The 461,373-nt window shown below is 56.7% G+C and carries 428 protein-coding genes, 4 tRNA genes, 38 pseudogenes and 1 riboswitch (2 of these 471 cut by a window edge); of the genes and pseudogenes, 235 read left to right on the top strand and 235 right to left on the bottom strand.

Going from position 1 to position 461,373, the window contains the following annotated elements; all coding sequences use genetic code 11:
• From RBB80_RS26180 to RBB80_RS26170, 3 genes are all read right to left on the bottom strand, one after another.
• Positions 1-220 carry the beginning of a 3-hydroxyacyl-CoA dehydrogenase NAD-binding domain-containing protein gene (locus tag RBB80_RS26180; RefSeq protein WP_433965201.1) on the bottom strand. Its footprint begins 722 nt before the window's first position, so the window shows 220 of its 942 coding nt (coding positions 1-220); it begins with the start codon at positions 218-220; the stop codon falls past the left edge of the window.
• A 139-nt stretch (positions 221-359) separates the two neighbouring features.
• A complete protein-coding gene (locus RBB80_RS26175; protein ID WP_433965200.1) occupies positions 360-1,742 on the bottom strand; it encodes a CoA transferase in 1,383 nt (460 codons plus the stop codon).
• A gap of 831 nt (positions 1,743-2,573) precedes the next feature.
• Positions 2,574-3,152, bottom strand: a complete 579-nt coding sequence (locus RBB80_RS26170; RefSeq protein WP_433965199.1) for a TetR/AcrR family transcriptional regulator — start codon at positions 3,150-3,152, stop codon at positions 2,574-2,576.
• Between the two features lie 116 nt (positions 3,153-3,268).
• On the opposite strand from RBB80_RS26170, the gene RBB80_RS26165 reads away from it, so the two are divergent.
• Positions 3,269-4,249: an SDR family NAD(P)-dependent oxidoreductase gene (locus RBB80_RS26165; protein ID WP_433965198.1), complete on the top strand. Its 981-nt coding sequence runs from the start codon at positions 3,269-3,271 to the stop codon at positions 4,247-4,249.
• Positions 4,250-4,816: 567 nt separating this feature from the next.
• Here the strand turns inward: RBB80_RS26165 and RBB80_RS26160 are convergent.
• From RBB80_RS26160 to RBB80_RS26150, 3 genes and pseudogenes are all read right to left on the bottom strand, one after another.
• Positions 4,817-6,412 carry a ParB/RepB/Spo0J family partition protein gene (locus RBB80_RS26160; protein ID WP_433965197.1) on the bottom strand — a complete coding sequence of 532 codons (1,596 nt, stop codon included), beginning with the start codon at positions 6,410-6,412 and terminating at the stop codon, positions 4,817-4,819.
• Between the two features lie 81 nt (positions 6,413-6,493).
• Positions 6,494-6,906, bottom strand: a pseudogene (locus RBB80_RS26155) (DUF6908 domain-containing protein).
• Positions 6,906-7,812 (bottom strand): annotated as a pseudogene (locus tag RBB80_RS26150) (ArdC family protein). The pseudogenes RBB80_RS26155 and RBB80_RS26150 overlap by 1 nt, the downstream one beginning before the upstream one ends.
• Before the next feature lie 339 nt (positions 7,813-8,151).
• Between RBB80_RS26150 and RBB80_RS26145 the strand changes: the two are divergent.
• The 5 genes and pseudogenes from RBB80_RS26145 to RBB80_RS26125 all read left to right on the top strand — a co-directional run bounded on the left by RBB80_RS26145 (position 8,152) and on the right by RBB80_RS26125 (position 14,441).
• A pseudogene (locus RBB80_RS26145) lies at positions 8,152-9,314 on the top strand (IS481 family transposase).
• A gap of 418 nt (positions 9,315-9,732) precedes the next feature.
• A complete protein-coding gene (locus RBB80_RS26140; RefSeq protein ID WP_433965196.1) occupies positions 9,733-11,991 on the top strand; it encodes a serine hydrolase in 2,259 nt (752 codons plus the stop codon).
• Between the two features lie 25 nt (positions 11,992-12,016).
• Positions 12,017-13,051: a hypothetical protein gene (locus RBB80_RS26135; protein ID WP_433965195.1), complete on the top strand. Its 1,035-nt coding sequence runs from the start codon at positions 12,017-12,019 to the stop codon at positions 13,049-13,051.
• Between the two features lie 53 nt (positions 13,052-13,104).
• Positions 13,105-14,148, top strand: coding sequence for a hypothetical protein (locus RBB80_RS26130; protein ID WP_433965194.1), 1,044 nt, complete (start codon positions 13,105-13,107; stop codon positions 14,146-14,148).
• Between the two features lie 23 nt (positions 14,149-14,171).
• A complete protein-coding gene (locus RBB80_RS26125) occupies positions 14,172-14,441 on the top strand; it encodes a hypothetical protein (protein ID WP_433965193.1) in 270 nt (89 codons plus the stop codon).
• Between the two features lie 38 nt (positions 14,442-14,479).
• Here RBB80_RS26125 and RBB80_RS26120 read toward each other — a convergent pair whose 3' ends face one another.
• On the bottom strand, positions 14,480-14,944 hold the full coding sequence (locus RBB80_RS26120) for a hypothetical protein (protein WP_433965192.1): 465 nt from the start codon (positions 14,942-14,944) through the stop codon (positions 14,480-14,482).
• A 15-nt stretch (positions 14,945-14,959) separates the two neighbouring features.
• Complete coding sequence (locus RBB80_RS26115) at positions 14,960-15,403, bottom strand: hypothetical protein (protein WP_433965191.1); 444 nt, start codon at positions 15,401-15,403, stop codon at positions 14,960-14,962.
• Between the two features lie 334 nt (positions 15,404-15,737).
• Here RBB80_RS26115 and RBB80_RS26110 point away from each other — a divergent pair, with 334 nt between their 5' ends.
• From RBB80_RS26110 to cynS, 5 genes are all read left to right on the top strand, one after another.
• Positions 15,738-16,016, top strand: a complete 279-nt coding sequence (locus RBB80_RS26110) for a hypothetical protein (protein ID WP_433965190.1) — start codon at positions 15,738-15,740, stop codon at positions 16,014-16,016.
• Positions 16,017-16,121: 105 nt separating this feature from the next.
• Positions 16,122-17,447 carry a putative bifunctional diguanylate cyclase/phosphodiesterase gene (locus tag RBB80_RS26105; RefSeq protein ID WP_433969875.1) on the top strand — a complete coding sequence of 442 codons (1,326 nt, stop codon included), beginning with the start codon at positions 16,122-16,124 and terminating at the stop codon, positions 17,445-17,447.
• 214 nt (positions 17,448-17,661) lie between these two features.
• Positions 17,662-17,874 carry a hypothetical protein gene (locus RBB80_RS26100; RefSeq protein ID WP_433965189.1) on the top strand — a complete coding sequence of 71 codons (213 nt, stop codon included), beginning with the start codon at positions 17,662-17,664 and terminating at the stop codon, positions 17,872-17,874.
• Positions 17,875-18,061: 187 nt separating this feature from the next.
• Positions 18,062-18,700 (top strand): NAD(P)-dependent oxidoreductase, encoded by a 639-nt coding sequence (locus RBB80_RS26095; protein ID WP_433969873.1) that lies wholly within the window; start codon positions 18,062-18,064, stop codon positions 18,698-18,700.
• Between the two features lie 77 nt (positions 18,701-18,777).
• On the top strand, positions 18,778-19,224 hold the full coding sequence (gene cynS, locus RBB80_RS26090; RefSeq protein WP_433965188.1) for a cyanase: 447 nt from the start codon (positions 18,778-18,780) through the stop codon (positions 19,222-19,224).
• Positions 19,225-19,384: 160 nt separating this feature from the next.
• Here cynS and RBB80_RS26085 read toward each other — a convergent pair whose 3' ends face one another.
• Complete coding sequence (locus RBB80_RS26085) at positions 19,385-20,545, bottom strand: IS30 family transposase (protein WP_433965187.1); 1,161 nt, start codon at positions 20,543-20,545, stop codon at positions 19,385-19,387.
• An 82-nt stretch (positions 20,546-20,627) separates the two neighbouring features.
• Between RBB80_RS26085 and RBB80_RS26080 the strand changes: the two genes are divergently transcribed.
• Positions 20,628-21,587 carry an IS5 family transposase gene (locus RBB80_RS26080; RefSeq protein ID WP_433963888.1) on the top strand — a complete coding sequence of 320 codons (960 nt, stop codon included), beginning with the start codon at positions 20,628-20,630 and terminating at the stop codon, positions 21,585-21,587.
• A gap of 745 nt (positions 21,588-22,332) precedes the next feature.
• Complete coding sequence (locus RBB80_RS26075; RefSeq protein WP_433965186.1) at positions 22,333-23,361, top strand: diguanylate cyclase; 1,029 nt, start codon at positions 22,333-22,335, stop codon at positions 23,359-23,361.
• A gap of 270 nt (positions 23,362-23,631) precedes the next feature.
• Here RBB80_RS26075 and RBB80_RS26070 read toward each other — a convergent pair whose 3' ends face one another.
• Genes RBB80_RS26070 through RBB80_RS26060 form a run of 3 tightly spaced genes read right to left on the bottom strand, consistent with a single transcriptional unit; the run spans position 23,632 to position 25,990 of the window.
• A complete protein-coding gene (locus RBB80_RS26070; RefSeq protein WP_433965185.1) occupies positions 23,632-24,654 on the bottom strand; it encodes a tetratricopeptide repeat protein in 1,023 nt (340 codons plus the stop codon).
• A complete protein-coding gene (locus tag RBB80_RS26065; RefSeq protein ID WP_433965184.1) occupies positions 24,594-25,349 on the bottom strand; it encodes a tetratricopeptide repeat protein in 756 nt (251 codons plus the stop codon). The genes RBB80_RS26070 and RBB80_RS26065 overlap by 61 nt, the downstream gene beginning before the upstream one ends.
• A gap of 5 nt (positions 25,350-25,354) precedes the next feature.
• Entirely contained in the window at positions 25,355-25,990 is a 636-nt protein-coding gene (locus RBB80_RS26060; RefSeq protein ID WP_433965183.1) for a winged helix-turn-helix domain-containing protein, read from the bottom strand.
• Positions 25,991-26,186: 196 nt separating this feature from the next.
• Between RBB80_RS26060 and RBB80_RS26055 the strand changes: the two genes are divergently transcribed.
• The 3 genes and pseudogenes from RBB80_RS26055 to RBB80_RS26045 all read left to right on the top strand — a co-directional run bounded on the left by RBB80_RS26055 (position 26,187) and on the right by RBB80_RS26045 (position 27,827).
• Positions 26,187-26,729 carry a PEP-CTERM sorting domain-containing protein gene (locus tag RBB80_RS26055; protein WP_433965182.1) on the top strand — a complete coding sequence of 181 codons (543 nt, stop codon included), beginning with the start codon at positions 26,187-26,189 and terminating at the stop codon, positions 26,727-26,729.
• A 136-nt stretch (positions 26,730-26,865) separates the two neighbouring features.
• Positions 26,866-27,441, top strand: a pseudogene (locus RBB80_RS26050) (tyrosine-type recombinase/integrase); the annotation flags it as partial.
• A gap of 170 nt (positions 27,442-27,611) precedes the next feature.
• Positions 27,612-27,827, top strand: coding sequence for a hypothetical protein (locus tag RBB80_RS26045; RefSeq protein WP_433965181.1), 216 nt, complete (start codon positions 27,612-27,614; stop codon positions 27,825-27,827).
• A 202-nt stretch (positions 27,828-28,029) separates the two neighbouring features.
• Here RBB80_RS26045 and RBB80_RS26040 read toward each other — a convergent pair whose 3' ends face one another.
• The 5 genes from RBB80_RS26040 to RBB80_RS26020 form a co-directional block, all read right to left on the bottom strand.
• Complete coding sequence (locus RBB80_RS26040) at positions 28,030-28,425, bottom strand: hypothetical protein (RefSeq protein ID WP_433965180.1); 396 nt, start codon at positions 28,423-28,425, stop codon at positions 28,030-28,032.
• A gap of 23 nt (positions 28,426-28,448) precedes the next feature.
• Positions 28,449-28,775, bottom strand: a complete 327-nt coding sequence (locus tag RBB80_RS26035; RefSeq protein WP_433965179.1) for a hypothetical protein — start codon at positions 28,773-28,775, stop codon at positions 28,449-28,451.
• Positions 28,772-29,305, bottom strand: a complete 534-nt coding sequence (locus tag RBB80_RS26030; RefSeq protein ID WP_433965178.1) for a hypothetical protein — start codon at positions 29,303-29,305, stop codon at positions 28,772-28,774. Before RBB80_RS26030 ends, RBB80_RS26035 begins: the two co-directional genes overlap by 4 nt.
• A gap of 18 nt (positions 29,306-29,323) precedes the next feature.
• Positions 29,324-30,001 carry a DUF1353 domain-containing protein gene (locus tag RBB80_RS26025; protein WP_433965177.1) on the bottom strand — a complete coding sequence of 226 codons (678 nt, stop codon included), beginning with the start codon at positions 29,999-30,001 and terminating at the stop codon, positions 29,324-29,326.
• Positions 30,002-30,527: 526 nt separating this feature from the next.
• A complete protein-coding gene (locus RBB80_RS26020; RefSeq protein WP_433965176.1) occupies positions 30,528-31,010 on the bottom strand; it encodes a DinB family protein in 483 nt (160 codons plus the stop codon).
• A gap of 109 nt (positions 31,011-31,119) precedes the next feature.
• Between RBB80_RS26020 and RBB80_RS26015 the strand changes: the two genes are divergently transcribed.
• The 4 genes from RBB80_RS26015 to RBB80_RS26000 all read left to right on the top strand — a co-directional run bounded on the left by RBB80_RS26015 (position 31,120) and on the right by RBB80_RS26000 (position 36,546).
• Positions 31,120-32,088 (top strand): helix-turn-helix transcriptional regulator, encoded by a 969-nt coding sequence (locus RBB80_RS26015; protein WP_433965175.1) that lies wholly within the window; start codon positions 31,120-31,122, stop codon positions 32,086-32,088.
• 115 nt (positions 32,089-32,203) lie between these two features.
• Entirely contained in the window at positions 32,204-33,649 is a 1,446-nt protein-coding gene (locus RBB80_RS26010; protein WP_433965174.1) for a glucoamylase family protein, read from the top strand.
• A 543-nt stretch (positions 33,650-34,192) separates the two neighbouring features.
• Positions 34,193-35,176 (top strand): transposase, encoded by a 984-nt coding sequence (locus tag RBB80_RS26005; RefSeq protein ID WP_433964555.1) that lies wholly within the window; start codon positions 34,193-34,195, stop codon positions 35,174-35,176.
• Between the two features lie 851 nt (positions 35,177-36,027).
• Positions 36,028-36,546 carry a hypothetical protein gene (locus tag RBB80_RS26000; protein WP_433970101.1) on the top strand — a complete coding sequence of 173 codons (519 nt, stop codon included), beginning with the start codon at positions 36,028-36,030 and terminating at the stop codon, positions 36,544-36,546.
• Between the two features lie 151 nt (positions 36,547-36,697).
• Here RBB80_RS26000 and RBB80_RS25995 read toward each other — a convergent pair.
• Both RBB80_RS25995 and RBB80_RS25990 read right to left on the bottom strand, forming a co-directional pair.
• Positions 36,698-37,138: pseudogene (locus tag RBB80_RS25995) on the bottom strand (DNA-primase RepB domain-containing protein); the annotation flags it as partial.
• Positions 37,139-37,235: 97 nt separating this feature from the next.
• Positions 37,236-37,577 (bottom strand): single-stranded DNA-binding protein, encoded by a 342-nt coding sequence (locus tag RBB80_RS25990; RefSeq protein WP_433965173.1) that lies wholly within the window; start codon positions 37,575-37,577, stop codon positions 37,236-37,238.
• 679 nt (positions 37,578-38,256) lie between these two features.
• On the opposite strand from RBB80_RS25990, the gene RBB80_RS25985 reads away from it, so the two are divergent.
• Positions 38,257-39,042, top strand: coding sequence for an NYN domain-containing protein (locus tag RBB80_RS25985; protein WP_433965172.1), 786 nt, complete (start codon positions 38,257-38,259; stop codon positions 39,040-39,042).
• Positions 39,043-39,271: 229 nt separating this feature from the next.
• Here RBB80_RS25985 and RBB80_RS25980 read toward each other — a convergent pair whose 3' ends face one another.
• Positions 39,272-40,159, bottom strand: coding sequence for a S1 family peptidase (locus RBB80_RS25980; RefSeq protein ID WP_433965171.1), 888 nt, complete (start codon positions 40,157-40,159; stop codon positions 39,272-39,274).
• Positions 40,160-40,685: 526 nt separating this feature from the next.
• Between RBB80_RS25980 and RBB80_RS25975 the strand changes: the two genes are divergently transcribed.
• The 6 genes from RBB80_RS25975 (at position 40,686) to RBB80_RS25950 (ending at position 45,189) form a co-directional block, all read left to right on the top strand.
• On the top strand, positions 40,686-41,294 hold the full coding sequence (locus RBB80_RS25975; RefSeq protein WP_433965170.1) for a PEP-CTERM sorting domain-containing protein: 609 nt from the start codon (positions 40,686-40,688) through the stop codon (positions 41,292-41,294).
• 766 nt (positions 41,295-42,060) lie between these two features.
• Complete coding sequence (locus tag RBB80_RS25970; protein ID WP_433965169.1) at positions 42,061-42,894, top strand: hypothetical protein; 834 nt, start codon at positions 42,061-42,063, stop codon at positions 42,892-42,894.
• Positions 42,895-43,493: 599 nt separating this feature from the next.
• Positions 43,494-43,757 carry a hypothetical protein gene (locus RBB80_RS25965; RefSeq protein ID WP_433965168.1) on the top strand — a complete coding sequence of 88 codons (264 nt, stop codon included), beginning with the start codon at positions 43,494-43,496 and terminating at the stop codon, positions 43,755-43,757.
• A gap of 78 nt (positions 43,758-43,835) precedes the next feature.
• The gene (locus RBB80_RS25960) at positions 43,836-44,354 is read left to right on the top strand and encodes a hypothetical protein (RefSeq protein WP_433965167.1); all 519 of its coding nucleotides are present in this window, start codon (positions 43,836-43,838) and stop codon (positions 44,352-44,354) included.
• A 385-nt stretch (positions 44,355-44,739) separates the two neighbouring features.
• Complete coding sequence (locus RBB80_RS25955) at positions 44,740-44,895, top strand: hypothetical protein (RefSeq protein ID WP_433965166.1); 156 nt, start codon at positions 44,740-44,742, stop codon at positions 44,893-44,895.
• A 3-nt stretch (positions 44,896-44,898) separates the two neighbouring features.
• Positions 44,899-45,189, top strand: a complete 291-nt coding sequence (locus RBB80_RS25950; protein ID WP_433965165.1) for a hypothetical protein — start codon at positions 44,899-44,901, stop codon at positions 45,187-45,189.
• 427 nt (positions 45,190-45,616) lie between these two features.
• On the opposite strand, the gene RBB80_RS25945 is transcribed toward RBB80_RS25950, so the two are convergent.
• Positions 45,617-46,150 carry a PEP-CTERM sorting domain-containing protein gene (locus tag RBB80_RS25945; protein WP_433965164.1) on the bottom strand — a complete coding sequence of 178 codons (534 nt, stop codon included), beginning with the start codon at positions 46,148-46,150 and terminating at the stop codon, positions 45,617-45,619.
• Positions 46,151-46,218: 68 nt separating this feature from the next.
• On the opposite strand from RBB80_RS25945, the gene RBB80_RS25940 reads away from it, so the two are divergent.
• Together RBB80_RS25940 and RBB80_RS25935 are read left to right on the top strand one after the other, a co-directional pair.
• Positions 46,219-46,860, top strand: a complete 642-nt coding sequence (locus RBB80_RS25940; RefSeq protein WP_433965163.1) for an SOS response-associated peptidase — start codon at positions 46,219-46,221, stop codon at positions 46,858-46,860.
• 3 nt (positions 46,861-46,863) lie between these two features.
• Positions 46,864-47,340, top strand: coding sequence for an NUDIX domain-containing protein (locus RBB80_RS25935; protein ID WP_433965162.1), 477 nt, complete (start codon positions 46,864-46,866; stop codon positions 47,338-47,340).
• A 1,603-nt stretch (positions 47,341-48,943) separates the two neighbouring features.
• Here RBB80_RS25935 and RBB80_RS25930 read toward each other — a convergent pair.
• The gene (locus tag RBB80_RS25930; protein WP_433965161.1) at positions 48,944-49,651 is read right to left on the bottom strand and encodes an exodeoxyribonuclease VII large subunit; all 708 of its coding nucleotides are present in this window, start codon (positions 49,649-49,651) and stop codon (positions 48,944-48,946) included.
• 453 nt (positions 49,652-50,104) lie between these two features.
• Between RBB80_RS25930 and RBB80_RS25925 the strand changes: the two genes are divergently transcribed.
• Positions 50,105-50,701 (top strand): hypothetical protein, encoded by a 597-nt coding sequence (locus tag RBB80_RS25925; protein ID WP_433965160.1) that lies wholly within the window; start codon positions 50,105-50,107, stop codon positions 50,699-50,701.
• Positions 50,702-52,222: 1,521 nt separating this feature from the next.
• Here the strand turns inward: RBB80_RS25925 and RBB80_RS25920 are convergent.
• A complete protein-coding gene (locus RBB80_RS25920) occupies positions 52,223-52,558 on the bottom strand; it encodes a hypothetical protein (RefSeq protein WP_433965159.1) in 336 nt (111 codons plus the stop codon).
• Positions 52,559-53,291: 733 nt separating this feature from the next.
• On the opposite strand from RBB80_RS25920, the gene RBB80_RS25915 reads away from it, so the two are divergent.
• Positions 53,292-53,867: a hypothetical protein gene (locus tag RBB80_RS25915; protein WP_433965158.1), complete on the top strand. Its 576-nt coding sequence runs from the start codon at positions 53,292-53,294 to the stop codon at positions 53,865-53,867.
• 11 nt (positions 53,868-53,878) lie between these two features.
• Here the strand turns inward: RBB80_RS25915 and RBB80_RS25910 are convergent, their stop codons facing one another.
• The 3 genes from RBB80_RS25910 to RBB80_RS25900 form a co-directional block, all read right to left on the bottom strand.
• Positions 53,879-54,382, bottom strand: coding sequence for a hypothetical protein (locus tag RBB80_RS25910; RefSeq protein WP_433965157.1), 504 nt, complete (start codon positions 54,380-54,382; stop codon positions 53,879-53,881).
• Positions 54,383-54,769: 387 nt separating this feature from the next.
• Positions 54,770-55,111 (bottom strand): hypothetical protein, encoded by a 342-nt coding sequence (locus RBB80_RS25905; protein WP_433965156.1) that lies wholly within the window; start codon positions 55,109-55,111, stop codon positions 54,770-54,772.
• Positions 55,112-55,123: 12 nt separating this feature from the next.
• Entirely contained in the window at positions 55,124-55,474 is a 351-nt protein-coding gene (locus tag RBB80_RS25900) for a hypothetical protein (RefSeq protein ID WP_433965155.1), read from the bottom strand.
• 307 nt (positions 55,475-55,781) lie between these two features.
• Here RBB80_RS25900 and RBB80_RS25895 point away from each other — a divergent pair, with 307 nt between their 5' ends.
• The 3 genes and pseudogenes from RBB80_RS25895 (at position 55,782) to RBB80_RS25885 (ending at position 57,757) form a co-directional block, all read left to right on the top strand.
• Positions 55,782-56,117 (top strand): hypothetical protein, encoded by a 336-nt coding sequence (locus tag RBB80_RS25895; protein ID WP_433965154.1) that lies wholly within the window; start codon positions 55,782-55,784, stop codon positions 56,115-56,117.
• Positions 56,114-56,932, top strand: a complete 819-nt coding sequence (locus RBB80_RS25890) for a hypothetical protein (RefSeq protein WP_433965153.1) — start codon at positions 56,114-56,116, stop codon at positions 56,930-56,932. Before RBB80_RS25895 ends, RBB80_RS25890 begins: the two co-directional genes overlap by 4 nt.
• 42 nt (positions 56,933-56,974) lie before the next feature.
• A pseudogene (locus RBB80_RS25885) lies at positions 56,975-57,757 on the top strand (SOS response-associated peptidase).
• Between the two features lie 1,035 nt (positions 57,758-58,792).
• On the opposite strand, the gene RBB80_RS25880 reads toward RBB80_RS25885, so the two are convergent.
• The 3 genes from RBB80_RS25880 to RBB80_RS25870 form a co-directional block, all read right to left on the bottom strand.
• A complete protein-coding gene (locus RBB80_RS25880; RefSeq protein WP_433965152.1) occupies positions 58,793-59,197 on the bottom strand; it encodes a hypothetical protein in 405 nt (134 codons plus the stop codon).
• Positions 59,194-59,394, bottom strand: a complete 201-nt coding sequence (locus RBB80_RS25875; RefSeq protein ID WP_433965151.1) for a hypothetical protein — start codon at positions 59,392-59,394, stop codon at positions 59,194-59,196. Before RBB80_RS25875 ends, RBB80_RS25880 begins: the two co-directional genes overlap by 4 nt.
• A gap of 399 nt (positions 59,395-59,793) precedes the next feature.
• Positions 59,794-60,006, bottom strand: coding sequence for a helix-turn-helix domain-containing protein (locus tag RBB80_RS25870; RefSeq protein WP_433965150.1), 213 nt, complete (start codon positions 60,004-60,006; stop codon positions 59,794-59,796).
• Between the two features lie 299 nt (positions 60,007-60,305).
• On the opposite strand from RBB80_RS25870, the gene RBB80_RS25865 reads away from it, so the two are divergent.
• The 7 genes from RBB80_RS25865 to RBB80_RS25835 all read left to right on the top strand — a co-directional run bounded on the left by RBB80_RS25865 (position 60,306) and on the right by RBB80_RS25835 (position 67,069).
• Positions 60,306-60,446 carry a ribbon-helix-helix protein, CopG family gene (locus RBB80_RS25865; protein ID WP_433965149.1) on the top strand — a complete coding sequence of 47 codons (141 nt, stop codon included), beginning with the start codon at positions 60,306-60,308 and terminating at the stop codon, positions 60,444-60,446.
• Between the two features lie 118 nt (positions 60,447-60,564).
• Entirely contained in the window at positions 60,565-62,574 is a 2,010-nt protein-coding gene (locus tag RBB80_RS25860) for a hypothetical protein (protein WP_433965148.1), read from the top strand.
• A gap of 104 nt (positions 62,575-62,678) precedes the next feature.
• Positions 62,679-63,011, top strand: coding sequence for a hypothetical protein (locus RBB80_RS25855; RefSeq protein WP_433965147.1), 333 nt, complete (start codon positions 62,679-62,681; stop codon positions 63,009-63,011).
• Between the two features lie 53 nt (positions 63,012-63,064).
• Positions 63,065-64,204, top strand: coding sequence for a hypothetical protein (locus tag RBB80_RS25850; protein ID WP_433965146.1), 1,140 nt, complete (start codon positions 63,065-63,067; stop codon positions 64,202-64,204).
• Between the two features lie 93 nt (positions 64,205-64,297).
• Positions 64,298-64,546, top strand: coding sequence for a hypothetical protein (locus RBB80_RS25845; protein ID WP_433965145.1), 249 nt, complete (start codon positions 64,298-64,300; stop codon positions 64,544-64,546).
• A 122-nt stretch (positions 64,547-64,668) separates the two neighbouring features.
• Positions 64,669-64,866, top strand: a complete 198-nt coding sequence (locus RBB80_RS25840; RefSeq protein WP_433965144.1) for a hypothetical protein — start codon at positions 64,669-64,671, stop codon at positions 64,864-64,866.
• Entirely contained in the window at positions 64,835-67,069 is a 2,235-nt protein-coding gene (locus RBB80_RS25835; RefSeq protein WP_433965143.1) for an AAA family ATPase, read from the top strand. Before RBB80_RS25840 ends, RBB80_RS25835 begins: the two co-directional genes overlap by 32 nt.
• A 427-nt stretch (positions 67,070-67,496) precedes the next feature.
• Here the strand turns inward: RBB80_RS25835 and RBB80_RS25830 are convergent, their stop codons facing one another.
• A complete protein-coding gene (locus RBB80_RS25830; RefSeq protein WP_433965142.1) occupies positions 67,497-68,177 on the bottom strand; it encodes a recombinase family protein in 681 nt (226 codons plus the stop codon).
• 1,006 nt (positions 68,178-69,183) lie between these two features.
• Here RBB80_RS25830 and RBB80_RS25825 point away from each other — a divergent pair.
• The 6 genes from RBB80_RS25825 to RBB80_RS25800 all read left to right on the top strand — a co-directional run bounded on the left by RBB80_RS25825 (position 69,184) and on the right by RBB80_RS25800 (position 74,277).
• Positions 69,184-69,573 (top strand): hypothetical protein, encoded by a 390-nt coding sequence (locus RBB80_RS25825; RefSeq protein WP_433965141.1) that lies wholly within the window; start codon positions 69,184-69,186, stop codon positions 69,571-69,573.
• Between the two features lie 194 nt (positions 69,574-69,767).
• Entirely contained in the window at positions 69,768-69,893 is a 126-nt protein-coding gene (locus tag RBB80_RS25820; RefSeq protein WP_433965140.1) for a hypothetical protein, read from the top strand.
• A gap of 243 nt (positions 69,894-70,136) precedes the next feature.
• Positions 70,137-71,078, top strand: a complete 942-nt coding sequence (locus RBB80_RS25815; protein ID WP_433965139.1) for a hypothetical protein — start codon at positions 70,137-70,139, stop codon at positions 71,076-71,078.
• 128 nt (positions 71,079-71,206) lie between these two features.
• Complete coding sequence (locus RBB80_RS25810) at positions 71,207-71,410, top strand: helix-turn-helix domain-containing protein (protein ID WP_433965138.1); 204 nt, start codon at positions 71,207-71,209, stop codon at positions 71,408-71,410.
• Positions 71,411-71,505: 95 nt separating this feature from the next.
• The gene (locus RBB80_RS25805) at positions 71,506-72,633 is read left to right on the top strand and encodes a tyrosine-type recombinase/integrase (protein ID WP_433965137.1); all 1,128 of its coding nucleotides are present in this window, start codon (positions 71,506-71,508) and stop codon (positions 72,631-72,633) included.
• A gap of 198 nt (positions 72,634-72,831) precedes the next feature.
• The gene (locus RBB80_RS25800) at positions 72,832-74,277 is read left to right on the top strand and encodes a tyrosine-type recombinase/integrase (RefSeq protein ID WP_433965136.1); all 1,446 of its coding nucleotides are present in this window, start codon (positions 72,832-72,834) and stop codon (positions 74,275-74,277) included.
• Between the two features lie 553 nt (positions 74,278-74,830).
• Here RBB80_RS25800 and RBB80_RS25795 read toward each other — a convergent pair.
• The 7 genes from RBB80_RS25795 to RBB80_RS25765 form a co-directional block, all read right to left on the bottom strand.
• A complete protein-coding gene (locus tag RBB80_RS25795) occupies positions 74,831-75,043 on the bottom strand; it encodes a hypothetical protein (protein ID WP_433965135.1) in 213 nt (70 codons plus the stop codon).
• 16 nt (positions 75,044-75,059) lie between these two features.
• A complete protein-coding gene (locus tag RBB80_RS25790) occupies positions 75,060-75,533 on the bottom strand; it encodes a hypothetical protein (protein WP_433965134.1) in 474 nt (157 codons plus the stop codon).
• Between the two features lie 58 nt (positions 75,534-75,591).
• Positions 75,592-76,971: a phage terminase large subunit gene (locus RBB80_RS25785; protein ID WP_433965133.1), complete on the bottom strand. Its 1,380-nt coding sequence runs from the start codon at positions 76,969-76,971 to the stop codon at positions 75,592-75,594.
• Positions 76,961-77,275: a hypothetical protein gene (locus RBB80_RS25780; protein ID WP_433965132.1), complete on the bottom strand. Its 315-nt coding sequence runs from the start codon at positions 77,273-77,275 to the stop codon at positions 76,961-76,963. Before RBB80_RS25780 ends, RBB80_RS25785 begins: the two co-directional genes overlap by 11 nt.
• Positions 77,276-77,523: 248 nt before the next feature.
• Positions 77,524-78,522 carry a major capsid protein gene (locus RBB80_RS25775; protein ID WP_433965131.1) on the bottom strand — a complete coding sequence of 333 codons (999 nt, stop codon included), beginning with the start codon at positions 78,520-78,522 and terminating at the stop codon, positions 77,524-77,526.
• 191 nt (positions 78,523-78,713) lie between these two features.
• Positions 78,714-79,259 (bottom strand): hypothetical protein, encoded by a 546-nt coding sequence (locus tag RBB80_RS25770; protein ID WP_433965130.1) that lies wholly within the window; start codon positions 79,257-79,259, stop codon positions 78,714-78,716.
• Positions 79,260-79,261: 2 nt separating this feature from the next.
• On the bottom strand, positions 79,262-79,804 hold the full coding sequence (locus RBB80_RS25765) for a hypothetical protein (protein ID WP_433965129.1): 543 nt from the start codon (positions 79,802-79,804) through the stop codon (positions 79,262-79,264).
• 35 nt (positions 79,805-79,839) lie between these two features.
• Here RBB80_RS25765 and RBB80_RS25760 point away from each other — a divergent pair, with 35 nt between their 5' ends.
• From RBB80_RS25760 to RBB80_RS25750, 3 genes are all read left to right on the top strand, one after another.
• Positions 79,840-80,055 (top strand): excisionase family DNA-binding protein, encoded by a 216-nt coding sequence (locus RBB80_RS25760; RefSeq protein WP_433965128.1) that lies wholly within the window; start codon positions 79,840-79,842, stop codon positions 80,053-80,055.
• Between the two features lie 73 nt (positions 80,056-80,128).
• A complete protein-coding gene (locus RBB80_RS25755; protein WP_433965127.1) occupies positions 80,129-80,566 on the top strand; it encodes a hypothetical protein in 438 nt (145 codons plus the stop codon).
• Positions 80,567-82,678 carry an AAA family ATPase gene (locus RBB80_RS25750; RefSeq protein WP_433965126.1) on the top strand — a complete coding sequence of 704 codons (2,112 nt, stop codon included), beginning with the start codon at positions 80,567-80,569 and terminating at the stop codon, positions 82,676-82,678.
• Between the two features lie 167 nt (positions 82,679-82,845).
• Here the strand turns inward: RBB80_RS25750 and RBB80_RS25745 are convergent, their stop codons facing one another.
• Both RBB80_RS25745 and RBB80_RS25740 read right to left on the bottom strand, forming a co-directional pair.
• Entirely contained in the window at positions 82,846-83,430 is a 585-nt protein-coding gene (locus RBB80_RS25745) for an Abi-alpha family protein (RefSeq protein ID WP_433969872.1), read from the bottom strand.
• A 483-nt stretch (positions 83,431-83,913) separates the two neighbouring features.
• A tRNA-Val gene (locus RBB80_RS25740) sits at positions 83,914-83,988 on the bottom strand.
• Between the two features lie 285 nt (positions 83,989-84,273).
• Here RBB80_RS25740 and RBB80_RS25735 point away from each other — a divergent pair.
• From RBB80_RS25735 to RBB80_RS25715, 5 genes and pseudogenes are all read left to right on the top strand, one after another.
• The gene (locus tag RBB80_RS25735) at positions 84,274-84,924 is read left to right on the top strand and encodes an RNA polymerase sigma factor (RefSeq protein WP_433965125.1); all 651 of its coding nucleotides are present in this window, start codon (positions 84,274-84,276) and stop codon (positions 84,922-84,924) included.
• Positions 84,925-85,110: 186 nt separating this feature from the next.
• Positions 85,111-85,491 (top strand): hypothetical protein, encoded by a 381-nt coding sequence (locus RBB80_RS25730; protein WP_433965124.1) that lies wholly within the window; start codon positions 85,111-85,113, stop codon positions 85,489-85,491.
• Positions 85,492-85,900: 409 nt separating this feature from the next.
• Positions 85,901-86,233, top strand: a pseudogene (locus RBB80_RS25725) (DUF3106 domain-containing protein); the annotation flags it as partial.
• A gap of 504 nt (positions 86,234-86,737) precedes the next feature.
• On the top strand, positions 86,738-87,595 hold the full coding sequence (locus tag RBB80_RS25720) for a tyrosine-type recombinase/integrase (RefSeq protein WP_433965123.1): 858 nt from the start codon (positions 86,738-86,740) through the stop codon (positions 87,593-87,595).
• Entirely contained in the window at positions 87,592-88,767 is a 1,176-nt protein-coding gene (locus tag RBB80_RS25715; protein WP_433965122.1) for an IS91 family transposase, read from the top strand. The genes RBB80_RS25720 and RBB80_RS25715 overlap by 4 nt, the downstream gene beginning before the upstream one ends.
• A 365-nt stretch (positions 88,768-89,132) precedes the next feature.
• Here RBB80_RS25715 and RBB80_RS25710 read toward each other — a convergent pair whose 3' ends face one another.
• Together RBB80_RS25710 and RBB80_RS25705 are read right to left on the bottom strand one after the other, a co-directional pair.
• Positions 89,133-90,383 (bottom strand): cation:proton antiporter, encoded by a 1,251-nt coding sequence (locus RBB80_RS25710; protein ID WP_433965121.1) that lies wholly within the window; start codon positions 90,381-90,383, stop codon positions 89,133-89,135.
• Entirely contained in the window at positions 90,380-90,823 is a 444-nt protein-coding gene (locus RBB80_RS25705) for a hypothetical protein (RefSeq protein ID WP_433965120.1), read from the bottom strand. The genes RBB80_RS25710 and RBB80_RS25705 overlap by 4 nt, the downstream gene beginning before the upstream one ends.
• Before the next feature lie 411 nt (positions 90,824-91,234).
• Here RBB80_RS25705 and RBB80_RS25700 point away from each other — a divergent pair, with 411 nt between their 5' ends.
• Positions 91,235-92,509, top strand: a complete 1,275-nt coding sequence (locus RBB80_RS25700; RefSeq protein WP_433965119.1) for a peroxiredoxin family protein — start codon at positions 91,235-91,237, stop codon at positions 92,507-92,509.
• A 364-nt stretch (positions 92,510-92,873) separates the two neighbouring features.
• On the opposite strand, the gene RBB80_RS25695 is transcribed toward RBB80_RS25700, so the two are convergent.
• The 5 genes and pseudogenes from RBB80_RS25695 to RBB80_RS25675 form a co-directional block, all read right to left on the bottom strand.
• A complete protein-coding gene (locus RBB80_RS25695) occupies positions 92,874-93,809 on the bottom strand; it encodes a proline dehydrogenase family protein (RefSeq protein WP_433965118.1) in 936 nt (311 codons plus the stop codon).
• 227 nt (positions 93,810-94,036) lie between these two features.
• Positions 94,037-94,579 (bottom strand): hypothetical protein, encoded by a 543-nt coding sequence (locus RBB80_RS25690; protein WP_433965117.1) that lies wholly within the window; start codon positions 94,577-94,579, stop codon positions 94,037-94,039.
• A 189-nt stretch (positions 94,580-94,768) separates the two neighbouring features.
• The gene (locus RBB80_RS25685) at positions 94,769-95,605 is read right to left on the bottom strand and encodes a hypothetical protein (RefSeq protein WP_433969871.1); all 837 of its coding nucleotides are present in this window, start codon (positions 95,603-95,605) and stop codon (positions 94,769-94,771) included.
• Positions 95,606-95,845: 240 nt separating this feature from the next.
• Positions 95,846-97,986: pseudogene (locus tag RBB80_RS25680) on the bottom strand (DNA polymerase III subunit alpha); the annotation flags it as partial.
• Positions 97,979-99,487 (bottom strand): DNA polymerase Y family protein, encoded by a 1,509-nt coding sequence (locus RBB80_RS25675; RefSeq protein WP_433965116.1) that lies wholly within the window; start codon positions 99,485-99,487, stop codon positions 97,979-97,981. The pseudogene RBB80_RS25680 and the gene RBB80_RS25675, both read right to left, overlap by 8 nt.
• A 121-nt stretch (positions 99,488-99,608) precedes the next feature.
• Here RBB80_RS25675 and RBB80_RS25670 point away from each other — a divergent pair, with 121 nt between their 5' ends.
• Positions 99,609-99,851, top strand: a complete 243-nt coding sequence (locus RBB80_RS25670) for a hypothetical protein (RefSeq protein WP_433965115.1) — start codon at positions 99,609-99,611, stop codon at positions 99,849-99,851.
• A gap of 8 nt (positions 99,852-99,859) precedes the next feature.
• Here the strand turns inward: RBB80_RS25670 and RBB80_RS25665 are convergent, their stop codons facing one another.
• From RBB80_RS25665 to RBB80_RS25655, 3 genes and pseudogenes are all read right to left on the bottom strand, one after another.
• Complete coding sequence (locus RBB80_RS25665) at positions 99,860-100,522, bottom strand: ATPase domain-containing protein (protein ID WP_433965114.1); 663 nt, start codon at positions 100,520-100,522, stop codon at positions 99,860-99,862.
• A gap of 167 nt (positions 100,523-100,689) precedes the next feature.
• Positions 100,690-102,236 (bottom strand): annotated as a pseudogene (locus tag RBB80_RS25660) (amidase).
• Between the two features lie 619 nt (positions 102,237-102,855).
• Positions 102,856-103,425, bottom strand: coding sequence for a hypothetical protein (locus RBB80_RS25655; protein WP_433965113.1), 570 nt, complete (start codon positions 103,423-103,425; stop codon positions 102,856-102,858).
• A 159-nt stretch (positions 103,426-103,584) separates the two neighbouring features.
• On the opposite strand from RBB80_RS25655, the gene RBB80_RS25650 reads away from it, so the two are divergent.
• Positions 103,585-104,079 (top strand): hypothetical protein, encoded by a 495-nt coding sequence (locus RBB80_RS25650; protein ID WP_433965112.1) that lies wholly within the window; start codon positions 103,585-103,587, stop codon positions 104,077-104,079.
• Between the two features lie 52 nt (positions 104,080-104,131).
• Here the strand turns inward: RBB80_RS25650 and RBB80_RS25645 are convergent, their stop codons facing one another.
• Positions 104,132-105,475, bottom strand: coding sequence for a zinc dependent phospholipase C family protein (locus RBB80_RS25645; RefSeq protein ID WP_433965111.1), 1,344 nt, complete (start codon positions 105,473-105,475; stop codon positions 104,132-104,134).
• Between the two features lie 58 nt (positions 105,476-105,533).
• Between RBB80_RS25645 and RBB80_RS25640 the strand changes: the two genes are divergently transcribed.
• Both RBB80_RS25640 and RBB80_RS25635 read left to right on the top strand, forming a co-directional pair.
• Positions 105,534-106,067 (top strand): TlpA disulfide reductase family protein, encoded by a 534-nt coding sequence (locus RBB80_RS25640; RefSeq protein ID WP_433965110.1) that lies wholly within the window; start codon positions 105,534-105,536, stop codon positions 106,065-106,067.
• A gap of 267 nt (positions 106,068-106,334) precedes the next feature.
• The gene (locus RBB80_RS25635; protein ID WP_353071113.1) at positions 106,335-106,994 is read left to right on the top strand and encodes a cysteine hydrolase; all 660 of its coding nucleotides are present in this window, start codon (positions 106,335-106,337) and stop codon (positions 106,992-106,994) included.
• A gap of 46 nt (positions 106,995-107,040) precedes the next feature.
• On the opposite strand, the gene RBB80_RS25630 is transcribed toward RBB80_RS25635, so the two are convergent.
• Positions 107,041-107,517, bottom strand: a complete 477-nt coding sequence (locus RBB80_RS25630) for an SRPBCC domain-containing protein (protein WP_433965109.1) — start codon at positions 107,515-107,517, stop codon at positions 107,041-107,043.
• Between the two features lie 198 nt (positions 107,518-107,715).
• On the opposite strand from RBB80_RS25630, the gene RBB80_RS25625 reads away from it, so the two are divergent.
• On the top strand, positions 107,716-107,892 hold the full coding sequence (locus RBB80_RS25625) for a hypothetical protein (protein WP_433965108.1): 177 nt from the start codon (positions 107,716-107,718) through the stop codon (positions 107,890-107,892).
• 2 nt (positions 107,893-107,894) lie between these two features.
• On the opposite strand, the gene RBB80_RS25620 is transcribed toward RBB80_RS25625, so the two are convergent.
• Positions 107,895-108,506 (bottom strand): D-sedoheptulose-7-phosphate isomerase, encoded by a 612-nt coding sequence (locus RBB80_RS25620; RefSeq protein WP_433965107.1) that lies wholly within the window; start codon positions 108,504-108,506, stop codon positions 107,895-107,897.
• A 205-nt stretch (positions 108,507-108,711) separates the two neighbouring features.
• A complete protein-coding gene (locus RBB80_RS25615; protein WP_433965106.1) occupies positions 108,712-109,071 on the bottom strand; it encodes a cupin domain-containing protein in 360 nt (119 codons plus the stop codon).
• A 329-nt stretch (positions 109,072-109,400) separates the two neighbouring features.
• Between RBB80_RS25615 and RBB80_RS25610 the strand changes: the two genes are divergently transcribed.
• The 12 genes and pseudogenes from RBB80_RS25610 to RBB80_RS25555 all read left to right on the top strand — a co-directional run bounded on the left by RBB80_RS25610 (position 109,401) and on the right by RBB80_RS25555 (position 121,119).
• Positions 109,401-110,768, top strand: coding sequence for an ammonium transporter (locus tag RBB80_RS25610; RefSeq protein ID WP_433969870.1), 1,368 nt, complete (start codon positions 109,401-109,403; stop codon positions 110,766-110,768).
• Positions 110,769-110,811: 43 nt separating this feature from the next.
• Entirely contained in the window at positions 110,812-111,150 is a 339-nt protein-coding gene (locus RBB80_RS25605) for a P-II family nitrogen regulator (protein WP_183788559.1), read from the top strand.
• A 91-nt stretch (positions 111,151-111,241) separates the two neighbouring features.
• Entirely contained in the window at positions 111,242-112,450 is a 1,209-nt protein-coding gene (locus tag RBB80_RS25600) for a nucleotidyltransferase domain-containing protein (RefSeq protein WP_433965105.1), read from the top strand.
• Positions 112,451-112,488: 38 nt separating this feature from the next.
• Complete coding sequence (locus tag RBB80_RS25595; protein ID WP_433965104.1) at positions 112,489-113,886, top strand: HD domain-containing protein; 1,398 nt, start codon at positions 112,489-112,491, stop codon at positions 113,884-113,886.
• 165 nt (positions 113,887-114,051) lie between these two features.
• Positions 114,052-114,668: pseudogene (locus RBB80_RS25590) on the top strand (NADH-quinone oxidoreductase subunit B).
• The gene (locus RBB80_RS25585) at positions 114,566-114,877 is read left to right on the top strand and encodes a hypothetical protein (protein WP_433970099.1); all 312 of its coding nucleotides are present in this window, start codon (positions 114,566-114,568) and stop codon (positions 114,875-114,877) included. The pseudogene RBB80_RS25590 and the gene RBB80_RS25585 overlap by 103 nt, the downstream one beginning before the upstream one ends.
• A 14-nt stretch (positions 114,878-114,891) precedes the next feature.
• Entirely contained in the window at positions 114,892-116,523 is a 1,632-nt protein-coding gene (locus RBB80_RS25580; RefSeq protein ID WP_433965103.1) for an OmpA family protein, read from the top strand.
• A gap of 114 nt (positions 116,524-116,637) precedes the next feature.
• The gene (locus tag RBB80_RS25575; RefSeq protein WP_433965102.1) at positions 116,638-117,438 is read left to right on the top strand and encodes a WD40/YVTN/BNR-like repeat-containing protein; all 801 of its coding nucleotides are present in this window, start codon (positions 116,638-116,640) and stop codon (positions 117,436-117,438) included.
• A 3-nt stretch (positions 117,439-117,441) separates the two neighbouring features.
• Positions 117,442-118,665 carry a WD40/YVTN/BNR-like repeat-containing protein gene (locus RBB80_RS25570; RefSeq protein WP_433965101.1) on the top strand — a complete coding sequence of 408 codons (1,224 nt, stop codon included), beginning with the start codon at positions 117,442-117,444 and terminating at the stop codon, positions 118,663-118,665.
• 38 nt (positions 118,666-118,703) lie between these two features.
• Positions 118,704-119,854 (top strand): annotated as a pseudogene (gene mqnE, locus RBB80_RS25565) (aminofutalosine synthase MqnE).
• Between the two features lie 633 nt (positions 119,855-120,487).
• Positions 120,488-120,649, top strand: a complete 162-nt coding sequence (locus tag RBB80_RS25560; protein ID WP_433965100.1) for a hypothetical protein — start codon at positions 120,488-120,490, stop codon at positions 120,647-120,649.
• Between the two features lie 8 nt (positions 120,650-120,657).
• Complete coding sequence (locus RBB80_RS25555; protein ID WP_433965099.1) at positions 120,658-121,119, top strand: PEP-CTERM sorting domain-containing protein; 462 nt, start codon at positions 120,658-120,660, stop codon at positions 121,117-121,119.
• Positions 121,120-121,464: 345 nt separating this feature from the next.
• Here RBB80_RS25555 and RBB80_RS25550 read toward each other — a convergent pair whose 3' ends face one another.
• Genes RBB80_RS25550 through RBB80_RS25535 form a run of 4 tightly spaced genes read right to left on the bottom strand, consistent with a single transcriptional unit; the run spans position 121,465 to position 123,761 of the window.
• Positions 121,465-122,676 carry an MFS transporter gene (locus tag RBB80_RS25550; RefSeq protein ID WP_433965098.1) on the bottom strand — a complete coding sequence of 404 codons (1,212 nt, stop codon included), beginning with the start codon at positions 122,674-122,676 and terminating at the stop codon, positions 121,465-121,467.
• Between the two features lie 7 nt (positions 122,677-122,683).
• Positions 122,684-123,187 carry a LacI family DNA-binding transcriptional regulator gene (locus RBB80_RS25545; RefSeq protein ID WP_433965097.1) on the bottom strand — a complete coding sequence of 168 codons (504 nt, stop codon included), beginning with the start codon at positions 123,185-123,187 and terminating at the stop codon, positions 122,684-122,686.
• On the bottom strand, positions 123,184-123,552 hold the full coding sequence (locus RBB80_RS25540; protein WP_433965096.1) for a hypothetical protein: 369 nt from the start codon (positions 123,550-123,552) through the stop codon (positions 123,184-123,186). Before RBB80_RS25540 ends, RBB80_RS25545 begins: the two co-directional genes overlap by 4 nt.
• Positions 123,522-123,761 (bottom strand): hypothetical protein, encoded by a 240-nt coding sequence (locus RBB80_RS25535; RefSeq protein ID WP_433965095.1) that lies wholly within the window; start codon positions 123,759-123,761, stop codon positions 123,522-123,524. Before RBB80_RS25535 ends, RBB80_RS25540 begins: the two co-directional genes overlap by 31 nt.
• 652 nt (positions 123,762-124,413) lie before the next feature.
• Here RBB80_RS25535 and RBB80_RS25530 point away from each other — a divergent pair.
• The 4 genes and pseudogenes from RBB80_RS25530 to RBB80_RS25515 all read left to right on the top strand — a co-directional run.
• Positions 124,414-124,599: pseudogene (locus RBB80_RS25530) on the top strand (carboxypeptidase-like regulatory domain-containing protein); the annotation flags it as partial.
• A gap of 59 nt (positions 124,600-124,658) precedes the next feature.
• A complete protein-coding gene (locus tag RBB80_RS25525) occupies positions 124,659-127,079 on the top strand; it encodes a TonB-dependent receptor (RefSeq protein WP_433970097.1) in 2,421 nt (806 codons plus the stop codon).
• A 35-nt stretch (positions 127,080-127,114) separates the two neighbouring features.
• Complete coding sequence (locus RBB80_RS25520; RefSeq protein WP_433965094.1) at positions 127,115-127,561, top strand: hypothetical protein; 447 nt, start codon at positions 127,115-127,117, stop codon at positions 127,559-127,561.
• 135 nt (positions 127,562-127,696) lie between these two features.
• Positions 127,697-128,173: a GNAT family N-acetyltransferase gene (locus tag RBB80_RS25515; RefSeq protein ID WP_433965093.1), complete on the top strand. Its 477-nt coding sequence runs from the start codon at positions 127,697-127,699 to the stop codon at positions 128,171-128,173.
• Between the two features lie 9 nt (positions 128,174-128,182).
• Here the strand turns inward: RBB80_RS25515 and murA are convergent.
• A pseudogene (murA, locus tag RBB80_RS25510) lies at positions 128,183-129,462 on the bottom strand (UDP-N-acetylglucosamine 1-carboxyvinyltransferase).
• 460 nt (positions 129,463-129,922) lie between these two features.
• Here murA and RBB80_RS25505 point away from each other — a divergent pair.
• The 3 genes and pseudogenes from RBB80_RS25505 (at position 129,923) to RBB80_RS25495 (ending at position 132,918) form a co-directional block, all read left to right on the top strand.
• Positions 129,923-130,666, top strand: a complete 744-nt coding sequence (locus tag RBB80_RS25505; protein ID WP_433965092.1) for a hypothetical protein — start codon at positions 129,923-129,925, stop codon at positions 130,664-130,666.
• 262 nt (positions 130,667-130,928) lie between these two features.
• A pseudogene (locus tag RBB80_RS25500) lies at positions 130,929-131,252 on the top strand (class D sortase); the annotation flags it as partial.
• A gap of 19 nt (positions 131,253-131,271) precedes the next feature.
• The gene (locus tag RBB80_RS25495; protein ID WP_433965091.1) at positions 131,272-132,918 is read left to right on the top strand and encodes a hypothetical protein; all 1,647 of its coding nucleotides are present in this window, start codon (positions 131,272-131,274) and stop codon (positions 132,916-132,918) included.
• Positions 132,919-132,959: 41 nt separating this feature from the next.
• Here RBB80_RS25495 and murQ read toward each other — a convergent pair whose 3' ends face one another.
• Entirely contained in the window at positions 132,960-133,928 is a 969-nt protein-coding gene (gene murQ / locus RBB80_RS25490) for an N-acetylmuramic acid 6-phosphate etherase (protein WP_433965090.1), read from the bottom strand.
• 423 nt (positions 133,929-134,351) lie between these two features.
• Between murQ and lepB the strand changes: the two genes are divergently transcribed.
• Positions 134,352-134,852: a signal peptidase I gene (gene lepB, locus RBB80_RS25485; protein WP_433969868.1), complete on the top strand. Its 501-nt coding sequence runs from the start codon at positions 134,352-134,354 to the stop codon at positions 134,850-134,852.
• A gap of 54 nt (positions 134,853-134,906) precedes the next feature.
• On the opposite strand, the pseudogene tpiA reads toward lepB, so the two are convergent.
• The 7 genes and pseudogenes from tpiA to RBB80_RS25450 form a co-directional block, all read right to left on the bottom strand.
• Positions 134,907-135,634 (bottom strand): annotated as a pseudogene (tpiA, locus tag RBB80_RS25480) (triose-phosphate isomerase).
• Between the two features lie 144 nt (positions 135,635-135,778).
• On the bottom strand, positions 135,779-136,999 hold the full coding sequence (locus tag RBB80_RS25475) for a phosphoglycerate kinase (RefSeq protein WP_433965089.1): 1,221 nt from the start codon (positions 136,997-136,999) through the stop codon (positions 135,779-135,781).
• A gap of 1 nt (position 137,000) precedes the next feature.
• On the bottom strand, positions 137,001-137,489 hold the full coding sequence (locus RBB80_RS25470) for a hypothetical protein (protein WP_433965088.1): 489 nt from the start codon (positions 137,487-137,489) through the stop codon (positions 137,001-137,003).
• 26 nt (positions 137,490-137,515) lie between these two features.
• The gene (locus tag RBB80_RS25465; protein ID WP_433965087.1) at positions 137,516-137,974 is read right to left on the bottom strand and encodes a RidA family protein; all 459 of its coding nucleotides are present in this window, start codon (positions 137,972-137,974) and stop codon (positions 137,516-137,518) included.
• A 76-nt stretch (positions 137,975-138,050) separates the two neighbouring features.
• Complete coding sequence (locus RBB80_RS25460; protein WP_433965086.1) at positions 138,051-138,716, bottom strand: pyridoxamine 5'-phosphate oxidase family protein; 666 nt, start codon at positions 138,714-138,716, stop codon at positions 138,051-138,053.
• A gap of 113 nt (positions 138,717-138,829) precedes the next feature.
• Complete coding sequence (gene gap, locus RBB80_RS25455; RefSeq protein WP_433965085.1) at positions 138,830-139,840, bottom strand: type I glyceraldehyde-3-phosphate dehydrogenase; 1,011 nt, start codon at positions 139,838-139,840, stop codon at positions 138,830-138,832.
• 190 nt (positions 139,841-140,030) lie between these two features.
• The gene (locus tag RBB80_RS25450) at positions 140,031-140,264 is read right to left on the bottom strand and encodes a hypothetical protein (RefSeq protein WP_433965084.1); all 234 of its coding nucleotides are present in this window, start codon (positions 140,262-140,264) and stop codon (positions 140,031-140,033) included.
• 206 nt (positions 140,265-140,470) lie between these two features.
• Between RBB80_RS25450 and RBB80_RS25445 the strand changes: the two genes are divergently transcribed.
• From RBB80_RS25445 to RBB80_RS25420, 6 genes are all read left to right on the top strand, one after another.
• A complete protein-coding gene (locus tag RBB80_RS25445) occupies positions 140,471-141,286 on the top strand; it encodes an AAA family ATPase (RefSeq protein ID WP_433965083.1) in 816 nt (271 codons plus the stop codon).
• Between the two features lie 36 nt (positions 141,287-141,322).
• Entirely contained in the window at positions 141,323-142,072 is a 750-nt protein-coding gene (locus RBB80_RS25440; RefSeq protein WP_433965082.1) for an ATP-binding cassette domain-containing protein, read from the top strand.
• Positions 142,072-142,701: an ABC transporter permease gene (locus tag RBB80_RS25435; protein ID WP_433969867.1), complete on the top strand. Its 630-nt coding sequence runs from the start codon at positions 142,072-142,074 to the stop codon at positions 142,699-142,701. The genes RBB80_RS25440 and RBB80_RS25435 overlap by 1 nt, the downstream gene beginning before the upstream one ends.
• 10 nt (positions 142,702-142,711) lie before the next feature.
• Positions 142,712-143,620 (top strand): glycine betaine ABC transporter substrate-binding protein, encoded by a 909-nt coding sequence (locus tag RBB80_RS25430; protein ID WP_433965081.1) that lies wholly within the window; start codon positions 142,712-142,714, stop codon positions 143,618-143,620.
• 1 nt (position 143,621) lies between these two features.
• Positions 143,622-144,182, top strand: a complete 561-nt coding sequence (locus RBB80_RS25425; RefSeq protein ID WP_433965080.1) for a DinB family protein — start codon at positions 143,622-143,624, stop codon at positions 144,180-144,182.
• A gap of 113 nt (positions 144,183-144,295) precedes the next feature.
• Entirely contained in the window at positions 144,296-145,522 is a 1,227-nt protein-coding gene (locus tag RBB80_RS25420; RefSeq protein WP_433965079.1) for a DUF3179 domain-containing (seleno)protein, read from the top strand.
• A 1-nt stretch (position 145,523) separates the two neighbouring features.
• Here RBB80_RS25420 and ribA read toward each other — a convergent pair whose 3' ends face one another.
• Positions 145,524-146,162: a GTP cyclohydrolase II gene (gene ribA, locus RBB80_RS25415; protein WP_433969865.1), complete on the bottom strand. Its 639-nt coding sequence runs from the start codon at positions 146,160-146,162 to the stop codon at positions 145,524-145,526.
• A 91-nt stretch (positions 146,163-146,253) separates the two neighbouring features.
• On the opposite strand from ribA, the gene RBB80_RS25410 reads away from it, so the two are divergent.
• Entirely contained in the window at positions 146,254-147,657 is a 1,404-nt protein-coding gene (locus RBB80_RS25410; protein WP_433965078.1) for a sensor histidine kinase, read from the top strand.
• Here RBB80_RS25410 and bshA read toward each other — a convergent pair.
• From bshA to RBB80_RS25365, 9 genes are all read right to left on the bottom strand, one after another.
• Positions 147,615-148,766: an N-acetyl-alpha-D-glucosaminyl L-malate synthase BshA gene (gene bshA, locus RBB80_RS25405; protein WP_433965077.1), complete on the bottom strand. Its 1,152-nt coding sequence runs from the start codon at positions 148,764-148,766 to the stop codon at positions 147,615-147,617. The two genes, RBB80_RS25410 and bshA, sit on opposite strands and share 43 nt — an antisense overlap.
• Positions 148,767-148,880: 114 nt before the next feature.
• Positions 148,881-149,750, bottom strand: a complete 870-nt coding sequence (locus RBB80_RS25400; protein ID WP_433965076.1) for a ChbG/HpnK family deacetylase — start codon at positions 149,748-149,750, stop codon at positions 148,881-148,883.
• A gap of 70 nt (positions 149,751-149,820) precedes the next feature.
• Positions 149,821-150,132, bottom strand: coding sequence for a fibronectin type III-like domain-contianing protein (locus RBB80_RS25395; protein WP_433965075.1), 312 nt, complete (start codon positions 150,130-150,132; stop codon positions 149,821-149,823).
• Positions 150,133-150,134: 2 nt separating this feature from the next.
• Complete coding sequence (locus RBB80_RS25390) at positions 150,135-150,668, bottom strand: glycoside hydrolase family 3 protein (protein WP_433969863.1); 534 nt, start codon at positions 150,666-150,668, stop codon at positions 150,135-150,137.
• Positions 150,647-151,870 carry a glycoside hydrolase family 3 protein gene (locus RBB80_RS25385; RefSeq protein ID WP_433965074.1) on the bottom strand — a complete coding sequence of 408 codons (1,224 nt, stop codon included), beginning with the start codon at positions 151,868-151,870 and terminating at the stop codon, positions 150,647-150,649. Before RBB80_RS25385 ends, RBB80_RS25390 begins: the two co-directional genes overlap by 22 nt.
• A gap of 348 nt (positions 151,871-152,218) precedes the next feature.
• On the bottom strand, positions 152,219-152,641 hold the full coding sequence (locus RBB80_RS25380; RefSeq protein ID WP_433965073.1) for a VOC family protein: 423 nt from the start codon (positions 152,639-152,641) through the stop codon (positions 152,219-152,221).
• Positions 152,642-152,694: 53 nt separating this feature from the next.
• A complete protein-coding gene (locus RBB80_RS25375) occupies positions 152,695-152,820 on the bottom strand; it encodes a hypothetical protein (RefSeq protein ID WP_433965072.1) in 126 nt (41 codons plus the stop codon).
• A gap of 131 nt (positions 152,821-152,951) precedes the next feature.
• Entirely contained in the window at positions 152,952-154,361 is a 1,410-nt protein-coding gene (locus tag RBB80_RS25370; protein ID WP_433965071.1) for an ATP-binding protein, read from the bottom strand.
• A gap of 79 nt (positions 154,362-154,440) precedes the next feature.
• Complete coding sequence (locus RBB80_RS25365) at positions 154,441-156,087, bottom strand: FAD-dependent oxidoreductase (RefSeq protein WP_433965070.1); 1,647 nt, start codon at positions 156,085-156,087, stop codon at positions 154,441-154,443.
• Between the two features lie 299 nt (positions 156,088-156,386).
• Between RBB80_RS25365 and RBB80_RS25360 the strand changes: the two genes are divergently transcribed.
• Together RBB80_RS25360 and RBB80_RS25355 are read left to right on the top strand one after the other, a co-directional pair.
• Positions 156,387-156,785, top strand: a complete 399-nt coding sequence (locus RBB80_RS25360) for a hypothetical protein (RefSeq protein WP_433965069.1) — start codon at positions 156,387-156,389, stop codon at positions 156,783-156,785.
• On the top strand, positions 156,767-156,985 hold the full coding sequence (locus tag RBB80_RS25355) for a response regulator transcription factor (RefSeq protein ID WP_433965068.1): 219 nt from the start codon (positions 156,767-156,769) through the stop codon (positions 156,983-156,985). Before RBB80_RS25360 ends, RBB80_RS25355 begins: the two co-directional genes overlap by 19 nt.
• Positions 156,986-157,192: 207 nt before the next feature.
• Here RBB80_RS25355 and pruA read toward each other — a convergent pair.
• Both pruA and RBB80_RS25345 read right to left on the bottom strand, forming a co-directional pair.
• Positions 157,193-158,832, bottom strand: a pseudogene (pruA, locus tag RBB80_RS25350) (L-glutamate gamma-semialdehyde dehydrogenase).
• A gap of 115 nt (positions 158,833-158,947) precedes the next feature.
• Positions 158,948-162,514, bottom strand: coding sequence for a polysaccharide deacetylase family protein (locus RBB80_RS25345; RefSeq protein ID WP_433965067.1), 3,567 nt, complete (start codon positions 162,512-162,514; stop codon positions 158,948-158,950).
• Positions 162,515-162,655: 141 nt separating this feature from the next.
• Here RBB80_RS25345 and RBB80_RS25340 point away from each other — a divergent pair, with 141 nt between their 5' ends.
• The 8 genes from RBB80_RS25340 to RBB80_RS25305 all read left to right on the top strand — a co-directional run bounded on the left by RBB80_RS25340 (position 162,656) and on the right by RBB80_RS25305 (position 167,874).
• Positions 162,656-163,714, top strand: coding sequence for an ArnT family glycosyltransferase (locus tag RBB80_RS25340; RefSeq protein WP_433965066.1), 1,059 nt, complete (start codon positions 162,656-162,658; stop codon positions 163,712-163,714).
• The gene (locus RBB80_RS25335) at positions 163,711-164,025 is read left to right on the top strand and encodes a hypothetical protein (RefSeq protein WP_433965065.1); all 315 of its coding nucleotides are present in this window, start codon (positions 163,711-163,713) and stop codon (positions 164,023-164,025) included. Before RBB80_RS25340 ends, RBB80_RS25335 begins: the two co-directional genes overlap by 4 nt.
• Before the next feature lie 73 nt (positions 164,026-164,098).
• Entirely contained in the window at positions 164,099-165,322 is a 1,224-nt protein-coding gene (locus RBB80_RS25330; RefSeq protein ID WP_433965064.1) for a hypothetical protein, read from the top strand.
• A 103-nt stretch (positions 165,323-165,425) separates the two neighbouring features.
• Positions 165,426-165,752, top strand: a complete 327-nt coding sequence (locus RBB80_RS25325) for a PilZ domain-containing protein (protein ID WP_433965063.1) — start codon at positions 165,426-165,428, stop codon at positions 165,750-165,752.
• Positions 165,753-165,755: 3 nt separating this feature from the next.
• On the top strand, positions 165,756-166,409 hold the full coding sequence (locus RBB80_RS25320; RefSeq protein ID WP_433965062.1) for a response regulator: 654 nt from the start codon (positions 165,756-165,758) through the stop codon (positions 166,407-166,409).
• Positions 166,325-166,540, top strand: a complete 216-nt coding sequence (locus RBB80_RS25315) for a LuxR C-terminal-related transcriptional regulator (RefSeq protein WP_433965061.1) — start codon at positions 166,325-166,327, stop codon at positions 166,538-166,540. Before RBB80_RS25320 ends, RBB80_RS25315 begins: the two co-directional genes overlap by 85 nt.
• Positions 166,541-166,861: 321 nt before the next feature.
• Positions 166,862-167,191 (top strand): hypothetical protein, encoded by a 330-nt coding sequence (locus tag RBB80_RS25310; protein ID WP_433965060.1) that lies wholly within the window; start codon positions 166,862-166,864, stop codon positions 167,189-167,191.
• A complete protein-coding gene (locus RBB80_RS25305; protein ID WP_433965059.1) occupies positions 167,188-167,874 on the top strand; it encodes a hypothetical protein in 687 nt (228 codons plus the stop codon). The genes RBB80_RS25310 and RBB80_RS25305 overlap by 4 nt, the downstream gene beginning before the upstream one ends.
• Positions 167,875-168,156: 282 nt before the next feature.
• On the opposite strand, the pseudogene RBB80_RS25300 reads toward RBB80_RS25305, so the two are convergent.
• Positions 168,157-168,228, bottom strand: a pseudogene (locus tag RBB80_RS25300) ((2Fe-2S)-binding protein); the annotation flags it as partial.
• A 49-nt stretch (positions 168,229-168,277) separates the two neighbouring features.
• On the opposite strand from RBB80_RS25300, the gene RBB80_RS25295 reads away from it, so the two are divergent.
• A complete protein-coding gene (locus RBB80_RS25295; protein ID WP_433965058.1) occupies positions 168,278-169,045 on the top strand; it encodes a phenylalanine 4-monooxygenase in 768 nt (255 codons plus the stop codon).
• Positions 169,046-169,169: 124 nt separating this feature from the next.
• On the opposite strand, the gene RBB80_RS25290 is transcribed toward RBB80_RS25295, so the two are convergent.
• On the bottom strand, positions 169,170-169,718 hold the full coding sequence (locus RBB80_RS25290) for a hypothetical protein (RefSeq protein WP_433965057.1): 549 nt from the start codon (positions 169,716-169,718) through the stop codon (positions 169,170-169,172).
• 469 nt (positions 169,719-170,187) lie between these two features.
• Here RBB80_RS25290 and RBB80_RS25285 point away from each other — a divergent pair, with 469 nt between their 5' ends.
• The gene (locus tag RBB80_RS25285) at positions 170,188-170,952 is read left to right on the top strand and encodes a PEP-CTERM sorting domain-containing protein (RefSeq protein WP_433965056.1); all 765 of its coding nucleotides are present in this window, start codon (positions 170,188-170,190) and stop codon (positions 170,950-170,952) included.
• A gap of 4 nt (positions 170,953-170,956) precedes the next feature.
• Here the strand turns inward: RBB80_RS25285 and cobA are convergent, their stop codons facing one another.
• The 11 genes and pseudogenes from cobA to RBB80_RS25230 form a co-directional block, all read right to left on the bottom strand.
• Positions 170,957-171,703, bottom strand: coding sequence for a uroporphyrinogen-III C-methyltransferase (gene cobA / locus RBB80_RS25280; RefSeq protein WP_433965055.1), 747 nt, complete (start codon positions 171,701-171,703; stop codon positions 170,957-170,959).
• The gene (locus tag RBB80_RS25275; protein ID WP_433965054.1) at positions 171,700-172,341 is read right to left on the bottom strand and encodes a precorrin-2 dehydrogenase/sirohydrochlorin ferrochelatase family protein; all 642 of its coding nucleotides are present in this window, start codon (positions 172,339-172,341) and stop codon (positions 171,700-171,702) included. Before RBB80_RS25275 ends, cobA begins: the two co-directional genes overlap by 4 nt.
• Entirely contained in the window at positions 172,317-173,120 is an 804-nt protein-coding gene (locus RBB80_RS25270; RefSeq protein WP_433969862.1) for a hypothetical protein, read from the bottom strand. Before RBB80_RS25270 ends, RBB80_RS25275 begins: the two co-directional genes overlap by 25 nt.
• Positions 173,121-173,210: 90 nt before the next feature.
• A pseudogene (locus RBB80_RS25265) lies at positions 173,211-173,827 on the bottom strand (nitrite reductase); the annotation flags it as partial.
• Between the two features lie 531 nt (positions 173,828-174,358).
• Entirely contained in the window at positions 174,359-175,033 is a 675-nt protein-coding gene (phoU, locus tag RBB80_RS25260; RefSeq protein ID WP_433965053.1) for a phosphate signaling complex protein PhoU, read from the bottom strand.
• 116 nt (positions 175,034-175,149) lie between these two features.
• A complete protein-coding gene (locus RBB80_RS25255) occupies positions 175,150-175,584 on the bottom strand; it encodes a hypothetical protein (RefSeq protein ID WP_433969861.1) in 435 nt (144 codons plus the stop codon).
• A 99-nt stretch (positions 175,585-175,683) separates the two neighbouring features.
• Positions 175,684-178,496 (bottom strand): annotated as a pseudogene (locus tag RBB80_RS25250) (sodium:solute symporter family transporter); the annotation flags it as partial.
• A 41-nt stretch (positions 178,497-178,537) separates the two neighbouring features.
• Positions 178,538-179,332 (bottom strand): sodium:solute symporter family transporter, encoded by a 795-nt coding sequence (locus RBB80_RS25245; protein ID WP_433965052.1) that lies wholly within the window; start codon positions 179,330-179,332, stop codon positions 178,538-178,540.
• Between the two features lie 345 nt (positions 179,333-179,677).
• Positions 179,678-181,015, bottom strand: coding sequence for an Hsp70 family protein (locus RBB80_RS25240; RefSeq protein WP_433965051.1), 1,338 nt, complete (start codon positions 181,013-181,015; stop codon positions 179,678-179,680).
• 35 nt (positions 181,016-181,050) lie between these two features.
• Positions 181,051-182,274, bottom strand: a complete 1,224-nt coding sequence (locus tag RBB80_RS25235) for a hypothetical protein (RefSeq protein WP_433965050.1) — start codon at positions 182,272-182,274, stop codon at positions 181,051-181,053.
• Complete coding sequence (locus tag RBB80_RS25230) at positions 182,274-183,251, bottom strand: glycoside hydrolase family 20 zincin-like fold domain-containing protein (protein ID WP_433965049.1); 978 nt, start codon at positions 183,249-183,251, stop codon at positions 182,274-182,276. Before RBB80_RS25230 ends, RBB80_RS25235 begins: the two co-directional genes overlap by 1 nt.
• Positions 183,252-183,503: 252 nt before the next feature.
• On the opposite strand from RBB80_RS25230, the gene RBB80_RS25225 reads away from it, so the two are divergent.
• A complete protein-coding gene (locus RBB80_RS25225) occupies positions 183,504-185,363 on the top strand; it encodes a hypothetical protein (RefSeq protein ID WP_433965048.1) in 1,860 nt (619 codons plus the stop codon).
• A gap of 452 nt (positions 185,364-185,815) precedes the next feature.
• Here RBB80_RS25225 and msrB read toward each other — a convergent pair whose 3' ends face one another.
• Entirely contained in the window at positions 185,816-186,379 is a 564-nt protein-coding gene (gene msrB / locus RBB80_RS25220) for a peptide-methionine (R)-S-oxide reductase MsrB (RefSeq protein ID WP_433965047.1), read from the bottom strand.
• A gap of 198 nt (positions 186,380-186,577) precedes the next feature.
• Between msrB and uxaC the strand changes: the two are divergent.
• The 4 genes and pseudogenes from uxaC to RBB80_RS25200 all read left to right on the top strand — a co-directional run bounded on the left by uxaC (position 186,578) and on the right by RBB80_RS25200 (position 190,964).
• Positions 186,578-187,980, top strand: a pseudogene (uxaC, locus tag RBB80_RS25215) (glucuronate isomerase).
• 381 nt (positions 187,981-188,361) lie between these two features.
• Complete coding sequence (locus tag RBB80_RS25210) at positions 188,362-189,597, top strand: lactate racemase domain-containing protein (RefSeq protein ID WP_433965046.1); 1,236 nt, start codon at positions 188,362-188,364, stop codon at positions 189,595-189,597.
• Between the two features lie 50 nt (positions 189,598-189,647).
• Complete coding sequence (locus tag RBB80_RS25205) at positions 189,648-190,148, top strand: gluconokinase (protein ID WP_433965045.1); 501 nt, start codon at positions 189,648-189,650, stop codon at positions 190,146-190,148.
• Between the two features lie 39 nt (positions 190,149-190,187).
• A complete protein-coding gene (locus RBB80_RS25200; RefSeq protein WP_433965044.1) occupies positions 190,188-190,964 on the top strand; it encodes an SDR family NAD(P)-dependent oxidoreductase in 777 nt (258 codons plus the stop codon).
• A gap of 658 nt (positions 190,965-191,622) precedes the next feature.
• On the opposite strand, the gene RBB80_RS25195 is transcribed toward RBB80_RS25200, so the two are convergent.
• From RBB80_RS25195 to larE, 5 genes and pseudogenes are all read right to left on the bottom strand, one after another.
• Positions 191,623-191,874 carry a hypothetical protein gene (locus RBB80_RS25195; RefSeq protein WP_433965043.1) on the bottom strand — a complete coding sequence of 84 codons (252 nt, stop codon included), beginning with the start codon at positions 191,872-191,874 and terminating at the stop codon, positions 191,623-191,625.
• A gap of 57 nt (positions 191,875-191,931) precedes the next feature.
• The gene (gene larB, locus RBB80_RS25190; protein ID WP_433965042.1) at positions 191,932-192,693 is read right to left on the bottom strand and encodes a nickel pincer cofactor biosynthesis protein LarB; all 762 of its coding nucleotides are present in this window, start codon (positions 192,691-192,693) and stop codon (positions 191,932-191,934) included.
• 305 nt (positions 192,694-192,998) lie between these two features.
• Positions 192,999-194,015 (bottom strand): aldo/keto reductase, encoded by a 1,017-nt coding sequence (locus tag RBB80_RS25185; protein ID WP_433965041.1) that lies wholly within the window; start codon positions 194,013-194,015, stop codon positions 192,999-193,001.
• Positions 194,016-194,089: 74 nt separating this feature from the next.
• Positions 194,090-195,401, bottom strand: a pseudogene (gene larC, locus RBB80_RS25180) (nickel pincer cofactor biosynthesis protein LarC).
• Positions 195,402-195,479: 78 nt separating this feature from the next.
• Positions 195,480-196,448 (bottom strand): ATP-dependent sacrificial sulfur transferase LarE, encoded by a 969-nt coding sequence (gene larE, locus RBB80_RS25175; RefSeq protein WP_433965040.1) that lies wholly within the window; start codon positions 196,446-196,448, stop codon positions 195,480-195,482.
• A gap of 145 nt (positions 196,449-196,593) precedes the next feature.
• On the opposite strand from larE, the gene RBB80_RS25170 reads away from it, so the two are divergent.
• Positions 196,594-197,493, top strand: coding sequence for an alpha-amylase family glycosyl hydrolase (locus RBB80_RS25170; protein WP_433965039.1), 900 nt, complete (start codon positions 196,594-196,596; stop codon positions 197,491-197,493).
• Positions 197,490-198,383 carry a hypothetical protein gene (locus RBB80_RS25165; RefSeq protein ID WP_433965038.1) on the top strand — a complete coding sequence of 298 codons (894 nt, stop codon included), beginning with the start codon at positions 197,490-197,492 and terminating at the stop codon, positions 198,381-198,383. The genes RBB80_RS25170 and RBB80_RS25165 overlap by 4 nt, the downstream gene beginning before the upstream one ends.
• A gap of 344 nt (positions 198,384-198,727) precedes the next feature.
• On the opposite strand, the gene RBB80_RS25160 is transcribed toward RBB80_RS25165, so the two are convergent.
• Positions 198,728-199,450, bottom strand: a complete 723-nt coding sequence (locus tag RBB80_RS25160) for a hypothetical protein (protein WP_433965037.1) — start codon at positions 199,448-199,450, stop codon at positions 198,728-198,730.
• Entirely contained in the window at positions 199,447-201,834 is a 2,388-nt protein-coding gene (locus RBB80_RS25155; protein ID WP_433965036.1) for an alpha-amylase family glycosyl hydrolase, read from the bottom strand. The genes RBB80_RS25160 and RBB80_RS25155 overlap by 4 nt, the downstream gene beginning before the upstream one ends.
• Between RBB80_RS25155 and RBB80_RS25150 the strand changes: the two genes are divergently transcribed.
• Positions 201,823-202,236, top strand: coding sequence for a hypothetical protein (locus RBB80_RS25150; protein ID WP_433965035.1), 414 nt, complete (start codon positions 201,823-201,825; stop codon positions 202,234-202,236). The two genes, RBB80_RS25155 and RBB80_RS25150, sit on opposite strands and share 12 nt — an antisense overlap.
• A gap of 17 nt (positions 202,237-202,253) precedes the next feature.
• Positions 202,254-202,439, top strand: a complete 186-nt coding sequence (locus RBB80_RS25145) for a hypothetical protein (protein WP_433965034.1) — start codon at positions 202,254-202,256, stop codon at positions 202,437-202,439.
• Positions 202,440-202,906: 467 nt separating this feature from the next.
• Here RBB80_RS25145 and RBB80_RS25140 read toward each other — a convergent pair whose 3' ends face one another.
• From RBB80_RS25140 to RBB80_RS25130, 3 genes and pseudogenes are all read right to left on the bottom strand, one after another.
• A complete protein-coding gene (locus RBB80_RS25140; RefSeq protein ID WP_433965033.1) occupies positions 202,907-203,758 on the bottom strand; it encodes an HvfC/BufC N-terminal domain-containing protein in 852 nt (283 codons plus the stop codon).
• A pseudogene (gene bufB / locus RBB80_RS25135) lies at positions 203,755-204,647 on the bottom strand (MNIO family bufferin maturase). The gene RBB80_RS25140 and the pseudogene bufB overlap by 4 nt, the downstream one beginning before the upstream one ends.
• 78 nt (positions 204,648-204,725) lie before the next feature.
• Positions 204,726-205,010, bottom strand: a complete 285-nt coding sequence (locus tag RBB80_RS25130) for a hypothetical protein (RefSeq protein WP_179638355.1) — start codon at positions 205,008-205,010, stop codon at positions 204,726-204,728.
• Between the two features lie 856 nt (positions 205,011-205,866).
• On the opposite strand from RBB80_RS25130, the gene RBB80_RS25125 reads away from it, so the two are divergent.
• Genes RBB80_RS25125 through RBB80_RS25115 form a run of 3 tightly spaced genes read left to right on the top strand, consistent with a single transcriptional unit; the run spans position 205,867 to position 207,226 of the window.
• Positions 205,867-206,340, top strand: coding sequence for a DoxX family protein (locus tag RBB80_RS25125; protein ID WP_433965032.1), 474 nt, complete (start codon positions 205,867-205,869; stop codon positions 206,338-206,340).
• Positions 206,337-206,957: a sigma-70 family RNA polymerase sigma factor gene (locus tag RBB80_RS25120; RefSeq protein WP_433965031.1), complete on the top strand. Its 621-nt coding sequence runs from the start codon at positions 206,337-206,339 to the stop codon at positions 206,955-206,957. The genes RBB80_RS25125 and RBB80_RS25120 overlap by 4 nt, the downstream gene beginning before the upstream one ends.
• A complete protein-coding gene (locus RBB80_RS25115; RefSeq protein ID WP_433965030.1) occupies positions 206,948-207,226 on the top strand; it encodes an anti-sigma factor family protein in 279 nt (92 codons plus the stop codon). The genes RBB80_RS25120 and RBB80_RS25115 overlap by 10 nt, the downstream gene beginning before the upstream one ends.
• Positions 207,227-207,231: 5 nt before the next feature.
• Here the strand turns inward: RBB80_RS25115 and RBB80_RS25110 are convergent, their stop codons facing one another.
• Complete coding sequence (locus RBB80_RS25110) at positions 207,232-207,447, bottom strand: hypothetical protein (RefSeq protein WP_433965029.1); 216 nt, start codon at positions 207,445-207,447, stop codon at positions 207,232-207,234.
• Here RBB80_RS25110 and RBB80_RS25105 point away from each other — a divergent pair.
• Entirely contained in the window at positions 207,446-207,664 is a 219-nt protein-coding gene (locus tag RBB80_RS25105) for a hypothetical protein (RefSeq protein WP_433965028.1), read from the top strand. The two genes, RBB80_RS25110 and RBB80_RS25105, sit on opposite strands and share 2 nt — an antisense overlap.
• A 115-nt stretch (positions 207,665-207,779) precedes the next feature.
• Here RBB80_RS25105 and RBB80_RS25100 read toward each other — a convergent pair whose 3' ends face one another.
• Positions 207,780-208,532 carry a 4'-phosphopantetheinyl transferase family protein gene (locus RBB80_RS25100; protein WP_433965027.1) on the bottom strand — a complete coding sequence of 251 codons (753 nt, stop codon included), beginning with the start codon at positions 208,530-208,532 and terminating at the stop codon, positions 207,780-207,782.
• Between the two features lie 384 nt (positions 208,533-208,916).
• Between RBB80_RS25100 and RBB80_RS25095 the strand changes: the two genes are divergently transcribed.
• From RBB80_RS25095 to RBB80_RS25060, 8 genes and pseudogenes are all read left to right on the top strand, one after another.
• Positions 208,917-210,284, top strand: a complete 1,368-nt coding sequence (locus tag RBB80_RS25095) for an amino acid adenylation domain-containing protein (RefSeq protein ID WP_433965026.1) — start codon at positions 208,917-208,919, stop codon at positions 210,282-210,284.
• Entirely contained in the window at positions 210,281-210,661 is a 381-nt protein-coding gene (locus RBB80_RS25090; RefSeq protein WP_433965025.1) for an AMP-binding enzyme, read from the top strand. The genes RBB80_RS25095 and RBB80_RS25090 overlap by 4 nt, the downstream gene beginning before the upstream one ends.
• Positions 210,662-210,678: 17 nt before the next feature.
• Entirely contained in the window at positions 210,679-210,867 is a 189-nt protein-coding gene (locus RBB80_RS25085) for a hypothetical protein (protein ID WP_433965024.1), read from the top strand.
• Positions 210,864-211,636: pseudogene (locus tag RBB80_RS25080) on the top strand (beta-ketoacyl synthase N-terminal-like domain-containing protein); the annotation flags it as partial. The gene RBB80_RS25085 and the pseudogene RBB80_RS25080, both read left to right, overlap by 4 nt.
• Positions 211,637-211,645: 9 nt before the next feature.
• Positions 211,646-213,679: a type I polyketide synthase gene (locus RBB80_RS25075; RefSeq protein WP_433969859.1), complete on the top strand. Its 2,034-nt coding sequence runs from the start codon at positions 211,646-211,648 to the stop codon at positions 213,677-213,679.
• Positions 213,680-213,690: 11 nt separating this feature from the next.
• A pseudogene (locus tag RBB80_RS25070) lies at positions 213,691-218,340 on the top strand (non-ribosomal peptide synthetase); the annotation flags it as partial.
• Positions 218,341-218,416: 76 nt separating this feature from the next.
• Entirely contained in the window at positions 218,417-218,956 is a 540-nt protein-coding gene (locus RBB80_RS25065) for a phosphopantetheine-binding protein (protein WP_433965023.1), read from the top strand.
• A complete protein-coding gene (locus RBB80_RS25060) occupies positions 218,953-221,352 on the top strand; it encodes a condensation domain-containing protein (RefSeq protein ID WP_433965022.1) in 2,400 nt (799 codons plus the stop codon). Before RBB80_RS25065 ends, RBB80_RS25060 begins: the two co-directional genes overlap by 4 nt.
• Before the next feature lie 317 nt (positions 221,353-221,669).
• On the opposite strand, the gene RBB80_RS25055 is transcribed toward RBB80_RS25060, so the two are convergent.
• The 3 genes from RBB80_RS25055 to RBB80_RS25045 all read right to left on the bottom strand — a co-directional run bounded on the left by RBB80_RS25055 (position 221,670) and on the right by RBB80_RS25045 (position 224,152).
• Complete coding sequence (locus RBB80_RS25055) at positions 221,670-222,476, bottom strand: alpha/beta hydrolase family protein (RefSeq protein ID WP_433969858.1); 807 nt, start codon at positions 222,474-222,476, stop codon at positions 221,670-221,672.
• Positions 222,398-223,063, bottom strand: coding sequence for a hypothetical protein (locus tag RBB80_RS25050; RefSeq protein ID WP_433970096.1), 666 nt, complete (start codon positions 223,061-223,063; stop codon positions 222,398-222,400). Before RBB80_RS25050 ends, RBB80_RS25055 begins: the two co-directional genes overlap by 79 nt.
• A 213-nt stretch (positions 223,064-223,276) precedes the next feature.
• A complete protein-coding gene (locus RBB80_RS25045; RefSeq protein ID WP_433965021.1) occupies positions 223,277-224,152 on the bottom strand; it encodes a hypothetical protein in 876 nt (291 codons plus the stop codon).
• Between the two features lie 443 nt (positions 224,153-224,595).
• Between RBB80_RS25045 and RBB80_RS25040 the strand changes: the two genes are divergently transcribed.
• Positions 224,596-225,339 (top strand): 5'-3' exonuclease, encoded by a 744-nt coding sequence (locus RBB80_RS25040; RefSeq protein WP_433965020.1) that lies wholly within the window; start codon positions 224,596-224,598, stop codon positions 225,337-225,339.
• Positions 225,340-225,875: 536 nt separating this feature from the next.
• Positions 225,876-226,469 carry a DUF2062 domain-containing protein gene (locus RBB80_RS25035; RefSeq protein WP_433965019.1) on the top strand — a complete coding sequence of 198 codons (594 nt, stop codon included), beginning with the start codon at positions 225,876-225,878 and terminating at the stop codon, positions 226,467-226,469.
• A 456-nt stretch (positions 226,470-226,925) separates the two neighbouring features.
• Here RBB80_RS25035 and RBB80_RS25030 read toward each other — a convergent pair whose 3' ends face one another.
• The gene (locus tag RBB80_RS25030) at positions 226,926-227,141 is read right to left on the bottom strand and encodes a hypothetical protein (protein WP_433965018.1); all 216 of its coding nucleotides are present in this window, start codon (positions 227,139-227,141) and stop codon (positions 226,926-226,928) included.
• Between the two features lie 14 nt (positions 227,142-227,155).
• Here RBB80_RS25030 and RBB80_RS25025 point away from each other — a divergent pair, with 14 nt between their 5' ends.
• Positions 227,156-227,671 (top strand): hypothetical protein, encoded by a 516-nt coding sequence (locus RBB80_RS25025; RefSeq protein ID WP_433965017.1) that lies wholly within the window; start codon positions 227,156-227,158, stop codon positions 227,669-227,671.
• A 35-nt stretch (positions 227,672-227,706) separates the two neighbouring features.
• Here RBB80_RS25025 and RBB80_RS25020 read toward each other — a convergent pair whose 3' ends face one another.
• The 3 genes and pseudogenes from RBB80_RS25020 to RBB80_RS25010 all read right to left on the bottom strand — a co-directional run bounded on the left by RBB80_RS25020 (position 227,707) and on the right by RBB80_RS25010 (position 231,083).
• A complete protein-coding gene (locus tag RBB80_RS25020; RefSeq protein ID WP_433965016.1) occupies positions 227,707-228,444 on the bottom strand; it encodes a succinate dehydrogenase/fumarate reductase iron-sulfur subunit in 738 nt (245 codons plus the stop codon).
• A gap of 15 nt (positions 228,445-228,459) precedes the next feature.
• A pseudogene (locus RBB80_RS25015) lies at positions 228,460-230,273 on the bottom strand (fumarate reductase/succinate dehydrogenase flavoprotein subunit).
• Positions 230,274-231,083: a succinate dehydrogenase gene (locus tag RBB80_RS25010; protein ID WP_433965015.1), complete on the bottom strand. Its 810-nt coding sequence runs from the start codon at positions 231,081-231,083 to the stop codon at positions 230,274-230,276.
• Between the two features lie 352 nt (positions 231,084-231,435).
• On the opposite strand from RBB80_RS25010, the gene RBB80_RS25005 reads away from it, so the two are divergent.
• The 3 genes from RBB80_RS25005 (at position 231,436) to RBB80_RS24995 (ending at position 232,966) form a co-directional block, all read left to right on the top strand.
• Positions 231,436-231,879 (top strand): hypothetical protein, encoded by a 444-nt coding sequence (locus tag RBB80_RS25005; protein WP_433965014.1) that lies wholly within the window; start codon positions 231,436-231,438, stop codon positions 231,877-231,879.
• Positions 231,880-231,972: 93 nt separating this feature from the next.
• Complete coding sequence (locus RBB80_RS25000; protein WP_433965013.1) at positions 231,973-232,416, top strand: hypothetical protein; 444 nt, start codon at positions 231,973-231,975, stop codon at positions 232,414-232,416.
• A 328-nt stretch (positions 232,417-232,744) separates the two neighbouring features.
• Positions 232,745-232,966 carry a hypothetical protein gene (locus RBB80_RS24995; RefSeq protein ID WP_433965012.1) on the top strand — a complete coding sequence of 74 codons (222 nt, stop codon included), beginning with the start codon at positions 232,745-232,747 and terminating at the stop codon, positions 232,964-232,966.
• Positions 232,967-233,802: 836 nt separating this feature from the next.
• On the opposite strand, the gene RBB80_RS24990 is transcribed toward RBB80_RS24995, so the two are convergent.
• Positions 233,803-234,975 carry a hypothetical protein gene (locus RBB80_RS24990; RefSeq protein WP_433965011.1) on the bottom strand — a complete coding sequence of 391 codons (1,173 nt, stop codon included), beginning with the start codon at positions 234,973-234,975 and terminating at the stop codon, positions 233,803-233,805.
• Positions 234,976-235,552: 577 nt separating this feature from the next.
• Between RBB80_RS24990 and RBB80_RS24985 the strand changes: the two genes are divergently transcribed.
• Together RBB80_RS24985 and RBB80_RS24980 are read left to right on the top strand one after the other, a co-directional pair.
• Complete coding sequence (locus RBB80_RS24985) at positions 235,553-238,513, top strand: protein kinase domain-containing protein (protein WP_433965010.1); 2,961 nt, start codon at positions 235,553-235,555, stop codon at positions 238,511-238,513.
• 411 nt (positions 238,514-238,924) lie between these two features.
• Complete coding sequence (locus RBB80_RS24980; RefSeq protein WP_433969856.1) at positions 238,925-239,482, top strand: IS6 family transposase; 558 nt, start codon at positions 238,925-238,927, stop codon at positions 239,480-239,482.
• 235 nt (positions 239,483-239,717) lie between these two features.
• Here the strand turns inward: RBB80_RS24980 and RBB80_RS24975 are convergent, their stop codons facing one another.
• Entirely contained in the window at positions 239,718-241,925 is a 2,208-nt protein-coding gene (locus tag RBB80_RS24975; RefSeq protein WP_433965009.1) for an amylo-alpha-1,6-glucosidase, read from the bottom strand.
• Between the two features lie 240 nt (positions 241,926-242,165).
• Here RBB80_RS24975 and RBB80_RS24970 point away from each other — a divergent pair, with 240 nt between their 5' ends.
• Positions 242,166-242,294, top strand: a complete 129-nt coding sequence (locus RBB80_RS24970; RefSeq protein ID WP_433965008.1) for a MarR family transcriptional regulator — start codon at positions 242,166-242,168, stop codon at positions 242,292-242,294.
• Positions 242,295-242,675: 381 nt separating this feature from the next.
• On the opposite strand, the gene RBB80_RS24965 is transcribed toward RBB80_RS24970, so the two are convergent.
• Both RBB80_RS24965 and RBB80_RS24960 read right to left on the bottom strand, forming a co-directional pair.
• Positions 242,676-242,975 carry a hypothetical protein gene (locus RBB80_RS24965; protein ID WP_433965007.1) on the bottom strand — a complete coding sequence of 100 codons (300 nt, stop codon included), beginning with the start codon at positions 242,973-242,975 and terminating at the stop codon, positions 242,676-242,678.
• A gap of 66 nt (positions 242,976-243,041) precedes the next feature.
• Complete coding sequence (locus RBB80_RS24960; RefSeq protein WP_433965006.1) at positions 243,042-243,743, bottom strand: IS6 family transposase; 702 nt, start codon at positions 243,741-243,743, stop codon at positions 243,042-243,044.
• Between the two features lie 308 nt (positions 243,744-244,051).
• On the opposite strand from RBB80_RS24960, the gene RBB80_RS24955 reads away from it, so the two are divergent.
• Together RBB80_RS24955 and RBB80_RS24950 are read left to right on the top strand one after the other, a co-directional pair.
• Complete coding sequence (locus tag RBB80_RS24955; protein WP_433965005.1) at positions 244,052-245,158, top strand: MMPL family transporter; 1,107 nt, start codon at positions 244,052-244,054, stop codon at positions 245,156-245,158.
• Positions 245,152-246,342: an MMPL family transporter gene (locus tag RBB80_RS24950; protein WP_433965004.1), complete on the top strand. Its 1,191-nt coding sequence runs from the start codon at positions 245,152-245,154 to the stop codon at positions 246,340-246,342. The genes RBB80_RS24955 and RBB80_RS24950 overlap by 7 nt, the downstream gene beginning before the upstream one ends.
• Here RBB80_RS24950 and RBB80_RS24945 read toward each other — a convergent pair.
• Positions 246,339-247,007 (bottom strand): outer membrane lipoprotein-sorting protein, encoded by a 669-nt coding sequence (locus tag RBB80_RS24945; protein WP_433965003.1) that lies wholly within the window; start codon positions 247,005-247,007, stop codon positions 246,339-246,341. The two genes, RBB80_RS24950 and RBB80_RS24945, sit on opposite strands and share 4 nt — an antisense overlap.
• A gap of 80 nt (positions 247,008-247,087) precedes the next feature.
• Here RBB80_RS24945 and RBB80_RS24940 point away from each other — a divergent pair, with 80 nt between their 5' ends.
• Positions 247,088-247,402, top strand: coding sequence for a hypothetical protein (locus tag RBB80_RS24940; RefSeq protein ID WP_433965002.1), 315 nt, complete (start codon positions 247,088-247,090; stop codon positions 247,400-247,402).
• A gap of 1,093 nt (positions 247,403-248,495) precedes the next feature.
• Positions 248,496-248,684 carry a hypothetical protein gene (locus tag RBB80_RS24935; protein WP_433965001.1) on the top strand — a complete coding sequence of 63 codons (189 nt, stop codon included), beginning with the start codon at positions 248,496-248,498 and terminating at the stop codon, positions 248,682-248,684.
• Between the two features lie 627 nt (positions 248,685-249,311).
• On the opposite strand, the gene RBB80_RS24930 is transcribed toward RBB80_RS24935, so the two are convergent.
• The 5 genes from RBB80_RS24930 to RBB80_RS24910 form a co-directional block, all read right to left on the bottom strand.
• The gene (locus tag RBB80_RS24930; RefSeq protein WP_433965000.1) at positions 249,312-249,884 is read right to left on the bottom strand and encodes a ferritin-like domain-containing protein; all 573 of its coding nucleotides are present in this window, start codon (positions 249,882-249,884) and stop codon (positions 249,312-249,314) included.
• 211 nt (positions 249,885-250,095) lie between these two features.
• Positions 250,096-250,287 (bottom strand): hypothetical protein, encoded by a 192-nt coding sequence (locus RBB80_RS24925; RefSeq protein ID WP_433964999.1) that lies wholly within the window; start codon positions 250,285-250,287, stop codon positions 250,096-250,098.
• 377 nt (positions 250,288-250,664) lie between these two features.
• Positions 250,665-250,955: a hypothetical protein gene (locus RBB80_RS24920; protein ID WP_433964998.1), complete on the bottom strand. Its 291-nt coding sequence runs from the start codon at positions 250,953-250,955 to the stop codon at positions 250,665-250,667.
• A 312-nt stretch (positions 250,956-251,267) separates the two neighbouring features.
• Entirely contained in the window at positions 251,268-251,549 is a 282-nt protein-coding gene (locus tag RBB80_RS24915) for a hypothetical protein (protein WP_433964997.1), read from the bottom strand.
• Between the two features lie 293 nt (positions 251,550-251,842).
• Positions 251,843-252,913 carry a glycoside hydrolase gene (locus RBB80_RS24910; protein WP_433964996.1) on the bottom strand — a complete coding sequence of 357 codons (1,071 nt, stop codon included), beginning with the start codon at positions 252,911-252,913 and terminating at the stop codon, positions 251,843-251,845.
• A gap of 548 nt (positions 252,914-253,461) precedes the next feature.
• Between RBB80_RS24910 and RBB80_RS24905 the strand changes: the two genes are divergently transcribed.
• Genes RBB80_RS24905 through glf form a run of 3 tightly spaced genes read left to right on the top strand, consistent with a single transcriptional unit; the run spans position 253,462 to position 255,754 of the window.
• Positions 253,462-254,145, top strand: a complete 684-nt coding sequence (locus RBB80_RS24905) for a hypothetical protein (RefSeq protein WP_433964995.1) — start codon at positions 253,462-253,464, stop codon at positions 254,143-254,145.
• Positions 254,142-254,558 (top strand): hypothetical protein, encoded by a 417-nt coding sequence (locus RBB80_RS24900; protein WP_433964994.1) that lies wholly within the window; start codon positions 254,142-254,144, stop codon positions 254,556-254,558. Before RBB80_RS24905 ends, RBB80_RS24900 begins: the two co-directional genes overlap by 4 nt.
• The gene (gene glf, locus RBB80_RS24895; RefSeq protein WP_433964993.1) at positions 254,555-255,754 is read left to right on the top strand and encodes a UDP-galactopyranose mutase; all 1,200 of its coding nucleotides are present in this window, start codon (positions 254,555-254,557) and stop codon (positions 255,752-255,754) included. The genes RBB80_RS24900 and glf overlap by 4 nt, the downstream gene beginning before the upstream one ends.
• A gap of 25 nt (positions 255,755-255,779) precedes the next feature.
• Here the strand turns inward: glf and RBB80_RS24890 are convergent, their stop codons facing one another.
• Complete coding sequence (locus tag RBB80_RS24890; protein ID WP_433964992.1) at positions 255,780-256,502, bottom strand: glycoside hydrolase family 2 TIM barrel-domain containing protein; 723 nt, start codon at positions 256,500-256,502, stop codon at positions 255,780-255,782.
• Positions 256,457-257,560, bottom strand: a complete 1,104-nt coding sequence (locus RBB80_RS24885; RefSeq protein ID WP_433964991.1) for a glycoside hydrolase family 2 protein — start codon at positions 257,558-257,560, stop codon at positions 256,457-256,459. Before RBB80_RS24885 ends, RBB80_RS24890 begins: the two co-directional genes overlap by 46 nt.
• A gap of 1,298 nt (positions 257,561-258,858) precedes the next feature.
• On the opposite strand from RBB80_RS24885, the gene RBB80_RS24880 reads away from it, so the two are divergent.
• Positions 258,859-259,068 carry a hypothetical protein gene (locus RBB80_RS24880; RefSeq protein ID WP_433964990.1) on the top strand — a complete coding sequence of 70 codons (210 nt, stop codon included), beginning with the start codon at positions 258,859-258,861 and terminating at the stop codon, positions 259,066-259,068.
• Positions 259,069-259,108: 40 nt separating this feature from the next.
• Here RBB80_RS24880 and RBB80_RS24875 read toward each other — a convergent pair whose 3' ends face one another.
• Positions 259,109-259,444, bottom strand: coding sequence for a hypothetical protein (locus RBB80_RS24875; RefSeq protein WP_433964989.1), 336 nt, complete (start codon positions 259,442-259,444; stop codon positions 259,109-259,111).
• Between the two features lie 22 nt (positions 259,445-259,466).
• Here RBB80_RS24875 and RBB80_RS24870 point away from each other — a divergent pair, with 22 nt between their 5' ends.
• Complete coding sequence (locus RBB80_RS24870; protein ID WP_433964988.1) at positions 259,467-260,318, top strand: zinc-binding dehydrogenase; 852 nt, start codon at positions 259,467-259,469, stop codon at positions 260,316-260,318.
• Between the two features lie 163 nt (positions 260,319-260,481).
• Here the strand turns inward: RBB80_RS24870 and RBB80_RS24865 are convergent.
• Positions 260,482-261,363 (bottom strand): annotated as a pseudogene (locus RBB80_RS24865) (manganese catalase family protein).
• Between the two features lie 282 nt (positions 261,364-261,645).
• Here RBB80_RS24865 and RBB80_RS24860 point away from each other — a divergent pair.
• Complete coding sequence (locus tag RBB80_RS24860) at positions 261,646-262,548, top strand: SDR family oxidoreductase (RefSeq protein ID WP_433964987.1); 903 nt, start codon at positions 261,646-261,648, stop codon at positions 262,546-262,548.
• A 311-nt stretch (positions 262,549-262,859) separates the two neighbouring features.
• Here RBB80_RS24860 and RBB80_RS24855 read toward each other — a convergent pair whose 3' ends face one another.
• From RBB80_RS24855 to RBB80_RS24845, 3 genes are all read right to left on the bottom strand, one after another.
• Positions 262,860-263,234: a hypothetical protein gene (locus RBB80_RS24855; RefSeq protein ID WP_433964986.1), complete on the bottom strand. Its 375-nt coding sequence runs from the start codon at positions 263,232-263,234 to the stop codon at positions 262,860-262,862.
• Between the two features lie 107 nt (positions 263,235-263,341).
• Positions 263,342-263,761 (bottom strand): hypothetical protein, encoded by a 420-nt coding sequence (locus tag RBB80_RS24850; RefSeq protein ID WP_433964985.1) that lies wholly within the window; start codon positions 263,759-263,761, stop codon positions 263,342-263,344.
• 3 nt (positions 263,762-263,764) lie between these two features.
• Positions 263,765-264,013 (bottom strand): hypothetical protein, encoded by a 249-nt coding sequence (locus RBB80_RS24845; RefSeq protein WP_433964984.1) that lies wholly within the window; start codon positions 264,011-264,013, stop codon positions 263,765-263,767.
• Between the two features lie 557 nt (positions 264,014-264,570).
• Here RBB80_RS24845 and RBB80_RS24840 point away from each other — a divergent pair.
• A complete protein-coding gene (locus tag RBB80_RS24840) occupies positions 264,571-265,344 on the top strand; it encodes a helix-turn-helix domain-containing protein (RefSeq protein ID WP_433964983.1) in 774 nt (257 codons plus the stop codon).
• A gap of 386 nt (positions 265,345-265,730) precedes the next feature.
• Positions 265,731-266,555 carry a tyrosine-type recombinase/integrase gene (locus RBB80_RS24835; protein ID WP_433964982.1) on the top strand — a complete coding sequence of 275 codons (825 nt, stop codon included), beginning with the start codon at positions 265,731-265,733 and terminating at the stop codon, positions 266,553-266,555.
• A gap of 72 nt (positions 266,556-266,627) precedes the next feature.
• Here the strand turns inward: RBB80_RS24835 and RBB80_RS24830 are convergent.
• The 4 genes from RBB80_RS24830 to RBB80_RS24815 form a co-directional block, all read right to left on the bottom strand.
• Positions 266,628-266,704 (bottom strand) — tRNA-Asp (locus RBB80_RS24830).
• 181 nt (positions 266,705-266,885) lie between these two features.
• Positions 266,886-267,215: a metal-sensitive transcriptional regulator gene (locus RBB80_RS24825; protein WP_433964981.1), complete on the bottom strand. Its 330-nt coding sequence runs from the start codon at positions 267,213-267,215 to the stop codon at positions 266,886-266,888.
• 46 nt (positions 267,216-267,261) lie between these two features.
• Positions 267,262-269,697, bottom strand: a complete 2,436-nt coding sequence (locus RBB80_RS24820; RefSeq protein WP_433964980.1) for a heavy metal translocating P-type ATPase — start codon at positions 269,695-269,697, stop codon at positions 267,262-267,264.
• Between the two features lie 14 nt (positions 269,698-269,711).
• Positions 269,712-269,924 (bottom strand): heavy-metal-associated domain-containing protein, encoded by a 213-nt coding sequence (locus tag RBB80_RS24815; RefSeq protein WP_433964979.1) that lies wholly within the window; start codon positions 269,922-269,924, stop codon positions 269,712-269,714.
• Positions 269,925-270,078: 154 nt separating this feature from the next.
• Between RBB80_RS24815 and RBB80_RS24810 the strand changes: the two genes are divergently transcribed.
• A tRNA-Val gene (locus tag RBB80_RS24810) sits at positions 270,079-270,155 on the top strand.
• A gap of 343 nt (positions 270,156-270,498) precedes the next feature.
• Positions 270,499-271,158: a class I SAM-dependent methyltransferase gene (locus tag RBB80_RS24805; protein ID WP_433964978.1), complete on the top strand. Its 660-nt coding sequence runs from the start codon at positions 270,499-270,501 to the stop codon at positions 271,156-271,158.
• Between the two features lie 345 nt (positions 271,159-271,503).
• Here RBB80_RS24805 and RBB80_RS24800 read toward each other — a convergent pair.
• The 5 genes and pseudogenes from RBB80_RS24800 to RBB80_RS24780 form a co-directional block, all read right to left on the bottom strand.
• Positions 271,504-272,249, bottom strand: a pseudogene (locus RBB80_RS24800) (copper homeostasis protein CutC).
• A gap of 283 nt (positions 272,250-272,532) precedes the next feature.
• A complete protein-coding gene (locus tag RBB80_RS24795; RefSeq protein WP_433964977.1) occupies positions 272,533-272,733 on the bottom strand; it encodes a hypothetical protein in 201 nt (66 codons plus the stop codon).
• Between the two features lie 25 nt (positions 272,734-272,758).
• Entirely contained in the window at positions 272,759-273,385 is a 627-nt protein-coding gene (locus tag RBB80_RS24790; protein ID WP_433964976.1) for a BadF/BadG/BcrA/BcrD ATPase family protein, read from the bottom strand.
• 253 nt (positions 273,386-273,638) lie between these two features.
• Positions 273,639-275,924: a hypothetical protein gene (locus RBB80_RS24785; RefSeq protein WP_433964975.1), complete on the bottom strand. Its 2,286-nt coding sequence runs from the start codon at positions 275,922-275,924 to the stop codon at positions 273,639-273,641.
• Complete coding sequence (locus tag RBB80_RS24780) at positions 275,888-277,099, bottom strand: carboxypeptidase regulatory-like domain-containing protein (RefSeq protein ID WP_433964974.1); 1,212 nt, start codon at positions 277,097-277,099, stop codon at positions 275,888-275,890. Before RBB80_RS24780 ends, RBB80_RS24785 begins: the two co-directional genes overlap by 37 nt.
• Before the next feature lie 251 nt (positions 277,100-277,350).
• Between RBB80_RS24780 and RBB80_RS24775 the strand changes: the two genes are divergently transcribed.
• The 3 genes and pseudogenes from RBB80_RS24775 to RBB80_RS24765 all read left to right on the top strand — a co-directional run bounded on the left by RBB80_RS24775 (position 277,351) and on the right by RBB80_RS24765 (position 279,636).
• Positions 277,351-278,136, top strand: a complete 786-nt coding sequence (locus tag RBB80_RS24775; protein ID WP_433964973.1) for a DeoR/GlpR family DNA-binding transcription regulator — start codon at positions 277,351-277,353, stop codon at positions 278,134-278,136.
• Positions 278,137-278,202: 66 nt separating this feature from the next.
• On the top strand, positions 278,203-278,535 hold the full coding sequence (locus RBB80_RS24770) for an energy transducer TonB (protein ID WP_433964972.1): 333 nt from the start codon (positions 278,203-278,205) through the stop codon (positions 278,533-278,535).
• 127 nt (positions 278,536-278,662) lie between these two features.
• Positions 278,663-279,636 (top strand): annotated as a pseudogene (locus tag RBB80_RS24765) (glycosyltransferase family 2 protein).
• A gap of 20 nt (positions 279,637-279,656) precedes the next feature.
• Here the strand turns inward: RBB80_RS24765 and RBB80_RS24760 are convergent.
• The 4 genes and pseudogenes from RBB80_RS24760 to RBB80_RS24745 form a co-directional block, all read right to left on the bottom strand.
• Entirely contained in the window at positions 279,657-280,214 is a 558-nt protein-coding gene (locus RBB80_RS24760; protein ID WP_433964971.1) for a hypothetical protein, read from the bottom strand.
• Between the two features lie 130 nt (positions 280,215-280,344).
• Positions 280,345-281,202: a subclass B3 metallo-beta-lactamase gene (bla, locus tag RBB80_RS24755; protein WP_433964970.1), complete on the bottom strand. Its 858-nt coding sequence runs from the start codon at positions 281,200-281,202 to the stop codon at positions 280,345-280,347.
• A 136-nt stretch (positions 281,203-281,338) separates the two neighbouring features.
• Positions 281,339-282,312: pseudogene (locus RBB80_RS24750) on the bottom strand (LLM class flavin-dependent oxidoreductase).
• Positions 282,313-282,374: 62 nt separating this feature from the next.
• Positions 282,375-283,388: an ATP-grasp domain-containing protein gene (locus tag RBB80_RS24745; protein ID WP_433969854.1), complete on the bottom strand. Its 1,014-nt coding sequence runs from the start codon at positions 283,386-283,388 to the stop codon at positions 282,375-282,377.
• Positions 283,389-283,577: 189 nt separating this feature from the next.
• Between RBB80_RS24745 and RBB80_RS24740 the strand changes: the two genes are divergently transcribed.
• The 5 genes from RBB80_RS24740 (at position 283,578) to RBB80_RS24720 (ending at position 289,953) form a co-directional block, all read left to right on the top strand.
• On the top strand, positions 283,578-284,561 hold the full coding sequence (locus RBB80_RS24740; RefSeq protein ID WP_433964969.1) for a quinone oxidoreductase family protein: 984 nt from the start codon (positions 283,578-283,580) through the stop codon (positions 284,559-284,561).
• A 151-nt stretch (positions 284,562-284,712) separates the two neighbouring features.
• Positions 284,713-287,142: a TonB-dependent receptor gene (locus RBB80_RS24735; RefSeq protein ID WP_433964968.1), complete on the top strand. Its 2,430-nt coding sequence runs from the start codon at positions 284,713-284,715 to the stop codon at positions 287,140-287,142.
• Positions 287,143-287,473: 331 nt separating this feature from the next.
• Complete coding sequence (locus tag RBB80_RS24730; RefSeq protein ID WP_433964967.1) at positions 287,474-288,577, top strand: hypothetical protein; 1,104 nt, start codon at positions 287,474-287,476, stop codon at positions 288,575-288,577.
• Positions 288,578-288,782: 205 nt separating this feature from the next.
• Positions 288,783-289,460 carry a TIGR03118 family protein gene (locus RBB80_RS24725; protein WP_433964966.1) on the top strand — a complete coding sequence of 226 codons (678 nt, stop codon included), beginning with the start codon at positions 288,783-288,785 and terminating at the stop codon, positions 289,458-289,460.
• On the top strand, positions 289,384-289,953 hold the full coding sequence (locus tag RBB80_RS24720; RefSeq protein ID WP_433964965.1) for a TIGR03118 family protein: 570 nt from the start codon (positions 289,384-289,386) through the stop codon (positions 289,951-289,953). Before RBB80_RS24725 ends, RBB80_RS24720 begins: the two co-directional genes overlap by 77 nt.
• A 117-nt stretch (positions 289,954-290,070) precedes the next feature.
• On the opposite strand, the gene RBB80_RS24715 is transcribed toward RBB80_RS24720, so the two are convergent.
• The 3 genes from RBB80_RS24715 to RBB80_RS24705 all read right to left on the bottom strand — a co-directional run bounded on the left by RBB80_RS24715 (position 290,071) and on the right by RBB80_RS24705 (position 293,510).
• Positions 290,071-291,042 carry a class I SAM-dependent methyltransferase gene (locus tag RBB80_RS24715; RefSeq protein ID WP_433964964.1) on the bottom strand — a complete coding sequence of 324 codons (972 nt, stop codon included), beginning with the start codon at positions 291,040-291,042 and terminating at the stop codon, positions 290,071-290,073.
• Positions 291,043-291,434: 392 nt separating this feature from the next.
• On the bottom strand, positions 291,435-293,108 hold the full coding sequence (groL, locus tag RBB80_RS24710) for a chaperonin GroEL (RefSeq protein WP_433964963.1): 1,674 nt from the start codon (positions 293,106-293,108) through the stop codon (positions 291,435-291,437).
• A gap of 102 nt (positions 293,109-293,210) precedes the next feature.
• Positions 293,211-293,510, bottom strand: a complete 300-nt coding sequence (locus RBB80_RS24705) for a co-chaperone GroES (RefSeq protein WP_020713919.1) — start codon at positions 293,508-293,510, stop codon at positions 293,211-293,213.
• A gap of 305 nt (positions 293,511-293,815) precedes the next feature.
• Between RBB80_RS24705 and RBB80_RS24700 the strand changes: the two genes are divergently transcribed.
• Genes RBB80_RS24700 through RBB80_RS24690 form a run of 3 tightly spaced genes read left to right on the top strand, consistent with a single transcriptional unit; the run spans position 293,816 to position 295,126 of the window.
• The gene (locus RBB80_RS24700) at positions 293,816-294,175 is read left to right on the top strand and encodes a hypothetical protein (protein ID WP_433964962.1); all 360 of its coding nucleotides are present in this window, start codon (positions 293,816-293,818) and stop codon (positions 294,173-294,175) included.
• The gene (locus RBB80_RS24695) at positions 294,172-294,375 is read left to right on the top strand and encodes a hypothetical protein (protein ID WP_433964961.1); all 204 of its coding nucleotides are present in this window, start codon (positions 294,172-294,174) and stop codon (positions 294,373-294,375) included. The genes RBB80_RS24700 and RBB80_RS24695 overlap by 4 nt, the downstream gene beginning before the upstream one ends.
• Positions 294,376-294,397: 22 nt before the next feature.
• A complete protein-coding gene (locus RBB80_RS24690; RefSeq protein ID WP_433964960.1) occupies positions 294,398-295,126 on the top strand; it encodes an SDR family NAD(P)-dependent oxidoreductase in 729 nt (242 codons plus the stop codon).
• A gap of 200 nt (positions 295,127-295,326) precedes the next feature.
• On the opposite strand, the gene RBB80_RS24685 is transcribed toward RBB80_RS24690, so the two are convergent.
• The 4 genes from RBB80_RS24685 to RBB80_RS24670 form a co-directional block, all read right to left on the bottom strand.
• Positions 295,327-296,118, bottom strand: a complete 792-nt coding sequence (locus RBB80_RS24685) for a tyrosine-protein phosphatase (protein ID WP_433964959.1) — start codon at positions 296,116-296,118, stop codon at positions 295,327-295,329.
• Between the two features lie 41 nt (positions 296,119-296,159).
• Complete coding sequence (purQ, locus tag RBB80_RS24680; protein ID WP_433964958.1) at positions 296,160-296,858, bottom strand: phosphoribosylformylglycinamidine synthase subunit PurQ; 699 nt, start codon at positions 296,856-296,858, stop codon at positions 296,160-296,162.
• A 280-nt stretch (positions 296,859-297,138) separates the two neighbouring features.
• Positions 297,139-298,098 (bottom strand): IS5 family transposase, encoded by a 960-nt coding sequence (locus tag RBB80_RS24675; protein WP_433963888.1) that lies wholly within the window; start codon positions 298,096-298,098, stop codon positions 297,139-297,141.
• A 151-nt stretch (positions 298,099-298,249) separates the two neighbouring features.
• A complete protein-coding gene (locus RBB80_RS24670; protein ID WP_433964957.1) occupies positions 298,250-299,587 on the bottom strand; it encodes an alpha-amylase domain-containing protein in 1,338 nt (445 codons plus the stop codon).
• A gap of 134 nt (positions 299,588-299,721) precedes the next feature.
• Between RBB80_RS24670 and RBB80_RS24665 the strand changes: the two genes are divergently transcribed.
• The gene (locus tag RBB80_RS24665) at positions 299,722-300,216 is read left to right on the top strand and encodes an AI-2E family transporter (protein WP_433964956.1); all 495 of its coding nucleotides are present in this window, start codon (positions 299,722-299,724) and stop codon (positions 300,214-300,216) included.
• A gap of 124 nt (positions 300,217-300,340) precedes the next feature.
• Here the strand turns inward: RBB80_RS24665 and RBB80_RS24660 are convergent, their stop codons facing one another.
• Together RBB80_RS24660 and RBB80_RS24655 are read right to left on the bottom strand one after the other, a co-directional pair.
• Positions 300,341-302,131 carry an ABC transporter permease gene (locus tag RBB80_RS24660; protein ID WP_433964955.1) on the bottom strand — a complete coding sequence of 597 codons (1,791 nt, stop codon included), beginning with the start codon at positions 302,129-302,131 and terminating at the stop codon, positions 300,341-300,343.
• On the bottom strand, positions 302,128-303,480 hold the full coding sequence (locus RBB80_RS24655) for an ABC transporter ATP-binding protein (RefSeq protein ID WP_433969852.1): 1,353 nt from the start codon (positions 303,478-303,480) through the stop codon (positions 302,128-302,130). Before RBB80_RS24655 ends, RBB80_RS24660 begins: the two co-directional genes overlap by 4 nt.
• A 168-nt stretch (positions 303,481-303,648) precedes the next feature.
• On the opposite strand from RBB80_RS24655, the gene RBB80_RS24650 reads away from it, so the two are divergent.
• A complete protein-coding gene (locus RBB80_RS24650; RefSeq protein ID WP_433964954.1) occupies positions 303,649-304,032 on the top strand; it encodes a response regulator in 384 nt (127 codons plus the stop codon).
• Between the two features lie 75 nt (positions 304,033-304,107).
• On the opposite strand, the gene RBB80_RS24645 is transcribed toward RBB80_RS24650, so the two are convergent.
• The 10 genes from RBB80_RS24645 to RBB80_RS24600 form a co-directional block, all read right to left on the bottom strand.
• A complete protein-coding gene (locus RBB80_RS24645) occupies positions 304,108-304,725 on the bottom strand; it encodes a putative colanic acid biosynthesis acetyltransferase (protein WP_433964953.1) in 618 nt (205 codons plus the stop codon).
• A 12-nt stretch (positions 304,726-304,737) separates the two neighbouring features.
• A complete protein-coding gene (locus RBB80_RS24640) occupies positions 304,738-305,301 on the bottom strand; it encodes a glycosyltransferase (RefSeq protein WP_433969851.1) in 564 nt (187 codons plus the stop codon).
• Positions 305,256-305,573: a hypothetical protein gene (locus RBB80_RS24635; RefSeq protein WP_433964952.1), complete on the bottom strand. Its 318-nt coding sequence runs from the start codon at positions 305,571-305,573 to the stop codon at positions 305,256-305,258. Before RBB80_RS24635 ends, RBB80_RS24640 begins: the two co-directional genes overlap by 46 nt.
• On the bottom strand, positions 305,537-305,911 hold the full coding sequence (locus tag RBB80_RS24630; RefSeq protein ID WP_433964951.1) for a hypothetical protein: 375 nt from the start codon (positions 305,909-305,911) through the stop codon (positions 305,537-305,539). Before RBB80_RS24630 ends, RBB80_RS24635 begins: the two co-directional genes overlap by 37 nt.
• 73 nt (positions 305,912-305,984) lie before the next feature.
• A complete protein-coding gene (locus RBB80_RS24625) occupies positions 305,985-307,235 on the bottom strand; it encodes a glycosyltransferase family 4 protein (protein WP_433964950.1) in 1,251 nt (416 codons plus the stop codon).
• 16 nt (positions 307,236-307,251) lie between these two features.
• Positions 307,252-308,505, bottom strand: a complete 1,254-nt coding sequence (locus tag RBB80_RS24620; protein WP_433964949.1) for a glycosyltransferase family 4 protein — start codon at positions 308,503-308,505, stop codon at positions 307,252-307,254.
• A 44-nt stretch (positions 308,506-308,549) separates the two neighbouring features.
• Positions 308,550-308,723, bottom strand: a complete 174-nt coding sequence (locus RBB80_RS24615) for a hypothetical protein (RefSeq protein WP_433964948.1) — start codon at positions 308,721-308,723, stop codon at positions 308,550-308,552.
• A gap of 145 nt (positions 308,724-308,868) precedes the next feature.
• On the bottom strand, positions 308,869-309,648 hold the full coding sequence (locus tag RBB80_RS24610; RefSeq protein WP_433964947.1) for a polysaccharide biosynthesis/export family protein: 780 nt from the start codon (positions 309,646-309,648) through the stop codon (positions 308,869-308,871).
• Positions 309,645-311,573 (bottom strand): GumC family protein, encoded by a 1,929-nt coding sequence (locus RBB80_RS24605; protein WP_433964946.1) that lies wholly within the window; start codon positions 311,571-311,573, stop codon positions 309,645-309,647. The genes RBB80_RS24610 and RBB80_RS24605 overlap by 4 nt, the downstream gene beginning before the upstream one ends.
• Before the next feature lie 32 nt (positions 311,574-311,605).
• Positions 311,606-311,905, bottom strand: coding sequence for a hypothetical protein (locus tag RBB80_RS24600; protein ID WP_433964945.1), 300 nt, complete (start codon positions 311,903-311,905; stop codon positions 311,606-311,608).
• A 255-nt stretch (positions 311,906-312,160) separates the two neighbouring features.
• Between RBB80_RS24600 and RBB80_RS24595 the strand changes: the two genes are divergently transcribed.
• Positions 312,161-312,484, top strand: coding sequence for a GDP-mannose 4,6-dehydratase (locus RBB80_RS24595; RefSeq protein ID WP_433964944.1), 324 nt, complete (start codon positions 312,161-312,163; stop codon positions 312,482-312,484).
• On the opposite strand, the gene RBB80_RS24590 is transcribed toward RBB80_RS24595, so the two are convergent.
• From RBB80_RS24590 to RBB80_RS24550, 9 genes are all read right to left on the bottom strand, one after another.
• Positions 312,458-313,999: a capsule assembly Wzi family protein gene (locus RBB80_RS24590; RefSeq protein WP_433964943.1), complete on the bottom strand. Its 1,542-nt coding sequence runs from the start codon at positions 313,997-313,999 to the stop codon at positions 312,458-312,460. The genes RBB80_RS24595 and RBB80_RS24590 overlap by 27 nt on opposite strands.
• Positions 314,000-314,013: 14 nt before the next feature.
• Positions 314,014-314,421 carry a hypothetical protein gene (locus RBB80_RS24585; protein WP_433964942.1) on the bottom strand — a complete coding sequence of 136 codons (408 nt, stop codon included), beginning with the start codon at positions 314,419-314,421 and terminating at the stop codon, positions 314,014-314,016.
• A gap of 142 nt (positions 314,422-314,563) precedes the next feature.
• Entirely contained in the window at positions 314,564-314,962 is a 399-nt protein-coding gene (locus tag RBB80_RS24580; RefSeq protein ID WP_433964941.1) for a thiamine pyrophosphate-dependent enzyme, read from the bottom strand.
• Complete coding sequence (locus RBB80_RS24575; protein WP_433964940.1) at positions 314,875-315,408, bottom strand: hypothetical protein; 534 nt, start codon at positions 315,406-315,408, stop codon at positions 314,875-314,877. Before RBB80_RS24575 ends, RBB80_RS24580 begins: the two co-directional genes overlap by 88 nt.
• Before the next feature lie 83 nt (positions 315,409-315,491).
• Positions 315,492-318,167, bottom strand: a complete 2,676-nt coding sequence (gene aceE, locus RBB80_RS24570; RefSeq protein WP_433964939.1) for a pyruvate dehydrogenase (acetyl-transferring), homodimeric type — start codon at positions 318,165-318,167, stop codon at positions 315,492-315,494.
• A gap of 246 nt (positions 318,168-318,413) precedes the next feature.
• The gene (argJ, locus tag RBB80_RS24565) at positions 318,414-319,652 is read right to left on the bottom strand and encodes a bifunctional glutamate N-acetyltransferase/amino-acid acetyltransferase ArgJ (protein WP_433964938.1); all 1,239 of its coding nucleotides are present in this window, start codon (positions 319,650-319,652) and stop codon (positions 318,414-318,416) included.
• Between the two features lie 9 nt (positions 319,653-319,661).
• Positions 319,662-319,904 carry a hypothetical protein gene (locus tag RBB80_RS24560; protein ID WP_433964937.1) on the bottom strand — a complete coding sequence of 81 codons (243 nt, stop codon included), beginning with the start codon at positions 319,902-319,904 and terminating at the stop codon, positions 319,662-319,664.
• Between the two features lie 364 nt (positions 319,905-320,268).
• On the bottom strand, positions 320,269-320,946 hold the full coding sequence (locus RBB80_RS24555) for a Gfo/Idh/MocA family oxidoreductase (RefSeq protein WP_433964936.1): 678 nt from the start codon (positions 320,944-320,946) through the stop codon (positions 320,269-320,271).
• 2 nt (positions 320,947-320,948) lie between these two features.
• Positions 320,949-321,341 carry a Gfo/Idh/MocA family oxidoreductase gene (locus tag RBB80_RS24550; protein WP_433964935.1) on the bottom strand — a complete coding sequence of 131 codons (393 nt, stop codon included), beginning with the start codon at positions 321,339-321,341 and terminating at the stop codon, positions 320,949-320,951.
• 354 nt (positions 321,342-321,695) lie between these two features.
• Between RBB80_RS24550 and RBB80_RS24545 the strand changes: the two genes are divergently transcribed.
• The 6 genes from RBB80_RS24545 (at position 321,696) to RBB80_RS24520 (ending at position 326,324) form a co-directional block, all read left to right on the top strand.
• Positions 321,696-323,180, top strand: a complete 1,485-nt coding sequence (locus tag RBB80_RS24545) for a TolC family protein (RefSeq protein ID WP_433964934.1) — start codon at positions 321,696-321,698, stop codon at positions 323,178-323,180.
• A gap of 2 nt (positions 323,181-323,182) precedes the next feature.
• A complete protein-coding gene (locus tag RBB80_RS24540; protein ID WP_433964933.1) occupies positions 323,183-323,353 on the top strand; it encodes a hypothetical protein in 171 nt (56 codons plus the stop codon).
• A complete protein-coding gene (locus tag RBB80_RS24535; protein ID WP_433964932.1) occupies positions 323,350-323,556 on the top strand; it encodes a biotin/lipoyl-binding protein in 207 nt (68 codons plus the stop codon). The genes RBB80_RS24540 and RBB80_RS24535 overlap by 4 nt, the downstream gene beginning before the upstream one ends.
• Before the next feature lie 59 nt (positions 323,557-323,615).
• Complete coding sequence (locus tag RBB80_RS24530) at positions 323,616-324,488, top strand: HlyD family secretion protein (protein ID WP_433964931.1); 873 nt, start codon at positions 323,616-323,618, stop codon at positions 324,486-324,488.
• A 63-nt stretch (positions 324,489-324,551) separates the two neighbouring features.
• Entirely contained in the window at positions 324,552-325,151 is a 600-nt protein-coding gene (locus RBB80_RS24525; protein ID WP_433964930.1) for a Dps family protein, read from the top strand.
• Positions 325,152-325,301: 150 nt separating this feature from the next.
• Entirely contained in the window at positions 325,302-326,324 is a 1,023-nt protein-coding gene (locus RBB80_RS24520) for a VTT domain-containing protein (RefSeq protein WP_433964929.1), read from the top strand.
• Positions 326,325-326,357: 33 nt separating this feature from the next.
• Here RBB80_RS24520 and RBB80_RS24515 read toward each other — a convergent pair whose 3' ends face one another.
• Complete coding sequence (locus RBB80_RS24515; RefSeq protein ID WP_433964928.1) at positions 326,358-327,029, bottom strand: energy transducer TonB; 672 nt, start codon at positions 327,027-327,029, stop codon at positions 326,358-326,360.
• 309 nt (positions 327,030-327,338) lie between these two features.
• Here RBB80_RS24515 and RBB80_RS24510 point away from each other — a divergent pair, with 309 nt between their 5' ends.
• The 3 genes from RBB80_RS24510 to RBB80_RS24500 all read left to right on the top strand — a co-directional run bounded on the left by RBB80_RS24510 (position 327,339) and on the right by RBB80_RS24500 (position 328,925).
• On the top strand, positions 327,339-328,010 hold the full coding sequence (locus RBB80_RS24510; protein WP_433964927.1) for a UbiD family decarboxylase domain-containing protein: 672 nt from the start codon (positions 327,339-327,341) through the stop codon (positions 328,008-328,010).
• A gap of 85 nt (positions 328,011-328,095) precedes the next feature.
• On the top strand, positions 328,096-328,551 hold the full coding sequence (locus tag RBB80_RS24505; RefSeq protein ID WP_433964926.1) for a UbiD family decarboxylase domain-containing protein: 456 nt from the start codon (positions 328,096-328,098) through the stop codon (positions 328,549-328,551).
• Positions 328,446-328,925 carry a hypothetical protein gene (locus tag RBB80_RS24500; RefSeq protein WP_433964925.1) on the top strand — a complete coding sequence of 160 codons (480 nt, stop codon included), beginning with the start codon at positions 328,446-328,448 and terminating at the stop codon, positions 328,923-328,925. The genes RBB80_RS24505 and RBB80_RS24500 overlap by 106 nt, the downstream gene beginning before the upstream one ends.
• Here RBB80_RS24500 and RBB80_RS24495 read toward each other — a convergent pair.
• From RBB80_RS24495 to RBB80_RS24485, 3 genes are all read right to left on the bottom strand, one after another.
• Entirely contained in the window at positions 328,861-329,799 is a 939-nt protein-coding gene (locus tag RBB80_RS24495) for a metallophosphoesterase (RefSeq protein WP_433964924.1), read from the bottom strand. The genes RBB80_RS24500 and RBB80_RS24495 overlap by 65 nt on opposite strands.
• Positions 329,690-330,223, bottom strand: a complete 534-nt coding sequence (locus RBB80_RS24490) for a hypothetical protein (protein ID WP_433964923.1) — start codon at positions 330,221-330,223, stop codon at positions 329,690-329,692. Before RBB80_RS24490 ends, RBB80_RS24495 begins: the two co-directional genes overlap by 110 nt.
• A gap of 123 nt (positions 330,224-330,346) precedes the next feature.
• Positions 330,347-330,898: a hypothetical protein gene (locus tag RBB80_RS24485; RefSeq protein WP_433964922.1), complete on the bottom strand. Its 552-nt coding sequence runs from the start codon at positions 330,896-330,898 to the stop codon at positions 330,347-330,349.
• Positions 330,899-330,937: 39 nt separating this feature from the next.
• On the opposite strand from RBB80_RS24485, the gene nuoI reads away from it, so the two are divergent.
• The 6 genes from nuoI (at position 330,938) to RBB80_RS24455 (ending at position 338,293) form a co-directional block, all read left to right on the top strand.
• A complete protein-coding gene (gene nuoI, locus RBB80_RS24480; RefSeq protein WP_183814782.1) occupies positions 330,938-331,441 on the top strand; it encodes an NADH-quinone oxidoreductase subunit NuoI in 504 nt (167 codons plus the stop codon).
• 323 nt (positions 331,442-331,764) lie between these two features.
• Positions 331,765-332,667, top strand: a complete 903-nt coding sequence (locus RBB80_RS24475) for a homocysteine S-methyltransferase family protein (protein WP_433964921.1) — start codon at positions 331,765-331,767, stop codon at positions 332,665-332,667.
• A complete protein-coding gene (gene metH, locus RBB80_RS24470) occupies positions 332,637-335,381 on the top strand; it encodes a methionine synthase (RefSeq protein WP_433964920.1) in 2,745 nt (914 codons plus the stop codon). The genes RBB80_RS24475 and metH overlap by 31 nt, the downstream gene beginning before the upstream one ends.
• 252 nt (positions 335,382-335,633) lie before the next feature.
• Positions 335,634-336,026, top strand: a complete 393-nt coding sequence (locus RBB80_RS24465; protein WP_433964919.1) for a hypothetical protein — start codon at positions 335,634-335,636, stop codon at positions 336,024-336,026.
• A gap of 461 nt (positions 336,027-336,487) precedes the next feature.
• Positions 336,488-336,605: riboswitch (SAM riboswitch) on the top strand.
• Between the two features lie 162 nt (positions 336,606-336,767).
• A complete protein-coding gene (gene thrC, locus RBB80_RS24460; protein WP_433964918.1) occupies positions 336,768-338,012 on the top strand; it encodes a threonine synthase in 1,245 nt (414 codons plus the stop codon).
• Entirely contained in the window at positions 338,012-338,293 is a 282-nt protein-coding gene (locus RBB80_RS24455) for a MoaD/ThiS family protein (protein WP_433964917.1), read from the top strand. Before thrC ends, RBB80_RS24455 begins: the two co-directional genes overlap by 1 nt.
• 167 nt (positions 338,294-338,460) lie before the next feature.
• On the opposite strand, the gene RBB80_RS24450 is transcribed toward RBB80_RS24455, so the two are convergent.
• Both RBB80_RS24450 and RBB80_RS24445 read right to left on the bottom strand, forming a co-directional pair.
• Positions 338,461-339,354: an alpha/beta fold hydrolase gene (locus RBB80_RS24450; protein ID WP_433964916.1), complete on the bottom strand. Its 894-nt coding sequence runs from the start codon at positions 339,352-339,354 to the stop codon at positions 338,461-338,463.
• A 200-nt stretch (positions 339,355-339,554) separates the two neighbouring features.
• Positions 339,555-341,393 (bottom strand): hypothetical protein, encoded by a 1,839-nt coding sequence (locus RBB80_RS24445; protein WP_433964915.1) that lies wholly within the window; start codon positions 341,391-341,393, stop codon positions 339,555-339,557.
• Between the two features lies 1 nt (position 341,394).
• Here RBB80_RS24445 and RBB80_RS24440 point away from each other — a divergent pair, with 1 nt between their 5' ends.
• On the top strand, positions 341,395-341,976 hold the full coding sequence (locus RBB80_RS24440; RefSeq protein ID WP_433964914.1) for a hypothetical protein: 582 nt from the start codon (positions 341,395-341,397) through the stop codon (positions 341,974-341,976).
• A 191-nt stretch (positions 341,977-342,167) separates the two neighbouring features.
• Positions 342,168-342,263, top strand: coding sequence for a DUF5670 family protein (locus tag RBB80_RS24435; protein ID WP_433964913.1), 96 nt, complete (start codon positions 342,168-342,170; stop codon positions 342,261-342,263).
• A 76-nt stretch (positions 342,264-342,339) separates the two neighbouring features.
• On the opposite strand, the gene lon is transcribed toward RBB80_RS24435, so the two are convergent.
• From lon to RBB80_RS24405, 6 genes are all read right to left on the bottom strand, one after another.
• On the bottom strand, positions 342,340-344,766 hold the full coding sequence (lon, locus tag RBB80_RS24430) for an endopeptidase La (protein WP_433964912.1): 2,427 nt from the start codon (positions 344,764-344,766) through the stop codon (positions 342,340-342,342).
• A gap of 236 nt (positions 344,767-345,002) precedes the next feature.
• Entirely contained in the window at positions 345,003-346,289 is a 1,287-nt protein-coding gene (clpX, locus tag RBB80_RS24425; RefSeq protein ID WP_179584105.1) for an ATP-dependent Clp protease ATP-binding subunit ClpX, read from the bottom strand.
• Between the two features lie 165 nt (positions 346,290-346,454).
• Positions 346,455-347,075, bottom strand: a complete 621-nt coding sequence (gene clpP / locus RBB80_RS24420; protein WP_256369948.1) for an ATP-dependent Clp endopeptidase proteolytic subunit ClpP — start codon at positions 347,073-347,075, stop codon at positions 346,455-346,457.
• Between the two features lie 15 nt (positions 347,076-347,090).
• Positions 347,091-348,524, bottom strand: coding sequence for a trigger factor (gene tig / locus RBB80_RS24415; RefSeq protein WP_433964911.1), 1,434 nt, complete (start codon positions 348,522-348,524; stop codon positions 347,091-347,093).
• 179 nt (positions 348,525-348,703) lie between these two features.
• A complete protein-coding gene (locus RBB80_RS24410) occupies positions 348,704-349,036 on the bottom strand; it encodes a hypothetical protein (RefSeq protein WP_433964910.1) in 333 nt (110 codons plus the stop codon).
• Complete coding sequence (locus RBB80_RS24405; protein ID WP_433964909.1) at positions 348,997-349,866, bottom strand: hypothetical protein; 870 nt, start codon at positions 349,864-349,866, stop codon at positions 348,997-348,999. Before RBB80_RS24405 ends, RBB80_RS24410 begins: the two co-directional genes overlap by 40 nt.
• A gap of 266 nt (positions 349,867-350,132) precedes the next feature.
• Between RBB80_RS24405 and RBB80_RS24400 the strand changes: the two are divergent.
• Positions 350,133-350,848, top strand: a pseudogene (locus RBB80_RS24400) (uracil-DNA glycosylase).
• Positions 350,849-351,139: 291 nt separating this feature from the next.
• Complete coding sequence (locus RBB80_RS24395; RefSeq protein ID WP_433964908.1) at positions 351,140-351,436, top strand: YtxH domain-containing protein; 297 nt, start codon at positions 351,140-351,142, stop codon at positions 351,434-351,436.
• 244 nt (positions 351,437-351,680) lie between these two features.
• Here the strand turns inward: RBB80_RS24395 and RBB80_RS24390 are convergent, their stop codons facing one another.
• The 6 genes from RBB80_RS24390 to RBB80_RS24365 form a co-directional block, all read right to left on the bottom strand.
• Positions 351,681-354,149, bottom strand: coding sequence for an ATP-dependent Clp protease ATP-binding subunit (locus tag RBB80_RS24390; protein WP_433964907.1), 2,469 nt, complete (start codon positions 354,147-354,149; stop codon positions 351,681-351,683).
• Positions 354,150-354,629: 480 nt separating this feature from the next.
• Positions 354,630-355,448, bottom strand: coding sequence for an ABC transporter ATP-binding protein (locus tag RBB80_RS24385; RefSeq protein WP_433964906.1), 819 nt, complete (start codon positions 355,446-355,448; stop codon positions 354,630-354,632).
• A gap of 122 nt (positions 355,449-355,570) precedes the next feature.
• Entirely contained in the window at positions 355,571-356,044 is a 474-nt protein-coding gene (locus RBB80_RS24380; protein WP_433964905.1) for a carboxymuconolactone decarboxylase family protein, read from the bottom strand.
• Complete coding sequence (locus tag RBB80_RS24375) at positions 356,037-357,329, bottom strand: FtsX-like permease family protein (RefSeq protein ID WP_433964904.1); 1,293 nt, start codon at positions 357,327-357,329, stop codon at positions 356,037-356,039. Before RBB80_RS24375 ends, RBB80_RS24380 begins: the two co-directional genes overlap by 8 nt.
• 150 nt (positions 357,330-357,479) lie before the next feature.
• Positions 357,480-358,115 (bottom strand): trimeric intracellular cation channel family protein, encoded by a 636-nt coding sequence (locus RBB80_RS24370; RefSeq protein WP_433964903.1) that lies wholly within the window; start codon positions 358,113-358,115, stop codon positions 357,480-357,482.
• A complete protein-coding gene (locus RBB80_RS24365) occupies positions 358,115-360,322 on the bottom strand; it encodes a hypothetical protein (protein WP_433964902.1) in 2,208 nt (735 codons plus the stop codon). The genes RBB80_RS24370 and RBB80_RS24365 overlap by 1 nt, the downstream gene beginning before the upstream one ends.
• Before the next feature lie 122 nt (positions 360,323-360,444).
• Here RBB80_RS24365 and RBB80_RS24360 point away from each other — a divergent pair, with 122 nt between their 5' ends.
• Entirely contained in the window at positions 360,445-361,146 is a 702-nt protein-coding gene (locus RBB80_RS24360) for an MOSC domain-containing protein (RefSeq protein WP_433964901.1), read from the top strand.
• A 68-nt stretch (positions 361,147-361,214) separates the two neighbouring features.
• On the opposite strand, the gene RBB80_RS24355 is transcribed toward RBB80_RS24360, so the two are convergent.
• The 3 genes from RBB80_RS24355 to RBB80_RS24345 all read right to left on the bottom strand — a co-directional run bounded on the left by RBB80_RS24355 (position 361,215) and on the right by RBB80_RS24345 (position 364,234).
• Positions 361,215-361,748, bottom strand: coding sequence for a zinc-binding dehydrogenase (locus RBB80_RS24355; protein WP_433964900.1), 534 nt, complete (start codon positions 361,746-361,748; stop codon positions 361,215-361,217).
• A complete protein-coding gene (locus tag RBB80_RS24350) occupies positions 361,706-362,221 on the bottom strand; it encodes an alcohol dehydrogenase catalytic domain-containing protein (RefSeq protein ID WP_433964899.1) in 516 nt (171 codons plus the stop codon). The genes RBB80_RS24355 and RBB80_RS24350 overlap by 43 nt, the downstream gene beginning before the upstream one ends.
• A gap of 168 nt (positions 362,222-362,389) precedes the next feature.
• A complete protein-coding gene (locus tag RBB80_RS24345) occupies positions 362,390-364,234 on the bottom strand; it encodes a SpoIVB peptidase S55 (protein ID WP_433964898.1) in 1,845 nt (614 codons plus the stop codon).
• A gap of 67 nt (positions 364,235-364,301) precedes the next feature.
• Here RBB80_RS24345 and RBB80_RS24340 point away from each other — a divergent pair, with 67 nt between their 5' ends.
• Positions 364,302-364,802, top strand: coding sequence for a YybH family protein (locus RBB80_RS24340; RefSeq protein WP_433964897.1), 501 nt, complete (start codon positions 364,302-364,304; stop codon positions 364,800-364,802).
• Positions 364,729-366,054, top strand: coding sequence for a VWA domain-containing protein (locus RBB80_RS24335; protein WP_433964896.1), 1,326 nt, complete (start codon positions 364,729-364,731; stop codon positions 366,052-366,054). Before RBB80_RS24340 ends, RBB80_RS24335 begins: the two co-directional genes overlap by 74 nt.
• A gap of 25 nt (positions 366,055-366,079) precedes the next feature.
• Here RBB80_RS24335 and RBB80_RS24330 read toward each other — a convergent pair whose 3' ends face one another.
• From RBB80_RS24330 to RBB80_RS24315, 4 genes are all read right to left on the bottom strand, one after another.
• The gene (locus RBB80_RS24330) at positions 366,080-367,834 is read right to left on the bottom strand and encodes an MOSC domain-containing protein (RefSeq protein ID WP_433964895.1); all 1,755 of its coding nucleotides are present in this window, start codon (positions 367,832-367,834) and stop codon (positions 366,080-366,082) included.
• Positions 367,835-367,992: 158 nt separating this feature from the next.
• Positions 367,993-368,493, bottom strand: coding sequence for an alpha/beta hydrolase (locus tag RBB80_RS24325; RefSeq protein ID WP_433964894.1), 501 nt, complete (start codon positions 368,491-368,493; stop codon positions 367,993-367,995).
• Between the two features lie 108 nt (positions 368,494-368,601).
• Positions 368,602-368,901, bottom strand: a complete 300-nt coding sequence (locus tag RBB80_RS24320) for an alpha/beta fold hydrolase (protein ID WP_433964893.1) — start codon at positions 368,899-368,901, stop codon at positions 368,602-368,604.
• 306 nt (positions 368,902-369,207) lie between these two features.
• On the bottom strand, positions 369,208-369,711 hold the full coding sequence (locus tag RBB80_RS24315) for a DUF1572 family protein (RefSeq protein WP_433964892.1): 504 nt from the start codon (positions 369,709-369,711) through the stop codon (positions 369,208-369,210).
• Positions 369,712-370,069: 358 nt separating this feature from the next.
• On the opposite strand from RBB80_RS24315, the gene RBB80_RS24310 reads away from it, so the two are divergent.
• The 3 genes from RBB80_RS24310 (at position 370,070) to RBB80_RS24300 (ending at position 372,406) form a co-directional block, all read left to right on the top strand.
• A tRNA-Gln gene (locus RBB80_RS24310) sits at positions 370,070-370,143 on the top strand.
• A 363-nt stretch (positions 370,144-370,506) separates the two neighbouring features.
• Positions 370,507-370,965 carry a type IV secretion system DNA-binding domain-containing protein gene (locus RBB80_RS24305; protein ID WP_433964891.1) on the top strand — a complete coding sequence of 153 codons (459 nt, stop codon included), beginning with the start codon at positions 370,507-370,509 and terminating at the stop codon, positions 370,963-370,965.
• A 331-nt stretch (positions 370,966-371,296) separates the two neighbouring features.
• Complete coding sequence (locus RBB80_RS24300) at positions 371,297-372,406, top strand: hypothetical protein (protein WP_433964890.1); 1,110 nt, start codon at positions 371,297-371,299, stop codon at positions 372,404-372,406.
• A 586-nt stretch (positions 372,407-372,992) separates the two neighbouring features.
• Here the strand turns inward: RBB80_RS24300 and RBB80_RS24295 are convergent.
• From RBB80_RS24295 to RBB80_RS24275, 5 genes and pseudogenes are all read right to left on the bottom strand, one after another.
• Complete coding sequence (locus tag RBB80_RS24295) at positions 372,993-373,730, bottom strand: universal stress protein (protein WP_433964889.1); 738 nt, start codon at positions 373,728-373,730, stop codon at positions 372,993-372,995.
• Positions 373,624-373,875, bottom strand: a complete 252-nt coding sequence (locus RBB80_RS24290; RefSeq protein ID WP_433969849.1) for a universal stress protein — start codon at positions 373,873-373,875, stop codon at positions 373,624-373,626. The genes RBB80_RS24295 and RBB80_RS24290 overlap by 107 nt, the downstream gene beginning before the upstream one ends.
• 286 nt (positions 373,876-374,161) lie before the next feature.
• Entirely contained in the window at positions 374,162-375,085 is a 924-nt protein-coding gene (locus tag RBB80_RS24285; RefSeq protein WP_433964888.1) for a universal stress protein, read from the bottom strand.
• A gap of 491 nt (positions 375,086-375,576) precedes the next feature.
• Positions 375,577-376,224, bottom strand: coding sequence for a Crp/Fnr family transcriptional regulator (locus RBB80_RS24280; RefSeq protein ID WP_433964887.1), 648 nt, complete (start codon positions 376,222-376,224; stop codon positions 375,577-375,579).
• Between the two features lie 69 nt (positions 376,225-376,293).
• Positions 376,294-377,103, bottom strand: a pseudogene (locus RBB80_RS24275) (universal stress protein); the annotation flags it as partial.
• 309 nt (positions 377,104-377,412) lie between these two features.
• Between RBB80_RS24275 and RBB80_RS24270 the strand changes: the two are divergent.
• Positions 377,413-378,027, top strand: coding sequence for a hypothetical protein (locus RBB80_RS24270; RefSeq protein WP_433964886.1), 615 nt, complete (start codon positions 377,413-377,415; stop codon positions 378,025-378,027).
• A gap of 643 nt (positions 378,028-378,670) precedes the next feature.
• Here RBB80_RS24270 and RBB80_RS24265 read toward each other — a convergent pair.
• The 3 genes from RBB80_RS24265 to RBB80_RS24255 form a co-directional block, all read right to left on the bottom strand.
• Positions 378,671-379,075, bottom strand: a complete 405-nt coding sequence (locus RBB80_RS24265; RefSeq protein ID WP_433964885.1) for a hypothetical protein — start codon at positions 379,073-379,075, stop codon at positions 378,671-378,673.
• A 92-nt stretch (positions 379,076-379,167) separates the two neighbouring features.
• Positions 379,168-379,482, bottom strand: coding sequence for a hypothetical protein (locus RBB80_RS24260; protein ID WP_433964884.1), 315 nt, complete (start codon positions 379,480-379,482; stop codon positions 379,168-379,170).
• Positions 379,483-379,726: 244 nt separating this feature from the next.
• Positions 379,727-380,590, bottom strand: a complete 864-nt coding sequence (locus RBB80_RS24255) for a universal stress protein (protein WP_433964883.1) — start codon at positions 380,588-380,590, stop codon at positions 379,727-379,729.
• A 440-nt stretch (positions 380,591-381,030) separates the two neighbouring features.
• Between RBB80_RS24255 and RBB80_RS24250 the strand changes: the two genes are divergently transcribed.
• Positions 381,031-381,915: a universal stress protein gene (locus RBB80_RS24250; protein WP_433964882.1), complete on the top strand. Its 885-nt coding sequence runs from the start codon at positions 381,031-381,033 to the stop codon at positions 381,913-381,915.
• A 96-nt stretch (positions 381,916-382,011) separates the two neighbouring features.
• Here RBB80_RS24250 and RBB80_RS24245 read toward each other — a convergent pair whose 3' ends face one another.
• Positions 382,012-382,884, bottom strand: a complete 873-nt coding sequence (locus RBB80_RS24245) for a universal stress protein (protein WP_433964881.1) — start codon at positions 382,882-382,884, stop codon at positions 382,012-382,014.
• A gap of 637 nt (positions 382,885-383,521) precedes the next feature.
• Here RBB80_RS24245 and RBB80_RS24240 point away from each other — a divergent pair.
• Together RBB80_RS24240 and RBB80_RS24235 are read left to right on the top strand one after the other, a co-directional pair.
• The gene (locus RBB80_RS24240) at positions 383,522-383,971 is read left to right on the top strand and encodes an Rrf2 family transcriptional regulator (protein ID WP_433964880.1); all 450 of its coding nucleotides are present in this window, start codon (positions 383,522-383,524) and stop codon (positions 383,969-383,971) included.
• A 100-nt stretch (positions 383,972-384,071) separates the two neighbouring features.
• Positions 384,072-385,034, top strand: a complete 963-nt coding sequence (locus tag RBB80_RS24235) for a quinone oxidoreductase family protein (RefSeq protein WP_433964879.1) — start codon at positions 384,072-384,074, stop codon at positions 385,032-385,034.
• A gap of 246 nt (positions 385,035-385,280) precedes the next feature.
• Here the strand turns inward: RBB80_RS24235 and RBB80_RS24230 are convergent, their stop codons facing one another.
• Positions 385,281-385,460, bottom strand: coding sequence for a hypothetical protein (locus tag RBB80_RS24230; protein WP_433964878.1), 180 nt, complete (start codon positions 385,458-385,460; stop codon positions 385,281-385,283).
• Positions 385,461-386,054: 594 nt separating this feature from the next.
• Here RBB80_RS24230 and RBB80_RS24225 point away from each other — a divergent pair.
• Entirely contained in the window at positions 386,055-388,037 is a 1,983-nt protein-coding gene (locus tag RBB80_RS24225) for a PAS domain S-box protein (RefSeq protein ID WP_433964877.1), read from the top strand.
• A gap of 69 nt (positions 388,038-388,106) precedes the next feature.
• Positions 388,107-388,418 (top strand): annotated as a pseudogene (locus RBB80_RS24220) (response regulator); the annotation flags it as partial.
• A gap of 91 nt (positions 388,419-388,509) precedes the next feature.
• On the opposite strand, the gene RBB80_RS24215 reads toward RBB80_RS24220, so the two are convergent.
• Entirely contained in the window at positions 388,510-389,913 is a 1,404-nt protein-coding gene (locus RBB80_RS24215) for a sigma-54-dependent transcriptional regulator (RefSeq protein WP_433964876.1), read from the bottom strand.
• 233 nt (positions 389,914-390,146) lie between these two features.
• Between RBB80_RS24215 and RBB80_RS24210 the strand changes: the two genes are divergently transcribed.
• From RBB80_RS24210 to RBB80_RS24200, 3 genes are all read left to right on the top strand, one after another.
• Positions 390,147-390,836 carry a Crp/Fnr family transcriptional regulator gene (locus RBB80_RS24210; RefSeq protein WP_433964875.1) on the top strand — a complete coding sequence of 230 codons (690 nt, stop codon included), beginning with the start codon at positions 390,147-390,149 and terminating at the stop codon, positions 390,834-390,836.
• Positions 390,837-391,199: 363 nt separating this feature from the next.
• Positions 391,200-391,562 carry a universal stress protein gene (locus tag RBB80_RS24205; protein WP_433964874.1) on the top strand — a complete coding sequence of 121 codons (363 nt, stop codon included), beginning with the start codon at positions 391,200-391,202 and terminating at the stop codon, positions 391,560-391,562.
• A 3-nt stretch (positions 391,563-391,565) separates the two neighbouring features.
• Entirely contained in the window at positions 391,566-391,862 is a 297-nt protein-coding gene (locus RBB80_RS24200; RefSeq protein ID WP_433964873.1) for a universal stress protein, read from the top strand.
• Between the two features lie 313 nt (positions 391,863-392,175).
• Here the strand turns inward: RBB80_RS24200 and RBB80_RS24195 are convergent, their stop codons facing one another.
• From RBB80_RS24195 to RBB80_RS24180, 4 genes are all read right to left on the bottom strand, one after another.
• Positions 392,176-392,643 carry a CYTH domain-containing protein gene (locus RBB80_RS24195; RefSeq protein ID WP_433964872.1) on the bottom strand — a complete coding sequence of 156 codons (468 nt, stop codon included), beginning with the start codon at positions 392,641-392,643 and terminating at the stop codon, positions 392,176-392,178.
• Between the two features lie 163 nt (positions 392,644-392,806).
• Positions 392,807-394,516: a SulP family inorganic anion transporter gene (locus tag RBB80_RS24190; RefSeq protein WP_433964871.1), complete on the bottom strand. Its 1,710-nt coding sequence runs from the start codon at positions 394,514-394,516 to the stop codon at positions 392,807-392,809.
• Positions 394,513-394,854 (bottom strand): ArsR/SmtB family transcription factor, encoded by a 342-nt coding sequence (locus RBB80_RS24185; RefSeq protein ID WP_433964870.1) that lies wholly within the window; start codon positions 394,852-394,854, stop codon positions 394,513-394,515. The genes RBB80_RS24190 and RBB80_RS24185 overlap by 4 nt, the downstream gene beginning before the upstream one ends.
• Before the next feature lie 158 nt (positions 394,855-395,012).
• The gene (locus tag RBB80_RS24180) at positions 395,013-395,936 is read right to left on the bottom strand and encodes a universal stress protein (protein WP_433964869.1); all 924 of its coding nucleotides are present in this window, start codon (positions 395,934-395,936) and stop codon (positions 395,013-395,015) included.
• Between the two features lie 419 nt (positions 395,937-396,355).
• Here RBB80_RS24180 and RBB80_RS24175 point away from each other — a divergent pair, with 419 nt between their 5' ends.
• From RBB80_RS24175 to RBB80_RS24145, 7 genes are all read left to right on the top strand, one after another.
• On the top strand, positions 396,356-397,687 hold the full coding sequence (locus RBB80_RS24175; protein ID WP_433964868.1) for a helicase HerA domain-containing protein: 1,332 nt from the start codon (positions 396,356-396,358) through the stop codon (positions 397,685-397,687).
• A 285-nt stretch (positions 397,688-397,972) separates the two neighbouring features.
• Complete coding sequence (locus RBB80_RS24170) at positions 397,973-398,854, top strand: universal stress protein (protein WP_433964867.1); 882 nt, start codon at positions 397,973-397,975, stop codon at positions 398,852-398,854.
• Positions 398,855-399,292: 438 nt separating this feature from the next.
• Positions 399,293-400,003: a (2Fe-2S)-binding protein gene (locus RBB80_RS24165; protein WP_433964866.1), complete on the top strand. Its 711-nt coding sequence runs from the start codon at positions 399,293-399,295 to the stop codon at positions 400,001-400,003.
• Positions 400,004-400,036: 33 nt separating this feature from the next.
• Positions 400,037-400,849 (top strand): FAD binding domain-containing protein, encoded by an 813-nt coding sequence (locus RBB80_RS24160; protein ID WP_433964865.1) that lies wholly within the window; start codon positions 400,037-400,039, stop codon positions 400,847-400,849.
• Positions 400,780-401,040, top strand: coding sequence for a hypothetical protein (locus tag RBB80_RS24155; protein ID WP_433969847.1), 261 nt, complete (start codon positions 400,780-400,782; stop codon positions 401,038-401,040). The genes RBB80_RS24160 and RBB80_RS24155 overlap by 70 nt, the downstream gene beginning before the upstream one ends.
• Before the next feature lie 35 nt (positions 401,041-401,075).
• Positions 401,076-402,395, top strand: coding sequence for a xanthine dehydrogenase family protein molybdopterin-binding subunit (locus tag RBB80_RS24150; protein ID WP_433964864.1), 1,320 nt, complete (start codon positions 401,076-401,078; stop codon positions 402,393-402,395).
• Positions 402,350-403,384, top strand: coding sequence for a xanthine dehydrogenase family protein molybdopterin-binding subunit (locus tag RBB80_RS24145; RefSeq protein ID WP_433964863.1), 1,035 nt, complete (start codon positions 402,350-402,352; stop codon positions 403,382-403,384). Before RBB80_RS24150 ends, RBB80_RS24145 begins: the two co-directional genes overlap by 46 nt.
• Before the next feature lie 586 nt (positions 403,385-403,970).
• Here the strand turns inward: RBB80_RS24145 and RBB80_RS24140 are convergent.
• The 3 genes and pseudogenes from RBB80_RS24140 to mutS all read right to left on the bottom strand — a co-directional run bounded on the left by RBB80_RS24140 (position 403,971) and on the right by mutS (position 409,559).
• Entirely contained in the window at positions 403,971-405,605 is a 1,635-nt protein-coding gene (locus RBB80_RS24140; protein WP_433964862.1) for an ABC transporter substrate-binding protein, read from the bottom strand.
• Positions 405,606-405,637: 32 nt separating this feature from the next.
• Positions 405,638-406,834, bottom strand: coding sequence for an anhydro-N-acetylmuramic acid kinase (locus tag RBB80_RS24135; RefSeq protein ID WP_433964861.1), 1,197 nt, complete (start codon positions 406,832-406,834; stop codon positions 405,638-405,640).
• Between the two features lie 42 nt (positions 406,835-406,876).
• Positions 406,877-409,559 (bottom strand): annotated as a pseudogene (gene mutS / locus RBB80_RS24130) (DNA mismatch repair protein MutS).
• 407 nt (positions 409,560-409,966) lie between these two features.
• Between mutS and RBB80_RS24125 the strand changes: the two are divergent.
• The 10 genes and pseudogenes from RBB80_RS24125 (at position 409,967) to RBB80_RS24080 (ending at position 415,702) form a co-directional block, all read left to right on the top strand.
• Entirely contained in the window at positions 409,967-410,239 is a 273-nt protein-coding gene (locus RBB80_RS24125; RefSeq protein ID WP_433969846.1) for an MBL fold metallo-hydrolase, read from the top strand.
• Positions 410,196-410,729, top strand: a complete 534-nt coding sequence (locus RBB80_RS24120) for an MBL fold metallo-hydrolase (RefSeq protein ID WP_433964860.1) — start codon at positions 410,196-410,198, stop codon at positions 410,727-410,729. Before RBB80_RS24125 ends, RBB80_RS24120 begins: the two co-directional genes overlap by 44 nt.
• Positions 410,702-411,541: a pyrroloquinoline-quinone synthase PqqC gene (pqqC, locus tag RBB80_RS24115; RefSeq protein WP_433964859.1), complete on the top strand. Its 840-nt coding sequence runs from the start codon at positions 410,702-410,704 to the stop codon at positions 411,539-411,541. The genes RBB80_RS24120 and pqqC overlap by 28 nt, the downstream gene beginning before the upstream one ends.
• 7 nt (positions 411,542-411,548) lie before the next feature.
• Entirely contained in the window at positions 411,549-411,755 is a 207-nt protein-coding gene (pqqD, locus tag RBB80_RS24110; RefSeq protein WP_433964858.1) for a pyrroloquinoline quinone biosynthesis peptide chaperone PqqD, read from the top strand.
• Between the two features lie 265 nt (positions 411,756-412,020).
• Entirely contained in the window at positions 412,021-412,554 is a 534-nt protein-coding gene (locus RBB80_RS24105) for a radical SAM protein (protein WP_433964857.1), read from the top strand.
• Positions 412,545-413,015 (top strand): SPASM domain-containing protein, encoded by a 471-nt coding sequence (locus tag RBB80_RS24100; protein ID WP_433964856.1) that lies wholly within the window; start codon positions 412,545-412,547, stop codon positions 413,013-413,015. Before RBB80_RS24105 ends, RBB80_RS24100 begins: the two co-directional genes overlap by 10 nt.
• 77 nt (positions 413,016-413,092) lie before the next feature.
• A complete protein-coding gene (locus RBB80_RS24095; protein WP_433964855.1) occupies positions 413,093-413,365 on the top strand; it encodes a hypothetical protein in 273 nt (90 codons plus the stop codon).
• Positions 413,366-413,616: 251 nt separating this feature from the next.
• The gene (gene ccsA, locus RBB80_RS24090; RefSeq protein WP_433964854.1) at positions 413,617-414,426 is read left to right on the top strand and encodes a cytochrome c biogenesis protein CcsA; all 810 of its coding nucleotides are present in this window, start codon (positions 413,617-413,619) and stop codon (positions 414,424-414,426) included.
• Positions 414,423-415,336, top strand: a pseudogene (hemA, locus tag RBB80_RS24085) (glutamyl-tRNA reductase); the annotation flags it as partial. The gene ccsA and the pseudogene hemA, both read left to right, overlap by 4 nt.
• Before the next feature lie 6 nt (positions 415,337-415,342).
• Positions 415,343-415,702 carry a hypothetical protein gene (locus RBB80_RS24080; protein ID WP_433969844.1) on the top strand — a complete coding sequence of 120 codons (360 nt, stop codon included), beginning with the start codon at positions 415,343-415,345 and terminating at the stop codon, positions 415,700-415,702.
• A 119-nt stretch (positions 415,703-415,821) separates the two neighbouring features.
• Here the strand turns inward: RBB80_RS24080 and RBB80_RS24075 are convergent, their stop codons facing one another.
• Entirely contained in the window at positions 415,822-417,291 is a 1,470-nt protein-coding gene (locus RBB80_RS24075; RefSeq protein ID WP_433964853.1) for a sugar transferase, read from the bottom strand.
• 256 nt (positions 417,292-417,547) lie between these two features.
• On the opposite strand from RBB80_RS24075, the gene RBB80_RS24070 reads away from it, so the two are divergent.
• The 9 genes from RBB80_RS24070 to RBB80_RS24030 all read left to right on the top strand — a co-directional run bounded on the left by RBB80_RS24070 (position 417,548) and on the right by RBB80_RS24030 (position 426,783).
• Complete coding sequence (locus tag RBB80_RS24070) at positions 417,548-417,691, top strand: hypothetical protein (protein ID WP_433964852.1); 144 nt, start codon at positions 417,548-417,550, stop codon at positions 417,689-417,691.
• A 413-nt stretch (positions 417,692-418,104) separates the two neighbouring features.
• Positions 418,105-418,650 (top strand): 2OG-Fe(II) oxygenase, encoded by a 546-nt coding sequence (locus RBB80_RS24065; RefSeq protein WP_433964851.1) that lies wholly within the window; start codon positions 418,105-418,107, stop codon positions 418,648-418,650.
• A gap of 744 nt (positions 418,651-419,394) precedes the next feature.
• Positions 419,395-420,036 carry a glycosyltransferase family 4 protein gene (locus RBB80_RS24060; protein WP_433964850.1) on the top strand — a complete coding sequence of 214 codons (642 nt, stop codon included), beginning with the start codon at positions 419,395-419,397 and terminating at the stop codon, positions 420,034-420,036.
• A gap of 455 nt (positions 420,037-420,491) precedes the next feature.
• The gene (locus tag RBB80_RS24055; RefSeq protein WP_433964849.1) at positions 420,492-421,988 is read left to right on the top strand and encodes a GumC family protein; all 1,497 of its coding nucleotides are present in this window, start codon (positions 420,492-420,494) and stop codon (positions 421,986-421,988) included.
• The gene (locus RBB80_RS24050; protein ID WP_433964848.1) at positions 421,942-422,787 is read left to right on the top strand and encodes a CpsD/CapB family tyrosine-protein kinase; all 846 of its coding nucleotides are present in this window, start codon (positions 421,942-421,944) and stop codon (positions 422,785-422,787) included. Before RBB80_RS24055 ends, RBB80_RS24050 begins: the two co-directional genes overlap by 47 nt.
• On the top strand, positions 422,774-423,793 hold the full coding sequence (locus RBB80_RS24045; protein WP_433964847.1) for a polysaccharide biosynthesis/export family protein: 1,020 nt from the start codon (positions 422,774-422,776) through the stop codon (positions 423,791-423,793). Before RBB80_RS24050 ends, RBB80_RS24045 begins: the two co-directional genes overlap by 14 nt.
• A 388-nt stretch (positions 423,794-424,181) precedes the next feature.
• A complete protein-coding gene (locus RBB80_RS24040) occupies positions 424,182-424,640 on the top strand; it encodes a hypothetical protein (protein ID WP_433964846.1) in 459 nt (152 codons plus the stop codon).
• A complete protein-coding gene (locus RBB80_RS24035) occupies positions 424,637-425,308 on the top strand; it encodes an O-antigen ligase family protein (protein ID WP_433964845.1) in 672 nt (223 codons plus the stop codon). The genes RBB80_RS24040 and RBB80_RS24035 overlap by 4 nt, the downstream gene beginning before the upstream one ends.
• Before the next feature lie 176 nt (positions 425,309-425,484).
• Positions 425,485-426,783: a lipopolysaccharide biosynthesis protein gene (locus RBB80_RS24030; RefSeq protein ID WP_433964844.1), complete on the top strand. Its 1,299-nt coding sequence runs from the start codon at positions 425,485-425,487 to the stop codon at positions 426,781-426,783.
• 29 nt (positions 426,784-426,812) lie between these two features.
• Here the strand turns inward: RBB80_RS24030 and RBB80_RS24025 are convergent, their stop codons facing one another.
• Genes RBB80_RS24025 through RBB80_RS24015 form a run of 3 tightly spaced genes read right to left on the bottom strand, consistent with a single transcriptional unit; the run spans position 426,813 to position 429,051 of the window.
• Entirely contained in the window at positions 426,813-427,721 is a 909-nt protein-coding gene (locus RBB80_RS24025; RefSeq protein WP_433964843.1) for a hypothetical protein, read from the bottom strand.
• Positions 427,718-428,593, bottom strand: a complete 876-nt coding sequence (locus RBB80_RS24020) for a glycosyltransferase family 4 protein (RefSeq protein ID WP_433964842.1) — start codon at positions 428,591-428,593, stop codon at positions 427,718-427,720. The genes RBB80_RS24025 and RBB80_RS24020 overlap by 4 nt, the downstream gene beginning before the upstream one ends.
• Positions 428,587-429,051 carry a glycosyltransferase gene (locus tag RBB80_RS24015; protein WP_433964841.1) on the bottom strand — a complete coding sequence of 155 codons (465 nt, stop codon included), beginning with the start codon at positions 429,049-429,051 and terminating at the stop codon, positions 428,587-428,589. Before RBB80_RS24015 ends, RBB80_RS24020 begins: the two co-directional genes overlap by 7 nt.
• A gap of 189 nt (positions 429,052-429,240) precedes the next feature.
• Here RBB80_RS24015 and RBB80_RS24010 point away from each other — a divergent pair, with 189 nt between their 5' ends.
• Complete coding sequence (locus RBB80_RS24010; protein ID WP_433964840.1) at positions 429,241-431,238, top strand: glycosyl hydrolase family 28-related protein; 1,998 nt, start codon at positions 429,241-429,243, stop codon at positions 431,236-431,238.
• Between the two features lie 47 nt (positions 431,239-431,285).
• Here the strand turns inward: RBB80_RS24010 and RBB80_RS24005 are convergent, their stop codons facing one another.
• Positions 431,286-431,555: a hypothetical protein gene (locus tag RBB80_RS24005; RefSeq protein WP_433964839.1), complete on the bottom strand. Its 270-nt coding sequence runs from the start codon at positions 431,553-431,555 to the stop codon at positions 431,286-431,288.
• A gap of 432 nt (positions 431,556-431,987) precedes the next feature.
• Here RBB80_RS24005 and RBB80_RS24000 point away from each other — a divergent pair, with 432 nt between their 5' ends.
• From RBB80_RS24000 to RBB80_RS23990, 3 genes are all read left to right on the top strand, one after another.
• The gene (locus RBB80_RS24000; RefSeq protein WP_433964838.1) at positions 431,988-433,142 is read left to right on the top strand and encodes a glycosyltransferase family 4 protein; all 1,155 of its coding nucleotides are present in this window, start codon (positions 431,988-431,990) and stop codon (positions 433,140-433,142) included.
• Between the two features lie 354 nt (positions 433,143-433,496).
• Entirely contained in the window at positions 433,497-435,269 is a 1,773-nt protein-coding gene (locus RBB80_RS23995; protein ID WP_433964837.1) for a glycoside hydrolase family 55 protein, read from the top strand.
• Between the two features lie 201 nt (positions 435,270-435,470).
• The gene (locus RBB80_RS23990; RefSeq protein WP_433964836.1) at positions 435,471-436,244 is read left to right on the top strand and encodes a WecB/TagA/CpsF family glycosyltransferase; all 774 of its coding nucleotides are present in this window, start codon (positions 435,471-435,473) and stop codon (positions 436,242-436,244) included.
• A 59-nt stretch (positions 436,245-436,303) separates the two neighbouring features.
• Here the strand turns inward: RBB80_RS23990 and RBB80_RS23985 are convergent, their stop codons facing one another.
• The 4 genes from RBB80_RS23985 to RBB80_RS23970 are packed head-to-tail and all read right to left on the bottom strand — an operon-like array spanning position 436,304 to position 438,837.
• Positions 436,304-436,747: an FtsX-like permease family protein gene (locus tag RBB80_RS23985; protein ID WP_433964835.1), complete on the bottom strand. Its 444-nt coding sequence runs from the start codon at positions 436,745-436,747 to the stop codon at positions 436,304-436,306.
• A gap of 46 nt (positions 436,748-436,793) precedes the next feature.
• Positions 436,794-437,807, bottom strand: coding sequence for an ABC transporter permease (locus RBB80_RS23980; protein WP_433964834.1), 1,014 nt, complete (start codon positions 437,805-437,807; stop codon positions 436,794-436,796).
• Positions 437,804-438,202: a hypothetical protein gene (locus RBB80_RS23975; RefSeq protein WP_433964833.1), complete on the bottom strand. Its 399-nt coding sequence runs from the start codon at positions 438,200-438,202 to the stop codon at positions 437,804-437,806. Before RBB80_RS23975 ends, RBB80_RS23980 begins: the two co-directional genes overlap by 4 nt.
• Complete coding sequence (locus RBB80_RS23970) at positions 438,190-438,837, bottom strand: ABC transporter permease (RefSeq protein ID WP_433964832.1); 648 nt, start codon at positions 438,835-438,837, stop codon at positions 438,190-438,192. The genes RBB80_RS23975 and RBB80_RS23970 overlap by 13 nt, the downstream gene beginning before the upstream one ends.
• Before the next feature lie 142 nt (positions 438,838-438,979).
• Between RBB80_RS23970 and hemC the strand changes: the two genes are divergently transcribed.
• The 4 genes from hemC to RBB80_RS23950 all read left to right on the top strand — a co-directional run bounded on the left by hemC (position 438,980) and on the right by RBB80_RS23950 (position 442,127).
• Positions 438,980-439,954, top strand: a complete 975-nt coding sequence (gene hemC, locus RBB80_RS23965) for a hydroxymethylbilane synthase (RefSeq protein ID WP_433964831.1) — start codon at positions 438,980-438,982, stop codon at positions 439,952-439,954.
• 128 nt (positions 439,955-440,082) lie between these two features.
• Complete coding sequence (locus RBB80_RS23960; protein ID WP_433964830.1) at positions 440,083-440,700, top strand: hypothetical protein; 618 nt, start codon at positions 440,083-440,085, stop codon at positions 440,698-440,700.
• An 86-nt stretch (positions 440,701-440,786) separates the two neighbouring features.
• Positions 440,787-441,284, top strand: coding sequence for a hypothetical protein (locus RBB80_RS23955; RefSeq protein ID WP_433964829.1), 498 nt, complete (start codon positions 440,787-440,789; stop codon positions 441,282-441,284).
• A gap of 75 nt (positions 441,285-441,359) precedes the next feature.
• Entirely contained in the window at positions 441,360-442,127 is a 768-nt protein-coding gene (locus tag RBB80_RS23950) for a hypothetical protein (RefSeq protein ID WP_433964828.1), read from the top strand.
• A 168-nt stretch (positions 442,128-442,295) separates the two neighbouring features.
• Here the strand turns inward: RBB80_RS23950 and RBB80_RS23945 are convergent, their stop codons facing one another.
• The 7 genes from RBB80_RS23945 to RBB80_RS23915 all read right to left on the bottom strand — a co-directional run bounded on the left by RBB80_RS23945 (position 442,296) and on the right by RBB80_RS23915 (position 447,106).
• Positions 442,296-442,685, bottom strand: coding sequence for a hypothetical protein (locus RBB80_RS23945; protein WP_433964827.1), 390 nt, complete (start codon positions 442,683-442,685; stop codon positions 442,296-442,298).
• 26 nt (positions 442,686-442,711) lie between these two features.
• The gene (locus tag RBB80_RS23940; protein ID WP_433964826.1) at positions 442,712-442,981 is read right to left on the bottom strand and encodes an alkaline phosphatase family protein; all 270 of its coding nucleotides are present in this window, start codon (positions 442,979-442,981) and stop codon (positions 442,712-442,714) included.
• Positions 442,975-444,009, bottom strand: coding sequence for an alkaline phosphatase family protein (locus tag RBB80_RS23935; RefSeq protein WP_433964825.1), 1,035 nt, complete (start codon positions 444,007-444,009; stop codon positions 442,975-442,977). Before RBB80_RS23935 ends, RBB80_RS23940 begins: the two co-directional genes overlap by 7 nt.
• A 265-nt stretch (positions 444,010-444,274) precedes the next feature.
• Positions 444,275-444,397, bottom strand: a complete 123-nt coding sequence (locus tag RBB80_RS23930) for a hypothetical protein (protein ID WP_433964824.1) — start codon at positions 444,395-444,397, stop codon at positions 444,275-444,277.
• Positions 444,394-444,915, bottom strand: a complete 522-nt coding sequence (locus RBB80_RS23925; RefSeq protein WP_433964823.1) for an RICIN domain-containing protein — start codon at positions 444,913-444,915, stop codon at positions 444,394-444,396. Before RBB80_RS23925 ends, RBB80_RS23930 begins: the two co-directional genes overlap by 4 nt.
• Positions 444,903-446,294 (bottom strand): pyrrolo-quinoline quinone, encoded by a 1,392-nt coding sequence (locus RBB80_RS23920; protein ID WP_433964822.1) that lies wholly within the window; start codon positions 446,292-446,294, stop codon positions 444,903-444,905. The genes RBB80_RS23925 and RBB80_RS23920 overlap by 13 nt, the downstream gene beginning before the upstream one ends.
• Positions 446,295-446,794: 500 nt before the next feature.
• The gene (locus RBB80_RS23915) at positions 446,795-447,106 is read right to left on the bottom strand and encodes a GYD domain-containing protein (RefSeq protein WP_433964821.1); all 312 of its coding nucleotides are present in this window, start codon (positions 447,104-447,106) and stop codon (positions 446,795-446,797) included.
• 121 nt (positions 447,107-447,227) lie between these two features.
• Here RBB80_RS23915 and RBB80_RS23910 point away from each other — a divergent pair.
• A pseudogene (locus RBB80_RS23910) lies at positions 447,228-447,988 on the top strand (uroporphyrinogen-III synthase).
• Between the two features lie 40 nt (positions 447,989-448,028).
• On the opposite strand, the gene RBB80_RS23905 reads toward RBB80_RS23910, so the two are convergent.
• From RBB80_RS23905 to RBB80_RS23895, 3 genes and pseudogenes are all read right to left on the bottom strand, one after another.
• Positions 448,029-448,946 (bottom strand): class I SAM-dependent methyltransferase, encoded by a 918-nt coding sequence (locus RBB80_RS23905; RefSeq protein ID WP_433964820.1) that lies wholly within the window; start codon positions 448,944-448,946, stop codon positions 448,029-448,031.
• A gap of 273 nt (positions 448,947-449,219) precedes the next feature.
• Entirely contained in the window at positions 449,220-449,798 is a 579-nt protein-coding gene (locus RBB80_RS23900) for an endonuclease III domain-containing protein (RefSeq protein WP_433964819.1), read from the bottom strand.
• Positions 449,799-449,804: 6 nt separating this feature from the next.
• Positions 449,805-450,454: pseudogene (locus RBB80_RS23895) on the bottom strand (chlorite dismutase family protein).
• 247 nt (positions 450,455-450,701) lie between these two features.
• Here RBB80_RS23895 and RBB80_RS23890 point away from each other — a divergent pair.
• The 3 genes from RBB80_RS23890 to RBB80_RS23880 all read left to right on the top strand — a co-directional run bounded on the left by RBB80_RS23890 (position 450,702) and on the right by RBB80_RS23880 (position 453,236).
• Positions 450,702-451,340: a DedA family protein gene (locus RBB80_RS23890; RefSeq protein ID WP_433964818.1), complete on the top strand. Its 639-nt coding sequence runs from the start codon at positions 450,702-450,704 to the stop codon at positions 451,338-451,340.
• 125 nt (positions 451,341-451,465) lie between these two features.
• Positions 451,466-452,239 (top strand): ATP-binding protein, encoded by a 774-nt coding sequence (locus tag RBB80_RS23885; RefSeq protein WP_433964817.1) that lies wholly within the window; start codon positions 451,466-451,468, stop codon positions 452,237-452,239.
• A 169-nt stretch (positions 452,240-452,408) separates the two neighbouring features.
• Entirely contained in the window at positions 452,409-453,236 is an 828-nt protein-coding gene (locus RBB80_RS23880; RefSeq protein WP_433964816.1) for a protein-L-isoaspartate O-methyltransferase family protein, read from the top strand.
• A 65-nt stretch (positions 453,237-453,301) separates the two neighbouring features.
• On the opposite strand, the gene RBB80_RS23875 is transcribed toward RBB80_RS23880, so the two are convergent.
• Positions 453,302-453,883, bottom strand: coding sequence for a KdsC family phosphatase (locus RBB80_RS23875; RefSeq protein WP_433964815.1), 582 nt, complete (start codon positions 453,881-453,883; stop codon positions 453,302-453,304).
• A gap of 111 nt (positions 453,884-453,994) precedes the next feature.
• Entirely contained in the window at positions 453,995-454,183 is a 189-nt protein-coding gene (locus RBB80_RS23870; protein ID WP_433970095.1) for a hypothetical protein, read from the bottom strand.
• On the opposite strand from RBB80_RS23870, the pseudogene RBB80_RS23865 reads away from it, so the two are divergent.
• Positions 454,104-455,257: pseudogene (locus RBB80_RS23865) on the top strand (inositol-3-phosphate synthase); the annotation flags it as partial. The gene RBB80_RS23870 and the pseudogene RBB80_RS23865 overlap by 80 nt on opposite strands.
• 572 nt (positions 455,258-455,829) lie before the next feature.
• Here RBB80_RS23865 and yihA read toward each other — a convergent pair.
• Together yihA and RBB80_RS23855 are read right to left on the bottom strand one after the other, a co-directional pair.
• Positions 455,830-456,439 (bottom strand): annotated as a pseudogene (gene yihA, locus RBB80_RS23860) (ribosome biogenesis GTP-binding protein YihA/YsxC).
• Positions 456,440-456,539: 100 nt separating this feature from the next.
• A complete protein-coding gene (locus tag RBB80_RS23855) occupies positions 456,540-457,061 on the bottom strand; it encodes a hypothetical protein (RefSeq protein WP_433964814.1) in 522 nt (173 codons plus the stop codon).
• Here RBB80_RS23855 and RBB80_RS23850 point away from each other — a divergent pair.
• From RBB80_RS23850 to RBB80_RS23835, 4 genes are all read left to right on the top strand, one after another.
• Positions 457,036-457,434 (top strand): hypothetical protein, encoded by a 399-nt coding sequence (locus RBB80_RS23850; RefSeq protein ID WP_433964813.1) that lies wholly within the window; start codon positions 457,036-457,038, stop codon positions 457,432-457,434. The genes RBB80_RS23855 and RBB80_RS23850 overlap by 26 nt on opposite strands.
• A 605-nt stretch (positions 457,435-458,039) precedes the next feature.
• Complete coding sequence (locus RBB80_RS23845) at positions 458,040-459,398, top strand: hypothetical protein (protein WP_433964812.1); 1,359 nt, start codon at positions 458,040-458,042, stop codon at positions 459,396-459,398.
• Complete coding sequence (locus RBB80_RS23840; RefSeq protein ID WP_433964811.1) at positions 459,395-460,156, top strand: hypothetical protein; 762 nt, start codon at positions 459,395-459,397, stop codon at positions 460,154-460,156. The genes RBB80_RS23845 and RBB80_RS23840 overlap by 4 nt, the downstream gene beginning before the upstream one ends.
• 196 nt (positions 460,157-460,352) lie before the next feature.
• Positions 460,353-461,373: the 5' portion of an Ig-like domain repeat protein gene (locus RBB80_RS23835; protein ID WP_433964810.1), read on the top strand. It continues 1,439 nt past the right edge of the window; the window shows 1,021 of its 2,460 coding nt (coding positions 1-1,021); its start codon is at positions 460,353-460,355; its stop codon lies off the right edge, out of view.

Genomic DNA, 461,373 nt, shown 5'->3' with positions numbered 1-461,373 from the left:
CAAAGCTCAACCGGTCACGCGAAGCACTGGGAGACAGTCCGTTTTTGCTGAGCGTCTTCCAGGCTTCGTCAACATACTTGCGAAGACTAGCCTCCGCATTCGGCGCGGGGTCGGTTGCAACTACGCTGAATCCGCGGGACAGGTAATAAGCCGCCCAGCTTGCACCGATGACTCCCGTACCGACTATAGCTATGTTCTGAATCTCTTCGATTTTTGCCATGATACTTCTCCTTGTTATTTGAATTTCTCCACGAGTTGCAAGAATTGACATCGCGTTACCTTGGCTGCCTACCATCGCCTGAGCGCGCTCTTGTCAAATCCGACTGGAGGCAGTCCGAAATGAGATATACGTATCCGAATCAACTCCGCCACTCAGGTTTGTTCGATCCTCGCGGAACGAGCACGGTCCGAAACGATCCAGGTGACTTGGACAGGTAGACCTGCTCGTCGAGCCCCTGGTATGTGCCGAGCGGTGTCTCTGCAGTGAACACATCCGGGGCGACATTGGTGCGTTCTTCAGTGGAGCCGGCCGCCGTTTGGGCGTAGGTCTTGTCGAAGATGCCGAGCGACAGCTGCCAGAGCACAGTGCGAGTGAGGGAGACAACAACCTTGTAGCTTCCTCCCTCCACGGCGCGCCTACGCAACGCTGCGAGAACGCCCACAGTGCCGAGCCAACCCACAACGTTGTCGCAGATGGGCTTAATAGGTGGCTGCTTCGGACTGGCAAGAGACCCTTCGGCAGCAAAGAGACCCGCCACCGTTGCAGCAGTCTCATCAAAGCCAGGCCGGTTCGACCACGGCCCTGTTTCTCCGTGAAGAACGATGGTGGCGTGGATCAGTCCGGGCTTTTTCGCACATAACTCTTCCGCATCCAGCCCGTTGGACTTCATATAGCCAGGGCGCTTGTTTGCGAAGAAGATGTCGGCGTCCTTAAGTAACGCATCGTACTTGGCGCGATCTTCCTTAGAGGAGTCCAGAATTGTAGAGCGCATGCCAACCTGAACGTCCCAGAAGAATGCCTCTACTTCGGTGTCGTCAGGCCTCCAGATATTCAGGACGTCGGCGCCATAGAAGGCCAGATCTCGCCCAATGCCAGCGCCGGCAATCACATGCCCCATTCCGAAAGCCCGAATGCCATCAAGTGGTGTTTTGGCGTCTGGCTTGAATGGAACGGGCTCGCTTTCACCGATCTTCTCTACGGAGATCAGGGGCATTTTCGCGAGCACCTCGGTGTACTGCAGCTCCTTGCTGAACTCTTCAAAAGTACGAACTTTGCCAAGGATCAAACCCTCTTCCGCTGCAGCGACCTCAAGGTCATCTGAACGCCATTGCAGAACGGAATTCTGAAGTGATTCAAGGCTGTCGCTGCAACGGAAGAATTTGAGGGCGCGTTGATGCGTTTTGGGATAGAAGCTCAGACACGTGATATGCCGGCCATCACGTGTCTCACGGAAGAGTGGAAACTTAAGGAAGGGATTATTTTCAAAAACTCCCATTGCGGGAGAGCGCCCATTCACGGTCTCCCAGATCCCATCAAAGAAGCCGCTGAAGCGTCGAAAAGCCTTGCGGATGTCGACATAAATGTCCTGGCCCTGTCCGGTTCGGTCTCTCCATACTGCAGCCGCCGCAATGGTTTTGGCGGCAAGCCCTATACCCGCCGTCGTTGCAAACCGGATCCGGCTCGGAACGATGGGATCCTGTCCATAGAAAGTCAGCTTCCCACCGCTGTCCGCGGCTGACATTCTGACATCTGCAAGCACTTGATTCACTCCTGCATGGAGATCGAAATCTGAAGACGTGGAGGGATTGTTTAGTTTGTCGACGATAATCTCAGTTAAATGACCCGGGGCTTGGGTTTCTTCCTTAATTGCGGATACAGATTGCATATGTAGACTCCTGCATGATGTGAGTACAACGTGTTTTTCTGAGACGCTACGCCTCGTCTTGGTTCCGGTCGCCCGTTGGATGCGAGGGCGGTCTTCTTCCGTTCGAGATCCAATGGGTTCAACGTAGCTCTATAATTCGAGGGCATCCTCGGCTTTACGAATAAGACAATATGCCCCTTGGGGGCCGTTGATCTATTACATGTTTATGTCAAGCCCGATGTTGAGCTCATGGTGGAGATTTGCGGTTAAGAGCGGTTCAAGACAACCGAAGTAAATAGCTATGCGGACCACGAAATTCTAAGGGCATCTCGCTGCGGAAAAATCCGAGCGGATGCAACCACTGCCACAAGACCCAGAGGCATGAAAGATAGCGAGTTCGGATCTCAGTGGCGTCATATGAACTGCATAGATTGCTTCCTCAACTGCCATTGCGAACCCTTTCGTCAGCTATTCTCGCGCTGTTCAATGATCAACCGGCAACCACGCTTTGCACTGAGGGTACGTCCAGACCCACTGAAAAAAGACGCTGAACCGCAAGCTGCCCTCAGCAGCGCTCGGCATCTTCGCTCGGGGCAGCCATGATAGGTTCCTTATCGTTTCCGAGGACCTATGCTTCTATCTTTCTTGGTGCGTCGCCTCGGCTTGTGATTCGTTTAGCATGGCAACACTTGGCGGAGAGGCTGTCTGTTACGGCCGCGAGCCCTGAATGAGGATCTCCACGAACCGCCGCGCCTTTACGGGCCAGTCATCGGCGCTGCCCGCGCTGGAGACCCCATAGATGGCGCGCAGCATGTCCATTGGATCGACATCTGGCCGGAGATCTCCGCTAGCAACGGCCCGACTCGCCAGTGCATTGGCAGCTTCCCGCATGACTCGGGTGCTCTGCTGATAGACTTGCGAAGGACCGCCGACCATTGCGTCCAACGCCGGGGCGATGATCTTTTTCGCGGCAATGTAGTCGATGAAGACCAGCATCCACGCCCGGAGCGCTTCTACTGGTGCCAACTCGGCGGAGAGCTTTCTCTGTGCCTCAGCCAGCTTCTCGACTTCGCTGATATAGACTGCGGCCAGCAGGTCATCGCGCGAAGGAAAATGACGGTAGAGCGTGCCTGGGCCGATCTTGGCACGCTTGGCGATCTCGTCCATGCTGGAATCCCCGCCTCGGCGGGTGAAAACCTGCTTCGCGACTTCAAGAATTCGTTCACGGTTACGCTGCGCGTCGGCTCGTGGCTTACGGGCGGCTTTTTGTGCGGCTGAAGATTTCATAAAGTTTTCTGAATCCGGAGGAACTCTCCGGTAATCTACTCTGCATAACGGAGGCTAACTCCGTTTTATTCCGGGCTGAGGCCCATGTCAAAAGATTTGTGATCGGAGAGTGCAGCATGGCAGCGAATTTTGGAGCAAAGTCGACGACAGAAGAGGTCCTCAAAGGGGCCGATCTGAAAGGTAAGCGGATTCTGGTGACGGGTGTATCTGCGGGTCTTGGCGTAGAGACGGCACGTACGCTGGTGGCGCATGGCGCCGATGTTGTGGGCGCAGCGCGTGATCTTGAGAAAGCGCGACGGGCGACCTCAGAAGTCAGTAAGGCCGCGGCGCAGACCGGCGCGAGTTTCGAGTTGGTCGAGCTCGACCTGGCCAATCTCAAGAGCGTGCGCGCCGCCGCGGACAAGCTGGTTGCAGATGGCCGCTTGTTCGATGTGATCATCGCAAATGCTGGTGTCATGGCGACTCCGCTCGGGAAGACAGAGGATGGTTTTGAGACGCAATTCGGGACCAATCACCTCGGCCACTTCGTCTTTGTGAACCGCATCGCGAAGCTGATCAAGGACGGCGGACGGCTGGTCAACCTTTCGTCTTCAGGACACCGCTTCAGCAGTGTGGACCTGAAAGATCCCAACTTTGAGACGACGCCTTACGAGCCCTTCGTAGCTTACGGGCGTTCGAAGACCGCGAATATCCTTTTCGCAGTCGAGTTCGACCGCCGCCATCGTGAACGCGGCGTGCGCGCTACGGCCGTCCACCCTGGTGGCATACAGACCGAGCTTGCACGCCACATGGATCCGGGCAGCCTGGAACAGATGGTCAACCAGATCAATCAACAGGCCGCAGCAGCGGGCAAAGGACCGTTCGAGTTCAAAACAGTTCCCCAGGGAGCCGCCACCTCAGTATGGGCCGCTGTCGTTGCGGCCGCCGAAGAGGTAGGAGGACGGTATTGCGAGAACTGCCATGTAAGTGATGTCGTCTCGGATGATGCTCCGCTGGGCATGCTAGACGAAGGGGTACGCGGTTACGCTCTCGATCCACAAAACGCTACTGCGCTTTGGAAGAGGAGCGAAGAGATGATTGGCGAAGTCTTCGCGTAAGCGGTGAAAAGAATTGGCTGGCCCCTCGCGATGTGCGGGGGCTATCCTTTTCCGACCCAATTATCGTTTCTCTGTTCCAGTGTTTGCAACGGTTCGCGCTCATGACATTCACCTTGTTGCCATGCGTGGAGTTGGCCAATCACCCCACCGGTGCGTCGGAAACACTCTGAGGCAAGATCAGTACCATTAACGCCTAGCGACGATCTTGTTGCGTCCATTCCCAATCCCGCTGCGACTTGTCGTCCCACAGATGTTCGCGGCCGCGTTTCGACGATTGGTACGAAGAGTTCGCCGACACGCCACCGAGGCTGTGCAATGCACGGTACGAACTGGAGGATTTTCATACATTGAAATGATCGACGGACCAGTATCTCGCCATGTAAAGGACTTGTTGTCTTCGGGACAGGTGCAGGAGGAGGAACTTGACTCCTGCCGCGCAGCCGGCGAGCGGGGGCCGGGTCAAGCGGGATGTGGGTGCAGGGAGAAACCGAAGGGGGTTCTTCCTGCGCGATTTTTGTCGCAACGAAACGAGAGGCGGCAGGTTCGTCGCCCCTCGCAGAGATCGAACTAGGCTGCTTTCTTTGTCTTGGCAACGGGCCTGGCTTCTGGTTTGGCTTCCTTTTTGGCCTTCGCCTTGGCGGCGAATTCCTGCTTTACCTTGAGAGCAATCGCGTCAGTGTCTACCTTGTAAACCGTTGCAGCATCGCGGAGAGCATTCATTCCTTTGCCCCGCCCCGATGCAAGAACGACACTGACCTCGACGAGCAAGCGAGAGAGCGTTCCCTCATCGGCACGGCGGAGGAAAGCGGCAAACAGCTTGTCGAGCATATCGGTTTCCCGATCTTTGCGGATACCGTGCTGCCGTGCCAATGTTTGCAACTGCAACTCATTCAGAAGCGGGAACGTCTGCATCAGAACGAATAGCAAGTCCCTCTTCATCAGCCGTACCGGGACAGCATCCCCAATGGCCTTCAGCACGCGAATGCCTGTAGTGTTGGCGATGGCTTGCTCGTTGCGCTGCTTGTCCTGTTCGGCCTTCCACTTCTCATCGTTCCTGCTCGTCTCCTGCTTCGGATGATGCACCGTGCAGGCAGGGTTGGCGCAGACCTTGTGAACGGTGCCGACATCGTTGCCCTCGGCAATGATGGCCTCCGTCGTAAACTTGCACACCTTGAACTCGGGACGCTTGGCCTCTTCCTTCGTCTTGGGTTTTTCGTCGCGGATAGCGGTGTACTGGTTTCGCGGCAAGACCTTGCTGCCTTCCTGCTGCTTTCCGTAGGCGGTGCTGATCTGCACAAGCTGCGGCTTTGTTGCGATCTGCTTCGCGACGTGTGCGCTAACTTTGGCCTGATAGCAGCTTGGGTCAGTGCAAGCGTCCTGCTTGCCGAGATCGGAAAACAGGAGTTTGTTGTGACCTGTCCGCTTGGGACAATCGAGGCAGCTGCCCGCGATGGCCACGAGATGCGCGTCGCGCTTGTCAAAAGGGGCATCCTTTAGAAAAAGCAAAACATTCTGCTCAATCCAAAACTGCAAGCTCCGCACGGGAAGCAAAATTCGCTTCGCCTTGCGGTCGCTCGAGGCGCCCCAGTCTTCACGAAAACAGGCGGAGAGCGCCTGTTCCTGTTGGTCTGTTGGTAGCTTGGCCAGCAAGAGAGCATGACCGACACCGATTTCATCGCGATAGAACGCTTCGACCGCTGACGGAACGAGGTCGATCAATTTGAGTCGGGCGGCAACGAAGGTGGGTTGTTTTCCGGTCCTCGCTGCGATCTGCTCAATCGAGTAAGTCGGGTCTTCCAAATCCAGCAAGGCCTTAAATCCCTGTGCTTCCTCCATCGGATGAACGTCGGAGCGAATCAGGTTTTCGACCAACTGCGCTTCTAAGGCTTGCGCGTCGTTCATATTGACGATTCGGACGGGCACGGTATCAGCCTCGGCCATCTGTGCTGCCCGATACCGCCGCGCCCCTGCGACGATCTCGAATCCATTCTCGGTAAGGGGACGAACAAGCAATGGCGAGAGAACGCCCTGGGTGCGGATACTTTCGGAGAGTTCTTTGAGGGCGGCGTCCTCAAAGATGCGGCGCGGGTTGGTTTTCGATTCACTCAATAACGACAGAGAGACATTGCGATACTCGGTAGCGTTGAGGACGGTGGTTTCCATGATGCGAGGCTCCTTTCGAGCGTGGTTGGGCGTGGAAGTGGCAGAGCGGCGCGGTCGGACTGTCCGCTCCAAGGGAGCGGACTAGCCGAGAATGCACTTGTCCGAAAAGGCGGCAAGATAGCCTTGCGCTTTGAGGTTGGCATCCCACGTTCGCGCGAAATGCTCATGCTGCTCATGCAGCGCGAGAAGGAACACGTAACGGTCGCGGAGATGTTGCGGCTCCATTGCTCTACCGCCACGTAATCGTTCCTCCAATAGAAGGGGTTCAGGTGCGCCCCTCCCGCAAGTCCAAGCTCGAAGCACATCTCCGGGTCGCGCATGGGGTCGCCGTTCTGCAACCCATAGTGCGCTACGGAAATGACAGGCAAGCCGCACGGCCCTGACTCATCGGTCGCTTCGATGACCAACTCCATGAATGGCGGGTTGTCGATCTTGAGGTAAAGGCCGTGGTGCCACCCTCCGGCCTTCCTGAGAATTTCGAGGATGGTCTGCATTAGGCCACCTCCGCGAGTTCCGGCTTCTCTTCCGTCGCCTGTTCTGCAGCCTCGTCTTGTTCTGCAGTTGGCTCCAGTGCGGCGAGGATGATGCTGGCGGTCTGTTGAATGACTTCCAAGCTCTCGGCGAGGAGTGAGGCGTTGCCGTGATAAAGCTGGATGTAATCCGCCGACGCGGTTCCGGTGACAAGGCCAACAGCCTTCCCCACGACGAAAGCGACCGCCTCGGCCTCTGTTTCCCGCACGGTCTTTGTGGTTGCTGTGCGGCGTTCGGCCTTGTGAAGCATCTCGTGGGCTGCTTCGTGTACCAACGTCGAAAACTCCTCGGCCCTGGACTGGCCGGGAAGGATGGCAATGCGTCCCCCATAGCTCATCCCCAAGGCGGGGGCTATCTTCTCGTTGTAAACAAGCTGAATGCCTTGGCTCTTGAGAAAGGCGGCTAGACGGTCGATGCTCTCACCGGGATCACCTGAGATTTCGCGCATCTCGGGAAGGTCTACGCCGTTGGTCTGGGAGATCGAAGACGTAGGCATTGCGAAAGCCCAAAAGGGCGCGGGTGTTTTGCGTGGTGATGTCCTTCTCGGCTTCGCTGTCTTTCTTGCGCTTGACGCCAACAATCGGGGCAAGGATGCGGATTCCTTTGGATCCTGCATTGACGGAGCGGCCAAGGTTCTTCCACGTCCAAAACCCGGCAACGCGGGTTGCAGTGGGCATCTGCCGCGCAATCTCTAGCACATTCCCAAAGCTGTAATTGTGAAAGCGGCTCATGGCGGTCAGGTAGTTGGTGAGGGCGTCGGAGTGTCCGGCCTCCAACTGCTCAATCAAGAGCTTGATGTTGGCGGCGATGAGTTCCTGTTTGGTGTTGGGCTTCTTGCTGTCGATGGTGGTGGGGGCTGTCGTGGTCATGGTGGCTTCTCCTTGGTTTTGGCTGCTGCACTTTCCGCGTTGAAACGCGGCATGTACATGCCGAACGCCACCTGGCGAAGGCGGGGGTAGCAAGGCGCAAGGGGAGGGGTCTCCGCACCCTTGGAGAAGGAGCCGGAGGCGGGACGGAAAGGGCGGAGCGCAGCGGAGGTCTGCACAAGCGAAGCGCGGAAGATTGGGGATACCCCTTGCGCCGCGCGATCGGGGCAGAGCCCCTGAGCGTACTTAGCACTTGCGTTACGAAACAGACCGGAGACATGGTTTACAGCGAAGCGCGACGGTTATCGTTCCTCAGCTTTCGTCAACGCTTGACGATGTTGTATGCCCTGGAAAGAGAGTCGGATCATGGATCAACGTCTGCAGTTTTTAGCGAGTTATCAGAAAAAGGAGATGTCAGTAGCGGACCTGTGCCGTGAATATGGAATCTCGCGTCCTACAGCGTACCGATGGATCAATCGCTATAACGAGACGGGGCCGGAAGGCCTCGTAGATCGCAGTCGACGACCACATAGCTGTTCTCATGCGACTCTGGAGCCGATCGAGAACGCTATCCTCGCGCTTCGAGCGAGGCATCCATCCTGGGGCGCACGAAAACTAAAAGCGAGACTGGAGATGTTGCAACCGGACGTGGTCTGGCCCGCGGCCAGTACGTTTGGAAATATCCTGAGTCGTTCTGGCTTGACCAGTCCGCAGAGGAAGAGAAAACGCACCACTCCTTGCTCCGAGCCGTTCTCGCTCGTCACAGGGCCAAATCAGTTATGGTGTATGGATTTCAAGGGCTATTTCGCTACCGCCGATGGTAAGCGGTGCGATCCATTCACCATCACCGATGCGTACAGTCGCTATTTTGATTCGTTGCCAGATTGTCTCGCGCATGGACCTGAGCCAAGTTCGAGCAATCTGCGAGGCAGCCATGCGGGAGTACGGGGTGCCAGCACGGATCAGGACAGACCACGGCGACCGTTGCGGGCACAGGGCTACTGGGGTTGTCGCAACTCTCACTTGGCTGGATGAAGCTCGGGATCGTGCATGAGCGCATTCAAGCAGGCCGACCGCAACAAAACGGGCGCCATGAGCGGATGCATCGCACACTGAAGGAGGATACGACAAAACCGCCTGCGACATCCCTTCGCGCGCAGCAAAGCCGATTCGATAACTTTCGCTACGTGTTCAATAACGAGCGCCCGCACGAGGGCCTGAACAATCAAGTTCCCGCAAGTCTCTACATCCCCAGCTCTATACGACTTCCGCGCAAGTTGCCAGAGTTCACGTACCCGAAGGGTCTCCTGCTGCGACGAGTCAACAATAGCGGTGACATCAGCTGGCACAAGAACAGAGTCTTCATTAGCGAAGTATTCCGCTTCGAAGAGTTGGGCGTCGAGTTGATCACACCGGGGCTTTACAGAGTCTTCTTTCGAGACATGGAGATCGGCGAATTCAATTCCGAAGAACTTCGTTTCAGAGCTGCGCGAAGAGTGGTCTGAGCCTGTCGATGAGTGCATTGCCCTGTTCGCGCAAATCGACATTTATCTCGGGTTTCTCGCAAACATTGCCACTGCCCTTGTGGCACTAGGCGCATGCTTCCGGATACTATTTCTTCGCCTCGACAGTCGAGCGCAGTCAGGAATTGTTAGGTGCTATTGGGGCTGCGGTTCTCAAACCTCTGGCGAAGCGACGTTGACAAGATGAAACGAACTCGGCCGCTTGTGCACTATTAGGCAGGCCGCTGTCTCCGGTGTTCCACATCATCGACCGCACGTCAATTTGCGGGGAGGCATTAATCCCGAATATGGCAACTGCTTTCTCATTGTCCACGTCAGTTTTCGTTAGTATGGCGGATCAATTTGGAAAGGGTCTTTACTCAGACTGACTCACCGTGTTCACAAGGAAGTGGAGGATTCTATGCAACCAGGAGTCGAACGCACCACCTTGCCGAGCGGCTTTGTAATCGATCATGCCACCGCCCTCGCCCATGTCATGCAGCCAGTCCATACACGATCCGTTATCAGTTCACGTGGACCAGAGGAGGGGACGACAGAGTTCGCCGTGCGCACAATGCCCGCCGGCGTTACGCTCTCTTTCAATACCGACGGCTTCGTCTCCGCCCTGAATACTGCGCTCGCCAACAACACTGCCGGGTACGTGATGCAGCTCCGCCACCAGGGCAAGCCCATCGCCTCCGCCCAGGCCGGCTGGGCCAAGGAGCCGTCCGATGGGTCGGAGTCCTGGGCACAGACTGTCCGAATGCACATTGCGAGCTGCAGCAAGTTGATCACCGCCATCGCGATGACGCGCACGCTCGCCGCGCACAACCTGCCGGCCTCGACGCCGATCAAAGACTACCTGCCCACCTACTGGGCCAAGGGCCCGAACATCGAAAAGATCACATTCGCCCAGTTGATGACACACAAGTCCGGCTTCCGCGTCGCAGGGTCCGATACGTTCTACAACATAATGAAGGCGCAGGTCGCCGCCGGAGTCACGAACGCCAACCTCGGCGCGTATTCCTACCAGAACATGAACTTCAGCCTGTGCCGAATCCTGCTCCCGGTCATGAACGGCGTCATCCCCGCAAACACTACGTTCCCTGCGCCATTTGAAGACCAGTTCTGGGACTATGTCACTATCACCGCCTACGCTAACTATGTTGCGCAGAATCTGTTCCAACCCGCGGGTGTGTCCGGCCCTACGCTGACGCACCCCGACCCCGACGCGCTCGCCTACGCTTTTCCGGTCGGCGGGAGCTGGAACTCCGGCGACCTTTCTGCGGACTCCGGTGGCACGAGCTGGCACATGTCGGTGAACGATTTGCTGAACGTCATCGGATGCTTCCGGCGCGAAGGCACGATCATGTCGTCTGCCGCCGCCCAGAACATGCTCGATAACGGCTTTGGCATCGATCTCATCGAATCGACCAGCCTCGGTACGCTTTACAACAAGAATGGCCTCTGGCAATCCGGTGCACTCCAGACGGAGCAGAGCCTCGTCTACTTCCTGCCCCGCGACATGGAGTTGGTCGTGCTCGCTAATTCTCCCATCGGCGTATCATCCCAGTTCTTTCGCGATGTCGTGACAAACATCTATCTAGATAACATCGCCCCGGAGATCCCCATTGGCGGATGGGTCGCCCGCCACGGCCTCACGTCTGAGCAATATCAGGAGGCATTCAATGACTATGTCGGCAACCACGGAATGCAGTTGATGGATGTCAGCGGGTACGGCACGTCATTCCCGCTGTACGCAGCGCTATGGGTCAAAAGTGCCTCCTCGCCTGCCTGGCAGCCTCGCCACGGCCTAACCGCCGCCGATTATCAAACCACCTTCAATCAGCTCACTTCCCAGGGCTATTACCCCGTGCTCGTGAACGGCTACGCCACGCCCGGCGGCCCTCGCTTCGCCTGCATCTTTCAGCAGGGCGCGACCGATCCTTGGATCGCCCGTCATGGCCTCACTTCCGCGCAGTATCAGGCTGCCTTCAACCAGTTCGTTGGTGAAGGCTACCTGCTCGACTGGGTGAGCGGCTACTTCGATGGCTCCCAGGATCTCTTTGCTGGCATCTGGCGCAAGTCGTCAAGCGCCCCTGCCTGGCAGGCCCGCCATGGCCTCACTTCCGCCCAGTACCAGGCGACCTTCGACCAACTCGTGGCCCAGGGCTACAAGCCGGTGCTTGTCTGCGGTTACAGCGATGGCGTACAGGACGCTTACGGCGCCAAGGACATGTGGCAACTGGTGGATCAAGTAGCTGGGCTCGAACTGGGCGGTGCCAAGAACAGTGTGAAATACCGCACGATGGCATCGGCCGGAGCGACCGTCTTCGCGTGGCTGGCCAACCACTCACGGCAACTTGCCAGCAACTCCTACGTGCCGATTCTCGACGTCGCGCAACTACAGAATGCGCCGAGTTATTCCACTAAGCCGACGACCAATCCTTCGGACTTCGATCTGGTGGGCGCGTGTGATCAGTGGCTCGCCGTCACTGGTACTCAGGAGGACTCGGTAGAAAAGATGGCGCAACCGAACGAAGCCCCGGTCATGCCGTCGCGGCCTATCCAGATTCCGTCGGTCGCACGTGACTTGCTCGAGTCGGTCGGCGTACCTGCCATGTCCTACGCAAGCGGCATGAGCAAGCCCAACGGCGCCGCAAATTGGCGCTACAAATAAGCCGCTCCCATGAAGGAGAAATTCCATGATTAAGCCGCTTTCGGTATCTGTTGCGCAGCGTCTCAGCAAGGCTGCCCACTGGTTGAACACTGCCGATCCAACCCCGGTGATACGCCCACTGCTGGAGAAGACCTTCGCTCTTCCCGCCGGAGACCCGCGCTACGCCTCGAACTCGCTCACGCCGGGAGCCGCTCCGCTTGAGCCGTCTTTTTCAGAGATGGAACCAAGGATGCTCCGCTTTACCGTTGAACCTTTGGGACCTACTGCCGGCCCGATCGATCGGCGCGACGAAGCTACGCACGAGATGAGGCGTCTCGTAAAAGAGTTCTTCGGGCGCGAAGCTCTCCACTGGTTCGACGAGACGAGCGAGGACTGGCGAGAGTCGGGCACAGGGACGCGGCTCCACTATGGAGCCTTCTTCGGCAACTCCTACGATAAGGATGGCCTCGCATCAGCAAAAGTCTTTTACGAAACATTGCCTAGCCAAATCGCCCGGCTCCCGCATCACTTAGCCCGTCTGGTCGAAATAGCGAAATTTACTATGCCGAACCTGGCGCCGCTTTTCACGTCCATCACGTGCCGTCGCGAGCATGGGGGCCAGCGCATGACGTTTCTGCATCGAGGCGCGCTTCGTCTTGCAGATCTCGGGCCGTTGCTCGACCAGCTCGATCTGTCGAATCAACTCGCTGGAATCATGCAGACGTTCGGACTTGTCCTGGGCGGACGATTCGAACTGCCGGACAAATCAGTCCTCATCGCGCTCGAGCATGGACACCATGGACCAGAGGTGGAGCTCTACGTTCTGCTCGGGATGATTCCCGATCTCCCCACGAACTTCCTCGATCTTCTAGCAATGGGGTTGAGCGAGCGTCCGCGCGAACTAAATGCGATGTTGCGATGGATGGCTGCGTTCACACCTGAGAGTTCGGATTGGCCGGGAAACTTCTCTGTTCTGAGCGTGAAGACCTCGCGGAGCGGGCCGCCTCGAGTCAGCGTATACCTGCGTCCGGTCGAGTTCGAGATTTCCCGCGATGCGATCGAGGATAGAACGGCGGCCTAGCCGTAACCTATCTCCCGAGCGCGCCACCTGCGTAAGTCATGAGGAGAGCGATCATGGGTGCTGCCCAAGTTGTGAAAATGAAGCCGACACCACAGCCGCCAGTGGAGGCACGACAGGCGGTCAAGAGCCTGCTGACGCGAAGCGCGGCGTTCTCCAAGCTTCCGATTGAAACTCAGCAGAAGATCGCCCAGGACACCGTGGAGATTGCAGGCTACCTGGCGCAGCCCGAGGGGATTCCAGCCAACAAACTCCCAAGCGCAGCTGCATTGGCGGATGCCGACCCCAACCAGACGCACGAAAACTTCCAGCAAAACCTGCAACAGGTGAACAAGGTAGGTTCAGGCTTCAAAGCGCAGGCTGCCTTGCAAGGCGCGCAAGTGGCCGGTGTACTCCTGAAACAAGTGAACTTTCCTACGTTTGTTGCCAGCCTCATTGAGGGTGTTTTTCACGCCATCCTCCACTCGTCGATAGAACAAATGGAGGCCTACGGCAAGCTAGTGGCAAGCGTCTCGCAAACCCTTAATCAGTTCCGGGACGACAACGTGAGCGACAATCAGGGACGAGATCAGCTGGTCGACCAGTTTCCGGACCTTTTCCAGCTCGGCACCTCGGATGGCGGCGACTTCATGGGAGCCAGTAGCGGCGGTCAGCCTCGCGTCCAACTCAAAGACGGAGTGGATGAAGATTCGGCTTTACAACGAGTCAACTCGCGCCTGCCCACGCCAGTCAAGAGTCTGGACCTGAGCAGTGACGAGAACGAGAGCGCTTTGGTGCAATCCGCGCGGACACAACTGGCCACTAGCCGTCAGCAGTTGCTCGCGACCATGGTGCTAATGGGCATTAACCGCATTGTCGTCACCGACGGCAAGATACAGGCGAAGATCATGTACGACTTCCAGGCGAAAGACAGCGCCAAGATGCAGCGCTCAGCCACGGCCATGGACTACGCCACCGACAGTAGCGGAAATGTTCAGAGCACTTCGACTGTGGAAGGGCAATCGGAAACGAGCCAGGGGGCCAGCGAGTACTCGAGGGGAGTGATGGCACCGAGGACCGAAAGTCTGGCGACTTTTACACCAAGGGCCAGTACAAGCTAACTCAGCAGCCAATCATTACTGCGATGAGCACGGCGGCTGAGGTCTCAGACGCATCGCTGCAATCCAAAGCGCAACTCTCAGGGTTGGTAGACATCAACTTCAAGAGCGACTATCTCCCACTGGAGAAGATGGCGGACTCCTTCCAGATCGGAATGATTCAGAATGCTTCGAAGCCTGGGAGGAAACCTGAAGCTGGAGTGGCGCCCGGGGCAGGGGCAGGAGCGGCCAGCCCGCCGCCCACTACAACTACACCGGCAGGTGCCAGCCCGTCCGCAGGACAACCGAAAGCCTAGGACCTGGCAATGCCGACAAGCGTGTCCACTACGAAGGCTCAGCCCGACCACCAGACTCTAGAGGTGGTGCGTCCAGCTGTTCGCGTGAGGTTCTCGAAATCGACGTTGAAGAGCCGTTCGTACATACTTCGCCGTTCGTCAGGAGAGAATCGTTCCTTGCGGTGCCGCCAGAAATCCATCAACTTGAAAGAGGATGGTCCAAGGTCGACAGAGAGACCGCCTCCGACGCCAATGCCGGCAAGCAGTTCCACCGCAGGCAGCAGGGATGCTTGCTCCAGTTGCGAGGAGAAATACAGGGCAGCGAGCGTACGAAGATGTGCTTGGTCGTCGGTGTTGGATGCCGGTGGTAAGGTTAGACTGCCAGGCGGATACAAAGCGAGCGCCAGCGTTCGCGCGGAGGCGTGCTCTGCCAGCCGTTCGGCCAGCGATAACCCATGATCCAGGTAATCGAGGGAACTAACGCTGTGGACCTGTTCCGCGCATTGCTGGAGTGGCGATGGCACACGACCTCCTTTCCCCTATGCGCCGCTGATCGCTTTCTCCGGCGGTTTCGAGTTGCCCTGAATGGCAGCGATCATCTGTGGGCTGGCCATCTTGTCCATGGGGAAGTAATCACTCTTAAAGTTCACCCGGACCTCGCCGGTCAGATTCGCTTTGACCTGGGCCTTCGACTCGGATTGATCGTCGACCGCGGATTGCACTGTAGCTACGTGGTCTTGCTTGAACTCGTTGTCCATGGAAGCGTTGACCGGTGACATCCATCCGCCGGTGTCCACGTGCATCTTGTTGGTAAGCGAGGTCGATTGGGTATCCGACATCGAGGCTGTCGCATGACGCGCTGCCGTATCGGATGCCCGCATGTCGAAGATCACCTTGGCATTAATGACGCCATCAGTGATCACAATCCGATTGATACCGAGCATGACCATCGAAGCCAGCAGTTGTTGCCGTCCGCGCGCCATCTGCAGGCGGGCTCCTTGCACCAAGCGGGCTTCTTCGGCTTGGTCCGAGAGATTGGCAACCGACATCCTCAAGGACTCGCACGTCGAGCACGCCTTCGGGGCGCACTCCCTCAAGTCCGCTGTTGCGAGCGGTGTCTGCAGCCCGAGCTCCCTGTAATCTAGCCTGACGATCCTGACTCGCAAGCTTTTCTTCTGCGTCGGGATTAATGGTGTTCACCTTAATGCGATCAGCGGTGTTTCGGCCTCGAAGGTCGCGGGAACAACCCAGGCTATCCTGAATGCAGTCTCCTTTCCTCGCTTCGTCACCGACCTCATCAACGGTGTCTTCCGCGCGATGGTGGACTCCAACCGCCAGCAGATGGCCTCTTACGTCGATCTCATCAAGAACGTCGCAGCTTCGCTCGACGGCTTCTCCGAGACAAACCTCGGCGAAGATCAGGCCAGGCACTGGTTAATCGACACCTTCCCTGGTTCGTTCGAGATCCAAGGCGGTGCCGATGCCGACACCGCACCGGAAGACAAGGCAGAGGCAGACGCTAGCGCGCTGCGATGCGTTTCCATATCGATACGCGCAGCACAGCCAACGATGAGAGTGGAAGCAAGTTCAGCCTAGAGAATCAGGCATCGGTCAAGGCGAACTACCGGGGCGTAGAGATGGCCATGAAGAACACCATCGGTTACGTCTCGACACAGAAACAACAAAGCAGCGAAGAAATGAATACTGATCGAGCGGGCCGAGCAGGCGGTTAGCCGGTCGAAGCGCAGCGGGCTGCCCTTTACTGTGATGTTCATGGACCTGGATGGTTTCAAGACGATTAACGATTCGCTGGGACACTCGGCCGGTGACAAGCTGCTCAAGGCATTTTCCGGGCAGCTGATTAAGTGTGTTCGCCGGGAGGATACGGTGGCGAGGCTGGGCGGGGATGAGTTTGTGATCTTGCTGGAGGGGCTGGGTCTGCCGCAGGAGGTAGAGCCGGTTGCCAGGGGACTGCTTGAGCGCATGCAGGGTGACTTTCGTATCGACGGTACTCCGCTGCGGGTGACGGCCTCGATTGGGATCGCGACGTATCCGCGGGATGGAGATTCGGTAGAGGCGTTGCTGAAGAGCGCCGACATGGCGATGTATGACGCGAAGCAGAATGGGCGGAACACCTACCGTTTTTTCGATTCCGCGATGAGCGAGGCGTCAGCCCGAACCTTGCAGATCTATCGCGGACTGGGAGAGGCTCTGGAGAAGAACCAACTCTCTCTGGCCTTTCAACCGAAGCTTGGAGGGCTGCAGCAGGAGCTGGTAGGAGCTGAGGCGTTGATCCGTTGGAGACACCCTGAGATGGGAGATATTCCGCCGATGGAGTTCATTCCTGTTGCCGAGCGGACGGGGCGGGTCGTGCAGATTGGCGATTGGGTGATTGCCGAGGTGTGCAGACAGATAAGGCGATGGGAGGCCGCCGGATTGCCGAGGGTGAAGGTTGCCATCAATCTTTCGCCCGAACAGCTGCGACAGCCAAATTGTGTGGAACGCGTGCGCGCAATGGTCGAGGCTGGTGGAGTCGAGCCGGAGAGGATCATGTTCGAGATCACCGAGACGGTGGCCATGCGAGACGAAGAACTGGCGACGGAGATGATTCACCGGTTCCAGGATGCTGGGTTCGACATCGCGATTGACGACTTTGGCACAGGTTACTCGAGCATGGCATATTTGCAGCAGTTTCGCGTGAAGCAGCTTAAGATCGACCGCTTCTTTACCGAGGGGCTGGACAGTAATGGTGAGGAAGGCTTGGCGATCGTGTCGGCGATTATTGAACTCGCGCACTCGCTGCAGATGGTTGTCGTGGCCGAGGGGGTGGAGACGGGGTCGCAGCTGAGCAAGTTGAAGAAGCTCCACTGCGATGAGGTGAAGGGGTTTCTGTTGGCCAGGCCGTTGAACGCCGGGGATTTCGAAGACTTTATAAGCAGACGGCCGGAAGCGAGAAAGGCCAAGGCGTTAGCGTTAGTGAGAGAGCGGTACACACCCCTCTCGGGCAGCCTGGCAGTTGAAAACTAAATCTGCATAGATCGGCGACACGTTTGCCTTGCATCCCCCTGCAGAGGGGTCGGGAAAAGTCATAGCGGTCGAAGAAGAAATTAAGGCAGACCCCAACGGCATAGATGAAATACGAACGGTCACATAAAGTTTGAGCGCGTTTAGTCCACACGAAACTGATCTGTGACTTTCGAGGGATTGGCCGTGCCGCGGGCCTGATTGCAAAGTGTAGGGCATGACTACCAGAGAATCACTCGTCAAAGAATTGGAACAAGTCAAAGTCGCAATCGACTTCAACTCGAAACAAGGGTTGAAGCTGCTTAGCGAATACGCAAACGTGGGAACGGGCGTCGCGAATAAAGAAATGATCTTCTTTGAAGACGACCATGCCAGGCTCCTACTCCGCCGCGACGCCATCCTCAGATCTCTAGAATCGATCCCGGAGTAGCCGCGTCGGCACGGGTCTGAATAATGACATGCAGCCTTGTGCTAAGTTCCGCACAAAGGAGAAATCGCATGAGCGCTAACGACGGTTATACCGCACGCTGACCCATTCTTTTCACGGGAGCTTACTTCGCTGGCAGGTTAATCTATGTGGAGCTCCTCGCTAGCTCTCCTTCGTCAAAAGGAAAGGAATACATCCCAACGAGGGCGGGGGCGGTGTTTGTCGGCTGACATACCCGTCCTCCGATGGACAGATTACCGTCGCGGCTGGCCGCATCGGACTTGCAGTGCTCAAGCGCCCTAAGCCGTTCGACGTGAAGCTCCACTACTTTGACCAGCACCGTCTTCCCGAGAGTATTGAGAAAGAGCTTGGCCTTATCTTCCATCCGAGCGTAGAAGACATGGTCAAGGTCTGTGATGTCGTCACCATCAACGCTCCGCTTCACCCAGGCACACTCGATCTCTTCAATGACGAACTGATCGCCAAGATGAAGCGTGGCGCGTACCTCGTGAACACGGCGCGTGGCAAGATCTGCAATCCGGATGCTGTCGTTCGTGCGCTTGAGAGCGGACAGCTTGCCGGATATGCAGGCGACGTCTGGTCCCCGCAGCCTGCGTCTAAGGGCCACCCGTGGCGAACGATGCCTCATCACGGAATGCCGCCACACATCTCAAGCACCTCGCTCTCCGCGCAATCCCGCTATGCGACAGGTACGCGCGAGATCCTGGAGTGCTGGTTCGAAGGCCGTCCCATCCGCGACGAATATCTGATCGTCGACGGTGGGAAGCTGGCGGGAGCCGGTGCGCACTCCTACACTGTCAATAAGTAAGGCCTCGAAACAGGAAGGACGGGGCAAAAGCTCCGCCCTTCGCTTGTCCCGCGTAGACACACACAGGAGAACGATTAATGACGAGAGAAGAACTTACGATCAAGATTCAGAACGAAAAGCGCAGCCGTGGCTTGAGTTGGAAGAAGATCGCAGAGGGTATCGGTTCTGGCTCCCCAATTCTTTACACAGCCGCCCTCCTTGGACAGACGACACTCACGAAATCGGAAGCAGAGAACGCCGCGAACCTGCTCGGTCTGAGCAGCGCAGAGACTAAGCTCCTGACTGAATCGCCAAATCGCGGTTCGCTGACTACAGTACCTCCCACAGACCCTCTCATCTATCGGTTCTACGAGCTGGTCCAGACCTACGGAACAACTTGGAAAGCACTCATCGAGGAGGAGTTTGGCGATGGCATAATGAGCGCCATCGACTTCGAGATGCAGATCGAACGTGAATCGAACCCCAAAGGTGACCGTGTCAAAATTGGCATGTCTGGCAAATTTCTGCCGTACAAACGTTATTAGGAGCAGCGCTCATTTCTGTTTTCAGGTAGATCTCAAAGCAGAAGTGAGTTTCTGAAGGCGACCAACAAAAGTTGCTTCGCGATTGCGGTTGATGACAAATCGCCGAGTCACTCATCGACAATCAGACGCCTCTCCCCACTTCCCGCAAAACGGGGCGGGCTCAACCGGTCGATGCAACCCTGGCTTGCAGTTTACTCGCCGGAGTTTCAAAGCCCAAAGTTTGTCGCGGGCGTTGATTGAGGCGCAGAGCTACCTTGTTGAGATCGGCTTGAGAGTGGACGGACAAGTCGGTCTTCTTGGGGAAGTACTGTCTTAGTAGGCCGTTGGTATTTTCATTGGTGCCGCGCTGCCAAGGGCTCTGCGGATCACAGAAGTAGACCTTTACATTGGTGTCTACCGTGAAGCTCTTGTGTTTTGCCATCTCGTGCCCCCGGTCCCAGGTCAAGGAGCGCCGCAGGGTCGCGGGGAGTTTAAGCACATGCTTGCTCAGCGCGGCGACGACCGTCGCGGTGTCTTTGCTGGGCACTTTGACCAGCATGGTGAAACGCGAATGCCGTTCCACCAGGGTTGCGATATGACTGTTTTTGCTGCCTGCGAGCAGATCGCCCTCCCAATGACCGGGAATAGCGCGGTCTTCAACCTCGGCAGGTCTTTCGCTAATAGAGATGGCATCGACGATCTGACCTCGATACTGTCCCGCAGCCCGCGAGTGCCGTGAGCGACGTATAAGCCGCTTGGACCTGAGGTGCTCAACCAGCTCTTTTTTCAGCACTCCGCGGGCCTGGATGAATAAGCTGCGGTAGATGGTTTCGTGGGACACACGCATGCTCTCGTTGCTGGAATAGTGGACCTTCAGCCATTTCGAAATCTGTTCCGGCGACCAGTCCAGGATCAGTTTACTGGCCACGATCGTCCGCAATGTCTCATGGTTCGCAAGAAGACACACCTTGGGTCGCAGAGCCGACTCCCAGGCCTGACGATCGGCTTCACTGGCTCGATAGAGTGGCCGCCCGCCATGACGCACCACCTCCCGGCTCACTGTCGACACAGGCCGTTGCAACCCGCTGGCTATCTCCCGAATCGACGAACCGGATGCAATTCCACGTGAGATGTCTTCCCGCTCGGCCAGCGTCAACGTTCGCGGTGAGCGCCGACGAGCAGCAGGAACGATCCCGCCGCGCTGCGTCAACAGGAACCGAATAGAACCATGCCCCTTACCGAAGGCACGCCCAATCTCATGCAACGACTCGCCCGACTTCCAACGGCGCCACATCTCCGTCCTCTGCTCAGTGGAAAGCCTGTTCCGTTTTCCTTGTGCCATAAACACCACCTTTAGGGAGAGTCTGCACAAGTTCTGCATCGCTTGCCTGATTGATTAATCTGATAGCTGCGAGGAGATTGCGATGAAGCAGCAGAGTCTGTCGAGTCAGGGTGTGTTTGAGAAGTACGGGCGGAAGAGTCGGCGGGAGTTGTTTCTGGACGAGATGGAGCAGGTGGTTCCATGGTCTGCGCTGGAAGCCCTGGTACGACCGCACTATGCGAAGGCGGGCAAGGGAGGGCAGCCGGTAGGGTTGGCGATCATGCTGCGGACTTACTTTGTGCAGCAGTGGTTCAATCTGTCGGACCCTGGGGTGGAAGAGGCGTTGTACGAGTCTGCGGCGCTGCGGCGGTTCGTTGGCGTGGACCTTGGGATTGCGCCTGCGCCGGATGAGACGACCATCCTGCGGTTCCGTCATCTGCTGGAGAGGCACGAGCTGGGCGGGTTGATGCTGGATGCGGTGAACGTGCATCTGGATGCCAGGGGCATCCGGATCGCGACGGGCACGATTGTCGATGCGACCATCCTGCATGCGCCTTCGTCGACCCAGAACGCGAGTGGCGAGCGCGACCCGGCGATGCACCAGACCAGGAAGGGCAACCAGTGGTACTTCGGCCTGAAGGCGCATATCGGCGTGGACGCGAGGGAGGGCATCGTCCACTCTGTGGCGACGAGCGCAGCCAGCGTGGCGGACTGCCACATGTTACCGGAACTGCTGCACGGCCAAGAGCGTAAGGTGTGGGGCGACGGCGGCTATCAGGGCCAGACCGACGCCATCCAAGAGGCCGCTCCGAAGGCACAGGACATGACCTGCAAGCGGACGAAGTTCAAAAACTATGTCGACGAGTTACAGAAAAAGAAGAACCGGAGTAAGTCGAGGGTGCGGGCCAAGGTAGAACATCCGTTCCGGATCCTGAAGCGCATCTTCGGCTTCGACAAAGTGAGATACAGAGGCATCGCGAAGAACCATCACCGCCTGTGCGCGAACTTCGCGCTGGTGAACCTGTACCTGCACCGCAAACGTCTGGCAGTCCTTGGGCAGTAGTGCGCCTGGAAGCCCCGGAAAACGGGCGGATGCGCGTTCCAATTAGCCCTCCAACAGCATCAAACCAACCAAAACCCGCGCATCTTCCATGCCCACTCCTGACCCCAGAAAGTCAGACGCCTACGCAGAGGTTCCTTAGAAAATGAATTCATATCAGATGGTGTTGCACCGACCGGTTGAGACCGCCGGGCTTCTCGGCAACTTCGAGCTTCATGACTGGAGTTGTACCCAATCGTATGGAACAGTTATGCAGCATCCAAGTTCTTAAATTTTCGCCTAAAGCGCACCATCTTTCATTATTTTGAGGTTCCTGGTCTCGGCGAATGCCGGGTCTCGGGTGCGAGATTGTTTTGGCCGCGATGCGTTCTCGTCGATCTCCGTTGTTCTAATTGTTCTTTCCTCCTCTCGGTTTCTTGCGGATTGCCGATCAATATAAGCAGCTACAACCAGCTGAACCAGCCTCTTTCGTAGTGATTTGAGCGCGGGATTTTCGGACGCGTCGCAAACCTCAACTCGTGTCCGTTTAACCTGCTGCACCGCGTTATTGCACTTTGCACAAGATTATGTGGCTCTCGTGGATGGATAACAGAACGCTCTTCGCGTGTCAGATTCTGCTAACGATGGTTTACTCGATCGCCTTTCTGGGAATGAGGCGGATGTATCGTCATTTGCCTGGCACCGGGTCGTTCGCGTTGGGATTTTTTCGGGCTTTCTGGGCTGCATCCTGATTGTTCTACGAGGCGGCGTGCCGAATTCTGTCGCTGTTGTTGTTGAGCATTTCCTGATCTTCTCGGCATTTCTGCTGTTCTATCGCGGGATACTGCTTTTCTTTCGTAGTCCACGGACCACTCGCTTCCTTTCGGTCATTTGCGTTGTCGCCCTTTTTCTGCTGACGTACTTCAGCGCGGTGGAGGACCGGGTTGCCACACGGATCGTCATCGTGTCGTTCGTGCTCTTGGTTTCGCGCGGGCTGATTGCGGTGGAGTTGTTCCGCCAAGCGAGACAGCGGTCGATCCTGAATGTCTTCGCGGCGCTGATGGCAGCCTACGCGTTATTTGGTGCGGTCCGGGCGATCGCGACTTTTCTGCATGGCCCTCCGTACGATTTCATGCAGACCAGCCGATTTCAGACACCGTCACTGGTGGTGAACCTTCTGTTTATCTGCATTATCGGGTTGTTCTTTCTGCTGATGCTGAGCAGTGAACTGGTAGCAATTGTTGAGGCGCAGTCCTTGTATGACCACGTCTCGGGTGCGTTGAACAGGCGAGGAATTGATCAACGGCTTGCACTCGAGCTGGTTCGTGCGGAGCGAAACGGTTATGAGCTTGCTGTGGCGCTGATCGACATCGACCACTTCAAACAGATTAACGACACGGCGGGCCATGCTGCAGGAGATGCTGCGCTGAAGCAGGTTGTTGAGGTCATCTCCTCGCGGCTTCGCTCGTATGATTTTTTCGGACGCTACGGAGGCGACGAGTTCCTGTTGGTGTTTTCGCAGACTTCCTACGAAGACGCGCTGCGAATTGCGGAACGGATAGGACATGCGGTGAGTGGGCTTGCGGTTTCGAGATTCGCGCTTCCGATTACGCTGAGCATCGGGCTCACCTTTGCCAGGCCGTGCGAGACCGCGGTGTCGACGCTTGCGCGGGCGGACATGGCTCTCTACAACGCGAAGCGGGCTGGACGAAACTGCACCAGGGTGCTTCTGGCGTCTGTCGAAGACGTTTCAGAGGAAGGCGCGCGGGTTCACGTCGGCGAAGCGATTACTTCGTGAGGGCTCCGCGCTTATCGACGTGGATTTGGGGTAAGAACTAAATCAAAGCACTTGGCTAGGCCGCGACTGTGGAGATAACGCTGCGGACGTAAAGAAAAGCACGTTTATGAGGACCTATCCAGCACTCCCTGACGGAACCCGTTCAATGAGCACATTGCCCTGTTGTCACCCATTGAGATCAGTGAGAATCGAAGTTGTTGTTATGGATTATGCGATCTTTTCAGGCCTGTAAGCGATAAAGTCCAACGTCTAATGGCGGAATATTCTTCGCTACTGCAACCTCGCATACTCCGCTTTCGCCTTTTGCAGGACAGGGATATCAGGGTCGGCGTCCTTCCATAGCGTGAGGAAATCCTGATAGGCTGCTCTGGCCTTGACGGTGTCACCCTGCAACGCATAGGCGCGACCGAGGCCAAGGTGGGCAAGCGCACCGATGGGTCGGTTCAGGACGAGGCCGCGATGGTCGAGGATCTTCTGGAATTCGGCGGCGGCTTTGCCACCCTGACGTGAAGCTAGATACGCTTCGCCACGGAGAAAAACTGGAAACATCAGGGTTCCGACGAAATCATTGGCCCTGGACACCCCAAGCTCATACGGTACGGCGGCCTCCAGATATTTAATCGCATCAGAAGCATTTCCTTTATTGAGCGCCAGCTTTCCGCGGATGCTTGGCAGGTAATTGAACTGCACAAGCGTGTCTTTTGGAAAACTCTTGTTCAGATCGTCTGCCAACGCTTTTGCCTGCGCGTCATCCCCGGAATATGCCAGTGCGAGCGCAGCATAATTCAGCACATCGCGACTGGAGGAGAGCTTCAACGCCAAAATGGCTTGTCGGCGGGCTTCCTGAGGGTTGCCGAACGATACTTCTCTCAGTCCAGAGAGACCTGAGTAGATTGCAGTCGCATCCTTCTCTCCCGTCCGCCGTGCGCTATCCATAGAGCGACGGGAAAACTCCCGGGCATCTTTAAAGTGCCCATAATAAGCGGCGGTATCGCCCTCCAGAAACAACATGGTGTGACCCCACCTGGGCAGGGCCTCCATCTTTGCAACCTGTTGGGCCATCCCCGCAGTATCGTTCTGAGCGAAGGCAACGTTATACATACCGAGAGAGAGATAAGGGCTCTGTAATTTGCGTTCAACAGCCCGCGCGTAGGTGGCCTTCGCCTCATCGAAGCGATTGAGAGCGGTATACGCGAGAATACGGTAGGCGTATGGGAAGGGATAGTCAGGGCTTAGACGAATTCCCTCGGTGGATTCTTCGGCGGCTCTCTCATACTGTCCAACGATTGGCAACACGGCTCCCCCGAGATAGACGTGGGGAAGTACGAGCGCGGATAAGCCTGAATCCAAAGATCGCAGGCTTCGATGGCCTTTGGGACATCTCCGGTGACGCCTTTTTCGTAGGCGGCGGTAACCCAATACCTCTCTGCCACGCTAGTCCGGTCGCGAAGTTCATATGCCTTGGTACGGTAGCCAACCGAGAGGCTGGGTTCAAGCGAACTAGTTGCCAGGATGCCGAGGTATGCGTAAGCCGATGCGAAGTTCGGGTCGAGTTCTATGGCCCGCTTGAAGAACGGAATCGCCTCGCCCGGCCCTCTTGTACCAGTGGTTTGAATGCCGGAGGTATAAGCCTTCAGCGCCTCAAGCGAGGGTGTCGTCGCCTGTTCCAAAGGAGTATCAAACTTCTGGATCGAGCTTCGCGACTCTCCGAGCCTGCCGCGCATGGCCGTTGCCGCGCTTCCCAGTGCCTTCAACACATGCTCTTTGTCGTCCGCCTGAATCTGCTCCCGAGCGAGCGTCGCGCCGCCCGGGCACGTGATCGCCTGGAGTGTTACCACGTAGCTCTTACCCAAACTGGCGATGGACCCGTCGATGGTAGCCGCGGCTGCGTCCCGCACGCAGATGTCTTGCGCGATCTGATTGGTGATGTGCGTTCTGGGCGACAAGCTCATCAACCGCATCGTCTGCTGCACCTGCTCGTCGTCCATGATCTTCAGGAAGGAGACTGTTCAAGCTGGATGGCCAGCGCCTGCCGCAACGTGCCGTCGAAGACCGGATCGCCGGTGGTGTTGGTGAAGTCCGCTAAGACCAGAACATCCTTGTCGGTAAGCGGGGTAGCATGCGGGCGCTGATACCAGAAGAAGATGCCACCTGCTATGAGGATGATCACGGTGACCGCGGCAATGCTGTACTTCGCTAAAGAGGTGCGGCCATGGGTAGCGGCGACCTGGGTCAAGGGTGTTTGCAACGGCTCCGGATCGCTGAGTGGCTCCGCGCCTTCAGGAGTCGGTCCTATCCGGCGCACTTCAGAAACGAGGAACCGATAGCCTCGCTTCGGAACTGTCTCAACGTAGCGGGGATCTTCGGCGTTATCGTCCAACGCCTCCCTCAGCTTGCCAACTGCCACCCGCAGGCTGCTGTCAAAATCAACGAACGTACCGTTAGGCCACAGGCGGCCGCGAAGTTCCTCACGACTGATTACTTCGCCGGGGTTTTCAAGAAGCGCGACGAGAAGTCGACAGGGCAGCTCCTGCAGCCGGATGAGTCGGCCGTTTTTCAGGAGCTCTCCCGAGGCGGGGATTACTTCAAACGGGCCGAATTGATAGACAATTCCGGGCTCTGTCTGCACACTCTGCCACCGCAAACCATAGAGTACTGATTAGGAGTTGAGTCTATCACCGCGTAATGCCGGTTCACGGCTCCCCTATCCTCCTGAGGGATATCAGCTTAGCTGTTAACAAAGGCTTTGCAACTAGTTTCTTTGACCTTTATCGCCGCACGGGTTCTGATGCGTTCGAAACCGGAATACAGAGAGGAAGTGCAACGTGAATTCAAGAATTTCTCTATTAGCTGCGGCCTGTGCCTTAGCCCTGAACTTCTGTGCAGTACCAACCATGCAGGCCAGCACCATCAATGTGACGTACTCCCTCAGCGGGTCTGGCGGCGGAGACCCAATGAATCCACCGCTTTTGGGCAATGCGACAGGTTCACTTTCTCCCCTGGGGAGCGTTATCTGGAGCGACATGATCTTCCCCGATCTGGCCACAGGATCCGGCGACGGAACGTTCAAGATGACGTTCACGGACGAAGACACCCTGTTCGGCACTCTTCACGTCCAGGGTGATTTTTCCTCCTTCCCGATCGTGCCTTTCACACAGCTGCTAACGGTGACTGGCGGCACGGGTGCGCTGCTTCTGTATCACGGAACGCTGAACGGTATTGAGCTTTCGAATCAACTCGACGGCACGTTCACGTCATCTGGCGGCGGAGCGCTCGAAACGACTCCCGAACCCGAGTCGCTTATCTTGTTCGGGACGGGGTTAGCTTCGTTGCTTGCGTACCGAATGCGAGCACTTCTATTTCAGTAGGACTGTCGGCAATCCGAAAGTTAGTAGTGCGCCCGAATCTCGTTGAGCGATAAATCGCCTGCGTACATTCAACCCCAATACTCTCGGTGGAGGAACGTTCTAACTTGTGCATTCCAGCGGTGTGGAGGCCGCTTGTATGCACAAAGAGAACAGGAAGCCACCTTGTCGCCGGATCGTTCTGCGGCTCCCGGATCTGGATCACACGAAGTCCGCTGTCCTCAACAGCCTGAGTTCGCCTCGTTCGAGACGAAACTACAAGTTCGCGATGGAGCAATTCATCACCTGGTATTGCTCCGAGCCACGACTTGCCTTGAATCGGGCCGTGGTTCTGCGATTTCGCCTTTACCTGGAATCGCTCGGACTAGCCGCTGGCACCATCAATCAGCGGCTTGCTGCGGTGAGGGGACTGGCCTACGAGGCCGCAGATTCCGGCCTGCTTAGCCTGGAACTCGCCGCCGGTATCCGCCGGGTCAAGGGTGTGAAGCAGTTGGGATCACGTGCTGGAAACTGGTTGACCCGCGATCAAGCTCAGCTACTCTTGGAGAAAGCCGATGGAGAGGACCTCCGCAGCCTTCGTGATCTTGCGATGATCTCTGTTCTTCTGGGCTGCGGATTGCGGCGTGCCGAGCTATCGGCTCTCGAGGCCGATGACCTACAGATCAGGCAAGGACATTGGGCGATCGTGGACCTCGTTGGCAAGGGCGGCCACATTAGGACTGTGCCGATGCCGTTTTGGGTCAAGGGCGCAGTCGACCGCTGGATGGCAGCGGCCAAGGTCACCGCAGGCCGAGTTTTCCGGGCCATCAGCCGTCACGGTACGCCATGGGGTAAGGGATCTCGGAGAACGTCATTTGGTACGTCGTTCGAAGGTGTGCAGAGCGGATGTCACTGGATCATGTTGCTCCGCATGGTCTGCGCAGGACGTGCGCAAAACTCTGCCATGTTAATGGTGGCGAGTTGGAACAGATCCAGTTCCTCCTTGGACATGTTTCCGTTCTGACAACCGAGCGATATCTGGGATGTAAGCAGAACCTTGAAGAGCCCGTGAATGATCGGTTTGGCTGTCTCTTCTCAACCAACCTAGTCGATTTGCGCTAAGGTCTGTTGTCACCAATCGAGACCCAATTCAGACCGCAGGACAGCGATGGGATCAACGGATAGTGCCTTGCTCGCCGCCTCGGCAGCGACCGGCGCGAGCGCCGCTTCGTAAAGATCGCCGCGTTAGTGAGAAAGCCTCGTCCTTGTGGCGGGGCTTTTTTATTTGTACTTTGACGAATGGTTACTGTGGTACGGTTGGGACTTATTCCGATAGTGCAAATTGAAGAGCCCGCTTAATCGCTGCCTGAGGTTCCAGCTTCCGCCTGTAGGCGCAAAGAAATCCCTCTTGAACAGCGTCGCCACGTTGTTTGGCGTTTCCATGCGTGTAGCCACCATACATGCCTGTTGTCGTGGCGAATACCGCAGCAGGGAAGTCGGGTCGATCCAACTTTCTCCTGCCGGCGAAGTATCCGGCCATATAGTCGGCGAACTGCTCGGCTCGGAATGGAGATGACTGAGGGGTTGGTGTCAGTTGGGAAATATACCCGTTACTGTATGAAACTATATGTGCGAATTCGTGTGCGCAGACGGCGACAACCGCTGCATCGGGGTGTTCTGGCAGAGCGAGAAGCTCCTTGAGCAGTTTCAGTCCTAGCAAGACTGTTCCGTCTGGCCTTCCCGTCAATAGGTCAAAGCTCGTTGCTTTGGCGTTGGGTTCACTTTTTCGCGGAAGTATGCGAAGCCAGGGAGCACTCCAAACATGCTCGAGAGCGTGTCTAAGGTCTGGATTAGCGCAGCTTCAAGACCGTCGACGCCAGATTTGAAAACCAAGGCTTCTCCTGTGATGTCACTTAAACCGGAGTTGGAGTAATCGGATGCTTTGCCGCGTGAAGGCCCTACCCAGCAACCGGTGTATCCCGCAGACTGGGAAAAGGCGCGACAGGCGCAGGCCGGAATAATAGCAAGAAGGCCGCCCAATACTACACGTCGATTGACCCGATCAATCATGGACACATCTGCGGGAACTTTTTACAAGACGCGGACTTACTGTCATCAGGCTCATCGATGGGTTTTACGGGCTTTGGCGGCGGCTTCACCAAACCCAGATTGGCAGATTGATCGGCACCCGCTGCGACTGATGGACTTGGTCCGGTGGTGACAGATTGGAAGGTCAAATAGATTACTTTCGAGGAAAATTTGTCAAATCCGATAAACCAATCGACCTTACCGGTCACATGCGTCACCCTCACGATATAGAGAGGACCGGCAGGAAACTGCGCGTGGTCAATGACTTCCATCCTAGTGACCGTGCCAGCCGCAGCTATAGGGGCGTAACACCCCTGACCGCCGGTTTGCAGGAACACCAAGCTAAACAAATAGGGAGAAAGCAGTTGATAGGCCTGGGGAGGTCCACACTGCTGGAATGCTGAAATTAGAGTCGAAAGAATTGGCCGTGGGTCAAACTCTTGAGCCTCAGCCCGCCATGTGCAGCAAAGAAGGGTTGCCGTCAGCGCGATGGTGGTTATCCGTCCAAGCATGCTCGCTCCATCCATTTTTTAGTAGGGCAACATGGCTGCTGTACTCTCCTGCCTGCCGTGCTGGTCAATCAATTGCTCAATTTCGGAAGCCGATAGATTGCGGCGCTTTACTTCACCGGCCAAATTCTCGAACTTCTCGACAAGCTGAGTTCTAGCGTCGCGCGCTTCGGAGTCGGAAGCGAAACCGTTGGTACTAAGACGCGCATTAGGGGGATCTAATCTCTGAGTACCATCGTGAGTCAGAATTCTAGAATTCTGGAGGGTGAGACTATCCCAGCTAGGGCCGCAATAGCGAACGGCGAGGAACATCGTTTTCGCTAGAGTGGAGTCAGTACCTGACGTGAGCATTGCTTCGTAAAACATTCGATGGGTCGCTTGCCACGGCATGATGCGTACCGCGCAAAACCAGTCATGGACCACGGACGCGTCACGGTATCTGCCGTCCCATGGACCGCCTAAAATAGACCAGAAGACTCTAGGAATTGAAGCCCCATCGACCAGAGCTTTGGTAGGCACTGCCCACATCTTCCCCGCTTCGTCACTGTATCCGAACGGCTGCTGAACTTCCATCAAGCGATCACCATCAAGGGGTTTGAGAATGAGTTCACCAAGATAGCGAGCAACCGATTGCTGGCCAAAGGCGGAGTTGGCGAGGAGGGCTCCAAAACCACTGATAAGAAAAGCGCGTCTTTTCATGACGTTGAGTCCGATGGCGAATAATGATACAACACTTTAAGTTGTTAAGGGTTAATTCAAATTGCGTTGGAAGCGCGACTAAAGGATAGTTCGGGTTCAGCGAACGCTCCGGGTTGAAGGTGAATCCATGTCCGCTACCGTGGCGGCTCCAAGACTCGGCGAACTGCTGGCGAAAGCTGTATTCGTCGAACGTCCGTCTTCGTGTCGAGGTCGTCGCTCGCGCGCTGGAAGGCCGTATTGGAGGCCCCCTGGTATTCGGGCGTCATCAGAACATACACTCTGCGAAAGGATTATCCGGTTCGGGCTTCGAATGCCACGTTCGGCCATTGGCAAAGCGATCGAGTCAGACTACCGATCGCAATAGTGGGTGCGACCTGATCGTTAGAGCAGATATATGGAAGGCCATCGACGAAGTGGGCGTATAACCGGCCAAATCATCCATCGCGGGCCTTTCTCAATTGACGACAAATCGCCAATGCGCGTTTCCAGACAGTTCTGCAAACGCGCTTTTGGCTGAAGGACGAGATCAGTCGCGTTCCCAGAAATGAGGTGGTGCAATTCCCAGCGCCCGCAGATACACGTACCCCTGGCCGCGATGGTGGATCTCATTGTCGATCGCATACTGGATCGTCGCCTGCCCCGGCATCTCCCATAGGCCAAAAGCTTTGTCCACCTCGCTAAACCGGTGAGGTGGAATCTTCCAGAACTTCTCGTCCAAGGCTGCGGTCTGCACGTCCCATAGCCGCAGAAGCTCACTTTTGGTCTCCGGCTTTGACCCCTTGTACTCCTCCCACTTGCCAGTGGTGACGCCCTCCACGATCGGCACAGCCATGCGGATGAACTCCCACGCCATCTCCGAGAAGGGCCGCATTCCGCCCACGGAAAACTGAAACAGCTTATCTTCCGGGAAGGCTTCAATTGTCCTCCGCGTCACCCTCCTGTGCCCCTGCCAGTTTTTCAAAACATCCTCTGCCCTCAGCACGTTCACTTGTGTCGTCTCAGTAGCCACGTTCGTTCTCCTCGCGCCCCATTTGGGCTGTGATCAAGACTAAGCAGGATTCCCGACAACTTCTGTCGTAATTTTGGTGAATAATCAGATTTCTATGTACGACCCAATCATGCGCGTTCTCACCGTCCTCGAGATTCTGCAAGCTCGCGACCATGTGACCGGAACAGAACTGGCCGAACGCCTGGAAGTGGACCTTCGCACGATTCAGCGCTACGTCGTTCGCCTCAGGGATCTCAGCATTCCCATTGAATCCTCCCGCGGCGTCGGAGGGTCGTACCGCCTGCGGCCTGGCTTTCGCCTTCCGCCGCTGCTGTTCACAGACGAGGAAGCATTCGCGCTCTCACTGGGGCTTCGCGCTCTGCGTCAGCTTGGCCTCTCCGCATTTGCACCTGCCACCGAAGGCGCCTTGGCTAAGCTGGGGCGCGTCCTGCCCGACGCGCTGCGCGAAAGTATCCTGACCGTTGAAGATGTGGTCGCCGTCGAACCCGGCCCCTGGGTCGTTTCTACCTCCGCCGAATCCCTCATCCAGGCGGCCTCGGCGATACGCGCCTGCCGCCGCATACGCTTTTCCTATCGATCTCATACCGACGCCCGTTCGCGCCGCGAAATTAAGCCTTATGCGGTTTTGCACACCGATGGGCGATGGTATCTGATCGGCTACTGCCTCTCGCGCAAGGCTCTCCGCACCTTCCGTCTCGATCGCGTGATGGACCTCGAGGTCCGTCACGCAACCTTCAAGCGTCCCGCCAAATTCGACCCGCGAAGCTACCTGAATCAGCGCATGCCTTTCATCCAGTCGGACTACCAGATCGACGTCTGGATCGACATGTCCATCGAGGAAGCCGAACGCACATTTGCACCTTGGAGAGTGACCACCGAGAAGGATCAGGATGGTACGCGCCTGCGCTGCGGGCGTGATCGTCTGCAGCTTTTCGGCGCCATGCTGCTCAGCATGGGACGGCACATCGTGATCCACAAGCCTGCGGAGTTAAGAGAAACTTTCAGAGAGCTTGCTCGTCAGGCATTGCTGGCGGCGCAGCCGTCAGCAATCGAGGAAAGCAGGGCAGCTTCCGATTAGAGCTCAATCAACAGCATTGAGAGCAAACGCTCAGAACACCGTCAATGAGAGACTCGGCCTGATAGCGCCAACCATACCCCCGGTTCTGGTCTCCTCTCGTTATACTGACTGGACCATGCCCAGCGAGCCTCCGACACTGACCCGCCGCAGTTTCCTCAGCGCTGCTGCCGCCGGAATTGTCTCTGGTCCGATATGGGCGAAGGCCACTACGGCGCGCGTTTCGGATTCCCAGTTACTCAGCGATATTGAGCATCGCACTTTTTACTTTTACTGGGAGCGTGTGAACCATAGCAACGGCCTGATGGCAGATTGTTGGTCGACGCCGGCCGCTTGCAGCATCACGGGGACAGGCTTCGCTCTAACTGCCTGGCCAATTGGAGTTGAGCGCGGTTGGATCACACGCAATCAGGCACGAGACATCACGCTGCGGACGCTGCAGTTCTTTGAGCAATTACCGCAGGGCGAACAACGGTCTGGCACCGCGGGCTATCGTGGCTTCTATTACCACCTTATCGATATGGAGACCGGACTACGGCTGCCAAATTGGGAACTTTCAACAATTGATACCTGCTGGCTGCAAATGGGCATGGCATTTGCGCAAGGCTGGTTCGACCAGGAGGATGAGAAGGAAAAGGAGATCCGTGCACTCGCGCAGCGTCTGCTGGATCGCACCGAATGGGATTGGATGCAGGCCAATAGCACGGGCGGCAAAGCCATCTCGATGGGCTGGCACCCGGAGAGCGGCTTTATTCAGCGAAATTGGGATGGCTATAACGAGGGCATGGCGCTCTATCTCCTCGCGCTGGGCTCACGGTCTCACCCAGCTAAGGAGGGCGCCTTCGAGGCATGGACTGCGCCCTTCCCAAAATATTGGCGCGGAGAAGGTGCGAACCGCTACCTCTCCTTTGCGCCGCACTTTGCGCATCAATACGTGGCCGTGTGGGTTGACTATCGCGGCATCTATGATGCGACCACGCGCGCGGCCGGGTTTGACTATTTCGAGAATTCCCGCCGCGCCACCTATGCGCAGCGCAACTATGCCATTGCCAACCCCATGGGTTGGGATAGTTATTCCAAGGACATCTGGGGCCTCAGCGCCTGCGATGGACCAGGTGATCTAGTCATAAATTTCAAAGGCAAGCCGACGCAGTTTTATGGCTATGCGGCCTATGGGCCGAAGGGCATGCCCGACGAGGAAGACCATGGCACCCTTGCCCCCACCGCCGCGGTAGCCTCGATTCCCTTTGCACCCGAGATTTGCATCCCTGCGGCCTGGGCCTTACGCAATTTCCAAGGTGGGCGGCTTTACGGCAAGTACGGCTTTTTCGATTCGTTCAACCCTAGCTTCCGTGATACCCATGTCAGCCTTAGGTCAGGCAGCGTTGATGGGCGCTTAGGCTGGGTTGACAATGATTATCTCAGCGACAATCAGGGGCCGATTCTAGGCATGATCGCGAATTACAAAACGGGGATCATGTGGAACGCCACCCGCAAAGTGCCCAATCTGGTGCGTGGTTTGAAGCGAGCAGGCTTTACCGGCGGTTGGTTGAATGGGGCATAAGATCAACCACTGCGACTCGAACGGAACATAATGAAGACGAGCGCGCGCGCTGCCGTGGAAGTGATGTTTCAGCGTAGGGCGTCAGTGTCTTACAGCGGTCAACTGTTGATAAATCTCTAGTGCCGTATCGACAGTGCTCCGCAGGCAGAGGTTGGCGGAGAGCAGGACTGCCGGTGCGGAGAATTGTGGATACGGCGATTTGTGCTAAGCCCGGTAAGGTTTTGGCAGGACAATTGCTTTAAGGGGATTCATTGCACTGCAGCAATTTCTGGCCGACTTGGGCGGAAGGGTCGTGATTGCGGTGCGCAACATGCAACTTGTCCTGCCAAAAATCTACCACGCTTCCTGCTACCCGCGGAGCGGGTTTAGTACAAATCGCCAATGCACGCAATATAAAAGGCGCCCACTTTGCTGTAGGTTGTGGTTATTCGTATCACCACCTACCGAAAGGAGCGGCGTTATGAGCCAAGAGAAATATATCGGCATGGACGTCCACCAAGCAACGATCTCGGCTGCAGTCACAGATTCCCGGGGAAGTTGATCATGGAAAGTATTCTGGAGACGAAAGCGGCCACGATCCTTGAGTTCCTCCAAGGGCTACACGGAAGTTTATCGGTGACCTTCGAAGAAGGAGTCTCTGCGGCCTGGTTACATGACCTGCTGAAACCTCACGTCACCCATCTCGTGGTCTGCGATCCGCGCAAGAACGCCCTGTTGAAAGACGGCAGCAAGAGTGACCGAATCGATGCGCGAAAGCTGGCGGAGCTGCTGCGTGGCAACCAGCTCACGTCGGTTTACCATGGCGAGCACGGGATGCGCACCATAAAAGAATTAGGTCGCAGCTACCTAACCATTACGAAGGATCTCACACGAGTCATGAATCGGATCAAAGCCCTCTACCGAAGCTGGGCCATTCCCTGTAGCGGTACCAGCGTCTATGCACCGCGGCATCGCACAGAATGGTTAGACAAGATCCCGGAACCCGGAGTTCGTCTCCGGGCCGAACGGCTCTATCAGCAACTGGATCTGCTGCAACCAGTGCGTCAGCAAGCGCGACGCGACTTGCTGACCGAGAGCCGCAAGCATCATGCCGTGAAATTGCTTCGCCAGATTCCTTCGATCGGTCCGATTCGTGCAGCCTTGCTGGTTGCGCAGCTGCAGACGCCCCACCGTTTCCGTAGCAAGCGCCAGCTGTGGGCTTACAGTGGTTTCGCGCTGGAGACCCACGACAGCGGCGAGTATCGCTACGTCCGAGGGAAACTGCAACGAAACCGGGAGCGCATGACCGTGCGTGGCCTGAGTAACAACCATAATCCCGATGTGAAGAATCTCTTCAAAGGGGCTGCGATCTCCGCTAGCACTCACCCTGGCCCCCTGTACGATTTCTATGTTGCTCTTCTTGAAAAAGGAATGCGACCGACGATGGCGCGTCTCACCCTGGCACGCAAGATTGCCAGCATCACTCTAACGATTTGGAAGAAAGGAGTGGATTTCGACGCCACACAATTGCATCGGCAAGAAGCTTGAGCGTCTCTGATAAGGAGGCCTTTCCATCTCCGGCCATTCTCTTAGGTGGTGGTCGGTCGGGTTCTCGAGACGCTCGGTTCGAGGTGAGTATCAGTCAATGAGTTCGGCCTTGTGTGCTTCGGCACCGAGTCACTAATGCACGCTATGCCTCCTCGGATAACCAGAAATAGCGATAGGCCACGAGCCTCAAATAGAACCATGGTTGACATTCAAATACCAGGTCCGCTTGCCCAAGTCTAAGACTCGATTGGCGTCGTCACCACCGGAAGATGCAAGCCACGGAATGGCAAACAAGCCAAGACAAACCTCTCGAGCGAATCGAGGGGCACGTTCACAGGCAGTGGGCTGGATCTCGAGACAAAAATCTTCTCGGCGTCCGGTCGAGGGAGAAACTTTTTCTTGACATCCCTTTTTATAGAACTTATTGACCACCGGTCACGATAAGCGTTTCGCGGTGCGGCGTTGCGCCGGTGGCGTAGCCATGTCCGGCATTGCCGGTGAAAACCAAGCCATGGAAATGACAGAGTGTGGAAAGCATGGAAAGCCATGAAGCCGGCTTCCACCCTTCCCACACTCTTTGGAAATCCCTTCGGGATTCCCACATTCCCACGGCCTCGACGACTGGATATATGTCTTCTCGTGCCCACCCAACTGGAAGCATTGCCACCGCAAGGGGCTTGTAACGGATGTCTCAGGTCCACAGCGTAACGCATGTCCCGGTACACTCACCCCTTAGCGAGGTTTGTCTACCTTGTTGGCGCGCAGCGCAGGCAAGCCAGGGAGGGCGTTGCGGGCAGGAACAGGCCCGCTGAGGAGGGTCGCGCAGGAGGCAACACTTCCGCAGCGAGGGAGTGCTATCGTTCATCGAACGTTTCGCAGGCTGGATCGAAGAAGCCGAAAAGCAATTCACGGCCAACCAGTTCGGCACACTCCACACTCAGATCTGCTTCTGGGAAGTGCGTCAATATGAAGAGCTGTGCAATGCCTTTGGCAGACACCTACTAAATATTCTGGACTTGCAGGAGCGTTATCAGCGAGCTCTTGCGTGGATTTTTCCTCCGGACGAGTTGTTGGAAAAATCAGACCATATCTGCCCCAACATTGTTTTCATCCGTGACATTGTGGCCGGATCAGTGCGATTGCCACAACTCTTTGCGACAACGCTTCTCGGTACGGCGGAGAACTACCATTATCAATGGATGACGCCACGAACAATAGATAACTACTACCTTGAGCCACTGAGCAATTCGATTCCTCGCGAGCGTATCTTTGAGATTTGGAAAACCACCACCGGTATGGGGGCCGCCGGGGACCGGCAAGACGGATATGAGCGCCCTTTCGAAGTACAGAATCGCGAAGCAGCAGCGTAGACTCATCCGTTATTCTTTCGAGCCGAAAGTCGTCTGGTTGCCAGGGGTGTGCGTCGCCGTATTCGACTGCGACAGTGTGGAGAGGAGAATACTTCCGATTGAGAAAGCCGGGGATACGAAGCACCCGGTTGCAGTCGGTGCAGGCAGGATCACCGCCGAAGCCAATGGCGAGCCGCTTGAGAGCAGCTTCCTGCTGCTCGAAGTCGAAGCCTTCTACGCGCCAGAAGACCTGGTATTTGCCGGGCGAAGTGGAGAGGATGGCGGACGCCTGAGGCACCGCATCCGAAGCCCGTAGCGCGGCGAGCCGGGTGTCTCCATCTTTGTCTATGTCAAGGTAGAGATGGCGGACCGAAGCGATAGATTCCTTGGTGCGTTTCCGACTGCCGGAGCGAAGTGGATTGGCAGCGACATAGATGTTCGCGCCCGTCTGGTTTTCATGGGCTAGCCAGCCGAGGTAACGAGGCGCCAGGGCCTGCTCTAGCGTGACCACACGCTGCTGCGTTTTTGCTGGGATCTCCTTGCGAAGCAGGAGAGCGATTGTCGAGCCCGGAGCGAAGCAACGAGCGAGAAAGTCTCTGGCAGTTTCATCCATCGATTGGCCTCCTGTCTTTGGGGGTGTGGGAGCGTGATCACAAGCAACAGCCGAAGAAGTCCGGCTCAATGCCGGACTTTCCGGGGCAAGAAGAGGCTCATGCTGCCTCTTCCTCCGGAGCATCTTCGGTGTCTTCCGCCGCTGCCTTGGCTGCGCGATCCAGCTTGAGAATCGAGTCCACACGGATCTCAGTAATGGTCTGCTCCGAGTTGGTCTTTGTGCTCTCGTACTTGCGGCTGCGAATCTCGCCTTCGACGAGCACGTGCGCACCCTTCTGTAGCTTGGCGGCAAACTCTCCGAGCTTGCCGAAGACAACGCAACGGTGCCATTCGGTGTGCTCGATGTACTTGCCGTCCTTCTTGTAGGAGCTCTTGGTTGCGAGCGAAAGAGTGGTGAGGCTGGCTCCTTTCCGAGGTGGCTTGGAAGACAACGAAGGCATAAATCAATCCCGCAAGGATCAACCCGACGAAGAACACAACGATCAGCGGGAAAAACCACCGGGGACGGCGAACTCGGGCTCTGCTGAGAATTGCCAGCCACCAAAACGAATCGCTCATCATGCACCTCCACCACCGCAAACGAGTACATGCAGGAGCTTCCTGAGAGTGTGCAGCAGATGGTAGGAACGGTCTACGCGATGCTCACGTCGACGGCAACAAAGCAGCAGCAGGCAGGGTAGGTTTGAGCCGGTATAACCGGCGCAGTTGATGCCAGCCGGTAAAGTTTGGCATCAAATGGCATCAAGTCTCTCACGCCAATGCCGCTAAGTTGTTGATTTTATGGTGGGCACAGCAGGATTCGAACCTACGACTTCCACCGTGTGAAGGCTCAATCTAATCGTAACTTATTGATTCTAGGAGCACCGATGGCTCGGTTGAGCGTCCTAAGTCATCCTTAGTCAAACACATCGTACCGTTGCGTACCGTCGACTTCATCCGAAGACCGGACCCAGCTGTGGTGATCGCAGTAGCGACGAGAGCGATTTTGAAAGACCTGAGGCTGAAGGGTTTGGCTTGGAGGGTCCGAGAAGCGCAGAAACGTCTACGGACACGGGGTTTGAGTTAGGGTAATGACATTTTTGAGGGATGAACTTTTTGAAAGTGAAGAGGAACTCGCTAATGCTACCTGCCGATGATGACGATGATGACGGTGTGACCATCTATTGCGCCGAGCAGCAAAAGATGGTATTGTTTTTATACATACCTGGCCCACCTGACTTGCCCGCAAGGGCCTCGGGTGGGCGTACTTATTTTATGAGCACGACCCTGCCTCTGGTTCCATCTACCCTTACGCCTCCTCCGAAGAGAACGATGGTATTCATCGACGGAGCCAATCTATTCAACTCCGTGAAGCGGAGGTTTGAGTACGCCCAGAACAATTGCCACATCATTAAGCTCGCACGGGCTGTAGTTGCGATGGAGTCGGATCGTGTTCTGGTGGGGACGCGTTATTACATTGGTGTTCCAGATGTGGCGCATGATGCCAGAATGGCAGGTTGGTGGAACAAGAAACTCAGCCATGCGGGACGCACTGGAGTCACAATCTTCCGCCGCGCACTCAAGCAAAGAGACCTGAGTATAGAAGTTTCCGGTCTGGTGGCCCAAAAAGCGACCTTCTCAAAACTGATTGAGAAGGGTATCGATCTACGGCTCGGACTGGATTTGGTGAATTTCACCCTCGCCAAGGCTTTTGATGTCGCGATCATCTTTAGTCAAGATAGCGACATTTCCGAAGCTGTTGAAGATGCCAAACGACTCGCTAATTCACAGCGGAGAACGATTGAGATTGAGTCAGCCTTCCCGGTTGATGGAATATCCACGCAACACGGCATCCACCGAACGGTCTATAGAACCTTCGATAAAACCCTCTATGACCAGTGCTTAGATACGGCCAATTATTACTAAGACCTAAGTTTGGGTACCAATATACCTGACTGACTTCAGGGAAGATTTTAATCTATGAACACCGTGACAGGGCAGGGGTGTATGATTTTTATCCTTATGAAAAAATCAATAAGAATCGTCGTGTTTTTATTTATTACGACCATTCTTATTGCGCAAGACAAACCAGCAAAACCCGTTGTTTATACAAGCCATAGCCTAGTGCTAGCAGAGGCTAATAAACCTATTTTTATCAATGGGAAGAAGTGGGATTCGGAGCAGGCTCGGCCCTTGTGGGACTCAGGTAAGAAAGTGGAACCGCATAGCCAGACCCCGGCGATTCGAACTCATGCACAATCGTTGCCAGTTGTCCCAAAATTGCATTCGTATCGTACCCGCTGATTTTTACTCCGCTGTTGGTAACGGTGGCTATTTGCTCTAGATCTCTTGTCCACATCACTGGAGATTCAGAGATTACGCCGACGGCATGATTGGAATCGTCGATTATTGGCGATCCAGAGGCCCCGGGCGTTATTGGCATCTGAACCTTCATCACTTCATATGTAGCAAATACGGGTTGATTTCCTACCGAGCCGATAGGAATCGGAGGATGCTTGAATCTTCCGCTCAAAAAACCGTCGTACAAAATGGGGTTGAAATTATCGATTCCCGGAAAACCTATGCTGATGAGGTGATCTCCGGTCTTGGTGGAAGATGCTTCGCCTAGCGGAATCCAACAGGGTGGCTTCTGGCCAGTGTGTAGAAAGGCAAGATCGTCCGCAAGCTCATCCGCATTGACGTCGACCTGAGACGCAGGAATATTTACTTTGGTGTTTCCATTAGGCGTTATGGATATTTGCTTATCGACGGCGAGGGTGAACCCTAGCTGGCCCTGTTGTATCACATAGCTTTTTACGCTAATGACGTGGGCAGCTGTGATCATATCTCCCTTCGAATTGATAAAGAACCCGGTGCCTGATCCCCGTTCAGTTTGAATCAGAGCGATACCGCAGACCAGAGATTCATAGCGACCTCTCAATTCTCCGCGTGGTGAGGATGAAACGATTTTTGGAGTTTTGCTTTGTGCTTTACACGGAGTCCAAGCAATGAAAAATAGTAGAACTACAATTCGAGCATTCATGTGTTTTACCCTGTTAATCTCCTAATCAGCCGATGATTACGGGGTGGGCCTCTGGCGAGGTGCTCACCCTTTCACTTTGTCGAACACCTTTCATATCGTAGTGTGCTAAATCCTTATTTTGGTACAGGTTGAGCTTACAGGTTTCGCCTCTTATTCGCGACAGATTTCTTTGTGGAAACCTCTTCCTGTTGCGTAGGAGCGATATATCTACCTTGACAGGTATATGTAGGTGCTGAGAGTTAGGCTCCTTGAACTTTGCCCATGCATGGGGACATCCTCTTCAAGTCTTCTTTCGAAAGTTCCCATCTGTACGTTTTGACCGCACGCCACTGTAGACATCTGGGGAAACAGTAGAGCCGCGTCGAACAAGTGAGTTCATCTTCCTTATTCACAGGAGTCTCTGCATCAACTGACAAGAACTGAGCAAAACGTCTTCCGATCTCTCACATATCTTTTGCATACAACATCCGCATAGAGTCTAGAGGAAATCCTGTGTCCAATCACTCAAGCACTTCTGGAGTTCCATATGCGCTTGCCACTTGCATTAGCGATTGCCTCTGTCCTTGGATCGTCAGTACCATCCCACGCTGACTCTCTGGTCACAATCATCGTATCAATTGTCGGTTCCGGCTCTATAGGAAATGAGACATTCACCTACAAACGTATTACGTTGGCTGATACCACCACGCTTGAAAGTTATTACGAAAATGGGGATTTTCAAGGACCCGGCTGGTCAACCGATTTTGGGTTATCTAGTTTCTCATCTTTGTATGGGGCTATTCAAGGCATCGGAACTTTCGGCACCGAGGCGTTCATAGTGAGTGATCAAGGACTTTATGACCCATACGGTCGTTTGGAAATTAGTTCAGGGCTAAGTTCCCCAGCTACTCCTGAAACTATCGGTCCGGTATTTGGTGGCGGAGCAGTGGGTGATGCCTGTTATGGATCGTCCACACCGTGTCCCGGTTACATTGAAACTTCAAAGGGTAATCTCTACATCACATCATTCGACTCCAATTCGGCAATAGGTGAAGAAATCCTCACAACCACACCCGAGCCTTCAACCTTAGCTCTATTTGGAACGGGGATGATAGGTGTTGCAGGGTTCGCGAGACGCAAGTTCATTCGGACCTAACGAGGAGGATGCCGTTGTGCAAGGCGCATTAGACCGAACCTACATCCAATAATTCATGCCAAGGAACCACTACAGAGCCCTCGAAAGGGGGCCAAATTTTTGCCAAATAATCCACAGCGTATTCGCTTTTTGTTCGCTATACTCTCATCATGAGACGCACATATAAGTTCCCTACTGAGGAAAGCCTCTCTGACAAATGCCCGTCATGCGGAAGGCTGATCCGCCCAGCAGATATCGTCCGACTGACCGTGGATTACTCACGGTGTCTTCATTGTGGTGCCGTGTACGCCACTGTAGACATCTGGGGAAAGAGTAGAGTTGCGTCGAACAAGTGAGCTTATGCCCATCGTGAAGATGTTTTTCCAGGAGACGATGATGAAAATCAACGTGTGCTTCCTTCAGGGAAACACGCTGATTGGCACACATTGGGAGTTCACTGATGCTGAGAAAGTAATTGAATTGATGGAATCGGCCAATTCTCGGTTCAAAGACATTCAGTTGGTGAGGCAAACTCTGAAGGAGCGGCGGTCAGGGTCCATTGATATTGAATTGAGTCAGGAACAGTTCGATAGGCTTAGGAGTCGTAGACAGAGAGTTCAACGAAAGAGATAACGAGGCATATCGAGTGGCAGAGAAGGTCGCCGACGCCAGTCCCGATCTGGCACACAGAACATTACCACCGTCCCCCAAAAGCTTCTTCTTGCTATAACGTAATCATCTTTCGCCGATAGAGAGTCCAGTCCCTCTTTACGAACGGAAGATGCCGATGAAGTCACACATTTTTGCACTCAGCGCCTTCGCCCTTGCACTCGCGATTCCAAACTCCCTCGCCCAAACCACCGCTCTCGAGAACAGTGCGTTCAACACCGAGCCGACGCCGATGCACGCCAACAACTCTCCAAGCGCAGCCGCTTTCGTCAGTCGTCCTCCAGTTCCCCGCGCCGCAACACAAAGCTACCACCCATTCTCGGCTATAGGATTCGCCACGCGAGTGGGCCTCGGAGGCACTGGCTTCGACGTTGCTACACCTCTTGCAATACGATTCAACCTGCGCGCCGGTGGAGACTTCTTCAACTATGCCACCACCTTCCAGGAACAGGGCGCAAACGTTGGCGTGAACTTGCACCTCCGTTCCGGCCATGCAGCCCTCGATTGGTTTCCTTTCGGTGGACACTTCAGAGTCAGTCCCCAACTAGTTTTCGGCAATAACAACCGCGTCCTCGCGACCGCCGTCATCCCCTCGGGAAGCACGGTCACGCTCAACGGCCAAGACTACATCAGCAGCTACACAGACCCGCTCCACGGCTCCGGACGTATCGACTTCAACAAAGTCTCTCCAGGTCTCAGTTTCGGGTTCGGCAACATCATCCCGCGAGACCGCAGGCGCGTCAGCTTCCCGGTCGAGCTGGGCTTCTACTATGTTGGCCAGCCTGGCCTCCAAGTGGCATTCACAGGCAGCGCCTGCGATCCGAACTACGCGCCCTCGGTGGGTTGTGAGTCCGTCAATCAGGACTCCGGCTTCCAGCAAAGCCTGGCTGCCTTTATATCTCGCAACGACAACAATCTGAGCTACGCCAGCTTTTTCCCATCTTCTCGGTAGGCTTCGCTTACCGCCTCTTTTAGCAGAATCGGGAGGGGCATCCCCGTGCCTGAAGACTCTGAGCCTTTCATGTTGCGTCAGCATGCAAACGAAGAGGTCGGCGACTATGACGATGGCTTCAAGGCTGGATTTCAAAGGTCGTCCGAATGACGACGCCAAGAGTCAGGTCTGGCAAAGAGTCTGGGCGGAGGCTTAGGAATAACGCTCCTCTTAAGTGAAGATTCCTTCTTGAACATGAAAAAGAAGTGGGGGTAAAATGTTGTCGCTTCCGGCAGGAGGCAGAGGGAGGGCAACGAGATGTTGCGGGTAAGATGTGAGTCGCTAGCGAGAATGGGGCATGAACTTCAAAAACTATATACCAACTTGCTCTTGGCAAAACCACGTGATTTAGGGCAAGCAGAGTATGAATTGACCAACATGCACAAGATGATTCGGCAACATCGTAGAAGTTGTCCACAGTGTTTGCACAACGAGCGAACCGTGGCTTTCAGTGACAAACCTCTTCGAACTTTTCCAACGGATACAGGCTGGGACCTTTCTGGATGAAATAGTGTTAGCACCTGCTTGCCAGGTTACCCTGAACCCTGTTTCGCCAGGATGTGAGCACTCCGAAGTTTGTTGACGATGCTGCTCCCACAACTCCGGAGCCTTCCCGCGATATCTCTGCCATCTTTGAGCGCATCGCAACCGCCCAACGAGAGAATCTTCAGCGGTTGAATGATGATATTGCGATACTCACCAAACACCTAAAGACAGAAGGCATATCCAAAGATGTACTCGAAGCGTTAGAGACTTCGAGTAATGAGCGGCACGCAAGCTGGCAGGCTGCGATGGAACGGATTGAGGAACGCATGCAGAAATAACTTTGGTCCGGACCAATTCGATAGACTTATAAGCGGGAGACAGCGGATTCAGAGTAAGCGGTAAGCAGAAGAGGACAGATGGAGACGAACGAATTCCTAGACAGATTAGACAGCCAACTTGAAAAGTTCCAGAGTCTTACCGGCCTCAGAACTGCCTTCTATGACAAGTTGATCGTACTCAACGGAGGGACATTAGCTATATCGTTTACGGCTGCAACGAGTTTCCACGGTCCGAACGCACAGTGGAAGCTTCTCGGTCTGTCCAATCTCTTTTCTGCATGGGAACTCCTGATCATTGCCATCGTTCTGAGCTTCATCTCGAACTACCTAACCCTTGGCGTCGTAACAAACCAAATGGCGATAATGTCGAATCGGCTGATGAATGCGTATGGCGTTGTGTGGAGCAAAACCGCGCCTGAGAAAACCATCGAATCTGAAAGGCAGAACCAACGCAGTGAGAGAGTGTTAACTGGAGCGAAGTATTCGGAAAAGATAGCGTTGTGGTTAGGGGTAATCGCACAGATGTGCACCGTCTACGCTTACATCTGTCTATTCAAATTTGCACGGATGAATCTTTACGGCATCGGGTCACGCTGATGGACCACAACAAACTACTAGCTCAATGGAACACTGACGATTTTCCAGCATGTGCTGACGGGAATGATGCTCGCGCAGGCTTAACTGATCAGTTGCGGTGAAGGGAGTTAATCGTCTAGGCACCGAAGAACCCTTAGACCGTCTGAAAGACATCAAAGCCTGTTACACGGCCCTCGTCGAACATGGAAAAGGCTGTGATTCCTGCAACGAGGTGTAACGATGACAGTTCCTCTAGATGACCGCCAAGATCCAATGCCACCGAACACTGTGACGGTAAGTGATCCGATTGTGACCGGGGTCAAGCCGGTGCCAGATGAAATCATCTGTCTAGAAAAGTAAAGAAGCTTACAGCGAAGGCGGCCTCAGTGGGGAAGCTGCGGTAGACGTGAATTCGGACACAGAACCATTCCTGTTGCGTGAGCGCACAGATGAAGAGATCGCCGACTACGATAAAGGATTTGAGTGCGGGCAAAGCGGCGGGCAGAACGACGAGACCAAGAGTGAGGCTTTGCAACGAGGTTGGACCGAGGCACAGGAGTAAACTTTGGATATGACATACCGACTCGCATTCATACGAACCACCGATGGATACCTGAAGGTTTTTGCATCTGCAAAAGGACAAGCTTCATTGACCGCGATTCATGTGAATCCTGACGTTCTCATGGCCGGTGCTCGGCTGGCGAATCTCCCAGAGCTAGAAATCGCCACTCTGAACAGCGCGGCAGAGAGGGCTTGGCTAGAGGAAGCTGTCGACGTCTGCTGCGAGGCTGTCGAGTTGAATGCTGACCAATTAAAGAGTCTTGGTTTCATTGAGGGAGGGCGACGATTGGCCTGAGGGCGACGCAAAGATTTGATCCTGCGTCCAACCTCGCGAGGATGCCTGAGATGAACTTCACAAAAGACGCAATGCTGCCTCAATCAAAAATCGGGAAGGAGCCTGTTCCGGAAGCAGAAGGAATTGAGCCCTTACCGGAGACAAAAACTAAGCGTCAACGAACATCCGAGGCATACAGTGAAGGAGGCCTTAGCGGTGAGGCTCCCGTCGAAGGGGTTGAGCCAAAAGAAGCCGATGTGAGTTTGGATACGGAACCATTCATGCTGCGTCATCATTCTGCGAAGAACTCGCAGACTACGACAACGGCTTCGAGTGTGGGCAAAGTGGCGGACAGAATGATGACACGAAGAGTTCGGCTTGGCAACGCGGATGGGCTGAGGCTCAAGAGTGAAGATCGCGAAATTATGAGGTTGAAACCTGTACCGAACTACGCAAACATTCTTCGCCGCAGTACGCCAGCCATCCCGAGGACTCCCGTCGCGAGTAGCGCAAAGCCGGAGGGTTCTGGTACGGGTGAGGTGTTGGAGACGGTCCACAAACCAGGCTCGTTGAAATTGAACGCATCTGAACCCGTCGCTAGGTTATAGGCGCTATCGAAGACGTACTGCCCTACGTTCTCCGTAAAGATGACGAGTGACGAATCATAGATGGCAAGATCCCATCCTATGATCTTGCCCGAAGCATCGGTCGAGAATCCCAGGAAGGCAGTTGAGTTTTCGTCGGAAAACAAATGAGAACCATCGCTAAAGCTGAAGGAGACGGGGGTGACTGGATCGACGTATAAGTTAGTCTCCAGTGGCGTTGCGAGGTCTACTGACCCAGAGATTTTGTCTGAAGTAGAGTAGCTTGGTCCATCTAATAAGGTGAAGTTATTCCCAGTGTAGGTATATACCGTATCCGCGACAGCTGGAAGCGGCGGGACGAGTAAGGCAGAAGATAAGAGCAAAGACTTCAAGCGCATTGGAGCCCTCCAAGTCGATTAGTCCCCTATTATGGGTGTAGTGGGACTAGGGCGTCAATGGTGCAAATATGTGCGGACGATACGAAGCAGGTCAGAAACAGAAGATCGCTGAGGCGTTCCACGTCTCGGTCACGCTTGAAGATCATTATTTCGGTGCTAACGTCGAATGCGCTCCAGGCTCAATTCAGCCTGTCATTTGTATTAAGGACGGTGAGCGACAGATAGTCGAGATGCGTTGGGGGTTCAAATTCCCAGACCGTCTCGCGTTCAATGCTCGTTCGGACAAACTCATCTCCTCGCCATTCTGGAAAGAGCGGCTGACCCAACGTTGTATCGTGCCTGCGAGTTCGATGCTGGAGTGGAAGAAGACGAGTGCAGGTCCAAAGCCGAAGTATCGCCTCTCTGTGAAAGGGCGTCAAGTAATTGGCATGGCTGGACTGTGGGGGCCGTGGAAGAATCCTAAGACGGGACAGTGGGAAGATACGTTTGCGGTCATCACCGATGATCCCAATACGAAGATGAGTGAAATACATGACAGGCAAGCAATCATCCTAGAGCCACGCGACTATGCCGAATGGCTCAATGAGAGCGAGAGGCCGCCCCTACATCTGTTGCGCATCCTTCAGGATGACGATCTGGTGATTGATCCGATTCAAGTGGAAACAGTAGACGAGAAACCAGAACCGCCGCAATTGGGACTCTTCGGTTAGCCGGTGAGCAAGACGCTGAAACGAAGTGCTGGACTTCTCATGTACCGCAAAGCCTCCGATACGTTTGAGGTCTTCCTGGTGCATCCGGGCGGTCCGTACTGGTCGAAGAAAAACGAAGGTTTCTGGACCATACCTAAAGGCGAATACGAAACTGACGAGGAGCCACTGGTTGCTGCGATCCGTGAATTTAAGGAGGAGACCGGGTTCAACGCCTTTGAACCTTTCATCGAACTTGGGTCGGTGAAGCAGAAAACAGGCAAGCTCGTTGTCGCATGGGCCTTCGAAGGAAACTGCGAACCTACGGAGCTTGTCAGCAACACCTGCGAAATTGAGTGGCCACCCAGCTCAGACAAGAAGATGTTGATCCCAGAGGTGGATCGCGGAGAATGGTTCTCAATTGATAGGGCTCGAGAATTTCTTCGCATGGAACAAATTCCTCTGCTCAATCGGCTAACGCAGCGATTGACAAGCTTGGACTAACGGCGCGCCGATTCGATCTTGGGAAACACTCTCTCTTTGGAAGTTGGGGTGCCCAAATGCCAAAATGGATTGAAGGATTGTTTCCTGCTTAAACGCAAGAAAACGCCTCTGCCCAATCCTGATTCAGAGGAAAGAGCAAAAGCGTTGCGAATAATATTCAGCTGCATGTCTTCTTAAATCAAAATAGCGTATGGCAAAGCTCTGGCATTAGTGCGAAAGTTGATCGTCACAGTACTTTGGTTTTAGTGAACGGTCCAAGAGACCTACTTCACAACAGCTTTCTTTGCTGCTCTTTTAGATTTAGCCCATCGTGCTTTCTGTGCCGCTGCTATTCGCGCTTTACCCTCGGGGCTCATTACACGCTTGGTTGGTTCGGCCGCAACCGTCTTGACAACAGACTGCGTCCCCCTAAGACGGCCGGGAGATCTCTTAGTTGCGGTTTCTGACAATATCGCTTTGACCTGTTCCAAACGTGAAATCCGTGAGTCAATTTCTTGAATAATGCTTGCTGTGTCCAATGGACACCTCCATGTTGAGATTAAGGAATCACCGAAGCGTGTTACGCATGCTCACTTCGACGCAGAGGAACCCCATCCAATGCAGAGTGTGCAAAGGATGGGGCGTTGTTGCTCCTAGCTATGATGGTAGTGATGGTAGTGATGGTAATGATGTCTGTAGTGGTGGTGAGGCTGATTGTGTCCCACTCTGACAATGACCTGTGCTGATGCTGTGGGTGCGGCTGCGGCGAAATACATTACAACTAGTACGAGTCCTAAATAGCAACTCTTCAAAACACTCATGACAATCTCCTGGTATTTCCCTGCTATGAGTGATTATGCGGTCGCGTTTGCGTTTCCGAACTTAGCTGTTCAAGACTTTAGTTGTACGCCGTTGCGCAATCCGGTTAGCCGACCGGCGATGCTGAATGGCGCGTGGGTGGCATCACGACTCATATAAACGTAATCAAGGTAGCGGAACTATACATTGATCGGACACCGCTTTGGTAAAGCCGGTTTAAGATTAGTTCTCGCCGCCCGCAATAGCGATGATCTTGATTTAGCCCGAAAGGGAAGTGAAGTACATGCCTACGCGTTGCCTCGTTCCCCTGGATGGATTCTACGAGTGGTTGCAGCGTCACTCTCTACCGGAGCCGCCACCGATTCGCCTTGCGAATCTCTGTCGCGCTCATTCTGCCGCCCCCAGGTACCGTCCCAATATAGACGTGGCGCGTGAAGAATTATTTTCCACCTTCCTTCGGTAAACCGACAAGCGATGGGATGGATGAAGAGTGGGCGGTGAACTACCGGCAAAGTCGGGATAGCGGTAAGTCGCTGGCCAGCGCATGAAAGCCCCAGCGGTCAAAGACTTTCGTTAGCGTACATAAATTTCCGTCTCGTGAGGTGTCCCTTATGTGGCACGTAACCTGTGTATCACAAGGACTAATCAGCCACTCAACTGCTTTATCAGGGGTCTGGGAGCAATGGAACAGCCAACCGACTTAAGCTGATTTCCCTGAAATACGTGCATGAGCTGGGTACGGGTGAGAATTTAAGTGTTTGTTAGATATGGATGAGTAGTCCGATGATCGCGAGAATGAGCAGGCCTAACAGGGCGAAAATGATTCGCATATTCCGTTTGGCTTTATTTGCGGCGAGATTCTCGCGCTCGGCTGAAGTTTGAGTTGAGCATCTTTATCTATCTGCAAGTCGTGCTGCTTTCCTATCGCTTCATCGAGACTTCGTTCGAGGCTTTCGCGTTTATTACGGGCTAGTAACGCCGCAGAGTATGCAGAACCTAGATCAGAAGGAGTCACGAAGCTTTCATCAGCATATTTGTCTGCGAGTGTGACGTCTGTTGCATGCCCAATTGCTGTATAAAAGGGCTTTCGCAATCCGAGCAGGAATGATATCAAGCGGCTATCGTTCCATATGGCAAAGGATGTGGACTCACCTCCGCCACGCAAAAAGCAAAGACCGTCAAAACCTTGTGCAGCCGCAAGCATGGCGCTCTGTAATCGTTCAAACGTTGCGACGGTTTGGACCGTCGGAAAATCGGCATGGGAAAACCTTCGGAAAGTGCTCTCAGCGTCTTTCAGGGCACGCTCGGTTCCGATGAATACGATGCGCTTAGGGGGACCACTCGTGACGAATCGTTCCAAAGGCAGTTTCGGTCGGTCGGATTTCGGGGTTGTAACGATATCCTTCATCGAGTCGTCCAGTATCCAATTGCCAATCTTTTCGCCGATCAGATGGAGCTCGAACCCCGAATGTTGCTGTGATCGCTTGATCTTCAATGTTCCCTGTAAGACCACGAGCTCTTTAGGAGAAAGAGGCGAAGATCCGCGGGGACACCGAAATGACATTGTGTATTCTCCATCTGTGTCTCGAAGATCGCCGTAAATTACGGTTGGATCGTTAGTGGGCCAAGGACGCAATGACCCTACGACACCTTTGACCATTACGGTTCCCTGAGGTACAGACCAACGAATTTGCTCCATGAGTGCAGCTACGCCAAGCGCCTGGAGATGTCCCGTCGAGGTCGCGATTGGGCCTGATCTATCAATCATGTAAATATCCTACAGAGGAGTGCGAAAGGGGTCTGGGAATGTTTGTGGTCGATTTCGATAAATCAATTGTCAGAGTTGGAGATTATTTCAACGTTAGGATGCTCAGGTAAACACACATATGTGACGAAACAATAAATCGGCGATTTGTGGATTTAGCCTCACCCCTTATCCGTCCGGTATACGCACGGACTGAAGCAAGTGAACACTCTCGCATGTATGCTGGTCCCCATGCAAAATTTAGCGAAGCGCAGCCTGGCGAGGCTCTACTTATTGCTTGTGATTCTCATGTTTTACTCCGTTGCCGGTGTAGCGCAAGAAGCCGCGACAGAACCAGAGTTCGTCGAGGTGTTTTTCCGACTGGATGCTGGCAAACTCGCTCCGCTTGAACGCGAGACCGCAGCCATTCAAGGAAAAGCCAGCGGCTTCATCGTCATGAACACGAAAGCCACGTCGGAGTTCTCCGGCGCTAAATCTCCGGTAAGATTTAATTCCGATCAGCCCCTTGATTTTGTGGTGCGATCCGCACTGGCCTCATCAGCGGTAGACCCGAACACACTGTATGTTCTTCGCAAGCTGAACAGCAAAAAGAAAAGTCGCGAGTTGGTTATCATGGCTGGAAAGTTCAGCCCGCTTGGAGGATCTACGACAACTGATCTGTCCCAAGGTGCTTTACCTGTGACGTTTGCTCGCTACGGAGCTTCATCCATCAAAATGACGACCGGCCCTCTACCGCCAGGAGAATACGCTGTAAGTCGGCTTTATGGTCAGACCGCGTTTTGTTTCGGTGTCGATTAGGAGAGGACAAGGCACAACCCGACATTTTCTATTTCGGCTCCTGTCCCTGCTTCGCAGCTGATGCCGTCGCCAATGAACTAGGCGTCAGCTTAGCTTATCCTAAGCAGGCTTTCTGACCGGCCTTTTTAGGGCAATTACATACTAGACACACAAGCCCGTCAGGAGGATGAGATAGACAATCTCCAATCACTCTGCAAAGAGTCATCGAATCAAGACCATTGCCGATATGAAACGCGGCTAAGCATCAGAGGAAACAACAATGACTGAATGCCAAGCAAAAGAACAGATCGAATCAAATGCTCGTTATATCTGTTGGGGATGAATCACAGCACCCAAAGAACAATCGGGCTGTCCATTCAAAGACTGCTGGATCACACACCACGAGTAGACAAGACATCAGATCACGACTAGTGTTCCAAGTCGGCCATGAACAAACTCAGTCACTTCGTTCTCATGCGCAACACACCAGCAGAACTTATCAGCAGTAGAGACAGACACGTCTCCATCTTCCTGACTCTCACGAAAGAACCCCACGGCATCAGCAGAACAATCAACCATACTACACTTGAATGGGATCGTAACGCTCTTCATCGTTCACTCTACCTGTGCAACGCAAGACGGCCTAAGTTGTTGCACACTAGTAGGTTAGCACATGTGCCTGTGCATGGGATATGGGGTGAAGATCCGTATGTTTTTGCAAGCACGGAGACCAACCACGGGTTTGATTTTTATGTACGCAAATTGAATCTGACTTTAACTGAGAAATTATATAGAAGTCATGTCTTCGAGGGTGAGGGTGAATTTCAATACCGATCTGGTTCTCAAGAATCTTGATGATCGTCTCAGGATGCCATATCGATGCCAAGGCTAGAGATACTGCAAGACCCAAAATGACAATCCTTTTGTTCAAGATCCCAGAATCCTGTATGAGATACAGTGAGCGAAGGATAGTGGGCCAGACGAGGTGATGCAGAAGAATAATCGCAGCAGTCGAGAAAAGGAGGATAACGAAGCCGAAGATGTCCAAATTGCATAATTGCATACCGATCAAGATGCTAGCTTCGATCATTCCTGCATTGATTCGAGAATGACCAAGATGTATGCGTGTGAGGTGGAAATATTGGCTCAGCCACAGTGTTACTGCCGGGACTATGAAGACTGCAAGAGTGATTGCCAGACTTGATATCATCGCAGCTATCCAGTGAAGACTTTGTTGCTTATTTAGGACGGCCCGAAAAATCCTTCTAGCAATGGCGACACTGAACAGATCACACAAGCCCGAGGCAGTCACGCCTATACACGCAGAGCTAAAGGCGAATAGGTAGGCCGGTAAGTAGTCAGGATGTTCTCTGAGGAGCTGTAACGCAGACAATCCTGGGGTAGCGTACGAACCTTGCAATACTATCGTCAAGATGAATACCCCGACAGGTATTGGGGTTATGACCATAGCGAGAAGGGCGAACGCACGATAACGGCACAAATAAACCCAACTCACCCAGAGCCCCCACCCGACTATTGAGACTAAAACTCTCTCACTACGGTCTCCCCCACGAACAATGCAAGGGACCAAAGAAACAGAATCGACGTGCCCACGCTGACCAGCATGGATGCGCCTATGCTGCGGAGCGAGATTAGTTTCTTACCAAACACCCAATCGAGAAGGGATGAACAGATTACGGCGAACCGGTCTACAACACGAAGTTCTTTGCGGCGTGACAGCAATTCGAAGTCGCTCAGCTTGATCCACCACACCTCCAACCGGCTTTTGAGATTCTTGCTTTCATCCTCATAGACGTTAAGGCCAATGTAAAACAGTAGTCCACTCATCACCCCGCAGACGATTCGAAGTATCAGCATTTGAACACCCGGTCACCTCGATTAGGATCGGCCTGAGCAAATCGACTCATCTGATGATCCTCACCGATGAATGATACCGCTAGAGATAAGAGAAATGAAAAATGACAGGACGTAAGCCCAAATCAGCAGCTCAGAAGATCTCTGAAGGCAATCCCGGTCATAGACCAAGCGTTCCTAACGCTGGTTTCTCTGCTGTAGACGCAATTGGTGATCGTCCTGGTTGGTTGGATGAAGCCGCCAAGGCTGAGGCGAGAGAGAGTCGTCAGTTATGTTCGCGATCACGTTCTATACAACACTCGGATGAAGGAGCTTGAGCGAAAGACGCTAGAAGACGTGGCGGGATCTTGACCGGGGTGATGCGTTTCTTCTCCTCAAAGCATCGAACACGTTGATGGATGCCAGTCACCTGATATCCAATGAAAAGGCGGCAGGGAACTTGCCGCCATATGTCTGGTAGGCTGCCTTATGGGCAGTACCATAGTTAATCCCACGAAGGGGTTAACTTCGATAATAGAAGATAGCGTGAGGCGTCAAACGTAATCTTAGGCCACGGAGATTGAATGAGCCGACTATTTGCATTCATGCTTTTGTTCCTGCCGGTAGTTGGATTCGCTCAAAAACGTCAGCCTCGCTACGATCTGCCACCGACCACAATCCCCCCTCATGCGACTATGCATTGGTAGGTCTCAGCTCTCTAGGCGGCCAAGCAGCATACCTCCGCCTGGCATACCAAGTGAGAGCGCTAGGCACCGCTCAGGAAGCTGTAACAGCTTTAGTTACTGGTATGGAGGGTCTAAAAAGCGAGGCTGCACCTTCAGTGGCGATGTCTTCTGCTTTCACGGGGACCCAAGAAGCGCGTAACAAGCTACACTGCGCGGCATACTTAATAAGCAGATATAAAGCTGTTGACAAGGACGATGAAACGGTGAAGAGCCTCCTCATCGTTGCATATAACCAGGAAGCCGCAGTGGTTTCCGACCTGGAGCGCCACATCAAAGAACAGTTCCTTCGCTCAGACAGCCAGAGTACGCAAGCGGCTGCCGTAAAAGATGCCGAAAGAATTACCGCGATGAATGCTCTCCAACACGAAGCCGCCCTGAACATAGCGGAAGCAACAACCTTCTCGCTAATGTTGAGCGTAGACAGAAGCGACCCCGCCGCGAAGAACACAGCGCAAACGGTCTTAGCGTGTGATCAATACGCGGATCTGAAGAAGTCCAGTGCTGCTCTTGCCGGTGATACCAAAAGCGCCTACACCAACGCTGCATCGCTGTTTGTATCTTTCCTCGACGGGCATAAATGCCGGTGATCAGATGGTGGCTATTGCATATGTTCGCGGCCACGTTCTAAAGCCCAAGCTTTCGTGTTCTTCACTAGGAATGTCCAACTCTCGTTTGGAGGTATACCTAGGGCCTGACAAGCTTTCTGTTTTTCGTCCGGCAGCACCTTGGCTTCTCTCGTATCGCTGATGTGTTTGGCGGCAAAGCCTATGGATACTGTTCGGCTCGCACAAACCGCGTCCGCATTGGTAGCAATAATCCCGTTACTGTCCCACTTGATGATTTGGAAATAAGCGACCGAGATGTGAGGGTGTCCAGAATAATAATCAGCACTCGCCTCAATGCACTCTCCGGTTCGCTTCTCGCAATCCAGCTCAGTTTCCGTTTGATTAGCCGCGTGTTCTTTAGGATTCACTGGAACCCATGAGCCTTCAGCCGAGAACGTCGATTGATCTACAAAAAAATAAACGTGGGGGTCGACCAGCGTTTGGGCTGGCAGCGTGGACGACGCGAGCAGGAGCATTGAGAGTAAGCGACGCGCCATAGAGTTAAACGATAGTTTTACACGGCCAGAGATCAAAACGGAAAAGGATCGGTCTAAAATCGCAAAATGAAAACTATGAAGTGGGCGGCCATGGCCGGGATGCCGGCGGTATCTGGCTCAACCTGACTAACGAACAATACGACAGGCTTAGGAGTCGCAGACAGAGGGTTGAACGGAAACGACACTGATATATTTTCAGCTATGTCTGTGTTACTAAAGTATTGGTTCGGCCATATCGGGGCATGGATCGTTGCAACGACCGAGATATTTCGTATGCATACCCACGGATCTCCAGTACAGGTTCATGTACTGCTATATATGACGTCTGCGACTGTCCTTTCAATCGAGGTGGCCCTTCGTTATGCCCAAGAACGGTTCGGTAATTCATCACTCACATGCGTCTAGGAGCTTATCCATTGCATCGGACTTGGTTAGGTTATATTCCTCAACCCAGACTCTGATGGAGCTATCCGAAGTCTCGTCATGGATGTTTTTCATCCCATATGTACACATGTCACCATACAAGATGTCGTCCTTGTCGGGGTCGTGCCCACCGAACCATTCGAGGATTCCGTAGCCTGTGTGCATTTGAACCATGAAGTAATCACAACCTTCGACCCGGTGGACAATGATCGCCTTGACCAGTGATGATGCCTGGGCTGTTAGTGTCGGAGCTACGCTCATAGCCAAGGCGGCGAAGATCACGGCTTTTCTCGTTCGTGGTTTCACTGACCTTCTCCTCTACCGCGACATCTGCTGCTTGCTGTGAATGGTCATCTCGGGGACGCCATGGTAGTCCGTGATCAGTCCGGTGACACATACGTGCTCACCAGGACTGGGTAGGGCGTCAAGCCTTCCACGATCCTCGCGCCAGATGAGTATCGTGAAGATCTGTCGGGGATAAGGCTCGTCGAGGTTGACGAAGGTGGGAGTCCCTCGACTGTTCGACGCAGTGTGCTCCCCTGCTACCTGCCCGCACACGGTGGCGCTTTCACCCTCGTGGGACTTAGCCTGGGCGGCGGTCAGGTGTTGTGCTTGTGAGATGGAACCAAATGACAGAAGGACTATAGCCATGAGAACGTGCGTATGCATTCTTTTCTTACCGCTCCACGAATCGAATTTTGGGGAGGAGAGCAAGCGTACTTGTCCGCTTCTCGTGGCGCAAGATGAAAGAATTTGCATCATCCTGATAAACAGAGGGTTACAAATAGAGATTTTCCATGCGTCCCAGTAGTTTGGCGTTTGCTATTCATGACCTCTGCTACGCTGTCTTCACTATGCCGAAAGCACCTAAAAAGTCGACAAATCTCACCCTGCCGCTTGCTGCTCCCAGCCCCCACGGATGCCCCAAATAGGAGACCGAGTAATCCCTGAGCGATCGGATTCTGAGTGGAAGATTATGAACGTCCGCTCTGAAAGTTCCGTAGATCTCGAACTGCCGGGAACTTATCTGACTCGGTTTCGCCAGGATGTCAGGACTCTTAAGTTTGTAGACAAGGTTGTGACCAAGACTCCAGAGCCTTCTCGCGATACCGCTGCAATCTTTGAGCGCATTGCAACCATTCAACGAGAGAACCTTCAGCGACTCGATGATGACGTTGCCATCCTTACCAAGTACCTGAAGTCGGAAGGGGCATCGAAAGATGTACTAAAGACGTTAGACACTTTGAGTAATGAACAGCACGCAAGCTGGCAGGCCGCTGTGGAACGCATTGAGGAATTACTAACAGAATGACGAATGGTAGCATTTGCGTTATGAAATTTAGGAAGATTGGCATTTTGAGTTTGCTACTTTTATCAACCAATTTGGCGAATGCTACCCATCATTTGTTCTATGTGACAGATGATGGAAAGACTGTCTACGTTGCGAGTGACACCGAGCGGACCGTCCGCAATCCGGACGCTTATCTTGACCAGCTACAGACCACAGCGTGCAAAGTTGTCGCTACTAGGCACGAGGTCTTGGTCATAAGTGGGAAAGCCTCACACACTGTTGCGATAAAACAGGAAGATGGAGGCTTTGTTTTCAAAACAGACCACGAGTTCCGGCCCGTGGCAGCGAGAATTCTCAATAAGAATGAGAGCGCCGATCAGCAGGTAACAGATTTGTTGGTTGAGGCTTCCAAGCATATCAAGACTATGATGATTCTTGATCCTGAAGCGGCAAAAGCCAAGGATCTAGCAAGTTTCTTCGACATACGAGTAACGATGGTCGTCGATGATCGAAGCGGACCTAGAATATGGGATTTCGTTATTCCTGTCGTCAACTGGAAGCGCGGTCCGGAAAAACCATACTTCTACCCACATGCACATGGCGACCTAGTGCCGCCACGCAGCATTTATAAGGTGAATGTTTATGCAAAGGATTTGCCTCAGTCGTTGGGGAGCTTTCAAGGTATGGAAGCCAAGATGCTCACGGATGTTCTATCAAAGTACAGCAAGTCCCCGGACACGGTAGTCAAACTGAACCAAATCGATTCGGACTTCATATTGAACAAACAGCTTTGTTCCGCTCCAGCCTCCTCCGGTACATCCAGAACAAACCCTTGATTCCAACAGAAGATCGAACGGAACGAAGCATCATACTCTCTTATGTGTGGCCGCTATTATCGCCGTTCGGACAAACAGCGCATAGCTGAAGCCTTCAAGGTCGGCAAGCTCCCACCAGGATTTGAACTGCCCCCGGATTACAACATCGCCCCCAGCACCTTTCAGCCCGTAATCCGGACAGATCGCGAGACATGCGAGAGAGAGCTGACGACGATGCGGTGGGGACTCGTCCCTGCGAAGATAGCTGACCCCGACAGATTCAAGATCTTCTCGACCACGAATGCCCGCGCTGAGTCGATCTTAGATAAACCGATCTGGCGTGGTCCTTTCACTCATACCCGTTGTCTAGTTCCCCTGGACGGATTCTATGAGTGGCTTCAGCGCCCCAGCCTGCCTCAGCCGCCACCTATTGAACCCGGAGAGCATGGGCTCTTTGGCGACATTCAAGCGATCCCCAAGGAGGTCTCCAAACCTTAAGCAGGTTCGCGCCCCGTCTACAAATTCGAGATGCCAGACGGAGCGCCTTACGCCTTGGCAGGATTGTTTTCGGAGTGGCGACCAAGGAAAGGAAGCTCGTACCCGCCGCTCGATACATTTTCAATAGTGACCACCGAAGCGAACGAACTGACAGATCCTATCCATGATCGAATGCCGGTCATTCTTCATCCACGCGATTACGACCATTGGCTCAACGATTACGACGAGTCCCGACCACCGATTGATCTGCTCCGACCGTATGAATCGGACGGTATGCGTATGACACCCGCCAACAGACTTGTTGGGAACGTGAGAAACAACGGGCCGGAGATGTTGAATAGTGCGTGAACCAGAATCAGACTTCTACCAGTGAAGAGGTCAGCTAACTCTTGTTTCGGATGACAAGTCTTCGGCGTAGGACGATTTGACTGACCGGCGCGACTTCATAAATTCTACAAGGCGCTCGCAGTCTAGATCTGCGAGTACAAGCTCTTGAACCCGCTTCTGCGGCACCCCAGTATTGAGTGCGTAAAGGGCGTATCTAATCTCCTCAGCTACGCTCTGTAACGCCATTTCAACTCCTCTTTCACCTAACAGTCCTCTAGTTCTTTTATGCACTTGAGACCGCCAGCCGGTGAATGCGTCCTCTTCTACGCCGAGGTTGACCGCAAGCTCACGTAGAGTGGACTCGTCGCTCTCGTAGAAGGGATCCTGCAAATGCCGCCCAAAAAGATCTCATCAGCAACTCGACCAGCCAACACTACCACGGCAAGTTTAGAGCTGTGTCGTTTGATGCGACCGCTGATTTGAGCGTCGAGTTCATCCTTGCTTTTGACGCGCCACCGATCTTGGCCACGCACTTTGTGTAGATCGCTTATTCGAAGGCGGCTAGATATTCCAGCCACACATCCAGCGACCTTACCCCTCGGCTTTGCGGTAACCGTTCTAAACGGAATTCTCAAGAGCACAGCGGCAACAGCATGTCCCGCCTCATGCGTGGGAACTCGGTCCCAGATTTGCTCAGTTGTATAACGGAAGTCCGGAGTAAGTCTCGAAGAATCCCCCGGTGGGAATGACAATCTATCAGCATATGTTAAGTAATCACGCACATCTTTGCCCCACATTGTATTTTCATCCCTTTCAACTATTAGATGCTATTCAATTCATTTTTCGCACTTCATGAATATATTAATTTCGTTGTTGTGTCGATTTGTTGTGTCGATTCGTTGTTGTGTCGAGCGATTTGCTTCAACAGTGAAAGGGTATTAGCTTAGATCTATAGTCACTGAATCCGTGACAAGAGAAATAGCCCCCACCGCTTCATGTCAAGTAGTGGGGGCTTTTATTATGCAATAAGTTCACTGCAATGGAAGATCGAGTTTCTCAACCCATCTTGACCATCTTTTCGTAGTGAGCTTTAGAATTCAGTGCAATCTCATTGATTTCTCGCATCGACGCTATGACCGACTCACGATTTGCCGGATCTAGTTCGGCACCATGTTCGAACATAAACTGTTCGAGAAACTTCTCAAAGTCTTCAGGACTCAACGCAGAGTTGCGGAGTTCCCCATCGAATTCTTCATCCGTCTGTGCTCTGAATCGTTGGTCGCTCGGATTAGCGATGAACCCCGTCGATGTTGAGCCATCCTTGCGCTGCTTCCTGCTCTTCGCCTTCCTTTTGAACTCAAGGGCCTTGAACTTCCGCAACAGTGCCTCGTCTGCGTATCCTCTCTCCACAAATGCCTCAACGAAGGTGAGTGCATGGACAGGGAGAAATTCGTCTATCATCCGGTTGATCGTCTCATCTGCGCTTTCCCCGTGATGGCAGCGTAGATGTCGAGCATCTCAATAGCCGATTTTGGGACTTTCATCCGCCGCAGAAAGTCGAAGCAAGGGACTACGTCACTCTCTTTCGTGGGAGGGTAATTATCCTCGATTGTTGTTGTAGGAAATTCTAAAACCTTCGCGGTCTTCGCTTTCGTCATTTTCGTTCTCTCCCTGGTATAACGATTTACTTTACTGTAATGGATTGCATTACATAGTGTAAAGAACAATGTTACACTCAGGTCATGAAACCGATATCGAAACAGGATGTGCCGGAATTCCTAAGGAAGTGGAAAGGCGAGAGAAGCATCCTTGCTGTCTGCCGAGAATTGGAGATAACTTCACAGACCTTTCACCTTTGGCTCAGAGGCGCGGGATTCCCAAGCGATGAGAACCTCGCGAAAATGGGCTATCGGTGGGCAATTGTGGAGGACAAGAAATGACCGATAACGTAACCGATTGCCGGATGGACCCTCAAAGTCATAGAACAGGAACGCAGCGAATTCGATGCCCGCTTTCTTCAACAAATGGGCATTGCTTCTGAGCTTTCTGTTCGTCGACTATGACGATTGCGGAGTGCTCCTCAGTAGATATGCATGGGGCTGCATATTATCGATATCTGATTTCTTAAATCTCCAATGGGCTTTCTTACCCCAAGGAGTGAGGTTATACGCTGGGATTATTTTATTCACTGCCATCTTTTGGATTGTGCTAACCGAAAACCCCAAATACGCGGCTAAATCCTGGATGGTCCACCACACTTCATCGGTCATGTTTGTTCTCTTCCCGTAGGAGCGATTGTTTACTCCACTAGCGCAGATTAGCGTTTGTAGATGGGTTTTGCGAACAATCTTGTAAGTCTCTGGGATTCAGAGACTTATGGAGTTTTACACAGGTGACCAACCCAAAGGTCGAGATCAAAATCAACTGCTTACGAGGAAGATGTGTTGACGGATTTTCTGACACTACAACGAAAATAAATATGATATTTTCCGAACCCTAGAGGGGGTCAATCGGTCATCTAGGTAGCGGATTTTATATCTGCCACCCAACTCCACATAGAAGAACCTACATGCCTACTCCTCGCTATGCGCGAAGTCAGTTTTACATCTTGACTTCTCAGCTTAAGGAAATCCAAGATCGCGCCGACACCACAGGTGCGAGTATGTCTGAAATTATCCGCAGGCTTCTCCAAAAAGCTCTTGCTTCCTAAGCAGTAAGCTCCTCAGTCTCCCGGTTGCGTCTTCGAAATGAAGAGGCCCGCCCGCACAATCCCGGCAGCATCCCGCCCACGCCCTGCGCTCGATATTCCCGAACGGACCAACTCCTAAATGCGTCTCAAATATCTTCTTGTCCTCTTACTCACCCCTCTGTGTATCGCGCAAACGCCGACCGGTGCCCACCGCATCTCCCAAGTTCTTGTAAAAGGTAACGCTCTCAACGCGAATGTTGGGCCGTTTGCCAGCATCACTGTCTGCGTGGCGAATACTGGCTGCGCTACGGGCGCTACGATCTATTCCGATCAGGCTTTGACGGTACCTATTCAGCAGCCTTTGGTCGCGAACGGCAGCGGGAATTACGACTACTACATTGCTTCGGGGTGCGTCGACGAGCAGATCTCCAGCCCCGGATCGCAAGCTATTTTTATCCCGAACGTCTGTCCATTCAATGGAGTAAGCGGAGGAGGAGCTGGCAATCCGGCCCCGCCTGCATTTGCTGTCCAGCTTGCCAATGCAGGGGTCACATCGTTTCAGGGTGACGGGTTCATCAACATTAACCCAACTACGCATACGCTAACTTCGCGCATCAACAATGGTGTGTCGAACGCCAACTCCTACCGCACAAGCAACGCAACGAATGACGGCATCGCCAACTTCATCGCCAGCACTGACTGTAACTCCGTATCGTGCGCCGCGATGGTCCCCCCGACCTCAAACGATGCCTCTACCGGAACTAATCAAGCTGGTAACTCTACTACGAATTCAGTCTCACTCTTCGATCAGCGTTACAACGCCTTTGGGATGTACAACACCAACCCTCTGCCAAGCGGATTCGGTTTCAATTTTGTTATTCAGTCGGGATTCCCCGCAGAAACCGCTTACACGGTTGGGAGCAAGAGCGCTATCCAGGGCGCAGAGCAGGACATGCGGTTTGAGCAGGCCCTCTTTATCAATCCTGGTTATGTGACCAGCGGAGAGGGATGCCCCTTCAACTGTCCCGCTGCCGGGTATACAAGCACTGCGCAGTGGCAAATTCAGAATGTTCTGACTCAGAACAACTTCTTCCCAGGTGCTGGTGTTCGTGGAATCTGGGGGCAAACCAATAATTTCACGGGCATAGGTGATGCCAGCGTGATGCACTTTAATAATCTCTATGCCGGGGGTGCAATCTCAGCTTCCGACGAAGGTATACACGGACTTGGAGAGTCGAACATCTCAACACCAGCAGATTGGCAAGGAACAATTACCTCTCTTACTGATCCTAGCCACTTTGTCGCCAATCAGACGGCCTCGGCAAATACTCAGGGCGTCGGACGGTACATGATAGACCGGACGGCAACTCCTCTTTTGTCCTTACAGTTGACGGCGAATATATTTTCACCAACCAATACAGCCCCCTTCTATGGAACCGTAGTATTCGATGCTTCCACTCCCGCACTTCCGGTCAGCTATGCGCAGGGTAGCTTAGTAAATGATTGCGTTGTGCCGATTCAGGAAGGCACCGTAGCCCAGACTTCGTGCACAGTCCACGCAACAACCGGAACTTTTACCGCTACGGGAGCAGGCCCAGGAGGAGATCAGGGGCTATTCTGTGCAGCTCAGAATACCGGTGGAAATATGATCTTCGGTGCTCAGGTATTGAGTGCAACAGCCAAGGATGGCAGTGGGAACCAAATATTAACACTGATGGCTCACCGTAGCGTCCATGCCTTGGGCGTAGGTTCTAATCCGACAATGGCCGCGCAGGGTGGTGCTTGCGGTACTGTCGTTAGTTTGAATGGGGATACTAATTCAGATGGCACATTAAACGGTTCCGTGATTCCCGTCATTGTTTCCCCAAGTCCGCATACGGTTGGCTACGCACACTACAATTCCAGCCAGTTATGGAGTTCTGCCGTAGCACCGGGAAGTTCGGCGAGAACCGAGGCTATCTTTGGGGTGCCGAACGTAGGCGTAGCGCCGGGATCGTTTCAGGCCACCAACGTCAGCAGAACCAATAACGTCCTTACCGGAACCATTGATGGAGACGAGAACAAGTTTTCTCTTGTTAATACTTTCGTAGTTACCGTGTCTGGGTGCTCTGATTCAAGCGTGAACACGGGTATCGGTGGAGCGGGGTAATATTTACCGATGGAGGCACCTTCACGGCATCACAGACTGGACCTGATACCACATGCTCCAGTGGTGCGGTTCTTAGGCTTCCCGTTCGTAATCTTCAGGCGAGCGTGCAGTGGGCATCTGAAATTTATGATGTATCTGACCACACCCCTGGCGTCTTGCCGAATGCCATGCTTGCCAACGGACATTTTATTGGTTCCTACCAGCCGATGTTTCACGTTGGTGATAATCTCGCCCTTCCCACTAATTACGCAGCTATGGGAGATTCACTCAACCTACAGCAAGCGATAGGTCAACCAAGCAGTATCGGTGCTCTCGTTATCTCGAATTTGGGATATTCGGCGTTCGGTAATGCATCCATAACGGTCCAAAATTTTCCTTCAACTGTAGACAACTTTGGTTCAATTGGCACCGGGGAAACCAAATCCCCGCCGACTTGATGGATGCAATTGGAATTTTCAACACAAACCTAAATTCAAATGTGCAGCCGGTGGTGTGCGGTATCTGCTGGGGCGGTTCGGCGTTCAGCAGTCCGGGAATGCAGAACTTCAACCCACTCAGCATTAACAACGGCGTCAATACTCTTCATTTCGACAACACCATCGACGGCGGTCAATGGACTTTCAAGGGGAGTAACGGCTTCAACCTTGAGACGATCAGCAACAGCAAAGTTTCTACGTCTGTACCGCTCTTCGCTCAATCGCTAGTCGTTCAGGGCAACACTCCCGGCATATTCGTTCCCGACCCCTATGCAATCTTCAAGGAGTGCTCCATAAAAGACCCCTCTGGCGCGGCTTGCTTTGACGCCTACTTCAATACCCCTCTGACCATAACTCAAATCGGGGCTCCGGGAACAACACCTTATAGCTACGTCATGCAGTTGAATAATCCCAATGGTACGACTACATGGGGTCCAATCACCACCACCTTTACAGGCAATGCCACTCTGAGCGCAACAAATTTCAACTCAATTTCGTGCAGCGCGATCCCTGCTGGTACCACAGCAACGATCTGGAATTACCAGTTTTCCATTGGACCTTCAGGTTTTACGAGCCTTGGCAGTTGCTCCAGTCCAAGCGGAGTAGTAACCGACCAGCTGTCTCCTCATCCCACCCCTGCGGCCAACGAGGTGATTAGCTTGGGAGGTCAGATGAACATCGGTAGCGCGTTGGTCAACGGAGCGGGGGATGGATACTGTTTTACTTCGTCTAACCTCTTCTCCAATGGTGCCTCGCCTGCGCCGACTCCTGTTGGTTGTATTAGCTCTATCACTCCGGGAACTTACAGCTTCGACACGACAACCATCGGCAACCATCTCGGCAACGTCACGCTCAACAACCTGACGATCAATGGCACTTGCACAGGCCCCGGATGCGCCAACCGATTGACCGGCACCACTGGCAGCATCGGTGGAGCGGCATTGGCTGCTGGAGCGTGTGCTACGGGCACCGCGACAATCGCAGGTGGGGTCGCAGGGCATCCCGTTTATGTCTCCACTGCGGACGGGTCCGATATCGGCGGTGACTTCTTCTATCGTGCGGTTACTACAAATGCCACCACCGTCACTGTGAGCGTTTGCGCTGCTGTGGCCGGAACGCCGGCTGCAAAGACGTACGCAGTTGCGACTTTCTAAAAATAGCTCTTCCTGTGGGGCGTCTCGATCCTGAGAGGCCCACACTCCCACACTCCCACACAACCGCACCTCCACTCCATCCAAAGGAATCCCTTGCCCCCACTCAACGACTCCGCCGAATCGTCCTCCCTCGAAACCTTCCCCATTCAGAAAACTTTTCCGCTGAATTACCGTGACTGCAAAGTATTGACCGCGATCATGGACAAGTTCGAAGTCCTCAACGGCTACGGCTATCCAAAGGAACCTCTCGTATCGGAACTTGCCGAAATGGCTGGCATAGATCGCGATGATGCCTATTACTCGCTAAAGCGCCTCCGGATGGCACGATTCGCAAAGAGCTAGGCGATCAATAAAAGCAAATAGAAATGCTGGAAGTAAGTTATCGAATGATTCATACACCCTTTTTCAAAGCGACTCGTCCAAATTGGGCCGAAAAACATCTAACGATTTAAGAGGAATATCCCATGAAGTTCATCGAAGCAAAGAGAGTGCTGGAACAGCTATCCGCAATGCTCGGGGAGGCAAAAACCAACCGGGACTGGGGTGCGATCGAGATTGATCTAAAGGACGGGCAAGTCGTCCTTCTCCGAACCACCAGACAGTTCAAAGTAACCGACGAGGAAACCCCCGATGCCCGCCCCGCTAGCTACACCCGCCGATAATTTCCCTGACCAACCCACATGCGAGATTACTCGTGCCGTCCGTCATCTGTTAGAACCCGACGACCCTTTTGTAGACGCTGTATATCAAATTTGCGCCAAGAAGCGTAATGGCAAGGGAATCGGTTCAGGCACATATTCCAACACCTTCGAACTAGTCAAGAAGGCCCGAAACCTAAGCCAGAATACCGATGTCGAAGCGGTGTGGGTTCGGATTCACGAGCTAAGCCAAGATTTCCCGACAGCCGATTTCCAGTGGAACGGAAAGATGGCAGCGGACACAGACGTTACAGCATGGCGTTGGATCTTCATTGATGTCGACACTGACGCATCTGAAGGCAAAATCCCATCCGCAGAAGACAAGCAACTCTCACGGCAAGACGCTATAAACGTAAGGAAGATGCTCGACCAGCATGGCATCCCGGTTACCACAGCGGACTCAGGCAATGGCTGGCATTTACTAATACCTTTTCGCCAACCCGTCTCGCCTGAGACCTCCGAACTGGTTAGAAAGTTTGTCCAGGCTGTTGCGTACCATGCTGAGGCGCAACTTAAGCAAAGTCACATTGATACCAAAGTGACAAACCCCAGCCGTCTGTGCAAGCTATATGGCACATGGTCACGTAAGGCCGACAGTGAAGAGTTGTGGCGTTGCTCTAAACTGCTGACCGAATCATATACGATTGCGACCACCCAACAGATTCAGGCGTTCATTGATAAGTATCCGATCCCTGAACCCAAGCCTAGTCCTGCCCGAACTGCTGAGTTTGGCGGTGAGATTACCGAAGCGAAGATGGAAGAGTTTTTCGACTTCTTTGGTATCAGGCACAACAATCGGAAACCGTTCAAAGGATCAGGTTCAAAGTGGTATATCAAAGACTGTCCTATCGGACACCACACAACGCCCAGCACGTCATCACGAACGATGGTTTCTCTATCAGAGGGAATCCCCGGTTTTTGTTGCCATGCGGAAAAGTGTGGCGCATACGGATGGAAACAGTTGAGAGAACATCTGGAATCTGGTGGACGTAAGTTTTCATTTTTCCCAAAGTCACAACCGGAGCGTCCAGAAAATGGACAGTCTGAACCGGCAGACGATGATTGGGTCGATAGCGTAGCCGAAGACACACCAGACGCGCCTCTAACGTTCAAAGAATCGAAACGGGGTGCCAAACCTAAGTTGATCACTAGGCCCATGAGTGATATCAAAACGAAACCGGTCAAATGGTTGTGGCAGGGATACCTTCCTGAGAAGCTGACTATCCTCGCAGGAGCACCGGGCACAGGTAAATCGACAATGGCGTATACGTTCGCTGGTATTGTCAGCAGTGGCGGATATTGGCCAGATGGAACAAAGGCAAAGCAAGGGCGCGTCCTTATATGGTCTGGTGAAGATACTGCGGATGACATCATCAAGCCCCGTCTGGTGGAAGCAGGAGCGGACCCGAATTTTATTGAGATTCTCGAACACGCACCCGGACCCGATGGCGCACCCGTACCGTTTGATCCGGCTATTCATATCCCCGACCTGAGAGAGTTGGTTGAATACCATGGGGATGTCCTGATGATCATCATTGACCCGATTGTTTCGGCTGTCACTGGCGATATGAACAAGTCCAATGAGGTTCGGCGAGCTTTGGACGGTATCGGTGACCTCGCTGATGACTTCCATGCGAACATCTTCGGCATTACGCATTTTGGGAAGAATACACAAGGCAAGGATGCGACTGAGCGTCTGTTGGGTTCTCAAGCATTTGGGGCTAAACCTCGAATGGTCCTAGTCACAGGAAAGGACAGGGTAACGGAAGAATGCGTCATAGTCCGTTCCAAGTCGAATATTGCACCATGCAGCGGTGGGTTCAAATACAAACTCAACATCGTCCAGCAGCAGAGCGAAACCAACGAGGGAGAACTCGACACCGTACAGATTGAATGGTTGGGACATCTGGAAGGTAACGCGAGGGACATCCTTTTCGAGATCGAGAACGGACCCACAGAACCTACAGCATTTGACAAGGCCAAACAACTCCTTCGGTCGTGCTTCGATGACAAACCCGAATGGGACCCGAAAGAGGTTTTCGAACTCGGCAAACTTGAAGGCATCGGGCAGGGTTCAATCCGCCAAGCCTATAAAGTCATCGGTGCAGATACCAAGAAAGCTTTCGGTGGTGGTGCCTTTTGGTTCATGCCGGAGGGTCAATCTTGATTTGACACAACTACAATATTAACGATGCCATCATCAATATTGGTAGGGGTGTTTTGGGTTGCTCCTCCAATATTCACGATACAAATTTAATCATCAATATTGGATAATAAAGGACTTACGGGACAAACCACCGTTAATATTGTAGTTGTGTCAAAAGCTACATAAGAGGCAAATCTCCCAATATTCACGATAGAATTTGTGTCATCAATATTGGCAAAAGACGGGTTTCTGGACAGACTGGACAAATGAAACTGGAAACTTTCTGGACAGACCTTCTGAGGTGGGGGTTACGTGGCGAAAAGCCTATTTTCTTCCAAAGCGACCTCGAATTTCAAAAACTGAATTTCGCTTTGTCCGGAAAATGGAACGACAAAAAGCCCCAACCCGGAAGGCTGAGGCTTTAGAAAGAGGTCAGGCGATTTAGGATTCAGGCGGATACGGCTGCAGCCCGCGTGATCACTCGGCTCACCTGGGTTGGGTGCCATGTTTTACCAGATCGTGACCGACGCCCTTCGTCATTGAGAACCTTTGCAATCGTGAGCAGAGGCAAACCATTCTGACGCAGCTCTCTGATTCGCTTAATGACTTCTCTTTCGGCCTGATGCTCTGGATGCTCGCCGTAAGGCTTGCGACCTTCACAGCGGCCTTTAGTGATCCGCATACGCTCACGTGCACCTCTGAGCTTGGCAACGGTCATTGCACGGTCGTACTGGGCAATGCTGCCAAAAATCTGACGCATGAGGACCCGACTAGGATCGTTGGAGCAGAGATCGGGCTCCGCGACACTAATAAGCTCAAAGCCCCGTTTGCGGAGATCGGCGATGATGTTCTCCTGCACCATCAAGTCACGGGCCAGTCTATCCAGCCGTTCAATGATGACTGTCTTTGCGCCGTTTGACGCTAAGGCTTCTAACATCGCCTTCAGTGCGACCCGACCATCTAGTTCAGTCTTACCGCTCACACCTTCCTCTCGGAAGACTTTGGTGACGTTGAGACCGTTGGCTGCAGCATATCGCTTAATGGCTGCTAACTGACGGGTAAATCCATCGCCGTCGACTTGGCCAAGGCCGCTGACTCTGAGATATCCATATGCGTTGACGGTCTTCATTGAGGCGCTCCAATTCGATTGTGACTGGGCCCAACAATAAGGTGTCCGGAACGACGAGTCAACACAAATTCTTCAGAAATTGTGAAGTCATTTAATTTCAACAGATTTCAACTGTCGCACGATGGTTGAATGTACCAGCCAATCACGTGAGATCCGCGTGGATTGGGACAGCGAGTGGATCGCTCGTGTTGTTGGCATTCACACGAACCCTGCACCGGGCTCGACGGCTAACAAAGTTGTCACAACGAACGCGACGCGGTGATGGCACCCTGTGTATCGACAGGCGTTCTTGGGCGATACCCGCGACCCCAGGAACACGTGGGAACGGATGGTGGGGCAAAACACCATCCAAACCCGTTTGCCTTTGCTGATTTACCCCTTGTTGCTCCTGATCAAACCACACGGAGATTACGTCAAGGGGTACTCAGAAAGTAGTACAGAATACCCGAAGTAATGGTCGAAGCTATAGACCAAGTTGTTGATTATAAAGAGGAATAGGGGACCCTGAAAAGCCGATAGACCCCCCGGCGGCCAACCCCTTTTCAACTGGGGGCGAGGGCTAGATTACTAGGCAAATAGCATCTTGTCCTTTCCAGTTTATTTTCCAGAATAGAAATGGCCCCCACCCGGGAGGCCCAAAATCGCAACCCACAAAATACCCCCGTACTGAAAATTTTAGAAATAATTTTTCAGCCCGAAACCTACCCCGACCTTGTTCCATAGTCGTCGCTTTCCTGTTCCATAGTTGTTCCACTCTTGTTCCATTGTTCCTGAAAGGTCCCTTATGCACATCAACGCCGAATCGGTTTACCGCAAGCTGGCGCTCAACTCCAAAGCCCCACAACATAGTCGTATCAAAGCTCTGAACTTCTTACGCAATCCCTCCTATGCTTTCCTTCGCCGGATAATCGATGACCCCACCTGTCCAGGTCGCCTTCAGGCACTCGCCAGTGATTTGTATGTCCGGAAGATGGCCACCCGGCAACTCGCTAAGGAATCAAGATAAATGCCCTCGACCCTCGATCCGAACCAACTCGCCTCTTTCACCAAGCAGCCTGTAAACGTGAAACGCACCAAGGAAGAGTTTGTGTACGACCCCGCCTATGACAAGCATGTGGAGGGGATGTTCCGCAGAAAATGGGACGAGGAAGAGACATTCAAACCCCACGCTAAGCAGATATGGAGCGCGTTGTTTCAACCTGTCATCGGTAATAGCCCCGCCTTCGGGGATGTGCCGATGCTTATGTCGATTGCGGAGCGGACGAAATCAGACGTTCTCAGGGGTAAGGCGCTGGCATGTCTAAAGCTCCATTTAATGGACTGTAGCGGCGTAGATGGCTCGCTAAAGGACAGAGTGCAAGAGACCCTTAACAACGTTACCGGGGTCGCGACATGAAGACCCCGACCGACCGAACGCCATAGCCCTTGAACGGCTCGCCCGTCAGCAAAACCGCAAGACCCAACCCAAGCTCGATCCGATGCTCGAACTGTTCGCACAAGGCAGGGTCGATATTTACCAGAAGCAGAACGAGAACGAGGAAGAGTAACAGCACTTAACCCCCAACCAACTAACCCACAAAGGACGCCACAATGAAAAGCACCACGAAGACCGCACCAAAGAACTCCCCCGTAACCCAGAGCGAATTGGACAAACACGCTAAGACGTTGCCGACGCCCAAACAGCCTTTGCCAGACAAGAAACAGGTAAAGAAGTAACCCATCATGGAAAAACCATTCCGCCTTCGCCCCACCCCACCCATTACAAAATCGATTCCGCTAATCACACGCCGACACAAGGATGGCACCGTTGAGCTAATCCTATGCACGACCGATTCCACGATTCGCTATTTCGGCTGCGATGAAAACGAGGCTTATTCGCGCATGTCCGTGCACCTTCGCGGTACCTCACAACTCTAACTAACCGTCCAGTTAATGGACACATCTTACAAAGGAAACCAAATGCCAAACCAGACAGAACTAGACAAAATGGCTGCCGATACCTCAGCTATGTGGCTCGATGAATTCGACCACCAACGAGCGGAGTACGCGCAGACCAAGAAACCCCAGCCCGATGCGTGGGAAGACTTTGGCGGGGTCGCTCGCCCCGGCAGAAACTTTGGAGCCGCAGCCGACCTTGAAAATGACACCGCCACGCAAAATGAGCTGGCACGTAGGGACCCTAACGGCTTCGGCGTAAAGCTCGCTGAAATTCGGCAAGAGAAAGTAGTGAACGAGTTCCGCCGACTCAACCCGAGCTATGTCCCGAATGAGAAGAATCAGAAGGCTGTCTACAAATACATTCGCGATTTTCAGTTGCAGGACAGCAATCTGCACCTAGACGATGTTGACGACGAGGCATACAAAGCGGGTTTGTGGACAGTCGAAAACTTGACTCAAGTATTCCGCCACCTGTCCGCGAAAGGCCGTCTGGACATGCCGGCAAAAACTATCAAGGCCCTCTCGCGGGAAGAGAAGCTCGATGTAATCTCGTATATCCGAACGGGTTCGCTTCAGGATGCTGTTGTGGCCTATATCACTCATTCGTACGGCGGCAATCTTCCACATTACTCGTCCGCACGTGACCTATTCACCAGATACCCCGACCTTGCCAGCAGCGCATCGAAGTTTGTTTTCTATCACAGCCGAGGAACCATCTCTCAAGCCGACTGGGAAGCCTTCGACAGAGAGAAGCTTGCAGGGGTGCCAATCTTGACGTTCGAACTAATCAGAGTGGCATACGACGATTGGGTCTTCCTTCGCGAACTGAACAAGGATGCCAAAGCGGCTGTCGTGGCCGCTCCCGCTCCACCCAGCGAGGAAGACCTAAACCAACTTTCCGACGAAGAACTTAACAAGAGAATCATCGAAGAGCAAAAGCAGTGGAGGCGTAATCAGTTCTAAAACTCAATAGTCATGCGGGGTTCTGGCACGACAACGGAAATAAACTTTAAGGCGACACGCGGAAATCATCTCAAAAAGCATCTAACTTTTGTGTACGCCTCAATAACAATTTATTTCGACGTGAACTCATGAGCCGTCGATTCTTTACGCCTGAACAGGCGGCGGACTATCTCGGTGGCATCAACAGCCGTACTCTAACCCGTTGGGCGAGGGAAAACTACATCCCAGCCATACCGATTGGGGAAGGGAAGCGGCGTTTGTGGCGCTTTCTTGAATCCGATCTGGACGAGTGGATGATGAACCGTCGACGAGGCGGTCACGATGCCGGTTGATGTTTGGCGAATCAAGGTTAAACTGTTGGCAGCCATCGGTGCTCCAGTCGGAGAACAACATGACTGAAAGCACAAGATTCCAGCAGGGTTCACTTATGCGTGTTAAGAACAAAACAACGCCGGATACTTGGTTTTTCCGTTACTACGAAGATCAGGACGGACGGCGGGTCCATCGCAATCTCAAGATCGGCACGGTGCGAGAACTCCCGCTCCGTCGTGATGCTGAGACTGCTGTGTTGTCTTTACGTGCCACCATCAACTCTGGGGTTCGCACACCTGAGACGGTGAATGACCTCATCGCCCACTACACGCCATACGAACTGACGTTAGAGAGAAAGTCCCATGCCACGATTGAGAACTTCAAAGGAAACCTGAAGCTTTACATCGTTCCGAAGTGGGGCAAGTATCGTCTTTCTGAAGTCAGAACTGTTGCGGTGGAACAGTGGCTACATACCCTTGAACTTGCACCAGCCACCAGGACGAAGATTCGGAATCAAATGTCCGCAATCTTTACTCACGGCATCCGGTATGAGTTCATCCAGACGAACCCAATCAGCAAAGTTCGCTGCTCCTCTACGCGCCTTAGAGATCCAGACGTGCTCACGCCTGTTGAGTTCCGTTCCTTACTACTTCATCTTCCCTTGCGAGAACGCGCAATGGTGATGTTGGCAGGGTCTACGGGACTGCGCCGGTCTGAGATGTTTGCACTTCGATGGTCAGATCTTTGCTTCGGCACGATGCAAGTATTCGTGACTAAGGCAATCGTCAGAAACCATGTTGGCGGGTGCAAGACTCCAGCTAGTCGCAAGCCAGTACCTCTCCATCTGTCAGTTTTGGACGTTCTGCTGAACTGGCGTTCGAAGTCTGATTACAAAGAGGACTCGGACTTCCTTTTTCCATCAATACGTTTGAACGGCACTCAACCTTTGTTTCCGGACATGGTTTTGAACAAGATCATCCGTCCGGCCTTACTGAAGGCTGGGATCGTCGGGAAGACAATCGGATGGCACAGCTTCCGGCACTCGCTTGCGACCAACCTGCGCTCTATGGGAGTGGACGTTAAAGTGGCCCAGGAACTTTTGAGGCACGCCAACAGCCGCATAACCCTTGATCTGTACACCCGAGCAGTCTCCGCTGATAAGCGGGAGGCAAGCGGGAAACAGTTCGACATGCTGATGGGAGGCAGCGATTCCGTACCGTCGATCGTACCGTCAGCAGCCTAGCCGATTCTAGGCGGTCTGTAAGGTCTTCATTTTGGGTGGGTTATGGTGGGCACAGCAGGATTCGAACCTACGACTTCCACCGTGTGAATGTGATAATTGTAACTTTTGACGTTACGAGTCGCGTTCGCATCAGTCATCCACGACAGTCGTAAGCGAACGTAGGCGAACACAGTAAAACCCTTGTTATTGTTGGAGATTATGATGGGGTACCCCTTTTTAGACCTCGCCATAACGCGTTATAGCGTTGGTGTCTTCCGCAAAACTTTGTCTAAGTTCGTGTGCGTTCGCCTGAGATATGCCGTATTATTTGCCGTACGGGGAAAAACGCCAATGGCACGCGCATCCAAGAACCAAGACCTCAGCAGCAAGAACAAGCGGCTCAAACTAGCGATCCAACGTGAGCCGCACTGGTATGCAATCGGGGCAGGGGAGCACCTTGGCTATCGCAAGACAGGCGATGCAAAAGGCACGTGGATTGTCCGCTACTACTCCAAAGAGCATGGACGGCGTTTTGAATCGCTAGGGATAGCTGACGACAGCGCCGCAAGCATGGGTAGCGATGAGATGAGCTATCAAGACGCGATTAAGGCGGCTGGCGTCGAGATTGCCAAGATGAAACGGGCAAACAATGCAGGCGTAAGCACTCGAAAATATACCGTGGCAGACGCCGCGCGCGATTGGCTCAAGGTCTGGCGGGGTAGCGAACGATCAAAGGCGACTTCTCAGGCCAACGTCGATAGGCATATCCTGCCCGCGCTTGGCACTATCGAAATCGACAAGATCAATCGTGTGCGTATCGAACGATGGCTGCACGATCAAGCGAAGAAACCACCACTTAAGGTCACACAGCGACAGCAGTCTACAAAGAAACTGTCGCCATCGAGACAAAGCAAAATTGTTTACGATCCAAACGACCCTGAGACGCAACGTAAGCGCAGAGATTCAGCTAATCGAGTATTCCGCGATCTGCGCGCTTTGCTGAATCGTGCCTACGACAATCAACACGTCGCAAGCAAAGCACCATGGGAAACAGTTAAAGAATTCGATAACGTCGATGTTGCCAAGAACGAGTATCTGACCTTGGACGAAGCCAACCGATTTATTCAGGAGTGCCCGCAAGACTTCCGCGATTTGGTGCAGGCTGCGTTGATAACGGGTTGCAGATATGGCGAACTGTGCAGCATGAAAGTGGCTTCATATGACGTGCAGGTGGGCGCGGTTTCAGTCATACAGGCCAAGACGGGCAAGATGAAACGCATATTTTTGACGCCGGATGAGGCTGCATTCTTTGCAACGCACATTGATGGGAAGGATGCGGGCGATTTGATGTTTCGTCGCAGCGATGGAGAACCGTGGGGTAAATCACATCAACAGTCACGAATGGAATCAGTATTGAAATCTGCTGGCATCAATCGACATGTTCGCTTTCACGACCTACGGCACACATTCGCCACACTTCTTGCAATGAATGGCACGTCATTGCAATTGATTGCCAACCAGCTAGGACACTCGGGTACGCGCATTGCTGAGAAACACTATGCTCACTTCTCCCCGTCTTACGTGGCCGCTACGATCCGGGCGAACAAGCCCAGCTACGCATCGCCGAAAGGATCGGGTCCGGTCTTGGTGAGCAAAGTTAGCTAGTCATGCTAGACTGTGCGGCGATGCAGTTCAAAACTGTCAAATCATCTGCGGTTGGGTTCTATCTTCTCTTCGCTGGCTTTCTATGCGTGCGAATTCCCGTGATATACGTCGAGCATCATCATAATGACGATCTGGCGTTCGATAACGTGAAGACAACCACGGTTTGGGTTTGGAATCCCCACACATGGCCGATCGATTATCGAAGGCTGCTCTTGCATGAAGTCGCGTTGCTCCTTCTTTTCGCTGGCGCCTATTCCATAGTGGGGGCGATTTATCAAAGCCTCCTCGCCAGTCGCACTAAAGAGCCATAATGCGACTGGCGACGATCAGGCCGTCGTGAGGATATGGAATGCTACCCAAATTGCTGAGTAAAGCAGAGGCCGCTGCTGCTCTATGCGTAGAAGTGAAGACGCTTGACTATTGGCGTTGGACTGGGCAAGGCCCGGTATTCGTCAAGTTGCCCGGTAAGGTTGTTTACACGGAAGACGCGATCAACGAATATATCAACCTTCGGACAATGCGCCCGATGCAGGGATGATCTAACTAAGTCGGATCAGGATGTCGTCGGCGCAGTTGAGGGGCACATTTTCCAGTCAATAACCGGGTTTCCCTTTTGATCGAAACCGACCTTTTGGGAATGGGTAAAGAACATCTTCCCGGATGCGTTTTCCGCGAGGCCCGGCTTGCCGCAATGCGTGCAAATTTGAATCTCGCCATCGTCAACGCTAGTTCCAAGCGGCATAACCGTGTAGTCGGTGACTTTCATAAGGTCCTTTGTGAAGTTACGGACAGAATTGCTCCATACCGTCTAGGTCATAGTACCGAGTTCCAGGTGATTCGTGGCACGAGATGTCTCGCAATTTGGGCCAATACTCACGCGCTCCAGATAGGGCGATCGTATCAAGACCTCTAAGCTTGTCAGCCGACTGTAGCGCATGGATGCCCTGCCTAAGGTCCTCCATTAGATATCGAGCGTGCTGACCTGCGGTCCAATCGAATTCAAAGCCACCATCCTTGTGGAATAGCATCTTCGCTTCATTCTGCTTGTCTTCCGGAAGCTGTTTGCTGATGTGAAAATGAGGGTCTTCCTTGATATGTGCGGTGATCGCAGTTTGAAGATTTCCGTCCACGATCTCGGCTTTGTGTAGAGTTTCAGAGGTTTCAAGGATGTTGGATTTCTGCGCTCTCACGAAATTCAACTGTCCCGCGATTAAGAGCGACAATCCTGCAAGTGCTACCTTCAACCGAGCCGACATCGTACCTCCACGGATGCAGCAAGACTAACCGGAAGATAAGCGCATAGCAATCAACGTGTTATTGGGGCCAACTAACCGTTAGTTCGCGCGCCCAAACCTCGGCCATCAAACCATACCTACACGCATCCGCACCATGATCCGGGCCAGTCGTATCCATGTCCTCGCGTTTGCGTTGGTCGTGGGCAAGGTAAGGCACTGTAGACCACCAGTAATCGCAAAGACGTGACACATAGAGGCCGGGTTTGTCCAGCTTGCCTGCGTCAGCCAGCAGCCGTTTCATGGTCTGCCAGCCCGTCACGCGGTCTGCTTTCTTTGCAGGCTGGAAATGTACTCCATGGGCAGCGAACTCGTCCGCGATCGAACCACCAGCGTAGCCTGCCTTCGCAAAGCAGGCGTCATCCGCTACACCGGACGGGTCGGCGTCCCACCTCGCACATAGATCGCGCCTTATGGCTTCAGCCGTGATTGCCGCTGTCCATCCCAGCCCGATATTCAGATTGGAGCGCGATACCGCTGCAAGCTCATCCACAAGGATAAGTGACCGATTCGGATAGAACACACCCTCATGGGTAGCGCCCGGCGAACGGGCAATCAGGTAAGTGACCGACGGTGCTGCGCTACCGAAGTCGTGGGCCAGATAGCTATCCCATCCCGGCTCTTTAGGCATCTCTTGCCACGGCGCGACTGCGTTCCTCGATTCGTCCAGACAGGCCGCAAAGTATGCACCGCGCGAAATAGCCCAATTGCCGTCCACCCATGCTGACAACAGTTCAGGATCATCCGGGCAGGATGATTCAAGCTGTTCGCGGTATTGGTCACGATCAATCAGCGTGTTTCCTGCAAATGTGGAGGGCGCGTACACCCATCTGCGTTTGCTACGTGATTCAAAGAACACTTCCCACGGTCCTGCGCCAGCGAAAACATATCTCTTTGCTAACCAATGGTGTCCAACACCACCGGGATTCGCTGCTATTACCATCCGCACTGGAATGTCTTTGGGACCGCGCATGTTTGAACGCATCATATCCAGCAAGTCAGGTGTTGCGAACTGCCCACCTTCATCGACGATTACCAGCGTGAAGCTGCGGCCTTGATACTTCGCATAGTCAGCAGCACTCTCCAATTGCCCCAATTCCATGTACGCGCCGTTAGGCATCCGCCAAACGTGTTCTTGTGCGTTATAGCTTGCGGCTGTGCCGTAAACCATGCCGAACACTTCCCGCGTGGTTAGCTCGAAATCGGCAAGTCCCTTGTAGCTTTTGCGGATGTAGAGAATGCGCGCCTTGACACCATATTGTTCAGCATGACGCAGAGCAAGGTAGGCTATGCCGTAGGACTTGCCACCGCCGCGCCCGCCACCAAGAAACACGTCGAAGTCTTCGGGTACGCTCAGAAGCCGCTCTTGAAAGGGATTGAGTTGCAGGGTTTCAGTCGGCATTGGGTTCGATCCTCTTCGGCTTCGTGTTCGCAACAGCTTCGATTGTTTTGTATTGGTCTGCTGTCATTGCGCCGGGCAAGTTGAACGTCACAGAGACACGGTTCGACTGTTCGGATTGATCGCCTTCGCGGTAGCCGTGACGCGCTTTCAGCAAGAACATGGCTGACGCCGGATGCTTCTCATCAATCGCCAACTTGTACAGCATATTGTGCAGAGCTTTGCGTTCAGATTCGAGGCCCTGCTTGTAGGCGTCTTCCGCCTCAGCATCTTCCTCAAGCCAGCGGTTGAGTGTCTGTGGCGACACTCCGAAATGCCTTGCGATCCCTAGTTTTGAGAAACCAGTGGATGCCAATGCAAGTACCTGTGCCGCTAGGAATGCGGGAGCATTCTTACGACTTGGGTGCGTGAAATCCTTCATAACGAGCCTCACTGAACAGATGGGCAGATAGCAGCGGGTTAGCCGTTATCTGCCCACATTGTTGATAGCGCAATGACCAGTCACGCTACCCTTCATCGTTTCAACATCAGGGGATGTCATGGCACGATGAACGCTTATTTACTAACAAGGAAAGCAAGCGGAATACTTTTTCGGGAGGTAGCAGCGCGCGACCAATGGGCAGCAGAGGCAAGTTCTGCAAGTGTTGGCGAGTCGCCAGCGATTGCGGTGCCGCCCGTTCCATCAGACCACGCAAAGCCAAGCGGATGAATGCCGACGTTCATGCGACTGTGCAGTACGCTCTGACCGCCACCATTGCCCGATGCCGGGATACGAAACAATTCAGTTCCGTAGCCTGTGCGCGGCTCACTCGCCGCGAAGCCCACAGCGCCATGACCCATCAGGATTGTGGTGTAAACGCCGGAAGCTGGCGAAAGGTTGTCATCGAGTATGACAGCCATACCTCTGAACGTCTTGATTGGCAGACCAGCCGATTGGGGAATGAATTCTATTAAATCGTTCTTCAACGCCTCTGTGTAAATCGCGCTGTGCATTGCGATTGCCTTTACATCTTCAAGACGGTCACCAAGCGTTGCAGCAGCGTCAATGACAGCCTCAGCGGAGAAGTCAGCAGCCGTTCCAGTCGCTCCGCTGATATCAACAACCATGTCAGCCGCATTGTTGGCGACGTTCGATGCAAGTACGCCAAGCAAGCTAGCGATCAGTCTACGTTCAAACTGTCTGTCCCAATATGCCGACACTCGACCTTGCAAAGCCTCAAGCGGGTTGCTTCCGCTCAACTCGCTGGCTAGCGACATGTCGGACCACGATTGATGCAAATAGGACTTGCGTACGATCTGACGGCCCGCGCTGTACTTCAGCGGAGTCGAAAACACAGTGGGGTCATCCGAAGTAATATCGGGGTCGTTTTCCCCAAGGTCTTTCCAGAAGGGAATAGTGAATGATTCTGCGCCTGCCTGCAACTGCTCTACAATTACACCGTTCGGGACTAGGACACCGCTTTGATAGAGCGCGGTCGATACGACGGAGTTCTCCACAACGTAGGAGGTGAATTCGCTTGGCACTACGACATCTGTAAGTTGGGTTACAGCCATGATGAAACCTCTTTCTCTGTGAATCAATGTGGGAGTGTGATTGATTTGTCAGAGCGAGGCGACTGCTTTGCATCTGATCCGCAACTGCGGAGTTGCTACTGAGTTTGCACCGACTAGTGCATACAACCGAGCGACGAGTGGGGAGTTCATCATCTTAGGTGAATGAACTCCCCGCCGTCGCCATGGCGATATTAACGCAGACCGAACGTGACGGCAACCTCTTGCTTCACATCTTCATTCGTTGGCTTATATGGGGAGCCTATGGTCTTGCGTCCGTGCCCACCTGACGAACCGCTGTACTTCATCAGTGTCGCGTACACCTTTTGGCGGTCGCTCTTGGGCTCGTTGAACTTCCCAGCGAGATACGTATAGAGCGAGTTGTGCGTCATCGCAACCGGTTCGCCTTTATTATTTGTTACTGGCTTCCCATCTTCTTTGGTCAATAGGCGAAGTTCACCACTGTCAGTATCCACATCAACGCGAAAATCTTTTTCCAACTCGGCAATGAACAAAGATGGTACATGTGCAATCCCTTCTGCCAATTTGCGCATTGGCACATCAATCACTGCGGAGCGCATCAATCCTTCTGCTTTCTCAGCACGGGATTCGAGTGTTGCAGCTTCGCCCTCAAGGGCGGCAATCCTCGCCTTCAAATCATGCTTTGTCTTGAGTAGTTCAGTGTTGACGCGCCTAAGCGTTTCGAGTTCGGCCAATTGTTCCGTACTTGGTTCTGACATAGTTACTCCTTTGAAATGCGGCGAATCTGAATATCGAGTTGTCCCATACGGGCGTTTGCTTGCTCCATCACAGCGTCTTGATTGCGATTGAGCGCACTCCAAACCTCACGAAGCAACGGGAAGTTGAAGGTATCCGCGTTCACATCGAGGGGCTTTCCAGTCAATGGAACGCGCCAAAACATCTGATCTGCGCAAATGACTTGAATCCAAAGTATGCGCTGTCGCGTGTTCAATAACTGCGGCATCCGATTACCCAGCAATGCAAGACGATCTGCGGGATGTTCAGCCCAAAGCTCATTATTGAATTCATATTGCGCTAAGTCGGTGTCAACCAAGTCGCTGATGTACTTCTTGAAGGTTTTGCGCTGCATACGTGCTAGCAACTCTGCGAAGTAGATAGCTTTCGCGTCCATGTTGACGTTGATGTTTTTTAGGGTTGGCATCGTCTTCCTCGCGTTCGAATTTAGCAGGGTTTCAAAAAATATGATCCACAAAAAAGCATGTTTTTTTGTCGGTTTTTTTGATAAGGTCTCACTCGCGGTCAACGGAACGTAGAAGGACGGAGGAGACTAAAACCCTTATGTGCACTGCATTAAATCAACGCATAACTATTTCTGTTATTGAGGCAATGTCAGCAACCGGCATTGGCAAAACAATGATGTATGAGCTTCTAAATGATGGAAGCCTTCGCAGCATAAAAATAGGTAAGAAGCGATTAATAATTGTCGAAAGCATTCACGAATGGATAGAAGCAATGGAGTCTTACGACATTGGCAATCTCAGCAACAAACAATAACTCAACATATAGATTGGGGTGTTACATGCAACAACCATTTACGTTCAGGCCATCTCTCTTGCAGCTAAATCTTATGCGGTATGCCACGCCGCACAACTGTACGGAAGGAACTAAGAGCGACTTTGCGGCGGATGCGGCGTGGCTCAAAGCACACAAAAATCGTTCGCAGATGATCCGCAAGGCCAGCTTCGCGGAATTCGAAACTTTCGAGACGAGACAGCACTGCGCAAAACTAGGAATACCGCAGCCTCCTCAACTGTGGGTGATGGTCACTCGCAGCGGTAGTTCAAACCACATCATCATTCCCATATGGTTGGGTGATCAATGCTTTCCAACTGATAACTCGTTACAGTGCTACGACACCTGCGACAGCGATGATGCTTTGCAGGTGATTCTTCATTACATCAATCACAACAAGGGTTTTGATACGCTTGAGTTCCTTGAGTGGGTACAACGGGTTCAAAGCACCATGAATGCCGCAGCAGCGAAGCAGAATGGGGCAGTGAACTAAATGCTGAGTCCATCGCTTGTGCACAATCAGCGGGTCGCTCTCGTCTCAATGGGGTACTCGCGCGTGATAGTTGAAACGAATGGGAAGAAGCCAGTCGAAAATGATTGGCCCGAACGCTCACGTCAAGCCACGATAGAAGTTGTATCGAAATGGCCATGCAGTGATGCACTCAATACTGGTGTGTTGTGTGACAGTTTGCTTGCAATCGACATTGATGTTGATGGTAATCAGGAACTCGTCAGCAAAATTATCGAACTCACGCGTCAACTGTTAGGCCGCGGCGCGCCGATACGATGGAGAGATAACAGCACACGCGTGCTTACGCTCTATAACGTGTCTGATCACACAATGGCACAGCGCCACAAGACGGTTAGAAGTTCGCATGGTAGTGTCGATTTCCTAAGTGGACTTAGGCAATTCGTTGCCTATGGTGAGCATGAGAGCGGAGCGGAATACCGCTGGGATGTGGAGTTGAAAACAATACCGCGCACTTCACTCCCTACCGTTACTTATGATGTCGTAAAGCACTTTCGCACTCAGCTAACCGAGTTGATGGGTGAGATTACTCCCCATGAGGTATCTGCACGAGCGAATACGGCAACACCTGCATTCGCTCCATGTGCTCCTCCAGACGGATTCGCGCCAATAGAAGTACGCTTACCAGCCACAAAACAAGAACTCACCTATGCGCAAGCCGCTCTCAATAAAGAAGTCGATAAGCTCTGCGCAATGCGTGCAGGATCACACCGCAACAATGCTTTGACCATCTCTGCGCATAGTCTTGGCACGATGGTTGGTAGCGGGTGGATTGAAGCTTCGACTGTCGCACGCGCTCTCTTTGATGCAGCGGAGCGCAATGGTTACGTTGCACAGGATGGGGAGAAAGCCGCCAAGGATACGATTGTCTCGGGTCTGAACGCTGGCATGAGCAAGCCTCGCCATCCGCTAGCCTCTGACAAGCCGCTAGGCAGCTTGCCGGGCAATCTGGTAGACCCTCGCACTACCAGAGCCGCCAGCAAAACCTCAGCCGCAAATTCAACGGCTGTAGCGGGCCAGCCAAATGGCAAAACGACGGTGGAGCTTGTGGGCATGGGGGACGTGGTAGAGAAGCCCATCACTTGGCTTTGGCCGGGCTATCTTCCCTCTGGCGCGCTCACCCTGCTGGCAGGACAGGCTAGCACTGGCAAGAGCACACTTTCGTTTGGGCTCGCCGCTACGGTGTCGAATGGCGGGCATTGGCCGGATGGGACGCGCTGTGCAAGTCCGGGCACCGTGTTGATATGGTCAGGCGAGGATGATCTAGCTACGACCGTCAAGCCGCGTCTTATGGCTGCTGGTGCGGCGATGAACAGGGTGGGCGGCGTCAAAGGGACTATTGACGAACAAGGAATGAAACTACCGTTTGATCCATCTACCGACATGGGCAAATTGCGCGAGGCCGCAACTGCGCTTGGTGGCGTGGCGTTACTCATCATTGATCCGATAGTGAGCGCGGTAACTGGCGACATGAACAAGGCCAACGACGTGCGCCGCAGTTTGCAGGCAGTCGTTGATTTCGCTTCGGAGTTCGGATGCGCCATCATTGGCATCACTCACTTCGCAAAGAACACCCAGGGCAAGCGGACAACGGATAGGGTGCTGGGTTCGCAAGCCTTCGCCGCGCTTGCACGCATGGTGCTAGTGACGGCCAAAGAAGAAGACTCGGATGAACGTGTATTCACCCGCGATAAAACTAATATCACTATTGAAGGCGGCGGCTTTCATTACACAATTGAGGCTGTCCCGCTTCACAGCAACATTGTAGGAACTCGCGTGGTATGGGGCGCAGCTATCGAAGGGAGTTCTCGTGCCATCCTTTCTTCTATCGAGGGCGAGGATATTCCGCAGTCAGGTAAGAAGTCAGAAGAAGCAAGGAACTTTCTGTACCGTGTCCTCGGTGACGGCCCGGTGCCTGCTGTGCAGGTCAAGTCGCAGGCAAGGGCAGAAGGGATCGCCCCTGTTACGCTGCAACGCGTGAAGGAATCAATGAACATCCAAAGCATCAAGGCCAAGGGCGAATTTGTTGGCAGTTGGGATTGGGCGTTAGCTCATCACATCCAACCGTCATCATGAATCAATGTGTTGAGTGCCATTCGCGGGAACATCATCTTTGTTTTGAGGTCCACGGCACGCTTCGAGAAATCTCAGCCCATAAGCTGTGAATAAGTATTGAAAATTTACCTCTGCTTCCATTTCTTCGAAGGCGTCATCGATTCTACTCAAGGTACGACGCAAGTCGGTTACGTTCTGATCGGATATTTTTTACCCCATCCCCTCCCCAATTTCACTTCATAGTCGCGTCGAATCAAACCAAGACGTTCGTATGTCTCGCGCGCTCCTTTTGGTGAATCCTCACTGAAAGCCGTAGGTGGTACAGGGTCGTCACTCACCAGACTTCTCGTTAAGAAACCGTTCGCAAAGAGGTTAGACGCCTCAGTGAAAATGTGATCGAAGTGTATTGCTTCCTTGGGCGTCAGCTGCTTGAGAGTTTCGATGAACGATGGTGATAGCGAGTCAGTTTCTTGCGACGCGGAGGCCAGCAAGCCTGCCCAGCGTTCTTGGAGGTCGTCGTTATCTTCAACTGAGCAAGTGTCTAGAATGGGAAGAAGTAGTCTGGCAGGAACAGAATTCGGATGCAGACCAGCATCCTGCAAAATTTGTTTCGCCTTCTCCGTTGTCCGCAAAAGATTCTTCAGCCGATAGACTTTTGCATTGTCTGCAAGAATAGCCCCAACTTCCTCTAGGGCTGGCCCGGCGAATGTCTTCAGGAGATCAGTAAGATTTGCCATTGCTCCTGATTTGATAATTTCTCCAGCGCCATCCATAGTCACGGTTGCTCTCCTTATATCCGTGATGATCTTCTTAGGGAATGATCATCTTCGAAGGTGATCATACAGGGAACATGATCACGCTAAGTCCTTTAGATATAGAAGATCATCATAAAAAAGTAATAGGGATGTTCGCCAATTGGGTGAAATGGCAGCGCCTTAAGTTGATCAAATTTGGAAACGGGAACCTATTGCGATTGACCGTCTGTGTCCATAAAAACGGCAAATAAATATGCCGTACGACACCGACGAATTGAAATCTGCACGAAGCAATTATGGGCAGCTAGTAGATATGCGCGTGTGCGATCCTGAGTTGAGAAACTAACGCTGCGCAATCTCAACAATGTCAATGCAATCAGTTAGTTAGATGCCGTTTACACGGAGTGTGATGTATGAAGGCTAACAGTTGCGATATGCCGTAAAATATGACGTACGCCGGATAGGATCGCAGCGTATTACGATATAAGTTGTTGATATGATTGGTGGGCACAGCAGGATTCGAACCTACGACTTCCACCGTGTGAAGGTGGCACTCTACCGCTGAGTTATGCGCCCGGAATGGCTTCGGCTGGGCGCGCGAGCCGTTCGCCCAAGCTTTTGTACAGAATAGCATTCCTCGCTTCTCAAGACCAGATTCCAAGTAGCCAGCCGTCAGGTACGGGTAATACTTGGGCCGGGCTTTCGATAACGGTACAATCGACCAGCAGAATGTCCGCTCCCTCTCCGAATTTTGGTCACCGAGACCCCCATGATCCCCTTGCGCAAGAGGGCTCGGAGGAGATTCCGGCGAAATTTGATCAAAAGGCGCAACCCCACGAGGAAGATGGGGTTGAGAATGATATGGCTACGCTGGCGATCAATCCGCGACTCTTTGAAAACGTTCAGGTTGCAGAGACACACCGTGCGACCGGCGACTTTGGACAGATGGACGACGCCGCGATCATGCTCGAGTTGCGGGCCGGAAACATGGCCGGGTTCGATTTTCTCATCCAGAAATACCGCAAGCCCATCGTTCACTTCATGTATCGCATGGTTCACAACCAGGCAGTCGCCGAGGAGCTTGCGCAGGAGGTCTTCCTCAGGGTCTACCGTTCGCGCGAGACCTATCGCGCCGAAGCTCGCTTCAGTACCTGGCTCTACCGCATCGCCACCAACCTTGGCGTCAACTATGCGCGTGACACCCGGCACGAACGGACCGCCTCTACCGTCTATCTCGATGAGGCCGATTCTGAAACCGGGACAACCCCCGATGTTGCCGACTCCACCCCGGACGCCGAAGCGAAACTCCTGAGACAGGAACGCCTCAACGCCATTCGCGAGCATGTACTTGCGCTTCCGGAACGGCAACGCATGGCAGTACTCATGCACAAGTACGAAGGTATGGATTACAAGCAAATTGGAGATGTTCTCAAATTGAGCGAGTCCGCCACCAAGTCCTTACTCTTCCGCGCGTACCAGACTCTGCGCGAAAAGTTGAAGGCTTTTGTTTAGCTGCACCGGAATTTACGCGCGACTCTTCAACGCGCTGCCGAAAAGAAATTGGAAAGGTTCACAATGATCTGTAAAGACTGCCAATCCGCAATCGTCGATCTTCTTCTGGATCCGGGCGCGCCTGCGAGTCGAGACCTGCAAGCCCATATTGAGTCGTGCCCCGCCTGCGCTCAGGAGTTTCAATCGATGCAGGCTACCTTCGCACTGCTCGATACCTGGCAGGCTCCAGAGCCGTCCCCGTACTTCGATCAAAAGCTGGCTGTGCGACTCCGCGAAGAGCAGGCACTGGCGCCGGCCGGTTGGTTCGAGCGGCTCAGGTCTCGTCTGCTCTTCAATACCGGGCGTCAGCTTCGCCCGGCGCTTGCCGGAGGCCTTGCGTTGGTTCTCTTGCTGGGCGGCGGAGCTGTCGCCAATTTCACCGGATTCCCCCACTCAACCCCCGAGACCTCAGCGGCGGTGCAAGACCTGCAGATCCTCGATAAGAACGATCAAGCGCTGCAAACGATGGATCAACTCTTGCAAGACGACGCTCCGGCCGATGATTCTACTGCCCCGCCCAGCAGCTAGTTTCCGGGCAGGATGTCCGACTTCAAGAAAAATCGATTGAAGGGAGATGGAACACGATAAGCTGCTCTGAACAAAAAGTCTTATGAAACTGCATTTCTTTTATACGTTGAAAACATGCCATCTCTCCTTCAGCTACGGCGTTCTGCTCGACTAGTTTTTGCCGGAATGATCCTGTCCTCCACGACGATGATTGTCTTGGCCCAGCCGGGACCTGCGCATAGAACTGGGGTGGCTCTTCGCGCGCCTGCTAGTCAATCGCGTCCAAATCCCCCACCCCCACACCGGCGCCAGGGCCGAAGAAAAATCAGGAACACCTGGCCCAGTGGATGGACCGTCATAGCAACCTTCCTCTTCCGGAGCAGCAGCGCGCTTTGGAAAATGAACCCGGCTTCCGCGATCTCCCCCGCCGACTCAGCAGCGTATGCGCGACCGCCTGACGCAGCTGAATAACATGTCGCCGGAGCAACGCCGAAGAATTCTTGACCGCACCGAAGCGATGGAGCGTCTCACGTTGCCGCAACGACAGCAGGTTCGCGGCGCCATGCAGCAACTCGGGGGCTCCTCAAGACCGTCGGCGTCTTGTTGCGCGTGCCTTCCGCGATCTTCGCGAGATGCCTCAACCACAACGCCAGGCTATCCTCGACTCCGACCGATTTCGCGGGCAATTTTCAGATCAGGAGCGCAGCACCCTCTCCAATCTTCTTGCTGTCGAACCATATCTTCCGGTGCAGCGGCCGAATGACGGTCCTTCCTACGGAAAATGATCCAGCCTGATTCATAGCGACTCTCGCTAATAAGGAGGTAGCCGCCCGAAGGCGGCTATTTTTGTTGCGGGGGGCGGGGGCTATGGGTGAGGGACACCGTCTGCTTTTTGGCCCAGCTTCTAGAGGCTATCTCCGGAGGTAAACGATCAAGCCAATCAGGATTGCGGCGAGGTGATCGCGAAGTCCAAACAGATCCGAGATATCTCCTGAACGGTCTCCCTCCCCATAGTGGATACAGTCTGCGCCGGCCCCGGTTTCCTATCCATACAACTTTGGAAGAAGGGTCGTGGTTCCTTTGCGCGAGGCCCAGGGTGCCCCCTGGCTACCCCTTACTGGAGCGATCGGGCAAACTTCCGAATTGCCCGTTAGGACTAAGCCGCTGGCGCGGCGGATGGATCGTGGTGGTGTGACGAGAGGAGAACGGCGGGGCTAGCGTTGTTGGTTATAGGAAGGAGGATCCTATGACCCCACTCCGTCGACGCATGCTGGACGATCTCCTGCGGCGCAACTATTCCCCTGATACGATCCGCGGCTACATCCGTGCTGTGCAGCAGTTTGCCGAGTACTTTCACCGTTCGCCCGAACAGATGGGTGGCGAAGAACTGCGCCGCTATCAGCTTTACCTGCTTCACGAGAGGAAGTTTGCGCTCGGCACGGTGGAGAACAACATCTCGGCTCTGCGGTTTCTTTACAAGAAGACGCTGAAGCGGCGCGATTTGGCTTTCGACGATCTGCCTTTTCCCAAGCAGCCGCGCACCTTGCCAACCGTGCTCAGCCAGGACGAGGTGACGCGACTGATCGAGGCGGCGGCGAACCGCATGCATCGCATGCTCCTGATGCTGCTCTACGCCACCGGCATGCGCCGCACCGAAGCGTCTCTGCTGAAGGTGAGCGACATCGACAGCCAGCGCATGGTCATCCACATCCACCGGGGCAAGGGCATGCGCGACCGCGATGTGCCGCTGACGCCGAAGATGCTCGAAGCGCTGCGCGACTACTGGCGCTGGAAGAAGCCCCGCGTCTATCTGTTCCCCAGCAAGAGGAGCGCAGCCGGCAGCGATCAGCCTATCTCCGATAAGACGGTGTGGAACGTCTGCCGGGCGGCGGCCACCCGCGCGGGCATTCAGAAGAAGCTTGGCCCCCATACGCTCCGGCATTGCTTCGCCACGCATCTGCTGGAAGGCGGAGCCGACCTGCGTACCATCCAGTTGCTGATGGGGCATGAGCGACTGGAAGACACGACCATCTATCTGCACCTGTCCCAGCGGCATCTGCATGCCGCCATCAACCCGCTTGACCAACTCACGATCCGCAACATGCAGGAGAAGCGACTGGGATGACGCGGCCACCTTTCGAGGTGGCCGATGTGATCCGTACAGCAGGCAGCAGGTTTCGAGAACGTGCGTCGTTGACATGGCCGCAGGCGAAGGTGCTCGACGCCATCGCCCGTTGCCGCACGGCCGCGCTCGGGGGACATCGCGATCAGTGCTCCAACTGCGGCCATCAGGCCATCTCTTACAACTCATGCCGCAACCGGCACTGCCCCAAGTGCCAGACCAACGCTCGCGAACAGTGGCTCGCCAAGCGCCAGCAGGAGCTGCTGCCCGTGGGCTACTATCACCTGGTCTTCAGTGTGCCGCACGCGCTCGTGCCGCTGATGTGGCAGAACCAGCGGCGGCTCTTCGCTCTGCTGTTCGAAGCCAGCGCAGCCACGCTGCTCGAAGTCGCAGCCGATCCGAAGCATCTCGGCGCTCAAGCCGGTTTACTCGCCGTGCTGCATACCTGGGGACAGACCCTGCAGCCTCACCCGCATGTCCACTGTGTCGTGCCCGGCGGCGGTCTGTCGCCGGATCACAGCCACTGGATCTCTTCGCGCCCTCACTTCTTTCTGCCCGTCAAGGTCCTCAGCCACGTCTTCCGCGGCAAGTTCCTTGCTGGACTACGACGCGCTTTTCATCGCGATCAGTTGCGATTCTACGGCGAGTGCTTGCCGCTGACAGAAGAGAAGAACTTCGCCGCTTTTCTGCGTACTCTGTTCCAGCAGGACTGGGTCGTCTATGCCAAGCCGCCCTTCGGCGGGCCGGAGCACGTCCTTCACTACCTGGCCCGCTATACCCACCGCGTCGCCATCTCCAACCACCGCCTGCTCTCGGTCTCAGATGCCGCGATCAGCTTCCGCTGGAAGGACTACGCGCATGGCAGCAAGCATCGCACCTTGACGCTCTCGCCGGAGGAGTTCCTGCGCCGCTTCCTCCAGCATGTGCTGCCCAGAGGCTTCCCCCGCATCCGCTACTTCGGCTGGCTGACCAACCGCTCCCGTGGAAGTCTGCTTCCGCTCTGCCGCTACCTGCTCCACCAGCCGCCGCCGGCAACAGATGCGCCCTCCTCCACCCAGCCAGCCACATGGCCGTGCCCTCGCTGCCAAGGCCCCATGTATCTTATCGAGCGACTTACTGCCGCTCAGATCTTCTTCGCCGAAACTCGACCTGTAGGTGCCTATGACACGTCCTGACCTCATGTTTAACCCGGACCCTTGCACCTGCCTCTGGCGATGCTCCCTGGACGTGTGTTCCACGCCTCGGACAAGGCCGTCTTGCCAGGTCGGATGCCCACTCTCCATGCCCCCGGCTCGCTATCTGCATCGCTTCTCATCAGCCACTCCAATCAGCAGCGCGATTGAAAACCCATAGCCCCAAACATCCTGCCCCGACCCCACCACCGGCTTCCTCCTCACGGCTCTATCCGAACCGCTCCCCGAAGAGGCCGTCTCGCCTTGGATCATGTGCAGGTGGAGTGGTTCCGATAGAGTCCTACCGTCACTCGGGAGTTTCTTCGTGTCTGACATCGAGGGGAGCAACCACGACATTACCGCTTGGCCTAAGCCGCTTCGATGACTGCAGGATTTCGACTCTGATCGGCAGAGCCTTGTATTCCCAGCAGGTCGAGGATGGGCGTGGTCATCATCGTCGTGATCAGTGCCATAACGACCAACATCGTGAAGAGAACGGGCGAGAATACGTGAGCGTTGTAAGCAATATTCAACACGATCAACTCGACCAGGCCGCGTGTGTTGAGCAACGCACCCAGGGCCCAGGCGTTCTTCCACGTCTGTCCAGTCCAGCGGGCCGCAAGCACCGCGCCTCCCATCTTTCCAGCAACCGCGGCGACCAGAACCACAGCGGTCCAGAACCACATATTGGCACCGTGGAGCAGATCCAGGCGCGTCCGCATTCCTGTCAAAGCGAAAAAGAACGGTAGAAGAAGCACGGAAACTACCGTGTCAAGGCGCGCTCGAAGGGTGCTTTGCCAGTGCTGGATCCGGGGAAAGCATACGCCGGCGAGGAAGGCGCCGAAGAGTGGGTGCACTCCTATGGCCTCTGTTGCCGCTGCCGATCCCAGAACCACGGCGACGATAATCCCCATCACCTCATAGGAGAGAGCGATCGTGTTTTGACGCCTGGCAAGCCGTTTGCCGAGCGGGCGAACAATACCAACCATCACCGTGAGATAGATGCCAAGCCACAGAAGCCTATAAGGCAGACCCATCGATTGACCGCTGTGAGGGATTAGCGTCAGGGCGATAGCGAGGAGAGTCCACGCGCTCACATCGTCAACCGCTGCACACATCAGAGCAGTCGTCCCTAAAGATGTGGACTGCAACTGCCGCTCTTCCAGGATGCGAGCAAGAACAGGAAAGGCAGTGATGCTCATCGATACGCCGAGGAACAGAGCGAAGGCTAGGCTCCCGACGCCATCCGGAGCAAAACGAATGCGGAGCGAGGGAGCTATAGCCGCCGCAATGAGAAACGGAAGCACAATACTCATACCGCTCGTGAGCGTCGCCGTGGTCCTGTGCCGGCGGAGGTGCTCATATTCGAGTTGGCTACCTATAAGGAACAAGAACAAGATGAGGCCCACCGTGCTCAGTACGTCGAACGGTCCGAGAGAACTTGGTGGAAACAAGCTGGCTGAGGCGTGAGGAGCAATGCGGCCAAAGACAGAAGGGCCAAGAAAGATGCCGCCGACAATCTCACCGATGACTCTGGCCTGACCGAATTTGCGAGCCACCCACCCAAAGAGAAGAGCGGTCAACAGCACAGTCGTCATTTGCAAAAGCAGCAGTGTCATACGGACTTCTGGACCCCGTCGTGAATACGCTTGCGCTTGGCGTGCAGTATCAGGATCAGTTCTGTCACCAGCAGAATAGCGCCCGGAATGAGCATGCGCACGCCGATCGTCGCGGGCCATGTAAGTCTGAAGTCCACACTCCAATCCAGGATCATCAATGCCAGACCGCCAAAGAACAGCAGGGAACCGAACCATCTGCGGAACCGTGGTGAGATCTCGCTCTCTCCCACGTATTCCTGTCCCCGAACTTCGCGGATGGGCAGCCCAACGAATCCCCTGTGATCATAGATGCGGCAACGAAGTCTGGGTTTGAGGGCCACCTGTGCTTTGGCATATTCTTCTGCGTCTGCCAGGCTTTCGAGAATGGTGCAGCTTGGACCAGTTCCCAGAGCACTGCTATCGAAACTGGAATAATGAACCGCGTACTCGCCAGGCGACATGCGCTCATTCCACGTTGCGGGTCGCGCGCCGGAATCGAAGAGCGGCAACGTCCGTGAGGAGGGCATTCCCAAAGTATAGCGATGAACTATCCCTGCGAACCGGTGTGGATGAAGTACGAAGATCGGGATTCGCGTAACGAACCGCACATTTTGAAAGCCCCAAACCATGAGATTTGGATGGTTGGAAACTCGAAAGTTGCACCGGCAATGAGTTGGCTACCTCACAGAGTTTCGTATCAGTCTCTTGACCTTTCCGCACCGCTCGGCCTACCCTACGAATATGCCTACGCAGCACAGCTTCTGTTGTTGTCGCCGCTCCCCGCTGGCCTGACACACGTGCCCGGGTCTGCCGCTCAGGCCGACTCTCTTTTTTGTCTCCCCCATAAATCGTAAGAAGAATCGAGATCTTTCATGAAGCTCTTTGCCAGCCTTCTTCTGGTCGCTGCCTCTGCCTTTGCTCAGGCTTCAAAGCAAGGCACAATCACCGGTCCCTGGGTAGGCGATGCTACCGTCCACGGGCAGCAGGTTCCGGTTCGCCTCGAGATTGCCGGCAGTGGCAAGAATCTTCAGGCCGCTCTACTCAACGGTCCGCAACTCAATGGTCCGCAGCTCAATAATCCAGACCACAGCCCCGCGTCCAGCGTCACCTATGTCGGCAATCATCTGCTGGTCACGTTCAACTACTACGCTCGAACGCTCGACGCGACCGTAGCGGACGGGCATCTGACGGGAACCTTCGGCACCAGTGCCACGCGCTATCCCGTCAACCTGACGCTTCACGGCTCTACCGGCGTGGACACCAAAGCGGACGGCCCGCCCATCCCCGGAGATTGGGAGGTAGAGGTTAAATCCTCCAAGGGCGAGTCGGCGTGGCAGCTTCGCATCGAACCCTCGGCTCACTCCGATCAGGTCAAGGCAGTCATCCAGCGCATCGACGGCGATACCGGCTCTCTCTACGGAGGCTGGACGGGGCACGAGTACCTGATCGGGCACTTCACCGCCGCTGGCCCCGCGCTCTACAGCGTCACTCCGCAATCCGACGGAACATTACTGGTGTCCAATAAACTGCGGGCGGATGTGAACGAGCAGCAGAACCTCGTCGCTCGCAGACCGGCACAGGCGCGGGCGGCGGCGCTTCCCGGCATGACCGATCCGACGCAGCAGACGACGGTGAAAGACCCGTCCGCTCGTTTTGCCTTCAGCTTCCCGGATCTCAATGGCAAGCTCGTCTCCAATACCGATCCGCAGTTCGATGGGAAGGTCGTCATCGTTGCGATTGGCGGGTCCTGGTGCCCGAACTGCCACGATGAAGCGCCTCTGCTGGAGAGCCTCTACAAGCAGTTTCACAGCCGCGGACTGGAGGTTGTGAACCTCTCGTTTGAAGAGGCGGATCAGTTGAAAGATCCGACCCGGCTACGCGCCTTCATTGAGAAGTACGGGCTTACCTACACGGTTCTAGTAGCGGGAGAGACCGAGCAGTTGAATGAAAAAATCCCGCAGGGTGTGAACCTGAACTGCTGGCCCACCTCGTTCTTCCTGGGACGCGATGGGCGGGTGAGGGAGGTCCATGCAGGCTTTGCCGGACCGGCGAATCCGCCGGCGCACGAGGCTTTGGTGAAGGAGACGACAGAACTCGTGGAGAAGCTGCTTGCCGAACCCGTGCCGACCCAGTCCGCGTCGCGCTGAGCAAAAAATAAAGTTCAAAAACGTGGCGTGTTTTTCGTTGTTGAAAAACCACCTTCAACCCGCCACGTTTCACCACCCATCCACCACGTTCTCACCATCAAAAAACCACGTCCAGCCACCCACTTTTTCCAAAACACCCCTCAAAAACCCCAGCAAAACAAATAAAGTCCCGCGTCCAACCACCGCCAAACTTTTTTTGGATAAAAACGGATCCTCAGGCCGCCGACCCTCCCCTCCCACACCGCGATCCCAGGTTGACTGTCCTGCCGGACGGGCCCACTCCGCGTGGAGCGGTCACTTCGTGACTTGTATACCGGTCCTGGCCGGATGATCTGCGTACTCCTCCCGCTGGTCGGGAGAGAGGCTAGTTTTTGAAGAAGTTTTTGGCGAGGAAGATTACGTTGGCGGGACGTTCGGCGAGGCGGCGCATGAAGTAGGGGTACCACTCGGGCCCGAAGGGAACGTAGACGCGGACGCCGAAGCCTTCGGCGGCGAGACGGCGCTGCAGGTCGCGGCGGACGCCGTAGAGCATCTGAAACTCGAAGGCGGCTTTGTCGATGTTGTGCTCGCGAACGAAGGTTCGCATCTGCTCTACGATGACTTCGTCGTGAGTAGCAATGCCGCAGAAGACGCCTTTGCCGGTCGCTGGGTTAGAGAAGGAGACCATGCGCTTCATAAGTTTGACGTAGTTGGCGTCGACGTCGGACTTGGCGGGGAAGGCGATCTCAGGGCCTTCTTTGTAGGCTCCCTTGCAGAGGCGGATGCGGATGCCTTCGTTGAGGAGGCGTTCAGTGTCGGCTTCGGTGCGGAAGAGGTAAGCCTGGAGGACGGTGCCGACGGAGCCGGGAAACTTTGCGGTAAGGTGCTCGGTCATGGCGATGGTGGCTTCGGTGTAGGGCGAGCCTTCCATGTCGATGCGGACGAAGGATCCGACGCGGGCGGCGTGCTCGACCATCTCGCCTACGATGCGCTCAGCGAGGGCTGGATCGAAGTCCATGCCGACCTGCGAAAGCTTGACGCTGACGTTGGCGTTGAGGCCGCGTGCGTGGATGGCGTCGAGGAGCTCGTGGTAGATGTCGGCGGACTTGCGGGCTTCGGCTTCCGTGGTGACGCTCTCGCCGAGGGAGTCGAGGCTGACGGCGATGCCTTCCTTGTTGACGCGTTGGCAGGCGGCGAGGGCTTCTTCGACCGACATGCCGGCGACGAAGCGGCCGGACATCTTCTTTCCTACGGTAGAGCGCTCTGAGAAGGAGCGCAGAGACTTGTTTTGAGAGAGAGCAATGAAAGCAGATCGCAGCAAACGTAGTACCCCTGAATTCGCCAATTGGCGCGAACTCTATTGTTTCACGGGATGAGTGCGAAGGGCGAGGCGGGGGTGGTGCCTCTGTGGCTTCGGGAGAGGGTCGTCTATTCGGAGGGATGAAGGGGCTGCTCGCCCCAATGGTCGGAGTGGATTGGCTTAAAGTTCTGCCAGTCTTTGAGGCCACCGGTGGACTTTACCTTCGGCGTACCGGGCGCCAGGTAAATTCAGTTGTCCATTCTTATGAGGTATCTGCTTTCGCGCAGATGTTGGTGGAGGTCGGCGAGATGAGAGAGGTATTGATTGAATCCCGTGGCTACGCTTTTCATCATCTTCTCCCTTTTTCCGACGGCTGCCATGAGATAGCACTCTTTGCCCATGGCGGAGTAGAAGTTGATGTTGTGGCGGTGCTTGTTCTGGGTTTGAAAGAATCCAGCGTAGAGAAGAATGTGCGCGCCGGCTGACTCCATCCAGAGCGGATTTTTTGCGCTGGTGAGCTGTCGCATCATAAGCTCGGCGATCTGGGTGAGGTCCGCGAACTGACGGAACTCGTGATCGCCCGGGTTGTAGTCAGGAGAGAGGAGTTCGGTTCGATCGACTGACTGCAGGCAGAAATGACCTAGCACGCTTGCGAGGTAGACGCCGGTCGAGTCGGAGATCTGGGACCACTGCTCACTTCCTATGGCTTCGTGGAGATGGGAGGCCCAGAAGTTCAGAGCACGCTCTTCGGTGACCCCATACAGCTCGTCAAAGTAGTTGGCAGATGACATATCCGAACCCCCGGCCCTAGGTTTGCGAACAGTGTGTCCTTGTTATCGGCTATCTCTCTGGCGCGGAGAGTATTTAATTGGTTAGACGTAATCAACTAATTACCTCCTCCAATATTTATTTGGTTTTTGGCGGCAGCTTGATATCGATGGCTGGGCTGTGTGTTATTTGCGCGGAGGGCTTGGAGAAATCTAGTGAAAGTCGTGCGAGTGGAGCTCGAGGGCGCTGTCTGTGAGGGCCGTCAGGCGAAGGGCTTTTACGTGGATGACTCCATCCTGATTCTGGAGGGGGCCCTCTGCCATGAGGAATTTACTGCGCGTGACCAGGAGGCGCTCGCGGTCGTAGAGATCGGGTGTGACGATGACGTTGGCGATTCCGGTTTCGTCTTCCATGGAGAGGAAGATGAATCCCTTTGCGGTGCCGGGGCGCTGTCTGGCGATGATGCATCCGGCGGTGCGGACGTGCTGGCCGTCGTGACAGGACTTTAGTTCTGCTGCGGAGAGGATGTGTTGACGTCGGAGATCGGGACGGCGATAGTGCATCGGGTGTCTGCCAACTGTGAGGCCGGTGCCTGCGTAGTCGGCGATGAGGCGTTCCTCTGTGTTCATCTGCTGAAGGGGGCGAGTGGCGAAGTCTTCCTGGAGGGATGCGCGGTCCTGGCGAAGGAGCGGGCCCTCGAGCTTGCCGGCGCGCTCTACCTGCCAGAGCGCATCGCGGCGATGCTCGATTTGGTCGAGGTTGTTGAGGGCTCCAATGCGGGCGAGGAGAGTCAGCTCCTTTCGGTTGAGCGAGGGGATGCGTAAGGCGAGATCTTCTGCGGAGAGGAATGGACCGTCGTGCGTTCTGGCTGCGGCGATGGCTTCACCGGCTTGTTTGCGCAGGCCTTTTGCGTAACCCAGGCCCATCCGTAGAGAGAGCGATCCGTCGGCTTCGTGTTCTATGGTGCAGGGCCAGTTTGAGATTTGAATGTCGATGGGCTTTACGCGGAGGCCGTGGCGTTGAGCATCTTTGACCAAAACGGCTGGCATGTAGAAGCCCATGGGTTGGTTGTTGAGGATGGCGCAGGTGAAGGCGGCGAGGTACTTCACTTTGAAGTAGGCGGAGGCGTAGGCGATGAGGGCGAAGCTGGCGGCGTGTGACTCGGGAAAACCGTAGAGCGCGAAGGATCTGATGTTTTCGATGATGGTGGATTGGGTTTTGGCGTCGATGTTGTTGGCGGTCATTCCGGCGCGAAGGTTGGCTTCGAGTTTGTTCATGCGCTCCCAGGAGCGGCGCATGCCGACGGCGCGGCGGAGTTCTTCTGCTTCAGCGCCGGTGAAGTTGGCGACTGTCATGGCCATGCGGAGGAGCTGCTCTTGAAAGAGGGGCACGCCCAAGGTGCGCTTGAGCACATCGACTAAGGAGGGATGCGGGTAGGTGACTGCTTCTTTTTCTGGCGGCGGCGCATGTAGGGATGCATCATTTTGCCGACGATGGGGCCGGGGCGGATGATGGCTACCTGCACGACGATGTCGTAAAACTTTTCGGGTTTATTTCTTGGCAGGGAGGCCATCTGAGCGCGGCTTTCGACCTGAAACATGCCGACGGTGTCTGCTTGCTGGAGTGTTTTGTAGACGTCTTCGTCTTCGGGTAGCTGGGCAAGGTCTACCTGGTCGCCGTAGTGTTGCGGGATGAGTTCGAGGCAGTCTTTGAGGACGGCCATCATGCCGAGTCCGAGCAGATCGACCTTGATGATGTGGAGGTCGGCGCAATCTTCTTTGTCCCATTGAACGACGGTGCGGCCGGGCATGGAGGCGCGCTCGAGCGGGACGACACGGTTGAGTTGACCCTGGCAGATGACCATTCCCCCTGAGTGCTGGCCGAGGTGGCGCGGAAGGTTTTGCAGTCGCATGGAGAGCTCGAGATATTTGGCGATGCGCGGATGGGTGAGGTCAAGGCCGGCGTGGTGGAAGGAGTGGGCCATGGTGTCGGTTTTGCCGCGCCACTCCCACTGGCTGACGAGGCTGGAGAGGCGACCGAGTGACTCCTGATCGAAGCCCATGGCTTTGCCTACTTCGCGGGCTGCGGATTTGCCGCGGTAGGTGATGACGTTGGCGGTCATGGCGGCGCCGAGTTCGCCGTAGCGTTGATAGACGTACTGGATTGCCTGTTCGCGCTTGTCTTCGGAGGGGAGGTCGAGGTCGATATCGGGCCATTCGCCGCGGTTCTCGCTAAGGAAGCGCTCGAAGAGGAGCTCCATTCCTACGGGGTCGATGGCAGTGATTTCGAGGGCGTAACAGACGGCGGAGTTAGCGGCGCTGCCTCGTCCTTGAATGAGAATGCCGTTTCGTTTGCAGAAATTGACTATGTCCCAGACGATGAGGAAGTATCCGGCGAAGCCTAACTTTGCGATGAGAGTGAGTTCGTGCTCGACCTGTTTCTTTGCGCGTTCGAGCAGGTCGCGATTATTTTTTGGGCCGTAACGGCGGAGGACTCCTTCTGCGACGCGCTTCTTCAGGAAGCTGTCCATGGTGTCGCCGTCGGGGACGGAGTACTCAGGGAATTTGTAACCGAGGTCGTCTAGTTCGAAGTTGAGGCGCGAGGAGAGTTCTGCAGTGTTATCGACTGCGTTCGGGATGTCGCGGAAGAGGGCTGACATCTCGCGGGCTGTGCGGAGATGGCGCTGGCTGTTGAGAGCGAGGAGACGGCCGGCGTGGTCGAGGTCGGTGTGATGACGGATGGCGGTGAAGAGGTCAAGGATCTCGCGGTCGTAGGCCGTGGCGTAGCGGACGCCATTGGTTGCCAGGACGGGCAGGTTGAGAGAGTTTGCGATGCGGATTGCGGCTTGATTGCGCCACTCGCCGTCGCGCTCCCGATGGCGTTGGAGTTCTACGTAGATGTTTTGTTTGCCGAAGATGCTTACGAGTTTTTCTACGGATCTGCGGCCGGCTTCTTCGCCCCCGGCGGTGAGCGCTGCCGCGAGTGGGCCTTCGTCGCCACCTGTCAGGCAGACCAGACCTGTGGCATATTGCTGGAGGTCCTGGTCTCTGGCCGCGCCTTCGCACTTGGTGCGTTCTCTCATCTTGAACTGGGTGGTGAGCTGGCAGAGATTCTGGTAGCCGGTGCGAGATTCGCAGAGCAGAGACAGACGCGAGGGCTCTGCGATGTGCTGGTGGGGGAGCCATGCGGGTGGCGTGAGACGGGAGGGGAAGTTGGAGACTGCGATCTCTGCTCCTACGTGGGCCTGAACTCCGTTGAGCTTTGCGCTGGTGTGGAAGCGGGCGGAGCCGTAGACGCCGTTGCGGTCGAGCAGCGCCATGGCCGGCATCTCCAGTTCGACGGCGCGCTTGATGAGTTGCTCGGGATCAGAGGCGGCTTCGAGGAAGCTGAAGGCGCTGGCTGCGTGCAGCTCGATGTAACGGCTAGTCATAGAGCGCCGCCATCTGCCAGCAGTTTTGGGTCAGGTTCCGGATAAGGCAGCAGCAGAGCAGAGTGCCGTCGTGGGAACGAGCGATGAGATCCCATTGTTCGCGGCCCCAGAGGGTGGGTGCCCACCAGTCGCCACCGGTGAGCCAGGGGCCATAGGCTTGTTCGACGGTGTATTGCCGGTCGCGAAAGAAGAATGCTTTGGGTTGCCGGCCGCTGAGGGTGACGGTCAGGTTCTCAGGTGGGCGAAGCTGCCGCATGGCTACGCGTGTTCGGATCGGGGGAACCTGTGTGCTTGATCCGGAAGAGACAGTAAAGGGCTCTACGGTGAAACCTTCGGGCTGCTGTGTGTCTTTGAGCACGGCGCGGCCTACGCAATCTTCTCCGACGATGGCGCGAATGCGAGCCAGCGTAACGTCGAGGCGCATCGGTTCGGGCAGCTGAGGGGAGAATAAGCCGAGCTGTACTTTGCTGGTGGTGCCGGGCTCGGCTGCGAGTGTGAGGGCGAGGATTGCGGCCTGTGGAGGATGTGCTTCGAGGTCGAGATGAAGGAGCTTGATCCACAGCTGGCGGTTGTTTGTTGGCAGGGCGGGCCTGACGGTGCGGGTGTGCGAGGTGCCGCCTTCGAGCGAGAGCGTGGTGGTGACTGAGGCAAGAGCAAGTACGCGTGCCGTTGCCCGCAGGATAAGCTGCTCGAGTAAGACGCCTACTACGAAGAGAAGGGAGTCGAGCAGTTCTACGGGCGTATCGAGCTCCATGTGCTCTTCGAGTGTGAAGGGAGCTTCGAGTGGAACGAACAGGTGTTTGAGTTCACCGCGTGCGAGGAGGCGGAGGCGCCTGCCCTCCTGTCCCATTCGCGCGATGAGGGCTTTCTCGGGTAGAGATGCCAGCATCCCGAGAGTGTGGATGCCCCATAGAGAGAATGTTTCGGCGAGTTTTTCTGGAAGATCGAGGACTGTGAGCGGCAGCTGGGCGAGGGCCTGGCTCTCTTGTCCGGAAGGAATCTCGGCTAGCTGATTGGACATGCCACGCGCGAGACAGATGGAGCTGTGGAAGTTGCTGGCTATGGCGAGGCGGGCGGTAATGCCCAATGATTTCGCCTGCTGCAGCAGAGTCGTTCCCATCTTTGAGGGAGAGCCCAGAAGTCTCTCGGTTCCGGCGATGTCGATGACGAGGAGAAGAGAGGTGTCATCGCTGCGATCTTCGAGCCGAGGAGAGAATGAGCCTGCGCACTCGAGCATGGCCGTCCTGGCTGCGTGTTCCTCTGCCTGCGAGCGCGGCAGTACCGAGACTGAGGGGAAGGTATCGATCTCGACCTTCGTCATGCCGTGAGCCACGCCGAGAGTACGTGCCTTCGAGTTGAGGGAGCAGACTTGCTGGAGCGGCGCTTCGCCTTTCATAACGGCGAATGGCCGCTCGCGGAGTTGTGGACGTAGACGCAGCATGGCCTGAGCGGGAAACTCTTTGGCGTAGAGACAGGCGTATAGCTCCGCTGAGTTTTTCATCGTTGGCCTGCCCATTCGGTTCGGCTGTGCCAAGTGGCGCTTCGGTCGCTTTGTGGCTGCTTGCGCAGGGGATGACGTTGGAGGGAGTCGGGGCGAAACGTTCGCGCGATACTTCGACACGATGCTCGATGCCGGTGAAGAGGGTTGGTTCGTCGTGAAGCGCGGTGGTGGGGTGCAGGCGGAGAACGAGGCCTGCGCTGCTCTTTGCGCAGGCATGCTGGGTGAGGAGGAGAATGCTTGCCTGGCTTCGCTCTGCAGCAGCACGATAACGGAACCATGTTGCGAGGGGGATGCGGGAGGCGAACTCGGGAGCAATGCTGCCCAGGTCCAGCACGATTGCGCTGAACCCGCCTGCTTGAAGTAAGAGGTCGGTTACGCGCAATGCCTGGTCGATTTTTGACCATGGCTTTGCTGAAGGGAATGTTTTTTTGTGCTTCGGATCGATTGCGGCGGGTTTGGTTGGAAGATCTCTTTTTCGATTTTTACTCTGGGTTGTGGCTCCGCACAGCGTGGTGCAACTGCCTCGGGCCGCAACAGTCCACCGACAGCGGTGGAGAGCCCTTTCGCTTCGCCGCGTGGATGTGGGCCAAATCCTCCACCGTGCAGGCCTTTCTTTGCAGGTGGAGCGATCAGATATCTCTCGGGAAGCGAGAAGCTGCTTTGCGAGGATGGTGTCGCGCTGATTGGATTTGTAACTCCGCAACGCACCCAGAGGAGCCGATCCAGGTCCATCCCTATGGCTGCTGCCGATTCGGGAGACAGAGCGTTTGAGACGTCGATCCAGGCGCATACTTTGGCTGCCTGCGTCATTTGAGCGATGAACGAGAGCGCGAAGGATGTGCGGCCTGAACACTCGGATCCGACGATCTCTGTGATGGCTCCTAGAGGAAGTCCACCTTCGAGCAGCTCGTCGACCGGGCGGATGCCGGTAGCTGCAACTGGGCGAATGGTCCGCGGGGCCGGGGTGAGGGCAGAGGGGATTCGTCGGGCTAGAGAGGTTTCGATCTGGAGACGTAAGGCGGCGGCGGTCGGCATGTCTTCGCCTTATATTCGCCTATCACCTACCTGGTGTGTCAACTCCTCCTTTTGCACCGGGTTTAGTGCTGTTCGTGGCTTTAGCGTTGATAGATAGAGAGTTAGGTTCGGGTACCCGAATTGCGGCGGTACCTAATTCTCTTCAAATTATCGTTGGTAACTACTGGTTAGAAGCCGGGTGGGTTTTCGTGGGCTACGTTGAAGTGGCGCTCGAGGGCGAGGCCGGCGCGGGCGATGGTGCCCTCGTCGAAGAGGCGGCCAATGAGGGTGACACCGTGTGGGACTCGGCGGGCGGGGCTGAATTTGGGGAGGGGTTTGGCGGGGTCGGGCGCCCAGTCACTGCGGGCCTCGGAGACTTCGACGAAGCCGGCGCGGAGGGTGAGGGAGGGATGGCCGGTGAAGTTGGTGATGGTGAGGATCTCGTCGCGGAGGGAGGGGACTAGGAGGAGGTCGACTTCGGACATGATGCGGGCCATCTCGACGGCGACCATGCGGCGGAGGCGGTCGGCCTGGACGTAGTCGACGGCGGAGAGGAAGCGGGACTGGCGGAAGGTGTTGGGCCAGGCGTCGGGGACCTGCGCTTTTAGCTGGTCGAGTTGATGATTGAGGGTGATCTCTTCGAAGGCGGCGGCGGCTTCGGCGAAGAGGATGAGGTCGAGGTTGTCGTAGGGCCAGTCGGGGAGGGTGACTTCGACGGGCGTCATGCCGAGGGTGGTGATGGCGGCGAGGGCGGCGCGGTCTACATCGGTGGCGGGGGCTTCTTTCATCCACTGAGGGAAGTAGCCGACCTTTAGATTTTTATGGGGGCTTGCGCGTCGAAGTCGAGCTTGCTGGGGATGCAGGCTACGTCTTTGCCGTCGGGGCCGGTGATGGCGTTGAGGACGAGCATGGTGTCTTCGACGCTGCGAGCCATGGGGCCTAGTTTGTCGAGGGACCAGCAGAGGGTCATGGCTCCGGTGCGGGGGACGCGGCCGTAGGTGGGGCGGAGGCCTGTGACTCCGCAGCGCATGGAGGGAGAGACGATGCTGCCTCCGGTCTCAGAGCCGATGGCGAAGGCTACGAGGCCAGCGGCGGTGGCTGCGCCGGGGCCTGCGCTACTGCCCGAGGAGCCCTCTTCGAGGAGCCAGGGGTTCATGGTCTGTCCGCCGAACCAGACGTCGTTGAGGGCTAGAGCGCCGAGGGAGAGCTTGGCGATGAGGACGGCTCCGGCGGCGTTGAGGCGCTCGGTGACGGTGGCGTCTGCGGTGGGGATGCGATGCTCGAAGGGCTCGGCGCCCCAGGTGGTGGCGATGTTGGCGGTGTCGAGGAGGTCTTTCGCGCCCCAGGGGATGCCGTGGAGTGGTCCGCGATAGTGGCCGGCGGCGATCTCTGCGTCTGCGGCTCTGGCTTGCGCGAGGGCGTGGTCTCGGGTGAGCGTTATGACGCAGTTGATCTTGGGGTTTAGCTGCTCGATGCGTTTGAGGTAGATCTCGGTGAGGCGGGTGCTGGTGAGTTTGCGGGTCTCGATCCAGCGGGAGAGCTGGTGGACGGGGGCGAAGGCGATGGCTTCGTCGGTGGTGGGAAGCGGTGTGTCGGGTTGCGTGCGGAGGAACTCGTTTTTTGCGGGGAGGGCGGGCTGGTCGGGGAGGATGGAGTTGATGAGGGAGTAGGGCGCGGTGCCGTCGGGGATGGGTACTTTGCGGGGGCCGGTGCGGCGTTCGTAGAGGGGAGCCATCGCAGCGCGCCAGTTGCCGGCCGCCTGGGCACGGTCTTTTTCAGAGAGAGGGAACTGGACGAGCTTTTCAGCTTCGGCGAAGGTGGCGGGGGAGACCTCGGGGCCTACCGAGGGTGATGTGCCGAAGGCTGGTGGGGCGCCGGGAGTGGTTGGGGTGGAGGGGGTTTGAGCGAGGGTGGTGGAGGCGGCGGAGGCTAGCAGTGTGAGAGTGCTTTGGGTCAGGAATTCGCGGCGGGATTTCGACATTGGTTCCTCTGGGGAGGATTGTAGCGGGAGAGTCGGGAGAAGATGTCATTTCGATTGTGGACTCACGATGAGATCGTGAGACGCTTGGGTCAAGAGGAGGACTTTTTGCGATGGAAGATGGAGAAAGAGCCACCGCAGATTCCTTCGCTTCGCTGCGGAATGACAAACAAAAGGGCATGCAACGGCAAAATGGCTACCGCAGATTCCTTTGCTTCGCTGCGGAATGACAACAAAAATCAGCAGCCAAAAGACAAACAAAAAAGTAGCAGCCATCGACTAGCAAAGACGTAGCAGCCAACAATCAACCGACAATGGTGCGCGACAAGAGACGATAGTGGCGGCAATAAGAAACTGATGTGGTGATGATCTTGGGCTAGTCGGGGACCTGCCAGCCCACGGGGCTTTGGGCGAGGGTGATGGTGTCGGTGGCCTGGCTGGTGGTGGCGCGAGCCATGGCGGGGAAGGCGGCCTGGACGTCGTGGCTTTCTGCCCAGACGGGGACTTCTTTCATCGTGTAGCTGTAGGTGATGGTGGTCTCTTTGAAGCCGTTGGCGACTGCGACCGGGGTGAAGCTGTTGATGCTGGTGACCTCGCGGTGGCCGTAGCAGAAGCGCGGGGCGTATCGGGTTCCGGCTGGGGCGACTGTGTAGCGGCTGACATGAATGCTGGTCTCGACGGATTTCTCGAGAAGAAGATTTTTGACGAGGGTGTCCATCTGCTTTGTTTTTTCAGGGTCGCTGGTCTCGAAGGGAAAGCGTGTGTCGGTGAAGAGGCACTCGGGATGGTCGAGATAGTGGTTGTTGATGCCGGTGGTGAAGTTGGCAGGGGTCGCGGCGGCTTTACCGGTGTTGTTGCATCCCGTAAAGACGAGAGGGGCAATAGTTAGGAGGCTAAGTGCGGCGGCGAATGTGGTTGAGGCTGGCTTTCTTTGAACGATTTTCATCGCTTCTCCTGTCAGTTTTACTAGTTGGATGCAGTTGGGGAGGATGAGAGAGTTGTGGAGTGTTTGTAACTGCGAGTGGTTCAGGTTTTTCTGATGTGTCAGCGACGAGTCTGCGTATGTCTATCAAAAATGGGATAAAAGAGAGCGGAGGAGAGCGCCATGAAGCTTATAAATGGGCTGTTGATAGGTACGGTTGTTTTGGGGACGTTGGGTGCACTGGGCCAGGCTCCCGCCGATGCGAATACAGGACGGCCGACGACCGAGGACGATATTGCGGTTTTGCGGCAGGATATTCAGGCGGATAAGACTGAGATTATCACTCGCAGTATGCAGTTCACGGACGACCAATCGAAGGCCTTCTGGCCGGTGTACCGCAACTACGCGCATGATCAGCAGGTCATTGGGGATCAGCGGGTATCGTTGATCAAAGACTATGCGGCGAACTATGACCATTTAGACGACACCCAGGCGCAGTCTTATATTGAGCGGGCGTTGAAGTTCGATGAGGACACCCTGAAACTGCGGAAGAGTTACGTTTCGAAGTTCGAGAAGGCGATCGGAGCGAAGCAGACCGCAAAGTTCTATCAGGTGGACAACCGTTTGAGTCTGCTGGTGAGTGTGCAGCTGGCAGCTTTGTTGCCGATTATTAAATGACGCGATCGGGAAGATAGAAGGTTCCTGCTTCTTGATAGGCCGCTTGTACAGGCTAGTCTGCGTCCAGGATTCCATCAGGGATGGGGTCAAGGACGCCGATGGTCTTCATGGTGTCGAGGGTCTTTAGATTGGCCTGGACTGCGGACCACTTCGCCTGGTCCTTTTTTGTCTCGATGGGGGACTGCGGGTCGGCGTAGTAGGCGATGAGGTCGTGTTTGAGCTGGAAGGGGACCACGTTCTCAGAGTTCTTGGTAATCATGGCTAGAAGCTTTGCGTAGGTTATGTCGGTGAGGCGGTAGCCGCCGGGTCGAATGACTTCGCCGGTATCGAGGTCGCGGTTGGCGATGTAGCGATCGATGGTGTCGTAGTTGGTGAGGACCAGACGCATGGCCTTGATGGATCGGTTCAAACTTTTGATATAGAGGTCTTCGGTTTGTTCCGTTGGGCCTTTGATGGCGAGGAGTTTGAGGGTGCCGACTTTGGGCAGGATGAAGATAAAGCCTGCATAGAGGTGGCTGCGGAAGCCGGGGTTCTTGCGGTAGGCCTCCCAGTTGTTGTCGGCCGAAGCCTGGCGGAGATCGGTTGCGAGCGCGTTGAGGTCGGGACTGGGAGTGTCCGCGGGAAAGTTCTTTTTGTGAAGAAGGGTTTCGGCACGGGCGATGTTGGGGAGAAAGCGGCGGACGGCGTAACGGTAGACGCGGATCGAGGTATCTTTGGAGCCGATGATGTCGGGGAGACGAAGGCCGTACGTCTCGAAGAAGGCCTTGCGGAGGAGAGTCATGGGGACTTCGAGGCCTACGAATTTGGTGTAGTCGGTGGGAGCAAAGCGACTCTTGCTCAGCTGGTTGATGTCGAAGGCGAACTCTGTCTGGACGTGGGCGTGGGGGTTCTCGGCGTAATTCACCGAGCGACCGTATCTCTGCTCGAGCTTGGGGAACTCGATGGGGACAGATTCGTTGACGGCGTATTTGTGGCCGATGTTGTCGCCGATGTAATGGGAGAGGGATCCGATCGCGAACGCCAGTTCATCGGGCGTGTGGGCGTTGTGGATAAGAGAGAGGACGAAGTCGCCGGCGCGGACGTAATGGGTGAGGTCGGAGAAGAAGGCGTTGCCGAAGGGATAGTAGCCGAAGTCCTGGATGGCGCTGCCACCGTAGGCATAGGCGTGCGCTTCCTGTAGCTGGGCTTCGGTGAGGGTTGGGAATTTTCTGAGTAGGAGGGGCCGAATGGACTGCTTCCAGGCCAGGTCGATGATCTCCTGATGGGTCTGCACGGAGTAGGGAACGGCGGGTATCGCCGTGAGAAACAGAGCCGCGAGGGTTATTGTTTTGAACAGGATGGTACGGCGTTGAGCGGGAATGATAGTTGATCCCTTCTGACTGTCGTCCTTCAGCATCTCTGACACTGTACATAATGGATGAGTGGAGGAAAGAGTTAGTTGGCTGAGGGAGTGGATGATGCAGTCGAAGTGGATACGATTAGGGGTTGGAGTGATTGCGTTCGCGGTGCTGAGTTGGGCGTGGTATTTTGCCACAGGGAAGTCGGGCGGAATTGCATCAATGGTTGATAGAAGGGCGATGCCGGAGCTGGTGATGACACAGCTCGATGGCGGCACGTGGCGAATGGCGGAGCATCGTGGCCAAGTAGTGCTGGTGAACTATTGGGCGAGCTGGTGCGGACCGTGCTGGGAGGAGACGCCGGGGTTGATTCGATTGTCGAAGGAGCTGGGGCCGCAGGGACTGGCGGTGGTGGGAGTAGCCGTCGATGAAGGTGGAACGGCAAAGGTGAAGAAGTTTGTTGAGGAGTTTCATGTGCCGTATCCTGTGGCACTGCCGGAGTTGGGATCGCAGATGGCCTATGGGATGGCGGGGGTGCCGACGACGGTGTTGGTGGATCGGCAGGGGCGGGTGGCGAAGACTTATGTTGGGGCGGTGAGGCAGGGGGATTTCAAGAAGGACGTGGAGGAGTTATTGGAAGAGGGAAGGTAGAGTTCAGACGAAGTTGTCTGGCCGATGGGCTGATTGACGGATAGCCCGGCTACAGCGGAATGCGATGCTTTTCATCATTCATGAGCCAATAAAGCATAATGTGGCAAGACCGCCGGAGAAATGCGACCTGACCAGATCGGCACGATTCGACGTGATCATCGATTCTTATTAAGGGCCCGAAACAAATCCTTATTTTAGTGGACAACGTGACACGATTTGATTCGTGGCTGGCGTCCGAAGGATATCTCGCATTGAGAGGGGAGACCTATGAACTTCGACAAGAACGACACTGCAGTAGTCTTTATCGATCCTCAGAATGACGTGTTGAGTGAAAAGGGCCTGAGTTGGCCACTGCTCCACGAAAGCCTTAAGGAAAACAACACGATTGAGAATATGGAGCGCATCTTCAAGGCGGCGAAGGCATATGGATACGAGGTTTTCATCTCTCCTCATTATTTTTATCCCACCGACAAAGGGTGGAAGTTCAATGGTCCCCTGGAGACCGACGAGGTTGTTCATAACGAGTTCGGTCGCAAAGGTGTCTTGACTCTCGATGGCTTTGAGGGATCCGGTGCAGACTGGCTGGAGCGATTCAAGCCCTATATCGAGGATGGCAAAACCATCGTAGTTTCGCCGCACCGAGTATGGGGGCCGGAGAGCAATGATCTCGTTTTGCAGCTACGCAAACGGAGGATCAGCAAGATTATTCTTGGCGGAATGCTGGCCAACATGTGCGTCGAATCTCACCTTCGCGAGTTGGTCGAACAAGGCTTCGAGGTCGCCGTCGTGAAAGATGCTACGGCAGGGCCAAAGCATCCGGAGTGGGGCTATGGCTATACGGCGGCACTCATTAATTATGCGTTTATTGCGCACGCGGTCCCTACAACAGAGGAGGCGGTTAAGGCGATGGAGCGCGGTCCGCAGTAGGGCACACCTTTATCGATCCTGAGTCGCCTGCATCATTCGACGAAGTTCAGTAGGCGCCTTTGCGGATGTTGATGCCGTACTCGAGGAAGGCTTTGAGGGCGCAGCTCATCTGGGTCCATCCCTGGCAGTTCTCATAGGAGCCGTCGAGTCCTGCCTGCGTCTCGCGCCAGCCGGATTCGATGACGCGGACGAGGGTGCTGCTTGGGTCAAGCTGCTCGAAGGTTAGTTCGATGGTGGTTTTGTAACCGGCGGAAGTCGGCAGCTTGTTGAGGAGAAGATCGACCTTTTCGTGGGCGTCCCACTCGAGGATGATCTGTTTGCCGGGTACAACTTTTTTGACGGAGACGGGGACGTCGCCGGGGAAGTCGGCGAAGTGCCAGATGACGCTGGTGCCTTCGTCGAGGGGGGCGCTGGCTCCGCCGGTGGTGAAGTAGGCGCTGAGGTTGGTGGGGTTGTAGACGGCGTCGAAGACCTCGGCGACGGGCTTTTGAATCTTGGTCTGGACTTGAAATTTGAGTTGCATGGGCTGGTTCACCTCGCGATGGATAGGCGATGTTTATATGTTATGTTTTTATAACATGTCAAGAAAAGATTCTCAGGGTGCGGTTTTCAAGGCGCTGGCCGATGACCGGAGGCGGCAGATTCTGGATCTGTTGAAGGATGGTCCGAGGACGACGGGGAGCTTTGCGCGCACTTCAAGAAGGTCGATCGGTGCACGGTGATGCAGCATCTTGGAGTCTTGGAGGGAGCTGGGCTGGTGATTGCGAAGAGGGAGGGGCGATTGCGATGGAACTATTTGAATGTGGTTCCCGTGCAGGAGATCTATGACCGCTGGATCAGCCGGTTTGCGCGACCTTCGGTGGAGTTACTGACGCGGTTGAAGCGGGATTTGGAGTAGAACTATTCGCTGAGAATCTGGGGCTTGTGGTCCAGTTCGTGGCCGAAGGCGAAGCGCTCGACGAGCATGCAGAAGATGTGCTCGAGGGCGAGGTGGGACTCCTGGATGTTCTGGGTGATGGCGGACGGGATGACGATGTTGTAGTCGCAGAGGGGGCGCATCTTTCCTCCGCCTGCGCCGGTGAGGCCGATGGTGGGAATGGCGATGAGTTTGGCCTGCGTGATGGCGCGGAGGATGTTCTTCGAGTTGCCGGAGGTGGAGATGGCGAGGAAGACGTCGCCGGGTTGGGCGAGTGCTTCGAGTTGGCGGGAGAAGAGATGGTCGAAGCCGTAGTCGTTGCCGGCAGCGGTGAGGATGGATGTGTCGGTGGTGAGGGCGATGGCGCGGAGGGCGGGGCGGTTGACGGTGAGGCGGACGACGAACTCGGCTACGAGATGCTGGGCGTCGGCTGCGGAGCCACCGTTGCCGGCGACCAGGAGCTTGTGGCCGGACTGCATGGCATCGGCGGTGAGTTTGGCGATGGAGACCAGGGTTTCGGAAATAGCTTCATCGGCGAGGACGGCTTGCAGGGTGGCGATGGACTGAGCGAGTTGCTTTTGGACCAGTTGCTTCATGAAGTCTCCGATGCGCGTTGAAAGCTGATCAAGGGTACGGGATTGGTGGGGAAGATGTCGAAGATGGAGTCTGGACGAGTTGGGCTGATTCCGACGAAGAGAAAATACGGGCTCTCTCCACTTCGCGACTCACGATGAGACTGTGAGTCGCTTCGGTCGAGATGACGATTTGTTCGTTGTAACCGGTGGAGTCGTTCGCAGAGCTTTATCGGCGGAGGTAGCTGTCGTCTTTGTCGATCCAGTCCTGGCGGGGTGGGGCGAAGATGTCGAAGTCAATGGTGTCTTCGAGGGCGGTGGCGGAGTGAGGAAGGTTTCCAGGGATGACGAGAACTTCGCCTGCTTTGACGGTGTGCGAGGTGCCGTCGTCGTAGTCAAAGCGGAGAGCGCCTTCGGTGATGAAGGTGATCTGCTCGTTGGGATGGGAGTGACGGGGGACGATGCAGCCTTTTGCGAGTACGACACGGGCGAACATGGCGAGGCTGCCGGTGACGAACTGGCGGGTGAGGAGGGGGTTGAGTTGCTCGGGTTCGATTTCATTCCAGCGATGGAGAGTTGCGGTTGACATGGTGAGCGCCTTTCGGAGAGTGGTGGCTGCAGGGGTGACGGCTGCGGGAGGAATTTCTCGCTTTGTGTTGCGCGCCGCCTTGTGTAGAGTAAAGCGAACCGGAGCGGTGCAGAGGTGCTTCGCTTCTTTTGTCGTCTGAAGATTTGTGTCGTAGGTTGCCAGAGTGGCGAATTGACGGCGTATCTCTTCTCTCCTGCTACTTCGTTTATTTTGAAATGACTAACTTTGAAACGGGTGATTGAACCATGCGTCTTCCAGTGGCGAAGGTGTTTCTGGCTTTTCTGTTTGCGCTGATTGTCGGTGGATCGGTAGTGGGTGGATCGCGGGTGATGGCGCAGAGTTCAGCTTCCGCGGCTTCGACTGCTGGTATGAGCCAGACCGACAGGATTGCGGCGCTGGAGAAGCAGAACGCCGATAATGCTGCACTGATCGCGGCGGCGCAGACCTCGGGGGATAACGCCTGGATGCTGGTTTCGGCGGCACTGGTGCTGATGATGAGCGGGCCTGGGCTGGCGCTGTTCTATGGCGGGTTGGTGCGTAAGAAGAATATTCTCGGCACGATGATGCAGACCTTCGCGATGATGGCTGTGATCACGGTGCTTTGGGCGTTTGTGACGTATTCGCTGGCATTTGGTGAGGGAAATGCGTTTATCGGCGGGTTGCACAATGTGTTCCTGCGCGGTGTAGGGCTGGCACCGGATGTGAAGTATGCGGCCACGATTCCGCTGCAGACGTTCATGGTGTATCAGCTGATGTTTGCGATTATTACGCCGGCGCTGATCACGGGTGCATTTGCGGAGCGGATGAAGTTTTCGGCGATGCTGGTGTTCATGGTGCTGTGGGCGGTGGTTGTTTATAGCCCGATGGCGCATATGGTCTGGGGCAAGGGCGGGTTGCTGAATGCTTCGCTGGGCGGACGGTTTCCTTGTCTGGACTTTGCGGGTGGGACGGTGGTGCATGTGACCTCGGGGGTTTCGGCGCTGGTGACGGCGCTCTATCTGGGCAAGAGGCTGGGGTATCCGAAGGTGCCGATGCCGCCGCACTCGGTGGTGCTCAGTTTCATTGGGGCTTGTTTGCTCTGGGTGGGTTGGTTCGGATTCAATGCGGGGTCGGCGTTGAGCTCGGGCACGCTGGCTACCTCGGCGTTTGTGGCGACGCACTTTGGCGCGGCGGCTGCGGCGATTGGGTGGAGCCTGGCGGAGTGGATTCGTCAGGGGAAGCCTTCGGCGCTGGGAGCGATCTCTGGCGCGGTGGCTGGATTGGTGGCGATTACTCCGGCTTCGGGGTTTGTTACGCCGATGTCTGCGCTTTGGATCGGGCTGATCGCCGGCGTGTTCTGCTATTTGATGGTCGTGAGGGTTAAGGCGGCGTTTGGGTATGACGATTCGCTGGATGCGTTCGGCGTGCATGGAGCGGGCGGGACGATGGGCGCGATTCTGACCGGCGTCTTTGCCAACAGCGTGATCAATCCTATCTTTGGAGTTGGCAAGGCGACGGGGCTTCTCGAAGGAAATGCACACCAGTTGCTGAACCAGATGGTTGGCGTGGCAATTGCCTGGAGTCTTTCGATTGTGGGAACGCTGGTGATTCTGTTTATCGTCGATAAATTGATCGGGCTTAGAGTGAGTGAAGATGCAGAGCGCGAGGGACTCGATCTTTCGCAGCACGGCGAAGAAGGATACGATTGGGCGCACTAAAGTTTCGGCGTTAGAACGATCGGCTCGAGAGGAAGATACAGATATGCAGAAGATTGAAGCGGTGATTCAGCCGTCGAAGCTGGACGCGGTGAAGGATGCACTGGTGGAGATTGGCGTTGAGGGGATGACGATCACCGAGGCTCGAGGGCACGGGCGGCAGAAGGGGCATACTGAGTTCTACCGCGGGCGCGAGTACTCGGTTGATCTGCTGCCGAAGGTGAAGCTTGAGGTGGTGGTGACGGACGAGATGCTGGATAAGGCGATTCTGGCGATTACAGGCGCGGCTCGGACGGGGACGATTGGGGATGGAAAGATCTTCATCTCGAAGATCGATGAGGCGATTCGAATTCGTAATGATGAGCGTGGAGAGATCGCGCTCTAGTAATTCGGGCCAGATGAATGTGGTTGTCGCCTTGGCCGTATGGGACGGGCACGGCTGTCTGTATGCGTAAAGTTCTTCGAGCAAAATAGCCATGCAGGGAACTGAATACCCAGGAAGGTTAGGGCGCGGGGTCTACCAGCGGAAGATGCTGGAGATTCGTGGCGCGTTTGAGGCGGGAGGCGCTTCGGGGGCGGTGACGATTGCGGCGCGGGCTGCGGCGTTGGACGAGTTGGTTCGTGGTTTGTGGGAGCAGGCGGTTGAGCATGATTCGCGGTTGGGCAACGGAATCTCTCTGGTGGCGGTTGGCGGGTATGGGCGGAGCGAGCCGTTTCCTTACTCGGACGTGGACCTGCTCTTCCTGTTGGACGGGAAGCTGACGGAGAAAGACGTCAAAGACGCTATTCGGCGAGTGAACCAGGAGATGTGGGACAGCGGGATTCGGGTGTCGCCTGTGACGCGGAAGCTGACGGAGTGTGAGAAGTTCGACCCGGAGAATGCAGAGTTTGCCTTGTCGTTGATGGAACATCGCTGGGTGACCGGGGATGCAACGCTCTATGACAAGCTGTCGGAACAGAGCGTGCCGAAGCTGCTGCATCGGGAGCACAAGGCGATAACGGTTCGTCTGCTGGAGCTGACTCGGGCGCGTCATGCGAAGTACGGAGATACGCTGTTTCATCTGGAGCCGAACATTAAAGACTGTCCCGGTGGACTGCGGGATGTGCACGTGTGCGGTTGGCTGACGAAGCTGGGTGCGGTGGCAGCGTTGGCGCAGAAGAAGGGCGGCACCCAGGCCGATGGCGGGCCGGTCGCCGACGCCAAGGAGTTTCGTAAAGCGGTGGATTTTCTTTGGCTGGTGCGTTGTTTTCTGCACTATCGGCACGAACGGGACGACAACACGCTCGATTGGCAGGCGCAGGATGCGGCCGCTGAAACCGCCGTGGGAATGACGGGTCGCAAGCCGAAGGAGACGGATGCGGCGTATTGGATGCGGCTCTATTTTAGACATGCGCGCAGCGTGGAACGGCAGATGACTCAGATGGTGGAGGACGCTCCCAGGGCTCCTTCCCTGCGGATGCTTGGATTGAAACGCGAGCGAAAGGTGGAGGTGGTTCAGCATGGGTTCCGCCTGGAACGGGGCCGGGTAGTGCTTGAGACTCCGGCCGAGTTCGGTCATGATCCGGCGGAGGATCCGGATGTTGTGCTGCAGGTGTTTGCGACGATGGCGCGGGTAGGGGTGACGCTGGGGGAGATGCGGAAGAGCGGCTGTCGCAGGGGCTGCCGCTGCTGTCGGCGCAGCTAGAGGAGGGGCCGGCGCTGTGGCATCATCTGCAGGGGATCTTGAAAGGGGCTTACGCCGGCGATGCGCTGCGGTCGATGCATGCTCTGGGTGTGCTGGAGCTGCTGATCCCTGAGTTCCATGGGATCGATGCGCTGGTGATTCGGGATGCGTATCACCGCTACACGGTCGATGAACACACGTTTGTGCTGATCGATACGCTGCATGGACTTGAGAGTGCGCAAACGGGCGGGATGGCGGAGTGGGCGACTCGGTTTGGTGGAGTGCTGCGGGAGCTCCCGCACCCTGAGCTTCTGTACCTTGCTGCGTTGCTGCATGACACCGGCAAAGGACGAAGCACGGGCGATCATACGCGGGAGAGTGCGCGGATGGCTGAGAGTGTCCTCGAGCGGCTGAATTTAGATACGTATGAGAGCGGGCTGGTGGTGAATTTGATCGCGAATCACCTGGAGATGTCGGCTGCGCTGCGGAGAGATATCTTTGACGAAGAGACGGTGCGGGCTTTCGCGGGGAAGATGCAAACGCCTGAGGCTCTCAGGATGCTGACGCTGTTTACCTATGCAGATATTAATGCAGTGCACCCGGATGCGTTGACGCCGTGGAAGGCTGAGAATCTCTGGCGGCTCTTTATTGCCACGGCGAATTATCTGGACCGAAGCGTGGATGAGGAGCGGTTGGGGGCTCAGGAGGAGAGCGAGCTGGTGCATCGCGTGGTGGCGCTTCTGCCCGGGCAGAAAGCCGCGGTGCTGGAGTATCTGGAGGGCTTTCCGGAGCGCTACGTGCTGACGAGGACTGCGGAGCAGGTGCGGACGCACTTCAAGATGGCGATGGGTTTTGCGAGCGACCAGGTGCAGCTTGATTTTCGGTATGCGACTACCGTAAGTGAGCTGACGCTGGTGACCCGCGACCGGCCGCAGCTGTTTGCGACGATGGCTGGGGTGCTCGCGGCCTGGGGAATGAATATCGTTACTGCAGACGCGTTTTCGAATCGGCAGGGCGTGGTCGTGGATACGTTCCGGTTTACAGACAGCTTTCGGACGCTGGAGATGAATGCCTCCGAGCACGAGACGTTCGTGAAGAGCGTGCATGATGTGATGACGGGGGCGCTGTCGGTAGAGAAGCTGCTGAGCGGGCGGCGGAGAGGGAGGCGAAAGGCGCCGTTGGTGGTGGTGGAGACCCGGGTGGAGTTCGACGATGAGGCTTCGTCGCACAGTACGCTGCTGGAGGTGGTGGCGCAGGATACGACCGGACTGTTGAGAGCGCTGAGCCTGACACTGGCGGCACAGGGCTGCAATATAGAGGTAGCGTTGGTGGATACGGAAGGGGAGACGGCTATCGACGTTTTTTACCTGACGCGAAGCGGGGTAAAGCTGGACAAAGACGAGGAAGAGGTGCTGCATGAGGCTCTGTTGCGGGCCATGGAGGAGAACGCGCGCTAGGTTTTGGGAAGGGGTTCAACGCTTTGGACGCCCAATCTCAATCTAAAGCAACCGGGCGAGAGATGCAGCGCATCTCAGACGCGAACTTCAATTTGCTCGCCGATAGGTACATCGACACGCTGAAATAAGCTATGCGGCGATTGTTTAGGGTTTTATATTAGAGACATGAGCACTACTACCAGCGACAACACAAGTAACGGCCGCCCGACAGTCACTCCGCAAAGGAATGATCGCTACCTCTTCGGCAACCTGGAGAGCTCCGGTAAGAACCACGAGAAGGTAACCGAGGTGAGCTGGGGAGACGAGCAGCCGGAGGGGATTGTGCTGGCTTCGATGGACGCAGCGATCAACTGGGTGCGCAAGAACTCGATCTGGCCGATGACCTTTGGGCTGGCGTGCTGCGCGATCGAGATGATGTCGATGGGCGGGTCGCGGTACGACATTGCGCGGTTCGGCGCAGAGGTCTTTCGACCGTCGCCTCGGCAGAGCGACCTTATGATTATTGCGGGTCGGGTCTCGCAGAAGATGGCGCCGGTGATTCGACGGCTGTACGAACAGATGCCGGAGCCAAAATGGGTGATCTCGATGGGGGCGTGCGCGACCTCGGGTGGGGTTTTCAATAACTATGCTCTCCTGCAGGGGTTAACCAAGTGATTCCGGTGGATGTGTACGTTCCCGGGTGTCCTCCGCGGCCAGAGCAGCTGCTGTACGCCATCACGCTCTTGCAGGAAAAGATCCAGCAGGAACGTGGATCTATGCGAAAAACGCTGAATTTGAGTTAATGCATCAAGAAAAGTGCAGTTACTGGATGGGTTCACCCTTCCCAGCGAAAGGACGTTTAGTCTTTCTCGCTGGTAACCTATTGAAAATAGTGTTGTCGAAGAGTATTTTTTTACCGGATGCATTAGCAACTGAAGTAAGCTGTAGAGAATCGAACCAACAAAACGACCCCGTAGATGATATGAAGGCTCGTAAAAACGCAACATTTTGAGTGGAGGAACTCGAATGGTTTATCGCCCGTTTCGTAGTACACGCCGGTACGTACTGGCTGCATGTGCAGTCAGTCTCGGAGTTGCCAGTCTTAGCGCGCAGACTCCTAGCACAGCCGCCCCGGTGGGGCCGAACCCTTCACGCGTCGACGTATTCCTTGGGTATTCGTACTTTGGGGCTCACGGTCAGGTGAAGCCAGCGGGCATTAATTACTCGTCGATCGATCTGGGTGCGATTGGCAGTGGCGCGTACTACTTCAACAAGTATGTTGGTGGCGAATTGGTCTTCGCGGCTCATCCGGACGGCAAGAATGATGGTCTATACACGGCATCAGCTGGACCGATCTTCCGCGCCCCGCTGCAGAACTTCACTCTGTTCGCGCACGGTTTGGCTGGAGGCGCCCGGTTGGGTGGCCCGAACTCTGATAGCGGTGGATATCACAATCCATACCAATGGGGACCTACTCTAACGGTTGGTGGCGGTATGGACTACGATCTGCCGTTTTTCAACAACAGGTTTTCCCTTCGCCTCTTTGAAGCGGATTATAAGTACGTCCATGCAAGCTACGGCCCACCGGTTGCGCCCCCGACAGGTGGTGCTATCGGCGGACGCGCGAACCTGAACGGAGCTGAAGTGAGCACAGGCATCGTAGCTCACTTTGGCCATATCATTCCTCCTCCGCCGGTGACCTACTCCTGCGCGGTCTCTCCTGCGACGGTCTTTCCTGGCGATCCTATTACGGTCACAGGAACCCCGCTGAACCTGAATCCAAAGAAGACGGCGACCTACAGCTGGACTGCTGATGGCGGCACGATCTCGGGAACTTCGACGACAGCCAACATCGACACGAAGTCTGCGAATCCCGGCACCTACACGGTGAAGGGCCATGTGACCGAAGGTCCGAAACCCGGAGAGATGGCGGACTGCTCGGCCAGCTACACGGTGAAGGCGTTTGAGCCGCCGACCTTGAGCTGCTCGGCCAATCCTTCAACGGTTGCCCCGGGAGACTCCGCAACAATTACGGCAAGCGGAGTAAGCCCACAGAATCGTCCTCTGACGTATAGCTATAGCTCGTCGGCTGGAACTGTCTCAGGGAACGGCTCGACCGCGACGCTGACCACGACTGGAGCAGCACCTGGCACGATCACAGTGACCTGCAACGTGGTTGACGATAAGGGGCAGACAGCCTCTGCGACCACCACTGTGACGGTCAATGCGCCGCCGCCGCCGCCAGCACCGACAACCAGCCAGCTGTGCTCGATCAACTTCGATCGCGACAAGCGGCGCCCGGCCCGTGTTGATAACGAAGCCAAGGCCTGCCTGGACGATATCGCTCTCAACCTGCAGCGCACATCCGATGCGAAGCTGGCTGTGGTTGGCGATAAGGACAGCGCCGAGAAGAACGGTGACAAGCTCGCTGCAGAGCGTGCTGTCAACGCCAAGGCCTACCTGGTAACGGAGAAGGGTATTGACGCCGGACGTGTCTCGGTCTACACCGGTTCTGAAAACGGTAAGATGGTGACGACGACGTTGATTCCTGCCGGCTCAACCCTGAGCACAACCGGCATAACCCCCGTGGACGAAAGCGCAGTAACCGCCAAGCCACGGACCGCGCCAGCCACGCGTCACCACAAGAAGCAGCAGTAACGATTAGCCGTAGACGTGCACAAAAGCTGACTGGGAATCTTCCCAGTCAGCTTTTGTGTTATAGACATCCTTTCGCGTAAGTTCGATAATTCTCTACAGACTGGAACCCCTCCCTTGATCAGATTTCTTCGTTTCCCCGTCACATTCGTAGCCTTATTGGTCGTTCTATCGTGCCTTCACCTACATGCGGCAAGCTGGCTGCCGTACGGTCCGGATGGAGGGGATGCGCGGGCATTCGCGATCGATCCACATGATCACTCTCATCTATATCTGGGCACAGCAACGGGCTGGATGTATGAGTCGCGAAATGGCGGCGGCGATTGGAAGCGGCTCTCGTGGATCGGCAAGCGGGACGATCTTGTGCTGGACTCCATTGTGGTCAGCGGTGCTGATTCGAAGCAGATCGTAGTGGGTGCCTGGGTGCTTGGCAGTCCGGACGGCGGAATATTTCTCAGCAAAGATGGCGGGGCAACGTGGGAGACCGTCAGCGATATGCAAGGTCAGTCCATTCGCGCGCTTACTCCTTCTCCCTCCGATCCGAAGCTTCTCGTGGCTGGCACGTTGAAGGGAGTCTACCAATCCACCGATGGCGGCCAACGCTGGAAGCTGATTAGTCCTGCTGGAAGCCAGGAACTGCACGAGGTCGAATCTATTGCAATCGATCCAGTGGATCCGCAGATTATCTATGCAGGGACGTGGCATCTTCCGTGGAAGACAGTCGATGGTGGACGGCATTGGGCCAACATCAAACAGGGCGTTATCGATGACTCGGACGTCTTTTCGATCATCGTGGATCCAAAGGACCCGAAGACCGTGTATGCGAGTGCATGTTCGGGAATTTATAAGAGCCAGACCGCTGGACAGGTCTTTCAGAAGATCCAGGGAATTCCTCAACGGCGCGCAGAACGCGTGTAGTTAATGCAGGATCCGACGAATCGGAATATCGTTTTTGCGGGAACCACGGAGGGCCTGTGGCGGACCGTGGACTCGGGCGCTACATGGCAGCGAACTACGGGTCCCGAAGTGATTATCAATGATGTGTTCGTCGACCCGACGAACTCCAACCGGGTAATGCTTGCGACGGACCGGGGTGGGGTGCTGGCCAGCAACGATGGAGGAAACTCCTTTGTACAGTCGAATAATGGGTTTTCGGCGCGACAGATTACCTCTTATCTCGCGGATGCTTCCAATCCTAGCTCCCTCTATGTAGGGGTGGTGAACGACAAAGCACTGGGCGGGGTGTTTGCCAGCACGAATGGCGGGTTGAACTGGTCGCAAACAAGTTCCGGACTGAACGGGCACGATGTGTTCAGCCTTGCCCAGGGCCCTGATGGCGCGTTGCTGGCGGGGACACGACATGGAATCTATCGGCTGCAGGGGGCTACCTGGAGTCGTGTGGACAATGTGACGCTCAACCCTCCGCCTGCGCCACCCGCTAAGACGGGAAAGAAGACGGCACATGCTGGTGCATCTACAGCTGCGCATAAATCGCCCGAAGCCGTGGCACGTAAGAGCACTGCCTCGCAATCGGTTCATTCTTTCGAACCGGCGATCAATGCGTTTGCCCGGGGAGGAGACACGCTTTATACGGCAACCTCGTCAGGCCTTTTCGAGAGTGCTACGTCGGGTCAAAGCTGGAAGGAGGTCCCGGGCTTCGAGCCAAGGAGCTGGAACTTTGTTGCTGCCCGGAAGTCCATTGTTCTGGCAGCGAATTTGAACTCCGCGGTGCTTTCTTTGGACGGAGGTCAGCAATGGACCTCCATCAAGCTTCCGGAGACACTGGATCAACTGTCTGCGATGGCTGTCGATGATGCGGGTGGACTTTGGGTCGGAGGGCGGCAGGGCATCTTCGTATCCGACGACAAGGGAGGCTCTTGGCATACGGTCAAGGACCTGTTTCTCCGCGATGTGAATAGCATCTTTTATGACGATGTGTCGCAACGTGTCCTGATCGCCGCGGGTAGCAAAAACACAATCGCATTCGCGGTCCATCTACCAGATCGGAAGATTCAGTATTGGAATACCGGATGGAATCTCAGGCTGGTGCGTCCAATGGGTGATCATCTCGTCGGAACGACCTGGTTTGATGGTGTGGTGATCCAGCCGCGCATGGTTGATTCCAAGGAGATGGCTCGCCACTGAGATGTGCCTCAGCGACAGATGAGGACTAGAATCACAGTATGAGTTTCCAACCGTCCACTTTGCCCGCGCGACACTCCTTTCAAACAGATGATGCTGCACTTTTGCCGATCGCGACAAAGGTGCAGCAGGGGGAGCGTCTCAGCTTTGAAGATGGAGTCGCGTTGTATCGAAGTGGGGACATTCTGGCCGTGGGTTGGCTGGCAAACCTCGTGCGAGAACGGATGCACGGGGATATTGCCTATTTCAATGTGAACCGCCACATCAACCCAACCAACGTCTGTATGGCTTCCTGCCGACTGTGTGCGTTTGGGCGGAAGAAGGGCGAGGCAGGCACCTACACGATGGCGCTGGAGGAGGCCTGGGAGACGGCGGCCTCGGGGTATTCGGAGGCGGTGACCGAGTTTCACATCGTGGGGGACTGCATCCCGATCTTCCGTTTGAATACTTCATGGATCTGGTGCGGGGGTTGAAGATTCGGTTTCCGAAGGTGCATATCAAGGCGTTCACCATGGTCGAGGTGGCGTTTCTGGCCAAGCGCGGAAAGATGACAATTCCCGAGACGCTGGAGCGGATGAAGGCTGCAGGCGTGGACTCGATGCCGGGTGGTGGCGCCGAGATCTTTGCCGATCGTGTACGGCATATTATCTGTGATCACAAGATCGACGGCAGCGAGTGGCTGGACACGGCTCGGATAGCCCATAAGATCGGACTGCGATCGAACGCGACGATGCTGTACGGGCACGTGGAGAACGAAGAAGACCGCGTGGACCATCTGCTGAAACTGCGCGCGGTGCAGGATGAGACTGGTGGCTTTCAGACCTTCATTCCGCTGTCATTCCACCCGGACAATACGGCGCTGGCGCATATCCCCAGGACGACTGGGATGCTTGATCTTCGTCAGATCGCCGTCGGCCGGTTGATGCTGGACAACTTTCCTCATATCAAGAGCTATTGGCAGATGGTTTCACCGAAGATGGCGCAGATCTCACTGCGATTCGGTGCGGACGATATCGATGGCACGGTGATCGAGGAGAAGATCTACCACGACGCTGGTGCGACGACTCCGCAAGGGATGCGGCGCGCCGATCTGGTTCGGCTTATCACTGAGGCCGGGCGCGAACCGTTCGAGCGCGACACCATGTACCGAGCCGTGACTCGCAGCGAAGACAGTTTTACGGTTGCGGTTTAGGGCATAAGCTGCAGCTCGTCGCAGATTCGATTTAAAGGAGCTCCAGCTTCTTCCTGCGGGAAGAGGCTTTCCTTTTGGAATACGATTTTAGGACTTATCGGATTCAGCCTTGAATGCGAATCTGTTTCACCTACTGCATCCATGAGCCGGACTGCGCTTGACTTAATTTGGTTGGGTAGCTCGGGATACCTATCAAAAGTCGGAAGTGGCTCGTCCTTCACTCCTTGTTGTGCATGTCGGACCAAGCTGTCGCTGATCGATGGACCTAGTTTCTGAGTAGAGGATGAGGACCATGCGAAAGATTGCGGACCCAAAGTGGAAAACATTTTCATTTTGGGCAATCTTTTAGCGCTCCTCGGTCGAATCTTTGCACACTTGTCCTTTCCCATCAGCAGAAAAGTCCAGAAATCGCGGAAATTATCAATCCTTTGGGAATGGTTCGCGACTTGCAATGACATAGGGCGAGGTAAGTATTTCGCAATGAATGGCCAGCAGGCACGGACCGAAACGGGAATGGATGCTGTCTCAACTAATCGATATTTCTGCGAGTTCACATGCCCTGACATGGGCGGGGATTCGTGGAAACAGGGTGCAGTAAGGCTCTGACAACAGTTTCCCCTGGGAGTTTTTTCGATGAAGCTTGCATTACTTGTTCCGATCGTCTGTCTTGGTGTTTCTTCGATGACCGTGAAAGCGGACACACTCACACTCAACAATGGGACGGTGAATCCTTCCGGCGGCGACGCGGAGATCTATCCCTATTCGTTCCAGCTTGGCACCCCTCCGGCACATTGACGGTGAACATGATGTGTCTCAACTACAACCGCGAAATCTCTTCTGGTGAGAGTTGGAGCGTCACCGAGGAGAGCATCCCCACGGGAAACACCGCGATGGATCAGGACTACCGCGCCGATGCGATTCTGTACTCCGAGATTCTCCACCCTCAAACGGGAGTGAGTGCGAGCGAAGTTCAATACGCCGAATGGAGCATCTTCGATTCATCTGACCTGATAGGAAATTCCCTCTTTGATTCGACGGCGCAAGTCCTCGCCAGCAATGCGTTGAATGCGGCAAACAACCAGCAGTTGATTAGCTCCGGTTACTTCAATCAATTCACCCTGTATATTCCCGCGGACGATACGTCTTCGGGTCCGCAGGAATTTATCGGAACAGCTACCACTCCAGAGCCGTCGAGCTTGATGTTATTCGGATCGGGATTGGTCGGAATTGCAGGAGTCATTCGCCGTAGATTAGTTGGCGCATAAGTTTTACCCGCGGTTTTGGTCTCCCAGTTGCTCTTACACAGTCGTCAGCTTCGCTGCTGGAAAGCAATTGTTCAACCGTCCGTCGTAAAAAGATCTGTTTTCGTTACATATCACTCTCTGGGGAAGGAGGCATTATGTATCTTTTGTTCTCGCCAGCCATGGCAGCAGTCGTCGTCATCGGAGTCATTCAACTTCGCGATCATTTTGTAGCCGCCACCAAATAATGGTTGCAGGTCTAATCCCTACAGAGGTCAGCTCAGCCTGACCTCTTTTCCTCGGTCTCGTGTGGAGCGGCGCGTTCCTAAGGATGCGGGTTCTGTATGCGAACAGCGAGAGTGGCACGCTTTATGAATTTACTTTGAAAGGTGCGATTACTTTGGCCGTGACGATGCCGGAGAGAAGGAGAAGAAGAGCAGCTCCCGCGGCTGGGACGACCAATCCGGCGCGAAGGCCATGGAAGTAAGTGGAACATAAGCCGGTCACCCAGGGCAGCACCGCTCCTCCCACGGAGGCGCTGGCAAAGAGAATGCCAAGCCGCTTGTGATTTCCAGTTCGGGTGAGCATGAACGAGACCAGGAGCGGAAAGACCGGGGCTAGGGTGAACCCGCCGAGAATCGTAAGCGCGATGATGCCGTATGCCGAGGGATGCGAGATGGAACAGAGCAGACCTTCGGTAACAAGAAGCATCGTCAGACAGAGCCGGTAGAGCGTCGCCTCGCTAAGGACGGCCATAAGGGCTGTCACGAGCAGGCGGCCAATCAGCTCTGCGATCCAGAAGTAAGTAGCGATGGAAGAGGCTTGGAGAGATGAGCTGGAACGAATGGCGTAACTGGGTAGCCAGCCGCCCAGCGAGTTTTCAACCCCGACATAAAGAAACATTGCAGCAGCGAAGGAGATAAGCGGAAGCGGAGGCAGCGGGAACCGCCGCTCTGCGTTTGCACTCTTTGGTTCAGACATCGCCGATGCTTCGGAAGGCTCCCCGGAGAGGTCTGCGCGCGGTAGTGCAATGGAGAATAACGAAGCTGCGACAAGAAGCGCTGCGATTACAAATAAGAAACGCCGCATACCGCCGGCGGCAGTCAGCTTTATGAGCAGAGGGCATGCGATCGCACCGACTCCCCACGCAACATTGAGGATGGCCAGTAACCGCGCACGAACGGCCGGAAGCGTGGTTCCAGCGATGATGTTCCCCGCGGTAAGGCCGGTCCCAAGGCCGACCCCAATACAGAAGAGGGCGACGTGTGCTGCGCCGAAGCCGAGCCAGGTAAGGGCTATACATCCGATTGCGGAGAGGATCGATCCGTAGATCAGGCTTGCGCGAAGACTGCGAGACGCGACCCATGCACCGCAGAGTTGGCCGATAAAGTCAGCAGTGAAAAGGGTGCCTGCCTGAGCGTCCTGGATCTGCCAATGCTGAATGAGCTGCGGCAGTAGAGGGCCCAACATGACCGTGACCGTGCCTGCGACGAGAAAATAGAAGTACGCCGGCGCTAGTGTGCGAACGATTATCGCGCGGTTGGGGCTCAGTTGGGAGGCTTTCGACCGGACTTGTTGCAAAGCGCTCCTATCGACCATCGCCTCGCCGTGACCGGGATGTGTTTGGAATGGCTGCGGTCGATTCTCTCACGACCAGCTCTGGTTCAAACCATACTTCATTCGGATACGGTTCGTCGGGATATTGAATCCGTTTGATGAGCAGTCGTGCGGCCGCCCAACCCATTTTATGGAGAGGCTGACGAACGGTGGTGAGGCGTGGGTTGAAATATTCAGCAACGATAATATCGTCGAAGCCAATGACCGAGATGTCGCGTGGACATGAGAGGCCGGCGTCCTGAATAGCACGAATGGCCCCGATGGCGGCGGTATCGTTGAAGCAAAACAGGCCCGTGAAGTCATGCGTGCGAGCGAGCAGCTCTCGCATGGGCGGGTAGCCAAGCTCGGGCGACCAGAGGTTTTTCTCCAGATAGATGCAAAGCTCGGGGCGTATGGTAATCCCAAGTTCGTTCGCTGTGCTGACGATGGACTGCCAGCGGGCTTCGGAGTCCAGAGAGTAGCGCTGGCCCTTCATGAAAGCAATCTTGCGATGACCGAGGTCGTAGAGGTGGCGGAGAGCTTTTTAGCCGCAAAGTCATGATCGAGCATGATGTTGGAGACGCCCGGCTCCTTGCTGTGGGAGGAGACTCCGACGACTGGGAGTGAAACGTTTACTGAGAGTTCTGTGTTGACCAGGAGGAAGCCGTCGACGCGGCGGCTCATGAGAAGCTCCTGATACTCCTCCCGTAGATCGGCGCGGCCAAGGTGGCTGACAGTGAAGTAGAGAAAGCCTTCCTGAAGGAGATATTGCTCGACGCCGAGCATAACGCCGGTGAAGTAGCCTTCGCTGAGCTCTGGGACGATCACGCCTATGGTATTGGTAAGGCGAGTGCGGAGCATGCGTGCGTGCAGGTTGGGACGGTACTCGAATTTTTGGCGGCGTCCAGAACGCGCTCCCTGGTTGCAAGTGAGATCGACTTCGCGACAGGGGAGTTATTGAGAACGATCGAGATCGTTGCCGGGGAGAGGTCGAGATACTCTGCCAGAGTCTTGAGCGTTACGGGTTTGCCGGCGTCCGGCTTGCTGTCCTTACTTTGCACTTTCATCATGTTCCGGCAAATCTTCCTTTTGTGTACGGCAACAGTTGTACACCTTTCGTCTGAAGGCGGGGAACAGGAACTTGGCCGGGTGAGAGAGAAGTAACGAACCAAACCCAATTACAAAAAAGACAACCTAAGGATCTCGCGGTGACAAAGGTGCAACGGTATCCTAATAAATTTCTTTATATCGACCGCTGTCTACTGCTTTTCGCGGGAGAAAAGACGTCGGAGGTCACCGCCGGCAATCGTTGCCCGTCGGTTTTTAGCCTTGGTTTTATAGGCTGACGTTCTTGGCGGAGCGACATTTCGGGGGCTGACGAAAGGCGGGGACAATCATCCTCGCGCGGCGTACCGCGTAGAAAATCGTCGCCTGACGCGAGATTTACAGAAAAAGAAATGTGATCGTAATGGTGCTGAAATATTGACACCTTTCAGCGGGCATGACACTTTATATATCACACAATAGATTTCATCGTGGAATCGGTCGCAGCCCCAGTTGGATAGATAAGCAAGAGGGCAAATAAGACCGGGCCACCGGCGTCGCTTAGGGCCATCGGGTGTGCTCTGCACACTACAACGATCAGAAGCTCTATTTCATCAGCCGTGATTCTTCCGAGAGTAAGACCCCGGAGGAAATACGTGTATCCGCAGGAGGCTTGAAATGAATGCTTCACGGAAGTTCTCAAACAGGTTGTTCATCCTGGTCGCGTTGCTGATGATAAGTGTTGGCTTGTGCTCTGCGCAGTCGACAGCGACTTTGTCCGGTACCATAACCGATCCAAGTGGCGCCGTAGTGCCCGGAGCACACGTAAAGGTCCATTCGGTTGCGACGGGGCTTGATCGCGTGGTCGTAACAGATGGATCCGGAATCTACGGGGTTCCGTCCCTCCAGCCGGGGTGTATGACGTGCAGGTCTCCGCGGATGGGTTCAGTCTCTATACTCTGCAAAGGGTCAATCTGGAGGTCGATCAAAAGGCTTCGGTCAACGCTCAACTCTCTCTGTCGTCAACGGGGTCGGTTGTTCAGGTGGATAGCGGCGCGGTGCAGATCGAGACGCAGACGATGACTGTTGGACAGGTCATCGACAAGACCACCGTTCAAGAGATTCCGTTGAATGGACGTCACTTTCTCGATCTGACGGTGCTGACCCCTGGGGGCGTGGTCGCCCCCACTGCGGGAAGTTTGACAGGGGCAAGCCGAGGCTTGGGAGCCAACTCTTTCATCACCGCTGGAAATCGGGAAGACTCAGTGAACTTCCAGATCAATGGCGTGAACCTCAATGATATGAGTCAGAATCAGATCACCTTCCAGCCCTCCATCAATACGACCTCCGAGTTCAAAATCGATAACTCGACCTTTAGCGCGGAGTATGGCAGAAGTTCCGGTTCAATCGTGAATATCAGCACGCGGTCGGGTACCAATGAGCTGCATGGGGAGGTATTTGACTACTTCCGCAACGAAGCATTGGACGCACGAAACTACTTCAATCGGCCGAATGGTACGTCGAGTGGTGATAAGGCGCCCTTGAAGCGAAACAACTTCGGAGCTGCCGTTGGCGGCCCGATCTGGAAGGGTCACACCTTCTTCTTTGCGAGCTACGAGGGTCTGCGTCAGCGTCAGGGGATTCTGCAGAACGGCACGGTATTCTCGCCTGCGGTGCGAAATACGATTGCGACGAGCGGGGCACCGGCTGCACAGTCTCTTCTGGCTCTGGTTCCTGCCCCGAACAATGGGAACCAATACGTCGCATTTACGCCGGGACCAGTGAATATTGATCAGGGCACCATCGACATCCTTCATCAGATCAGTTCGAATGATCAGTTGCATGGATTCTATGCGTACCAGAAGGACGTTCGCACGGAGCCTAACCTCCAGGGCAATACGATTCCCGGCTTCGGCGATCATCGGACCGGAAGCCGACAGATTTTGACTCTAAATGAGACACATGTCTTCAATCCGAACTTCGTGAATGAGGCGCGTCTCGGATTCAACCGGATCGTCATTAGCTTTACACCCGCAAATCAACTGAATCCTCAGGACTTTCATATTGGCGACGACATCACCTCTGCGATAGGGATTCCTCAGATTACCGTCACGGACGTAGGCACCGGTCTGAACTTCGGTGGTCCTTCCGCCTTCCCGCAGGGCAGGTCCGATACGTTCGGTGTGTTCTCCGATGCCGCGACTTTTCTGAAGGGGAGACATAGCATCAAATTTGGCGGTGAGTTCCGTCGCTTTCTGGGGGCGAGTTTTGCCTCCGACACGGGGACCATTACCTACGACACAACAGCGCACTTTGAACAGGATCTGGCTACGGGTTTCACGATCACTCCGCAAACGATCGATAGCCGTATCTATGTGAACGCCGCAGGTCTTTTCGTTCAAGACAACTTCAAACTCAATCCAAGCCTGACCCTGGAGTATGGCTTTCGGTTTGAGTGGAACGGTACTCCGACAGAAGGTGCGAACCGCCTGGTCATCTTCAATCCTAGTACCGTATCGCTGATCCAAACTGGAACGAATGGTGTCGGTGCGATCTACCCGCAGAACTATAACTACGAGCCGCGGTTGGGCTTTGCATGGGACGTCTTCCGCACCGGTAAGACGGTTGTTCGTGGTGGCTACGCCTACATGGCAGATCAGCCTGTGTCTGGCGTCGTAAGTGGTCTAGCGTCTAATCCTCCGTTCAGCACCAAGGTTAGTTATGCCAATACGAAGGCGCCGATTCCAGTGGAGTCGCTTTTTCAATCGGCTACGGCGGCCGGTATCGCGATCAGCTCTACAAATCCGAATCTGAAGAATGCTTACACCCAGACCTACAACCTGAATCTGCAGCAGGAGGCACCCTGGGGCATCGTGACGTCGATTGGTTACTACGGATCTGTCGGAAGACATCTCCGCGCGCAGACCAACGAGAACCAGCCGAATGCCGCAGGAGTCCGGCCATTTCCAGTTCTTTCCAGTACGAGCCCGATCAAGCCTGGAGTCTCGTCGAACTCCAACATCGCGGAGATCAATGACGTCGGTTCGTCAAGCTACAACGCGCTGTGGCTGGTCGCGACCAAGAATGCCGGCCACGGATTGCAGTTCAATATGAACTACACATGGTCCAAGTCGCTCGATACCAATTCACTAGGATCGCAGGGGGCTATACGTTCCAGGACAGTAATAACCCCGCCGGCAACTATGGTCCCTCCGACTTCGATACTCGGAACCACTACGCTGGAAATGCGATCTATAACTTGCCATTCAAGGGAAACCGTTTTGTCGAAGGTTTCAGTCTGTCCACGATCGTTCAGTATCAGACTGGCAATCCTATCAACCTGACATACAACACATCGACCTTCACTGGAGTGGCTAACGTGATTCGGCCGAATCTCGTGGGTCAGGTGGCGACAAAGAAGATTCAGACCGGAATCGCAAATGTCACCTTCATTCAGTCCAAAGTGTGCCCGATCGGGCCGACCCTTGCGGTTCCTGCCGGATGCAGTTTCCAGAATCCGGCGACGCGGGCTACCCCTACTTCCGCGGTCGTATCAACTGGGTTAGGAGATATCGCTCGAAATGCAATTACGGGTCCTGGATTCGCGGATGTTGACATGTCGCTTGAGAAGAATACGAAGATCACAGAACGTGTGACTCTCAAGCTGCGGATCGATACTTTCGATATTCTCAACCATCCAAACTTTGGTCAGCCCTCCGGAAACACCGCTGGATCGACCTTTGGGCAGATTTCCTCTACCCGCTTCGCGACGAGTGACGGCGGATCTTCACGTCAACTTCAGCTAAGTGGCAAGTTCGTCTTCTAGGCTGCGTAGGCTTCTACCGCGCCTCGCTGATACCCTTCAGCGAGGCGTTTTTATGCTTGTGTCTTGAAACCGAGTGAGCAGCAATGAGGGGTATTGCCGGATGGAACGATCTGCTTCAGTTAGGCTGGACATCTGATGATCGAAGAGATCGAATTGCGTGAGTATCGTCCAAGTTATCTCGATGCGATGTATTCGCTGGATCGGGAGTGCTTTTCGGAGGAGTTCCGATTCGATCGAGAGTCGATGCGAGTTTTTGCAGAGGAGCCGGACTCTATCGTTCGTGTCGCGGTGAAGACTGGTGGAGATCTTGCCGGATTCGTGATCGTCCATGTACAACCGATGGCCAAGGGAGAACTCGCTTACGTCGTGACGTTGGATGTTGCAGAAGAGTACAGACGGCGCGGTGTGGCTCGGAGGCTTTTGTCCCAGGCGGAGGAGCGCGCAGGCGCCGTTGGAGCGCTGTGGATGGAGCTGCATGTCTTCACAGGCAACGACAGCGCAATCCGGTTCTATGAGAGTTCGGGCTACGGGCGGGTTGGCCTGAGGCGCAGGTTCTATGGCAAAGCTGGACTTGACGCTTTTGTGTATCGTAAGGCTCTTGTAGTTTTGTGACTCTATCGGTTACTTTTTGCCGAAGACGTCTCCCATGCGGCGTACCTGAGCGCCAACGCCGCGTAGCTTCTCTTCAAAGTGCTCATAGCCGCGGTCCAGGTGATAGACACGGTCCAGGATGGTTTCGCCATCGGCAACCAGAGCGGCAAGTACGAGGGAGGCGGAGGCGCGCAGGTCTGAACACATGACAGCAGCCGATTGCAGAGGCGTCTTGCCGCGGACGGTTGCGGTGCGGCCTGAGATCGTGATGTTCGCTCCCATGCGAACAAGCTCCTGCACGTGCATGAAGCGGTTTTCGAAGATGTTTTCGATCACGGTGCTGGTGCCTTCGGCCTGGGTGGCCAGCGCCATGTACTGGGCCTGCATGTCGGTGGGGAAGCCGGGGTACTCCTCGGTGGTAATGTCGGCGGCTTTGAGTTCGCCGCCGGAGCGGACCCGGACGTGGTCGGCGCCAACATCGATTTTGACGCCGCACTGTTCGAGCTTGGAGATCAGGGCGCCGAGGTGTTTGGGTTCGCAGCAGTCGACGTTGAGGTCGCCGCCGGTGATGGCTCCCGCGATGAGGAAAGTTCCGGCCTCGATGCGGTCGCTGTTGATGCGATGTCGTGCGCCGTGGAGTTTGGCGACGCCCTGAATGCGGATGGTGCCGGTGCCGGCGCCTTCAATCTTCGCTCCCATCGCAACAAGGAGAGCGGCGAGGTCGGAGACTTCTGGCTCGCGGGCGCAGTTCTCGAAGATGGACTCTCCCTCGGCCAGCGTTGCCGCCATCAAAAGGTCTTCGGTGCCGGTAACCGTGATCTTGTCGAAGACGATATGCGCGCCCTTTAGCCGGTCGGCGCGGGCTTCGAGGTATCCGTGATCCTGGGTGATGGTGGCGCCCATGGCCTCGAGGCCGTTGATGTGAAGGTCGATGGGGCGGCCGCCGATGGCGCAACCTCCAGGCATTGCGACGCGTGCGATGCCGGTACGTGCGATGAGAGGTCCAAGGACCAGGGAACTAGCGCGCATCGTCTTCACGATCTCGTACTTTGCGACAGGATCGGACAGGATGGCGCACTTGATGTGGGTACGATGCTGGGCTCGTCCGTAACCGAGTTCGACCTCGGCGCCCATGCTGGTCAGAAGTTTGCGCTCAGTCTCTATGTCCTGGACCTGAGGGATATTTTCGAGGATAACCTCGTCCTCGGTGAGGATGGCGGCGGCCATGCAGGGGAGAGCGGAGTTTTTGCTCCGGAGACTTTAATGGTGCCGAGAAGGGGATTGCCGCCGCGTACTACGAACTTGTCCATTTTGACAGTCTACGGAGATTCGACGTGGAAATGAGTAACGGCGGTGGTTCGGCGCCCTCTGAAGAGTGAGAGAACCTCCTTTCTCTGGGCACAAGATCTTAGCTACGGGGTCAGTATGATAGGTGTTCGGTTTAAGCGACTGATTCTAAATAGTTAATGCGAAGATCTTCCATCGAAAGACCGACCTATGGTTGCGACTCAGAGACGCGAAGCTCACCGGCCCGCGAAATCTACGAGGTTGATGGGAAGCTATAGTCTGGAAATTGTCCATGTGAAAAGTCTTTCATCTTCGATGGATATCGTAATCGGCCATTCGATTACCAATCCAATCAAAATTCGAATTTCGGATTACCGGTGCCAAAAAAGATGAGTTACTCGAATCTTCTCTCAACCCAGCGGCTAACTTTTCGCGTACACCTTGCATATCACGGGACGTAAGTTGATCCTGCAAGGAGAAACGGTGCGACTCAAACATCTCATTTACTGTGCGTCTCTGTGTCTTTTCAGCTCGGCGTTATGGGCTGCCGGGCCGGCAACTCCCGCCGCTGACTTCACGATCTCCACCCCGTCGCATATTCCCGGGGCTACGCTGGAACCCGGCTCCTACACGATCCATATTGTGAACCGTTTGTCGGACCGCGTGATCTTGAAGGTTGATTCGTCGAAGGGCGACGTGCATTCAACCTTTCTTGGTATTCCGAACAGCGAGATTCAGAAGCCAGCCGCCAATGGCCCTGTTAGGTGGGCTAACCCCGCTGACGGCTCTCTGTACCTCAAGGGGTGGTATTTCGCGGGCAGCTCTTCAGTCGTAGAGTTCGTCTATCCAAAGGCTGAGGCCGTTGCGATAGCAACCTCAAACCCAGCGAAGGTGCCTGCGGTTGATCCGGCTTCCGAGGGAAAGGTTACCGATAACACGCTGTCTCAGGACGACATGCAACTGCTGACCCTTTGGCTTCTTTCGCTTGAGCAGGTAGGGCCCAGTGGTACGGGCGATACTGCAAAATCAAGCATCAAGGCGGAGCGATACACGCAAGTTGCCAGCGTCCAGAAGCCGGTGATCAAAGCTTTGCCTCATACTGCCAGCAGGGTCCCGTTGGTATGGCTGCTAGGCTTCTGCTCCTTGATCGCTGCAGCGCTGCTGAGGCTGATTGCGCCGCAGAGTCGAGTCTCTAGTCTTAGTCAGAAACTTTTGCTGCGGAAGTAAATATGCGATCGCTCGCATGCACTGAACGTCTTCTTTGGACGTGTGGTCTCCTTTGCGTTGGATACTGCCTGATTCTGGGTGTTCAGGCAAAGGGGACCCAGAGGTTCGCGGATCGGATTGACCAGCCTTTGCCAACCAGGATTGCACCTGCAGCCGCGCACACGACTGAGGATGTTATTGGCAGGATTGAGATTCCGGCGCTCGCGTTGTCAGCACCGATCACGGCGGACTATGATGGGAATAGTTTGCATCGGGGAGTGGGACATATTCCCGGACAGCGGTGCCGGGTGGCCTTGGTACGGTGGGGCTGGCAGCTCACCGCGATTCGTTCTTTCGGCCGTTGCGTAGGATCACCGCCAAGATGGAGGTGCGGTTGATCGATAGGAGCGGCACCTATCACTACGTCGTGGATTCGGCCGAAATTGTGAGTCCGGACAAAGTAGAAGTGCTCAATATCGCCGACAGGCCAGAATTGACGCTCATCACCTGTTTTCCGTTCGACTATGTGGGCGCAGCGCCGGAACGTTTTATTGTTCATGCTCACCTTCTGTCGGCTTCCCCGGACGGGGTTTCTGCCATCCATTAAGAAGTGGGGAAGAGGCGCTATGAAATTTGAGATTCACGAAACAGTACAGACTCCGGATCCAGAGATGGTTTTGCGCGCATTGGAGATGTGTTCACGCGAGATCTCCAGCGAGGTGGTCCGGTCTGGCGACCGACTGACGTTACGAGGTGTGGGACCGTCGCCACGATCGAAGAACAAGCACGACACTACGGTGTTCCATGTGAACGCCCAGAACAACGAGACCGTGATCCAGGGAGAGGTCAACTTCCAGGCGTCGGCGCTCCTGGGAGATACGTCGCAACAGGAGGTTGTGCGATCCAAAATGGATGATCTGTTTGAGCAGATGAAGGCACAGATTCATCTCGATTCCATGCGTGTAGCTGCTTATACAGCAGCAAGAAGATCGGCCTCATCGTCAACAACCGTTTTAGACCGGCCCGAAGATCAGAGCGCGATCAAACTGCGGGAGTTGGATCCATCTGAAGAAGAATTGTTGCCGTCGGAGGAAAAGATCCCGCCGGCTGCGGCTCCGGAAACAGTAATTGAGGCCGTGACGGCTGCTCCGGATGCAGGATGGGGTGCGGCTGCTCTTATTGGAGAGCCGGAGGAGATTGTACTGCCCGAACGAAGTGGCGACTCTAGGCATGCGCGTATCGCGGAGCCGGTCGCCGCCCCGCCGGTCGAGCACCCGCTCGCAGATGTGCCAGATATCAAAGGCGGTCCAGAAAGAGCCATCAATTCGGCACAGACCGTAGCACACACCGCAGAGTCAGTGCGCCCGACGGAAGCGAAGCAGACTCCTCCGTCAGGGGCTGCGCGTAATCGGGCGAGTAATCCAAGACCCGACGTTGGATCAGGACTCGAAGAAGAACTGTCGTGGGAAACTCGAATACCACCTTACCGACTTCAAGTGGAAGCAGATCGGACCCCTGGCTGGAAACAATTTGCGTTGGGAACAACCGTGGTGGTCATGCTGTTGGCGTTAGCAGCAGGGACGTATCGTTTGTATTGGCTGCAACGGAAGTTCACCGTTACTCCCGTCTCAACCGCAGCAAAGTATGTTCCGGCTCCAGCGATTGATTCGCCGGCCGTTCCGGCACCTTTACCAGTTCTGCCGAAAGCGCCCGAAACATCATCTCCAGGGAGTACGCCTTCTAATCCAGGGAGTACGCCTACTAAGTCAGAGACAAATGCCGAGCCTCCCGCCAGCAGTGCGGAAGTGAAGCGATGGCTGCAAGGATGGGCGGCTTCGATGCAAACCAGAGATGCAAATGCTCAAGCTTCTTTCTACGCAGATAAGTTGGATCGCTATCTCGATCAGCGAAACGTTGGACGAGGTGCAGTCTTGCGAGACCGCGAGGCCACAATCCGCATGCGAAAGGGCCTGTGGACCGTGAAGATGGAGGACGTTGTCATAGAACGGCAGACAGATTCGGAGGCTGAAGTTCGCCTTATGAAACACTTCATCGACGAACCTGAACAGTCAGAGATTTTAGAGTCCTATGTACCGACCCACCTCACGCTTAAGCGCATCAACGGGCAGTGGAAGATCACATCGGAGCAGGATCAACCTACTATTTCGGTCAGTCCCTGGAAGGCGCAGGGCGGAATATTGAATGAGGAAGATCAGCCGGAGATCAGGGAGGAGCAGGGAAGCGCCGCATGTGTGGGTGCCTGCGCTTCCTGACAATCGATGATCCTGACGACTGAGGATCAGTCTTTGAGCAATCAGAGTTCGAGGCGGGAGTCGTCAATCGCGAGTCGTACGTTGCCATCGGATTTGGTAAGGCGACGCACTGCTTCCATTTTGTCGACACTGGCTTTGAGCATAACGACGGCGATGGGAATCGATTTACCGGCGGATTTTATGGTGCGGATCGCGGTGTCGCGGTCGATATCGCAGACCTTCATGAGAACGCGAATGCCTCGCTCAACCAGCTTCGCGTTCTTCATATGCACGTTAACCATGAGGTTGTCGTAGACGTAGCCGAGACGTGTCATGGCGCCAGTGGTGATCATGTTGAGCACCATCTTCTGGGCCGAAGCGGACTTCATGCGCGTGGAGCCGGAGATGACCTCCGGCCCGACCTCGGTGATGACGGTGGTGTCAGCGACATCGGAGAGTGGCGTGTTGAGGTTGCAGGTGATGGCAGCGGTCTTCGCTCCACGGGCTCGTGCGTACTCCACAGCACCAACCACATAGGGCGTGCGACCGCTCGCGGAGACTCCGATGACGATGTCCTTACGAGTGGGGCGCCGGCGGGCGATGTCGCGCTGGCCGATCTCTGGTGAGTCTTCGTTCACATCGGAGGCGGAGGCGAGAGCTTTGGGGCCGCCAGCCATAATGTATTGGACTTGCGAAGGAGCGGTAGAGTAGGTTGGTGGGCACTCCGAGGCGTCCAGGGAGGCGATGCGGCCGCTGGAGCCGGCTCCAACGTAGATAAGACGGCCACCATCGCGCAGAGAGCGGGCCACAGTATCGATGACGATGGCGATCTCAGGCAGCGCCTTTTTGACCGCCGCTGCGATCTTGGCGTCCTCGTGATTAATAATTCGGGCGATCTCGAGAGCGGACTTGGTGTCGAGTCCCTCCGAGGCAGTGTTGGCGGTCTCCGTGGTGAGATCGTTGAAGTCTGCTGCACCGCGGTTGACGGGTTTTGGTGTTGGGGCCTGCTCGAGCATGGTAAGGGTTGCCATAAGTTTCCTACTGTTCTGCTGGGGCAATTCTAGTCCTAACCTTCTCGAATGCGTCAAGAAAGGTTTGCCCTATGCGAGTTATCATAAAGGGTCGGGTCTGTGCCGGATGATGATTGGGATGGCAAACTAAGTCGGCCTGTGATAGGCAAAGTATTCTGGTTCAAGCGTGTAGTTCTCATAAATTTTACGAGGCTGAACCTGGAGCCTCTGCTGGATACATGAGATGGCATTTCCGCTCAATTGGTTACCCGTGCCGGGCGCTTGCGGACGGGTCGCCAGCGAGTAGGCTAGTGATTGCAATTCTTTGATTGGTGCGTCTAAATGTTAGAGGATTCGGAAGATCGCGTGGAGACCAACGGCAAGATTCAGCCGGAGCCAGACAATCGACAGCAGATGGAGCCGACACGCCAGCGGAAGGGAGTGATGCACTCCTGGCTGCGCGACCTTGTAATCTCGGTGGTGGTGTCGGCGTTCATCATCATCTTTCTGTATCAGCCGGTGCGAGTGGAAGGGACCAGCATGTTGCCTATGTTGGAAGACCAGGACAGGCTGTTCATCAACAAGATGGCGTACCGGGTAGGGGAGATTCATCGCGGTGACGTGGTGGTATTTCTCTATCCGCATGACCACGAAAAGAGCTATATCAAGCGTGTGATCGCGCTGCCAGGGGATACGCTACGGATCGATCATGGGCAGGTAATCGTAAACGGAGCGCGAGTTGCAGAGAGTTACGTGCCGATGCGGTTCGCCGATGACAGATCGCAACCGGAGATGACCGTTCCAGGACACGAGTACTTTGTGATGGGGGATCATCGGTCGATCTCGAGCGACAGCCGCGACTTCGGGCCGGTCGATCGAGACTTGATCTATGGCAAGGCCGCGTTTGTGTACTGGCCAATGGACCAGGCTGGGGTCGTCCGCTAGGCGCGGGGCAGTAACAGCAAGCGGCGAACACCACGTCTTTATTAGGCTGAATGTTCAGGCAGCGGTAGCGTTCTTGACGATCTCGGCGAACGATTTGGCTTGCAGGCTCGCCCCGCCGACCAACGCGCCGTCGATCTCGGGCTGGGACATCAGGCTCGCGACATTGTCCGGTTTGACGGAACCGCCATAAAGAATGCGCATAACGCTGGCGCAGGGAAGGCCGAGATGTGCGCCAACCTCGCGTCGGATGATGGCATGGGCTTCGTTCGCCTGCTCCGGGGTAGCGACGCTGCCGGTGCCGATCGCCCAGACGGGTTCGTACGCAATGACGACGTTCCCGCAAGAGGCTCCTTGATGCCGTTGAGCGCGCAGGCGATCTGCCAGCGGAGAACGGCTTCGGTCAGGCCGGACTGGCGCTTGTCGAGGGTTTCGCCCACGCAGACGACCGGGATAAGGTCGTGATCGAGGGCGGCTTTTAGTTTGAGATTAACCATGTCGTCGGTCTCGTGAGCGTAGATGCGGCGCTCCGAGTGGCCTAGCAACACGCGGGTGCACTCAATGCTTTCGAGCATGGTTGGAGAGGTCTGACCGGTGTAGGGTCCTTCGTTTAGCCAATGCATCGTCTGTGCGCCGGCGGTGACGTTCGTACCCTTTGTCGCCTCGATGACATAGCCGAGCGAAGACATGGTGGGGAATATCGCAATCTCGCTGGTCGTGTGGTCCTTGACCAAAGGAAGGAACTCGCTGAGGAAGGCTAAGGATTCTTTGGGCGTCTTGTACATCTTCCAGTTAGCGGCGATCAGTGGCTTTCTCATGTGCGAATCAGTATTCCATTCTGGCGGGTGTCTTGGGAAGACCGGCATTTGCTTCGTTCGTTAGAAGAGGCAAAAGGTAGTGCTCGCGAATAGCCGCACGTTGAAAGACGATTAGCGAAATCTCTGGTTGTCCGTCAGCGCCGCGACGCCGGGCAGAGTTTTGCCTTCGAGAAATTCGAGGCTGGCTCCGCCACCGGTGGAGATGTGGGTGATGCGGCTCGCGACTCCGGACTGCTTGATGGCCGCGACCGAGTCTCCCCCGCCGACGATAGTGGTCGCGTCATGATTGCGTGCAACCGCGGCAGCGATCTCGTTGGTGCCGCGAGCGAAGGCGGGCATCTCGAAGACGCCCATGGGACCGTTCCAGATGATGGTGCGTGCTTCGGCTATCTCTTCTTCAAAGAGCGCAATCGATTTAGGGCCGATGTCGAGTGCCATCAGATCTTCGGGGAAGGGACCATCTCCGGAAAAAATCTTGGTTTTGGCATCAGGGGCGAACTTGTCGGCGAGGACATGGTCGACCGGTAAAAGAAAGCGAACGCCCATAGCCTTTGCCTTATCGAGCGCGGCTTTGGCGACGTCGATCTTGTCGATCTCCACGAGAGATTTTCCGGTGCTCTGACCCTGCGCGTTCAGGAAGGTGTAGGCCATACCGCCGCCGATGATAATCGCATCCGCTTTTTCCAGCAGGTTGTCGATCACCTTGATCTTGTCTGAAACCTTCGCTCCGCCAATGATCGCGACGAACGGTTTGTCGGGTTCAGCAAGGGCCTTTCCGAGGTAGGTCAGCTCTTTCTCCATCAGAAGACCGGCAGCCGATTGTTTTACGAAGTGAGTGACGCCTTCCGTGGAGGCATGGGCACGATGTGCGCTGCCAAACGCGTCGTTGACGTAGATGTCGCAAAGCGAGGCGAGCTTTTGTGCGAAGACGGGATCGTTGGCCTCCTCCTCGGCGTGGAAGCGGAGGTTCTCAAGCAGGAGCGGCTGGCCGGATTCGAGATTGAGGGCCATTTCGCTGGCGACGACGCCAATACAGTCAGGGGAGAATGCCACGTTTTCCTCATCGCCCAGGATGTGGTCGAGTCTGGTGCGGAGATGGTCGACGAGAGGGCGAAGGCTCATGGAGGCCACGGGCTTGCCTTTGGGGCGGCCGAGATGGGAACAGAGGATGACCTTGGCCTTGTGGCGCAGGGCGTACTCGATCGTGGGGAGGGTCTCCCGAATGCGAGTGTCGTCGGTGATGATGCCGTCTTTGAGAGGGACGTTGAAGTCGACGCGAATGAGGACGCGCTTGTCGGTGAGGTCGAGGTCGCGGATCGATAGCTTGGCCATGTCAGTTAGAGGATACCCGAGATGATGGCGCGAAGCGTCGGTTGGCCAAAGATATCGGCAGCCCAACCAGAAAGACCATGGCGGCGATGCTATTGATGAAAACCGCGAGAGTGGGGGCGTTCCTCGGGTAGAGGTTCGTGTGTGGAAGCACCAGGTAGTACATAACCCCGTAGATGAAAGCTCCGTAGAGCAGCCCTGCCAGGACGGCGTGGCGACTAAGGAACGACAGAACACGTGCCGCCAGGACGAAGAGCGTCGCCCAGACAAGTGCGATGAAGAGATGCGCTGCCAGTCCGAGGAGAACGCTGGGGATGCCGTCGGAGTATGCGGCGCGGCCAAGGATGCCGCTCGCGATGGACTGCGGAATCTTCATGGGAGCGACCCCGCGCAGGCCATAGAAGATGATCGGATCGACCATGTCGAGGAGAGCGGCTACGATCGCTCCAATCAGGATTGCCTTCGGGACGGAGCGGCTCAAGTCGTTTGGCATGGGAAATTCTAAAGCATCCCGAGAGACTATTCGGGGATAAAGGAGTCGGCTTCGATCTCGATGCGCCAGGCTGGGTTGAGCAGCGCGGCGACGATAACCATGGTCGCTGCGGGCCGGACCAACCCGAAGAACTTGCCGTGAACGCGGCCGACGGCCTCCCAGTCTTCGGCGCGAGTGAGGTACATCCGAGTGCGGTACACGTGCTCGATGGAACTGCCGGCGTTTTTGAGCGCGGCCTCGATCAGCGTCAGGCATTGGTCAGTCTGTTCCGTTACGTCCGCGCTGTCTGCGCCTACGGGGCCGGTGCCGGAGACGTGGACGTGGTTGCCGATGCGGACCGCCCGGGAGAAACCGATGATCGGCTCGAAGGGTGAGGTGCCGGAAATATTTTTTCGGGTCATCTTGGTCTGGAGAGTCCTTTCGAAGCTAGGCTGCACTTTGGCCAGCGTTTGGCGAACAAGCAGATTACGATCCACACCGCGCATCGGCTCCTCGTAGTAAAGAAAGTTCAAGCAACAAAGAACGATGACGGCCAAGGGAGAAAGCCTCGCGTCAAGTTTGCTATGTCGTGCTGGTCGATTCAATCTGCGACAGGCGGCGAAGCCTCTCGCGCAGTTTTGCGTTCTCTTCATCAAGCTTCGCGAGCTTTTGAGTCAGGGGCGCGAGTACTTCCTGAAGTTCTTCCAAAGTATAGCGGGGAGTGATGTGCTGCGGACAGTTCCAATCGAAGCCTTCAACGTGAACGAGGATCACTCTTTCAATCACCGAAGATTTGTCCGCAGGCCGGAAAGATTCGATCAGCGCCGAAGCTTCGGAATCATGCTCGTGAACCTCGACGCGCCCGAGAATCTTCAGGCGTGTCTGATTGGGATAGTCCATGAAGAAAAGAGCGACACGCGCATCGTGATCGAAGTTTCCCAGGCTGATGTACTGCTTGTTTCCACGCAGATCCGCGAAGCCGATCAGGCTCGAATCCATGACCCGAACGAACCCCTTAGGGCCGCCGCGATGTTGTACGTAAGGCCAGCCGGTCTCGCTGACCGAAGCCATGTAGAAGCTGTCCCGCAGCGCGATGAAGGCTTGTTCGTCGGCGCCAAGAGTATTTCCCGGCCCAGAGCGTTCAGCCAGGCGCTCATATTGAGCCCTGCTGCCATGATCCTGTTGATGTTGTTTGACGAGGGTGTGAAAGTCAGTTCCTGGAAGCGACGACCCATAACGCGCGCTCATTCCGGGCAGGTGGACTCGCTGCTTAAAACAATAGATTCACGGTTGGGTGTAGAGATGCAGAATTGATGCCCGAAGAGCGACGAGACGAGGCCACTCCTCGGGCACAGGGTTGTTTACAGGCCCTTTTTGACGAGGAAGAGGATCAGATCCTTTACTCGGCTGGAGTAGCCCCACTCGTTGTCATACCAGCTGATTACCTTGCCAGTGTTCTGGCCTACGACCTTGGTCAGCTTGCTGTCAACGATGCTGCTGAGGGGATTGCCCTTGAAGTCGGAGGAGACGAGTTCCTCGTCGGTGAAGCCCAGAATCCCCTTGAGTTCGCCGTCGGCGGCCTTCTTGAGGGCCTCGTTGATGGATTTGTCGGTGATGGGCTTCTCGGAGACGAAGGTGAGGTCGACGACCGAGACGTTGGGGGTCGGGACGCGAATGGCGAAGCCGTCGAGCTTGCCGTCCATTGCTGGAACAACTAGCTTGAGCGCTTTGGCGGCGCCGGTGCTCGACGGAATCATCGAGAGAGCGGCGGCGCGGGCGCGGCGCAGGTCCTTGTGCGGGGTATCGAGAATGACCTGATCGTTGGTGTAGCTGTGGATGGTGGTCATGATGCCGGAGGCGATGCCGAAGGTGTCGTGGAGAACCTTGACCACGGGCGCGAGACAGTTGGTCGTGCAGCTCGCGTTCGAGATGACGTTATGTTTCGCAGCCTCGTACTTGCCGTCGTTGACGCCTAGCACGATGGTGATGTCCTCGTTGGTCGCCGGGGCGGAGATGATGACCTTCTTCACCGTGCTGCCAAGATGAGCCTTGGCCTTTTCGGCGTCGGTAAAGAAGCCGGTGGACTCAACAACAATCTGCGCGCCGACCGAGGCCCAATCAAGCTTGGCCGGATCACGTTCCGCGAAGACCTTGATCTGCTTTCCATCGACTGCGATGTAGTCGGCTCCGTGGGTGATCTCCTGCTTCAGATTGCCGAGGATGGAGTCGTACTTGAGGAGGTGGGCCAGCGTGGCGGGGGTAGTTAGGTCGTTTACGGCTACGAATTCAATATCGGGGTTCCCTAAAGCGGAGCGGAATACGTTGCGTCCAATGCGGCCGAAGCCGTTGATGCCTACCTTTACAGCTGCCATGATTTTTGGTTGCTCCTGTCGTGTTTGCTGCGTTGAGTATCAGTGTAACCATTTTAGAGCGAAGCGAAAGGGGCCGCACGCCATTCGCGTGGGAAGCTATTACTGGGCTGGGACGCGGCAAACTTTGACGCAGCTTCTCCCGCCGTGCCGTCGCGAGGGATCGACGAGACAAATTGCGTGCTGGCTTGGATTAGAAGTTGAAGAACTTTTCGCGGAGGGCGTCTTCGTAGTTCTTCTTCGCATCTTTGGCCTTCTCGCGAGCATCTTCTTCACGGAAGGCGGCCGCCTCCCAGGCGTCGATCTCTGCCTCGGAGTGGTTGACCGAGGCGAGCGCCTCTTCTTCGCGGATGGCAGCAACCCATTGATCAACGGCTTCTTTGTAAGCAGCCTGCATCTGGTTCAGATCGGAGACGTCGACGGACATCGCTCACCTCTTTTACCCGCGACGGTACTGCAGCTCTGTGAAAGGAGGATGTAAACCGCTGAGAAAAGACGAGATGAAAGCACCCACATTCGACCAAACGGGGAGACGGTCGGGGTGTCTCTGGAGGTGCAAGCCATTTGCGGGAGGCTTCCGCGCTGTGTTACAAGCGTCGTATGCGCGAATTGCGCGAATGGATAAGCGAAAAGATGAGACGACGCCCTAGACGTGGACCGAATGATTCGGAGTCCACGGGGAAAAGTGGGCAGGAGCTGCCCTCGAACCAGCAAGCTCCCCTGAGACCAACCTATCCGGAGGCTGCGCCGGTACGCGCCGCAGACCCCGCGCCAGCCAAGGCCGAGCAAGTTGTGGAACCAGCGACTGAAGTCGCCGCCGGGACCGTCTCCGACCACGCCATGTCCCTTGCCGAACAGGTAGCGCCTGCTGAGCCCAAGATGGTGATGGAGACCCAGCCAGAGTCGCTGGGAACTCCACCCGCGGAGTTGACTGCGACCAAGTCGCCGAAGGGTTATGTCGTGCTTGCAATCGGTCTGCCCGGCTCGGGTAAGACGACCTGGTACAAGCGTCGAGGTGTAACTCCTCTATCGAGCGACCTGCTGCGCACCCTCCTCTTCGACGACATCACCGAACAGCGCTATCAGGGGCTGGTGTTTTCAACGTTGCGAAGCCTGCTGCGCGCTCGTCTGATCGCGAAGATGCCTTGGAACTACGTGGACGCGACGAACCTGTCGCCTCACGAACGCAGGCAGTGGATCAAGATGGCCAAGAGCTTCGGATACGAGGTGCAAGCTGTGTTCTTCGACGTGCCATTGGCCGTTTGCATGGAACGCAACTCGAAGCGCGATCGCCAGGTGACCGACGAGGTGATGCAGAAGATGGCCGAGCGCCTCAAGCCCCCCACCTTCAAGGAAGGTTTCGAAAAGATCACGGTAGTGCGTGTAAAGGGCCAGCCCGGCACGGCAGGAGAGCCAACGGTCGATACAGTCCCGGAGCCCGCAGAGTAGCTCCGCAGCTCGCCACATCAGATTAGAGTAAAAGACATGCCCACGGTTGGCGTTGAGTTCGCGAAGGTGAGCTACACGCTGGCGAGTGGGCGCGTTTTAATGCGTGAAGTCTCTTTACAGCTTGAGGCGGCGACGACGACAGCCCTGCTGGGACGCAGTGGATCTGGCAAGACCACGCTATTACGCATGGTGAACAATCTGGTGACGCCCAGCTCGGGGCAGGTGCTCGTCGCAGGCAATCAGACGCAAAATGGCGACATCGTAGCGCTGCGGCGCAGTATCGGGTACGTCATCCAGGAGACTGGGCTGTTTCCCCACATGACCGTGGAGCGTAACGCTGGGATGGCGCTGGAGCTTGCGGGACGCTCGAAGAGCAAGATAGCGGAACGGGTCCACGAGGTTATGTCGCTGGTGGGACTCGGATACGAAGAATTTCGCGGACGGTACCCCTGGCAGCTTTCGGGCGGCCAGCGCCAGCGTGTCGGTCTCGCACGCGCACTCGCTACAGACCCAACCGTACTGTTGATGGACGAGCCGTTTGGCGCGCTCGATCCGTTGACCCGCGCCGAGATGCAGACCATGCTGCGAGACTTGCTGAAGAAGGTGGGAAAGACCGTTCTACTGGTCACTCATGATCTGGACGAAGCTCTGTACCTGGCCAACCGCGTGGTGTTTCTTTCCGAAGGCACTGTAGTGGCAGATCTCGCTCCAGAAGAGGTGCTGCGGTCAGAAAACCATCACGTAAAGGATTATGTTTATGCCGTACACCGCACGGTGCAAGCGTGATCGACTACCTTCGCCAAAACGGATACGACATCGGTCGACTGACCTTTGAGCATCTCTGGCTAACCCTGTCAGCGATGCTATTGGCTGCGGCGATAGGGCTGCCGTTGGGTATCCTGCTCACCCGCAAACAGAAGCTCGCCAGGCCCGTAATCGGGGTTGCGAATGTCCTGCAAACAGTTCCGAGCCTCGCTCTCTTCGGTCTGCTTCTGCCGGTCCCGTGGTTGGGAGAGAACGCGGCCCGGCTGGCGATCCTGGCGCTGACCGGGTACGCGCTGTTGCCAATTCTACGGAACACCTACGCAGGGATAGGAAGCGTGGACCCTGCGCTGGTGGACGTGGCTAACGCAATGGGTATGACCTCATGGCAACGGCTGCTGAAAGTAGAACTGCCCTTGGCGGCGAGTGTGATTCTGGCTGGGCTCCGAACGGCAACCGTGACCTGTGTGGGTGTCGCGACCATTGCAGCCGCGATTGGAGCGGGTGGCTTGGGAGAACTCATCTTTCGCGGCGTCGCGAGTGTCGATAACGGGCTGGTACTGGCAGGCGCGATTCCAGCAGCGCTCTTGGCCTTGGTCGCGGATGCGGGACTGGGCTTACTGGAAAAGCGATTGGCTGTGAGGAGAGTGTGATGGATGCCGATTGCATTCTGCGTCGGCTGGCTTCGATGATTCTGTCGTCGTTCCTCGTCGGATTGATAGCCTGCGCCCCCCGAGGTCCTCACGAATTACGATTGGTGCAAAGAACTTCACCGAGCAGGTGGTGCTGGGAGAGATGCTCTCCCAGGAGATCGAAGCTGTGACCGGGGAGCAGGTGGATCGGCGATTTTATCTGGCCGGAAGTTATCTCTGCCAGCAGGCGCTGGTCAGCGGACGCATCGATGGATACGTGGAGTACACGGGGACCGCGTTGACGGCAATTCTGAAGCAGCCACTTCCTCCGGTGGGTCAGCGGGAAGAGGCGACGGTATTTCGTGAGGTCAGCAGACTGTACGCCTCGAAGTACCGAGTAAAGGTCGGCCCCGGTTTGGGCTTCGAGGACACGTTCGCGATGGTAGTGCGCGGCGACGATGCGAAGCGACTGGGCGTAAAGACCATCTCGGACGCCGTGAAGTCTACTCCCGATCCTAGCGGTTGGAGGCTTGGGGTAGGCTACGAGTTTCAATCTCGTCCGGATGGTTTGCGCGGCCTCGAGGCTACCTACGGACTAAAGTTCGCAGGCGACCCTCGAACGATGGATCTAGGACTGCTCTATCGTGCGCTGTCGAGCAATCAAGTCGACATGGTGGCGGGCAACTCAACCGACGGGCCCATACGGGCTCTCGGATTCGTGGTGCTGGAGGATGACAAGCACTACTTTCCGCCGTATGAGGCGGTTCCGTTGATACGGCAAGATTCGCTGCAGCGGCATCCGGGAATTCAGGTCGCGATGGACCGGCTGGCAGGCAAGGTGAGCGCGGACGAGGTGCGCGGTATGAACTATGCGGTGGACTCCGAGCACAGGGATGTGGCAGACGTGGTGAGGGAGTTCCGTAAGTCGAAGGCACTCTGAGTTGGAGGTTATCCGCAGCGCCGACTGTCAGGACTTTCGCAGTCGAGCGACGGGAGGGATGTTGATGGTTGAGCCATGGTTGCGTGGGACGTTGACCGAAATCGACGCAGTGCGGCGACAGGTGCTGCATGCTCTGGAACTGGCCTCGGAGGACGTCGAGCGGTGGTGTGCAGGATTGAGCGATGAGGAGATGAATGCGCGGCCGTTTGGACTGGCTCCGGTAGCGTTTCATCTCCGTCACATCGCGCGAAGCCTCGATCGCCTGTTGACCTATGCGGAGGGTGGGGCTTTATCGGGGGCGCAAATGGATGCGTTGGCCAGTGAGATGGGGGGCGGTGCGTCTGCCGAGGTTATGCTCGCTGAGGTCCGGGCTGCATTGGGTGAGGCACGGCAGCGCGTGTTGATGGTCTCGCAGGGAAGTTATGAAGATCCGCGTGGAGTGGGCCGGGCGCTGTTGCCCAGCACGGTAGGCGGACTGCTTGTTCATTGCGCGGAGCATACGCAACGGCACATCGGACAGGCCGTGATAACCGCGAAGGTCGTGGTGGGAGAGAGGGCGTAGCTGTCTCGTCTTTTGTCATGGCGCCTGCTCATTCAAAAGGTGGAGCGAAAGATACTCCCTTTGCATGGTTGACTGTCTCTATCAGCCCGCGTTGAATCGCTGGGAGGGCGAACATGCCACAGACGCAAGAGATACAAGCAGTACGAAACAAAACCGGATATTTTTTTGCTTTGGCGTCGGTGTGCACCATCATTTCGGCGGCCTGCGTCGCCATTCCGTTGTTTGTCATTCGCCCATTCCGCCCTCAGGGTGCGCGCGAGTTGGAGATCGCTCTGGCCGTTCGTCACGTCGGCCCGTGGCTTGCCGGGGTGTGCGCTGCGGTCGTGCTTCTGATAGTGTTTCGCCTCTGGAAGACCGCTCGGATTGGCACTCGGATCGTACTAATCTGCTTGCTTCTGCTTGCGTTCGCGAGCACATCTTTTACGCATGTCAACATCTTCGAAAAGATGTTTCACCCCTACGATTCGCCCTCTTTCGAGAGCGCAAACGACGCAAAAGTCGACTCCGACGACAGGGTGCTCGCAGTCAAAGTGGGAGACGAAGCACGAGCTTATCCGATACGCACCATGGGTTATCACCACATTGTCAACGACACGATAGGCGGCGTCCCGATCGCTGTGACGTATTGCACGTTATGTCACACGGGGCTGGTGTGGAGTCGGGTCGTCGAACGAAAGCTGCTGCATTTTCGCCTGGCTGGCATCAACAACGGCAACGCTCTCCTGCGGGATGAGCAGACCAGCAGCATCTGGCAGCAGAGCACAGGCGAAGCCATCTTCGGTCCGCTGAAGGGGCAGCAACTCAAGCTCGTTCGGAGCAACGAGTTGACCTTCGCCTTGTGGAAGAGTGAGGAGCCGCATGGGCAGGTATTAAAGTCGGACCCACCCTATGCGGCGGAGTACGACCCGAAAGACTGGGAGAAGCATGTCGAGAAGACAACAACGGTGGTCGACACGACGCGTTCCGGGATTGGACCGCATCGGCTGATGCTGGGAGTCACCGTGGCGGGGCAGAGCAAGGCCTATCCGATTGAGGCGATCCTCGCCGCAAAATTGATTCAGGATCGGGTTGGAGGACTGCCCGTTATCGTGGTGGTCGGGCCTGACGGCGCATCAATCAGGGTGTTCGAAGGAGCGCTCGAGAATAAGCCCGTGATCTTTGCACGAGGTGCAGGTGACCAGGGAATGAGCGATCTCGACACGGGCAGCTTCTGGAACTTCCAGGGTTGCGCCGTAGACGGAAGGCTGACGGGACAGTGCTTAGTGGAGATCGACGCGCACAAGGACTACTGGTTCGACTGGATGAATCATCATCCCGAATCAGCGGTATTCAAGAATTGAGCTAGCTGACGAGGTGGCCCATCTTCTCGCGCTTGGTCTGAAGGTAGCGCTCGTTAGTAGGTTCGCTCGGGACCTTGGCGGAGATGCGCTCAACCACCTTGATGCCGGCAAGCTCCAGGGCTTCCACCTTCTCTGGATTGTTGGTGATAAGCCGAACCTCGGTGATCCCCATCTGCTTGAGGATCTGCGCAGGCAGCTCGAAGTGGCGGCAGTCGGCCTCGTAGCCAAGTTCGAGATTCGCTTCGATGGTGTCGAGGCCCTTATCCTGCAGCTCATACGCGCGCAGTTTCGCCATCAGCCCAATGCCGCGCCCCTCCTGCTGTTCGTAGAGCATAATGCCCCTGCCTTCGTCGGTGATCAGGGCCATGGCGAGTTCGAACTGCTGCCGGCAATCGCACCGCAGGGAGTGGAAGACGTCGCCCGTAAGGCACTGTGAGTGTATCCGCACAATCGGAGGCGCTTCGTGAACATCGCCCATCACCACCGCCACCGCTGCCTCCACGCGCACCGCTGGCGGAGGAATGTTGTCGTTGCAGGCGGCTGGGTTTTCGATCACGCCCTCGAAGCCGAGGATACGGAATTGCCCCCAGCGGGTCGGAAAGTCGGCGTCGGCTACTTTGGTCACACTTGCGAACGGCATCTCTTGATTATACGTTTCCAGCTTCATTACCATTAGACTGCTTAGACCGGCTGTTGGATGCGAAGTTGCATTCGGGGCGTAAAGTAGTGGTGTGACCCAGCCCGATCCCAAGCTGATTTTGATTACGCTGCTGATAGAACTGGGCGTAGCCGCAGCGGTTTCGAGTTCGCTGGCGCGATCGAGCCGCTTCAAAAATCTCCTCCTGTTGCCGCGTCGAACTCCGCGGCAGACGATGTGGCTCGTCATCATCATTTGCGTGCCTCTAACTCTTGGCGTCTGGGTCCGCACCACCGTCCCCAACTTCCTGGCTGCTGATCTCTCCTTCGAAACCACGATCTTATTGGGAATTCTCGTGGGACCACTCGCAGCGATGGCTGGCGGAGCGACGCTCGCAATTCCAGCCGTGCTTCACCATGAGTATTGGGCTCTCCCGGTAAATCTCGCCATTGCCGCGATCGCCGGAGCCTTCGGCCGATTTGCCGACCCGGAGGACGTCTGGTCGTTCTCCCCCATGATCGACCTGAGCATCTACCGCTGGGTCACGCGCAACCTGCGACGGCCGCAGCTCGATCGTCAGATTCTGTTGCTTCTCCTGGTAGCCGGAATGCAGCTCGGGACCAGCGCGCTCTCGCATTACTTCCCGAGACATTTCTTCGAACTGAACTCCAGGGAGTGGTGGGTGCAGTTATTGATCTGCGCCACCGCGCCAATCCTCGTCGGAATCCCACTCAAGATCTGGAATGCGGTTCGCGTCGAAAGGAAGCTGGAGGAGCAGGGAAGGCTGCTGCTCGAGGCTCGGTTGGATGCGTTACAACGACAGATCAACCCACATTTTCTATTCAACACGCTGAATTCGATCACTTCCCTGGTTCGCTCGCAACCCGAGTTGGCGCGAGAGATGATCGTCAAGCTAGCCAATATCCTGCGCGTGCTCTTGAAAGACCGCGAGGCGTTCCTGCCCCTCAGCGAGGAGCTGCGCTTTACCGACGACTATCTGGACATCGAAGTAGTGCGTTTCGGCGACAAGCTGAAGGTCGTCAAGGAGATTGCCGACAACACGCTGGACATCGTGGTGCCCGGAATGCTCCTCCAGCCGCTTATTGAAAACAGCATCAAACACGGCCTCGAGCCGCGAATCAGCGGCGGCACTGTTACGATCCGCAGCCGGATTACGGAAGAAAGAAGGCTGATGGTTGAGGTAGAAGATGATGGCGTCGGGATGGCTCCAGAGCGCATCGAGGTCTCTCTGGTGAGCGGCTTGGTTCGCCCTGGAAATGGCATCGGGGTACGGAACGTACGCGAGCGTATGCAGGTTTTATATGGTGATCTGGCGACCGTCGATATCAACAGCCGTCCGGGTCGAGGGACAAAGGTGACGCTCCTGATGCCGATTCTGGACGCTGGCGCCGAAACCTGGGGACCGATCGGCGGCGCGGCGGGGCAGGCCATCAGTCACATGGTCGAAGACGCGGTTCGCGCAATGACCCGGTCGTAATAATCCTCGTAGAGTGGAATCACTCGAGAGGCGCAAAAGTGATCCTGCGCAGTCTTACGGCCCGCTCGCGCCATAGCGTCGAGACGCGGCTGATCGCTTAGAAGCGAGATCGCGGCGGCGGACATAGAATCGACATCGCCCACATCAAACAGGAGGCCGTTGTGTCCGTCCTGAATAAGCTCTGGAACACCGCCGACGCGGGTACCGATAGTCGGGACGCTGCACGCCATGGCTTCAAGCGCTGCCAGCCCGAACGACTCCATCTCGCTGGGCATCAGCATAAGGTCAGCCAGCGGTAGCAGTTCGTTGACGTTATCCTGCTTCCCGATGAAATGAACCCGGTCCTGCACGTTGTGCTCGCGCGCGAGATATTCGGCGACGCTGCGGTCGGGGCCGTCGCCAATCAACATCAGGCGAGCCGGCATAGCCTTCGCGACGAGGGCAAAGACCTTCACAACATCTTGAATGCGTTTGACTGGCCGAAAGTTGGAGAGATGAACCAGAAGCCGTTCGTTCGGCTCTGCGAAACGCGGACGCATCGCAGCCACTAGATCCGGATCGCGGACATAAACGTCGCAGTTGACGAAGTTGCGAACCACTTCGATCTCGGAAGTGATTGCGAAGGCCTCACGTGTGCGGTCGCGCAGGTAGCTGGAGATGCTGGTGACCCCGTCTGACTGTTCGATGCCAAATCTTGTAATGGGAAGATACGAACGATCCAGCCCAACCAGCGTGATGTCTGTACCGTGAAGCGTCGTAATGAAGGGCAGACGAACACCGCGCGTGGCGAGCATCTGTCGCGCCAGCAACGCGCTCACCGAGTGAGGAATCGCATAGTGAACATGAAGCAGGTCCAGCGAATAAAACTCAGCAACCTCCGCCATTCGAGTCGCCAGCGCGAGATCGTAGGGCGGATGTTCAAACAGCGGATAGTTTGAAACCGCAACCTCGTGGAAGTGAATATTCGACTCACGGCCGCTGAGACGAAAGGGCTGCGAGTAGGTGATGAAATGAATCTCGTGCCCGCGAGCAGCCAGTTCAATGCCAAGCTCAGTAGCCACGACCCCGCTGCCGCCGTAGGTGGGATAACAGGTGATGCCGATTTTCATGATTTTCCCTTACTTTTCGGCTGCATGCATCACTCCTGCTATTGGACGAAGCAATAGTCTCATTGGACTCGGTCCCGTCCGGCGGTCCATCAGCTTTTCGCAAAACAAGCGCCGTTAGGCTACAAGGCCCCCGTAGTTGATGAGCTGGGGCGCGTTTGGTTGCAAAGACCTCGCGGGGAGCTCGGTGAGCAACGAATCTCGCTCTACGTCACGATGAGTGCGAAGCCGAGTGGTGACGCGATCCAGGTCTTCATCGTTGTAGCCGGGGTGGCAGCACAGTTCGAAGGTTCCCTCCGCGGGCAGTGCAATTAGAAGTTCGCGCAAACTTGCAGCATCCAGGTGGCCGGTCGCGGAGATTCCGATGGTCCCGTCCGTGGTGAGCACGCAACCGTCGCGGATCTGCGCCTGGCGCGCGAACGCGCTTTTGAAGCTGCCGAGCAGGTTTACCTGCAAGCGGCGGAGCCGGTTCCCGTGACCAAGTGCAAGGCTCCAGGTCGCTTCGAAGGGATTGCGAATCGCATTGATGGAGCAGCGGTCAGCGACGCGCAAAAGCGGTCGGGTGACAGCCGGAAAGAGATGCGTGTGTTTGTGTGTGTCAAGATGAGTAACCTTGACGCCCGCGGCGTGCAACTTCTTCACCTGGGCAAGCGCCTCCCGTTCAATCTCCGCTTCGCTGATCTTGCCTCGAAGGAGCGCCTGCACGAAATCGACGAGCGAAGGACGAAATGTCTTGCCATCGGCGCCCAGCAGAGTCGGGATACTCTGTGGCGGCGAGACGGGGCTACCATCGGTGAGTGTGACGTGGCAACCAACACCAAGGGCAGGATTGACCCTGGCAAGTGCGACAGCGTCGTCGAATGCTGCACCGGTCGCCATCAGCGTTGCAGAGGTCAGCGACCCAGCCCGGTGAAGCTCCGCGATGGCGCGGTTAACTCCACGAGTCAGACCGAAGTCGTCCGCATTGATGATGAGGCGTGCAGGCATAAGTATTTATCATAATGAACGTCCGAGCGGTCAGCGCCTGACCCACAATCAACAGACTCAGGCGCTGGTCCTACTGAACGTGCAGCGTCGCCTTCAGCGGAGTATCACTAGAGGAGGGGCCTGCCGTTACCTTGTATTCGCCCGGAAGCAGCTGCCATCCGTTCTGATCCGTATTGAAGACCGTTAGCGAGAGCGGATGCAGCGGCAACGTAACCTCCTTCGACTCGCCAGGAGCCAGCTTCACCCGTTGCCATGCTGCAAGCCGCTTGTAGTCCTCCTTCGCAGCCGCAGGCAGCGCAACGTAGACCTCGGCGATCTCGGTGCCCTCATGCGCTCCCGTGTTGCGAACCGTAAAGTGAACCGTGCGCTTGGCATCATCCACAGTCAGGCCCGAGTAAGCGTAGGTGGTGTAAGACAAGCCGAAGCCGAATGGGAAGAGGGTTGCTTGTTGGTCGCCTCAAACCACTTGTAGCCGACCTTAGCGCCCTCTGAGTTGTAGTTCACGTCGAACGGTTGAACCTTATGCTCCTGGTTTGGGCCAGGCGCCACTCCCTCCAGACCAGGCACCACTGGATGCGGCAACTGTGCCTCGTCTTTTGCGAACGTGACTGGCAGCTTGCCCGAAGGATTCACCTCGCCAAAGAGAATGTTTGCCAGCGCCTGCGCGCCGCCAATGCCTGGGTACCACACCTCGACCACGCCCTTCACATGTTGAACCCATGGCATACTCACCGGTCCGCCGTTCTCAATAACGACGATGGTATTCGGATTCGCTGCTGCAACCGCCTCGACCAGAGCATCCTGATTGTCAGGCAGCGACAGAGTGACCGCATCCATCCCCTCCTGCATCGGCTGGTTCACAAAGACAATGGCAATAGCAGAAGACTTCGCGAGCTTCACGGCCGCCGCAATGTCCAGGCCATCCGCGTACCGAACTGACGCCTGAGGCGAGTGCGCCTGAATGTTCTTGAGCGGAGAAGAGGGAAGTAGACATGCTCGGTCCAGCCGGATCCGCCAGCCTTCGGATCGGCAGCATTGCCGCCCGGCGCATCAACCTGGGCCGAGCCGCCTCCCGAGAGAACACCCACATCCGCATGCGAACCGATAATCGCAATCGAGTTCGAAGCCGCGGCTTTCAGCGGGAGAATATGATCCGCGTTCTTCAGCAGCACGATGCTCTCTTCTGCAATATGCTGCGCGTCATCTCGTCCTCGGAACGGATCGACGACCGTACGAACCGGCGGATCATCCACCACGCCCGCTGCAAACATGCTGCGCAGAATGCGATGAACCATGTCGTCGAGCCGAGTCATGGGGACCTGTCCGCCTTCAACAGCCGTCTTCAAAGGAGCATTAAAGTAGTTGTCGTCACCAGGCATCTCCTGGTCCATCCCGTTCAGCGCTGCTTTGACGGTGCTATGGGTCGCACCCCAATCCGAAACCACCCAGCCCTTGAACTTGAAATCCTTCTTCAAAACTTCATTGAGAAGATAATCGTTCTCGCACGTATGGTCGCCCTCATAAAGGTTGTAAGAGCACATCACCGCCGACGGCTCCGCGATCGCAATCGACACTTCGAAGGCAAGCATATCCGACTCGCGCAAAGCCTTCTTATCGAGCAGCGCATTGACCACAGTCCGTCCCGTCTCCTGATCATTTAACGCATAGTGCTTGATGTCGCTCATCACATGCTGGGAGAAGACACCCTTCTCGAGATTGCCCGTCATTGTGCCAGCGAGGATCGGGTCTTCTCCGGCGTACTCAAAGTTGCGGCCGTTACGTGGCTCGCGCGTGATATTCACCCCGCCGCCGATCGACATATTCGTGCCCCACGCGCGAAGCTCGCGCCCAATCACGGAGCCATAAAGAAAAGCCGACTCCGGATCCCAGCTGGACGCAGCGCCAAGCGTGGAAGGAAGCAACGTCGCATAGCGGGACTGATATGCCGCCATGCGAGCGCCGACAGCGGAGTCCGCAAGATCGATCCCTGGAATACCAAGCCGCTCAATACCCGCCATATACCCCGCGGCGAAGTTCGACTTCGCCGGAACCGGGTCGCCTGCGCGCAGAACACCCCAACCCGTTCCGTGAACCATCTGAATTTTTTCGTCGAGAGTCATCTGCCCGAGCACCAGCCCGGCGCGCTCATCGGGGAGAGAGCCTTATTCATCCACGGCATCTTCGAGACATCGGGTGGGGTCTGGGCCGGGGCTGCCGGAGAGCGAAACGAGACCACTGTGACCAAAACGAAGAGCGACAAAACTCTAAACCGCTGAAAAAATGACATCCATGCTCCTTCAAGCTGAGTGCGACCGGCTCCCAATAACAGACAATCGCGTGTTTACTGACCGTTAGAGAGTCTATATGAACTAAAACGTTATAGGTAAGGGTTTTCGCGTTTTCGGCCGGGCTATCTCATGCTGGTCAAACAGAAGCTTCTCAGTGTTTCGCCCGAAGCTTTCCGGTGATCACTTCGCAAAGAGTTGTCCAATGTCCGCGAATGCCTTGAACTCAAGCGCATTGCCTGCAGGGTCGAGAAAGAACATCGTAGCCTGCTCGCCCACCTCGCCCTTGAAGCGGATGTACGGCTCAATCACAAACGTGACCCCCGCACGCCGAAGCCGCTCGGCAAGGGTCTCCCACGTCTCCATCGGAAGCACCACGCCGAAGTGAGGGACAGGGACGTCATGTCCGTCGACGGGGTTCCGGTGAGCCTTGCCATTCGACGAGCCGGGCTTCAGATGCGCCACGATCTGGTGGCCGAAGAGATCGAAGTCGATCCAGTGCGACGAACTGCGACCCTCCGCACAGCCAAGGGTCGTTCCATAAAAACTGCGAGCAGCGTCGAGGTCGTCGACTGGAAAGGCGATGTGAAAAGGTGTCAGCGGCAAAGTGGTCTCCTGCAACGATCATACGACTCGAGCAGACCACCCGTCGCACGCGACTAGCCGCGATGGAATCCCCGGTCGTAGCCAGGAGTGGTGTGAAACTTGCGGTCATGCTGCGGATGATAGCCGAAGCCGTTGTAAGAGACGCGCGCACCGTCCTCGTTGCCCGAGCGAAACCCCACCTGATCGGCCCTTGCGATCAGCGGAGGTACGCTGTTCGCGCGCAACCATCAGCGGAGCGCACGTTCGGAGGGGTAAACGCTGCTTAGGAAGAAATATTGCCGTTGTCGAAGGATCTTAGCGTCGTGGACGTTTATTCGTTATCGCTTGGCAGGCGCACAACAAACTCCGTATTGCCGGGTTCGGAACTGAAGCGAATCACCCCATGGTACTGGTCGACGATGCGCTGCACGATGCCCAGGCCGATCCCTGTTCCGACGCCTACGGGCTTGGTTGTGTAGAAGGGATCGAAGATGTGTTCCTGGCTCTCCAGCGGAATGCCCGAGCCGTTGTCGCTCACACTGATGCAGAGATCCATGTGCGGGTTCTTCGTGTCCGCCTTTGAACTCTCCGCCCAGGTATGCACGCTGATCCGTCCATGTTGCGGCACAGCGTCGATCGCATTGTCCAGCAGATTCGTCCAGATCTGATTCAGTCCAGTGCACTCGCTATGCAGCGGAGGAAGATCCGTGGCGAAATTCTTTTCGAGCACAATCTCCTTCTCGCGCAGCTTATGCCCGAGAATGATCAGCGTCGCGTGAATGCTGTTGTTGATGTCGATCGTCTGCTTCTGGCCCTTGCCTTCATAGGCGTAAGACTTGACCGCATGCACCAGGTCCGTAACTCGCCCGATGCTCTCTTCGATGGTGCCCACCAACTGCATGCTCGAAGCCATCGCCTCCAGCCATCCCAGAGCCTCTCCGAGTAATGGCCCGTCGAAGTCGTTCTTCACGCGTTCGAGCTCCGCGGCGGTCATGCCGATCGAAACCAGCGTGGGAGCCATCTTCCACGCGTTTTCGATGTTGGCCGACTCCATCCACTCCGCCAACGCCTCCTCGGCATCGCTCTGGTCCAGCGAGTTCATCATCAACGGCTGTTTCAACGCAAGCGCCTGCTTCTGCATGTCGAACATGCAATGCTTCTGCTCTTTGGAGAGATCGCGTTCTTTGAACTTGAGAGAGAGCTCATGCATTCGCATCAGGTTGTCGCGCAGTTGAGAGGCGGCGCGGCGCGCAGCAGATCCGGGATTGTTCAACTCATGCATCAATCCCGCAGCCAGCGTCCCCAGCGACGCCATCTTCTCCTGTTGCACGGTCGTACTCTGCAGTTTTTGAAACCGATAGGCCATGTTGCCCAGAATCGCTTTACGAACCTCTGGGCAGCTTGTCATCAAACCCCAGAACTGCTCTTCGTCGAGTTCCAAAAGGTGACTTGGCGCCACCGCTTCCACACTGCCCGAGTTAGGAACATTCGTTAGCAGCGCCATCTCCCCAAAGGTGCTGCCCGCCTCAATCTTGGCCAGAGTAAGGTTGTTTTGTTCGGCAGTCTTCTGATGCACGCGAAGCTCGCCGTCGAGCAATATCCAAAAGCAGTGCGCCAACTCACCCTGCCGCGTGATGACTTCGCCTGTATCGACGTGGAAGTCCCGCACGCCGTCAAGACAATGCAGCTGGTCGTCTCGCAACGATGACAAAGTGGGGACCTTGCGCAAAAGCGCAATCATATCCTCATTGACTTTTTCCACGACGTGACTTTGGACGATTTGGGTTTGTTCGCTCATCGGGTTATTGGTTGGGTGCCTTTCAAAGCGTAGCTAAATACTGATGCACAAATTGAATTGCGATCGAACCTTCGCCGACCGCCGAGGCGCATCGTTTGACCGAGTTGAATCGTACATCGCCCGCGACAAAGATGCCCGGAACACTCGTCTCCAGCAAATAAGGGTCGCGCTCCAGCTTCCACGACTTGGGTGACTGCGCCTTCAGGTCGGGACCGGCAAGAATGAATCCCTTGCTGTCACGACAGAGCTCCGCCGGCATCCAGTCCGTCTTCGGCGCCGCGCCGATAAAGATAAACAGGGAACTGGCCTGTCGAGCCTCTTCTCCGCGAGGTGTCTTTAGCGTGAGGCACTCCAGGTGACCCTCTCCACCCATCCCAACCACCTCGGTACCAGTCTCGACCGTGATGTTCGGGGTCGCCTCAATCTGGTCGATCAGGTACTTCGACATACTGTTTTCGAGCGACTTCCCGCGGACCAGCATGTGAACATGATCGGCATAGCGGGAGAAATGCATAGCCGCCTGGCCGGCAGAGTTCGCCCCGCCAACAATGTAGACCGCCTCTTCCTTGCACGACATCGCTTCGGTCAGCGCCGCGCCGTAGTAAACCCCAGCTCCGCTCAGCTTGTCGGCCCCGGGCACATCGAGCTTGCAGTAGTCGACGCCCGTAGCCAGCAGACAAACGTGGCACGTGACCTCCTGCCCGTCGGCCATCGTCAGAATGCGGTACTGATTCTCCGTGCGGATGCAGGAGACCTTCTGCGTAAGGAATTCAGCTCCGAGCCGATTCGCCTGGAGGAAAGCTCGTTTCGCCAGCTCCTCGCCACTGAGTCCTTCGGGAAAGCCCAGGTAGTTCTCAATCTTCGAGCTGGAGCCGGCTTGTCCGCCAGGAGCCGCCGCCTCGATGACCAGCGTACGCAGGCCCTCAGAGGCCCCATACACGCCAGCCGCGAGGCCCGCAGGACCCGCGCCTACCACAACCACGTCGTAGAACTCCTGCTGCGCTTGGGTCCGAAGGCCGACCTTATTGGCCATCTCCGTCGAAGTCGGCTGCACCAGGGCAGTGCCATCTCCAAATAGGATGACCGGCAGTTTGGTATCGTCGATACCCTTCTCCTTCAGCAGCGCCAGCGCATCCGGATTCGTCTCCGGGTTCAACCACTGGTAGGGAATGCGGTTGCGCGAAAGAAAGTCACGAACTGCATGGTCCATCGCCGACCAACGCACCCCCACGACTCGGATTCCCTCAAACGGAGGCCTGTACCCCTCCTTCCAGCTTCCAAGCAGGTCGTCCAGCACCGGATAGAGCTTCTCTTCCGGAGGATCCCAGGGTTTATTCAGGTAGTAGTGGATCTTGGCTGAGTTGATCGCACGAATCGCCGCTTCCGTGTCGGCATAGGCCGTCAGCAAAACCCGTTTAGCGTTGGGATAGATGCACAGAGCCTGCTGAAGAAAATCAACCCCGGTCATCCCGGGCATACGCTGGTCGGAGAGAAACAGCGCCACCGTGTCTTTTCTTTCCTTTAGCTGGTGGCAGATATCCAGGGCAGCCGCGCCGGAGGCGGCACGGACGATGCGATAGTCCTGACCGTAGTGACGGCGCAGGTCCTGAACCACAGCTTCCAGTACGCTGGTGTCGTCATCGATAGCTAGCAAAATAGGCTTAGGCATATCCCTTTATACTTCGTTGACGAGCTTTGAGACACTCCACGTATGATTCGATTGTGGTTAATGCTCGCAGGGTTCAGAAAGTTACTTGCCTGGAGGGTAGAGTTTCTACCTCCAAAGCGGCATCGACAGCCCAAGTTGTCCGAATTGTAGACATTGCCTCTTCTCCGCTGCAATCCACCGATAAGGGAATAGCCAGAGGGAATTGCGGGTCGTTTGCGCCCGGCAGGAGATTACGACACTTATGAATCGAATTATTCTCGCTGATAACCAGGCAATCTTCCGCGCAGGCGCAGCCGAGAATGCTGTCGCTCGAGGAAGACATGCGAATCGTCGCCCAGTGCGAGGACGCGCCGAAGCTTTTGATCGCAGTCGACGGGCTGCGCGGATCGGTCGTACTCCTCTCCTCCAGTCTGCGTCTCGAGCTGAAGGATCTACTCGCTCGCACCCAGGCGGCAGGCAGCCGGACCGTTCTGATTGCCGAGAACGCCGAACTCGTACCCGAAGAGATCGCCGTGCTCTTCGACGGGCTTCTCCACCGCAACGTCGCCGGCAGCGTGTTGGTCGACTGCATCCGCAGAGTCGCTCGCGGCCAGCGCTTCGTGCAGCGCGCCAACGTCACCACCATGCAAAGCTCCGACAGCGTCGGTACGCGCGTACGCGACCGGTTAACCCTAAGGAGATGCAAATCGTGGCGCTGATCGTTCAGGGTTGCAAGAACAAAGACATAGCCCAACAGCTCGGCACCAAAGAGCAGGTCATCAAGAACTATCTCCGCAGCATCTACGACAAGTCAGGCGTCTCCGACCGCCTCGAACTGGCCCTATTCACCATCCACCACCGCGTCCTGGCCGAAGCCGCAGCCAAGGCCGGACACCTCATCCAGATGAAGTCCGCCTGAAGACATGTCCTGCCGGACGGGCCTCCTGCGCGGAGGGCGGTCACTTCGTGACTTGTCTACCTTGTGAGTAATGTCCTCCCGTTGGTCGGAAAAAGATCACGCCGACCAACGGGAGGCCCAATGCTGCCGGCCCTGCCCAGACCGGTACACGCGTCACGAAGTGACCGCCCTCCGCGCAGGAGGCCCGTCCGGCAGGACAGCAATCTTTTACATCCCCATCTGATCCGCCTGCTTCTCCGCCGCTGGGCTCGCATGCCCTACCTTCTCCGCGATGCTCTTGGCCTGCGTGAACAGCAGCAGATAGTCCGGCCCGCCAGCCTTCGAATCGGTTCCACTCATGTTGAACCCGCCGAATGGGTGAGCTCCCACCATCGCGCCCGTGCACTTCCGGTTGAAGTACAGATTCCCAACGTGGAACTCCTCGCGCGCCCGATCCAGCTTCTCCCGCGAAGCAGTATAAATAGCCCCCGTAAGCCCATACTCCGTGTTATTCGCAATCGCCAGCGCGTCGTCGAAGCTCTTCGACTTGATCACCGCAAGCACCGGCCCAAAGATCTCCTCAAGGGCAACCCTCGCCGTCGGCGCCACATCCGCAATCACCGTCGGAGCGATGTAATATCCACCCTCCGGCGTCTCAATCGCGTGGCCGCCGTTCAGCACAGTGCCTTCCTTCTTGCCGATCTCGATGTAATCCAATGTCTTGCGGTAAGCCTTCTCGCTGATCACCGGCCCCGTATAAACATTCTCCGCCGGATCACCCGTCTTGATCTTCGCCACCCGCTCCTGCAGCCGATCGCAGAACACATCGTAGATATCCGCCGCAACGATCGCCCGCGAACACGCAGAGCACTTCTGCCCGTTGAACCCAAACGCGCTGGCAACTACACCATCCACCGCAGCGTCCAGATCGCAGTCCGCCTCAACAATGATCGAGTCCTTGCCGCCCATCTCAAGAATCGTCCGCTTGATGAAGATCTGTCCAGGCTGTGTCTTAGCGGCCCGCTCGTGAATCTCCAGCCCCACCGCCTTGGATCCCGTAAACGCAATAAACCGAGTCTGAGGGTGTGCGACAACCTCGCTCCCAAACTCAGGCCCTTCACCCGGACAAAGGTTCACAACACCATCCGGCAGCCCAGCCTCCTCCAGCAACTCAAAAAACTTCGCAGCAATCGTCGGAGCATCGACCGAAGGCTTCAAAATCACCGTATTTCCAGTCACAATCGAAGCCGCCGTCATCCCCGCCATGATCGCAAAGGGAAGTTCCAAGGCGGAATCACCGCACCCACGCCCAGCGGAATATACCGCAGCTGGTTGCGCTCTCCCGGAAACTGAATCGGCGTCTTCGCGTCGTTCAGCCGCAACGCCTCGCGCCCATAGAACTCGAGAAAGTCGATCGTCTCGCCCACATCCGCGTCCGCCTCGCCCCAGTTCTTGCCTACCTCGAACGTCAACCACGCGCAAAACTCGAAGCTCCGCTCGCGAATCAGCTCTGCCGCACGAAACAGAAGCGCAGCCCGCTCGGCCACAGGGACTTTGCTCCAGCTCAAAAATGCCGTCTGCGCCGCCTTCATCGCGCCTTCCACATGCTCCGCAGCGGCGCGTTGATGAATCCCAATCACCTCAGCCGGACGCGCTGGGTTCTTCGAGACGATCTTGCCCGCAGTCTTCAAACGCTTTCCGCCGATGACAATGTCATACTCGCGGCCAAGCTCGCTCTCGACCTGTGTCAGCGCCCCCTGCATCCTGCGCTTGTTTTCAGCCGTCGAAAAGTCGACAAACGGCTCGTTGGAAAATGGTGTCTTCGGCGAGATCGCCGGGGCGGAGTGCGTGAGATTCATAGTAGCCATAACGCGTCGATTCTAGCGCGAGTCTTACTCACTCGTCGCTCGTGAGATAGAGGAATTACAGTGCGTCCTATTAGATGCACCGCACAAAGAGTTCGATGGAACCGCTCAAAAGCAGCTAAGCGCCTTCCGTAAGCTTCTCCGTCGCCTTCGACATCTGCGCCGTCCGCTCCAGCTTGTCCCAGTTAAACGGCTTGCCGTCGATCGCGCGCTTGACCGTCTTGAACAACACCACCGAAAACAGCTGCCTATACGTAAACCGCTGAATCCAGATATGGAACAGCAGCCACCCGTCGCCCTTACTCGCCGGATGCTTGCGTTCCAGCGCAAACGCCAGCGCAGAAGCAGCGAAATCAATCACCAGAAACGCAGCAAAGAAGGCCAGAAGTTTATACAGGCTGTCGGTCGATGCCGTCTCCGGATGAAAGTGTTTATCGATGATGTAGTGAAATATTCCAACCACAAACATCAGGTCGATCAGCGGCGACACCAACGGCAGAATGATCTGGAAGATCAAAATATTCGGCAGCGCGAACAAACCCATCGCCCGGTGCTTGCTGATAGCCCCCTTGTGTTTATAGATCGCCTGCAAGATTCCAAACGACCATCGGAACCTCTGCCGAATCAGTCCATCCGCATTTACAGGAGCCTCCGTAAACGCCAGCGCCTGATCCTCGTAGATCACGCAGTACCCCTGCTCCAGCAGGTTCATCGTCAGGTCGGCATCCTCGGCCACCGTGTTCGAGTGGTACCCTCCGCCCGCCTTCACCGGCGCAGTCCGCCACGCACCAATCGCCCCCGGAACCACCATCACCACATCGAAGAGATCCAGCGCGCGCCGCTCGAAGTTCTGGCTCGTGATGTACTCAAGCGCCTGCCAGCGGGTCCACAGGTTCACCCGATTGCCGACCTTCGCGTTGCCCGCCACAGCTCCGATCTTCGGATTCGCAAAGTGAGGTACCAACCTCGCAATCGCATCATGCGCAATCACTCCATCCGCATCGATCCCAACGTAGATCTCTTCGTCTAACCGTTCCAGCGCGTAGTTCAGCGCATCCGCCTTGCCTCCGTTCGGCTTGCTGATTACCGTCAGCCTGCCCGAGGCAATGTCCGCCGGATACGCATCGCGCGCAACATCAAACGTGTTGTCCTTTGAACCGTCGTCGATCACGATGATGCGAATGTTCTTGTAAGTCGACATCATCACCGAGCGGATCGTCCGAACAATAACCTTCTCTTCGTTATAAGCAGGGATCAGCACGGCAACTCTCGGCTGATACTCCGGCGTCGCAAAGTTCTTCCTCTTGCGCAACCGGTCGATGATCGCGAAGATGCCGATGATGATCAACCGAGCACTCATCAGAATGTCGCCGACGAAAAATACGCCCACAACAAAGTAATGGAAGAAGCTGTAGAAGAAGAACGTGAGCGAATCGGCGCGAGCCTGCCAGCGCTGATGCGGCGTCAGCTCCGGCATCACCTCCGCACGTGTCTTGCCCACCAGCTCCGACACCGGAACGATCTCGTAACCACGTGCCTTCAAAGCCTCAATCAGCACAGGCAGAGCCGCAATTGTAGCCGACCGGTCGCCCCCTCCGTCATGCAGCAGAATCACCGAGCCGCGGTTCCACGGCCTCGTCTTCATGTCTTCAATCTGCTGAAAGACGCTATCGGTAATCTCCTGCGGAGTCTTCCGCGGATGTTCATCCCAATCATTCGTGTCGATCTTGTTGCCGACGATCACATAGCCCAGGCCCTGAATCTTCTCCACCGGCGCAGCCTGGTCATTGGTATCCGGTTCCTGGTCAATCGAATAAGGAGGACGGAAGTAAAGCGGCTGGACTCCAAGCTTCGACGCGAACAGCCGCTCCGTCAGGTTCAACTCCAGATCCACCTGCCGGTTCGAGATTTCGCTGATATCCGGATGAGACCACGTGTGATTGCCGATCTCATGACCCTCGCGAAAGACCCGCTGCATTACGCCAACGTAGTCTTCGGCGACTTCCCCGATCATGAAGAACGTACCCTTCACGTTGTACTTCTTCAGGATGTCCAGAATCTTCGGCGTCCACTCCGGATCAGGGCCGTCGTCGAAGCTTAGCGCAACCTTCTTGTCGTTGTAGCCATACTGCTCGACCGTGTACGAGAGCGGATAGGACTGCATCGACTCCTGCGTCACCATCCGGTACTCCAGCGGCACGGAGTCGTCGTCGTCCAGCGTCACCACGCGGTCGCCAAGCTGCGGCTTACGCGTCACGCGAAGAATGTCCCCCTGACCCTCCGTATCGACGTCGTATCCAGGCTCGACCTGCGCCAGATCCTTCACCGGATCCGAATGCTGCGGATGATCCCAGATCTTCCACATCGAGTTGTCTTCCGAGCCCAGGCGCCACAGCGCATACGTCTGAATGCCCAGCTCGCGCGCCGCCCGCATCTGGTTCAACATCGTGACAGCGTCGAGAAACCAAACCTGATGACGAACCTGGGCGTCCTCATCGTCGTACGCAAAGTGCACGTTCATCGAGTCGTCGTCGAGATCAATCTGCGAATCGGAGTCAGACGCCGCCTGCCACGCATCCTGCGTCGAAAGGTCGTGCGCAGACAAAATCTTTTCAGGAGCCGCCTTCTTCTTCGTAGCTGACTTCTTCGCTCCCGGCTTGCCCACAGGCTCCGGCGGAGGCAGCGCTGTCGTCCAGTCATAGCCGTAGCTCCCCAGCGCGCAGATGATCTTTTCCTTGGGAACCGTCTTCAACACGTTCTTCAGATTGTCGATGAACCAGTCCTGCGAAGCGATCGGCCCCGGTCCGCTGTCTGTCTGGTGCTCGTCATAGTTCATCAGCAGCAAACCATCGGAGTGGTCCGCCATGAACTTCAAATCCCAGTCATCATCGCCCACGGGCGTGTTCACGTAGAGTCGCAGATTACGCGGATGGAAGTCCTCGTACAACGCCGCAATCAAAGCTCTGAAGCCGGGCTGCGCGTTCGTAGGAATCTCTTCGAAGTCAAGCGACAGCCCGCGATAGCTGGGGTTTCCCGCCAGAAAATTGTGAATCTGTTGAAGGAAGGAGGCTCGAGCCGAATCACTTGAAAGAAATCCGCCGACCTCCGGCACCCACAGTCCTCTCCGTGAGTCGTAGTTATTTACCAGCGGAAAGATATCCAGGTTGACATGGTTGGCCGCAACGGTTCGCGCAACCTTGCCCTCGCGGTCCACCTGGTGCACTCCAGCCTTATCCACCACGTCGTAGGCACGATTGTCCTGGGTATAAGAGACCACCTCGCCGCTCGTCGTCACCACATGCAGCCACTCAGGGAACAGCAAGTCGACCTGGGCAATATGTTGCTTCAGCGAAGAATAGCTCGCCGGATCATCCTCCACGTAGTACGCCGCGCGCAGACCTTCGCCCGAGTTCAACGGAACGTCACCCGGTTTCACATCGGTCTTTCGGTGGGCAGATCGATGCAGCTTCTGGCCCGGCTTCAACGGCGGGGTCGTCTGGTTCGCCAGTGCCCGGTAGTTTCGCTTCTGCGCCCGCAGAAACAGCTCCGGCAGCGGCTTCATCCTCATTAAGCCAATGACGAAGACAGTCCCCAGCACCAGTCCCAGCAGGGCAAGTACGTCAAAAATTCGGCGCAGCCGCTTCCAGCGCTTGCGTTGTGGATCGTAGAAGACTTGTCTATTCATTGAGTAGTACTGGCGACTCTGCGCATGCGGCTGTGTCCCATCGTATGCAGGCCAAACCCTCGAGTCAACGCATCCAGCGAGAACCTCCCCGCAGCAGTATGATGCAAAAGACATGATCCAGGGAAAGCTGAAGACAGTTCTATGGGCTGCGCTCCGCTTGCAGCAGGGCTCACCTTGCGCCTTTGGTATGTGCTGCATGCAGGCCGCGTCGAAGGCGACACCCTCATCTATGGAAGCATCGCCAAAAATTGGCTCCAACACGGCATCTATGGATTCACCCTGGGGCAGGACATCCCCAAGCCGACCCTCATCCGTCTCCCTGGCTACCCGCTCTTTCTCGCCGTCTGCTTTCGTCTCTTTGGCTTCGACCGCTACGTCGCCATCATGTACCTTCAGTGCGCGATCGATCTCTGCACCTGCCTCCTGATCTCCGCTCTCTCAGGCAGACTCTTCGGACACCGTTCCGCCAAAGCCGCATTGTGGCTCGCTGTCCTATGTCCCTTCACCGCGATCTACGCAGCAGCCCCTCTCACTGAAACCCTCACCCTCTTCACCATTGCCCTCATCTGGTACAGCCTCGAGCGCTGGCAAAGCGCGGGCGCAGCGTTCAACCGCTGGCTCCTTGCGATTACCGTCGCCATGGCGTACTCCGTTCTACTGCGTCCCGAGCAGGGCCTCCTTCCCGCCACAGTCGTCCCGGCGATGATCTGGATCGTCTGGCAAAAAACCGGCCGCCGTCTCTCCCTCCCAAACCTCCGCCCCATCGCACTCTCCGCAATCTGCGTCGTGCTCCCGCTGGCGCCCTGGGCCATCAGAAACTGGCGCACCTTCCACGTCATCCAACCGCTGGCGCCACGCAACGCCACCGATCCCGGCGAAAGCGTCCCAACCGGCTTTCAGCATTGGTATCGCTCCTGGGCCATCGACTTCGCCTCCACCGAGCAGTTCTACTGGAACTACGACAGCACGGAGCTCCGCATCGACGAACTCCCCACGCGGGCCTTCGACTCCGAAGACCAATACGAACGAACCGCCGCTCTCTTATCCGACTACAACCAGAAAAACAACGCGACCCCGCCTTCGATCAACGCTTCGAGGCCCTCGCCGAGCAGCGCACTCACACCCACCCCCTCCGTTACTACATCGCCCTTCCCGTCGCCCGTCTTGCGAACATGCTCTTCCGTCCGCGCCCCGAGATGATGCAGATCGGCCTCGACTGGTGGAACTGGCATGAATACCGCGGCAAAACCCTCCTCGCCTACGCCTCCGCAGCGCTAAACCTCGCCTACTTTCTTCTCGGCGGCATCGGCCTCTGGCTCTGGCGGAAGAGGCCAGGGACCTACCACGCACTCGCCTGTGCGATGGCAGCCTTCTTCGTTCTGCGCTGTGCCCTGCTGCTCACCCTCGACAACTCCGAACCCCGCTACACCCTCGAGTTCTTCCCCCTGCTGATCGTCTGGGCAAGCTGCATCTTCCGCATCGACTCCAGGCACACGGCAACGCCCAACTGAAATCCCCGACCCAACTGAGCCAAACCCTCAATTCCTGCGCTTCGCAATCAGAACAGCGGCTACACTAGCTCCCATGCTGCAGCCCTATCGCGACCGCTTCAACGCGCAGTTCACCTCGTCCAAATACGATGACCTCCTCGCCCACCTCAACCGCCGCACACGAACCAGCGTAGACTTCCGCGTCGCCGAAACGCCCTGCTTCTTCCCAAACTCCCTCATGGAAGAGCTCTCCCAAACCGGTGCCCACCTTACACACCAGCTTCTCGACAACCCCGCATACCTGCAGGCCTCCGAGCAATGCGTCCCCCGCAATACCGCATGCCCAACGCGGACCCCAGCCCAACTTCATGACCGTAGACTTCGGCCTCGTTCGCAACTCCGACGGCACCCTCAGTCCGAAGCTCGTCGAACTTCAGGCCTTCCCTCCATCTTCGGCTATCAAGATATCCTCTGTCGCCAGTACATCGAAACCTACAACCTCGAACCCGCCTTTAGCTGGCATTTAGGCGGCCTCAACGAGCAAACCTACTGGCAACTGCTCAGCAAAGTCATCCTCAACAACCACGCCCCCGAAAACGTGATCCTCCTGGAGATCGACCCCGACCATCAAAAGACTCTCCCGGACTTCCACATCTACGAGGACAAGCTCGGCATCGCCACCGTCGACATCACCACACTCATCAAACGCGGCAATCGTCTCTTCTACCATCGCAACGGCCGCGAGATCCCCATCCACCGCATCTACAACCGCGCCATCGTCGACGAGCTCGAGCGCAAGAACATCAAACTCCCCTTCGACTACCGCGACGCTCTCGATGTCGAGTGGGCCGGCCATCCCAACTGGTACTTCCGCATCAGCAAATTCTCACTCCCGTACCTCGACCACCCGGCCGTCCCCAAAGCCGTCTTCCTCGACGACTGGTACGCCCGCCCATCTCTCTCAGGCCTCCCCGAAGACCGAGAAAACTCCTCCTCAAACCTCTCTACTCCTTCGCAGGGAAGGGAATCCAGTTCTCCCCCACCGACGACGATCTCAGCGCCATCGCACCCGCCGACCGTCATCTTCACCTCCTCCAGCAACGCGTCTCCTTCGAGCCCGTCATCCACACCCCCACGGCCCTACCCAGGCCGAGATCCGCATCATGTACCTCTGGCCCGACGGCGGAGACCTCCAGCCAGCCATCGCCCTCGTCCGGCTCGGACGCGGTCTGATGATGGGCGTCGACCACAATCGCAACCAGCTTTGGGTAGGAGGCTCCGCCGCGCTGTGCCCATTGGGGTAACCTTCCTTTCATAAAAATGCTGCCGCTTTGGAAAAGCTGCGGTAAACTCCACAGTGTCAGCATTGGCGGGTTTGCGCGTTTATGTCCTATCTGCAATTCAGGTCCGGAGGAGGTCGAGTGGCTCAGTGGCAGATGCCAAATGGGGAAAATCCAGTTCGCACCGCAGTACGTTTCCCTATGAGACTTCCTATACGGGTGCAGACCGAGGACGGCGAACTGGACGCAATGACCGAGAACATCTCGGCCAACGGTCTGCTTTTTGTAAGTGATCAGTTGCCGCGGGTGGATAGCAGAATTGAGTTCACGATCGCAATGCCCGCTGCAGTGATGGGCGCCGCAAATGATGTCACCATCCATTGCATTGGTCGTGTCGTACGCCACTATTTGCAGAATGGAACGAAAAAAGCCGCCGCTGTGATCGACGAATATTCTTTAAAGGCTTGATCTATGACAGTAGTTAATTTTGACCCAATCCGAAGCAACGAAGACCTTCCAGAAGAGGAGTCCGCTCCTACTGCGGGAATTCGTGTCATCCTCGCAGACTCGCAGGCCATCTACCGCGTGGGAATGAAGAAGGTCTTTGCGCTCGAAGACGATATCCGCGTCGTCGCACAGGTGGAAACGCTCCAGAACCTCTACGCCGCTCTTCAGCGCTACCCCACCGACGTCGTTCTGCTCGAGGGCCAGCTCATCTCCGGCACCATCGACGCCATCCCCGAACTCGTCCGTCAGGCCCCCGAAGCCAAGCTCATCGTTCAGGTCACCGAGGCCGACGAGTCCAACACCGTCGAGCTCTACCGCCGCGGCGTTCGCGGAGTCGTGCCCCGCTCCATCTCCCCCGATCTCCTCGTCAAGTGCGTCCGCAAGATCGCCGAGGGCGAGACCTGGATCGACAATCAGTCCATCAGCTGGGTCATCGAAGCCTACCGCTCCCAGGCCACCAGCCTCACTGACCCAAAGGTCCAGCCCAAGCTCTCCAAAAAGAACTCGCCATCATCAGCTGCATCACCCGCGGCATGCGCAACAAAGAGATCGCCTACCAGATCGGCACCACCGAGCAGGTCATCAAGAACTACCTCCGCAAGGTCTACGACAAGCTAGGCGTCTCCGATCGTCTGGAGCTAGCTCTCTACTGTCTCCACCATGAGCTGCTCAAGAAGTACCTGGGCGACGCCGAAGGCCAGATGGCACCGCACACCGAGCCCTCGCAGCCTCTCCGCGCCAAGATGTAAATCAATACCAACGCCAGTAGCTCCACTCAAAACTTCGTCGTTCACCGCTAAGTCAGCCAACTCAGCGTGCCGCGTGAGCTTACCCACGAAGCTGACTTTTCCTGTGCGCTCCTGACGGTGTCCAGCCTGGCTGATTTATGAGCAGACTACACCTGTAGGATCGCTGCCGAAGTCGCATTTGTAAAAAGACTGTTCAATTTTATTGCCTTGGAATAGAATTTCGACTTCCTGTACCCGGTCGGCGAGTACGGGCTGACGGCCCAACACCCCTCTAAAAATTCATTCCCCGCGCTGAGCTTAGGTGCACCTTAAGGAGACCCCATGAGCTTCCCTTCAGGCAGGTTAGTCAAACACGTCCAGATCTTCCTGGCATTGCCGATCATCATCGCAGTGCTTAGCGTCTCGTCCGCCGCTCAGGGCAACGAGACTGCCACCCCGCAGCTTCCTCTGGCAGGGACCTCCCGACCCGCGAACGTACCGGCCGGCTTTGTGATTACTCCGTTCGGTTACTTCCACTCTCGTGCGTTGAAGTCCTCAAGCCGGGCGAACACCTGTTACCCAACCACCGCCTTCAACATGCTGACGGCTCCATTGAAGCCAGCACTCCCTCCTGCGCCTACCCTCACTTCACTCCGGCGGGGAGGACTGTGAGCCCGAATGCCCCACAGACCAGCAAGACCAGCGCGGCAGAATCTCCCGAAGTGAACGGCTGGGTAGAGAACTCGAACGTCACCACTGGCTCCCCATCCCGTTCCTACGCGGCTCTTGTCGCGAGGTGGACCGTGCCCCCTCATCCGCTTGCCGAGGATGGTCAGGTTCTCTTCTTCTTCCCCGGACTGGAAGATATCAACGACCAGCAGACGAGCATTCTTCAGCCCGTCCTCGGTTTGTATGGCGGGCAGTGGACGATCGCCAGTTGGAACTGCTGCCTGAGCGGCATCGTAGTCTCCAGTCCGGCGGTGAACGTCCAGACGGGTGACAGGATCTATGGGTCCATGACCAACACCTGCGGGACCGGCACCTTGAGTTGCGCCACCTGGAATGTGCTCTCCGTTGACCTTTCAACCGGCCAGAGCACCGTCCTGGCCGACACTCCCAGTGACGGGCAGGTCTTCAACTGGGCGTTCGGCGGCGTGCTCGAAGCTTATTATGTGATCCGCTGTGAGGACTACCCTCCGGATCGGACCTTAGCGTTCGAGGACGTTACACTCTTTGACCAGAATCTTCGTCGCCTTCACGATCCCGCGTGGAACAGTGGGGCTGGCTCGGGGATTTCGCCGCAGTGCGGATACGGAGCATCGGCAGAAGCCCATCGGATCAATTTGCGCTTTTGAGAGCCACGAGATCGGCCGAGCCACTCCGTCGGCCAATCACCCGGCGCAAGTCAAACTCCCAAAACCTGTCAAGCCTCGAAGTCCATTAACTCGCTGATAAACAAGAGGATCCGATTTGCGCATGAGTTCCCCTCCACCAGCTATACTCAAATCAGAAGAAAAGACCCCGGCACACGTCGGGGTTTTCCTCTGCCCAAAAATACTTAACTATCTGAATTAAAAGACTTTAGTATTAACCCGTTTACAATCAATACTTTGCAAGCACTTATTCCTGTAAGTCGTTTAATCTAAGTACGTTGCGCATAAAGTACCCCCAGGGGGGATAACCCGGTATCCAAAGCAACACAATCGACGTCAGAAAGATGTATCCTTCTGCTGGCATAAGGAGCCGACAACACAACCCATGGGAATCGCAACCTCAACCCTGAATCTGGCCCAAGGCAAGCTGCATGTGGCCGCACCATACCTCATCGAACAGACCTGGGCGGAGTACACCCCCGAGCAGCACGCCATCTGGAGCGAACTAGTAAGCCGCCGCATGCCCCAGCTTCGCCAGCACGCCTGCAAGGAATATCTAGACGGCTTCCAACAGATCGGGCTCCGCGAAGATCAACTCCCGAACCTCTCCGAGGTCAGCGCCCTCCTACAGCCGCGCACCGGCTGGCAGTCCACCCCGGTCAGCGGCTTCCTACCCGCCGACGCCTTCTTCGAGATGCTGGCGGCCCGCATGTTCCCCACCACCACCTGGCTCCGCTCCCGCGACTCCATGGAGTACACGCCCGAGCCGGACATCTTTCACGACGTCTTCGGCCACGTCCCCATGCACGCCCACCCCGTCTTCGCCGACTTCCTCGAAAGCTATGGAAAGATCTGCGCCCGCCTTACCGATCCGGTGGCACTCGAGCGCATGGGCCGCCTCTTCTGGTTCACCGTAGAGTTCGGCCTCATCCGCCAGGACGGCGAGATCAAGGTCTACGGCAGCGGCCTCATCTCCTCCCACGGTGAGTGCACCCGGGTCCTCGCCGGAGGATGCGAGGTCAAAGACTTCAACCTCGACGCCGTACTCAACCAGGAGTTCCAGACCAGCGAGATGCAGCCCGTACTCTACGCCGTCGAGTCCTTCGATCAGATCTACGAAGCCACAAAACAGGCCGAAAGCAGGCTGGCCTGAGATCGTTGTGGAATAATTGACAAGCAGAGACCGGAAGACCAGGCGTGGTCTCTCATCTCTCAAAGAAAAGCGGCTGCGGGCATATAGCCCACAGCCGCTGTTTTATGAATCAACTGACCAACCGTTACCGGTGTCCGCCACCACCGTGACCGCCGCCGCCACCGTGGAATCCGCCACCGCCACCGCCGCCGTGGAAGCCTCCGCCGCCACCACCACCATGGAAGCCTCCTCCTCCACCGCCGTGGAAGCCTCCGCCTCCAGAGGCGCCGCGATAGCCGCCGCCATAGCCGCCACCACCGTGATATCCACCACCGTAACCGCCACGGTATCCGTAGCCCCCGCGGTATCCAACGCCGCCACGATAGCCGTAACCGTATCCGCCGCGATAACCATATCCCCATCCGCCCCGGTAGCCGTAGTATCCACCGCGATACCATGGGCCGGCGCCGATGAAGAGTCCGCCGCTAAACCACGAGGGGCCATAGTAGCCGTAAGGAGCGCAGGCATAGGGGTAGTAGCCGTAGTATCCGTACGAACATACCGGCGCGGCATAGCCGTAGCCTCCATAAACGGGGCCGCCAATGCCGACCCCAACTGAGACTTGGGCGTGGGAGTAGGCCGCTGCCGGAATGACCAGAATAGCGAGCAAAGCGAGATAACGAAGGAAGCGCATTTCAGATCTCCTGAGCGAAGCCCAGTACGCCGTCTGGCGTCAGTGGCTTTGCAGGATCCGGTTTTTCGAAGAGGCCGGCATCCTGATCTATAAGAACGCAAAACTCGGGAAAATGTTGTGCTCGGGTGTAATTTGGGGCCCGGCGTGCAAATAGTTGCGGAACCACGACGGACCGTTCTCTTTCCAAGCGGTCGCGGTCAACTGGCAGTCCAACGTGACTACGCTTGACTCGATCTATGAATAAAGTGAAGTCAGTTTTGATGAGATTCCCTATTTGGTAAACAAAAGAGAGAAAAGAGAAAACAATTCGCTAGGGCAGGGTAATATATTCCCAACTGTGCAAAGGTTTTACTTGAATATTGCAATATCTAGCAGGTTGGAAGGAGCCATCTGCTTTGGCCCAGAGATTGCTTCTACATCAACATTCGTCAGGTCTTCACTACAGACGAGAACTTCCCTAGGGTGAATTATGCGTCGCTTTGCTTATCTTCTGCTTCTGGTGATCTTTGTAAGTGCATCTGCATCGTGCGTAAGCGCATCCACCGACTGCGAGCGGTGGTTTGTCGCCTATCGCCACGAACTGGCGCACTCCCGTCAGCTCCAGCGAATCGCCGCTGCAAAGCGCCGCGCCCAGCTGTACGCTCAGCGCAAGATTCAGGTTCAGCCGAAGCCGAAGCTCGTTCCTGCTGTCGCAAGGGGTCCGCGCATGACCCGCCCGCAGACGCTCCACCGAATCAACCTTGCGTGCGGCGTTCTACCCGACGGCGGCGGCGATGAGCCTCTCGTGGCAGAGGACACACCCGCTCCTTTCCACTCCGAACTCCGTTCCAACGACGGTATAGATCTGCTGCCAACTGGTCTGGGCGAGATGGTTGCCGCCAATGACGTCCCGCCACCTCCTTCCTATGAAGGCGTCTCCCCGGAGACTCCATCGCAGGGCGGCCCACCCGTCTACTTTCCAGGCTTCGGCGGCGGCGGCGGAGTCGGTCCCGGCACTCCCGGAAAAGGTGTGACGGTCCCTCCAGGTACCCCGGGTAGTCCAGGAACACCAGGTACACCAGGCACTCCAGGAACCCCTGGTACACCCGGAACCCCAGGTACACCCGGCACACCCGGCACTCCGACTACACCTCCTCCAACAATCCCGGTTGTTCCAGAGCCTTCCAGCTATGTCCTCGTGCTAACCGGAGTGGTCGGCGCAGCTGGTGCGATTCGTCGCAGATTCAAAGCCTAGTCTCTTAGCTGCCTGTTACCTGCTCCGACACCTGAATGGCATTGCCGATCAGCAGGATCACCGGAGCAGGACCAACAGCCCCGTCGTCGAGTCGGGCAAGAGTCGTACTGTAGACATGCTCATCGAGGGTGGTCGCCTTACTGATTGCGACACACGGCGTATCGCCGGCGATGCCGGAGGAGATAAGATCCTCGGCCAACGCGCGGAATTTGCGGCCCGGCATATAGATCACCAGAGTAGCGTCCTCTGGGAGGGCCCCGGCCCACTTCGGCGTGAGCTCCAACTTTTCCGCTGCGTGATGCGCTGTAGCAAGTATCAGCTTCGAAGCTGCGCTGCGATCGGTTAACGGCGTTCTTAGCCTTGCAGCCGCAGCAAACGCGGTCGTAATACCGGGGACGATCTCGAACGGAATCTTCGCCCCACGCAGCGCACCGATCTCCTCACCCGCCCGCCCAAAAATCAGCGGATCGCCGGACTTGAGCCGCAGCACGGACCTGCCGGCCTGTGCCGCCTCCAGCATAAGAATGTGAATCTCGGCTTGTGTAATACGGGGCTGCCCACATCGCTTCCCGACCGGTATAACCTCAGCCCCGGCATGGGCCAGCGACAAGATCTCAGCAGAGACCAGATCATCGGGCAGGATCAGGTCTGCGGTTTCAAGCAGCCGAAGCACCCGAAGTGTAAGCAGGTTCGGATCACCTGGTCCTGCACCTGCTAAATAGACGGTTCCAGGCTGGGCAGCAGCGTTCACGATTTCTTCTCAGGTAATGGATTCTTCAAAGCATGTTCGCGCGCAAGCAGACGAGACGGGCAGGCCTCATAACCGCACACCTCACGCTGTGCGAGTTGGTGAAGAAGCAGCTTCCGCTCTTCATTTAGCGGCTCCATCTGTGTCACCTCGCGCCGCAGATTACCGAGGTTGGTCAGCCAATCCCCGACGTCGAGCGGTAGTTGCGCATTGATCTCTTTGCGCAGCCTCTGGGCCAGTGCAGGACTCGCTCCCGCGGTCGAAATAGCGATTTGTAGATCGCCACGCCGCACCACAGAAGGAAAATAAAAATCGCAGAACGGCGGATCGTCCACTGCGTTGCAGAGGATGTCGTTCTCGATCGCTTCCTCGAACACAGCCCGATTCACCACAGGATTATCAGTCGCAGCAACCACCAGGAACTGTCCCGATAGGTCGCCTGCGATATAACCTCGGCGCACCCATTCGATCTCGCCCGCAACCGCCATTTCGACGACGCGAGGACGAGCTTCCGGCGCAATCACTGTAACCTTGGCATGCGCGGCCAGCAGGGAGTCGATCTTCGCTTCAGCAAGATTCCCGGCCCCAATCACGATGCATGGCCGGGCAGCAATCTTCAGAAAGATAGGAAAAAGATCCATGGAACTAGGCTACTCTCCCGGCGCGTGACGGCCGGCACCGACTGGCGGAGCGTCACGTTCCACTGGATCGACAATCGTACCCGCAAGTTGAGCGCGAAGGCTATCGTCATCGGTGCGAGCGAAGTACGCTCGCAGATCTTCTTCCGGCCGACGAGCCTCAAGATATCCACGCAACAACCGCTCGATAGCATCCGGAACATCTTCCGCCGCCGCGCGATAGCCCAGCGGTCGAGCGGTCCGGCAAACCTGCCCACCGCTCCTCCAACGCAAAAATAGAATGCGTCTACCGATCTCCCGTCCTTTTTTATCTTCTTGCCCTCAAGGCCAATATCCGCGATCCAGTGCTGTCCGCAGCTGTTGGTGCAACCGGTCACGTGGAGCTTGATCTGTTGGTCGAAGCCCGGAAGGCGCTCTTCCATCTCACTTACCAGCCACTTTGAAAAGCCCTTCGTCTCCGCGATCGCCAGCTTGCAAAATTCGGTGCCGGTGCAGGCTATCGCCCCCCGCCAGAACGCTGAAACATCCACGTGCAGTTCCATCCCGTTCAATGCCAGTACCAGAGCCGCCGCCTTTTCGTTCGGCACATTGACGATGAGGATGTTTTGCATGATCGTTGTGCGAAGCTCTCCGCTGCCATACTGCTCGGCCAATTCCGCCAGTTGATGTAGTTGCTCACCCGAGATGCGACCACGCAACACACTGGCTCCCACCGACGACAAACCAGCCTGACGCTGTGGCGCGATGCCAATGTGATCGCGATAGACATCGTCAGGAATCACGTCTTCGTCGGCAGGACTGGGATCCAATTTGTAACCCAGCTTGGCCTCCAGGGCGTCCAGGAAAGACTCCGCAGTCCAGCCATGCCGCATAAAAAGATATTTGATGCGAGCCCGAGTGCGGTTTTCACGAAGCTCCTGCTGCTCTCGAAAGATCTCAGCCGTGGCATGCACAGCCTCGTACGCCTGATCCTGCCGGATAAATGCCGGAATACGAACCGCAAGATGAGGTTCTGTCGACAGGCCTCCCCCACCCGCAACGTATATCCAATCTCTTCCTTGCCGTCGACCGTACGCTTGATTGCAGTCAGTGCAACGTCATTGATCTCCGGGTACGAGCACCACAGCGGGCAGCCAGTGACAGAGATCTTGAACTTGCGCGGCAGGTTGTAGAACTCAGGATTAGCCGTGAGCTTGTGTGCAATCTCCACAGCCAGCGGTGAAGCGTCGATAAGTTCGTGCCCATCGATTCCGGCGAGTGGGCAACCGGTCACGTTGCGAACTACATCACCACACGCACCCTTTGGACTAAGCCCGACCGTAGTAAGCGCATCAACGACCTCAGGTAATGACTCAATGGTCAGCCAGTGCAGTTGTATATTTTGGCGCGTCGTAATATCCGCCAGATCTCGTCCGTACTTCTTCGTAAGGTCTGCAATGACACGCAACTGAGCGCTGGTCAGAATACCGTTCGGCAGCCCGATACGCATCATGAAGTATTCGGTGGCCTTACCCTCGCCGCCGATACCTCCAGTGGCTCCCACCCCATCGCCCTGTGTATAAATCCCCCACCACTTGAAGTAGAGGTTCGCCCACTCCGGAAGCACCGATTCTCGGCCCTCTTTGGCGAACTGGCGGACCTCCTCCCACGCCTCCCACGGATTTTTCGCCAGCTTCAGGCGTTCGGACTTTTGTGCTTTGGTCTCTTTGACGGCGGGTATACCGGCGGTGCTCATGATAAGAATCCTTTTTGTGTGGGGCAGAAACAAGAAAGCCCACTGTATAAGTGGGCGCTGGTGGCTTTGCTAAGAAAAAGGGAGACTTATCCGGTAAGTCCACCACTTAGGCAAAGGCGACGGCGCACAAGGTCGCGACAACATGCCCGACAAGCGATGGATAGGTGCGAGGTCAAATTCACCATACGTCTAAGGTTAGTTGTCATAGAACCACACGTCAAGCACGCCACCGCGTCCCATCCTGAGATCCTCTACGAGGCCGCATATTCCAGCCAAACTCGGAAGTTAGTCTGCTTCCGCGAGTGAGAGCTTGTGTCGAACATCCGAGCCACGAACCCAGAAGATCACATCCTCGGCAATGTTGGTGGCGTGGTCCGCTGCGCGCTCCAGGTTACGCGAGATGATGATCGCATTCAAAGCCTGCCCGCTGACCACCGGATGCTGTTGCATTACCTCGATCAACTCATTCTGAACGTCACGGTTCATATCGTCGATCTCATCGTCCATTGCCAGCACGGACTCTGCCAGCTTAGCGTCCGCCTCCAGCAGCGATTGAATTGCCCGGCGGATCATCACCCCAACCTTCTCGCCCATGTCCGGAATATCGATCGGCAGAGAGATCTTAGGCGAATCATGTAGGTACTGCGTACGAGAAGCGATGTTGGTCGCCTGGTCCCCGATGCGTTCCAGGTCGCCGTTGATCTTAATCACTGACAGAATGAAGCGAAGATCGATCGCCATTGGCTGCTCTTTAGCCAGCAGGTCGTACGCCATCTCATCCACGTCACGCTCCGCCGCGTTGATCGCCGCTTCGATCTCCTTCACATGCTCGCAAAGGCTCAGATCCCCGGTCAGATAAGCCTCTAACGACAATGAGAGAGCCTGCTGCGAGAGCGCGGCCATGGCAAGAAGCTTGTCTTTGAGAGCTACCAGTTGCTGTTGAAAATTGATGCGGGGCATCGGGGGTCCCTCGATCTACGACCGTTCTACTATTGTGACGTAAATAAAGCGAAGAGACCAATGAATATTGTGACTTCCGGTTGCGCGCATGGTACACAATTCCTGTCACAGTCGGATTACTTATAAAGCAAGTAGCTTTGGCGATGGCGCTCAAAAGCAGCCAGGTCCGTCGCCCATCCGGCTGCGATCTTCCGTGGATTGTCCATGTTGGTCAGCGCCTGCATCGTATCCACGTTCGTCACCAGGTACGCAGCCTTTGCCAGCTGAAACTCTGGATAGAGATGGTGCAACGCGCTGATCAGTTCGATCCCCATCTCCGGTGAGTCGAAAGCAACTCGATCAGTCACGGTAAAAGCAATCCCGGGGATCATCTTCCCGTGAGAGGGATAGTGATTGGAATCCTCCGCAACCGCAAAGTTAGTTGGTGTGAAACTCACACCCGGAATCCTTCGCGCGGTCAGGTAAGCTGCCAGTTCTGGCGCATTGATGTATGGTGCGCCAATATGCTCATACGGCCTGTCCGTTCCGCGGCCAACAGAGATGTTCGTCATCTCAGCCAGCCCCACCGCGGGATAGAGTGTAGCCGCCGTAGGAGTGCGTAGATTCGGGCTTGGATTCGCCCACTTCAGCCCGGTCTCATCAAAATACTGTGCCCGAGACCAGTTCTGCATCGGCACAACAATGAGCTGCGCATGAATGGGGACCAGAATGTTTGGAGAGGTTGGGCCGGCGATTCGTCGTTCGCTGTTGAAGTAGAGCGCCAGCTCTCCGAGAGTCATGCCATTACGAACGGGCATCGGCATGTAGTTGTTATAGGACTCCGCCCCGGCATCAGACACCGGCCCCTGTACCGCTACACCGCCGTTTGGGTTTGGACGATCAAGCAGAATAATCTCAATATGCGCCTGCGCCGCCGCCTCCAGAAAGTACCCAACCAGCGCCTCATACGTGTAGAATCGAACCCCACGTCCTGAAGATCAATCACTACAGCATCAAGATTCTTCAGAGACTCGAGGCTGGGACGGCGTTGCTCAGGCTTCGCGCCATAAAGACTTAGTATCGGAAGTTTTGTCGCGGGATCCACATCATTGCCGATCTTGACAGTATCTTTGGTCCCCAGAAGGCCATGCTCCGGAGAGAACAACGTCTTCAGTTCCACCTCCGGCAGACTATGCTGCAGGAGGTCGATCGTCCGCCTTCCTTCCCGATCAAGCCCCGTCTGGTTCGTCAGCAATCCCAGCCTCAAGTGATTTCCATGGCGTCTCGCAGCCTGAGCCAAAACATCGAAGTGAGTAGCCTCCAGCACATCAACTCCGGTGAGCGTCTGAGAGCCAGCAATGATGTTCGGATGTTCCCCTCCAACTCGCAGCGCCCTAGCCGCGGCAGAAGCCACTTGCCCACGCAACACCGAGATGGGTGGCGCACCACGCGGATGAATCGCATTCGACAAAATAATAACGAAGCTGTCACTCTCCGGATCCATCCACAGCGATGTCCCGGTGAATCCCGTATGCCCGAAGCTCCCAATCGGAAAGACCTCACCGCGCGGCCGCGAAAACCCCGAGTTGACGTCCCAGCCAAATCCCCGAGCAGCCACGCCCGTCGTCGTCTTTCCGTCTGAAGTAAAGATCGTCGCGCCCGTCACCGCGGTCGACGGCTGCTCCGGCTGTGTCATCAGCGTCAAAGTAGTCTCACTCAACGGAAAGTCGCTCGCCCTCCCCGCGAGCCTATCCAACAGAGCCTGGGCAAACAACGAAACATCCGCCGCCGTAGAAAACACTCCAGCATGCCCCGCAACTCCACCCATCCGCCGAGTCGTCGGATCATGTACCGTCCCGCGCAACATATTGCCAAAGTCAGGATTCGTAGCCGCCGTACCCTGATCGTCATAAGCTGTAGGAGCGATCTGAGGATCTAGTGTGAACGGAATCCACTTCGGAGATGGGCAGGGGTAGTCGGATAGAGCCACTGTTACCTGCCCGTTCGGCTGGGTGCTCCTCGTAAAATTCGACTTACCAACAATCGCTGATCCCACCGCCTCAAACGATCCGCAGGCCTGATCGAACGGCAGATATCTCGTATGCGTCATCCCAAGCGGTCCAAAGATATGCTCCTGCGCATACTCCTCGAGCGACTGCCCACTGATCTTCTCCACCAGCGCCCCTAACGTGATGAAGTTAATGTCCGAATACTTGAAGTGCGTTCCCGGCACAGTCTCGAGCGTCGCATTCATCGCCCGCCGAATCCCCTCCGCTTTATCCGGAGTAGCCAGCCCCCAGGCATCCTTCAGGTCGACGTCCTCCGGCAGACCCGAGTAGTGCGTCAGCAACTCGCGAATTGTGACCGCCTGCTTCCCATTCACCGCGAACTCCGGCAGATACTTCGCCACCGAATCATCAAACTGAAGCTTATGCGCCTCATAGAGCTGCATCACCGCCGTAGCCGTCACCAGACACTTCGTCAGCGAAGCCATATCGAAGACCGTATCTTCCGTCATCGGCTCGATCGCAGGCTCAAGCGCTCGATTTCCATACGCCTTTTCGAACACAGTTCTTCCATCGTGGTTGACGAGCACCACCGCACCCGGCATCTTCTTCGCGCTGATCGCATCCTCTACAAGCGTCGAAACCGCGCTGAAGTCGTAGCCCTTCTTCGCCTCCACTTGTGCTTCTTCCGCAGCCCCTCGCGATGGAAGCAGAAAGGGAAGTGAGAGCGCGATCACAATCCCAGCCACCTTAGCAGTGGATCGTTGCGACTTCTGCGAACTGCCATCACCCCGAAACACCAAGCTACCAACGGACCCAATCGCAAAGGTAACAATCGACCCAATCAGCACATACCAGGTAAACGCGATATGCGGAATCGTGACCGGTCCAACTTTGATCACACCCGGAGAAAGCCAAAGCAAAAGATTCAACCCAAACCCGCAGATCATCCCCAGAATCGCTCCCGTCTGCGTGGCGTAGCGAGTGAGTGAGCCCAGCAAAAACACACCCAGCAAAGCCCCATAGGCCACCGAAGCAATTGACAACCCCACCTCCACAACGTGACCCTTTCCACCGGCGAACACGCTATACATCGCCACTCCAAACAGCACCAGAGCCCAGACCACAGTGCTCGCACGCGAGATCATCATCCGTTCGCGGTCGTCCGCCTCCGGCCGCCAATGCATATAGAAATCCACCACCGTAGTCGATGAGAGCGAGTTCAACGCAGCACTCAAATTTGACATTGCCGCCGCAAGAATCGCTGCCACCAACAGCCCCGCAATCCCAATCGGCATCTCCCGCACAATGAACGTCGGGAAGATTCGATCTGCCGACGCGAACACCGCTGGATGCAATCCGTAGAAGACATACAACCCCACACCGATCAGCAGAAAAAGTGTGAACTGCAAAAAAATGACGGCACCGCTACCCAGCAGTGCCAGCCGCGACTCCCGCAAACTCCGCGCCGCCAGCATCCGTTGCACCATCAGCTGGTCCGTACCATGCGACGCCATGGTCAGGAACGTCCCCCCAACACTCCCGCCCAAAACGTATAGCTCTGCGTCAGGTTCAGCGCGAAGTGAAAGAGCCGAAACTTGCCTGCCGCCGCTGCGACGTCGTGAATCTGCGACCATCCCCCGGGCACATGCGTCCCCAGCGTAAAAATCGCAACCATCGTTCCGCCAATGTAGATTGCCATCTGCACCACATCGGTCCAGATCACCGCCGCCATTCCGCCCTCAAACGTATAGAGCAGTGTAAGTGCCGAGATAATCCCGATCGACAATACATCCCGCGTCCCAATCGCGATCCCCACCACGATGCTCACCGCAAAAACCCGCACTCCCTCCGCCGCAGCCCGAGTCAACAGAAATAATCCCGCCGTCACCTTGTGCAGCGTATGCCCGAAGCGTTGATCGATCAGCTGATATGCGGTTAGCATTCGGCCCTCGAAATATTTGGGCAAAAAGATCAACGCCACCACCACGCGTCCCAACATGTACCCGATCACAATCTGCAGAAATCCGAAGTCCCCCGCAAACGCCACCCCGGGAATGCTGATGATCGTCAGCGTGCTCGTCTCTGCAGAGACAATCGACAGTGCAATCGCCCACCATGGGATCGTCTGATCAGCCAGAAAATAGCTCCGCAGCGATCTCGCATTCGGATCTTTACCACTCCGAAAGCGAAGCCCAAACAGCGTAATACCAATCAGGTAGACGACAATCAGACCAAGATCGAAGGGATGGAGGCGCGTTGGAAGTGCGGCAGCATGCATTCGTGCAAGTGTATAGCGACGGCGCGCATGCACGCAGCATCCCTCTTCCATAAGTGTTTCGCACGGGGTTGCACCCGGAGACGTCGGCTGCCTGGAACCTGACATATCATTTCAGGCTATGGCTCTGTTTCTGGCGATGGTACCGCAGTCCTCGAGCGTGCAGGCGTGGAGCTTGGGGAGCAGGTGGCCCTTGGCGCCTTGAAGCATCCTCGAGCACATCTCACTCGTTCGCTCCGCGATGGTAGCCGCTCTCAAAACATCCTCGCCCGGTGTCAAAGTCATGGAAGGCGCCGTCGGTTCTCTGGAGGGTGCACTCTGGCGGGCAAGGGAAGCAGGTAACGCAGCTTCTTAACTCCCCCAAAGCGTCCCTAGCCATCGCTACTTCCGTGTGAGACGAACCTCTTCAGCTCGCAGCGCGAGCCCTCGCGCAACCGAGGTAAATTCATTGCCCGTGCGCACGCGCGATGCAGTGAATCGAGATTCGAAGATGCGACGAACCGCAGGCACAAAGCTGGTTCCTCCAGTGAGAAACACCCGATCAACCTCTCCTGCAGGAATGTTGCTTGTAGCCAGCAGAGTATCGACGCATCGCTCAATCGACTGCAGGTCTTCCGCGATCCAGCCTTCAAACTCCGTGCGCTCAACCGTCGCGACAAGATCCATGCTCCCGTCGCGAAAACGAAACTCCGCAGACTCGTGATGCGACAGATCAACCTTCAAACGCTGGACAGCCTGATGAAGCTGGTATCCAAGATCCTCTTCGATCAAATTGATGAGCGCTTCAATCTTCTCCGGCTCCTGCGCCCGGGCACGTGCGCTCTTCAGAATCTCCGCAACATTTCGTGTCTTCAGAAACGAGAGATAGTGCCAGCGTTCCAGGTTGGCATAAATCCACGCCGGAGCCGCCGGGATAATGCTCGCCGGACGGTCTCGGGCCTGAGCGTAGGAACGTTCGAAGCTGTCTGAGCCCAACGCTGGAGACACAAGCTTGCGAACAATGCGCGCATCGAAACTATCCCCCGCGAGTCCCAATCCGCTGTTACCCAAAAGATCCTTCGCCGTTCGACCTCGCGCACGAACGCCGGGACCAACATGCAGCAGCGAGAAGTCGCTTGTACCGCCGCCGAAGTCTCCGATCAGAATCAGCTCATCGTGATCCAGCGTGGACTCATACGCGTAAGCCGCCGCAATCGGCTCCATCTCAAACTCGACCGACTCAAAACCAGCATGAACGAACGCCTGCCTGAGACGCTGCACGGCAAAATCATCGTCTTCTGCGTTCTCAGCTCCAACGAATCGCACCGGTCGCCCTACCGTCGCATGGCGCACTGGCCTGCCCAACTGCCGCTCGGCAGACAATCTCAGATCGGTAAGGATGCGAGCGATCAGGTCTTCAATGGTGTAACGCCGGCCAAACACTTCAGTGCCAGTCAGCGTACGGCTCGTCAGATAGGACTTGAGAGACTGAATCAGCCGACCCTTATGCTCGGCACGAAGATAGTGCTCGATCGCCTGCGGCCCGGTGAATCCTTTGATCTGGGTGCGACTCGCATGCCTCTGTTGCTCCAGGTACAGCACCGAGCGGAATGACTCCGTCGTCGCCGTTCCGGCAGGGAAGGAGATCAACTCAACTTCGCTATCGCCGTGGGTAAACGCGATGGAGCTGTTCGTAGTGCCAAAATCTATTCCGAGTGAAGGGCCGATAGAAGTCGTCAAAAGCATGATCTTCTAGATTGCCAGATCTTCTGACTTCAGCGCCACACCCGTCTCCCCAAAAGAGTCACTTGGTAGTCAGAGCTGGAGCAGGAGCCGGCGGTGGTATGCCCAAATCCGCAGCCGGCGGCAACGTTGTGAGTATCCGACCACTGACGTTGCGCACTCCGAAGTCTGTCGCTGCGACTCTCCCAGATACCCACCGTGTAGTCGTAGTGCTCCAGCACTGGCCGCAGTGCGTACGCACGGTTTGAGCGATACCACGCCTGCTCGTACAGATCACGCAGCAGGGAATAGGCGTCTATGAAATCCTGAATTCGACCATTCACCCCGTTGATATCCGACAGTTCACGACTCACGCTCATGCGCTGCTTCTTGTCCGTCGTGTTCTGCATCGCGTAGGCCCGTTGATAACCCTGCGCAATCTCCTCCGACAGCTGAAACTTCAGCCCGATCAGATCCATTCGACGAGCTCCCAGTTCAAGCGCATCGATAGCTGCAGTCTCGCGAAGCGTCGTAGCCGCACTCGGATAGGAGTCTGCAGGATCGTAAGCCTTGGGCACCGTCGAAACTGCGGGCGGCGCAGGCGCAGCAGCCCTAGCCTGTGCAATCAAGGTCAGCGCTCGCTCCGCATGAAGCCGCAGCTCATGCGCATACGGAAGCACTTGCGCCCCAATCCTTAGCCCATCCTTCGACATAGGGTCCAGCCAGAAGATGCTGTTCGTCCCATCCCCCTGCTTCACCTCGTCTTTCAACACGGAGTGCGCCAGCATCATCTCCTTCTGCGCTTCGTTCAGGTACCCAGTCGAGTCACCATGAAACACCTGTCCATAAGCATCCTGAAAATCAGGAATAGAAGACTCCCCCTTCTGCCATGCCGCCGCCGCGCCAAACAGAATCCCATACCAATCCTGATTGAAGAGTCCTTCCCCGTCATCATTCCATATCGTGTTCAGCTGTCCAGTACTGCCAAGCCGTTGCCCATCGGCCGTAAAGCGTTGAATATTCGCCAGCGCATAGTTATTGTTCGGATAAACCTTCCGGAAGTTGTTAACGCTCGGAGCCACCCACGTCTCCATCCCCGCATTCGTAAACGGCGTCAAAAATCGGTCATATCCGTGAGGTTCGGGGGTATATACCCAAGCAATGGCAATCGTGGAATCCTTGAACGACTGCGGCAAATCCTTCAACAGATCAGGCGAATCCTGCGCGATATCCCCCCAAAACAGGAACCTGCGATTCAGCGGCTTCAACTCCGTCACTATCCGCTGCAGAAAATCCAGATAAACCGGCCCAAGCCCCGAGCATCCACCTCCGCCTGAGTCTGCCCCAGTCCCAGATCCACCGTCTCATCCGCACCAATATGCAAAAACGGACCCGGATAAAGCGCCGCCAGTTCAGTAAACATCTGTTTGATCAGCGCAATCGACCCCGGTTGCCCCGGAGCCAACACCGCGCCATGGGGAGTCTCCGCCAGCGGCTGATACTGCTCCCACGCCAGATTGTGATGCAGATGACCAAACGCCTCCTGCTCCGGCACCACATCAATGTGATACAGCCGCGCATACTCCACCAACTGTCGAGCCTCCTCAGCCGAAACACTCCCGCCCGGCGGAGCCATCAGCGGATTCGAAGCATACTGCTGCGTATGTTCAAAATACGGAGAATACAAATTCACCTTATAAGCCGCCAGTGTCCGAATCAGGTGCTTCTGAAACTCCAGAGTCGTCACCGGCCCCCGCGACAAATCGTCGTCCAGCCCACGATACTTCATCGCCGGCCAGTCCCTCACATTGGCCTCATGCAGCACCGCGCCCGCGCCATTTCCCTCGATCAGTTGCTTAACCGTCTGCGCCCCATAAAACACCCCCGCCGCCGAATCCCCAATCACCGTCAGCGTCTTCCCGATCTTCGTGATCACATACCCCTCAGCCCTCATCTCATCGGTAAACTTCACCTCCGGGTGAACACTCGCCCGCGCCAGTTCGATCGCAACCCCGCCCGGCGAACCCACAACACCCCGAGCCACAAGCGACGCCGTCAGATCGTCCGCGGCGAAACGGTCTTCCACAGCACAAGGAGCCATGCAAGAAATGCCCACGCCATGAATCAGCGCCTCATCGCCAGTCGCACGAATCTCGCGCGGCATCGGAATCAACTTAATAGAAGACTGTGCCGAAGCCGCAGAAGCAAAGAGGCCAAAGCCCACCAGTAGAGCGCCAAGACGGGAAAAGTGCATGAAGATAACGGTAAATCAGATCTGCCACCCTCGTGGTTACCTGTCTAGTTCGACCGGAACCAAAAAATCACCGAAGTTCATGGAATATCCACAGAGAAACGTATTTTATCCGTGAATACCGCACAAATTATTCCTCTGTTCACACGAGTTTGTGAGCATAAGTCAAAGAGCAAAGGAAGAACTTGGAGTGGGCTGAAATGCCCCGCGCCTTTCTTGTTGTCCTTATGCCTTTTCATACTTTTGCGAGGTTCCATGACGAAGCAACTACGAGCGACTATGGCGGCGATATTGGTTATCAGTTCAATATCTCTCCAGGCGCAAACCAGCACGGCAACGAAAAAGACGACCAGCAAGGCGCCGGTTCACAAGAAGGCGCCCGTCGAAAGCCCGTTGGCACGTCAGATCCGCGAGCTGCGCGAGCAGATGCTGAGCCAGCAGGCCCAGATCGATGCTCTCAAACAGCAGAATGCCGACAAGGACGCGAAGCTCGCGACCGCTCAGCAGGCCGCTCAGAATGCCGAGGCGTCCGCCGCTAGCGCTTCAGCCAAGGCTGACAGCCTCAGCTCCAGTCTCTCGACCAACACCGAAGCCGTCTCCAGCCTCAACAGCACCGTGACCGACCTCAAGACCACCAACGTCGGCCTCGCTCAGACCATCAGCGACACGAAGAAGCAGATGACGGACGCCATCGAGTCGCCTCTGGCAATTCACTACAAGGGAGTCGAAATAACTCCGGTTGCCTTCTTCGCGATTGAAAGTGTCTACCGTCAGCGTTCGCTCAACTCCGACGTCAACACCCCTTTCAACGCTACCCCGTACCCCGGGGCAGCCCAGGCCCACACCAGTGAGTTCAACTTCTCTGGTCGTCAAAGCCGCATCGGAGCACTCTTCGTCGGAAACCCCGGCCCCTTCAAGCTGTCAGGCTACGTAGAGGCTGACTTCCTCTCGGCCGGCGCCACCAGCAACGAGAATCAGAGCAACAGCTACACCTTGCGCCAGCGCCAGATCTGGGGCCAGGTGGCCACCAACAAGGGCTTCACCCTCACCGGCGGTCAAATGTGGTCGCTCGTCACCGAAACCAAAAAAGGAACGGATAACCGCACCGAGATTCTGCCCGCGACCGTCGACTCTCAGTACCATGTCGGCTTCAGCTGGGAGCGTCAGCCCGGCGTAAGGTTCCAGCAGAAGATCGGTGGACTTACCGCCGCAGTCGCCGTCGAACAGGCTGAGATCATCTACTCCGCAACCAACGCCAATGCGAACTTCTTCATCGGCAACGCAGGCGCAGGCGGCGGTCTCTACAACCTCACTGCCAACTACTCCAACAACGTCGCGCCCGACGTCATCGTAAAGTTCGCCTATGACTCGAAGTATGGCCACTTTGAGGCCGGTGGCTTGGCTCGCTGGTTCCGCGACCGCTACTACCCCAACCAAACCCTCACCGTCCCATCTGCTGTGGGTGGCAATAACAACACCAAGGTTGGCGGCGGCTTCTTCGCCAACGCCCGCACGCCCATCACTCACTATGCGGACTTCGGCCTTCACTTCCTTGGCGGCACCGGAGTAGGCCGCTATGGTACCTCTACCTTGCCTGATGTCACCGTGCATCCCGACGGAACTCTGGCTCCCATCAAGAACTACCAATTCCTGGGATCGCTCGAACTTCACCCGCAGAAGAAGCTCGATCTGGACCTTTACTATGGTAGTGAGTACGCGCAGCGCACCACGTACCTAAGCACCGTGGGTGCAGATGCCGGCAAGCTCGTCGGTTACGCTCCCATCAGCAGCTCCAATGCAGGTTGCGGCATCGAAACACTGCCTACCTCTACTGGCAACGGACTCGCCGGTGCCGCCCCCTACAACCCGGGTACACCTGCAAGCTGCCTGGGCGCAACCCGTGCGGTCTCCCAACTCACCGGAGAGTTCGTCTACCGCTTCTACAGCAGCCCCAAGTACGGCCGTCTGCAGTACACCGTGCAGTACAGCTACCTCCAAAGGGTCGGCTGGGCCGGTTTGACCAGCGGTACCTTCGGTTCTTCCACCGCAACCTACGGCGCTCCCAAGGCCAACAACAACATGGTCTTCACCGGCCTCCGTTACTACATCCCGTAACGGCTGCCGATCCACGAAAAAAGGCACCCCTCGGGGTGCCTTTTTATCTCTAAATGCGGTCGTCCGGAAATAGACCTTGCAACGAATCAGTCCGTGTGACTCGATAGTTCTTGTGACTTTGTCAATCCCTCACGGCTCGTCATCTCGACCGAAGTCGCGCAGTCTTACTCGCGCGACGCAGTGGAGAGACCCCCGTATTTCGCCTTTGTCGTTGCAGTTGCAGTTGCAATTGTCGTTGTCGTTGAAGTAGCAGTCGACGACGTCATTGCAGTCGCAGTCGCAATCACCACCACAATCGCCAAAGCTCAACGTCATCTCGACCGGAGCAACACACAGCCCCATCGTCTGTTGCGTATTGGAGAGATCCCCGTATCCTACCTTGTCTCTACGATCGGTTGTCGTCCCTATCAGCCCGAAGAACGCTCCGGCGTGCGATAGGATCGACCGCCAGTCTAAGCCTTCATAAACTTCATTGAAGCCGAGTTCATGCAATACCGCAGTCCCGTCGGCGCCGGGCCGTCGTCAAAGACATGCCCTAGATGTCCCTCGCACCGCACGCACTTGACCTCGGTGCGCTCTATCCCCAGAGAACGATCTGCGACCTCGGCAAGATTTTCCTTTGCAATCGGCGCCCAGAAGCTTGGCCAGCCCGTGCCGGATTCGAACTTCGTCTTCGAGTCGAACAACGCCGTATCACAGCCGATGCAACGAAAAACACCTTTGCCATGCTCGTTCAGGCTGACGCCCGAGTAGGGCATCTCGGTATCCGCCTCCCGCGCGATCTCGAACGAGTTCTTGCCCAACTGTCGAAGCCACTCTCCGTCGGTCTTCACAATCTTTGCAACCGTCTGCTTCCCAAGGTTCTTCCCGTCATTGCCAAAGTCGACGATCGTGACCTCACCCGGTGTCCCATGGACCGCCACGCTGGCCTCGACTCCGGGAGACCTCCGCATCACAAGCACAGCATAAGAGGCCGCAACCGCAGCGCCGCCGGCCACAAACACTCGTCTTGTCATCTTCCTGGAACCATCGTCGCGGCTGACATCCGAATCAAACATAAGGGAGACCCCAGGCTTCTACTATGCGACGGGAGCAATCAAAAAGGTTACAGGCGACCGATTCCTACCTTTTGTTCGAGCTACGGCTAAATCTTTGGTACGCTTCAATGTGCCGGTATCTTCGGATGCCTGGAGCTTCTGAAGAGGTGATGAAGGATGATTCTCGATCCAAACCGGCTTTTCCCTGCGGACAGTGAGGCGCGATCAGTCGCCGCGAGATTGTATGAAACAGTTCGCGACCTGCCAATTATCTCCCCGCACGGTCACACCGACCCGCGCTGGTTCGCCGAGAACGAGCCCTTCGCCAATCCCACGGCCCTCTTCATTCAGCCTGACCACTACATCTTTCGCATGCTGTACTCGCAGGGAATCTCGCTGGAGTCCCTCGGCATCCCTCCCCTCGACGGCACCGCCGCTCCGGTCGACCCGAAAGAAGTCTGGCGCATCTTCGCCAAAAACTACTATCTCTTTCGTGGTACTCCCACTCGTCTGTGGCTCGACTACTCGTTTGAAAATCAGTTTGGCCTGACCAAACGTCTTAGCCCGGACAATGCGGACGAATACTACGAAATCATCGCTGAGAAACTTGAAACACCTGAGTTCCGCCCGCGAGCGCTCTACGAGCGGTTCAATATCGAGGTCCTCTCCACAACAGACACCCCCTCGACAATCTCGAATACCACAGGGCCATCAAGGAGTCGGGCTGGAAGGGCCGCATCCTGCCAACCTTTCGTCCGGATCCTGTGATCGACGCCGACTACACCGGCTTCCTCGCCAACATCCAGAAGCTTGGTGAAATCACTGGAGAAAACACCACTACCTGGCAGGGCTATCTCAACGCGCTACGCAACCGCCGCGCCTTCTTCAAGTCCATGGGCGCAACCGCCACGGATCACGGCCACCCCACCGCCTTCACCGCCGATCTGGACCCCGATACCGCCGCTTCTCTCTTTGGTCGAATTATCTCCGGCCGCTCCGTTGCTCAGGAGCAGGAGTACTTCCGCGGCCAGATGCTCACCGAAATGGCCGGCATGAGCGTCGAAGACGGCCTCACCATGCAACTCCATCCCGGCTCGGTCCGCAACCACAACCGCCAGCTCTACGAGAGATTCGGTCGCGACAAGGGCGCCGACATCCCCTCCCAGACCGAGTACGTCCGCGCCCTTCAGCCCCTGCTCAACCGATACGGAAACGATCAGCGGCTGACCTTTATCCTCTTCACCCTCGACGAGTCCACCTTCTCCCGCGAACTGGCTCCTCTAGCCGGACACTACCCCGCGCTGAAGCTCGGTCCTCCCTGGTGGTTCCACGACTCCGCCGAGGGCATGATGCGCTTCCGTGAACAGGCCACCGAAACCGCCGGCTTCTACAACACCGTCGGCTTCAACGACGACACCCGCGCTCTCCTCTCCATCCCCTCTCGCCACGACGTAGCCCGCCGCATCGACTGCGCATTTCTGGGCCGCCTCGTAGTCGAACACCGCCTCGACGAAGACGAAGCCTTCGAAGTCATCCACGACCTCACCGTAAATCTGGTCAGGAAGGCCTACAAGATCTGACAACTCACCTGGAGAAAGAGGAGGATGGACAACGCGCTCACAAATCCGGTTTGCCCTGGCCTCTGAATGAAAAAATAGTTCAAAAGCGTGGCTTATCTTTCGCAGCCCAATTCAACGCTGTTTTTTCTCCACGTTAGCCGCGCATTCCACCACGTTCTCACCATCAAAAACCACCACAAACTCACCGTTTTTCCACCCACCCCTTCAAAAAACTCAGCAAAAGCAGCAAAAAGTAGCTGCCCAGACCGTCCAAATGTTTTTTACGCAACCAGATTTTTTCTGTTTCCGTCACCACCCCGACGCAACGAATTCGCACCAGTACCGGGAGTAAGATCAAAGCCCATGAGCCTATTTTTCGCCGCTGGCAGCGCGACAACGGAGATGTCGCCCCAAGAAGTGCAAACAAACCTGTTCCAGGCCTTGGACAAACTAGGCGAGCGTAAGAAAGTCCTCGCAATCCCGCCTGATTTCACGCGAATGCACTCTCAGAGCGGCATCCTGACGGAATTCGCATGGCAGTACTACGGAGACAAACTCACCGACATCCTCCCCGCCCTCGGCACCCACAAACCAATGACGGATCAAGAGATCGCCACCATGTACGGAGCAACTCCGCGAACTCTCTTTCGCGTGCACGATTGGCGCAACGACATCGTTACTCTAGGAGAAGTTCCCGGCGAATTCATGTTCGAAGTAAGCGAAGGAAAGCTCGACTACTGCTGGCCCGCGCAAGTAAACAAACTACTGCGCGACGGTGGACACGGTCTCATCCTTTCCATAGGCCAGGTCGTTCCTCATGAAGTTGTCGGTATGGCGAACTACAACAAAAACATCTTAGTAGGCACTGGCGGCTCCATAGGAATCCATCGCAGCCACTTTCTCGGTGCTGTCTACGGCATGGAGCGCATGATGGGACGCGCCGACACCCCTGTTCGGCGCGTGCTGAACTACGCCAGCGAACACTTCGCCCGTGAATTGCCGATCGTCTATGTGCAGACGGTAGTAGCGAAAAACGCAGACGGAAAGCTAGTCATTCGCGGCCTCTACATTGGAGATGATGCAGAGTGCTTCGAACTCGCCGCAGCTCTTAGCCTAAAGGTCAATTTCAAGATAATGGACCGTCAAATCAAAAAGGCAGTTGTCTTCCTCGACCCTCACGAGTTCAAAAGCACCTGGCTCGGAAACAAAAGCATCTACCGCACACGCATGGCTCTTGCGGATAACGCTGAACTGATCGTCCTCGCCCCGGGTGTCCACGAATTTGGCGAAGACTCTGCCATCGACGCCCTGATCCGCAGGTACGGCTACTGCGGAACTCCCCGGACCCTTGAAGCCGTAAAAGAAGATCCGCATCTGGCCGGAAATCTCAGCGCAGCCGCCCACCTCATCCATGGGTCTAGCGAAGGTCGCTTTACCATCCGCTACTGCCCGGGCCGGTTGACCCGCGAGGAGATCGAGGGCGTCCACTTCGAGTATGGCGACCTGGCCGAGATGACGTCGAAGTACAATCCTGCCACGCTGGAAGACGGTTGGAACACAGTGGATGGTGAGGAGATCTTCTACATCTCCAATCCGGGTCTTGGGCTCTGGGCCTATCGGGGGCGGCTACAGAGCTAGGTTGCAGGCAGATTGCTGTTCGTGTAAGTCGGTTGAGAGGATGTTGCTGGATGATTGTTGTGTTGATGGGTGTGAGCGGATCGGGCAAGACTACCATAGGGACGCTGCTGGCTGAACGCGCGGGAGCTGTGTTTGCGGATGGCGATGATTATCACCCTCTGGCGAACAAGGAGAAGATGGCTGCGGGACAGCCGCTCGACGATCGGGATCGTCAACCGTGGCTCGAGGTGCTGAATCGGCTGCTGCGGGACTGGTTTGCAGAGGGGAAGAGCGGTGTGATGGCTTGCTCTGCGTTGAAGGCGCGGTATCGGGAGACGTTGCAGGCGGGAATGCCGAAGGGGGCGGTGAGCTTCGTTGTGCTGGAGGCCTCGAAAGAGATGCTTGCGGCCCGGTTGACTGAGCGGAAGCATGAGTTCATGAGTCCTGGGCTTTTGGACAGTCAGCTTGCTACGCTCGAGATGCCGAACGATGCTGTTCGGATCGTGAACGATCGAGCGCCGGAAGAGATTGTGAGTCAGATTCTGGCTCAGATTTCGTCAAGAGAGAACTGAGTTTTGAGAAGATGTTGAAGAAGGAAGAGGACGTTTTCGATGGGGCATCCGTTATTTGATTTGAGCGGGAAGTCGGCTGTGGTGGTGGGGGGTACCTCGGGTATCGGGTTGGCAATGGCCGTTGGGCTGGCGGAGGCGGGTGCGGATGTGGTGGCGAGTTCGCGGCGGCTGGAGCAGGTGGATGAGGCGGCGAAGGCCATCGAGGCGACGGGGAGGAGGTCTCTGCGTCTGACCTCGGACGTTGCGGACCGGGTGAGTCTGCAGGCGCTGCTGGATGGGACGGTGAAGGCATTCGGAAAGGTCGACATCCTGATCAACTGCGCCGGGAAGATCAAGCGGGAGCCGACGCTGACCGTCACGGAGGAGACCTGGGACGGGATAATGGATACGAACGTGACCGGAACGCTGCGAGCCTGCCAGATCTTCGGCAAACATATGCTGGAGCGCGGCTACGGACGCATCCTGAACATCGCTTCGCTGAACACATTCGTCAGCCTCAAAGAGGTCACGGCGTATGCGGCCAGCAAGGCTGCCGTTGGAGCGTTGACCAAGTCCCTGGCGGTGGAGTGGAGCGCGCAGGGCGTGACCGTGAATGCGATCGCTCCCGGCGTCTTTCGGACGGCGTTGAACCAGAAGCTGCTGGACGAGAGCGAGCGGGGGAAAGAATTGTTGATGCGGACTCCTATGGGCCGCTTCGGCAAGACCTCTGAGCTTGTTGGAGCGGCAATCTTTCTAGCGAGTGATGCTTCGGCGTTTGTTACCGGGGAAATTCTTGTGGTGGATGGTGGCTTCCTCGCCAGCGGCGTGAACCAATAGCTGCACTGTCCAGGCCCCCGGGGGTCCTTCGCGTAAGTCATTTGTTTGCTACGCTTTGCAAAATTGGCCTCTTGCAAAATATTCATTACAAAGCGTTTATCCGCAAAAATGTCTAAACAAATGACTTACCAGCTTTTCCTCGATTTCACAGGCAAAGAACCCCACGTTCGGCTGGTTCTTTATGCTTAGTACTCAGTATAGCGGTTTCGCCATAACTAATACGCCAACGGTATGTTGTTGACGTTGCGCGGTTTAGTGGGTTTTGGGGCTTGACAGGTTTGCGGTGGCTTGTTCGAGGGGGAAGCTGACTTCGACAGCTGGGAGGACAACCGCAGATTCCTCCGCTTCGCTGCGGAATGACAACAAAAGGACAAGCAACAGCAACGACAACTACAACTACAACGACAACCGCAACAGCGGGTTCCTCAGCTTCGCAATGACAATGAAGAAACAAACAATGGCAATGACAAACGAGCGAACGACGTCAAAGTGGCAAGCAATTGGACGGCAAGCAAAGTGACAAGCGAGAGGACAGCAAACCGAAGAGGCCGCTGATCAGATGCTGGTAGATGATCTGAGGGGCAGGTAGATGATCTGAGGGGCTGGTCGACGATCTGAGGGCCAGGTAGACGATCTTAGATGCTGGTCGACGAGGGGTCTATCGAACAGTGGATTTGGTGGGGCGGTTGTTGTTGGATTCGTGGTGGGTGGGAAGTATCCAGGGGTACAGCACGGCGAGGTTGGGTGGAACGATGGTGAGGAAGAGCAGGAAGACGCCGACCATCTCCGGGATGTGAAACATGTTGCGGCTCTCGAGAAAGAGCGACAGGCAGACCAGTGCAACAATCGTTACGCAGATGACGGTGCGTGCAAGGGTCTTTGCCCAGGGTTTGTCGTCATGGGGAAGCATGTGGGGCCGCCTTTCGTCACGCATTTGATAACGAATTTGCTATCAATGCCCGTTCGTTCAGCTACGACGGACGGACGCACGTGCGATTAATACGGCAGTGTAGGCTGCGCCGAAGCCATTGTCTATATTTACTACGGTAACGTTCGGGGAGCAGGAATTGAGCATTCCCAAAAGGGCTGCGGCGCCGTCAAAGCTGGCTCCATAGCCGACCGAGGTGGGGACTGCGATGACCGGGACACCGACCAGGCCGCCCACGACGGAGGGGAGTGCGCCTTCCATGCCGGCGCAGACGATAACGGCGTCTGCCTTGGTGAGTTGCTCACGGACTGAGAGGAGGCGGTGGAGGCCGGCTACGCCTACGTCGTAGAGGCGGCTGACCTTTGCGTTGAAGAGTTCGGCGGTAACTGCGGCTTCTTCTGCGGTGGGCTGGTCACTGGTGCCGGCGCTGAGGATGGCGATGTGGCCGTTTGGGTCTTCCAGTGGCGATTGTTTGAGGGTGATGGCACGGGCCGAGGGGTGGTGGATGGCTTTGGGGAAGGAAGCCAGAACCATGGCGGCGGTGGCTTCGTCGGCGCGGGTGGCGAGGACGTCGGTGCCGGCGGCGGCCATGCGGGTGAAGATGTCCGTGGTTTGCTGGGGAGATTTTCCCTGGGCGTAGATGACCTCGGGGAGACCGATGCGGAGGGTGCGGTGGTGGTCGATGCGGGCGTGGCCGATGTCCTCGTAGGGCATGTCGGCGAGGCGCTGGGTGGCGGCGGTGGGGGTGATGGTTCCGGATTGGACGGCGGCGAGGAGTTCGAGGAGGGTGGCTTTGTTCATGGATGTTGCTTGGACTTTCGTGTTGTGGGTAAAGCTGCGGTTCGCTTCGCGAAAACTATAAGTTTCAAGATCTGCCTGGTGCTGTGTTGAGCGCGAAGGCAAGGACAAAATACGGGGTCTCTCCACTGCGCGGTTCACGATAGGACCGTGAACCGCTTCGGTCGAGATGACGTTTTTTGTGGCCGGGTGACGGGTTCGATTGACCTTTGTGGCCGGGGTGACGGGGTTCGATTGACCTTTGTGGTCGGGTTTACTTGAAGGCGCGTCCGACTGGATTTGTACTCTCTCACACCATCCTAGCCACATCATCCCAGCCACTTTGGATTTTGGGCGGTGCCGTCGTAGTGGTTGGTGGTTTTGAAGAGTTCGAATTTGCCTTCGCTGGCGGCGGTGGCGGTGCGTGCTAGAAGGGAATTGATCTGCGTCTGGTCGAGGGGTTTGAAGGTGCGTGTGGCTTCGAAGGCTTGATCGAGAGTCTGGGTGTTGTCGATGCCGGTGATGATGACCGAGACAGGTTGCGTGAGGCCGTAGTGGAGAGCTTCGATGGGTTGGACGGTGTTGCTTTTGAGAATGTAGGGATCGCCGAAGGTCTTCATGGCGAGGATGCCGATGCCTTGTTTGAGCGCGACGGGCATGACCTCTTTTTCGAAGGAGCGGAAGTGCGCATCCATGACGTTGATGGGCATCTGGACGGTGTCGAAGTGGAAGTTGTGTTTCTGCGCGGTCTCGAGCATGCGGAGATGGACGACGGGATCTTTGTGTCCGGTGAAGCCGATGTAGCGGATCTTTCCTGCGCTGCGGGCGGCGACGGCGGCTTCGATGGCTCCGCCGGGGGCGAAGATGCGGTCGGGGTCTTCCATGCGGATGATCTCGTGAAATTGGACGAGGTCGATCATGTCGGTTTGGAGGCGGCCGAGGGATTGTTCGAGTTGCTTGTTGTATTCGTCGGCGGTGCGACCGTCCATTTTGGTCATGAGAAAGACTTTTTGGCGGTAGCCGTTGCGGAGGCCCTGACCCATGCGGACCTCGGAGATGCCGTCGTTGTAGTCCCAGCAGTTGTCGAGGAAGGTGATGCCGCGGTCGATGCCGGCGTGGAGGAGCTGAATGCTTTCGGCTGGGTCCTTCTGTTTGCCGAGGTGATAGCCGCCCATGCCGATGGCGGAGACGCGCTCGCCAGTGGTGCCGAGCTCGCGATAGATCATGTCGGGGGATTCGGGACGTTTGACGGGTTGAGTGCTTGACTTTGGGGCTTGTGCGTTGAGCGGGATCGCTGCGCTCATGCTGGCTGCGGTTGCTGTCTTGAGAAAGTCTCTACGCTCCATGGGTGTACTCCTGTGCTGAAAAGGTTGTCATCCGATTTGATGCAGGTTCCCGGGGCAGAGGGCTGAAGTGGAGGCTATTTGAGGTACGCTGCGATGGCAGATTGTTGAACCAGCTTCAATGGCACGTTGTGTTTTGTGGCGGCAGCACGGCAGTCTTCAAACTCGGGAGCGATGTTGCACTCGTGTCCGTCGAGGGTCCCGATCTTTACACGGATTTCGCCGTAGGGGTGGTGACGTGGGCGTGATGACGGTCGACGCAGACGCGGCTGTCCTGACGGATGCGGAGGCCGAGAGTGCTGGTTTCGCGAAGGATTAATTGCTGAAGGGCGGGGCTGTCGGAGGGGTTGCAGAGGACGGTGAGAAGGGTGCCGGGGCGGCCTTTTTCATCACGACCGGAGTGAGCATGACGTCGAGTGCGCCCATCGCCAACGCGGTCTCGGAGACGTAGGCGAGGATCTGAGGGGAGAGATCGTCGAGGGCGGTTTCGAGGACAGTGACGGTTTGTGAGTCGTGGGTGTGGTGTTTGTTGAGGGAGTGCTTTGGGGCTGGGATGGTTTGGGCGGAGTTGTCGGCTTCGCCGATGCTTAGGCGGAGGACGTTGGGAAAGTCCTTCGGGTTGCGGGTGCCGGCGCCGTAGCCGATGTGCTCGACTCGCATGGCGGGCTGGGGACCGAAGGTGGGCGCGAGGGCGCGGAGGAGTGCGGCTCCGGTGGGGGTGACGAGCTCTTTTTCGATGAGCGCGGAGTAGGTGGGGAGGCCGCGAAGAAGGTCGGCGGTGGCGGGGGCGGGGACGGGGAAGCGGCCGTGGGCACAGTCGACCATGCCGCCACCTACGTTGATGGGGGAGGAGAACCACTTGTCGGTTGCGAGGGCATGGAGGCCGGCGGAGGAGGCGACGATGTCGACGATGGCGTCGACTGCGCCGACTTCGTGGAAGTGAATCTTCTCGACGGGGACGTTGTGGATCTTTGCTTCGGAGGCGCCGAGGAGTTCGAAGGCGTGGATGGCGGTTTGTTTGACGGCGGAGGGGAGGGATGCGGCGGTGATGAGATCGCGGATGACGGTGAGGGAGCGGCCGTGGGTGTGTTCGTGGTCGTGTGTGTGGGGATGGCCGGTTTTGTGCTGGTGCTGGGTTTTGGGGTGGTGTTGATGGGTGTGGGTCTGCTGGTGGGTTTGGTCTGCTTCTTCGTTTTGGTGGGGATGGGTTGGCTCGACGGTGTTGGCTTCGGCGAGGTTTGTGCCTTCGTAGACGTGGACCTTGGTGGAGAAGATACCGCTGCGGTCTACTTTTTCGATCTTGAGGGTTGCGTTGAGGTTTAGCGCGGAGACGGCTTCGTGGAGGATGTTGGGATTGACTCCGGCGTCGAGGAGGGCTCCGAGGAACATGTCGCCGCTGATGCCGGCGAAGCAGTCTAGGTAAGCGATACGCATGGGGTTTATTGTTTCATGTTCGTGGTTCGGCGTTTATCGGGCGGGAAGGATGGAGGAGGAGGCGAGGAGGGTGTCGTTCATGGAGCCGGAGCGGTAGCCTTCGGTGTCGAGGGTGACGTAGAGGAAGCCGAGGGGCTTGATGGCGGCGGTGATGGCTTCGAGCTTGGGGAGGGAGAGGGCGCGGGGGAGATCGGCGCGGGCGATTTCGATGCGGGCGAGGTCGCCGTGGTGGCGGACGCGGACCTGAGGGAAGCCGAGGGCGTGGAGGGCTTCTTCGGCTTGCTCGACCTGGGAGAGATTTTCGCGGGTGACGGGGCGGCCGTACTCGATGCGCGAGGAGAGGCAGGCGCTAGCGGGCTTGTCCCATAGGGTGAGGCCGGATTGCTGGGCGAGGGTGCGGATCTCTTGTTTGGTGAGACCGGCGGTGACGAGAGGGGCGACGGCGTGATGCTGGGCGGCGGCTTGCTGGCCGGGACGGAAGTCGGCGCGGTCGTCGAGGTTCATGCCGTAGGCGATGTGGGCGAAGTTACGGGCGGCTCGGGCTTCTTCCATTTGCTGGAAGAGCTCGTCTTTGCAGTGGAAGCAGCGGTGGGCGTCGTTGCGCTGGTAGTCGAGGTTTTCGAGTTCGTTGGTACGGAGAATTTGGATGGGGATGTTGTGATCGGCGACGAAGGCGAGGGCGGCGGCGAGTTCGGCGCGCGGGAGGAAGGGGAGTCGGCGATGACGGCCTGCATTTTGTCGCCGAGGGCCTGGTGGGCGGCGTAGGCGAGGTAAGCGGAGTCGGTGCCGCCGGAGTAGGCGACCAGGACGCTGCCGAGTTGCTGCAGAGTTGCGTGGAGCTTCGCGGATTTGGCGGCAAGGTCCATTGGCTTTATTGTAGGTCAGGTTGGATCGCGTTGGTATCGGAAGGGGGCTGGGGAGTGAGTTGATTTCCAGCTTCGAGTGGTAAGAGTCTCTAAGTGCGGTTCTGCTTCGAGCGTGCTGGCGGGCGGCTCGATGCACTGAAAAAGCAGAGCCGTTTTGTCGCGACGGTCGTTGATTTTCGAAAGTGCGGGTAATCTTTGGAGATTTGGAAGCGAGCTAAAAGTGAATTCGAATTAGAGCATATTCTTCGTAACTGCGGATCGCTGGCCGCATCGAAAGGGTTATGAAACGTACACTTCTTCCTGGTCGACCGTATCCGCTTGGTGCGACGGTATCGAGCAAAGGCACAAATTTCGCCATTTTTTCCGAAGGCGCTACAAGAGTTGATCTCTGCTTCTTCGATGCTGCAGGCAAGCAGACCGATTGCGTGACTCTGCGGGAACGGACTGCTTACGTTTGGCATGGTCTTGTTCGTAATATCAAAGCCGGGCAGCTTTATGGGTACCGGATCGATGGGCCGTGGGAGCCGGAACGTGGTCATCGCTTCAACCCAAATAAGCTTCTGGTGGATCCGTATGCTGAGGCGCTCTCGGGGCAGGTGGATTGGAAGAAGCCCATCTTTGCGCATGACGTTGCCTCTGGAGACGATCTGAAGATGGACACGCAGGACAGCGCGGACGGGGTTCCAAAGTGTGTTGTGGTTGACAGCAAGTTCGATTGGGGAGATGACTGCCGGCCGGAGACTCCACTTGCTGACTCGGTGATCTACGAGATGCATGTGAAGGGCTTCAGCATTCGAAATCCCAGGGTTCCAAAGAAGCTTCGCGGGACCTACGCGGGGCTAGCGTGCGAGCCCGGCATCGACTACCTGAAGCAGCTTGGAGTGACGGCGGTGGAGTTGTTGCCGATTCATCACTTTATCGATGAGGGGCCGTTGGTGGATAGGGGATTGGTGGACTACTGGGGATACAACACGCTTGGGTATTTTGCTCCGATGGCTCGTTACAGCTCGTGCGGGGATACTGGTGGCCAGGTGAACGAGTTCAAACACATGGTGAAGGCGCTTCACGCGGCCGGGATCGAGGTGATTCTTGATGTGGTTTACAACCACACCTGCGAAGGCAATCAATTTGGCCCGACTCTTTGCTGGAAGGAGTCTGTAACACGACCTATTACAGAGTGAATGAAGAGAATCCTCGTTACTACGTGGACTACACGGGTACGGGTAACACCTTCAACGTGCGGAATCCGCAGGTGTTGAAGTTGCTGATGGATTCGTTGCGCTACTGGGTTACGGAGATGCATGTCGATGGTTTTCGCTTTGATCTTGCGGCTACCCTTGCGCGTGAACTCCACGACGTCAGCCGGCTCTCGTCCTTCTTCGACACGATTCACCAGGACCCCACGCTTGCGGACGTAAAGCTGATTGCGGAGCCCTGGGATGTAGGCGAAGGAGGCTATCAGGTGGGGCAGTTTCCTGTTCTATGGGCGGAGTGGAATGGGAAGTATCGCGATACTGTGCGCCGGTTTTGGAAGGGTGACGGAGGACAGCTCTCGGATCTTGGCAACCGTCTTACCGGATCGAGCGATCTCTATCAGTACGACGGTCGGAAGCCGTACGCGAGCATCAATTTCATCACGGCGCACGATGGATTCACCCTATGCGATCTGGTGAGCTACAGCCAGAAGCATAACGAAGCCAATGGGGAAGACAACAAGGATGGCTCGGACAGCAACGACTCGTGGAACATGGGAGCGGAAGGTCCGACGGACGATGAAGGGATCAACCTGTTGCGGGAGAGGCAGACACGAAATTTGTTGGCTACGTTGATGCTCTCGCAGGGCGTGCCGATGCTGAGCGGAGGCGACGAGATAGCGAGATCGCAGAGGGGTAATAACAACTGCTATTGCCAGGACAATGAGCTGACGTGGCACGATTGGGATCTGGATGAACGTCGCAAGCGGGTGCGCGACTTTACGAGTCAACTGATCCACTTCCGTTTGAATCATCCAAATCTGCATCGGAGGAAATTTTTCAGGATCGCGAGATTCGCAGGAAGGGCGAGGATCTGATCATCAAGGATGTCGCATGGTTTAACACCGACGGCAACCAGGTCCCTGACGAGGTTTGGAATACTGAGTGGAACCGCTCCGTGGCCGTGCTCCTGAATGGACAGACGCTGCAGGTGACCGATGAGGACGGCAGCCCGGTTATCGACGACAGTTTTTTCTGGTTGTGAACGCGGCGCAGGATGGCGTCGAGTATGTGCTGCCCTCATCGCCTTCAGGGAAACCATGGTGTCAGGTGATCGACACCGAGAACATCGAACGCCCGTTTACCCATGCGGAGGTTGAGAAAAAATCATCGTTGGAGGACGGGCTCTGAAGCTGTTCAGCGATGGGACTACCCCGTCGGATTAGGTTTTGGGGGTGGTGGGTTCGGGACGTTTCTTAGGGGCAGCCTTCTTTTTAGCGGATGATTTCGTCTTGGGATCTGATTCCACTTCGGGAGTGTGGGCCGGAGTTAGGGCAGGGGTGCCGGCTTCTATCTCTCCGCTCGTTGAGGGTGGTTCGGGACTGAGATAGCGGTTTAGATTGTAACCAGCTTTCTGCGCCGAGACGCAGGAGTCCATCGCAGCGGCTTCGAGCTTCGTGAGCGAGTCGAAATGGACAGGGGACTGTTGTACGGTTTTTATCAGCGCGGGGAGTTGGAGCCAACCTAGCAGCTCTTCAAATCCTTCTTTGTTGAAGTAAGTATTGCCAGAGGACTCGTTGACGCTGGTGAGCCATCGAACATCTGAATCGGACCAGAATTCTTCGGTCTTGACTGCGGCTGGAGATGTGTCGGATTTAGACAACAGGATTCTTACGCGAGCAGCAGCACGCCAGGTGTTTTCCCCTTCCATGCCGATGGCGCTGAATGTCTCCGATAAAGCAGAGCGTAACTGGAGCTTGTCGAAGAGATCCGCCTGGTCTTTATGCGGAAGACTGCTCAGAGTGATCCAAGCCAGAATAGGCGCCCAGATTTGTTCGGTCTGATGGGCTGCTTTGTTATCGGGTAGAAAGTTGGCCACGGCTGGCGGCAGGGTAGAGGTGAAGTCTTTGGAGATTGAGATGAGATGGACGGCCGCTTTCGTCAAGGTCTCGCAGATGCCTTTGTAGGTCGCGGGTGGAGGGGTTCGGTTGCGAGGGAGGGTTTGACCTCGGCTGCAGAGGCGAGTTGGGTGGGATCTTCGGTCTCGGCGGGTAGATTCTGGAGCACCTTTTCAAAGAAGCGCTGACTGCATTTCACAAATGGCTGCAGTCGGGGGTCAAAGGCAAGCTGTTCGCGGTGTGTGGCAGAGGCACCGTTGATTTTTTCTGTGGGTGATTTGGCGTTAAGGAGTTGCTGTTGAGCTTTCTCCTTATAATCTGTGAATGGTCTCTCGCCCGCTTTCGGTACAGCGGGCTTCGTCGCGATCGATACGGTCTCGTTGGCTGCAAGCTCCGAGGCAACGGTTGCGAATGCGCGAATGTGATTCTCGTTGAGAGCCTGGCGGAAGGCTTCATGCAGCGGGCGCAGGCGAAGTTTTGAGAGAGCTTCTTCGACGCTGTAGACGCCGGCGCCGTTGAGTGCGTCGTAGAGCTGATCCCAGGGCTGCTCGACGGTGGCGTGAAGCTCGCGCCAGTTGATCAGGACCGCGTACTGGTAGCCGCGGAGATCGATGGAGAGGCCGGTGTGGTGGAGATCGGTGCTGCGGCAGAGATATTCGAGACCGTGGGCGGTGTCGCGATAGGCGAAGAAGGTGAAGTAGTTGTAGGGAAGATCGAGGCCTTCGGAGAGACTTCTCTGGCGAAGGCGGCCGGTGGCTTTGTCGACCGAGGCGGCGGAGAAGTGGATGGTGCCATAAGTGCTGCCGTAGCTGTTGTTGTAGAGGATGATGGCGCGCTGGCCGTGGGAGCGGTTCGAGTAGGCGAAGACGTTCTCGTCGACGTTGCCGAACTCGGTCCAGAAGTCGTAGAGGACGAAGTTGGTGCTTTCTGCGAAGAGGTGGCGGTTTTTGAGCAGAGGCGCGATCTCATGCTGATGGCGGGCTACGAGGTGCTCGTTGGGCCACTCTTCCATCTTCGCTTGCTTGAACTCCATGCCGTAGCGCTCGGTGTAGCCTTCGATCTGGCCGTGGCCGAACATGGGCAGGCCGGGGAGTGTGGCGAGCAGAGTGCAGACGCCGAAGTATTTGTCGCCGGAGCCGAACTGGTCGATGGCGGTGCGCTCGTCGGGGTTGCTCATGAAGCTGACGTAGCGTTTGAGAATGTCGGGGTCGAACTCGATGGTCTTTTTGAGGTAGGAGCGGTATTTGGCGTTCTCTTCGTCGCGCAACATGTTCATGAAGGCGCTGTTGTAGACGCGATGCATACCGAGAGTGCGGACGAAGTAGCCTTCGAGGAGCCAGAAAGCTTCGGCGAGGAGCAGGGTGCCGGGAACTTCGGCGGCGACGCGGTCGACGACCTCGCGCCAGAACTCGTGAGGCATCAGGGAGTCGAACTGTTCCTGGGTCATCGCGTTTTCGGCGCGTGAGGGAATGGAACCGCCCGCGCCGGGAAGAGGGAACCAGAGGCGCTGGACGTGGCGTTTGGCGAGGACCATGGCGGCGTCGAAGCGGATGATGGGGAAGAGGCGGGCGACGTGGAGGATGACCTGGATGACGTGCTCGCGGACGGCTGCTTTGGAGTAGTCGAGCTGTGCGGTGTCGTTCCAGGCGAAGGTGGTGCCGTCGTTGCCGTGGTACATGTAGCGGGTGGCGCCGTCGCGGTGGTGGCGGAGGCGGAAGACGACGGCGGCGTCGGACTGGTCGTAGTAGTGGTCTTCGATTTTGATCTCGACGCGGCTGTCGGTGGAGAGGTCGGGGCCTTCGAAGCGATAGACGGGGAAGGGGCTCTCCCAACGGTAGAGGAACCAGTCGGGATTCTCGATGACCCAGTTGGAGTCGATGCCCATGTGGTTTGGGACCATGTCGCTGGCGAGACGGATGCCGGTTCGGGCGGCGCGGTCGCGGAGGTTTTCGTAGGCGTGGTTTCCGCCGAGGTCTTCGGCGATCTGGTACTCCTTGAGGGAGTAGGCGGAGGCGACGGCGTCGGTGTGTCCGCGGAGGCGCTTGATGGTTTGGGAGGCGACGCTGCGCTCCCATAGGCCGATGAGCCAGAGGCCGGTGATGCCGCGGTCGGCGAGGAGGCGCAGCTCTTCGTCGGGGATCTGGTCCAGGCGATGGATGTGGCGGAGGTATTTTTGAGAGCTGCTCGAGCCAGACGTAGGTGCTCTTGGCCATGAGGACGACGGTGGGCATCCATGCCTGGTCGGCGCTGAAGGCTTCGTACTCGTTGAGGGGCGCCTGGTAGTCGTGGCCGTAGCGGCGTTGCCGGGTGCCGTCGGGGCCGGTGATGTACTCGTCTTCGAAGCCGATGTACTCGTCGCCGACGAAGCCTTCGCCGCCTCGGCCGGGGGCTCCGTGACGGTATTGGTCGGGGCCGGGGGATGGAAGCGCATCCAGATGGCGAGGTCTTCTTCGCGGAGGACGTCGATGGCGAGGAGGACACGGCGGAGGTCTTCGCCGAGATATTTTGGCCAGTGCTCGCGGATGTAGTCGAGTTGACCGGTGAGAGAGTCGGGCGAGGCGAGCAAGGGGGCGCGGAGGGCGTCGAGGAGGCTCCCGACTTCGGGGGAGATGGGCGGGCGGGTGGTGAAGTAGTCGGGAAAGGCCGCGGTAACGGTTTGGTAGATCGTCTGCTGTTTGAGGGGAGTGTCCTCGAAGAGTTCGCGGAAGGGGTGAAGGCGGGGTTGATGTTGGCGAGCCAGAGGAGGAGGAGTTCTTCGAGGGCTGCTTCGCGGTTGGGCAGGCCGTCAGTGGTGCCGTTTAGCCATTGGGCAGGGGTGAGCTCGCCGCGATAGACAGCTACGTTGGGAAATTGAGTGGTGAATGTGAGGAGGAGGCGTTCGATTTCGGCGGGGATGGCGTGACCGGTGAACCAGCGGACGGCCTCGGCGAAGACAGCGGGATCAATCTCCTTGCGGTAACGCGCGATCATCGCGTGATTGAGTTCGTCGATCAGGCCCATGGCGAAGAGGGCCCCGGCATTTACGACTCGAGTTGAATCAGTCTGTTGGGTGCGCAGATACTGAAGCTGTTTTGCCAGCTTTCTGCTTGCGGCAACGTTGCCGAAGACGATGTTGCCGGTGAAGTTGAAGAGCAGATCGTCCAGGTCCAGTTTTTCTCGGAGATCGCGGGAGATGTGAAATTCCATGCAGGGTTCCTCGTGCAGAAGGCCTTAGTCGCGCTCCAATCCTAATGGACCGGTTTTGTGTTGTTTCGAGAAAACGACGGCCACAAAGATTGGCCTGTATCGTCGGAAGCCAGATGCGACGAAATGGATGCCTCGTCAACAGTTTGGAATAAGGATGACAGGCTTCCTCACGAGTCGCAACCGGCGCACGTCACCGGCACGGAATTCGGCGTCGGTATGATACGCGCTCGAGGTGTCAGCACGAAGAACGCGCGAGATTTCGGAGGAAATTCTGGGTTGGGGCGAGAGTCAGCTTTCGTGTCGGTTGCAGAACCAGCCTAGTTCGGAGGCGTGGGCGAAGTACTCCTGAATCTTTGCGGCCTGGTCTTCGGGGAGAGGGTGCTTTCGCTGAAGGCGATTTCGAGCGCCTTACCGAGTAAGGTTCCGCTCTTGAGAGCGGAGAGGAGGCGGAAGGCTTCGAGGTCGATTCGCCGATAGTAGACCGAGTTTTCGTAGCGGTGGACGGCCAGATGAATCCGGGAGCGGCGCATGGCGGGGAGACGGGTTCGCCGGGCTTGCTTGCGCTCGGTGACGGCGTTGCTCATGATGTCGCTGGGTGCGGTCTGGCGGTGGACGGCCAGGACGAGTTCGTCGACGGGGTAGCGGAGGTCCAGCAGTTGGAGATGGGGCTGAAGAAAGAGCGGGGAAGCGCCGCCGAGGTCGCCGAAGTCGGTGGCGGTGAGGGGCGGGAGGTCGGCTCCGTCGAAGGCCTCCACGTAGGCCCATTCGAGCCGGGCGACGTCGAGGAGGAGATTATGGCGGCGCGGAGAGAATTCGGGGTGCGACTCGAGCCACTTCGGTAGCTTCGAGCCGAGGTTGCGAAGGGTGAAGGAGGTGGATGGATTCTCGCGGAGATAGGCGAGGATCATGCTGTCGAACTTCTTTGCTCCGAGGACGGCGCCGACGGCGGGGAAGTCCTCCGAGACAGCTCCTATGACGCGGAACCAGTATTGACGGTTGTAGATTTCGAGACGGTCGAAGGAGGAGAGGCGGTCGTTGGGTTTGATGTAGGTGCTTGCGAGGTCCTGCGTCGATCTGCCATCGGAGGTTGCCGGCTGCATCTGAAGGTCGGGCGTTAGGGGACGCATTACATCTTCGGCCATGCGGCGTTGGAGTTCGAGCAGGTTCACTGGTGCACGACCTCTCTGAGGTCTGCTTCTGCTGTTCTCTCCGAGGGAATGGGAGATTCTGGTGGCGTGAGATATTGCGTAGCCTTCAGCGCTTCGGAGTGAACCTCGTCGAAGGACGGAATGTTGTCGTCCCATTCGAGGAGGGTTGCAGTGGGGCCGACGCGCTCGATGGCTCTTGCATAGAGACGCCATACGGGATCGAGCACGGGGTGATCGTGGGTGTCGAGGATGTACTTCTCGAACTTCGAATGGCCGGCGATGTGGATCTGCGCGACACGCTCTGCGGGAACGCTGTTGACGTAGTCGAAGGGGTTGAAGTTGTGGTTCTGCGAGGAGACGTAGATGTTGTTGACGTCGAGCAGGATGCCGCAGTCGGCGGCTTCGACGACTTCATTCAGGAACTCCCACTCGGTCATCTGGGACTCATGAAACTCGGCGTAGCTGCTGACGTTTTCGACGGCGATGGGGATTTCGAGGAAGTCCTGAACCTCGCGAATGCGTGCGGCTGTCGCCCTCACAGCCTCGAAGGTGTACGGCATGGGGAGGAGGTCGTGGGTGTAACGCCCGTCTACGCTGCCCCAGCAGAGGTGATCGGAGAGCCAGGGGTTTTGGTACGACGGGTGAGGGTCTTGAGGCGCTTGAGATGCTCGCGGTCGGCTGGCTGGGCAGAGCCGAAGTACATGGAGACGCCGTGCTGGACGACGCGGTAACGCTCGAGGATCTGGTCGAGGACTTTGAGCGCGCGGCCACCGTCGACCATGTAGTTCTCGGAGATGATTTCGAACCAGTCAACGACGGGCTTTTCGGCGAAGATGTGGTCGTAGTGTGGGACGCGAAGGCCGATCCCTACGCCGTAGTCGCTGAATCCGTTGAAGCGATTGGCCGGCATGTCTCCCCTTTTGTTAATAGATGGTGAAGAGGTCTGGAGGCTTGAAGAGATAACCAGGCCTCCAGACAGGGGTAATGCTTAGGCGAGCGAGGGCTTGGAGCCGTCGGTGGCGCATCCGCCCTTACCTTTGCAATCGTTCTTTCCGGGGTGCTTGCCGCCGCCCTGACCCTTACAGTCGTTCTTGCCCTTACAGGAGTGCTTCGGAAGATCCGGCTTGTCCTGGGCGATGAGAACGCCGGCGTGCACGGTGGTGGTGGGGGTGTTGTTGGCCGGCGCGGTCTGGGCGTTCATGCGGACAGCGGTACCGCCCAACAGACCTGCAAACGCAGCGGCCAGAGCGAGAGATTGTGCTGAATTCTTCATTGAGATGAGCCTTTCCTGGTTGAGCCGCACGCGAAAGAACGTGCCGGACGTGGATGATGGCTACGCAGATCGTAGCAATGAGTTAACGGCGAAACTCCCTACTTCGGATTGCATTCGCGACAAGGATAGTTCGCCAGTTTTTCCCTTGCCGCTCATTCGACTACGTCAAGGCACAAAGGTTACAGCGACAGTGGAACATCGGAAGCCTATCACTCTCTGTAACCTTTTGGCGCGGTGTACTCCAACCGGGACACGTTGGATAAAACCCGGGCCGGGGGTGGCCGGAGTTATGGCACGCTAGTTGGGGTTGAAGGATTATCGTCAGGAAATTCCTGGTATTGGCTTTAGGGCTGTTGATGATTGGCCCTTCGCCATTGCTGACTGGCGAGACGCCAGAGGTTGGACATAAGGCGCCAGAGTTCAGCCTATCGCCAAAAGCAGGTGCATGGTTTTGTGACGAACGGCGATAGATTTGTGACGGCCGGGGAGGTGGTTCTGGTCTATCCCGGACCTTCTGCCGGCTTAGAGACGCTTCTTCCTCAAACTTTTTGATCGACCGTCAGGGCGCAGTTTCTTCAGGAGGGTGAGTCACGAGCACGTGACAAAACCACGGGTCGGATGTCTTGAACTCGAGCGTTTCTAACCGACGGCTGATTTAAGACGTGCGAAGAGAAGTATGGTTGTTCGATGCGATCTCTCTTCAAGTTCACGCGGACCCTGTAACCAATTTCATCGTCGTGGTTCTAAGTACGTGCAGGTCCTAACAGGTTCCTGGCCGAGCCTGCATTTATCTGGGGCGTGCGTAAGATTGCTCAGATTGGTTCACGCTCGCTGGAGTGGAGAGAAGAGGGTTGTGATGAAAAAACTGCTTGAGGTGTATGCAAAGTTTGCAGCATTGGCTTCTTATCTCCAATCCCCATTTCTCCTGGTGGTGCGTCTCTACTGGGGGTGGCAGCTTGTCCAGAGCGGATGGGGGAAGTTGCATCATCTGGATAAGATCACTGACTACTTTACGAGCCTGAATATTCCGCTTCCTGCGGTGAGTGCTCACTTCGTCTCGGGCTTGGAGTTCGTTGGTGGACTGGTGCTGATTGTGGGGCTCGGCTCGCGGCTTATCGGATTGATGCTTACGGTGAATATGTTGGTGGCATACTGGACTGCCGATCGAGAGGCGCTCTTTGCGGTGTTCTCGGATCCGGGCAAGTTCTATAACGCTGATCCATACACCTTCCTGTTCGCGGCGGCGATGGTTCTGGTGTTCGGTGCCGGGTTGTTCTCCGTGGATGCGTTGTTGAAGAAGCGTTATCGAGGATGGATCGAGAAGCAATGACCGCAATCTCCGAGAACAGGAATGAAGCTCAAATGATCGCCTCCATCGTTGCGGGCAATACGCACGAGTTTCATGATCTGATCCAGCCGTATGAACGCAGCGTCTACAGCATGGCGTTGTCGATGTTGCAGAACGAGGCGGATGCAGAGGATGCGGCGCAGGAGGCGTTTCTCAAGGCGTTCCGCAACCTTGAGAAGTTTCGCGGCGAGGCGAAGTTCAGCACATGGCTGATCAGCATTACGCTGAACGAGGCTCGGAGCCGGCTGCGGCGTAAGAAGACCGCGAAGACGGAGTCGCTGGATGAGCTGAATGAAGGCGGGCATGTGTCGCCGGCGTTGCTGCGGGATTGGCGGGAGATTCCTTCCGAGGCGTTGGAGCGGCAGGAGGTTCGACTATTGCTACAGGATGCAATTACCGATCTGCCGTTGATCTATCGCGAGGTGTTTGTGCTGCGCGATATGGAGGATTTGAGCGTCAACCAGTCGGCGGAGGCGCTTGGTATTAGTGTTGCGGCGGCCAAGGTGCGGCTGCATCGCGCAAGGCTGATGCTGCAGAAGCGGCTGGCTCCGCAGTTGAAACAGGTAATGCCGAAGCGGAGGTGGTTCCCATGGTTTTAGAGTGCAAGCATGTGTGGGAGCATATCTCCGGCTATCTGGACGGGACGCTGGATGCTGGGGTGCTGGAAGAGGTGCAGAAGCATCTGGAGCACTGCGAGATTTGTTCGGCGATTCTGGATTCGACGCGCAATATTCTGATTTTGACGGCAGACGAGCGTGTGTTTGAGCTGCCGCTGGGCTTTAGCGAGCGGCTCCATGCGAGGCTGGAGGCGGAGATGAAGGGGTTCTCGTATAAACCTCGCGGGACTGAGGAAGAGGGTGACGGCTAAGGGTTCTACGCGGCGCGGTGGAAGATGGCGTGGGCGATACCCTCGGCGGCTACCAGGAGCAGGGTGATGATGGCGAGCGCGACCTGAAAGCGCTCTGAGCGCAGCTGGCTGGGGGTGGCGGGCTGGGTGCGCCACTGCGAGGAGGGGCGAGAGCGCAGGGAGCGAATCCGCCAGAGGACATAGAGGTTGATGAGGGAGCCGAGGGTTGCGACGATCATCATGGGGATTCGGATAGCGTCGCGGTGGAAGCCGGTAGGAGGCGGGTGGATGCCGAAGGTGGCCGACGCGAGGGCGCTGAGGCCGATGGCGACTCGGACCCCGCTGAGGGCGATGACAGCCGTGCAGGCGCTCTGCAGAACGATAAACGCAAGGCTGGTGGCGGTGACGAGCCAGGTTTTTCTGCTCTCTGGAGCGAGCGCAGCGGGTGCGGGGGCGTAACAATACGGGAGTTTGTCTGAAGGGGCATCTGTTCCTCAAGTGATAGACGTATCAGCACGCTTGTCGGATGATCGGGAGAAGGCTATGCGTATCTTTGTACCGGAGTCGGGACGGGTCACCACGGGCGGCTTAGAGGGAAGATCAGCTGCCTGACTGGACAGTCGGGTGACTCGAGTGCGATTGCTCCGGCTGCCTCGATCCCCAGGGATAAATCGCTGACGAAGAACAACTTCCCTGGATTGTCCGTTGATTCGGCGATGCGAACTGGGTGCATGTTGACTGATTCGAACGATATATCGAAGGATCCCAGGGAGGCGATAAGGCCCCGGCCGTCTGCTTTGAGAACTGCTTCCTTGCGGGTCCAGTAGCGATAGAAGGTCTTGATGCGAGCCTGTGGGTCGGCGATTGCGGCCAGGGAACGGCTTTCTTTCTCCGTGAAGTTATGGTGGGCGACCTCCATGATGTCGGTCGACCGGTCGAAGTACTCGACATCGACTCCGACGGGGCCGCTACGGGTCAGTGCGATGAGGATTGTGTCTTTGGAATGAGCTATGTTGAAGGCAATGCTGGATGCCTTGAGCTGCGAGAGCTCAGGTTTTCCGTGAACTCCGGTTGTGATCGGTAGAGAGAGGGGATCGAGCCCCGTAGCGTCTCCGAGGAGGATTCTCAGACATGCCCGTCCAACGGAAAAATGTTCATGAACCCGTCCAGTCCGGCGACGGTTTGCATGGAGTTGTTCGGGCGGAGTGAGAAGCGGGGCGAAACGGTCATGCAGTCCCGCGGCGCCAGCCAGATCGATCCGCCAGAGTTGTACTTCTCCGGCCTGCAGTGGCGGGAGGGTATCGACCTGTTTCCAATCACTCGACATAAGAGACAACGGGCGCGATGCAAGCGTGTTGCCATCATAACCAGTGCCTTGGGTACTTTAGTTCCGATGCGCCTGGGAGATGGTGAAATATTGGGAAACATACAACTTTCAGGTATTTTCGAGCACGATAGTCTTAATCGGTTTTTCGAATTATGCGTACAATTAGGCAACATAAACGGGTTGACTTCAAGAGCTTCTGGCAGTACCTTTCGCACCAGTTGCATCTTTTACGTCTCAAGCGATGTCAGCGAATTTGCGATCGATTAGCCAATGCCGGTAGGGCACTCTGAGTCAATTTCGTTTCTGCTGCGTTTCTGATCTGCGTGGGGCTCGATGGAGAAAGAAGGGCATGTTAAGAATCCGGCCACTGAGGGCGAGCGACTGATGGGTCTTCCCCAGACTCCCAAGACTCCGGAGATGAACGGATGGAACGGGAGGGCTCTCGACACGATCGTGAGTGTCTTTGAGCGGGTGGCTGCGGCAAAATCAGACCAGATTGCGGTCGTCTGCGGAGAGGTTCGCTGGACCTACGGTCTGCTGAATACCAAGGCGAATCGTCTCGCCCAGGTGTTACGGGAGCTTGGGGTTCGAACGGACTCTTTCGTTGCCATCTATCTTGACCGCTCGCCCGAGATGTTGGTGGCGATACTCGGGATACTGAAGGCCGGGGGCGCGTATCTTCCGATTGACTTTGGGTATCCGAAGGCCCGGGTCCTGGAGATGTTGGAGGATGCCAGGCCGGTGGCGATTCTAACGACCGCCTCTCTTCCTTCGGGGATATCTGACGAGTTAACTGCCTTGTCCGTGGCGGTCGTGGAGATGGATCGTCCGGCAATCCTGTCGGACTCTCCGAGGCCGGATGCTCCGCTATCTGCCTCCACGGGAGAAGATTTGGCGTATCTGATGTACACCTCGGGTTCGACCGGGAAACCGAAGGGTGTGATGGTGACGCACAGGAATGTGCTTCGCCTTCTGGAGCAGACTGACGCGTGGTTTCACTTCGGAGCGAACGATGTGTGGACGATGTTTCACTCCTTGGCGTTCGACTTTTCGGTGTGGGAGATATGGGGACCGCTATTGACGGGCGGGAAACTGGTGATCGTACCCTTCGCCGTGAGCCGCTCGCCAAGGGATTTCTACGAGCTTCTTTCGATGGAGCGGGTGACGGTGCTCAATCAGACCCCATCAGCATTTTTCATGTTGATCCAGGTGGAGCAGGACAGTGAGGTTCTTCCGCTGTCACTGCGTGTGGTCATCTTCGGCGGGGAGGCTTTACAGTACCGCAAGCTGGCTCCGTGGTTTCAGCGTCATGGAGATACTGCTCCGCGGCTGGTGAACATGTACGGGATTACGGAGACTACGGTCCACGTGACGTACCGCCCTATCACGGCGGCAGAGTCGGAGTCGGTGCAAGAGAGTCTGATTGGGACGCCGATACCCGATATGCAGCTTTATCTGCTCGATGAAGCGAAGAAGCCCGTGACAGAGGGCGAGGTGGGTGAGCTTTATGTCGGAGGGGGCGGAGTCACGCGCGGCTATCTGAATCGTCCGCAGCTGAACGCTGAACGCTTTATTGCTGATTCCTTTGGGGCGGTGGCTGGTTCTCGGCTTTATCGAACCGGCGATCTTGCACGGATTCGCCCTGATGGCGAGATTGTGTATCTCGGCCGGAATGATAGCCAGGTGAAGATCAACGGCTTTCGCATCGAACTGGGAGAAGTTGAAGCGGCGCTGGCCGAGGTTCCGGGGTGAAGCAATCGTGCGTAGTGGCGCATACGGATAAGACAGGAAGACAGCGGTTAGCAGCCTATTTTGTTGCGGCTCCAGGCGTTGAATTGACCGCCAGGATACTTGGCGAGTTTTTTGTTTCGAAGATGCCTGCGCAGATGAGGCCTTCTTCGTATACCGCTTTGAAAGAACTTCCACTCACTGTGAACGGCAAGCTGGATGTTGCCGCCTTGCCTGCTCCTTCGATGGGGTCTGGTAGTGTCGCGACGGCGGATTCGGCGTCACAGTCGCTGTCTGAAACAGAGGAGCAGGTGTCGCGAGTGTTTACCGATGTACTCGATCTCCGGGGAATTGGGCTGGACGACAATTTTTTCGATTCGGGGGGACGTCTCTGCTGCTGATTAGCGCTCACCTGCGAATGCAGGCGCAGTTCGAGCGGCTGATTCCGATTACGTTGATGTTCGAGTGCCCGACAGTGCGGTCGTTGGCGAAGCGTCTCTCGACGAATGGATCGGCAGCTTCGGAGAAAGATGCAATCCAGCAGCAGGCACTGAAGGCCAGAGGTGCGTTCGCGCGGGCTCGGGCGACGAAGGGTGTGGCGTCATGAGCGAACGATTCAATCAAGAGACGAGTAGGACTGACGCGAATGCGGGCGACGAGCAGATGCTGGACTGCGTCGCAATCATCGGCATGTCGGGACGGTTCCCGGGAGCGCCGGATGTGGAGGCGTTCTGGGAGAATATCGCCGCCGGGAAGGTCACGATCTCACATTTTTCTCCGTCCGAACTGGAGGCGAGAAACAGCGCAGGGCTCGAGAACGGCTCGGATTATGTTGCCGCGCGGGGAGTGCTCGATGATCCCGGAATGTTCGATGCTGAGTTCTTTGGAGTATCACCTCGCGATGCCGAAAGCATGGATCCGCAACATCGGATCTTTCTAGAGACATGCTGGAATGCGTTGGAAGATGCAGGTTACGACCAATCGACGTATGCGGGGCAGATCGGACTCTTTGGTGGGTGCAGCCTCAATACCTACCTGTTGGCGAACTTGTGCCGCGATCGAGCGTTTATCGATGAGGTGACGGGAAGCTATCAGGTTGGCGAGTTCCGGTCGTTTATGGGAAACGATAAAGACTTTCTGACGACTCGCGTTGCCTATAAGTTGAATCTGCGTGGGCCGTGCATCAGCGTGGCGTCGGCTTGTGCGACTTCTCTGGTTGCGGTTGCTCAGGCGAGTCAGAGCCTGCTGAACTACCAGTGCGACATGGCGTTGGCCGGGGCGTTTCGGTGACGTTTCCGCAGAGGCGCGGACATTTGTACTCGGAAGGAAGCATTGGATCGAAGGACGGTTTCTGCAGGCCGTTCGACGCTGCCGCGACCGGCACGGTGTTCAGCCACGGCGCGGGCGTGGTTTTGCTGAAGCGGCTGGAGGATGCCATTGCGGACCGCGACCACATTACCGCTGTGATTCGCGGGTTTGGAGTGAACAACGACGGGTCCATGAAGGCTGGATACATGGCTCCCGGCGTGGACGGCCAGTCGGGCGTGATTGCAGCTGCGCAAGCGATGGCCGGGGTCGATGCGCGCACTATTACTTATATTGAGGCACACGGAACGGCGACGCCGCTGGGCGATCCGATCGAGGTCGCGGCTCTGACGAAGGCGTTTCGTTTGAGCACCGACGCTGCGGGCTACTGCGCGATCGGCACCGCGAAGGCAAACGTTGGGCATCTCGATGCGGCCGCGGGTGTGGCGGGGGTTATTAAGACGGCGCTCTCTCTGAACAAAGGGACGCTGCCTCCTTTGGCCAACTTCGAAAGTGCCAATCCGAACATAGCCTTTGAAGGTTCGCCCTTCTACGTGAATCGCGAACTGAGCCCGTGGCGATCCGATGGACCGCGACGAGCGGGTGTGAGCGCCTTTGGCGTTGGCGGTGTGAATGCGCATGTTGTGTTGGAGGAAGCGCCTGCCTTCCAGTCGTTGACACCTTCTTTGCGCTCGGCGCAGTTGCTCTGTGTCTCGGCGAGATCGCAGTCTGCGCTGCAGGTTGCTATCGGCAATCTTGCCCGGTATGTCAAAGAGCACCCTGAAGTTCCTCTCGAAGACGAGGCTTACACGCTGGCGGTCGGAAGAAAGGCGTTTGATCACCGTGCTGCGTTTGTATGCGCGGGAGTTGAAGACGCGATCGCGAAACTTTCGTCTGCCAGTGCGCAGGCGCAGCGCGTAGTTCCTGCGAAACGGCTTGAGGTTGTCTTCCTGTTTCCGGGACAGGGGTCGCAGTTTGCAGGCATGGGCAGCTCGTTATATAAGAGCGAACTGCTGTACCGTCGCGAAGTGGATGAGTGCTCGGAGATTCTGCGGCCTTTGCTCGGCCTCGATCTGCGTGACGTTCTGTTCCCGATTGATGTCGCTGCGCCGGAGGCTGCGGAGAGAATTCAACAGACTCAGTTCGCGCAGACGGGGATCTTCGTGACGGAGTTTGCGATGGCTAAGCTTTGGCAGTCGTGGGGAATCGAGCCACGAGCCTGCGCGGGCCACAGCATTGGGGAGTATGTGGCTGCTGTTCTTGCGGGAGTTATGAGCCGCGAAGATGCTTTGCGGTTGGTTAGCATTCGCGGACGGATGATGCAGGAGATGCCGCGCGGAGCGATGGTAGGCGTGCGGCTTAGCGAGTCGGAGCTTCAGCCGTATCTTGCCGCCGACATTTCGATTGCTGCGTTGAACGCTCCGAAGTTGAGTGTGCTGGCGGGTCCGCTTGAGGCCGTGGAGCGGTTGGAGAAGAAGCTGACGTCGGATGGAGCGCTCTTCCGCAGGCTGCGTACTTCGCATGCGTTTCACTCGTCGATGATGGATCCGATGCTGGCTGGATTCGAGGCGGAGGTTGCCAAGGTCACTCTGCACCGTCCGGTTCGCCCGTATGTTTCGAGTTTCACGGGGACATGGATCGAGCCAGAACAGGCGACGAGCCCGCGCTTCTGGGCGGACCAGGTTCGTAATCCGGTTCGTTTCGCAGATGCGCTGAAGACGCTGATGTCCACTCCGCAGATATTGCTCGAGGTTGGGCCGGGAAATACGCTGACGACACTCGCACGTCAACAGCCGAATAGTAGTGCGGCCGTTATTGTCTCGTCGCTTTCGCAGCGAGATGAACAGTCCCCCGTGGAGGCGGGGTCGCTCCAGGAGGCGCTTGGGCAGCTGTGGACGGCGGGGGCCACGCCGGACTGGACGAAGGTGTACGCCGAGGAGAAGCGGGGACGGATGTCTCTGCCAACCTATCCGTTTGAACGCAAGCTGTACTGGGTAGAGCCGCCGCCGTTTACCGCTGGCTCGACGAGTAAGGAACTCCCAGCTGTTCCTGCAACAGAGATGCTGGATACACCACGCGGAGGGAGGGTGCTTCCGCCGCGATCGAACCGTTAAAAGAGGTACCAATGCAAGAGCGCAAACTGCGTCTGCAGCCAATTGTTGCAGAAGTCTTTACTCAGCTGAGCGGGATTGAAGTCACCCCGGATCAGGTCGATCATCAGTTTCTGGAGCTTGGTCTCGACTCGCTGTTTCTTACCCAGGCTACGCAGGGAATTCAGAAGAAGTTTGGCGTGAAGCTGACCTTCCGCCAGATCATGGAGCAATATTCGACGATTGCGAGCCTTGCCGGCTATCTGGACAGCGTGCTTCCGCCGGATGCGTTTTCTGCAGCAGCGCAGGTTCAAGCGGCTCCAGTGTCGACGGCAGCCACTTCTTCCAGCGTTTCCACACCGGTCGCGAGCTTCTCGAGTCCGGCCTCCTCGTCCCCTGCTGGATCTGCAGCGGAGCGGCTCTTTAGCGAGCAGATGGCGATGATGTCGAAGGTGTTTGAGCAGCAGATGGCAGCGTTGCGCGCTACCACGGGGTTGCCTGCTTTGGCTGTCACACCGACGGCGTCAGCAGCTATGCCGCCTGCCACTTCTGGTGTGACAACTGGTGCATCCTCGTCAGCGGCTCCCGCATCGACAGGCGACACGGCTGAGGTAAAGCACGGATCTTACAGGCCGCTGCAGCCGCGGGTTCAACAGGATCTTGACCGCGATCAGCAGCAGTATCTCGACGAGCTGATTGCCAAGTATGTGAAGAAGACGCCCGGGTCCAAGCGCTTGACCGACAAGGCGCGGCCTCATCTTGCGGATCCTCGTGCGGTCGCCGGATTCCGTCCGCAGTGGAAGGAGATGGTGTATCCGCTTGTGACCGAACGCGCCAAGGGTTCGAGGGTCTGGGACGTCGATGGTAACGAATATATCGACATCGTGAATGGTTACGGCGCAATCATGTTCGGGCACTCTCCGCAGTTTGTGCTGGACGCTGTCCATAAGCAGATCGAAGAAGGTGTTGCCATCGGGCCACAGTCTCCGCTGGCAGGCGAGGTTGCCGCGCAGATCTGCGAGCTGACGGGGAACGATCGAGTAACGTTCTGCAATACTGGGTCCGAAGCGGTGATGGCGGCCATTCGCGTGGCTCGCACTGTTACCGGACGAGATCGCATTATTTACTTTGCTGGCGATTATCACGGAACGTTCGATGAAGTTCTTGTTCGCAACACACCACGGGGAACGGTGCCGCTGGCGCCAGGAATTCCACTTGCGAATACAGGAAATGTGGTTGTGCTGGAGTATGGTGCGGACGCTTCGCTTGAGTACATCCGCAAGAATGCGAGTGAGATTGCGGCTGTTTTGATTGAGCCAGTGCAGACGCGCAACCCTGGCCTTCAACCCATTGCTTTCATCAAGACGGTTCGACAGATAACGGAACAGGCCGAGATTGCTCTCATCATTGACGAGGTTGTTACTGGCTTCAGGCTTGCTCCGGGTGGTGTGCAGCAGGCGTTCGGAGTTCGCGCGGATCTGGCAACTTACGGCAAGGTGATTGGCGGTGGATACCCGATCGGTGTTCTCTCGGGCAAGGCACAGTTCATGGATGCGCTCGACGGCGGAGCGTGGCAGTATGGCGATGCTTCGATCCCTGAGGTTGGCGTGACCTTCTTCGCCGGGACCTTCGTTCGACATCCACAGGCTCTTGCAGCAGCTCGCGCGGTACTCAACCACTTGAAGGCCGCTGGGCCGCAGCTTCAGCTTGACCTGAATCGAAAGACCGCTGAGATGGCGACGCGGCTGGATAACTTCTTTGTTGAGCGCGGTGTTCCGAGCCGGATCAATCACTTCGCATCGTGGTTTTACTTTACCTTCCACGGCGATGCCCGGCTTGGCAGTCTTCTGTACTATGCGATGCGGGAGAAAGGAGTTCATATTCAGGAGGGATATCCCTGCTTCCTCACGACAGCGCATTCGGAAGAAGATTTGCAAAAGGTTGAAGCCGTGTTCCGGGAGACGGTCGAAGAGATGCAGTCCAGCAATGCGCTTCCCAGCCATGGAGAGCATCGGAGTCATGCGATTGTCGCGCCAGTGTCTGCGATGCATCCTGCGGCTCTCAAGGATTCTCCTGCCCAGGTTCCGATCACTGAGGCGCAGCGCGAGATCTACTTTGCGGCCGCGCTGGGCGATGAGATGAACTGTGCGTTCAACGAATCGGTGACGCTCCGACTGCGCGGCAATGTCGACGAAGCCGCGCTGAAGCAGGCACTCGAGTTGGTCTTTGCTCGACACGATGCCCTGCGCAGCACAATCAGTGAAGATGGCGAATTGATATTGATCGCTCCGACCTTTCATGGAGTTGTTGAGCAGACGGACCTTTCTTCGGTAGCAGCCGCGGATCGAGAGCAGACGCTGCAGAAGGCCATTGAGAGGGAAGGGAAGACGCCGTTCTCGCTGACAGAGGGGCCGCTTGCGCGCGCGACGATCTTCAAGATGTCGGCGGATGAGACGGTGCTGCTCTTTACCGGACATCATATTGTTCTCGATGGATGGTCCGTGAATCAACTCCTCGAAGAGCTGAGCAGGTTTTATAGCGCAAAGGAGAGCGCAAGCGAAAAGCTGCTTCCTCTGCTTCCGTTCAGTAGCTATGCCGTCCAGGAGCAGACCCGGCAGAAGTCGGGTGAGTTTGCGGACAATGAAGCTTATTGGGTGAATAAGTTCTCCGGCCTTGCGCCGGTGCTTGATCTGCCAACCGACAGACCTCGTCCGGTGAATAAGACTTACTCCGGTGCGACCTTGAAGGGTAGTCTCGGGTCCGCACTGTATACGGATCTGAAGGGTGCGAGCGCGCGGTTGGGTTGTACGCTCTATGTCACGCTGCTCTCGGGCTTTCAACTTTTGCTGCATCGTTTGACCCGTCAACCGGAGGTAGTGGTCGGAATCTCCACGGCTGGGCAGGCTCTCTTTCAAAACGCGAGTCTCGTTGGACATTGTGTCCACTTTTTGCCGATGTTGAGCCAGTTGACAGAGGGGAGACGGTAAAGAGCCATCTCGCCGCAACTCGCAACGTGCTCTTCGATGCGTTCGATCATCAGGAGTTTACTTACGGCAGCCTGCTTCACAAGCTTTCGATTCCGAGAGATGCGGGACGCCTTCCCTTGATCGAGGTGCAGTTCAATCTTGAAAAGATCGGGACCCGCATCGGCTTTGACGGTCTGTCGGCGGATATCAAAGCAAACCCGAAGCAGTTTGTGAATACGGATATGTTCCTGAATGTGATCGAAACCGAAGACGATCTCAAATTCGATTGCGACTTCAATACGGACCTCTTTGACGGAGAGACGGTTCGCCGTTGGATGCGCCAGTATGCCAATCTGCTGAGCAGCGTCGTAAGGGATGCGGCGGTGCGGGTGGATGAGCTGGAGCTGCTGGATCAGAAAGACCGTTTGGAGATCGTAGAGGGGTGGAACCGGACCGAGGTAGAGTTCGAGCGAGGGTTTATACCGATCCATCGGTGGGCCGAGACACGATCTCGGGAAAAGGCGGATGAGGTCGTCGTTGAGTGCGGCTCGAAGAGATGGACGGGAAGAGAACTGGATCACTATGCGAATCGTGTGGCGCACAGGCTGCAGCGGGAGGGGCTGAAGGCGGGCGATCTGGTGGGACTCTGCGTTCCGCGGTCAGTCGAGATGCTGGGAGCTCTACTCGGAGTGCTGAAGGCCGGGGGCCTATGTGCCGCTGGATCCGCGGCATCCAAAGGAACGATTGGAGATGGTGCTTGAGGACGCAGGCGCGGCGTTCTTGCTGGTGGACGACTCGTTCACTTCTGCACAACCCGGATTCAGAACGGCGGCGAAGGTATTGGTATTGGATACCAGGATAGCGGAGGAGGATGACTCACCGCTTAATATGGCCGTTGCGTCGGATTCGTTGGCGTATGTCATCTATACCTCTGGCACAACCGGCCGACCGAAGGGCGTAGCCATTGAACATAACGCGCTGATGAACTTGTTGCGTTCCATGGAGCGTGAGCCCGGCCTGAGCCAATCGGATGTTCTGGTGGCCGTGACGACGCTTGCCTTCGATATCGCGGGGCTGGAACTGTTGTTGCCGTTGTTGACGGGAGCGAGGTTGGTGATCGCGAACGAAGAGGAGGTCGCGGACGGCTACTTGTTGTTGCAACTGCTGCAGCGTAGTAAAGCGACCGTGCTGCAGGCCACTCCCGGCACGTGGAGAATGCTGATCGATGCGGGATGGAGCCGAGAGTTGCCGCTGAAGGTACTGTGCGGTGGTGAAGCGCTGCCGCGGGACCTGGCGGATCAACTGGTGGAGAGAAGTGAGCAGGTTTGGAACGTCTACGGGCCGACTGAAACAACGATATGGTCGTCCGCTACGCGAGTGACCGCTGGAACAGGACCGTTGCTGATCGGGCCTCCGATTGCGAACACTCAGTTTTATCTGCTCGATCATCGACTGCATCCGGTGCCTGTTGGAGTTGTGGGGGAGCTCTACATCGGAGGAATGGGACTGGCACGTGGATATTGGAAGCGTCCCGACCTGACTGCCGAACGGTTCCTGCATAATCCATTTGCGGAGGGGCGCATTTATAAGACTGGAGATCTTGGTCGTTGGCATGTCAATCCCGAGGACAAGGACAAGTTGAGTTGCTCGGTCGCACCGACTTCCAAGTTAAAATTCGCGGCTATCGAATTGAATTGGGAGAGATTGAGGCGGCTCTGAACAGGCACCCCGCGGTGCGCGAGGCTGTGGTGGTTGCGCACACAAGCAAGAGCGGGGAGCGGCGATCACTCGGCTGGTGGCCTATGTCGACGCCGGCAACTCCGCAGAACATGCCACGGCGCTAACGGCGGATCTGCTTGCGATGTTGACCGGCGCACTGCCTGAATACATGATTCCTGCGGTGATTCTGCCGTTGCCGCAGCTTCCGCGATCCCCAAACGGAAAGATAGACCGCAAAGGTTTGCCGGATGCGGAGAGTTTTCTCAAGGCAGGTCTTCATTCCGCGCAGCGGCCGTTCACTGCCCCTGTGACGGCGGATCAGATGAAGCTTGCAGAGATTTGGGCTGAGGTGCTCATGCTCGATCGCGTTAGCATCACAGATAGTATCTTTGAACTTGGAGCGGACTCTTTGCTCATCTTCCGAATCGCCGCACGCTCTCAGAAGGAAGGTTTGAACGTCACCGCAGCGCAGATATTCAAGCATCGGACTATTCTGGCCTTATCCGATGGGTTGGGGGAGCAAGCGGAGACGAAATCCAACACGATCAAAGTAGCACCGCGAATTGCTGTAGCTCCACGAAAGGCCTATCGCGGTGAAAGCGGGACGCGCGGATGAAGCAACATTCCCAGTCTGCGACGGGGGTCACAACGAATACTCCTGAGGAAACGCCTGTCGTAAGCTCGACAGCGCAGTCGGCGGACGAAGTGTACGTCATGCCTGCCACACAGGGACAGGTTCGCTTCTGGTCACTGGATCAGATGCATCCCGGAAATCCTGCGCTGAACATGCCGCTGATGTGGCAGTGCCGCGGCGAATTGAATGTGGATTTGCTGGCGATGGCTTTCACCCTGGCGGTGCGACGACATGAGATGTTGCGAACGACCTTTGCGATGGTGGATGGAAGACTTTCGCAGATCATCGGGGGACCCTACAGTGTTGCACTGCCGGTCAAGGATTTGCAGGACGTGCCCGACGCAGCAAACTCACCCGAGGCAGGCAGACTGATCCGTGAACACGCGGCCTACCGCATGGATTTGTTCAATGGGCCGCTTCTCGCTCTCAAGCTGCTGAAGTTTGGTCCGCAGCATCATCTGCTGCTGGTCACGATGCACCACATTATCTGTGATGGCATCTCTCTTGGTATTCTCCTGCGCGATATTGCGGTCTTCTATGAAGCTCTGATGGAAGAGAAGAAGCCTGTTCTGCCGGATTTGCCGATTCAGTTTGCAGACTTTGCCGTCTGGCAGGAGGAGTGGCGAAAGAGTGAAGCAGCAGAGACTTCACTGAATTTCTGGCGCAAGACTCTCGGAACAAACTTTGGCCGACTTGAACTCCCGCACGATGCGACTCCGGAGGGCAGGCGAGACGTTCGTACGGACTCTGAGTCGGGAGACATCGAGACACTTCTTATCTCACCCGAGCTTACTGCCTTAGCTCACGAGTTTTGCAAAAATCAAAATGTAACTCTGAATATCCTGCTGTTCAGTATCTTCTGCGCTCTGTTGCACCGGGTAACCGGGCAGCGGGATATTGTCATTGGATCTCCGTGCGCAAACCGGAACGAAGACACGGAAGAGCTGATCGGGCTCTTTATGAATATTCAGGTACTCCGCGTGGGGGTCGAACCGCAGGAGACCTTTCGATCTCTGCTTACGAAGGTGCAGGACTGGACGCTTGGTGCATACGAAAATCAGGAGCTTCCGTTTGAGGAACTGATCTACGACTCACATTTCTCGCACAACAATACTTCATTTGAGATTCCTATCTTCTTTCTGTATCAGAAGTCGTTCATGGTCATTCAGCGAGTTGCCGGACTTGAGATCACGCCCTTGCGATCAATGAGTCCTGGCGCCGTCTTCGAGTGGATGTTCGCCATCGTCGACCGGCCGGAAGAAGGGCCGCGGCTGCAGCTTGAATATAATCCCAACTACTATCGTCCAGGTACGATCCAACGGTATCTGACCAGTTTCATTGCACTGCTGGAATCTGTCGTGCGGGAGTCCTCGATCCAGTTGGAGAAGATGGCTCCGGCGGACGATTTTCTTCCTGCCAAACTGCCCGATAACCAGAACCAACTTGTATCTCGCAGAAACGTGCGGCCACTCCATGAGAAGCAATTTGATGGTGGCGCAGAGATCATGGAGAAGTTGGACGAACAGGTCGCGACTATCAGCGATCCGATCGAGATTCAACTGCTCGAGCTTTGGCGCTCGATGCTGGACGTCGAGGAGATCTCAGCTGATACGAACGTCTTTTCTCTCGGAGTGAGTTCGCTCTCGATCCTTCGCCTTGTCACGCGGATGAACAGCCTGTATTCCATGGGTTTTGGCCTTGCCAGTCTGATCTCTGCTCCGACGATCAAGATGGTTGCAGAGCTGGTCCGCAGACGCTACGCGCCTAACACGGTGACGTCGCTGGTGCCGATTCAACCTGTCGGCACGAAACGGCCTCTGTACATCGTTCATGGTGCGGGAGGAAACGTAGTCAACTTCTATGGCCTTACGACAAGAATCGGTGCGGATCAGCCAGTTTACGGGGTGCAGGCCCAGGCGCTTGAGCTCGATCAGCCAGCGCTCCTCTGCATCGAGGATATGGCCGCTCATTATCTGAAAGAGATTCGACGAGTTCAGCCACAGGGACCATATCACCTGCTCGGTTATTCCTTCGGTGGAATTGTGGTCCTTGAGATGGCCCATCAACTACTTGCTGCGGGCGAGACGATTGGCCTATTGGGAATGCTGGACACGAGAGCGAGAGATTACATCGAAGGATGGCCGGCCGAACTATCGTCTAGCAATGGGCGTAGTCAACGCGGCGGTCTCGCTGGATTTTTTCGCAGCCACACAGGTCATGGAAGCGCCAAAGGATGGTGGGATTTTTTCTCAAAGATCTCGGAGAACGCAGGGTTCGCTACACGATTACAATCGCCGCCCGAATGTTCTCTACCTTGCCAGCTTTCCTCAAGAATACCCACGAGATCAACTCCGTTGCTGCGCGAAATTATAAAGTGAAACCAGTATCACGAAAGTTGACTCTATTTCGAGCTGCGAATCAGGCGGATAGCAGCATCCCTTCTGACAACGGCTGGTCGCCGATCTTCAAAGGCGGAGTCGAAATCCATGAGATTCCCGGGGATCACTGGCAGGTTTTGTCCGTTCCGGGAATTGACGTGTTAGCGAAGTCGATCCATGGGTGCCTCAGTCAATTTGATGAGCCGACGGGGTAGGGTGTTCCGGTCCGCCAGGATGGTGCTCTATCGAAAGAGGGGCGGCCTTTAGCGTCGTCTCGACTGATGTTGCTTTGGATTCTGGACTCCAGTGCTCGATCTTCACTTCGTGAAACGGGCTAGAAATTCCAGATTCGAGGAGATCCGTTTTTTTCCTCGAATGGTCTGATCGAAGAAGGCGAGTATGTAGGCGCGAACGATAGTTTCTATACGTTCCGGTGAAATATGGCTGGGTTCTGTCCATTTGCGCAGCGGGCTAACGAGAGGATGATCCGTAAAGTCCATATGTGAGGTGTTGCTGATGGACACCTTATACCCGCCAAACTGCCTTAGACTTGTATCGACCTCGTCGCGGTCGGTAGCGTCTAGTTCCGCCTCGGCCCGTGCGGCAGTTCCCAGTGTTGCTGGATCTGGTGGCGGGGCGCCGTTGCCTACTCCGTAGAGAAACATCGTCGGCTGGTTATCCGCGCGCTGCCGAAGATCTCCGAACGTCCAGCCATCCATATTCACAGCGGATTGGATTCGGGCATCCACGGAGCACAACTGTATTGCGGCTGCACCGCCGAAGGAATGACCCAAAGCCCCGGCTCGCTGCGTATCGAGTCGACCATACCAGGGGCTCTTTTGATCCAGATTCTCGTTCTGCAGCGTGTTCAGAACAAAGATCTCGTCGGCCACCCATTTAGTGAGCTCCTTATTCCAGGTATCAATAATTTCAGTGGTTGAATGCAGATTGGTATCCAGCGCGTCGCCACCGTTGCTATCTTCGACGATACGATTCCCCGGCAACGCAACCCGACTGGAGTTGTAGGTGTGGTCGATCGACGCGACTACATACCCATGGCTGGCAAGGTCCTCTGTAAGGAAAGTATCCTGCGTGCGTCTACCTGCCCAGGCATGGTTAAACAGCAGTACGGAAACGGACCGCCCTGTGCCGCCACGGGGGCATCCTCTCTTGAGTTGGTCCAAAGGACGCTTCGATAAGAGGTGGCGAGAATTGTCTCGGACGTCGTCTGATAGGCGGCCAGATGATTGTTCGAAGCATCGGCCGGGTACCACAGTTGCACCACGAGTTCTCTGGATGTTCCGGGCTTCTCCGCCCTGTCATCCATGCGACTCGAGTCCTTTAGATAGATGATCCGTGTTCCGACCGGGTAGGTTCCAGTTGGTTTCGGGAGAGTAAACATGGGCACGATCAGAAGCAGTCCGAACGTCGTGATGGAAAGCAGTGCGACGGTGATGGCTACGGGGCTTCTCATCGCTGGATAGCGTGAAGCTCGACGAGATGCCGGTATCAGTTGCCAGGCCACGAGTAGGATGAGTCCTGCAAGGACAGGAAACATTTGCCAGTGTGTTCCCTCGTGAATTACATGCCAGGTAGCGACGAGCACTCCAAAGACTGCAAGAGGCCTCGACCAGTGAGCGACCGATTTCGTCAACTGCGCCACGGCGGCAACAAGCAGGATTGCAATCAAAATGACTTCAAATAGTCGCATAGACTGTCGAGTGCACTCATCCGGCGGCATGATGAAGCAGCTCGGATAACTCCTAATCGAACCCAAGTGCTGCCAGTCGGTTGAAGCCAACCATGATGATGGCAGGTTGAAGGTCAGGAACGATCTTTATTGAAATTGGGGAATGCATTTAGTGCAAAACCAAGTATTTCAGGCCATGAGAATCCACGCCTGCTCTAAGTTGCTCGGACGCTCTTACGAAGACTTTCTCAAGGAAGATAACTTATGCAGGGCAGCCTTCGCGGCGACTACAGCAACCATGGAGTGAGATTTAAGGTAATCCACCGTGGGAGATTGGCCGGGAGGACGCGGAGTCAGGCCAAGTGTTCGAAGAGCATGGTTCGCGCGATAGGTATTGGCTCGAAGAGTGTCTTTGAACTGAACGTTGACGTTGAGCGAAACAGAGACGTTGTCGTCGTTTTCGACCCAGTGAGGACAATTTACTGGAATATGCACACCGTTTCCTGGTCGCAACTTATAAGAAGTAGCGCGGCCCTGAAATTGTGGTTTGTAGACAGGCGCATTGTTATCAACCGTCCAAAAACGCTCGATCTCCTCTTCAGGGAGAACCTCTCGATCCGCACGGTCGAAGATGTGAATCGTCTTCGTTCCCTTGATCTGGAGCAGGAAACTGCACTCTCGATCGATGTGGTAGGTTGCGATGCGTTTCGGGGAGGTGACGAAGATGAGCGCGTCTTCGCGGAGAATTCGAGACTTCAGATCTTGATCAATTTTCGATTTGATCTTTTCCCATCCGCTGCCCAGAAATATCTTGTATTTGAAGTCCTTCTGAACGTCCTTGAATAAGAGCCACGCCCCACAGGTCTCGATACGTTCCATCGTCTCGACGACCGAGAACTGTTTTGCAGGCATCTGATCCCAACGCTGGTCGACCCGGATATTCCCCGCATCGTAGTAGATGCCTCCTGGTCTGTCTTTTTCGTGCGATCCGCGAGTTCCATGAGTTGGGGGATCTGCAGCAGAGGATGTTCCGCGAGGGAATGCGTGATCTCGAAGTGTTCTCGATCGAATCCACTGCTCAGTCGACCACTGTCGGTCGTAATCCAGCACTCTTGAAGAAGATCGTTTGAAATGGTTTGAGTTGACATAACTAGCACGTGCTCCCAGGCCAGAAATTTCACGCAAGTCTATTCTCTAGATTCGCGGCCGCACAATGAAAATGTAAGTACAGTTTAGTAACTTACTAAAGTAATTTTTGAGAAACTCAACCTTACATCGGTCTGTCAATATCTCAGGTACAGGGTATAGCTTTTTCTCAGGGGAATCACTCAAAATCTTCAACTGCGATCAGCTTTTAAATTGGCGGCTTGCGCGCGGATCAACGGAAAGGAACTGAAAAACAGGGCGATTGTTGCAACTCCAAAAGCGAACTAAAGACGTCTCCCTTTCACCTCCACTTGCACCCCGGCGCCGGCAAGGCTGTTGCCAGATCAATCAATGCACACATCGAACTATGCGGTCGGAATTGTTTACTTCGGGATACTCTGGGTGTTATGGAAGTGGACCTGATTGATGGAACCTATGAGCTCTTCAGGCATTTTTATGCTCTGCCATCGGCTAAAGACAGCGAAGGCCGCGAGGTGGCTGCCGTGCGCGGCGTCCTTGGCTCACTCTTGAGCATGATGCGGGCCGGTAGGACGTACATCGGGGTGGCGACAGACCATGTGATTGAATCCTTCCGGAACCGAATGTGGCCTGGATATAAGACCGGACAGGGCGTGGACCCCCAGCTGCTAGCACAGTTCCCGTTGCTGGAAGAAACACTCAACGCACTCGGAGTGGTAGTGTGGGCGATGGAAGAGTATGAGGCAGACGACGCGCTGGCGTCGGCCGCTTTTCTCGCTGGAAAGGACCCTCGAGTTAAGCATGTTGTCATTAGTACCCCGGATAAAGATCTCGCACAGTGCGTTCAGGGAACGCGAGTGGTGCAACTTGACCGTCGCAGGCGTATCGAGCGGGATGAACAGGGAGTCGTACAGAAGTTCGGAGTCAAACCAAGCTCCATCCCGGACTATCTCGCTTTGGTTGGTGACGCAGCAGACGGCTATCCTGGGCTGCCAGGATGGGGTGCGAAGTCTGCTTCAGCGGTCCTATCGCGTTTTGGCAGATTAGAAGCCATCCCACCCAACGCATTGGATTGGCAGGTGAACATCTCCAATCTGAAAAGTCTCTCAGAAGTCTTCAACAGTAAGCGATCTGGCCTTTCTCTTCCGCGACCTTGCTACGCTTCGAACTGATCTTCCCCTCTTCGCGACTGTTGATGACCTGCTCTGGACGGGGCCTACACCTGCCTTTCCTCCCATGGCAGATCGCCTGGATAACGCTAAGTTCTCGGTGAAGCGCGGTCCGCGTTCCCAGGGAAACGGCAAGATTCCGATCCGCGCCAAGCCTGTGTGACTTGGCTTATTCCCTTTAAGGTTTAAGGAACAGTAACTGACGACAAGCCGGCTTTCTATGGGCAGGTCACAGCTGTCAACATCAGTTTTTCCTTGAAGACGCTGATTCCCCGAATCGCGACCACGTCATCGGTTTATATCGCAAGCCCGGTGCGGAAAGGAACTCAGTGCGAACGCGCATATAAGCGCTCCTGAGAAACGCGATTCTCGTCAGTAACTCAACACCGATGCGGACGTGGGAACCCACGATTAGTTCGAACCTGTGGACTCTCAGCACCGTGTGCAACTCGCGTTGGGTGCGGTAGTGGTGTTTAGGGGCACACGCCAGCAACCATCGCACGCCCTGCACCTCACCCATCCGCAAAGTGCGGTCGCTGATGCTGACGATCCGACGATCTAACCGGATATATAAAGAGGCCGGTTCACAACCAAAGAGCCGCTGGGAGGCGTCCCACCACACTGTGCTTGTACCCGAGTCGATACGCGAGTTCTTCCGCTGCAAGATACTGCGTCCCCTGCTACGTCTGCTACGCGGCGGTGTGACACCCCGGCGTCTGGCGTGGAGTTTGGCATTGGGAATAGTCATAGGGATCAACCCTTCGGTGGGAATCACCACGGTCCTGGTGGTTATGCTTGCATGGGCCTTCGGCCTGAATCAGATCGCATCCCAGATCGGTGCACATGCGATGACGCCCATTCACTTGCTCCTGTTTGTCCCGTTCATTCAATTGGGGGTACATCTTTTTCACACTAATCGCCTTCCCCTGACTCGACAGCAGATCGAGCATCTGAGCCATCACCCTTGGAGATTGATTCGCGACATCTGGATATGGGAATGGCATGCACTGGTTGTGTGGGGCCTGGTGGCTGCGATCGCGATGCCAATACTTGCCGTGTATCTTCGACGCGCCCTGGTGCTGCTGATGCGTCGTCATCGAACGTTGTTCCGTTCGCGCCCCGCGCTACGCTGATTGGATCGCGGCGTTTTCATACGGTATACCGTTTTGCGGACTCGACCTCTCGCACGCACAGGTGATCATTTCCCAGAAGCGGCATATCAGTACTAATCCTTGGCGAAGCCCATAAATTGCAGAACCGAAGGCAGTTTCGCAATTACGAATTGATCTTGTCAGAAATTCTGTTCTTATCAACTGATCGCCGAGGGTCAGTGGAGAGTCCCACACTGGAAATCAGCGAACACTACGGCTTTACCAGGGCTGATCACCGAGATGTGGAACTGCATAGGCCGTCAGCGAGGCTCTAATCAGGTCTGGACTACGCTTAGGGAAAGAAGCATAATGTCGTGGACAAGAAGGCATTCGGGATGACCCCGTTGAAAATCCGTGTCCTTGAGATGGCGGAAGATCTGAATCAATTCTTCGCAGAGGATATTGGAACAATTAGGGATGCTGATCACTGCCAAGGGCTCATTCGCGGGCGCGACGTTGAGGGTTTTCAGGACGATAAGCAGTAAACGAAGCGGCAGCCGACCATCGTCTTCCGTTGGTGCTCAGCGTGGTTGCGTTTGATGCGGGGATTGGATCCAGGCGCAGCTGACCGTCAATCTGGCCGCTGGTGGAATTGCCGGACGGGAAAAAGAGGGCTCCGTTCGCAACATTCACGGCGCCAGAGAAACTAAGCATGGAGGGAAAGAGCCATGGAATATAAGGTCAAGCGCATTTCGACAGCTGGGATTGCTGTGGCCAACTCGAAGGCTGAACTCTATCGCTCGCTCAACGAACCGGAAGAGGCAGAGTCGATCTGTCGCGATATCCTGACCATCGAACCGCAGCATCAGCACGCATTGCGTTTACTTGGTCTCGCCCTTACAGATCAGTTCACCGGTCTTGGGTCTGATCGTTACCGGGAAACCGAAGAGATCTTCCGGCAACTCAAGGATCCGTACGAGCGCCTCTACTACACTGGGATTCTGCACGAGCGACGCGCAAAAGCCCAGCTCAACGCCGGGCAACTGCCTCGCTCCCTGGTGGCGCTTTTCGACCATGCTCTGCACCATTTTGCAGAGGCTGAGAAAATCCGCCCGGCAGGGAACGACGATGCCATCCTTCGCTGGAATCGCTGCGTGCGGCTGCTTCAAAATCCAGCCTATGAATGGGGAGAATTGGAACAGGAGTTGGTTCCGTTTGATGTCCAGGACGCCGGGCCGAGATAGCAAATCTTCCCGGTATTGGGAGAATGAGTTTTTAGTTAGAGGATTCGGAACAGCCGCTTGAGGGGATCGAAGTAACGGTCCACAACGCGCTCCTTGAGAGGGATAATCGCGTTCTCGGTAATCGTGATGGACTCGGGGCAGACCTGCCGGCAACAAGTCGTGATGTTGCAGTAACCGATGTTGTGCTTGTGCCTCAAATCGGTGATCCGATCTTCGGTGTCAAGCGGATGCATTTCAAGTGCGGCAGCATAGACGAGCAGACGCGGACCGATAAATTCGTCGTGCTTGTGGTGTTCCCGCAGAACGTGGCACACATCCTGGCAGAGAAAACACTCGATGCACTTGCGAAACTCCTGCACGCGCTCGACGTCAGCCTGCAGGATGCGCCATGTTCCATCGGCCGCGTCGGGTGGGCGGGGCTTGAATTGCTTGATCGTCTTCTTGGCCTCAAAATTCCACGAAACATCTGTGACCAGATCGCGTATGACCGGAAACGCGTGCATTGGCTCCACGATGACCGGCATATTCAGGTCGATGGCACTTAGCCGGGTCATACACATGAGGCTGGGCATGCCGTTGATTTCGGCAGAGCACGATCCACATTTTCCAGCCTTGCAGTTCCATCTCACCGCCATGTCGGGTGCTTGCTGCGCCTGGATGCGGTGCACCGCATCCAGAACGACCATGCCCTCCTCCACGGGTGTTGTGTAATCCTGGAACGCGCCGCCCGCGGGGTCTCCGCGCCAGATGCGAAATGTCGCTGGTGTGGCCATCTCTTTCGTCTCCCGCTACTTCATCTCTTCAATCACTTTCTTCAACCCATCGGGCATTGGCGTAAGGGCGCGCTTCTCAACTTGCATCTCATCGTTTGCGCTGCGACTGATGACGATGTTGTACTTTCCCCACTCCGAGTCCTTGTTGGGGAAGTCTTCGCGGAACTGCGCGCCGCGACTTTCTTTCGCAGCAGCGCAGCACGGGTAATTGCTTCAGACACGATCATCATGTTTCCGATATCGATCGTCGTGTGCCAGCCGTTGTTGTACTCGCGATTGCCTGCTATGCCTGTTCGCTCTGCCCGCGCGCGTAATTGCCCGATCGCGTCGAGCGCCTGTTGCATTTCACTCTCGACTCGCACGATCCCGACGAGGTCCTGCATGGTTTCCTGCAGATCGTATTGAATCTGGTATGGGTTCTCGCCGGCAGGGCCACGGTCAAAGGGAGCGAGGGCCGCTGTTGCGGTGGCCTGAAGCTCCTCCTCGTCTATCGTTACAGGGCCGTTGGCTTTGGCGAATTCTGCGGCAAAGCGTCCCGCACGCCTTCCGAATACAACGAGATCAGACAGGGAATTTCCGCCCAGCCGATTCGCGCCATGCAATCCTGCTGCCGCCTCCCCTGCGGCGAAAAGCCCGGGCACATTGGACATCTGCGAATCGCCATCGACGCGAATTCCGCCCATCATGTAGTGAGTCGTTGGACCGACTTCCATCGGCTCTTTCGTGATGTCAAGATCGGCAAGCTGCTTGAATTGGTGATACATGCTGGGGAGCTTGCGTTTGATATGCTCCTCTGACTTCGGCATCCGCTCCTTGATCCAGGAAATATCGAGGAAGACACCGCCGTGCGGCGAGCCCCGGCCCGCCTTGACTTCCCGATTGATGCACCGCGCAACATGATCCCTGGTGAGCAGCTCAGGCGGACGGCGCGCATTCTTATCGCCTTGCGTATACCGCCAGCCTTCTTCTTCAGAGTCCGCAGTCTGCTCCTTATACAGGTCAGGGATGTCGTCGAACATGAATCGGCGGCCTTCGCTGTTGCGCAAGACGCCGCCTTCGCCGCGGACACCTTCGGTTACGAGAATGCCGCTCACGCTGATCGGCCAGACCATGCCGGTGGGGTGAAACTGAACGAATTCCATGTCCTGGAGTTCGGCTCCGGCACGATACGCCAACGCAAGGCCGTCGCCTGTATATTCCCAACTGTTGCTGGACACCTTGAAGGCACGCCCGATTCCGCCGGTGGCCATCACCACTGCCCTCGCCGCCCACAACTGGAAGCGGCCCTTCTCGCGGTCGTATCCGCAAGCTCCTGCAATGCGATTTCCGTCGAGCAGCAGGCTGAGTACCGTGCACTCCATGTGGACTTCCATCCCAGTATGGATGCCGTGGTCCTGGAGTGTGCGTATCATCTCCAAGCCGGTGCGGTCGCCGACGTGGGCTAGCCGAGGGTATCGGTGTCCGCCGAAGTTTCGTTGAAGAATCTTGCCGTCCGTCGTGCGATCGAAGAGCGCGCCCCATGCCTCGAGTTCGCAGACGCATTCGGGAGCTTCTTTGGCGTGGAGTTCGGCCATGCGCCAGTTGTTCAGGTATTGACCGCCGCGCATCGTATCGGCGAAATGAACCTGCCAGTTATCGCGATCGTCGACATTGGCCAGTGCTGCCGCGATGCCTCCTTCGGCCATTACGGTATGCGCTTTGCCGAGTAGCGATTTGCAGACCACGCCCACCTTCGCACCCGCGGCTCCAGCTTCGATGGCGGCGCGCAGGCCTGCTCCGCCAGCTCCGATCACGAGTACGTCGTAGGAGAACCGCTGGAATTCCGGCATCTAGAGAATTCTCCAGTCATGCCAGATGCCCATCGAACAGAGACGGATGTAGATATCGGAAAAAGCAACCCAAAGAAGGCTCGCCCATGCCCACTTCTTATGCCCCGCATTCAGTAGGCTCACGAAGTTGTAGATCTTGTGCCGAACGGGGTGGTCCGAGATCTGGTCAAATGTTCCGCCGATCAGGTGTCGGAATGCATGACACCCGAATACGTATCCAGCCAGGAGCACGACATTCACGACCAAAACGAGGCTCCCAATCCCGATCCCAAATCCCTCAGGAAAAAAGAAAGACCTCAACGCGTCGTAGACCAGAAAGCCCCAGATAATGTACGAGAGCCTCAGAAAGTAGCGATGAAAATTCTGCATAATGAGCGGAAAGGTTCTCTCCCCCAAATAACTTTTCCGGGGCTCACTCACCGCACATGCCGGAGGATCGGCCCAGAACGATTTGTAATACGCCCCGCGGTAGTAGTAGCAGGTCACACGGAACAGGCCTGGAATCCAGAGAATGAACAGCGCCGGAGAAAAGGGTAGAAAGTTCGGATACCATCCCGGTTTCGGCCCAAACAAGGCGTGTGGGGAGCTGCCGAAAAGCTCTGGTGAATAAAACGGTGAGATATACGGACCATAGGTGTAATGGCTGTTCTGAAACGCCGCCCAGTTGGCATAGACGAGAAACGCGCCGAAACCCAGGAGAATTGCCGCCGGAGAAAGCCACCAGGCGTCGCGCCGCGATGTTTGGCCGAACTTGCCGTCTTTCCAGACTACGTCGGGAGCTGACAAAAGTCCCTCCACGGCGGAGGGCATTCGCAGACTGCGCCCTTCCCGCCCCGATCGCATCGGATTGTATAGCAAGAACTCTACCGTCAGCCACTTGCCATGTGAGTCAGGCGGAATCCGGACTGACAGTCATACGAGCCGCACTGCTACTTCTGGTTCAGGCTTGCACGATTCCCAGCCATGCATCGAAGTCTCGCCCTTGCGGAATGCAGCGCCGTTGCCAATAGCGGCAACGATACCAAATGCGCTAAGTGCGAAGGTGGTCTTGCCCAGATCGATGCCAACTGAATGCCCTATGCAGCGGCTGAGGTTGTCCGCGCTTTTTTGAACAGAGCCCCAGCGCGGTCCGCATGAGCAGCTTCTTTTATTTGCCTCCGCCGTGCCTCTTGGGATCTTTGCCGTCACCATGGTTAGCCGGTTTAGTTTTTTGGGAGTTCGGGCTGCCGGTACGAACATAGCGCTCTTCGGCGGATTGACGGCCTCCAACGTGTTGATCCTCTCCGGCCTATTCGGCTGGGTATTGTCTTTGCCCGACGTTGCCGCGTCTGTATCGATGGTTCGCGCCATCTTCTTTCTCAGCTTTCTGTTCGGCGGAGCCGCCTACGCGGTCGGCTTCGGCTTGCTGGCCGCAGGGGTGTCCGTCACGAGCTATTTTTACCATCTCCTTCCGCGCTGGTTGATTGCACTCGGAATGCTCGTCGCAGTTGCGGGAGAGTTCTCTTCGCTCAGCCTGGTCGCATATCCGGCGAATTTCCTGATCCCGATCACCCGCTACCTGGGATTCGTCTGGAAACGCATCCGGCGAATATCTGGAGAATTTTAGGCGCTTGTCTGCTTGTCGGTGGAGTAACTCTCATCGCGAAGTTCTGAATGAGGATGTTCCTCCCCAGCATCAAAGAAGGGAGGTCAGGAGAGCATGATGAATATTCATTGGGCGCACTCGGGTCCATCGTTCGTCGCCAGTTTTCTGGCATGTCTGGTGGAATGTGTCGAGGCGCTGACGGTTGTCCTGGCGGTTGGAAGTGTCAGAAGCTGGAGTGGAGCTTTGAGCGGAAGCGCTGCGGCCGTAGCGGTCCTGCTCGCCCTCATTGCCGCCCTCGGGAATACACTGACGCGGATTCCCCTTCACACGCTTCAACTCGTGGTCGGTGCGCTGCTTCTGCTCTTCGGACTCCGCTGGCTTCGTAAGGCCATTCTTCGGTCCGCAGGCCAGATTCCTCTTCATGACGAGCAGGCTGCTTTCGCGAAGAATATCGCCGCCATGCAAAAGCTCGGCGGTGTTCGGGTTGGGATCGTGTCGCATTCGCGGCAGCCTTTCAGATCATCATGCTCGAAGGGACTGAGGTCGTCTTCATCGTGATCGCGATTGGCGCCGGCGGGGCGGGCCTCCTGGTTCCCGCAAGCGTCGGAGCTCTCGCTGCTCTCTTTCTGGTTGGTGGGCTTGGCTTCGCACTTCATCGGCCTCTCAAATGTTCCAGAGAACAAGCTGAAGTTTGTGGTTGGCGTTCTACTCTCCGCGTTCGGAACGTTCTGGGTGGTAGAGGGAATAGGGCTGTACTGGCCCGGAGAGGACTGGTCCATTCTCGCTTTGGCTGTCGGTTACCTTGCCGCTGCACTTGCCACCGTCAGGTTGTGCCGCACTGAAAGCAGTTTGCCCACGTCTTCGGGGATGCGGAAGGAGACTTCGAATGAAGTGGCTTAGAACAATCTGTCGGGAGATCCTTGGTCTCTTCGTGGATGATGGCAGCTTCGCGGTCGCGATCCTCGTGTGGCTGGGAGTGGTCTGGTTTATATCAAGACACATGGGGTCAGGAAGCGTATGGAGCGCTGTAACCCTACCCGCCGGCCTTGTGCTCATTCTGATCGAGAGCGCTGTCCGCTTCAAGAAGCGCAAGAGTAGACCTTCCTAGCCGTCCGATTTTGCTGCCTTCGCTAGTTCGCATTCCACTGTACATAAGCTGCACTATCGGACGTAACTTGTTTATTATCAGTAGTATCACTTATAACGCACTTCGCCTTTTTTCCGCAATCTGGAGCTACACCATCACTTGTGAGTGCGTCGTACGTATTATTGGATTTCCAGACCACCATTTTGTGAGTCGCTCGTGAAGTACAACAGGCTTTCTGGCGTAACCAACTCCAAGTAGTATCCACTGCTATGGCTGTGCGTAGTAGCCATCGCGCGTTCGAGCGTTCAAACCGGATTGATCCAACGTCACAACAATGTGATGGTACTCAGGATGCAACTTATTACGCGCGAATTTGCCAACGAACTGGCGCAGACCGCAGGGCGCGCTGCGAGCCAGGGATGAAGACGATGCGATTGACGAAAGAGGGCGAGCAATACTTTGCGCACTTTGCGAAACTGCGTGGGCGGAGCTGAAACCTTGGCCCATTCTTGAGTCGTCTCGGATCAATCGACGTAGACTCGCCGGGATTACGAGGGGTTGGGCACACAATAGTAAGGTTCGCATGAAAAAGCGGGTTCAAATCGCGTATGCTCGTCGCCGGAGTCGCCGTCTGCTTTCCACCGAGGCCAGCCAACGCTCCAAGCGAAGCGATGTTCACCTCGCCGAGCCTGAGCTTGTTTCAGCTCATCGAGTTCCCGAAGCTTCTGCTTGACCGGATGCCTACCTCTGCAATATCTGGATCTCCGGGAGGAACTCATTCGTGAGTTACATGCGTTAGATCTCCTGTCGAAAATTTGCGCGAATCCTTGATATGTCCGGAAGTTGTTATCCATGGGTCAGTAGTCAACGATGGAGGGCCACCGTGCGAGCCTGTTTCGCCAAGTCCGGCGGTTGTCGTGTTTCCGGACAAGATTTGACTGGGGCCTCTTGTCAGCAGAAGGCCCACCAGAGTGTGGAGAAGGCCGAGGAACGATTGACGTCGCTGTATCTTGCAGCTGATTTACACACTTGATTGAGTAAGGATCGCAGGGGTACAGGAGAAAGGCATCGAGACAACCGTCCGGATAGTTGCATGCCGCCGGGTTGCCAATACCTGCGATCACACCCTCCTCGTTGATGTAGCTGGCTGCCAACATTTCGAAATTTGAGCCCTGCGGAATGAGGTCGTTCAGGTCGTACATCCTGCCGTCCTGCCAGAGCACGGGAAGGATAGTTTGGCAATCCGCCAGAAAGGACGTGCCGACTACCTGCCGCCGGGAGTTGATGGCGAAGGCCTGGCTGCTGCAGCCGAAGTTGCCGAGGTCATGCATTTTGCCGTTCTCCCATAGGAAAGCGTCGGAGTAAGCGTCTCCCGAGACCTGGGCAAGCCCTACGACGACCCCATCGTCGTTCAACCCGTTGGCTGCGCCGTTAGTTCCGCCCAGCGTGCCGAGGTCGTTGAGTATGCCCCGGTCCCACAAAAAGGGATGACCAGCGTGGTCTCCTGCCAGGTTGGAGAAGCCGACGACCTGACCACGGCTGTTCAGGGCATTCGGAATTCCGATCGTGCCTCCCAGCGTGCCGAGGTCTTGCATGCGTCCACGGCTCCAGAGAAACGGATCGACGGTAGGAATTCCTGTCGTCGCATTGGTTGTGGAATTGGTTAAGGAATCACCTGCGACTTCGCCGCGTTCGTTAATATAGAAGGCGATGCTGTCGGGACCTCCGAGAGTTCCCAGATCCTGCATGGCGCCGTCTTCCCAAAGGAAAGCGTGGACCTGCGTGGCGCCGATGAAGAACAGCAGACTGGAAAACGGATCAAGGATTGAGTTGTAGGCATTTCCGGTGACCTGGCCGCGGTCATTGATAGCAGCGGCGTAACTGTTGTTTCCGCCAAGCGTGCCGAGATCGATGATTTCGCTGTTACGCCAGAGGACGGCTTCAATCTCCGGCACTCCGGTGAGCGGATCGACGGCTCCATTCGTGGAGAAGCCTGCGACCGACCCAAAAAATTGATTCCCTGACCGCAACTGTTTGTACCTCCGGGAAGCGCGCCCAGATCTATAAGGCGGTCGGCGCGCGTACGGAAGGCGTGCTGAATGTAAGGGTCACCTCCAAATAGAGGATTCCCATTGGCGGAATTTGGATCGAGTTCAGCGGTGTCGGCACAGTTCGTAGCCAGGACTCTGAACTTGTTCAAATTGTTGTTGAACTCGGAGAAGGTGCTGACGGGACCTCCAAGGGTGCCCAGATCGACGAGCCTGTAGCGGGGATGGTGTTGTGGGTCGTGACATTGAGCAAAGATCCATTGGGGTGCGAGTGTTGCCAAGAAAAAACCGAGTGTGAGACAGACTACTGATGGTGTGCGCCGCATGGTGTCCTCCATTCGATAGCTGGTGTGAAGCGTTGCCTCATCAGGTTAGATACTCTGGGCCATCCGGGCATCCAGCAGCCATGCAATCCGTGTCACTCTCAGATCACTTCTAGATCACTCAGAGATCCTGTTTAGAATGATTGGCTTGGGATCACCTCTTTTCGGCTGTGGCCAGAGCAGTGTACTTTCTTTCGATACCAGCCGGTTCTGGTAACAATCCATCGAGGTGCAGCATGCAGTTAGGGGCAAGAGGCCGTTCTTTCTCGAAATTTGACGACTTTGTCCTGGATATTCGCACCGGTGAGCTCAGCAAGGCCGGGGGCCAGAGCATCCGTCTTCCTGAGCAGTCATTCCAGATTCTGACCATGCTGCTCGAGCGTCCGGGTGACGTGGAGAGCCGGGAAGAGATACGCAAAAGGCTTTGGCCCAACGACACTGTCGTCGAGTTCGAGCACAGCATCAGTGCCGCGATGAACCGATTGCGACAGGCGCTTGGCGACAGCGCCAGCGATCCTAGCTACATCGAAACTCTGGCGCGGCGTGGTTATCGGTGGATGCGGTTAGTGGAATGGAGTGACAACCGCAACTGTTCCGACACGGTGGAAACGCCGGCTGCATCTGCCGCATCCTCTTCCCCCAGTCTCATCGGCAGAAAGGTCTCGCACTGCCGCGTTCTTGAATTTATCGGCGGTGGAGGAATGGGTGTCGTCTATAAGGCCGAGGACATTAAACTCGCCCGGCTAGTGGCATTGAAATTTTTGCCCGAGGAGCTCAGCGGTGACCAGCAAGCGCTTGCCCGCTTCGAACGCGAAGCGCGCGCCGCCTCATCCTTGAATCATCCGAATATCTGCACCATATATGAGGTTGACGAGTACCAAGGCCAACCCTTCATTGTCATGGAGTTTCTCGAGGGCGATACCCTGCGGGAAACAATTTCCGCGAATGCCGGCCATGAACCGCAAGAGTTGACAAAGCTGCTCGCGTTGGCGGTCCAAATAGCAGAGGGCCTGAAAGCAGCCCATGAAAAGAACATTGTTCATCGTGACGTCAAGCCGTCGAATATCTTCCTCACCAAACGTGGCGTAGCCAAGCTTTTGGATTTTGGGATTGTCAAGTTGTTGGAGCCGGACCGGCCGGCAGCTCCGGAAGTCCGTGGTGTTCCCCCAAATATAACTCCACAAACGGATGCCAATAAGTTTCGGGATCTCCACCTCACCCGCACCGGCGCCGCCCTGGGAACCGAAGGCTATATGTCTCCTGAGCAGGTGCGTGGAGAGGATCTGGACGCCCGAACCGACCTGTTTTCATTTGGCCTCGTGTTGTATGAAATAACCTCCGGTCAGCGGGCATTCACGGGAGATACTGCGGCAATGGTCGAGGATGCCATCCTTCATCACTCGCCGACTCCCGTGCGACGCCTGGCACCAGAAATTCCCGGCGCACTCGAGACCACTATCGATAGAGCCCTCCAGAAGGATCGCGAGGTGCGTTATCAAACCGCGGCCGAGATGATGGCTGATTTGAACAAGATTCTGACTGCGATCAAATCTGAACCTTCCGCAACATCGCCTTCCCAAGTCTCCACTGCTTCACGCCCATCGGCTCAATCTCCGTCACTGATCCGCACACCAATTCTTTCTCCACTAAGAATAGGCATCGCCGTGGCAGCATTGCTTGTGGTCTGCGCCACCGTCGGTTCTAGGTTGTGGATAAAATTCCGGCCCTACCGGCACGCTGAAACCAAGGAACAGCAGCTGACGATCAATTCCAATGACAATCCTGTGTTCGACGCTGCGATCTCCGGGGACGGGAAGTATCTTGCGTTCAGCGACAGTTTTGGAATCCATCTCCGGCTGCTGCAGACGGGCGAGACGCACGATATCGCACAGCCGGCAGAATTTCGTGATACGCAGATCTTCTGGCGCATCCGGTGGCTCCCAGACAGTACACGATTCTTAGCGGTATCGATACTGAACAAGGATCTCCCTCCGATTACCTGGCAGATATCTGTCGTTGGGGAAACACTTCGCAAAGTTCTCGACGATGCCCTCGTAATGTCCGTTTCTCCTGATGGTTCTACTGTGGCCTTCACTAGGGTATGGAGGCGGGAGCTATGGTTGATGGGCCCCCACGGCGAGACGCCGCGGAAGCTATCCGATGCGGGCAATCGCAGCAGCTACTGGAGCGTTGTGTGGTCTCCAGACGGTAAACGGCTGCTCTACATACGGAATGATTGGAGCGGACCTGGCCTCAAGGTAACAATGGAGACCCGGGACCTAAAGGATCGACCGGTGACGACCCTGCTCTCCGATGGCAGACTGCGGAGCCTTCACTGGCTGGGGGATGGGCGCATCCTATATGTGCTGGGAGATCCGGACGTGAGCGGCGACACCTGCAATTACTGGGTTACGCGGATGGATCTGAAGACCGGAAAATTTTCGTTACAGCCGACCCAACTGACGCACAGCGTCGGTTACTGCATGAATGCCACCTCGTCAACGTCAGACAGCAAGCGGCTGGTCTTCCTGAAACAGTCCAATGAGTACAGCGTTTACGTAGCTGGCCTTGCATCGGGGGCTACAAGCATCACGCCGCCAAAGCATCTCACGCTCACTGCGGCCGAGGAGTTTCCTTCTGCCTGGTCTCCGGATAGCAAGAGCATCATTTTTGTCTCGAATCGGGACCGCACGTGGGGATTTTATCGGCAGCCTCTCAATGAAGGGCCGGCGACTCTAATTCAGACTGGCATTGATTCCGAAGGCCTGGGATACATTTTCCCGCGCGTGAGTCCAGATGGCAAATGGCTGATATACGCTGCATTTCCTAAAGCTTACGAACCCGGAAATAGAGTGGATCTGCTGAGGGTGCCGGCCGCGGGCGGTCCTACCGAAAAGATCCTGTCGGATGCGATCTTCGATACTCCTCGTTGTGCTCAGTTTCCAGCCATCGGATGCGTGATGGCGACGCTTGCGGATAGAACTCACCTGGCATTCTTCAGCTTCGATCCGGTGCTTGGACGTGGCCATGAGGTCGCGCGATTTGAAGTTGAGCCGGAGCGGGACTATGGATGGGCTCTTTCCCCGGATGGGGGCAGAATCGCCATCACGGAAAAGGCAACCGCGGATATCCATATCCTTTCCCTTGCAACCGGTGCCGATCAGAAGGTTACGGTGCAGCACTGGAACAATCTGTAAAGCCTGGATTGGACCTCTGACGGAAAGGGCTTCTTCACCTCCAGCTTGCAGCCCAGCGGGGTCTTACTTCATGTCGATTTTCACGGTCGTGCCGATGTCTTATGGGAGCCGAAGGGCGTGAGCATGTCGTGGGCTGTACCTTCACCGGATGGTCGATACGTAGCGATGCCTTACCTCGCCCATAACAGCAATGCGTGGTTGCTGGAGAATTTCTAAGAACCTGTCCAGAAACTAAGATATACGTCGGAGCAGTTGGTGAGCGAAAGCGATATGGATGATGGTTTCTGCCGAGGTATGCCCAGTTCATAGTCCTTGGATAGTCGGCGGGGCTCTGGTGCAAACAGCATTCTGGAACCGATTAGAGTAGTGGATTGAGGCAATGAGGACCGATAGATGGGCGAGCTGAAGGGGATGAAGGAGCTGTTTGCGGGGCGACATTTTGATCGCGAGATCATCGTCCTGTGCGTGCACTGGTATCTACGCTACAAACTCAGCCTCCGTGATCTAGTCGAGATGATGGCCGAACGCGGGTTGGATATTGCGCATACCACGATCATGCGCTGGGTACAGAGATATGTTCCGGAGTTCGAGAAGCGCTGGAATGGCTATGCACGCAAGAGCGGTCGCTCGTGGCTTCGCACGCAGCTGCGCGCACCTGTCAGCATCACGCTTGATGGCTATGCCGCTTCGCATCGAGCAGTGCGTGAAATTCCAAACGAAGACGAGGCATGGAAGCGCACCCCACTGCGATCGTCGAAATACCTGAACAATCTGATCGAACCGGATCATCGGGGTATCAAGTCCCGAACCAGGCCCATGCTCGGCTTCAAGAACTTCGACTACGCCGCCATCACAATTGCCGGTGTCGAACTACTCCACCGTATTCGCAAAGGTCAATTTGCCCTGCATCGCCTACGTCTCAAAGATCAAACTGCGCCTGCGATCTGGAATGCAGTCCTTGCTGCATAAACCACTGTCTCTCCAGTCGCCTTAACGTGCATACCTCAATATTTGCACCAGAGCCATCCTAAGAAGCGCAGAGCAACGGCCTGAGCGCTGAATCAGACAGCATGAACGCCACAGCCCTCCAAGCTACGCCGGGAGTCGTCCCCCAACCGCCTGGTGTAAAAGTGCTCAAAATGGTTCCCGGACATCGTTTTGAAGTTGCTGCTCACCATCTGGTTATGTCCATCTCAGGGGATGCTCAAGTGCGTGTTGCCTGTCGGAATATCGCGCTCAAGCGAGGCAGGAGCAATCCCATCCTTGCCTGTTCTGGACTGTGTCCAGCTGAGATGAAACATGGGGCCTGCATTACGTAAATCCAAAGTGAAGTGTCCGTTCTCTGAATGCCAGCTAAAATCAACAACGCTGTTGCCGACGCGGACATGTTCGACATGCAATAAATGCCAAGAGGTAGGGACCTGCGGCTCGAAGTGCAGCACGTTCTTCCGTCCTTCGGATTCCAGCCCCAGCATGCCGTGAATCGCTGCGGAAAGAAATGCTGATGAGGACCAGGTCTGTTCCGGCACAGATTCGCGCTGCGGCGTAAAAAACTGCCGGACATCACTTCATGCATGTGACCAAGTGAATCGACTGACTCCCAAGGCACGAGACTCTGCCACAAAGTGTTTGCAGTGTCGGGCCGATGAGCCCGCCACATCATCTCGGCCGCCCCAGCCGTACTGAAGGCCCACACACTCCCTTTCGCATATCCGGTCGGATCGTAATCCGGAGCCGTGGTTGGCTTACTGCGTAATCCCCACGGAGTCAAATAAGGTGGGGTCGCAAGCAGGTCCAGAGTTGCTGATGTCTGTTCCGGTGTCGAAGCGCCGGAAGCAATAGCCGCCAGATCCGCTGCGGACGTCCTCCCCGTCGCCGTCCCGGAGCGGGTAAAGCCGCTAACCCAGCGCCGCGCAGTGGAATCCCAGTATCGCGATCGGATGCTCTCCCGGGCGCGGAGACTCGCAGACTCCGCCTGCCGACTCAGTGCCTCATCGTGCATTGACGCAGCAAGTTCAGACATGGCATGGGCTGCACTCACCCAGGATGCGGAGAGTGTCAGTTCGTCTGTGAGGCGATCCTGCTCGTTACCGCTCATCTTGCCCGCCGGTACACGCGGCAGGCCGTCGCTTTTATCCAGCGTGGAGAGACAGTATTGATACGCTTTCAAGGTTGCGGGCCAATGCCGGGAGAGGAAAGCTTGATCCCCGCTGATCCGGTCGTATTCGGCAAGCTCCGTCAGAAAATCGAAGGTTATGTCGACGTGAACATACATGTAAGGATAGTCCTTCGCCCAGTTTATAAAGCCTGCACTTTGAGAGATCTCGTGCCACATCATGCCGTCTTCCGGCTTTTGATACCGGTAGAGAAAGTCGAGTTCGTCAGCGGCCCGCTTGTAGTTACCCTCATGCAACAGCGCCTCCGCTGCCAACAGACCATCTCCAGCGAAGGGCCAGGCGTACTGTGGACGGCGCGAACTGTGCGAAGGCCCATAGCCGGCGACCACAGCGCAGCCGAGACGCGCATTGCACGTCCAGGCCTGCTCCAGGGCTATCTGCGCCCACTGGATCGCACGATTCGCCTCCGCATCAGGCGTAGTGACCTTTACGATCTCCGACGAGCTAAAGCGCTTCCCGTCGTCAATCGCAGAATCCTCGGACACACGCAGCAAAGAAGCTGCTGTCGCATGCACCTCATCCTCCTTTTCACTTTGTCCCGCAAACACCAGCGTCGCGCATTGGCCGCCAGCACAAGGTTTCGGTTCGAGTGTGAGAGTGGTGGAACGATTGAAATCGCTACCGCGGCGATCATTGTTTATTTCACTGTGCTCTGTTGCCTCGGGTGACGAAATGAGTGCTCGGAACTGCTGCGTGGGTTCGCTCAAAAGGAAGCCTCGCGCATCCTGATCCCACGAGGTTTCCTGCCCGCCGATGCCAGCTGGCCACATCAAATTGAGCGACGGCTGAAAGTGAACTTGAATATGAAGATCACTGCGGCCTTCCACGGTAAAACGGACGAGAACACCTGGGTCGTTCGCATGCGTCGCAATACGTTCCCGTACGCGGAAGTCTGGTGCAGTGTAGATACGGGTCACACCAAGGGGATCGATCTCGACTGACGTGAGCATAGTGATCGCAGAAATAGGAGGAGCTTTGGGCAGCACGAAGCTCAGGTGATATCCGGATACGAGCTGTAAGGGGAAACTCCAGAATTCCAGACCATCTTCAGAGTACCCACCCGCGAAGCCTCGAATCCCGTGTGCCGAGATATACCTGTTGGGCTGCGTCAGAGTAGTCGACCACACTGGAAGGTCGAACGCAGCCTTCGGCTCGGTCGCCGATGCTGCCGAATGACTCTCTTGTGCAGAATTGAAGCTGCTGAGCAGGAGGAGGGTTACGAGTAAGCGAAGCATGCAGTTCCCTAATATCGTTGGGGCGAGTCCCTGTGACTCGTGAGCGACCTGTACCAAATTATCCCCCGGTTCATTGCATGTACAAGCATGTTTGAATAAGGTGGAATCATGAGCGAACAGGTCCATCCCTACTGCCGTTGCCTCTATTACGCGGCGAATGCCCTGGCCAGAAACATATCCCGGCTGGGCGAAGACGCCTTCGCCCGCACGGGATTAGCCCCTTAACTTGGTTTCCTGCTCATGACCGTGAATCGAAAACCTGGCGTGCGGCCTCTCGAGGCGGCTAAGATTATGCTGCTGGACCCTAGCACAGTCACACGACTGGTAGAGAAGCTCCAGAGCAAGGGTCTGGTCACCCGTAAGACTTAGGGACGTACCTCTCCGGATCTATTACGGCCCAGTCCGCGTCGATGACCACACACGCAAACAATGGCTAGCTGGTTGGTCAACACGCTTGCAGTCAATCGAACAGGAAAAGCCTATTCTCGTTGGGCCGGTATTAAGCGGTGAGTGAATTTCGATGGAATGCCGCGTTGCGAAATTCACACGCTAATCCGCGCCACGCTTTAGTCGGTCCCGGTAAACGCCCAAGTATCCACAAGGCAGAGTTATATCCGAGTCGTCGGCAACCCTTCCGTTACGCGCCCGATCAGCCAATGTGGCAAGTGCGGGTTGCCCGTCACTCGGAAGAAGCGGTTATTTTCACAACGAGCATGTTGTCGGACGACGCTTAAAGCTTTTGCTGTTCTTTTAGTGTGATTCATTCTCAGCTGGCGACGAAAGGACTGTTTCCGCAAGATTCAGCCGATGATTTTCCACTTTGTCATACTGCTGCTGGGCGCGGCTGACCAGCTCTTCGAAGTCAAACTGACGTAGTCGAGAATCGAGCCCGGAGGCCGCATGGAGCACTTTCCACAGAATTAGTTTCCCATGTATACCGAGAGCAAGGAGTTCCAGCGACTCGAACATCTCGAAATTTGTCGAGCCAGTGTGGCCCAGTTTTACCCGCGCGAATTTCTCGACAAGCCATCCGCCTGCCTGCTTGATCACGCTGGGACTCGCGCCGGCTCTGTTGCATTAACCATGTTGGGTGCAGTGTGGTAATTGGCCGTTCGATCAAGCGGCTATTTCGAAGATATCGAACAGCTTGTTCACAAAACGCACCTCGTCTTTCACGTGCGGCTTGCACATAAGGCAATGACCGCGGCGGATCATCCGCATTACCTCGAAGCCCTTGATCGTAGCGGACGCCGTCTTCATTGTCTGAAAGCCTCGGGTAGGCCGGATGACTCGTTTGAGTGCTCCATGATCGGCTTCGATAATGTTGTTCAGGTACTTGCATGTCCGGTGTTTTGTGCTCGCCGACAGCTTGCCCTCCCGTTGCAGCCGGTGGATCGCCTTAGGGTAGGAGCCGAGTTGGTCGGTGGTAATTGAGGACGGCGGCCAGTGGCGCATGGTCGTCAGCGCTTTTCCCAGAAAACGATGGGCAGCACTTGTATTGCGGCGATCTGCCAACATGAAATCGATCAAGCGGCCATGCTTGTCAACGGCCCGAAACAGGTACTTCCAGCGGCCACCAACCTTCACGTACGTCTCGTCCACGCGCCAGGAGGCGGCTGGATAGCCTTGATACCAGCGCACTCGCTTCTCCAGCTCGGGTGCATAACGATGCACCCAGCGCATGATCGTTGGTGGATCGACTTCCACGCCGCGCTCCTGCATCATCTCCACAAGATCCCGATAGCTGATGCCGTACTTGCAGTACCAGCGAACACAAACCAGAATGATCTCAACAGGAAAACGGCGGCGCTTGAACATGACTCATCGTACCGCGTCGGTCTAATGGGCCTTCCAAGCCATGGTTAATGCAACAGAGCCCTAATTGGCGGTACCCAACCTCAGTGCTCAATTCCCGTGTCTCCGATGGTGGGTTGAACGACCATGTGGTACGAAGCACGGCCAAACCTTCGCCGGATTCCGATAGTGATCAGTGCGTCGGATTTTCGTACGAGCACTGGAAAGATGATTAACGTCCCAGGTATCATAGGATTTGCTCGATCACCGAGTCGCCTTTTTGCTCGCGCACGACTTGGGAACTGTGTAGTTCTTCCATGGGAGTTCCAAGCATGAGAATTGGCCGGGGTGCCGCTCGTCGCCGATTCTGGCTGGCGATGGTGGGGTTTGCCATGGCGCTTGCTCTCCTGCCTTTTTCTTTCAAAGTTGAGCGGCGGCTAGAGACGACGGTTCACATCGAGGGCGCAGAATCCCAAAAGGTTGACCTGGAACTTGCGCAGCGTTTCCAGTCTCCATATGCCGACCGCTTGGTTCTGGTGATTAGCGGTCTCCCCGATCCCGATTCCGCAAAGAGTGCGGATGCCATGGATTTCTTAACTACCTCATTGCGTAGTGTGGCCGGAGTGGCGGGTGCCGTCTCGAGTGTGGATTGGCCAGACCCTCTATTTACAGGAAACAACGGCGCCTTGATTCTTGTGGGGTTGGACTCTCACGGTGAACCTGTAGAAGCACTGGTGCCCAAGCTGAGGGCGAAGGCACATTGGATGGAAGCTCAGCTTCGGTCGCAGTACCCCGATCTGAAGCTCCAAATTACGGGTGAGACGCCTCTGAATTTCGATCTGCGCAAGGTGAGTGCAGATGACGTGAAGCATGCCGAGGAACGTGCGATGCCAGTGACTCTGCTGCTACTGTTATTGGCCTTCGGCAGCATCGTGGCGGCGTTATTGCCTCTGGGTGTTGGTCTTCTCTCTATCTCGATGGCACTGGGTGCGGCTGGGCTGCTGGCGACTCATTGGCACCTGTCGATCTTGGTTCAGAATTTGGCGACGATGCTTGGTCTGGGTTTGGGTGTAGATTATGCGTTGCTAATGGTTAGTCGGTTTCGCGAGGCATTGTGCGACGGATATGATCCCGGCTGCGCCGCCGATGTTGCCGCATGGCAGGCGGGATGCACGTTGGCTATCTCGGCCACTACGGTTGCGATTGGATTTTCAGCGCTTCTCGCGGTACCGATCAGCGAGTTGCGCTCGATTGGGATAGCCGGCTTACTGGTGACGGTTTTTAGTGTGATGCTGTGTACGTTTGTGCTTCCGTGGGTGCTTGGCCTGGTGGGGCATCGCATAAATTCAGCCAAAGTATGTCTCCCTCCAGACATCCCAAAACGCCGAAGGATATTAACGCGGCGGATGAGCGGTGGGTGCGGTGGGGCAACATGGTAACGCGACGGCCGTGGACGGCTCTACTTGTCGCTGGGATTCCGTTGTTGATGCTTGCATTCCAAGCGCGCAGAATCGCTACCGGGCTTCCGGACCATGACTCTCTCCCGGAGGCGGCCGAGTCGGTACAGGCGCTGCATGCGCTGCAACGCATGGGGCGGTCGGGTATCGTGCAATCGCTGCGTGTGATCGTGGAGTTGCCGCCGCAGACTCAGCCGATGTCACCAGATGGGTGGCTTGCCATTAGCCGATTGACGACGCATTTCCAGAACGATCCCAGGGCGCAGGAGGTTTTGTCGCTTCCGACGCTCTCGGGAATGGCTGATACCGCGGCTGGTGTCGAGCAAGTGCCGGAGGCGATCCGCAAGAGTTTTCTGCGCAGCGATGGCCACGCTACATTGCTTGAGCTACTGCCGAAGGCCGATCTTTCGCCCTCTGAACAGATACGGTGGGTGCGCGAGGTCCGTTCTTCTGATGTGGCGGCGATCGCGGGTGTGCCGGCTGCAGTGTTGCGGGTTGGCGGCGTTCCCGGGCTCGATGCGGACTATGACTCCGTTGTGAAAGTGCGTCTGCCGAAGGTGGTGCTTGGCGTGGTGCTGGGGAGTCTGCTGGCCCTGCTGATCGGGTTGCGTTCTTTGTTCGCGGCGGTCAAAGCGATTCTGCTGAATCTGCTCTCGGTGGGCGCATCGTTCGGTATGTTGGTTCTTGTCTTCCAAGAGGGCCACGGCAGCAGACTATTTGGGCTGCATGGACCGACCGGCACGGTGTTTCCGATCGTGCCGATTCTCTCGTTTGCCATCGTCTTCGGATTGAGCATGGACTATGAGGTGTTTCTGGTTGCACGCGTGCTCGAAGAGCGGCGCCGCGGCTTGTCGGAGAAGGCAGCCGTGGTCGAGGGGTTGGCGCGGACGGCCGGGCTGATCACGAGCGCCGCGGCCATTATGATTGCCGTCTTCACCGCCTTCACCATAGGGAGCTTTCTGGTGGTGCAGATGCTGGGGTTTACGCTTGCGGTGGCGGTGTTGATAGACGCTACTGTGGTGCGGATGGTGGTGGGACCTGCACTGTTGCAGCTGGCGGGCGACTGGAACTGGTGGCCGCTGGGCTTACATGGGGCCCCGGTTGTTACTGAAAAGGAGCTTCTCCCTAAGGGCGCAACATTTCACTCGCTGACCTGGTTTTGTTAGCGCCCGCCCTTGTTAATTGGCTGCCGGAGCCGGAGCGCTGGACTGACCAAGATCGAAGTCCTTGCTTTTGAGATTCGCCTTTCCTGTTCCCCCTCTATGACCATCGTCGAGGAACCAGGCGTGCCCTGCAGTTTTGCCTCCACTTGCGTTGCAGACCACACGCCGCCGACCTTCCGCAGGCCGAAGTAGGTGAACTCCTTCTGCTGTCCGGTCCCGCGAAGCGTCTTCACGACATGCACGGGGTAGAAGATAGTGCGGTCGATCCACGACGTCATTGAACCGTAGTAGGTCCGGTCCTGAGGACCGGAGGTGCTCTTAAGGACGAAGCAATCGCGTGCGCCGTGCTTCTCGGCCGGCAGAAGTTCCTGATTTTTCCAAAACAGCTGGTTCTCTACCATGTCTTCATAGGTGAAGTCTGTTCCCACGAGTGGGTCGTTCCAATGTTCGAAAGGCACCACCCTCGCGACCTTCTCGCCAGCAAGTAGTGCCTCGACAGTCACGTGCCCGCTCACTGTCATATGCAGAAGAAGGCTCGTCTTCGCCGAAGCAGGCCCGGAAATTTCGCACATCAGTCGCAGACCGTCGGGAAACCAGTGAGCCTTGGCGACAAACTTGTAATTCGTGCGTGTGCCATCGGCTGCCACCCGTGTGATTCGTCCGGTCACGCGGTAGTCCATTGTCTCAACACGCTGGCGCGAGGCATTCAGCACTGTTTCGAGATTAGGATTCGCTCCGAAGGCCCGCGATGGATGCGCTAGAGAAAACAGTACTAACAAAGCGATGGATACTTGAAACGTCCCAGATGCGCAATCCCCCATCTGGCAGAATTCCGGCCGATTTTGCGGCTGCGAAAGAACATTACAATGCGGCGGAGGAAGGTCATGTCTATGTATACAACAAGGTTCATATAGCGCTCATCCACGACCACGATCTCTTCTTTAAACACAAAGTGAAAACAACCAGCGCGATCATCTTAGAGCAATTGCAATCGCCTCAGAGGCCTGAGGTCATGACCCGACTATTGCCGGAAAGATATGAGAACGTGATGCACCATGACTGATAGGACTAAAGAGGTAGGAATTGGAGAATAGGCTGCTAGAAATCGTGCTCGGTCGAATGGGTCCGATTACGTAATATCGCATGACTCGTTGCAGCAGCTGGAGGTGACTGTTGGGAAGGAGGAAGTCCTCTGTGCAGGGCGTCTAAGATTGCCGTTCCAATTCAGTTAGCTTCTGTAAACAGTTAGTGATCTTTGAATCGAGCAGTTCGATCCTGCTCTCAATTCGCTCGCACGATAAGGAGTCGCCAACCCACGCATAGAGAGACCACATCAGCCGTTCCCTTTGCGCTCTACGCATAACCGGGCGTGCTCGTTATGTAGATGTTCGGTGGGCTCCATTTATCGCATTTACCGTTTGAAGCATTGGCTTCTCTGAAACAGTTGCGTCCAGATTCTATCCGACAGGTTCTTGAAACGAGGGAAATGAACATGGCACAGATCACATCAAAACGAAAACAGGAGAACCAAATCATCGCATAGTTGGCATGGCGGTGAATCTTCGAATTTACGTAAGTGACACGGTTCGAAGGTGAGCTGGCCGTTTAGTAGGTGTGTCGCCCCTCGTCATATGTACTGCATTCTTCGCATCGGTGAACGGGCTATTAGGAAATCTTCATCTGCCGTACGCCGTATGAAATAGAGTCCAGCCTTGCCAATAACCGCACCCTGCGGCGATATGATGGGGATGCGTCATGAATCGGTGACACGCAACCAATGCCCCATGGAACATTCGTCGGCGGTTATCTCCTTCAACTCCGATCCAACGATAACTCGCACCGATTTCATTGAGACGGGTGAGGGCGAGTTGCCGCGCATTCACGTGTCCGTAGAGGTAAGAACAGCTACATCAAGCATCAGTGGAGACTTCGGCTATTGAAGACGAAATCGATGGCCTTGACGAAGGCGGCTCGTTACAGATTCCCGTCAACGAGGAACAATTTGCCGCTTTCTACCGGAAAGCTCCCGCCGGATAGCGGCGGACGGATGTGAGCGGTAAGCTGCCGAATACCGAATCGGTCGTAACTAGAAATTGGAGCAATGATTTCTGCCAATCTTGCATCATATCTAGTTAGGGATCGTCTCAAGGGGACATATGGCCGCAGAGGAACAGGTTGAAGCGCATAGTCCATTGAGCAAAATAATCGTGTACGCAACCGTTGTTTCCGGATTCGTGGCTGCCTATCTGATGTACAGGCGTGGGGAATCCATGATGGCGATAGCAAGTAAAACGGTCACCAATCCGGTGGGATCGCTGGTTTCGGAAGTCAAGAACGTGGTCTAGCGTTCCTTTCGGAGAGTGTGGAGTTCGAAGTGCGAAATCTACAAAAAGTTCTTCCCCAGTTTTGTCCGTACCTTACGAAGTCGGCTACTCTATTTGCCGGGTTGCTTGCAACTTTAGGGCTCTCAGGATGTCTGGTGGCAGAGTATTCAAGCGGCCGAGGCTGGTTTGTTTGGCCGGGCTCTCTAGGGCTTCTCGCAATCGTCTCGGTAATAGTCTTGCTGATGAGACTTCGTTAGGGCTGTATGCACATTACCTTCCTGGCAAACAATGACGCCATGAACCCACAACATTTGTAATGATGGTTCAGGCATGACGGGGCCCGCTCCGTCAATTCAAGGCAAAGATCCAACCAAACATCCCTGTTGCCTCACGCGCTAGACTTTCGCGCATGCCTAATCATTATCTTGATCGTTCTGTTGTTATTATTTGGCCGGCGGCGGCTACTATATGGGCCCCCGTATAGGTTAATACGGCGGTGGTGGCCTTAACCTCGTTCTTGCGGTTGTGATCATTTACCTGCTATTCGGCAGAGGCCGAAGCCGGTTGTACAAATTTGGCTGTGAAGGTCGCACACACAAGAAAAGCCTACTGAATCAAAGCCTTTCTGCGGTCAGGCAGGCTGTGCGTCTATAGATCTGGAGCGGTTTTCGCCTCATCTTCTTTGCTCTTTTGAGCGGAGTATTTCTCTTTTCCCGTCTTCGGTTTCTTCGGCACTTCGGGCTCTTGGGCGCTCTGCCTCATAATAGGGGTCCCAGCTGCCGTGATCTTGGCCGCCGCGGCCAACTCCTCTTTCAAGTTCGAACTGAGAAGTTTAGCGACATTGGGCATTGCGAGTGTTGTTGCCATGGAAATACAGGTCTCGTAGCCCGCAATCTCATAATGTTCCGTGCGCAGAGCGGCTCCGATGAGGCCAGAGTCGAACGATGCCCCCTCTTTGTCTTTTTCAAGGGCATCCTTACCCTCTTCGATGACGCCCTCCATCCCATTACAGTGCTGGCCGGTCGGCTTTTCTCCGAGCTCGGCAAATACTTTCTTGAGCCGTTCCACCTGACCCTTCGTCTCCTGCAGGTGTGCGGTGAAGAGCTGTTTTAGCTTCGGGCTCTTCGCGCCCTTGGCTAATTTCGGTAAGGCTTTTACCAGTTGATTTTCCGCGCTGTACATGTCGCGGAGTTCATCGAGCAAAACGTCTTTCAATGCCATGTTTGTTCTCCTTATCGTTCCAGCAACTAAAAGTTTGCGGCCTTGCTGAGTCACTCGAAAAGAGATCAGTGACTGAATAGCGCGATCAAGATGACGATTGGAATGGGCACGCCCAGAAGTAGAAGCAGAATAGAACGCATAGGAAACTCCTTATAAATTCATTAGTACCTGCCGTGCAGCTTTGATGACAGCTCGTTCCCTCACGCTCAAATTAGACGAGGACGACGCGATCCCGTTGCCTGCCCCCGATGGTTCCGGAGAAGCTGGCGCAGAACGCGCCGATCAGCAGAGCGATGAATGTCCAAAGCAGAGAGTGTGCAATCGCTTTCCGGGTAGCCTCCGCTGACGATTTGGCATTCAAAAACGCGTCGCTGACCCTCTTATCGGCTTCGCTCTGGCTCACGCCTGTTCTAGACAAGACCAACTGATCGAGATAGGTCTTGTCAGCCGCGGAGAGATCGCCCTGTTTGAGGGAAGTCGCGAAGATGACCGCAGCTTCTCGAGTGAGTGAAGTGTTTTCGACTTCAGGCTTCGAACTGTCTGTACGAAAAAGGGAATCGATGAAGTACGCGTTGGGACTGGCTTCGCTATCTGATTTTGAGGTGCCGCAGCAGCGCTGCTTCTATCTGGAGCGGAGCCCATCAGGGAAGTGGCGGCTGAGGCGAGGAAAGCTGCAGTTACTACCCAGTGCCACCGACCACGCTAAAAGGCCGTGGGCCGTATCTCGAAAGTAAACTTCATCTGTATGGATACCAGCCCATTTCGTTCTCAAGCGGCCAGCTAAAAGTAACCGCCCATCGACGCACTAATGATCTGGATGAGTATGAACCAAAGGAGGGCTGCTGTCCCAATAGTCGACGCCGAGGCTCCTACGCCGGACCAAACGGAAACCGATGCAAAGCCAAAGCCAGTCCCTAATGCCAGCAGAATCAGCGAGAGAGCGGCCGTGACAAAACTGCCCGCCAAGACAGCGGACCATGAGACTCCAGAAGAATTCGCTTCGTTGCTCCGTACACGGTGATTATCGCGCTGGCTCTCGACCGGTAAATTTACATTTCCTGCATATTCCATTGGCCTCTCCAATTTCTTCTGCTAAACCGTTCGATGCAGACTCGGCTCACAGGCAGGGATTCCAGGATTATCATTTTTGACGAGTAGATAGCAGTCAGCCCAGGTAGCCAAACTTTGCCTGATAAGTGATACAAGCAACTCCCTTATTGGTTGCATAGTTAGCTCTGCTGATTGAAGAACGAACCAACGGGAACCACCCGATGCAGTAAAAATAAAAGATCCCCGCGTTGACTCGATGCACCATTCGAGGTCGGATCCAAATTTTGAAAGGGAATCGGTGCCCGCAATATGGGCACCGATTCCCATTGACGTCTAGTCGCCAATGGACGATGCGGCAGTCGATGTACTGGCGTCAGATCCATGCAACTTCACGAGTTTGTTGTAAATGCCTAATATGAGGAAAGGCGCAGCCCACTGACCTACGAAAAGGGCCATATGATCCTTCTTGGCGATTTTGAAGCCCACTGAAACTGCCATAGACGCGAGGGCAGCACCGAGGTACGCACTAGATGGAATCTGCGAAGTACACTTCTCAATAGCCGCTGTAAACTGATCTTCCTGAGCCTCACCGGCACTAACACGATAATCATTCATCTTTGATTTCTCCTTTTGCGGCGGTCCGCCGGTAGACAGAAAGATGCGGAAAACCGCAGAGCAGATGGTATGCTCACGTCTCTTTCCACACCGACTGCGGGCAGATCGGCCGATGGACGTTTCGAGGATTTAACTAGGTTTGGATCGCTCCATTTACCAGGTGATTGAGTGCGACGCGCAACATTCACGTTCAGCAGTGGAAGCGAGTGCCCACCTTTATCGCTCGTCGCTTGAGTTGAATGGGCCGGTCTCCTGCTGAGTGTGGACCTTTTCCGGAAACAATATTGCCGAGATCAAAAGGAATCCATCGATGGCGGAATCGTAAACCGTGAGTCCTGGCGCCACCAACCTGGCGACCCGAGTGCCGGGTGCTGCGGCGACATTCCACCCGCAAGCTGCTGCACAACTTGCGTAAGAGTGGTTCTAACCGGTCTGCCGCTCGAAATGTCAAACACACCAGCTTCGTACGCGCCGGCGTCTTGCGTGCACAAGTGGCACCAGTCGTAAAGGCCCAGCAGCCCCCAGGCGGTCACCGCTCGCACGTCGACACCCTCCGCGCGGGCGTCTTCCGCCTGCTCCCATGTCTCAGCGAGCCATCGCGCCTGCTCCTCTGGAACGCAGCCAAGATGAGCTTCGGTGATCGCGACCGGTAACCTGTATCGTTTCCACGCGTCGGTAAGCACTTGCTTCGCCCCGGCAATACCTTGAGGACGAACACGAACGGCCTCAACGTCCACTAGCGGTTCATCTCCGGAGTCGCCACCGCGCAGATGGTCCGGATAGAGCGATAAGCGGTCGTCTAGAAAACGATCACTCGTCACGTAGTAGTTGAGGCCGATGATCGAGGGCGGACATGGTCGCTCAGCGAACCAGAGAATTTCTTGCTTCTGCAACCCATGGCAAACCAGAAAATCGAAAAGCGGATGGTGCACGGTGACGCGGCCGCAAAGCAGATCGAGCCCAAGCCACCGGCGATGCTCCCGCTCGATGCGAAACGATTCTAGAGCGAGCGTCGAAAAGAAGGCGCCGCCGTCTTCGGTATGTATCAGCCGCGCGCCCGGCTGGACAGAACGGATCGCTTCCATGGCGAGCACGATTGCTTTCATCTGATGGAAAAGCGCACGAATATAGCTGCGCATCGCACGATGGTGCGGGAACCAATGTCCGTACAGGCAAGCGAAGCGACCAGTCGTCTGCGGCTCATTGATCGGCGTGTAATCGACAACCCATGGGTACTGTTGCGCCACCTGCAGGCCAAAGGCGGCGAACTTTTGTGGGAATTCAGGATCTAAAAGGTTTGTTGACGGCGGCCCGCTGCCGTGGTGAAGCAAGCCCACAATGGGATGCAGTCCCAGTCGACCCATCGTTCGTAACACGCGGTGGCTCGCATTCCAGCTTTGTTTCTCGGAGCATTCCCAATGAAGGGCAGTCCGCAACGTTCTCAAACCTAGACTGGCGAAGAGGTCCAAGTCTTCTCTCGCGTGCTCTCGATGCCCTGATGAGGCGAGTTGATCGTAGTACGCGTCACCGACGCGATTGATAGTGCATTCCACGCCACCCCACAATTCAAGAGCGGATTGCCCTGTTGACAAGACCTCTCTCCTGGCACCTGAGACGCTGGACTTCCAGACGCATCTCAGGTACGAACCTATCGCATCCGATGCGAAATACCGGGGCCGCGTTGGTTGTAAGGCATGAGCGCGTCATCCAGCGCCCTCCTTCGCAGCGCGGTGACGATTTTGCCGGATAGCGCATCACAGTAGACAGGGGCCATCCGCATGTCTATTCAGAAAAACTCTTTCATCGGAACAATGGAAGAACCTCACCCGTCGACAGACCACTTCGCCCAAGACCCGCGCTACTGGTGTTTTCTCACTTACGTTGGCACTTTGTCACTCAACGTCCGCAGCATTTGCTGACACGAGCGGCGCAATCCCGGGATGTTTACTTCTGGGAGGAGCCGTGGTTTCATAACGCAGCCGATCCAGAATCGCGGGGACGTGCCGGCGGTTCGCTCGAGTTCCTTCAGGTCGAAGAGACGCGGGCCGTGACTGTCATAAGGCCGCACTTTAACCGCGGAGAGGATTCCATCGAGGGTCAACGACGGCTACTCAATCGCTTTCTATCCGACCGCCGTCTTGATTGTTTCGATAGCTGGTTTTACACGCCAATGGCGCTCAGCTTTACAGCGCACTTGCATCCGCGCGTTACGGTTTACGACTGCATGGACGAACTCTCCGCATTCCTTAGCGCGCCTCGAGAGCTTAACCAGCGAGAAAACGAGCTCTTCCGGGTCGCGGATGTCATTTTCACGGGTGGCCAATCCATCTATGAGGCGAAGCGCTCGAAGCACCCAAACGTGCACGCCTTTCCAAGCTCGATCGACGTATCGCACTTCGCACAGGCGCGAACGGTCCAGCCGGACCCGTCCGATCAAGCGCGCATCCCCCATCCGCGTGTTGGGTTCTTCGGTGTGTTGGACGAGCGCTTTGACTCGGCACTTGTTGCAGAAGTCGCTCGTTTGCGCCCGAGCGTACACTTCTTTTTCTCGGCCCAGTCGTCAAGATCGACCCAGCACACCTCCCCACAGCGTTGAACATTCACTATCTCGGCAGTAAGTCCTATGCGGAACTGCCGCGCTACCTGGCTGGCTGGGACGCGGCTATCTTGCCGTTCGCGATGAACGATTCGACGCGGTTCATCTCGCCCACCAAGACGCCCGAATATCTTGCCGCCGGTAAGCGCGTAGTATCGACGCCCATCAAGGATGTCGTCACGGGCTACGGGATCCCGGGCCTAGTTGAGATTGCAGGCACTGCTTCGGAATTTGCAACCGCGCTTGATCGAGCAATTTTCGCAGACCATGACGCGGAATGGACCCAGCGGGTCGAACGAACGCTTGCCCAGTCTTCCTGGGATCTCACATGGGCTACAATGCGCGCCGAAATTGACGCAGTCCGAAATCGTAAAAAAGCAAGGATGTTCCGTCCACGCCCAAGGTGCACTTGAGCCGTAAACTCTCGAGTGCATCCGACGAGCCCTTCGACTACCTGGTGGTCGGTGCGGGGTTTTCAGGGGCAGTCGTAGCAGAGAGACTGGCGTCGCAACTTGGAAAGCGAGTTTTGGTCATCGACAAGCGCCCACACATCGGGGGCAACACCTACGACTTCTACAATGAGGACGGTGTTCTCGTTCACCGCTACGGTCCACACATCTTTCACACATCTTCGCAAAAAGTTGTCGATTACCTTTCGTGCTTCACGGAATGGCGGCCCTACGAGCACCGTGTTCTTGCGCACGTGGACGGCAAACTCTTGCCCATTCCCATTAATCTGGACACCATTAATCGCTTGTATGATTTGAATCTCGATTCCGCTGGCATGGAGAAGTTTCTTGCGGATCGTGTTGAATCGCGGACGCAGATCCGCACCTCCGAAGACATCGTAGTTTCGCGTGTGGGCCGTGAGCTCTATGAGAAGTTCTTTCGAAACTACACGAGAAAACAGTGGGGACTCGATCCTTCTGAGCTGGACAGTTGCGTCGCGGGCCGGATCCCCGTGCGTTTCGATCGCGATGACCGTTACTTCTCCGATAGCTTTCAAGCGATGCCGTTGGAAGGCTTCACCTGCCTGTTCGAGCGCATGCTGGGCCACCCGAACATCAACGTGCTGCTCTCCACTGACTATCGCGAGGTGATGAACAGTTATCCCTCCGCCAAAGTCGTTTACAGCGGGCCGATCGACGAGTTCTTCGACTACCGTTTCGGCCCACTGCCCTATCGCTCGCTTCGGTTCGAGCACCAGACACATGACAGGGAGCAGTTTCAGCCGACAACGGTGGTGAACTACCCGAACGATCACGACTACACCCGAATCACTGAATTCAAACACCTCACCGGCCAGAAGCACGAAAAGACCAGCATTGTGTATGAATACCCAACCGACGGAGGAGAGCCCTATTATCCAATTCCACGACCGGAAAATGCAGCCCTGTACGAACGTTATCGCGACTTAGCTTCAGCGACAGAAGGGGTGTACTTTTGCGGCCGCCTCGCAAATTATCGCTACTTCAACATGGACCAGGTAGTTGCACAGGCGCTGCATATGTATCGCAATATCGCGGATGATGAATCTACGGATTTGAGCCTGCAGATTCCGGCGAGGATGCTCGGCAGCGCCACTTCCACGACACAGGCGGCCACCTGACCGTACGAAGTCCGCCCCTTCCAGGCTACTTCTGGAGTTCCATGAGGCGGTTCCGCCAGAGGAGCACCGACGGGTCTTTCTCGTCCGGCGTCGAGCCGGTGGTTGCGAGCGCAGCTTTATCCAGTGGAATCTTAGGTGTGCGATTGGCATAAAGCAGCCCGTTCGCTTCCTGAAAGGTATCGGTAAACTGCGTGTAACAGAAGCCAGCTAAGGATGGCAACGGGCGCACCGCCTCCATAAGTGCTGTGTATCGTTCCAGAAGTTCCTCGGGAGTTCGACAGACGCTGTAACCCCAAGTGCGTCCATCGTCATCCCGCAGAGCAATACCACCAAACTCCGTCAAGACGATGGGTTGGCGATCAACTCCACCTCCGAGCCGAAGCATCCGTCCGCCGGGCCTTTCAAACTGGAAGAGACGTGCCTCGACTTCATCAATCCCATACCGCTTGGACATGCGAGCGGGTTGATCATCGTAGTCGTGGATGCCGATCATGTCAGTCGCCACGCTTTCCCATCCATCATTGCCGATGACCGGCCGCGTAGGGTCGAGCGTTTTTGTGAGGTGATATAACGCTTGAACGTAGTGCCTCTGCGCCGGACTGTCGGGGAGATCGGGAACACCCCAACTCTCGTTGAACGGAACCCAAGATACGACGCAGGGATGGTTCCAGTCGCGCTTCAACACCTCGATCCATTCACGGGTTAGCCGTTCCACTGAACGTTTGGTGTAGCGGTAGGCACTAGGCATCTCCTCCCACACCAGTAGGCCAAGATGGTCGGCCCAATATAGAAAACGGGGTCCTCGATTTTTTGGTGTTTGCGGACGCCGTTGAAGCCTAGCGCTTTCACCAGTAGGATGTCTCGGACGAACGCATCGTCGTTGGGAGCCGTTTGCCCGCTGCCTTCCCAGTACCCCTGATCGAGCACCAGATGAAGCGGCAAGGGCCGCCCGTTCAAGATAAATCGATCTCCCTGGATCGTGATCGCCCGCAACGCGGTGTAGCTATTCACGGCGTCCAGCGTGGCTCCGGCCGCATCGAGCAATATCATTTCAACATCGATGATGGTGGGCTTATTCGGGCTCCACAAAAGGTCGTTGCGGAAGTCGTCGATACCGGGATCGGAAAGCGAAATACTGCGGTACAATTCCGCTCCGGAAACAGAGCCCTCCCCTAAGCTGCCGCCAACAAAGGCATATGTGTCCTGCACAAGCATCTGGTCACCGGTCTGCATCCGCACCGCCAGGGAAGATCCCGCGGGTAAGGTGCCCTTCACATGAACGCCGAGCCCGATCTCCCAGCGCTCAAGGCTCGAAGTCCATCGAACCGATTCGATGTGGACCTGCGGAACCACTTCCATCCACACGGTTTGCCATATACCGGTGGTGCGCGGATACCATATTGAATGTGGCTCGAGCTTCCAATCCTGTTTGCCGCGGGGCTTCTCCAGGTCTGCAGGATCGTCTTCCGCCCGTACGATAATCTCCTGCGTGTCCTCAGTTCTAAGAACACTGGTTATTTCGACCGAGAACGGCGTATATCCCCCTTCGTGAAGGCAGACCTCTACGCCGTTAACCCACACTTTGGCCGAGTAGTCCACCGCGCCGAAGTGCAGAATAAGCCGTTGGCCGGGCTTCAGCTCGGGGATCGTAACGTGCCGCCGATACCACGTGGCACTGAAAAAGCTCATGTCCCCGATGCCGCTCAGGGCGGTTTCGGGAGCGAAGGGGACCAGGATTTTTCTGTCCCATTGCACTTGATCGGGATGGAGCAGGGCGCCACGCCCATCGATGGCGAAATCCCACATCCCGTCGAGCGTGATCCACTCAGAGCGTTGCAGTTGAGGCCGAGGATAACCGAGCGTGCTTCCCCGTGACCGATCTTCCGACCTAAAGTCCATAGAACCTTTCGTGCAAACAATAACTCGGGAGGTGCACTCCGGGCGGTCTTCAGTGTCGCATAGCTGCGGTAGGTTTACCGAATAGCTAGGCATGTTACAGAATCGAAGGGCGTCTATTTGTTTCGTGGAGCGCGCAAAAGAGCCCCTCGTAGAAATCAAAAAATGGAATACAAGGGGATCTGTCTAGTTAACAATTACTTTCTTCTGCTCAACAAACCCGCCTACCCTTAACACCTCCGGTCAAATTTGTGTGTCCACCACGAACATGCGGTTTTTGTTGGCCAAATTGCTTGCGTGTTCCTCAGCCCTTTCCGAGTGAGTTAGAAGGCCAATAGAGATCAGTTCATTCAGGCAAATCTGTTTGTATCTGTATTTCTTTATCCAACTGCGTCTTGTCTTCGACGCCGAGAAGGAGACCTGAGCGCTACCATCTGGGTGGGACATGATGATCACTCGGACATCCATAACAGTAGGATACTGTTCTGGTATGCGGAAGTTGTCTTTATCTCATTGAATCGACTTTGATTTGGCTCGGGTGTGTGCTTGCTCTTGCCTCCTGAATGTCGGCGGAATGACATCGTCTGCTGGACTGGCCGATGATCGTAGCAGTTTCACCAAATCCCTCCGCAAAGCGCAGGCACTTTTCGTTTTGCAATGTGTGCTGTGATCTTAGTTGACTGCGGGCCACCAGCTCATACCACGCAATCTCTACTTTGCGCGTCTATCCAGAGTGCTGAGGCAATTACTGAGTTTTCGCGAAGCAATCTGGAGGAATTCATGACAGTCATACTAAGTGAACGACCGAATGCGGAAGCTGTTCCCAATTCCGGCTCTGCAGGAATGATCGTCGACGGACGATACCTCCCGCCACCCGAGGATAAGGACGGAAAGATTTGGGTTAGAACAACAGCACTTATTCAGGCGGATGCGCAGGAACTATATGCGATCTGGCGCAATGTCGAAAGTGCCCCGCTATGGCAAGAACAGATCACGATAGTCGTTTCGACCGGACCCATGACCTCACACTGAATCATGGAATCCGATGGCAAGACCATCGAATGGGACTCTGAAGTAATGGCCGACGATCCTGGAAAGCGCATCACATGGCGGTCCATCGGTGGCGACTCGGACAACGCTGGTGAAGTGATCTTTGAGGAAGCTCCCGGCGGTCGAGGCACGAAGTTACGGTATTGCAGGAGTTTCGCATGGGCAAAATCACGAGCGCCTGGGAGACTCTGGTCGGTCGAAATCCTAAACAAGCCGTAGTTGAGAATCTCCCGCACTTCAAGGCTCTCTCCGAGACAGGCGAGATGCCCGGTGTCCAGGGGCAGCCACATGGGGACCGCGGAACCGTCGGCAAAATGAAGGAATCTACCTACGGCGAGAAGATCACGACACCACCCGGAGTGAACTAGCGCGGCGGAAGAAGGGTGCATTCGTTCGCGTCGAGTCGGGTCATAAGAAAGGAGCAGTCATGAAAGCAGTTTGTTGGATGGGAACGAGCAAGGTCGAGACCTTGACGGTGGCTGATCCCACGTTGTTAAACCCACATGATGCGATTATCAAAATCACAAGACGGCTATCTGCGGGTCTGATCTGCATTTGTACGATGGCTTTATCCCCACGATGGAAGCCGGCGACGTCCATGGACATGAATTCGTGGGCATCGTCGAAGAGGTCGGCAAAGACGTTGCCAATCTTCGTCGCGGCGACCGAGTAGTGGTGCCCATTTACGATTGCATGCGGCAGTTGCTTATTTTGTAAGAAAAAGCTCTGGTCCGCCTGCGACAACACCAATCCCAACGCTCATCTGATGGAGGCAGCGTACGGATATTCAGGCGCTGGGCTTTTCGGCTATTCGCATATGATGGGTGGCTACGCCGGCGGCCAGGCACTATATGCCCGTGTACCTTTCGCGAACGTTGGTCCGTTGAAGATTGAGAGCGACCTGCCCGATGAGAAGGTTCTCTTTCTTTCAGATATCTTCCCAACTGGATATGTGGCCGCCGAGAATGCCCAGATTCACCCAGGTGACACCGTAGCAGTTTGGGGGTGTGGTCCAGTAGGTCAGTTCGCCATCGCAAGTGCGTTCATGCTTGGCGCCGCCAGGGTAATTGCCATTGACAGGCTGCCAGAGAGACTCGAACTAGCGAGGAGTTTGGGCGCGATCGTAGTCGACTACTCAGAAGAAGACGTGAGCGTGCTAACTGCGATCAAAGACCTAACCGGTGGCGTCGGACCAGATGCGTGTATTGATGCGGTTGGGTTGGAAGCCCACTCCTCCGAATTGCAGGGCTTCTACGACAAGGTTAAAACCGCCTTGATAATGGAAACGGACCGGCCGAGCGTGCTCCGTCAGGCGATTCAGGCCGTCCGCAAAGGCGGGACCTTGTCCATTCCCGGCTATGGGGGACTCTTGGACAAAGTTCCTTTTGGCGCTGCATTTGGTAAAGGCATCACCATGAAGATGGGTCAGACGAACATGCACAACTATATGAAACCGCTGTTGGAGCGAATTGAGAAGGGGCAAATCGATCCCAGTTACATCATCTCCCATCGCATCACGCTGGATGAGGCTCCGGAAATGTACAAAATATGGCGGGATAAAAAGGAGAACGTTACCAAAATAGTCATCGATCCATGGGCTAGCAAAAACGCCGCCTAGGGAGAAGTTGTGCGGTAACGTCGTTGCTTTAGAGCTTCCGAAACCCGTACTATCAGCGGAGTGGTGCGAGTTTTTGTTAGCGCTCACATGCGATTATCAATCCTGTTCAAGGTGAAACCGAAACAGGGGCAGCCGCTGCCCCTGTTTCTTCACTGACGATTCATCAGCTCGCTTGTCTCTTTGCTCCCCTCTTAGCCGTGCCGGTTGCCTTCTTGGCCGAAGCATTGAGGCCAATCGCTTCATCTGCGGCTGAAGTAGTTGCTTTGTGCGCATCGTCCTGTTTTCCACGATCTTCGCCATCGATCTTGCCATCGATGTCCCCGACCGACAGGCCCTTACCGCCATTCATCTCAGATTCGACCGAATGCAAACCAAAAGAGGATGTCCAGGGTCCACGCATATCCGGGTCTCCCTCACTGCCGTCGCCCGTCGATCCGTTGAAATACTCGTCCACAATGCCGGCCGTTGGCTTTAGCAGGCCTACTGAGAACGGAGACTTCTCCAAGCTGTCCAAGGCTGCCTGAAATGCTTTCATGTGGGTGATCTCGCGCGTCATTAGGAACTGAAGCGTGTCGATCGTTCCTGGGTCTTGGGTATGGTCAATGAGTCTTTCGTACACAATCTTTGCGCGAGCCTCTGCCGCGATATTGCTGCGGAGATCGACATCCAACTCACCGGTGATCTTCAAGTATGTCGAGGTCTAGGCGTTCCCCATCGAATCGAACAAGTTCAACCCTCCGCCCCCAGCAATCGTTACTAGGGGATCGGCCTCGGCTGCCTCGCGATTGGTTTTAAGCGGTTTGAGATGCATGCGAATCAGAGCACCGACAACTTCGAGATGGCTCAGTTCTTCCGTTCCGATATCCATCAGCAGGTCGCGCCTTCCAATATCGTCTCCACAGTTCCACCCTTGAATCGTGTACTGCATCGCTGCGGCGAGTTCGCCGTTCGCACCGCCGAATTGCTCCAGCAGCATGTTTCCGAACCTCACGTCTGGTTCGCCAATATTTACGGTGTACATAAGCTTCTTGACATGGTGATACATGGAATAACCTCAACGTGAATGATGTGTCGTGCCTTGTTCGTTGAGATGCCGTATCGGTGTCTCGGGACGTCCCTCCAAAGATACGTTCAAGCGGCAGTCTATTGAGACGCGGGCAACCCGTATGGCTGAAAGAATCTCTGACTGGAAGAGGCATGAAAGCGCTCGCTCCTACTCATGTTGAACATTGGGCATTGTCTCTCTGAATGCGGGATGACTAGTGAATTCTGGCTATTCCTGTCGAGCAGAGCAGGTCGAGCAAACCGAAGCAGGAGAATCACACCCATGATTACGTCTCTCGTTGAACCCCGCGATCCACGCGAACGCTTTGCCAAGCCGCCTTTCCCCCAGGGGAAGCAAACCGGGTCCGGCAGCTCTAGCAAGCTCGATCCTCAGGCTGATTACGGTGAATCCACTTATAAGGGGCATGATCGTTTCGTCGGCCGCTCGGCTCTCATTACTGGAGGAGATAGCGGTATTGGACGAGCCGTCGCTCTCTGTTTTGCCAAAGAGGGAGCAGATATTCTTTTTACTTTTCTAGACGGAGATGCTGACGAGCAGAAGGATGCTCAAGAGACGATCAGGCTTGTCGAAGCTACAGGTCGCAAGGTCGTAGCCGTGCCTGGCGACATTCGCCAGAAGTCCTTCTGCCAAGAGCTGGTCAAGCGAACGATTGAAGAATTTGGCCGGCTCGATATCCTTGTCAACAACGCCGCCTTCCAGCGGACCTACAAGGAGCTGGCAGACATTCCCGAAGAGGAGTTCGATAGAACCTACCGCACTAATGTTTATGGAACCTTTTTTCTCACACAAGCTGCCCTTCCCGTGATGAAGCCCGGCGGCGTGATTCTGAACAGTTGCTCCATCGAAGCTTTCGTACCGAAGGACGAACTTGCCCCCTACGCATCGACCAAGGCAGCTCTCGTCAGTCTCACCAAGAGCTTTTCAAAGCTTTGTATTAAGCACGGCATCCGCGTAAATGGCGTCGCTCCAGGCCCTGTATGGACCCCGCTGATCCCTGCAACTATGCCGGTGGAAGAGGTCCGCTCTTTTGGTGAAAGCACCCTCTTAAAACGCCCCGCTCAACCCGTCGAACAGGCGGCCGTTTTCGTCTTTCTAGCCTCTGATGATGCAAGTTACATCACCGGTGAGATCTATGGCGCAACTGGCGGAAAAACGCCAGTTTAGGGGACCCCGAATCACAAGATTAATCGGCAGAAGGGAATAGCTTGCCGGAGCGAAAGCGGTCCAAGTTTGCACTTAGCTAGCAGAGGCGTAACGCCCTGACATGGACGGGCGCGTCAGGTTGGAGCGCTGACATCGCTGGAAACTATCTATTCTGACATTCGATTGCAAGCTACTACTCTGCTTTCGTTCGCGAGGAGGTACCGCTATATGAGGGAGGCCTCTTCAGAATGGAAGAGCCTAGCCCACTTCTAGCCCTTGAGCCGCAGTTTAGAGCTACTCCGCACGGGTTTCTTAGTTAGAAACGACTTTCCTCATTCAACACCTTTCTCTTGTTGCTTGATCTGGACGCGTTCTCTTTTTACTTCAAGGCGAATTCTCGCAAATAGGCTCATATAGACATTTGCCACCCATACAAGCGAGAAGCCGGCAATCAGATACCCCCGCCAATCCGGATAAAGAAGCTTGAACCGGGTAATGAGCAGAAACACGGCTGCGACGTAGTGGCTCAGGCAGTACTCGCACGTAAATAGATAAAAGAACTTGCGTTCATAGATCCTGCGGCACGTTGTGCTTTTCCCTAGGCAAACATCACGAAATTCACGAACGACCTCCTCGTGCGTAATCGTCCAGGCGATAGAAGCAATGGGGAGAGCTAAAAGAAATAAAGATAAAACTTGAAAAGTCATCTGAAGACGCTCCAATTCAAAGACGTCCTAGGATTGATGCCTTCTTTTGAAGTGCAAGAGGTATCAGATCCCGGGCGCAAGCGTTCATGTCGCACTGAATGCGAAATCTACATCCTCTCTCGCGTCCACCAGAAGAGCGACGACACCGCAATCCACGTCCCTGTCGCGGTAAACACTATAGGCAGGAAGTTGTGCGTTGGCAGCCCTTGCCATAGCACCACCGCAAATCCCATTAGACCAAGCGTTCCGACGGAAGCCCCTGCTGCCTCAACACTCGCTTGCCCACGTGCAGACCATATTCCGAGCTTCCCTTCGGTTTTCTCGCGTTGCGTCTTATGCTTCTCTACGAGGCTCACACCGGCCGGAAAGATTCCTGGGAACGCAAGGAACAGCCCACCCAAGACCGGCCCACAGTGATCCGCCACAAAACCTGCAAGAACGGTCACCACGCCGCCGAAGACGAACCGCGACACATACTCCGTTGGCTTAGTCTCCTTGAGTGAATCGAACCTCAACTTTAGGCGCATCACCTATCTCCGCAGCCAGACCGCCCAAAGCGCGGCGGCCGTCGCAAACCATAATGGCAAAAGAGCAATCGCTGTGGTCAGTGCCTTCGGGCGCCAGCGCATAAGCACGAAGCTCACCACACATGCATACGCGAAAAATGCGATGGCGCCAGCTACCATCGACCTTGCCTCGGTCGCCACATACGCGCTCCCATGTTTGTGCATTGTCAGCACCAACGTAGCCAGCGCAATCGTGGGGGCCGCAGCGAACACGCCCCCGCGACTCCGGCTTTACCACGTCGCCTAAGATTGCAAACACGCTCACTACTATTCCGCCGATCAAGAATCGCAGCATCATGTCCATCACTTCCTCCGCTCAGTTACCTTCATCGGCGTCTTCCCCTTTCGTAGCCCGGCAGTATCATCCGTTCCAGAGGAGGTGTGAGAGTCTTCTTCGATTTTCTGGCGGTTCATCGTGTCATTTCCTCACTAGATTGGTATGCCGAGAGATGCTATCGGGTTGCCCCGTGAGCACCGAGAGGGAGTGTTCGGAATTCAGGTCTGGACCAGAAAACCCCGTTCCCCTTTGTCCCTTGCCGATAGACCATCCATCTAACCAACGTTCAACCCTGTTGGCCGGAATGACCTCTGAACTTTCAGCCGCAAACAACTTAGTTAAGACGAAACGCGTCCCAGTCGGTGATTCAAATTTCTATTCACAATGCCAGGCGGGAAATTAAGAGCAAGGATTACCTAGGAAAGTCGGCCATTGACGGCTCATCTAAGCGCCGTGGGGTGAGCGCAAAAGAGGCAACCGTCAGCTACGAAGAGTGGATGCGCAGATGTACCACTGTGATTCCGTCAGATCTTCTTTCAAAGCATCGGCAGATGAAGAAGAACCCTTTCCTTTTTTGCGGGGAAGTTTCTATCGGTGGGTCCAACAATGGTCGTCAATCTGTTCCGAACTGTGCAACGCACCCCAGGTTCTCGCTGTCGGGGATCTGCATGTGAACAGTTTTGGAACCTGGCGAGACCTAGCATCTGTTGTCGGTCCAGAGACTTCAGATTTCCTCGCTGATGTAGAAATCTCGGCAAGACGATGCCTTTCCACAGGAGAACTGGCGTACTTCACCCTGTACTACGAATCATTGCAGGTGGTGGTCAGCACACTCCCACGTGGATCTGCCGACAAAGCTCTAGACGAATACATACAAACATTCCCTGAGAAGCAGAGAGCGGCCGTTGCCTCAATTGATAACAGGATGAGGGAGAAGCTGGGCAGACGCTTCATCGAAGTGGGAATTTATCCACTCAGCCGCTATATGGAGCCTAGAGATGTTCATGGTCGGAAGGTGAAGACCAAACCCAGCAATGTGATTTCAATCCAGGCTAGCGCTGCCCCTAACGAACGCTTCCTGACAGCACAGGCTGCAGCGGTTTATCTCGGTGGGCTCAATACCCGCACCTTGGTCCGTTGGGCCCGTGAGGGCTATCTACCTGCCATTCCCATCGGGGAAGGGAAGAGGAGGGTGTGGCGATTCCTTCAGACCGATCTTGAGCAGTGGATGCTTGCGCGTCGTCAGGGTGGCCAAAATGCAGCTTGATTCGACGCGAATCAAGGTTAAACTCATCTCAGCCACCGATGCTCCGAGCGGAGGATTTATCCAATGATCGAGAGCACTCGTTTTCAACAAGGAAGCCTAATGCTCGTGAAGAACAAGACGACCGATGACAGCTGGTTTTTCCGGTTTTATGAGGACCGGGAAGGGAAGCGGGTTCATCGCAACATCCGCATCGGGACGGTTCGGGAACTTCCGCACCGCCGCAATGCAGAGAAAGTCGTCTGTCAATTCGCGCCAAAATCAACTCAGGGGTACGTTCACCGGAAACGGTCAATGACCTCATAGCCCACTACAAACAATATGAACTGACTCTAGAGAGGAAAGCATTTGCCACTGTTGACGCTCACACGGTTTACATCAAAAACTATGTGACGCCGAAGTGGGCAGCTTTCAAAATCTCAGAAGTGAGGACCGTTGCTGTTGAGCAGTGGCTTGAATCTCTGCCCCTTGCGCCTGCCTCTCAATCGAAGATTCGGAACATCATGTCTGCGATCTTCAGTCATGGAATCAGGCACGAATGGTTCACTTTCAATCCAATCAGCAAGGTCAGATGTTCGGCTAAACGGCTGCGGGAGCCGGATGTACTCACGCCATCAGAGTTCCAGGCGCTATTGCTTGAGCTTTCATTGCGTGAGCAAGTCATGGTGATGCTTGCCGGAACAACTGGCTTGCGACGTTCCGAATTGTTCGCGCTCAGATGGAGTGATGTTGATTTCCAGAAGATGGAAGTTGCCATCACCCGCTCATGTGTGCGAGGCAGATTTGGGAATGTCAAAACTGTAGCAAGCGGCAAGCCGGTACCGCTTCATAAGCTCGTTTATGACATGCTTTTGAATTGGAGACTGGTCACGGCATACAGCGGGGAAGCGGATTTTATCTTTCCATCTGAACGGCTGAATGGCGACAAGCCGCTTACTCCAGATATGGTCTTGAGGAAGATCATCCGCCCTGCTCTTACACGTGCAGGCGTGCAGGGCAAGACGATTGGATGGCATTCATTTAGGCATAGTCTGGCCACGAACCTCCGCACTTTGGGAGTAGATGTAAAGGTGGCTCAAGAGCTTTTGAGACATGCGAATTCACGAATCACTATGGACCTCTACACACAGGCTGTCTCTGCGGATAAACGCATAGCGAGTGGGAGGCAGGCGGAGATGTTAATGGCTGGAAAAGAAGACGGTAAAGAGGTTTAGTACCGTTGCGTACCGTAGCGGGTTTACTTGTCACATGAGGTCCGCCATAAGCTCTTCATTCTTAGTAGCTTATGGCGGGGACGACGGGGCTCGAACCCGCGACCTCTGCCGTGACAGGGCAGCGCTCTAACCAACTGAGCTACGTCCCCAAATTCGTCTTCGTTAGCGATTATATCTCACTCAGAACAGGCTGATTCGAACCACCGCCAAAATCCTGATTCGCTGTCTTTTCAGTTCGGTACGATCCCCTAAGGAGACCCGCACGTCAACCCGACGACAGATGTAAGTCTATCAGATCAAGTGACACTTGGGTGTCCTCCCATTCTTCCGTTAGCGGGCATTTTTATAGATAAGCTCGAGCAGCTCATCGTACATGGTCTGCCTCTCGTCCGCCGATCCGTTGCGAATTGCCTGAGTCGCACAGTGAGAGAGGTGATTCCGCATCAAGGCCCGAGCCACGGAACGAAGAGCCTCCTGTACGGAAGAGACCTGAGTAAGAATGTCGGCGCAGTAGCGATCGGCCTCGACCATGCGCTGCAGGCCGCGGATCTGCCCTTCGAGACGCCGCAACCGACGTAGGTTGGAGGCCTTGATCTCAGGATCGACTCCAGTTGCCTTGCGTTCCGATGCGCCCACCTCGCAAGCACAGGAATCCACCATCGCGTCCTTATGTTGATGAGTCGTTTTTTCGTAGCCATGTTTTTCCTTAATCCAGCTTCAGCCCCCGCAATCGAAGGCTGTTAGTGACAACACTGAAAGAACTGAGCGCCATCGCAGCACTGGCTATCACCGGGCTTAGCAATAAACCAAACGCTGGGTAAAGTACACCAGCGGCAACTGGAATTCCAATCACGTTATAGACGAAGGCCCAAAACAGATTTTGCCGAATCACTCGCATCGTGCACTGCGAGAGGGTTACAGCCGCCGCGACGCCGGTGAGGTCGCTCCGCATCAGCGTTACATCTCCAGCTTCCATCGCAATGTCTGCCCCGCTGGCCATCGTAAGTCCCACTTCCGCCTGTGCGAGCGCAGGAGCATCGTTGACTCCGTCTCCGACCATAGCGACCGCACGCTGTTCCGCCTGTAGCCGCCTGATTGCCTCCACCTTGCCCGTAGGGAGCACGCCCGCAATTACCTCATCGATGCCGACCCGCTGTGCAATCGCACGAGCCGTACGTTCCTTGTCGCCTGTCAGCATGACGACGCGGAGCCCTTCGTCCCGCATCCGGCGAACAGCTGCGATGGAGCTGGGTTTGATCGTGTCTGCGACAGCGAGAACGGCAGCCAGTTTGCCCTCGATCGCAATCCATAGCGGAGTCTTACCTTCTTCCGACATCCGTTCTGCGCTTGCGTTCAGTTGCTCAACGGCGACATCGTGCATTTTCATCAGGGCAGCGTTGCCGATCAGTACGGCTTCGCCATCGACGACTCCCACGACGCCAAGTCCGGAAAACGATTCAAACTCCTGCGCTTGAGGCAGATTCAAACCTCGCTCTGTGGCATATCGAACGACAGCCTCAGCGAGAGGATGTTCACTACCGCGTTCCAGTGCGGCTGTAACGCGAAGGACATGATCCTCTGAAAGATTCGCGCTCTGTATTCCTGCTGCGTGGCTATCGCTTGTGGCGAGCACAAAATCAGTAACTGTTGGCCGGCCCGCGGTGATTGTTCCCGTTTTGTCCAACACGATGGTATCGATCTTCTCTAATCGCTGAAGAGCCTCTCCACCCTTGATGAGAATTCCATAGTTGGCTCCCCGTCCCGTTGCAACCATCACGGCCGTCGGAACAGCCAGACCCATCGCGCAAGGGCAGGCAATCACCAGCACGGTGACGGCGGCCGCAAACGCCTGCATCACACCGGAGTGCGGGGCGAAGATCCGCCACGCTGCGAAGGTAACGATTGCAATCGCCAGCACCGTAGGCACAAACACGGCGCTGATGCGATCCGCGATTTGTTGAATCGGAGCACGAGACCCTTGAGCTTCACGCAGAAGCCGCACTATCTGCGCCAACGTGCTGCCTGCTCCCAGAGCGGTTGCCCGGTACTGGAGCGATCCACGCTGGTTTAGCGTTCCCCCCATTACCCTGTCCAGAGCGGTCTTTTCAATGGGCAACGACTCGCCTGTGAGCATCGACTCGTCCACGCTGCTTTTGCCCGCGATCACTTCGCCATCGGTAGGTATTCGCTCGCCGGGTCGTACCAAAACAATATCGCCGCTCTGAATCAACTCCAGCGGGACGCTGCTCTCGATGCCATTCCGCAGAACAGTCGCAGTCTTCGGTTGAAGTTGCACAAGCTTTCGCAGAGCGCTGGCCGTCTGCCCCTTCGCCCTGCTCTCGAGCGTATTCCCAACCAGAACCAATCCGATGATGAGAGTTACGGCTTCAAAATAAACATCCGGAGCGATGCCGCGCGCTACAAAAAATCCAGGCGCGATGGTGCTGGCAGCCGAGTAGAGATAGGCCGCGCCGGTGCCAAGTGCCACCAGTGTGTTCATGTCCGCCGTCTTGTGTAAGAGAGCAGACCAACCCTTGGTGTAAAACCGTCGCCCTGCCCAGCTCAGAATGAGCGTTGCAAGCGCAAAAAGGAGCCACCGAATCGCATTTGCACTAATCTCATACATCCAGGGAACTGCGCTGCGCAACAGCGGATCAAGCACCCGGATGTTCCAGCTCATCAGCGGATCTTTCATTCGCTCCATCCGGACCGCGCTGTTGATCGTCATCAGAGGCATCGACAAGAGCATGGCTACGCCACCGGCGATCAGGCTGACTAAGGCCTTCAATCGCAGCTGCCGATACTCTCTCAACTGCGCCTCGTCGTGATCCTCCTGTTCTTCAAGGGCGGACTGGTGTTCCAACGGAAGCTCCGCGCCGTAGCCCGTGCTGCGAATCGCATCTACCAGTGCCGAGGTCGAAGTAGCACCTGGATCGAACGTCACCGTCGCGTTGTGCAGCATCAGGTTGACCGTCGCATCCTGCACCCCAGCCTGGTTGGCGAGTTCCCGCTGAAGAAAGGACTGACACGCCGCGCAGGTCATCCCGGAGACGGGAATCGTGACATGCTCCACCGAGGCTGACGCTAAGGCTGTTGCAGCGTTGGCATCAGTTCTGTCAGTGATCTTCATACTATCGGACATGGTTTCTCCCAGAGTTACTTCTCACTGCGTACCGTGAAGCCGATCCTGTTGACCGCACCGACGATCTTTTCCACTGTTGCCCGTTCCGGATCGAACGTCATTCTGGCCGACCCGACCTCTACCGAATTCACCTCAACCCCGTCGAGCTTTCCGAGAGCATCCGTGACCCTGCGAACACACGCTCCGCAGTGCATTCCTTCAATCGGCAAACCGAGCACTTCCTGCATGGACATTTCCCCTCCGCATTAGTAGATGCATATACCCCCAGGGGGTATTCAAATATAGTTTACACTCGAAGTGAAATCGGGGGTGTCAGACAACTCCACGTTGCATCCAGGCCGCGGCTCCCATACACTGTGTTAGGTTCTAAAGAACTTCAACGGGCGGTTAGCTCAGTTGGTTAGAGCGCCTGCCTTACAAGCAGGATGTCGGGGGTTCGAGTCCCTCACTGCCCACCATCATTCCAAATAAGTTAGTAGATCCTCACAATATTTGATTCCACATGAGTGCAACAAAAGAAATGAGAACGAAGCCTCCCGAACAGTCTGGGAGGCTTTTGAATTGTGCGGGGTGGGGTCTGTTATAGTCCGACACAGAGGCAATCAGAAGTGATATCGGTGTTCATCATCAAGCTTTGGTGTTGGGTACTTGGCAAAGAAGTCAAGGGAATACGGCAATGTGTCATTTGTGGAAGGGAGAGGAGAAAATCCAGAATGACCATCACCGCTGGATACACTTGGGCCTGCACCCAGGCACATGCAAAGTTATTCGAAGACAGTATCACCACAACGCGAGGCTCGCATGAGGACAGCAGAACAAGTTGGAATAAGCTATGAATACAAGGCGGCCAATCATGAAGTCAGCCATTCCTATCTCAAACCGATAGTAGACAGCCTGGTGAAAGATATTCCCGCCGGCAGTGCCGTTCTGGATATGGGTTGTGGAAACGGAAGCTTTCTTTCCCTGTATCGCGACCGCGGCTGGATCCTCTACGGAACCGACTTCTCGCCGACTGGTATCGAGGTTGCGAGGAGCAACTACCCTGACATTGATTTCATCCTTGGCAACTCGGAGACATCTGCTGCAGACCTTTTAAATCAGGTGGGTCTTGTCGATCTGATCATCAGCACTGAAGTCATTGAACATCTCTATAATCCGAAGGCGTTTCTGCGTACAGCGTACGATGTGCTTAGGCCGGGCGGAGCCATGGTGATTACCACTCCATACCACGGCTACCTGAAGAATCTGGCAATCGCGCTCACGGGACAGATGGACAAACACTATACCGTCCTGTGGGATCACGGACACATCAAATTCTGGTCGGCGAAGACGCTCAGCAAGGCTATATCGGATACAGGATTTGAATCTGTGCGATTCAAGGGCGCTGGACGATTCCCCTATCTGTGGAAGAGTATGGCTCTTGTGTGTAAGAAGCCTCACAGTGCACACCTCGGACGCTAAAGATAGTCTCCTCCAGAGGTTCAATAAATTCATCCGCATTGCCGTTCATGCTGCAGACTTACCGTATGTCAAACCCTGAATGCTACAGAATCGAACGCCAGTACGAAGAAGCCACGAAAACGCGTTTAGCGGCAGAGAGTGATCTAGAGAGTTCCTCTCCCAACGCATCACCGCTTATCGTGCGCAGAGCAAGACTTCAGACAGCGGAGCGTGAACAGGCTGCGGCGGCAGAGGTCCTTAGGGAGCATCGTCGCAGCTGCCCGGTCTGCAAAACCAAGGGCATGCCGGATTAAAACCCGTAGCGATTTGTAACCCGCTTTGATACATATTAAATGTGTCGGGAGGTTACGAACTTCGCAGGTTCTCGATCATGGCGAGCACATCGGCTGCGTCCACAACGAAACGCGAGGTACCGTCGAGTGAATCTGCATCCTCCAGCACCCAGCGACGCTCGTGTTGCATCTTGCTGGCTTCGCTCCGCCGCAGAGAACCGTGAAAATGGCTCGCGCCGGTCGCGCGAACCAGGGCCCTTGCGTCCTTGATGCGCAGACCTCCGCCGACGGCGATATCAACTCTTCCGCCAGCGAGTTTTACCAGCTGCGTCAGTTTGTTCGCTCCCGACAGCACATCAGGTTCACCCCGGAGGTCAGAACACGCCTGCAACCAGCGCCAATCACGTCTTCCAGTGCCTGCTCCAGCGAAGTGGTGTAATCGAAGGCGCGATGAAAGGTAATCTCGAGGGGAGCCGCCAACTCCACTAGCTCGCGGGTGCGTTCGGAGTCTACCGTGCCGTCCGTGCGAAGTATGCCGAGCACAAAGCCGCTGGCTCCGAGACCGCGCGCGTGAAGCAGGTCCTCGCGCATGACGGCGAACTCATCGTCCGTGTAATGGAAGTCGCCACTTCGAGGCCGCAACAGGACATGAACAGGGAGACCACTGCGAAGAACCGCTGCGTGCGTAAGAGCGTGACTCGGGGTTAGACCGCCTTCGCTGAGGGCGGTGCAAAGTTCAATGCGGTCGGCGCCCCCTTCGCGCGCGGCGAGGCAGGCCTGAAGAGTCTCTGCACAGAGTTCAAAGGTAATCTTGCGCATCAAATCACACAAACCACAAGAGCTTTCCAATCCTCGAAAATAGTCAACCTGACGAACGACGCAGTGATGGATTCCACGAAGTGATCCTTACCTATATACAGTAAAAGTTCAATAAATGAAAATTCAAGCCCCAAATGATCATTATTTTGAGAATATCTGAGGTGAAAGGACGGTATTCGACGCCAGACGATCTCCTTGTCCCTTCAACCTACGATTGGTGGCTGTCCGATCCGCGCCCGCCAAAGCGCGCCGAGTATGGGATCGACGGTGCCCGGCAGCACCTTCAGGAGGGGTGCTCTCGCCGCAGAGCCCGAACGATTCCTTCACGAATCGGCGCGACATGTTCAAGAATGCTGCCGGTGAACGCAAGGTCGGGGATCCAGTCCGGACGGCTGTCGGATGCGTCACGTCGCAGCCGCTCGACGACGAGATGCGCAAGGTGGGCCAGCTCTTCTGCTTCGCGCTGAAGAACGTTCTGCGCCACCGCGTCTCCTCCGCGGCGCACCTCACTACCAGAGGAGCGAGGCGTGTAAAGTCGGGGGCAGGGATCTGGTTGGCGTAACCGATAAGCGAGTCGAGATCGGAGAGTTGCCACAACTCAAGAATCGCTGGAAGCAGAGTGGTCGTGCGATCTTCGTCGATAGCGAAAAAGTATCACGCAGCGCCTGATGGCCTATTCTGCTTCCTGAACCCTGATCGGCCAATGCAGGCCCCCACCCGCCGGCCGTAGTCAGATCACCGCCAACGGTGCGCCCGGCGACGTTCGACCCCGTCCCGGCCATCACCAGCACGCCGGGTCCGCCGAAGAAAGCCGCATCGAGCGCGATCTCTACATCCCCGACAAGGATAAGCGAGCCGCCAACGCGCTCGGCGAAGGCTTCGCGTATCCAGTCGGTGACCAGCGCAACCGTGATGCCAGCCGCACCAACACAGCTACGTGTGATGGACTTCATCGACACGCCGGTCAATGCGGCCAGCTCAGCAAGCGCCCTGTCGAGATTCTGCGTCGCAGTGTTCGCGTCCGTACGCATGCGTTTGATGGTGCCCCCGCGGACTCGCGCGAGTTCACGGGCGTCATCTGCCAGGACATACTCCGTCTTTGTGCCGCCTACATCCAGTCCAAGATAAAACGCCAAGCGTGTTCCTCTTCTTCTGTAACTTCGAAAATAGCAGCAACGAAGACAGGATTTATATCTCTGATCGAGACGATGTTGCCATAGTATGTGCGGCAACCCTCTGTTCGCTTTCAACCTGCCGATGCAACACGATTGTCGAAACATCGTCGGCATCTTGGAAGACCATCCACAGTGGCAAGGGCAGAGCCGAAGCCCTGCCCCTGTGATGCTGATGTTACGGTTGGTCGATGATCGAGGGCCGTGTAAACCCGCTCTAAAACCGATAGTTCGCGGAGAACTGCAGCCGGCGCTCGGTGGAACGAACGGCCTGCTGGATTCCATTAGCCGTTCCCTGGCCTGAAATATTGCCGAAGTTGGTATCGCCAATATTGGTGTCAGGGTTGCCATAGCTGGCAATGTTGAAGGCGTTGAAGGCATCGAACCGGAAGCCCAGGGTCTGCTCACGGACGATGGCGAAGTCCTTGAAGGCCGACATATCAACGTTCAGATAACGAGGCCCGCGGGTATTGCCATTCCTCGCGTTGCCGAAGGTGTTGGGGGCAGGTGCTCCGAAGGCGCACAAGCCGTTGTCAACACCAGGAGTGGTGCAGGGAATAGCGGAAGGATCGGTGCCGTACCAGTTATCGATGCTGCGATTTACGATCTTCAGCGCACGGTACTGGTTCGGACGCGCATTTCCGAAGCTGTTGGAGTTGTTCCCAGGCCCGTTGATGGTCTCGGGAAATCCACTGTAGACGACGGCCGCGGTCGAAACCTTCCAGCCGCCAATCGCCTCGTCCAACACCCGGTTGACCCCGGAAAGATACTGCTTGCCATGGCCGAAGGGCAGGGAATAGACGCCCGTGCCACTGAAGTTGTGTCGTACATCGTAGGCAGCGGGACCCCAGTCTGCAGCGCTGTCGTAGTAGTTCTGGAAAGCACCTTGACCGAAGTTGGAAGCGCCCGAGGTATTCACGGCGTAGTTGCCCGCACTGTTCGTCAGAGCCTTTCCATAGGTGTAGTTCACGGTGAACTCCAGCCCATGACTGGTGCGTTGACGAAGAATAGTCTGGAGGGCCTGGTAGTTCGACGCTGCACGCGACTCTGTGATCAACAGATTGCCGGAGCCGATGCTGACCGACGGATCGATCGCATTGACACCGATGAACTGATTGTTGAAGTAAGGCGCTGAGGTGGGATCACCATTGACCCGCCACTGATTGAGGTTGCCGTAGTCTTCGATATGCTGGCCTATTTCTCCGACGTAGCCGACCTGCAGCGACAGGGAGCGTGTTACCGCATACTCGGTGGTGAGGTTGAACTCCTGTACGTAAGCCGGCTGAATATTCTGCGGATACACATTGAAGGTTCCGGTCCCTGTGATAGTACTGCCGCTGAATCCCTGCTCTGCCGTTCGCGGAGCTCCCGCACTGCCAGGCGTCGGCGTCACGACGTTGACGTTGACGGCTTGAATGAAGGGAGTCATCGAGGTCAGGCGCTGGTTGGAGGAGTTACCTTCAAAGAAGCTGGTAGCGCCATAACCACCACGAATCACAAAGCGATCCGTCGCCTGATAAGCGAAGCCGAGACGTGGCGTGAACTGGCGGTAGTTGGCGTCGTAGCACGCACGATTGCTGCACAGGCCAGAGCCAACAGGCGCACCGACGGGAATCTTGCTGGCATAGATCACCTGACCCGTAGCGATATCGATGTTGCCTGTCTTATTGTTGGATTCGATCCAGGGCTGGTCGTATTCGTAACGCAGGCCAGCGTTCAAGGTCAGCCGTGGCGTCGCCTTGTAGTCATCGCTGAAGAATCCTGCTACGCGCCATTGCCGCTGTCCTACATTGACGCTTGTAAGCGTGGCGGCTGCTGAGTTCACTCTGTCAAGCACGAAGTCCGCACCGCCGAACCCACCCGCGTTAGACAGGGAAGGGTTGCTTGTAAAAGCGCCTGAGTAATTCAGCGATCCAAGGAAGCCGTTGTTATTGCTGGTCGGATAGTTGTTCTGGTAGCGAAGCGCCTGGACGCCCATGCTGTACGTACTCTTGCCGCGCTGCCATGTCAGGTTATCGATATAGCTGAACGTGTTGTCCGTCAGACTGCCGTTGTTCTGCGCGCTGTTACCGATGCTGCTCAAGCCACCGCTGATGCCCTGGGACGTAAAACCTTCATAGGCCTGATTCGGAAAGGTGATTCCGACAACGGCGTCGCCATTCTTACCGAAGACTCCCGTTTGATCGACCGGCAGCCCCTGATTCCAATTGATGCGTGTATAGCCGATGCGCGCGGAGTTAACTATCGACGCAGAGAAGATGTGAACCCAGGTGAGCCCGCCAATCTGCGATGGGAATGTGCTTCCGTTTGGAAACGAGACAGGCAGAACCGACGTAGCGCCATCGTAGGCATCCGATTTCGCGTAAAACGCACTGAATTTATCCGCCGCGTTCGGGGTGTACTCGATCTTGATATCTCCCTGGTTGTTGGCTCGGAAGGTGCGCTGCGGACCTTGCAGATTGTTGTTTAGAATGCTTCCCTTCGATGGGGTCGCATTCGGCAATGGGTACAGTTCTGGATGAGCGAAGAGATACTTCGCAACCGGGTTGTTGATCGGAACGCCTTTATTGCCGACATAGGGGCGAAGCCGTTCAACGGATCGTACAGTTGAATGTTGTTGGTGCCTCCGACAGGGGAAAGCGCTGAGAAGTCTCCGTTACGCATGGCCTGGGTAAACACGCTCGCCTGGCCAGTTCCTCCCTGGTGGAAGCGTGAACCAAGATAGTCGACGAAGAAGAATAGTTTGTCGCGTTTGATTGGACCGCCAAACGTCCCCCCGAACTGAGATTGGGAGAAAGGATTGATGTGGACGATAGGATCCGCGTGCTTGTTCGTCCACGAGTTGGCATTGAGCTTGTAGTCCTGCACGTATCCATACACCGACCCGTGGAAGTTATTGGTCCCGCTCTTGAGAATGCTGACCACACCGGCACCGTTGACATTTCCATAGTCCGCCGGGGAGTTAGCCGTCAGTACCTTGATCTCCTGCAGAGCCTCAGGGGCCGGGCTGTATGCGATCAGGTTGTTGAACGTCTCATTCAGATCGATTCCGTCGAGCGTATAGTTGTTCGCCTGCGCCCGGTTGCCGTTCAGGTTGACAGAGTCGGTGTAAGAGGTGCTGCGCTCGATGCTGTTCGTGCCGGAGGTTCCCACCGTGCTGACAGCTCCAGGGACATAGAGCGTAAGCGCCGAGAAGTCGAGCCCGTTCAGAGGAAAGTTCTGAATCGTATTGGTCGAGAAAGTGCCGCTCAAAGTGGCGTCACTGGTATTCAAAATCGGCGCCGCTTCGGATACGTTCACGACCTCCGCAGAGGATCCGATCGAAAGCTTCACGTTGAACGTGGTGGTTTGCAGTACCTCGAGCTGAAATGCGGGGATCGTCTCTTTATCGAATCCTTTCGCATCCACAGTCACCTCGTAGCGGCCGATGGGCAGAAACTGAATTCGATAAAGCCCGGACGAGTTTGTTGTCACACTCGAGTCCACGCCCGTATCCGTGTTATGCGCGAGGACGCTCGCCCCGGCGACGAGCGCGCCACTCGGGTCCGTAACTACGCCGGTGATGGTTCCGGTGACGGTCTGCGCGAGCAGAGCCTGTGTACAGAACAGAGCTGTCATGGCAACCACAAGCCCCGAGATACGTTTGAGAAACTTCACCTTCTGCGCTTCTTTAATCATTTGAACGACTCCAGGGTGCCTTTGACATGGGAGGGATCCGCGCAGCGTCCCGGCCGAATATGCCGGATACCCGCTGGTTGCGGTTATGAAAAAATCAAATTGTTGGTAGAGCATAGAAATCTATGTAAACATTTGTCAACATTACTTTTCAGAATTCTGAAGAAAACGAGTCCATATACTCAAAAAGGAACCGCCAATCTGTCGGAAAGTTAGCCGGTTGCAGATTTATGCGTGGTTAGAATGGACGAGACATGGCCCAGAAGACCCAGGATCGCGCGAACCAAATACTCCATCTCCTGCTACAGAAAGGCCAGAGCTGCGTTGAAGATCTGGCAGTTACGATTGACGCCTCGCCGGCCAGCGTTCGGCGGGACCTGATCAAACTCGCCCAGCGCGGTCTCGTAAACCGCACCCACGGCAGCGTCGAACTGGCCGGAAAGATGACCTACGAGCCTTTCCGGTTCGATGCCGCCTTTCCCCTGCGCGAAGAGCGTTTCTCCAACGAGAAACGCCGCATCGCCATCGCCGCGGCGGAGATGGTCAACGAGGGCGACACCATCGCGCTCTCGCCCGGCACCACCACCACCCAGGTAGCCCGCAGCCTCCGGCATCGCGAGGGCATCCACATCGTCACCAACGCGGTCAATATCGGGATGGAGTTTTCCAGTCTTCCGAACGCGCGCGTGACACTCACAGGCGGATCCATCCGCTGGCCCGGCGCATTCTCAATGGTCGGCGCAACGGCCTTCGACTCTCTACAGCGGCTCTTCTTCGACAAAGTCTTCATGGGGGCATGCGGAATTCACCCCGACCACGGACTCACTGTCATCGAATCCGACGAAGCGCTGGTTCTCGGAGAGATGGTCAAGCATGCCCGGCAGGTCATTGCCGTCGCAGATGCAAGCAAACTCGGCATCTTCACCTCGGTCAAAGTCTGCGCCACAAGCGATCTGCATACCATCATCACGGACGACAGCGTCGACCCCGAGCTGGTCCAGGCCTTTCAGCGAAAGCAGGTACGAGTGATCATCGTCTAGCGCGAACCAGTTGGCGTCGCCAAAAAATGCCGTTGTCTCTCCACCAACTCGTGAGAGGATGAGGCTATGCGTACAGCCTGGGCCCTCTTGCCGCTATTTCTCGCACCAGTGTCCGTTGCGCTGGAGGCTCAGAGCATGCCCTCGGTCGTACCGCCCAGGCTGATCGGCATGCCGGCTCCGGACTGCGGGGCAGGGAAGGCCTGCCACCACAGTCACGGGCAGGTGCGTTTGATCGTCGATATCCTCGAGGACGGCAAAGTGGGCGAGATCCGGGTAGAACTCGGCGACTCCGTATTGGCCGATGCCGCCACCGCAGCTGTTCAACAGGCGGCATTCGCAGCAGGTTATTACCTCGGCAAGCCTCAAAGTATGGATGTCGTCCTGAATTTCAGGTTCTAGAACCTGGACGAAGCTTGTTTGATTTCGAAACCCGACAGTCTGCCTGCCGGAAAAAAACTGGCGGATTCAGATCTTTTGTTCTCCGGTCGTCATCCAAAGTACATAACCCCGGGAGTATCATAGTAAAGTGCCAAAATATTCAATCGTCGTCCCCTTCCATAACGAGGAAGAGAATGTCACTACACTCTATGACCGCCTGAAGGCTGTGATGGAGCACGTCAACGACACCTTCGAGCTGGTCTTCGTCGACGATGGCTCACGCGACCGCACCTACCGGCTGCTCGAAGAGATCGCGGCCGTTGACAGCCGTGTCCTGGTCATCAAACTCCGCCGCAACTTCGGTCAGACCTCCGCTCTCGCCGCGGGCTTCGACCACGCCCAGGGCGACTTCATCCTCGCCATGGACGGCGACCTTCAGCACGACCCGGAAGAGATTCCCAGCTTTCTGGCCAAGCTTGAAGAAGGCTACGACGTCGTCAGCGGCTGGCGCTCCCAGCGTGGAGACAACTTCATCCTCCGCCGCATCCCTCTCGCGCCGCGAACTGGCTCATGGCCGCGCTCAGCGGAGTCGACATCCACGACTTCGGCACCACCTTCAAGGCCTACCGTCGCGAGGTCATCCAGAACATCCCCCTCTACGGCGAGATGCACCGTTTCATTCCCGCCCTCGCCTCCTGGTATGGCGCAAGCATCTGCGAGATTCCCATCTCCAACCCGGCCCGCGAGTTTGGTGAGAGCCACTACGGCATCTCCCGCACCTTCCGCGTCTTCTTCGACCTCCTCACCATCCGCTTCCTGCTCCGCTACATGACGCGCCCGCTTCACTTCTTCGGCACCATCGGAGCATTCGGAATGGTGGCCGGCTTCGGCATGTCTGCGTGGCTTCTCATCCTGAAAATCGTCACTGGACAGCACGTGATGAGCCTCCATGGCCCGCTCTTCGTCATCGCCGGCGTGCTCATCCTCGCCGGAATCCAGATGATGGGCATCGGTCTGCTCGGAGAGCTTCAGGTAAGGCACTTCCACACCGCTGCCCACCGTGCACCCTATGCGGTAGACCGCATTCTCCGCCTGCGCTCCGAAGAGAGTCTCATTCAGTAGCCCAATCGGCGCGCCCTGGATTAGTTCTTCGGGGCCAGCGCCTCATTCTCTTTCTCTCTTCTCAGCTGTTCCTGCGCCTCCCTGGTCGAGTCCTTGAACGCCGTAGCGTCCAGTTCCTTGGCGAGTTTGTCCTGCTCGACCATCGGATCGGTCAGCGTCTCCAGGTACCCCTCAAACTGCTGAACACACTTCCATTGTTCGATCGGCTGTTGGTTTTCCTTCAACTCATTCCGCAGCACATCCTCAAGGAGAAGTGCATCGTCCAGGTTGAAGACGATCGAGGCGTACGACGTGCCGCTCCGGAGCGCAAAGACGTCTTCATGCAATCCAGTCTGGCTCACAATCAAGCCGTTGCGTGCATTTTCAAAGGATTGCTGCCCACACGTTGCCCTGATTGTTGCCGTACCCTCGGCCGCTAAATGATTGGGCCCCAGGGACGTGGTCTTCGGCTGCGTCACGCTGGCGAGACCTGCCAGAACAACACCACTCTGATGCCCCGAGTGACAACCAGCAATCAGTACTGGAATTTCGGCGAGGAGTACACCACCCCATCTTGCGGCCACTCTTCGACCCTGCATCCATTCAGTCACTTCTGGCCCTCAACCTGTCCCATCGATCTGCTCTTCACGCAATCAAACTAAAGCAATCTTTGATTAATTCTATGCTCAGACCTAAGCCCCGTATATCACCTGTCGGACGCATATCATCTCAGGACCCGCCCCCCGACTGTGTCGCCAAATCCTTCCGAAACGCCTGCTCCCGTTCCACGACATAGGACTTGTAGCCCTCGGGATCGACAAATGGGTTGACGCCTCCAGCCTTCCTTCGCGAGAACTTCTCCTCCATCCCAAAGTAGCTCCCATGAGCCCCCAGAAACACATCGCAGGGCAGCGACTTCAACGTCCGAAACGTCAATTCATAGTCCTGCGCCATCGTCGGATAGACAGTGCTCTTCACCAGCCTGTATCCCGGATTTACATTCGGGCTGCCCACGATCACGACGTTATAAACCTTTCCGCCCTCACTCGCCTTCATCGTCCAGGTCGTACACCCCTTCGTGTGCCCGGGCGTCAGATGTGCAACCAGCACGACAGCTCCCAATCGAACCTCATCGGCGTCATGCAGCACACGGTCAACCTTCGTCGCGGGGTACCAGTTACTTGACGACTTGCCATATTGAAAGTCAGCCTTCCCGCCCGACTCCACCACCGCCGCATCCCGGTCCATCACCATGTACTTCGCGCCGGTCGACTGCTTCAGCAGCTTGCTCCCGGCGCAGTGATCGCGATGAGCATGGCTGATCAGCAAAATCTTCACATCGCTGAACTTGAATCCCAGCGCTTCGACACTCTTCTTTATCTGTGGAACGCTGCTCTCCAAATTGCTGTTAAGCAAAATGTGTCCCTGCGGCGTAGTAATCAGATACGACGCCAGGTCCTTGCTCCCCACGTAATAAACGTTGCCAACCACGCGGAAAGGCGCATGCGGAGTCGTCCACTCAGGGTCATCCTGCGCAAACAGACCGCAGACAAAGACGAAAGTCAGCAACAGGGAACGAAGCAGCATGGCAAAGCATAACTCTCCTCACAACGGGCTGCCACCCATCGGCCTTGCGGAGAATTAACCTTTTCGGTACATCGTCTCCGCCACCAAAAAAGCGTCCGTAGCAAGACGAACGCCGTAGCCGATTTCAAAGAAAAATTTAAGCCGTCGCCTCTGCCTTACCGCGGATCACCTGAGACCCAAACCGCTCCATCTCCTCAGCCTGCGGACTAGACTGCAACAGAACCAGGTCCACCCCCACCGCGGCAAACTCCTCCATCCGCTCCGCCACCTGCTCCGGCGTCCCCACAAACCCGCAGCGCAATCCGCGATTCGACACCGAGTAATCCTTCAACGATATCTCCGTCTGCAAATTCGACCCCGTCACCCACTGCTCATAGTTCGCATAGCCGCGCGCCGACTGCTTCACATCGGTAATCCGCTCCACCTCGCGCTGCGCCTCGGCCTCCGAGTCCCGCACCACCGCATACCCCGCAACGCCAAACGTCATCGGCCCCAGCCCAAGCTTCTCCCGCCGCTCGCGCATATCGGCAATCTTCTTCCCCACGGCCTCCGGAGCATCGCCATGCATCAGGTATGCATCACACTTCGCCGCAATCAAATTCTTCGCCGTCTCCGACTCGCCCCCGCATACAGCGTAGGCCGAGGCTTGCTCACCGGCTTCGGCGAAAGCACATTCTCCCGCACGTCATAGTACTTGCCTTTGTAAGAAAACCCCTGAGTCTTCCAGCACCCATCCACCACGTCGAGCCACTCCGAGGTCCGCGCATAGCGATCGTCATGCTCATCGAAGTGAACGCCATACTTCGTCGCCTCATCCTTCCACCAGCTCGAAACCACATTCAGCGTCAACCGCCCATGCGACATCTGATCGACTGTAGCTGCCTGCTTGGCCAGCAGCGCCGGATTATGAAACGTAGGCCGCACCGCAACCATCAGCTCCAGCCTCTCCGTCACCGCCGCCAGCCCCGCTGTCGTCGACCACGCATCGAGCGAAGGAGCATCCACACCCTTGATGTCATTCAGATTCAGCTCCGCAATCAGAGTCAGATCGTACCCGATCGTCTCTGCCTTCTTCGCCAGGTCCCGCACATACTCCCAGCTCGCCGCCATCTTCTCGTCATCGACGTTGCGTAGCCAACCCCCGAACACCGGCAACCAGAAGCCGTATCGCATCAGCGCGCCCCCGCCATCTCTGCCACGCCCCGCCGCTCATTCACAATCCGAGCCTCATCCTCCAGCCAATCCGCCAGCTTCACAAAAGGATCGAAGCCTACAACCTTCTGTCCATCGGCCACAAAGTTCGAGAGCGCATTGATGTCGTAGTACATCCTCACTCCGTCGCGGTCGTCCACCATAAACTCCACGCCACCCAGCTCAATGCCTGCAGCCGCCAGCAGCTTCTCCACCTCTTCAATTACCTCAGGCGGCGCATCGAAGCGTTCGACCGTCAATCCATTCTTCGGCGCATCAACCGGGCAGGCCGCGCGGTCCAGCTCAACTCCCAACCGCGTCTTGCAGATATCCGCCGGGCAAAGATCAAACGTCTCGCCGGTAATATGTATCTTGATCGCGTACAAATACTTGCCGTTCAACACCTCAACGCGAACGATGAACGATCCGCGTGCCGGCACAAACTCCTGCACCAGCCCGGTCGAATCCATCCCCAGCGTCAATCCGCCTTCCATCGCCGAAGCCTCCGCCAGATGCTCCTTCGTGTGGAACTTCACTACACCGCTTCCACTGCCGCCAATATTCGGCTTCACCACAACAGGGAAGCGCAACCCCTCCGCCGCAGCACTCGCCTGCGACGCACGATGAATCACCCGAGCTTTCGGATAGCCAAGCCCCAACGCCTCCAGCATCGAAAGTTGCGCAGCCTTCGACAACTCGCTCCGATATGCCTTCACGCCATTGACCACGCGAACGCCTCTGCTCTCCAGATGCTCGAGATACCCAAGCGTGTAAAAGATCTGATCCCCATGCCCGCGGTTCCACGCCGAAGGACTCATCTTGTTCAGCACCAGAGCATACTTCTCCTCCGGATGATCCTCGGGCCCATAGCTATGCTCTACCGCATTCAGCTTCACGTAGTTCGCACCGCGCCGATCAAGCTCCGCAAACAGCGGCTTGAACCAGTTCGGCTGCTCATAGTAGATCGCAATAGGCAAAGACTGACGGCTGGACATAATCTTCTTCACATCCTCTTCAAAGGTTCGACTCGGAATTCCTTCCACAGTTACAACAGTCGGCGCGAGCTAGCCTGAGCCGCTCGAATCTGATATCTCAAGTTTAGATGATTCAAGCTGGGCTTGCGGTCCATAATCCGGTGCGCCTCCAAAATGTTTGACGTCGCATTCACCATCCATCATTGACTGTTGTACTCTGACGCCATGCAAGCCATCCAGATCCACACCACCGGCTCCGCCGACGTCCTCACCCTCACCGACCTCCCCACGCCAACCCCCGGCCCCGGCGAAGCCCTCATCCGCATCGAAGCCTCCGGCGTCAACTTCATCGACACCTACTTCCGCGAAGGCCGCTACCCCGCCAAACTTCCCTACATCCTCGGCCAGGAAGCCGCCGGCACCATCGTCTCCGTCGCCCCCGACGTCACCTCCTTCAAACCCGGAGACCGTGTAGCCTGGTGTCTCATCCCCGGCACCTACGCCCAGTTCGCCGTGGCTCCCGCCGCCCGCCTCGTGGCCATCCCCGAAGGCGTCACCGCCCAACAAGCCGCTGCCGCGATCCTCCAGGGCATGACCGCCCACTATCTCCTCCACTCCGCCTATACCGTCCAACCCGGCGACGAGATCCTCATCCACGCCGGAGCGGGCGGCACCGGCCTCCTCTTCATCCAGATGGCCAAGGCGCTCGGTGCCCGCGTCTTCACCACCGTCTCCACCGAAGAAAAAGCCACCCTCGCCCGTGCAGCCGGGGCCGACGAGATCATCTTCTACACCAAAGAAGACTTCGCCGCGAAGGTCAAATCCCTGACCGGCAACAAAGGCCTGCCCGTGGTCTACGACTCCGTTGGCAAAACTACCTTCGAGCAATCTCTCCAATGTCTCCGCCCCCGCGGCTACATGGTCCTCTTCGGCGGGTCCAGCGGAGCCGTCCCATCCTTCGACCTCATCCGTCTTTCCGTCATGGGCTCCCTCTTCATCACCCGCCCCACCCTCAAGGACTACATCGCCACCCGCGCTGACCTCGAACATCGCGCCAAAGACGTCTTCGACGCCGTCGCCAACGGCTCTCTAAGGCTACGCATCGAGCACGTCTACCCCCTGGCCGACGCCGCCCAGGCCCACCGCGACCTGGAGTCCCGCCGAACCACCGGCAAACTCCTCCTCATTCCCTAACCGTCTTCACTCAGACGCCGCGGTATCAGCTTCGACCAACGGGAGAACCCAGGCACCTAACCCACCGAGACCGGCATACACGTCACGAAGTGACCGCCCCGCGCGCAGCGGGCCCGTTCGGCAGGACCCGCTGCCACTTACAATCGAACCTATGCACACCCCGGCGCCCCGTAGCGCGATCAGCATCCTCGCCATCGTCGCCGCCTTCCTCCTCACCTTTCCCGCCCACGCCGTCATCGTTCGAGGCACCGTCACCACTCCACTCGGAGTCCCTCTCGGCAACGCCCGCATCCAGCTCATTCAGGGCCGCCGCGTCGTCGCCTTCACCTTTACGCTCATGGACGGCACCTACGAAATCCGCAGCGGACTCCCCGGCCGCTTCGTCCTCCTCACCTCCGCCTCGCCCTTCACCCCCAGCATCGGGGACGCCTTCTACGGCGGCCGAACCGCGATCATCACCCGCACCATCGTCCTCGAATACTCCACTGTGACTCCACAACTTGCCGTCACAGCCACCGGCATCTCCACACCAATCCAACAGATCCCCGCCGCCATCACGCTCATCCCGAAGCAAGACCTCGAAACCCAGATCAATCTCCTCAACGACCTCCGCCAGGCTCCCGGCACCAACGCCATCCAGACCGGCCAGGCCGGCGGCCAGATCGATCTCTACATCCGCGGCGGTAGTCCCGACGCCAACAAGATCCTCCTCGACGGCGTCCCCGCCACCAACATCGGCGGCGACTTCGACTTCAGCACCATTGCCACCACCACCCTCGCCGGCCCCGAACTCTATCGCGGAGCCAACAGTGCTCTCTACGGAACCGGCGCCGAAGCCTCCGCGGTCAGCCTCGCCACAACTCGCAGCAACTTCCTCCACCCCACGCTCGACTACACCGGCGACGCCGGAAACTTCCACACCTACCGTAACGAAGCCATCCTCTCCGGCACCTTCAACAAGCTCGACTACCAGGCCGCCTTCAGCCGCTTCAACACCTCCAACGCGCTCCCGCGCGACGAGTATCACCTCACCACCAGCACCGCCAACATCGGCTACAGCATCTTCTCCAACACCACCGCCCGCTTCACCCTGCGCAACGCCGACTCCGCCGCCGGCCTCCCCCAGGCCCACGACATCTACGGCATCTCCGCCTCCGGCAAGCAGTCCGATCAGAATCTCGTCTCCGGCCTCACCATCGAAAACACCCTGGCAGGGAACTGGCACAACCTCGCCCGCTACGGCATCAGCCGCCATCGCGAACAAGAGCAGCAGTTCGATCAGTCCTTGCCCATCACCATCAACGGCATCGTCGTACCACCCATCACCTACGGCAACCTCGTCACCCTCCGCGGAGCCAACGGCTACACCGCAACCGGACAAGCAGCCTTCCTCTCGCCCACTCTCGACAACGTCCACAACCGCGACGAGCTCTACTACCAGACCGACTACACCTTCCCCTACCGCATCGCCGCCCTCTTCAGCTTCCACTACGAAGACGAGCGCGGCCGCCTCTACAACCCCACCACCGGCTTCAACCAGAAGGCCCAGCGCACCAACTTCCTCTACACCCTTCAGCTCCAGGGCGACATCCGCCACCGCCTCTTCTACTCCCTCGGCGGAGCCATCGAGCGCAACCACCTCTACGGCACCGCCGGAACACCGCGCCTCGGCCTCACCTACGTACCCGTGCGCCCCGGCCATCGCGTCTTCCACGGCACCAGCCTCCGCGCCAGCGCCGCCACCGGCGTACAGGAGCCCACCCTCGAAGATCAGTTCACCAGCCTCTCCACGCTCCTCGACCAGACCGGCAACCAATCCGCAATCGCAACCTACAACATCAGCCCCATTTCCGCCCAACGCTCCCGCACCTTCGACCTCGGCGTCGACCAGAACATCCTCAACCAGAAGCTGATCCTCAAAGCGGGCTACTTCCACAATCAGTTCAGCCATCAGCTCGAGCACCTCGCCCCCAACGGCCTCGAACAGTACTTCGCCATCCCCGCCATCCTCGCCCTGCAAGTCCCCAACGCCTCGCTGAACTCTCTCGCCTACCGCACTCAAGGCCTCGAGCTCGAGCTCCAATACCAGCCCCTCACGCACCTCTTCCTCCGTGGCGGTTACACCTATCTCGCCTCACTCGTCGAGCAGTCCTTCACCTCCGACAACGTCTCTCCCGCCTTCAATCCCAACCTCCCCGGCATCCCCATCGGAGCGCTCTCTCCCATCGTCGGCAACCGGCCCTTCAACCGCCCACCCAGCACCGGCTTCTTCGCCGTGCAATACACCGCCAGCAGATTCTCCGCTGCCATCAAAGGCGCTCTCGCCAGCCGCAGCGACGACTCCACCTTCCAGCTCCACAACGACCGCAACGGCGGCAACACGCTCCTGCTCCCCAACCAGGACCTCGACTTCGGCTACGCCAAGCTCGACCTCAACCTCCTCTTCAACGCAACCCGCCACGTCACCGCCTTCACCCAGCTCGACAATCTTCTTAGCCAGCAACACATCGGCCCCATCGGCTATCCCGGCCTGCCGTTCACCATCCGCGCCGGAATGAAAATCCGCATCGGCGGCAACTGAAGCGAAAGATATCTCCTGCCGGACGGGCGCCCTGCGCGGGCAGCGGTCACTTCGTGACGCGTATACCGGTCTCGGTAAGTTATCAGCATAGATCCTCCCGTTGGTCGGAACCATCGTCGCCGAGCAACGCGAGGCCCAGCGCCCTTCACTCACCGAGAAAAGGTACACAAGTCACGAAGTGACCGCCCCACGCGAAGTGGGCCCGTCCGGCAGGACCTCGCCCGGAAAACGCAACCAACATGTCTGCCTCGTGTTTCTACCTTGTATGTTCTTGCGCTCTTCGCATCGCAGAGCCTCTCTGCACCGTCTAACCCAATGAAGGGAAACAAAAATGACTCGATATCTCCTTGCACTTACTCTCCTGGCAGCAACTACGACGACCGCAGCCCACGCTCAGGAAGGCCCCGCCTCCACGCAGGCCCTCGTCGCCTTCGACTCCAAGACTCCCGTCAGCCCCACCGCAAAAGATCTCACCATCAAGATCGACAACCGCACCACCCCACTCGCCAATCTCGCACCCATACCGCCCGGCGGAGCGCAGGTCGCTCTCCTCATCGACGACGGCTTACGCACCAGCGTCGGCCGTGAACTGAACAACCTCCGCACCTTTATCACCGGCCTTCCCGCAGGAACTGAAGTCTTCGTCGGTTACATGCAGAACGGCACGGTCTTCCCCGGCGCAGGCGCCGCAGGCTTTACCTCCAACCTCGCCGCCGCAGCTCAGGGCCTCCGCATTCCCAGTGGCATCCCCGGCTCCAGTGCCAGCCCATACTTCTGCCTCTCCGAGTTCGTCAAGAACTGGCCCGGCCTCGCCGAGAACCAGGTCAGCCCCGTCCAGCGCACAGGCCCCGTCCATAAGCCACGCTTCGTCCTCATGATCACCAACGGCGTAGATCCCTACAACGGCAGCACCAGTCCGCTCAACCAGAACAGCCCCTACGTCGACGCATCCGTCACCGATGCCCAGCGCGCTGGCGTCCCTGTCTACTCCATCTACTTCAGCGACGCCGGCTTCGCTGGTGGCCGCGGCAGCTTCAGCGGCCAGAACTACCTCTCCCAACTCGCCGAGGGAACCGGCGGCCTCTCCCTCTACCAAAGCACCGGCCAAAACCCCGTCTCCATGGCCCCCTACCTCAAGCAGTTTCAGGATTCCATCGCCCGAACCTACGTCGCCACCTTCCCCGTTGACGAGAACAAAAACTCGTCAGCCTCAAGACCTCAACCGATCTACCGAAGACCAAACTCCGCGCCCCCAACCAGGTCCGACCGGGAACCATCGTCTCCAACTAAAGCCTCACCTCCTCGGATTCGCATCGGCGGCAACCCCACAGGGGAAGCCGCCGTTTGCGTTTGGCCTCCACTCAGAAAAAATTCTCCTCCCTGCAACACACTTTTATGCAACCAAACTCGATTACTAAATTGTGACAAGAGATGACAATTTCTTGACGTCTTCTTGACATCGCGTCTCTCTGCGGACTCTACCTTCGAATCGGGAATATCCGCAACGCTGGCGGGTTACTCCCAGTAAGGATCAACCTTCTGCAGATCTCCCCGCTTGCAGCCCGATCCGTGTCTGCCGGAGCGCGCGTCGCTTCGGGACATAACCAATCGCAGGGACTCACCGCATCAGGAGAAGTCAGATGAAAAACTTTGTTTCCATTGCCATACGCACCTCTTTGGCCTTATCGCTTGCGACAGCAGCCTTCGGTCAAAACTACTCACAAGTCAATCTGGTCTCCAACACCGCTGGTATCGCGCCCGTCACCGACTCCACCCTCATCAACCCCTGGGGACTCGCCCGCAGCACCAGCAGCCCCTGGTGGGTCTCCGACAACGGCTCCGGACTCAGCACCCTCTACAACGGCGCCGGCGCCAAACAGTCTCTGGTCGTCACCATCCCCAAGTCTGACCCCAGTAGCACCGTCTTTCCCACCGGCACGCCCACCGGCATGATCTTCAACGGAGCCGCATCGGACTTTCTCATCTTCGGCAAACCCGCTGTCTTCATCTTCGCCACGATCGACGGAACAATCTCCGCCTGGAATCCCGCGGTCGGTGTCGCTGCCGGCGCTACGCCTCCTTCCACTCACGCAGTCATTGCGGTTAAGACCACTGACGGCTCGGTCTACACCGGACTCACCAGTGCCTTCGTAGGCGGCAAGCACTTCCTGTACGCTGCAAACTCCTCGAAGGGGCGCGTCGACGTCTATGACAACACCTTCAACCCCGTAAGCCTTCCCCGTGAGAAGGGCGCGGCACCCGCCTTTACCGACTCCGAGCTTCCCCCAACTACAATCCTTTCAATGTCCAGACCGTAGGCAACGATGTCGTCGTCACCTACGCTCTGCTACCCCAGGTCAGCCCCGTGAGACCGACGGACCCGGCCTCGGCTATGTTGATATCTACAGCTCCACCGGCTTCTTACTCCTGCGCCTCCAGCACGGGGATTGGCTCAACGCTCCCTGGGGCGTCGCCCTCGCGCCGCAGGATTTCGGCCTCTCCAGCCATAAGCTGCTCATCGGGCAGTTTGCCGGCGGGGGCACAACCGAAAACAGCGGAACCATCGCAATCTATGACCTGGTAAGCGGTCAGTTCGAGGGGCAGATTAGGAACTCCGTCGGCACGGTACTCGCCATCAACGGTCTCTGGTCCCTCAGCCCCGCGAACAGTGTCGCCCCCGGAAACTACGACGCAGCCGGCGCCCCTGGCGCTGAACTCTACTTCACCGCTGGCCCCAATGGGGGGACCGGTGGCCTCTTCGGCTACCTCAAACCCTTCAAGAGCGAACTGACCGAAGGCAACGACCAGTAAGCACAACCTGAAACCCAACCCGGCTGCGGGTGGAGTGCGAGTTCGCGCACTCCACCCGCAGCCGCAACTCCCAACCAGGACATCTTCGAAGATCCCTCAAGCAAGATTCAGACAGCTTCAGATCTTCTCGATCCAAATCGACGAAAACGTATTAGGCTCCTCGTCGACTCCACGATAGTCCGACACCACCCTGCGCAGAAACTCCTCGTCATGATGGCGAATCAGCGGAGCCGACAGCGTCACTGCAAACTGGCCGTTTCCACACAGCAGCGCATGCAGCAGCATCGACTCGTTCCACCACATCGGCCACACACTCTCATAGATCCAATACTCCGCCGGATAGGGCCCATGATACGGAAATGGAATGTCGTGAACGTGAATCACCGTTCCAGGAGCCATCGCAGGCAGCACTTCGAGAAACAAAAACGGCACATCTCCATCCAGCCTCACGATGTGGCTTGAGTCGATGAAGAGCACATCATTCCTGCCCAGCGACGTGAACAGTTCAGTTCCCACATCCTGCACCTCCTGTTGCACCACTCGAACTTCAGGTATCTCCCACAAAGCCTCGAACGGATAGGGTTCAACACACGTGATCCTCATCGGGCTGCCCTCCCGCGCATTTCGCTCAGCCGCGAGACTTGCGTAGTAGGTCGACAACCCAGACCCAACCTCGACATACCGCTTAGGCTTTTTCAAACGCAGCATCGCATACAAAACCATCGCATCCAGCCGCGGGAAGCCAGGGCCAAACCCAAGCTGCAAAGCCTCTTCATAAGGCATCAGCTCGAGGAACTCCTTCTGGTACAAAGCGAGCAGCTCGGCCAGCGTACCCTTCATCCCCGCCAGATCGTACTCAACACCCAGCAGGGCACTAGGTCTGTCCCACCGTTCCCGCGTCGACTGCAGTCTTCGCCGCGAAGGCAGCGGCGAATAGTAGTCGCTCTTCCTCGCCACGACAAACCCGCACTGATCCATCGCCCACTGAAACGCGCGAACCGGAGACCCCTTCACTGTGCGAAGGCCGCCATACACGTCAGGCGGCAGCTTTCTCCGCAGCAGCGCTCTAACTGGCATCTTCGTCGACATAAAGCGCTACATTCCCTCCAGGATCCAGAGACCTGAAGAGGAACCTTATCACCCAGTCAGCTTCGGCCTTGTCATTCCCCGGTCATTCAAAGGTCAAATCTTCGTTTCCACCCGAAACCCGAAGAAGCCGACAACGGGCCAACGAGACGATCCACCGGCGAACATAAGAAAAATCGAATTTCCACAGAAAAAGTTGAGTTGTGGTGGCGCATCTTTCAGCTCCATAAAACAGCCATCCAAAACACCACGTTCACCACGCAAAACACCACATCTTCACCACCAAAAACCATCATCCAAAACACCGCTTTTCCCAAAACACCCTTTAAAATTCCAGCAAAAACAGCAAAGCCCCGGCTCTCACCGGGGCTCCACTTTTTTCTTGAAACAACCTCTTAGTACATGCCGTCCATACCGCCGCCGCCATGCTGATGTCCGCCGCCCGCAGCTTCCTTCTTCTCCGGGATATCAGCGATCATCGCCTCGGTGGTCAGCATCAACCCAGCGATCGAAGCCGCATTCTGCAGAGCAGTACGCGTCACCTTCGTAGGATCGATAACGCCAGCCTTCACCAGGTCCTCGTAGGCGCCCGTCGCGGCGTTGTAGCCGTAGTTGTGCTCCTTCGACTCGTGGATCTTGCCGATTACAACCGCGCCCTCTTCGCCAGCGTTCGAAACGATCATGCGCAAAGGCTCTTCAATCGCGCGACGAATGATCGTGGCGCCGATCTTCTCATCGCCTTCGAGCTTCTTGATCACTTCCTCAACCGCAGAGGCGCAGCGAACAAACGCCACACCGCCGCCCGGGACGATCCCTTCCTCAACAGCCGCGCGCGTCGCATGCATCGCATCTTCAACACGAGCCTTCTTTTCCTTCATCTCGGTCTCGGTTGCCGCACCAACCTTGATCACTGCAACGCCGCCAACCAGCTTGGCCAGGCGCTCCTGCAGCTTCTCACGGTCGTAGTCGGAGGTGGTCTTGTCGATCTGTGCGCGAATCTCCTTCACGCGGCCTTCGACATCGCCATCCTTACCGCCGCCATCGACGATGGTGGTGTTGTCTTTGTCGATCGTCACGCGCTTCGCAGTGCCGAGGTCATCGATCTTGACGCCCTCGAGCTTGATGCCGAGGTCTTCCGTGATCGCCTTGCCGCCGGTCAGAATCGCGATATCCTGCAGCATCGCCTTACGACGATCGCCGAAGCCAGGAGCCTTCACAGCCGCGACATTCAACGTCCCGCGCAGCTTGTTGACGACCAGAGTTGCAAGCGCCTCACCGTCCACATCCTCAGCAATGATGACGAGGGGCTTGGCGGTGCGGGCGATCTGTTCGAGCAAGGGAAGCAGGTCCTTCATCGACGAGATCTTCTTCTCGTAGATCAGGATGTAGGGGTTCTCAAGAGCAACTTCCATCCGCTCCGCATCCGTCACGAAGTAAGGCGAAAGATAACCGCGATCGAACTGCATTCCCTCGACGACATCGAGCTGCGTCTCCATGGTGCGAGACTCTTCAACCGTGATCACGCCATCCTTGCCAACCTTCTTCATCGCTTCGGCGATGATCGTGCCGATCTGCGAGTCCGAGTTGGCCGAAATCGTTCCGACCTGGGCGATCATGTCGCCCGAAACCGGCTTCGAGAACGTCGACAACGCACCACCAACCGAGACGCCATTCTCATCGCGCTTGCCGATGATGGCCTCAACAGCCTTATCGATACCGCGCTTCAACGCCATCGGGTTTGCGCCGGCAGCAACTGTCTTCACACCCTCGCGATAGATCGCCTGGGCGAGAACGGTAGCAGTGGTGGTACCGTCGCCGGCAACGTCTGAGGTCTTCGAAGCCACTTCGCGAACCATCTGCGCGCCCATGTTCTCGAGCGAGTTCGAAAGCTCAATCTCCTTCGCCACGGTCACGCCGTCCTTGGTGATCGTCGGCGAACCAAACTTCTTCTCGATAACGACATTGCGACCCTTCGGTCCAAGCGTCACCTTCACTGCGTCGGCCAAAATATTGACACCACGCAGGATAGCCTGACGTGAATCTTCTCCATGCAGAATCTGTTTTGCCATTGTCTTACTCCTGTTGCCAGCGGAAATGCTGGTGAAAGTGTTTATGTGAGGCGCCCGAAGCGCCGATTAGGCGGCAAAGCCACGTTATACGTCACGAAGTGCCTACTTCTTGAGGATTCCGAGTACTTCTTCTTCACGCATGATCAGCAGCTCTTCGCCGTCGATCTTGATCTCGGTACCTGAGTACTTGCCAAACAGAATGCTGTCGCCGGCCTTCACATCCAGCGGGAACACCTTACCTTCGTCGTTCGACTTGCCCTTGCCGACGGAGATCACCTCGCCCTGCTGTGGCTTTTCTTTTGCTGAATCCGGGATAATGATCCCGCCACGAATGCTTTCGCCCTCTTCAATGCGCCGAACCAGAATCCGGTCATGCAGCGGTGTAAATGATGTTGTCGCCATTGCTTACATCTCCTTGGTGCGATTTTTGGCGAACGGCAACCCGTTCGCGTTGTAGAGCGCAGCCCCGGCCATCTACCGACAGACGAGCTGCAAATAAAAGAGTGGAATAGGCCCAAAAGGCCCGGCTCACAGCAAACCCGCGAACCATTAGCACTCGAGCCTTCCGATTGCTAACGATAGTCAGCTCGCTTGCAGTTGTCAACCCGGCTGCGTGAAATGTGAGTGAAACTCGCGCAAGCATCTGCGGGCTGCGGGCGGCACCCCCAAATCCACCAATCGCACCTCAAAAGTCGTAGAATGTGGCCATGCCGTCACGCCACACCGTCTTGTCGCTATCGTTTCTCGTTCTCCTCTTTGCTTTCGCATCCAGCCTTCCCGTCAAGGCTCAGGATCAGGCCTCCCCGGTAAAACGAGGCCGCAAGTACAAGTCCCCTCCCGCCACCTCCCACATCGAAGTGACCGTCGTAAAAAAGTTCAACGGCAAGCCCATCATGAATGCCGCCGTTATCTTTAACCCGTCGATGGACGGCAAAGACGAGGGAACCTCGAGGTCAAGACCGATCCCGATGGCAAGGCCATCATCGACGTTATCCCAACAGGCAGCACAGTTCGCGTGCAGGTCATCGCGCAGGGCTTCGCAACCTTTGCCGAAGAGTACGAAGTGAAAGAGCCCAGCAAAGAGATCTCCGTCGCCATGATTCATCCCAGGGAGCAGGTATCTTCCTACGAGAACAACGATGGGAAAGCCGCAACCAGGAAGCCCGGCGTCCAGGAGCCTGTAAGGCCAACCACGAAACCTGCGCCGAGTACTCAGCCTGCAACTCCACAGCAGCCTGCCCCTCCCAACTCGACACCCCAGCTATAACGGAAGTAGCAACAAGGAGTTTATGGACAGGCCGCTAACAGGGAAGAGTGTGCTCGTAACTGGAGCAGCTAAACGCATCGGTCGTTCCATTGCTTTGGCGCTCGCTGAACGCGGCGCGGATGTGGCTATCACCTATCTCGCCTCTCAAATTGAGGCAGAGGAGACCGTGCGTGCTCTGGCGGAGCACGACGTTGACGCTCTTGCCATCCGCTGCGATCTCCGCAATCCCGAAGATATCGAGCAGACCGTGGCCGCAGTCGTCAACGATCTGGGACGCATAGATCTTCTCGTCAATAACGCGGGTATCTTCGCCTCCGAAGCCCTCGAAGACATCTCGGTCGACCAATGGGACGCGATGTTCACGACCAACACCCGCGCTCCATTCCTTATGGCCAAGGCAGCGCACCCGCACCTTCGCGCCGTCAAAGGACGCATCCTCAACATCGGCTCGCTCGGAGGCCTGCATCCCTGGGCGACTCATGGCCACTACTGCACGTCCAAGGCAGCCCTGCATATGCTCTCCAAGACCATGGCAAAGGCCTGGGCCCCTGAGATCAGCGTCAACTGCATCGCACCCGGCATGATTGTCCAGGGCGAGGTCGATGAGGCGTATGAGCACTTCGCCCGCAAGACTCCCATGCAGCGCAACGGCGCCGCCGAAGACGTTGCGGCCGCGGCCATCTTCTTCGCCACCGCTCCCCACTTCATCACCGGCCAACTCCTCGCCGTCGACGGCGGCCTCGGACTGTAAAGATAGGTCCTGCCGGACGGGCCCACTGCGCGTGGGGCGGTCACTTCGTGACGCGTATACCGCTTCGCCCGGCGCTCCCGATGGTCGCGATTATGATCATTCCGACCCTCGGGAGGACCAGGCGAAGCTCTAAAAGGGCGTGCGAACGCCCGCCCCACGCGCAGTGGGCCCGTCCGGCAGGACCTTCTTCCAAAGCGAATCTACCGTCCCAGCAGTCTCCGCCACCAGCTCTTCTCCTGCAGTTCGTCGTAGAGATTCAGCGGTTCCAACTGCGGCGGCATCGGCTTTCCCAAAAACACGGCCAGCGGGTTGGACACACACAGCAGGTGCGCATAGTCCGGGCCATACTTCTTCGCCACCAGTTCGAACGCCTCCCGCATCTTCGGCGAGCGCGATGTCGTATTGTGCGCATCGGTCGCTAAGAAATTTACCCATCGATTTTCGAGCAGCTCATGTGCCATCCGTTCAGCGTGTTTACCCATCCGTCCCAATACAGACGCAGCCGTCACCTGCACCAGCACACCGCGTTGTAGCCACTCCGCGATTCGATCGTGATCGTTCTGCAGGGTAGGGTTCCTCTCCGGATGGGTCAGAATCGGCGTAAGCCCGGTAAGCTGCAGTTGATAGAAGATCTCCGTAAGCCCACGGGGCAGCCCATAGTCCGGAACCTCGACCAGCAAATAACCAAGCCCGTTGATGCTGAACTTCGTCGGGTCCAATTTGGCTTCCTGGATATTTTCATACGACATGTGGAAGTCGCATCCCCGGCCCAACTTCACGCCGACTGCGTCACGATCCAGGAGCCCTTGCAACTCGGCAATCTTCGCGTCGATTACAGGAGGGTCGTAGAAATACTGCCCGTTCGAATGCGGGGAACACACGATATGCGTGATCCCATCTGCCGCAGCCATCTTCGCCATGGCGACCGAGGTCTCGAGGTTCGAAGCACCATCGTCCATGCCCCACAGAAGGTGATGGTGAATGTCAATCATCGCGTGATCAGGTTACCACCGCGTCTGTTCGATTCGCAGCCCTACCGGGCCGAAGCCAACGACTCTGCCATCGCCTGAAACAGCAGCAACCCATCTTCAGATCCCAGCAGTATCTCGCTCGATCGATCTGGATGGGGCATCAACCCGAGCACATTTCGCCCCTCACTGAGCACGCCGGCGATATTTTCCAGCGACCCGTTCGGATTCGCTGCAGCCGTCACCATGCCCTCACGGGTCGCGTAGCGAAAGGCAATGCGATCTTCCTTCTTGAGCGTTTGCAGCGTGTCCGAATCGCAGAAGTAATTGCCTTCCATGTGCCCGATCGGCATCTGCAGTACTTTTCCGCGGGAGAGGCCGTGCGTGAAGGGAGAATGGTTTGTTTCGGTGCGTAGGAACGTCTGCTTGCAGATGTAGTGCTGGCTGGCGTTACGCATCAGCGCGCCGGGAAGGAGACCTGCTTCGCACAGAATCTGAAAGCCGTTGCAGATTCCCATCACCAGCCCGCCGCCCTGAGCAAACTTCTTCACTGATTGCATGACTGGAGCGAAACGTGCAATGGCGCCTGTTCTGAGGTAGTCGCCGTAGGCAAATCCGCCGGGAACGAGGATCGCGTCGCAGCCTTGAAGGTCCTCGGAGGCGTGCCAGAGGTAGGTCACGGGTTGGTGCGCGATCGAGTCGACTACATGGTGTGTGTCGTGGTCGCAGTTGGACCCGGGGAAGACGAGAACGCCAAATTTCATGCTTTAAGGATAGCATTCGCACATTCGTCCTGCCGGACGGGCGCCCTGCGCGGGCGGCGGTCACTTCGTGACTTGCATACCGCTTCGCGTGTCGCTCCCGTTGGTCGCCGGTTGGAACTCGTGCCGACCAACGGGAGGACTTAGGGAACCTCTGCGTAGGCGTCTGACTTTCTGGGGTCAGGGAGTGGGCATGGAAGATGCGCGGGTTTTGGTTGGTTTGATGCTGTTGGAGGGCTAATTGGAACGCGCATCCGCCCGTTTTCCGGGGCTTCCAGGCGCACTACTGCCCAAGGACTGCCAGACGTTTGCGGTGCAGGTACAGGTTCACCAGCGCGAAGTTCGCGCACAGGCGGTGATGGTTCTTCGCGATGCCTCTGTATCTCACTTTGTCGAAGCCGAAGATGCGCTTCAGGATCCGGAACGGATGTTCTACCTTGGCCCGCACCCTCGACTTACTCCGGTTCTTCTTTTTCTGTAACTCGTCGACATAGTTTTTGAACTTCGTCCGCTTGCAGGTCATGTCCTGTGCCTTCGGAGCGGCCTCTTGGATGGCGTCGGTCTGGCCCTGATAGCCGCCGTCGCCCCACACCTTACGCTCTTGGCCGTGCAGCAGTTCCGGTAACATGTGGCAGTCCGCCACGCTGGCTGCGCTCGTCGCCACAGAGTGGACGATGCCCTCCCTCGCGTCCACGCCGATATGCGCCTTCAGGCCGAAGTACCACTGGTTGCCCTTCCTGGTCTGGTGCATCGCCGGGTCGCGCTCGCCACTCGCGTTCTGGGTCGACGAAGGCGCATGCAGGATGGTCGCATCGACAATCGTGCCCGTCGCGATCCGGATGCCCCTGGCATCCAGATGCACGTTCACCGCATCCAGCATCAACCCGCCCAGCTCGTGCCTCTCCAGCAGATGACGGAACCGCAGGATGGTCGTCTCATCCGGCGCAGGCGCAATCCCAAGGTCCACGCCAACGAACCGCCGCAGCGCCGCAGACTCGTACAACGCCTCTTCCACCCCAGGGTCCGACAGATTGAACCACTGCTGCACAAAGTAAGTCCGCAGCATGATCGCCAACCCTACCGGCTGCCCTCCCTTGCCCGCCTTCGCATAGTGCGGTCGTACCAGGGCTTCCAGCGCAGACCATGGAACCACCTGCTCCATCTCGTCCAGAAACAACTCCCGCCGACTCTTCCGCCCGTACTTCTCAAACACACCCTGACTCGACAGACTCTGCTGCTTCATCGCAATCTCCTCGCAGCTATCAGATTAATCAATCAGGCAAGCGATGCAGAACTTGTGCAGACTCTCCTTAGGCTGTTCGTCCTGCCGGAAACGGTATACCAGTCACGAAGTGACCGCTGCCCGCGCAGGGCGCCCGTCCGGCAGGACACCCCTAGACGGGGGCGTAGATAGCAAAGCCACGAGGCGGAGCAGGGAACTCGGAGTTGCCGTCTGCGTCGGTGGTCCGTTCGTCCGGGTGTGCGGTGTCGTGGCCGTCCCAGGCGATCGGGGCAAACTTCTGGTTGGGCCACTTTGTTTTGACCGAGGTGCCAGACCACTTGTCGCCAAGATTGTTCAGCACATAGATCAGTCCCGGCTGATCGACCATGTCGTCTTTGTAACCGACACGCTGCATGATGTAGAGGTCGGGGTCGGCGTGGAGAATCTGCGAGTCGCCACCTGCGAATTTGTGGTGCGCGATGATCAGCGCGTCGATTCCGTTCGGAGTCAGCGGACGTGCCAGACCATTGTTGTAGTAGTCGTACCAGAAGATACTGGGATACCCCTCGTGCACCATGATGAAGGAGTAAGCCATCATCTTGTCGTTGACGATCACGTTGTCGCCCATGTCATGATTGTCGACAAATGTGGCCGCGTGCAGAGGCCGCTTCATCACCACAGCGCCGCCGTCGGTCAGATTTCGCAGGTCGTAGCTTGGCTTGTCGCAGACATCCTTCAGTTTGTAGCGAAGAGGGAAATCGAATGCGGCAATCTGCGTGTCCGTGAGCTTGTTTACTTTGTCCAGCCACTGTTCGATATCTTCGCCGCCCGACCACATCTCACCAACAACGTAAGGTGTGAACTCATTGCCATCTTTTACGTAGCGGTACTTCGCCAGCAGCCCGATGATCCAGGCGCCGAATCCCTTTACAAAGTCAAAGCGGAAGCCGTCGAATCCAAGCTCTTCGATGAGAAAGCGCGCGTACTCAAACATCGCCGTGTAGACGACGGGGTTGCGATGGCAGAGGTGGGGAAATCCCGCGAAGTTCTCGCCTTCCATCATGACCTGCTCGTAGCGGCTGGGATGAAAGCAGTTCCAGTCGCGAGGAAACTTGCCGCTCTTCGGATTGAACTTCGTCCAGCGCTTCTGACCATCCAGCGGATTGACCTCTTCCTCGTCAGCGCCGGAGTTGTGGTTGAGCACCATGTCCGCATACAGCCCGATTCCGTTTGCGTGTGCCTTCGCAATCAGCGCTTCTAACTCTGCTCGGTTGCCGTAGTAGGTTTTGGTACCGCCCTTCTGATCGAAGTCGCCGAGGTCGAAGTAGTCGTAGGGATCGTAGCCCATGGAGGTGTGATCGGAAGCCTTCGAGACGGGGGGCAGCCAAAGGGCACTGAAGCCGGCCCTGGCGAGGTCTTCCACTTTTTCAGCGACGAAGTTCCACCACTCGTGCTCTTTTTTATCGTGCTTGGGGGCATCCCAGTAAAACGCCTGCATCATGACAGCCATCTTGATCCTGCTCCAATCCTTCCTGTTCGCGCGAGCGTCTCCATCGCATCGGCGATGTCCGCATCGAATGAAAGTGGCTTGAGTTATAGTTCTGCTTCAGCAGGTCAGATGCGCGTGAGGACGGTCAGGTTGGTATGGACATCCGAAACACCAATACGAGGACACATCTCAAGACGGCCGGTGGAGCGCTGCTCAACTGGTGGCGTGCCGCTACGCTCGACGCCCTGATCGTTGGGGTTTTGTGGCTCATCGGTCTTGAACTGATCCGCGTTCCGTTCGCGCCGTTCTGGGCGATCCTTGGGGGTATCCTCCAGATCGTCCCAACCTTCGGCGGCATGATTGCGCTTATCGGGCCGGTGCTGGCGGTTGCCTTCAGCGGCCATGACGAGTGGCGCCTGGGTCTCGTGCTCGGCCTCTATGGGCTGATCGTCATACTTGAGGGTCTCGTCATTGGACCTTACGTTCTGCACCGCACCACCAAGGTTCCCTGGTGGGCTGCCTTCCTCGGCCCGATTGTGCTGGGCATCCTCATCCCGTTCTGGGGAGTGCTGCTGGCGCCTCCGCTGCTGGCAATCATCTTTGCTTTTCGCAAAGCGCCGCCTCCGCCGCCTGCTCTGCCAAGGGGCTAGATGTCCTGCCGGACGGGCCCACTACGCGTGGCGCGGTCACTTCGTGACGTGTATACCTTTCAGGGTGAAGTGAAGGGCGCTGGTCCTCCCGTTGGTCGGAAGATTAAATTCGGGGGATTGTCAGCTAGCCGCCTAGTTTGTAGCGTGTCTCTGCCAGCCGGTAGAGCGGTCGCCATACCAGCCGGTTGATCGTGACCACCATGAGCGCCATCACGATGGTGGCGAGAAGCAGAATCTGAAACTTTCCGCTGTCTGTCGCTGCACTGATCACCGCTCCAAGCCCCACCGTCTGCAGCGTCTGGTTCTTCAGCCGGAAGTACTCTGCGATGATGCTGGCGTTCCACGCGCCACCGGACGCCGTGACCAGGCCCGTGATCAGGAAGGGGAAGATCCCCGGCAGAATGACCGTCTTCCACTTCTGGATAGTGGTGAAGTGAAAGAGCGTCGCGACCTCTTTCAGGTCGGAGGGGATCGCCATCGCTCCTGCGATCACATTGAACAGGATGTACCATTGCGTTCCGAGCAGCATCAGCGCGATGGAGCCGATACCCATTCCGCCACCAACCCGCACCAGTGCAAGCAGCAGAACAGGGAAGAGCGCGGTGGCAGGCACGGAGGCTGCGATCTGCGCTACAGGCTGCGCGATGCGTGCCAGCCGTGGATGAAAGCCAATCGCAACGCCTGCCGGAATAGTCCATGCGGCTGCGAGGATGAGCGCCACATTCACTCTCAGGAAGGTAGCCATCGCACCCTTCAGAATCCCAACAAACTCGCCCCCTTGTACCTGCCGCAGAAGCGTCAACGCCTGCCAGGCTGCATAGAGAACCGCAACCGCCGCGATTACGATGACAAGCCCGCGCAAGACGGCAGACACAATGCCGTTTTTCGCTACCAGGCCTTCAGACTTCGCGGTCTTCGCCGCTGCCCCGACGACGCGTTGGTCTGCGAGTCGTCGATACAGCCCCTCCTCCAGAGGAACTACAGTGTGATGCCGCAGGCTTCGAAGACCACGAGAGTGCTGCAGAAGATGCAGCAGCGGTGAGCGCACCCGCGATCCACTCTCTACCTGTTCGAATTTGAACTTGTCGCTCCATGCGATGACAGGCCGCCAGACGAGCTGATCGGTCGCGACGATGATCGCAATCATCGTCAGCAGACCCCATGTGATGGCTGCGTAGTTTCCCGTGCCGGCTGCGGTCTGTAGATACGATCCCAGCCCAGGCAGCCTGAAGTCGCGCGTTCCGAGCACGAACATCTCGCACGCCATCAGGAAGAACCATCCGCCCGCAACCGACACCATCGAGTTCCAGACCAGCCCGATCGCTGCGTACGGAAGCTCGAGTTGAATCAGCTTCTGCAGGCGCGAAAACTTGTAGATGCTTGCGGCTTCAGTCAGCTCGCGCGGAATGCTCTTGATCGAAGAGTAAAAGCTGAACGCCATGTTCCAGACCTGGCCGGTGAAGATCAGTACAATCGCACCCATCTCCACACCGATCTGCCGTGTAGGAAAGAGCGCAACCATCGCCAACATGACGCCGGGCAGAAAACTGAGAACAGGAATCGACTGCAGGATGTCGAGGCCTGCAATCATCAACGGCTCTACGCGCTTGCTGTACGCCGCGATGTAGCCGTAGCCGATGGCGAAGATGAGGCTCAGCAAATAGGCAAGCCCGATTCTTACGACCGAATAGAACGCATACTGGGGCAGCGCATGCGGGCTCTGCGAGATGACGATCTCCGGCTCAGGATGTCCGAACCAGTAGCGTGCGATCACGACGACGCCATAAAAACACGCCAGTCCGATGCCGGCGACGCAGAGGTCCAGCACAACCGGCCAGCTCCGCTGCAACACCTGCGAGCGCGCCAGCGTCTCCCGTCCTGGGATGTTGCTGAAGCTATCCGGAAACTTCATCATGCATCGATCTCCGCGGTGGAGCTTGTGTCCGCGTCCTGATGCAGTTTTTCAGATTGAATGAAGCGGCGGCGGGAGGCATCGAAGTCGAAGAGTTCGGCGTAGCGACCCCAGTTGATGGCGGTCTCAAGCTGACGAAGGGTCTCGTCTTCGCTGAACTGCTCGTCGAGCATGTCGTGGAAAAACTCCTCGGGCACGCTGCGGTCGCTCTTGGACTCGATGGCGCGCACGATCTGACGGAGGAGGAGAACGTTCCCGACGGCAGCGTTGCGAAAGAGCTCCTTCTGTCGCAGGATCTCGGAGTTTGCGTACTCCGCCCCGGTGGGCGTGATCGCGGCGTCGCCTTCTGTAACCGTCAGGAAACCTAATAGCTGCGCCGCGTCGACGATTGGCAGCAGGTCGTCGATCTGGAAGGCGAGATCGTCCGCGAGGCGATAGATGTCGTCCTTGCCGTTGTGGTCGAGTACGAGCTCGAGCAAACCTGCGATTCCGCCGGGTCGCGCGTGTGGCAGCATCTGGTAGTGCATCTGCCTCTGATCGCGCACCTTCTTTCCTGTGGAAGTCTGCGGTAGCGCTGGCGGCTGTGCATCGGGCTGCGTCAGCACCTTGTAGATGTAGTCGACCAGCTGCGTGAAGGAGGTCGCCTTGCGGTCTCGTGGGTGGGGGATCGAGACGCGGAAGTCGGTACGCACATGGCCAGGATTTCGCCCGAGCACGATGATGCGATCAGCGAGCTGAACGGCCTCTTCGATGTTATGGGTGACGATGAAGATCGATTGCGTCGGGATAGTCTTGTTCTGCCACAGTTCGAGCAGCTCACTGCGCAGGTTCTCCGCCGTCAGCACATCCAGGGCAGAGAAAGGCTCGTCCATGAACAGGACCTCCGGCTCGACGACCAGGGCGCGCGCGAAGCCAACCCGCTGCCGCATGCCACCGGAGAGCTCTTTTGGATAGGCGGCCTGAAAGCCGTCCAGACCAACCGTGTCGAGGATCTTCAGACTGCGCTTGCGACGCTCTGAAGCCTCCATACCGTGTGCCTTCAGCGGTGCTTCGACATTTTCGAGTACGGTGAGCCAGGGGAAGAGGGCGAAGCTTTGAAACACAATTGAAACATTGACCTCGGCGGTTGCAATTGGTTTTTCGTGCCAGTAAACTTCGCCAGCAGAGGGCGCGGACAGACCGGTCAACATTCGCAGCAGGGTCGACTTCCCAGAGCCGGATGGCCCTAGTAGCGCAACGATCTCTCCGGCCGTGATCGAGAGGTCGGTCGGCGAGATGACCTGGATGCGGTTCTCGCTCGGTTGCGCATAGTATTTTTCAACACGTTCGGCACGAATGATGGCTGGCTGCATAGGAAATTTGATGGTACTGGAGGCGGTGCTTGAATTTGTGGTGGATTGTTCGTCAACCACCTCTGCGCTCAGCGTATCATTACTAGGTGGGCGAAATATAAATCGGCCGCCTGCGTACGTCACATTTAAAACTGAACTTTGAACCTTCTACTTTTGGGGAAACTTAGCATGGCAGATTTAGTCTCTACCGCAACACCCAAGCCCAAGGTGCTGGTCGCTGACGACGAGCAGGTGATTGCGAATACTCTGGCGATAATCCTCAATCAGGCAGGCTTTGAGGCGCGTGCCGTATTCAGCGGCGAGAAGGCCGTCGAGCTGCTCGAGAGCTTCCAGCCTGACATGCTCATCAGCGACGTCATCATGACCGGCATGACCGGGATCGAAGCGGCCATCATTACCCGCAGCAAACTACCGAAGTGCAAGATCCTTCTCTTCTCAGGTCAGGCCGCTACTGCGGATCTGCTCGAAAAATCTCGTGCGCAAGGTCACGAGTTCGAAATCCTCGCCAAGCCTGTTCATCCGACCGATCTTCTCGCAAAACTGCGCGGATAGATTCCAGGAAGCTCCGGACGAACGACGAAACAGCAGGACTTCGGTCCTGCTTTTCTCTGCTCCAAATAGCAGGAACTACCTCAAATCCGGTTGGATGAGGGGGACAGGGAACTGACGGCGCTCCTTCACTTTGACTGCGGGTACTCCAGCGTACACGGTCCAGGCGTCCAGACTTCGCGTGGCAACCGACCCCAGACCAAGCACCGCGCCCTCGGCCATATTGACTCCGGGCGCGACAGAGGCCCGCGCACAGACCCACGCATAAGGCCCGATATTCATTGCATACGCGATCAATGGGAAGGCCGGATCGTCGTAGTCGTGGGTCGCCCCGCACAGGTACGCTTCCTGGGACAAGATAGCGTGCGACCCAAGCGTCACAGGTGCCGGGTTGTAGATCTCGACGCCATCTCCGGCCGTTACCTGCTCGGCGCAGATCAGATTCCACGGAGCCCATACCTTGGAGCGCGGATAGAAGTGACAGTTCGGCCCCATCTTCGCTCCAAAGAGACGAAGCAGAAACGCTCTCCAGGAATGTAACGGTCTTGGTGACGTTCTATAAAAAACGGCCCAGCAAAGGTTCCAATTCAGTCGCCTCAGCCGATCCTGCACTGAAAACGCGGGTCGCAGGTAGGGGTCCGCGGCCGTCTCCGCTGAGATATGGTCTGCCGCGTTGTAATGAATCTGCTTAGGCATCGGCGCTCCCGGCTACTCCGATTCAACTGCGGTAGGGGTAAGGACAGTAGCTGTTCCAAATAACCGAATGATCGCCTTCGCGTTCTCGCGCATATCGTAACGGCGATGAAAACACTGGTACGCCAACTCGCACATACGCTGTCGCTCCGCAACCGTCATGCCGATCCACCCCTTCAGCAGTTTCAGCGTCCCATCCGGCGTATCCAACTCCATCAGACCCGCGCCGTCCTCCGCAATCTCCTCCGCAATATTTACCTTGTCGGCCAGCAAAACTGCTTTGCCGCAGGCCAGCGCTTCGGCCACTGCAATGCCGAAGTTTTCCTGGTGCGAAGGCAGGATGAAGGCCTCGGACCCGTAAAACGCCCCCCACTTGGCATCGCCTGTAACCATTCCAGGCCAGAAGACGCGATCCTTAATCCCCAGGTTCGCTGCCGTCGCCTTCAGCTTCGCGCTCCACTGCTGCTGGTCAGGCCCCGCCATCACCAGATAAAGATCAGGGTCGTCGGCTGCAACCTTGGCGAACGCGTCGATCAGCATATCGCAGCCCTTCTTGCGATGAATGCGACCCAGGAACACCAAGTATCTCTTGCCTTTCGCCTCAGGGCACTTCGCGAAAAAGCGCGCTTCTGCAACTCCGGATCGCCGGTCGGGCCGCTCGCACCATACGGCACCACATAGGCATTCCATCGATGCAGCCAGAAGCTCTGCTCCGCAAGCCGCTTCTCGGCCTTCGAAGTGAAGAGCACCCGATACGCACCGCGCAGGATCCAGTACTCTGCCGGAATCCAGTACAGCCACTTCTTGATGTGCTTCAACGGAAAGGCATGCTTGAAGTATGGGTCCAGCATGCCGTGAGTAAACACGACATAGGGGTATTGCCTGCCAGCGTTCGCCAAGCCGCATAGCCGCAGTACTGCCAAAGTCCATTCACCACCACGCCATCGAAACGATGACGATTATCTCTCAACCAGGGGAGCAGCCTGGAGTTGAACCCATAGGTCGTGTTGGTAGGACCAAGCGCATGAACCGGAAATCCGACATCGTCAAGGTACGGTGCCGAGGGGTCGTCGAGCGTGACGACCTCGCCGGTGTAGCCGATGGGTCCGTAGCTCAGTAGCACGCGTACCGACTCTGTGGGGCCGCCAGCCTCAGGGTTCAGTGTCCCAATGATGTGCAAAATCCGCATAATTCTTCGACTATCAACTTTTAAGCATAGCAGCAGAGCTTGTCCTTACAAGCCGCGCGCACTTAAGTTGTAATCACGTCGACAGCCTCCTTGTCACGGCCGCGATTGCTCGTCGAAGCCCCGCTATGTCCTCCTCGTAACTCCACCCAGAGATTCTCTTCCGTCCATGTCGTCCCATGGTCACTGCTGTCTCTGGCCGCTCGAGGACTCTTCGCAGCGCCTCCGTCAGCGCGTCTACATCGCCGACGGGGAACACACACCCTTCGACCCCATCGGTCACCAGATCGGGTTGGCAGCCCACGTCATCGGATAGGATCATGGCACGTCCCGAGTTCATCACCTCGTTCACGATCAATCCCCATGGCTCATCCTGCGAGGGCAAGACAAAGACCGACGCCAGATTGAAAAAACCTGGCAGCTCGGATTGATTGCGAAAGCCGCAAAAGCGAACTCCACTGACTCCACTCTGCGAAACGAGCCTCTCCAGCGCCGCCCGCTCCTCGCCGTCGCCTACGATTAGGAGGTAGGGAATCGGGCTATTCTCCACTTCAGAACAAAGACTGAGATAAGCCCTGACCAGATCTTCGCACCGCTTCCGTTTCTGCAGCTTCGAAGCAAATAGAATGACGGGCCGGGACGCATCAAGGCCAAGCTCTCGCAACAGATCCCCTTGTCGAAGACCGGCCTCGCGGCTGCGGCTCTGAAAGTATTCGTTGTCCACCGCATACGGCATCAGGAACTGCGGGAGATCCTCGCCGAGCGTGTGACGCCAGTACGCAGCATTCAAACTCCCAATCGGCAACACTCCGTCGACAAGCTGCTTCAATCCGCTAAAGAAAAGGCGCTTTGCTACCTGCTTTAGAACACCGTCCTGCTTTCTTCCCAGGCGCGACTCCGCACGAAGCAGCACCGGAATCCCCAGCGCCTTTGCCATCAGCATTCCCTGCAGGGTGTTCAGCGTCGAGTAGCCATGCACCCAAAGCACGTCGAAGCCGTCTCTCCCTTTGCTTCCTCGCAGACGGCTGAAGATGCCGTAGTTCAACTGGCTCGTCGGCCCGGTTCTTCTCTTATCCCATATCGCCGGAAGAAATTCATAACGATAGCCGTCGAGCAGGGGCACATCCCACTTCACGTCCACGCCAAATCCTTTGTCGACGTACTCCTGCACGGAGAAGTTCGATGCAAAGAAGACGGTCAGCTCGATGTCAGTCTCCTGCGCGATTCGCCGCAGCAAAGGTGCCTGATACTGGATCGGGTGGCTCACCAGGTAGGCAACCTTCACCTTCTTCGCTTTGCCGTCTCGGCTTTGATAAGGAGATCTCATGGAGAGGCGATCCGTCCTACGCGATGATCTTTCGTGTTAGTTGCGCGATGGCCTGGCGCAGCGCCTGAATGTCCTCTTCAAAGCTCCAGGCGTTGATTCTGTCGAGTGCGCGCTGGCCCATCTGCGCCGCGGCCTCGGGCGTCGCCAGCACACGTCGCAGCGCTTCGGCGAGCGCCTTCACATCCCGCACGGGAAACACATATCCCTCTACGCCATCTGTCACCAGATCGGGCTGGCACCCAATATCGTCGGACAGAATCACGGCACGACCCGCGTTCATCACCTCGTTCACCACTAATCCCCAGGGCTCGTGGCGAGCAGGTAAGACAAATACGCTCGCAAGATCGAAGAACCTCGGCAGCTCAGACTGATTGCGAAACCCGCAGAATCGAATGTCCGTCAACCCGCTCGACCTGGCCTTCTCTTCGAGCGCGGCTCGTTCCTCGCCATCGCCAACGATCAACAGATAGGGGTGCGGCTGGCCTGTGTCGTCGTTGATCAAATTCGCATACGCGTCCATCAGATCGGAGCAATATTTGCGTTGCTGCAGCTTTGAAGCGAAAAGGATGACTGGTCTTCCGGCCTCAAGGCCGAGCTCTCGTCGCAACTCGTCGCGTGTCGCAGCCGCTTCCAGGCTTCGTCGCTGGAAGTACTCGTTGTCCACCGCGTAAGGCATCAGAAAAAACGGGACATCATCGCCCAGATAGTGCCGCCAATACTCTGCGTTCAGCGTGCCGACCGGCAGAACTCCATCCACCATGTGTTTCAGGAACTGAAAGAACAGCGTCTTCAGAAGAAGCTTCGGGCCACTCCGCGCACGGTCTCGCAGCCACATGTCGGCGCGGACCAGCACGGGGATTCCCAGCGCCTTCGCGGCCAGCATTCCGTGCAATGCATTCACCATGTTGTAGCCATGCGTCCACAGCAGATCGTAGCCGGGCTCTCCCTTGCGGCCGCGAAGCTCGCTGAAGATGCCGTAGTTCAGGGGAGTCGTCACCGTCTGCGTGCCATCGTCACGAATCACCGGCAGGAATTTATGACGGTATCCCTCCAACAGCGGCACGTCCCACTTCACATCGACGCCGAAGCCTTCATCCTGGTAGCTGCGAAGCGAAAAGTCCGAGCCGAAGAAGACGGTCAGGTCGATGTCCGGCTCCTGCGCGATGCGGCGCAACAACGGAGCCTGATACTGGATAGGATGACTCACCAGGTAGGCCAGCCTTACCTTCTTCTTCAAGCCTTTGTCAACGTCCGACGAGGGTACGACCATATCTTTTTGGTTCTCATGCAAAGCCTGGCCCGAGGCGACTATCACTACTGTTGAATAGCGAGAATTAGAATCGAAGCAATACCCAACAGTGTAGAGATACCGCCGTTCTTGATCGCCGCCTTCATCGGATTGCTAGGCAGGAACACGATGTCTTCGGCCTGGAGCACAGGATCGGGAACCTTCCCGTTGATCACCTTCGAGATGTCGACTTTGACCATCTGTCGGGTAGTACCCGTGGTTCGAATAATCCTGAGGTCATTGAATCTGCCTTCGTAACCCGGCCCCCTGCCAACGCAGCTACCTTCATCAAGGTGATAGGAGAGTTCTGTTGGAGCGGGATTGCGCCCTGAGTCTTGAAGGCTCCTAGCAGATAGACCACTCCAACCCGTGGAATGATAATCGTGTCGCGCGGATAGATCGGTATATTGATGAGCGCACTCTTCGCGGGATCGGTGCCGAGGTCGATGACGATGGGTTCTGTTGCGCCATAACGATTGATCGTGATGATATGGCTTGCCGTCGCGGGCAGGCCGCCCCCACCGACGACAACCGTCGTTGCCCCACCCCATTCCCCGCGGCGCCTCCGCCGCCTGCGCCGCTGCCCACCGCGGCCAGCACATCAAACAATCGTCGTTCGCCAATCACCGGCACAATCCCGTGCAACTCTCCCAGGACAGTGACGATTTGATTCGGAGAGTCTGTGATCTGAATCGCCACCTGAGGATCGCGAAACATGCCGGCATCCTTCAGTTTCTGCGCGATCAGGTCCTGGGCCTGATGAACGGTAAGGTCGTTCACCAGCACACTCCCAATGAGGGGCAGTTGAACGGTCCCGTCGAGGCCGATGCGAACTGCTGGAGTGTAGTCCCCGTTCCCGAAGATCCGTATTGAGAACACGTCCCCAACTCCCAAAAAGACATCTCGGGGTCCCGGAAACAAGATTGCAGGATCGGTTGTGATCGTGATGGGGGGATTCACCTCTGACGTGATTCCAAGCGCTGGTCCGCTGAATTGTGCCTCCGCGACGCCGCCGCAAAGAGCCATCAGAAGAAAAATAGCGGAAGCAAGCCAGGCTCTGCGCCAGTCGACTTGATCCACACACTTCTCGGCCTCAGTCCGGAGACCTTCCTTGTTCTGTCTCATCGCTTCGTCTCCCCTGCGTTGGTGTGGTCCCTTGTGGAGGCCGTCTGCGACTCCCAGCTGTCGGAGTCCACACTTGAGTAGGAGTAACCCGAATAGCCGTAGTACCCGTAGTACTCCGGTGAATTCATGTCGACCGCATTCAGCACGATTCCGGTAATGGCCGCCCCCGAACGCAGCAGAAGATCTCTGGCCCGGCGCACCACATGCTTGCTCGATTTGCCATGACGCACCACCAGCACGACAGCATCCGCCTGGCGCGCCAGAATCACGCCGTCGGTAACCGACAGGATCGGCGGCGAATCGATCACGATGTAGTCGTAGATCTCTCCACAGCGCTTGAGGATGGTCTCCATCGCCGCCGAACTCAGCATCTCGGTCGGGAATGGCGGAACCGGTCCACTCGGCAGGATGTCCAGATTTGGAATCTCGGGCACTCTCTGTACCGTCTCCTCCAGCTTGGTTGCTCCGGTCAGTACCGTAGTCAGACCGATCTTTCCGTTCAACCCGAACCGGTGATGAACGTTAGGTCGTCGAAGATCTCCATCGATCAGCAGGACCCGGGTGTCCCGTTGTGCCAGGATCGCAGCGAGATTGCTCGCGGCCGTCGTCTTTCCTTCCGAGGGCGTTGCGCTTGTCAGCACAATGTACTTTGGTGGATGCCCGGTCTTAGAGAGCAGCAGGGACGTACGCAGCGAACGGAACGCTTCCGCAAACTGCGACTTCGGCTGCGTCAGGATTCCGACATTGCGTTGCGCCGTGCTTAGCGTTGCGGCCTGATCGACCGATGATCTGCGCGCTCGTGGAATGATAGCAAGCGATGGCAACTCCGTAATGCTTTCGATCTCCGCGATGCTTCGCAATCCAGTATCCAGGCTCTCCATCAGGAAGGCGACCACAATGCCCGCCAGTATCGCAAAGACCAAAGCCGTTATGATCACGGTCGATTGTGGACGCAGGACAGGCTCCGCCGGAGGCAACGCCTGATCCACAACATCGACCTCCAGAGACTCCAGCCCCGATTGCACACTTGCAGTTCTCAGACGCTGCTGCAGGCTGTCATATAGGGTTCGGTTGGCTTCGTACTCCCGTTGGCGCAGGGTGTACTCCACCAGCTGGTCCCGCAACTTGTAGGCGTCGGTCTTCTGAGTCTCGAGCGCCGCTGTCGTCTGGTCTTCATTCGCCTTCGCGACCACGTAATTCTGCTTTGCCTGCACGATCAGGCGATTCTGTTCCTCATCGATCTCTTTGACGAACTCATCGATCTGAGCCTTCAGCGCCTTGGATTGAGGATGATTCGGTCCAAGGGTCGCCTCCAGCGTGGCATAATTCGCTCGGGCTCCGGCGAGCTGTCCACGCAGTTGATTGAGCTCTGCTGGCGCCGTTCCTGGAGTCAGCTCGATGGTTCCTTCAAGCGTATTCGGATCCATTCCGCTTACAACGCGGTAGCGTGCCTCGGCGATGATGCGGGCCAGTTTCGCAGTACCTGCCGCCCGGGCGAGGTCGTCGAGGGACGTGCTGATCTGATTGTGGGTCGGGTCAAATCCAAGGATGCCCAGACGACGCTGCATGTCCATCATCTGTTCCTGCGACGCCTCAACCTCCTGCTTCAGGCCTTCGAGAGTTCCAGAGAGCCACACAGAGGCGCGCTGCGAGGATTCGTATCGGGTCTGATAGCTTCGCTGGACGTAATCCGAGATAACCTTGTTGACAATATCGGCCGACAGCTTCGCACTATAGCTGCTGTAGCTGATGCGGATAATATCGGTCTTCGGAACGATGGTGATGTGCAGATTGCTCTGGATGCGATGAACCGTGTCCTGCCTGGTTTCGCCGTCATCCAGACTCGCCCGCGGCTCGGGACGGGTCTTCTCTTCCAGAAAATCCGCGTTGTTGGCCAGGTCCATCTCTCGACACACGGTCAACATCAGCGAATCGCTCTTTAGAATCTCAATCTCGCTCAGCAGCTTGGAGTTGGAATCTCCTCCCCGTACTCCTGCACCGTGCTGACACGGTATTCGTTCGACGAGCCCGACCGCACCTGAATTCGTCCATACGATTCAAAGAGTTTAGGCTGGGACTCCGCCTTATAGATTCCGTACGCCAGCCCCAGCAAGACCGCAATAATCAGGACCAGCTTACGTTTCCGCAGCACAATCAGAGCTTCTGAGAGCGTAGTATCTGTAACCGTTGTACTGAACCCTGCCTGGTTCGTCTCCGGAACACTCACATGCGGCGGCTGCGTATTTGTAGAACCCATTCCCTTTAGTCTACCCGAGCAGCCCTGCCGGAAGGAGTATTAGATGAGCTCCAGGCTTCTTATGGTCCAAAAGTGTTACCTTCTCCGGCAACGCTCCGTAACCGTCCAAACTTGGATATCCTCGACCATGAGCCGTAACACCATCAACTGATGGCTGATCCAGCAGAACTGTTGTCGCTAAGGCAGGTTCTCTCTGCCCTCTACCCTGTAAATCTCAGGCCGGCAGATGTTCAATAAGATGAAAGGTACTGCTTAATGTCTCGAAACACTCTCGTCACAGGAGCCGCGGGGTTTCTCGGATCTCATCTGTGTGACGCTCTTCTGTCCGAAGGAGACATCGTCGTCGGCGTCGACAACCTCAGCACCGGAAACCTGGCCAACCTCAGCCATCTCTCTCGCGAAAGCCGCTTCAGCCTTGTCGAATTCGATATCTGCAAGCCCTGCCCGAACCACTCGTCCCTTTTCACCCACACTTTTCACGCCGTTGTCTTTCTCTATCGCCCCTGCAAGATCTGGACTCAGTGGTCTGTCGTGAACCTTAGATTCAGAGCGCTAGGGAAGGGAGGGATACGTGCGTAACCTCGGATACCAGGTCAGCTGCACTGCAGTCGAAGTATTTTGCTGAAGCCCCGGTTTGTAGACCGGCGCCTTCCAGCCCTCATACTGAAACCATGCGTTCAGCTCGACGTCTTTTCCCAGTCGCTTCACAACGCTCGCCCTGAACTGGTTTTGCGTGGTCCCGCCGGGAATAAAGTTCGAAGGTGTCTTCTTGTTCAGATACTCCAGCTGAACCCACTCGTTGCCCGAGATGTGATAGGTCAGCCACGCCTGTCCGCCCTTGGCTTCGCGCCCAATCCAGTCCCCCATGATGAATCCGTTATTCGTGTAGCCCTGCTTCTGAATCGTCTCCCAATACGCAAACTGTCCATCGTGAGCCGGCCCGACATCTGGGTCGGTCGATGCGGCCTCCACTCTGAAGTCCAACTTTCTGGCTCCCGGAATCTGCGAGAGATACAGTCCCGTTCTGTAAGACGCACGGCGAGGAGCGCTGATCGGAGTTACATCGTCATGCGAAATGGCATCGACGACAAACGTCACGTACTTGCGCAGAAAGGGAAGCCGGTAGGAGGCGCTGAAATCGCTAAACCTGGCTCCAGGGTCGTCTCGACCTGCCTTCTCCGCCGCAGTTGTATCGCTCGGATCGAAGAATCCCTTGAGAAACAGGTGCAGCGTTACCGGAGCGTGTCCCGCTCCGCCGAAGATGATCGTCCGCGAAAATCCAAACTCGAAGTTCTCGGTCGGACGGAAAGAAAACATCTCCGCATGCACCCAGGGGTCTCGCGGAACATTATGTCCCTTCAGGTCGCCGTAGAAGAAGTCGTAACGAAGCGGCCCCATGACCTTTGACACAAAGGGAATGTACAGCGGCTCAACCCGGTTGATGCGGAACGAGTAGATATTCTCCGCATTGTTGGACCAGGCCATGGAACTGCCCGCCGCCGGTCCCAGCCACGCGTCGCTCTTGCCACCGGAGATCTCATGGCCGAACAGATGCACCGACGCATACGCCTCGACCAACCGAAATGGGTTCTGGTCGGGAATAGGACCGAGGGGGATCGTGGTCTGAGGCCCTGGATAAGGATAGATCAGGTCGACCGCAGTCAGAAGCTGCGCCAGATCGAGAGAGTATCCATCGGCCGAGGGTGCGTGCTGATACTCGCCGCGGATATACATCGAAAACGGTCCCCACTCTCCGAGTCCGGAAGCTCCTACAATGCTGTTGAAGCCGCTCTGGTAGGGTCGTCCGAAGTCGTTGTTGATCGTCTGGCCAATGTGGTAGCTGTCGCGCAGAATCGGTCCGCTGATCCCCAGCAGGCGCGTATACGACGAGTCCAGCCCGTAGACCACGCCGCGCTCGATCAGGCCGCCATCGGGATCCTCCGCGCTCACCTCATACAACAGCTTCGAGAGAATCGACTGAGCCTCTTCGTTGTCGCTGTTGACGATGTCGCCCCGCGAATCCTGAAGCATGTGCAAAACGCTTCGCCGCGTATACGGCCGCATGCTGAGAAACATCGTGTTGACGAAACCCATGGAGTAAAGCCGCGTTAACGCCGGATATACCCAGCTATCGATCGGAATGTAAGTCGATCCCAGGGGTCCGGCGGCGGCTTCACGTCGTCGGGAGCGTAACCGGCATAACCAATAAACGGTTTCTTCGGAGTCGTCTGTTCCGGGAGGACCACCGGCTGGGCGGTCGGCGCAGGAGGGCCTATCCCTGGGTTTTGCGGAGGAGTGGCGGAGGGCGTCTGCGCAGGGGCAGCCGGCGTGGACGTTGGCGACGGTTGCTGGGGCGAATAAGCTGAATTGCCAGGCGTCGTCCCGTTTGGAATTGGCGTCGGAGAAGATTCAGAGGCAGGTGGTGGAGCGGCAGTGGTCGTTGGCGTCTGCGCGATCGCTGTCGATGCGGCCCATAAACTCAGCGCCGCAAAACAAAGAAAAGCTTTGGTCCGCACTCACACCTCAATCCGGGGCTTTGAAACGCCGCTACCAGTGTAACCGCCCCCAGCGTCCGGCCCGGAGTTACCAACCGATGACGGGAAGCTCATTGGTCAGCTCATTGTTCAGCTCGTTGTTCAGTGGATGAAATACGCTTGCTCAGACGCTCTCCAGCCCTCTCCAGCCAGGCCTTCGTACAAATCTTGCGCCCCAGCAAAAACTCTTCATCTGCTCCAGAGGATCCTGCCTGGAATCTCCACCCACTCCCTGCACCCGATATCCTTTGCATTCAATCAGAACCGGACCCCCGCCCCCTCGGATTCTCCCCAGGGACTCCTGCGTCACCCGGTACAGAGCTACTGCATCGTGTGCATCGACCGGCATTCCCGGCAACCCCCACCCGCGAACCTTCGCGCTCAGTTGAGTCACCCCGTCTTTTTCTTTTCCGCTATCCGGCAACACCACAAAGATCATCGGCAACTCCAACTTCGCAGCAGCCTCGATGATCTCCCGCCACTCCTTCTTGTCCAAGTCCGAGTGGCCAGCATAAGCGACCACCACGCTCCCCGTCTCAGCGTCTTGAACGAGAGCGCCGCACCCATCGCCATTCGCAGTCGATCGCCCGCATCTTCCACCCACGGCAGCACCCGCACCAGCGCACCTTCCCTCGCCAGCTTCGCACCGTCGATCTTTCCCTCATGAAACTCCGCGACCCGCCTCAGCAGGGAATCGATCTGCGCCTTCGACTGCGCCCCCGCGATCAGATCCATCACAACGCTCGGCTGGGAGTCGCTCACCAGATCCCCCGGCAACAAATCAAGAGCAATGCTGACCCGGCAGGCCTCCTCCCCTCTGGTGGACCCTAGCCTGCGTCGCCCCTTCACACCCTTCTGCAATCCGGCAATGTGCTCGTCCAGAGCTCTCGCGTCGGCCATCACCCCATACATCTGCAGCAGCTTCTTATTCGGCACCAGTGGATTCTCATACAGCCCCGCGTCGCTCAACCAACCCTCCGTAACAGTTCAAGTTACAAAACGAGAGGGTTCCCACTAGGAACCCTCATCACAATCAAAGCCCTTCAAAAATGTCAGGCACGCGCTGGATCAGCCGCCTCGACATCCAGACCAAGCTCAACCAACGCCTTCTGCGCCGCCTTCGGTTTGAACTTGCCCTCGCGAGCCAGCTTCGACAGAGTAGCCCCAACGATCGCCTCAGCACTCACTTCAAAATGCCTCCGCAGATGCTCGCGGTTATCGCTCCGTCCGAACCCATCCGTGCCCAGCGTCACCAACCGCGAAGGCAGCCACGGCGACAGCAGATCCGGCACCGACTTCATGTAGTCGCTGGTAGCAATAATCGGACCAGCTGAGCTTCCAAGCGCCTGCAGCACATACGGCACCTTCTCCTTCTCTGCCGGATGCAGCCGATTCCAACGCTCCACCGCCAGCGCATCCCGCCGCAACTCCGTATAGCTTGTGACGCTCCAAACATCGGCATGCACGTTGTACTTCGAGGCAAGAATCTCCTGCGCCCGCAGCACTTCGTTCAGGATCGGCCCGCTGCCAAACAACTGCACAGCCCCCTCACCAGCAGCCGGCTTCAGCTTGTACATCCCGCGCAGTATGCCCTCAGCCGAACCCTCCGGCATCGCCGGCATCGCGTAATCCTCGTTGTACATCGTGATGTAGTAGAAGCAGTCCTCGCCCTTCTCATACATACGGCGAATGCCATCCTGAATCACCACCGCCAGCTCATAAACAAACGCCGGATCATAGGTAACGCAAGTCGGCACAGTACTGGCCAGTACGATGCTGTGCCCATCCTGGTGCTGAAGCCCTTCGCCAAGCATCGTCGTCCGCCCAGCGGTTCCGCCCATCAAAAATCCCTTGCCGCGCGAGTCCGCAAACGCCCACACCATATCCCCGATGCGCTGAAATCCAAACATCGAGTAGTACATATAGAAGGGAATCGCCGGCACCTTGTAGTTCACATACGCCGTGCCCGCCGCAGTAAACGAGGCCATCGACCCCGCCTCCGTAATCCCTTCCTCGAGAATCTGACCATCTTTATTCTCGCGGTAGTAGAGCAGCATATCCGCATCGTGCGGCTCATACTTCTGCCCCTCAGGAGCGTAGATTCCCACCTGCCGAATCGCCGACTCCAGCCCAAACGTCCGGCCCTCGTCCGGCACAATCGGCACAATCAGCTTCCCAATCGCCGGGTCCTTCATCAGGTGCCGCAGGATGCTCACGAAGCCCATCGTCGTCGAAACAGCGCGCATGTTCGAGCCCGCCGTCCACTCGCCAAAGTACTCCAGCCCCGGAGCCTTGAAGTCGCTCTTCGGCACCTCGCGTGTCGGCAGATACCCACCAAGCTCCCTGCGCCGCTCCTGCATATAAGCAATCTCAGGAGAGTCCTGCGCCGGCCGATACGGCGTACCCGACTTCGCCGCCTCCTCCGGAATCGGAATCTCAAATCGCTTCACAAACGCGGCCAGCCCATCATCGGCCAGCTTCTTCTCCGAGTGCGTCGCATTCCGCGCCTGCGCCGAGCCCAGTCCATAGCCCTTCACGGTCTTCGCCAGAATCACCGTGGGACCGCCCTTGTGCTCGACCGCCCGCTTGTACGCGTTATAGATCTTCGTCCTGTCATGCCCTCCGCGATGGAGCGCCGCAAGCTGGTCATCGGTCATATCCTTCACCAGCTCCAGCAACTCCGGATACTTGCCAAAGAACTCCTTGCGCAGATAAGCCCCATCCTTCGCCTTGAACCTTTGGAAGTCCCCATCCACGCACTCTTCCATCCTGCGCAGAAGCAGCCCCGTATGGTCGCGCTCAAACAGCGCATCCCAGTCCGAGCCCCAGATCACCTTGATCACATTCCACCCAGCCCCGCGGAACACACCTTCCAGCTCATCGATGATCCGCTTGTTTCCACGCACCGGCCCATCCAGCCGCTGCAGGTTGCAGTTCACCACGAAGATCAGGTTATCCAGCTTCTCTCGCGAAGCCACCGAGATCGCACCCAGGCTATCGACCTCATCGGTTTCGCCATCGCCCACAAACGCCCACACCTTGCGGTCAGTCGTTTCAATCAGCTTGCGATTCTCCAGATACCGCATGAACCGCGCCTGGTAGATCGCATTCAGCGGCCCAATCCCCATCGACACCGTTGGAAAGTTCCAGAAGTTCGGCATCAGCCACGGATGCGGATACGAGCTCAGCCCCGGGGTCTCTCTCAGCTCATGGCGAAAGTTCTTCAGCCGTTCATCGTCGAATCGTCCTTCAAGGTAGGCGCGCGCGTACACTCCCGGCGAAGCATGCCCCTGGAAGTAAACAAAATCTCCCGGCTGCTCCTGCCCACCGCTCGTGTACTTCGCATGGAAGAAGTGATTGAAGCCAACCTCAAGCAGCGTCGCCAGCGACGAGTACGTCGAGATATGCCCACCGATTCCGGCGTCTTTCTTGTTCTGGCCATGCACCATCGCCATCGCGTTCCAGCGAATCAGGCTCTCGACGCGCCGCTCCAGCGCTCTGTCGCCCGGATACGGAATCTCGTCATGCTTCGGAATCGTGTTGCGATACGGCGTGGTCAGCTCGCTCGGCGTCGGCACTCCCGCCTCATGCGCACGCTTACGGAGAGCCTCAAGCAGCTCGGATCCCTGCTCCCAGTCCCCGGCCACGACGTCATCAAACGCCTCGATCCACTCGGAGACCTCTGCGGTAAAGTCCTGCTTGGCGGCTTCTTCCAGTTTCGTTGTCATAAGTCTTTCTGTGCTCCCACGCTTATAACGATATAAGGCTTACGCTAAAACGTAAAACGAAGTCCTGCCGGACGGGCCTCCTGCGCGGAGGGCGGGCGTTCGCACGCCTTTTACTGCTTCGCCCGGTCCTCCCGTTGGTCGGAATGATCATAGTTCGCGACCAACGGGAGCGCCACGCAAAGCGGTCCACAAGTCACGAAGTGACCGCTGCCCGCGTAGGGCGCCCGTCCGGCAGGACACCCGCCTCTAAGTCGAATAATCCGCATTAATCCGCACATACTCTTCCGTCAGGTCACAAGTCAGAAACCTGCACTCCGCCTCCCCCAGCCCCAGGTCGATCGTGATCGTGTAGTCCCGAGCCTGCATCTCCGTATGCGCAGCGCTCTCCTGGAACGCAGCCGACCGCACCCCAAGCTCAAACACTGGCTGGCTTCCAATCGTGATATTCACCAGCGAAGGGTCGAACACCACGCCACTGTATCCAGCCGCAGCCAGCAGCCGCCCCCAGTTAGGATCTGCGCTCGACCACGCCGTTTTGCACAACGGAGAGTGAGCAATGGCCTTCGCCACCTGCTTCGCCTCAGCCTCCGTCCGTGCCCCGGTAATATGCAGCGTGACAACATGTTCCACGCCCTCGCCATCATCCACAATCTGGTACGCCAGCGACCCACACACCAGCTTCAGCGCATTGGCAAACGGCTCCTGCGTGCGGGCATCCAGCTTCACCCCACTCGCCCCACTGGCCAGCAGCAGCACCGTATCGTTGGTCGAAGTATCGCCATCAATTGAGATCGAATTGAAGCTCCGCTCCACCGCAGGCTCCAACAGCCTACGCAACGGTTCGCTCTCTGCCGCAATATCGCTGAACAAATAAACCAGCATCGTCGCATGCGCCGGTCCCACCGGTGCCCCGAGCTGCGGATGAATCATCCCCGCGCCCTTGGCCACGCCAAAGATCCGCACCTCAACGCCATCGACATCGATCGAAGCGCGCGCCACCTTCATCTTCGTATCGGTCGTCATAATGGCCCGGGCAAACGAGTCCGCGTGCTCCGGCGTCGCACCCATCACCCGCTCCAACTCAGGCAGCGCGGTTACCACCTTCTCCGCAGGAAATGGCACGCCGATGATCCCGGTCGAAGAAGGAAAGATCTCATCGAAGATGCAGTGAAACGTCTCCGCCGCCGCGACACACGTCTGCACACAGGCATCAACTCCAGGCTGTCCGGTCGCGCAGTTCGCATTCCCCGCATTCACCAGCACCACGCTCACACGCCCACCAGTGGAGGCGATATGCCGCCGCCCAACCGTCACCGGCGCCGCCACAACCTGGTTCTTCGTGAACATCGCCGCGCCGTTCGCCCCTTTGGCTGCAACCGCAACAGCTACATCCGCGTTGCCACTCGCTTTGATCCCCGCCTTCACCGCGCCCCACACAAAACCCTGCGGCAGCCCCTGCGACTTCACAACCTGTTCATTCTCCATACCTCTACTCTACAATTCCGCAGCAAAGTGGAGGAAATCCGCCACTGCATTTCGTCTGCCGCGCACGTTGCTCGGTATTTGCCGCTGCACCTCGCCATGGCGATCGCCGTTGACGTTGCATTTGCATTTGCCGTCGCAGTTGCCATTGCGGTTGCATTTGCGGTTGTTGTTGCTTTTGTCGTTGCTGTTGCCTGTTCTCTTGTTGTCATCCCCGAAGGGAATCTGCGGTTGTCCTTTGGCTGTGTGCCCCATATCTCGAACTTGAGATGTGTGCATTCGTGCAAAGCGCGAACCATTCTCTCTCGTTCCCCTTACCCACCGGGTCCAGCTCGAACTACAAAATCCTGTCAAGCCCCTATACCGCCAAACCCCGCGCCAATCCAGCACATTCGCGTGGCGTATTAGATATGCACCAGCCGCTATACTTGATACAGAGCACAAAAAGCCCCGGCCACAAACCGGGGCTTCTCTTTGGAAAGGACCAATCAGCCCGTAACCCGTTTGTTTAGAAAAATTTGCCTATAACTCTTTTGTAATGACGATTTTGCGAAAACCTCTTTTTGTAAACTAAACAAACAAAAGGAGTTACAAGACAGATCCCCCGAGGGGGTACCCCTCAAAAGACAATCGGTAAGGTACGACCCTCCAACGAGCTCTTCCTCGCCATCTCAAGCAGCTTGATCGTCCGGTAGCCGTCTTCGGGCATTACCGCCAACTCAGCCGTTCCGTTGATCGCGTCGCGAACGTTGGCATAGAAGAAGCGGTAGTCCCCCAGCTCGGTCTTCACTTTGGTGCGGCTCAGCGTGCCAGGATCGTTTGGATCGGGAGCGACGGTCAAAGTACCCCAGTGCTGATCGGCATCAGCCAGCCACTCGCCCTCGCCCATGCGGGGCAGCTTCGCTCCACCGAGCAGCGCAGGCTCCTGCGGGTCCAGGCCAAACTTCTTGAAGCTGCCCCGAGTTCCATGCAGCAGGAACCTCGGCGCAGCGTCGCAAGCCAGCATGCTCGACCGGCAGTGCGCCCGCATCTTCGGATACTCCAGCGTGATGTCGAACGCATCTTCGATATCGGTCGAGTCCCGGTCCATCCGAACGCTCGCCGTGATCCCCTCCGGCACGCCAAACAGAGTCAGTACCTGGTCCACCAGGTGAGGAGCAAGGTCGAACAGAAGTCCGTTCGAGCCGCTCGCTCCCTCCTTCCAGGTGTTCTCGCGAGGCACCGGCCGGAAGCGGTCGAAGTGCGATTCGTAGGTCACCAGACGCCCCACCGCCTCGTCCTTCAAGATCTTCTTCACCGTCAAAAATCCCCATCCCAGCGCCGATTATGAAAGGGAGCCAGAACTAACCGCTGTTTCAACCCAAGCTCCTTCAACTCCAAAGCCTGGTCACTGGTCGCAGCAAACGGCTTATCGACGACCACATGCTTTCCCGCCAGCAGAGCCTGCTTCGCAAGGTCGTAGTGAGTCTCATTTGGAGTCCCGACCACCACAAGCTGCACCGCGGGATCGCTCAACGCCTCCTCAACCGACCGCAGAATCCGCGTCGAAGGATAAGCCTTTCCCGCCTCATCGCCCTTGCGCTGGACGATTGCCTCCAGCTTCAGCCCAGGCACGGCGCTCACAAACGGCGCATGAAACACCTGCCCCGCCAATCCGAACCCAACCACCGCAACGCCAATCTCAGCAGCCATTCCTAACTCCTCGCAATCTCACACAACGCCGGATAAATCCGCCGATATTGGTTATAAGCCTGGTCCATCACAACTCCGCTCTCTGTCACCAATTGGAGCAAAAAAGCAACAGAAATTTCTGCCCGCAAGCTGAAATCCTGAAACAAAGTTGATGAGAGTGTACCGAAAGCATCTTTTGAAGATTTTGAACGACCGACTGCATCAGAAACTCATACAAGTAAGTTTGTGACAAAGCCAATAAGCTCCTACCGTTATGACGGTGTTGCCATAAACTAGTCCGTGAATCTAATCAAGATGCAGGTTACGATCAACCGTATGAGCAAAAGCAAAACAGCGGGCGCTGCTCAGGCGTCAATGCTTTCTCTCGGGTTCTGCTTATTTCTGGCCTGCGGTCTGTCGCAGGCGCAAGGGCCAGGCAGGCAGACGACGCAAACCCCAGCCAGCGGGCCCAGCACAGCCACAAACAGCTCTGCCATAGCGAACGCCCAGCAAAATCTCTACACCGCATCCGGCCAGAACGGCGCCCAGCCGACACAGGACTCCTTCAAGGGTAGCGTGGTGACTGGCAAGGCCACCGAAGGGGTTCTGGATCTCTCGCTCGACGATGCCATTCAGCGCGGTCTGCGCCAAAATCTTGGCCTTATTCTGCAGACCTCGTCGGTCAAGAACGCTGCAGGTCAACGTCTCGAGGAGCTGCAGCCGCTTCTTCCCACCGTTACGGCATCAGCAAGCATCGAGGTGGAGCAGATTAACCTCGCCGCCTTCGGAATTAAGTTCCCTGGTCTCGTGCCCATCATCGGGCCATTCCAGGTGGTCGACTTCCGCGCCTACCTGACACAGAATCTGGTCAACGTCTCAGCTCTCAAGAACTACCTTGCAGCGAAGCATAACTTCCAGGGTGCGCGTCTCACCGCTGAGGATGCCCGCGACCTGGTAGCTCTGACTGTCGGCAACGCCTATCTGCTTTGTATCGCAGACACCGCCCGTATCGAAGCGGTCACTGCGGAGTTGGCCACGTCAAAGGTCTCGCTCGATCAAGCCGTCGCAGCACACGATGCCGGAACCAGCCCCAAGCTCGACGTGCTGCGCGCCCAGGTTGATTACCAGAACGAAGAGCAGTCGCTGATCTCGGCGAAGAATAATCTCGAAAAGGACAAGCTTGCCCTGGCACGGACTATCGGGCTGCCCCTTGAACAGGTCTTCCGGCTGACCGACCTCGTTCCCTTCCAGGTTCTCGACAACGTCGACCCGCAGGCCGCGTTTCAGCAGGCGCTCAAGACACGGAAAGATCTGAAGGCTTACGCCGAACAGGTTAAGTCTGCCAGCGATGAAAAGACCTCAGCCTGGGCCTACCAGATTCCCGTCGCCAGCTTCTCAGGGGACTACGGCGACATAGGCACAACACCCGGCCACTCGCATGGAACCTTCACCGCGACCGGCCAGGTAAGCGCACCTATCCTTCAGATCGCCAAAACCAGGGGACAGGAGCAGGTCGCCGACGCCCAGTACGAACAGGCTCGCGCGAAGCTCTCGGACCAAGTCCAGCAGGTCAATCAGGATGTGCACGACAGCCTGCTTGATATTCAGTCGGCGGCAAAGCTGGTCGAGTCCACTCACTCGAATGTGGATCTAGCCAACGAGGCTCTCAGCGAGGCGCAGCAGCGTTTTCATGCCGGCGTCTCAGACAACCTCCCCGTCTCGCAGGCGCAATCGCAGACAGAACAGGCGAACGATCAATACATTAGCGCGCTCTACCAGCACAACGTCGCCAAGCTTGCCTTGGCCCGTGCCCTCGGCGTTGCGCAGTCCAACTACAAAGATTATCTCGGAGGAAAGTAAACTTGCCAGACCAATCAGATCAGCAGCAGGACGGCCAGACCGCGCAGATCAGCGGCACCGTGCAAATTAAGCAAAACGCTGGTGAAAGACAGCCTCCAGTCGATTCGCACAAACAGGAAGAGGACGATGCTCCGGAGAAAAATCCGGCCGCAAGTTTATTGTCATTGCGGTGATTATTCTGCTTGTCATTGGGGCGGGAATCTTTTACTGGCGCTCGACCTTCAGCGAGGACACCGATGATGCTCAGGTGGACGGCGATCTCTACCAGGTGAGCTCCCGAGTAACTGGTCAGGTCATCAAGGTTTACGTTGAAGACAATCAACAGATCAAAGTAGGCGATCCTATTGCCGAGATCGACCCCGGGATTATCAGGTAGCGCTCGAGCAGGCTCAGGCCAATCTCGCCAGCGCACAGGCCTCCGCACTTCAGGCCACGGTGAACGTGCCAATCGTTGGCGTCAATGTAAATACCAGCGTCAGCACCACCGGCTCCGATGTCACTGGAAGTTCCGCCGCAGTGGAGCAGGCCCGCAAGCAAGCTCAGGCGGCAGAGGCTCGCGTCGTTGCAGCCAAGGCCACGGCGGTCAAATCCCATCTCGACGTGGAACGCTACACTCCGCTGGTCGAGAAGGACGTCATCTCCAAGCAGCAGTATGATGCTGCCGTCGCTACCGATGCCGCGAACCAGGCATCGGTGCTGGAGGCCGAAGCCACGGTCATTGGCGAGCAGGCTGCGGTCAGTCAGGCGATCCAGAAGCTCGCCCAGTCGCGTTTTCAGGCGGCGCAATCGGTCAAGACCGGTCCCGACCAGGTACGCGTCCAGCAGGCAAAGGCAAATTCCGCTCTTGCCGACGTCAAGCAGGCGCAGGCCAAGGTCGATCAGGCCGTCCTTAACCTCGGCTATACCCACATCACCGCTCCCACCACAGGTATCGTCAACAAAAAGAACGTTCAGGTGGGTGCCAATCTCAGCATCGGCCAAGATGTCCTGACCATCATTCCGCTGACTAACCTATGGGTGACGGCAAACTTCAAGGAGACGCAGCTCTCCAAGATGAAGCCCGGACAGGCAGTCACTCTCAAAGTGGATGCCCTCGGCGGCCGCAAGTTCCACGGCAAAGTGACTCAAATCGGCGGCGCTACTGGATCGAGGCTCTCCCTGTTTCCCCCTGAAAACGCTACGGGAAACTACGTCAAGGTCGTCCAGCGAATTCCCGTTCGTGTCGATTTCACGAATCTGCAACAGGAGAACGGCGACTATGCTCTGCGTCCAGGCATGTCGGTGACGCCTGAGGTAGAGGTCAAATAATCGAGGGAAACCGACTCGTTCTCTGCGGCATCTGACAACTGAAAGCCAATTTTTACGAGGTGGATGATGGCAGTTGCAATTAAGAAAGCAAGTTCGAGCGACGCGAACGTAGCGCCGCACTGGCACGCACACGCAAAGGAGATCCAGAAGTACGGTTCCGTGGTCGAGGATATGCCTCACCCATTGAGCGCAAAGGTCCGGGCCGACATGGTCGCCCAGCTCAACCAGCTACTCGCCGACTCCATTGTCTTGCGCGACATGTACAAGAAGCACCACTGGCAGGTGACCGGTCCGACCTTCTACCAGCTTCATCTTCTCTTCGACAAACACTTCGATGAGCAGATCGAGATGGTCGACACCATCGCCGAGCGAATCCAGCTTCTTGGCGGAGTTACCATCGCCATGGGTGGCGACGTTGCGGAGATCACCCGCATTCAAAGACCCCCGCGCGGCAGGGAAGAGGTTCCGGTACAGATCTCCCGCCTCCTCGAGGCCCACAAGGTCATCATTAAGAGTTGCCTCGATATCTCGGATCTAGCCGACAAGGCGGGCGACCAGGGCACGAACGATCTGGTCATCAGCGATATCCTCCGTCCCAACGAACTGCAGTCCTGGTTCATCGGCCAGCATCTGGTCGAGATGCCCTTGGTCCTTGAAAAATAGTGGAGAAGTAGCCGGGCGGAAGTTCGAATCCTGGCTTTTGTGCTTCGATCAAACAGCCCGGTCGCGCAAAGCGTCCGGGCTGTGTATGTTAAAGTCAGTTGGGCTCGCATCCAACCGCCAGCTCAAATCATCTGTAATAAGTACACTTTTATGCCGATCGCACTCGCATTCTTCGTCCATTACGCCTACCTGATCGTCTTCCTTTGGGTATTGGTCGAGCAGGTCGGAATTCCCATTCCAAGCATTCCGGTCCTGCTCACCGCAGGAACCCTCAGTGCGACACACACCGTCAGCCATCTCTATATCGTTATCGCGGTCCTGTTTGCCTGCCTCATAGCCGACACCATCTGGTTCGCGCTTGGTCGACGCTTTGGCAACAGCGTCCTGAAACTGCTCTGCCGCCTGTCGTTTGAAGCCTCCACCTGCGTTAGTAAGACTGAGGGTTACTTCACCCGCCGCGGTCCGGTCACTCTGCTCTTCGCGAAGTTTGTCCCCGGCCTCAGCACTGTAGCCGCGCCCATCGCTGGCCAGACCGGGATGCCCTACCCGAAGTTCCTGATGTGGGATCTCGCTGGCTCTCTCATCTGGGGAGAAACCTTCATCCTCGCCGGCCGATTCTTCGGCGATGTTGCCAAGAAGAGCGCTCCCTTCCTTCACTGGCTCGGTCACTTTGCCTTCTTCATCTTCGTCCTGATGGTCCTCGGGTTTCTGGCTCACCGCGTGTGGAAGCAACGCAAGTTTCTCCAGCAGGTCCGAGAGCTGCGCCTCGAGCCAACCGAGTTGAAGGCGATGCTCGACGCAGCCGAAGCCAGCGGTCACGTCCCGCCGTTCATCGTAGACCTGCGCCATCCGCTCGACTATCTTCCCGATCCACGCGTTCTTCCCGGCGCACTCCGCATTGGCCCGAATGAACTCAAAGCTCACAGCGAGATCATTCCCCGCGACCGCGATGTCATCCTCTACTGCACCTGTCCCAGCGAAGAGACCAGCGCCAAGCTCGCTTTGCAACTGCACAAGATGGGTGTCTATCGAGTCCGTCCTCTCCGCGGCGGCTTCGATGGCTGGAAAGAAGCCGGTTTCCCGCTGGTCGATTACGTCTCCGAGTCGCCGAGTGCTGATGTTGTACAGGAGATCCATCCAGCGAACGCAAATACAGCCGTACCTTCTATGTAGTTTGCGCTCTTCGGCGTTCGAAATCGTCGCATCTCAAGCACCCATTCGAAAATTAACAGTGATTGTGGTTTGAACGTCGACAGCCTCTCCGTTCAACCGATAAGGCCGGTATCGCGCCGCTCGTATCGCATCCATCGCTGCGTTTTGCAGCATTACCGGGCCACTGAGTACGTGCAGATTATCTATGGTTCCGCTTCGCGAGATAACCGCCTCTACGACGACCGTTCCCTCTACATGAGCAGCTCTGGCAATCGCCGGATACGCCGGCCGAATCGGCGCGATCAATAATCCCTGCGACACTCCCGATGAGACACTGATCGTCTTATGCAAGTTTTCCCCCAACCCGCGGACACACGCGGATGCGGCCCATCCACTCCGACGCCAAGCCCAACGGGCAACCCATCGCGCATCCCCATGCCGCTGCTCAGAGAAAGCAGCGAAGGCTCTTCGGCTGGGGTAGCACCTCTGCCCGGTAGCAACGCCGAAATGATCGTCGGCTGAGATGGAGCGGGCGATGCAAAACTCGAAGCGGCCTCTCTGATTCGCTGCACCCGTAACGGTGGCGCAGGCGGCTTCGGCAACAACGGTAGTAGCATCTTCGGCGCTTCGATACGAAACGGCAGCGCCTCCGGGTGCAGCAAGGGTAAAGCGATCACAAAGCCAGCAACGGCAAACTGCAAGCTGATCGACAGCGCAGTCGTCCACCGTTTGCTCGAAGAGACCACCCCAATACGCGACTCCACAAGACTTTCCTCAAACATAGAAGCACCCTCCAACGTTCGGATCTGAGGTGCGCATCCAGCGAGGAATACGGCCGTACTACGTTAGACACCTCCAAATCACTTATGTTCCCGAACAAACCCGGACGCGATACTCGCATGATTCGATCCCGTTGCGAGGCGACGAGAAAATTCTTCGGAAAGCTTCACTGGGACGACTCGTCGGACGCACGTCGCACAGTCGAACCCGTTACCATAGAGCAGCAGCCGCAATCGACTGCGGCAGGAGAGGGAATTGGCCTACAACGATCTACGCGAATGGATTAAGCAGCTTGAGAAAGCCGGAGAACTAAAGCGCATCACCTTCGAGGTCTCTCCCGATCTCGAGATGGCCGAGATTGCCGACCGCACCGCCAAACTTGGTCGAGGCACATCGAAGGCCGGTGGGCCCGCCCTCCTCTTTGAAAACGTGAAAGGCTACCCAGGCGCTCGCGTCCTGATGAATCAGTTCGGCAGCGAACGCCGGATGAGGCTTGCACTCGAGACCGACTCGCTCGACGCCATCGCCGACCGCATCCGCACCCTCATCAAGCCGCAGACGCCAACCAGCTTCATGGACAAGCTCAAGCTCCTGCCAACGCTGGCCGAAGTCGGCAGCTTCTTCCCCAAGGTCGTCTCCGCCAAAGACGCCCCATGCAAACAGGTCATCCATCGCGGCGAAGACGTCAATCTTCTTGAACTACCGATCCTGAAGACGTGGCCGCAGGACGGCGGCCCCTTCATCACCCTCCCCTGCGTCATTACGCGCGACCCCAAATCCGGCAAACGCAACGTAGGCATGTACCGCATGCAGGTTTACGACGGCAAGACCACCGGCATGCACTGGCAGCGCCAGAAAGTCGCCGCCGAACACATGCGCGAGCGCCTCCGCGAGGCCTCCCCGACTCTGCCGCCCGTGTCGACCTGATGGCGATCACCGCCGGTGGAACCTCAGCCGCATCCTCCTCGATACCCTCACCACCAAGACCGTCACCAGGATTCGCGAAGACCGCATGGAGGTCGCCGTAGCCATCGGCACCGACCCCGCCACCACCTTCAGCGCCATCGTACCCGCCCCACCCGACGTCGAGGAGTACCTCATCTCCGGCTTCCTCCGTCAAAAGCCGCTCGAATTAGTCAAAGCCGAGACCGTAGACCTCGAAGTCCCAGCCAACGCCGAGTACATCCTCGAAGGCTACGTTGAGCTGGGCGAACTCCGCACCGAAGGCCCCTTCGGCGACCACACCGGCTTCTACACCATGCAGGACGAGTACCCCGTCTTCCACATCACCTGCATCACCCACCGCAAAGATCAATCTACGCGGCTACCATCGTGGGCAAGCCACCCATGGAAGACGCCTGGATGGGCAAGGCCGTCGAACGCATCTTCCTCCCGCTCATGCAACTCACCCTGCCGGAGATCGTCGACGTTAATCTTCCCGCCGAAGGCGTCTTCCACAACCTCATGATTGTCTCGATCAAGAAATCGTACGCCGGTCACGCGAGAAAGATCATGAACGGCATCTGGGCCATGGGCCAGGCGATGTTCACCAAATGCATCATTGTCGTCGACGAAGACTGCGACGTTCAGGACCTCGCCGAGGTCACCCTCCGCACCGCCAACAACATCGATCCCGAACGAGACATCCAGTTCACTCTGGGGCCCGTCGACTCGCTCGATCACGCCAGCCGCCTGCCCAACTTCGGCAGCAAGATGGGCATCGATGCCACACGCAAATGGGCCGCCGAGGGCTTTACTCGCCCGTGGCCCCCGATGCTCACAATGGACGCCGACGTAAAGACGAGAGTCGATGCCATCTGGAAGAGGCTAGGCATCGAGTAAAACCAGACAACTTTCCCGGCGGGCGACTTAGCTTACTTACCGTGTGTGTTGCAAGTGCAATCGTCACCTGATCATTGGGCGTCTTGGTCGTGCCCCCGTCGCTCTGGGGATGAAACTCCACGGTCATCGTCGTCGCATTCACGATCACACGAAGATATCCGAAGTCGGTCGCATCGTAGCTCTCCAGCGTCAAAGTGTTATCGATTTTGAAAGGCGTTCGGAAGGTGTCCCGCATCGCGGAAAGCGGATTGTGTCCCCCGCAACCCGCCACGATAAACGGTATCTGGAGTTTGTTGACGGTGCGCGTGTACCGCTGGTAGTTATGCGCATGACCGGAGAAGACCGCATGCGGCCACACTCCCGCCGCGGTGCAGGCTACGTCAATATCCGCCAGCATCAGCGGACTACCTCCATGTTCCACGCCTCCAGTGAACGGAGGATGATGCACCGCGATGATCACTGCGCCGGCAAATTTATCGCTCTTGACCCGCTTTAGCGCAGCCGTTAGAAATGCAATCTGTCGATTGTCGAGCACAGTATTGTTCCCGTTCTCGCCGGAAATAACACCGGGATCCTCCAACACGTTGCTGTAGAGGCCGAGGATGCGAACGAATGGAGCCTCCAGCGTGAAGTACACGCCGGGCTGGATCATCGTGGTGCGCAACAGGTTGCCGGAGTCCGTCGATTGAACCGCGTTAGCTGAGCAGAAGTTGCGCAGATAGGCGTCCAGCGTAGGCGCCGGGTCCTTCGGGTATACCACCCCGTCATGGTTTCCGGCGATCGCAAAGATCGGTGCGGGATAGTCGCGGTAAGGCTCGAAGAACTGGTCGTAGTAGTAGGTAGCTTCGCCGAAGTAATAGACAACGTCGCCCAAGTGGAAGAAGAAGGACGGCGGCCGCGTTCGCTTCGCTGAAGTCGGAGACCATCTTGTCGGCAACCAGCGACTGGGTCGCCGGTCCTGTCACGCTGCCAGTGTCGCCAACCGAGTGAAAGACAATCTGCTTCGCCTGTTCAATCGCCTTGATGACTCCAGCGCCTGCCTGCCCGTAGACCTGCTCCAGAGTAACGATGGGCTCGACTGCACCTCCGGCGGGTTGGGGCACGGGCTCAAGGTTGGCAATTCCTTGATATTTCTGGTCGGTGACCGGATCTTTGAAACCGACAGGGTCGGGGGAAGGCTTAGGTTGCGAAAAGATCGGCTGGTCACTGGCAGCGGTGGCCGGTTGCAGTGGCTGGGCGTTTGCGTCGAAGCTCTTGGTGGCATAGTGCGGAATCTGACGAGGTGTTTTTCTTCGCATCACGACCTCCAGCGGTCAGAAAACTCCCACCAAGAATACGCGCCAGTGTGAAAGAGGAGTGTGAAACCTGGAACATTTTGATGCCACCTAAGAACCTGCCAAGCGCAGCACGAAAGCGATCCGTTACTCCACACTCTTCACTGTAATTGCACTCAGATTCCGCACCCAGCGCTGCGGCTTCTTGTCTTCGCTATCGACAAGCTTGAATTGCCCGTCCTCACCCAAAGGTTTGCCTCCCATGCTGGTCGCAACGATCACAGAGCCGTTGTGCTCTGATCCTTCAACCTCGGTAACCGAATAAAGCACCCAATACTTATCCATCCCCTCAGCGACGAGGTAGCTCCGCAACATCTTCTGGTGGGTCGTCTTGTCGATGGGGAAGCCATACTTCGCCAGCACAACCCCCAGCAACACGCCGGAGTAGGTTTCATCCGTCTTCGTATGTTCGTTGTGGACCGTGATCGTCGTCTGCGGCATTGCCGACAGGTCCGCCACAGACAGCGTCGTGGTCTTGCCGTCCACAGTTAACACCAGGCTTGTCGAAGGCTGCGCAGGAGGGTGCTGATGCTCCGCCATCACCCCCATCGGAACAGTCTGACAGCGTGCATCCGCCACGTTCATTCCGGCGAAACACAGGCCAAGCAGGAACGTGAGGGAAACAGCGGCTCTTTTCATGGCTTTCAGCCTACCGCGCCCCCGTCGTATACTCAAGATATGTCTATCGTCCGCGACGCCGCAGCCATTGCCAAAGGAATGAGCATTACGCTGAAGCAGGTCTTCCAGCCGACCGAAGTCGAGAACTATCCCGACGGCAAAGGTCCCATGCGCGGAGCGAAGTTTGAGGAGCGCTTCCGTGGCAAGCACCAGTTGCAGCGCGACGAGAACGGTCTCGAGAAATGTGTAGCCTGCTTCCTCTGCGCCGCGGCGTGTCCGTCGAACTGCATCTATATCGAGGCCGCCGAGAACACTGAAGAGACTCGCATCTCCTCCGCCGAACGTTACGCCAAGGTCTACAATATCGACTACAACCGCTGCATCTTCTGCGGCTACTGTGTCGAAGCCTGCCCCACCGACGCCATTACCCACGGTCACGGCTTCGAGCTCGCCAGCCTCAACGCCACAACCCTCGTCATGCGCAAGGAAGACCTGCTGATTCCCACTCCCGCACTTCCCGATGCAGTGCGGTCCCAGAAAGACCAGGCAGAGATTCTCGCCTAAAAAGATTCACGTTGATGTGTGAAACTAAACGGTGAGCTTCGGCGGCTCTCCGCACTACGACGGGGCGCGACAGTGCACCGCGCAACGAGTGAAGGACATCAGATAGAAATGATTACAGCGAGCCAACATCCTCTTGAAAAGATCTTTGAGAGTCGAATTGCCATTATCGACGGCGCGATGGGTACGACGATTCGCACCTACGGAATGAAGGAAGCTGACATCCGTGGCGAGAGATTCAAGAACTCAAATAAGGATCTGCTCAACAACGGCGACCTCTTCTCGCTCACGCAGCCGAAGATGATCTGCGACATTCATCGTCGGTTTTGGAAGCCGGTGCTGACATCATCGAGACCAACACCTTCGGCGCCACCAGCATCACCCAGAGCGAATTCTTTGTGGATGATCCGCGGGAGCACGGCGGCCGAAAAGATCCGGAGTTCTACCAGAAGATCATCGACGATCCGATGCTTGGCGACCTGGCCTGGGAGATCAACGAGCAGTCGGCGCGGCAGTGCCGGGAATGGGCCGACCGTGTCGCAAACGAGACCGGACGTCAACGCTTCGTGGCGGGTGCGATTGGACCGCTCACCGTCTCTCTATCCAACTCACCGGATGCCGACGATGCGGGCTTTCGTGTTGTCACGTTCGATCAGGTGAAGACTGCTTATATGCAGCAGGTGCGTGCGCTCATCGCCGGCGGCTCCGATCTGCTCCTGGTCGAGACAATATTCGACTCCCTGAACGCGAAGGCGGCACTCGTCGCTATCCGCGAGGTCTTCGATCAAGATGGCCTTACCGCGAACCACAAGGAGCTGCCGGTAATGATCTCTGCGGCGGTCGGGCGGGGCGGCGAGACGCTAATCTCCGCGCAGACCACAGAGGCTTTCTGGAACGCGGTACAGCACGTGAAACCGCTGTCAGTCGGGCTCAACTGTTCTCTTGGTCCCGATCTGATGTATCCCTTCCTGGACGAACTTGCAACGAAAGCGGACGTCGCGATCTCGTGCTACCCCAATGCAGGCCTGCCGAATCCTCTCTCGGAGACCGGGTTCGATCTCGGGCCACAGGATATGGCTCGTTATCTAGGTGACTTTGCGCGAGCAGGCCTGATCAACATCGCCGGCGGCTGCTGCGGCAACACGCCCGAGCACATCGCAGCGATCGCCAAAGCACTCGAAGGCCAGCCACCGCGACAATGGACTCGTCAGATCGAGCGTGCCGCGTGAGTGTGAGCGCAGCCGAGTCCACGAACCCCAAGCCGCTTCGTCTGTCAGGATCACAGCCGTTCACTCAGCAGCTCGGCGTCTTCATTATGATCGGCGAACGCACCAACGTCGCCGGTTCGCCGAAGTTCGCCAAGCTCGTCAAAGAGGGCAAGTACGAAGAAGCGGTCAGCATAGCTCGGCAGCAGGTCGAGAACGGCGCCAACGTCCTCGACATCTGCATGGACGAAGGCATGATCGACGGCGTAGCCGCCATGACCCGCTACTTGCAGTTGCTGGCGAGCGAACCCGAAGTCGCCAAAGTTCCATTCATGATCGACTCTTCAAAATGGGAGGTCATCGAAGCCGGACTCAAATGCCTTCAGGGCAAGGGCATCGTAAATTCGATCTCCCTCAAAGAGGGCGAAGAAAAGTTTCGCCAGAACGCCGCGACCGTGCTGAAGTACGGAGCAGCGGTCGTCGTGATGGCCTTCGATGAGCAGGGGCAGGCCGCAACGTATGAGGAGAAGATTCGCATCTGCGAACGCGCGCATCGGATCCTCGTCAACGAGGTTGGGTTCCCGCCGGAAGACATCATCTTCGACCCAAACATCCTCACCGTCGCCACCGGCATGGAGGAGCACAACAACTACGCCGTCGACTTCATCAACGCCACGCGGTGGATCAAGGCCAACCTGCCGCACGCGAAGGTGAGCGGCGGCGTCTCGAACATTTCGTTCAGTTTCCGAGGCAACAACAAGGTGCGTGAGGCCATGCACTCCGCATTTCTCTATCACGCCATCGCCGCCGGCATGGATATGGGAATCGTGAACGCCGGGATTCTCGAGGTGTACGAGGAGATTGACCCCGAGCTGAAAGTTTTAGTCGAAGATGTTCTACTCAACCGCCGCCCGGACGCGACGGAGCGTCTGGTCGAACACGGCGAATCGCTGAAGCACGTTGGTTCGGTAGTGAGCGAAAAGAAGGCCGAAGAATGGCGCAGCGGCACGGTCGAGGAACGCCTCTCCCACGCTCTGGTCAAGGGCATCGACACGTACATCGAGCTTGATGCCGAAGAAGCCCGCGTCAAGCTGGGTCGGCCTCTCCTGGTCATCGAAGGGCCGCTGATGGATGGCATGGGCGTGGTAGGCGATCTCTTCGGAGCCGGAAAGATGTTCCTGCCCCAGGTGGTCAAATCGGCCCGCGTCATGAAGAAGGCCGTCGCGCATCTGACGCCCTTCATGGAGGCCGAGAAAGCTGAGATGGCCGCCTCTGGCCAGGTCGTCAAAGCACAGGGCAAGATCCTTCTCGCGACCGTCAAAGGCGACGTTCACGACATCGGTAAGAACATCGTCGGCGTTGTCCTCGCCTGCAATAACTACGAGGTCATCGACATGGGGGTGATGGTCTCCTCCGAAAAAATTCTCGAGCGCGCCAAAGCCGAAAAGGTGGATCTGATCGGCCTCAGTGGCCTGATCACACCCTCCCTCGACGAGATGGTGCATGTGGCCCGCGAGATGGAGCGCCAGGGTTTCAAACTGCCTCTGCTCATCGGCGGCGCAACCACGAGCCGCAGACACACCGCCATCAAGATTGCTCCGCACTACAGCGAGCCTGTGGTCCACATACTGGACGCCAGCCGTGCCGTGCCCGTGACGACCAGCCTTCTCAGCGACGAAGGCAAACCTGCTTTCGTGGTCCAGCATCGCGCCGAGTACGAGGCGCTCCGCACCGCTCACGCCGCGCCACGCCAGACCGTAATCTCCCTCGAGGCCGCTCGGGCAAGACGAACTCCGATCGAGTGGCATTCCGAAGATCTGCCCACACCCGCGTTCACTGGCGTTCGAGTGCTGGACAACTTTCCGTTAGCCACGCTGCGTGAGTACATCGACTGGTCGCCGCTCTTCCATGCATGGGGTCTGAAGGGTGTCTACCCTCGCATCCTCGAGCACGAGCAACAGGGAGAGCAGGCCCGCCAGATCTTTGCCGACGCCAACACCCTGCTGGATCGCATCATCGAGAAGAACCTGATCACCGCGCGCGGCGTCTACGGCTTCTTTCCCGCAAGCGCGGTGGGTGACGACGTGGCGTTGTACTCGGACGACACGCGCAAAACAGAGCTCGAGCGCTTTCACTTCCTCCGCCAGCAGGCAAACAAGGAAGGCAGCGAACCGTGTCGATCACTCTCTGACTTCATCGCACCCAGAGAGACGGGGCTGGCTGATCACATCGGCGCGTTCGCAGTGACCAGCGGCATTGGCCTCAAGGAGCTCTGCGAGCGCTTCCGGGCCGACAACGACGATTACAACGCCATCATGGCGGAGGCCGTGGCGGATCGCCTCGCCGAAGCCTTCGCCGAGTGCCTGCACAAGCGCGTGCGGGATGAGTGGGGCTACGGGCTCGAGGAGGGCCTCACTCCTGCTGATCTAATCCAGGAGAAGTATCGCGGTATCAGGCCTGCTGCGGGTTATCCGGCCTGCCCGGATCACACCGAAAAAGGCACGCTCTGGCGTCTGCTCGATGTGCAGGCAAACACCGGCATGTTGATCACGGAGTCGTTCGCCATGTGGCCCGGCTCAAGCGTGAGCGGACTCTACTTCGCGCACCCGGAGTCGCGTTATTTCAGTCTGGGAAAGATCGACCGCGATCAGGTCGCCGACTATCACGAGCGCAGGGGAATGAGCATGGCTGAGGTCGAACGATGGCTAGGCCAGAACCTGAACTACGATCCCGAATAAGAAAATCTATCGAGCTCGAAGGAGCTGCGTAGCGGGTTCGTTCTACCCCGTCAGTAAGGTCACTAATGTTTCTGTTTGTGGGCGACACAACGCCCCGGTTCATCCCTGGAATCGGCCAAACCTCCGGTAAGATAAAGGGGACCCTTTTCTAACGCGGTCGGTCTGGAAAGTCCCTCATCACCACCCGTCAGCGTTGCTTCGAGGATTCGAAAGATTGGGCGTACGGTCTCGGTGAAAGTTGTTAAAGAACCAATGGAAACCCCCATCAGCAGCACTCGGTCCATCCTGCATATCTGCATCCGCGAAACCATCCGGCCACTCCGCGACCAGGTCCTCCGCCTCTCAGGGTTTCATGTTGATTCCACCCTCGACCATACCGAAGGCCTATCTATGTTTTGGTCGCGCCACTATGATCTCGTCTTGATCGACGTGGAGGGCGAGGAGGGGATCCCTCGCGCCGAACACATGTGCTCCGAGATCAAGACCGCCAGACGTCAGCAGCTCGTCGCCTTCGTCTGCAACTGGCGCGTCGCCATTCTCACCGACTGCCCCGACGAGATCGTTCGCACCGAGTTCGACCCCGCCGCCTTCGCAAAGGGAGTCAACGAAATTGTCCCGCCGCCGTCCGACAACGCTTCAAACTAAATCTGGGGAACCGGAATCGTCCGCTTATCTCCGCTGACCATGGTCTTGGGCTTCGTCGTCGTTGTTGCAGTCGTGGCCGTGGCGCCGCTCGCCTGGCCACTGGCGGCTGGAGTAGCCTGCGCATTCGCAGCCGGGACCGCCCCTGAGTCGCTGCACCCGCCGCCGCTGCAGTCGTTGTCGCCGCACTAGGCTTCTTCGCCTTCGCCGTCGTAGCACTCTGCGCCACCGCGAGGGAACCAGCCAGCAACAACACGCTCATCGCAAAGCTTCCGGCAAACTCGATCTCTCTCTTCATCGGCGACCTCTCCTCAACCAGATTTGTGCACTCACCACCTGCCCAGTACACTCACCCACCCGCATCCCGTCGATACAACTTCCGCGTCAAAAAAATCTCCACAAGTTGCGGCCCTAACCAGCCTGTGATACAACCAATACATTCCAGTCTGCTTCGGCAGATTTGAATTTCATGCAGAGTGGTTGAGGGACGAGCCCTTTGACGCCACGACAACCGGACAGAACAAAGACGTACCGGTGTCAACTCTCTCCTGGGAGCCTTTTAGGTCGCAGGGAACATGAGATTCGGAGCACGCAAGCCCGAATTCCAGGTTTGCACCCGCATTTCACCTTCCCAGCCTATCCGGCGATCCCTAAAAAGAGAGTAAGCGCAAGAAGTTCACCCTTTCCTCTCGGAAAGAGCACGATGAACTATTCCTGTAGCCGGTACGAGCTGAAGTGCAACGAGTGCGGCAAGAGATTCGGCAACCAGCCCCTCTCTGCCTGCCCCGATTGCCTCGCCCCCTTGAAATTGCCTATGACCTCGAGGCTGTTCGAGGGATATTCACCAAAGAAAACATCGCAGCCGGCCCGGCCAACATCTGGCGTTACGCCGCTCTCCTCCCCATCCCCGAAGGCTTCGAGCCCGATCTCCCCGTAGGCTTCACCCCACTCGTTCGCGCCAAGAATCTCGGCAAGCGCATTGGTGGCTCCAATCTCTACATCAAGAACGACGCCGTCTGCTTCCCGACTCTCAGCTTCAAGGATCGTGTCGTCTCCGTCGCGCTAGCCAATGCACAAAAGTTCGGCTTCGAGATCGTCGGTTGCTCCTCTACCGGCAACCTCGCCAACTCCGTCGCTGCGCAGGCCGCACGACTCGGCCTCAAGGCCACCATCCTCGTCCCCGCCGACCTCGAACCCGCCAAGATCCTCAACACCTTGGTCTACGGTGCGCGCCTCATCCGCATCGAAGGCAATTACGACCACGTCAACCGCCTGTGCACTCAGATCGCCGACGAGTACGCCTGGGGCCTGGTCAACGTAAACCTTCGCCCCTACTATGCCGAGGGTTCGAAGACGGTAGGCTATGAGATCGCCGAACAACTGGGGTGGCGTCTCCCCGACAACGTCGTCGTCCCCATGGCCGGTGGCTCGCTCATCCGCAAAATCCGCAAGGCCTTCAACGAACTCATCTACCTCGGTCTCGTCGAAGAAAAGCCCGTCCGCTTCTTTGGAGCCCAGGCCTCCGGCTGCTCACCCATCTCCGTCGCCGTCAAAGAGGGAACTGACTTCATCGAGCCGCAGCGCCCCAACACCATCGCCCGCTCGCTCGCCATCGGCAACCCCGCCGACGGCCACGCCGCCGCCAAGATGATCCGCAGCACCGGCGGGTGGGCAGAGCATGTCTCCGACGTCGAAATAGTCTCCGGCATTCAGGAACTCGCCGAGACCGAAGGCATCTTCACCGAGACCGCTGGCGGCGTCACCACTGCGGTCACCGCGCGCCTTTACGCCGATGGCCGCATCTCGGCAAACGAGACAACGGTCACCTGCATCACCGGCAACGGCCTCAAAACCACCGACGCACTCGCCCACAGCTACTTGCATCTTAACGCCCGCGCCATCCGACCGCGCCTGGCAGACTTCGACGCCTACCTCCGCGAACTCGACGGAATCACAGAGCCAGAACTGGCCACCGCAGGAGCCCTCTAATGTCCATCAAAGTTACCCTCCCCACTGCCTTTGTCCGCCACACCGACGGCCGCAAGCACTTCAACTCCGCGGCCTCCAATCTCCCAGGCCTCATCGCTGACATCGACCAGACCTTTCCCGCGCTCTCCACCCAGATCAAGGACGAAGAAGGAAAGCTCCGCCGCTTCATCAACATCTATGTCAACGACGAGGACATCCGCTTCCTCGGAGGCGAAGCCTACGCCTTCCAGGACGGGGACGAGATCATGCTCATCCCCTCCATCGCTGGCGGCTGCGCCTAATACGACCGAACCTCAACCGAGACAAAACGGAAGCCCCTCACAGTTCGCACTATGGGAGGCTTCACAAATTCCGTTAGTTCGTACTCCTGAACCTCAAAACATATAGGCGAATCCAGTCGGTCTTAGACAGAGTACTCGTCCGGCACGTCTCAGCGCTTCCGCCAACACTACAGCTTTTGCTTCTTCAGAAACTCCTCGATTCGACCTGCCATCTCGGCTCCATGCGTCTCCAGCGCGAAGTGCCCAGTGTCCAGCAGGTGGGTCTCAAGATTCTTCAGATCGCGGCTGTAAGGAGCGGCGCCTTCTGCCGGAAAGATGAAGTCGTTCTTGCCCCATACGATGAGGGTCGGCGGTTGGTACTTCCGGAAGAACGCTTGAAACTCAGAATAGAGAGGCACGTTGGTCCCATACGAAAGAAAAAGGTCCATCTGGATATCGCTATTGCCCGGACGATCCAATCCGACTTGATCCAAAACCCAGGTCGTCGGGTCCAGCAGTGTCTTGTCGGCAACCCCGTTTTCATACTGCCATTGCGTTGACTTTTGATCGACGAGGAAGAGCAGTGCCTTCCGATTCTCCGGTGTTGGAGCAGCCCAGTAAGACTTGATCGGATCCCAGAACTTCAGCAACCCCTCGTCGTACGCGTTCCCATTCTGCACAATCAGTGCCTGCACTCGATCCGGCTGTCGCAGCGCGAGACGATACCCTATCGGCGCGCCGTAGTCCATCACGTACATCGAATATTTGCTGAGGCCAAGCGTTGTGACAAACCCTTCGACGATATTGGTCAAGTTCTCAAACGTGTACGAGAAGCTCTTATGATCAGGCATGCTGCTTAATCCGAACCCTGGATAATCAGGAGCAATTACATGAAAGGAAGGCGCCAACCGTGGAATCAGATTGCGAAACATATTCGAGGAAGTCGGAAACCCATGTAACAGGAGGATTGTTGGAGAGGACTCCGATCCGGCCTCTCGATAGAACACGTCCTGATCGTTGACGCGTACGGTTTTGTAGTGAACTGGAGATACTGCGAGGGAGGAAGCGGCGACTGCTGTCATAGTGCGTCTCCATTTGAACCAGATTCTGAAATTTTCTGCACGAGGGAAATTCGGGGCGGACCGACTGCGACCAAAGTGCGGTCGCAGTCGATAGTTGCACTGGGTTACTCTTCACCAACAGAAGGTTGTGCCGCATGACGCGTCTTCTTGCCGACTATCAGATGAAGTCAGTCTCACTCCCGATGCATCCAAATCATGCATCACTGCGTTGGTAGCCGTCCAAAGATCGCAACCCCATTTTGCGTCCCAACGTACACCTTACCGTTGACGATCATCGGCGTAATAAATTTGTTGCCGTTTCCGAAGCTATCCCGCCCATTGGGCGCCTGGCCGCTGTTATACAACTCATGCGCCAGATTCGCTGGGTCATACGCATGCAGCACGCCCGCCGTACTCAGGCCCGACTCCAGTGCCCACACGATTCCGTTCTGTGTTCCGTTGGCGGAGATGGACGGCGTTGGCCCCGGATGCGGAAACCTCACAGCCGTCACGCTCGACGGGCTAGTGGCCACCACCGCATTCGTCAATGGAAACGCCTTCAACGTGTCCCCGTCTGACGAGTAATACAGCGTTCCGTTGAAGTACGCGGGAGTGGAATAGACCAGGCCCGCCATAGCGTCGGGAATCTCCTGATAGATGTTGCTGTCCATTGGATTGTTGGCCGGGTTGAACTTGCCCAGATTGTCTCTGTCCGCAAGATAGATGTTCTTATCCTTGCCTGCGCCGACAATCAAATGATGCACGTGTCCACTGGCGTCCGTCTGATCCGGCAGAAGCACCTCGCCGCCTGAACCAAGATCCAGATCTTGAGTCGACTCCGCGACACCGTTATAGGTCTCGAAGTAGTCTGCCACCGCCAGCTTCCCATTGGTTGAAAGCTTCACCATCGCGTTGCCGTAGTCTCCCAATGCAGGAAATCCGTTCGAGTCCAGGTTCGTATCGAAGGTTCCATTTGCTTGCAGCAGATAGATGAACCCGCTGCTGTCCGCAGCCAAACCGTCGCCGCTCATCCAGATCGAGCCCTCGTGGCCGTTCGGCGATAGGTCCAACACTTGCGTCTGTGCCAGCGTCGATTCGCTGTAACCAATCACCCACCCGGTATACGGTCCTGAGTCGCAGTGGGACGTCCAGGCCGTGTAGATGTTGCCGTTTACAAGGAGCAGAGCTGCGCGTTCCGCATACTTCGCAGGGTCGAAGACCACACTGCCGTTGTGACTATTGTCTCCCTTTCCCGGATACGTCGCGGCAATCTCCGTCGAAGCTCCCGTATCCACGCCCGTCGTAAGGTCCAGCGCATGCAGCCTCTGGTGGTATCCCCCATTCGCATCTTTACTCATGCCGACGGTGAAAAGGGTTCCATTGGTCCCCTGTTTGCGGTCGATCACAGGAGTCGAGGTGATGCCGATCTCCGGCGTGATCTGCGAACATCCTTGATCGTCGCTCGTCGTCTCCCCATTGCCGAGGATCGACGTCTTCCACATCTGCGTTCCGCTATCTGCATCGAACGCGTAGACGCTGCCGTGTTCGGTCGCCACATACAGCACGTTGTGCAACTGCCCTCCGATAAATACATTCGCAAGGAAAAGAGGCTGTGCGTCCACTTTGCCATCGACAGCATCGAAGCCGATCTTGCCGAACTGCGTCGAGTTCACGTTACTCTGCGTCAGGATCGTCTCCTGCGCATTCAGTCCATCTCGCGCAGCGTCATCGTGGAAGGTCGTCACGTCCGGTGCGTTGGTCATCGCCATGGCTTGGATGGTCAAGGCAAGCGTCGTCGGATGGGTAAGGCTGCCCGACGTCCCCGCGAATGTAACTGTCGTCGAGGCCGCAGCTGTAGTAGGCGCTGCCGTAAGCACCACGCTTTGCGCCGTCCCCGGAGCCAGGCTCAGAGTCGCCGGATTTGCAGTCACACCCGTAGGGAGACCAGTGATCGCAACCGCCACGGCACCTGTAAACGAGTTAACCGCAGCAGCGGTAATACTCACCGGCAAACCAGCCGAGCCGCCAACGACCGTCAATGAAGCAGGTGCTAGCGTCAATGTGAAATCCGGACGCGGTGCAGAGACGGTTGCCGCGACTGTAGCGCTATGCGTTAGCGATCCCGAAGTTCCAGAGAGGGTCAACGTGGCGCTTCCAGCAACGGCCCCCGCCGACGCGGTAACAGTTATGCTTTGTGCAGTTCCCGGAGTCACCGACAGGGTGGATGGTTGTGCGGATACGCCGCCGGGCAGTCCCGAAATAGCAACCGTCACCATCCCTGCAAAGCCATTGGCCGCGGCCGCACTTACGCTCACCTGCTGGCCCGGTCCACCCGGAACTAGCGTGATTGTCGTTGGCGTAGAAGCCAGAGAGAAGTCTGCTGCAATCGCTGGCGTCGATACAGACGCAGGCGTAGATTTTCCGCCACACGACGTCAAACCCACACAAACAAGCAAGCCGCAACAAGCGACCGCGATCTTCGGGAAAGAACGACGCATCGCAAAACCTCCAAATGCCAAGCAGAGCCCCTCGCACCATCATTTGATGCAAACCGCAAGATCAGATCGAACGTACGCCGATCCTCTGTGTCAAGCAGATGTCATTTATCTAGCTAAGGAAGCGGCGCACCTCCGCCGCTCCTGATCCCTCCCAACGCCCCCACACCTCCTACCTGAGCAATATCTTTTCATCGGAGCAACGAATAGGGAGCATTTCAGCTCTTATGACCTGTAAACGTTCGCGCATGACGCGCAACTCTGTTCTGAGAAAGTAGGCTAACCCATGTTCCTCATTCTTGCCGTAGTACTCGTGCTGCTTTGGCTGGGGGTTTTTTCGTGCTTCATGTCAGCAGCTTTTTAATTCATCTATTGCTGATCTTCGCTTTGATCTCAATCATCATGAACTTCGTCAGCGGCAGACGCGCGGTCTGAGAGCCTGCGAACGCCGCAAATAATGAGGCCGAACCTATTTCGGGTCCGGCCTCTTTTGCTTGATGAGTTTAGTTCTCTACTGATGTGCCACAGGCAGGGGAATTTCGATCGCAGCGGCCGGTATTACGCTTACCAACGCGTCTGGAGTCTCCTCCTGTAACTCGGGCAGATTGCCCTCGAGAGCTAGCTTCAGCACTTGGTCCATCTCCTCGACAAAGTGCAGCTTCATGCTGGTCTTCAGCAGATCCGGTAGATCCGCCATATCCTTACGGTTCTCCTCAGGCAGAATCGCCTCGAAGATCCCTGCGCGATGCGCCGCCAGCAGTTTCTCCTTCAGGCCGCCAATAGGGAGCACCTTGCCCCGCAGGGTGATCTCACCGGTCATGGCAATATCGCGCCGCACCTTGATCTTCGTAAGCGCACTCGCTAGCCCGGTGGCCAACGTGATGCCAGCCGATGGACCATCCTTGGGAATCGCTCCCTCCGGCACATGAACATGAATATCGACGTTCTTATAAAAGTCCTTCGCCAACCCAAGATGGTGTGAGCGCGAACGAATATAAGTCAGCGCAGCCTGGGCCGACTCCTGCATCACATCGCCCAGTTGCCCAGTCGCCGTCATCTTGCCCTTGCCGTCCAGCACCTGCACTTCGGTCTGCAGAATCGTTCCGCCCATCTCGGTCCACGCGAGGCCTGTCACAAGGCCAACCTCACTCTTCTCGTGCACCTGTGAGTCGCGGAACTTCGCCACGCCAAGAATATCCCCAATGTTCTGCCCGGTGATCGTCTCCTTGTGCTCCGCGCCGTTCTTCACTACCCGCCGCGCAACCTTGCGGCAGACATTGCCGATCTCGCGTTCCAGGTTCCGGACGCCAGCCTCGCGAGTATAGCCGCGAATGATCTGCTTCAAAGCATCGTCCTCGAAGACGATCTGCTCTTCCGTCAGGCCCGTGCCCTCTCGCTGCTTCTTCACCAGGTACTGCTTGGCGATCTCCAGCTTTTCGATCTCGGTGTAACCATGCAGCCGCAGAATCTCCATGCGGTCCTGCAGCGGCCCGGGAATCGTGTGAAGCACATTCGCTGTGGCGACAAACAGAACCTGCGACAGATCGTACTCAACATCTAGGTAGTGATCCTGAAACGAAGTATTCTGCTCCGGATCCAGAACCTCAAGCAGGGCGCTCGCCGGATCTCCGCGAAAGTCCGAAGCCATCTTGTCGATCTCATCCAACATGAACACAGGATTCTTGGTCCCGGCCTTCTTCATCGATTGAATGATCTGCCCCGGCAGCGCTCCAATGTAGGTCCGCCTATGCCCACGAATCTCCGCCTCGTCCCGAACCCCGCCCAGCGACATCCTTACGAACTTACGACCCGTAGCCTTAGCAATCGACATTCCCAGCGAAGTCTTGCCCACACCCGGAGGCCCAACAAAGCAGAGAATCGATCCCTTCGGATTCTTCACCAGCTGCCGAACCGCAAGGAACTCAAGGATCCGCTCCTTGATCTTCTCCAGACCATAGTGATCTTCGTTCAAAATCTGTTCCGCATGCTCGATCGAGCGAATCTCCTTCGACCGCTTCTTCCACGGCACCGCAAGCAGCCAGTCCAGGTAGTTCCGCGACACAGTTGACTCAGCCGACATCGGGGGCATCGCCTCAAGCTTCTTCAGCTCCTGCAGCGACTTCTCGAGCACGTCCTTCGGCATCCCAGCGGCTTCAATCTTCTTCTTCAGCTCATCGAACTCGGACTTCTCTCCGCGACCGAGCTCTTTCTGAATCGCCTTGATCTTCTCGTTGAGGTAGTACTCCTTCTGAGCCTTCTCCATCTGCCGCTTCACACGCGACTGAATTGTCCGATCCATATTCAGCTTCTCGATCGCCACATCCAGAACGTCCGCAACCTTGGTCAGCCTGTTCTCCGGATCGAAGACCTCAAGCAGTTGCTGCTTCTCTTCGATCGAGAGTTGCAAGTTTGCTGCAATCGTGTCCGCCAGTTTGGCAGGCTCATCCGCACGCACACTCGCCGCCATCGTCTCGTAGTTCAACGACTGCTGCAGCTTCACATACTGCTCAAACAGAGAGTGAACCCTCTGCATCAGCTGCTCCACCTGCGGCGTCGTCTCCAGATGGGTCTGGCCCGTGCGTACAGTCGCGACAAAAAAACCGTCGACGTCATTAATCTCGGTGGCGTGTGCCCGTTCCACACCTTCAACCAACACTTTAATATTTCCGTCCGGCATCTTCACGCTCTGGACGATGTTGCCGATTGTGCCGGTCTCATAGATGTCGTCGGCGTTCGGCTCATCCACGGAAGCATCGTGCTGAGTAGCGAGAAAAATCTTGCGATCACCCGAAAGAGCTTCTTCCAAAGCCCGAACGCTGGACTCACGTCCAACGACGAAGGGCGTCATCATATGAGGAAAGATGACCATGTCACGAATGGGCATCATCGGAAGCTTGCGAACATCGCCGCTTAGCGCTTTTTTTGGTTGATTTGTCATCTCTCTCCAATTAGACGTTAAAACGCCGGAAATGATGCAACGGCGTCGCGGCTTCAGGTGATTGTAATTCCTTGGACCTCATAAAGGTATTCCACAAATACAACCGACAGGGAATTGAAAGATATTCGTCCGTTTAAGCAGCAATCGCAACGACAATCGACGTCGTTGCGACCCACTGAACATCCATGTAATCCCTTTTCCTCTCAAACAATCTGTGCACCAGACCGGTACTTCGACTAACCTGCCTTTTCCAGCAGCATCGGCAGCGTCAGACTGTGTTTCTTCACCATCTCCGCCGTGATGGAAAGCTCCTTGACCTTCTTGTTGCCGGGAACGTAGTACATCAGATCCAGCATCAGCTCTTCCAGAATCATCCGCAGGCCACGTGCTCCAACCTTCCGTTGCAAAGCCTCGCGAGCGATCTCCCGTGCAGCCTCGTCGGTGAAGATCACCTTCACCCCTTCGAAGTCGAAGAGCTTCGTGTACTGTTTCAAAATCGCGTTGCGCGGCTTGGTCAGAATCTCTACCAGGGCTGCCTCATCCAGTTCGTCGAGGATCCCCAGCACTGGCAGCCGGCCAACAAACTCCGGAATCAACCCGTACTTCAGCAGGTCCTGCGGCTCCGCCTGACGAAGCAACTCAGCGTCACGCTGTGCCCGAATCGGCGTTACATCGCCGTCTTTTGCATCCGGATCAGCAATCGCCTTGAACCCAAGCGCCTTCTTGCCAATTCGTCGCCCGATCACCTTCTCAAGCCCGACGAATGCCCCGCCGCAGATGAAGAGGATGTTTGTCGTGTCAACAGCAGTGAACTCCTGGTGTGGATGCTTCCGTCCACCCTGGGGTGGCACGTTGGCGACCGTACCCTCGAGCAACTTCAATAGCGCCTGCTGAACACCTTCACCCGAAACGTCGCGCGTAATCGAGGGGTTCTCGTCCTTGCGTCCAATCTTGTCGATCTCGTCGATGTAGATGATTCCGCTCTGCGCCCGCTGCACGTCTCCATCCGCAGCCTGTAGAAGCTTCAGGATGATGTTCTCAACGTCTTCGCCTACATACCCGGCCTCGGTCAGCGTCGTCGCGTCCACAATCGCAAACGGCACATCCAGCATCTTCGCCATCGTCTGCGCCAGCAGCGTCTTGCCCGAACCCGTCGGCCCTACCAGCAGAATATTCGACTTCGCAAGCTCCACATCGTTGCCGCGGGTCTTGTTCATCTGAATCCGCTTGTAGTGGTTGTAAACGGCCACCGCGAGCTTCTTTTTCGTCTGATCCTGCCCAATGACGTACTCATCCAGAAAAGCTTTTACTTCCTGCGGCTTAGGCAGGTGAGCCGGCGCAGCGCCTGGCTGCGTCTCGGTGCGATCGTCTTCCAGGATCGAGTTGCAAACCGCCACGCACTCATCGCATATGTATGCCCGCGGATAGTCCGAAGGCGATGAGATCAGCTTGGCAACGGCGTCCTGCGATTTGTGGCAGAAAGAACAACGAAGAGATTCGTCTGAGCCCCGTGAAGTTTTCATAGATGCGACTTCTCCTGAGTCGTACGCGCAACAAAGTCTTACTGTAAGTTTACACCCGATTCAAGTTACAAAGCTTGTTCCGGGGAGCACGGCAGTACCCCGAAATAGTCATATACGCAAGAGCCCGAACCAGTGGCTCGGGCTCTCGCAACAGTACCTCGGTAACTAGGTTCGGGGCCGATCGATGATGTCGTCGATGATCCCGTACTCCTTCGACTGCGCGGCCGTCATGATGAAGTCGCGCTCCACATCCCGTTCGATCCGCTCCAGCGTCTGGCCCGTGCTGGCGCTCATCAGCTTGTTGGTGATCTCGCGAATACGCAGAATCTCCCGCGCGTGGATGTCGATATCGGTTGCCTGTCCGCTCAATCCGCCCATCGACGGCTGGTGGATCAGAATCCGCGAGTTCGGCAAGGCAAACCGCTTGCCCTTCTTGCCCGCCATCAAAAGAAACGCACCCATGCTGGCAGCCTGCCCGATGCAGAAGGTCACCACATCGTTCTTGATGTACTGCATCGTGTCGTAGATCGCCAGACCGGCCGTGATCGATCCGCCCGGCGAGTTGATGTAAAGCTGAATGTCCTTCTCCGGGTCCTCGCCGCTTAGAAACAGCATCTGCGCAATGATCACATTGGCGATATTGTCATCGATCGGCGTGCCCAGAAAAATGATGTTGTCCCGCAGCAGACGGCTGTAAATGTCGTAGGCGCGTTCGCCCCGGCTCGTCTGCTCGATCACCATCGGTACTAGTCCCATAACACTCTCTTTCTTTCTGTCCGTTAGCAATCCGACAACTTCACTCTACGAAGCCAGCTTCTCGTAGAGCACGCTTCCAGTCTTCTCGCGCCGCATCTGCTCGCGAATCCGGTCCAGCCCGCCATCATTCGACAGCCTGTCACGAAGCGTCTCCAGCGGCTCACGCGACTGAATCGAGAGCAGCAGCAGTTCGCGCTCCAGATCCTCCTCGCTCAACGTGACACCCTCCACCTCGGCGATGCGATCGAGGATCATCGAAACCTTCACCTCGTTCACCGCCAGGTCGCGTTGCGAGGCACGCAACTGAACGAAGTCCAGCTTGCGCATATCCTCAACCTTCATGCCCTGTTGCGCCAGCGCACGCAACCCGCGATCCAGCCGAGCCTCGATCTGTTGCTGCACGAACGCTTCAGGAACAGGGAACTGGAACTTCTCAACGAACTCGCCGAGCATCTTGTCCTTTGCCGTATTCTCGAGCGCGTTCTTCTTGCGATCTGAAGCATGCTCGCGAAGCTTGGTCTCAAACTCCTCCCAGCTCTCGTAGTTGCCCAGTTGCTTGGCAAACTCCGCATCGCGCTCCGGGATGCTCTTGTGCTTGATGCCCTTCACGGTCACGTCATAGCTGACCGTCTGTCCCGCGAGCCGCCGCTCGCCAAAGTCTGCCGGATAGTCCACTTCGAACTTCAGCTCCTGCCCAGGCTTGGCACCACGCAGCGCCTCGTTGAAGGCAGCAAGCGTATTCTTCCCGCCAATCTCGATCAGCACATCCTCGCCCGTAATCGGCTCGCTGTTCGAGACGCTTTGCACTCCATCCTCGGTCACCGTCTGCGCCAGGTCTTTCACCTCGCCGCGGAACTGAATCTCTGCCCAGTCGCCATCCGCCAAGGGCCGATCCTCTTCCACCGGCTCAACCGTCGCATGGCTGTCCAGCACGCGTGCCAACTCCGCGTCGTACTCCTCATCGGTCAGCGCAGCCTCAGGCTTCGTTACCGAGACACTGTCATAGCCCGCAATGTCGATCTCCGGCGCAACCTCGAATGCAGCCTTGAACTTCAATGGCTGGCCGTCATAAAGTTGCAGGTCCAGCAACTGTGGCTCCGACACCGGACGCAGCTTCTGCTCGTCGATCGCCTTGCGGAAGCGCGCCGACACCAGGCTCTCCAGAACCTCTTGCCGAACCTCCTTTGCAAACTTCGAGCGCACCAGCGTCTCCGGCACCTTCCCTGCGCGGAAGCCGGGAATCCTCGCCAGCTTCTGGTACCGCTTCACCACGGTCTTGAAGCTCTTCGACACCTCATCCGCGCCAACCTCAACGTCGATCTCCCTTGTCAGCTCCGGATTCAGCGCAGGTGCAGGCTGATGCGTGTGTTCGTGGTCATGAACATGGTCGTGATGCTCGTGATCATGCGTAGTCGCTACTTCTGGCTGCAGCTCTGCAGTCTCATTGGTCTCTGTCATCTCAGTCGGGGTCAAATCCATGCCTTCCAAAGTGCGCCTGTGTATGCCGCGCCGTCGCTGATACCCTGACGAGCGCGATCCACGCCTCTTATCTACTGTACGAGTCCCGGTACGAGGGGGTCAAACCACGCATTGCCGTTCGCGCCGGCCCGCGTCCCCGCAAACCCCGTTCCGAAACTTCAAACCCTACAAGAGCACCACTAAAAACGTTCCGGCGGGGCCGGGTCCAGAGAAAATATCTCCAGCCGCACCCTCCATTGTGTGGATTGGTTCGGCTGCAGCACTACCATCCCGATATCCTCAACCTTAGCCCACTCATGTCCGAAGGGATCGTCGTAGTTGAACTGTGGTTCGATCGAAATATAGGATCCATCTAACGGGGCATACACCCGCAAAGCCTTGATGGTAGGCGACGTTGCAGTGATTCGCAGTCCATACCCGCTCTCCGGATCGCGCAGCTCAGCGACTGGCCCGTCTGCCATCATGCCCCGCTTCAACTGCACAAAGCTGTCGTCCAAGTGCAGCGCACCCAACTGCGCTCCTCTCTCCCGGTAAAGTCATACTCGGTCCGTGTAACCGGCAGAAGTCTGCCACTCAACTCGCCGCTGCGACGATCTTTTACCTCCGCGCGAAGGCCTTCCGGCAGGCGCAGCAACATCTGTCCGCGATGTCCGCTCAAAATCGCAAACCGTGGATGCCAGCCGATCCCGATCGGTTCCGCAGTGTCGCCGATATTATGAGCGACGATCCTCATCTCGATCACCCTGCCGCTCAACACGACATTCGTTGTGATCTCCGTCTTCGACAGCCAGTGGCCGTCGAAATCCCCCGGCTGAAACGTCGCCCTGGCCTCCCCTCCATCCGGCATGATGTTCGTGGTCACGGAAGCGGAAGGCTCTTTCAACATCAAGCCTCCAGCCGCCGCCGCGCCGTCGAGCCCGTAGCTGTCCTTCACCCCCGTCGGCAGGTTCAAATGAACTCCGCGCCATACCGCGGTCAGTCCTCCATCCGGTGTTCGCGTCCCATAGATCCGGCCAGCCCAGGGAGCTTCAATCGCCGCACCCATCGCAAGGCTCTTCGTTCCCGCAGCATCCGCCCCAGTGCCGTTCAACTGCTCCGCCGCACTCTCCACAGGTGGCGAAGCAAGCAGATTCACCTCTCCCATCTTTGGAAGATAAGCCGAAATCTGCAACATGTTCATGCCGCGTCCCGGCAGCAAAGTCGCCGACAGAAACTCGGGCCCATTTCCACCCACCATCTGGGTCCGCTGCAGTTTGATCACATCCTGACCACCCGGGCGAAACACAACATCCTGCTTTGGCTTAGCCCGCAGCTGCTTCTTCAGTAGCGCAAACTGTCCCAATCTGTGGGTCCGCCATCCAAATGCCAACCCCCAGCAGCAATATCAGAATCAGCACAGTGAGCATGCCGGAGCGCATCACCGCCACATGCCATATGCTCCTGCGACGCTTAGCGGCCCACTCCTTCAGGAGTGCCCAATACATCCTGCTCAGTCTCGGATCTTCCAACTTCCCGCCTATTCCCGTCGTGACATACGAACATCATTCTACTTAGTTGTTTGACGCACCGATCTCCCCGCCCGTCTCCCACCAACTATGATGAGAAAGAGTGACACCTGCCAACACACAAAGTACGTCTCCGCTCCTGCAGCAGATTCGCGAGACCATCATCACCTGCGAACGTTGCCCTCGACTTCGCGACTACTGCCGCGGCATCGGCGAGACCAAACGCCGGGCTTACCTTGACCAGACCTACTGGTCCCGCCCCGTTCCCGGCTTCGGAGATCCCCGCGCCCGCATCCTCATCCTGGGCCTCGCCCCAGGCGCCCACGGAGCCAACCGCACCGGTCGTCCCTTCACCGGCGACGGCTCCGGCGACTTCATGTATCCCGTCCTTCATGAGCTCGGCCTCGCCAGCAAACCCCGCGCCGTCACCCGTGATGACGGCCTCAAGCTTCGTCACGCCTGGATTGCCTCCGTCGTTCGCTGCGCCCCGCCCGGCGACAAGCCACTCCCCAGGAGATTCGCAACTGCGGCACCCACCTCGCCCAGGAGATTCGAGCCTTACCCCGCGTGCGCGTCGTCGTCTGTCTCGGAAAGATAGCCTTTGACGGTTACATGGCGTTTCTTCTGCAAACTGGTGTCATCACCCGCAAGTCAGACTATCGTTTCTCTCACGGAGCCGAATATCTTCTCCCTAACGGTCTGCATCTGCTCGCCACCTATCACCCATCCTTGCGCAACACCAACACCGGCCGCCTGAACCGCATCATGTTCACCCGTGTCTTCCTGCGGGCAAGGGAACTGGCTGGACTCACCGTCTAGAGCTGGTTCTTTTCACCGAATACATCCAAGGCAAAAAACGCTGGCCCCACGATCATTGCAAGAAAAACAAGCGCGATCAAAACGTCTTTCATCGTCTACCCCTTCCTCACTTTAGCCTGCACCTACTGCTCTTCGCACAGCTTGCCAAGTCAGGGAGCCGCCTCGCCATTACCTTGAAAGATTCCCTGTAACTGCCTCAAAACCTTCACAATATGAAAAAACAACCAACCAATTGCTATCCGCTCGAATCTTACCTTCAAGAGAATCAAAATCTCGCACGAGGTACTTCGAATGAGTGCAAAGAACTACTGGTTTGCCTTCGGCATCGGCGTTAGCGCAGGAGCCGCAATCGCTCTCCTCTACGCTCCACAAACCGGAGTCAAAACTCGCAAGCAGCTCCGCAAGAGAGCGGAGGATGCAGGCGACTATCTAGAGGACGCAGGCAACTACCTCAAAGCTCAGGCCGAACGGCTCAGCGACGAGACGCAAAAGGCCATCAAGCGCACCAAGGGGCAGGTAGATTACGCCGTCGACAAGGCGGGCGACGTCGTCAACAGTGCTGTGAAATCGGCACAATCTCTCGTTTAATTCTTCATCGTCTCAATCTGCCTTCTCCTGGAACCCGAACATCCCGGAACCCTCCGGGATGTTTCGCGTTAGCGGACCAACAGTCTTCGCAACGGATCGATCCCCATCGGAATTAGCGTCTGTGGTCTGCGAAGAACCCCGACGTTTACATTGTTGCTTTGTCGGTTCGTCGGCCTTGGCATGCTCCACAACATAAAACGCCCCAGCAAAGTAGCCGGGGCGTTCATCAGTCCGTCTGCCAACCCTAAACAGTGGTCAGTTCAAGCCCAGCCATCTTCTCTTCGCCATCAGCTGAGATCGGACGGTAGTACAGCTTGTTGTTCTCCATATAGACCTCAAGGAACGCCGGCCGCTCAACAATCCCACCGCCGATCAGCGCTTCCGACAGAGGATCCTCGACGAACCGCTGCAGTGCGCGACGCAGAGGCCGCGCCCCATAACTGCGATCCGAAGCAGTCTTCTCGATGATCCACTTCTTTGCATCATCGGCCACAGAGATAGTGATCGCCTTATGCACCAGGTTCACATTCAACTGTTGCACCAGCAGCTCCAGAATCTGCATCAGGTCCGCATCCGACAGCGACGTGAAGATAATGATCTCGTCCAGACGATTCAGGAACTCCGGGTTGAAGGTCCGCTTCACCTCGCCCCGCACTAGCTCCTCCATCTTGTCCAGCACCATGTCTTCCTTCTCGCTCTGGAAGCCCAGCCCCTGCCGCTTCTGCAGATGCTTCGCTCCAATATTCGACGTCATGATAACGATGCAGTTCTTGTAGTCGACCGTGTTGCCCAGCCCATCCGTCAGCTGCCCGTCTTCAAACACCTGCAGCAGCAGATTGAACACATCCGGATGCGCCTTCTCGATCTCATCGAGCAGCACCACGCAGTACGGATTCCGCTTCACACGTTCCGTCAGCTGGCCGCCCTCTTCATACCCGACATATCCCGGAGGCGAACCGATCAACTTGCTCACAGAGTGCTTCTCCATGAACTCCGACATATCGAAGCGAATCAGCGCCTTCTCGCTGCCGAACAGGAACTGAGCGAGCGTCCGCGCCATCTCCGTCTTACCGACGCCCGTAGGTCCAAGGAACAGGAAGCTTCCAATCGGTCGAGCTGGATTCTTCAATCCAGCGCGAGACCGTCGAATCGCCCGCGCCAGCGCTGAGATCGCCTTGTCCTGCGAGATCACGCGCTTATGCAGTTCTTCCTCCACCCGCAGCAACCGCTGGGTCTCCTCTTCCTTCAGCGACGTAATCGGCACGCCCGTCCAGCGGCTCACCACATCCTCGATATCTCCACGCGTCACAATCCCCGCCGAAGAGTCATCCAGGTGATACTTGTCCCGTAGCGCCCGCAGATTCTCCCGCTCCTTGCGCTCTTCATCCGAGTAGAACCGAGCCTTCTCGAACTCATGATTCGCAATCGCGTTTTCCATCCGGTGCACGATGAACTTGATCCGTTTCTGTACCTCAGTTAGTTCTTCAGGCATAGAGGTCTGCCGCAGCTTCACCCGCGCGCCCGCCTCGTCGATCAGATCGATCGCCTTATCCGGCAGGAACCGATCAGGAATATACCTGCTCGAGTGCGACACCGAGAACGTAATCGCGTCGTCGGTGTAGCTCACCGCATGGAACTTCTCGTACTTCTCCTTGATCCCCATGATGATCTTGATCGCGTCTTCCTCGTTCGGCGGAGGCACCTTCACCGCCTGGAATCTGCGCTCGAGCGAGCGGTCCTTCTCAATCGACTTCCGGTACTCTGCAGGAGTTGTCGCGCCAATGCACTGAATCTCGCCGCGAGACAGAGCAGGCTTCAGGATATTCGCAGCATCCAAGGACCCCTCCGCCGACCCAGCCCCAACCAGCGTATGCAGTTCATCGATGAACACGATCGAGTTCTGATTCTCCATCAGTTCCTTCATGATCGTCTTCAGCCGCTCTTCAAACTGTCCGCGATACTTCGTTCCCGCAACGATCAACGAAAGATCCAGCGCCAGCACCCGCTTGTCCGCAAGAAAGCTAGGCACCTCGCCATCGGCAATCTTCTGCGCCAGCCCTTCCACGATGGCCGTCTTACCCACACCCGGCTCACCAATCAGCACAGGATTATTCTTCGTGCGACGGCACAGGATCTGGATCACCCGATCCACCTCGCTGTCTCTGCCGACCAGCGGATCCAGCTGTTGATCCATCGCCGACTGCGTCAGGTCACGCGAAAACTCCGCGAGCATGCTCTGCTCACCGCGCTGTCCTTTTCCGCTGCCAGACGAAGGAGTCTTCTCCTGCGTCGTTCGCTGCAGCTCTTCACGAATCGCCGGCAACCGCAACCCACGCTCCTGCAGAATCTCTGCCGCAAAGCACTTCTCCTCGCGCAGCAGTCCCAGCAGCAGATGCTCGGTTCCAATATGTTTGTGCGAAAGCCGCTCCGCCTCCTCCGCCGCATACGCCAGCACCCGCTTGCACTCATTCGAGAGCGGCAGATCGACAGAAGTCGAGACCTTCTCGCGTATCGTCGTATGCCCTTCAATCTGCTTGCGTATCGACTCCACCGACGCGTGCGACCGCAAGAAGCGGTTCGTCAATGCCTTGTCCTCACGCAACAAACCAAGAAGCAGGTGCTCAGTCTCGATGTAAGGCGACCCAAACTGGCTGGCCTCATAGCGGGCGAAAAAGATCACCCGTCGCGCCTTCTCCGTATAGCGTTCGAACATATATCCCCTTCAAGCCGGCCACCACTTAGCCCGAAGGCCGCATAGCGCCGTTGGTCCCAGAACCGTCTCCGTGCCGCTCGCTCCCAGAGACAAATCAGGCTACTTCAACCTGCGAAGCATCCATCCCACTACTTCCTAGTGTAGTCGTCCCCGCAAAATATTCGAAATACCTCGAAAGTTATGCATAACTTAGCATTCTTTTAGACGCAACCTGTGCAAAACCAGCACCAAATTAGGTGCACTTTGAAAAACATCGATTTCTTCTGCCGATTAGATGATTTCGGGACCGGGTAAGGATCAGTCTTGCCAACTCACTGAAGGAAAGGAAGATGGGACATTATTAGCTGAGTGCTCTTTGTCCCACTCGGAGTTTGCTTCCCAAATCAAAACCGTTGAAGTAAAAAATACGAGTAAGCCATTTCAGATGTGAACGCCCGAACTCGGCGGAACGTTCAATCCCGCGATCCCATTCCGTTCGATCTAGGTCTTCCCCGGTCGCCCGTCCACCAAACGCCCATCTCGCAGCTTCAGCACCCGATCGCATCGCTCGGCAAACTCCAGATTATGCGTCACCAGCACACTCGTCAGCCCATGCGCCTCATGCAGCCGCTGAATCAAGCTGAATACCGCATCCGCTGTCTTCCCATCCAGATCCCCCGTCGGCTCATCCGCCAGCAGCAGCCTCGGCTCCGTCACCAGTGCCCGCGCCAGGCTCACCCTCTGTTGCTCTCCTCCGCTCAACTCCCCCGAACGATGCTCTGCCCGGTCTCCCAACCCCACCTCCGCCAACCAGAACCGCGCCTTCTCCAGCGCCTCCGCACGCCTCATCCCGCGAGACAGCAGCGGCATCGCAGCATTCTCCACCGCAGAAAACTCAGGCAACAGGTAGTGAAACTGCCAGACGTACCCCACCTCCCGATTGCGATACTCCGCCGCCTGCTTCGGCGTAAACGAGCTCAACCGGCTATCACCGCACCAAACCTCGCCCGCGGTCGGCGTATCCAGCGCGGCTAAAAGATGCAGCAGGGAACTCTTGCCCGCGCCACTCTCGCCCACAATCGCGATCATCTCGCCCGCATGTACCCTCAGATCCAGCCCGCGAAACAACTCCAGCGCCGGTCGCACCGACCCACTACTCGCCGAACTTTTACTCGAAGACCCACCACTCGAAGCAACTGCTGCATAGATCTTCGTCAGCCCAACCGCCCGCATCACCACCGTCCGCTCCCGCACCACCGGCAACGGCTCCAGAGTCCCCTCATTCTCAAATCGCACATCGCCATCCAACGGATCGTTCAACCCTTCACCTCATACATCTCTACAAAGAAGCGTCATCTCGACCGGAGGCGGCGCTTTTTTGCCGCCGTAGTGGAGAGAACCCCCGCATTTTTCGACTCCGCCACGTACCTCTCCATTGACGCTTATCCGACACTCGTCTCCCCGCCGCCAACATGACCAGGAAAAGCTCCCAGCGAGATCGCAATCCTGTTCCACGCGTTGATTGTTGTAATCACCAATGTCAGATTCACCGTCTCCACCTCGCCGAAGTGCGCTCGCACCTCTTCATACACCGCATCGGGCGCATGCCCTTCCTGAATATTCGTCACTGCCTCCGCCCACGCCAACGCGGTGCGCTCCCGTTTCGTGTAACCCTCCGACCCGCGCCAATCGCCAACTCCCGCAATCCGCTCCGCGGTCTCATTGGCCCTCTTCAACTCTGCAGTGTGCACACGAACGCAGTACTCACACCCGTTCATCAACGAAGCCTTCAGCCGCACCAACCCAATCAACGAAGCCTCAAGCCCCGTCTCCGTATTCAGGTAATGCTCCAGCGCCGTCATCTTCGCTAACCCATCCGGCGCCAACTGCCTATACTTCAGTCTTGGATCACTCATATCTCAAAGCCTCCGCTGGCAGCACCTTCGCTGCGCTTCCACTGGGATAGATCGTAGCAATCAAGCTCACCCCAAGGCTCACAGCCGCCACAATCACTGCATCCACAACCCGCGGCGCGAACGGCAGATAATCAATCGAATAGACCGCTGCATCCAACCGAATGAATCGGTAGTGCCCACCCAGCCAGCTCAATCCATATCCAAGTATCAACCCAAGCACGGTCCCAATCACCGAGATCAGCAATCCCTGCATCAGGAAGATCCGCCGCACCTGATCCGCCCTCACCCCAAAGCTCATCAGCACCGCAATATCGCGCGTCTTCTCCATCACCATCATCGTAAGAGCGATCAGAATATTCAGCGCAGCCACACAAACAATCAGCGCCAGCACGATAAACGTCACCACCTGCTCCAGTTTCAACGCGCGAAACAACTCACGATTCTGCTCCATCCAGTTGGTCGTCTGAAACCCCTTGCCCGCTGCATCTTCAATCGCCCGACCCACGCCATCGGCATGATAAAGATCATCCACCTTGAAGCTGATCACCGAGATCAGATCCGGCTCACTGAACAGTCTCTGCGCATCCACCAACCGCAGAAACGCATAGCTCGAGTCATACTGATAAAACCCCGACTTGAAGATCCCCGCCACCTGAAACCGCTCATACTTCGGTACCAGCCCCAGCGGCGTCAACTCACCCTGAGGACTCGTCACCAACACCCCATCCCCCACCTTCGCCCCCAGCGACTCCGCCATATCCTGTCCAATCACAATCGGCGGAATCTCCCGCGCGACACCCCCTCCGCAATCGTTCCGCGCACTCGTTCCGCTCCCGCAAGGAGTAGCCGCCGCAGCAACCGGCTCCACCGCCGAAGCCGAACCCTGCACCACGCTCTGCAGCAAGTCCCCCACCGTCTTCTCATCCGCAGGAATGACACCTTTCACCAACCCGCCACCACTTCTGGCCCCCTTCGAGATCAGCACCTGCCCATACAATCCCGGAGCAGCGGCAACCACATGCGGCACGCCGCGAAGTCGTGCCAGCAACGGCCGCCAGTCGCGAATCCCATCCCCCGCAACTCGCATCAGGTCCACATGCGAGGTCGACCCCACCAGCCGCTCCTGCAGATCCCGTCGCATCCCATTCGTAATCGCCAGCGCAATAATCAGCGAAGCCACGCCCGCCGCTACGCCGATCACAGAGATAGCCGTGATCACCCCCACCACTGCCTGCCGGCGCTTCGCCCGCAGATAACGCGCCGCAATAAAAAATTCAAATCGCATCGAATTCCAGCTTACTATTCAGCCGCCATCAGCGCCGAGTAACGCTCGGCGCCTCGTCTTTCACCCGCCTCAACAAGGTATAAAAGTCACGAAGTGACCGCCCGCCGCGCAGGCGGCCCATCCGTCAGGACAAGCAGCCTCACTGCGCCATCACCTTCGGCAGATTCCAATGCCGCGCCACCGCCACCATCCGCAACACAAAACAAAAACTCCACCCACCGTCATCGCGATCGTTCGAGGCACCTTCAGCGCCAGCCCAATCACCATCACCGCCGCTCCCGCCAGCGCAGCTGACGCATAAATATCCGTATTCAAAATCCCCGGCACCCGCGTCATCAGCACATCCCGAATCGTGCCACCGCCCACGCCAGTAAGCACACCCATCAACACCGCGATCATTGGATTGATCCCAAACTCCAGCGCCTTCCCCGCGCCTGCCATCGCAAACAACGCCAGCCCCGCCGCATCCAGCGTAATCAACAACTGCTGCGGCACATGCTGAAACGACTGATAAAAACAAAACACCGCACCGCCACCCGCAAACGCCGTAGCTCCATACCTCCAGTCGCGAATACTATTCGGAGGCACCGCCCCAATCAGCAGATCCCTCACCGTCCCACCACCCAGTGCCGTCACAAACGACAACACCAGCAGCCCCAGCAGATCCAGTTCGCCACGAATCCCCGCCAGCGCCCCTTCCACCGCAAACACAAACGTCCCCACCAGATCCACCGCCAGCAGCACCACATCCTGTCTGTACTTCGGGAACCAGTCCCGCAGCGCCATTACCGCACCACCGCCTTCACCGCCACGACATTCTCATACCGGTCATACACCCTCACCGCCAGCACATGCTCCTTCGCGTCGCTCACCGGAGCGGAAGCCGCAGGCACCGCCACAGTAAAGTCATACCGTTCCGCCAGCGAATCCGAAACCTTCCCCACAGGCTCCAGATACTGCCACGGCCCCGCGTCAATCGAATACTCCGCATGCGCGATCGGCGAAGTAGCATCCCGAGCTTCCAATGTCGCATGAATGAAAGTCGAAGCAGTCTTGTTCGGACCGCTTTGCTCGAACAAAGTCTGTTTCGTCGCCGTCAACACCCCCGGCACAGGCGGCGTCGTATCGACCACAAACACCTCGCTCGCCCGCTCTCCCGTCAGCGCCTCCGCATCCGTATGCACCGGCGCATCGCTCGCCACCACCTTCACCTCATAGCTCCCATCGGGCAGAAGCGCCGAATCGAAGCTATAGACCCTCTCCGAGATCTTGTCCTTCAGCAACCGCCAGTTCGCCTCACCCACCCCGCGATACCAGACCGCGAACATCAGATCATCGCCATTGTCGTCATGCGCCATCCACCGCACCGTCACCGCGGCCTTATCCTTCTGCGCCATCAGCGGAGCAGCGTTCGAATCCGTAGAAAAACTTACCGCAGGCGCGGCCCCCGCAGCAGCAGGAAAGGCCACCTGCACCGTAGCATTGGCCGCAACCGGAGTCACCGGAGTCACCCGCGCCCCCGGCAGCACCACAACCTCATCCACCACCGGAGCGAGATTCCGCTGCAGATAGTTCAGCCCCACCGCATCGACCGATCCACCTCCGCGCAGCACAGCCTTCCACTGCACAAATCTTCCCGCAGGCACCGCGAAGCTCCCATCCCTACCAACGCGAGCCCACTCACTCCACCCCATCACCGGGCTCTCCACATTTCCGCTGCGCACAAACAGATCGAACCCCGTCGCCGACCCAGCCCTTACCTCCGCGCGCCCCCACTGCGAAAAGCTCTGCGCATCGAACACATCGCTCGTATAGGTTGCCGCCGAGGCAACCTCATCTCCCAGCCGAAACACCTTCCCGCTATTACTCGTCGCGATCAGCAGACCATCCTTCACTGCGGCAAACGCCATCCCCTGCGACGCCTCTAGGTGCGCAACATCGCTGAAGCGCCCACTGTCGTTCGCATCCAGGCGTCCCGCACTTATCTTCCCCGCATCAATCCTGTACACGCGCCCGCGATTTCCCGTCGCCGCCAGCAGACTTCCGTTCCGAACCGCCAGCGCATACACCACATCATCCTTCAGCGTCAGCAGCTTCTGCGGAGCCCCATCCACCGCAATCCTGTAGATCTCGGACCCATCCGGCACCAGCGTATTCGACCCCGCCGCCGTCGAAGACCCCGGCTGCACAAACGTAATCGTCACCCCCGCGCCACCCGTCACCGGCAACGGCGGCAGCGTCGAGTGTCCCTTCGTCCCCACCCCCGCCGCATACACATCTCCCGCCGCATCCATCGCCAGCGCCGTAATCTCTCGCCGTCCCGCAGCGTACGCCGCAAACGGCTTCGCCCCCACCGTCCCCGTCGCGAACCGATACACCACACCCGACCCATCCGACCCAGCCCACAACGTCCCATCCGGCGCCAGCAGCAGACACCGAATGTGCTGATCCGCCGTCTTGAACAACACCTCCGCCTTGCCGCCACCCGCAGGTACCCGGTACACCACCGCTGGAGCCCCCGCAGCCACATACACCTCGCCGCCCTTTCCCACTGCCAGGTCCCAAAGATACTTCGGCTTCTCCTCCGTCATCGCAGGATCGAAGACCACCGCCGCCGCGCCACCACCCGCAGGAATTCGATACACCTTCCCATCCGGCGAAGTCGCAGCAAGCACACTTCCGTCCGCCGCCACACGAAGCGCCTGCACCGCCAGCTCTTTCCCGGCAAAGATCTGCGTGCCATTCCCCTCATGCGTTACCTTCATCACCAACGCTGACCCCGCCGCGGTCCCACCCAGACCCACGTAGCCGTTCCCCGAGGCATCGCTCGCCAGCGACCACGCATAGCTCTTCCCACTCTCATACACTAAGGAACTGGCCGGCCCCGCCTCCAGCCGTCCATCGCTGCGGATTGCCACCCCTTCCGCATTGCCTTTTCCATCTCGTCGTAGCGTTCCACGCTCCACAGCTTCGTGCCCTGCGCGCTCGCCCACCCAGACAGCAGGGAAGACCCCACCACCAATCCCGTAACCAACACTCGTCGCATCATTCTGATCCTGAGTCTAAAGTATCTGCGCCCCCTCCGAACTTGAGAGGTCGACCTATTCAGTAGGGCATGCCTAAAATCGAGGACATGATCAAACCTGCCATCGTACAAGCAGTCTTTACCGGACAGCCCAAAGCGATCACCGACGAGCGCGGGACCTGGACCTCGTCGATCTTTCGTGATCGCGTCGATGGTCCGGTACAGGTCTTCCTTCACGGACTCGCCGGTGACAGGGTTACCCAGCCCTATCATGGAGGTCCCGGCGCAGCGGTCTGCGCGCATTTGACCGATCACTACTCCTTCTGGAACGCCCGATACAACATGAACCTCCAAGCAGGGTGTTTCGGCGAGAACCTGACCTTGAACAATGTTCGAGAAGAGCAGGTTTGTGTAGGCGATAAGGTGCGTCTGGGAACCACGCTCGTCCAGGTCAGCGGCCCGCGCGTCCCTTGCGCCAATCTGGCCCGTCGAATCGGGCGACCCGACTGGGTGAAGCTGACCATTCGAGAAAATCGCACAGGCTTTTATCTGCGCGTACTCGAACCCGGCACACTTGAGGCAGGAGACCCGTGGATCGTTGAAGAACGAGTCAACCAGGAGGGCTCGATACCGGCCATCAATAGCTGCATGTATCTGGAGTTCGATGCCGACTATGCTCGCAGCATGCTGGAAATGGCCGGTTTGGAAGCCTGGTGGAAAGACCAGGCGCGTCAAAAAATCCAGGATCAAACCGGGCACTGGACCTCGACCATGAAGAGTGGAGGCAACTGATCGCTGCGTATATTACAAGCCAGGATTATCAAGCTTACAAGCCATGAGCAGACATCTGACAGCAGCGTCTAGTTCGTCAGCACAGCGCGATACCGCACCTGATTCTTCTTCACTCTGGTCACCGCGTCGTTTGCCTTCGCCATCGCAAACCGCTCCGTAACAGCCTTAACCCCGTGACGAGCCGCAACGTCCAGCATCTCGCTTATCTCCTGCGGACTTCCGATGTTACTTCCGGCAACAACCTTCTGGCTCGTAATGAGCGATGCCCCCTGAATCGGCATGGGAGAAGGGGGCGCCCCAACCATGCAGAGTGTGCCGTTGGGTCGCAGCGCATTCACATAAGCCTGCCAATCCTGATCCGCGCTTACCGTCGAAAGCAGAAGATCAAAAGACCCCGCAACCTTCTTCAGGGCGCCGGTATCGCGCGTATTCACGAAGTGATGCGCCCCCAGCTGCTTCGCCTCGGCCTCTTTATCCTTCGAGGTCGAGAACGCCGTCACCTCGGCGCCAAACGCCTTCGCAAACTGCAGGCCCAGATGTCCCAGACCGCCAATTCCAATCACTCCCACTCGCGACGAAGGCCGCACTCCATGATGGCGCATCGGCGCATACACCGTAATCCCCCACACATCAACGGGGCTGCCGATTCACTCTCAAGAGCTGCCGGCATCGGCACCACGAACCGTGAGTTCAGACGAACCTTGTCGGCAAATCCGCCATTACGTCCCACGCAAGTCGGTTGCGCCTTCGCGCACAGCTGCTCCTTCCCCTGCCGGCACCACTCGCAGATCCCGCAGCTATCCGCCTGCCAGCCAACTCCCACCCGCTCGCCCATCGTGCGGTCCTTCACCGCCGAGCCCACCGCCACAATGGTGCCCACAATCTCATGGCCCGGAATAAATGGATACTTGCTAATTCCCCAGTCATTGTCGATGAGGTGAACATCGCTATGGCAAACGCCACAGTGCGAGATCTTGATCTCGACATCATTCCCCCGCAACTCGCCCGGATCGTATTTGTAAGCTAGTAAGTGTGCGCCGGCCGCATGCACAGCGAGACCATGTATTTCACTCATTCGAAGTCTTTCCCTTTTTAGCGCAGAACATATCCGCCGCGCCTACCCTCTGATGCTACAACACCACCCCGAGCAAAAAAATCATCGACACGCTAATCGCACTTGTCGCAACCACCGTGTAACAAGACCTGCCTCACCGCTTATTGGCCTGCCCTCATCCTCACCGTGCTACCTCACCAACAGGTTCAATACCTGGTAGCCATTCACAGCATACCCCGCCTCCACCGACCCCGCAGCCAGCACACTCTCCCCCGTTAGTTGCATCTTCTGCGCATCTTTTAACGGCTCGAAAACATTCGCCATCGACAGCGGCACCCCCGGCAGAGCCTCACCCTCCAGCACCGCCTGCGTCGCATGATTCAGCAGCGTCACATACACCCGGTCGTTCTCATGCATCCGGTTCAGAGTTGCCACAGTATCGGCCAGCCCCACCGACCGCTCTGCTCCGGTCTTCGTCGTGAGCCTGTCTACGGTCCCGCCATCGCTCACCACAACACGCATCGGTCCCGCGCTCACATTATCCGGAATTCGCACCATCACCCGCACCATCCGAGCCTCAGCCTGGTACGGATGCACAACCGCCTCCACCTCAATCTCATCTCCCGCACGCGCCTCTGTCCTGCTCAAACGAGCCGACTCCATCACCGCCGACATCCGCGCCGGGATCGCCTCCACCTTCAGCTTCACGCCCGTCACCACCGGCTGATCCAGCGCATTCCCATACACCTTGCTGAACCGGTCGTTCACCAGAAGAGCCGCATTGATCGTCGCCGGATTGAGTTCGTTCTGCGCCATCAACCCCTGCATCCGCACCGGCGGCATCCCCTTCACATCAATCTCGCCCGACAACCTGTAACTCAACTCCTCGGCCGCTGTGTTGTTCGTCTGCAGACTCTGGTACACCGACACCAGCATCGCCGACGGCGTCAATTGCCGGTTATCCAGCACCTCGAAGTGCAGTGTCTTCGTCTTCGCCAGCACCCCTTTGTCCATCGGAGGAGGCACCACCTCCACCACCACCGGAATCATCCGCGCCTCCACCCCAAACCGCCCCATGATCGCCGACGCGCGATCCTCTGTAAACGCCCCCACCGTCTCCGTCGTATTGATAATCTTGAACGCATTCAGCGGCGACGCCAGCGAAGCCAGCACCGTTGCCTTGGTCATCGGCATATCCACCGGCCCGTACTGCGTAATCGGATGCCCGCACGCCAGAAGCCTCGTCGGGTCCACATACGTCACCGTACAGGTCCCCGCCATGGAGAGATCCCCCCGCACCAGCACCGCGCTCACCGCACTCCCCGGCACCAGCGGTTCCGGCTGCACCGCAGCAGAGTCCGCCCCACCCAGCCCTACCACCGGCGTCAAGCCCATCGCCCGGAAACGATCCCCAAATCGCTCCACCGTCTCCTGGCTGAACCCGCCCATCACCAGCGGAGTCTCCATCGCCCGCATCTCCGGCTGCCCCTCAAACTCCCTGCTCACCCCAGGCAGCTTCACTCCGGCCAGCTTCATCCCCGCGGCGCCATCTTCATCCCGCACCTGCAGCATCGACTCGATCGGCGTGATCCCCGCAATCGGCTCCTTGCTGAACTGCCCAATCCTGTAACTCAGCGCCCCCACCAGCCGCCCATCGATGTACACCGGGCTCCCGCTCATCCCCGCAACCACGCCCGTATACTCCGGCTTTTCCCCATGCAGCCTTGCCAGAATCATGTCCTGCCCAGGCCCCAGCGCATCCTTCAAGAGTCCAAGAATCTCCACCTGCATCGGCTCCGGGTTCACCCCTTCGAACACCGTATAAGCCACCCCGCGCATCCCCCGCTTCACCTCAGCCAGAGGAAAAAACTTCGTCACCACCGGAGCAGTCGAAGGCGCCGCCACCGCAGTCCATCCCCCCGCCCCACTCACCGCCTGCCCCTCGGCCCAGGCCCCACCCGCCAGCACAGAACTTCCCAACATCCCGCCTACTGCCAGGCCAGCTATCCACAACCGAGTCTTTACCGCATGCATCACGTCTACAGACTACTAGAACACTCTCATCAATGGCCGCCGTGCTCTATGCGAATATTGAGGCACTATGAACCGGAGACAGCTGCTCACCGCCGCCTGTTGTACCGCCCCTTCCATGTTTCTTTCCATCGGAAACGGTCAATCGAAGCCGCCCGCCAGTCAACTCCAGGGCTCTCCCGACCAAAAAGAGTCTCTCCGCAAGACCGGCGCCGCGATTCGATCCGCATTCGCAAAGGGCGATGTCGACGAAATCCTCGCATACCACCACCCCGAGGTCATCAAGGCTCTCTCCTACCAAAACTACATCGTCGGAATCGATGCCCTCCGAGCAAATCTCCTCGGCACCTTCCAGGCCGTCAAGCTGGAGTTTATCGAAAACACGCCCGAAACCACACTTTTCCACGATGGAACCGCCGCAGAGATGAGCCTCTTCACCATTAAGAGCACCCCCAAGGCAGGCGGCGCACCCGCCGTCGTCAAAGGACGTTCCATGGTTGTCTACATCGTTCATCCTGCAAGCCCCACAGGCTGGGCCTCCATCCGGGAGACAGTCCAGCCAGCATCATGAACCACAAGCTCATCGACCAGCCACCCGGGCCGAACCCCTAACTCACCATCCCAATGAAAAGCCGTCCAACATTCGGAGTAAAGTTTCAGATGATGACTATCCTTCCGCATCTCAGGGCTCGCATCCTTCTCCTTCTCTCCTGCTCCATACTTCTCACCCTTCCCCTGCCCACGCGCAGGAAGCACCCGCGCAAAACTCACCCCAGCAGACCAAGCCCACCCCCGACGACGCCGGTCCCGACACAGACAACGGCGCCATCATCTTGAAGAAAAAGAAGGAAGCCGACGAGCCACCACCTCCCGTCGCGCCCGTCGCGCCCAAGGTCAAGAATCCCGACAACGAGACCTTTTCCCTCCGCGTCGACGTCCCCATCGTCAACATCGACGCCAGCGTCATCCTCGACAAGACCCACCAGTTCGTCCCCGGCCTCAAGGCCAACAACTTCCTCATCCTCGAAGACGGCGTCCCCCAGACCATCACCAGCGTCCGCACCATCCAGACCCCCATCACTGCCGTCATGCTGCTCGAGTTCGCCGCCAACAGCTACTACCTGATCAACGACATGAGGAACGCCTCCTACAGCTTCTTCCGCTCCCTCCGCCCCGACGACTACGTCGCCGTCATCACCTACGACCTCCGCACCCACATCCTTACCGACTTCACCAACAACAAGGACCTCATCGCCCAGTCTCTTCAGTCCCTCATCATCCCCGGCTTCTCCGACACGGACATGTTCGACGCCCTCTACGAGACCCTCGACCGCACCAGCCGCATCGAAGGCCGCAAATACATCATCCTCATCGGCTCCGGCCGCGACACCTTCTCCAAACTCACCCTCGACAAGATCCTCGCCAAAGTAAAGAACACGCCCAACGTCACCATCTTCACCATCGGCACCGGAGCCATGCTCAACGAGCTCCGCTCCGGCGGAGGACCACGCGAACTCGACTACCTCCAGGCCCAGAATCAGATGAGGACCTTCGCCTCCATGACCGGCGGCCTCAGCTTCGCCCCCATCTTCCAGGGCGAGCTCCCCGACATCTTCGCCCAGATCAACCAATCCATCCGCAACGAGTACATCCTCACCTACCGTCCCACCAACAACAAGAGCGACGGCACCTACCGCAAGGTCAAAGTCCTCCTCGTCGACAACGAAGGCCACCCCTTGCGCATGCAGGACGAAAAGGGCAAGCCGCAAAAATACTCCGTCATCGCCCGCGACGGCTACAGCGCCAAACTCCCCGTCGAATAACCCAGGCGGCTATTTTCAAACACGATCAGAGATCCAATTCAAGCTCTGACAACGGTGTCGAGCAACAGATCAAAATGTCTCCTTCGGAGGGCCGATCAAGCGGCTCCGGCGCATAGTTGACTTTGCCGCCGATCAACCCGGACTCGCACACATGGCAGACACCCGTCCGACAAGCCCATCTGACAGGAACATCGCAAGCTTCAGCGAATTCAAGAAGACTCCCATACCGCTCGTTCCAACGAACTGTAAGACCGCTGCGTGTGAAGAAGATTTTCGGCCCGCCGCCAACTGCTCCGGCGGGTTGATGCGGCGGCAATAATGTAGTACTTGCGATTCCCGGTGTTATCGAAGATTCCGTACCAAACGTCTCTGAATGAATGCAGGAATCAGCGATACCCCACCCCTTCAACGCCGTAGTCAGATCGGCAAGAAAACTGACAGGCCCGCACAGATAGAAGTCCGCTGTCTTCGGTACGTTGCGCTCTTCCAAGGATGAGAGAGTCAGACGCCCGCGAACGTCGTAGTCCTTCCCAAGCCGATCTCCATCCTCCGGCTTGCTATAGGCAACCAACGAGTGACTCTGCGGAAGAGCCTTCAAAAGCTCCAGCGCTTCCAGGGCAAATGGATGTTCTCTGCCGTTGCGGCCTCCGTAACACCACCAGATCTCCCGGTTGGAATTTGCTTCTGTGGCCGCAAGCGAGTGAAGCATGGACAGCACCGGCGTCGCCCCGATACCCGCGCTCAGCAGCACGACGGGCCTGTCGTTCGGAGCAAGTGTAAAGCTGCCTCTCGGTGCGCTGACCTGAAGTAGGTCGCCAACCTGAACACGTTCATGAAAGTAGCGGCTGCCTGCACCACCAGCACGCTTCACGCTGACGCGATAGGTCCCCGTATCTTGCGGACCAGACATCGAATAACTGCGCACGATGGGAGCTGAATTCTTATCCAATTCGAGCTTGAACACCAGAAACTGACCTGCAGAAGGCGCCGGCAATGGGCTCTGATCCTCCGACTCGAGAACAAAGGAGAGCACGTCAACGCTCTCTCTTCGCACTGCCGCCACTCGCAATGACCGAAACCCGCTCCACGCCGGCGGTGGCGCGGACGAAGGAGCGAGGCCGGCATTGCCGCCCTTCTTGTCCGTCCCTAGCAGAGCTTTCAACGACGCCTTCCAACCTGCACTGAGGGCCGGGACGCGAAGAGCACGTTCCAGTTGATCGCGCGGATGGCCAGGCAGATAAAGCAGCGCATCGATCTCAGCGACGGTGACGCGTTCCGCTCCGTCGGCGACCTTCACGATCTCATCTCCCGCGCCGATCTCTCCTTCCTCAATCACACGGAAATAGAAGCCCGGTCGCTCATGCGAGACCAATAGCGCAGGCATCTGCGGGTTATTCATCCTGATGCCGACGCGATAGCAGGTAACCCGAGGCTGCGTCACTTCGAACAGCGCTCCACCGATCCGATACCGATCGCCAATACAGACCTCCTCATCGGGCAGCCCCTCTACCGTCAGGTTCTCGCCGAACTGTCCGTACTCAAAGTCGTGCCGCTGAAGGTACGTCTCCCAGTAGCGATAAGAGTCAAGTTGATACACCATGACGGCGCGGTGCTCTCCGCCGTGTCCAGCAAGATCGCCCTGCCCATCGCCATCGAGATTAAGATGACGCGCCATCACCCTGCCTGCCGCTGATCGCTTCCAGACGGCAGTGCAGACCACCTTGCCTTGCCACTCCACGTCGCGTGGCAGACCGACATTCACGGAGATAAGAGCATTCATCGTCCGGCTCCCTCACGCTGAAGATACAGCGATTTTGTTTCCGATGAGCTATGGGGTTTCTATGAACCCTTTCTCACGGCGCTGAGGAATGGTGATCTGTCGCGCAAGGGAGGTGGGGACCGCTATCTCGTCGGCGGCCACTTCGCCCTGACCGGCAGTCACGCAGAGACACCTGCAAAACCACTACCCGACACTCTTCCCAGCAGTTCCCTCACTGCCAACGCAACCTCCTCCACATGCGTCTCCAGCGCAGAGTGCCCCGTGTCGAGAAACTGCACCGTAGCATTTGGATTATCCCGCTTATAAGCCTCAGCCCCTGGAGGAATGAAGAACGGATCGTTCTTCCCCCAGATCGCCAGCAACGGCGGCTTCGACGTCCTGAAGTACTCTTGAAACTTCGGATAAAGCTTCACGTTATTCGCATAGTCCAGAAACAGGTCCAGCTGAATATCCGTGTTCCCCGGCCGGTTCACCAGTGCGTAATCCAGCCAGTAACTCTCCGGACCCACAGCCTCCGGATGCTTTACCCCGTGCAAATATTGAAACTTGATCCCCTCGAAGCTCACCGCAGCCCTCCGCACCTCCTCGCGATTCGCCGCCGAAGGATCACTCCAATACTTGCGAATAGGCCCCCAGGCATCGCCCCAGCCCATCTTCATAAGCATTCCCATTTTGCGAGACAATCGCTGTCACCCGCTCCGGCCTCGCCATCGCCATTCGGAATCCCGTCGGTGCACCGTAGTCGAACACATACAACGCATACCGCTTCAAATGCAGCGCATCGGTAAAGGCAGCATCGTTTTCGCCAGCGCATCGAAGCTGTACTTGTACTGCCGCGTATCTGGCACCTCGGTAAATCCAAACCCGGTAAGATCCGGCGCAGTCACCCTGTACCTATCAGCCAACCGCGGAATCAACTCGCGATATTGAAACGAAGAAGTAGGGAAGCCGTGCAACAGCAAAACCACCGGCCCATCCGCCGGACCGGCCTCACGATAAAACACAATCACCCCATCGGCCTCAACGCGACGAAGAGTAGTCAGCGGCACCTCTGCACCTTTAGACATAACCCTTCCCGCCATGGGGGCCCTCTCCGGACGAACCTGGTGAAGGGTCGGCGTGACCAGTTCTGGCCAGAGCAAGAAGACTTCCACCTGCCGCGATAAAGCTTCGACGATCCATTGTGCCTCCCAAAGCCATCCAAATCCCTGTAGCCGCTGAAACATCCGTCCCGTAGCTACAAATAGGATGTAACTTAATAAAATAGGTTTCATTAGTTACATAAAACACGAGAAGTCACCACCGGATCGACGAGCTGATCAAAATAAATGACTTTGCGCAAAGTAGCTAGGAAGGGAGGGGTACCCGCACCGCTATCGAGGACGAGGAATCGTAAGATCGAGATCCTCAGCGGTCATCTGTTTGGTCAGCAAAATGATTTGCCCCACATGCTGCTGCACATGCCCGACCACCTGGTAGATCGCCTCCAACACGCTCACATCGCGGCCCTGAGGAGTAATCCTGTGCACCAGCCGCTCCGCCGGCACCGCCGCAATCACAGCCTTCGCTTCGGCGAGTGTCGATTCAAACAACGCAACCAAATCCGCCCCACTCATCCCGCCCTCTGCGCTGAACTCCGCATCCCGAACCCTCACATCGGCCGACCCACCCACCCCATGCATCACCCACTGCCGCGCATTCCCGCAAAGGTGCAGCACAAGATTTCCAACAGCATTTTCATGCACCCCGTGCCGCTGCCACACCTGATCGTAAGTCAGCCTTCGCAGACAAGCTTCAAGGCACTCCCTCATCATGTCGAGCCTCCGGCAGGAGACATCGAGAAAATCGGCAGCAACAGCATCAAGAGTCGTTGTCATTCCAGCAATTCTAACCCTCACCACAATGCCTAAATCCCGTTCCTGCTTTCAGCTCGTCACTATGTTCGGTGTCTTAGAAGAGGTTCCGCACCACCTTATTCATCACAGAAAGGTACCGGAAGGCTGGTTATGTGTCGCCTTCGAGTAGTTCCGGCACTCAGGGAAGTCGGAAAGCAAGCCTGCGAGTTCGGACGGAGGGCCGTCTGTTCAGAAGGCTGCGCTTCCGTTTCAATATGGGCGATAGATCTGTCTCCTGTCCCGTCAGCCGTTGACCTTATCTTCCTCACCTCGTAAACTCATACAAGGCAGTCAGCGAATACCCTGTTCGCGACGCGAGAGCGCATCCCGCTCAGCATTTTGCCCCCTAGTTCAATGGTAGAACAGTCGGCTCTGAACCGATCAATCGGGGTTCGAATCCCTGGGGGGCAACCAGCATCTGCACTGGTTGGAGTTTCTCGCACTTCCCCGAACCTCCCAAAACACGGGGAGGTTATTAGTTTTCAATCCTTTATAAGGAAATAGTGTGTGAGGAGGTGCGAGCTGGTGCGCGTACAGCCCCACTTTTCTGTCGGGAACAATGTAGGGTACGGTGAGTAAAAGTGTGGGGCATGAAATATGCCGCACTGGAGGGCTCTTTATGCATAGCCTCTGGATCGATCTGCTTGTGTTGCGTTTCCTAAATGGGCCGAAGGAAAACCAGCACCCGGTTTGGTTCGTGCTGGATGAACTGGCGAGCCTGCAAGTCTTCCTCAGCCCCACACCGCCATCACAGAGAATTGCAAATCGAAAAATCCCTTGGTACTCGGCTTCCAGGGAAAGGCCCAGCTGGAAGTCATCCACGGTCACATGGCCGAGGTCATGCTGTCGCAGCCGGCCACCAAGATATTCCTCAAGACCACGCGACCCAAGGCTGCCGAGTGGGGGTCGAACGCCCTCGGCAAAGTCGAGATCGAGCGGCTGAAGGAGACGAATTTCGATGGTTCCCACGCTGGAAAGAACTTCACCTTGGATCGGCAGGTAGAGATCTCGGGCTTGGCCGACAAACACGCCTTCCTGAAGCTGGGCAACTACGTTGCCCGTTTCAACTTTGCGTACAACGATCTGCCCGCGACGCAGCCCGCCTTCGTACCCCGGCATCTGGAAGATGACGATCTTACGTTCGGTCCGAAGACGCTCGCGAAGAAACCACCGCAGTCCGTCGTTGCCGAAGATGACGGCGAGTCCGTTCAAGCGGGATTCTCCTTGGGGGACTAAGCAATGCACCACGCATGTCCTCGCCCGAGAGATCCAAACGCATTCCTTCCGATTCTGAACTGCTCAGCCAGAGCGCATGCAGTTGTAGCCTCTTTGAGATGGGAAAGTTTTTCATGTTGACTCTACTCGTATCACGTCTCGGTTCTGGAATCTCTGCCGCGAGCATATACCGTCAATGACGCCATACGCTGCATCTTGAACGATCTGTGATCGTCGATCCACCAGGACACATGGCCGGCGTTCCTCATGTCGAGGTCAGGGAGTGGAGCTACCTGTTTCAAACTCACGGGACGGAAGGCGGGCGTGTGGCTAGTCGTAAGATGGACTCACTGTGCCGGATCCCTCCATCCAATCCGCCGAAGGAACGCTTCGCGGGGCAGTCTTGGTGTTGTTGCAGTTCGATGTATGCGAGACAATCCGTTTGGATCAGCTGCGCGAGCTCATCCGGGCACGAACGATCGAGCCGCCAAGCCTGAAACAACCTGCACTGGGGTACGTCCGCTATGAGAGGCCGCCAATCGTCGAACCGCTGGGCACACTGATGCTCGAAAGCGGCGAACGACTCCAGGGCGAGATCAAGTATTTCGACTACGGCGTACTCAGCGTTATCTTTGAGCTCCCGTTTGTGGGAGACTGGGAAAAATTGACCAGCTTGGCGAGCCGGTGGGTATGGGATATTGACTTCGCGGCACAGGCTACAGAGATCGTCCGCGGAAGATTGGAACGTGCCGCTCCTGCCCTGATCAAGCCATACAAACAGTGGTTGAGCGAGGACTACTTGATCTTTCATATCCGGGAAATCGATCCCTTGCCCTCCGCCGCAGATTTGATTCAACAGCATGGCGCACGCATCGCGCAGGTGGTTCGCGGAGACACCGGAAAATTGGCCGAAAGCGAGTGCCACGAAGTCCTCCAATCGCGAATCTCCTATTACGCGAACGACCTCGCAGTCATTGGGTGGAACGCTGCGTTTGTCTACGACAGCACCTCCGGCGCAGAGACAGCCATTCAGTTGCTCGAATATGCGAACTCCCAACTGCTCGAGTTCCGCCATTACGACGACCTGCTGACCGAAGAGCTGGAACGTGTTTATACACTGCTGGACGGAGGAACTGGTTTCTTCATGCGATGGAGACTGGCACGCTCGGCGACCCGGTTGCATACCGTGTTATTGGATGTGATGGAACTGACGGAGCACGCCGACAATGCCATCAAATTTTTGAGTGACATGTTTTCGGCGCGACTGTATAAACTTGCCGCGCTGAAGGTGGGTGTTCCAGACTACAAAGAGCTTGTGACCCGCAAGGTGAGTACTGCCGAGGAGTTGTATCGCTTCATGGTGGACCAGTTTAATCAGAGCCGGGCATTCTTTTTGGAACTCACGGTCGTCATTATTTTGGTAATCGAGTTGGTCTATCTATTCCGTGGCAAACCATTTTAGGCTTGGGCCGAAACGGGAATTCCAGAAGCTACGCGACGGGCGGCCCAACATTCCTTCCGCTTCATTGTGAGTCCATGATTCAAGAGAGAAACTTGCCAGCGTTATAAACTACCGCTTCTAATAGTTCCTGCCATTGCTCGGACTGAGCCGGAAGCTGCCATCTGTCTACAAAGGAAACCATGATCCGCGAATTCTATTCAAGGCCTTTCTAGCTCTTCATGACATGGACGCCGGAAAGCCCATCTCCGACCACCATGATCAGGTCACTCGACCGTGAAATTTGAAATTGGACCTTGATTCCCATTCCATTGCAGTCCGCCTCTGAACGGAGAGAAGATGGAACCCCCGTGACGGAGGAACTACATGCAGGCTGGCTCGTCTCATAAATACTTCTCTGCCCCCCCGACGATATCGACGAGATACGGGGGCAGCCTGTGGAGAGACTCAAAATTCACCGTCAATCCGCGTTCCCATTGTCATATTGCATTATGACTACGCGACCAACGACAAGGGTATTGATCAATAGATTTCTTGGCGCCAGATATCTAGGCTTCGCTACGAAGTCAATTCGCTATGGCTTCCTGGTTCATGAACTGATGGTCAGGACCGGGCATTTCGCCTCGGCGATGATGTGAGAGGTAATGTCGGGCAAATGGGACGCCAGATGAGAGGCCCTATTCACTCCAAGGACAATCAAATCGGCACCGTCGGCGTCGGCCTGCATCAGGATCGTCTTGGCAACGTCGTTACCATATCTCACTTCATATTGTGAGTTATCAAAAGTTCTTGCCTGGGCGGAACTCAGGTCTTTCGTGAACTCCTTGAACCTCTCGATGGTCGGCCCGCGACTGGAGTGCTCTTTCATTGAAGAAGGCAGGATATGGAGCAGGTGCAGGCACGCGCTGCAATCGTCTGTCAGCGCAATCGCATACGGCATCGCCTTCACCGACTGATCGCTAAAATCCGTTGCATACACTACATTTCGAAACGGCAGTTCGCGCTTCAACGGCGCCGGCACTCTTGGGCCGATGGTTAGAACCGGGCAGCAGGCTTTTCGCAAAACCTGTTCGGCAACGGAGCCCCACGCCAGGCGCTCCCATCCCTCTCTGGCGTGCGTCCCGAGAATGGCGAGATCGATATTCCTTGTCGCAATGGTGGCGAGGATTTCGCTTGCCGGGTTGCCATCAATCAGACTGACTTCACAGCGCACATTCTCCTTACACAAGTCGCCCCGCAGATCTTCGAGTGCCTCCCTCTGCGGCAGAATGTATAGCGGCGAGTCCGATTGGCAATCCGCCGGTTTTGGGGCTTCCTGCCCAGGCATAGTCGAAAACCTGCACGGCATTGATCTTGGCGTTATATCTTCGCGCAAAGCGGACAGCGTATGCCGTTGCCGTCTCAGAGGATGGCAACAAGTCTGTCGCGAGCAATACCGAGTTAGAACCGAGCTCAAGACGCCCCTCAAACATATTCATGCTCAATTCCTTTCGCAGAACTGCGCCCCCTACACTAGTGCAAATGCCGATGATGCAATGTGACGATCGTCACTCTTGATGAACGAGGTAGCCTGCTACAGGAATACGTGTTCGCCGCAACCCTCTGGTAGGCAACGGATCGTTATGTTTTGACAGAGAAGATCTCTGTCACGAACGAGGAAAGCCACCGCTGCGAGCCAGGCGATCCCGCCGCCAACCAGTAAACGAGTGCGCTCCCATTGGTGGTTCTGTCAGATAGTGTGTTCATCATTCCTCGCAATCAAGCGGCTGTCTGGGTCGATTCCTGTTCCGACGCAAAGCAGATGGTCAGGACCGGGCAGGGCGCTTCGGTGATAATGCGGTAGGTAATGTGAGCTTGAACGTGCGAAGCGAGCATGGAGGCTCGACGCACACCGAGAACGATCAGCTTCGCCTTGTGCTGCTTGGCATACTCTACGACGGCGTTTGAGATTTCACTACCGTACGTAACGGCACAGATGGGAGATCTGATGGTGGTGCCGCTCTCCGTGGCGACGTGGTGCAAGGCCTCGGTCATGATCATCGGAACAATCTGATTGGGGGAATTGGATTCGAGAGCTCGTGGAAGGACATGAAGGCAGTGCAATGGCGATTTCGACGCGACGCAGAACGGTTTAGCGTAGCGAATGGCATGGGTCGTCGTGCGGTGGAAGTCAGTAGCGAAGACAATCGGTCCCTCACTGTGACTAGTCATCGCTGACTGTGAGACCTGAGGGCCCACCGTCAGTACTGGACAGGGCGCCTCGCGGAGAATCGCTTCGGCGGTTGATCCAAAAACGAGTCGTTCAAAGCCATGAAGGGCACTCGTCCCCAGAACGACAAGATCGGCATTCTGTGTGGAGATTGCTTCCAGGATCGCCAGAGACGCAGTGCCATTCACCATGTTGGCTTCACAGGGTACACCGGCAAGTTGAGCGGCCTCGCGAAGGCTATCAAGAGAACGCCTATCCGCTTGGGAGATACTGTCTAATTCGAAAAACTGTCCTCCAGGCCCGGAAGAGGGAACGTAGGGGTCCTCAAGGACGTGCAGAATCGAGAGGCTCGCTCTGAGTTCGGTACAAACACGGAGGGCGACCTGAAATGCTGCTTGCGATGCGGGAGAAAAGTCGGTGGCCAGTAGGACTTTACTGAACGACAATGCGGAGCCGGTCATTGATGTTGGCATGGGTTCAGCCTCTTTCTGAAATGTATCTCTGGTGGATCATGCCGCTTCGGACGACGGGGAAGGCGGCTTTCTCTGAAGTTCTCTGGGGAGCGTGAAACCTCGGGCACGGCTTCCGTCAACCCACGGTCTACGTTCTGCAAATCGAGGAATGAGCCGCAAGCGATTGTCTGGGTGAGGAGGCTGACGGTATTCCTTTTCGGATCGTGGTTTCACCGCCACAGACCCCTGGGGATCTAGCCGCAACGCGACCACGGAGGTACAGGCCGGGCAGAGCCAGAAAAATTCAGTGTCCGCAGATCGTCTCTCGAGTGCATAGAGATTTCCCGAATTAAAGATTTTGAGCTCAATATCGCAATCAGGATTGACACATCGATTGATCATGCTTTCACCTCTGCAGCAACTTTATGATGTTGCCCAGAAACAAAGCTGTGACGGTGATCACCTGGTCGGCGTGAGCCGCAACCGGAGGGGTGGAAGGGAGAAGTAGGATATTAGGCGGAGAGTTCTTCAAGTCGATGCGGAGAGAGGATCAAGAGGGAGGTGCCTCGCATCTGGATGAGCTTCTCTCTCTTGAAACGGCCTAACATGCGCGTAACAGTCTCTCGGGAGCTGCCTACCAGGTTGGCTAATTCCTCATGCGTGAGCGCCATGGTGAATCGCATCTCGGGCTTGCCGCACGACGCTGCCTTTCCCCAGTCGAGTAAGACACTCGCGAGCCGGCCTGCCGCCGAACCGGAGAGCGCAAGGCGACGGGCGTCGAAGAACGCCGCCTTATACTCCCCCGAAAGCGCTTTGGCAGCATGCAGACTTGCTTCCCCGTGCTTTTGGATAAACGAAAGGAAGTCGTCCCGGCGAATACTTTTGATCTCTGTCGGCTCGATCGTTTCTGCTGTCACCTCGTAGCGCGACCCGGAGATAACCGCTCCCAGTCCGAGGACGTCTCCGGGCATCGCAATCTTGAGGATTAAGGTCCTTCCTTCCTTTGATGTGCAGGAAAGTTTGACTTGACCGGTACAGATGACAAATACTCCGTTGCTCGGTTCATCCTCCTGAAACACCTTCGCACCCCTCGGAAGAGTAGCTTGCACGCCAATCGATTCGAAGCCGGCGAGGGCCATAGTGTCCAGATTGCAGAACATTCGCAAGGTGCGAAGCTCACAGGTGCCGCACTCTCGTCCTGGTCGAGTTGTCGAAAGAGAAGACATGGTTTAGCACACCGTCATGACGGGGCAAGTAGCCTGCGCCAACAGATTCGGAGTCAATCCTGGATTAATGTTCGTCAACCAGAAAGATGCACTATGCGCGCCCAGTACGATGAGATCTGCATTGACCCTTACAGCGAGGTCGAGGATGGCCCTGGCGGCCTCACCATGTTCAACCACAAATTCGGGGCTGCACCAGTCGTAGCAACACTCAGGGACCATTTTCTTCATCTCTTTTTGAAATGCACTGTCCAGCCAGTCTGCCGTAGTGGACAAGCCGTTTTGAAGGGTCCGCACATAACAGAAATAGATATGTGCACCACTGTCCTGCGCGAAGGAAAGTGCGTAGATCGCCGCTTTTGTGGCTTCAGCGGAGAAGTCGGTCGCGTAGACAATTGTCTGAAAAGCTAGCGGAACATCGCCAACAGGTTTAGCCTTGGGTCCCACGGTAAGGACAGGGCATTCGGCATTGCGAATAAGTTGTTCTGCTGTCGAGCCGAGGACAAGTCGCTCAAATGGGGACTTGGACTGCGTTCCCGCCACGATCAGGTCGACTTCGTGCTCCTTGGCCACTTTGAGCAGGGCTGCATAGGGCCGATGTCCTTCAGGGGCCACCGTTTTCGTATCGATCCCGGAAGCAGCAAAGTCATCTCGAAGATGCTCCAGATTCTCGTGACTGGTTTGCCGTTTTTCTTTGACCGGCAAACCGATGATTGCCTCCGGGTATGTCGTGACGACGGATGGATCAAACACATGTGCGATCTCGACGGTGGACGAGAAGCGCCGAGCCAACGCTCTCGCATAGAAAGCAGCCTTGTCCGAGCAGGGGAGAAGTCCGCTGCCAGCATAATCTTTTTACAGAAACAGAGACTCGTTCTTCGATGAGTGGCATGGAACACCTCGGTGATTTCATGCGAGCCCGCTTGCTGAGCTCGATCTCAGCAAACAATAGCTTGCCCCCATTCCATTGAAAGTGATCCGGTCCACCTACGTCTGTGATGGGCGTCACATCATTAAAAAGGCGGCTAAGGGATCATGAAGGTGCAATCAGAGACTCACAGACATCGCTTCAATCAGGGAAGTAACGGAAAGTGCGGACGAGTTCGATGAACTCAGGAGAAATTCATGAAAGCCTATTCCGAGTATTGGGCAGCCACAATGATGCGGGGCTTCATTGCGATCGTAATAAGCACTGGAGTCTTGTTCATTCCGGAGATGGCGTCCACGATCCTCCTCCTGCCGTTCGCGATTGTAATTTCCATCCTTTGTCTGGCTGTCTATGGAGTGATCGATAGCGCAATCACCTTCACAACCAGTTTCATGATTCCCGCAAAAAAACCTGGCAGATTTGTTCTGAGAGTGCAGGGGGTTTGCGGAGCTGCGATCGGAATTCTACTGTTCGCCGTTGTCTACGACCACGTCGATCTTCGTTGGTTTCTGTATCTTGCTGCGATTCAGGCGGCCGGTTTAGCGGTTACGGAGTTTATCGTAGCAAGAGGAACCTCGGTACACCATGGGTCAAAGTGGTGCTATGCATCGGCGATGGTTGCGGCGGTTTCTTCGATCGCTCTTGTGTCGTTCGGCGGAGACCTTAGTCCGCGAGAACTTGCATGGCTGATCTACGGTTACCTCGGGATATTTGGCTTCAATCTTTTTGCTCTGTCCGCGCGGATGCTTTTTGCTGAACGTGACCTGCTGAAGACTGCGCACTTACAGCCCGTGGTTGCAGAGGGGGTATAGATATGGGAACACACATTAGTACGCTTCCGTTCCCGAACAGCCAAGTCGCGCCAGGCCTTTCTTCTGCGTCACTCACCGCTGGATCGATGGGCGCTAATCGATCCAGCAAAATGTCCTTGTTGTTTCGTAACGCGCTGGCGTTACTCGTTGCCATCGTACAATTCAGCGTAAAGATTTTTGTGTTCGCGGCGATCGTATTGTGGCCATGGGAGTCAGCGTGGTGAAAAGTTGCCAGTTGTAGGCGCGCAACAACTTCAAAAGGTCGTGAGTTATAAGAGGTCTTGCCGGCAGAGGATATCGAATGGCAGCTCAGTTATCTCCCTATCTACACCGAGCAAATCCTGACGGCACATTTGATTCCATCTGTATCCGCTGTTTTGTCACAGTGGCTTCTGCCGTGACGGAATGCGGTCTGGCTGAACCTGAAATGTCTCACAAATGCATTCCTTCCAGTTTGTCTCAACGCAAAAGACCGCAATCAAAAATAAAGCCGAACTAAATTGATGCGAAGCTGTGATGGGGAAAGCGCCCGATCCATCCTGAGGTACAGTTCGTACTAGCCTCCCAAATGAGAATGTTCAACTGCAACGGTGTGCTTTTGGAGCACGCCGCCAAGAACTTCTCAGGCCTCTAATATCGACCATCATTTTCCATTGGGTTGCACCTTGGAACTGCCACGAGCCGTCTGCTTAGACGACGGGAGTTGGGATGCGTCCCAACCTCCGCCGATCGCTTTGATGAGTTGGACGCTGGCGACCATCTGTTGGGTCTGGAAAGCAACGTGCGTCTGTTGATACACCAGAAGGTCTACCTGTGCGGTGAGGACCTTAAGAAATGGATCGAGGCCACTTCCCACGGCGATGTTGTCTTTCGGTTCGGCGGTTCTCCAGGAGGAGGTGTCCAGTTCTTTGTATGCCGGGGCCGTTTGGATTGTGCGACGCCGATACTTTGGGCCGATGCTACAGCCTGCCGTAAATAAACACGGAACAATGAAAGAGACCAAGACCGTTTGGCTAACTACGCGATCGAATCTGCCGAGCTTCATCATCTTTCTCCTGCGCATGTGGCACCTCACTGGCTGATAGGTCCCGTTTTCAAGCTTTACCAGTGCGCCTCCGAAGAAAAGCGGAACTGCATATTTCACTCCGCGCATGCTGCGCACGGCGCGTCCAAAGTATAGTCAGGAAGGCCGATTGTGTTGGCTACCGTATTGACTGCCGGATCCATTACCCAGATCTTCGCGCCAATATTGATGACTGTGGACGACGCTCGGTTCAGCACACCCGCAAACATCGACAACATCATGATCATCAGGATGACCGAAAAACTAATGCCAACCAGCAAGGTGACGAACTTTGCTTTGTCGTTCACCAGCAGCTTGTATGCGAGCTTGAGGATGCCGAACACACACTCATATTCTTTTGTACGGGTGAAGTCGTATGTGATGTTCGTCACCGATGACGTTATTCCGTCACAGAAGACTGTCTAACGGTTGCAAGTCAGGGTGGGGCGTCCGATCAGATTTGGAGAAGCGCATTCCATTTCATCTCTGACCGGGTGCGTACAAACCCCTCGCTGTTAATGGTGCGTGTGAGCGCGGCCTACTCGCACAAACCTTGCAGAATTGGAGGGTCAATCGCATGTCCCGGGCGCGGACAGGTGGCGCATTCGACTGCGAGTCCAATGCGCCGCCCCGCATCTACTTATGCAAAACCATGACCGGACACGGTGCATCCGCCACAACCTGTGGCACGATTCCACGTAGGAAGTGTGTCGCCGCGGAGGAGGCGGTATGAGCGCCCATCATGAGCAAATCCACATTCCTAACTGTTAAGAAATCAATGATTGCGAAGTTGAAGTCCCCCGGACTAGCGGTCCTCAGGACGATATTTGGACTTGGCTGATCGGGAAGTGCTCGGGCATAAGCTTTTTCGAACTCCTGCAGATCACTTCTTCTGTTCGTAGGATCCTCAACATGCAACAGAGTGAACGTTGCTTTGTATTCACGAGCCAACATATAGGAATAGGCTGCCACCGAAGCAGTGTTTGGATCGAGGTCGCTGGCACAAACTACATGCTTCGGAGGCCAGGTGAACCCGCTCGGAGGTAGTGCCACTGGCCCAATGACCAGAACCGGACAGGTTGCGTTTCGGAAGATTTCTTCTGCATCGGAGCCGGAGAGTAAACGCTCGACGCCGGCGCTCGAGTGAGTCCCAAGCACGATCAAGTCGGCTCCTTCACGGCTAGCTGTCGAGAGAACCGCATCCTGCACTGCTCCGGGGACAGAAATCGTCCGCGCCTTGAATCCTTCGGAGCGCAGCTCCGCCCCTTGCTGTTCAAGCTCCTGTTCGACCTGTTGACTGCTCGCGTTTCGGTCGATCCATTCGCGTTCGGGAGGAGTAATAGGATTGATGGGCTGATCCACATGGGCAAGCAGAATCTGGGAGCCGCATTTTTGTGCGACGCTCTTAGCATAATCCAGCGCGCGCTGAGAGACATCGGAGAAGTCGGTCGGGACAAGGATCCGTTCAAATGCAAGTTGTTTTGGAACCAGTGTGATCATCTCTTCCTCCAACAATGCAATGTGTTTGGTGAGGTGGATGTGGTAGACATGTTAGTTCTTCCTAGGTGAGAATTGCATCGTGCTGTGGATCACGCTACGTGACTTATTCCGAAAGTTCCGTGACGATGGTCACAGGCCTGGGGAACCTCCAACATTAGGAGTGCCGACGTTGAGGAATCTGCCTATCCGCTTTGCCCACAATAGGAGAGGACTACCGCGCTCCGACTTTGCCTATGCACTGTAAGTTGCTAAATTAGCTATAGTTGGCCGACTGCTAGGACGCCACCGGCTTAATTGAAAGGGGTAGGGCAGTGTCGATGCTCAGGTGACGCTGATCACAGCAATCCCCCAGATTGAACTTATGATCTTCATGTTGGTTCGGCACTCCAGCGTCGTTGGATACCGTTCCCGCAAGATTCTTTTCCGCTGGGAGAATAAACATGACTCAAGTGCTGCCGCAAATATTTGCTGAGAATAGATATTTAGCTGGATTGAGAAAAATCGTAGTAGGCCATGATTTTTCCGAGACAGCCGATCATGCGCTGGTCGACGCGATGGCTCTCGCGGATCGATTTAATGCAGAAATCGTGATTGCTCATATCGAGCCCCGCGAAGCAAACGATTTCAAGTTCCGAAGCTCCGATGAGCGGGACGATCGGACTGTTGCTGAAATGGAAAACCGATTGAGGCGTGTGGCATTAGCTGGTCACCAATGCAGAAAAATCATTCGATTCGGCGACGCGGCAAAGATGCTTGCTGAAATTGCGCAGGAAGAAGGTGCCGATCTGCTCCTGCTTGGCGCCTATGGGGACGGTCCAAAGGATCGCAAAACTCTTGGCCGGACAGCGGAGCTGTTACTGCGTTCAGTACCGTGCCCCATCTTGACCGACGGGCCGGAAATGACCAGGTCGTTATTTCAGAATAAAGAACCTTTGTCCATCCTTGTTCCCATTGAGCTACCGTGTGATCCGCGTCATCTGATCTTTGCCGTCAGTGTGTCAAAACTTTTCAAGGCAAAACTGGAGATTTTGCATGTGGTTGACATGAATCAGGCACTTTCCATGCCACATGCTTTTCAGGATATGCAATATACCTGCGAGCACATTGCCACATTTCTTCGACAGGAGGGTGTATCGGTGGCGGGATCGCTGCTCTTTGGTAACCCCGCTGCAGCCATCCTCTCCCGGAGCCAGGAATTACATAGCTCCTTAATCATGATGCCGCTGGAGACTCGAGGATTTCTTTCCTCGACTACCTCCGACAATGTCGCAGCCAATGTCATCCGGAGCGCCCAGGTCCCGGTGATGACCTATAGACTCGACTAGTCAACTCTTGTGGTAGCGCTGCAGGTGTGCATTGGAGTTGCGGTCAAGCTGGTGTGCGCTGATTGCTGTTTATGACATGGCGTCCAAGTCTTGCTGTCAGCAAACAGTCAGAACAGGGCATCTAGCTTTGGAGAGAATGGCGGGAGTGAGGCCCGTGTCAACATATGTCAGCCAGAACGAGGATCTTCGGACGCCCAGTACAATAAGATCGGCGTCGACTCGCGTTGCAAGCTTCAGAATCGTCTCCGCAGCGCTTCCTTGTTCCGTAACACATTCGGGTCGGCACCAATCGTAGGCGGACTCGGGAATGAGCTTGTTGAGAGAGTCCGAGGACGCTTTGAGGATACTTGGAGTCGACGGGTCCTTATCGTCGATGACCTGACACAGATAGAGATGGGCACCACTGTCTTCCGCAAAGAAGAGTGCATAGTTTGCCGCCTTTGCCGCTTGGGGCGAAAGGTCAGTGGCATAAATAATGCTCTGGAATGCGAGAGGTACGTCGGCAGGCCTCGCGACATGGGGCCCCACAGTCAGGACGGGGCAGACAGCGTTTCGGATGATCTCTTCTGCGGTCGATCCCAGAATCAGCTTCTTCAAGCCTTGTTTAGAAGAAGTTCCTAGGACAACCAATTCCGACTTCGACTCTACAGCTGCCTCGAGAACGAGTGACGCAGGCAAGAATCCTTGAATGACCTTCTTCGTGACCTTGACTCCGGAGATCCCATCGGCCATCCGCTGCAGGTTTTCCTCGCCCGTCTGTCTAAGGGCATCGAGCGCAGGCCCTATGAGGACGTCGACAGAGGGAACGGCGGGTGAAAGATCAATCACGTTCGTCAGTTCCAGAGTGGATGAGAATCGACGAGCCAAGGCTACTGCGTAAGCAGCGGGTATATCGGCAGTGGGAGAAAAGTCCGTTGCGAGTAAGATCCTGTCGAATCCAACCTCCGCTATTTGATCGATCGCCGGCACCTGGACCTCCTTCGAATATCTTCCGTAATTGGTATTCTCATGAAAACTATTAGAAGCGAATGGGCTCGGGGGACGCTGTGATGCTGATCACAGCACCGACTGTTCGCGCACGCTTCATAGCGATCTAGGCTATTGGAAATGAACGTCGGCGCAGGGCATACTAGCCGATATTGTCGTCAGCAGCAAAAGCCAATAGGTTCAACTCTTAATCACACGAGTCGTATCGCGCTTCAAGCCTAGGAATGTGCCTGAGCCGATCTGCCAGACTTGCTGTCTACACCGCGCTGGTACCAACCTAGATTAGCGGCAATAGACCAACGCACCTATCGACGAGTTCCGGCCGTGTCGTCGCCTATCCGGAAACAATCCACCGACCTACTCTCAGAACGTCGAGTCGTAGTTCCTTGAAAACGGAGTTAGAGTATGTTTCGAACGAATCTCCCGCGCACGCCTCCCGCGCGGATGATGCTTGTGACACCCTCGCTCTGCAATCGATTCAGTGGCGGCATATCGTTGTACTGGTGGCGGATTTAATTGCATCCAGCACTCATGAGGTAAATTTCTTTGCAACCGGCTGCGAATCGGGACATCTTACACTGTGTGTATGATTATCAGGTACACATTTCTGAGGTGGCACTTGCCTTCGAGCACTCGGTTCGTTCTCGCTATTCACGTGCTGGCATCGCTTGCGGTGACTGACGGGAAGCCTATGCGCTCGGAGGATCTGGCCTTCAGTGTCAACACGAACGCTACGTTTATTCGCTCGCTACTGTCTCGGCTGCAAGAGGCAGGCCTGACGACATCTCAGCTGGGCACTGGCGGCGGAGCGTTGCTGGCCAAGGCTGCCAAGAAGATTCGTCTGTTGGACGTCTACCGTGCGGTCGAAGATGGGGAGATTTTTGCTTTTCATCGGCAGGGCCCAAATGAGTCCTGCGTCGTCGGGAAGAACATTCAAGCTGCTATGCTCCCTTCCTTAGATCGGGCGACAAGAGCGCTTGAACAGCAGTTATCGTCGGTAACCATCGCCGACATCGCCGAAGAAGTAGCCCGTTTGGGGAAGTTCAACATTCCCTGGAAAGGTTGTTGATTATTTTTGTCCTTATATGTATGTGTGGCACTAACACACAATCATATCTCTCCCAACGATGTCTGGCATCCATAACAACTCATGATTGGAGAAGACAGCAATGAAGTTCATTGAAGCCCCTCAATTTGGTGGGCCAGAAGTGCTCACTGTAGTCGAAACAGAAACTCCCACGCCAGGCGAAGGCATGTTGTTGGTTGACGTGAAGGCTGCAGGCCTCAACTATGCAGACATCATGGCTCGGTCCGGCTTCTACCCACAGGTCCCGAAGGCGCCATTCGCATTGGGATTTGAGATTGCAGGCGTGGTGACAGACGTTGGTAAGAGTGTTGAGGGCTTTAAGGAGGGCGATTCAGTTGCCGCGATCACGTTGGCAGGTGGCGGTTATGCGACACATGCGATGATCCCCGCTGCGACGGCAATCCCGCTCCCTACCGGTTTCAATCATGCACTCGCTGTCGCGCTGCTTGTGCAGGGTCTCACGGCCTACATCCTTCTTGACGAAGCCAGGGTCAAAGAGGGTGATGCCGTGCTGATCGCCGCAGCTGGCGGAGGTCTTGGGAACATCGCAGTTCAGCTGGCGAAAGCAAGGGGCGCAAAGGTCATCGGGCTTACCTCAAGGTCAAAGTTCGAGCTGGTGAAGAATCTTGGAGCCGATCACGTTGCAGACTACGAAGAAGCCGGTTGGGCCGCCACGATCAAAGACAAGATCGGAGAGAAAGGAATTCAGGTCTACCTGGACTCGATCGGTGATCTTGCGACGGAGGCCTTCCCGCTGCTCGGTCAGTTTGCTCAGTGGATCATCTTTGGTGTTCGCTCGAGCGCGCATCATCCGCTTCCCGTTGAATCCATCTTCGCCATGGTAGAGAAAAACATTACACTGCGCGGCTTCAATCTCGAAGGCAGTCTTCAGCTTGTGCCGCAGGCGCTCTCGGCGCTCTTCAAAGCCGTCGCGGAGGGCAGGCTCAAGCTCGAAACCACGAAGTATCCTTTGAGTGAGGCAGTGAAAGTTCATCAACTATTTGAGGCACGCAAGACGACTGGCAAAGTCGTCCTCATCCCGTAGAAGTCGCTTCACCCTCCAGCATCCGACGCGCGTTGAAAGCTGTTCTGGCAACCTTGGCAAGCACCTCGTTCAAAATGTCTGGGACTCTGATTGAGTCCCAGACTGTCTTAGCGGTCTGCAATGTTCGCAACCGAGATTAGGACATCGTCCTGAATGAACCGCAACCGCGGTAACGCACCCCTGCGGCGTGGATGAGAGGCAGGGGAGAGGCGGCGAGTAACTCTGGGAGTGGTATCTCAGTGGAGCTCACTGCAGCACCTCTTTTGCGGAGGTGATAGCAGGGCTGGCAGCCTGAGAGCAGGACAGGACGGCGAGTACGATCAGCGGCGGGCAATTGCTGCAGGTGTTGTAGCCGCTGCAGGGGCCAACGCAGGCGCAGAGCTCGCGCGATTGGTCTGCAGTCAATCGAGTGGGCATAAAGGACATAAGAACCTCCGGTTATGATCGTGAACCTCTTCTTCCAGTTATGTATGTGTCCGCGGTCACACACATTTAGGGAATCGGAGATTCTCAGAAGCCTGGCAGTGGCTATCAGGCGTCAGAGGCACAGTGCGGTGATCACGGTTACGAGAAGCACGAAACGGAGACAGTAACGTCAAGGAACAGATGAAGCTCATTCGGAGCGATTAGAGAATCCTGTAGGTTGCGGATAGAGGCGTGACCATAGGCACGCTTTGGCGTAGAGACCCTACCCACCTGAGGTCGGAGTAATCCGAAGCCTGGTCGCAAAGAGTCAGAATCACCGGCGTCCAAGGCAATCGAGGTTGAAGGATGAATGCTAGGGATGGCGGGGATCGAAAACGCGAGGTGATCGTGCAGAACCGTGCAAGCAGAAAACGCTCATTGTCAAAGCCATCGCCTACCATCCACCGCAAACACCAACGTATGCTGCGCAGGGGCGTGGACCCAAACCTCTTCTCATCACAGCAGGTATTTCCGCTGACGGACAAATCCCTGATCCACCAGAAGTCCTCGTCATTTCTGGCTGAGATTTGTTTGTAGGAACTACGCAGCCGTAAAATGCAAAGCTACGACGTTCCAATCGTGAAAATGCCATCCGTTCAGCGAAAAGTTCCGCGAGTCGACTTATCGGTCTCCCCAGAAGATCCTCTTAATCAAGGGGATGCGCAGCAGCGGCTCGCCTCAATTGTTGAACATTCTGACGATGCCATTATCGGCGAATCCATCGACGGAATAGTGACTAGTTGGAACAAAAGTGCTGAAAGAATCTTCGGTTACGATGCTTCTGAGGTGCTTGGCAAACACATCTCTTTATTAGCATGGCCGGGAAATGAAGAGGATATGCCGCGCCTCATTGAAGCGATCCATCGTGGAGAACGGGTCGACCACTACGAGACGATAAGACGTCACAAAGACGGCCGGCAGATTTTCGTGTCGCTGACATTGTCGGGAATTCTCGACGCCGAAGGCAAAGTAGTTGGCATATCGAAAATCTCTCGCGATATTTCAACTCGAAAGGCCGCCGACGAAACGCTTGCTCTACAGGCCCGCCTGTTGGATCAAGTGTATGAGCCGATTCTGGTTCGCACGCTGGATGACCGCATCCTTTATTGGAATAAAGGTGCAGAGCATGTCTATGGGTGGAATGCGGCCGAGGCCGTGGGAAAGATCAGCCGAGAACTCCTCCATACAGAGTTTCTTGAACCAGAGGTATCTGTTCGAAATGTATTGGAGACAGAAGGACATTGGGAGGGGGAACTCTCAAATCGGACCCGCCAGGGTACACGCCGAACAATGCTAAGCCAGTGGAAGAAGCAGCAGGGAATTGCAGGCTGGGAAATACTGGAAACCAGCTTCGATATCACGGAACGCAAGGTTGCGCTCGAACAGCAAGAGCAGACGAGAGCGATGGTCCTTGCGGAAGGCAAGTTTCGCGAGTTGATTGAGCATGCTCCGGATGCGATTCTTCAGGTCGATCCCAACGGAAGAATCCTTGTGGCCAATCACACTGCAGAACTCATGTTTGGCTATACACGTAAGGAACTACTCGGAAACAACGTCGACATTCTCGTTCCGGCGATGGTTCGGAGCCGCCATATGGAACACAGGGCCTCTTTTGCGAGGTCGCCGCAGTTGCGACCGATGGGCCGCGGCATGGAACTATCCGCTTTGCGAAAAGATGGCCTGGAGATTCCAGTAGAGATCAGTCTTAGCCCATCTCGCGAGGAAGGTGGCATTAACGTCACGGCAGTCGTTCGTGACGTCAGTGAACGCAGACAATCAGAGAAGGAGATGCGTTCTCTCCAGGAAAATTACATGGCGGAGTTGGAAGCTCGGCAAAAAGAGGCCGAACGGCTCAATCAATTGAAGAGCGAGTTCCTGGCAAGCATGAGTCATGAGCTTAGAACTCCGCTTCACACTATCATCGGCTTTGCGGAATTGCTGGGCGAAGACGGTGACGGATCGTTGAACGACAGACAAAAGCGCTTTCTTCAACATATCCAGGAGGACTCGGAGCACCTTCTGGGTTTGATCAACGACGTGCTGGATTTAAGCAAGATCGAGGCGGGTGCCATGTCACTCCGGATCGAACATATCTCTCTTGCGGATGCAATCTCCGATGCCGTTAATGCGATCCGTCCTCGCGCAGCCATGAAGTCCCTTACATTGGAGAGCCGCAGCACATTCGTAGGATTGATTGCGGTCGACCCGATGCGCCTGAAGGAGGTGTTCTATAACCTGTTGAGCAACGCAGTAAAATTCACGCCGGAGGGCGGCAATATCACCCTGGAAACAGAAGAGGATGGCCAATTTGTGCGTGTCACAGTCGCTGATTCGGGAATTGGCATTGCGGCTGACCAAATCGAGCAGATCTTTGAAAAGTTTTATCAGGTAGGGTATGCCACGAGCGGTGTTAGGGAGGGAACCGGCTTAGGGTTAGCGATTTGCAAGCGTTTGATTGAAATGCATGGCGGCTCAATTTGGATTGAGAGTGCCCCAGGTTGCGGAAGCCGTTTCCATTTTACTGTTCCCACTGTGTGATGGAAATCACCAAAGAGATTGCATCTTCTATGCGACACTTTGAAGCTGAAAGTACAAAGTGTGGCTATCATGCAAGATTGTGAAGTTCCCAGGTCTGGGCAAGTCATCTTGATTGCTGACGATAAACAGAGCAATCGTGAACTGCTCCGCGCCATCCTCGAACATGCTAACTATGTCGTGGTTGAAGCCGCGGATGGGGAGGAAGCCCTTCTGACGGCTTCTGAATCCAGCCCCCATCTGGTAATTCTTGATATTCACATGCCAAAACGGGATGGCTTTGGCGTGTTGGAGGAGTTGCGCAAAGATCCGATTCTTCACGCGGTGCCAATCATGGCCCTGACAGCAAGCGCGTCCTTCAGTGAACAGGACCGAATTATGGATTCCGGCTTTGACGCATGCTTTGTCAAGCCGATCGGACCTGCAAGACTGCGGGAAGTGGTAGCTTCTTTGCTACTGAATCGGAATCAGCCATTTAAGTCAGCGGTATCGGTTGATGGTCGAGACCATGCTTTTTCATCTTGTAGCGGAGCGCATCCCGACCTATCCCTAAGCGACGAGCCGCCCGGGACTGATTTCCATGTGACACGGCAAGGGCACGGATGACAAGTTCCCGTTCTTGAGCAGCGAGTTCGGAAAGACCGTCGTCTGAATCCGCCATCCTCGCTGCCAGACGTGTGGTCGATGTGTCGGAGACTCCATTTCGATGAATCCCACCCAGATCAGAGCCTTCTAAGAGCCGCTCCGGCAAGTCCTGCACGTCGATCCGATTGCCAGTTGTCATCATGCAGGCGTGGCCGATCGCATGTTCCAGCTCCCGCACATTTCCAGGCCAGGAATAGCGCTCCAACAGAAGCATGGCGCGAGGCACTACACCGTCGATCGTCTTGCCATATTCTTCAGAAAAGCGTTGCACGAAATGCCTGACAAGGAGTGGCAGGTCTTCTTTTCTTTCCCCCAGGCTAGGCGCGGCGATCTCAACCATCGAGAGACGGTAATACAGGTCCTCACGGAAAAGCTTATCCCGGATGGCCTGTGGCAGGTTCTTATGGGTGGCCGCAATAATACGTACATTCACTTTGCGGCCAGCCAGAGAACCCACGCGGGTGATCTCCTGGTTCTGCACAGCGCGTAGCAGTTTGGCTTGGGTCGATAGGGGCATGTCGCCGATTTCGTCAAGGAAAAGCGTGCCTTCATCGGCAAGCTCAAAGAGCCCGGCTTTGTCGCGATCCGCTCCCGTAAACGCGCCGCGAACATGTCCAAACACCTCGCTCTCAAAGAGAGTTTCCACGACAGCGGAACAATTCAAAACGACATATTTCCCCTTGACGCCGCTGAGGCGGTGCAAGGCCTGCGCCAGCAGATCTTTTCCAGAGCCGGTTGGGCCGTTGATGAGAACGGAGCGGTAGTGGGGTGCAATTCTTTGAAGCCTCGCAAAAACCTCCCACATCTGTGGGCTGCGTGCAATCAGGCCTTCAAACCGCACAGCGTCGGAGCCATAGGCATCGGCTTTAACTGCTCGCTGCCGCTGCTGGGCCGCATCCAGTAGGCTGCTTACGCGTTGCCGAAGAAGCGCCAGCTTGACAGGCTTTTCCAGATAGTCGGCGGCTCCTTTTCGTATGGCCTCAACTGCTGTCTCTGTCGTGTAATGGGCTGTCATCAGGATGACATCAATGGCGGGGTCGATCTTCATGGCCCGCTCCAACACCTGTAATCCGTTAAGGCGAGGCATGACCAAGTCGGTGATCACCAGCCGGGGGCGAAGATCTTGAATGAGGGTCAATCCCGCTTCTGGGTCGCTGGCGGTGTGGACGTGGATCCCCTCGCGACTAAGCGCCGCTGAAAGCAGTTCTAGACTGCGAGCATTGTCGTCGATCACAACAAGCTGTACGAGTTCTGCCATGAGCCGCTGCCTCGAGTGGGTGAGCCTATGTTACAGGTCTCGCTCATAGCTGCGCCATATGGCGCAGAGGTCGGGTTTCTTGGCGCAGCAACGCCTTCTATCCGTCACAAAATAGTTTGCTAAGTCATTGAAACAATGGCGTTCGTCCATTTTCTCGGTTTGGCAGTCGGGATGCAATAGGGGACGGTATCCAAGACCGGAGATTAGCCATGAAAAGTTGCCTGAAGTGCCCTCAACGAAGCCAGCACGCATTCTGCCATCTCGGCGAAGACGCGATGGCGTTTATGGAATCTGTATCCATCTCGGCCGAATGCCCACGAGGCGCAACGTTCTTTCGTCAAGGGGATCGATGCGACGCCGTGTATGTCCTTTGCTCCGGCCGCGTAAAGCTCTCGACGACATCGAGTGAGGGCCGGACGATGATTTTCCGAATTGCCGATGCCGGATATGTGCTGGGTTTGAGCGCAATTTTGTCTGAAGGAGTTCACGAGGTGACAGTCGAAGCTCTGGAGCCTTGCCAGGTCAAAGTCATCAACCGGCGTCCTTTTCTGGAGATGCTGGCGAAATATGGTGAAGCAAGTGTCGGCGCAGCAAGAGCTCTTGCCCTGGAATGCTGCAATGGATTCAATGACGTTCGCCGGATTGCGCTTCCCGCCTCTCCAGCGGGACGGGTAGCTCGTCTCCTGCTCGATTGGACCGCAGGGAAGTCACACTCCCAGAGCGCAAAGGGAGTCGCCTTGCCGTTAACTCACGAAGAGATGGCTTCCATGACCTCGACCTCACGCGAAACAGTTACCCGTACTTTAGTCCGCTTCCGGCGCGACAATTTGATCACAATCAAGGGTGTCCTACTCACTGTGGTTCAGCCAGATGTTTTGGAACATCTTTCCGCATGCTAGGTCGGTCGATCACCTTGTTGCAGTGTGCAAAGGCGTTTTCGGTTTGGCTGGAGGTCGACATTGAGATCCCATTCTGTTTCAACGCCTGAAGAACGGAAAGAACCCTTCCTTAGGTGGATCGAGAAATGTCGCGAAGCCGACCAGCGTCATGGCACGTTCGATTGGGACGGCATAGACATCCTGCCTTTCCACTTTTAGTTCCGCGACGCCAAGAGCATGGTAGCCGTGAAGTACGTATTTGAACTTGGAGCGATACAGCTTGAGGGTGACAATTCAATGCCATTGTCCATTTTGACCAAACTAGGGCCGTTGACCCATGCCGCAGGAAATAATTAACGTGAACCGCGATGCCGACAAGAGCGGATGACTCGGCTCGTCATGGAGGAACCCGGGCTGCGCCAGCTGAATCCGGACACTGTAGTTGTTTACGCCGATCCAGAGGAGCTCATCAAACAGGCCGCCCGCGAAGTCAAGGCAGACCTCATCGTAGTTGGATCTCACGGTCCTGGCGGGGTTGAACGTTTGGCTTTGGGGTCAGTTGCGGAAGCCGTGCTGCATCAAGCAACGTGCCCGGTCTTGATAGTCGTGCCAAAGTGTAACGTGCAACAAAATCCGTTCCGCTCGATCCTATTCGCTACCGACCTCAGAACAACCGATTGCGGGGTGCACAATATGCGGCTGGGCTGGCGGAACGTTTCCATGCAAAACTCACTTTTCTTCACGTAGTGATTGGGAAAATCTAGGCCGCCGGGCGTTGAGCTCGAAGTCATTGACAATCGCATGAAACGGGAACTTCAATCCCTTCTTCCAGCTCACGTAGAGCGCTACTGTAAAGCCAAAGTAATTCTCGAGTTCGGTTCTCCAGCCGAAATCATTACATCAGTAGCCCACACGGAGCGCGCCAGCTTGGTTGTTGTTGGACTCAAGGAGCGGGCTCTCGCCGACCATGACCCATCGTCAACCCAGTCGCACGTCATCCGAGAAATCAATTGCGCGGTGTTAGGAGTTCGGGGCCGTCTCTCCTGAAGGCGCCGCTCCGGATCATAGAACCCAGGACGTTTCGTCGCATCAAGGGATCCCAGTTGAGTGTGACGATGGACACAGCACGTGGCGAAAGGGGTACCGGGTCAACTGGCTTTTAATCACTCCGGGATGGGATCGTCTTCTTGTGGATGTCCAACCCGATGAAGTTCATACTGGTCACGAGGAGCCTCCTTGGATGTCTCTGAATCAGCCGCTTCTGCTGAGTTCAGCCCTTGTACACCAAGTGCTCCTCAGCCCAACGACTTATCCATACAAACAAGTGCCCGATGCGTGGGGCCAACACTGCACAATTGGTTCATTCCCACTTGGAGAATGGGTTCGCAGCGAGATTTGCATTGAAGTATCGGGAATCGCCCGTCACTTCTTGACCGACCCAGCCCGGAAGCGTAATTGATTGACTCTCCTCCTTGAGTTCAACTTCCGCTATGATCAGTCCCCGGTTGTCGCCCTCGAACTCGTCGATTTCCCACACGAGGCCTTCGTTCGAGACGCGATACCGGGTCTTTTCAATCAGCGGCCGCTCGCAAAGCCGATCAAGCATCTCAATTGCGTCGGCAAGCGGGATTTCATACTCATACTCGGACCGGGTTGCGCCGACACTCATTCCCTTGATAGTGATGAACCCCTTATCCCCTGTCGTACGCACCCGAACCGTACGCTCTTTGACCATGCAGAGATATCCTTGGCGATAGCGTTTACCGCCGCCCTGGCCGCGCCAGGTATTGTCTCTGACTAGAAACTTGCGCTCGATCTCTTTCGCCATGCGATTCTCTCCAGCCTATCGTGATCCAAATTTGCTGCTGCGAATTTACGCTGCCAAATCAGATGGGCTTGATACTCCAAATGCATTTGCGATAAGGGCCAACAGCTTGGGCGAGGACTGCACTGCACCTCCCGAGTACATCAGCATTTGATAAAGCAAGCCGTTAGAGTGGCCGGTGCTCCAGTTCACGAGCCAACTCCCGGCCGATACCCTCGAAATCTCCTTGAATCTGCCGGGCGCGCTCAAGGGCGGCCTGGACATGAGGCAACACGTTCTGAGCGCCAACGTGCTTCAGGAAGTCCGAGCGGGAAATGAGGTCCGACGGCTGATCTCGACCTCCACAGAGCAGAAGAGTTTTACCCACCTTGTGCAGCCGATCGGAGAATTGCTCAATCGCATGGATGCCTGTCGCGTCGAGTGCAGTCATGTTGCGAAGGCGCAGGATCACTACATCCCCCAAATGTGTCAGATCCTTGGTAGCCTCGGCGAGCTTTTCCGTTGTGCCGAAGAGAAAAGGGCCATGAATGCGGAGAATCGTCACATTCGAGGGAATATCTTTGTCCTGCAAAATGTGTGCCTGACCATCCTCAAGGTACTCGCGGGTGACAGGCGCGACGGTCGTTGTTTCTGAAATACGGTAGATATAGAGGAGCGCCGCAAGAGCCATGCCGACTCCGACGGCAACAGTCAGGTCAGCCAGAACGGTCAGAGAAAACGTCGTGATCCAAACGACGACGTCAGTCTTCGAAAGACGAAGGATCGTTCCAATCTCCCGCCACTCCCCCATGTTGTAGGCGACGACGAACAGCACTGCCGCAAGAGTCGACAACGGCACAAAGCGAGCCAACGGCGCCGCGACCAGAAGGATGGCAAGGAGCGTGAGCGCGTGAACCATTCCCGCCACCGGTGTGAGCGCTCCAGAGCGGATATTGGTTGCAGTACGGGCGATCGCCCCCGTAGCAGGTATTCCACCGAACAAAGGAGAAGCTATATTTGCGACGCCTTGGGCGACCAACTCCATATTTGAGTTGTGATGGTCTCCACTCATTCCGTCAGCTACGACCGCTGACAGCAAGCTCTCGACCGCCGCAAGTAAGGCAACCGTGAAGGCAGAAGGGAGCAAGGGCAGAATATGCGCAGCCTGGAAGTTAGGCAGAGCAAAATGAGGAAAGCCTTGAGGAATGCCGCCGAACTTGCTTCCAATCGTCTCTATTGGCAAATGAAAACCGGCGACCGCAGCCGTTGACAACAGAAGCGCAATGATCGAGCCAGGCACTCGCTTCGTTAGTCGCGGCCATAGCAGGATGATGGCGAGCGAGGCCACGGCGACCGCTACGGTCTGCCATCGCGTCGTCCCTACGCAGTGCACAAGCATCTTAATCCGCGCCAGGAACTCACTGGGGACTGAAGGGGTAGTAAGCCCGAGAAAGTCCTTGATCTGAGTCGATGCGATCAGAAGTGCAATTCCATTGGTGAACCCGATGGTCACTGGCCGAGGAATGTACTTGACTGCCGTTCCCAAGCCGGTGAAACCCATGATCAGCAGCAGGATGCCAGCCATGATTCCGACCAGTGCCAGACCACCCAAACCGAACTTCACGACGATGCCGGCGACAATGACAACGAAAGCACCAGTAGGCCCCCCGATCTGCGTGCGAGACCCACCGAGCGCAGAGATAAGGAAACCAGCAACGACGGCTGTGTAAAGACCGGCCTGCGGTGGAACGCCGGATGCGATTGCGAAGGCCATGGCTAACGGCAGCGCGACCAGGCCAACGGTCAATCCAGCGATGAGATCCTGTGTGAATTGCTTGACGGTGTAGCTGCGCAGACATTCTACAGAGCGGGGGAGCCACCGTTGAGCAAGCGTCATAGGGCTGTTTCCAGCGGCTTTTCCATCTCGTCCAGCATCCCCAATGACTCCTTGAGATGGGAATGGAAGTAGGTACGCATCAGGGTTAAGACTTCGATAATGATGGGATCGCGAACCGAGTAGAAGACCTGGTTTCCGGACTTACGATTGGTGACCAATTGTTTGGCACGCAGCACCGCCAGGTGTTGGGAGACATTGGCTTGCTCCATCCCCAACTTGTCGATGAGGACGCCGGCAGACAATTCGCCACTGCTCAAAAACTCAAGAATGGCAATGCGAGTTGGGTGGGCGAGCGCTTGGAAGATGTCAGCTTTAAATCGACGAAGTGAATCTTGCATGCTCGAATATTACCGTATTCGCATATTATGCTTCAATAAGGCGCTGGCCATAACCCACTGCGTTAGTTTTGCCGAAAATCCTCTCTGTCACGGCAGGGGTCTGCCTGTGGCCGCAAATCACTAGCAGAAATTTCCTTCTCAATCGCTACAGCCGTGCGCTATCCGGCGCAGATGGTCATCACCGGACAGTTCGCTGTCATCAAGACTTGCCCTACTGTGCCTTCCACCAAATGGGGATACCAGGAGGAACTGGGTCTTGCTCCAAGGACGATGAGATCGGCTTTGACTTTATTGGCAAGGTCGAGAATTTGCGGTGCCACTGCTCCGTCCTCCACCACGCAAACGGGATTGTAGCAGTCGTACCTGAACCGCGGTCCAAGCCTTTCCAGAGCAGCTTCAAACTTCAGCTTCTGACCCAGAGAGTCGGACATACCTTTGATTGAGAAATCCATGACATGACAGAGAAAGATCTTTGCAACGCTGTCTTGGGCGAAGCTCAGTGCTACACCCGCCTCCATGGGGGCATGGGAACTGAAATTGGTCGCAAACACGATCGTGCGAAAGGACAGTCCTTTGCCAGAGGCTATCTTCGCTTTTGGGCCTACGGTCAAAACCGGGCAGTTCGCATGCCTGATGATTCCTTCGGCACATGATCCTAGAATCGCTTTGCTCAGGCCATGACGGGCCCGCGTACCTGCAACAATGAGATCGGCTTGTAGTTCTTTCGCGAGCCCGACAAGCGCAGCAGACGGATTATGAGCCTCCAAAGTATGCGCCGTAGTCCGGATCCCTGCGGATGTCATATCGTTCAGAAGGCGTTCCTGATTTTCAGTACTGGCGTGACGCATCTCGTCGAGTGGTGTCCCGACTAGAGCTTCCTCAGAACGAGTGGAAACCGACAGATCGATGACGTGGGCAAGTGTCAGGCTCGAAGAAAACCGCCGGGCCAAATCCCTTGCGTAACCTGTCGCTCTATTGGAAGCAGGCGAAAAGTCTGTCGCCAAGACAATCCTGGCTAAAGTAAGTCCAATTTGATCGTCGACTACGGTCATGTGCCACCTCGATACCCAGAATTGGAACATCTACACCGATTAGGTCTTATTTAGCTTTAGCGGCGCGTCTTCGGTCGCTAACATTCAAGTCGCCAAACGCCAGTCAGGCAAGAGAGTTCGCCCAAAGCGTAACGAGTGAAGTTTCAGCCATGCCGACTGATAATGCTGTGACCAAAATCACAGAGATTGCTTTTCAACCTGCGTAGAACCGTTGATGAGATCTTGCGAAACTTTATATGCCGGTCTACTGGGATAATCGGATTGAGCCTTTCGCCTCGCGTGATGATCGGAATCTCTGGGCAGTAGGAAACAGCAGCTTATGCATGTTGATGTCTCCGTTTACTTCGGAAGCATGTTCCGAAGAGGCGAAGGGCAAGCTTACAAATCGTGCGAACTCGGTGTAGCAGTTGAATGGGGAGCCCCGCTTTGAAAGAAGCGGCAGACTAATCATGCCCCAGGCAATCAGTAAAGCAACGGGGCTGCAGGAAGTCTCGAAGATACTTCGCTTCTCACTCCACAATGCCGTCGCCATCGGGGACGCCGAGAACGATCATGTTCTTTCGGGGTCAGGACCAAGGGCCGTGGCTGAGTATCTCAAAATGCTCACTAACAGCCAGCGGATTCCGCCCTCGCTGCGAACGCATAGACGGCTCGCGTTGGGATATACCGATTCCGGTCGCCCATTTACGCTGGAAGTCCGTGGCCGCACGATGTTGGTGGCCGGGGACACGAAATCTGGAAAGTCATGGGCAACAGGTCTCCTTTGCGAGCAATTGATTCTCTACGGCGACTCCTTACTTATTGTTGATCCGGAAGGAGACTATACGTCGCTAGAGGCTCTCCCAGGTGTGGTTGTGTACGGAGGAGCTGATCCACTGCCTCGCCCTCGTGAGCTAATGAGAGCTTTGCGGCACGCTGACGTTAGCGTAGTGATCGATCTTTCGCATACTTCGCATAATCATCAAGTGGACTACGTACGGAATCTTCTATGGGCAATGGCGACCCTTAGAACGCAGACCGGATTGCCTCATAGAATCATCGTCGATGAGGCACACTATTTTTTGCACAGTCAGGACGCTTCGGATTTGCTGGATCTGGAGTTGGGGGCCTACGTACTAGTTAGTTATCGGGCCTCGTGGCTCCATCCCGCTATTCTGTCAAGCGCCGAGGCAATTGTCGTAACGCGCGAATCAGATCCCAGCGAGATAGTCGCTCTCCGAAAACTCCCTGGGCTCTGCCATGATGAGCTGAGCGAAGGAGCATGGATCGAGTTGTTGGGAAATCTGGCTGTCGGTGAAGCGGCTGTACTACCGCTGACCACAGAAACAGGGGGCTGCATAATCAGACTCCATCTCGCTCCCCGTCTCACCCCGCATGTTCGCCATTTGGCGAAGTACATCGATATTCCTGTTTCCGAAAAAGATCAATTTGTCTTTTGGCGAGGGAAGTCTCCTTCCGGAGAACGAGCCCGCACACTGCGCGAATTCGTCTCAGTACTTGAGAAGCTGCCGCGTTCTGAATTGAATGGCTATTTGCAGAGAGGAGACTTTTCACGATGGATCGCCGATGTGTTCGGTGACCACCCTCTGGCTAAAACCGTGCAAATCCTCGAGCATGCCTACCGAACGGAGAACGCTCCCGAGATCCTGCCAAACCTGGTTGAGGCGATTCGGACGAGGTATGACTTCATCGATCCCCTGTTACCGAGGTCGTCGAAGCGGCTGGTGGACGGAGCCGATCGATCGTCTGTCGGGGTCGATAGGGGTGAAGAGAATCAATAACAGCGTTGATAAAGGACCGCCAGCCTCAGACTCATTCAAGAACAAAAATACATCCGACGGCTACCTTTGGGCATGACACGGGCCTGAGCTGTTTCGCTACTTCTAAATAATGCAATTTGCCATTCTTTGAATCAGCTTCTAGTCATCCTATTTTCAGCGGCTTCTACGCTAATTCACCACTTTCCAAGAGTGACGAGCGTCACAGCGCCATCTGGGGAGGGGAATACATTGAGATGGAACAGCGAGGATAGGTCTCCTCGCGCTATTGGCAAACAGAGGAAACTTATGCCTACGCGGTCGATTTCCGAGCAAATTCAAGGCTTGAGGCAGCAAAATATCGAGTTTGGTCTGAGAAGACTAGTGGTTGCGTACGACGCTTCGCAGGCATCCGAAAGAGCGCTCAGCGATGCGATTTTCTTAGCACAGAGATTCCATTCAGAGGTTTTGGTCGTACGTGTCCTTGCGCTTACAGAGACAACTCACGAAGAGAATGCACAGAACCACGCCGATCTCAAGACCGTTACAAGCCGCCTTGCCGGAATGAGCATACGGAGCCGGGAAATTGTCCGTGTCGGAATTGTCGGAGACACCTTGTTCAACATCTGCTGTGAGGAGAATGCCGATCTTCTGTTGCTCGGCGCTTACGGTTATGGTCCCCGGGACCGCCGGACCCTAGGATCGACAGCGGAATACCTTCTTCGGGCTATCCCTTGTCCTGTACTGACGTATGGTCCAAGCGTCAGCTCCTCACTCTCGTCTGTAAGCGATAAGGGCCCGATCCTCGTTCCTATCTCGCTTCCATGCGACCGCGTTCAACTACGGATGGCAATTGCGATTACGAAGCTGTTCGGCGCAAAGATTGAGCTTCTGCACGTGGAGGACCCGACGCGCCGTCGGTTCATGAAATCGAAGACAGCCCAGGATCTTGAACATCAATGTGAAAGCTTAGCGTTGCAACTTCGACATGATGGTGTCCAACTTGAGTGGTCGCTCCGTTATGGCAAACCAGATGAGCTCATCGATGCTCGAAGCCGTGAGGTAGACAGTCCTTTCATTCTCATGCCTCTCAAGCGGGGTGACCGACTCTCTTCGATCGCATCGGACAACGTGGCGGCTCACGTGATCCGATGTTCGAGGCTCGCGATCATGACCTATGGAGTGGAATAGTCCAAGCGTGGTCGCGCTCTTCGGAGTGTGTCTGTACCTGTTTTTGTGCCTTACCCTTCATGGGCCGACTTCGTCCATAAAAGCCTTCCGTTCAGCCGCAACGTGTCGATCATGAGGATGATCCAAGAGTTATTCATAAGGTCGGTGCGGCCACGTTTTGCACCAAATCTGGCTGCCGAAACGACGCCCATCTAAAATTGGCTGGAGCTGGAGGCTGGGGCTACGCCTTTTTCCACTCGAAACTCGACAAAGTGGGATGCGGATCTGCTCTTTATGAAGCTGTGGACCCTATTCGTCACACCCTCGAACGGGGGCACCGACTAAATGACAGTCTACCAGTCGTTCAGAAAACACGACCTTGCAACTTGATGCCCGGATGAACCGTCCATTAGAAAAGGATCAGTTCTCGTATCTCACTCTCGATCTCTCAGAGGCTCCATGGCAAAACATCCAACCGACCCGAAAATTGAGGTTCCTTCAGCAGTCGATTCGGAGTCTTATCCCGATTCGGATGCCGTAGCTCCGCCCTCTGAGGCCACCCCGAACAACCGCCTCAGTCGCCGTTCCTTCCTCTCACACCTCGGAGCCGCCGGTCTTGTTGCCGCCGCGCCTCCGGCACTCGCATCAACGTCGGCCTCGCAAGCCCCTCCACCAGGCGCGACAGAAGAAGCCCTAACTGAGGGTAGAGTAGCCCTCAATCTAAGGGTCAACGGACAGTCCCACTCTCTTCAACTTGACCCGCGTACTACTCTGCTCGACTGCCTCCGCGAGAACCTTGAGCTGTCCGGTACGAAGAAAGGCTGTGATCACGGTCAATGCGGAGCATGCACGGTCCACGTTAATGGTCGCCGCGTCAACGCCTGCCTCTCCTTCGCCGTTATGCATAGGAACGATGAGATCACAACGATCGAAGGTATCGGTCAGCCCGATCATCTCCACCCCATGCAGGTTGCTTTTATCGAGCACGACGGCTACCAGTGCGGCTACTGCACCTCAGGCCAGATCATGTCCGCCGTCGCGGTGCTCAAAGAGAACGTCGGACCCACAGATGCGGACGTCAAGCAGGCGATGTACGGCAACATCTGTCGTTGCGGCGCCTACTCGAACATCGTCGCGGCCGTCCAACAGGTCCGCCATAGCAGCTCCTAAGCCTCGCAGCAAGAAACCATCTGGAGTCGAAACATGGATAGCTTCACCTTCACGCAACCAACCACCGTCGATCAAGCTATACAGGCTGCCGCCAAGTCCGCGACAGCCCAGCAGGGCGCTCAGATCCGCTTCATCGCCGGGGGCACTACGCTGGTCGATCTCATGAAGCTCAACATCGAGCGTCCACATGAGATCGTCGACATTAATATTCTTCCTCTTGATCGTGTCGAGCCCAGCCCCGACGGCGGCCTGATCATCGGGGCCCTGGCCCGTAACTCCGATGTCGCTCATCATCCCATAGTCCTTCGTGACTACCCGGTTCTCTCGCAGGCCCTCTTATCCGGCGCTTCACCGCAGTTGCGTAACATGGCCACCACCGGCGGCAATCTTCTTCAACGTACACGTTGCGTTTACTTCCGCGACACAGCCCACGCCTGCAATAAGCGAGAGCCCGGCACCGGGTGTTCAGCCATCGGTGGCCACAACCGGATGCTTGCAATCCTCGGCACCAGCAAGGACTGCATTGCAACGAACCCCTCCGACCAGAATGTTGCGCTTACCGCGCTCGAAGCCACGATCCAGATCCAGGGCCCCCACGGCAAGCGCAGCATTCCTATCCATGACTTCTACCTGGTTCCTGGCTCCACTCCCAACCGTGAGAATGTTTTAGAGCCTGGCGAGATCATCACCAGTGTCACGCTGCCTCCGCCGATAGCTGGCGCTAACTTCACCTACCTCAAGCTTCGCGACCGCGCAGCCTACGAGTTCGCACTCGCATCCGCCGCCATTGTCATGCAGGTCTCGGGCGGAAAGATACAACACATCCGCGTCGCACTGGGGGCGTAGGTACAAAACCCTGGCGTTCCATAGAAGCTGAGAAGGCGCTCGAAGGCCAATCCCCGGACCGCTCCACGTTCGTAAAAGCAGCAGAGGCCGCTTTGAGAGACGCCAAGCCCGCCAGCGAGAATGCATTCAAGGTAGAGCTAACGCGTCGCTGCATCGTCCGAGCCCTCGCCATGTCCACCAAGTCAGCGTAGGTAATAGCCGTTCGAACAACCGCAGGAGTATCTCAATGCTATTCAGTGAATTCCTAGAGTTTATCCAAGCCGACAAGGCCGGCCCCAATGGCCACATCCAGGCCTCCACTGCTGAGCCCACTGCAGTGATCGGCGCTTCGCTCTCGCGCGTCGACGGCCCACTCAAGACCACCGGCTCAGCCCGCTACGCCTCAGATTACAACTTCCCCGGAATGGTCTACGCCGTCCCTGTCGGGGCTACCATCGCCTCCGGCAAGATACGCAGCATCGACACCTCATCCGCCGAGAAGATGCCCGGCGTCCTCACGATTCTTCACCATAGCAACTTCGATCACGTCTATCGCAACGCCTCCGGCGGACGCAACAGCGAGCAGCGACCGCCGTTTGAAGATGACACCGTCTACTACTGGGGCCAATACGTCGCACTCGCCATAGCCGAAACCTTCGCGCAGGCGCAGGCAGCCGCAGCCGCCGTCAAGATCGCTTACACACCGGATAAATTCAGCGTCGCCACCGATCTCAGCGACCCCATGCCCACCATCGGCGCACCCGGAGGACCAAGAATACTGAGCCATCGCGGTGACCCCGAAACCGTCTTCGCCTCAGCGCCAGTAAAAATCGACTACACCTACACCACACCTGCCGAGACCCACAACCCGATGGAGATGCATGCCACCGTCGCGGTCTTCGACGGCAAAAAGTTCACCCTCTACGAAAGCTCCCAGGGCGTAATGAACCACCTCAACGTCATGAGCCAGGTACTCGGTGTCCCCAAAGAGAACGTCGAGGTGATCTCCCGCTTTATCGGCTCTGGCTTCGGCGGCAAACTCTTCCCATGGCCTCACTCTGCACTCGCAGCAGTCGCCGCCCGGCGACTCAACCGACCCGTCAAGCTCACGCTCTCACGCAAGATGATGTTTGCCAACGTAGGCCATCGTCCACGCACGCAACAGCGCATGCGTCTCGGCGCGACTCCTGACGGCAAGCTTCTCTCACTCAGCCAGGACTATCGTAACCACACCTCCATCAACGACGACATCCGCGAAAACTGCGGCGAAGCCACACCCTTCCTCTACAGCACCGCCAATCTGCAAGTATCCTCCGCCCTCGTCCGCCGCAACGTCGGCACTCCCACACCCATGCGCGGACCCGGAGCCGTACCCGGCCTCTTCGCCCTCGAGTCAGCCATGGACGAGCTCGCCATCAAGCTCCAAAAGATCCCGTCCAACTCCGCCTCTCGCTCGACACACTCACCGACGAAGAGAAGAACAAACCCTTTTCTTCTCGACACCTCAAAGAGTGTCTCGAAGTGGGCTCCAAAAAGTTCGGTTGGGACAAGCGCACTCCAGCCGTAGGCTCCATGCGCAAAGGCGATCTGATCCTTGGATGGGGCGTCGCCGCCGCTTCATGGTCTGCCGGTCGCGGTGTCTCAGAAGCCTCCGTCAGCCTCAACGTCGACGGCTCAGCCCGCGTGAGCTCTGGCAGTCAGGACCCCGGCACCGGCACCTACACCGTCATCGCTCAGATCGTCAGCGACAAGACCGGTATCCCCGTCAGCCGCATACAATCCGTCCTCGGCAGCAGCTCCCTTCCACCCGGACCTACCTCTGGAGGTTCAACCGCCACCGCCACCATCATTCCCTCCGTCGCCGAAGCCGCCGTCAACGCCATCAAAGTCGTCCTCACCACCGCGGGCTCTGCCAAGGGCTCACCCTTCCTGGGCAAGCAGCCCACCGACCTTGCCATGTCCTCAGGTCGCGTTCACCTCAAAGACCAGACACCTGACTCGGGCGTCCCCTTTCAAGAGATTCTCAAGCTAGCCAATCTCGCCAGCGCCAACGGAGAAGGGAAGACCGGAGGCTACGGCTCCGACACCGACGGCAAGAACTTCTCCAGTCACTCCTTCGGAGCGCAGTTCGTAGAGGTAGAGTGGGATCCAGGCATATGCCACCTCCGCGTCAGCCGCGTGGTCAGTGTCGTCGATGCTGGCCGCATCATCAACGCCAAGACCGCACGGAACCAGATGGCAGGAGCCGTCGTGATGGGTATCGGTATGGGCCTGCTCGAGTCCACCACCTACGATCCCCGCAATGGCCACCCCATCAATGACAACTTCGCCGACTACGTCGTTCCCACCTCTGCCGACCATCCGGAGATCGACGTGACCTTTCTCGACATCCCAGACCCCATGATCGGAGAGTACGGTGCCCGTGGCATCGGCGAGATCGGTCTCGCCGGAATCGCTCCGGCCATCACGGCAGCTGTCTACCATGCGACTGGAGTCCGAGTACGCGATCTTCCGGTCCGCGTCGAAGACCTAATCACAGCCAGAGTTGACATCTAGTCCTGGCAATTCAGCCTTCGAGCTCTGGCCGTCCAGGCGGTCCACCTCTTGGAAGGCGCCGGTGGATCGACGGCATTACCGGAGCCGTCGAAGACATCTCGATATGCAGATTGAAGTGGTTAGGGGTTGTCTTTTCGTTCCGGGCTTACATTCTTGACGTTGGGGAGGGAATGCTTGACCTGCCGATAGCAAATCTCAACCGTCCCAATGAAATTGGGGAGATGAGCCGAGCGTTGCGGACTTTGCAGATTCCTGCTCGCGAGCGGAGAACTTACGCTGGATAAAACCGAGTTGGAGACTTCGACTGCGCGACTACAATCGACGGAAATTTCCCGACATTCGCCAGCGTTCTACATCGCGAATCTCAGAGACGTTAGATCTGCTGTATGGCGCGTTCTACCTGGCTGACGATAGTCGCACGCACTTCGCTCGCATTGGGCGTTCGCAACAGAACGTGTGCTTCAGCGTGGCGCCGCCAGCTGGACACTCATACAAGAGCTGGTCCCTCATCCCGAAGCATTGGTTTCCGCGAAACGCATCGGGCAGAATTAGTGAATCCCTGGGGCAACCACCGCACGCCGCAGCGCTACCGAACCCACCCCTCCCGTAAAAAATCAAAGCTCCCGGTCCCTCGCGGCACAACTCCCCCAACCCGCCGCGTGTGAATCACCTCATTGTTCGGATACCACAGCGGTATCCCCGGCAGCTCCTGCGCAAGAATCTTCTGCACCTCAATATAATCCGCTCTTCTCGCCGTCCGATCCGAGCTTGCGGCAGCCTCGGTCAGCAAAGCGTCGACCCGCGCGTTCGAGTACCGCCCCCGATTCCCACCCTTCGGCGGAAAGCTGCTCGATGCATACGCATACCGAAAGATATCCGGATCTTCATTGCTCCCGATCCATCGCAGCGCATACATCTGAAACGCCCCCTTCGTCACATCCGCATAAAACGTCCCAAACTCCGCCGACCTTATCTCGAGCCGAATTCCCGCCGCCCGCAACTGCTGTTGCAACACGGTCGCCATCAGCCGAGTCGTCTCATCCGTACTCGTCTTTATCGTCAACCGCAGTCGCACACCATCTTTGCCAGCAGGGAAGCCAGCCTCCTCCAACAGCATCTGCGCCCGCGCCACATCATGCGGATACTGCGCCAAATCCGCATCCGCCGCCGCTGCCCAATGTCCGGTCGGCAGCAAAGTCTCAGCCAGCCTAGCCTGCCCTCGCCAGATCGCATCCACAATCGCCTGACGATCCATCGCACAAGCGATCGCCTGTCGCACCCGCTTATCCTTCAATAAAGGATCTGTAACATTGAACGTCACATAAACCACCGGGGACCCAATCCCTGACTCCACCTTCAGGTTCGGCGAACTCTCCAGCGCATGGACCATATCCAGCGTCACCACGTTGCTGGCCAAATCCGCCGATCCCTTCTTCAACTCCAGTGCACTCGTAATGGCATCCGGCACCACTTCAAACCGCACCCTTTCAATTCTTCGCGCGCCATCGGACGTCACCGGCACTCCCGCCCAATAGTCACCGTTGCGTTCAACGATCACCTCTTTATCCTGTACCGCGCTCACAAACCGGAACGCCCCCGACCCCACAGGATGAAGCCCAAAATCCTTCCCGCTCCCACGCGGCACCACACCAAACAAACCATCGCTCACATTGAACAGCAATCCCGCGTCCGGCCTCTTCATATGCACCACAACCGTCAGACGATCCTTCACTTCAACACTATCTACTGCAGCAAAACCACCACCCTTTGCCGTTACAACCGAGCCGTCGATCAAGCTTCGAATCGTGTAAGCAACATCCTCCGCCTCAAGCGGCCTCCCATCATGAAACCGCACGCCATCGCGCAGATGAAACACCCACGTCAAAGGGTCCGTCTGCTCCCAGCTATTCGCCAGCCACGGCTTCAATTCATAGTGTTCATCCTTCTTCACCAGCGCATCGAAGATCAGCCCACCTACTCGCTCCGACTGCGCATCCGCCCCCACCCGCAAGTCCAAATTATTCGGACTACTCTCAAGAATCATTACCACCGAACCCGGCTCTTCCACCCGCGCCCTGCATCCAGTGATAAAAAGACACACGACAAGGAACGTCAGCCAGCCTTCCCAACGCCGAACCTTCGCTCGCCTGTCAACAATCGACTGCACCGCACAAAAAATAGATCGCCCTCGAAGCGCAGCCCCACGTCGCTCAGAGATCATTGTTATCGCCTGAACTCACGCCTTTTGTCTTACTATCCATGCGTCACCTTACCCAATACCGCAGCCCTCTGCGCTCCAGTAGCCGCCGGGATATTCCCTGGCAGTCCGTTCCTGCTCAACCAGGCCAACAGTGCAAACGCCACAGCCTCCTTAGCCTGCGCCGGAATCCCCAACTCCTCCATCAACCGCACCTTCACTCCCATCGGTCGAAGCTCTTCGGTCAACATCTTTATCAACAAAGCATTCTTCGTCCCACCACCTGCAATCACAAACTCCACTGGCGACAACGGCGCAGCTTGTCCCACGTGTCCCCACACAAACTTCTGATAAGCCTTCAAAACCGACGCAGTCGTCAACGCAGTTGCCGTAGCCACCACGTCTTCATCTCGATCCTCACTCCCACCAGCTTTGCGACACATCGCAATAAACCGCGACACAAACGTCTCCCCAAACTGCTCTCGCCCGCAGGACTTTGGCGGCAGAGAAGAGAAGTATGGTTCCTTCAGAATCGCCTCCACCACCTCCTGCAACACGTGCCCTGTCCGAGCCACCGCACCTCCACGGTCAAAGTCCCGCTCATACAGTCTCTTCATACAGGCATCGATCACCATATTTCCAGGACCTGTATCGAACGCCATCAGCCTATCCACTCCCGCCTCAGCGGGAATAGCCGTAAGGTTCGCAATCCCGCCAAGGTTCAGCAAAACCCGACTGACCTTTGCAGAGCGGAACATGCAGTAGTCCAGCATCGGCACCAGCGGAGCCCCCTGTCCTCCCGCAGCCAGATCGGCCGGCCTGAAGTCGCTCACCACGGGAATCCTCAGCTGCTCCGTGATCACCGCTGCTTCTCCCATCTGCCAAGTAGCTCTCGTAGCCTTCCCTAGATACCTCTCCGAAGCCCCCTGGTGGTACACCGTCTGGCCATGACAACCCACCAGATTCACCTTCACTCCAAACTTCTCCTGCGCCTTCGCCACGGCCTCCGCATACATCTCACCCAATCGCCAGTTCAGCCGCGCAAGCTCTGCCACCGAAATCGCATCGGCGTCCATAGCAGAGAGCACCGCCGCCCGCAAGTTCTTCGGATACGCCATACCCAAATGACCCAGCAGCTTGATCCGAGGCGTCCCACCAGCCACCGACGCAGGCGAAATCCTGCAGATCGCAACGTCCACCCCATCCGCGGAGGTCCCACTCATCACTCCAGCCACCACCAACGCCTTCGTCAATCAGCCCTCCTCAGAATCCAGATACAACACGAACTGCCACAACTAAGCACTCCCCTTCAACTCCCTCTGTAACTCCGCCAGCAGGTTCAACGCCTCACGTGGAGTCAGCCCATCCACATCTGCCTCCGCCAGCCGATCCACGATCCTCTGCGACAGCGGCGTAAACATCGTCATCTGCATCTGCACCGACTGTGTCGGCGAAGCCTCCCTGACCTGCTGCGACTCTGCACGCTCATGCACCTTCAGCACCTCGCGTGCACGCGCAATCACACCCGCCGGCAAACCCGCCAGCCTCGCAACCTCGATCCCATAGCTCTTACTAGCAGGCCCAGCCTCCACCGTATGCAAAAACACAATCCCCCCGCAGTCTCCTTCACCGTCACGCGCAGATTCGTCAACCTCGCCAGCCGATCCGCAAGCAGCGTCAGCTCATGATAGTGCGTCGCAAACAGAGTCCTTGCTCCAATCCGATCATGCAGATGCTCTACCGTAGCCCAGGCCAAACTCAAACCATCATAGGTAGCCGTCCCGCGCCCCATCTCATCCAGCAGCACCAGCGAGCGGTTCGTCGCCGTATTCAAAATCGCCGCCGTCTCCGTCATCTCGACCATGAATGTTGACCGACCACGCGCCACATTGTCGCTCGCTCCAATCCGCGTATAGATCCGATCCACCAACCCCAGCCGCATCCCCTCCGCCGGAACAAAGCTCCCCATCTGCGCCATCACCACCAGCAGCGCAGCCATGCGCAGATACGTACTCTTTCCTCCCATATTCGGCCCTGTAATCAGCAGCACCGCCGGCCCCGCATCCGCATCCAGATGCACCGAGTTCGGCACAAACCGCCCCCCACCCGACTCCTCCATCCGCCTCTCCACCACCGGATGTCGTGCCTGCACAAACTCCAGCACACCCGACACCTCGACCTGCGGCCTCACCCACCCTCGCAGCGCTGCAAGATGAGCGAAACACCCCAGCAGATCAATCTCCGCAATCTTCCTCGCCGTCTCCCGCATCCGCCCCGCGGACTCCAGCAACTGCCGCCGCAACTCCGCAAAGATCTTTCTCTCGATCTCTCCGCTCCGCTCCTGCGCGGTCAAAATCTTTGTCTCATACTCCTTTAACTCCGGCGTCGTAAATCGCTCCGCATTCACCAGCGTCTGCTTCCGCTCATAATCCGCCGGTACCGCCTTCGCATTAGCCTTCGTCACCTCAAGGTAGTAGCCAAACACATTGTTAAACCGCACCTTCAGCGACCCGATCCCGGTTCTCTCGCGCTCCCGTTCTTCAATCGCCGCCAGCGCCTGGCGCCCGCTCCTGCTCAGTTCCCGCAACTCATCCAGCTCCGCATCCACCCCGACCCGAATCGCCCCACCATCTCCAATCGACACCGGCGGTTCCTCTGCAATCGTCCGCACGATCATCTCGTGCAGATCCTCCAGCGGATCGACGCTCTCTCCCAACTCCCCCACCGGGCCGCATCAAACGCCTTCACCGCCGCAACCACTCCCGGCAAACATCCAAGCGTCTTCGCCAGCGCCATCACCTCTCGCGGTCCAGCCGAATCCAGCGCCACCCGCCCCAGCAGCCTCTCCAGATCCAGCACGCCGTCCATCGACCGCCGCAGCTCCTCGCGCCCACGCAAATCTGCCGCCGCCTCACCTACCGCCTCCAGCCGCGCCTCAATCTCCCCCAACCCACTCGCCGGCCTTAACAACGAAGCCCGCAGCAGCCGCTTTCCCATCGGCGTACAACAAGCGTCCATCGTATAAAACAGCGTAGTCTGCGCCGACTCGCCCGAAAACAGCGGCTCTACCAGTTCCAGATTCCGCACGCTCACCGCATCCAGCTCCAAACAAGTCGACCGCTCATAAAACCGCAGCCCATCCACATGCTCCAACGCGCCCTGCTTGGTCGCCCGCATATAGTGCAGCAGGGCCCCAGCCGCCACCGTCGCCGCCTCATGTCCTCCCAACCCCATCCCATCCAGCGAATGCACCTTGAAGTGATTCCTCACCAGCGGCACCGCATACTCTGCCGTAAACACCCACTCCTCCACCGCCGTCTTCGTCCGAATCGCATCCAATCCCGCTGCCGTCTCGCTCTCTCCAGCCAGATTCACCCCACCCAGCAACCCAGACCCGTACAGCAACTCAACCGGCCTCACACGCCCCAGCTCATCGACAAGCGCCGCCCATCCACCGGCTCCAGGAAACTCCGTGGCCCGAAACTCCCCCGTCGAAAGATCCAGCAGCGCCAACCCGCAAGCCTGAGCTCCGCTCTGCGTCGTCCCGGTACCCAACGCCGCTACACTCGCCAGATAATTGCTCTGCTCCGCCCCCAACGCCGGATCAAGCGCCGTCCCCGGCGTCAGCACCCGCGTCACCTCCCGCCGCACCACCGTCTTGGTCAGCTTCGGATCTTCCATCTGCTCCAGCAGCGCAACCTTGTACCCCATGCGCAGCAGCTTCTGCAGATACACCTCAGCCGCGTGATAAGGAACCCCGCACATCGGCTGTTTCTTCTCGCGATCTCGCGCCGTCAGCGTTAGTTGCAGCACACGCGAGACAAGAATTGCATCCTCATAGAACAGCTCATAAAAGTCCCCAATTCTGCAGAACACCAGGCAGTCGGAATACTGCTCCTTCGCCGCAAAATATTGCCGCATCGCAGGCGTCGCCCCAGCCGCATCACCCGCCAACGTCGTCGTTGTCTCATTCGCCATCCCATTCATAATCACACAACAGTAAGGGCGCCGAAGGCGCGTCAGCCTCGATGGCAGATCGCGCCGTGCGCGCAGCACGCCGTTTCCTGGCAAGCAATCGCCCGATACGGTACACTTACAACCAGCAGTCTTAGATCTTCCACGAGAGGTTCTACCCAAATGACACAGCCGACCTGGGCCACGCCCGACTTTGAAGAAGTCTCCCTCAATTGCGAGATCAACTCCTACGCTCCCGTAGAACTCTAAGACCGAGTCTTCGTGCGCATTAAAGTCCTGGGGGCCGCCGCAGGTGGCGGCCTTCCGCAATGGAACTGCACCTGCCCAAACTGCTTCGCGCTTCGCAACAACCAGCCGCACATCCAACCCAGAACCCAGTCTCAACTAGCCGTCACGGCAGATGACGACACCTGGTTCCTGATCAACGCCTCCCCCGACCTTCGCCAACAACTCATCAACAACTCCGAAATTCACCCAGACCCCATCAAGGGTCTGCGCAACACCCCGTCGCCGGAGTCATCCTCACCAGCGCCGACCTCGACCACGTCCTCGGTCTCCTCCTGATGCGCGAGTTCACCCCCGTCCGCATCTATGCCACCTGCCCGGTCATCAGCATCCTGAAAAAACAGCTTCTTCCAGATGCTCGACCGTCTCCCCGGACAATCCCGTTGGACCGAGATTGAACCGGACGTCAGCTTTCAAGCAGGCGGTGGCCTCACCTGCACCCCAATCGCGCTATCCAACAGCCTCCCAACCTACATCAGCGAAGCAGACCGCACCACTCTCGACCCAACCGGCGCGACCATCGGACTCATCCTCGAAGACTCCAGGGGCGTCCGCGCCGCATATCTCCCCGCGCTACTGTCTGTGTCCGCTCCCCTGAAGCAGCTCCTCTCCACATGTTCCACTATCTTCATTGACGGAACCTTCTGGACCGATGACGAACTTCAAAGAATCCAACCCGGAACACCCTTAGCTCGCTCCATGGGCCATCTTCCAATCAACGGTCCACACGGCTCACTCGAAACTCTGAAGGACCTCAAAGACACTCGCAAAATCTACACTCACATCAACAACACAAACCCGATCTTGCAGGATCAAAGTTCAGAGCGTCGCGCGGTCGAAGACGCAGGCTGGGAAGTGGCATGGGACGGACTAGAGATAACGCTTTAGATCAAACAGAGCCGGTTCTGCTGAGTAAGACCGAGCTGCGCCAGCGCCTCCAGCAGGTAGGCGAGGCGATGTATCACCACCAGCATCCCTTCCATCTGCTTATGCACGCAGGCCAGCTCACACGCGGCCAGATGCAGGCCTGGGTGCTCAACCGCTACTACTACCAGAGCCGCATCCCCATCAAAGACGCCATCATTCTCTCGAAGTCCGAAGATGTAGCCTTGCGTCGCGCCTGGCGAAAACGAATCATCGACCACGATGGTGACACCGGTGTCGGTGGCATCGAAAAGTGGCTGCAACTAGCAGAGGCCGCGGGACTCGACCGCAACTACGTCATCAGTACCCACGCCATCCTCCCCGGCGTTCGCTATGCAGTCGACGCCTACATCGATCTAGTCACCAACAGCACTCTGCTCGAAGCCGTCTCCTCCTCGCTCACCGAACTCTTCGCCGGCCAACTCATAGCCTTGCGCATGGACGCTCTAGCCAAATACTACCCTTGGCTGCAAAATGGTCTCGCGTACTTCCACGGCCGACTCACGCAAGCTCCCGAAGACGCAGCCTTCGCCTTCGACTACGCTGCCGAACACGCCGACACTCCGAACCTCCAATCGTTGGTAGTCCGTTCGCTCGAGCGCAAATGCGCACTACTCTGGGCCCAACTCGACGCCCTCCAATACTGCTACGTCGAACCCGGATCGCTCCCCCACAACCCGACGTCTTTCGTCCCGAGGAATCATGAGCGAACCCCTTGCAGACACCAGAATCCCGCGTCTCGCAGTAGGTTGTCGCGTCCGTATCGTCTCGCCTGACGAAGCGATGCTTCTAGTCCCCGAAGGCGCTCTTCGACTCAAAGGCGCAGCCAGCGAGATCATCGCCCTCATCGACGGACAGCGCTCCGTCGAAGCAATCGCAACCCTTCTCCAACAGAAGCACACCGCAACCGACTCGTCACAAATCGCCGCCGAGGTAAAGCAGTTCCTCGAAAAACTCCACGCACGCAGCGTCCTCCTCTACAACGACTAGATGGCCTTCCGGCCGGGACCGCTACGCGCGGAGCGGTCACTTCGTGACATGTATACCGGCTTCGCCTCTGATCGCGACCAACGGGAGCGCCAACCGAAGGGGTATACAAGTCACGAAGTGACCGCCGCCCGCGCAGGGCGAACCGAGCCAGCATACAATTTCCTTGTAAGCCAAATATGTCGACACTCCCCGGTCCACTCTCGCTCGTAACCGAAATCACCCATCGCTGCCCCCTGCACTGCGTCTACTGCTCCAACCCCTCCAGATGCAGTCCGCCGACCAGGAGCTAACAACCGAAGACTGGACCAGAGTCTTCCACCAAGCCTCCGCTCTGGGCGTCCTCCATCTCCATCTCACAGGCGGCGAACCACTCGCACGCGCCGACATAGCAAAGCTCGTCGCCGCGGGAAGGGAAGCGAACCTCTACGTCAACATGATCACCTCAGGCCTCGGCCTAACCCCCGACCGCATGGCCGAACTAAAAGACGCAGGCCTTGAACACATCCAGCTAAGCCTTCAGGATGCGGACGAAGAAAGGGCCAACGAATTCGCAGGCGCCCGCGCCCACGCCCACAAACTGAAGCTCGCTGCCTTCATCCGCCAACAAGACATCGCCTTCACCGTCAACGTGGTGGTGCATCGCGGCAATCTGGATCGTCTCGACGCCATCCTCGCTCTCGCGGAGTCACTTGAGCCGCAGAGGATCGAAGTCGCTCACGTGCAGTACTACGGCTGGGCTCTAAAAATCGCGGTAAACTCATGCCCACCCCAAGCCAGGTTGAACGTTCCGTGCAGTTGATCAACGAAGCGCAGTCACGACTGAGCGGCCGAATTCAACTCCAGGCCGTCTTCCCGGACTACTACGCGCGCTATCCCAAAACCTGCGTCGGCGGCTGGGGCCGCCAGATGATGCTCATCGACCCCGCCGGCCTCGCTCTCCCATGCCACGCCGCCGCCATCATCCCCGGCATGGAGTTCGATTCAGTCCGCACTCATACCTTGGAGTGGCTGTGGAACCACTCTCCAGCCTTCAACCGCTTTCGCGGACACGATTGGATGAAACCGCCATGCAGCACCTGTGACCGCAGAGAGATAGACCTCGGAGGCTGCCGGTGTCAGGCCTTTCAGCTGACCGGCGACGCTGCAAACACCGACCCGGCATGCAGCCTGAGCGATCAACATGAAAGTCTGGTCGCCATCGCACAAGCCTCGCCGAGCAGCGATTCGCAGTGGGTCTATCGCATCCTGGCCAACTCTTGAATTTATAACCTCAAGGAAACAGACCAGATCTACCTTCTCTCGGGCGAGCCGTGTCGAGTAGAACCAACCTACATCGTTTGAGGGATGTCTTATCGAACGTTCATCCCCGTAGTCTCGTCCTCGTTCCAAAAGGACACGATCATGGCCAGAGCGACAATGCCTGTGGGGATAAGCCTGAACCTCACTTCTTCAAACCGAACCAAAACCGAAAAAACCCCGAACAACGTCTCAGCACAGGTTCGAGCGCCGCCGCCGGAATCGTCTTCGGCCTTCTCTGTTCCCTGATTGTCTGGCTCTTCCTCGCGTACGGAATCTATCGCATCCACGAGATGTTCATCCCCATTCGGTAGCCGGGATCGGCGCGTCGATCACCCATTACGTCGGCCATCAATAGCCTCATCAAACGATAGCCTCATCAAAGCTACGTCTCCTGACAATCCTCCTCGCAAGTCAATAAGAATCACGCCCACCTCCTTCGCAAGCAGACCTGCGTCCCCATGAGACTGCGCGAAACCGTCCGCAGACACGCGGAATCAAACTCATAAGCGATATACTTAATGTTTGCGGAAACCTCCGCGAAGCAGCTTTCAGTACGTCACCTATGTCCCTCCTCTGGCTCAGAGTCGCGGTCTTACTCTACGGCATCGCCGCGCTTGCGGTACTGCCGGCGGCCCTTTACGACCGCCCCCGCTGGCGTCACATCGCCATCCCCGCCACCGTAGCCGCCGTCTTCTTCCACTTCGTCTCGCTGGCAGAGATGCTCAACGCCGCCCACCATCGTCTCCCGGTCGACACCCACGAAACTCAATCCTTTCTCGGCCTCCTGCTCGCTCTGGCTTTTCTGCTCGTCTATGCCCGGTATCGCACCGTCTCCCTCGGCATCTTCCTCCTGCCTATCTGCTTTCTTCTCGGCCTGGTCCCAGCCTTCCACCCAGGCCAGGAAAGCACCGCCTTCCCCATCCTCCACACCGGCTGGATCTTCCTCCACGTAGCTCTCCTTCTCGCTGCCTACGCCGCCCTTCTTCTCTCCCTCCTGGCCTCTCTTCTCTATCTGGTTCAAGAGCGCCTCCTCAAGCAAAAGTCCCCAACCATCTCCTGGCTGCCGCCGCTTGAAACCACCGATCAGATCGCCCTCAAAGCTCTCCTGTTCGGCCTTCCCTGCATGACTGCCGGTCTTCTCATCGGCTCGCTCATAGCCCAGGCCACCGTCGGAGCTACTTACTTCCGCGATCCCAAAATCCTTCTCGCCTTCGCTATGTGGCTCGTTTACGTAGCGATGATCCACATTCGCCGCATCTCCGGTCTCCGCGGGCGCCGCGCCGTCTACCTCTCCAGCTTCGTCTTCCTGATCGTGCTCGCGGTCTGGGCGGCTAACCAGTTCTCCGCGGTCCACAGGTTCACCGCCCCATGAACCAATCCAAGCCCACATCCACACAGGGGCGTCTGGTCCTCCTCGGCATTAACCACAACACCGCGCCCATCGAGGTACGCGAGCGCCTCGCCATCCCCGCCGAGCGCCTCGCCGACGCCACCCGCACCCTTCTCCACCAGCCCGGCGTCCGCGAAGGCCTCATCCTCTCCACCTGCAACAGGGTCGAACTCCTCACCCTTCAGGACGACGCCGAATCCACGCCACCACAGGCCAAAACCGACCTCCTCCGCTTCCTTCACGAGTACTTCGCCGTCCCCCCGCACGACATCCAGCCTCATCTCTACGAGTTCCGCGAGCGCGAAGCCGTCCGCCATCTCTTCCGCGTCGCCAGCTCGCTCGACAGCATGGTCGTCGGCGAACCCCAGATCCTCGGCCAAGTGAAAGAGGCTTACACCGTCGCCCGCGACGCCGGCGCAGTTTCGACCCACCTCGAAGCCCTGATGCAACGCACCTTCACCGTCGCCAAAAAGATCCGTACCGAAACGCAGATCGGTTCAAGCTCCGTCTCCATCGCCTCGGTAGCCGTCGATCTCGCTCGGAAGATCTTCGGCTCTCTCTACGGAAAAACCGTGCTCCTCGTTGGCGCCGGCAAAATGTCCGAGCTGGCCGCCCGCCACCTCATCCAACAAGGCGCATCCTCCATCCTCGTCACCAACCGCACCCAGTCTCGCGCGGAAAAAATAGCTGCCGACTTTAGCAGCCTCACCGTTCACACCGAGGCCATTTCCTTCGAGGCGCTTTACGAGCAGGCAGACCGCGCCGACATCGTCATCACCTCCACTGGCGCGCCTCAAAAATATTCGGACGCTCTCACGGCCAGCACTTCCTCCATCGCCGCCGCAACCGCCCCATGTTCTTCATCGACATCGCCGTACCCCGCGACGTAGACCCGCGCATGAACGAGGTCGAAGGCTGCTTCGTCTACGACATCGACGATCTCCAGCAGGTAGCTGCTGCAAATCTAGCCGATCGCAGCCGCGAAGCCGCCACAGCCGAGAGTATCGTCAGCAGGGAAGTAGACAAGTATCAGGAGCGTCTCCAGTCCCGCGACGCCGTCCCCGCCATCAAAGCCCTTCAGCAACAAGCCGAGCAGCTCCGTCAGGCCGAACTAGCCCGCTCTCAATCCAAACTCGCCGACCTTACCGCACAACAGCGTGACGCCGTCGAAGCCCTCACCCGCTCGCTCACAGCCAAGCTCCTACACCCGCAACTCACCGCGCTCCGCGAATCTACACGCAAAAAAGATTCCGAGTAGACTCAAGGCTTATCTGCCTCAATTCTCTCGGAATCTTTCTCCATCTTCACCCGCCGAAGATAAGTCTGCTCACTCCACGCTGGTCCCACAATGAGCAGCCAAGTCCGTCAGGGTAGTGACTACACGGCTCCAGAGCCACGAAAAACTGCGGGAATCGTCTGAAACAGGATCTTGATATCAAGCCACACCGACCACTGGTCGATGTAACGCATATCCAGAGCCATCCACTCATCGAAGCTGATTGAGCTTCGACCCATTACCTGCCACAAGCATGTAATTCCAGGTTTGACGCTGAATCGCCTCCTGTGCCAATCCTTCGAGAACCCTTCATAATCTCTCACCGGAAGTGGCCGCGGACCAACAAGACTCATGTCTCCAAGGCATACATTGATGAGTTGAGGAATCTCATCAAGACTCGACTTGCGCAGAAACGTACCCAACGGCGTAATACGAGGATCGTCCTTCAACTTGAAGGTCGGGCCGTTTGTCTCATTCAAATGCTCAACCTGAGCCATGAGTTTCTCGGCATCCACCACCATCGTTCTGAACTTCAGAATCTCGAAAGGTCGTTTTCCATAACCAATCCGGGTCTGACGAAAGAAGACGGGACCCTTTGAGGTCAACCTGATCAACGCGGCAACGAGGAGAAAGACCGGAGCCAGCGCCAGCAACAGCACCGCCGACACGACGGCATCGGTCAGCCGCTTTATCATGGAACCCCATGCGTTCCACGACTCATCATGCAGAGTGATCGTGCCTACCCCTCTCTGCAGAGACGCGGTTCGTTTCGTCTGTTCCTGGTCGAAGAACGTTCCTATGCTTCGCACTGCAATCCCGTGATCGCGACATGAAGCGACAATCTCCGCTATCTGCTGATAGAACGATGCCAGTGGCAGGGCGACAATCACCTCGTCAACCGGAAGCGTTCGCAGCAGAGCCGGGATCGAATCCAATCCTCCCAGCAAATCTCCTGCGTTGGACTCGACCGTCTCCTCAGACCACCATTGATCGTCGACGAAACCCTGAACGTGGTAACCCCACTCCGGGTGAAGTGCTACATCCTGCGCAAACCCATGGGCGCGCCGATTCGTCCCGACCACCAAAACATGGCGAAGGTTGTAGCCCTTCGCACGGAAAACACGCGCCAAAGCTCGCCCGATAAGCCGAGTCGATACGAAGATGGCGAAGCTGATCAATCCAAAAACCGCGCTGATAAAACCAATCTCTGCGATGCTGTGTTTCGAGTGGGAGCACACCAACCACAACCAGGCGCAGGAGGACAGCGCGCAAAGGATGCTCGCAATGCAAACATCCATAACCTCTCTAACAAACCCGTCCACTCTTCGAGATCGATAAAACTTATTCGACCGAAGTATTCCGTGCCATACTACCGCCAATACCAATGTCCCAAGGAAGACCTGTATCGGATGACGTGTCTCGAGGGAGTCGAGAAATCCAAAGAAGCGGTGGCCGGACGTAAAGGCATACGCACCGCCTAAGCTGCCAAACAATAAACAAATATCGCCAAACTCCACCAACTCTAAAAAATTCTCCTGTTGGGTGGTGTCATAGGTCCAGCCCCTTTTCATTAACGCTGTAAAGCCAGTTATGATGCGAAGCCGACAAGGGAAAAGCTGATTACCACACATCACTAGGGTAACCAAACGAACAGAACTCGACAATGAAGCGGACGGTCCGAGAAGGCCTTCTCATGTTCGTCGGTGGCTCGTCTATCTCAACCACCAGAAGCAATTCTGGGGCCGGACGGAGGGAGAGGAATCCAATCTACCAAATATAGGAACAACTCCGATAGAAGTGCCCCAGAAACACCTCTTGGAGAGTGCGATGGCCGGGTTTGGAGTTGCACTACAGGGCTTTGCGGGTTTGGACTTGAAAATGCTAACAACCCAGGTGCCAGACACTCAGTTGATCTGGAAAAGTGAAGAAATCCGCCGGGAGGAAAGTAAATTGCACATGAAGAAGAAGTGATGTTGCTAAAAAATTGCTACTTCCTTGGGAACTTTCGTTCCATTCGTACCTAGGGCGGCACGCTTTAACCGGCTCCAACCGCGGTACAGAACTATAATGTTCTATTGATAAAGCAGCTTCTTGCGTTCCGTGCGACGGAGAAATATGCAAAACGAAACGGGTATCCGTGATGTGTCCAGGCTGCTCGACCAGCTCTCTCTTTCGGAGAGTTCATCCAGCTTAGCCAATCGGTATCATAATAACCGGCCATTTCCTTATCTCACGATCGATAACTTGTTCGATTCGGAGCAACTGACGGCAGTCCTTGAAGAGATGTCCCACACCAAAAATCGGACTGGGTCCACCACAATACCCAAAACCTGGAAAAGCTCGGGCAGAAGTCCGCAGCGGGGCTTGGACCAGCCGGATTTCAGTTGGTAGCTCTGCTCCACTCAGCTCCGTTTCTCTATCTCCTCTCGGAGATCACGGGAATCTGGAATCTCCTGCCTGACCCCTATATGCACGGGGCCGGCTACAGCATTATTCCGCCAAAGGGAAAGTTCGATGTTCACATCGATTCCAACGCCGACATCACCAGCGGGCTGATTCGCCGTCTTGCTCTTATCATCTATCTCAACCATGATTGGACCCCGGAGTACGGCGGACAACTCGAACTGTGGAACGAGGATGCCAGCCGTAAAGAGGCGGAGATAGAGCCCCTCTTCAACAGAACTCTGCTCATGAATATCTCGGAGACCTCCTACCACGGCATCAACCCGGTAGTTGAACCCACTGGAAGGTCACGCTATTCCTTCATGATCTACTACAACACCGCCGGCAGCATCCTCGGCAAAGAGAAGGGTGTGCACAGCTCCCTGTACGCTCCGGATTGCTACCGACCGAAGCCCACGGTACGCAGTCTGGTTCGGCAGTGGACTCCTCCCGTCTTCTACGATTTCGTTCGTCAGAGGATCCGATAACTCTCGCTTCGATCAAGTGGTTCCAGGGGATATCAAGCCTCCTCACTGAGGGCTGACAAGCATCGTGTCCCATCTGCATCTCACTTCACTGTGGAAGCTTTGTGATGTCGATGAGAGTATCTTCCTATGCCACCTGCAACAATTTCTCTCCAATGCGAAAGCGAAGCGACTACGTTACAGTGAAAATACAGTTAGATTTTGAGGCCTGATGCGGATTCTGTTTCTACACAATAGATACATCTATCGAGGTGGAGAAGATGAATCTCGAGAGCAGGAGATCGCGATGCTTCGGTCTCGCAGAGAGGAAGTTATCGATTACACGCTCGACAATGCTGAAATAAAATCGGAAAGCTTGATCACTGTCGGCCTGCGTTCTGTCTGGAACACGAGAGAGGCCGATCGAGTGAAAGACCTGATTCGATCGACAAAGCCGGATCTCGTGAAGGTAGATAATTTTTCCCTCTCCTTTCGCCGTCTGTCTTCAACGCTGCGAAGGCTCTGGGTGTCCCCACCGCTCTTTCCGTACGAAATTACCGGCTCATCTGCCCTTCCGCCAATCTGTTCCGCGACGGGCACGTATGTACTACATGCGTCGGGAGCAAAGTTGCCCTCGCAGCCATTCAGCATCGGTGCTATCGCCAGAGCTATCTCCAGTCGGCTGCCGTCGTCGCCAGCAACGCGTACGCTCATCTCCGCGGCGTCTGGACAGACTCTGTCGATCGCTACATCGCCGTCAGCAGCTTCGTGAAGCAGCAGCTCGTCGCAGGTGGATTTCCTGAAGAGAGAATTATTGTGAAGCCGAACTTCATCTCGGACAGTGGTATCGGCGACGGTTCCGGCGGCTACGGTTTATATGTGGGCCGTCTGACTGAGGAGAAGGGTGTTCGCTCGCTTCTGAATGCTTGGCCTGACGTTCCGCCATCAGTCTCTTTGAAGATCATCGGCGATGGCCCCCTTGAGTCCGTCGTCCGTCAGGCATCAGAAGCTGATCGCAGGATCGAGTATCTCGGACGAAAGTCGCTAACAGAAGTATGCGACTATCTCGCCAAAGCCGCTTTCCTCATCTTCCCTTCGGAGTGGTATGAGCCCTTCGGCCGCACCATCGTCGAGGCATATTGCAAAGGGACGCCGGTAATTGCCGCCTTGACCCCGCCGATGAAGGCGATGGTTGACGATGGTGTAACCGGTCTCCTGTACAACCCCGCCGATAAGAAGGGCCTAGCTTCCGCTGTAAGCATCCTTATGGCAGACTCCGAGCGTCTGAACCTAATGCGGGTTCAGGCTCGAGCCAAATATCTTGCTGCCTACACCGAGGATCAAAATTATCGACAGCTTATGGATATCTTTCACCAATGTATTAATACCCATCATTCGCAGCCGGCGTAACAAAGAAACAGGTACCTTCCTGAGGTAAAGTCAGTCTTACAGCATGACCAACGTATCGAGGAGTAACAAGCTCTTCGACAAGAATTTAGTCAGGAAATTAGTTACACCATTTTATTTGTTACACCATTTGAACAGATCGGCATTCGAAAGAAGGTTTTACACGGAACCGAAACCCAGAGCGGCGCTTCAGAATCATGGTTGGCTACGCGATATCGATGACAATCCAGGCTCTGCTGCAACGTTCAAATCGATAGCTCTCGTGGGGCTATTACGTCACAGATGTTCGAGGAGACCCATAAGTCCTGTGGTATCATTCATGAATAACTATCTGATCTGCACTGTAAGATTTTCAGCCCTCGAGTCTCAAGAGGGTGTTGCTCTTGAGCTAGCACAATTCATAGCATTCCCCCGATCAGCTACCTCCGGCCGGGGAGAATGCAAAAAGGATTATTGCTATGAGTGCACTTCAGCCACACCCTTCTCTCTCCAAACATCAGCCTGCGGCACTAGATACGTTGTCCGAGGACGCTCTCTTCGGATCGAGCCCTTCCGAATACGAGACGCTTTCGGGCGTCCTCCGGGTTCTGCGCCGGCGATGGAAGACTGTCGTTCTCGTAACGCTCGGTATCTTTCTTCTGGGCCTGCTGGTCTGCCTCTTGATAACGCCGAAGTATGCTTCCACGGCCATCATCGAAATCAACAAAGAAGATAACAGCGCAAATGTCTCCACCGACACGGGAGCCGCTTCGCCCACCGCCGATGAACTGAAGGCGGAGATAGAAACCGACATCAGCGTGCTCGAGAGTGATGGGCTCGCGCTGGCCGTCATACGCGACCTCAATCTCACCCACACTCGTCCCTTCGACAAGGCCATCGTCGCCTCTGAGAAAGACAAGCCTCTCGATCAGGCGCCGCTCACCCGCGAAAAGTTGATCAAACGCTTCGCGAAGAGCCTCACAGTGGAGTCACCGCCGGACACGCGCCTCATCACCGTTACCTTTCAAAACCCCGACCCGATCGTAGCCGCAAACGTCGCTAATGCCATCTCGCAGAAATTTATCGAGAGCGCAATGGATCGCCGCCACAATTCAACGATTCAATCATCCTTTTGGCTGCGAAAACAGCTCGATGACCTGAAGAAGCAGGTCGAAGAATCCGAACAGAAGTTGGCTGACTACCAGAGAGAATCCGGTTTGGCCGGCGTGCAACTCTCCGGTGGTGGTCCCGGCGACAACGCCGCCAGTGTTGGTGTGTCGCCTCATAGCACCGTGACCGATCGACTCTTCGGCCTCAACCAGGAGCTCACCACTGCAGAGTCCAACCGCATCTCTGCGGAGACCGTCTTCCACCTCGTTCAATCGCAGGATCCTGAGGTTGTACTTGGCCTGGGATCGATGAGCGTATCAGGCGGTGGTGGAGGCGCACTGACCGCGGATGGCGGGATTCAACTCGTCCGCTCACTCCGGACCCAGGAGGCAGAGCTCGCTCAGGAGTACGCAGGAGCCGCGGTCAAGTACGGCGCCAATAACCCGCGCCTCGCGCAAACCCAGCAGCAGCTCGACGCCGTTCGTCAGCAGATGCACGCCGAACTGGCCCGCATCAGCAAGCGCGCAGAGAACTCCTATCTCTACGCAAAGCAGAACGAAGACACCATCCGGCAACAGTTCGTCAAGCAACAGTCCGCCGCCAATGAGATGGCTGACTCCACCGTCCATCTCCAGGTCCTGGCTCAGGAAGCAAACTCCAATCGAACTCTCTACGAGAACCTGTTTTCGAAGCTCCAGACTGCCAGTCTGGCATCCGGCGTTCGCGCCACCCGCATCGATATCGCCGATCAGGCTCGTCCCTCGGGCACCCCGGCCGTACCCAACTATCTGAAGTATCTCTCTGATCGCCGGCATAGGAATGTTCTTCGGAATCTCTTCCGCCTTCCTGCGAGAGAGTCTCGATGAGACGGTGCGCAGACCCCGCGATCTGCAGAAGATCGCAGGACTTCGCATGCTTGGCTATGTCCCCAGAATGCAAACCAAGAGCTTGCTCACCGTGGCGGGTGGAGACAGCAAGTTGATCGACGCTCCAAAGGCTCCTTTTTCCGAGGCCTTTCGCGTTATTCGAACCTCAATCCTGCGTGCCCTCCCATCCATCGGCTCCAGGACGCTGCTTGTCACAAGCGCCGCAGGCCGCGACGGCAAGACGACGGCGGTCTACAACCTTGGAGTGGCCTTCGCTCAGCAGGGCGCACGAGTCCTGCTCATTGATTGCGATCTTCGCAACCCGGATCTGCATCGCCTCTTCGGATGCGCGATCTCTCCCGGCGTAAGCGACCTCCAGGACCCCGTCACCAGAGCAGAGATTCTTGGCGTCGTACGGCACACTGCACTGCCCAACCTCTTCATGCTCCCCGCCGGGCGTCCGCCCGAGTTCCCAGCCGAATTCTTCGAGTCGCAGACATTCGACGCTCTCCTGCGGGTCTGCGCCGCCGACTACGACTACGTTCTGATCGACAGTCCACCGATCTTGTCGGTCACAGACACCTCCATCATCGCCAGTAAGGTTGGCGGAACGATCGCAGTGGTACGCTCACGCAACACAACCCAGTCGGTACTCTCAAATCTGATTGACAGCCTTCACCACGCCAACACCCCTGTACTGGGTGTTCTCCTGAATGATGTTCGCAATCCGACCGCTGACGGGTTTCATGGCTACAGCTACTCCAGACAAGAGGAAGGTCAGGTTCATGCGACTATCTAGTCTTTATGGAAAAATGGTTCTCGCACCGGTATTTCTAGGTGCCTTTGCGTTCTCATCGCCTACCGCCCACGCTCAACTCGCCCCTCAAAAGGTAGGTGGGACCAGCAGTTTCGACGGCCCCGGAGCCGGCGACACGGAACCGACCACCAGGAGAAGATTGACAACCCTGACCGTGGTCCCTGAGGATTTCTCCGGACTGCAACTCGCGCCGGGCTTTCTTCTCAGCATGGAAGTGTACGACGCGCCCGAACTGTCCACAGACGTCCGCATCGACACCCATGGAGACATCACTCTCCCCATGGTCGGATCAATCCACGTGGCAGGTCAGACGATGACCCAGGCTGCCGCAGCGATCGAGGCACGTCTCAAGGACGGAAAGATCCTCAACAATCCGCAGGTCAATCTGAACGTCAGCCAATACGCAGGCTCGAACGTTAGTGTTCTGGGCGAAGTGCACAATCCCGGACGAATCGAGTTGCTCGCACCGCATAGCCTCGAGGACATCATCGCCCTTGCCGGCGGCGAAACCCAATTGGCCGGAAACTCCATCGAGATCCGTCACCCCGAAGGCGTCTCTCCGCAGAAAGAGATGGTTCACTACTCCCGCAGCTCCGACGACATGACGCTGGTGGATACGAAGGTTCGCCCCGGGGACACAGTCACGGTGCGGCGGGCTGGTATCGTTTACGTACTCGGCGGTGTCAACAGGCCAGGGGGCTACATCATGCAGGAGGGAGGCGAACTCAGTCTCACTCAGGCTCTCTCCCTCGCCTACGGAACGACCATCAACGCCGCGGTCAGCTCGATGCGGCTGATCCGCAAGCTGCCGGACGGAAGGGTTCAGGAGACCCCTCTCGCATACAGAGACATCGAGAAGGGAAAGATTCCCCCACCCCGGCTACAGGCGGAAGACCTGATCTATGTGCCGATCAGCAAGACGAAGACAGTTTTGACGAGCGGACTCTTCGCAAGTACGTCGCAGGCCGCCCTCTACGTCTATCACTAGGACACTCTCGCCGGGTTCAGCCGCCATTTTGCTTCGCAACCAGCTGACGCCGGCATATCGTTATCTCAGCTCTGCGACTGTATATCGAGCCGAAAACGCGATCATTTGTTTCTAATGCAGACTGACGCCGGCGCCACTGGTCTTCGAACAGGACGGAATTCTTTATGACAGCAGCTCAACCCTACCCATTGCAAAAGCAGAATCCCCTTCTGTACTGGGCGACGTTGATCTACCTCGTGGGAGTACCGAACTTCATTCATTTCGACGTAACCGGCCGAACGCACGCGCAAGGGCTGTTCAACCTGACGTCGCTCAGCGCCATGCTGATTACTTTCCTGGCGAGTTACGTTCTCGTCGTCATCGTGATTCTGGGGCGTCGTCCGCTATTGTGCCGCAAAGTGCACATTGGCAACTGGCTCTGGATCGTCCTCGTCCTCCAGATGCTTTTGTCTACAGCTCTTCAGCCTGTCAGTCGCCTCACGCCCCCGCCTACAGTGACATCCTCATCAGTCTCTACCGCATGTACGAGTGGGTTCTTGCCTTCGCTCTCGTCCTCGCGCTCTACACCCGCACGCCCGCAGATCGCAGAACGGAACTGATGGCTCACCTGATCGGCCGTGTCGCCTGGATATGGATCGCAATGACTTACATCGTGCTTCCGTTCATGTCGTCACAAGTCTACGGTGGCGCCGGCGATGGAGAGATGACCAGCGCGCACGCGCAGCTCGGCGGCGAATTTCTGTCTCCGTCCTACCTCGCCACACTCTCTGTTGCGGCTTTCTTCTACGCTCTTTTTTCTTCCCTCGCGGCCTCATCAAATTTTGCGGGTGCGTCCTCGCCTTTGTGACCCTGGTCCTGGCCCGTACGCGCATCGAGCAGCTTAGCTTTCTGATCTTGATCCTTCTCTACGCCATCTTTTTCTCCGGAAAATTCGTTCTACGAATCGGCACAATCATCTCCACGGCGGTTCTTGCAGCACTCGGTATTCTGTTTCGAAGCACAATCATCGAGTATGTCTCCCGAGGCCAGAACGCCAACTCACTGGCCACTCTGAACGACAGAACCCGCGTGTGGCAATCAGCCATCGAAGCGATCCGTGATAGGCCAGTCCTCGGATACGGCTACGTCGTGGGCGCCAAAAACGCGCTCCGCGATCACTGGATCTACACACACTGGATTCCGCCTCACGCACATAACGAGTATCTCCACGCCTTTGTGAGTGGTGGCATTCTCGCGGCTATTCTGGCCCTCTGTATCTACGGCCTAGCCCTCTGGACAGGTTTCAGAACCGCATACCGCGGTCTCTATCAAGTTTTTTTCCTGTTCTTAATGATCCTCTTCACTGTCAGATCTCTCGGAGGTCCAAACCTCACCTACATTTACACCCGACCCGGTGCTATTTTTCTGCTGACATTCATAGGGCTCGTGGGTGGCGCAGAGAAATTATCACCACGCAAGCTCAAGAAGAGGTCGCGGCCCCTGAGTCACTCCGTACCTCAGGAAGTAGGCGCATAGGAACCGTTCCTGTGCGGTGATATCTTTAACCCAATTCATGGATTCAATAAGAGCATTCGGCTGTTGCCTTTGGATATCTCCTGATGACCAGGGCGCCCCGGCGTTGTTTTCGCAAGCCATAAACGCACGCAGAGGATCCATTGCGCACTGAAACTTCTGAAATCAAGCAGACTTTTTTGTCTCGATCCCTCGCCCGGATCGGCGGCGGCCGAACGCCTGCTGCACTCTTCGACCAGGGGCTGGTCAGTGGTGCAAACTTTATCACCAACGTTCTTCTCGCCCGCGCCTTCGGGGTTCGCGACTATGGCGTCTTTGCTCTGGGATGGGTAGCCGTATTGTTCGCTAACAGCCTCCAGTACGCAATGATTGTGACGCCCATGATGAGCGTCGGGCCGAAACAGGAGCAGGAAGACCGCCCCGCGTACTATGGCGCGGTCCTTGTACAGGAGATTGCCTTCAGTCTGCTGGTGGCGTTCGTTATGTTTCTCTCCGTGTGGGGCTCCACAAAGTTCTTCCCCCAATGGGGAGTGGGAGGTTTGGCCCTTCCGCTCAGCGGGGCGACGATCGCCTACCTGCTTCAGGAGTTCCTCCGCCGCTACTTCTTCTGCACCCGCCAGAGCAAACGGGCCCTGGTCACCGATATCGTGAGCTACCTCACTCAGGTGCCTATCATCTTCTGGATCTCGCGCCACCACGGCGCGAAGCTGTCCACGATGCTCTGGATCATCGCCGCAACCTCATTCGCAGGATTCCTCTCGTGCCTCCGCTGGTACGAAACCGTCACCTTTAGCCGTCATGCTCTTCGAACAGTCTTTCTCAGGCACTGGCGTATGTCTCGATGGCTCGCACCCTCAGCCTTTATGCAGTGGGGAGCGGGCAATCTGTTTCAGATGGCAGCTCCGATTTACTACGGGGCCGCAGCCTCAGCTCTTCTGCGCGCCGCACAGAACATCGTAGGCGTCGCGCACGTCTGGTTTCTGGGTCTCGATAACGTCGTGCCATCCGAAGCAGCGCGGCAGATGCGTCTGGGCGGCGTCGACGCCATGTTGCGTTACGTCAAGCGCATCTTCCTGCAATGGGGCGCCGTAACCCTGGCTTTCACAGGCATTGTGGCAATGTTTCCTACCTTCTGGCTGAAACTTGCTTACGGAACCAAGTACTCCTCTGACGGTTTCGTTCTTCGTTTATACGCGTTCATGTACCTGATCATCTTCGTCTCGGGCCCCTTGCGCTACGGTCTGCAGGCGCTCGAGTACACCGCCCCCATCTTCTGGACCTATCCGGTACTGATCGCGTTCTCCGCAGCGTTAGCCGGCCCCCTCGCTCGTAGACTTGGGTTGAACGGAGTCATGTTGGGCATGTGTGCGAGTCAGGTCATCTTTCAGGGACTCGTCGGGATTGCGTTCTGGATGCGAGTGCGAAAGCTCCGTCGCGAAGCCGCCTTAGAAAGCGCCGGCACGCTCCATCCAAGTTGAAGTCAGTCCCCCTCCGAGACTAGCTACAACTAGCGTCGATGGAGCGACGACTCCGCTTCAAGAACAGCAATATCTTTCGCCGTATAGGTACTTCGGATCTGCTCGTCGTTTCGAGCAAGAAGAACGTTGCTGTGATAAAGCCCGCTCCCCTGCGTCTCGGGAACGAACGGAAATCTCAAAGGACGATTCCATATCTGGCTTGTCTTCATGCCCGCCCGCAGCGCGTTCACGTGCAGCCACACGTCGTCTGCCTTCGGGCAAAGCTGCATAAACTCAGCGCCGGCAAGTTTCAGTCTCTTCAACAACGACATCGGATAGATGCACCCGGATACTCCAGTACCAAAGTGAAGGTAGTCCGCCTCGGCCGATCTGCATGGTTCCCACGTCTGATAGGGCGTGATAACTCCATTCGCAAGCCCGATCCGGTGAGCTCGATAGCAGTGCACTTCCTCTGGCCTTTCGCGATGCGATCGAACCAGACCCTCCAACCACCATCTGCTATACAGAAGATCGTCATCCGCGGTCACCAGTGGTACATCGAACGTATCGGTCGACAAAAGGTAAGGATAATATTTGGTGTGCGGACCGAAGTTGTCGGTAAGGTAAATCTCCAGTCCTCTGTCCACGAGCCTCTTCAGGCCGGCAGATCGATTCGCAAATCCTTCGGCACTATCCACCCACAGAATCAGCCTTGAAGGCAGCGCAGAACCCGCAGCGATCGATTCCAGTGCCAGATGAACTGTACCGAGCCGCTCGCCGTAGGTGGTGACTGACACCACCGGTCCACCGGGTGCAACGACGGGCTCTTTCGAGTGTTCGTTGCGAGCAGTCAGTTGCTTCACTTGAAACTTTGTAACCTTTGTCTCGTTCCTCAAAAAGAAAAGCCAGGTCTGAATGAATTGACTCGACACGTCATGCTTCGCTGCGCGTAGATTCAACGAGGGCCTCCTGGAAGATAGTGAAGTAAGCCCAAACTCCAAAGCACTCGCCCGTCTGACGAACCTGGAATCGTCGCGTCATTGTTCCTTTCACTCGCATCGATCTCGCCCGACTTAGCCTTCACGTTGCCTCCCCACAAGCTCCCTGTACAAAAGCTCAGCCGCAGCCGCCCGCGAGGTCCAGGTGTTGGTTCTGGCGAACTCCCAGCTCGCACGAGACATCGCATTTTTTTATCGACGCTCAGAGACGCAAATCGATCAATCGCAGCAGCAAGACCGCAGACCACCTCAGCCGGAGTCGTCACCGGCACTTTGATGCCAGCCTCCTCCGGCACAACGTCGCGTGCGCCATGCAGGTCCAGCGTAATCACTGGCAGGCCAAGCGCCATCGCCTCCAGCAACTGCACTCCCGAGGTCTCACGGAGGCTCGTAAACAAAAGCGCGTCGTGTTCCAGGTACGCTGCTCGAACCTCCTCCCACGTCAGTCGGCGTCCAGCCCAGTGCACCCGTTCACTCAATCCCCGCTCAGCGATCATCTGTCTCACAGTCGTCTCCGCGAGTCCGTTCCCGACGATCGTAAGCATCCAGTCATGTCGCACCTTCGCCAGTGCATCCAGCGCCATCGGAAGCGCCTTCCTTGGCAAAATTCTTCCTACCCAGACCAGGCGCACCGCACCAGCGTCCGGTTTGAACCTCCTTGGCCCCTTCGCGAGGTAATCCGTTCCCACTCCGTTATCGAACTGCAGGCGAACGTCCGATCGCCCCATCTTTTTTATCAGTCGCAAGGTATCTTCGTTCGCCGCAAGGACCGTGCTCATCTTCCCGATCCATCGTCTGTGAAGCGGAGAGTAGGGAAGTGCCTTCGTCAACATTGTGCGGCTCTCCTCCGCCCTCCTGCTCGCTCCGAAGTACCCCAGCATGCTGGCCGGCGCAGTCTGACCCCTCCCACCGGTCCGAAGACTGTCGGAACGCCTAAGCGCCAGAGTTGCGTCGGCACATGAATGCTCGTGTACGTAACGTGATGCACCAGATCGAAGCGTCGTTGCCGATTCAGAGATCTCGCGACTCCAACCGCGAACATCTGCCAAAGCGCGTAGTGCATCCCGGTCCCAGGTTTGAACAGCTTCGTAGGAACCGTGACATAACCAAAATCGAGGTTCGCATTCGGGTGGTCCCGCCGGTAAGCTTCAATCTCGTCGCGCCCTTCGCCACGAGTCAGAACCGTAACGTGAATTCCGCGTCCAGCCAGATGCTCTGCCCAATTCCATCCATTGCCAGGTTCAGAACCGGAGTTCGGCATGCACGCATAAGCCGACAGCAGAACATTCATTCGAAGCAGACCTCTCTATCAACTTAGATGTCTTTTTACGTTCTTTGTATAATCGAGGAACCTGCTCGATAGGAGGCAATTGCATCTACAGGAACAGTTTACCGAGAACTGCATCGTTGATGTTAAAAATGCGAAGACAACAGTTCCTCAACCTTCCATCCTGATCGTACGTTCACTCGAGGAGACGCGATGAAGAGGCCCCTGGCATTGTTCCTGCTGCTCTTTCTCACAGGCATTTGTGCACAGGCCGCAACGTATACCGCCACTGCAACGCACCTTACCATGCACGTAGGCGACCCTCTCCCGCCCCTGATCTTCAAGATGTCGTCGTACTCCGGACCCTACGCTGCTCTCTTCAAAGGCCAGCCGAAGTTGAGCACCTCCGCGACCTCAAGTTCTCCCACAGGCAACTACCCAATCAAAATCGCAGCTGGCTCCATGACGACCGTCAATCGGTCTGACAGTCTCACCTTTGTCGACGGCACCCTCGCGATAATTCCCGCCGATGGAATCGGAGCGCGCCTCACAAATCACATCGTCTACCCTCCAGGGTTCACCAGCGCCGCCGCATTCCCCATCATCGACGTGACACACAACCCGATCGCGAATCTCGCAGGCGATGGCGTCACCGACAATACCGCGGGCCTCCAGAAGTTATTTGCGTTTGGCCGGGGATCGGCACAAAGCAGAGTCACCACTTCCGCCAACGGAAACACCTACACCGCCACTCAGGTCGGAGATTCGGTCTTCACGGGGCTCGCGCCAGGCTCTCCCATCCGCATCGCAGGCGTGGTCTACACCATCGCCGCCGTGCTTGATCCGCAGCATCTCACGCTCACAACAAATCCAGGCACACTCTCCAACGTCGCGGCACGTCTCCCGCCCAATGTAGTCAGCACAAATGGAACGACGGTAATAGCTGCCAGCGGCCCAACCTTCGCTGGACTGAAACCAAACGCGAGCCTCCAAATCGGCAGCGCCTTCTACAAGCTCGCCTCGGTCACCGACGCGACGCACCTCGAACTTACAACGACCCCGCCCCCGCTCAAGAATGTGGACATGTACTACGGCGCAGGTGCAGGCGGCCAGCTCGGGGCACTTCCGATGTTCCTCTACTTCCCACCGGGCGTCTATCTCGCCAGCGACACCATCATTCCTTACGGCAACTACTGGTCTATCTACGGAGCCGGTGCTCAAACCTCAATTATCAAATTGGCGCCAAACTCGCCCGCCTTCAACACCGGCACATCACCGGTCCAGTTCTTCAGTCCGCTCAGCGTCAACAAGAACGACAACTTCCATATCTTTATTCAAAACATGGGCTTCGAGTCAGGCGTCGGAAATCCCAACGCTGAAATATTCACCACCCAGGTAAACAACATCGGCGCCATCAGAAATGTTCAGGTCTGGTCCGACGACTCCAACTGCGTCAACGCTCTCAACATCCGTCGCGCGTACCCCGGTCCTGGCATGATGCGCAACGTTGCCGCCTATGGATGCCAAAACGGTATCTACAGCAATCAGCAAGAATACAACTTCACCTTCGAAGACATCACTCTCGAAGGACAGACGGTTGCTGGAATCGGCAGCACGAACATGAAGTTCAGCATCCGTCATCTGCTCAGCGACAACAACGTGCCTGCGCTCCAGGCCGAGCTCTTTCATGCGAACACAACCATAATGGATTCCGAGCTCTTCGGAGACAACTCCACCGGCATCGGTCTGCAGAATGGTAAAGAGAATGGCCAGCAGGGATGTCACCTCTACACGCGCAATGTGAAAGTCGTAGGCTACGCCACCTCAGAGGCAGACTACTGCATTACTCCCTCCAAGACGTATAAAGGAGACCTCACAGAGACATGGTCGGGCGAAGCGCAGACCGTGTTCGATCAGACCGCGCCTCCAGGCTCTCTTCGCCTTCCAGAATCCGAGACGCCGCAACCCGATGACCCCGATCCACGCACATGGACCATGCTGGGAACCTCTCCAGCAACCTGGGCGGCCACCATCTCTGGATCGAGATCTCCAACCGTCTATGCGCCTCCAGGCCAATATGGAGGCAATGGCCCATACGCCATCACAGTTCCCGACACGGTCAATCATCTCCAGTTCTACAACGCCATGCCGACCCCGGGGCGTACCTACACCATCAATCTCACAATCGCAGGTTCTTCGAAGACTCCCTGATCATCGAAGGCTGCCCAAACAACGCCTGCATCATCAACCACACAGGATCAAGAACCCTGGTCCTGATCGACGGCAACACCTACAACTATTCGGCTGCTGCAGGTGCCGGCAATCTTTACATCGATGACGTAATCCTCGGCGCGAACAACAATCCAGGAAATACAGTCACGTTCTATCCCGGTCAGCATATCTGGGCGCGACAGCTCGATGAAGAGCCTGCTCGTGCGGACAAGATAACCTGCAATGGCTGCACACTTTGGGTCCTGGGCTACAAAACCGAACACAACGGGACCGACATCGTAGCTATGAACGCCCAAATCGAGATCTTCGGATTTTTTACTACAAGCTCTCCACGGCTGCCCCCGATTCAACAACCATGCAGATCACCGATTCAAACCTCTTCGCAACCGGCTATGAAAACATCAACATTGCCGGTTACGGAGCTCCGAACTGGGTAGTCGAAACTCGAAACGGCACAACCTCGCACCTCGCCGCTCCCGGTGTCAACAGCCCGCAACACCTCCACGTCTTCTATTCCTACGGAGGGAAAAAGCATCATCTACTCCCGTTCGAAAGTTCCACGACGCGATCCAGAACTTCTAACTCCCCACTCGTTATCGACATCAACATCAAGAAACAACTAGTACCGTCGAGAGTCTTCGACATGCTCAAGCAACTATTTAGCTCTACTACGCTTCAGAGCTGGCAACCCACATCCACCCCGCGACCTACATTGAGGAGGCTTAGGATTGCGCATCATCCATATGATTCCAGGAACCGCTGACCCAAATTCGGCCAATGGAGTTAACAAAGTCGTGCACTGGCTTGCGACCAACATGGTCGCCCAAGGGCACGAGTGTGAGGTCTGGATCTTACTCGCCAACGAGGAGTACACGACTCACGCACGCACCTACAAGCTTGTCCCTTTTCCGAGAAGTAGATCGCAATTCGGGTTGACCAAAGACCTGCACGCCGCACTGTCGAGTCTGCCGGAAGGCACATGGGTGCAGTTGCACTCTGTTTTTGTTCCGCAACTCACATCCGCCGCAAAGCTACTGCACAAGAGAAAGATCCGATTCGGTATCACCCCGCACGGGGGTTATCTCTCCGACCGCAGCGGTCGATCCATCGCAGGCCGAATCAGGAAGCGATTCTATCTCTCCGCATGGGAGGGCTGGACTCTACGAAACGCATCCCTCGTCCACGCAATTGGCCAGACCGAGGTGGACGATCTCAAGTCCAGATTTTCTTCGCTCCATCAGATCGCGCTTATCCCCAATGGCTTTGAACTGCCCAACCCTGAGACTGCCACCGACCAGAGTCTCGAGAATTTTGCCGACAAGCAGATCATCGAGCCCACAATCACTTACTGCGGAAGAATAGTGATCTTCCAAAAGGGCTTGGACATCCTCTTGGAAGGATTCGCACGATACCGGAAATCAGGAGGCACGCTGAACCTGACTATGGTCGGCGATGGCCCGGACCGGCCTCAGCTTGAGGCACTCGCGAAAGAACATGGCATAGCCGACTCCATCACGTGGACAGGACAAATCTTCGGAGCGCCTCTGCGCAACATCCTCAGCAGCTCGACATTCTTCGTGCACTCCTCACGCTTCGACGTAATCCCCACAGCATGCCTTGAGGCAGCATCCTGCGGAGTTCCGCTTATCGTCTCCGAAGAGACCAACCTCGCCGACTTCGTACGGCACTCCGGCTCCGGGCTGGTCCTCGCTCCCAACACTCCCGCTCGCCTCGCCGAGCTTTTAGCAGAAGCAGAAAGACTCGGAGTCGCTGAACGCAGCCGCATGGGCGCCTCTGCGAAACTGATGATCGAGCGTGACTTTACTTGGAGCGAAATCTCTCGCGGTCTCGTCCTCGCAATGGAGCAAGCAAACCGCAGTTAAACCGGGACCCCCGCCGTTTCATGAGTCGAATAATTCACAGGATCAAAAGGCTTTTTTCATAAAAAATATGTTGACCTGCAAGTTGGTGTCATCCAAGAAGATCAGCTCATATTTGCATAGCATTTACACGTTAGTACCATTGTGAGAGGTAGAGAAGTATGCAAGTATTTGCGTATGAGAAAAAGCCCTCCCCAGCCCCACTTTCTCCATGGCAACTCTGCGTCTAGCCGAGGCCATCTAACACCTTCGCTTTTTCACGCCACGCTGAGTGCCCTCAGCCTGCTATGCGTTTTTCTTTTGGCAGGTTGTTCCGGACAGACCATCCCCGTCGAGGAAGGAGGAACCGCCGCGGCGGTGCAGCCTCTCTTGGCCGGCGCAAACCTGAATAAGGGGCCTCTAACTTTTCCCACTGGTTTCATGACTTCTGTAAAAACATACGGTGCCGTAGGCGACGGCGTAACCGATGACACCGCAGCCATTCAGAAAGCCCTCTCCGACGGCCGGTCCAATGCTTCAGGCGACTACTACGGCGTGCCGAAGGCGTTGTACTTCCCGCCGGGGACCTACCTCGTCAGCAACACCCTCCGGTGGGTCGGATGCTGCGTCACACTGCAGGGATCGGGTTCGTCAAGCAGTGTCATTCGTCTCGCACCAGACTCCAGCGGCTTCAACAACACCGCAGCTCCAAAGCCGATGATCCTCACGCCGCTCGGCAACCAATCCTTCCGTCAGAACGTTTGGGATCTTGGTCTCACGATCGGCCCCGGTAACCCAGGCGCCACCGCCATTACCTACGTCTCCAACAACATCGGCTCAATCCACAACGTCTTCGTCAAAAGTGAAGACGGAAAGGGTCATGCTGGTATCGATCTGACGCAGCACTATGCCGGTCCTCTGATGATCCGCAATACGGAGATACAGGGCTTCGATGTAGGCATCGATCTTCAGAACGCCGAGTACAGTACCACCATGGAAGGCATCACACTTGCGAGCCAGAACATCGCCGGCATTCGCAATAGCAATCAATTGATCAATATTCGCGGTCTCACCAGCACCAACAAGGTTCCAGCCATCACCAACTCCGGCGGGTTCGTCGTGCTGCTCGACGGCAGCCTCTCAGGCGGCGTCGGAACGGTTCCCGCAATCGAGACCGACAACACAATGTTCGTGCGAAATGTATCCTCAAGCGGATACGAAGCGACCTTGCAAGATACGAGCACCTCGACCCCAACTCTTCACAAAGGTACTCTGTCGCATCTCGTGGTCGGCCCTCCCTCGACTCTCACAGGAACCGCATCGTCAACCAACGGTCTCGATCTGGCCGTTCAGGAGACGCCCTCTTACACAAGTTCGAGCCTGTCCGACTGGGCCGTCTTCACTCCCAAATGGTACGGGGATACCTCCGGCCTCCAGGCTGTTCTTAACAGCGGCAAGCACACTGTTTACTTCCCATTCGCCGCATACTTCTCCTACAACGAAGCCGATGTCACCGTGCCCGATACCGTCGATCGAATCGTTGGCTTCTCCTCCGTCGTCAATATCGGCGCGGGAACAAACGGTGGCGGCATTCGCTTCGTCGTCACCAGCAACAGCGCTCAGCCGCTCATCATCGAGCAGTTCGGCTACGGAATCAAGATCGATCATCGCGGTAGTCGCCCCGTCGTTCTCAAGGACGCATTCATCAATGACTACGCGAGCTACCCCGGCGCCGGCAAACTCTTTCTTGAGGACATCGGCATCAATAGCTTCAACATCCAAAAGGGGCAGCAGGCCTTTGTGCGTCAACTCGACAACGAAACCTCAGCCACCAAGATCTCGAATCTGGGCGGCTCACTCTGGATTCTAGGCCTCAAAACCGAGAAAGCAGGGACAGTCATCAGCACTGCCAGCGGCGGCCAGACCGAGCTTCTCGGAGGCCTTATCTATCCAGCCGTCCCTGTCTCCTCTACGCAACCCGCTTTCATCGCAACAGACGCGCAGACATCCTACATCTACAAAGAATCCGTCTACTGCTCAGGCTGCGGATACTCCATCCAGGTCGAGGAGACGCGGTCCGGCGTTACACAGAAAGTCACCTCGCCCAACAACAAATCATTTCGGATGCCGCTCTTTATTGGTTACAAATAGGAGAGTCAGAGAGGAGTGCTGTCGAACGGCGCAACCAGTCGACAGCCTCCGTCTACTTTCGTATACTCAAGCCATCAGCAACGCCAATAATGCGGTCAAATTCGCGTAGTCCAATCAAGTGCTCTGTCTCATTCAGAGCATCCGACTCCCAACACCTGCAACGCAACAAACGCAGCACGAGTTCATAGCCAAGGAGCGATCATGATCTCTGCCGATCCGCCGAGAGTCAATATCCTCGGTGTCGGAATCAGTGCACTCTCCATGGAAAGTGCGCTGGAGTGCAGCGAGGCCCTGCTAAACCGCGACGAGAGCGGATATATCTGCGTCACAGGCGTCCATGGCATCATCGAAGCACAATCGGACCAAGCCTTCCGAACGATCCTCAATCAGTCTTTCTTATCGACCCCTGATGGCGTGCCCACCGTCTGGCTCGGCCACCTGCACGGCTTCAAGCACATGACCCGCGTCTACGGTCCGGACTTCATGCTCAACATGTGCGCGCTCTCCGTGCAGCGCGGCTATCGTCACTTCCTTTACGGCGGCAGACCCGGCATCGCCGAGGAGCTGCGGGCCGAACTCGCACGCCGCTACCCAGGCCTTCAGATCGTAGGCACCTACACCCCGCCCTTCCGTCCCCTCAACACCGAAGAGGAAGAAGATCTGCGGGTCCAGCTTGCAGCATCGCAGGCGGACATCCTATGGTGTGGCCTCAGCACGCCAAAGCAGGAGCGATTCATGGCCGCCTACAGCGGTCGCCTGCCGGTAAAGCTCATGGTCGGCGTCGGCGCGGCGTTCGATCTCCTCAGCGGCAATCTCGCCGAAGCTCCCGATTGGATGAAGAGGTCCGGACTCCAGTGGCTCTACCGGCTCATCAAAGAGCCCAAACGCCTGTGGCGTCGCTACCTGTTGAACAATCCGCGCTTCATCTGGTTAAGCTTTTTACAGCTCTCCCGCCTCAGACGCTTCTCCGTATAGGCAAAGAGCAAACACCCGCCTCGCACCTGAAGTATTGCGTGCGATCTTCGAGGCTCCGCTTACTCCGTCCGCAGCGCCGTCATAGGCTCGATGTTCGCGGCGCGGCGAGCAGGGATAAAGCCCGCAATCGCAGCCGATCCCAGGAGCACGGCCACCGCAATCAGCAAACTCACCGGATCATACGAGCGCACACCGTACAGTTGGTCGGCCATCGCTCTTGCTCCAAAGATCGCAACAGGAATTCCAATCGCCAGCCCCAGTCCAGCCTGCAGAAACGCGCTTCGCATCACCATGCGCACCACGTTCCCCCGGTCCGCTCCCAGCGCCATACGCAACCCTATCTCGCTCGTTCTTCGCGCCACTTGATACGACGTGATTCCATACAAACCGACCGCAGCAAGCACCAGCGCCAGCCCACCAAACAGCATCGTCAGTCTCGCAATCAAGCGCTCCTGCGTAAAGTTGTCCGCCACCTGGTAGTCCAACGAATGCAGATCAAGCACCGTCAGATCCGGGTTGATGTTCGCAAGCGTTCGCTTTACCGTTGCGTCAAGATTCTGCGGCTCGCTCCGAAAAAAGAGTCACCGAGTTGATATACAGCCCGCGCCCCTCAGCCATCGCTTCATTCGGATCCGTCAGTCCACTCATCGTCTGCGTCAGCGGACGAAAGTACATCGTCCTCACTTCATCGCGCGGATTCGTGTACTTGGCATCGGCCACAACACCCACAATCTCGAATGTCGAAGAGTACTTCTGCTCGAATATCCCGAAGTGCCTGCCAACCGGATCCTCCTTCGGAAAGAACTTTTTCACGAAGGCCTGATTCACCACCGCGACCTTCTGCGACGTCGCAGTATCCTGATCGGTAAATCCGCGCCCACGCACCACCGGCTGTCCCACCGTCTCGAAGAAATGATTACTCACGCGGTCCCACGACGAACCATTGTGATCATTTGGTCCCGGTGCTGGACCTCCATCAACGAACACACCCTCACCCCAGTTGTTTCCCTCAAGCGTGCTGTAAAGCGCCAGCCCAACGCTCTGCACTCCCGGCAGCGATCCAAACTGCTGCTCCAGAGTCTGGTAAAAGGCTGGCAGCTTCTCAGGCGCATATCCCGCGCCTGCCGGATCGAGATGCAGAACATATCGATTCGTCGTCTCAATACCAAACTTCTGGTGCTCCATATTTCGCAGGCTCTTCGTCAACAGTCCCGCACCCACCAGCAAAACCAGAGACAGCGCCGCCTGAAACACAATCAGGGATCTCTGCGGCAGCGATGCCCGATCTCGCATCGACCGATTCGACCCACGCAGCGCCTCCGCCGGGTCTGAGTGCGAGGTGATCCACGCCGGCACAACGCCAAACACCACTCCCGTCAGCAGCGACAACAAGAACGCAAACCCAAGCACCGCCAGCGAAGGACTCGCCGCAATCGGTAGATTCGGCGAGTCAGGAAACGCAAGCGCCAAAATCATCCGCGTACCCGCATAAGCCACGGCCAGTCCAGCCAGACCGCCCGCACACCCCAGCAGCAAACTCTCCGTCAACGTTTGCCGAATCAATCTGCTTCTCGCCGCACCCAGCGCAACCCGAACCGATGTATCGGCCCGGCGTGTTGTCCCCGTGCAAGCAACAGGTTCGCCACATTTGCGCACGCCACCAGCAGCACCAGTCCGGAGATCGTCATCAGCAGATAAAGTCCTTTGCCAGTCTGCTTCTGCAGATTTTGAATACCCGCGCCACCCGGCACAATCACCACATGCTGCTTCGGAATAATCGTCGATCCACCATTGCGAGAGTAGTTGGGTTGCGCCGCGAGAAACTGCCTTAGGCTGCCAGACATCTTGTCCTGCAACGCGCCGATGCTGACACCCGGCTTCAACCTTCCCACCGCATACAGCCAATTGCTATCCGGTACATGCAGAAGCGAATTCTTCCCCTCGATCAAAGGTTCCATCGCCAGCGGAATCCACAGCCCCGGCGGATTACTCCTGATTCGGTCGCCAAAAATCCCGGCGGAGCGATTCCCACCACTGTGGCGGGCTGCCCCTGAAGATAAAACGTCGATCCCACCACCTTCGGATCACCGCCATAATCTGATTGCCAGGCCTGATAGCTCATCACCACCGCCGGAGCCGCACCCGGAGCATCATCCGCATCTGTCAACATTCGCCCTGCAAACGCACCGATGCCGAATGTCGTAAAAAAATTGCCCGAAATATACTGCGCCCGCTCAGACTTAGCCGGCTCCGAGCCTCGCCGCGTCGTCTTCTGTTCGCCGCCCGCCTGCATCGCCGCAAGGCGTTCAAACTCTGGCGTCGTCTCCCGAAACTGCTTGTACAACTCGTAGGAATAAAGATCGAAGTCGCCGTTGTCATTAATAAAGCCGCCGTTGACGCAGCAGTCATCCAGGTCCCCCACACGAAACAGCGTCTTCGGATCCGCTACCGGCAACGACTTCATCAGGATCGCATGCACCAGAGTAAAGATGGCCGTATTCGCTCCAATTCCCAGGGCAATCGTGACTACAACCGTAATGGCAAAGCCCGGCGACTTGTAAAACTGGCGCAACGCAATCCAGACATCCTGCATGAAATCCCTCCAACTCTCGTGAAGCTCTCAGGCACTTACGTTCCCATTTGTCTGATAGTTCCGAAAATTCTCACCTATCTCCCCTTACGACATCTCTTTCGCACGAACTCACCACCCATCATCCCGTATCCTAGTAATGACTATGAGTTCAGAGCACAACAATCCCCGCAATCCCATCCGCATCGGCAGCCGAGGCTCTCAACTCGCTCTCTGGCAAGCCAACCACATCCTCTACGCCCTCCGCGACGCCGGCTACCACGTCGAGCTCGAGATCATCCGCACCACCGGCGACCGCATGCAGCAACCAGGCTTCCTCCCTCCGCCCAACCTCGACGGCAAAGGCATCTTCATCAAAGAAATCGAGGAGGCCCTTGAAGAAGGCCGCATCGATCTCGCCGTCCACTCCCTCAAAGACCTCCCGACAAAATTAGCCCCGCAATTCACCCTCGCCGCCATTCCCAAACGTGCCGACGCCCGCGACGTCTGGGTCTGCGAGCCCTACTGGGCCCTTCACATGCTCCCCACAGGGGGACGCATCGGCACCACCAGCCCTCGCCGCCGCGCGCAGATCCTCGCCCTCCGCCCCGACGTCACCTTCGTCGAAGTCCGCGGAAACATCGACACGCGCCTTCGCAAACTTGAGCAGGGCCAGTGCGACGCCCTCGTTCTCGCCGCCGCCGGCCTCGACCGCCTCAAGCGCACCGAATCCGTCCACCAGCGCTTCTCCCCCTGCGAGCTCTGTCCCGCCCCCGGCCAGGGCGCCCTCGCCCTCGAAACCCGCAGCCCCGAACACCCGATCGACGAAGCCCGCGACACCTACATCCGCAACGCCATCGCCTTCCTCGAACACCCCTACACCCGCTTCGCCATCGACGCCGAGCGCACCACCCTCGACGCCCTCGGCGGCGGCTGCTCCCTCCCCATCGGCGCTCACTGCTTCCACGAAGAAGGGAAGTGGAAGATGATTGCCCAGGTCGTCTCCCCCGACGGCGAATCCATGGTCCAGGTCGAAACCGAAGCCACCTGCGACACCAACCCCATCGCCTTAGGCAACTGCGTCGCCGACGACCTCAAATCCAAAGGCGCCCTCGAGCTTCTTCCCATCCCCGTCGCCTGATCGGTCCGCCGTCCCACAGAAAATATTGGCAAACCAGTAATTTTGCCAATTCCAACCCTTGCAAGCTCCGGCGTAGACTCGCGATGAGATCAGGCCCCGATCCAAAATCGCAGCCATCGGAGTGTGCTATGTCAAACATTTCAAGAGTCTTCACCTCAAGAAGTTTCAGGATCACCATCAACTGTCTGGTTGTTGCCGGCATCGCCCTACTGGCGCCTCATTCCGGATTCACCCGCGACAAGTACGAAACCCTCGAGGCCCAGGCCTTCGGCACCGGCACGCAGATGGGTCAGAACATCGGCATCACCCTGAACATCTACGAGTTCTCGACGCCCGCCGACAGAGTCAACTTGGTTCAGGCCTTCGAGAAGGGGCAAAATCAAGGACTGGTCAATGCGCTTTCGAAGATGAAGGCCGTAGGCCATATCGAGATCACCGGCACGCTGGGCTATGACTGCGCCTACATCAAGATGACGCCAACGCCGACCGGCCGCAAGATCGTCTTTGTCACCAATCGCCAGATCCGCTTTGGCGAAGCCTTCTTCGACACCCAATCGCAGTCCTTCAACCTGACTGCCGGCGTCTTCGAACTCAACGCCCAGGACAAGAGCAAGAGCACGGGGATGCTCTATCCTCAGGCGCAGTTGATCTTGGATAAAGAAGGCCAGTTGCAGTTGGACTTGGCTCAGAATCCCTGGAGACTCTCTGACGTCCTCGATTGGGCAGGAACGTCCGGCGTGAACTAGCGCAGCAATTGCAATCTGTCGCTGCGAAAACCACCATCGACAGCGCCTATCCGCGGCGCTGAGTAATCCACCGTGTGAGGCGAACCATGACCAGCAATCGACGCGTTCATTTCAACCGCACTTCGCTGTTATTACCAATCCTTGTGTTGTCTACCTACGCAACGGCTCAGTCTAAGAGCAGCGGCTACGCTTGCTCGAAGGATGTCTCCGCACAAATGTGCACTGCGGAGAATACCTGCGGCTCCGCCTCCAGTCCATGTGTCGTCGACGTGAAACGCACCGCGAATGCGGCCTCTTCGACTCCCAACATTCCGAACGCCAAGGACAACTCGCTCTTCTGCATAAAACCCGGAACAACGGTTCAGTGGAAGAGCACAGGCAAGGACATAGGATTCGTCGTCGATTTTGGTCCTTCGTCTCCATTCGATCCGCCCGGAGCCATCCTCGGCGGCTCTGACCGCTCCGTCACCGTCATGGCTAAGAGGCCCGGATGTTACAAATATTCCGCCGGAGCCTGCCGGTCCGGTGCCATCTACGGGATGTGCGGCCAAACCAACGCCCAACTCATCGTCACTGCGAATTAAAGTCCCGCACTCCCAACTCAGAGGCCCACCCCGAACACCCTTGTCAGTGGCACGCTATCGCTCATGGAAACGACGATGAAACCAGAGGAGCCCGAGAAACCCGAAAAGCCCGAGAACCCCGAAAAGCCCGAAAAGCTAAGGCCGCGATTCTTTCTCCTGGCCGCACTCCTTGTAGTTTTTTTTGTCGGTCTCTGGGGGCTGATGTTGTGGGCAGCCTTTCGCTTCGCACCAACCGAGATTCACTGGAACGATATATACCTCAGCTGGATTGAAAAGGGAGGTCCGCGCCTCGTCGTTCTCCACGCCATCGCTTTCTTCATTTTGCCGATAGCCATATTTCTTTTTGTCGTTTACAAAAAGTCTCACGCATTCGAGAAGTCCCGGACGCGCCCGCTCTATTGGCTTAATCTCACCATCGCCGCATTGACCGGCCTCCTGCTCAGTCTGCTCGGTTGGTACTTGATCTTTCGCCATACCTTCGGAAGCTACTTCGCCTCCCACTACTTTTATTACAACGTTCTCGTGCGCATCATTCTCTGTACCGCGCTCATCCTCGTGGGCATCGTCATCTACTTGTTCAAGAAGTACCTAAAGATCCTCTTTGGCCTGTGCGAAATCGTTATCGCGATCATCACCAATATCGGTCTTCTAACGGGCTCTGATCTCACCCATATGGCCCCGCTCAATCTGAAACCCATGGGCCTCTTCGCATTCGCCGCATTCACCTTCCTTCTCAGCAAGGGTGTCGGCGACGTAGTAGAAGGAGTGCAGGAACGCATAGACGAGACCCTCGCTCAGCCACAGCCTGGCGAACCTCTAGCCGTCGAGCCTCACGCTCCTTGAAGCGAACCAGGCTCTCACACAACCAGACCGACGCTATCATCTGGCTCACCACCACCAACATCTGCGGCTCCGACTCCACATGTACGGAGGCGACCGACGTAGAAAAACAACAAAAGAGAGACGGTAGGTCTTCCCCGTCTCTCTTTTGTTTTCTGTTGCCGTTCCGATCTACTTTATTGCCGCTGGAACTCCCGGCAGCACAGCCGTGCCCTCACGCTCCACAGCATTCAGCAGAGTTGGATTCAGTCCCAGCAGCTGAAGAATCGTCGGAGCTACCTGTGCCGTCGCCGTCGGAACCGAGACCAATGCCCTCGCCAATCCAGGGTTCGACACCAGCAGCATCACGTTGGTATCGTCGTGCCCAAAGCCGCCATGCTCTGCCAGCTTTTTTGCACTTCCTGTATACGTCACTCCTACATTCGGAGTCACGATGATGTCCGGTGTCCGCGGATCTTCTCCCGCTCCCAGACCCGGCTTGTTGTAGTTCAGCGCCAACGAAGGCCCGTAGTAGATCTGCCCAAGTCCGATCTCTGTCTTGTTCGCCTCGAGCGTGTTCACCGCCTCCGTCACATCTGCCCCATTCTTCAGCCATAGCAGCGAGACGTCATCCTCCGTCGGTCCAATTCCTCCCCCAACGGTGACTCGGAGTCGGGCAACATCGACGCCAGCAACGTCGCAGGAGTCGTGCCGGTGTTCGTCTTTCCCGGCGTCGCTTTATAAAGATTTGGATCGATGGGAGACTGGCCGTGCTTCGCTGTGACAATGATGACAGTATCCTCCAGATGGCCCGTGTCTCTCAGCTCGTTTACCATCTGGCCGATCGACGCATCCACGTACTGGATCTCCTTCAGCAACTCCGGCGTAGGTACCCCTGCGCATTCGTGTACCCACCTGTTCCTACACTCCCTTCGACCAGCTTCTGCCCTACACTCACTGCCTGAAAGTTCATCCCGAACAGCGCCGGAACCTTTGCAGCGCCGCCGTTATGCGTCTTGCCCATAATCTCGTTCAGAATCGCATTGACCTTCAACGTGTCGTAGCACTGGATGTTATCGAAGCTGTTCGTCCATGCCGTAAGGTCGGCGGACGTATCGCGAATCATTGCGCACGAAGCTCCCTCTGGCGTCTTCACTCCCGGCAGCGCCACCACGTTCGAATTAATCTCAGGAGCATAGTAGTCGTCCAGGAAAGGTCCGCCCGGTCCACCCACCGCCGAGTAAGCAGGATGCTTATCCGACCATGCCGTATAGCCTCCAGCCTCATGGATCACGCCGAAGACAGTGTTAGTCCGAATAAAGTTCCACGGAAACACAGGCGCACAGCCCCTCGCAGGATTCCGAATCAGCTTCTGCGGATCGATCGAAGCAATGCCGCCTTCCGTCAGGCCCGCACCCGGCGCGCCGCCGTTCAGCTTCGTCTGGTCGATATCGATGCCTTCTTCATACTCGGTCGTCGTCCCCGTCGGCGCTGCGCCCGCGGTGCACGGTCCGGCTAGAACTCCATTGCCCGTAGTCTTCGCCGGAGCGTCCAGCGAGCGGTCGTAGGCCACATCGTAATAAACCCCCATCGTCTTCGGAGTAGCGCCCGTCACCAGCGTCATCATCCCCGGAAACGAATCGGAGGGCTTCGTCGTCGAGGCGGCCGTGTACGTGATCCCCCGATGACCCAGGTTTGCAAGAGTCGTGCAGTAAGGCTCACCGCCGTTTACCCCACTGATACCATTCGCGCAGTTGTAAAAGTCCACTGCATGCATTCCGTCGATGCTCAGTAAAAGCACATGTTTGATGGCGCTGTCGCCGCCCGGTGCCTGCGCGGTTCCATGCGTTGAAAATCCTGCCAAGGCTACGGCAGTGGTGGCTGCCGCGATTGAAATCTTTTTCATACGATCCTCCACTCCCTTGATAGCAGAGGCTTACTACGCGACACGTTACCGCAGAGTGAATTCTGAGCGTCGCTCGATCCCATCAAAATGTCTTCTCATAAAAACCATACAGCCGTGTTAACGTCCGCTTAAGCTGAATGTGCTTAAGGCTGCGACTCCTCTTCATCGCCGACCAACGGGAGGCTCCGTACCGCTAGACCAGAAACGGAACGGTACACAAGTCACGAAGTGACCGCCTCCCGCGTAGGGAGCCCGTCCGGCAGGACTACTTCAGCAACCACGTCTGGTGCGACACGCCAACCGCAGTCTCCAGATCCACATACGGTCCCACGGTCTTGGTTCCGTTCATCGTGTCGACCACAAGTCCCGTCGCCTTATTCTTGATCACGTACCCGCCCCCGAAGCCGCAGTCAAAGACCATAGCTGGCTCTCGTCGCTCGCGGGAAGTTCCTGTTCAAGGGTGATCCCGCTTTTGCTCGAACTGCCCGGGTTGGTCAGAAACATCCCGCTGCTCACATTCTGCATTCTGTAATATCCCTGCCCGTCGTAAGAGAGAAACCACTTCTGGTCGGACCCCACGTCGATCACCTCCTGACACATCGCGGTGCCGGCTACCTTCGACCCCGACGGATCTTCAAGCGCCAGCCCGCTGTTGCTGTTCACCAGCGTGTAATCTCCATCGACCACCACTGCAGGCTGCTTCCGAATCAAGCCGAAGATCCCCACACTGTTGGTCGTCGCCACGTACACCTTCCCATTGACGATCGTCGGGGCAATGAACTTATTGCCCGCCCCGAAGTGGTCCCGTCCTGCGGCTGCCTGGCTGCTGTTATAAAACTCGGTGCTCAAATTGCCCGCGTCGTACGCATGCAACAACGCGGGGTTTCGGTTATCTACAGCCCACACAATCGCATTCGCCGTTCCGTACGCCGAGATGCTGGGTGTCGTCCGGGATAAGGAAACCCATTAGCCGTGCTCTGTACCGTACTCCCCAACTTCGCGGCGACGATCGGAAACGACATCAAATTATGTCCTACCGGCCCGTAGTAAACCCGCTCGTTGAAGTACGCCGGACTCGACCATACCCCGCCCGCCAAAGGTCCCGTCAGCTGCTGGTAGATCGTGCCGTCATTGGTCGCGTCGTAGTGCCCCATATTGTCTCGATCGGCCACATACAAATTGCCGTCCTTCCCCGCCGCTACCGCAAGGTGCCGCACCTTGCCCGTCGCGTCCTTCTGATCCGGCAGCAGCATCAATCCTCCCGAGCCAAGGTCCGTGTCCATGCCAGACTCCGAGCCGGTGTTATACATTGTCCAGTAATCGACCGGCGTCAACGTAGCCGCGTGCAGCTTCAACATCGAGTTGCCGTAATCTCCCTTCGTCGGCATCCCCGCGGAGTTCAACGTCGTGTCGAACGTGCCGTTGCCCAGAGAGATATACACATTGCCCGAGGTATCCGCAGCCGGCCCCGCGCCGGCATTCCACGGCGCCGCCTCCGAGCCGTTCGGCGCAAAGTTTAACACCGCCGTCTGCGCCAACGTGCGTTCGTTATAGCTGATGATCCAGCCCGCGTAAGGCTCCGCATCGCAGTGGGAACCCCAGGTCGTATACAGCGTTCCGCTCAACACCAGCAACGCAGGACGATCCTTATATTGCTTCGCGTCGAACACCACCTTGCCACCCGAACTCACCCGGCCAGTTCCCGGATACGTCGCCGAAACCGTAACCGGACTGTCATTCTGCTCCAATCCCGTCGACATATCCAGCGAGTGCACCCGATGATAGTAGTTTCCCGAACTGTCCTTGCTCATGGCCACCACAAAGATCGTCCCATGCCCTCCGACCCCTCGGTCGATCACGGGAGTAGCCGTGATTCCGATCTCCGGCACCACCTGGCCGCAGCTGCGAGCATCCGACGTCGTCTCCCCCGCGCCCAGCATGCTCTTTCGCCAGTAAATCTTGCCCGTATCTCCATCGATCGCGTAGAGACTGTCATGCTCGGTCGCCACATACAGAACGTTGTGCGTGCCCTGACCGGCGACCGTCACCGCAGAGGCATAAAGAGGCTGCGCATCCACCTTGCCGTCCACCACCACGTTCGCCAGCAGCCCGAAGCTGGCCGAATTTACCACCGCAGGCGTCAGCAGAGACTCGCGAAGATTCTGCCCGGTTCTGGCTGCATCGTTGTGCCACGTGAGCACATCGGTCTGCGCCGTCAACGGCAGCGTGCCTGCAAACACTGCGGCAAACACCACGAAGATGAACCGAAGTCCTGAGCGTCCCAAAAAAGTCTCGTCGAAAAAAGAATCTCGACGAATGAGAAAGTCTCGATGCGAAGAAGAGTACACGCGCGCTGCCTCCTTGATAACTTTGTTAGCCGACAAGTTCGGTAGCGCCCCGCAGAATCATGTTCGCCCCGTCTTTGGCTCGGGCCAGGGCGCATGTGTTCCGCAGCACTACACAGGTTGTCCAAAGCAGAGAGAGTCACAATCTCGCAATACGCCTAGATCGCAGTTGGAGAACGAGTCCAGCAGGAAAGTATCAACAGCGTAGCAGCAGAACGCGCTGATGACCAAATGTGACTGAAAATGTCACAAAGATTTCATAGGCGTTTGCTCGGTGCACTTCGCGAAGGTTCCCCGCCTTCTTCAGTAAGCATCACGGATACATAACCGAGGCATACTGAAGTAATTAATTTCTGACCCTGTCTGCCAGGAATCCCCCACGCGATTCCGGACGTAACGCGCGCCCATCCCGCACGCGCTTCACCCTCTACCGCCAGTTGCTAAAGACTATCCAGGATCGCCCGATACTCATCCTCTGTAAAAGCCCGCGAGGTCTGCGTGGTGATTCCTCCTTTTGCAATCTGCGTGAGGATCGCCTTCGCCATCGCCTCGTCGTTGGGAGCTTCAGAGATGATGACCATGTCATGCGTGCCTGTAGTCATATAGAAGTGAAGTATCTTCACTCCATCCGCCGCAAACCCTTTTTCGCGGCGTCCAATCTGCTGGGACTTTCCTTCAAACGTTGTGTCCCCTGCGCAGTCCATCGGCAAAGTGAAACGTAAGTTGGCATAGATCACCTCGTAGCCCGGCATCCTAGCCTCGCAACTCCAACAAGTCAAAGCCCGTCCCAAGGCGTCGCACAAGCAGCATAAAGCCGCCCGCCACCACTTCTCCTCTAAGTCTTTCCTCTATCGCCATCTACAATTGCAACACATGCCACTCACCGGCAAACGCATCCTCATCACCCGAACCCGCCACCAGGCCTCCGACCTCGCCGCCCAACTCGAAGCCCTGGGTGCAACTCCCATCACCATCCCCACCATAGAAATCGTCCCACCTGCCTCATTCGCCGCCCTCGACGCCGCTCTCACCTGCCTCCGCACCTACGACTGGCTTATCTTCACCAGCGCCAACGCCGTCGAAGCCTTCCATCGCCGAGCCCAATTCCTCCATCTCACGCAACTGCCGAAACACATCGCAGTCATCGGCCCAGCCACCCTTCGCGCCGCCAACGCCGTCGGCCTCACGGTCGACCTCATCCCCCGCAATACATCGCCGAATCCCTCGCCGAAGCCCTCCTCCCCGAAGCCCCCGGCAAGACCTTCCTCCTCCCCCGCGCCGCCGAAGCCCGCGACATACTCCCCGAAGCCCTCACCGCCGCAGGAGCCAACGTCACCCTGGCCGAAGCCTACCGCAACCAGACGCCCCCCGACTCCATCCCCGCCCTCCGCCACCTCTTCAGCACTCGGGAGATCTACCCCGACGCCATCACCTTCACCAGCGCCTCCACCGCCACCAATCTCTTCGCCCTCCTCGAGGCCGCCAACCTCACCCTTCCACCCGGCATTACCCTCGCCTCCATCGGCCCCATCACCAGTCAAACCCTCCGCGACCTCGGCCACCCCCCAAACGTCGAAGCCGCCGAACCCAGCATTCCAGCCCTCATTCAGTCCCTGATGTCGTGCCTTGGATGAGGCGAAGACGCACCGGCCCAAACCAAAAGCCTCGGATGCTCTAAGCGCGCACCCAAGCTGCAAACGTCTCGCCTAGATAAACCGGAATGCACACACTCCCCAACGAGTTCTGCTGCACCATGCGATGCCCGAGACTGCTCCCCGGTATCCCATGCTGAGAGAGACGATACAGCACATACTCCACCGTAAACGAAGCTGGCCGCCGATCGAACGCAATCCATCGCAGTCCAGCGGCATCTCCACAACGCTTCAACGTGGTCCGGTCGAAGTAGTTCAGGTGCTCGGCCAGAAGCAGCGGCCATCGACTACCCAGCACCCGTGCCTGCAGGCTGCTGATGTCAGGAACGTTCGCAAACAGAAACCCTCCCGGCTTCAACAGCGACGCGCATTCGGTAAGGAACGCCAGAGGATCGGTCACATGCTCCAGCACGTCCCAGAGAGTCAGAGCATCGAAGGAGGCCGGTTCCAGCTTCGCCTGCTGCAGCGTCGCGCAATGAACTTCGCCACGGCCATTCAGCAGCTTCTTCGCATGGTTGGCAAGCGTCTCCGATGGTTCAACTCCGGTAACCGTCCATCCCGCGTCGGCTGCAACCTTCAGAAACGAACCCGAAGCACAGCCCACGTCCACCAGTCTGCCGCCCGCGATGTGTCGTTGCACCATCTTCAAGTGCCGCTGCGCCGTCTTCAGACGCCCCTGCGCCTCCTTTTCATACACCGTAGGGTTCATCTCCCGATACAGCGTATGAAGCTCCTCGTCGGCCGGACGAAGCTCCGAGAAGACAAACCCGCAGGTCTTGCAGCGCAGCACCTTGCCGTGGCCGACTTCGGTCCGCGACGAGCCAAGCGCGTCCGCGGCCAGCGCCCCGCCCGTTGCCTCAAGGTAAACTTCATCCTCATTGTCGCCGCACAGAGGGCACAGTAGAGTCACAGCAGTTCCAGATTGTTCTTTGATGGACATTCCCCTCACTTTACCCCAGAACTTCGAAGACGTGGAACACTCTTCAGGTCATCAAATCCTTCGGTAGTCGAACTGAAAATCCCTAGTGCGAACTCCAAGTCTTATCCCCCGAGTTACACAGCTTCTCCAAGGTACAGTCCACACATTTCGGCTTCCGAGCCACACAAACCTGCCGCCCATGGTGGATCAGCTCATGCGAAAACGCGATCCACCGTTCCTGCGGAATAATCTCCATCAAATCCCGCTCCACCTTCTCCGGCGCAGTCTCCCTGGTCAGCTCCAACCGCCGCGACAGCCGCATAACATGTGTATCCACAACAACGCCAACCGCAATGTTGAACCACGAGCCCAACACCACATTCCCGGTCTTCCGGGCCACTCCCGGCAGTGTGAGAATCTCCTCCATCGTCTGAGGCACCTTCCCCCAAACTCCTCCACAACCACCCGCGCAGCACCCTGAATCGACTTCGCCTTATTGCGAAAAAATCCCGTTGTCCGAATCAACTCCTCAAGCTCGGGCAGGGAAGCCGCAGCCATCGCCTTCGGAGTAGGAAACGTCTTGAACAACGCCGGGGTCACCAGATTCACCCGAACATCCGTGCACTGCGCCGACAGAATCGTAGCCACCGTCAGCTCCCACGCGTTCTTATGGTTCAGCGCACAAACAACTCCGGGATAAGTCTTCCGCAGAGCATCCAGAATCGCCGCAACCCGCTCCGGCGCCAGCGGATTCCGCGTCTTCCCAGCCTTCTTCTTCGCCGCAACAGGCTCCGTCTTCGCAATCGCGCGAGCGTTCGCTCCAACTACAGCCTTACTCTTCGCAGCAGTCCGAACAACTGTAGTCTTCGCCATCGCGCTCTAACCGAGACGATCCAGCATCTCCGCCGCAGGAACGCGCACGCAGCTGAAGATCGGTGTGTCCGCGAGCGTATACATGCTGATCTCCGTCTCCCGAAGCTGCTGCACCAGATCCAGAAAGTCCTCCGGAAAGTTCGTCTCGAATGCCACCACAAACTCCTGGTCATCAATACCAAACGAGTAAGTCGTATTCAGCTTCACCCGCGGATACATCAACCCAATCCGAATATGCTCATCCATCAGTCGCTTCCGCTCCGCAGCCGACAGCAGATACCAAGGCCTCGTTTTCCAGAACGGATAGATAAAGATGTACTTCTGCCCACCAGGACGAATCGCCCCACGCCCTTCGCCCTCACTCTCATCCGGCCGGTCAATCTGGTACTGCGAGCGCTTCGTCATCGCCAGAAAGTTATGCGGCGAGTTCAAATATCCCCCAGTGGCGTCCGCATCAACTCACTTCGCATCTGGTTCAACTCATCCACGCCATACCCAATCGACCACACGCACATATCCACATCGCCCCGCGTCCCAATCGTCGAGTACGTTAGCGACACAAACTCCCCCGGCTTATTCCACCTCGCCAGCACCTCGGCAAACGCCGCCTTGTGCGCTGCCTTCTCCTCCGCCGGCAGCCTCCGCCACTCCGGCATCACCTTGTAGAAGCTGAAGCAAACAATCTGCCGCTTCACCGCCGGCTTCGATGGATCATGCGGAGCCGCACTAGAGCTAGCCGCCGGCCTTCCAGAGACGGCAGGAGCTGACGCCGCGGAGGCGGTTGCAGGTGAGGACGGAGTCTCGGCAGTTGGAGCAACAACGGTATCTGGCATAGCACATCTCCTGAACACTCAATGCTAGCGCATTCCGCCCTCTCCGTTCACCCGGTATACTGCACGAGCCATGTCCGAGAAGATCATTGCCGCCCTCGCCACCTTCATCATAGGTGTCATCTCCGCAGGAGGATACGCCGGCGTCGCTCTCCTCATGGGCATCGAGTCCGCCTGCATCCCCCTGCCCTCCGAGATCATCATGCCCTTCGCCGGCTACGTCCTCGGCACCACCATGGCCAAACTCATCCTGGTCGCCACCGCCGGAGCCATCGGATGCAACCTCGGCTCCATCCCGCCCTACTGGCTCGGTCGCTGGGGAGGCCGGCCCGCCGTCGAGCGCTTCGGCCGCTTCATCCTGCTCAATCGCCACGACCTCGACCTCACCGAACACTTCTTTCAAAAATACGGCGGCCTCACGGTCCTCGCCGGACGCCTACTGCCCGTCGTCCGCACCTTCATCGCCCTGCCCGCAGGCATCGCAAAGATGCCCCAACTCCGCTTCCACGTCTACACCTTCCTCGGCTCATGGCCCTGGTGCTTCACTCTCGCCTACATCGGCATGAGGCTCGGCGCAAGCTGGAACTCCAACCCCCAGTTCAAAGCCATCTTCCACCGCTTCCACCTCGGCGTCGAACTCGTCCTGCTCGCCGGCATCCTCTGGTTCATAACCTCCCACTGGAAGAACCGCATCCGCACCGAAATCGCATAGCCATTCCGCATCTGATCTCCGCGACTCGGGCCACCGCTCAACTCAATGACGAATATTGCCAAACCTGCCACAACTCACCAAACGAGATCGTCTAAAGTTAAACGCGACCTCCCTCGGAGAAAATCATGAGCCGCGTCCTGGTCATCGGAAGTGATACCCAAGTCGCCCGAAGCATCGGCGATGCCCTTGACATCGCCGGTGTCCCCAACGAGTATGCCTCGGGTCGTGCCGACGCGCTGCGCCGCCTGCGCATGCGATCCTTTGGCGTCGTCATCACCCGCGCCGACAGCTCCGTCGAAGAAGACCTGGCGCTCCTCGACGAGATGCGCCACATCCGCCCTGGCGTAAAGTTCATCCTTCTCGCCCGCCATAGTACTCCCGAAGAGGTCATCGCTGCCCTGCGAGCCCGTGTATTCGCCTGCTTTACGCCTCCCTTCGACGAGCGAGCGATCGCAAGCCTGGCCGGCGATACAGCCTCAGACGCTCACTGGGAGCAGGACATACAGGTTCTCTCCGCCCGTCCCGGCTGGGTCTCCGTCCGCATCAGCTGCCGCCTCATTACCGCCGAGCGTCTCCTCATCTTCGCCAAAGAGCTCACCAACTATCTGCCCAACGACGCGCAGACCGACTTGATCCAGGCGTTGCGGGAGATCTTGCTCAACGCCATGGAGCATGGAGCCGCCTTCAATCCCGGGCAGGTCGTAGAGGTCACCGGCGTTCGCACCGCGCGGACACTCGTCTTTTACGTACGAGACCCAGGCGCAGGCTTCCGCCAGGAGGCTCTCTCCCACTCCGCCGTCGCAAATCCCTCCGAGGACCCCACCGCCCATATCCGTCAGCGCGAGCAAGAGGAATGCGCCCCGGAGGCTACGGTCTCCTCGTCGCAAACGGAACAGTAGACGAGCTCATCTACAGCGAGATCGGCAACGAAGTCCTGCTCATCAAGTACGTGAAGACGCCTTCGACGTAGAAAACCATATACCCAGCTCCGACTCGAGATTCCCGGCATGGGGAGCCTTCGCTCCAACCCTCGTCGCGGGTCTAGGATGACAGTGTTGGAGAACAGCCATGGAACGTATTCCGGCGCACAGATTGTTCTTCGCCAATCTGATCACGGCCAGTGCCGGGCTTCCTCCAAACAGCGAACTCGCCTCCGCCTTTGCCTCTACCCCGCGAGAGAACTTCGTAGGACCTCCTCCGTGGCATGTATTCACACATGCCGACTACATCCAGACGCCCTCCGACGATCCGGCATGTCTCTATCAGGATGTCGTCGTCTCGCTCGGCGCCAAAGGCCATCTCAACAACGGACAGCCCACCCTGCACGCGCTCTGCATCGCTGCCATGGATCCCAGGAAGGGCGAGCATGTCGTCCACATCGGCGCCGGCACCGGCTACTACACCACCCTTCTTGCGAAGCTGGTGGGAGAAACAGGAGCCGTAGACGCCTATGAGATCGAGCCAACCCTCGCTCAGCGCGCGACCGAAAACCTCGCTGTGCTCCCTCACGTCAAGCTGCACCTGCGCTCCGGAGCAGTCCCGCCGCTCCCCGAATGTGATGTCCTCTATGTAAGCGCCGGAGCAACCCACCCACTAGCCATTTGGCTTGACGCCCTGCGACCCAGGGGACGGCTCATCGTTCCCCTCACACCCTCGGAAGGATATGGAGCCATGCTCCACGTCATCAAACGCGAAGACGGTACTTACGCCGCTCATTTTCTCACCCAGGTGCAGTTTGTCTCCTGTATCGGAGCGAGGGATGCGGCAACCGATCAAAAGCTCACCAAACTCTTCCGCAAACGCAGTTGGACCAGGGTCAGGTCGCTGCATCGGGACGACCAGCCGGATGACTCCTGTTGGTGTTCCGGCCCCGGCTGGTGGCTCTCAACGAGATGAGTTGAGCGGGAATGTCTTCACCCGAGCCACCACGCAAGCCACGTTCACAGATTTGCGCCCGAGTACTACGCCAGCGCCAGCGGCACGGCCTCTTCCCACCGCCCCTGTGCCTTCAGAATCAGTTCCACCACTTCGCGCGCAGTGCCGCGCCCGGCAAGTCTCCGAGTAGTAAAGTGACAGACCGCTTGCAACTCCGGTGCGCCGTCAGCCACACACACCGCCAACCCGGCTCGCCGCGCCAGAGGAATATCTGGTAGATCGTCGCCCATGTACGCGACCTCCTCCTCGGTCACGCCGGCTTTTTGCATGCACTCCTCAAAAGCCTCGGTCTTCTTCGCCTGACCGAGATAGACAAAGGTGACCTTCAGTTCTTCAGCGCGCTTGGCCACAGCCGGCGACGCTCGACCCGTGATGAAACCTGTCTGAATTCCCATCGTGTGCGCGAGCGAAAGTCCCTGCCCATCTTGCGCGTTGAACACCTTCATCTCAGAGACGGCCGTGGTGCCCGAGCCACCAGCCGAAGTCGATGAAATAAGACAGACGCCCCCATCGGTAAGCGTGCCATCCACGTCCATCAGGAAGAGTTTGATCTTGCGGGCGCGGGCCAGAACGTCGGGCGAAGCGAGGGTAACGCTGATGTCGGTCATACGGCGATTCTAAAACAGCTGTCTGCGACCGCACGCTGCCCTCCCTCCCTCGAACCCTCGGCTCCGCATTTGCCGCCACCGTCCTCGCTAAGCGATACTAAAGAGTCCGCGTTACACGGAACAATCGCACGATAGAAGGGTACCGCCAAGAATGTCTACACCCCCAGCCGCCACGCAAGACGCGGCATCCATCAAGCCTGCCACTGGAAAACTAGGCGTCATGATTCCCGGCATGGGAGCCGTCGCCACCACCCTCATCGCCGGCGTAGAAGCCGTCCGCCGCGGCCTCGCCAAGCCCATCGGCTCCTCTCCCAGATGGGCCACATCCGTCTCGGCAAACGCACCGACAATCGCAGCCCCCTCATCAAAGACTTCGCTCCCATCGCCGACCTCAACGACATCGTCTTCACCGGCTGGGACATCTTCGGCGGCAACCTCTACGACGCCGCCAAGACCGCACAGGTCCTCGACCGCGACCAGCTCGAACAGATCCGCCCCTTCCTCGAATCCATCGAACCCATGCCCGCCGTCTTCGACCAGCACTACGTCAAACGCCTCGAAGGCAAGAAGATCAAAACCGGCAAGAACAAGTGCGACCTCGCCAACCAGATTCGCAACGACATCGCCGAGTTCAAAACCAAAACCGATCGACAGATCATGATCTGGTGCGGCTCCACCGAGATCTTCCTCGAGCAGACCGCCGTCCACCAGACTCTCGAGGCCTTCGAAAAAGGCCTCGTCGACAACGACCCCAACATCTCTCCATCGATGCTCTACGCCTGGGCCGCTCTCAAAGAAGGCATCCCCTTCGCCAACGGCGCACCCAATCTCACCGTCGACATCCCCGCCCTCAACGAGCTCTCCCGCAAGATGAACGCACCCATCTGCGGCAAGGACTTCAAGACCGGCCAGACCTTCATCAAGACCGTCCTCGCCCCCGCCTTCAAGACCCGCATGCTCGGCGTCTCCGGCTGGTACTCCACCAACATCCTCGGCAATCGCGACGGCGAGGTCCTCGACGATCCCGAGTCCTTCAAGACCAAGGAGGAGTCCAAGCTCGGCGTCCTCGACGTCATCTTTCAGCCCGAGCTCTACCCCGACCTCTACAAGGACCTCTACCACAAGGTCCGCATCAACTACTACCCGCCCCGCGGCGACAACAAAGAGGGCTGGGACAACATCGACATCTTCGGCTGGCTCGGCTATCCCATGCAGCTCAAGGTGGACTTCCTCTGCCGCGACTCCATCCTCGCCGCGCCTCTCGCCCTCGACCTCATCCTCTTCATGGACCTCGCAGCCCGCACGGCATCCCTCCGCGGTCTCGGCATCCAGGAGTGGCTCAGCTTCTATTTCAAAGCTCCCGACAGCGCCCCCGGCGTCTATCCCGAGCATGACCTCTTCATCCAATCGATGAAGTTAAAGAACACCCTCCGCCACATCATGGGCGAAGACCTCATCACCCACCTCGGCCTCGACTACTACGGCGAATAACCGCGAGCCGATCCCAATCCATTGAACAAAAAAGCAGCCGCGACGAGCAAATCGTCAAGGCTGCTTTCTCTTTCCGGTCACTTTACCGTCGCTGTTGTCTCGCATCTATTTGGGCATCGCCGCTCTCTCAAACGAGAAAAAATCGTCATTTCAATCGAAGCAGTGCAGTGGAGAAATCTCCACTTAACCATTCTTCTCAACAAGAAAAAGAATCGTCATTTCGACCGAAGCAGTGCAGTGGAGAAATCTCCACTTAACCATTCTTCTCAACGAGACAAAGAATCGTCAGTTCAATCGAAGCAGTGCAGCGGAGAAATCTCCACTTAACCATTCTGCTCAACGAGAAAAAGAATCGTCATTTCGACCGAAGCGGCGCACAGCCTCATCGTGCGCCGCGCAGTGGAGAAACCCCCGCATTTGTACTTGCCTTTGCTTGTCTGTCATCAACACAACCCTTACTCCGCCACTTCCATCATCTTCGCCCAAAGCACCTTCGTCCCCGCATCCGTCTTCGCCGACACCGGCAAAATCTCCTCCACCTCATGCGCCTTCTTCAAAGCCGCCACAGACTTCGCCAGCTGATTATTCGACAACCGGTCCGCCTTCGTCCCCACCACCAGGTAAGGTCGCTGCGTCTGCTTGAAATATGTAATCAACTGAGTATCATTCTCCTGCGGCGGAATATTCGTATCCACCAGGCAGATGCAAAGCGCCAGCGTCTCCCGCTCCGCAAGATAAGGCTCAATAAACGAAGGCCACTCCGCCGAGATCGACTTCGAGATCTTCGCATACCCATACCCCGGCAAGTCCGCAAAGATCAACGTCGGCCGCACCTTCATCTTGTCTCCCGACCCCTCATGCAGCGCAAAAATTGATCGCCCGCGTCCGCCCCGGAGTCGACGACACCTTCGCCTCGCGCGAGCCCAGCAGGGAATTGATCAGCGAAGACTTGCCCACATTCGACCGCCCCAGAAACGCAACCTCCGGCGCGCCATAAGTCTTCCCTTCAGAAGGAAAGTGCGCGACATCGGTCGCAGATAACAAAAAGACAGGATTCAGCCGCATCTCTCAAGTCTACCGTCAATAGCCTCTGCTCTCCGAAACAGCGCGGCGGCAAAAAAAGCACCTGCCCCAAAGAAAGGAGCAGGTGCCATACCGCTGAATTTTATTGTGGAGGCGGAGGCAGAGCTGTATCTGACTCCCTCGACTCCCTCGACTCCCTGGCCTTCACCGTCACCGTGACCGGCGCCGTCAGGTGGAAGCTCACGGTGGACTCGGACGGAATCACAACGTCCTTGTTGCCCGTAAACGCGGCGCCAGCCGTTCCAGCCCCGGCTCCCAGCAGGCCGCCGATCAGCGCGCCCTTGCCGCCGCCAGCCAATCCTCCGATCAAAGCACCACCACCCGCACCGCCGCCGATAAACCCGGCGGACCGCTTTCCCTTACCCTTCTCTTCCTTCTCATAGGCACTCGTGCTGACAGGTGTGCCAGAAATCGAGGTCACAGCGATACCAAGCGCACCCGAGCCCTTGAATTTTCCGCGTCCCTTCGCGGCCACTACCGTACCCGTAACGTGCGCCCCGCGCGGAAAGATCGTACCTCCGCCCGAGGTCTTAACCGGCGCCGCCAACACCCCGGTAAATCCATCTCCAACATTGTTCTTGCTGGCACTAAGTTGTTCGGTCACCGTCACCGTCACGGTAGTGCCGGTTGGAGCGGTCAATCTGACGGGAGGAGGCGGAGGAGGTGGCGGCAGCGGGGCCGCCGCAACGGCTGGCTCCGGGGCCGGAGCCGGAGGCACCGCTGGCATCCCTGTCGTAGGCGATACTGCAGGCGTAACCGGCGCGGTCGCCGCGCTCGACGAAGTCGGAGTCGCAGGCGTCCCATCGGGATTCTGGCTTTGCGTCGGCGCCGGCGTCGGAGCGGGGGTTGAGCTTTTGCATCCGCTCAAGAGTAAGGTCGCCGAAAGAGCTAAGCTTGCTGCAAGATACATCGATTTCACAGGCATGGTCTTCTCCGATAGCGAAGGATCTGACTGGCGAAGCAGTCTACTCGGATAGATTAGCTCTCTTCGCGAAAGTTGTCCGCAATTTACTCGACCTGCATCGAGTAAAACCGATCCTTTCTTTTCGAAATACCGGCCGACACAAACGACATCAATCCAAATCCCGCTAATCCGGATACGCGGACAGACGACGGAAGACTCTACAGTTCGGCAAATCTAATCTCGAATTCATAGAGGCAAAAGATTCCGCCCCGATCCTCAACCGACGAGAAGCTGCAAATAGTTGCATATTGCCGGGTGTCCTTAGCTTTTGCTATAGCTGTCCTGGGCCAACCCATCAAGCCACGCCGCCACAAAATGACCCAAAAGTGTCACGAGTTATTTAGCAACAGAATGGCCAACCTCGGTTATGCTCCATCATGAGATGTTGAAAAGGTTTCACTTGTCTTGTAACTGTCCTGCCCCTCAGGGGCCCTCCGACCCGAAGAGGCTCCGTTATCGAAGGAAGTTCCAGGTGCTACATAGAACTCTTGCATTGACGAGCAATCCGATATCTTTTTCCCCAGCCTGTCTCACTCTTGATTCGACGTCGTCCAGCTGGTCAGCACAACCATTACTTTGAACAGCAAACCGCACCACCACCTTTCGGAGGGAACACCCATGATTGGCAATTCTTTCGCCCGGCTGACGGGCTCAAAGCGAAATCTGCTCGCGCTTATGGCATCGAGCGCGGTCTTCACCGCAGGCTGCTCGAATATGGCGTCAACTGCGCCTGCTATCGTTAGCCCCGCCAGCTCCGCCGCTGCTCTCGGTGGAAAAATTCATGGAGGAAATCAGCCGGTCGTGGGGGCCACAGTCAAGCTGTATTTCGCCGGTCAGAAATCGGGCTTTCCTCCCACCCTCGGCGCCACCACCACCACAGACGCCGCCGGGTCCTTCGGCTTCACCAAAGATACGACCAATGGCAATCCCGCGGATAATGGTTCCACCAGCACCTTCTCCTGCCCAACGAGTGTAGGAATCCCACCCCTCGTCTACGTCATCTCCACGGGCGGAAACACACAGAACAACGGTGACCCCACTCAGAACAATGCAGCCGCCGAATTTATCTCCGTCTTCGGTCCTTGCAACACGCTTACCGGATCTACCTTCATCGACATGACCGAAGTGACGACCGTGGCCACAATGGCTGCGTACCAGGGATTCTTCGATCCCACCACAGAGAGCATCGCCGCCGACGGTACCACCCAGCAGACTGCAATCATCACGGCCATCCCCAACACGATCGCTCTACTTGCCAATCTAGCCACGGGTGCCTCCGTGACTTCAACCACGCTGAGCGCATCCGCCACAGGCAACATCAATCCAGCGGTCACGGTCACCGCGACTCCGGAGCCTGGCAAAGTCAACCTGCTCGCAAACATTCTCTCTGCCTGCATCAATACCGCAACTGCCTCTTCGGCAGCCTGCACTTCGCTCCTCACGTCTGCGACTCCCCGAACTCCGCCTATACCTCTAACTTCGGACATGGGACTCTGCCCGTTGCGACAACGACCCTCCAGGCGATCTATTACCTCCTCACGAATCCTACAAGTACAAGTGGCGGTACCTCTAATATCTCCACTCTCTTCGGACTCGCGGGCGGAGTCAGCGGTCCCTATCAGCCCGCGCTCGCTACCCAGCCGACGGACTGGACCATCGCCATCAGCTTCGCCAGCACCAGCACCTGCGGAACCGCTTCCACCCCGGGCGGTTTCATCAGTTCGCCGATCGACATCAACATCGACGCTGCTGACAACGTCTGGATCGCCAACTCGCAAACAGGATCCGGGAACCTCTCTCAGATCTCAAGCGCCGGCATTCCGACCACCTGCGTCTTCCTCGGCAGTGGCGGCTCTCTGGGCGGCGCCGTCCTCGACTCGGCAGGTAACACCTGGTTCGGCTCCGGCACGAGTCTCTTCCGCTACAACAACGGCAGCAGCCTCGCCTTCCCCACCACAGTATCTCCCATCGGCGTGACGGCAGATGGCCTCGGAAACGTCTACTTCACCGCAGTCACCGGCGGCGTCGGCTCTCTCTACAGAATTCCAGGCGCAGCGTCAGCAGCTTCCGCCGTTGCCCCGGTTCAGATCTCCAACGGTGTCGGTACCAACCCGGTTCGCCTCATGCCGGACTTGCAGCGGACAGCCGGCGTCACAGTCCAAGGCAACATCTTCGTCTCGACGGGAACAACCTCCGTCGCCGAGGTCTCGCCAAGCGCTGCAGTCGGAAATCTGAACGGATTCACCACCACTGTCATCAACACCTCCGGCAACTCCTACGGTCTCTCTCTCGGACCGCAAAACAACCTCTTCGTCTCGGCGTTCGACACTGGTACCATCACCGGCCTGACCGCCACTAGCGGCTATACCGCGCCTATCAACGGCGGGTTCCCCTTCACGACCCCGGGGACGATTGGTGTCGCCGCACCCACCTCGATCGCAGTCGACGGTCGTCTCAACGTCTGGATTCCCAACAATACAAACGGTACCGGCACCGGTAGCGTAAGCGAACTCGGAAGCCAAAACACCGCAACCGGGCTCTCACCCTCCACCGGCTACCAGAAGGACTCAACCTTCCTGACCTCCGGACGCGCCCTCGCGGTCGACCAGGCAGGCAACGTCTGGGTTGCAGGCGACGGTGCGAACTTCATCACCGAGATCGTTGGTGGTGGCGTCCCCGTCTTCCAGCCCTACGCGCTTGGTTTGAAGAACGGCCGCTTCCAGGCGATCCCCTAACCTAACGCTAAACCAAACAACAGAAGACCCCGGAGGCACTCTTCCGGGGTCTTCTGCATTCAGGACCGGCCTTCGTCCTCAAATCCTGTACTCTGTCCTCCCACCTTCACAGCGCCAGTTCTTCCGGTAAAGTAGGACTTGTTGCAGCCAAACCACCACCAACAGCTCCTTCGCAGAGTTTCTTTGACCAGTCTCTATGGGTAAGCAGAGTATCCCTCGCCCTTTCCGCGCCGAACACGTTCCACTCAGGATCGCACTCGTTCTCCTGCTCTCCCTCCTGTCCCTCTCGAGCCTCCCGGCCCAGACCACCTCCGTCTCAGCGCTAACCATCCCCCTCGTCCTCCCCTCCGCCATCGTCTTCGATTCAGCCGGCAACCTCTACTTCGCCGAGACCGGGAACCACGTCATCCGCAAGGTCGACACCGTCGGCAACATCACGACCATCGCCGGCACCGGCACGCAGGGCTTCTCCGGCGACACCGGCCCTGCCACCGCCGCAACCCTCGACTCTCCGCAGGGCCTCGCCCTCGACAACGCCAACAACCTCTACATAGCGGACACACACAACCACCGCATCCGCACACTCAACCTCACCACCGGCATCATCACCACCATCGCCGGCAGCACCTCAGGCTTCTCAGGAGACAACGCCCCGGCCCTCTCCTCCCAACTCAACCTTCCCACCGCTCTCGCAACCGACGCCTCCGGCAATCTCTACCTCGCCGACACCGGCAATCACCGCATCCGCGAGATCACCTCCAGCACCGGCCTCATCACCACCATCGCCGGCACCGGCACCCAGGGCTACTCCGGCGACGGCACCTCCGCCATCTCAGCCGCCATCGACTCGCCCACAGGCATCGCCGTCGACGCCTCCAGCAACCTCTATCTCGCCGACACTCACAACCATCGCATCCGCAAGATCACCTCCAGCACCGGCATCATCACCACCATCGCTGGCACCGGCCTGCCAGGCTTCTCCGGCGATACCACCCCCGCCGCTAACGCAACTCTCGCTCTCCCTCACGGCCTCACCGCCGACGCCTCCGGCAACCTCTATCTCGCCGACACCGCAAACCACCGTATCCGGCGCATCGATGCCATCACCGGAGTCATCACCACCGTCGTCGGCGACGGCACTCAGACCTTCGCCGGCGACAACGGATCCCCCACCGCCGCCTCCCTGGACAGTCCCACCGCGACGTCCTTCTCTCCCG

It is taken from the genome of Tunturiibacter gelidiferens (genome assembly GCF_051013345.1).
Classification (GTDB): domain Bacteria; phylum Acidobacteriota; class Terriglobia; order Terriglobales; family Acidobacteriaceae; genus Edaphobacter; species Edaphobacter gelidiferens_A.
Note: the sequence above shows the minus strand (reverse complement) of the source record. Positions and strands in the feature narration are given on the sequence as shown.

Bases quoted from the DNA above. Each gene is read 5' to 3' on its own strand.
- RBB80_RS26175 (WP_433965200.1), bottom strand. From the start codon at position 1,742: ATGTCAGCCGCGGACAGCGGTGGGAAGCTGACTTTCTATGGACAGGAT.
- RBB80_RS26170 (WP_433965199.1), bottom strand. From the start codon at position 3,152: ATGAAATCTTCAGCCGCACAAAAAGCCGCCCGTAAGCCACGAGCCGAC.
- RBB80_RS26165 (WP_433965198.1), top strand. From the start codon at position 3,269: ATGGCAGCGAATTTTGGAGCAAAGTCGACGACAGAAGAGGTCCTCAAA.
- RBB80_RS26160 (WP_433965197.1), bottom strand. From the start codon at position 6,412: ATGGAAACCACCGTCCTCAACGCTACCGAGTATCGCAATGTCTCTCTG.
- RBB80_RS26140 (WP_433965196.1), top strand. From the start codon at position 9,733: ATGCAACCAGGAGTCGAACGCACCACCTTGCCGAGCGGCTTTGTAATC.
- RBB80_RS26135 (WP_433965195.1), top strand. From the start codon at position 12,017: ATGATTAAGCCGCTTTCGGTATCTGTTGCGCAGCGTCTCAGCAAGGCT.
- RBB80_RS26130 (WP_433965194.1), top strand. From the start codon at position 13,105: ATGGGTGCTGCCCAAGTTGTGAAAATGAAGCCGACACCACAGCCGCCA.
- RBB80_RS26125 (WP_433965193.1), top strand. From the start codon at position 14,172: ATGAGCACGGCGGCTGAGGTCTCAGACGCATCGCTGCAATCCAAAGCG.
- RBB80_RS26115 (WP_433965191.1), bottom strand. From the start codon at position 15,403: ATGGCGCGCGGACGGCAACAACTGCTGGCTTCGATGGTCATGCTCGGT.
- RBB80_RS26110 (WP_433965190.1), top strand. From the start codon at position 15,738: ATGGTGGACTCCAACCGCCAGCAGATGGCCTCTTACGTCGATCTCATC.
- RBB80_RS26100 (WP_433965189.1), top strand. From the start codon at position 17,662: ATGACTACCAGAGAATCACTCGTCAAAGAATTGGAACAAGTCAAAGTC.
- cynS (WP_433965188.1), top strand. From the start codon at position 18,778: ATGACGAGAGAAGAACTTACGATCAAGATTCAGAACGAAAAGCGCAGC.
- RBB80_RS26085 (WP_433965187.1), bottom strand. From the start codon at position 20,545: ATGGCACAAGGAAAACGGAACAGGCTTTCCACTGAGCAGAGGACGGAG.
- RBB80_RS26080 (WP_433963888.1), top strand. From the start codon at position 20,628: ATGAAGCAGCAGAGTCTGTCGAGTCAGGGTGTGTTTGAGAAGTACGGG.
- RBB80_RS26065 (WP_433965184.1), bottom strand. From the start codon at position 25,349: ATGGACGACGAGCAGGTGCAGCAGACGATGCGGTTGATGAGCTTGTCG.
- RBB80_RS26045 (WP_433965181.1), top strand. From the start codon at position 27,612: ATGTCACTGGATCATGTTGCTCCGCATGGTCTGCGCAGGACGTGCGCA.
- RBB80_RS26035 (WP_433965179.1), bottom strand. From the start codon at position 28,775: ATGATTGATCGGGTCAATCGACGTGTAGTATTGGGCGGCCTTCTTGCT.
- RBB80_RS26030 (WP_433965178.1), bottom strand. From the start codon at position 29,305: ATGCTTGGACGGATAACCACCATCGCGCTGACGGCAACCCTTCTTTGC.
- RBB80_RS26025 (WP_433965177.1), bottom strand. From the start codon at position 30,001: ATGAAAAGACGCGCTTTTCTTATCAGTGGTTTTGGAGCCCTCCTCGCC.
- RBB80_RS26015 (WP_433965175.1), top strand. From the start codon at position 31,120: ATGCGCGTTCTCACCGTCCTCGAGATTCTGCAAGCTCGCGACCATGTG.
- RBB80_RS26010 (WP_433965174.1), top strand. From the start codon at position 32,204: ATGCCCAGCGAGCCTCCGACACTGACCCGCCGCAGTTTCCTCAGCGCT.
- RBB80_RS26005 (WP_433964555.1), top strand. From the start codon at position 34,193: ATGGAAAGTATTCTGGAGACGAAAGCGGCCACGATCCTTGAGTTCCTC.
- RBB80_RS25990 (WP_433965173.1), bottom strand. From the start codon at position 37,577: ATGCCTTCGTTGTCTTCCAAGCCACCTCGGAAAGGAGCCAGCCTCACC.
- RBB80_RS25985 (WP_433965172.1), top strand. From the start codon at position 38,257: ATGCTACCTGCCGATGATGACGATGATGACGGTGTGACCATCTATTGC.
- RBB80_RS25980 (WP_433965171.1), bottom strand. From the start codon at position 40,159: ATGAATGCTCGAATTGTAGTTCTACTATTTTTCATTGCTTGGACTCCG.
- RBB80_RS25975 (WP_433965170.1), top strand. From the start codon at position 40,686: ATGCGCTTGCCACTTGCATTAGCGATTGCCTCTGTCCTTGGATCGTCA.
- RBB80_RS25970 (WP_433965169.1), top strand. From the start codon at position 42,061: ATGAAGTCACACATTTTTGCACTCAGCGCCTTCGCCCTTGCACTCGCG.
- RBB80_RS25960 (WP_433965167.1), top strand. From the start codon at position 43,836: ATGGAGACGAACGAATTCCTAGACAGATTAGACAGCCAACTTGAAAAG.
- RBB80_RS25945 (WP_433965164.1), bottom strand. From the start codon at position 46,150: ATGCGCTTGAAGTCTTTGCTCTTATCTTCTGCCTTACTCGTCCCGCCG.
- RBB80_RS25940 (WP_433965163.1), top strand. From the start codon at position 46,219: ATGTGCGGACGATACGAAGCAGGTCAGAAACAGAAGATCGCTGAGGCG.
- RBB80_RS25920 (WP_433965159.1), bottom strand. From the start codon at position 52,558: ATGCTGATACTTCGAATCGTCTGCGGGGTGATGAGTGGACTACTGTTT.
- RBB80_RS25910 (WP_433965157.1), bottom strand. From the start codon at position 54,382: ATGGCGCGTCGCTTACTCTCAATGCTCCTGCTCGCGTCGTCCACGCTG.
- RBB80_RS25900 (WP_433965155.1), bottom strand. From the start codon at position 55,474: ATGCATACGCACGTTCTCATGGCTATAGTCCTTCTGTCATTTGGTTCC.
- RBB80_RS25895 (WP_433965154.1), top strand. From the start codon at position 55,782: ATGAACGTCCGCTCTGAAAGTTCCGTAGATCTCGAACTGCCGGGAACT.
- RBB80_RS25890 (WP_433965153.1), top strand. From the start codon at position 56,114: ATGACGAATGGTAGCATTTGCGTTATGAAATTTAGGAAGATTGGCATT.
- RBB80_RS25880 (WP_433965152.1), bottom strand. From the start codon at position 59,197: ATGATAGACGAATTTCTCCCTGTCCATGCACTCACCTTCGTTGAGGCA.
- RBB80_RS25875 (WP_433965151.1), bottom strand. From the start codon at position 59,394: ATGACGAAAGCGAAGACCGCGAAGGTTTTAGAATTTCCTACAACAACA.
- RBB80_RS25870 (WP_433965150.1), bottom strand. From the start codon at position 60,006: ATGACCGATGAAGTGTGGTGGACCATCCAGGATTTAGCCGCGTATTTG.
- RBB80_RS25865 (WP_433965149.1), top strand. From the start codon at position 60,306: ATGCCTACTCCTCGCTATGCGCGAAGTCAGTTTTACATCTTGACTTCT.
- RBB80_RS25860 (WP_433965148.1), top strand. From the start codon at position 60,565: ATGCGTCTCAAATATCTTCTTGTCCTCTTACTCACCCCTCTGTGTATC.
- RBB80_RS25840 (WP_433965144.1), top strand. From the start codon at position 64,669: ATGAAGTTCATCGAAGCAAAGAGAGTGCTGGAACAGCTATCCGCAATG.
- RBB80_RS25835 (WP_433965143.1), top strand. From the start codon at position 64,835: ATGCCCGCCCCGCTAGCTACACCCGCCGATAATTTCCCTGACCAACCC.
- RBB80_RS25830 (WP_433965142.1), bottom strand. From the start codon at position 68,177: ATGAAGACCGTCAACGCATATGGATATCTCAGAGTCAGCGGCCTTGGC.
- RBB80_RS25825 (WP_433965141.1), top strand. From the start codon at position 69,184: ATGCCCTCGACCCTCGATCCGAACCAACTCGCCTCTTTCACCAAGCAG.
- RBB80_RS25820 (WP_433965140.1), top strand. From the start codon at position 69,768: ATGAAAAGCACCACGAAGACCGCACCAAAGAACTCCCCCGTAACCCAG.
- RBB80_RS25815 (WP_433965139.1), top strand. From the start codon at position 70,137: ATGCCAAACCAGACAGAACTAGACAAAATGGCTGCCGATACCTCAGCT.
- RBB80_RS25810 (WP_433965138.1), top strand. From the start codon at position 71,207: ATGAGCCGTCGATTCTTTACGCCTGAACAGGCGGCGGACTATCTCGGT.
- RBB80_RS25805 (WP_433965137.1), top strand. From the start codon at position 71,506: ATGCGTGTTAAGAACAAAACAACGCCGGATACTTGGTTTTTCCGTTAC.
- RBB80_RS25800 (WP_433965136.1), top strand. From the start codon at position 72,832: ATGATGGGGTACCCCTTTTTAGACCTCGCCATAACGCGTTATAGCGTT.
- RBB80_RS25795 (WP_433965135.1), bottom strand. From the start codon at position 75,043: ATGAAAGTCACCGACTACACGGTTATGCCGCTTGGAACTAGCGTTGAC.
- RBB80_RS25790 (WP_433965134.1), bottom strand. From the start codon at position 75,533: ATGTCGGCTCGGTTGAAGGTAGCACTTGCAGGATTGTCGCTCTTAATC.
- RBB80_RS25785 (WP_433965133.1), bottom strand. From the start codon at position 76,971: ATGCCGACTGAAACCCTGCAACTCAATCCCTTTCAAGAGCGGCTTCTG.
- RBB80_RS25775 (WP_433965131.1), bottom strand. From the start codon at position 78,522: ATGGCTGTAACCCAACTTACAGATGTCGTAGTGCCAAGCGAATTCACC.
- RBB80_RS25770 (WP_433965130.1), bottom strand. From the start codon at position 79,259: ATGTCAGAACCAAGTACGGAACAATTGGCCGAACTCGAAACGCTTAGG.
- RBB80_RS25760 (WP_433965128.1), top strand. From the start codon at position 79,840: ATGTGCACTGCATTAAATCAACGCATAACTATTTCTGTTATTGAGGCA.
- RBB80_RS25755 (WP_433965127.1), top strand. From the start codon at position 80,129: ATGCGGTATGCCACGCCGCACAACTGTACGGAAGGAACTAAGAGCGAC.
- RBB80_RS25750 (WP_433965126.1), top strand. From the start codon at position 80,567: ATGCTGAGTCCATCGCTTGTGCACAATCAGCGGGTCGCTCTCGTCTCA.
- RBB80_RS25745 (WP_433969872.1), bottom strand. From the start codon at position 83,430: ATGGATGGCGCTGGAGAAATTATCAAATCAGGAGCAATGGCAAATCTT.
- RBB80_RS25735 (WP_433965125.1), top strand. From the start codon at position 84,274: ATGGCTACGCTGGCGATCAATCCGCGACTCTTTGAAAACGTTCAGGTT.
- RBB80_RS25730 (WP_433965124.1), top strand. From the start codon at position 85,111: ATGCAGGCTACCTTCGCACTGCTCGATACCTGGCAGGCTCCAGAGCCG.
- RBB80_RS25720 (WP_433965123.1), top strand. From the start codon at position 86,738: ATGCTGGACGATCTCCTGCGGCGCAACTATTCCCCTGATACGATCCGC.
- RBB80_RS25715 (WP_433965122.1), top strand. From the start codon at position 87,592: ATGACGCGGCCACCTTTCGAGGTGGCCGATGTGATCCGTACAGCAGGC.
- RBB80_RS25710 (WP_433965121.1), bottom strand. From the start codon at position 90,383: ATGACACTGCTGCTTTTGCAAATGACGACTGTGCTGTTGACCGCTCTT.
- RBB80_RS25705 (WP_433965120.1), bottom strand. From the start codon at position 90,823: ATGTCGCCTGGCGAGTACGCGGTTCATTATTCCAGTTTCGATAGCAGT.
- RBB80_RS25700 (WP_433965119.1), top strand. From the start codon at position 91,235: ATGAAGCTCTTTGCCAGCCTTCTTCTGGTCGCTGCCTCTGCCTTTGCT.
- RBB80_RS25690 (WP_433965117.1), bottom strand. From the start codon at position 94,579: ATGTCATCTGCCAACTACTTTGACGAGCTGTATGGGGTCACCGAAGAG.
- RBB80_RS25685 (WP_433969871.1), bottom strand. From the start codon at position 95,605: ATGCCAGCCGTTTTGGTCAAAGATGCTCAACGCCACGGCCTCCGCGTA.
- RBB80_RS25675 (WP_433965116.1), bottom strand. From the start codon at position 99,487: ATGAAAAACTCAGCGGAGCTATACGCCTGTCTCTACGCCAAAGAGTTT.
- RBB80_RS25670 (WP_433965115.1), top strand. From the start codon at position 99,609: ATGCTCGATGCCGGTGAAGAGGGTTGGTTCGTCGTGAAGCGCGGTGGT.
- RBB80_RS25665 (WP_433965114.1), bottom strand. From the start codon at position 100,522: ATGCCGACCGCCGCCGCCTTACGTCTCCAGATCGAAACCTCTCTAGCC.
- RBB80_RS25655 (WP_433965113.1), bottom strand. From the start codon at position 103,425: ATGAAAATCGTTCAAAGAAAGCCAGCCTCAACCACATTCGCCGCCGCA.
- RBB80_RS25650 (WP_433965112.1), top strand. From the start codon at position 103,585: ATGAAGCTTATAAATGGGCTGTTGATAGGTACGGTTGTTTTGGGGACG.
- RBB80_RS25645 (WP_433965111.1), bottom strand. From the start codon at position 105,475: ATGCTGAAGGACGACAGTCAGAAGGGATCAACTATCATTCCCGCTCAA.
- RBB80_RS25640 (WP_433965110.1), top strand. From the start codon at position 105,534: ATGATGCAGTCGAAGTGGATACGATTAGGGGTTGGAGTGATTGCGTTC.
- RBB80_RS25635 (WP_353071113.1), top strand. From the start codon at position 106,335: ATGAACTTCGACAAGAACGACACTGCAGTAGTCTTTATCGATCCTCAG.
- RBB80_RS25630 (WP_433965109.1), bottom strand. From the start codon at position 107,517: ATGCAACTCAAATTTCAAGTCCAGACCAAGATTCAAAAGCCCGTCGCC.
- RBB80_RS25625 (WP_433965108.1), top strand. From the start codon at position 107,716: ATGCAGCATCTTGGAGTCTTGGAGGGAGCTGGGCTGGTGATTGCGAAG.
- RBB80_RS25620 (WP_433965107.1), bottom strand. From the start codon at position 108,506: ATGAAGCAACTGGTCCAAAAGCAACTCGCTCAGTCCATCGCCACCCTG.
- RBB80_RS25615 (WP_433965106.1), bottom strand. From the start codon at position 109,071: ATGTCAACCGCAACTCTCCATCGCTGGAATGAAATCGAACCCGAGCAA.
- RBB80_RS25610 (WP_433969870.1), top strand. From the start codon at position 109,401: ATGGCGCAGAGTTCAGCTTCCGCGGCTTCGACTGCTGGTATGAGCCAG.
- RBB80_RS25605 (WP_183788559.1), top strand. From the start codon at position 110,812: ATGCAGAAGATTGAAGCGGTGATTCAGCCGTCGAAGCTGGACGCGGTG.
- RBB80_RS25600 (WP_433965105.1), top strand. From the start codon at position 111,242: ATGCAGGGAACTGAATACCCAGGAAGGTTAGGGCGCGGGGTCTACCAG.
- RBB80_RS25580 (WP_433965103.1), top strand. From the start codon at position 114,892: ATGGTTTATCGCCCGTTTCGTAGTACACGCCGGTACGTACTGGCTGCA.
- RBB80_RS25570 (WP_433965101.1), top strand. From the start codon at position 117,442: ATGCAGGATCCGACGAATCGGAATATCGTTTTTGCGGGAACCACGGAG.
- RBB80_RS25560 (WP_433965100.1), top strand. From the start codon at position 120,488: ATGAAGCTTGCATTACTTGTTCCGATCGTCTGTCTTGGTGTTTCTTCG.
- RBB80_RS25555 (WP_433965099.1), top strand. From the start codon at position 120,658: ATGATGTGTCTCAACTACAACCGCGAAATCTCTTCTGGTGAGAGTTGG.
- RBB80_RS25545 (WP_433965097.1), bottom strand. From the start codon at position 123,187: ATGAAGGGCCAGCGCTACTCTCTGGACTCCGAAGCCCGCTGGCAGTCC.
- RBB80_RS25540 (WP_433965096.1), bottom strand. From the start codon at position 123,552: ATGCTCCGCACTCGCCTTACCAATACCATAGGCGTGATCGTCCCAGAG.
- RBB80_RS25535 (WP_433965095.1), bottom strand. From the start codon at position 123,761: ATGATGAAAGTGCAAAGTAAGGACAGCAAGCCGGACGCCGGCAAACCC.
- RBB80_RS25515 (WP_433965093.1), top strand. From the start codon at position 127,697: ATGATCGAAGAGATCGAATTGCGTGAGTATCGTCCAAGTTATCTCGAT.
- RBB80_RS25495 (WP_433965091.1), top strand. From the start codon at position 131,272: ATGAAATTTGAGATTCACGAAACAGTACAGACTCCGGATCCAGAGATG.
- murQ (WP_433965090.1), bottom strand. From the start codon at position 133,928: ATGGCAACCCTTACCATGCTCGAGCAGGCCCCAACACCAAAACCCGTC.
- lepB (WP_433969868.1), top strand. From the start codon at position 134,352: ATGCACTCCTGGCTGCGCGACCTTGTAATCTCGGTGGTGGTGTCGGCG.
- RBB80_RS25475 (WP_433965089.1), bottom strand. From the start codon at position 136,999: ATGGCCAAGCTATCGATCCGCGACCTCGACCTCACCGACAAGCGCGTC.
- RBB80_RS25470 (WP_433965088.1), bottom strand. From the start codon at position 137,489: ATGCCAAACGACTTGAGCCGCTCCGTCCCGAAGGCAATCCTGATTGGA.
- RBB80_RS25465 (WP_433965087.1), bottom strand. From the start codon at position 137,974: ATGCGCGGTGTGGATCGTAATCTGCTTGTTCGCCAAACGCTGGCCAAA.
- RBB80_RS25460 (WP_433965086.1), bottom strand. From the start codon at position 138,716: ATGAGCGCGCGTTATGGGTCGTCGCTTCCAGGAACTGACTTTCACACC.
- gap (WP_433965085.1), bottom strand. From the start codon at position 139,840: ATGGCAGCTGTAAAGGTAGGCATCAACGGCTTCGGCCGCATTGGACGC.
- RBB80_RS25450 (WP_433965084.1), bottom strand. From the start codon at position 140,264: ATGTCCGTCGACGTCTCCGATCTGAACCAGATGCAGGCTGCTTACAAA.
- RBB80_RS25445 (WP_433965083.1), top strand. From the start codon at position 140,471: ATGAGACGACGCCCTAGACGTGGACCGAATGATTCGGAGTCCACGGGG.
- RBB80_RS25440 (WP_433965082.1), top strand. From the start codon at position 141,323: ATGCCCACGGTTGGCGTTGAGTTCGCGAAGGTGAGCTACACGCTGGCG.
- RBB80_RS25420 (WP_433965079.1), top strand. From the start codon at position 144,296: ATGCCACAGACGCAAGAGATACAAGCAGTACGAAACAAAACCGGATAT.
- ribA (WP_433969865.1), bottom strand. From the start codon at position 146,162: ATGCCGTTCGCAAGTGTGACCAAAGTAGCCGACGCCGACTTTCCGACC.
- bshA (WP_433965077.1), bottom strand. From the start codon at position 148,766: ATGAAAATCGGCATCACCTGTTATCCCACCTACGGCGGCAGCGGGGTC.
- RBB80_RS25400 (WP_433965076.1), bottom strand. From the start codon at position 149,750: ATGCCTGCACGCCTCATCATCAATGCGGACGACTTCGGTCTGACTCGT.
- RBB80_RS25385 (WP_433965074.1), bottom strand. From the start codon at position 151,870: ATGACTCTCGACGAAAAAATTCAGATGGTTCACGGAACGGGTTGGGGT.
- RBB80_RS25370 (WP_433965071.1), bottom strand. From the start codon at position 154,361: ATGATTGCGCTTTTGCGCAAGGTCCCCACTTTGTCATCGTTGCGAGAC.
- RBB80_RS25365 (WP_433965070.1), bottom strand. From the start codon at position 156,087: ATGCCTAAGCCTATTTTGCTAGCTATCGATGACGACACCAGCGTACTG.
- RBB80_RS25360 (WP_433965069.1), top strand. From the start codon at position 156,387: ATGCTGTCGCTCGAGGAAGACATGCGAATCGTCGCCCAGTGCGAGGAC.
- RBB80_RS25355 (WP_433965068.1), top strand. From the start codon at position 156,767: ATGCAAATCGTGGCGCTGATCGTTCAGGGTTGCAAGAACAAAGACATA.
- RBB80_RS25345 (WP_433965067.1), bottom strand. From the start codon at position 162,514: ATGAATAGACAAGTCTTCTACGATCCACAACGCAAGCGCTGGAAGCGG.
- RBB80_RS25340 (WP_433965066.1), top strand. From the start codon at position 162,656: ATGGGCTGCGCTCCGCTTGCAGCAGGGCTCACCTTGCGCCTTTGGTAT.
- RBB80_RS25335 (WP_433965065.1), top strand. From the start codon at position 163,711: ATGATGCAGATCGGCCTCGACTGGTGGAACTGGCATGAATACCGCGGC.
- RBB80_RS25330 (WP_433965064.1), top strand. From the start codon at position 164,099: ATGCTGCAGCCCTATCGCGACCGCTTCAACGCGCAGTTCACCTCGTCC.
- RBB80_RS25320 (WP_433965062.1), top strand. From the start codon at position 165,756: ATGACAGTAGTTAATTTTGACCCAATCCGAAGCAACGAAGACCTTCCA.
- RBB80_RS25315 (WP_433965061.1), top strand. From the start codon at position 166,325: ATGCGCAACAAAGAGATCGCCTACCAGATCGGCACCACCGAGCAGGTC.
- RBB80_RS25310 (WP_433965060.1), top strand. From the start codon at position 166,862: ATGAGCTTCCCTTCAGGCAGGTTAGTCAAACACGTCCAGATCTTCCTG.
- RBB80_RS25295 (WP_433965058.1), top strand. From the start codon at position 168,278: ATGGGAATCGCAACCTCAACCCTGAATCTGGCCCAAGGCAAGCTGCAT.
- RBB80_RS25290 (WP_433965057.1), bottom strand. From the start codon at position 169,718: ATGCGCTTCCTTCGTTATCTCGCTTTGCTCGCTATTCTGGTCATTCCG.
- RBB80_RS25285 (WP_433965056.1), top strand. From the start codon at position 170,188: ATGCGTCGCTTTGCTTATCTTCTGCTTCTGGTGATCTTTGTAAGTGCA.
- RBB80_RS25275 (WP_433965054.1), bottom strand. From the start codon at position 172,341: ATGGATCTTTTTCCTATCTTTCTGAAGATTGCTGCCCGGCCATGCATC.
- phoU (WP_433965053.1), bottom strand. From the start codon at position 175,033: ATGCCCCGCATCAATTTTCAACAGCAACTGGTAGCTCTCAAAGACAAG.
- RBB80_RS25255 (WP_433969861.1), bottom strand. From the start codon at position 175,584: ATGACGAACATCTCTGTTGGCCGCGGAACGGACAGGCCGTATGAGCAT.
- RBB80_RS25230 (WP_433965049.1), bottom strand. From the start codon at position 183,251: ATGCACTTTTCCCGTCTTGGCGCTCTACTGGTGGGCTTTGGCCTCTTT.
- RBB80_RS25225 (WP_433965048.1), top strand. From the start codon at position 183,504: ATGACGAAGCAACTACGAGCGACTATGGCGGCGATATTGGTTATCAGT.
- msrB (WP_433965047.1), bottom strand. From the start codon at position 186,379: ATGACAAGACGAGTGTTTGTGGCCGGCGGCGCTGCGGTTGCGGCCTCT.
- RBB80_RS25210 (WP_433965046.1), top strand. From the start codon at position 188,362: ATGTCGCCCCAAGAAGTGCAAACAAACCTGTTCCAGGCCTTGGACAAA.
- RBB80_RS25205 (WP_433965045.1), top strand. From the start codon at position 189,648: ATGATTGTTGTGTTGATGGGTGTGAGCGGATCGGGCAAGACTACCATA.
- RBB80_RS25200 (WP_433965044.1), top strand. From the start codon at position 190,188: ATGGGGCATCCGTTATTTGATTTGAGCGGGAAGTCGGCTGTGGTGGTG.
- RBB80_RS25195 (WP_433965043.1), bottom strand. From the start codon at position 191,874: ATGCTTCCCCATGACGACAAACCCTGGGCAAAGACCCTTGCACGCACC.
- larB (WP_433965042.1), bottom strand. From the start codon at position 192,693: ATGAACAAAGCCACCCTCCTCGAACTCCTCGCCGCCGTCCAATCCGGA.
- RBB80_RS25185 (WP_433965041.1), bottom strand. From the start codon at position 194,015: ATGGAGCGTAGAGACTTTCTCAAGACAGCAACCGCAGCCAGCATGAGC.
- RBB80_RS25170 (WP_433965039.1), top strand. From the start codon at position 196,594: ATGAAACGTACACTTCTTCCTGGTCGACCGTATCCGCTTGGTGCGACG.
- RBB80_RS25150 (WP_433965035.1), top strand. From the start codon at position 201,823: ATGGAAGCGCATCCAGATGGCGAGGTCTTCTTCGCGGAGGACGTCGAT.
- RBB80_RS25155 (WP_433965036.1), bottom strand. From the start codon at position 201,834: ATGCGCTTCCATCCCCCGGCCCCGACCAATACCGTCACGGAGCCCCCG.
- RBB80_RS25130 (WP_179638355.1), bottom strand. From the start codon at position 205,010: ATGAAGAATTCAGCACAATCTCTCGCTCTGGCCGCTGCGTTTGCAGGT.
- RBB80_RS25125 (WP_433965032.1), top strand. From the start codon at position 205,867: ATGAAAAAACTGCTTGAGGTGTATGCAAAGTTTGCAGCATTGGCTTCT.
- RBB80_RS25120 (WP_433965031.1), top strand. From the start codon at position 206,337: ATGACCGCAATCTCCGAGAACAGGAATGAAGCTCAAATGATCGCCTCC.
- RBB80_RS25115 (WP_433965030.1), top strand. From the start codon at position 206,948: ATGGTTTTAGAGTGCAAGCATGTGTGGGAGCATATCTCCGGCTATCTG.
- RBB80_RS25105 (WP_433965028.1), top strand. From the start codon at position 207,446: ATGGGGATTCGGATAGCGTCGCGGTGGAAGCCGGTAGGAGGCGGGTGG.
- RBB80_RS25110 (WP_433965029.1), bottom strand. From the start codon at position 207,447: ATGATGATCGTCGCAACCCTCGGCTCCCTCATCAACCTCTATGTCCTC.
- RBB80_RS25100 (WP_433965027.1), bottom strand. From the start codon at position 208,532: ATGTCGAGTGATTGGAAACAGGTCGATACCCTCCCGCCACTGCAGGCC.
- RBB80_RS25095 (WP_433965026.1), top strand. From the start codon at position 208,917: ATGGGTCTTCCCCAGACTCCCAAGACTCCGGAGATGAACGGATGGAAC.
- RBB80_RS25085 (WP_433965024.1), top strand. From the start codon at position 210,679: ATGCAGGCGCAGTTCGAGCGGCTGATTCCGATTACGTTGATGTTCGAG.
- RBB80_RS25060 (WP_433965022.1), top strand. From the start codon at position 218,953: ATGAAGCAACATTCCCAGTCTGCGACGGGGGTCACAACGAATACTCCT.
- RBB80_RS25050 (WP_433970096.1), bottom strand. From the start codon at position 223,063: ATGCGACTATTTGAAGTCATTTTGATTGCAATCCTGCTTGTTGCCGCC.
- RBB80_RS25040 (WP_433965020.1), top strand. From the start codon at position 224,596: ATGGAAGTGGACCTGATTGATGGAACCTATGAGCTCTTCAGGCATTTT.
- RBB80_RS25035 (WP_433965019.1), top strand. From the start codon at position 225,876: ATGCTGACGATCCGACGATCTAACCGGATATATAAAGAGGCCGGTTCA.
- RBB80_RS25030 (WP_433965018.1), bottom strand. From the start codon at position 227,141: ATGCTTAGTTTCTCTGGCGCCGTGAATGTTGCGAACGGAGCCCTCTTT.
- RBB80_RS25025 (WP_433965017.1), top strand. From the start codon at position 227,156: ATGGAATATAAGGTCAAGCGCATTTCGACAGCTGGGATTGCTGTGGCC.
- RBB80_RS25020 (WP_433965016.1), bottom strand. From the start codon at position 228,444: ATGGCCACACCAGCGACATTTCGCATCTGGCGCGGAGACCCCGCGGGC.
- RBB80_RS25010 (WP_433965015.1), bottom strand. From the start codon at position 231,083: ATGCCCTCCGCCGTGGAGGGACTTTTGTCAGCTCCCGACGTAGTCTGG.
- RBB80_RS25000 (WP_433965013.1), top strand. From the start codon at position 231,973: ATGATGAATATTCATTGGGCGCACTCGGGTCCATCGTTCGTCGCCAGT.
- RBB80_RS24995 (WP_433965012.1), top strand. From the start codon at position 232,745: ATGAAGTGGCTTAGAACAATCTGTCGGGAGATCCTTGGTCTCTTCGTG.
- RBB80_RS24985 (WP_433965010.1), top strand. From the start codon at position 235,553: ATGCAGTTAGGGGCAAGAGGCCGTTCTTTCTCGAAATTTGACGACTTT.
- RBB80_RS24980 (WP_433969856.1), top strand. From the start codon at position 238,925: ATGAAGGAGCTGTTTGCGGGGCGACATTTTGATCGCGAGATCATCGTC.
- RBB80_RS24975 (WP_433965009.1), bottom strand. From the start codon at position 241,925: ATGCTTCGCTTACTCGTAACCCTCCTCCTGCTCAGCAGCTTCAATTCT.
- RBB80_RS24970 (WP_433965008.1), top strand. From the start codon at position 242,166: ATGACCGTGAATCGAAAACCTGGCGTGCGGCCTCTCGAGGCGGCTAAG.
- RBB80_RS24960 (WP_433965006.1), bottom strand. From the start codon at position 243,743: ATGTTCAAGCGCCGCCGTTTTCCTGTTGAGATCATTCTGGTTTGTGTT.
- RBB80_RS24955 (WP_433965005.1), top strand. From the start codon at position 244,052: ATGAGAATTGGCCGGGGTGCCGCTCGTCGCCGATTCTGGCTGGCGATG.
- RBB80_RS24950 (WP_433965004.1), top strand. From the start codon at position 245,152: ATGGTAACGCGACGGCCGTGGACGGCTCTACTTGTCGCTGGGATTCCG.
- RBB80_RS24940 (WP_433965002.1), top strand. From the start codon at position 247,088: ATGGATGCGCTAGAGAAAACAGTACTAACAAAGCGATGGATACTTGAA.
- RBB80_RS24935 (WP_433965001.1), top strand. From the start codon at position 248,496: ATGGCCGCAGAGGAACAGGTTGAAGCGCATAGTCCATTGAGCAAAATA.
- RBB80_RS24930 (WP_433965000.1), bottom strand. From the start codon at position 249,884: ATGGCATTGAAAGACGTTTTGCTCGATGAACTCCGCGACATGTACAGC.
- RBB80_RS24920 (WP_433964998.1), bottom strand. From the start codon at position 250,955: ATGGAATATGCAGGAAATGTAAATTTACCGGTCGAGAGCCAGCGCGAT.
- RBB80_RS24915 (WP_433964997.1), bottom strand. From the start codon at position 251,549: ATGAATGATTATCGTGTTAGTGCCGGTGAGGCTCAGGAAGATCAGTTT.
- RBB80_RS24910 (WP_433964996.1), bottom strand. From the start codon at position 252,913: ATGGGTCGACTGGGACTGCATCCCATTGTGGGCTTGCTTCACCACGGC.
- RBB80_RS24890 (WP_433964992.1), bottom strand. From the start codon at position 256,502: ATGCCTAGTGCCTACCGCTACACCAAACGTTCAGTGGAACGGCTAACC.
- RBB80_RS24885 (WP_433964991.1), bottom strand. From the start codon at position 257,560: ATGTGGGATTTCGCCATCGATGGGCGTGGCGCCCTGCTCCATCCCGAT.
- RBB80_RS24880 (WP_433964990.1), top strand. From the start codon at position 258,859: ATGGGCAAAATCACGAGCGCCTGGGAGACTCTGGTCGGTCGAAATCCT.
- RBB80_RS24870 (WP_433964988.1), top strand. From the start codon at position 259,467: ATGGAGGCAGCGTACGGATATTCAGGCGCTGGGCTTTTCGGCTATTCG.
- RBB80_RS24860 (WP_433964987.1), top strand. From the start codon at position 261,646: ATGATTACGTCTCTCGTTGAACCCCGCGATCCACGCGAACGCTTTGCC.
- RBB80_RS24855 (WP_433964986.1), bottom strand. From the start codon at position 263,234: ATGACTTTTCAAGTTTTATCTTTATTTCTTTTAGCTCTCCCCATTGCT.
- RBB80_RS24850 (WP_433964985.1), bottom strand. From the start codon at position 263,761: ATGCGCCTAAAGTTGAGGTTCGATTCACTCAAGGAGACTAAGCCAACG.
- RBB80_RS24825 (WP_433964981.1), bottom strand. From the start codon at position 267,215: ATGGTGGATTCCTGTGCTTGCGAGGTGGGCGCATCGGAACGCAAGGCA.
- RBB80_RS24820 (WP_433964980.1), bottom strand. From the start codon at position 269,697: ATGTCCGATAGTATGAAGATCACTGACAGAACTGATGCCAACGCTGCA.
- RBB80_RS24815 (WP_433964979.1), bottom strand. From the start codon at position 269,924: ATGCAGGAAGTGCTCGGTTTGCCGATTGAAGGAATGCACTGCGGAGCG.
- RBB80_RS24805 (WP_433964978.1), top strand. From the start codon at position 270,499: ATGAGGACAGCAGAACAAGTTGGAATAAGCTATGAATACAAGGCGGCC.
- RBB80_RS24780 (WP_433964974.1), bottom strand. From the start codon at position 277,099: ATGATTAAAGAAGCGCAGAAGGTGAAGTTTCTCAAACGTATCTCGGGG.
- RBB80_RS24775 (WP_433964973.1), top strand. From the start codon at position 277,351: ATGGCCCAGAAGACCCAGGATCGCGCGAACCAAATACTCCATCTCCTG.
- RBB80_RS24770 (WP_433964972.1), top strand. From the start codon at position 278,203: ATGCGTACAGCCTGGGCCCTCTTGCCGCTATTTCTCGCACCAGTGTCC.
- RBB80_RS24760 (WP_433964971.1), bottom strand. From the start codon at position 280,214: ATGCAGGGTCGAAGAGTGGCCGCAAGATGGGGTGGTGTACTCCTCGCC.
- bla (WP_433964970.1), bottom strand. From the start codon at position 281,202: ATGCTGCTTCGTTCCCTGTTGCTGACTTTCGTCTTTGTCTGCGGTCTG.
- RBB80_RS24745 (WP_433969854.1), bottom strand. From the start codon at position 283,388: ATGTCCAGCCGTCAGTCTTTGCCTATTGCGATCTACTATGAGCAGCCG.
- RBB80_RS24735 (WP_433964968.1), top strand. From the start codon at position 284,713: ATGCACACCCCGGCGCCCCGTAGCGCGATCAGCATCCTCGCCATCGTC.
- RBB80_RS24730 (WP_433964967.1), top strand. From the start codon at position 287,474: ATGACTCGATATCTCCTTGCACTTACTCTCCTGGCAGCAACTACGACG.
- RBB80_RS24725 (WP_433964966.1), top strand. From the start codon at position 288,783: ATGAAAAACTTTGTTTCCATTGCCATACGCACCTCTTTGGCCTTATCG.
- RBB80_RS24715 (WP_433964964.1), bottom strand. From the start codon at position 291,042: ATGTCGACGAAGATGCCAGTTAGAGCGCTGCTGCGGAGAAAGCTGCCG.
- groL (WP_433964963.1), bottom strand. From the start codon at position 293,108: ATGGCAAAACAGATTCTGCATGGAGAAGATTCACGTCAGGCTATCCTG.
- RBB80_RS24705 (WP_020713919.1), bottom strand. From the start codon at position 293,510: ATGGCGACAACATCATTTACACCGCTGCATGACCGGATTCTGGTTCGG.
- RBB80_RS24700 (WP_433964962.1), top strand. From the start codon at position 293,816: ATGCCGTCACGCCACACCGTCTTGTCGCTATCGTTTCTCGTTCTCCTC.
- RBB80_RS24690 (WP_433964960.1), top strand. From the start codon at position 294,398: ATGGACAGGCCGCTAACAGGGAAGAGTGTGCTCGTAACTGGAGCAGCT.
- RBB80_RS24685 (WP_433964959.1), bottom strand. From the start codon at position 296,118: ATGATTGACATTCACCATCACCTTCTGTGGGGCATGGACGATGGTGCT.
- purQ (WP_433964958.1), bottom strand. From the start codon at position 296,858: ATGAAATTTGGCGTTCTCGTCTTCCCCGGGTCCAACTGCGACCACGAC.
- RBB80_RS24675 (WP_433963888.1), bottom strand. From the start codon at position 298,098: ATGAAGCAGCAGAGTCTGTCGAGTCAGGGTGTGTTTGAGAAGTACGGG.
- RBB80_RS24670 (WP_433964957.1), bottom strand. From the start codon at position 299,587: ATGGCTGTCATGATGCAGGCGTTTTACTGGGATGCCCCCAAGCACGAT.
- RBB80_RS24665 (WP_433964956.1), top strand. From the start codon at position 299,722: ATGGACATCCGAAACACCAATACGAGGACACATCTCAAGACGGCCGGT.
- RBB80_RS24660 (WP_433964955.1), bottom strand. From the start codon at position 302,131: ATGATGAAGTTTCCGGATAGCTTCAGCAACATCCCAGGACGGGAGACG.
- RBB80_RS24655 (WP_433969852.1), bottom strand. From the start codon at position 303,480: ATGCAGCCAGCCATCATTCGTGCCGAACGTGTTGAAAAATACTATGCG.
- RBB80_RS24650 (WP_433964954.1), top strand. From the start codon at position 303,649: ATGGCAGATTTAGTCTCTACCGCAACACCCAAGCCCAAGGTGCTGGTC.
- RBB80_RS24645 (WP_433964953.1), bottom strand. From the start codon at position 304,725: ATGCCTAAGCAGATTCATTACAACGCGGCAGACCATATCTCAGCGGAG.
- RBB80_RS24635 (WP_433964952.1), bottom strand. From the start codon at position 305,573: ATGCTGGACCCATACTTCAAGCATGCCTTTCCGTTGAAGCACATCAAG.
- RBB80_RS24630 (WP_433964951.1), bottom strand. From the start codon at position 305,911: ATGCGGATTTTGCACATCATTGGGACACTGAACCCTGAGGCTGGCGGC.
- RBB80_RS24625 (WP_433964950.1), bottom strand. From the start codon at position 307,235: ATGAGATCTCCTTATCAAAGCCGAGACGGCAAAGCGAAGAAGGTGAAG.
- RBB80_RS24620 (WP_433964949.1), bottom strand. From the start codon at position 308,505: ATGGTCGTACCCTCGTCGGACGTTGACAAAGGCTTGAAGAAGAAGGTA.
- RBB80_RS24615 (WP_433964948.1), bottom strand. From the start codon at position 308,723: ATGGTCAAAGTCGACATCTCGAAGGTGATCAACGGGAAGGTTCCCGAT.
- RBB80_RS24610 (WP_433964947.1), bottom strand. From the start codon at position 309,648: ATGAGACAGAACAAGGAAGGTCTCCGGACTGAGGCCGAGAAGTGTGTG.
- RBB80_RS24605 (WP_433964946.1), bottom strand. From the start codon at position 311,573: ATGTTGACCGTGTGTCGAGAGATGGACCTGGCCAACAACGCGGATTTT.
- RBB80_RS24600 (WP_433964945.1), bottom strand. From the start codon at position 311,905: ATGGGTTCTACAAATACGCAGCCGCCGCATGTGAGTGTTCCGGAGACG.
- RBB80_RS24595 (WP_433964944.1), top strand. From the start codon at position 312,161: ATGTCTCGAAACACTCTCGTCACAGGAGCCGCGGGGTTTCTCGGATCT.
- RBB80_RS24590 (WP_433964943.1), bottom strand. From the start codon at position 313,999: ATGGGTTTCGTCAACACGATGTTTCTCAGCATGCGGCCGTATACGCGG.
- aceE (WP_433964939.1), bottom strand. From the start codon at position 318,167: ATGACAACGAAACTGGAAGAAGCCGCCAAGCAGGACTTTACCGCAGAG.
- argJ (WP_433964938.1), bottom strand. From the start codon at position 319,652: ATGGAGAATGAACAGGTTGTGAAGTCGCAGGGGCTGCCGCAGGGTTTT.
- RBB80_RS24560 (WP_433964937.1), bottom strand. From the start codon at position 319,904: ATGGGGCACACAGCCAAAGGACAACCGCAGATTCCCTTCGGGGATGAC.
- RBB80_RS24550 (WP_433964935.1), bottom strand. From the start codon at position 321,341: ATGGCTGCTGAGATTGGCGTTGCGGTGGTTGGGTTCGGATTGGCGGGG.
- RBB80_RS24545 (WP_433964934.1), top strand. From the start codon at position 321,696: ATGCTTTCTCTCGGGTTCTGCTTATTTCTGGCCTGCGGTCTGTCGCAG.
- RBB80_RS24525 (WP_433964930.1), top strand. From the start codon at position 324,552: ATGATGGCAGTTGCAATTAAGAAAGCAAGTTCGAGCGACGCGAACGTA.
- RBB80_RS24520 (WP_433964929.1), top strand. From the start codon at position 325,302: ATGCCGATCGCACTCGCATTCTTCGTCCATTACGCCTACCTGATCGTC.
- RBB80_RS24505 (WP_433964926.1), top strand. From the start codon at position 328,096: ATGGAGGTCGCCGTAGCCATCGGCACCGACCCCGCCACCACCTTCAGC.
- RBB80_RS24500 (WP_433964925.1), top strand. From the start codon at position 328,446: ATGGGCAAGGCCGTCGAACGCATCTTCCTCCCGCTCATGCAACTCACC.
- RBB80_RS24490 (WP_433964923.1), bottom strand. From the start codon at position 330,223: ATGCGAAGAAAAACACCTCGTCAGATTCCGCACTATGCCACCAAGAGC.
- RBB80_RS24485 (WP_433964922.1), bottom strand. From the start codon at position 330,898: ATGAAAAGAGCCGCTGTTTCCCTCACGTTCCTGCTTGGCCTGTGTTTC.
- nuoI (WP_183814782.1), top strand. From the start codon at position 330,938: ATGTCTATCGTCCGCGACGCCGCAGCCATTGCCAAAGGAATGAGCATT.
- metH (WP_433964920.1), top strand. From the start codon at position 332,637: ATGGACTCGTCAGATCGAGCGTGCCGCGTGAGTGTGAGCGCAGCCGAG.
- RBB80_RS24465 (WP_433964919.1), top strand. From the start codon at position 335,634: ATGGAAACCCCCATCAGCAGCACTCGGTCCATCCTGCATATCTGCATC.
- RBB80_RS24455 (WP_433964917.1), top strand. From the start codon at position 338,012: ATGTCCATCAAAGTTACCCTCCCCACTGCCTTTGTCCGCCACACCGAC.
- RBB80_RS24450 (WP_433964916.1), bottom strand. From the start codon at position 339,354: ATGACAGCAGTCGCCGCTTCCTCCCTCGCAGTATCTCCAGTTCACTAC.
- lon (WP_433964912.1), bottom strand. From the start codon at position 344,766: ATGACAAATCAACCAAAAAAAGCGCTAAGCGGCGATGTTCGCAAGCTT.
- clpX (WP_179584105.1), bottom strand. From the start codon at position 346,289: ATGAAAACTTCACGGGGCTCAGACGAATCTCTTCGTTGTTCTTTCTGC.
- tig (WP_433964911.1), bottom strand. From the start codon at position 348,524: ATGGATTTGACCCCGACTGAGATGACAGAGACCAATGAGACTGCAGAG.
- RBB80_RS24395 (WP_433964908.1), top strand. From the start codon at position 351,140: ATGAGTGCAAAGAACTACTGGTTTGCCTTCGGCATCGGCGTTAGCGCA.
- RBB80_RS24390 (WP_433964907.1), bottom strand. From the start codon at position 354,149: ATGTTCGAACGCTATACGGAGAAGGCGCGACGGGTGATCTTTTTCGCC.
- RBB80_RS24380 (WP_433964905.1), bottom strand. From the start codon at position 356,044: ATGAGTGATCCAAGACTGAAGTATAGGCAGTTGGCGCCGGATGGGTTA.
- RBB80_RS24375 (WP_433964904.1), bottom strand. From the start codon at position 357,329: ATGCGATTTGAATTTTTTATTGCGGCGCGTTATCTGCGGGCGAAGCGC.
- RBB80_RS24370 (WP_433964903.1), bottom strand. From the start codon at position 358,115: ATGGCGCTGCGGGACTGGTTCCCGAAGTACAGACAGGATGTGGTGCTG.
- RBB80_RS24360 (WP_433964901.1), top strand. From the start codon at position 360,445: ATGCCTAAAATCGAGGACATGATCAAACCTGCCATCGTACAAGCAGTC.
- RBB80_RS24355 (WP_433964900.1), bottom strand. From the start codon at position 361,748: ATGCGCCATCATGGAGTGCGGCCTTCGTCGCGAGTGGGAGTGATTGGA.
- RBB80_RS24350 (WP_433964899.1), bottom strand. From the start codon at position 362,221: ATGAGTGAAATACATGGTCTCGCTGTGCATGCGGCCGGCGCACACTTA.
- RBB80_RS24345 (WP_433964898.1), bottom strand. From the start codon at position 364,234: ATGCATGCGGTAAAGACTCGGTTGTGGATAGCTGGCCTGGCAGTAGGC.
- RBB80_RS24340 (WP_433964897.1), top strand. From the start codon at position 364,302: ATGAACCGGAGACAGCTGCTCACCGCCGCCTGTTGTACCGCCCCTTCC.
- RBB80_RS24330 (WP_433964895.1), bottom strand. From the start codon at position 367,834: ATGAATGCTCTTATCTCCGTGAATGTCGGTCTGCCACGCGACGTGGAG.
- RBB80_RS24325 (WP_433964894.1), bottom strand. From the start codon at position 368,493: ATGAAGATGGGCTGGGGCGATGCCTGGGGGCCTATTCGCAAGTATTGG.
- RBB80_RS24320 (WP_433964893.1), bottom strand. From the start codon at position 368,901: ATGTCTAAAGGTGCAGAGGTGCCGCTGACTACTCTTCGTCGCGTTGAG.
- RBB80_RS24315 (WP_433964892.1), bottom strand. From the start codon at position 369,711: ATGACAACGACTCTTGATGCTGTTGCTGCCGATTTTCTCGATGTCTCC.
- RBB80_RS24295 (WP_433964889.1), bottom strand. From the start codon at position 373,730: ATGCCTGGGCAGGAAGCCCCAAAACCGGCGGATTGCCAATCGGACTCG.
- RBB80_RS24290 (WP_433969849.1), bottom strand. From the start codon at position 373,875: ATGTTTGAGGGGCGTCTTGAGCTCGGTTCTAACTCGGTATTGCTCGCG.
- RBB80_RS24285 (WP_433964888.1), bottom strand. From the start codon at position 375,085: ATGCCAACATCAATGACCGGCTCCGCATTGTCGTTCAGTAAAGTCCTA.
- RBB80_RS24280 (WP_433964887.1), bottom strand. From the start codon at position 376,224: ATGTTCTGCAATCTGGACACTATGGCCCTCGCCGGCTTCGAATCGATT.
- RBB80_RS24270 (WP_433964886.1), top strand. From the start codon at position 377,413: ATGAAAGCCTATTCCGAGTATTGGGCAGCCACAATGATGCGGGGCTTC.
- RBB80_RS24265 (WP_433964885.1), bottom strand. From the start codon at position 379,075: ATGATGAAGCTCGGCAGATTCGATCGCGTAGTTAGCCAAACGGTCTTG.
- RBB80_RS24255 (WP_433964883.1), bottom strand. From the start codon at position 380,590: ATGATCACACTGGTTCCAAAACAACTTGCATTTGAACGGATCCTTGTC.
- RBB80_RS24250 (WP_433964882.1), top strand. From the start codon at position 381,031: ATGACTCAAGTGCTGCCGCAAATATTTGCTGAGAATAGATATTTAGCT.
- RBB80_RS24235 (WP_433964879.1), top strand. From the start codon at position 384,072: ATGAAGTTCATTGAAGCCCCTCAATTTGGTGGGCCAGAAGTGCTCACT.
- RBB80_RS24230 (WP_433964878.1), bottom strand. From the start codon at position 385,460: ATGTCCTTTATGCCCACTCGATTGACTGCAGACCAATCGCGCGAGCTC.
- RBB80_RS24225 (WP_433964877.1), top strand. From the start codon at position 386,055: ATGCAAAGCTACGACGTTCCAATCGTGAAAATGCCATCCGTTCAGCGA.
- RBB80_RS24210 (WP_433964875.1), top strand. From the start codon at position 390,147: ATGAAAAGTTGCCTGAAGTGCCCTCAACGAAGCCAGCACGCATTCTGC.
- RBB80_RS24205 (WP_433964874.1), top strand. From the start codon at position 391,200: ATGACTCGGCTCGTCATGGAGGAACCCGGGCTGCGCCAGCTGAATCCG.
- RBB80_RS24195 (WP_433964872.1), bottom strand. From the start codon at position 392,643: ATGGCGAAAGAGATCGAGCGCAAGTTTCTAGTCAGAGACAATACCTGG.
- RBB80_RS24190 (WP_433964871.1), bottom strand. From the start codon at position 394,516: ATGACGCTTGCTCAACGGTGGCTCCCCCGCTCTGTAGAATGTCTGCGC.
- RBB80_RS24185 (WP_433964870.1), bottom strand. From the start codon at position 394,854: ATGCAAGATTCACTTCGTCGATTTAAAGCTGACATCTTCCAAGCGCTC.
- RBB80_RS24180 (WP_433964869.1), bottom strand. From the start codon at position 395,936: ATGTTCCAATTCTGGGTATCGAGGTGGCACATGACCGTAGTCGACGAT.
- RBB80_RS24175 (WP_433964868.1), top strand. From the start codon at position 396,356: ATGCCCCAGGCAATCAGTAAAGCAACGGGGCTGCAGGAAGTCTCGAAG.
- RBB80_RS24170 (WP_433964867.1), top strand. From the start codon at position 397,973: ATGCCTACGCGGTCGATTTCCGAGCAAATTCAAGGCTTGAGGCAGCAA.
- RBB80_RS24165 (WP_433964866.1), top strand. From the start codon at position 399,293: ATGGCAAAACATCCAACCGACCCGAAAATTGAGGTTCCTTCAGCAGTC.
- RBB80_RS24160 (WP_433964865.1), top strand. From the start codon at position 400,037: ATGGATAGCTTCACCTTCACGCAACCAACCACCGTCGATCAAGCTATA.
- RBB80_RS24150 (WP_433964864.1), top strand. From the start codon at position 401,076: ATGCTATTCAGTGAATTCCTAGAGTTTATCCAAGCCGACAAGGCCGGC.
- RBB80_RS24140 (WP_433964862.1), bottom strand. From the start codon at position 405,605: ATGATCTCTGAGCGACGTGGGGCTGCGCTTCGAGGGCGATCTATTTTT.
- RBB80_RS24120 (WP_433964860.1), top strand. From the start codon at position 410,196: ATGCTCGACCGTCTCCCCGGACAATCCCGTTGGACCGAGATTGAACCG.
- pqqC (WP_433964859.1), top strand. From the start codon at position 410,702: ATGGGACGGACTAGAGATAACGCTTTAGATCAAACAGAGCCGGTTCTG.
- pqqD (WP_433964858.1), top strand. From the start codon at position 411,549: ATGCTTCTAGTCCCCGAAGGCGCTCTTCGACTCAAAGGCGCAGCCAGC.
- RBB80_RS24105 (WP_433964857.1), top strand. From the start codon at position 412,021: ATGCAGTCCGCCGACCAGGAGCTAACAACCGAAGACTGGACCAGAGTC.
- ccsA (WP_433964854.1), top strand. From the start codon at position 413,617: ATGTCCCTCCTCTGGCTCAGAGTCGCGGTCTTACTCTACGGCATCGCC.
- RBB80_RS24080 (WP_433969844.1), top strand. From the start codon at position 415,343: ATGAACGAGGTCGAAGGCTGCTTCGTCTACGACATCGACGATCTCCAG.
- RBB80_RS24075 (WP_433964853.1), bottom strand. From the start codon at position 417,291: ATGAAAAGGGGCTGGACCTATGACACCACCCAACAGGAGAATTTTTTA.
- RBB80_RS24070 (WP_433964852.1), top strand. From the start codon at position 417,548: ATGGCCGGGTTTGGAGTTGCACTACAGGGCTTTGCGGGTTTGGACTTG.
- RBB80_RS24055 (WP_433964849.1), top strand. From the start codon at position 420,492: ATGAGTGCACTTCAGCCACACCCTTCTCTCTCCAAACATCAGCCTGCG.
- RBB80_RS24050 (WP_433964848.1), top strand. From the start codon at position 421,942: ATGTTCTTCGGAATCTCTTCCGCCTTCCTGCGAGAGAGTCTCGATGAG.
- RBB80_RS24045 (WP_433964847.1), top strand. From the start codon at position 422,774: ATGCGACTATCTAGTCTTTATGGAAAAATGGTTCTCGCACCGGTATTT.
- RBB80_RS24020 (WP_433964842.1), bottom strand. From the start codon at position 428,593: ATGTTGACGAAGGCACTTCCCTACTCTCCGCTTCACAGACGATGGATC.
- RBB80_RS24015 (WP_433964841.1), bottom strand. From the start codon at position 429,051: ATGAATGTTCTGCTGTCGGCTTATGCGTGCATGCCGAACTCCGGTTCT.
- RBB80_RS24010 (WP_433964840.1), top strand. From the start codon at position 429,241: ATGAAGAGGCCCCTGGCATTGTTCCTGCTGCTCTTTCTCACAGGCATT.
- RBB80_RS23990 (WP_433964836.1), top strand. From the start codon at position 435,471: ATGATCTCTGCCGATCCGCCGAGAGTCAATATCCTCGGTGTCGGAATC.
- RBB80_RS23975 (WP_433964833.1), bottom strand. From the start codon at position 438,202: ATGGAACCTTTGATCGAGGGGAAGAATTCGCTTCTGCATGTACCGGAT.
- RBB80_RS23970 (WP_433964832.1), bottom strand. From the start codon at position 438,837: ATGCAGGATGTCTGGATTGCGTTGCGCCAGTTTTACAAGTCGCCGGGC.
- hemC (WP_433964831.1), top strand. From the start codon at position 438,980: ATGAGTTCAGAGCACAACAATCCCCGCAATCCCATCCGCATCGGCAGC.
- RBB80_RS23960 (WP_433964830.1), top strand. From the start codon at position 440,083: ATGTCAAACATTTCAAGAGTCTTCACCTCAAGAAGTTTCAGGATCACC.
- RBB80_RS23955 (WP_433964829.1), top strand. From the start codon at position 440,787: ATGACCAGCAATCGACGCGTTCATTTCAACCGCACTTCGCTGTTATTA.
- RBB80_RS23950 (WP_433964828.1), top strand. From the start codon at position 441,360: ATGAAACCAGAGGAGCCCGAGAAACCCGAAAAGCCCGAGAACCCCGAA.
- RBB80_RS23935 (WP_433964825.1), bottom strand. From the start codon at position 444,009: ATGAAAAAGATTTCAATCGCGGCAGCCACCACTGCCGTAGCCTTGGCA.
- RBB80_RS23915 (WP_433964821.1), bottom strand. From the start codon at position 447,106: ATGCCGGGCTACGAGGTGATCTATGCCAACTTACGTTTCACTTTGCCG.
- RBB80_RS23905 (WP_433964820.1), bottom strand. From the start codon at position 448,946: ATGTCCATCAAAGAACAATCTGGAACTGCTGTGACTCTACTGTGCCCT.
- RBB80_RS23900 (WP_433964819.1), bottom strand. From the start codon at position 449,798: ATGGCGAAGACTACAGTTGTTCGGACTGCTGCGAAGAGTAAGGCTGTA.
- RBB80_RS23890 (WP_433964818.1), top strand. From the start codon at position 450,702: ATGTCCGAGAAGATCATTGCCGCCCTCGCCACCTTCATCATAGGTGTC.
- RBB80_RS23885 (WP_433964817.1), top strand. From the start codon at position 451,466: ATGAGCCGCGTCCTGGTCATCGGAAGTGATACCCAAGTCGCCCGAAGC.
- RBB80_RS23880 (WP_433964816.1), top strand. From the start codon at position 452,409: ATGGAACGTATTCCGGCGCACAGATTGTTCTTCGCCAATCTGATCACG.
- RBB80_RS23875 (WP_433964815.1), bottom strand. From the start codon at position 453,883: ATGACCGACATCAGCGTTACCCTCGCTTCGCCCGACGTTCTGGCCCGC.
- RBB80_RS23870 (WP_433970095.1), bottom strand. From the start codon at position 454,183: ATGGGCTTGGCGAGGCCGCGGCGGACGGCTTCTACGCCGGCGATGAGG.
- RBB80_RS23845 (WP_433964812.1), top strand. From the start codon at position 458,040: ATGATTGGCAATTCTTTCGCCCGGCTGACGGGCTCAAAGCGAAATCTG.